The 461,373-nt window shown below is 34.7% G+C and carries 435 protein-coding genes, 3 tRNA genes and 1 other RNA gene (1 of these 439 only partly in view); 196 read left to right on the top strand and 243 right to left on the bottom strand.

Going from position 1 to position 461,373, the window contains the following annotated elements; translation table 11 throughout:
- Positions 1 to 28 precede the first annotated feature (28 nt).
- The 4 genes from hisH (at position 29) to hisIE (ending at position 2,835) form a co-directional block, all read left to right on the top strand.
- Positions 29 to 610, top strand: coding sequence for an imidazole glycerol phosphate synthase subunit HisH (gene hisH / locus ACFSRZ_RS09310; RefSeq protein ID WP_379666279.1), 582 nt, complete (start codon positions 29 to 31; stop codon positions 608 to 610).
- 2 nt (positions 611 to 612) lie between these two features.
- Complete coding sequence (locus ACFSRZ_RS09315) at positions 613 to 1,407, top strand: 1-(5-phosphoribosyl)-5-[(5-phosphoribosylamino)methylideneamino]imidazole-4-carboxamide isomerase (RefSeq protein WP_379666280.1); 795 nt, start codon at positions 613 to 615, stop codon at positions 1,405 to 1,407.
- Positions 1,397 to 2,152, top strand: coding sequence for an imidazole glycerol phosphate synthase subunit HisF (hisF, locus tag ACFSRZ_RS09320; protein WP_379666281.1), 756 nt, complete (start codon positions 1,397 to 1,399; stop codon positions 2,150 to 2,152). The genes ACFSRZ_RS09315 and hisF overlap by 11 nt, the downstream gene beginning before the upstream one ends.
- Positions 2,153 to 2,235: 83 nt before the next feature.
- Positions 2,236 to 2,835, top strand: coding sequence for a bifunctional phosphoribosyl-AMP cyclohydrolase/phosphoribosyl-ATP diphosphatase HisIE (gene hisIE, locus ACFSRZ_RS09325; RefSeq protein ID WP_379666282.1), 600 nt, complete (start codon positions 2,236 to 2,238; stop codon positions 2,833 to 2,835).
- Between the two features lie 31 nt (positions 2,836 to 2,866).
- On the opposite strand, the gene ACFSRZ_RS09330 is transcribed toward hisIE, so the two are convergent.
- From ACFSRZ_RS09330 to ACFSRZ_RS09345, 4 genes are all read right to left on the bottom strand, one after another.
- Positions 2,867 to 3,832 carry a DUF5694 domain-containing protein gene (locus ACFSRZ_RS09330; protein WP_379666283.1) on the bottom strand — a complete coding sequence of 322 codons (966 nt, stop codon included), beginning with the start codon at positions 3,830 to 3,832 and terminating at the stop codon, positions 2,867 to 2,869.
- Positions 3,833 to 3,920: 88 nt separating this feature from the next.
- Positions 3,921 to 4,730 (bottom strand): LytTR family DNA-binding domain-containing protein, encoded by an 810-nt coding sequence (locus ACFSRZ_RS09335; protein ID WP_379666284.1) that lies wholly within the window; start codon positions 4,728 to 4,730, stop codon positions 3,921 to 3,923.
- Positions 4,731 to 4,751: 21 nt separating this feature from the next.
- Positions 4,752 to 5,561 carry a DUF1853 family protein gene (locus tag ACFSRZ_RS09340; RefSeq protein WP_379666285.1) on the bottom strand — a complete coding sequence of 270 codons (810 nt, stop codon included), beginning with the start codon at positions 5,559 to 5,561 and terminating at the stop codon, positions 4,752 to 4,754.
- 67 nt (positions 5,562 to 5,628) lie between these two features.
- A complete protein-coding gene (locus tag ACFSRZ_RS09345; RefSeq protein WP_379666286.1) occupies positions 5,629 to 5,919 on the bottom strand; it encodes a GIY-YIG nuclease family protein in 291 nt (96 codons plus the stop codon).
- 132 nt (positions 5,920 to 6,051) lie between these two features.
- Here ACFSRZ_RS09345 and ACFSRZ_RS09350 point away from each other — a divergent pair, with 132 nt between their 5' ends.
- Both ACFSRZ_RS09350 and ACFSRZ_RS09355 read left to right on the top strand, forming a co-directional pair.
- The gene (locus ACFSRZ_RS09350; protein WP_379666287.1) at positions 6,052 to 6,723 is read left to right on the top strand and encodes a DUF2461 domain-containing protein; all 672 of its coding nucleotides are present in this window, start codon (positions 6,052 to 6,054) and stop codon (positions 6,721 to 6,723) included.
- Positions 6,724 to 6,761: 38 nt separating this feature from the next.
- Positions 6,762 to 8,060, top strand: coding sequence for a hypothetical protein (locus ACFSRZ_RS09355; RefSeq protein ID WP_379666288.1), 1,299 nt, complete (start codon positions 6,762 to 6,764; stop codon positions 8,058 to 8,060).
- Positions 8,061 to 8,126: 66 nt separating this feature from the next.
- Here ACFSRZ_RS09355 and ACFSRZ_RS09360 read toward each other — a convergent pair whose 3' ends face one another.
- The 7 genes from ACFSRZ_RS09360 to ACFSRZ_RS09390 form a co-directional block, all read right to left on the bottom strand.
- A complete protein-coding gene (locus ACFSRZ_RS09360; protein ID WP_379666289.1) occupies positions 8,127 to 8,756 on the bottom strand; it encodes a DUF1906 domain-containing protein in 630 nt (209 codons plus the stop codon).
- 91 nt (positions 8,757 to 8,847) lie between these two features.
- Positions 8,848 to 9,804 (bottom strand): hypothetical protein, encoded by a 957-nt coding sequence (locus ACFSRZ_RS09365; protein WP_379666290.1) that lies wholly within the window; start codon positions 9,802 to 9,804, stop codon positions 8,848 to 8,850.
- A gap of 109 nt (positions 9,805 to 9,913) precedes the next feature.
- Positions 9,914 to 10,261 carry a DUF1801 domain-containing protein gene (locus tag ACFSRZ_RS09370; RefSeq protein WP_379666291.1) on the bottom strand — a complete coding sequence of 116 codons (348 nt, stop codon included), beginning with the start codon at positions 10,259 to 10,261 and terminating at the stop codon, positions 9,914 to 9,916.
- Between the two features lie 4 nt (positions 10,262 to 10,265).
- Positions 10,266 to 10,721, bottom strand: a complete 456-nt coding sequence (locus tag ACFSRZ_RS09375; RefSeq protein WP_379666292.1) for a YciI family protein — start codon at positions 10,719 to 10,721, stop codon at positions 10,266 to 10,268.
- An 87-nt stretch (positions 10,722 to 10,808) separates the two neighbouring features.
- Positions 10,809 to 11,558, bottom strand: coding sequence for an SDR family NAD(P)-dependent oxidoreductase (locus ACFSRZ_RS09380; RefSeq protein ID WP_379666293.1), 750 nt, complete (start codon positions 11,556 to 11,558; stop codon positions 10,809 to 10,811).
- A gap of 45 nt (positions 11,559 to 11,603) precedes the next feature.
- Entirely contained in the window at positions 11,604 to 12,170 is a 567-nt protein-coding gene (locus ACFSRZ_RS09385; protein WP_379666294.1) for a TetR/AcrR family transcriptional regulator, read from the bottom strand.
- Between the two features lie 69 nt (positions 12,171 to 12,239).
- Positions 12,240 to 13,577: an MATE family efflux transporter gene (locus tag ACFSRZ_RS09390; protein WP_379666295.1), complete on the bottom strand. Its 1,338-nt coding sequence runs from the start codon at positions 13,575 to 13,577 to the stop codon at positions 12,240 to 12,242.
- Positions 13,578 to 13,678: 101 nt separating this feature from the next.
- Between ACFSRZ_RS09390 and ACFSRZ_RS09395 the strand changes: the two genes are divergently transcribed.
- From ACFSRZ_RS09395 to ACFSRZ_RS09410, 4 genes are read left to right on the top strand one after another with little or no spacing between them, the layout of a single operon-like run.
- On the top strand, positions 13,679 to 14,068 hold the full coding sequence (locus tag ACFSRZ_RS09395) for an acyl-CoA thioesterase (RefSeq protein ID WP_379666296.1): 390 nt from the start codon (positions 13,679 to 13,681) through the stop codon (positions 14,066 to 14,068).
- 34 nt (positions 14,069 to 14,102) lie between these two features.
- A complete protein-coding gene (locus ACFSRZ_RS09400) occupies positions 14,103 to 15,224 on the top strand; it encodes a DEAD/DEAH box helicase (protein ID WP_379666297.1) in 1,122 nt (373 codons plus the stop codon).
- Positions 15,221 to 15,847, top strand: coding sequence for a trimeric intracellular cation channel family protein (locus ACFSRZ_RS09405; protein ID WP_379666298.1), 627 nt, complete (start codon positions 15,221 to 15,223; stop codon positions 15,845 to 15,847). Before ACFSRZ_RS09400 ends, ACFSRZ_RS09405 begins: the two co-directional genes overlap by 4 nt.
- 2 nt (positions 15,848 to 15,849) lie before the next feature.
- Entirely contained in the window at positions 15,850 to 16,311 is a 462-nt protein-coding gene (locus ACFSRZ_RS09410; protein ID WP_379666299.1) for a MaoC family dehydratase, read from the top strand.
- Between the two features lie 48 nt (positions 16,312 to 16,359).
- Here ACFSRZ_RS09410 and ACFSRZ_RS09415 read toward each other — a convergent pair whose 3' ends face one another.
- The gene (locus tag ACFSRZ_RS09415; protein ID WP_379666300.1) at positions 16,360 to 16,794 is read right to left on the bottom strand and encodes a hypothetical protein; all 435 of its coding nucleotides are present in this window, start codon (positions 16,792 to 16,794) and stop codon (positions 16,360 to 16,362) included.
- A 132-nt stretch (positions 16,795 to 16,926) separates the two neighbouring features.
- On the opposite strand from ACFSRZ_RS09415, the gene ACFSRZ_RS09420 reads away from it, so the two are divergent.
- Together ACFSRZ_RS09420 and ACFSRZ_RS09425 are read left to right on the top strand one after the other, a co-directional pair.
- Positions 16,927 to 17,364: a hypothetical protein gene (locus ACFSRZ_RS09420; protein WP_379666301.1), complete on the top strand. Its 438-nt coding sequence runs from the start codon at positions 16,927 to 16,929 to the stop codon at positions 17,362 to 17,364.
- Complete coding sequence (locus ACFSRZ_RS09425; protein ID WP_379666302.1) at positions 17,364 to 17,564, top strand: helix-turn-helix transcriptional regulator; 201 nt, start codon at positions 17,364 to 17,366, stop codon at positions 17,562 to 17,564. Before ACFSRZ_RS09420 ends, ACFSRZ_RS09425 begins: the two co-directional genes overlap by 1 nt.
- A gap of 34 nt (positions 17,565 to 17,598) precedes the next feature.
- Here the strand turns inward: ACFSRZ_RS09425 and ACFSRZ_RS09430 are convergent, their stop codons facing one another.
- A complete protein-coding gene (locus ACFSRZ_RS09430; RefSeq protein WP_379666303.1) occupies positions 17,599 to 18,939 on the bottom strand; it encodes a glycoside hydrolase family 113 in 1,341 nt (446 codons plus the stop codon).
- 82 nt (positions 18,940 to 19,021) lie between these two features.
- Here ACFSRZ_RS09430 and ACFSRZ_RS09435 point away from each other — a divergent pair, with 82 nt between their 5' ends.
- Positions 19,022 to 21,409: a TonB-dependent receptor gene (locus ACFSRZ_RS09435; protein ID WP_379666304.1), complete on the top strand. Its 2,388-nt coding sequence runs from the start codon at positions 19,022 to 19,024 to the stop codon at positions 21,407 to 21,409.
- Here ACFSRZ_RS09435 and ACFSRZ_RS09440 read toward each other — a convergent pair.
- Positions 21,406 to 21,900, bottom strand: coding sequence for a mechanosensitive ion channel domain-containing protein (locus tag ACFSRZ_RS09440; RefSeq protein WP_379666305.1), 495 nt, complete (start codon positions 21,898 to 21,900; stop codon positions 21,406 to 21,408). The genes ACFSRZ_RS09435 and ACFSRZ_RS09440 overlap by 4 nt on opposite strands.
- A 187-nt stretch (positions 21,901 to 22,087) precedes the next feature.
- Between ACFSRZ_RS09440 and ACFSRZ_RS09445 the strand changes: the two genes are divergently transcribed.
- The 5 genes from ACFSRZ_RS09445 to ACFSRZ_RS09465 all read left to right on the top strand — a co-directional run bounded on the left by ACFSRZ_RS09445 (position 22,088) and on the right by ACFSRZ_RS09465 (position 25,566).
- Complete coding sequence (locus tag ACFSRZ_RS09445) at positions 22,088 to 23,170, top strand: hypothetical protein (protein WP_379666306.1); 1,083 nt, start codon at positions 22,088 to 22,090, stop codon at positions 23,168 to 23,170.
- A 57-nt stretch (positions 23,171 to 23,227) separates the two neighbouring features.
- On the top strand, positions 23,228 to 24,265 hold the full coding sequence (locus ACFSRZ_RS09450) for a helix-turn-helix transcriptional regulator (protein WP_379666307.1): 1,038 nt from the start codon (positions 23,228 to 23,230) through the stop codon (positions 24,263 to 24,265).
- 104 nt (positions 24,266 to 24,369) lie between these two features.
- Positions 24,370 to 24,723, top strand: coding sequence for a hypothetical protein (locus ACFSRZ_RS09455; protein ID WP_379666308.1), 354 nt, complete (start codon positions 24,370 to 24,372; stop codon positions 24,721 to 24,723).
- 1 nt (position 24,724) lies between these two features.
- Positions 24,725 to 25,078: an SPW repeat domain-containing protein gene (locus tag ACFSRZ_RS09460; protein ID WP_379666309.1), complete on the top strand. Its 354-nt coding sequence runs from the start codon at positions 24,725 to 24,727 to the stop codon at positions 25,076 to 25,078.
- A gap of 20 nt (positions 25,079 to 25,098) precedes the next feature.
- Entirely contained in the window at positions 25,099 to 25,566 is a 468-nt protein-coding gene (locus ACFSRZ_RS09465; protein WP_379666310.1) for a YHS domain-containing (seleno)protein, read from the top strand.
- A 52-nt stretch (positions 25,567 to 25,618) separates the two neighbouring features.
- Here ACFSRZ_RS09465 and ACFSRZ_RS09470 read toward each other — a convergent pair whose 3' ends face one another.
- The 7 genes from ACFSRZ_RS09470 to ACFSRZ_RS09500 form a co-directional block, all read right to left on the bottom strand.
- Positions 25,619 to 27,790 carry a vanadium-dependent haloperoxidase gene (locus ACFSRZ_RS09470; RefSeq protein WP_379666311.1) on the bottom strand — a complete coding sequence of 724 codons (2,172 nt, stop codon included), beginning with the start codon at positions 27,788 to 27,790 and terminating at the stop codon, positions 25,619 to 25,621.
- A gap of 329 nt (positions 27,791 to 28,119) precedes the next feature.
- Positions 28,120 to 28,548, bottom strand: a complete 429-nt coding sequence (locus ACFSRZ_RS09475) for a DUF5675 family protein (RefSeq protein WP_379666312.1) — start codon at positions 28,546 to 28,548, stop codon at positions 28,120 to 28,122.
- A gap of 75 nt (positions 28,549 to 28,623) precedes the next feature.
- Complete coding sequence (locus ACFSRZ_RS09480) at positions 28,624 to 30,558, bottom strand: hypothetical protein (protein ID WP_379666313.1); 1,935 nt, start codon at positions 30,556 to 30,558, stop codon at positions 28,624 to 28,626.
- Between the two features lie 94 nt (positions 30,559 to 30,652).
- Positions 30,653 to 32,674 carry an alkaline phosphatase family protein gene (locus tag ACFSRZ_RS09485; RefSeq protein ID WP_379666314.1) on the bottom strand — a complete coding sequence of 674 codons (2,022 nt, stop codon included), beginning with the start codon at positions 32,672 to 32,674 and terminating at the stop codon, positions 30,653 to 30,655.
- A 134-nt stretch (positions 32,675 to 32,808) separates the two neighbouring features.
- Positions 32,809 to 33,366: a PepSY-associated TM helix domain-containing protein gene (locus ACFSRZ_RS09490; RefSeq protein ID WP_379666315.1), complete on the bottom strand. Its 558-nt coding sequence runs from the start codon at positions 33,364 to 33,366 to the stop codon at positions 32,809 to 32,811.
- A 7-nt stretch (positions 33,367 to 33,373) separates the two neighbouring features.
- Positions 33,374 to 33,934 carry a YceI family protein gene (locus ACFSRZ_RS09495; protein ID WP_379666316.1) on the bottom strand — a complete coding sequence of 187 codons (561 nt, stop codon included), beginning with the start codon at positions 33,932 to 33,934 and terminating at the stop codon, positions 33,374 to 33,376.
- A gap of 29 nt (positions 33,935 to 33,963) precedes the next feature.
- Positions 33,964 to 36,342, bottom strand: coding sequence for a TonB-dependent receptor domain-containing protein (locus tag ACFSRZ_RS09500; RefSeq protein ID WP_379666317.1), 2,379 nt, complete (start codon positions 36,340 to 36,342; stop codon positions 33,964 to 33,966).
- 193 nt (positions 36,343 to 36,535) lie between these two features.
- On the opposite strand from ACFSRZ_RS09500, the gene ACFSRZ_RS09505 reads away from it, so the two are divergent.
- Positions 36,536 to 37,558, top strand: coding sequence for a sensor histidine kinase (locus tag ACFSRZ_RS09505; RefSeq protein WP_379666318.1), 1,023 nt, complete (start codon positions 36,536 to 36,538; stop codon positions 37,556 to 37,558).
- The gene (locus tag ACFSRZ_RS09510) at positions 37,551 to 38,270 is read left to right on the top strand and encodes a LytR/AlgR family response regulator transcription factor (RefSeq protein WP_379666319.1); all 720 of its coding nucleotides are present in this window, start codon (positions 37,551 to 37,553) and stop codon (positions 38,268 to 38,270) included. Before ACFSRZ_RS09505 ends, ACFSRZ_RS09510 begins: the two co-directional genes overlap by 8 nt.
- A 55-nt stretch (positions 38,271 to 38,325) precedes the next feature.
- Here the strand turns inward: ACFSRZ_RS09510 and ACFSRZ_RS09515 are convergent, their stop codons facing one another.
- The 3 genes from ACFSRZ_RS09515 to ACFSRZ_RS09525 all read right to left on the bottom strand — a co-directional run bounded on the left by ACFSRZ_RS09515 (position 38,326) and on the right by ACFSRZ_RS09525 (position 43,878).
- Entirely contained in the window at positions 38,326 to 41,568 is a 3,243-nt protein-coding gene (locus tag ACFSRZ_RS09515; RefSeq protein ID WP_379666320.1) for a S41 family peptidase, read from the bottom strand.
- A gap of 114 nt (positions 41,569 to 41,682) precedes the next feature.
- Positions 41,683 to 42,882: a multidrug effflux MFS transporter gene (locus ACFSRZ_RS09520; RefSeq protein ID WP_379666321.1), complete on the bottom strand. Its 1,200-nt coding sequence runs from the start codon at positions 42,880 to 42,882 to the stop codon at positions 41,683 to 41,685.
- Between the two features lie 93 nt (positions 42,883 to 42,975).
- Positions 42,976 to 43,878: an MBL fold metallo-hydrolase gene (locus ACFSRZ_RS09525; protein WP_379666322.1), complete on the bottom strand. Its 903-nt coding sequence runs from the start codon at positions 43,876 to 43,878 to the stop codon at positions 42,976 to 42,978.
- A 103-nt stretch (positions 43,879 to 43,981) separates the two neighbouring features.
- On the opposite strand from ACFSRZ_RS09525, the gene ACFSRZ_RS09530 reads away from it, so the two are divergent.
- From ACFSRZ_RS09530 to ACFSRZ_RS09540, 3 genes are all read left to right on the top strand, one after another.
- A complete protein-coding gene (locus ACFSRZ_RS09530; protein ID WP_379666323.1) occupies positions 43,982 to 44,443 on the top strand; it encodes a MarR family winged helix-turn-helix transcriptional regulator in 462 nt (153 codons plus the stop codon).
- A gap of 93 nt (positions 44,444 to 44,536) precedes the next feature.
- Positions 44,537 to 45,832 carry an NAD(P)-binding domain-containing protein gene (locus ACFSRZ_RS09535; protein ID WP_379666324.1) on the top strand — a complete coding sequence of 432 codons (1,296 nt, stop codon included), beginning with the start codon at positions 44,537 to 44,539 and terminating at the stop codon, positions 45,830 to 45,832.
- Between the two features lie 321 nt (positions 45,833 to 46,153).
- On the top strand, positions 46,154 to 46,714 hold the full coding sequence (locus ACFSRZ_RS09540) for a sigma-70 family RNA polymerase sigma factor (protein ID WP_379666325.1): 561 nt from the start codon (positions 46,154 to 46,156) through the stop codon (positions 46,712 to 46,714).
- Between the two features lie 92 nt (positions 46,715 to 46,806).
- On the opposite strand, the gene ACFSRZ_RS09545 is transcribed toward ACFSRZ_RS09540, so the two are convergent.
- The 4 genes from ACFSRZ_RS09545 to ACFSRZ_RS09560 all read right to left on the bottom strand — a co-directional run bounded on the left by ACFSRZ_RS09545 (position 46,807) and on the right by ACFSRZ_RS09560 (position 52,056).
- Positions 46,807 to 47,631 (bottom strand): DUF4249 domain-containing protein, encoded by an 825-nt coding sequence (locus ACFSRZ_RS09545; protein WP_379666326.1) that lies wholly within the window; start codon positions 47,629 to 47,631, stop codon positions 46,807 to 46,809.
- Between the two features lie 4 nt (positions 47,632 to 47,635).
- Positions 47,636 to 50,047, bottom strand: coding sequence for a TonB-dependent receptor (locus ACFSRZ_RS09550; RefSeq protein ID WP_379666327.1), 2,412 nt, complete (start codon positions 50,045 to 50,047; stop codon positions 47,636 to 47,638).
- A gap of 291 nt (positions 50,048 to 50,338) precedes the next feature.
- On the bottom strand, positions 50,339 to 51,043 hold the full coding sequence (locus ACFSRZ_RS09555; protein ID WP_379666328.1) for a LytR/AlgR family response regulator transcription factor: 705 nt from the start codon (positions 51,041 to 51,043) through the stop codon (positions 50,339 to 50,341).
- Positions 51,044 to 51,048: 5 nt separating this feature from the next.
- A complete protein-coding gene (locus ACFSRZ_RS09560; RefSeq protein ID WP_379666329.1) occupies positions 51,049 to 52,056 on the bottom strand; it encodes a sensor histidine kinase in 1,008 nt (335 codons plus the stop codon).
- A gap of 288 nt (positions 52,057 to 52,344) precedes the next feature.
- Between ACFSRZ_RS09560 and ACFSRZ_RS09565 the strand changes: the two genes are divergently transcribed.
- The 4 genes from ACFSRZ_RS09565 to ACFSRZ_RS09580 all read left to right on the top strand — a co-directional run bounded on the left by ACFSRZ_RS09565 (position 52,345) and on the right by ACFSRZ_RS09580 (position 55,545).
- Entirely contained in the window at positions 52,345 to 52,863 is a 519-nt protein-coding gene (locus tag ACFSRZ_RS09565) for an RNA polymerase sigma factor (RefSeq protein ID WP_379666330.1), read from the top strand.
- Positions 52,853 to 53,128 carry a hypothetical protein gene (locus tag ACFSRZ_RS09570; RefSeq protein ID WP_379666331.1) on the top strand — a complete coding sequence of 92 codons (276 nt, stop codon included), beginning with the start codon at positions 52,853 to 52,855 and terminating at the stop codon, positions 53,126 to 53,128. The genes ACFSRZ_RS09565 and ACFSRZ_RS09570 overlap by 11 nt, the downstream gene beginning before the upstream one ends.
- A gap of 6 nt (positions 53,129 to 53,134) precedes the next feature.
- The gene (locus ACFSRZ_RS09575) at positions 53,135 to 54,880 is read left to right on the top strand and encodes a serine hydrolase (RefSeq protein WP_379666332.1); all 1,746 of its coding nucleotides are present in this window, start codon (positions 53,135 to 53,137) and stop codon (positions 54,878 to 54,880) included.
- A gap of 161 nt (positions 54,881 to 55,041) precedes the next feature.
- Complete coding sequence (locus tag ACFSRZ_RS09580; protein WP_379666333.1) at positions 55,042 to 55,545, top strand: hypothetical protein; 504 nt, start codon at positions 55,042 to 55,044, stop codon at positions 55,543 to 55,545.
- On the opposite strand, the gene ACFSRZ_RS09585 is transcribed toward ACFSRZ_RS09580, so the two are convergent.
- Both ACFSRZ_RS09585 and ACFSRZ_RS09590 read right to left on the bottom strand, forming a co-directional pair.
- Positions 55,546 to 56,739 (bottom strand): FG-GAP repeat domain-containing protein, encoded by a 1,194-nt coding sequence (locus tag ACFSRZ_RS09585; protein ID WP_379666334.1) that lies wholly within the window; start codon positions 56,737 to 56,739, stop codon positions 55,546 to 55,548. It abuts the gene before it with no gap.
- A gap of 275 nt (positions 56,740 to 57,014) precedes the next feature.
- On the bottom strand, positions 57,015 to 57,194 hold the full coding sequence (locus tag ACFSRZ_RS09590; protein ID WP_379666335.1) for a hypothetical protein: 180 nt from the start codon (positions 57,192 to 57,194) through the stop codon (positions 57,015 to 57,017).
- A gap of 486 nt (positions 57,195 to 57,680) precedes the next feature.
- Between ACFSRZ_RS09590 and ACFSRZ_RS09595 the strand changes: the two genes are divergently transcribed.
- Positions 57,681 to 59,936: a hypothetical protein gene (locus ACFSRZ_RS09595; RefSeq protein ID WP_379666336.1), complete on the top strand. Its 2,256-nt coding sequence runs from the start codon at positions 57,681 to 57,683 to the stop codon at positions 59,934 to 59,936.
- 3 nt (positions 59,937 to 59,939) lie between these two features.
- Here the strand turns inward: ACFSRZ_RS09595 and ACFSRZ_RS09600 are convergent, their stop codons facing one another.
- On the bottom strand, positions 59,940 to 60,638 hold the full coding sequence (locus tag ACFSRZ_RS09600) for a LytR/AlgR family response regulator transcription factor (protein WP_379666337.1): 699 nt from the start codon (positions 60,636 to 60,638) through the stop codon (positions 59,940 to 59,942).
- Position 60,639: 1 nt separating this feature from the next.
- Entirely contained in the window at positions 60,640 to 61,716 is a 1,077-nt protein-coding gene (locus tag ACFSRZ_RS09605; RefSeq protein WP_379666338.1) for a sensor histidine kinase, read from the bottom strand.
- Between the two features lie 194 nt (positions 61,717 to 61,910).
- Between ACFSRZ_RS09605 and ACFSRZ_RS09610 the strand changes: the two genes are divergently transcribed.
- The 7 genes from ACFSRZ_RS09610 to ACFSRZ_RS09640 all read left to right on the top strand — a co-directional run bounded on the left by ACFSRZ_RS09610 (position 61,911) and on the right by ACFSRZ_RS09640 (position 70,192).
- Complete coding sequence (locus ACFSRZ_RS09610) at positions 61,911 to 62,783, top strand: hypothetical protein (protein WP_379666339.1); 873 nt, start codon at positions 61,911 to 61,913, stop codon at positions 62,781 to 62,783.
- 26 nt (positions 62,784 to 62,809) lie between these two features.
- Entirely contained in the window at positions 62,810 to 63,994 is a 1,185-nt protein-coding gene (locus ACFSRZ_RS09615; protein ID WP_379666340.1) for a serine hydrolase domain-containing protein, read from the top strand.
- Positions 63,995 to 64,163: 169 nt separating this feature from the next.
- A complete protein-coding gene (locus ACFSRZ_RS09620; RefSeq protein WP_379666341.1) occupies positions 64,164 to 65,255 on the top strand; it encodes a sensor histidine kinase in 1,092 nt (363 codons plus the stop codon).
- Positions 65,242 to 65,964, top strand: coding sequence for a LytR/AlgR family response regulator transcription factor (locus ACFSRZ_RS09625; RefSeq protein WP_379666342.1), 723 nt, complete (start codon positions 65,242 to 65,244; stop codon positions 65,962 to 65,964). Before ACFSRZ_RS09620 ends, ACFSRZ_RS09625 begins: the two co-directional genes overlap by 14 nt.
- A 12-nt stretch (positions 65,965 to 65,976) precedes the next feature.
- Positions 65,977 to 67,161, top strand: a complete 1,185-nt coding sequence (locus tag ACFSRZ_RS09630) for an alpha/beta hydrolase-fold protein (protein ID WP_379666343.1) — start codon at positions 65,977 to 65,979, stop codon at positions 67,159 to 67,161.
- A gap of 174 nt (positions 67,162 to 67,335) precedes the next feature.
- Positions 67,336 to 67,944, top strand: coding sequence for a hypothetical protein (locus ACFSRZ_RS09635; RefSeq protein WP_379666344.1), 609 nt, complete (start codon positions 67,336 to 67,338; stop codon positions 67,942 to 67,944).
- Positions 67,945 to 67,981: 37 nt separating this feature from the next.
- Positions 67,982 to 70,192 carry a CocE/NonD family hydrolase gene (locus tag ACFSRZ_RS09640; protein ID WP_379666345.1) on the top strand — a complete coding sequence of 737 codons (2,211 nt, stop codon included), beginning with the start codon at positions 67,982 to 67,984 and terminating at the stop codon, positions 70,190 to 70,192.
- Positions 70,193 to 70,250: 58 nt separating this feature from the next.
- Here the strand turns inward: ACFSRZ_RS09640 and ACFSRZ_RS09645 are convergent, their stop codons facing one another.
- The 5 genes from ACFSRZ_RS09645 to ACFSRZ_RS09665 all read right to left on the bottom strand — a co-directional run bounded on the left by ACFSRZ_RS09645 (position 70,251) and on the right by ACFSRZ_RS09665 (position 75,293).
- Positions 70,251 to 70,442, bottom strand: a complete 192-nt coding sequence (locus ACFSRZ_RS09645) for a hypothetical protein (RefSeq protein WP_379666346.1) — start codon at positions 70,440 to 70,442, stop codon at positions 70,251 to 70,253.
- A gap of 11 nt (positions 70,443 to 70,453) precedes the next feature.
- Positions 70,454 to 71,296 carry a DUF6268 family outer membrane beta-barrel protein gene (locus ACFSRZ_RS09650; RefSeq protein WP_379666347.1) on the bottom strand — a complete coding sequence of 281 codons (843 nt, stop codon included), beginning with the start codon at positions 71,294 to 71,296 and terminating at the stop codon, positions 70,454 to 70,456.
- Between the two features lie 186 nt (positions 71,297 to 71,482).
- The gene (locus tag ACFSRZ_RS09655) at positions 71,483 to 72,574 is read right to left on the bottom strand and encodes a helix-turn-helix domain-containing protein (RefSeq protein ID WP_379666348.1); all 1,092 of its coding nucleotides are present in this window, start codon (positions 72,572 to 72,574) and stop codon (positions 71,483 to 71,485) included.
- 336 nt (positions 72,575 to 72,910) lie between these two features.
- Complete coding sequence (locus tag ACFSRZ_RS09660; protein ID WP_379666349.1) at positions 72,911 to 73,609, bottom strand: LytR/AlgR family response regulator transcription factor; 699 nt, start codon at positions 73,607 to 73,609, stop codon at positions 72,911 to 72,913.
- A 4-nt stretch (positions 73,610 to 73,613) separates the two neighbouring features.
- Positions 73,614 to 75,293, bottom strand: coding sequence for a histidine kinase (locus tag ACFSRZ_RS09665; protein WP_379666350.1), 1,680 nt, complete (start codon positions 75,291 to 75,293; stop codon positions 73,614 to 73,616).
- A gap of 4 nt (positions 75,294 to 75,297) precedes the next feature.
- Here ACFSRZ_RS09665 and ACFSRZ_RS09670 point away from each other — a divergent pair, with 4 nt between their 5' ends.
- Positions 75,298 to 76,674, top strand: a complete 1,377-nt coding sequence (locus tag ACFSRZ_RS09670; RefSeq protein WP_379666351.1) for a serine hydrolase domain-containing protein — start codon at positions 75,298 to 75,300, stop codon at positions 76,672 to 76,674.
- A gap of 62 nt (positions 76,675 to 76,736) precedes the next feature.
- Here the strand turns inward: ACFSRZ_RS09670 and ACFSRZ_RS09675 are convergent, their stop codons facing one another.
- Together ACFSRZ_RS09675 and ACFSRZ_RS09680 are read right to left on the bottom strand one after the other, a co-directional pair.
- A complete protein-coding gene (locus ACFSRZ_RS09675; RefSeq protein WP_379666352.1) occupies positions 76,737 to 77,315 on the bottom strand; it encodes a HupE/UreJ family protein in 579 nt (192 codons plus the stop codon).
- 10 nt (positions 77,316 to 77,325) lie between these two features.
- The gene (locus tag ACFSRZ_RS09680) at positions 77,326 to 77,841 is read right to left on the bottom strand and encodes a DUF6702 family protein (protein WP_379666353.1); all 516 of its coding nucleotides are present in this window, start codon (positions 77,839 to 77,841) and stop codon (positions 77,326 to 77,328) included.
- Between the two features lie 169 nt (positions 77,842 to 78,010).
- Between ACFSRZ_RS09680 and ACFSRZ_RS09685 the strand changes: the two genes are divergently transcribed.
- Entirely contained in the window at positions 78,011 to 78,808 is a 798-nt protein-coding gene (locus tag ACFSRZ_RS09685; RefSeq protein ID WP_379666354.1) for a cation transporter, read from the top strand.
- A 151-nt stretch (positions 78,809 to 78,959) separates the two neighbouring features.
- Positions 78,960 to 79,181 carry a hypothetical protein gene (locus ACFSRZ_RS09690; protein WP_379666355.1) on the top strand — a complete coding sequence of 74 codons (222 nt, stop codon included), beginning with the start codon at positions 78,960 to 78,962 and terminating at the stop codon, positions 79,179 to 79,181.
- Between the two features lie 286 nt (positions 79,182 to 79,467).
- Here the strand turns inward: ACFSRZ_RS09690 and ACFSRZ_RS09695 are convergent, their stop codons facing one another.
- On the bottom strand, positions 79,468 to 79,677 hold the full coding sequence (locus tag ACFSRZ_RS09695; RefSeq protein WP_379666356.1) for a helix-turn-helix transcriptional regulator: 210 nt from the start codon (positions 79,675 to 79,677) through the stop codon (positions 79,468 to 79,470).
- A gap of 194 nt (positions 79,678 to 79,871) precedes the next feature.
- Here ACFSRZ_RS09695 and ACFSRZ_RS09700 point away from each other — a divergent pair, with 194 nt between their 5' ends.
- A complete protein-coding gene (locus ACFSRZ_RS09700; RefSeq protein WP_379666357.1) occupies positions 79,872 to 80,084 on the top strand; it encodes a hypothetical protein in 213 nt (70 codons plus the stop codon).
- Positions 80,085 to 80,150: 66 nt separating this feature from the next.
- On the opposite strand, the gene ACFSRZ_RS09705 is transcribed toward ACFSRZ_RS09700, so the two are convergent.
- The 4 genes from ACFSRZ_RS09705 to ACFSRZ_RS09720 all read right to left on the bottom strand — a co-directional run bounded on the left by ACFSRZ_RS09705 (position 80,151) and on the right by ACFSRZ_RS09720 (position 86,866).
- Positions 80,151 to 80,996 carry a methylated-DNA--[protein]-cysteine S-methyltransferase gene (locus ACFSRZ_RS09705; RefSeq protein ID WP_379666358.1) on the bottom strand — a complete coding sequence of 282 codons (846 nt, stop codon included), beginning with the start codon at positions 80,994 to 80,996 and terminating at the stop codon, positions 80,151 to 80,153.
- A 15-nt stretch (positions 80,997 to 81,011) separates the two neighbouring features.
- A complete protein-coding gene (locus tag ACFSRZ_RS09710; protein ID WP_379666359.1) occupies positions 81,012 to 82,442 on the bottom strand; it encodes a pyridoxal phosphate-dependent decarboxylase family protein in 1,431 nt (476 codons plus the stop codon).
- Between the two features lie 258 nt (positions 82,443 to 82,700).
- Positions 82,701 to 85,850, bottom strand: coding sequence for an ABC transporter permease/M1 family aminopeptidase (locus ACFSRZ_RS09715; protein ID WP_379666360.1), 3,150 nt, complete (start codon positions 85,848 to 85,850; stop codon positions 82,701 to 82,703).
- A gap of 146 nt (positions 85,851 to 85,996) precedes the next feature.
- Positions 85,997 to 86,866 carry an ABC transporter ATP-binding protein gene (locus tag ACFSRZ_RS09720; protein WP_379666361.1) on the bottom strand — a complete coding sequence of 290 codons (870 nt, stop codon included), beginning with the start codon at positions 86,864 to 86,866 and terminating at the stop codon, positions 85,997 to 85,999.
- A gap of 206 nt (positions 86,867 to 87,072) precedes the next feature.
- On the opposite strand from ACFSRZ_RS09720, the gene ACFSRZ_RS09725 reads away from it, so the two are divergent.
- The 3 genes from ACFSRZ_RS09725 (at position 87,073) to ACFSRZ_RS09735 (ending at position 89,039) form a co-directional block, all read left to right on the top strand.
- Positions 87,073 to 87,861, top strand: a complete 789-nt coding sequence (locus ACFSRZ_RS09725) for a sensor histidine kinase (protein WP_379666362.1) — start codon at positions 87,073 to 87,075, stop codon at positions 87,859 to 87,861.
- Positions 87,858 to 88,550: a LytR/AlgR family response regulator transcription factor gene (locus ACFSRZ_RS09730; protein WP_379666363.1), complete on the top strand. Its 693-nt coding sequence runs from the start codon at positions 87,858 to 87,860 to the stop codon at positions 88,548 to 88,550. Before ACFSRZ_RS09725 ends, ACFSRZ_RS09730 begins: the two co-directional genes overlap by 4 nt.
- 240 nt (positions 88,551 to 88,790) lie before the next feature.
- Positions 88,791 to 89,039, top strand: a complete 249-nt coding sequence (locus ACFSRZ_RS09735) for a hypothetical protein (protein WP_379666364.1) — start codon at positions 88,791 to 88,793, stop codon at positions 89,037 to 89,039.
- Positions 89,040 to 89,237: 198 nt separating this feature from the next.
- On the opposite strand, the gene ACFSRZ_RS09740 is transcribed toward ACFSRZ_RS09735, so the two are convergent.
- The 4 genes from ACFSRZ_RS09740 to ACFSRZ_RS09755 form a co-directional block, all read right to left on the bottom strand.
- On the bottom strand, positions 89,238 to 89,918 hold the full coding sequence (locus tag ACFSRZ_RS09740; protein WP_379666365.1) for a CPBP family intramembrane glutamic endopeptidase: 681 nt from the start codon (positions 89,916 to 89,918) through the stop codon (positions 89,238 to 89,240).
- A gap of 1 nt (position 89,919) precedes the next feature.
- Positions 89,920 to 91,353: a serine hydrolase gene (locus ACFSRZ_RS09745; protein ID WP_379666366.1), complete on the bottom strand. Its 1,434-nt coding sequence runs from the start codon at positions 91,351 to 91,353 to the stop codon at positions 89,920 to 89,922.
- A 109-nt stretch (positions 91,354 to 91,462) separates the two neighbouring features.
- The gene (locus ACFSRZ_RS09750) at positions 91,463 to 92,167 is read right to left on the bottom strand and encodes a LytR/AlgR family response regulator transcription factor (protein ID WP_379666367.1); all 705 of its coding nucleotides are present in this window, start codon (positions 92,165 to 92,167) and stop codon (positions 91,463 to 91,465) included.
- The gene (locus ACFSRZ_RS09755) at positions 92,167 to 93,180 is read right to left on the bottom strand and encodes a sensor histidine kinase (RefSeq protein WP_379666368.1); all 1,014 of its coding nucleotides are present in this window, start codon (positions 93,178 to 93,180) and stop codon (positions 92,167 to 92,169) included. Before ACFSRZ_RS09755 ends, ACFSRZ_RS09750 begins: the two co-directional genes overlap by 1 nt.
- A 226-nt stretch (positions 93,181 to 93,406) precedes the next feature.
- Here ACFSRZ_RS09755 and ACFSRZ_RS09760 point away from each other — a divergent pair, with 226 nt between their 5' ends.
- Both ACFSRZ_RS09760 and ACFSRZ_RS09765 read left to right on the top strand, forming a co-directional pair.
- Positions 93,407 to 94,585 carry a tetratricopeptide repeat protein gene (locus ACFSRZ_RS09760; protein ID WP_379666369.1) on the top strand — a complete coding sequence of 393 codons (1,179 nt, stop codon included), beginning with the start codon at positions 93,407 to 93,409 and terminating at the stop codon, positions 94,583 to 94,585.
- 214 nt (positions 94,586 to 94,799) lie between these two features.
- Positions 94,800 to 95,891: a hypothetical protein gene (locus ACFSRZ_RS09765; protein ID WP_379666370.1), complete on the top strand. Its 1,092-nt coding sequence runs from the start codon at positions 94,800 to 94,802 to the stop codon at positions 95,889 to 95,891.
- A 55-nt stretch (positions 95,892 to 95,946) separates the two neighbouring features.
- Here the strand turns inward: ACFSRZ_RS09765 and ACFSRZ_RS09770 are convergent, their stop codons facing one another.
- Positions 95,947 to 96,492: a DUF4251 domain-containing protein gene (locus tag ACFSRZ_RS09770; RefSeq protein WP_379666371.1), complete on the bottom strand. Its 546-nt coding sequence runs from the start codon at positions 96,490 to 96,492 to the stop codon at positions 95,947 to 95,949.
- A 172-nt stretch (positions 96,493 to 96,664) separates the two neighbouring features.
- Here ACFSRZ_RS09770 and ACFSRZ_RS09775 point away from each other — a divergent pair, with 172 nt between their 5' ends.
- Both ACFSRZ_RS09775 and ACFSRZ_RS09780 read left to right on the top strand, forming a co-directional pair.
- Complete coding sequence (locus ACFSRZ_RS09775) at positions 96,665 to 97,858, top strand: multidrug effflux MFS transporter (RefSeq protein ID WP_379666372.1); 1,194 nt, start codon at positions 96,665 to 96,667, stop codon at positions 97,856 to 97,858.
- Complete coding sequence (locus tag ACFSRZ_RS09780; RefSeq protein ID WP_379666373.1) at positions 97,855 to 98,562, top strand: pseudouridine synthase; 708 nt, start codon at positions 97,855 to 97,857, stop codon at positions 98,560 to 98,562. Before ACFSRZ_RS09775 ends, ACFSRZ_RS09780 begins: the two co-directional genes overlap by 4 nt.
- Positions 98,563 to 98,611: 49 nt before the next feature.
- On the opposite strand, the gene ACFSRZ_RS09785 is transcribed toward ACFSRZ_RS09780, so the two are convergent.
- From ACFSRZ_RS09785 to ACFSRZ_RS09820, 8 genes are all read right to left on the bottom strand, one after another.
- Positions 98,612 to 99,700 (bottom strand): Ig-like domain-containing protein, encoded by a 1,089-nt coding sequence (locus ACFSRZ_RS09785; RefSeq protein WP_379666374.1) that lies wholly within the window; start codon positions 99,698 to 99,700, stop codon positions 98,612 to 98,614.
- Positions 99,691 to 100,806, bottom strand: coding sequence for a hypothetical protein (locus ACFSRZ_RS09790; protein ID WP_379666375.1), 1,116 nt, complete (start codon positions 100,804 to 100,806; stop codon positions 99,691 to 99,693). The genes ACFSRZ_RS09785 and ACFSRZ_RS09790 overlap by 10 nt, the downstream gene beginning before the upstream one ends.
- An 80-nt stretch (positions 100,807 to 100,886) precedes the next feature.
- The gene (locus ACFSRZ_RS09795) at positions 100,887 to 101,066 is read right to left on the bottom strand and encodes a CPXCG motif-containing cysteine-rich protein (RefSeq protein ID WP_379666376.1); all 180 of its coding nucleotides are present in this window, start codon (positions 101,064 to 101,066) and stop codon (positions 100,887 to 100,889) included.
- The gene (locus ACFSRZ_RS09800) at positions 101,066 to 102,070 is read right to left on the bottom strand and encodes an NADP-dependent oxidoreductase (protein ID WP_379666377.1); all 1,005 of its coding nucleotides are present in this window, start codon (positions 102,068 to 102,070) and stop codon (positions 101,066 to 101,068) included. Before ACFSRZ_RS09800 ends, ACFSRZ_RS09795 begins: the two co-directional genes overlap by 1 nt.
- Positions 102,071 to 102,121: 51 nt before the next feature.
- Positions 102,122 to 104,110 (bottom strand): alpha-ketoacid dehydrogenase subunit alpha/beta, encoded by a 1,989-nt coding sequence (locus ACFSRZ_RS09805; protein ID WP_379666378.1) that lies wholly within the window; start codon positions 104,108 to 104,110, stop codon positions 102,122 to 102,124.
- A gap of 52 nt (positions 104,111 to 104,162) precedes the next feature.
- On the bottom strand, positions 104,163 to 105,305 hold the full coding sequence (locus ACFSRZ_RS09810) for a methionine aminotransferase (RefSeq protein WP_379666379.1): 1,143 nt from the start codon (positions 105,303 to 105,305) through the stop codon (positions 104,163 to 104,165).
- Positions 105,306 to 105,368: 63 nt separating this feature from the next.
- Entirely contained in the window at positions 105,369 to 105,848 is a 480-nt protein-coding gene (locus ACFSRZ_RS09815; RefSeq protein WP_379666380.1) for an Lrp/AsnC family transcriptional regulator, read from the bottom strand.
- Positions 105,849 to 105,935: 87 nt separating this feature from the next.
- Positions 105,936 to 106,985: a M14 family zinc carboxypeptidase gene (locus tag ACFSRZ_RS09820; RefSeq protein WP_379666381.1), complete on the bottom strand. Its 1,050-nt coding sequence runs from the start codon at positions 106,983 to 106,985 to the stop codon at positions 105,936 to 105,938.
- Positions 106,986 to 107,328: 343 nt separating this feature from the next.
- Here ACFSRZ_RS09820 and ACFSRZ_RS09825 point away from each other — a divergent pair, with 343 nt between their 5' ends.
- A complete protein-coding gene (locus tag ACFSRZ_RS09825) occupies positions 107,329 to 107,703 on the top strand; it encodes a helix-turn-helix transcriptional regulator (protein WP_379666382.1) in 375 nt (124 codons plus the stop codon).
- A gap of 3 nt (positions 107,704 to 107,706) precedes the next feature.
- Here the strand turns inward: ACFSRZ_RS09825 and ACFSRZ_RS09830 are convergent, their stop codons facing one another.
- The 5 genes from ACFSRZ_RS09830 to ACFSRZ_RS09850 form a co-directional block, all read right to left on the bottom strand.
- Complete coding sequence (locus ACFSRZ_RS09830; protein ID WP_379666383.1) at positions 107,707 to 110,163, bottom strand: M1 family metallopeptidase; 2,457 nt, start codon at positions 110,161 to 110,163, stop codon at positions 107,707 to 107,709.
- 129 nt (positions 110,164 to 110,292) lie between these two features.
- Positions 110,293 to 110,820, bottom strand: coding sequence for a DUF4252 domain-containing protein (locus ACFSRZ_RS09835; protein ID WP_379666384.1), 528 nt, complete (start codon positions 110,818 to 110,820; stop codon positions 110,293 to 110,295).
- A gap of 61 nt (positions 110,821 to 110,881) precedes the next feature.
- Positions 110,882 to 111,412: a DUF4252 domain-containing protein gene (locus ACFSRZ_RS09840; protein WP_379666385.1), complete on the bottom strand. Its 531-nt coding sequence runs from the start codon at positions 111,410 to 111,412 to the stop codon at positions 110,882 to 110,884.
- A 34-nt stretch (positions 111,413 to 111,446) separates the two neighbouring features.
- On the bottom strand, positions 111,447 to 111,908 hold the full coding sequence (locus ACFSRZ_RS09845; protein WP_379666386.1) for a hypothetical protein: 462 nt from the start codon (positions 111,906 to 111,908) through the stop codon (positions 111,447 to 111,449).
- On the bottom strand, positions 111,895 to 112,404 hold the full coding sequence (locus ACFSRZ_RS09850) for an RNA polymerase sigma factor (protein WP_379666387.1): 510 nt from the start codon (positions 112,402 to 112,404) through the stop codon (positions 111,895 to 111,897). Before ACFSRZ_RS09850 ends, ACFSRZ_RS09845 begins: the two co-directional genes overlap by 14 nt.
- Positions 112,405 to 112,560: 156 nt before the next feature.
- Here ACFSRZ_RS09850 and ACFSRZ_RS09855 point away from each other — a divergent pair, with 156 nt between their 5' ends.
- Complete coding sequence (locus tag ACFSRZ_RS09855) at positions 112,561 to 113,994, top strand: S41 family peptidase (protein WP_379666388.1); 1,434 nt, start codon at positions 112,561 to 112,563, stop codon at positions 113,992 to 113,994.
- Here the strand turns inward: ACFSRZ_RS09855 and ACFSRZ_RS09860 are convergent.
- Positions 113,991 to 114,884 carry a DUF72 domain-containing protein gene (locus ACFSRZ_RS09860; protein WP_379666763.1) on the bottom strand — a complete coding sequence of 298 codons (894 nt, stop codon included), beginning with the start codon at positions 114,882 to 114,884 and terminating at the stop codon, positions 113,991 to 113,993. The two genes, ACFSRZ_RS09855 and ACFSRZ_RS09860, sit on opposite strands and share 4 nt — an antisense overlap.
- 37 nt (positions 114,885 to 114,921) lie before the next feature.
- Here ACFSRZ_RS09860 and ACFSRZ_RS09865 point away from each other — a divergent pair, with 37 nt between their 5' ends.
- The 4 genes from ACFSRZ_RS09865 to ACFSRZ_RS09880 are packed head-to-tail and all read left to right on the top strand — an operon-like array spanning position 114,922 to position 118,394.
- The gene (locus ACFSRZ_RS09865) at positions 114,922 to 115,962 is read left to right on the top strand and encodes a WD40/YVTN/BNR-like repeat-containing protein (RefSeq protein WP_379666389.1); all 1,041 of its coding nucleotides are present in this window, start codon (positions 114,922 to 114,924) and stop codon (positions 115,960 to 115,962) included.
- On the top strand, positions 115,962 to 116,510 hold the full coding sequence (locus tag ACFSRZ_RS09870; protein WP_379666390.1) for a hypothetical protein: 549 nt from the start codon (positions 115,962 to 115,964) through the stop codon (positions 116,508 to 116,510). The genes ACFSRZ_RS09865 and ACFSRZ_RS09870 overlap by 1 nt, the downstream gene beginning before the upstream one ends.
- Before the next feature lie 2 nt (positions 116,511 to 116,512).
- The gene (gene pepT / locus ACFSRZ_RS09875) at positions 116,513 to 117,754 is read left to right on the top strand and encodes a peptidase T (RefSeq protein ID WP_379666391.1); all 1,242 of its coding nucleotides are present in this window, start codon (positions 116,513 to 116,515) and stop codon (positions 117,752 to 117,754) included.
- 4 nt (positions 117,755 to 117,758) lie between these two features.
- Positions 117,759 to 118,394, top strand: coding sequence for an HAD-IA family hydrolase (locus ACFSRZ_RS09880; RefSeq protein ID WP_379666392.1), 636 nt, complete (start codon positions 117,759 to 117,761; stop codon positions 118,392 to 118,394).
- Here ACFSRZ_RS09880 and ACFSRZ_RS09885 read toward each other — a convergent pair.
- Positions 118,386 to 118,925 (bottom strand): 1-acyl-sn-glycerol-3-phosphate acyltransferase, encoded by a 540-nt coding sequence (locus ACFSRZ_RS09885; protein WP_379666393.1) that lies wholly within the window; start codon positions 118,923 to 118,925, stop codon positions 118,386 to 118,388. The two genes, ACFSRZ_RS09880 and ACFSRZ_RS09885, sit on opposite strands and share 9 nt — an antisense overlap.
- A 44-nt stretch (positions 118,926 to 118,969) precedes the next feature.
- Here ACFSRZ_RS09885 and rmuC point away from each other — a divergent pair, with 44 nt between their 5' ends.
- Positions 118,970 to 120,256: a DNA recombination protein RmuC gene (rmuC, locus tag ACFSRZ_RS09890; protein WP_379666394.1), complete on the top strand. Its 1,287-nt coding sequence runs from the start codon at positions 118,970 to 118,972 to the stop codon at positions 120,254 to 120,256.
- Between the two features lies 1 nt (position 120,257).
- Here the strand turns inward: rmuC and ACFSRZ_RS09895 are convergent, their stop codons facing one another.
- Both ACFSRZ_RS09895 and glyA read right to left on the bottom strand, forming a co-directional pair.
- Complete coding sequence (locus tag ACFSRZ_RS09895) at positions 120,258 to 121,991, bottom strand: FG-GAP-like repeat-containing protein (protein ID WP_379666395.1); 1,734 nt, start codon at positions 121,989 to 121,991, stop codon at positions 120,258 to 120,260.
- A 15-nt stretch (positions 121,992 to 122,006) separates the two neighbouring features.
- Positions 122,007 to 123,281, bottom strand: a complete 1,275-nt coding sequence (gene glyA / locus ACFSRZ_RS09900; protein ID WP_379666396.1) for a serine hydroxymethyltransferase — start codon at positions 123,279 to 123,281, stop codon at positions 122,007 to 122,009.
- Between the two features lie 99 nt (positions 123,282 to 123,380).
- Here glyA and fahA point away from each other — a divergent pair, with 99 nt between their 5' ends.
- Entirely contained in the window at positions 123,381 to 124,661 is a 1,281-nt protein-coding gene (gene fahA / locus ACFSRZ_RS09905; protein WP_379666397.1) for a fumarylacetoacetase, read from the top strand.
- A 60-nt stretch (positions 124,662 to 124,721) separates the two neighbouring features.
- Here the strand turns inward: fahA and ACFSRZ_RS09910 are convergent, their stop codons facing one another.
- Both ACFSRZ_RS09910 and ytxJ read right to left on the bottom strand, forming a co-directional pair.
- Complete coding sequence (locus ACFSRZ_RS09910) at positions 124,722 to 126,266, bottom strand: DEAD/DEAH box helicase (RefSeq protein WP_379666764.1); 1,545 nt, start codon at positions 126,264 to 126,266, stop codon at positions 124,722 to 124,724.
- A gap of 16 nt (positions 126,267 to 126,282) precedes the next feature.
- Complete coding sequence (gene ytxJ / locus ACFSRZ_RS09915) at positions 126,283 to 126,672, bottom strand: bacillithiol system redox-active protein YtxJ (protein WP_379666398.1); 390 nt, start codon at positions 126,670 to 126,672, stop codon at positions 126,283 to 126,285.
- Positions 126,673 to 127,013: 341 nt separating this feature from the next.
- On the opposite strand from ytxJ, the gene clpB reads away from it, so the two are divergent.
- From clpB to ACFSRZ_RS09935, 4 genes are all read left to right on the top strand, one after another.
- Complete coding sequence (gene clpB, locus ACFSRZ_RS09920) at positions 127,014 to 129,617, top strand: ATP-dependent chaperone ClpB (RefSeq protein ID WP_379666399.1); 2,604 nt, start codon at positions 127,014 to 127,016, stop codon at positions 129,615 to 129,617.
- A 99-nt stretch (positions 129,618 to 129,716) separates the two neighbouring features.
- On the top strand, positions 129,717 to 130,313 hold the full coding sequence (locus tag ACFSRZ_RS09925; RefSeq protein ID WP_379666400.1) for a TetR/AcrR family transcriptional regulator: 597 nt from the start codon (positions 129,717 to 129,719) through the stop codon (positions 130,311 to 130,313).
- Positions 130,314 to 130,367: 54 nt separating this feature from the next.
- Positions 130,368 to 130,859 carry an acyl-CoA thioesterase gene (locus tag ACFSRZ_RS09930; protein WP_379666401.1) on the top strand — a complete coding sequence of 164 codons (492 nt, stop codon included), beginning with the start codon at positions 130,368 to 130,370 and terminating at the stop codon, positions 130,857 to 130,859.
- A 91-nt stretch (positions 130,860 to 130,950) separates the two neighbouring features.
- On the top strand, positions 130,951 to 131,445 hold the full coding sequence (locus ACFSRZ_RS09935) for a histidine phosphatase family protein (protein WP_379666402.1): 495 nt from the start codon (positions 130,951 to 130,953) through the stop codon (positions 131,443 to 131,445).
- Between the two features lie 47 nt (positions 131,446 to 131,492).
- Here the strand turns inward: ACFSRZ_RS09935 and ACFSRZ_RS09940 are convergent, their stop codons facing one another.
- The 4 genes from ACFSRZ_RS09940 to ACFSRZ_RS09955 form a co-directional block, all read right to left on the bottom strand.
- Positions 131,493 to 133,121: an aryl-sulfate sulfotransferase gene (locus ACFSRZ_RS09940; RefSeq protein WP_379666403.1), complete on the bottom strand. Its 1,629-nt coding sequence runs from the start codon at positions 133,119 to 133,121 to the stop codon at positions 131,493 to 131,495.
- Between the two features lie 66 nt (positions 133,122 to 133,187).
- Positions 133,188 to 133,934, bottom strand: a complete 747-nt coding sequence (locus ACFSRZ_RS09945) for a DUF6503 family protein (protein WP_379666404.1) — start codon at positions 133,932 to 133,934, stop codon at positions 133,188 to 133,190.
- Positions 133,935 to 134,127: 193 nt separating this feature from the next.
- A complete protein-coding gene (locus tag ACFSRZ_RS09950; protein ID WP_379666405.1) occupies positions 134,128 to 135,552 on the bottom strand; it encodes an amidohydrolase family protein in 1,425 nt (474 codons plus the stop codon).
- A 296-nt stretch (positions 135,553 to 135,848) separates the two neighbouring features.
- Entirely contained in the window at positions 135,849 to 136,517 is a 669-nt protein-coding gene (locus ACFSRZ_RS09955; RefSeq protein WP_379666406.1) for an OmpW/AlkL family protein, read from the bottom strand.
- A 124-nt stretch (positions 136,518 to 136,641) separates the two neighbouring features.
- Between ACFSRZ_RS09955 and smpB the strand changes: the two genes are divergently transcribed.
- Genes smpB through ACFSRZ_RS09980 form a run of 5 tightly spaced genes read left to right on the top strand, consistent with a single transcriptional unit; the run spans position 136,642 to position 140,275 of the window.
- Positions 136,642 to 137,103, top strand: a complete 462-nt coding sequence (gene smpB / locus ACFSRZ_RS09960; RefSeq protein WP_379666407.1) for an SsrA-binding protein SmpB — start codon at positions 136,642 to 136,644, stop codon at positions 137,101 to 137,103.
- Entirely contained in the window at positions 137,100 to 138,029 is a 930-nt protein-coding gene (locus ACFSRZ_RS09965) for a geranylgeranylglycerol-phosphate geranylgeranyltransferase (RefSeq protein ID WP_379666408.1), read from the top strand. The genes smpB and ACFSRZ_RS09965 overlap by 4 nt, the downstream gene beginning before the upstream one ends.
- On the top strand, positions 138,029 to 138,613 hold the full coding sequence (locus tag ACFSRZ_RS09970; protein ID WP_379666409.1) for a Maf family nucleotide pyrophosphatase: 585 nt from the start codon (positions 138,029 to 138,031) through the stop codon (positions 138,611 to 138,613). The genes ACFSRZ_RS09965 and ACFSRZ_RS09970 overlap by 1 nt, the downstream gene beginning before the upstream one ends.
- Before the next feature lie 47 nt (positions 138,614 to 138,660).
- Entirely contained in the window at positions 138,661 to 139,614 is a 954-nt protein-coding gene (locus ACFSRZ_RS09975) for a transketolase family protein (RefSeq protein ID WP_379666410.1), read from the top strand.
- A gap of 49 nt (positions 139,615 to 139,663) precedes the next feature.
- Complete coding sequence (locus ACFSRZ_RS09980; protein ID WP_379666411.1) at positions 139,664 to 140,275, top strand: porin family protein; 612 nt, start codon at positions 139,664 to 139,666, stop codon at positions 140,273 to 140,275.
- A 75-nt stretch (positions 140,276 to 140,350) separates the two neighbouring features.
- On the opposite strand, the gene ACFSRZ_RS09985 is transcribed toward ACFSRZ_RS09980, so the two are convergent.
- Positions 140,351 to 141,238, bottom strand: coding sequence for an FKBP-type peptidyl-prolyl cis-trans isomerase (locus ACFSRZ_RS09985; protein WP_379666412.1), 888 nt, complete (start codon positions 141,236 to 141,238; stop codon positions 140,351 to 140,353).
- Between the two features lie 75 nt (positions 141,239 to 141,313).
- On the opposite strand from ACFSRZ_RS09985, the gene ACFSRZ_RS09990 reads away from it, so the two are divergent.
- Together ACFSRZ_RS09990 and ACFSRZ_RS09995 are read left to right on the top strand one after the other, a co-directional pair.
- Positions 141,314 to 141,697 (top strand): RNA-binding S4 domain-containing protein, encoded by a 384-nt coding sequence (locus ACFSRZ_RS09990; RefSeq protein ID WP_379666413.1) that lies wholly within the window; start codon positions 141,314 to 141,316, stop codon positions 141,695 to 141,697.
- Complete coding sequence (locus ACFSRZ_RS09995; RefSeq protein WP_379666414.1) at positions 141,694 to 142,197, top strand: phosphoribosyltransferase family protein; 504 nt, start codon at positions 141,694 to 141,696, stop codon at positions 142,195 to 142,197. The genes ACFSRZ_RS09990 and ACFSRZ_RS09995 overlap by 4 nt, the downstream gene beginning before the upstream one ends.
- On the opposite strand, the gene ACFSRZ_RS10000 is transcribed toward ACFSRZ_RS09995, so the two are convergent.
- A complete protein-coding gene (locus ACFSRZ_RS10000) occupies positions 142,189 to 142,704 on the bottom strand; it encodes a shikimate kinase (RefSeq protein ID WP_379666415.1) in 516 nt (171 codons plus the stop codon). The two genes, ACFSRZ_RS09995 and ACFSRZ_RS10000, sit on opposite strands and share 9 nt — an antisense overlap.
- A 95-nt stretch (positions 142,705 to 142,799) precedes the next feature.
- On the opposite strand from ACFSRZ_RS10000, the gene ACFSRZ_RS10005 reads away from it, so the two are divergent.
- The 3 genes from ACFSRZ_RS10005 to ACFSRZ_RS10015 all read left to right on the top strand — a co-directional run bounded on the left by ACFSRZ_RS10005 (position 142,800) and on the right by ACFSRZ_RS10015 (position 143,858).
- Positions 142,800 to 142,872 (top strand) — tRNA-Lys (locus ACFSRZ_RS10005).
- Positions 142,873 to 142,888: 16 nt separating this feature from the next.
- Positions 142,889 to 142,973: transfer RNA gene (locus tag ACFSRZ_RS10010), tRNA-Leu, on the top strand.
- Between the two features lie 63 nt (positions 142,974 to 143,036).
- Positions 143,037 to 143,858: a carboxypeptidase-like regulatory domain-containing protein gene (locus tag ACFSRZ_RS10015; RefSeq protein WP_379666416.1), complete on the top strand. Its 822-nt coding sequence runs from the start codon at positions 143,037 to 143,039 to the stop codon at positions 143,856 to 143,858.
- 198 nt (positions 143,859 to 144,056) lie between these two features.
- Here ACFSRZ_RS10015 and ACFSRZ_RS10020 read toward each other — a convergent pair whose 3' ends face one another.
- The 18 genes from ACFSRZ_RS10020 to ACFSRZ_RS10105 form a co-directional block, all read right to left on the bottom strand.
- Positions 144,057 to 145,307, bottom strand: a complete 1,251-nt coding sequence (locus ACFSRZ_RS10020) for an erythromycin esterase family protein (protein WP_379666417.1) — start codon at positions 145,305 to 145,307, stop codon at positions 144,057 to 144,059.
- A gap of 102 nt (positions 145,308 to 145,409) precedes the next feature.
- A complete protein-coding gene (locus ACFSRZ_RS10025) occupies positions 145,410 to 146,519 on the bottom strand; it encodes a helix-turn-helix domain-containing protein (RefSeq protein ID WP_379666418.1) in 1,110 nt (369 codons plus the stop codon).
- Positions 146,520 to 146,599: 80 nt separating this feature from the next.
- Positions 146,600 to 147,430 (bottom strand): prohibitin family protein, encoded by an 831-nt coding sequence (locus tag ACFSRZ_RS10030; protein WP_379666419.1) that lies wholly within the window; start codon positions 147,428 to 147,430, stop codon positions 146,600 to 146,602.
- Between the two features lie 46 nt (positions 147,431 to 147,476).
- Positions 147,477 to 148,376, bottom strand: coding sequence for a cation diffusion facilitator family transporter (locus tag ACFSRZ_RS10035; protein WP_379666420.1), 900 nt, complete (start codon positions 148,374 to 148,376; stop codon positions 147,477 to 147,479).
- A 98-nt stretch (positions 148,377 to 148,474) separates the two neighbouring features.
- Positions 148,475 to 149,635 (bottom strand): efflux RND transporter periplasmic adaptor subunit, encoded by a 1,161-nt coding sequence (locus ACFSRZ_RS10040; protein ID WP_379666421.1) that lies wholly within the window; start codon positions 149,633 to 149,635, stop codon positions 148,475 to 148,477.
- Between the two features lie 7 nt (positions 149,636 to 149,642).
- Positions 149,643 to 153,953: a CusA/CzcA family heavy metal efflux RND transporter gene (locus tag ACFSRZ_RS10045; RefSeq protein ID WP_379666422.1), complete on the bottom strand. Its 4,311-nt coding sequence runs from the start codon at positions 153,951 to 153,953 to the stop codon at positions 149,643 to 149,645.
- Positions 153,954 to 154,074: 121 nt separating this feature from the next.
- Entirely contained in the window at positions 154,075 to 154,380 is a 306-nt protein-coding gene (locus ACFSRZ_RS10050; RefSeq protein ID WP_379666423.1) for a hypothetical protein, read from the bottom strand.
- A 111-nt stretch (positions 154,381 to 154,491) separates the two neighbouring features.
- On the bottom strand, positions 154,492 to 154,884 hold the full coding sequence (locus ACFSRZ_RS10055) for an acyl-CoA thioesterase (protein WP_379666424.1): 393 nt from the start codon (positions 154,882 to 154,884) through the stop codon (positions 154,492 to 154,494).
- A gap of 3 nt (positions 154,885 to 154,887) precedes the next feature.
- Positions 154,888 to 156,915, bottom strand: coding sequence for a VWA domain-containing protein (locus tag ACFSRZ_RS10060; protein ID WP_379666425.1), 2,028 nt, complete (start codon positions 156,913 to 156,915; stop codon positions 154,888 to 154,890).
- Positions 156,916 to 157,015: 100 nt separating this feature from the next.
- Positions 157,016 to 157,762 carry a 3-oxoacyl-[acyl-carrier-protein] reductase gene (fabG, locus tag ACFSRZ_RS10065; RefSeq protein ID WP_379666426.1) on the bottom strand — a complete coding sequence of 249 codons (747 nt, stop codon included), beginning with the start codon at positions 157,760 to 157,762 and terminating at the stop codon, positions 157,016 to 157,018.
- A gap of 115 nt (positions 157,763 to 157,877) precedes the next feature.
- Complete coding sequence (gene sucD, locus ACFSRZ_RS10070; protein ID WP_379666427.1) at positions 157,878 to 158,753, bottom strand: succinate--CoA ligase subunit alpha; 876 nt, start codon at positions 158,751 to 158,753, stop codon at positions 157,878 to 157,880.
- 67 nt (positions 158,754 to 158,820) lie between these two features.
- The gene (locus tag ACFSRZ_RS10075) at positions 158,821 to 159,747 is read right to left on the bottom strand and encodes a UDP-3-O-(3-hydroxymyristoyl)glucosamine N-acyltransferase (protein ID WP_379666428.1); all 927 of its coding nucleotides are present in this window, start codon (positions 159,745 to 159,747) and stop codon (positions 158,821 to 158,823) included.
- Positions 159,748 to 159,752: 5 nt separating this feature from the next.
- Positions 159,753 to 160,520, bottom strand: a complete 768-nt coding sequence (locus ACFSRZ_RS10080) for a class I SAM-dependent methyltransferase (protein ID WP_379666429.1) — start codon at positions 160,518 to 160,520, stop codon at positions 159,753 to 159,755.
- 8 nt (positions 160,521 to 160,528) lie between these two features.
- Positions 160,529 to 161,095: an elongation factor P gene (gene efp / locus ACFSRZ_RS10085; protein ID WP_379666430.1), complete on the bottom strand. Its 567-nt coding sequence runs from the start codon at positions 161,093 to 161,095 to the stop codon at positions 160,529 to 160,531.
- Between the two features lie 14 nt (positions 161,096 to 161,109).
- Positions 161,110 to 161,892, bottom strand: coding sequence for an acyl-ACP--UDP-N-acetylglucosamine O-acyltransferase (gene lpxA, locus ACFSRZ_RS10090; protein WP_379666431.1), 783 nt, complete (start codon positions 161,890 to 161,892; stop codon positions 161,110 to 161,112).
- On the bottom strand, positions 161,889 to 163,286 hold the full coding sequence (locus ACFSRZ_RS10095; RefSeq protein WP_379666432.1) for a bifunctional UDP-3-O-[3-hydroxymyristoyl] N-acetylglucosamine deacetylase/3-hydroxyacyl-ACP dehydratase: 1,398 nt from the start codon (positions 163,284 to 163,286) through the stop codon (positions 161,889 to 161,891). The genes lpxA and ACFSRZ_RS10095 overlap by 4 nt, the downstream gene beginning before the upstream one ends.
- A complete protein-coding gene (gene lpxD / locus ACFSRZ_RS10100; protein ID WP_379666433.1) occupies positions 163,279 to 164,319 on the bottom strand; it encodes a UDP-3-O-(3-hydroxymyristoyl)glucosamine N-acyltransferase in 1,041 nt (346 codons plus the stop codon). The genes ACFSRZ_RS10095 and lpxD overlap by 8 nt, the downstream gene beginning before the upstream one ends.
- A gap of 29 nt (positions 164,320 to 164,348) precedes the next feature.
- Complete coding sequence (locus ACFSRZ_RS10105) at positions 164,349 to 165,587, bottom strand: HD domain-containing protein (protein ID WP_379666434.1); 1,239 nt, start codon at positions 165,585 to 165,587, stop codon at positions 164,349 to 164,351.
- A 154-nt stretch (positions 165,588 to 165,741) separates the two neighbouring features.
- Here ACFSRZ_RS10105 and porX point away from each other — a divergent pair, with 154 nt between their 5' ends.
- The 5 genes from porX (at position 165,742) to ACFSRZ_RS10130 (ending at position 173,547) form a co-directional block, all read left to right on the top strand.
- The gene (porX, locus tag ACFSRZ_RS10110; protein WP_379666435.1) at positions 165,742 to 167,289 is read left to right on the top strand and encodes a T9SS response regulator signal transducer PorX; all 1,548 of its coding nucleotides are present in this window, start codon (positions 165,742 to 165,744) and stop codon (positions 167,287 to 167,289) included.
- A gap of 25 nt (positions 167,290 to 167,314) precedes the next feature.
- Positions 167,315 to 167,731, top strand: coding sequence for a tRNA (adenosine(37)-N6)-threonylcarbamoyltransferase complex ATPase subunit type 1 TsaE (gene tsaE, locus ACFSRZ_RS10115; protein WP_379666436.1), 417 nt, complete (start codon positions 167,315 to 167,317; stop codon positions 167,729 to 167,731).
- Positions 167,728 to 168,924: an alanine dehydrogenase gene (locus ACFSRZ_RS10120; RefSeq protein ID WP_379666437.1), complete on the top strand. Its 1,197-nt coding sequence runs from the start codon at positions 167,728 to 167,730 to the stop codon at positions 168,922 to 168,924. The genes tsaE and ACFSRZ_RS10120 overlap by 4 nt, the downstream gene beginning before the upstream one ends.
- A gap of 163 nt (positions 168,925 to 169,087) precedes the next feature.
- Positions 169,088 to 173,116 (top strand): T9SS type B sorting domain-containing protein, encoded by a 4,029-nt coding sequence (locus ACFSRZ_RS10125; protein WP_379666438.1) that lies wholly within the window; start codon positions 169,088 to 169,090, stop codon positions 173,114 to 173,116.
- 56 nt (positions 173,117 to 173,172) lie between these two features.
- On the top strand, positions 173,173 to 173,547 hold the full coding sequence (locus ACFSRZ_RS10130; protein WP_379666439.1) for a DUF4258 domain-containing protein: 375 nt from the start codon (positions 173,173 to 173,175) through the stop codon (positions 173,545 to 173,547).
- Here ACFSRZ_RS10130 and ACFSRZ_RS10135 read toward each other — a convergent pair.
- The 3 genes from ACFSRZ_RS10135 to ACFSRZ_RS10145 are packed head-to-tail and all read right to left on the bottom strand — an operon-like array spanning position 173,544 to position 175,252.
- Positions 173,544 to 174,131 carry a YdeI/OmpD-associated family protein gene (locus tag ACFSRZ_RS10135; protein ID WP_379666440.1) on the bottom strand — a complete coding sequence of 196 codons (588 nt, stop codon included), beginning with the start codon at positions 174,129 to 174,131 and terminating at the stop codon, positions 173,544 to 173,546. The genes ACFSRZ_RS10130 and ACFSRZ_RS10135 overlap by 4 nt on opposite strands.
- Positions 174,132 to 174,545 (bottom strand): VOC family protein, encoded by a 414-nt coding sequence (locus ACFSRZ_RS10140; RefSeq protein ID WP_379666441.1) that lies wholly within the window; start codon positions 174,543 to 174,545, stop codon positions 174,132 to 174,134.
- Positions 174,546 to 174,583: 38 nt separating this feature from the next.
- The gene (locus ACFSRZ_RS10145; protein ID WP_379666442.1) at positions 174,584 to 175,252 is read right to left on the bottom strand and encodes a TrmH family RNA methyltransferase; all 669 of its coding nucleotides are present in this window, start codon (positions 175,250 to 175,252) and stop codon (positions 174,584 to 174,586) included.
- Positions 175,253 to 175,370: 118 nt separating this feature from the next.
- Between ACFSRZ_RS10145 and ACFSRZ_RS10150 the strand changes: the two genes are divergently transcribed.
- On the top strand, positions 175,371 to 176,204 hold the full coding sequence (locus tag ACFSRZ_RS10150; RefSeq protein WP_379666443.1) for an outer membrane beta-barrel protein: 834 nt from the start codon (positions 175,371 to 175,373) through the stop codon (positions 176,202 to 176,204).
- Positions 176,205 to 176,225: 21 nt separating this feature from the next.
- Positions 176,226 to 176,909, top strand: coding sequence for an SIR2 family NAD-dependent protein deacylase (locus ACFSRZ_RS10155; RefSeq protein ID WP_379666444.1), 684 nt, complete (start codon positions 176,226 to 176,228; stop codon positions 176,907 to 176,909).
- Here ACFSRZ_RS10155 and ACFSRZ_RS10160 read toward each other — a convergent pair.
- The 9 genes from ACFSRZ_RS10160 to ACFSRZ_RS10200 all read right to left on the bottom strand — a co-directional run bounded on the left by ACFSRZ_RS10160 (position 176,890) and on the right by ACFSRZ_RS10200 (position 185,599).
- A complete protein-coding gene (locus tag ACFSRZ_RS10160) occupies positions 176,890 to 177,357 on the bottom strand; it encodes a DUF6495 family protein (RefSeq protein ID WP_379666445.1) in 468 nt (155 codons plus the stop codon). The genes ACFSRZ_RS10155 and ACFSRZ_RS10160 overlap by 20 nt on opposite strands.
- A gap of 60 nt (positions 177,358 to 177,417) precedes the next feature.
- On the bottom strand, positions 177,418 to 180,570 hold the full coding sequence (locus tag ACFSRZ_RS10165; RefSeq protein ID WP_379666765.1) for a TonB-dependent receptor: 3,153 nt from the start codon (positions 180,568 to 180,570) through the stop codon (positions 177,418 to 177,420).
- Positions 180,571 to 180,669: 99 nt separating this feature from the next.
- Entirely contained in the window at positions 180,670 to 181,119 is a 450-nt protein-coding gene (gene rplI / locus ACFSRZ_RS10170) for a 50S ribosomal protein L9 (protein ID WP_379666446.1), read from the bottom strand.
- 16 nt (positions 181,120 to 181,135) lie between these two features.
- A complete protein-coding gene (gene rpsR, locus ACFSRZ_RS10175) occupies positions 181,136 to 181,435 on the bottom strand; it encodes a 30S ribosomal protein S18 (protein ID WP_379666447.1) in 300 nt (99 codons plus the stop codon).
- Positions 181,436 to 181,438: 3 nt separating this feature from the next.
- A complete protein-coding gene (gene rpsF / locus ACFSRZ_RS10180; protein ID WP_379666448.1) occupies positions 181,439 to 181,780 on the bottom strand; it encodes a 30S ribosomal protein S6 in 342 nt (113 codons plus the stop codon).
- Between the two features lie 316 nt (positions 181,781 to 182,096).
- Positions 182,097 to 182,957: a TraB/GumN family protein gene (locus ACFSRZ_RS10185; RefSeq protein WP_379666449.1), complete on the bottom strand. Its 861-nt coding sequence runs from the start codon at positions 182,955 to 182,957 to the stop codon at positions 182,097 to 182,099.
- Positions 182,958 to 183,069: 112 nt separating this feature from the next.
- Positions 183,070 to 184,158: a hypothetical protein gene (locus ACFSRZ_RS10190; RefSeq protein ID WP_379666450.1), complete on the bottom strand. Its 1,089-nt coding sequence runs from the start codon at positions 184,156 to 184,158 to the stop codon at positions 183,070 to 183,072.
- Positions 184,159 to 184,185: 27 nt separating this feature from the next.
- Positions 184,186 to 185,046 (bottom strand): hypothetical protein, encoded by an 861-nt coding sequence (locus ACFSRZ_RS10195; RefSeq protein WP_379666451.1) that lies wholly within the window; start codon positions 185,044 to 185,046, stop codon positions 184,186 to 184,188.
- The gene (locus ACFSRZ_RS10200) at positions 185,036 to 185,599 is read right to left on the bottom strand and encodes an RNA polymerase sigma factor (RefSeq protein ID WP_379666452.1); all 564 of its coding nucleotides are present in this window, start codon (positions 185,597 to 185,599) and stop codon (positions 185,036 to 185,038) included. Before ACFSRZ_RS10200 ends, ACFSRZ_RS10195 begins: the two co-directional genes overlap by 11 nt.
- 125 nt (positions 185,600 to 185,724) lie before the next feature.
- Here ACFSRZ_RS10200 and ACFSRZ_RS10205 point away from each other — a divergent pair, with 125 nt between their 5' ends.
- Entirely contained in the window at positions 185,725 to 186,885 is a 1,161-nt protein-coding gene (locus tag ACFSRZ_RS10205) for an NAD-dependent epimerase/dehydratase family protein (protein WP_379666453.1), read from the top strand.
- On the opposite strand, the gene priA is transcribed toward ACFSRZ_RS10205, so the two are convergent.
- Positions 186,882 to 189,326, bottom strand: coding sequence for a replication restart helicase PriA (gene priA, locus ACFSRZ_RS10210; RefSeq protein WP_379666766.1), 2,445 nt, complete (start codon positions 189,324 to 189,326; stop codon positions 186,882 to 186,884). The two genes, ACFSRZ_RS10205 and priA, sit on opposite strands and share 4 nt — an antisense overlap.
- A 163-nt stretch (positions 189,327 to 189,489) precedes the next feature.
- Between priA and ACFSRZ_RS10215 the strand changes: the two genes are divergently transcribed.
- The 3 genes from ACFSRZ_RS10215 to ACFSRZ_RS10225 are packed head-to-tail and all read left to right on the top strand — an operon-like array spanning position 189,490 to position 192,196.
- Positions 189,490 to 190,728, top strand: a complete 1,239-nt coding sequence (locus ACFSRZ_RS10215; RefSeq protein ID WP_379666454.1) for a T9SS type A sorting domain-containing protein — start codon at positions 189,490 to 189,492, stop codon at positions 190,726 to 190,728.
- Positions 190,729 to 190,769: 41 nt separating this feature from the next.
- Positions 190,770 to 191,666 (top strand): alpha/beta fold hydrolase, encoded by an 897-nt coding sequence (locus tag ACFSRZ_RS10220; RefSeq protein ID WP_379666455.1) that lies wholly within the window; start codon positions 190,770 to 190,772, stop codon positions 191,664 to 191,666.
- Positions 191,663 to 192,196: a phosphatase PAP2 family protein gene (locus tag ACFSRZ_RS10225; protein WP_379666456.1), complete on the top strand. Its 534-nt coding sequence runs from the start codon at positions 191,663 to 191,665 to the stop codon at positions 192,194 to 192,196. The genes ACFSRZ_RS10220 and ACFSRZ_RS10225 overlap by 4 nt, the downstream gene beginning before the upstream one ends.
- Here the strand turns inward: ACFSRZ_RS10225 and ACFSRZ_RS10230 are convergent.
- Positions 192,184 to 193,359 (bottom strand): THUMP domain-containing class I SAM-dependent RNA methyltransferase, encoded by a 1,176-nt coding sequence (locus ACFSRZ_RS10230; RefSeq protein ID WP_379666457.1) that lies wholly within the window; start codon positions 193,357 to 193,359, stop codon positions 192,184 to 192,186. The two genes, ACFSRZ_RS10225 and ACFSRZ_RS10230, sit on opposite strands and share 13 nt — an antisense overlap.
- A gap of 165 nt (positions 193,360 to 193,524) precedes the next feature.
- On the opposite strand from ACFSRZ_RS10230, the gene ACFSRZ_RS10235 reads away from it, so the two are divergent.
- The 8 genes from ACFSRZ_RS10235 (at position 193,525) to ACFSRZ_RS10270 (ending at position 200,505) form a co-directional block, all read left to right on the top strand.
- On the top strand, positions 193,525 to 194,250 hold the full coding sequence (locus ACFSRZ_RS10235) for a class I SAM-dependent methyltransferase (RefSeq protein ID WP_379666458.1): 726 nt from the start codon (positions 193,525 to 193,527) through the stop codon (positions 194,248 to 194,250).
- Positions 194,247 to 194,924, top strand: a complete 678-nt coding sequence (locus ACFSRZ_RS10240) for a ZIP family metal transporter (RefSeq protein WP_379666459.1) — start codon at positions 194,247 to 194,249, stop codon at positions 194,922 to 194,924. Before ACFSRZ_RS10235 ends, ACFSRZ_RS10240 begins: the two co-directional genes overlap by 4 nt.
- Positions 194,925 to 195,056: 132 nt before the next feature.
- Positions 195,057 to 196,010 carry a hypothetical protein gene (locus ACFSRZ_RS10245; protein WP_379666460.1) on the top strand — a complete coding sequence of 318 codons (954 nt, stop codon included), beginning with the start codon at positions 195,057 to 195,059 and terminating at the stop codon, positions 196,008 to 196,010.
- A 4-nt stretch (positions 196,011 to 196,014) separates the two neighbouring features.
- Positions 196,015 to 196,470: a hypothetical protein gene (locus ACFSRZ_RS10250; RefSeq protein ID WP_379666461.1), complete on the top strand. Its 456-nt coding sequence runs from the start codon at positions 196,015 to 196,017 to the stop codon at positions 196,468 to 196,470.
- On the top strand, positions 196,467 to 198,383 hold the full coding sequence (locus ACFSRZ_RS10255) for a sensor histidine kinase (protein ID WP_379666462.1): 1,917 nt from the start codon (positions 196,467 to 196,469) through the stop codon (positions 198,381 to 198,383). Before ACFSRZ_RS10250 ends, ACFSRZ_RS10255 begins: the two co-directional genes overlap by 4 nt.
- A gap of 176 nt (positions 198,384 to 198,559) precedes the next feature.
- Positions 198,560 to 199,201, top strand: coding sequence for a response regulator (locus ACFSRZ_RS10260; RefSeq protein WP_379666463.1), 642 nt, complete (start codon positions 198,560 to 198,562; stop codon positions 199,199 to 199,201).
- Between the two features lie 75 nt (positions 199,202 to 199,276).
- Positions 199,277 to 200,095 carry a caspase family protein gene (locus ACFSRZ_RS10265; protein WP_379666464.1) on the top strand — a complete coding sequence of 273 codons (819 nt, stop codon included), beginning with the start codon at positions 199,277 to 199,279 and terminating at the stop codon, positions 200,093 to 200,095.
- Positions 200,096 to 200,112: 17 nt separating this feature from the next.
- Positions 200,113 to 200,505 carry a hypothetical protein gene (locus tag ACFSRZ_RS10270; RefSeq protein ID WP_379666465.1) on the top strand — a complete coding sequence of 131 codons (393 nt, stop codon included), beginning with the start codon at positions 200,113 to 200,115 and terminating at the stop codon, positions 200,503 to 200,505.
- Between the two features lie 33 nt (positions 200,506 to 200,538).
- On the opposite strand, the gene ACFSRZ_RS10275 is transcribed toward ACFSRZ_RS10270, so the two are convergent.
- Positions 200,539 to 202,722, bottom strand: a complete 2,184-nt coding sequence (locus tag ACFSRZ_RS10275; protein ID WP_379666466.1) for a RecQ family ATP-dependent DNA helicase — start codon at positions 202,720 to 202,722, stop codon at positions 200,539 to 200,541.
- Positions 202,723 to 202,878: 156 nt separating this feature from the next.
- On the opposite strand from ACFSRZ_RS10275, the gene ACFSRZ_RS10280 reads away from it, so the two are divergent.
- From ACFSRZ_RS10280 to lptB, 4 genes are read left to right on the top strand one after another with little or no spacing between them, the layout of a single operon-like run.
- Complete coding sequence (locus ACFSRZ_RS10280) at positions 202,879 to 203,847, top strand: KpsF/GutQ family sugar-phosphate isomerase (RefSeq protein ID WP_379666467.1); 969 nt, start codon at positions 202,879 to 202,881, stop codon at positions 203,845 to 203,847.
- A complete protein-coding gene (tatC, locus tag ACFSRZ_RS10285) occupies positions 203,848 to 204,660 on the top strand; it encodes a twin-arginine translocase subunit TatC (protein ID WP_379666468.1) in 813 nt (270 codons plus the stop codon).
- Positions 204,647 to 205,000 carry a carboxymuconolactone decarboxylase family protein gene (locus tag ACFSRZ_RS10290; protein WP_379666469.1) on the top strand — a complete coding sequence of 118 codons (354 nt, stop codon included), beginning with the start codon at positions 204,647 to 204,649 and terminating at the stop codon, positions 204,998 to 205,000. Before tatC ends, ACFSRZ_RS10290 begins: the two co-directional genes overlap by 14 nt.
- Positions 205,001 to 205,043: 43 nt before the next feature.
- The gene (lptB, locus tag ACFSRZ_RS10295) at positions 205,044 to 205,778 is read left to right on the top strand and encodes an LPS export ABC transporter ATP-binding protein (RefSeq protein ID WP_379666470.1); all 735 of its coding nucleotides are present in this window, start codon (positions 205,044 to 205,046) and stop codon (positions 205,776 to 205,778) included.
- 2 nt (positions 205,779 to 205,780) lie between these two features.
- On the opposite strand, the gene ACFSRZ_RS10300 is transcribed toward lptB, so the two are convergent.
- Positions 205,781 to 206,539 (bottom strand): CDP-alcohol phosphatidyltransferase family protein, encoded by a 759-nt coding sequence (locus tag ACFSRZ_RS10300; protein WP_379666471.1) that lies wholly within the window; start codon positions 206,537 to 206,539, stop codon positions 205,781 to 205,783.
- Between the two features lie 103 nt (positions 206,540 to 206,642).
- Between ACFSRZ_RS10300 and ACFSRZ_RS10305 the strand changes: the two genes are divergently transcribed.
- From ACFSRZ_RS10305 to ACFSRZ_RS10315, 3 genes are all read left to right on the top strand, one after another.
- Entirely contained in the window at positions 206,643 to 207,611 is a 969-nt protein-coding gene (locus ACFSRZ_RS10305; RefSeq protein ID WP_379666472.1) for a YheT family hydrolase, read from the top strand.
- 77 nt (positions 207,612 to 207,688) lie between these two features.
- Positions 207,689 to 208,759 (top strand): putative type IX sorting system protein PorV2, encoded by a 1,071-nt coding sequence (locus ACFSRZ_RS10310; protein WP_449301479.1) that lies wholly within the window; start codon positions 207,689 to 207,691, stop codon positions 208,757 to 208,759.
- 3 nt (positions 208,760 to 208,762) lie between these two features.
- Positions 208,763 to 209,941, top strand: coding sequence for a lipoprotein N-acyltransferase Lnb domain-containing protein (locus ACFSRZ_RS10315; RefSeq protein ID WP_379666474.1), 1,179 nt, complete (start codon positions 208,763 to 208,765; stop codon positions 209,939 to 209,941).
- Here ACFSRZ_RS10315 and ACFSRZ_RS10320 read toward each other — a convergent pair.
- From ACFSRZ_RS10320 to ACFSRZ_RS10460, 29 genes are all read right to left on the bottom strand, one after another.
- Positions 209,921 to 211,303 carry an exopolysaccharide biosynthesis polyprenyl glycosylphosphotransferase gene (locus tag ACFSRZ_RS10320; RefSeq protein ID WP_379666475.1) on the bottom strand — a complete coding sequence of 461 codons (1,383 nt, stop codon included), beginning with the start codon at positions 211,301 to 211,303 and terminating at the stop codon, positions 209,921 to 209,923. The genes ACFSRZ_RS10315 and ACFSRZ_RS10320 overlap by 21 nt on opposite strands.
- A gap of 82 nt (positions 211,304 to 211,385) precedes the next feature.
- Positions 211,386 to 212,606, bottom strand: coding sequence for a glycosyltransferase family 4 protein (locus tag ACFSRZ_RS10325; protein WP_379666476.1), 1,221 nt, complete (start codon positions 212,604 to 212,606; stop codon positions 211,386 to 211,388).
- The gene (locus tag ACFSRZ_RS10330; RefSeq protein WP_379666477.1) at positions 212,603 to 213,910 is read right to left on the bottom strand and encodes a phenylacetate--CoA ligase family protein; all 1,308 of its coding nucleotides are present in this window, start codon (positions 213,908 to 213,910) and stop codon (positions 212,603 to 212,605) included. Before ACFSRZ_RS10330 ends, ACFSRZ_RS10325 begins: the two co-directional genes overlap by 4 nt.
- 4 nt (positions 213,911 to 213,914) lie before the next feature.
- A complete protein-coding gene (locus ACFSRZ_RS10335) occupies positions 213,915 to 214,931 on the bottom strand; it encodes a glycosyltransferase family 4 protein (RefSeq protein WP_379666478.1) in 1,017 nt (338 codons plus the stop codon).
- Positions 214,918 to 216,240 carry an O-antigen ligase family protein gene (locus ACFSRZ_RS10340; protein WP_379666479.1) on the bottom strand — a complete coding sequence of 441 codons (1,323 nt, stop codon included), beginning with the start codon at positions 216,238 to 216,240 and terminating at the stop codon, positions 214,918 to 214,920. The genes ACFSRZ_RS10335 and ACFSRZ_RS10340 overlap by 14 nt, the downstream gene beginning before the upstream one ends.
- Complete coding sequence (locus tag ACFSRZ_RS10345; RefSeq protein ID WP_379666480.1) at positions 216,237 to 217,307, bottom strand: glycosyltransferase; 1,071 nt, start codon at positions 217,305 to 217,307, stop codon at positions 216,237 to 216,239. The genes ACFSRZ_RS10340 and ACFSRZ_RS10345 overlap by 4 nt, the downstream gene beginning before the upstream one ends.
- A 1-nt stretch (position 217,308) precedes the next feature.
- Positions 217,309 to 217,866: a GNAT family N-acetyltransferase gene (locus ACFSRZ_RS10350; RefSeq protein WP_379666481.1), complete on the bottom strand. Its 558-nt coding sequence runs from the start codon at positions 217,864 to 217,866 to the stop codon at positions 217,309 to 217,311.
- On the bottom strand, positions 217,863 to 219,020 hold the full coding sequence (locus tag ACFSRZ_RS10355) for a glycosyltransferase family 4 protein (RefSeq protein ID WP_379666482.1): 1,158 nt from the start codon (positions 219,018 to 219,020) through the stop codon (positions 217,863 to 217,865). Before ACFSRZ_RS10355 ends, ACFSRZ_RS10350 begins: the two co-directional genes overlap by 4 nt.
- Positions 219,008 to 219,706 carry a WbqC family protein gene (locus tag ACFSRZ_RS10360; protein WP_379666483.1) on the bottom strand — a complete coding sequence of 233 codons (699 nt, stop codon included), beginning with the start codon at positions 219,704 to 219,706 and terminating at the stop codon, positions 219,008 to 219,010. The genes ACFSRZ_RS10355 and ACFSRZ_RS10360 overlap by 13 nt, the downstream gene beginning before the upstream one ends.
- 12 nt (positions 219,707 to 219,718) lie before the next feature.
- On the bottom strand, positions 219,719 to 220,336 hold the full coding sequence (locus ACFSRZ_RS10365; RefSeq protein ID WP_379666484.1) for a PIG-L deacetylase family protein: 618 nt from the start codon (positions 220,334 to 220,336) through the stop codon (positions 219,719 to 219,721).
- Positions 220,336 to 221,337 carry a glycosyltransferase family 2 protein gene (locus tag ACFSRZ_RS10370; RefSeq protein WP_379666485.1) on the bottom strand — a complete coding sequence of 334 codons (1,002 nt, stop codon included), beginning with the start codon at positions 221,335 to 221,337 and terminating at the stop codon, positions 220,336 to 220,338. The genes ACFSRZ_RS10365 and ACFSRZ_RS10370 overlap by 1 nt, the downstream gene beginning before the upstream one ends.
- Positions 221,338 to 221,341: 4 nt before the next feature.
- Positions 221,342 to 222,721 (bottom strand): hypothetical protein, encoded by a 1,380-nt coding sequence (locus ACFSRZ_RS10375; RefSeq protein ID WP_379666486.1) that lies wholly within the window; start codon positions 222,719 to 222,721, stop codon positions 221,342 to 221,344.
- On the bottom strand, positions 222,714 to 224,177 hold the full coding sequence (locus tag ACFSRZ_RS10380) for a hypothetical protein (RefSeq protein WP_379666487.1): 1,464 nt from the start codon (positions 224,175 to 224,177) through the stop codon (positions 222,714 to 222,716). The genes ACFSRZ_RS10375 and ACFSRZ_RS10380 overlap by 8 nt, the downstream gene beginning before the upstream one ends.
- A 1-nt stretch (position 224,178) precedes the next feature.
- Complete coding sequence (locus tag ACFSRZ_RS10385; RefSeq protein ID WP_379666488.1) at positions 224,179 to 224,874, bottom strand: glycosyltransferase family 2 protein; 696 nt, start codon at positions 224,872 to 224,874, stop codon at positions 224,179 to 224,181.
- Positions 224,862 to 225,563, bottom strand: a complete 702-nt coding sequence (locus ACFSRZ_RS10390; RefSeq protein WP_379666489.1) for an acylneuraminate cytidylyltransferase family protein — start codon at positions 225,561 to 225,563, stop codon at positions 224,862 to 224,864. Before ACFSRZ_RS10390 ends, ACFSRZ_RS10385 begins: the two co-directional genes overlap by 13 nt.
- Complete coding sequence (gene neuC, locus ACFSRZ_RS10395) at positions 225,563 to 226,696, bottom strand: UDP-N-acetylglucosamine 2-epimerase (RefSeq protein WP_379666490.1); 1,134 nt, start codon at positions 226,694 to 226,696, stop codon at positions 225,563 to 225,565. Before neuC ends, ACFSRZ_RS10390 begins: the two co-directional genes overlap by 1 nt.
- Positions 226,689 to 227,729, bottom strand: coding sequence for an N-acetylneuraminate synthase (gene neuB / locus ACFSRZ_RS10400; protein ID WP_379666491.1), 1,041 nt, complete (start codon positions 227,727 to 227,729; stop codon positions 226,689 to 226,691). Before neuB ends, neuC begins: the two co-directional genes overlap by 8 nt.
- The gene (locus tag ACFSRZ_RS10405) at positions 227,726 to 228,916 is read right to left on the bottom strand and encodes a glycosyltransferase (RefSeq protein WP_379666492.1); all 1,191 of its coding nucleotides are present in this window, start codon (positions 228,914 to 228,916) and stop codon (positions 227,726 to 227,728) included. The genes neuB and ACFSRZ_RS10405 overlap by 4 nt, the downstream gene beginning before the upstream one ends.
- Positions 228,913 to 230,064, bottom strand: coding sequence for a glycosyltransferase family 4 protein (locus ACFSRZ_RS10410; RefSeq protein ID WP_379666493.1), 1,152 nt, complete (start codon positions 230,062 to 230,064; stop codon positions 228,913 to 228,915). Before ACFSRZ_RS10410 ends, ACFSRZ_RS10405 begins: the two co-directional genes overlap by 4 nt.
- 1 nt (position 230,065) lies before the next feature.
- On the bottom strand, positions 230,066 to 230,998 hold the full coding sequence (locus ACFSRZ_RS10415; RefSeq protein WP_379666494.1) for a class I SAM-dependent methyltransferase: 933 nt from the start codon (positions 230,996 to 230,998) through the stop codon (positions 230,066 to 230,068).
- Between the two features lie 2 nt (positions 230,999 to 231,000).
- Positions 231,001 to 232,254, bottom strand: coding sequence for an ABC transporter ATP-binding protein (locus ACFSRZ_RS10420; RefSeq protein ID WP_379666495.1), 1,254 nt, complete (start codon positions 232,252 to 232,254; stop codon positions 231,001 to 231,003).
- A gap of 2 nt (positions 232,255 to 232,256) precedes the next feature.
- Positions 232,257 to 233,120, bottom strand: coding sequence for an ABC transporter permease (locus ACFSRZ_RS10425; protein ID WP_379666496.1), 864 nt, complete (start codon positions 233,118 to 233,120; stop codon positions 232,257 to 232,259).
- 4 nt (positions 233,121 to 233,124) lie between these two features.
- Positions 233,125 to 234,438, bottom strand: a complete 1,314-nt coding sequence (locus ACFSRZ_RS10430; protein WP_379666497.1) for a glycosyltransferase family 39 protein — start codon at positions 234,436 to 234,438, stop codon at positions 233,125 to 233,127.
- The gene (gene rffA / locus ACFSRZ_RS10435; protein WP_379666498.1) at positions 234,428 to 235,555 is read right to left on the bottom strand and encodes a dTDP-4-amino-4,6-dideoxygalactose transaminase; all 1,128 of its coding nucleotides are present in this window, start codon (positions 235,553 to 235,555) and stop codon (positions 234,428 to 234,430) included. Before rffA ends, ACFSRZ_RS10430 begins: the two co-directional genes overlap by 11 nt.
- A 3-nt stretch (positions 235,556 to 235,558) precedes the next feature.
- Complete coding sequence (locus ACFSRZ_RS10440) at positions 235,559 to 236,227, bottom strand: acetyltransferase (protein ID WP_379666499.1); 669 nt, start codon at positions 236,225 to 236,227, stop codon at positions 235,559 to 235,561.
- On the bottom strand, positions 236,214 to 236,822 hold the full coding sequence (locus ACFSRZ_RS10445; protein WP_379666500.1) for a class I SAM-dependent methyltransferase: 609 nt from the start codon (positions 236,820 to 236,822) through the stop codon (positions 236,214 to 236,216). The genes ACFSRZ_RS10440 and ACFSRZ_RS10445 overlap by 14 nt, the downstream gene beginning before the upstream one ends.
- An 18-nt stretch (positions 236,823 to 236,840) precedes the next feature.
- On the bottom strand, positions 236,841 to 237,773 hold the full coding sequence (locus tag ACFSRZ_RS10450; protein WP_379666501.1) for a glycosyltransferase family 2 protein: 933 nt from the start codon (positions 237,771 to 237,773) through the stop codon (positions 236,841 to 236,843).
- Positions 237,774 to 237,786: 13 nt separating this feature from the next.
- Positions 237,787 to 238,464 carry a WbqC family protein gene (locus tag ACFSRZ_RS10455; RefSeq protein WP_379666502.1) on the bottom strand — a complete coding sequence of 226 codons (678 nt, stop codon included), beginning with the start codon at positions 238,462 to 238,464 and terminating at the stop codon, positions 237,787 to 237,789.
- A 3-nt stretch (positions 238,465 to 238,467) separates the two neighbouring features.
- Complete coding sequence (locus ACFSRZ_RS10460; RefSeq protein ID WP_379666503.1) at positions 238,468 to 240,315, bottom strand: DCC1-like thiol-disulfide oxidoreductase family protein; 1,848 nt, start codon at positions 240,313 to 240,315, stop codon at positions 238,468 to 238,470.
- A 137-nt stretch (positions 240,316 to 240,452) separates the two neighbouring features.
- On the opposite strand from ACFSRZ_RS10460, the gene ftcD reads away from it, so the two are divergent.
- A complete protein-coding gene (gene ftcD / locus ACFSRZ_RS10465) occupies positions 240,453 to 242,147 on the top strand; it encodes a glutamate formimidoyltransferase (protein ID WP_379666504.1) in 1,695 nt (564 codons plus the stop codon).
- A gap of 66 nt (positions 242,148 to 242,213) precedes the next feature.
- A complete protein-coding gene (locus tag ACFSRZ_RS10470; RefSeq protein ID WP_379666505.1) occupies positions 242,214 to 243,146 on the top strand; it encodes a bifunctional helix-turn-helix transcriptional regulator/GNAT family N-acetyltransferase in 933 nt (310 codons plus the stop codon).
- Here the strand turns inward: ACFSRZ_RS10470 and aroQ are convergent.
- The 3 genes from aroQ to ACFSRZ_RS10485 all read right to left on the bottom strand — a co-directional run bounded on the left by aroQ (position 243,141) and on the right by ACFSRZ_RS10485 (position 244,915).
- Entirely contained in the window at positions 243,141 to 243,554 is a 414-nt protein-coding gene (gene aroQ / locus ACFSRZ_RS10475) for a type II 3-dehydroquinate dehydratase (RefSeq protein ID WP_379666506.1), read from the bottom strand. The two genes, ACFSRZ_RS10470 and aroQ, sit on opposite strands and share 6 nt — an antisense overlap.
- 75 nt (positions 243,555 to 243,629) lie before the next feature.
- Positions 243,630 to 244,250 carry a porin family protein gene (locus ACFSRZ_RS10480; protein WP_379666507.1) on the bottom strand — a complete coding sequence of 207 codons (621 nt, stop codon included), beginning with the start codon at positions 244,248 to 244,250 and terminating at the stop codon, positions 243,630 to 243,632.
- A 185-nt stretch (positions 244,251 to 244,435) separates the two neighbouring features.
- Positions 244,436 to 244,915: a hypothetical protein gene (locus ACFSRZ_RS10485; protein WP_379666508.1), complete on the bottom strand. Its 480-nt coding sequence runs from the start codon at positions 244,913 to 244,915 to the stop codon at positions 244,436 to 244,438.
- A gap of 132 nt (positions 244,916 to 245,047) precedes the next feature.
- On the opposite strand from ACFSRZ_RS10485, the gene xerD reads away from it, so the two are divergent.
- Positions 245,048 to 245,950, top strand: coding sequence for a site-specific tyrosine recombinase XerD (gene xerD / locus ACFSRZ_RS10490; RefSeq protein WP_379666509.1), 903 nt, complete (start codon positions 245,048 to 245,050; stop codon positions 245,948 to 245,950).
- A gap of 31 nt (positions 245,951 to 245,981) precedes the next feature.
- On the opposite strand, the gene rny is transcribed toward xerD, so the two are convergent.
- The 4 genes from rny to ACFSRZ_RS10510 form a co-directional block, all read right to left on the bottom strand.
- On the bottom strand, positions 245,982 to 247,550 hold the full coding sequence (rny, locus tag ACFSRZ_RS10495; RefSeq protein ID WP_379666510.1) for a ribonuclease Y: 1,569 nt from the start codon (positions 247,548 to 247,550) through the stop codon (positions 245,982 to 245,984).
- Positions 247,551 to 247,599: 49 nt separating this feature from the next.
- Positions 247,600 to 247,706: non-coding RNA, 6S RNA (gene ssrS / locus ACFSRZ_RS10500), on the bottom strand.
- Positions 247,707 to 247,757: 51 nt separating this feature from the next.
- Positions 247,758 to 248,048 (bottom strand): cell division protein ZapA, encoded by a 291-nt coding sequence (locus ACFSRZ_RS10505; protein WP_379666511.1) that lies wholly within the window; start codon positions 248,046 to 248,048, stop codon positions 247,758 to 247,760.
- Between the two features lie 17 nt (positions 248,049 to 248,065).
- Entirely contained in the window at positions 248,066 to 248,356 is a 291-nt protein-coding gene (locus ACFSRZ_RS10510) for a hypothetical protein (protein ID WP_379666512.1), read from the bottom strand.
- 158 nt (positions 248,357 to 248,514) lie between these two features.
- Here ACFSRZ_RS10510 and ACFSRZ_RS10515 point away from each other — a divergent pair, with 158 nt between their 5' ends.
- The 7 genes from ACFSRZ_RS10515 (at position 248,515) to ACFSRZ_RS10545 (ending at position 257,068) form a co-directional block, all read left to right on the top strand.
- On the top strand, positions 248,515 to 250,206 hold the full coding sequence (locus ACFSRZ_RS10515) for a M23 family metallopeptidase (RefSeq protein WP_379666513.1): 1,692 nt from the start codon (positions 248,515 to 248,517) through the stop codon (positions 250,204 to 250,206).
- Positions 250,207 to 250,221: 15 nt separating this feature from the next.
- Positions 250,222 to 252,672 (top strand): TonB-dependent receptor, encoded by a 2,451-nt coding sequence (locus tag ACFSRZ_RS10520; protein ID WP_379666514.1) that lies wholly within the window; start codon positions 250,222 to 250,224, stop codon positions 252,670 to 252,672.
- Between the two features lie 145 nt (positions 252,673 to 252,817).
- Entirely contained in the window at positions 252,818 to 253,735 is a 918-nt protein-coding gene (locus ACFSRZ_RS10525; RefSeq protein WP_379666515.1) for a hypothetical protein, read from the top strand.
- A gap of 105 nt (positions 253,736 to 253,840) precedes the next feature.
- Positions 253,841 to 254,992: a serine hydrolase domain-containing protein gene (locus ACFSRZ_RS10530; RefSeq protein ID WP_379666516.1), complete on the top strand. Its 1,152-nt coding sequence runs from the start codon at positions 253,841 to 253,843 to the stop codon at positions 254,990 to 254,992.
- Between the two features lie 80 nt (positions 254,993 to 255,072).
- Positions 255,073 to 256,158 (top strand): amidohydrolase family protein, encoded by a 1,086-nt coding sequence (locus ACFSRZ_RS10535; RefSeq protein ID WP_379666517.1) that lies wholly within the window; start codon positions 255,073 to 255,075, stop codon positions 256,156 to 256,158.
- A 51-nt stretch (positions 256,159 to 256,209) separates the two neighbouring features.
- The gene (locus tag ACFSRZ_RS10540) at positions 256,210 to 256,668 is read left to right on the top strand and encodes a hypothetical protein (RefSeq protein ID WP_379666518.1); all 459 of its coding nucleotides are present in this window, start codon (positions 256,210 to 256,212) and stop codon (positions 256,666 to 256,668) included.
- Between the two features lie 103 nt (positions 256,669 to 256,771).
- Positions 256,772 to 257,068 carry a hypothetical protein gene (locus ACFSRZ_RS10545; protein ID WP_379666519.1) on the top strand — a complete coding sequence of 99 codons (297 nt, stop codon included), beginning with the start codon at positions 256,772 to 256,774 and terminating at the stop codon, positions 257,066 to 257,068.
- A gap of 49 nt (positions 257,069 to 257,117) precedes the next feature.
- On the opposite strand, the gene bcp is transcribed toward ACFSRZ_RS10545, so the two are convergent.
- Entirely contained in the window at positions 257,118 to 257,567 is a 450-nt protein-coding gene (gene bcp / locus ACFSRZ_RS10550; protein ID WP_379666520.1) for a thioredoxin-dependent thiol peroxidase, read from the bottom strand.
- Between the two features lie 34 nt (positions 257,568 to 257,601).
- Here bcp and ACFSRZ_RS10555 point away from each other — a divergent pair, with 34 nt between their 5' ends.
- Positions 257,602 to 258,261, top strand: coding sequence for an endonuclease III domain-containing protein (locus ACFSRZ_RS10555; protein ID WP_379666521.1), 660 nt, complete (start codon positions 257,602 to 257,604; stop codon positions 258,259 to 258,261).
- 273 nt (positions 258,262 to 258,534) lie between these two features.
- On the opposite strand, the gene ACFSRZ_RS10560 is transcribed toward ACFSRZ_RS10555, so the two are convergent.
- Entirely contained in the window at positions 258,535 to 259,122 is a 588-nt protein-coding gene (locus tag ACFSRZ_RS10560; RefSeq protein ID WP_379666522.1) for an RNA polymerase sigma factor, read from the bottom strand.
- Positions 259,123 to 259,340: 218 nt separating this feature from the next.
- Here ACFSRZ_RS10560 and uvrA point away from each other — a divergent pair, with 218 nt between their 5' ends.
- The 6 genes from uvrA to ACFSRZ_RS10590 all read left to right on the top strand — a co-directional run bounded on the left by uvrA (position 259,341) and on the right by ACFSRZ_RS10590 (position 268,681).
- Entirely contained in the window at positions 259,341 to 262,127 is a 2,787-nt protein-coding gene (gene uvrA / locus ACFSRZ_RS10565) for an excinuclease ABC subunit UvrA (protein ID WP_379666523.1), read from the top strand.
- Between the two features lie 40 nt (positions 262,128 to 262,167).
- Complete coding sequence (locus ACFSRZ_RS10570; protein WP_379666524.1) at positions 262,168 to 263,307, top strand: hypothetical protein; 1,140 nt, start codon at positions 262,168 to 262,170, stop codon at positions 263,305 to 263,307.
- Between the two features lie 105 nt (positions 263,308 to 263,412).
- On the top strand, positions 263,413 to 263,574 hold the full coding sequence (locus tag ACFSRZ_RS10575; RefSeq protein WP_379666525.1) for a hypothetical protein: 162 nt from the start codon (positions 263,413 to 263,415) through the stop codon (positions 263,572 to 263,574).
- A 102-nt stretch (positions 263,575 to 263,676) separates the two neighbouring features.
- A complete protein-coding gene (locus ACFSRZ_RS10580) occupies positions 263,677 to 264,768 on the top strand; it encodes a hypothetical protein (RefSeq protein WP_379666526.1) in 1,092 nt (363 codons plus the stop codon).
- A gap of 110 nt (positions 264,769 to 264,878) precedes the next feature.
- Positions 264,879 to 267,929, top strand: a complete 3,051-nt coding sequence (locus ACFSRZ_RS10585) for a ligand-binding sensor domain-containing protein (protein WP_379666527.1) — start codon at positions 264,879 to 264,881, stop codon at positions 267,927 to 267,929.
- Positions 267,930 to 267,931: 2 nt separating this feature from the next.
- Positions 267,932 to 268,681, top strand: a complete 750-nt coding sequence (locus tag ACFSRZ_RS10590; RefSeq protein ID WP_379666528.1) for a LytR/AlgR family response regulator transcription factor — start codon at positions 267,932 to 267,934, stop codon at positions 268,679 to 268,681.
- A gap of 73 nt (positions 268,682 to 268,754) precedes the next feature.
- Here the strand turns inward: ACFSRZ_RS10590 and ACFSRZ_RS10595 are convergent, their stop codons facing one another.
- Positions 268,755 to 269,690, bottom strand: coding sequence for a threonine/serine dehydratase (locus ACFSRZ_RS10595; protein ID WP_379666529.1), 936 nt, complete (start codon positions 269,688 to 269,690; stop codon positions 268,755 to 268,757).
- 108 nt (positions 269,691 to 269,798) lie between these two features.
- Here ACFSRZ_RS10595 and ACFSRZ_RS10600 point away from each other — a divergent pair, with 108 nt between their 5' ends.
- Together ACFSRZ_RS10600 and ACFSRZ_RS10605 are read left to right on the top strand one after the other, a co-directional pair.
- Positions 269,799 to 270,956, top strand: coding sequence for a hypothetical protein (locus ACFSRZ_RS10600; RefSeq protein ID WP_379666530.1), 1,158 nt, complete (start codon positions 269,799 to 269,801; stop codon positions 270,954 to 270,956).
- A 95-nt stretch (positions 270,957 to 271,051) separates the two neighbouring features.
- The gene (locus ACFSRZ_RS10605; RefSeq protein WP_379666531.1) at positions 271,052 to 271,627 is read left to right on the top strand and encodes a hypothetical protein; all 576 of its coding nucleotides are present in this window, start codon (positions 271,052 to 271,054) and stop codon (positions 271,625 to 271,627) included.
- 9 nt (positions 271,628 to 271,636) lie between these two features.
- On the opposite strand, the gene ACFSRZ_RS10610 is transcribed toward ACFSRZ_RS10605, so the two are convergent.
- The 23 genes from ACFSRZ_RS10610 to ACFSRZ_RS10720 all read right to left on the bottom strand — a co-directional run bounded on the left by ACFSRZ_RS10610 (position 271,637) and on the right by ACFSRZ_RS10720 (position 308,278).
- Positions 271,637 to 272,980, bottom strand: a complete 1,344-nt coding sequence (locus ACFSRZ_RS10610; RefSeq protein WP_379666532.1) for an ATP-binding protein — start codon at positions 272,978 to 272,980, stop codon at positions 271,637 to 271,639.
- 1 nt (position 272,981) lies between these two features.
- Positions 272,982 to 277,298, bottom strand: a complete 4,317-nt coding sequence (locus ACFSRZ_RS10615) for an eCIS core domain-containing protein (RefSeq protein ID WP_379666533.1) — start codon at positions 277,296 to 277,298, stop codon at positions 272,982 to 272,984.
- Positions 277,299 to 281,324 carry an eCIS core domain-containing protein gene (locus tag ACFSRZ_RS10620; protein ID WP_379666534.1) on the bottom strand — a complete coding sequence of 1,342 codons (4,026 nt, stop codon included), beginning with the start codon at positions 281,322 to 281,324 and terminating at the stop codon, positions 277,299 to 277,301.
- Between the two features lie 14 nt (positions 281,325 to 281,338).
- The gene (locus tag ACFSRZ_RS10625; RefSeq protein WP_379666535.1) at positions 281,339 to 282,493 is read right to left on the bottom strand and encodes an eCIS core domain-containing protein; all 1,155 of its coding nucleotides are present in this window, start codon (positions 282,491 to 282,493) and stop codon (positions 281,339 to 281,341) included.
- A gap of 15 nt (positions 282,494 to 282,508) precedes the next feature.
- The gene (locus ACFSRZ_RS10630; protein ID WP_379666536.1) at positions 282,509 to 284,545 is read right to left on the bottom strand and encodes a contractile injection system tape measure protein; all 2,037 of its coding nucleotides are present in this window, start codon (positions 284,543 to 284,545) and stop codon (positions 282,509 to 282,511) included.
- 5 nt (positions 284,546 to 284,550) lie between these two features.
- The gene (locus ACFSRZ_RS10635) at positions 284,551 to 289,527 is read right to left on the bottom strand and encodes a hypothetical protein (protein WP_379666537.1); all 4,977 of its coding nucleotides are present in this window, start codon (positions 289,525 to 289,527) and stop codon (positions 284,551 to 284,553) included.
- Positions 289,517 to 292,261: a hypothetical protein gene (locus ACFSRZ_RS10640; protein WP_379666538.1), complete on the bottom strand. Its 2,745-nt coding sequence runs from the start codon at positions 292,259 to 292,261 to the stop codon at positions 289,517 to 289,519. Before ACFSRZ_RS10640 ends, ACFSRZ_RS10635 begins: the two co-directional genes overlap by 11 nt.
- Positions 292,249 to 295,554 (bottom strand): baseplate J/gp47 family protein, encoded by a 3,306-nt coding sequence (locus ACFSRZ_RS10645; protein WP_379666539.1) that lies wholly within the window; start codon positions 295,552 to 295,554, stop codon positions 292,249 to 292,251. The genes ACFSRZ_RS10640 and ACFSRZ_RS10645 overlap by 13 nt, the downstream gene beginning before the upstream one ends.
- Positions 295,555 to 295,562: 8 nt before the next feature.
- Entirely contained in the window at positions 295,563 to 295,976 is a 414-nt protein-coding gene (locus tag ACFSRZ_RS10650) for a GPW/gp25 family protein (protein WP_379666540.1), read from the bottom strand.
- 1 nt (position 295,977) lies between these two features.
- Entirely contained in the window at positions 295,978 to 296,268 is a 291-nt protein-coding gene (locus ACFSRZ_RS10655) for a PAAR domain-containing protein (protein WP_379666541.1), read from the bottom strand.
- Between the two features lie 10 nt (positions 296,269 to 296,278).
- Positions 296,279 to 297,268 carry a hypothetical protein gene (locus tag ACFSRZ_RS10660; RefSeq protein WP_379666542.1) on the bottom strand — a complete coding sequence of 330 codons (990 nt, stop codon included), beginning with the start codon at positions 297,266 to 297,268 and terminating at the stop codon, positions 296,279 to 296,281.
- 10 nt (positions 297,269 to 297,278) lie between these two features.
- Positions 297,279 to 299,024 (bottom strand): type VI secretion system tip protein VgrG, encoded by a 1,746-nt coding sequence (gene vgrG, locus ACFSRZ_RS10665; protein ID WP_379666543.1) that lies wholly within the window; start codon positions 299,022 to 299,024, stop codon positions 297,279 to 297,281.
- Position 299,025: 1 nt separating this feature from the next.
- Positions 299,026 to 299,751 carry a CIS tube protein gene (locus tag ACFSRZ_RS10670; protein ID WP_379666544.1) on the bottom strand — a complete coding sequence of 242 codons (726 nt, stop codon included), beginning with the start codon at positions 299,749 to 299,751 and terminating at the stop codon, positions 299,026 to 299,028.
- A 3-nt stretch (positions 299,752 to 299,754) separates the two neighbouring features.
- The gene (locus ACFSRZ_RS10675; RefSeq protein ID WP_379666545.1) at positions 299,755 to 299,922 is read right to left on the bottom strand and encodes a DUF5908 family protein; all 168 of its coding nucleotides are present in this window, start codon (positions 299,920 to 299,922) and stop codon (positions 299,755 to 299,757) included.
- Positions 299,923 to 299,924: 2 nt separating this feature from the next.
- Entirely contained in the window at positions 299,925 to 300,416 is a 492-nt protein-coding gene (locus ACFSRZ_RS10680; RefSeq protein WP_379666546.1) for a phage tail protein, read from the bottom strand.
- Positions 300,416 to 300,859 carry a phage tail protein gene (locus ACFSRZ_RS10685; RefSeq protein ID WP_379666547.1) on the bottom strand — a complete coding sequence of 148 codons (444 nt, stop codon included), beginning with the start codon at positions 300,857 to 300,859 and terminating at the stop codon, positions 300,416 to 300,418. The genes ACFSRZ_RS10680 and ACFSRZ_RS10685 overlap by 1 nt, the downstream gene beginning before the upstream one ends.
- 37 nt (positions 300,860 to 300,896) lie before the next feature.
- Positions 300,897 to 302,810, bottom strand: coding sequence for a phage tail sheath family protein (locus ACFSRZ_RS10690; protein WP_379666548.1), 1,914 nt, complete (start codon positions 302,808 to 302,810; stop codon positions 300,897 to 300,899).
- A gap of 18 nt (positions 302,811 to 302,828) precedes the next feature.
- The gene (locus tag ACFSRZ_RS10695) at positions 302,829 to 303,866 is read right to left on the bottom strand and encodes a hypothetical protein (RefSeq protein ID WP_379666549.1); all 1,038 of its coding nucleotides are present in this window, start codon (positions 303,864 to 303,866) and stop codon (positions 302,829 to 302,831) included.
- Between the two features lies 1 nt (position 303,867).
- The gene (locus ACFSRZ_RS10700; protein WP_379666550.1) at positions 303,868 to 304,434 is read right to left on the bottom strand and encodes a DUF4255 domain-containing protein; all 567 of its coding nucleotides are present in this window, start codon (positions 304,432 to 304,434) and stop codon (positions 303,868 to 303,870) included.
- Between the two features lie 386 nt (positions 304,435 to 304,820).
- A tRNA-His gene (locus tag ACFSRZ_RS10705) sits at positions 304,821 to 304,896 on the bottom strand.
- Between the two features lie 55 nt (positions 304,897 to 304,951).
- A complete protein-coding gene (bshB1, locus tag ACFSRZ_RS10710; RefSeq protein ID WP_379666551.1) occupies positions 304,952 to 305,668 on the bottom strand; it encodes a bacillithiol biosynthesis deacetylase BshB1 in 717 nt (238 codons plus the stop codon).
- The gene (locus ACFSRZ_RS10715) at positions 305,665 to 306,831 is read right to left on the bottom strand and encodes a trans-sulfuration enzyme family protein (protein ID WP_379666552.1); all 1,167 of its coding nucleotides are present in this window, start codon (positions 306,829 to 306,831) and stop codon (positions 305,665 to 305,667) included. The genes bshB1 and ACFSRZ_RS10715 overlap by 4 nt, the downstream gene beginning before the upstream one ends.
- Positions 306,832 to 306,868: 37 nt before the next feature.
- Positions 306,869 to 308,278 (bottom strand): MATE family efflux transporter, encoded by a 1,410-nt coding sequence (locus tag ACFSRZ_RS10720; RefSeq protein WP_379666553.1) that lies wholly within the window; start codon positions 308,276 to 308,278, stop codon positions 306,869 to 306,871.
- A gap of 176 nt (positions 308,279 to 308,454) precedes the next feature.
- Here ACFSRZ_RS10720 and ACFSRZ_RS10725 point away from each other — a divergent pair, with 176 nt between their 5' ends.
- The 8 genes from ACFSRZ_RS10725 (at position 308,455) to ACFSRZ_RS10760 (ending at position 315,272) form a co-directional block, all read left to right on the top strand.
- Positions 308,455 to 309,207: a Rossmann-like and DUF2520 domain-containing protein gene (locus tag ACFSRZ_RS10725; protein ID WP_379666554.1), complete on the top strand. Its 753-nt coding sequence runs from the start codon at positions 308,455 to 308,457 to the stop codon at positions 309,205 to 309,207.
- On the top strand, positions 309,191 to 309,718 hold the full coding sequence (locus tag ACFSRZ_RS10730; RefSeq protein WP_379666555.1) for a KdsC family phosphatase: 528 nt from the start codon (positions 309,191 to 309,193) through the stop codon (positions 309,716 to 309,718). Before ACFSRZ_RS10725 ends, ACFSRZ_RS10730 begins: the two co-directional genes overlap by 17 nt.
- 33 nt (positions 309,719 to 309,751) lie before the next feature.
- Entirely contained in the window at positions 309,752 to 310,180 is a 429-nt protein-coding gene (locus ACFSRZ_RS10735) for a DUF2147 domain-containing protein (RefSeq protein WP_379666556.1), read from the top strand.
- 229 nt (positions 310,181 to 310,409) lie between these two features.
- Positions 310,410 to 311,837, top strand: coding sequence for a hypothetical protein (locus tag ACFSRZ_RS10740; protein WP_379666557.1), 1,428 nt, complete (start codon positions 310,410 to 310,412; stop codon positions 311,835 to 311,837).
- 34 nt (positions 311,838 to 311,871) lie between these two features.
- On the top strand, positions 311,872 to 312,048 hold the full coding sequence (locus ACFSRZ_RS10745) for a hypothetical protein (RefSeq protein WP_379666558.1): 177 nt from the start codon (positions 311,872 to 311,874) through the stop codon (positions 312,046 to 312,048).
- A gap of 92 nt (positions 312,049 to 312,140) precedes the next feature.
- Entirely contained in the window at positions 312,141 to 312,773 is a 633-nt protein-coding gene (locus tag ACFSRZ_RS10750; RefSeq protein WP_379666559.1) for a hypothetical protein, read from the top strand.
- Positions 312,766 to 314,616, top strand: coding sequence for a sensor histidine kinase (locus ACFSRZ_RS10755; protein ID WP_379666560.1), 1,851 nt, complete (start codon positions 312,766 to 312,768; stop codon positions 314,614 to 314,616). Before ACFSRZ_RS10750 ends, ACFSRZ_RS10755 begins: the two co-directional genes overlap by 8 nt.
- On the top strand, positions 314,613 to 315,272 hold the full coding sequence (locus tag ACFSRZ_RS10760; protein ID WP_379666561.1) for a response regulator: 660 nt from the start codon (positions 314,613 to 314,615) through the stop codon (positions 315,270 to 315,272). The genes ACFSRZ_RS10755 and ACFSRZ_RS10760 overlap by 4 nt, the downstream gene beginning before the upstream one ends.
- Here the strand turns inward: ACFSRZ_RS10760 and ACFSRZ_RS10765 are convergent, their stop codons facing one another.
- Positions 315,273 to 315,914 (bottom strand): protein-L-isoaspartate(D-aspartate) O-methyltransferase, encoded by a 642-nt coding sequence (locus tag ACFSRZ_RS10765; protein ID WP_379666562.1) that lies wholly within the window; start codon positions 315,912 to 315,914, stop codon positions 315,273 to 315,275. It lies immediately after the preceding gene.
- Positions 315,915 to 316,021: 107 nt separating this feature from the next.
- Between ACFSRZ_RS10765 and ACFSRZ_RS10770 the strand changes: the two genes are divergently transcribed.
- Genes ACFSRZ_RS10770 through ACFSRZ_RS10780 form a run of 3 tightly spaced genes read left to right on the top strand, consistent with a single transcriptional unit; the run spans position 316,022 to position 318,524 of the window.
- Positions 316,022 to 316,993, top strand: a complete 972-nt coding sequence (locus ACFSRZ_RS10770) for a Gfo/Idh/MocA family protein (RefSeq protein WP_379666563.1) — start codon at positions 316,022 to 316,024, stop codon at positions 316,991 to 316,993.
- Between the two features lie 15 nt (positions 316,994 to 317,008).
- Positions 317,009 to 317,896: a 3-hydroxyacyl-CoA dehydrogenase family protein gene (locus tag ACFSRZ_RS10775; protein ID WP_379666564.1), complete on the top strand. Its 888-nt coding sequence runs from the start codon at positions 317,009 to 317,011 to the stop codon at positions 317,894 to 317,896.
- The gene (locus ACFSRZ_RS10780; RefSeq protein ID WP_379666565.1) at positions 317,874 to 318,524 is read left to right on the top strand and encodes an acyloxyacyl hydrolase; all 651 of its coding nucleotides are present in this window, start codon (positions 317,874 to 317,876) and stop codon (positions 318,522 to 318,524) included. Before ACFSRZ_RS10775 ends, ACFSRZ_RS10780 begins: the two co-directional genes overlap by 23 nt.
- A 48-nt stretch (positions 318,525 to 318,572) precedes the next feature.
- Here the strand turns inward: ACFSRZ_RS10780 and ACFSRZ_RS10785 are convergent, their stop codons facing one another.
- The 4 genes from ACFSRZ_RS10785 to ACFSRZ_RS10800 are packed head-to-tail and all read right to left on the bottom strand — an operon-like array spanning position 318,573 to position 322,914.
- Positions 318,573 to 319,682: an efflux RND transporter periplasmic adaptor subunit gene (locus ACFSRZ_RS10785; RefSeq protein WP_379666566.1), complete on the bottom strand. Its 1,110-nt coding sequence runs from the start codon at positions 319,680 to 319,682 to the stop codon at positions 318,573 to 318,575.
- A 54-nt stretch (positions 319,683 to 319,736) separates the two neighbouring features.
- Positions 319,737 to 320,975 (bottom strand): ABC transporter permease, encoded by a 1,239-nt coding sequence (locus tag ACFSRZ_RS10790; RefSeq protein ID WP_379666567.1) that lies wholly within the window; start codon positions 320,973 to 320,975, stop codon positions 319,737 to 319,739.
- 2 nt (positions 320,976 to 320,977) lie between these two features.
- Entirely contained in the window at positions 320,978 to 322,207 is a 1,230-nt protein-coding gene (locus ACFSRZ_RS10795) for an ABC transporter permease (protein ID WP_379666568.1), read from the bottom strand.
- A gap of 2 nt (positions 322,208 to 322,209) precedes the next feature.
- Positions 322,210 to 322,914 carry an ABC transporter ATP-binding protein gene (locus ACFSRZ_RS10800; RefSeq protein ID WP_379666569.1) on the bottom strand — a complete coding sequence of 235 codons (705 nt, stop codon included), beginning with the start codon at positions 322,912 to 322,914 and terminating at the stop codon, positions 322,210 to 322,212.
- A gap of 178 nt (positions 322,915 to 323,092) precedes the next feature.
- Between ACFSRZ_RS10800 and ACFSRZ_RS10805 the strand changes: the two genes are divergently transcribed.
- Both ACFSRZ_RS10805 and ACFSRZ_RS10810 read left to right on the top strand, forming a co-directional pair.
- On the top strand, positions 323,093 to 323,521 hold the full coding sequence (locus ACFSRZ_RS10805) for a thiol-disulfide oxidoreductase DCC family protein (protein WP_379666570.1): 429 nt from the start codon (positions 323,093 to 323,095) through the stop codon (positions 323,519 to 323,521).
- Positions 323,522 to 324,178 (top strand): HAD family hydrolase, encoded by a 657-nt coding sequence (locus ACFSRZ_RS10810; RefSeq protein ID WP_379666571.1) that lies wholly within the window; start codon positions 323,522 to 323,524, stop codon positions 324,176 to 324,178.
- Here the strand turns inward: ACFSRZ_RS10810 and ACFSRZ_RS10815 are convergent.
- The 5 genes from ACFSRZ_RS10815 to ACFSRZ_RS10835 are packed head-to-tail and all read right to left on the bottom strand — an operon-like array spanning position 324,170 to position 329,417.
- Positions 324,170 to 325,327 (bottom strand): flavohemoglobin expression-modulating QEGLA motif protein, encoded by a 1,158-nt coding sequence (locus ACFSRZ_RS10815; protein ID WP_379666572.1) that lies wholly within the window; start codon positions 325,325 to 325,327, stop codon positions 324,170 to 324,172. The genes ACFSRZ_RS10810 and ACFSRZ_RS10815 overlap by 9 nt on opposite strands.
- A gap of 29 nt (positions 325,328 to 325,356) precedes the next feature.
- Complete coding sequence (locus ACFSRZ_RS10820) at positions 325,357 to 326,187, bottom strand: N-formylglutamate amidohydrolase (protein ID WP_379666767.1); 831 nt, start codon at positions 326,185 to 326,187, stop codon at positions 325,357 to 325,359.
- 2 nt (positions 326,188 to 326,189) lie between these two features.
- A complete protein-coding gene (locus ACFSRZ_RS10825) occupies positions 326,190 to 327,032 on the bottom strand; it encodes a sulfurtransferase (RefSeq protein ID WP_379666573.1) in 843 nt (280 codons plus the stop codon).
- Positions 327,032 to 328,063 (bottom strand): glutathione synthase, encoded by a 1,032-nt coding sequence (gene gshB, locus ACFSRZ_RS10830; RefSeq protein ID WP_379666574.1) that lies wholly within the window; start codon positions 328,061 to 328,063, stop codon positions 327,032 to 327,034. Before gshB ends, ACFSRZ_RS10825 begins: the two co-directional genes overlap by 1 nt.
- A gap of 22 nt (positions 328,064 to 328,085) precedes the next feature.
- Positions 328,086 to 329,417: a dicarboxylate/amino acid:cation symporter gene (locus ACFSRZ_RS10835; RefSeq protein ID WP_379666575.1), complete on the bottom strand. Its 1,332-nt coding sequence runs from the start codon at positions 329,415 to 329,417 to the stop codon at positions 328,086 to 328,088.
- 347 nt (positions 329,418 to 329,764) lie between these two features.
- Here ACFSRZ_RS10835 and ACFSRZ_RS10840 point away from each other — a divergent pair, with 347 nt between their 5' ends.
- From ACFSRZ_RS10840 to ACFSRZ_RS10850, 3 genes are read left to right on the top strand one after another with little or no spacing between them, the layout of a single operon-like run.
- The gene (locus ACFSRZ_RS10840) at positions 329,765 to 330,091 is read left to right on the top strand and encodes a DUF6787 family protein (protein WP_379666576.1); all 327 of its coding nucleotides are present in this window, start codon (positions 329,765 to 329,767) and stop codon (positions 330,089 to 330,091) included.
- The gene (locus tag ACFSRZ_RS10845; RefSeq protein ID WP_379666577.1) at positions 330,048 to 330,707 is read left to right on the top strand and encodes an NUDIX hydrolase; all 660 of its coding nucleotides are present in this window, start codon (positions 330,048 to 330,050) and stop codon (positions 330,705 to 330,707) included. Before ACFSRZ_RS10840 ends, ACFSRZ_RS10845 begins: the two co-directional genes overlap by 44 nt.
- Positions 330,708 to 330,761: 54 nt before the next feature.
- Positions 330,762 to 331,571, top strand: coding sequence for a lysophospholipid acyltransferase family protein (locus ACFSRZ_RS10850; protein WP_379666578.1), 810 nt, complete (start codon positions 330,762 to 330,764; stop codon positions 331,569 to 331,571).
- 41 nt (positions 331,572 to 331,612) lie between these two features.
- Here the strand turns inward: ACFSRZ_RS10850 and ACFSRZ_RS10855 are convergent, their stop codons facing one another.
- Positions 331,613 to 332,083, bottom strand: coding sequence for a Dps family protein (locus ACFSRZ_RS10855; protein ID WP_379666579.1), 471 nt, complete (start codon positions 332,081 to 332,083; stop codon positions 331,613 to 331,615).
- Between the two features lie 98 nt (positions 332,084 to 332,181).
- On the opposite strand from ACFSRZ_RS10855, the gene ACFSRZ_RS10860 reads away from it, so the two are divergent.
- Positions 332,182 to 333,123 (top strand): hydrogen peroxide-inducible genes activator, encoded by a 942-nt coding sequence (locus ACFSRZ_RS10860; protein WP_379666580.1) that lies wholly within the window; start codon positions 332,182 to 332,184, stop codon positions 333,121 to 333,123.
- A gap of 68 nt (positions 333,124 to 333,191) precedes the next feature.
- Here the strand turns inward: ACFSRZ_RS10860 and ACFSRZ_RS10865 are convergent, their stop codons facing one another.
- The 7 genes from ACFSRZ_RS10865 to ACFSRZ_RS10895 form a co-directional block, all read right to left on the bottom strand.
- Positions 333,192 to 334,079: a PorP/SprF family type IX secretion system membrane protein gene (locus ACFSRZ_RS10865; protein WP_379666581.1), complete on the bottom strand. Its 888-nt coding sequence runs from the start codon at positions 334,077 to 334,079 to the stop codon at positions 333,192 to 333,194.
- A 28-nt stretch (positions 334,080 to 334,107) separates the two neighbouring features.
- Positions 334,108 to 341,658, bottom strand: coding sequence for an MBG domain-containing protein (locus ACFSRZ_RS10870; protein WP_379666582.1), 7,551 nt, complete (start codon positions 341,656 to 341,658; stop codon positions 334,108 to 334,110).
- A gap of 554 nt (positions 341,659 to 342,212) precedes the next feature.
- Positions 342,213 to 343,583 carry a 7TM diverse intracellular signaling domain-containing protein gene (locus ACFSRZ_RS10875; protein ID WP_379666583.1) on the bottom strand — a complete coding sequence of 457 codons (1,371 nt, stop codon included), beginning with the start codon at positions 343,581 to 343,583 and terminating at the stop codon, positions 342,213 to 342,215.
- A 118-nt stretch (positions 343,584 to 343,701) separates the two neighbouring features.
- The gene (locus ACFSRZ_RS10880; protein WP_379666584.1) at positions 343,702 to 344,571 is read right to left on the bottom strand and encodes a hypothetical protein; all 870 of its coding nucleotides are present in this window, start codon (positions 344,569 to 344,571) and stop codon (positions 343,702 to 343,704) included.
- Positions 344,572 to 344,605: 34 nt separating this feature from the next.
- Positions 344,606 to 345,334: a LytR/AlgR family response regulator transcription factor gene (locus ACFSRZ_RS10885; RefSeq protein WP_379666585.1), complete on the bottom strand. Its 729-nt coding sequence runs from the start codon at positions 345,332 to 345,334 to the stop codon at positions 344,606 to 344,608.
- 129 nt (positions 345,335 to 345,463) lie between these two features.
- Positions 345,464 to 346,993 carry a sensor histidine kinase gene (locus tag ACFSRZ_RS10890; protein WP_379666586.1) on the bottom strand — a complete coding sequence of 510 codons (1,530 nt, stop codon included), beginning with the start codon at positions 346,991 to 346,993 and terminating at the stop codon, positions 345,464 to 345,466.
- Between the two features lie 183 nt (positions 346,994 to 347,176).
- Positions 347,177 to 348,796 (bottom strand): ABC-F family ATP-binding cassette domain-containing protein, encoded by a 1,620-nt coding sequence (locus ACFSRZ_RS10895; RefSeq protein ID WP_379666587.1) that lies wholly within the window; start codon positions 348,794 to 348,796, stop codon positions 347,177 to 347,179.
- A 220-nt stretch (positions 348,797 to 349,016) separates the two neighbouring features.
- On the opposite strand from ACFSRZ_RS10895, the gene ACFSRZ_RS10900 reads away from it, so the two are divergent.
- The 3 genes from ACFSRZ_RS10900 (at position 349,017) to ACFSRZ_RS10910 (ending at position 353,899) form a co-directional block, all read left to right on the top strand.
- Positions 349,017 to 350,417 (top strand): hypothetical protein, encoded by a 1,401-nt coding sequence (locus ACFSRZ_RS10900; protein WP_379666588.1) that lies wholly within the window; start codon positions 349,017 to 349,019, stop codon positions 350,415 to 350,417.
- A gap of 132 nt (positions 350,418 to 350,549) precedes the next feature.
- Positions 350,550 to 352,316 (top strand): DEAD/DEAH box helicase, encoded by a 1,767-nt coding sequence (locus tag ACFSRZ_RS10905; protein WP_379666589.1) that lies wholly within the window; start codon positions 350,550 to 350,552, stop codon positions 352,314 to 352,316.
- Positions 352,317 to 352,441: 125 nt separating this feature from the next.
- Positions 352,442 to 353,899 (top strand): alkaline phosphatase family protein, encoded by a 1,458-nt coding sequence (locus ACFSRZ_RS10910; RefSeq protein ID WP_379666590.1) that lies wholly within the window; start codon positions 352,442 to 352,444, stop codon positions 353,897 to 353,899.
- Between the two features lie 56 nt (positions 353,900 to 353,955).
- Here the strand turns inward: ACFSRZ_RS10910 and ACFSRZ_RS10915 are convergent, their stop codons facing one another.
- From ACFSRZ_RS10915 to ACFSRZ_RS10925, 3 genes are all read right to left on the bottom strand, one after another.
- Positions 353,956 to 355,203, bottom strand: coding sequence for an aminotransferase class I/II-fold pyridoxal phosphate-dependent enzyme (locus ACFSRZ_RS10915; protein WP_379666591.1), 1,248 nt, complete (start codon positions 355,201 to 355,203; stop codon positions 353,956 to 353,958).
- Between the two features lie 128 nt (positions 355,204 to 355,331).
- Positions 355,332 to 356,369, bottom strand: coding sequence for a PLP-dependent cysteine synthase family protein (locus ACFSRZ_RS10920; protein ID WP_379666592.1), 1,038 nt, complete (start codon positions 356,367 to 356,369; stop codon positions 355,332 to 355,334).
- A gap of 59 nt (positions 356,370 to 356,428) precedes the next feature.
- Entirely contained in the window at positions 356,429 to 358,525 is a 2,097-nt protein-coding gene (locus ACFSRZ_RS10925) for a S9 family peptidase (protein ID WP_379666593.1), read from the bottom strand.
- Positions 358,526 to 358,666: 141 nt separating this feature from the next.
- Here ACFSRZ_RS10925 and ACFSRZ_RS10930 point away from each other — a divergent pair, with 141 nt between their 5' ends.
- The 3 genes from ACFSRZ_RS10930 to ACFSRZ_RS10940 are packed head-to-tail and all read left to right on the top strand — an operon-like array spanning position 358,667 to position 359,629.
- Positions 358,667 to 358,987, top strand: coding sequence for a YbaB/EbfC family nucleoid-associated protein (locus ACFSRZ_RS10930; RefSeq protein WP_379666594.1), 321 nt, complete (start codon positions 358,667 to 358,669; stop codon positions 358,985 to 358,987).
- 2 nt (positions 358,988 to 358,989) lie between these two features.
- The gene (locus ACFSRZ_RS10935) at positions 358,990 to 359,295 is read left to right on the top strand and encodes a DUF2752 domain-containing protein (protein WP_379666595.1); all 306 of its coding nucleotides are present in this window, start codon (positions 358,990 to 358,992) and stop codon (positions 359,293 to 359,295) included.
- Between the two features lie 10 nt (positions 359,296 to 359,305).
- Positions 359,306 to 359,629 (top strand): CCC motif membrane protein, encoded by a 324-nt coding sequence (locus ACFSRZ_RS10940; protein WP_379666596.1) that lies wholly within the window; start codon positions 359,306 to 359,308, stop codon positions 359,627 to 359,629.
- Between the two features lie 34 nt (positions 359,630 to 359,663).
- Here the strand turns inward: ACFSRZ_RS10940 and rocD are convergent, their stop codons facing one another.
- From rocD to ACFSRZ_RS10955, 3 genes are all read right to left on the bottom strand, one after another.
- The gene (rocD, locus tag ACFSRZ_RS10945; protein WP_379666597.1) at positions 359,664 to 360,908 is read right to left on the bottom strand and encodes an ornithine--oxo-acid transaminase; all 1,245 of its coding nucleotides are present in this window, start codon (positions 360,906 to 360,908) and stop codon (positions 359,664 to 359,666) included.
- A gap of 138 nt (positions 360,909 to 361,046) precedes the next feature.
- Entirely contained in the window at positions 361,047 to 361,430 is a 384-nt protein-coding gene (locus tag ACFSRZ_RS10950; RefSeq protein ID WP_379666598.1) for a DUF6768 family protein, read from the bottom strand.
- Entirely contained in the window at positions 361,420 to 361,980 is a 561-nt protein-coding gene (locus ACFSRZ_RS10955; RefSeq protein ID WP_379666599.1) for an RNA polymerase sigma factor, read from the bottom strand. Before ACFSRZ_RS10955 ends, ACFSRZ_RS10950 begins: the two co-directional genes overlap by 11 nt.
- Before the next feature lie 136 nt (positions 361,981 to 362,116).
- Here ACFSRZ_RS10955 and rlmD point away from each other — a divergent pair, with 136 nt between their 5' ends.
- The 12 genes from rlmD (at position 362,117) to ACFSRZ_RS11015 (ending at position 371,662) form a co-directional block, all read left to right on the top strand.
- Positions 362,117 to 363,571 (top strand): 23S rRNA (uracil(1939)-C(5))-methyltransferase RlmD, encoded by a 1,455-nt coding sequence (gene rlmD, locus ACFSRZ_RS10960; protein WP_379666600.1) that lies wholly within the window; start codon positions 362,117 to 362,119, stop codon positions 363,569 to 363,571.
- A 101-nt stretch (positions 363,572 to 363,672) separates the two neighbouring features.
- A complete protein-coding gene (locus ACFSRZ_RS10965; RefSeq protein WP_379666601.1) occupies positions 363,673 to 364,038 on the top strand; it encodes a four helix bundle protein in 366 nt (121 codons plus the stop codon).
- 27 nt (positions 364,039 to 364,065) lie between these two features.
- A complete protein-coding gene (locus ACFSRZ_RS10970) occupies positions 364,066 to 364,521 on the top strand; it encodes a DUF6452 family protein (protein WP_379666602.1) in 456 nt (151 codons plus the stop codon).
- On the top strand, positions 364,502 to 365,194 hold the full coding sequence (locus tag ACFSRZ_RS10975) for a DUF6048 family protein (RefSeq protein WP_379666603.1): 693 nt from the start codon (positions 364,502 to 364,504) through the stop codon (positions 365,192 to 365,194). Before ACFSRZ_RS10970 ends, ACFSRZ_RS10975 begins: the two co-directional genes overlap by 20 nt.
- Positions 365,195 to 365,253: 59 nt before the next feature.
- On the top strand, positions 365,254 to 366,201 hold the full coding sequence (locus ACFSRZ_RS10980; protein WP_379666604.1) for an isopenicillin N synthase family dioxygenase: 948 nt from the start codon (positions 365,254 to 365,256) through the stop codon (positions 366,199 to 366,201).
- 9 nt (positions 366,202 to 366,210) lie between these two features.
- Positions 366,211 to 366,534, top strand: coding sequence for a translation initiation factor (locus tag ACFSRZ_RS10985; protein ID WP_379666605.1), 324 nt, complete (start codon positions 366,211 to 366,213; stop codon positions 366,532 to 366,534).
- A gap of 55 nt (positions 366,535 to 366,589) precedes the next feature.
- The gene (locus tag ACFSRZ_RS10990) at positions 366,590 to 367,534 is read left to right on the top strand and encodes a DUF1835 domain-containing protein (protein WP_379666606.1); all 945 of its coding nucleotides are present in this window, start codon (positions 366,590 to 366,592) and stop codon (positions 367,532 to 367,534) included.
- A gap of 3 nt (positions 367,535 to 367,537) precedes the next feature.
- Positions 367,538 to 368,407 carry a nucleoside phosphorylase gene (locus ACFSRZ_RS10995; protein ID WP_379666607.1) on the top strand — a complete coding sequence of 290 codons (870 nt, stop codon included), beginning with the start codon at positions 367,538 to 367,540 and terminating at the stop codon, positions 368,405 to 368,407.
- On the top strand, positions 368,408 to 369,268 hold the full coding sequence (locus tag ACFSRZ_RS11000; RefSeq protein WP_379666608.1) for a substrate-binding domain-containing protein: 861 nt from the start codon (positions 368,408 to 368,410) through the stop codon (positions 369,266 to 369,268). It begins immediately after the preceding gene.
- Positions 369,269 to 369,287: 19 nt separating this feature from the next.
- On the top strand, positions 369,288 to 369,449 hold the full coding sequence (locus ACFSRZ_RS11005; protein WP_379666609.1) for a hypothetical protein: 162 nt from the start codon (positions 369,288 to 369,290) through the stop codon (positions 369,447 to 369,449).
- A gap of 273 nt (positions 369,450 to 369,722) precedes the next feature.
- Positions 369,723 to 370,604, top strand: coding sequence for a UDP-2,3-diacylglucosamine diphosphatase (locus ACFSRZ_RS11010; protein WP_379666610.1), 882 nt, complete (start codon positions 369,723 to 369,725; stop codon positions 370,602 to 370,604).
- A gap of 5 nt (positions 370,605 to 370,609) precedes the next feature.
- Positions 370,610 to 371,662, top strand: coding sequence for a glycosyltransferase family protein (locus ACFSRZ_RS11015; protein ID WP_379666611.1), 1,053 nt, complete (start codon positions 370,610 to 370,612; stop codon positions 371,660 to 371,662).
- Here ACFSRZ_RS11015 and ACFSRZ_RS11020 read toward each other — a convergent pair.
- Positions 371,645 to 372,310 carry a uracil-DNA glycosylase gene (locus tag ACFSRZ_RS11020; RefSeq protein ID WP_379666612.1) on the bottom strand — a complete coding sequence of 222 codons (666 nt, stop codon included), beginning with the start codon at positions 372,308 to 372,310 and terminating at the stop codon, positions 371,645 to 371,647. The two genes, ACFSRZ_RS11015 and ACFSRZ_RS11020, sit on opposite strands and share 18 nt — an antisense overlap.
- Positions 372,311 to 372,346: 36 nt before the next feature.
- On the opposite strand from ACFSRZ_RS11020, the gene ACFSRZ_RS11025 reads away from it, so the two are divergent.
- Entirely contained in the window at positions 372,347 to 374,551 is a 2,205-nt protein-coding gene (locus ACFSRZ_RS11025) for an endonuclease MutS2 (protein ID WP_379666613.1), read from the top strand.
- 259 nt (positions 374,552 to 374,810) lie between these two features.
- On the opposite strand, the gene ACFSRZ_RS11030 is transcribed toward ACFSRZ_RS11025, so the two are convergent.
- The 3 genes from ACFSRZ_RS11030 to ACFSRZ_RS11040 form a co-directional block, all read right to left on the bottom strand.
- The gene (locus ACFSRZ_RS11030; protein ID WP_379666614.1) at positions 374,811 to 375,476 is read right to left on the bottom strand and encodes a response regulator; all 666 of its coding nucleotides are present in this window, start codon (positions 375,474 to 375,476) and stop codon (positions 374,811 to 374,813) included.
- Between the two features lies 1 nt (position 375,477).
- A complete protein-coding gene (locus tag ACFSRZ_RS11035; RefSeq protein WP_379666615.1) occupies positions 375,478 to 377,130 on the bottom strand; it encodes a tetratricopeptide repeat-containing sensor histidine kinase in 1,653 nt (550 codons plus the stop codon).
- A gap of 81 nt (positions 377,131 to 377,211) precedes the next feature.
- On the bottom strand, positions 377,212 to 377,337 hold the full coding sequence (locus ACFSRZ_RS11040) for a hypothetical protein (protein WP_379666616.1): 126 nt from the start codon (positions 377,335 to 377,337) through the stop codon (positions 377,212 to 377,214).
- Between the two features lie 424 nt (positions 377,338 to 377,761).
- Here ACFSRZ_RS11040 and ACFSRZ_RS11045 point away from each other — a divergent pair, with 424 nt between their 5' ends.
- Together ACFSRZ_RS11045 and ACFSRZ_RS11050 are read left to right on the top strand one after the other, a co-directional pair.
- Complete coding sequence (locus ACFSRZ_RS11045; RefSeq protein WP_379666617.1) at positions 377,762 to 378,526, top strand: hypothetical protein; 765 nt, start codon at positions 377,762 to 377,764, stop codon at positions 378,524 to 378,526.
- Between the two features lie 114 nt (positions 378,527 to 378,640).
- Positions 378,641 to 379,789 (top strand): hypothetical protein, encoded by a 1,149-nt coding sequence (locus ACFSRZ_RS11050; protein ID WP_379666618.1) that lies wholly within the window; start codon positions 378,641 to 378,643, stop codon positions 379,787 to 379,789.
- 54 nt (positions 379,790 to 379,843) lie between these two features.
- Here the strand turns inward: ACFSRZ_RS11050 and ACFSRZ_RS11055 are convergent, their stop codons facing one another.
- Together ACFSRZ_RS11055 and ACFSRZ_RS11060 are read right to left on the bottom strand one after the other, a co-directional pair.
- Positions 379,844 to 380,068 (bottom strand): hypothetical protein, encoded by a 225-nt coding sequence (locus ACFSRZ_RS11055; protein WP_379666619.1) that lies wholly within the window; start codon positions 380,066 to 380,068, stop codon positions 379,844 to 379,846.
- Positions 380,055 to 381,443, bottom strand: coding sequence for an MATE family efflux transporter (locus tag ACFSRZ_RS11060; RefSeq protein WP_379666620.1), 1,389 nt, complete (start codon positions 381,441 to 381,443; stop codon positions 380,055 to 380,057). The genes ACFSRZ_RS11055 and ACFSRZ_RS11060 overlap by 14 nt, the downstream gene beginning before the upstream one ends.
- Positions 381,444 to 381,559: 116 nt before the next feature.
- Between ACFSRZ_RS11060 and tpx the strand changes: the two genes are divergently transcribed.
- Genes tpx through ribB form a run of 6 tightly spaced genes read left to right on the top strand, consistent with a single transcriptional unit; the run spans position 381,560 to position 388,224 of the window.
- Positions 381,560 to 382,060, top strand: coding sequence for a thiol peroxidase (tpx, locus tag ACFSRZ_RS11065; protein WP_379666621.1), 501 nt, complete (start codon positions 381,560 to 381,562; stop codon positions 382,058 to 382,060).
- 36 nt (positions 382,061 to 382,096) lie between these two features.
- Positions 382,097 to 382,450 (top strand): diacylglycerol kinase family protein, encoded by a 354-nt coding sequence (locus tag ACFSRZ_RS11070; protein WP_379666622.1) that lies wholly within the window; start codon positions 382,097 to 382,099, stop codon positions 382,448 to 382,450.
- A gap of 42 nt (positions 382,451 to 382,492) precedes the next feature.
- Positions 382,493 to 384,967: an FtsK/SpoIIIE family DNA translocase gene (locus ACFSRZ_RS11075; protein WP_379666623.1), complete on the top strand. Its 2,475-nt coding sequence runs from the start codon at positions 382,493 to 382,495 to the stop codon at positions 384,965 to 384,967.
- On the top strand, positions 384,960 to 385,625 hold the full coding sequence (locus ACFSRZ_RS11080; protein WP_379666624.1) for a LolA family protein: 666 nt from the start codon (positions 384,960 to 384,962) through the stop codon (positions 385,623 to 385,625). Before ACFSRZ_RS11075 ends, ACFSRZ_RS11080 begins: the two co-directional genes overlap by 8 nt.
- 2 nt (positions 385,626 to 385,627) lie before the next feature.
- Complete coding sequence (locus tag ACFSRZ_RS11085) at positions 385,628 to 387,079, top strand: LptF/LptG family permease (protein ID WP_379666625.1); 1,452 nt, start codon at positions 385,628 to 385,630, stop codon at positions 387,077 to 387,079.
- Positions 387,076 to 388,224, top strand: coding sequence for a 3,4-dihydroxy-2-butanone-4-phosphate synthase (gene ribB / locus ACFSRZ_RS11090; protein WP_379666626.1), 1,149 nt, complete (start codon positions 387,076 to 387,078; stop codon positions 388,222 to 388,224). The genes ACFSRZ_RS11085 and ribB overlap by 4 nt, the downstream gene beginning before the upstream one ends.
- Here the strand turns inward: ribB and pepE are convergent.
- Positions 388,221 to 388,931 (bottom strand): dipeptidase PepE, encoded by a 711-nt coding sequence (gene pepE, locus ACFSRZ_RS11095; protein ID WP_379666627.1) that lies wholly within the window; start codon positions 388,929 to 388,931, stop codon positions 388,221 to 388,223. The two genes, ribB and pepE, sit on opposite strands and share 4 nt — an antisense overlap.
- 112 nt (positions 388,932 to 389,043) lie before the next feature.
- Between pepE and ACFSRZ_RS11100 the strand changes: the two genes are divergently transcribed.
- From ACFSRZ_RS11100 to ACFSRZ_RS11120, 5 genes are all read left to right on the top strand, one after another.
- Positions 389,044 to 389,841, top strand: coding sequence for a hypothetical protein (locus ACFSRZ_RS11100; protein WP_379666628.1), 798 nt, complete (start codon positions 389,044 to 389,046; stop codon positions 389,839 to 389,841).
- A gap of 72 nt (positions 389,842 to 389,913) precedes the next feature.
- Positions 389,914 to 390,744, top strand: coding sequence for a hypothetical protein (locus ACFSRZ_RS11105; protein ID WP_379666629.1), 831 nt, complete (start codon positions 389,914 to 389,916; stop codon positions 390,742 to 390,744).
- Positions 390,745 to 391,248, top strand: coding sequence for a DUF6702 family protein (locus ACFSRZ_RS11110; RefSeq protein WP_379666630.1), 504 nt, complete (start codon positions 390,745 to 390,747; stop codon positions 391,246 to 391,248).
- Positions 391,249 to 391,314: 66 nt separating this feature from the next.
- Positions 391,315 to 393,573: a M1 family metallopeptidase gene (locus ACFSRZ_RS11115; protein WP_379666631.1), complete on the top strand. Its 2,259-nt coding sequence runs from the start codon at positions 391,315 to 391,317 to the stop codon at positions 393,571 to 393,573.
- A 94-nt stretch (positions 393,574 to 393,667) separates the two neighbouring features.
- A complete protein-coding gene (locus ACFSRZ_RS11120; RefSeq protein ID WP_379666632.1) occupies positions 393,668 to 395,770 on the top strand; it encodes a M1 family metallopeptidase in 2,103 nt (700 codons plus the stop codon).
- A 55-nt stretch (positions 395,771 to 395,825) separates the two neighbouring features.
- Here ACFSRZ_RS11120 and lgt read toward each other — a convergent pair whose 3' ends face one another.
- The 6 genes from lgt to ACFSRZ_RS11150 all read right to left on the bottom strand — a co-directional run bounded on the left by lgt (position 395,826) and on the right by ACFSRZ_RS11150 (position 401,181).
- A complete protein-coding gene (lgt, locus tag ACFSRZ_RS11125) occupies positions 395,826 to 396,686 on the bottom strand; it encodes a prolipoprotein diacylglyceryl transferase (protein WP_379666633.1) in 861 nt (286 codons plus the stop codon).
- Positions 396,687 to 396,751: 65 nt separating this feature from the next.
- Positions 396,752 to 396,985 (bottom strand): membrane protein insertion efficiency factor YidD, encoded by a 234-nt coding sequence (gene yidD, locus ACFSRZ_RS11130; RefSeq protein WP_379666768.1) that lies wholly within the window; start codon positions 396,983 to 396,985, stop codon positions 396,752 to 396,754.
- The gene (gene cysS, locus ACFSRZ_RS11135) at positions 396,986 to 398,464 is read right to left on the bottom strand and encodes a cysteine--tRNA ligase (protein ID WP_379666634.1); all 1,479 of its coding nucleotides are present in this window, start codon (positions 398,462 to 398,464) and stop codon (positions 396,986 to 396,988) included.
- 117 nt (positions 398,465 to 398,581) lie between these two features.
- The gene (locus tag ACFSRZ_RS11140) at positions 398,582 to 400,096 is read right to left on the bottom strand and encodes a hypothetical protein (protein WP_379666635.1); all 1,515 of its coding nucleotides are present in this window, start codon (positions 400,094 to 400,096) and stop codon (positions 398,582 to 398,584) included.
- Complete coding sequence (locus ACFSRZ_RS11145; protein WP_379666636.1) at positions 400,083 to 400,640, bottom strand: hypothetical protein; 558 nt, start codon at positions 400,638 to 400,640, stop codon at positions 400,083 to 400,085. The genes ACFSRZ_RS11140 and ACFSRZ_RS11145 overlap by 14 nt, the downstream gene beginning before the upstream one ends.
- Positions 400,624 to 401,181: an RNA polymerase sigma factor gene (locus ACFSRZ_RS11150; protein ID WP_379666637.1), complete on the bottom strand. Its 558-nt coding sequence runs from the start codon at positions 401,179 to 401,181 to the stop codon at positions 400,624 to 400,626. Before ACFSRZ_RS11150 ends, ACFSRZ_RS11145 begins: the two co-directional genes overlap by 17 nt.
- 101 nt (positions 401,182 to 401,282) lie before the next feature.
- Between ACFSRZ_RS11150 and meaB the strand changes: the two genes are divergently transcribed.
- Genes meaB through ACFSRZ_RS11165 form a run of 3 tightly spaced genes read left to right on the top strand, consistent with a single transcriptional unit; the run spans position 401,283 to position 404,785 of the window.
- Positions 401,283 to 402,377, top strand: a complete 1,095-nt coding sequence (meaB, locus tag ACFSRZ_RS11155) for a methylmalonyl Co-A mutase-associated GTPase MeaB (protein WP_379666638.1) — start codon at positions 401,283 to 401,285, stop codon at positions 402,375 to 402,377.
- Positions 402,355 to 404,052: an ArnT family glycosyltransferase gene (locus ACFSRZ_RS11160; protein ID WP_379666639.1), complete on the top strand. Its 1,698-nt coding sequence runs from the start codon at positions 402,355 to 402,357 to the stop codon at positions 404,050 to 404,052. The genes meaB and ACFSRZ_RS11160 overlap by 23 nt, the downstream gene beginning before the upstream one ends.
- A 37-nt stretch (positions 404,053 to 404,089) precedes the next feature.
- Positions 404,090 to 404,785, top strand: a complete 696-nt coding sequence (locus tag ACFSRZ_RS11165) for a hypothetical protein (RefSeq protein WP_379666640.1) — start codon at positions 404,090 to 404,092, stop codon at positions 404,783 to 404,785.
- Here the strand turns inward: ACFSRZ_RS11165 and ACFSRZ_RS11170 are convergent.
- Genes ACFSRZ_RS11170 through ACFSRZ_RS11185 form a run of 4 tightly spaced genes read right to left on the bottom strand, consistent with a single transcriptional unit; the run spans position 404,759 to position 407,951 of the window.
- Entirely contained in the window at positions 404,759 to 405,325 is a 567-nt protein-coding gene (locus tag ACFSRZ_RS11170; RefSeq protein WP_379666641.1) for a phosphatase PAP2 family protein, read from the bottom strand. The two genes, ACFSRZ_RS11165 and ACFSRZ_RS11170, sit on opposite strands and share 27 nt — an antisense overlap.
- Positions 405,326 to 405,327: 2 nt before the next feature.
- Positions 405,328 to 406,389 (bottom strand): peptidylprolyl isomerase, encoded by a 1,062-nt coding sequence (locus tag ACFSRZ_RS11175; RefSeq protein WP_379666642.1) that lies wholly within the window; start codon positions 406,387 to 406,389, stop codon positions 405,328 to 405,330.
- Positions 406,379 to 406,933 (bottom strand): gliding motility-associated peptidyl-prolyl isomerase GldI, encoded by a 555-nt coding sequence (gene gldI, locus ACFSRZ_RS11180; RefSeq protein WP_379666643.1) that lies wholly within the window; start codon positions 406,931 to 406,933, stop codon positions 406,379 to 406,381. The genes ACFSRZ_RS11175 and gldI overlap by 11 nt, the downstream gene beginning before the upstream one ends.
- Positions 406,923 to 407,951 carry a DHH family phosphoesterase gene (locus tag ACFSRZ_RS11185; RefSeq protein WP_379666644.1) on the bottom strand — a complete coding sequence of 343 codons (1,029 nt, stop codon included), beginning with the start codon at positions 407,949 to 407,951 and terminating at the stop codon, positions 406,923 to 406,925. The genes gldI and ACFSRZ_RS11185 overlap by 11 nt, the downstream gene beginning before the upstream one ends.
- A gap of 74 nt (positions 407,952 to 408,025) precedes the next feature.
- On the opposite strand from ACFSRZ_RS11185, the gene ACFSRZ_RS11190 reads away from it, so the two are divergent.
- Positions 408,026 to 408,445, top strand: coding sequence for a nucleoside-diphosphate kinase (locus ACFSRZ_RS11190; protein WP_379666645.1), 420 nt, complete (start codon positions 408,026 to 408,028; stop codon positions 408,443 to 408,445).
- 81 nt (positions 408,446 to 408,526) lie between these two features.
- Here ACFSRZ_RS11190 and ACFSRZ_RS11195 read toward each other — a convergent pair whose 3' ends face one another.
- Together ACFSRZ_RS11195 and recF are read right to left on the bottom strand one after the other, a co-directional pair.
- Positions 408,527 to 408,823, bottom strand: a complete 297-nt coding sequence (locus ACFSRZ_RS11195; RefSeq protein WP_379666646.1) for a DUF721 domain-containing protein — start codon at positions 408,821 to 408,823, stop codon at positions 408,527 to 408,529.
- Positions 408,823 to 409,902 carry a DNA replication/repair protein RecF gene (gene recF, locus ACFSRZ_RS11200; protein ID WP_379666647.1) on the bottom strand — a complete coding sequence of 360 codons (1,080 nt, stop codon included), beginning with the start codon at positions 409,900 to 409,902 and terminating at the stop codon, positions 408,823 to 408,825. Before recF ends, ACFSRZ_RS11195 begins: the two co-directional genes overlap by 1 nt.
- 113 nt (positions 409,903 to 410,015) lie before the next feature.
- Between recF and ACFSRZ_RS11205 the strand changes: the two genes are divergently transcribed.
- The 7 genes from ACFSRZ_RS11205 (at position 410,016) to ACFSRZ_RS11235 (ending at position 416,116) form a co-directional block, all read left to right on the top strand.
- On the top strand, positions 410,016 to 410,783 hold the full coding sequence (locus ACFSRZ_RS11205) for a tetratricopeptide repeat protein (protein ID WP_379666648.1): 768 nt from the start codon (positions 410,016 to 410,018) through the stop codon (positions 410,781 to 410,783).
- A 5-nt stretch (positions 410,784 to 410,788) separates the two neighbouring features.
- The gene (ribH, locus tag ACFSRZ_RS11210; protein ID WP_379666649.1) at positions 410,789 to 411,268 is read left to right on the top strand and encodes a 6,7-dimethyl-8-ribityllumazine synthase; all 480 of its coding nucleotides are present in this window, start codon (positions 410,789 to 410,791) and stop codon (positions 411,266 to 411,268) included.
- Between the two features lie 120 nt (positions 411,269 to 411,388).
- Entirely contained in the window at positions 411,389 to 411,667 is a 279-nt protein-coding gene (locus ACFSRZ_RS11215) for a riboflavin synthase subunit beta (RefSeq protein ID WP_379666650.1), read from the top strand.
- Entirely contained in the window at positions 411,667 to 413,490 is a 1,824-nt protein-coding gene (mutL, locus tag ACFSRZ_RS11220) for a DNA mismatch repair endonuclease MutL (protein ID WP_379666651.1), read from the top strand. The genes ACFSRZ_RS11215 and mutL overlap by 1 nt, the downstream gene beginning before the upstream one ends.
- A 1-nt stretch (position 413,491) precedes the next feature.
- Entirely contained in the window at positions 413,492 to 414,214 is a 723-nt protein-coding gene (locus tag ACFSRZ_RS11225; protein ID WP_379666652.1) for a rhomboid family intramembrane serine protease, read from the top strand.
- Positions 414,215 to 415,075, top strand: coding sequence for a rhomboid family intramembrane serine protease (locus ACFSRZ_RS11230; protein WP_379666653.1), 861 nt, complete (start codon positions 414,215 to 414,217; stop codon positions 415,073 to 415,075).
- 9 nt (positions 415,076 to 415,084) lie between these two features.
- The gene (locus ACFSRZ_RS11235) at positions 415,085 to 416,116 is read left to right on the top strand and encodes an endonuclease/exonuclease/phosphatase family protein (RefSeq protein WP_379666654.1); all 1,032 of its coding nucleotides are present in this window, start codon (positions 415,085 to 415,087) and stop codon (positions 416,114 to 416,116) included.
- A gap of 1 nt (position 416,117) precedes the next feature.
- Here the strand turns inward: ACFSRZ_RS11235 and ACFSRZ_RS11240 are convergent, their stop codons facing one another.
- Genes ACFSRZ_RS11240 through ACFSRZ_RS11250 form a run of 3 tightly spaced genes read right to left on the bottom strand, consistent with a single transcriptional unit; the run spans position 416,118 to position 418,532 of the window.
- Complete coding sequence (locus ACFSRZ_RS11240; protein ID WP_379666655.1) at positions 416,118 to 417,686, bottom strand: ABC transporter substrate-binding protein; 1,569 nt, start codon at positions 417,684 to 417,686, stop codon at positions 416,118 to 416,120.
- A 19-nt stretch (positions 417,687 to 417,705) separates the two neighbouring features.
- Positions 417,706 to 418,023: an antibiotic biosynthesis monooxygenase family protein gene (locus tag ACFSRZ_RS11245; protein WP_379666656.1), complete on the bottom strand. Its 318-nt coding sequence runs from the start codon at positions 418,021 to 418,023 to the stop codon at positions 417,706 to 417,708.
- Entirely contained in the window at positions 418,020 to 418,532 is a 513-nt protein-coding gene (locus tag ACFSRZ_RS11250) for a GNAT family N-acetyltransferase (protein WP_379666657.1), read from the bottom strand. Before ACFSRZ_RS11250 ends, ACFSRZ_RS11245 begins: the two co-directional genes overlap by 4 nt.
- Positions 418,533 to 418,581: 49 nt before the next feature.
- On the opposite strand from ACFSRZ_RS11250, the gene mtaB reads away from it, so the two are divergent.
- From mtaB to ACFSRZ_RS11270, 4 genes are read left to right on the top strand one after another with little or no spacing between them, the layout of a single operon-like run.
- Entirely contained in the window at positions 418,582 to 419,919 is a 1,338-nt protein-coding gene (mtaB, locus tag ACFSRZ_RS11255) for a tRNA (N(6)-L-threonylcarbamoyladenosine(37)-C(2))-methylthiotransferase MtaB (protein ID WP_379666658.1), read from the top strand.
- Between the two features lie 12 nt (positions 419,920 to 419,931).
- The gene (locus ACFSRZ_RS11260; protein WP_379666659.1) at positions 419,932 to 420,588 is read left to right on the top strand and encodes an alpha/beta hydrolase; all 657 of its coding nucleotides are present in this window, start codon (positions 419,932 to 419,934) and stop codon (positions 420,586 to 420,588) included.
- 55 nt (positions 420,589 to 420,643) lie between these two features.
- Positions 420,644 to 421,546, top strand: coding sequence for a lytic transglycosylase domain-containing protein (locus ACFSRZ_RS11265; RefSeq protein ID WP_379666660.1), 903 nt, complete (start codon positions 420,644 to 420,646; stop codon positions 421,544 to 421,546).
- Between the two features lie 2 nt (positions 421,547 to 421,548).
- Complete coding sequence (locus tag ACFSRZ_RS11270) at positions 421,549 to 421,761, top strand: hypothetical protein (protein ID WP_379666661.1); 213 nt, start codon at positions 421,549 to 421,551, stop codon at positions 421,759 to 421,761.
- Here the strand turns inward: ACFSRZ_RS11270 and ACFSRZ_RS11275 are convergent.
- The 4 genes from ACFSRZ_RS11275 to ACFSRZ_RS11290 form a co-directional block, all read right to left on the bottom strand.
- Positions 421,756 to 422,685: an NAD(P)H-dependent flavin oxidoreductase gene (locus ACFSRZ_RS11275; RefSeq protein WP_379666662.1), complete on the bottom strand. Its 930-nt coding sequence runs from the start codon at positions 422,683 to 422,685 to the stop codon at positions 421,756 to 421,758. The genes ACFSRZ_RS11270 and ACFSRZ_RS11275 overlap by 6 nt on opposite strands.
- Before the next feature lie 118 nt (positions 422,686 to 422,803).
- Entirely contained in the window at positions 422,804 to 423,991 is a 1,188-nt protein-coding gene (gene mnmA / locus ACFSRZ_RS11280; RefSeq protein ID WP_379666663.1) for a tRNA 2-thiouridine(34) synthase MnmA, read from the bottom strand.
- Between the two features lie 66 nt (positions 423,992 to 424,057).
- Positions 424,058 to 424,789: a hypothetical protein gene (locus ACFSRZ_RS11285; protein ID WP_379666771.1), complete on the bottom strand. Its 732-nt coding sequence runs from the start codon at positions 424,787 to 424,789 to the stop codon at positions 424,058 to 424,060.
- Positions 424,749 to 425,492, bottom strand: coding sequence for a toxin-antitoxin system YwqK family antitoxin (locus tag ACFSRZ_RS11290; RefSeq protein ID WP_379666664.1), 744 nt, complete (start codon positions 425,490 to 425,492; stop codon positions 424,749 to 424,751). Before ACFSRZ_RS11290 ends, ACFSRZ_RS11285 begins: the two co-directional genes overlap by 41 nt.
- A gap of 45 nt (positions 425,493 to 425,537) precedes the next feature.
- Here ACFSRZ_RS11290 and ACFSRZ_RS11295 point away from each other — a divergent pair, with 45 nt between their 5' ends.
- Positions 425,538 to 426,125 carry an adenylosuccinate lyase gene (locus ACFSRZ_RS11295; RefSeq protein WP_379666665.1) on the top strand — a complete coding sequence of 196 codons (588 nt, stop codon included), beginning with the start codon at positions 425,538 to 425,540 and terminating at the stop codon, positions 426,123 to 426,125.
- Between the two features lie 72 nt (positions 426,126 to 426,197).
- Entirely contained in the window at positions 426,198 to 426,533 is a 336-nt protein-coding gene (locus ACFSRZ_RS11300) for a hypothetical protein (protein ID WP_379666666.1), read from the top strand.
- Here ACFSRZ_RS11300 and ACFSRZ_RS11305 read toward each other — a convergent pair.
- A complete protein-coding gene (locus ACFSRZ_RS11305) occupies positions 426,522 to 426,929 on the bottom strand; it encodes a group III truncated hemoglobin (protein ID WP_379666667.1) in 408 nt (135 codons plus the stop codon). The two genes, ACFSRZ_RS11300 and ACFSRZ_RS11305, sit on opposite strands and share 12 nt — an antisense overlap.
- A 67-nt stretch (positions 426,930 to 426,996) precedes the next feature.
- On the opposite strand from ACFSRZ_RS11305, the gene ACFSRZ_RS11310 reads away from it, so the two are divergent.
- From ACFSRZ_RS11310 to ACFSRZ_RS11355, 10 genes are all read left to right on the top strand, one after another.
- On the top strand, positions 426,997 to 427,593 hold the full coding sequence (locus tag ACFSRZ_RS11310) for a Crp/Fnr family transcriptional regulator (protein ID WP_379666668.1): 597 nt from the start codon (positions 426,997 to 426,999) through the stop codon (positions 427,591 to 427,593).
- 67 nt (positions 427,594 to 427,660) lie between these two features.
- Positions 427,661 to 429,004: an adenylosuccinate lyase gene (gene purB / locus ACFSRZ_RS11315; protein ID WP_379666669.1), complete on the top strand. Its 1,344-nt coding sequence runs from the start codon at positions 427,661 to 427,663 to the stop codon at positions 429,002 to 429,004.
- Positions 429,004 to 429,423: a hypothetical protein gene (locus ACFSRZ_RS11320; RefSeq protein ID WP_379666670.1), complete on the top strand. Its 420-nt coding sequence runs from the start codon at positions 429,004 to 429,006 to the stop codon at positions 429,421 to 429,423. The genes purB and ACFSRZ_RS11320 overlap by 1 nt, the downstream gene beginning before the upstream one ends.
- A 3-nt stretch (positions 429,424 to 429,426) precedes the next feature.
- Positions 429,427 to 430,203 (top strand): TerC family protein, encoded by a 777-nt coding sequence (locus ACFSRZ_RS11325; protein ID WP_379666671.1) that lies wholly within the window; start codon positions 429,427 to 429,429, stop codon positions 430,201 to 430,203.
- A gap of 351 nt (positions 430,204 to 430,554) precedes the next feature.
- Positions 430,555 to 432,957, top strand: coding sequence for a TonB-dependent receptor (locus ACFSRZ_RS11330; protein WP_379666672.1), 2,403 nt, complete (start codon positions 430,555 to 430,557; stop codon positions 432,955 to 432,957).
- Positions 432,958 to 433,012: 55 nt separating this feature from the next.
- Entirely contained in the window at positions 433,013 to 433,594 is a 582-nt protein-coding gene (locus ACFSRZ_RS11335; protein WP_379666673.1) for a type 1 periplasmic binding fold superfamily protein, read from the top strand.
- A 157-nt stretch (positions 433,595 to 433,751) separates the two neighbouring features.
- The gene (locus ACFSRZ_RS11340; protein ID WP_379666674.1) at positions 433,752 to 434,096 is read left to right on the top strand and encodes a hypothetical protein; all 345 of its coding nucleotides are present in this window, start codon (positions 433,752 to 433,754) and stop codon (positions 434,094 to 434,096) included.
- Between the two features lie 10 nt (positions 434,097 to 434,106).
- Positions 434,107 to 435,282, top strand: coding sequence for a hypothetical protein (locus ACFSRZ_RS11345; protein ID WP_379666675.1), 1,176 nt, complete (start codon positions 434,107 to 434,109; stop codon positions 435,280 to 435,282).
- Positions 435,283 to 435,299: 17 nt separating this feature from the next.
- Positions 435,300 to 436,337 (top strand): patatin-like phospholipase family protein, encoded by a 1,038-nt coding sequence (locus ACFSRZ_RS11350; protein WP_379666676.1) that lies wholly within the window; start codon positions 435,300 to 435,302, stop codon positions 436,335 to 436,337.
- A gap of 81 nt (positions 436,338 to 436,418) precedes the next feature.
- Positions 436,419 to 437,351 carry an alkaline phosphatase D family protein gene (locus ACFSRZ_RS11355; protein WP_379666677.1) on the top strand — a complete coding sequence of 311 codons (933 nt, stop codon included), beginning with the start codon at positions 436,419 to 436,421 and terminating at the stop codon, positions 437,349 to 437,351.
- Between the two features lie 10 nt (positions 437,352 to 437,361).
- Here the strand turns inward: ACFSRZ_RS11355 and ACFSRZ_RS11360 are convergent, their stop codons facing one another.
- Positions 437,362 to 438,654 (bottom strand): MFS transporter, encoded by a 1,293-nt coding sequence (locus ACFSRZ_RS11360; protein WP_379666678.1) that lies wholly within the window; start codon positions 438,652 to 438,654, stop codon positions 437,362 to 437,364.
- A gap of 91 nt (positions 438,655 to 438,745) precedes the next feature.
- Positions 438,746 to 439,555 (bottom strand): M48 family metallopeptidase, encoded by an 810-nt coding sequence (locus ACFSRZ_RS11365; protein ID WP_379666679.1) that lies wholly within the window; start codon positions 439,553 to 439,555, stop codon positions 438,746 to 438,748.
- A 112-nt stretch (positions 439,556 to 439,667) separates the two neighbouring features.
- On the opposite strand from ACFSRZ_RS11365, the gene ACFSRZ_RS11370 reads away from it, so the two are divergent.
- From ACFSRZ_RS11370 to ACFSRZ_RS11380, 3 genes are read left to right on the top strand one after another with little or no spacing between them, the layout of a single operon-like run.
- On the top strand, positions 439,668 to 440,546 hold the full coding sequence (locus ACFSRZ_RS11370) for an alpha/beta hydrolase (protein ID WP_379666680.1): 879 nt from the start codon (positions 439,668 to 439,670) through the stop codon (positions 440,544 to 440,546).
- Positions 440,543 to 441,037: a peptide-methionine (R)-S-oxide reductase MsrB gene (msrB, locus tag ACFSRZ_RS11375; RefSeq protein ID WP_379666681.1), complete on the top strand. Its 495-nt coding sequence runs from the start codon at positions 440,543 to 440,545 to the stop codon at positions 441,035 to 441,037. The genes ACFSRZ_RS11370 and msrB overlap by 4 nt, the downstream gene beginning before the upstream one ends.
- 36 nt (positions 441,038 to 441,073) lie before the next feature.
- Positions 441,074 to 441,628: a DUF1572 family protein gene (locus ACFSRZ_RS11380; protein WP_379666682.1), complete on the top strand. Its 555-nt coding sequence runs from the start codon at positions 441,074 to 441,076 to the stop codon at positions 441,626 to 441,628.
- A gap of 5 nt (positions 441,629 to 441,633) precedes the next feature.
- Here the strand turns inward: ACFSRZ_RS11380 and ACFSRZ_RS11385 are convergent, their stop codons facing one another.
- From ACFSRZ_RS11385 to ACFSRZ_RS11405, 5 genes are all read right to left on the bottom strand, one after another.
- Positions 441,634 to 442,623 carry a LacI family DNA-binding transcriptional regulator gene (locus tag ACFSRZ_RS11385; RefSeq protein ID WP_379666683.1) on the bottom strand — a complete coding sequence of 330 codons (990 nt, stop codon included), beginning with the start codon at positions 442,621 to 442,623 and terminating at the stop codon, positions 441,634 to 441,636.
- 68 nt (positions 442,624 to 442,691) lie between these two features.
- On the bottom strand, positions 442,692 to 443,450 hold the full coding sequence (locus ACFSRZ_RS11390) for a LytR/AlgR family response regulator transcription factor (protein WP_379666684.1): 759 nt from the start codon (positions 443,448 to 443,450) through the stop codon (positions 442,692 to 442,694).
- 3 nt (positions 443,451 to 443,453) lie between these two features.
- Positions 443,454 to 444,476, bottom strand: coding sequence for a histidine kinase (locus ACFSRZ_RS11395; protein WP_379666685.1), 1,023 nt, complete (start codon positions 444,474 to 444,476; stop codon positions 443,454 to 443,456).
- A complete protein-coding gene (locus ACFSRZ_RS11400; protein WP_379666686.1) occupies positions 444,473 to 445,489 on the bottom strand; it encodes a sensor histidine kinase in 1,017 nt (338 codons plus the stop codon). Before ACFSRZ_RS11400 ends, ACFSRZ_RS11395 begins: the two co-directional genes overlap by 4 nt.
- A gap of 94 nt (positions 445,490 to 445,583) precedes the next feature.
- Positions 445,584 to 446,948 (bottom strand): hypothetical protein, encoded by a 1,365-nt coding sequence (locus ACFSRZ_RS11405; RefSeq protein ID WP_379666687.1) that lies wholly within the window; start codon positions 446,946 to 446,948, stop codon positions 445,584 to 445,586.
- Between the two features lie 148 nt (positions 446,949 to 447,096).
- Between ACFSRZ_RS11405 and ACFSRZ_RS11410 the strand changes: the two genes are divergently transcribed.
- The 4 genes from ACFSRZ_RS11410 to folD all read left to right on the top strand — a co-directional run bounded on the left by ACFSRZ_RS11410 (position 447,097) and on the right by folD (position 450,383).
- Positions 447,097 to 447,627, top strand: a complete 531-nt coding sequence (locus tag ACFSRZ_RS11410) for a DinB family protein (protein WP_379666688.1) — start codon at positions 447,097 to 447,099, stop codon at positions 447,625 to 447,627.
- Positions 447,624 to 448,049, top strand: a complete 426-nt coding sequence (locus ACFSRZ_RS11415) for a hypothetical protein (RefSeq protein ID WP_379666689.1) — start codon at positions 447,624 to 447,626, stop codon at positions 448,047 to 448,049. Before ACFSRZ_RS11410 ends, ACFSRZ_RS11415 begins: the two co-directional genes overlap by 4 nt.
- Before the next feature lie 69 nt (positions 448,050 to 448,118).
- Entirely contained in the window at positions 448,119 to 449,447 is a 1,329-nt protein-coding gene (gene ffh / locus ACFSRZ_RS11420; protein ID WP_379666690.1) for a signal recognition particle protein, read from the top strand.
- Positions 449,448 to 449,507: 60 nt separating this feature from the next.
- On the top strand, positions 449,508 to 450,383 hold the full coding sequence (gene folD / locus ACFSRZ_RS11425) for a bifunctional methylenetetrahydrofolate dehydrogenase/methenyltetrahydrofolate cyclohydrolase FolD (protein WP_379666691.1): 876 nt from the start codon (positions 449,508 to 449,510) through the stop codon (positions 450,381 to 450,383).
- Positions 450,384 to 450,845: 462 nt separating this feature from the next.
- Here folD and ACFSRZ_RS11430 read toward each other — a convergent pair whose 3' ends face one another.
- The 15 genes from ACFSRZ_RS11430 to ACFSRZ_RS11500 form a co-directional block, all read right to left on the bottom strand.
- Positions 450,846 to 451,742 carry a hypothetical protein gene (locus ACFSRZ_RS11430; protein WP_379666692.1) on the bottom strand — a complete coding sequence of 299 codons (897 nt, stop codon included), beginning with the start codon at positions 451,740 to 451,742 and terminating at the stop codon, positions 450,846 to 450,848.
- Between the two features lie 6 nt (positions 451,743 to 451,748).
- Entirely contained in the window at positions 451,749 to 452,117 is a 369-nt protein-coding gene (locus ACFSRZ_RS11435; RefSeq protein ID WP_379666693.1) for a cupin domain-containing protein, read from the bottom strand.
- Entirely contained in the window at positions 452,117 to 452,680 is a 564-nt protein-coding gene (locus ACFSRZ_RS11440) for a hypothetical protein (RefSeq protein WP_379666694.1), read from the bottom strand. Before ACFSRZ_RS11440 ends, ACFSRZ_RS11435 begins: the two co-directional genes overlap by 1 nt.
- Before the next feature lie 114 nt (positions 452,681 to 452,794).
- Positions 452,795 to 453,553, bottom strand: a complete 759-nt coding sequence (locus tag ACFSRZ_RS11445; RefSeq protein ID WP_379666695.1) for a LytR/AlgR family response regulator transcription factor — start codon at positions 453,551 to 453,553, stop codon at positions 452,795 to 452,797.
- Positions 453,554 to 453,573: 20 nt separating this feature from the next.
- Positions 453,574 to 453,891 (bottom strand): 2TM domain-containing protein, encoded by a 318-nt coding sequence (locus ACFSRZ_RS11450; protein WP_379666696.1) that lies wholly within the window; start codon positions 453,889 to 453,891, stop codon positions 453,574 to 453,576.
- A gap of 6 nt (positions 453,892 to 453,897) precedes the next feature.
- Positions 453,898 to 454,239 carry a 2TM domain-containing protein gene (locus tag ACFSRZ_RS11455; RefSeq protein ID WP_379666697.1) on the bottom strand — a complete coding sequence of 114 codons (342 nt, stop codon included), beginning with the start codon at positions 454,237 to 454,239 and terminating at the stop codon, positions 453,898 to 453,900.
- A gap of 7 nt (positions 454,240 to 454,246) precedes the next feature.
- Positions 454,247 to 454,543: a 2TM domain-containing protein gene (locus ACFSRZ_RS11460; RefSeq protein WP_379666698.1), complete on the bottom strand. Its 297-nt coding sequence runs from the start codon at positions 454,541 to 454,543 to the stop codon at positions 454,247 to 454,249.
- Positions 454,544 to 454,545: 2 nt separating this feature from the next.
- Positions 454,546 to 454,842, bottom strand: coding sequence for a 2TM domain-containing protein (locus ACFSRZ_RS11465; RefSeq protein ID WP_379666699.1), 297 nt, complete (start codon positions 454,840 to 454,842; stop codon positions 454,546 to 454,548).
- 2 nt (positions 454,843 to 454,844) lie between these two features.
- Positions 454,845 to 456,209: a 2TM domain-containing protein gene (locus ACFSRZ_RS11470; RefSeq protein ID WP_379666700.1), complete on the bottom strand. Its 1,365-nt coding sequence runs from the start codon at positions 456,207 to 456,209 to the stop codon at positions 454,845 to 454,847.
- Positions 456,210 to 456,243: 34 nt separating this feature from the next.
- A complete protein-coding gene (locus ACFSRZ_RS11475) occupies positions 456,244 to 456,657 on the bottom strand; it encodes a DUF2141 domain-containing protein (protein ID WP_379666701.1) in 414 nt (137 codons plus the stop codon).
- Between the two features lie 106 nt (positions 456,658 to 456,763).
- Positions 456,764 to 457,903: a lycopene cyclase family protein gene (locus tag ACFSRZ_RS11480; RefSeq protein ID WP_379666702.1), complete on the bottom strand. Its 1,140-nt coding sequence runs from the start codon at positions 457,901 to 457,903 to the stop codon at positions 456,764 to 456,766.
- A gap of 94 nt (positions 457,904 to 457,997) precedes the next feature.
- The gene (locus ACFSRZ_RS11485) at positions 457,998 to 458,450 is read right to left on the bottom strand and encodes a carotene hydroxylase (protein WP_379666703.1); all 453 of its coding nucleotides are present in this window, start codon (positions 458,448 to 458,450) and stop codon (positions 457,998 to 458,000) included.
- Positions 458,451 to 459,293 (bottom strand): phytoene/squalene synthase family protein, encoded by an 843-nt coding sequence (locus ACFSRZ_RS11490; protein WP_379666704.1) that lies wholly within the window; start codon positions 459,291 to 459,293, stop codon positions 458,451 to 458,453.
- Position 459,294: 1 nt separating this feature from the next.
- Entirely contained in the window at positions 459,295 to 460,758 is a 1,464-nt protein-coding gene (locus tag ACFSRZ_RS11495) for a phytoene desaturase family protein (RefSeq protein WP_379666705.1), read from the bottom strand.
- 63 nt (positions 460,759 to 460,821) lie between these two features.
- Positions 460,822 to 461,373, bottom strand: the 3' portion of a protein-coding gene (locus ACFSRZ_RS11500) for a MerR family transcriptional regulator (RefSeq protein ID WP_379666706.1). Its footprint extends 342 nt past the window's final position; only the last 552 of its 894 coding nucleotides appear in the window; its start codon lies off the right edge, out of view — the gene reads right to left on this strand; the stop codon is at positions 460,822 to 460,824.

Raw genomic sequence — 461,373 nt, forward strand, 5'->3', positions numbered from 1 at the left:
CAAGCTCGAAATGACATAAAAATTAAAGATGAAATTAGTAATTATAGATTACGGAGCAGGTAATATTAAAAGCATCCAGTTTGCTTTTAAACGTTTGGGTGTAGAAGCTGTGCTTTCCGGTGATTGGGATGAGATCAGAACCACAGATAAGGTGATCTTTCCTGGTGTGGGAGAAGCCAGTTCAGCCATGGAAAAACTGAAAGAATCCGGGTTGGAAGCATTGATTCCTAGTTTAAAACAACCTGTTTTAGGAATCTGTTTAGGTATGCAATTAATGTGTAATAAAACGGAAGAAGGAAACACAAAAGGCTTGGGAATCTTTGATGTAAACGTCAAGCAATTTTCAAACAAAGTAAAAGTTCCGCAAATGGGATGGAATACGATCAAAAATTTGAACTCCTCCTTATTTAAAGGAGTAAAAGAAAATGATTTTATGTATCTGGTACATAGTTTTTATGCCGAAAATTCAGAATTGACGATTGCAAATACAACCTATGAGTTGGAATATGCATCGGCACTACAAAAAGATAACTTTTACGGAGTACAGTTTCACCCGGAAAAGAGTGGAATATCCGGAGAGCAAATTCTGCAAAACTTTTTAAACCTATAGAAATGAGAATTATACCTGCAATAGATATAATAGACGGTAAGTGTGTACGCCTTACAAAAGGCGATTACAGCACAAAGAAAATATACAACGAAAATCCTGTAGAAGTAGCTAAAGAATTTCAAGATCACGGAATAGAGTATTTGCACGTAGTGGATTTAGACGGTGCAAAAGCCAGCCACATCATCAATTATAAGACTTTAGAGAAGATTGCCGGTAAGACAAACTTGAAGATTGATTTTGGAGGAGGTCTAAAATCGGATGAAGATTTACGAATTGCTTTTGAATCCGGTGCAAATCAGATCACCGGAGGAAGTATTGCCGTTAAGAAACCTGAATTGTTTGAAAGCTGGATCAGAAAGTACGGAAGTGACCAAATTATTCTTGGCGCCGATTGTAAAGAAGAAAAAATAGCCGTTAGCGGATGGCAAGAAGAAAGTGATTTAAAAGTCATTCCTTTTATACAAAACTATCAGCAGAAAGGAGTGTCTTATGTGATCTGTACAGATATTTCAAAAGACGGAATGCTAAAAGGACCTTCGTTTGATCTCTATCAACGTATCATAGAGCAAACTGTCATTCCAACCAAAGTGGAGGAATCTCAATTAGGGAAAGACCTTTCAACAGTACTCAATGAGACAAATAACATTAAACTTATTGCATCCGGAGGAATTTCAACATTTGATGAGCTACCAAAATTACAAGAACTCGGATGTGAAGGCGTAATTATTGGAAAAGCTATTTATGAGAACAGAATCAGCTTACAAGAACTAGAAAAATTTATAATAGATGCTAACTAAAAGAATAATTCCTTGTTTGGATATTAAAAACGGAAGAACAGTCAAGGGAATCAACTTTGTGAACCTAATTGACGCAGGAGATCCTGTAGAATTAGCAAGAACCTACGCAGAAGTTGGAGCAGATGAATTGGTTTTTCTAGATATCTCAGCAACTTTAGAAGGAAGAAAAACAATGCGAGAAATGGTATTACGTGTCGCAGAACAAGTAAATATCCCTTTTACAGTAGGAGGCGGAATCTCATCAATAGAAGATGTAGATATTCTTTTGAAAAGTGGAGCTGATAAGATTTCTATCAACTCATCAGCAGTGAAAAGACCGGAATTGATCAGTGAATTGTCACAGAAGTTTGGAAGTCAATGTGTAGTTGTGGCAATAGATGCAAAACAGATTAACGGAACATGGAAAGTTCATTTAGCCGGAGGTACTATTCCTACTGAGTTAGATCTATTTGAATGGGCTAAAGAATTGGAAAAGCGAGGAGCCGGCGAGATCTTGTTTACTTCCATGGATAATGATGGAACCAAGGCTGGCTTTGCTAATGAAGCTTTGGCCAAACTATCGGAGCTTGTAAACATACCTATTATTGCTTCAGGAGGTGCGGGAACTGTTGATCACTTTGTAGAGACGTTTGTAAAAGGGAAATCAGATGCAGCCTTGGCTGCTAGTGTATTTCACTTTGGAGAAATACCGATACCGGAACTAAAACAAGAATTAAGAAACAACAATATAGAAGTAAGAATTTAGCTGTCTTTACGAAGAATGTAATGACGAAGTAATCTTTTAAAGATTGCCACAGCAAATAAATTTGCTTTGCAATGATTAATATTATGAATATAGATTTCACTAAAAATACAGATGGATTGGTACCTGCTGTTATTCAAGACGTATCAACAAAAAATGTCTTGATGTTAGGGTATATGAACCAAGAAGCATTTAAAAAAACACAACAAACAGGAAAGGTTACTTTCTTTAGTAGAAGTAAAAAACGATTGTGGACCAAAGGAGAAGAAAGCGGAAATTTCCTGAACCTGGTTGAGATGAAGTTAGACTGTGACAATGACACACTATTAATTCAGGCCGAACCTTTAGGCCCTACATGTCACACAGGTACAGATACCTGCTGGGCTGAAGAGAATACAGTATCTTATGGTTTTCTATCTAAACTAGAAAATGTAATTACAAATCGTGTTGAGAATGCAGATGTAGCTGATTCTTATGTGGCTAGATTGTTTCAAAAAGGAATTAACAAATTAGCTCAAAAAGTAGGTGAGGAGGCAGTAGAAGTAGTAATTGAAGCCAAAGACAATAACGATGAATTGTTCTTAAATGAAAGTGCCGATCTTTTGTTTCACTATTTGATGCTACTACAAGCAAAAGGTTATCGTTTGAATGATGTAGTAAATGTTTTACGATCAAGAGAAAAGTAGAAGTGACCTCATTTAGAGGTCACTTGATCACTTACTCATATGCGAGTTTAACCTTGAGGCTTGGATACTTTCCTTTGAGTTCTTTTTCCAAACCAATGATATGAGAAGCTCCTACAATTACAATATTTCTTTGATGCTCTAGTGCTAACACCTGCGCAGCAATGTTTCGAGCCATACGCATATTTCGCTCGTTCCAGTAGCGTTCGCCTTCGGTACAACCGGGCGTTGTAACTTTGGCATAGGTAAAAGACGACATCTTATGCAAACGTTCTAAACTTTTTCTTTTATTCGTATGTTTTCCTAAGCCTCTAAAAATAGCAGGTACAACTGCACTGTTGTAATCTTTCTTGTTTAATTTTCTTGAGATTTCATTATTCCCATTGCTAACGCCTTCTCGTACACATTTTCTCCAGGCTTGATGATATTCTTTATTCGTTTGTTGATCATCCATATTTAACACCCTTTTGATACCTAATTTGAGAGCTAACTTGTAGGTAAGATCACCATCTTCATGTCGTGTAGGCTTTTTTGCTCCTTTGATACCATACTTTTTAATATAGGTGTAGTATTCGTGATTTCCGTTATCTCTTAAGTATCCAAAACTATTGATCAGGTAATCTAGATCTACCGAAGTCATGTCTTTGTGTTCTTTCTTTAGGGTTTGATCGAACTTTACAGGATTGAAATCAAATGACTTTTGTAAGGAATCCGATAGTTTGTAGAATCGTTGGTATCCTTTAGACCACCCGTTCTTTAAATAGTTCCAACTAATAGAATCTCTAGCCATAGGGCTTTCTACATAAATAGCCTGCGGTTTGTATTTCAAAGCTTTTTTAAGCATGGGCTTATAACTATGCTTAACAATTTTAGGAACAGTATGCATGGTTCCTACAAGAATAACTTCTTTTTCTCCCTCTTTAAGAATTGTTGTGTTTTGAGATCGACTGCAATTGACAAAACAGAATAGCGTGATTAGAAGTAAAATTTTTGATTTCATGATTGCGATTTTAGGTTAAACTTTCGAGTTCAAAACTAAAATCAGAAAAGTCATAAGTCCAGTATTCTTAATACTTCGTGGCGAAATACTAGTTATTTGTGGTAGAATTTAAAACCGATTTTGCATCGTTTTTATAAGTATTGGATACAGGGGCAAAAATAGAAGAAGATAATTCAACAAACAGCTTTCCTTTTTCGGTTTTCCACTGCTGAAAATGATAAGGGTTGATAATGTAGGAACGATGAATACGAAGCAAATCTGGAAACTCTTCGGCAACTACAGATAGTTTGTTTCTGATCAACGATTTCTTTAGTTCGCCTCCAGAATAATACAGAACTTCAATATAATTGTCTGAAGATTGAACACAAACAAGATCATTTAATAACAAACGTAATCCATCATAAGTACCTTCACCTTTGATCTCTATTTTAGACTGTGCTAATCTTTTCTCTTTATACTTCCCTAAACCAAAACGGCCAATGAGTACAATAGGTAATATAGTTGCAATAGCCGGAAGTGTAATAGATGTTAGTTGGTATGAAAAACTATAAAGATTCTGTTCACCAACCATAACCACATACAAATAAAAAGCTCTTACGATAAAAATGGTGATGATAACAAGAAAGAGAATAAATAAGAGCTCTTGAAGCAAAGTCCATTGCTGTTGACTCCGACTGTATAGAAAATACTGAAAAGGTAAAAAAACTAAATACATAATACCTCCAATAAGACCATATCCAGGTAAGTAAATCAACTTTTCTTTATCGCCAAACTCATTCACATCCAGTGGCTCTGTGAGGTGCAAAAAACCAAATATCCATATAGCAAGACCTAAGGCAATCAGTGCATGATGCTTAAAGGACGGATCGAATGGATATGAGTTTTTGAGAAGCTTCATTCGCGGTAAAAATACAAATACTTATGAAGTATGAACAGTCCACCAAGTCACAAAGATTTTCAAAATCTCTCCATTCGTTTGTTTTAACCAACATAAAGGAGCAGATTGTTTTTGGTGAAATTCATTAATTCGTTTTTGAGCCTGTTCAAAGTTTAGCCAATCAACATCCTTATGAGGTTCGATCAACCAATCTAATTTTTTAGGAATATAAAACTTACAATCAGAGAATTTTTGTAGCTGCTCTATATCCATATAAAAGCCACAAACACATTCAGGATTTAGTTGTTTAAAATCAATTTTCGTTCCGAAAGGAATATACAATTGGGCTTTGAAATATGTTCTTTGTTGAATGTTGTTAGCTTTCAGTTTAAGCTCAGAAAGGAAAGAAGCACACTCCTTAGAGTAGAGTAGAGGAAACTGCTTGTTTTTGATCTTATTGAGCTTTAAAACCAAACTATCTCTACGATTTGGGCCAATCCAATGATCTAAAAAATCGGAACCTACAGTAGCATCATACAAGTAGAACTTATAAGCGATCTCTAAATGAACGGCTTCCTTATGATCCATTAATAGACAATCGATTTCACCTAAAGTTACTTTATCGGAAATAATTTGAACATTTTCTTTTAGAACTTGAATTGATGAATGTTGATGCAGCTCGTACGAGACCAAACGTTCTACGTAGTTACCCAAACGTATCGTATCCGAAATTTTCTCTCCAATACTCAATTTTGATGGGGTCCACAAAAACTGCTCTAATTCTAATAGAGATTTCTCCCATAAGAATGGAGTGTTTTGAAATCCAAAAAATCGTTGTTGAGTTAAGTTCATATGGTAGCGGTGACTGAGGCTCTCGAAGTCACTATTGTTTTTACATAATCAGTTATAGACAGTAAAATTAAAATAAATCACGATAAGCTTTTGATAATTCTATGAGTAAATCGTAGTTCTTTTCAATCAGCGCTTCTTTCTTTTTCCTGCTCCAGCCTTGAATTTGTTTTTCTCTGTAAAAAGCTTCATCTATTCTGGAAAATTCTTCAAGATAAACCAACTTAACAGGTAACCGCCTTCTCGTGTAGTTTGCACCTAAGCCACCTTGATGCAGTCGTATTCTTTTTGAAATATCTTTTGTGCTTCCTGTATAATAGCTGCCATCAGCACACTCCAATATATAAACATACCCTATCATTTCTTTTTCATTTTTTTGTTTTGGTGACTTCGAGAGCCTCAGTCACCGTAAAGCTTTCACAATACTTTTGCATTTAGAGTTTTAAAAATACAATGAATCTTTTGTAAATTGACCTTCCCAAAAAATACCAACATGCAATTCAACAAATCAAGCTTACAATTTTTAAAAGACCTTAAGAAGAATAATAACCGAGATTGGTTTGCCGAGAATAAACCAAAGTTTAAAGAGGCACAAGATAATGCCAAGGCCTTTTGGGAAGCTATCAGAACAAATTTGGAAAAGCATGATGAAATAGAAAAAATCAAAATGTTCCGAATCTATAGAGATGTTCGTTTTTCTAAAGACAAAACACCCTATCAGCCACATTTTGCCGGTTCTCTATCGCGTTTAGGTAAACAACTTCGCGGAGGATACTATTTGCGTATAAGACCGGGGGAGAGCTTTTTAGCAGGAGGCTTTTGGGAGCCCAATAAAGAAGATCTGTTTCGCATTCGTAAAGAATTGGAGATCGATGCAACTGAAATGCGAGAGATTTTAGCAGAAAAGAAATACCAACACTACTTTGGAGGTGTTTTTGAAGGTAGCGAGTTAAAAACAGCTCCGAAAGGATTTGACAAAGAGCACCCGGATATTGACCTGATTCGCAAGAAAGCATATATCGCTGTTCGAAACTTTACAGATACAGAAGTGTTGGACCCTGATTTTATTAATGAAGTAGATCGCTCTTTCAAAGCATTACGTCCTTTCTTTGACTATATGAGCGATGTACTCACCACAAACTTAAACGGAGAAAGCATTCTTTAATGCTTTTATATTTATATATCAATTAATAAAAAATGTCTATGGAAAATCATTCCTCTCTACAATCTAGTAGTTGGAGCTTATTGGAAAAAATAGGTTTCCGATTCTTCTTTGTGTATTTCACACTGTTCATCACTTTTGAAAACAATGGAGCCTATCCGTTTTTTGTTTATATCTCCAGAATGTGGAGTAATTTCTTAAACAATTACATTCCTTGGGTAGGAAAACATATTTTGGGTATACCTTATGATTTTAAAGGAGGGCCTAATGGAAGTGGAGACACGACTTTTGATTATGTGATCTTGTTTTGTATCCTAATGCTTGCCATTATAGTTACAGTAATTTGGTCTTTTTTGGATAGAAAGAGAAAGAATTATGCTAAGATGTATTATTGGTTAACGGTAGCATTGCGATTTTATGTAGGATTAATGCTGATCAATTATGGATTGGTTAAAGTAATTCAAGTACAGTTCTCTTCTCCGGGATTGTACAGATTAACTCAACCTTATGGAGAAAGCTCTCCAATGGGATTAGCATGGACGTTCTTAGGCTTCTCTAAAGGATATAATCTGTTCATGGGAATTGCAGAAGTGGCAGCCGTTCTATTATTGTTTAGAAGAACACTCACCTTGGGATTGATCATTACTATTATGACTACAGCCAATGTAATGGCAGTCAATTATTTTTATGATGTTCCTGTAAAGATCTTATCTACTCATTTGGTGCTGATCTGTTTGTTTTTGATAGCAAGAGATTTTAAGAAATTGTTGACTTTCTTTCTACTGAGAGTTCCCGTATCGCTAACAGATATTTATAAGCCAAAATTGAAAAGAGGATTAAAAATGACCTTCACAATTTTAAAAGTTTTGGTTATTGCTTATGCTTTAGGTTATGGATTAATTGAGACGATGCGAAGCAAAGAAAGATATTATGGAGAAGGCACAAAAAGTCCTCTACAAGGTTTATATGAAGTAAGAGAGATCACTTTGAATGGGAAAACTAAGACCTATGATGAGCTCACAACAAAAGATTGGAAATACTTAGCAATAGAAAGAAAAGGTTTTGCACAGGTTCAGTTGATGAGTTTGAAAAGAGAATGGATGACCCTTAAGATCGATTCTACTAGTACAGATAAGTTTACATTAACGAGTAGAGGAGTAGATGAAAGGACATATGAATTCGAATATGGAGAAGGTGATAATTCAGATTTCTTTTTGAAAGGAACGGTAAATTCGGATACTCTCTTTATTAAAATGAAACGATACAAAGACTTTAAAGAGAAATTCTTATTGACCAACAGAGGTTTTCATTGGATTAATGAAATGCCTTACAATAGATAAAAAGGAACACCCTGAATTTTCATTCAGGGTGTTTTTATAAAATTAAATTACTTATTCTTTTAAGGCTTACAATTTAAAAGCTCCAATGTCTGTAACTCCTTCTCTTAAGGTGTTATGATCTACACCAATATTACATACTTCAGCATTGGCATTAAAATGTTGTGCCATTTCATAATTACCACCATCCAAAGCTTGCTGTGTTCCGTTAAAACTGGTAGAAGAAGAAAGCCATCTGTAATCGCATAGCTTTAGATCCATTAAGGCATTTACCGCAGCTCCACATCCGTAGGCACCTACTTTATAGGTTTCATTAGGTTGACTAAGTTTATTTAAAGCTTCTTTTATTCCTTCGAAATAAGGAATGATATTATTGTTGATCTGATTGTCAGTTACATTCAGGTCAATGGCAAAAAAGATAGCAGAACCAAAAGGTTGCTTTATTGTTTCTTTAGCATATTGATATGCACTAGTAGCGTGGGCTATCCCATTTTGCTTAGTAAAAGAATCTAAGTTTACACCATCTTCAAATACAACTCCTATTTGCATTTCGGCATTGGAGATAGCCTGAGCTTCCGAAGGAGTAATTACTTTCCAGTTAACGGCTGATGCATAATATCTAAAAATGATCTGTACACCAGTATTGGCAATACACATTAATCGCTCGATTGTATTGCTAGAAGTATCTATAATTCCCATAATATTGTTTAATAATTAGTTCTTTGAAAAGTAGATAAAATCAATCTACTTACATCGAGTAGTTTTACCTGATTTTCTTTATGTGACTGTTTTACCCTTGAATGATTGTATCTAAAACTTTAGGTAATAATTCGATATCTATGCTGCCTTCTTCTGTTGTAGGAATGTAGTTAGGCTTAGGAAGGTGTCTTAATTGTAAATGAGGATGATAAATGGTAGTTCTGCTTTTTCTGAAGTAAGAACACATCACAGAAAAACTACTGTTTGAACAAACCAAAATATCTGCTTCTACAAAAGCTTGATAGATGTTATGAACCAGATCATAATTCTTTTGCTCTCGATTACTTCCAATCATAACTTCAGTATGTGGACGGCCTTCAAAACGATCTAGAATGTCTTCTGAGTTAGATAATTCGGTATAGATTTTAATTTCTACATTGCCAACTCCGTAAGCTTTCTCAAGATGGATCAATATGTTTTCATAATAATCCATATCAAACATATAGCGTACGGCATACGGACTTGTAAAATGCTGAGGAAACTTCTCTCTATCGTAATCCATTCCACGATTGATATGCATGGCTACCTGAATTGGAAATTCAGGAGCTTTTGGTGTAATAGAATGTTTTTCTAAAAAATTCTCAGAGAGTTCTTTTTGCATGGTAGAGTAGATGTCGTACTCCAATCTTCCTTGTTGAAACCAAGGTATGGTTTGAAACGGATGAATACGCAATGCATTTTCAATGATCACCAAAGTAGTATCGTCTCTTTTTGGCAATTTCTTTTGAAAATATGCAACCATTTCGTCATAATCCTCAACTCCACACCAAAGTGGACCTTCTACACGGACAATTTGTTTGTATCGAGAAGTTCTTTCCGATTTTTCTACAACAGGGTAGTTGTACCCAATCCCAAAGAAATCCAAGTATTCATAAGGGGTATGAACGTAATTCATATTAAAAAGATGGCCGATAGCCATAGCACCCAAAGCATCTTTTAGTTGATGACCGTGGTTACCTCCAGATGTAAATTCTATAGTAAAATCCATAAATCAAAAGGGGTATTAAGAATAATTTATAGACGAAAAATATAGAAAAGAGAAGTTGTAAAAAACTGGGTATTTAAAAATAGGTAGAACTACCTAATATGGGTTGAGTTTAGTGTTGGTATAAGCTAATGGCTTTTTGTAGAAGGGCAGTAATACTCTCTAGAGGAATGTCTTTTTGAGCGGGCACTCTGAATATTTTCATTCGTGCTCTGGAACCCGATTCTAATTGAGGATGCTCTAGATGTTTTCCTTCAACAAAAAGAATATAAGGCTCTGTAGTTTTTTTATCTACCCAGAGATAACAAAACATTTTCTTTCCATAACAAAAGCAAGGCATCCCGTATTTACGAGTTTCATTAACTAGTTCGTGTTGCTCTAAGATCAGTTCCCGAAGCGAGAGTAAACAACTTCTATTAGGTTCTTCTTTATCTAAATAAAATTGATCGTTTAGACTCATGTAATTAAAACCCTTTTTTCCAAACCTTATCTGCTGATTCTAAATAAGTAGCAAGAGCAGCAGAACCGTACCATACATAGAGTTCAGGAGCGAGGTATTTTTCTTTGATCGCAGGATCTGTTTGTAATAACTTCTTAGCTTCTTCTATAGTAGGGACGTCGAGAATAAAAATACCTCTATACGTTTTATCATTCTTTTGCATAGGACCAGCTACGATCATTTTCTTGTTTTTTACAAGACGGTTGATATTGTCCATGTGACCGGAAAAAGCTTTGTTCTTCAAATCTTTGTCTTGAGAAGTATTCGTTCCCGTTTTTAAGATAACAAAGATGTAAGATTTCATACCGTAATCATCTGCACCTACTTTCTTTGCCAGATCAGCATCGTAATTAGGATTGGTTTTTTGAGCAGAAATACTTCCGTAAACCAATAAAACTAAGAGTAGAACAAGTTTTTTCATAATGGAAATGTTTTGATGACAAGTTACTAAATAACAGATATAAAAAAAGAGCCATAAGGCTCTTTTCAAAATGTTTTACATCTGAAATTAAATCTGACTTAATCCTCCATCAACTTCAATTTCAATTCCATTAATATATGATGCATCATCAGAAGCTAAGAACAAAGCTGTATTAGCAACTTCTTCTGAAGACCCAAATCTTCCCATTGGGTTTGCAGCAGCAAAGCCTTTCCCCATTTCTTCAACAACATCTTCAGGTAATCCCATTTTACCATAAATAGCTGTGGCAATTGGGCCGGGAGCAATAGAATTTACACGAATCCCTCTAGATTTCACTTCATTGGTCAATACTCTTGAATAAGCCCTTAAAGCTCCTTTACTTGCAGAATATACTGCTAAGCCTTCAAATCCTTTTTGATGCACTATTGAATTGGTAAACAGAATTGTTCCGCCATCATTAATATGTGGTAAAGCCTTTGTAACAGTAAGAATTGGACCTTTTACATTAATGTCAAAAATGTAGTTGTAATGATGAGCTGTAATGTCTGTAGTAGGAGAGATGGGGGCAACACCTGCATTTAAGAACAGAATATCAATCTTTCCATATGTTGCTACAGTTTCTTCAATCAACCTTTTGTTGTCATCATCCTTAGATACATCTGCTACAATGCTTAAATAGTCTCCTTCCAAATCTTTAGTAGCTTCAGCTAACGCATCAGCTCTTCTTCCTGAAAGAACCACTTTAGCTCCTTCTTGTAAAAATAGTTTTGCAGTGGCCAATCCTATACCACTGTTTGCGCCTGTAATTACAGCGACTTTGTTGTGTAGTTTACTCATGTTAAATTTATTTGAAACGAACGTTTCATATTTGGTTAAAAAAAATTACTCTAATACAGAAAGGATTGTATTGACAATACTTTCCAGATCTTTTTGCTCATCTATGATAATACCGGTAATTCTAAATCCTTGTAGAGAAGTAAACAAATAAAGAGCATACTCTTTAGCTGTTCTATTAGTATTAATGCTTCCTTCATTCTGGCCTTTTGCCACGAGAGACTCAAACAATTCTTCCATTCCTTCTCTGTTGTGAATCAAGAAACTTTTGATCTTTTGATCTTTGTTTGCCATCTCTGTTGTACAATTACTCAACATACAACCATTGTTTGTATACTTTGGGTTTAAGGAAAAAATACTGCGAATTGTTTCTATAGGCGTGTCTGAATTGATCAAATACTTTTGAATGGCTTTTTCGGCCATCTGTTTATAAACCTTTAGACTTTCCTGATACAATTCCATTTTACTTCCAAAAGAATTGTAGATACTTGAACGGTTCAATCCTGTAGCATCAACCAAATCTTGCATAGAAGTGGCATTATAGCCCTTTCTATGAAAAAGTTGAATGACCTTTCCTAAGATCTCTTCTCTATCAAATGTTTCTACTTTTGGCATTTATTTGAAATGAACGTTTCAAAATTACAAACAATTTTAATACAATCGAAAAAAAGAAATGTTAAATTTCTAAACGAGGTTTTTTCGTACTTCTTTCTGAAGGAAAATAACAGTAATTAAAGTTGCCATAATATCAGCAATAGGGAAGGAGAACCAAACCCCATTCAACCCAAAGAATTGTGGTAAGATGTATACCAACGGGATTAAAAAGATTCCTTGTTTTAACAAGGTAAGTAGTAGTGCCGGCAAGGCTTTACCGGCTGCTTGAAAATAAGCTGCACCAACCAATTGAGTAGTAATTACCGGAGTTGCCAAGAAACTTAATAGCAGTGCGTTGGGAGTTTCGGAGATCAAACTAGAGTCATTGGTAAAAATACCCGCAATGGTTTCCGGGAAAATAATAATTCCCAAAAAGATGATCGTTGCTACTCCAGTACCATAAACAATAGCAGTTTTAATGGTCTCTTTAACTCTTTTAGAATCTTTTGCCCCATAATTATATCCTGCAATAGGCAAGAAACCTTGAGTTACACCCAACACAGGAAAGAGTGCAAACATCATAACACGGTTGATGATACCATAAACAGCAATCGCATTTTCGCCTCCATATTTAAATAAAGTTGCATTCAAGACGATCATTAAAAGGCTAATGGTACCTTGGCGTATAACAGTAACACCTCCTAATTGTATGGTTTCTTTAACGATCTTATAATTTAAGAGTAAGTATTTAGGATAGATAACAAGTTCACTTTTCTTAGAAAGGAAAAAACCAAAGATAAACAGTCCGCAAGCAGCATATGAAAGTGATGTTGCCAAACCGGCTCCGTACATTCCCATATTCATCACTTTGATAAAAATGATATCCATCACAATATTGGTAATTGCAGGGATGATCATTGCATACATGGCAAATTTGGGTTTCCCTTCAGCTCTTATCACTGGGTTTCCCATCATAGCAAAAGCCAAAAAAGGAACTCCGTATAAGACCACATGAAAATACTCTGTGGCCGGAGATAGTATGTCACCATTAGCTCCAAATAATAGTAGCAAAGACGAACAAAAGAAGGTGCCAATAAACACAAAGAAAACAGATAACCCTAGAGTTAACGAAATCTGGTTTCCAAAAGTGAGAAAGGCTTTTTGAAACTCTTTAGCTCCTAAAGCTCTTGAAATAATAGAGCTTCCTCCAATTCCAATTCCCATTCCAATTGATGAGATCAGAAAAACAATAGGAAGCACTACAGTAATCGCTGCAATTGCTAAAGATCCAATCCATTGTCCAACAAAGATCGTATCTACGATCATGTTTAAAGACATTACCAGAATTCCTATAGATGCAGGAACAGCCTGCTTTACAAGTAGTTTACTAATTTTTTCGGTACCGAGTTCGTTGGCCAAGTTTGTCATAGAAGACTACAAATATCATAATTAAAATATGCGAATAGTCTTCACAGAAAATATTTAGGGATAAATTAACATATCAAAAGGATTTGAACTAAGTTTGTTTTATGACTCCGTTTGAAATACAAATTGTGGTTTCAGAAGACCATATAGATGAGCTACAGCACGTTAACAACGTAGTGTATCTGCAATGGGTTCAGGATATTGCCAACAAACATTGGAATCTATTAAAAGAAGGTTATGATACTTCAGATTATGTTTGGGTAGTCTTAAAACATGAGATCAGTTATCATGGCCAAGCTATTTTAGGTGATACCATTACAATAAGAACTTGGGTAGGAGAGACTGCCGGAATTAAATCGGTAAGACATGTAGAGTTCTACAAAGGAGAGAAAATGGTTGTAAAAGCGAAAACCGATTGGTGTTTGGTTGATTCAAAAACATTACGCCCCAAAAGAATTACAGGTGAAATTTTACGTGTTTTAGAATTGAATTAACTGTACCTTTGACACCTGAATATAAGATTGATCAATGAGTACATTTGAAGCGTTAGGAATACAAAAAGAATTTGTAAAGTCCATTAAAGAATTAGGCATTAAAGTTCCTACTGAAATTCAGGAAAGAACTATTCCTGTTTTGTTAGAAAAAAAAACTGATTTTATTGGTTTGGCACAGACAGGAACAGGGAAAACTGCTGCCTTTGGATTGCCAATTTTACAAGATATAGACCCTAAAAAAGAGGCAATTCAAGCTTTGATATTATCGCCAACAAGAGAATTGGTACAACAGATCAAAAAACAACTTTTTAAGTTTACAAAGTATAGTAATCATAAAATATTTGTAGAAGCTGTATACGGAGGAGAGAAGATCGATCGCCAAATCAACAATTTACAGAGAACTACCCACATTGTAGTTGCTACTCCTGGAAGATTGATCGATCTGATCGAAAGAGGAAGTATTGATTTGAAAAGTATCAAGACCTTGGTTTTGGATGAAGCAGATGAAATGTTAAGTATGGGTTTCAAACAAGATTTGAATAGAATCTTAAAATATACTTCTGGAGAACGAAAGACTTGGTTATTCTCTGCAACAATGCCAGAAGAAATTCAAAGAATCATTAAAACCTATATGGACCCAAATGCATCTAGAGTTGAAATCAACAAAAATGCTTTGGTAAATGCTAATATTAGTCATCGTTTTGTAAGAACAACCATTAAAGAGAAAACTGATAGTATTATCAGGTTTTTAGAAGGAAGAAATACTGAGCGGGGAATTATCTTTTGCAGAACGAAAGCCGGAACGCAGAACTTAACAAAGCAACTCTCTGAAGAAGGTTTTTCTGTAGGCGCTTTAGAAGGTGATATGCAGCAAAGAGAACGAGATAAGGTAATGAGAGCTTTTAAAAATGAAAGCTTACAGTATTTAATATCTACTGATGTTTCTGCACGAGGAATTGATGTGAGTAACTTAGCATTTGTGATTCATCATCAATTACCAGAAAAACTAGAATATTACACACATAGAAGCGGAAGAACTGCAAGAGCGGGGAAAACAGGAGTTTCTATTGCTTTTATTTTACCAAATGAAATTCAAAGAGTCCACGAAATACAAAAGGAACTCAACATCACTTTTACAGAAACTAGTATGCAATGAACGTTATTTATGCAATAGATCTTATTGGAACCTTTGCTTTTGCGATTAGTGGAGCTTTGGTAGCATCTAAAAAGGATTTTGATTTGTTTGGTGTAATCATTATTGCTTTTGTAACTGCTGTTGGAGGCGGAATGTTAAGAGATATTTTAATCAATGCGCATCCTATCAATTGGATTGGTGACCTTAATTATATCTGGGTGATTTTGAGTGCGGTTGTATTCACATTCTTATTCAAAAGTAAAATTGCACCCTTAAGCAAGACCATGTTTTTGTTTGATACAATTGGTATTGGAGTTTTTACAATTTTAGGTGTTCAGAAAGGATTGAACTTTGATTTACACCCTTTTGTTGCACTTACAATGGGAATGGTATCGGCTGTTTTTGGAGGTGTGATTCGTGATGTTCTTACCAATCAAGTTCCTTTGATATTTCACAAAGAGATCTATGCCTCCGCCTGTTTATTGGGAGGTTTAGCTTATTTAGTATCCTCTCAGTTCATTCATTTAGAGTGGATACCTTTTATTATAGGAGCTTCTACAGTTATTATAATGAGAAGTATTGCAGTGAAATATCAACTACAACTTCCAAAGATCAAAGAAGACTTGTTTGGCAAAAATAAATAGTGATGGAAAAATTACATTTCGAAAATCTGACAGAATTCAAAACTATGATAGGGAAGGAGTTGCCTTCTTCTGATTGGATTACAGTAACTCAAGAAATGATCAATGATTTTGCCAACGCAACATTAGACAAACAATGGGTTCATGTTGATGTAGAAAGAGCTAGAAAAGAATCGCCTTTTAAGAGTACGATAGCTCATGGTTTTATGTCTTTAGCCTTATTGTCTAAAATGTTGGAAGACCTGATACAAATAGACAGTTTAAAAATGGGACTGAATTATGGTTTAAACTATGTTCGTTTTCCGCACCCGGTTCCTGTAAACAGTAAACTACAGATCCAAGCTTCAGTAAAAGATGTAGAAGATCAAAAACAAGGAGTAAAAGTTACATTCTCATGCACTGTAATTATTGAAGGATATGAGAAACCTGCTTGTGTGGCTGAATTTCTAGGAATGATGTTTGAATAAAAAAAGCACCTTTTTCAAGGTGCTCTATATATGTTAACTTCTATCAATTTACGATAACCATCCTTTTCTTGCTGAGTTTTTAGCATAAATGATCAAGTAAATTGCGATCACAAGAATCATAGCAGTCATCGCATATCCACCAGGACCATAATCGTCTAGAGCTTTTGCGATAAATACATTGTAAACCATTTGTACTAATACCCCAATAAAAGATAGCGTAAATAAATAGTAAGCTAGTTTCTTTCTTAATAAGAGAGCTAGGGAACCTAAAGCACCACCAAAAACAGCTATTGCAAAAGCGGCTGTAGCCCATGCAGGTCTGTTTTCAATAATTTCTAGTTGAGCTTCTGTCATTGCAGCTTTCATATCATCAGTCATATAAGCTTGACCGATGTATGATAACACACCAAAGATATTCCATACCAATGAAATAACTCCAATTACCCAAAACAACGCGTTGGGTTTGTTTGAATTTTCTGACATAAATTAAAAAGTTTAATTGTTGAGTTCTTTAAAATTAGAGAAATATTTTTAAAGCTATTTTGTTTTTTACAAAATGTAAAGTATATTTGTCATTATGAAAATTAAACTTGTCAATTTGTAAAATATATAATTATGAAAGAATCATTTTGTGAAAGTGAAAGAAAAAGATTGGATAAGATGAATAAATTCCAATTAGCTCACCGTTTTAAAAGAATAGGATGGGTTATTGTAATCATTGCATTTGTATTGATGATTGCAAAAAAGTTTGTTGATGAACCTAGTTGGGTAAAACCGGTATTAACGAATTTAATGATTGTAGGATTTCTTTTGATCTCTTTGGCGAAAGAGAAGGTTGAAGATGAATTGATCGATAAATTAAGAGCGCAATCCTATCGTTTGGCTTTTATCTTAGGAGTTGTCTACTCTTTGGTGCAGCCTTATGTTGAATATGGAGTAGACTACTTATTCAATCAAGAAAAAGCAGAGATGGGATTCAGTTATTTTCAAGTATTGATCTTTATGTTATTAGTGCAAATCATGTTTTTTACTAATCTAAAAAGACAGCGTTAATGAAAAATACGATCAAAGTACAAAGAGCCATCAAAGATCTTACACAAGATCAGTTAGCACAAGCAATTGGGGTTTCTAGGCAAACTATAAATTCTATAGAGAAAGGACGCTATGTCCCTTCAACAGTATTAGCGTTAAAAATGTCTAGAATCTTTGAGGTTCCGGTAAATGAATTTTTTGAACTAGAAGAAAATGATTAAGATCATCGTAATTATCTGTTTTGTATTCATCAAGCTAATCAGCCTCCTTTTTTGAATACCCATTGGCAATAGCATTTTGAGCAGGTTTTTCTTTAATCTCGAAATCGCTATTGTCCCATTGCCATACGTAAGTTCCGGCAAACCAGGATGTTTCCCAGAGTTCTTCAAACAGCGCCTTGTAAGCTAAATACTGAGTTTTATCAGACTTTTTCTTGAACAACGGACCAAAAAATGAACCCCAAGCCCAAGGTGTCTTCGTAGCAGCTTTGTCCGGTCTGTAACCGATCTCTGTAAACAAAATCTTTTTATGATGTTTATTTGATAAAACCTCTAATTCCGGAATATGTTTTTTCCAACCTTGTTTTATCTGCTCGAGATTTGGGTTGGTGTTTTCTGTTAGTGGAAAATACCCTTGAATACCAATGTAATCAAGCTCATCCCAAAAACCGACATCGTGAAATTCGCCATCCCAATTAGCTGCATAGGTTAGTTTTCCTGAATAAATAGTTTTGATCTTTTTAATGAGCTGCATCCACTTTTCAGGTTGCTGTTTAACAGAACTGCGCAATTCTGTTCCAATACAAAACATTTCAGATTTAGTTTTTTCAGCCATCATTGCATAATGGAGTATTGTTTTTTGATATGATGCAAACCAAGTATCCCAATCTTGTGAGTTTTCAAAGTTGATGTTAGCTCTCCATCCGGAAGACATCCATAAATGTGGCTTTAGATGAACTCGTATCTTTTTTTTGTGCAATTCTTCAATACTTTTGATAAACATAGAGTCTCTGTGTGACCATATGCCTATTTCTTTAGGAGTGCTAACGGTTTTGGTTTGCTCATCTTCTTGATAGAAATAGGGAAGGATCACCACCCATTCTATATTGTTTCGGATAAGTTCAGAGAGGTCTGTTCTGTTATTTCTTCCCAGATCATAAACTGTCATTCCTCTATGTTTTCCATCGATTTGATATAAATCTTGAATGCTATCAGTTTGATTTTCTATCGTATGATTCCAACTATACTGAAAACCTTCATTGTTATTAACGTAGATTAATGATCTAAAACCAATATAAACAACCAATACAGGAAGAATAAGTCTAAAAGTGAAATATCGTATAAAAACTCGCTTTCCTTTCTTCTTATAGACTCTAACAAAGTATCTAATGATAAGAAACAGAATGTAAAAGATCAGAAATATACTGTGTAAAAATAACTGTCCACGACCAGAAGAGATGATCTGCACATAGCTTTCCATCAAGCTTTCAAAAGAAATTCTAGGGTTGAGTAAGTTGAGTAAAAACAATAGAAAAGTTATTACCCAAGTACTTAGATAAACTTTGAAAAAAGCAGTAATTTCACGTTTGAAAAGCATGACAGTTTTATGACGCTTAGAATATCAGAAAGTTACAGAAACTTAACATACAGAAAAAAATAAAAGCAACATAGACTCAGTTATGGCAATGATCAAAACAAAAATTGATATGAACTCTCCCTCCAAACAAATCAGAATCATCCTTGTAATGATGTTTTTGATCTCTTCAATTTCGTACGCACAAGTTAAAGTAACGATCAAAGGAAAAGTACAAGATGAGAAAGGAGCTCCCATTTTAGGGGCCACTGTTTTTTTGAATAACAATCAAGGAAATGTGACGGATGAAAATGGTGTGTATAGAATTACCAATGTAACTCCGGGGTCTTATAACATAACAGCAAGCTTTCTTGGATACACATCGCAGACAAAGTTTAATATCATTGTCAAATCGAAAGGAAATCCGTCTTTTGACTTTGTTTTAAAGGAATCTAATGAAGAATTAGAGGAAGTAGTACTCAGCAATCAAAATAAGATTAGCAGACCTAGAGAAACACCTTTATCCACTCAATCTTTGTCGGCTGTAGAAATTGCTACCTATCCCGGAGGAAATAATGATGTTGTGAGAGTAGCACAAACTTTCCCGGGAGTTTCTCCTTCTGTGGGTGGTTTTCGAAATGATTTGATCATTCGTGGTGGAGCACCAAACGAAACGGTATATTACTTAGATGGAATGGAAATTCCGAACATCAATCACTTTGCTACACAAGGAAGTGCAGGTGGCCCTGTAGGTTTATTAAATGTGTCTTTTATCAATGACGTGACTCTATCGACTTCTGCTTTCGGAGCTCAATATGACAATCCTTTATCCGGAGTATTGCAATTCAAGCAACGTGACGGAAACAGAGAACATCTAGCTACAAATATTCGTGTAAGCGCTACAGATGCAGCATTTACCTTAGAAGGACCGTTATTTAAAAGAGAACAAAAAGAAAGTAAAACTAGTTTCTTATTGTCGGTGAGAAGGAGTTATTTGCAAGCATTATTTGAATTGATAGGTTTACCAATTCGCCCTAATTATTGGGATTACCAATACAAATTATCACATGAAATAGATGGATACAACAATCTGTATGTATTAGGATTAGGTTCTATTGATGATTTTACGGTAGAAGCTCCTAATGAGTTTGATGAAGAAGCACAATTGATATTGGATCAAGCACCTTTTATTGATCAAAAAACCAACTCTATAGGAATCAGCTGGAATCGAAGATTCAAAGATGGAAGTGGTTTTATGCAAACGACATTAAGTAATAACAGGTTAAAAAACATTTTTACAACCTATCAGGATTCGCAAAACGAAACGGGTGTGATCTTTAGAAATGATGCCGTAGAGTATGAAACTAAATTACGATATCAATTGACCAAGTTTGTAAATGATTGGAAACTTACCGGAGGATTTAATACTCAATATTCTTACTATAAAAACAACACCATCAACAACACAGACAATATATTCTTTACTACAGAGATCGATTTTGTAAAATATGGTTTGTTTGCCAATGCTACCAAATCTTTTTTTAATGACAAGTTAGATTTGTCCTTTGGTTTCCGAACCGATAGTGATGGATTCACTGAGGCTAGCTTATTAGATACATTCTCTCCAAGGATATCATTGTCGTATGAGTTTATAGAAGACTGGAGAGTAAGTTCAACAATAGGAAGGTATTATAAGCTCCCTCCATACACAATTTTAGGGTTTAGGGATAATAGTGGAAATTTGATCAATCAGGATAGTAAGTACACCCAAAGTAATCATTATGTTTTGGGATTACAATACACTCCAACTCCGGCAACGATTGTTTCTTTAGAAGGGTTTTACAAACAGTATGATGATTATCCTGTATCTGTGTTAGATCAAGTGTCATTGGCAAATAAAGGCGCCGATTTTGAAGTTATAGGAAGTGAAGATGTAGAGACAGTTGGAAAGGGTAGAAGCTATGGATTGGAGTTTCAATATCAACAAAAACTAACGAATAATTTCTATGCGATTTTCTCTTACACCTACTTCTTTAGTGAGTTTACAGGATTTGATAGATCTGAATATGTTCCTTCTGTTTGGGACAGTAGACATCTCATCTCATTTGTAGGAGGATATAAACTAAAGAAGAATTGGGAGATTAGTTCACGTTATCGTTTTGCGGGAAAGACTCCGTTTGTTCCTACTGATTTGAACCAAACATTGATCACTTATCCGGAAATCAGTTTAGATTACAGTAGGTTAGGAGAAGTAAAGCTAAATACATTTAGCCAATTAGATGCTCGTGTAGATAAAAAATGGAACTATACAAAATGGTCTTTAAATGTATTCTTAGAAGTACAAAACATACTAGCTCAAGACATTCCTTTGCCACCTGAGTATGGTTTAACCAGAGATAATCAAGGGAATATTATTACACCGATAAGTCTTACTGAAATACCACAAGATTCGGGGATTCCTATTCCCAGTATTGGAATTGTCGTAGACTTTTAGTCGTTTTTGATAAATTCTATTCCTTTTTGCAAGACAGTAGAGTTAGGAACTGTTACTTTCTGACCGCTTTCACTTTCAATCAATACATAAAAACCAGTCATATTAACTACTGTTCCTACAACATTCATTTCTTTATCCAAAACTTTTACTCGATCTCCAATTTTTAACGGATGATAGAAAAAGATGATAACACTGGCTGTTAGATTAGATAATAGAGACCATTGTGCGAAAAAAGCAATACCAATAATGGCCAATAGAGAAGAAAAAAAAATGGTTAGATCTTCAATATTAATTCCTAAGATGAGTATAACAGCCACAAAGAAAATCACATAATACACAAAGTAAAATGTGTTTTCTACTACCTTTTTCCTGTTAGGTTCCAAGCTTTTCATTAAAGTTACCTTTTGCGTAAGACGCTTGGTAAGTGCCATGAGAGCAATTAGAATAATAAAAGCTCCAACAAGTAATGCAATTTGAATCTTAAGGTCCATACTATGAAATCTTTGATAAGATAAAAATACTACAATTATGGTTTTAACTTCAATTAATTAGTTCTAAAGATGAACTATTACTTTTAAAAACAAGGGAAAAATCCTCTCTAGCTCTATAGAAAAAATGACTACTTTAGGCCAAGATATTGCTGTGCAAGTATTTAGTCCCCTCTAAATATATGTTATCATGGCTAAAGAAGCTCTAATTGTGATACCCGGATTCGATTCCAAAGAAGTTGGGTATGCCCTCAATCGTACTGTAGATAAACTTGCCTCAGAGCAATCTATCGCAACGGTAAATAAAGTAAGTACCCCCGAAAACCCTGCAATGCAGCGTTTGGAAGTTACCTATGCTGATAGTGGTGAAAAAAAAGAGATCGATGTATATGAGATCTATTGGGGAGACATTATCAACCAGAATTATTCTGACAACTTACCGGTTTGGAAAAAAGTAGTTTTTGGATTGGAACTCATTTTCTTTTGGCTGTTTTCTCCTGTGTGGAAAGCAGCATTTAAGAACAAATGGATGTTTATAGGAATTGCCTTTTCTGGATTAGTTATTACATTTTGGTATGTTTCTATTGTAGGAGTGTTTATTTCTGCATTGGATAGTACTCAGGTTTTAGATAGTATAAAAATGATCTTTCAAGAACCTTTACCGGAAGAAGAAATGCGAATGGGACTTTCTGTTGAAGAGCTACCTAAATTAGTTTCAAGCTTATTTACAGAGATCTTTTTGGTTGCAGGAATTGTCATAGGTTTATTTCCAACACTCATGAATCTGATCTTAAAAGTTTCCGGATTTAGCATGAAATTTATCAAAAGTCAAATGGTAAGAGACGATGTGAAAAATAGAGTACAGACTCAGATGAATGCTATTAACAAAGACAATTCTTATGAACGAGTTACTCTTTTTGCTCATAGTTTGGGAGTTATTCCTGCTCTGGAATTCTTATCAGATTATAATAGCAATCGAGATATAGAGGTTCGTTGTATTACTATTGGAAGTGCCGTTTCATTTATGGCCAATAAAGCCAAGATCTTCAGAGATTATGCAAAAAAGGTAATTAGTAATGATAAAGTGACAGAATGGGCAGATTTCTTCTCTAAGGAAGATTGGCTATGCTCGTATGAATCGATTGGAAAACCGGGAGACCGATTTTATTCTGAAGAGATTAAAATGGATAGTAGTTGGCTAAGTAGAATGAGTACCAAGCCACATACAGAGTACTTTAATCACTCTAAAGTAATAGAGAAGTTAATTACATAAACAACCGTAAGAATTATTGTTTTTACCGACTGAACTTGTAACCAAACATTTCTTACTGTGGTTCATAAGTTTAAGGCAGAAATCAACAAGGTATATTTTATCAACCAATATACACTGGTACACATCTTAGAAGGAACGGGAAACATTCAAGTTGATTTTAGAAGCTATGGTAATTGGGAAGACAAAGCAATATACTTAAATAAAGGTCAGTATATAAAATTCATGTCCGATACTTTTTTAGTACGCTTTATAGAGTTTCCTGATGAGATCATGTTTAAATCTAAAGATGTACGCGTATTGTTTAAACATCTGATATCATTAGGATATATCAACTTCAATGACTGTAAAGACTGCCAGCGTTTCTTAACTACAACAGCTTTCAATCAGAATTTAGAGAGTCTTATTGATGTTTCTACTGAGCAATGGTATTGGCAAAACCCTTTTCAAGCGACAAAAGATGAATATCAGGTAATCTTTGATATCAAAGACATGATCGATCAAGAATACTCAGATCAGATCAATGTAAAAAAACTGGCTGATCATTTTATCAATTCTCGTTATAACATTCGTCACCTTATTAAAAATAGGCTAGGAGTAACTGTTAGAAATCTCATAGGAAACAAGCAGATAGATGCTAATATGAAAGAATTGGCATTTACCAATAAAAGCATTCAGGAGATTGCTTACGACCAAGGATACAAAGACCCGGGTTATTTTAATCGTTCTTTCAAAAATAAAGTAGGGCAAACGCCCAAAGAGTTCCGTGATAATTTTGATTATGAAGGCAGAGATCAATTCTCACAAGACTTGATAGCCTTGATACAACAATTTCACAAAGAGCAGCACACCTTAGGCTTTTATGCAGATCAGATGCATATGAGTGTACATACTCTTTCTAAAAAGGTGAAACAAAAAATGCAACTTACCTTAGGTCAAATGATCCGAAATGAACTAATCAGTTCTGCTAAAAAAATGCTATCTGAAAAAGCAACTGTCAAAGAAGTTGCCTATTCTTTAGGTTTTGAAGAGCCTAATAATTTCTCTTCTTTCTTTTTAAAACACACAGGAGTTTCTCCATCCTTGTACAACCAATAAGTACAATTTTTATCTCGTTTTTTATACGCTCTTTCCTTTGATTCATTCAGAATTTTGTGGTGTAATAATTACATAAAATTTTAACCATAGAAATCAATATTAAAATGAACATCAAAGATCAAGCAAATCAAATGGATGCTATTGTGGCTAAAGGAGCCATCGTAGACGCAGTGCAACAGTTTTTTGCCAATGACGCTGTTACTTCAGATTACAGTGGGGTAACAACGAGCAACAAACGAGAAATGGTAGAGAAAATGGAAGGCTTTGCAGGAGCTATAGCTGCTGTTAACGGTATTTCACATCATTATACCATTGTAGACGGAAACGTTTCAGCTTCAGAATTTACATTCGACTTTACCATGAAAGACGGTTCAAAGATCTATTGGCACGAGATCATTCGTCGTTTATGGAATGATAAAGGAGAAGTGATTCAGGAAGAATATTTTAATGCGAATTAAAATGAAGTTCCGATTCATCTCACCAACGCTTCATGGAGTTGCGGATTATTCTGCAGGAATAGGATTGATCGTAGCTCCTTTTGTCCTTGGCTTAGGAGCAGATCATCCGGCTTCTCAAACCATATCTGTAGTAACAGGAATCGCTGTTTTGATCGTAAGCTTGCTTACAGATTATAAACTGGGAGCTTTCAGAAACATTCCGTTCCAAGGGCATTTGGCAATAGACCTTGTAGTAGCCATTGCGTTTATGATTCTTCCTTTTGCCTTAGGCTTTAAAGGTTTGGAAGCAAACTATTACTTATTCAATGCAGCAGTAGTATTCACAGTAGTATCAGTAAGTGAAAACGATTATTAACCTAGAAATAATAAACTAAAATGAAAAATTTAATTAAAACAACTTTGTTAGCTATCGCATTTGTAGCCACTACAACAACTGTAGCAGCACAAAACAAACAAGCAAACAACATCGACGACAGTAAAATTGCTTTACAAGGATATAGTCCTGTATCTTATTTAGATTTAGGATTAGCTCAAAGAGGATCAAAGCAATACAAAACAGTACACAACAAGATTGCGTATTATTTTACGTCTGCTGATCAAAAAGCAAAATTTGACAGAAATCCATCAAAATACTTACCACAATACGGAGGGTTTTGCGCCTTTGGTGTATATGTAGGAGCAAAATTTAGGGTAGACCCTACCAAGTTTGTAGTAAGCAAAGGGAAATACTACTTGTTCTTAAATGATGTAGAAGTTGATGCTAAACAATTATGGATCTCAGAAACTGAATCTAAGCTCATACGAACAGCCAATAAAAATTGGAAAAATTTGAGATCTAAGTAATTCGTGTTTTGAATTATTTTCCAGAAAGCACATTCCCAGGAATGTGCTTTTTTTATTTGATTAGTTTTTTCTGTAAAACAACTTTCTTGTCTTTAGTGATTCCTTTTAAGATATAGATCCCGTTAGCCAAGTTCGGTAACTCAAGTGTCTTTGATTGACTCAGGTCTTTCTTCTTTGACAGAATCAATTGCCCGTTAACAGTGTATAATTGTAGTTCTATTGTACCTGTGTAATCAGTTGAGATAGAAATTTGATTCTCGAAAGGAACTGGGTATACAGTTGTATTTTCTCCGGAATCAATATCATCAGTACTCAATGTTCCTGTAAAATATTGTTCTGCCAAAGCAAAAGCATCTCTACCAATTTTATCTCCAATAATTCTTCCTCTGATATCATCAATAGGAGGGTGGATACCTCCCCAAATTCTAGACAAACTTGTTTGGTCTGAAGCATCTCTATAAGTAGCCCATTGCAAAGTAAAACTCTGTGTAGGTCCTTCTTCAAAAACTAAAAAGTCGTTTTGGGTTACATCAAAGGTTCCCATTCCTCCAGGGAAAAATGCATCCCCGGTAATCAATGTCAATGCTTCTGAAGCTGCTCTTGAAAAAGTAGAGTGCCCTGAAACATATCCAGCAAAAGGAGGAGTTACAAATGTTGGCCTTTGGTATGGCCACCAGTGAGTTCCTAGAATCCAATCTACACCGGCTACATCTGTGTCAGGATCAGCAATAAAATCCGGCCCTTTCCAAGACATTACTTTGATCTTCCCTACATTTTCATCTCCAGTTCCAGCCAAAGGGTCTCCGGTTTCGATCAATTCGATCAACCCTGGAATTAAAGGCAATCCGTGAGGGTCGAAGCTGGCCAATGCAGGATTGGTACTTTGTCCTTTCGTTGCCATATAACGAATGGCTGAAATAGGTCTTACATAATCATAATATCCTTTAACACCCCAAGTATTAACAGCAGAATCATGCATAGCTCCACCTAATACCAAATAACTTTTAATATCCCATTCTAAGTCACTAACAATATTACCTTGACCACCAAATTTCTTTACTGTTTCTGCATGGTCACTTACGTAGTTCATAATGGTAAACCAGTGTCCAGGAGGCGTTTCAGAATCCGGTCCGTCTGCCCAGAACTCAGCTAAAACTCTGGCATAATCAGCTCTTCGTACCATTTGTGCTGTATAAGGAGCGTTGGTAAAAGGGTTTAGATTGTGTCCTGTTCCTATATCACCACCTTCGGTAAATTTGTAAAAGGTTTTGTACTCTTCAAAAGTAGAAGGGAAAGCACTTAAATCTACATTTCCTATAGATCCGGGAGAAATATCGATCATAGTATTATCTGTAGGGTCTAAATGAGCAGACCAAGCAATTACCAAAGCAAAATGCCATTTATAAGGATCGTCAATTCCGTCCATAGTAGAATTCTGAATATAAACAGGGGCTCCTGGATCATTGTATACATAACAATCGAAACCTGCATCTAAAATGCTTAAATCTTCCGGGCGCAAGGAGAAAGGAGTAACCTCACCCCATTCCGGGCTTAAGAAATCAGGCGTATCCAAAGGAAATACATTATTGCTCTGATCTACAAAAACATCAAAGGCTAAAGGTTGCCATTTGTTTGGATCCGTTAACAAGTTATCTTGATATAACTCAAGAATCAATGGAGAGTTTGTAGGCGTATAGTGCTCATTTGCATATGCGTTAGATTCATTAGCTCCGTCTTGTAACCCAAAAGCAATCATTTCTTGAGCAAGGTAATTTCCAAGTGCGGCATAAGATCCTGTACTATAATCTACAGAAGTAAAATTGGTATCGTAACCGTCTGATTCAAACAAGGCTGTAAAAGATGCCAAGGAGTTGGTTGCTCCGGGTGAGTTGGCAAAACGATGATTTAATAAGCGATACATCGCATAACTGATAATCTCATGAATTGCAGCATCTGTATCTGTTGGCGTTGCAATTCCGTTGAAACTACAATCATAACCTCCAAAGGTTTTACCTAAGAAAACAGTTTCAGCATCGTTGTCAAAAATAGCCCAAGCATCATACATGACTATAGAACTGTGAAATAAGTTCCTTGCATGAACTGTAGGCCTCGCATAGTCTTTTCTAATTGCTCCTAAGAGCTCCTCATTCCATTCTCTTGCTATGGAATGCTGTGCCTGAATTCCGGTTGTAAATAGTACAAGTAGTAGAAGTAAAATCCTCATTCTGTTAATCATTTTTAGTTAGCTTTAACAAAGTTTTAACAAACATAAAAAAATATATCGTACTTCAAAAGCAGCGCAAAAATGAAAAATTTGAGCAGTTAAAATTCAATATTCGGTGCAGCAACAGCAATTTCAAGGGAAAGACGAAGATAAAAGGGGAAAAATCCTGTATGAAGATTCATCTACAGAATTTAATTTTACAGCAAATCTATTTTACGATGGATTTTCTCAAAGGAAAATTAAGGTTTGGAATGAGAACCTTAGGGGGTATTCGTCTCCCAAACAAATTATAGGGGACACGTTTGGGAGAGATGCTTCTTTTTTTACTTCTATTCTTGGGAATTGATTACATGTACTATTGCTTCTGTATAGCCTTCCATAGCTTTGTGAAATTTTCTCATGGTATCTCTACTGTGAGTAACATCTAAGATGCCATCTGCATTAATGTCTCCTCGTTTACGACCAAGGGCAATGCATCCATTTAGTTGATACGCATAATTAGCTGCATGAAATTTACATTCTGATCTGTTGGGAACTCCATAGATTTCCCAAAGGTCTTTTTGAAATCTGGGAGACCATTCCAGTTTTAACTTGTACTTTCCGGCAGGAATACAGGATACATTTCGTTGGTTATTCAACCAACCTAATTCCAAACTTTGGCTGGAAAAGATCACATTGTATTTATCGTCGGTTACCAAACAAATACCATGACTGCTTTTTCTCCCTACTTTGTCTCGTATTACGGTTACTTTTCTCATAATCAAATAATTTGAATTTTGAAATTAGGGATAATCTAATAGTTTAAAAAGGGGATTTTCACCCCATTTCACTCCTTATTCTTTTGATAAGTAATTGAAAGTATTTTCTCTAGCGATCAGATCAAAACTTTCGTTATCAATTGCAGCACGAGTTTCTACAAACAGATCTTTGTCTGAATTATGATTTCGTACCACATAAAAATCGGTTCCGTACAAAATATGACTACGCAATCGGTTACGACCAATCATGTGAGAAGCCTTTTTGTTAGGGGAGGGTTCTTTTAAATATTCTGCATGTTGCTCATCATAGTTATCACCTTTCCTCAAGGTTTCCTGAAGTAAAGGATAGATCGAAGGTTTGCTAATAATATAACTTAGATCTGCATACATGTTGTTATACTGCATTAACAAGCTCGTAATAATAGAATACCAATCGGTGTCATTCCAAATACTGTTGATCTTGTCGTGAGAAAACTCTCCATCAGAGTTCTTCATGAATATGATTCCTTTGTTTGGAGAAGAGATAATTCGTCTTGAATACACATCTCGGTCAGACTCTAAGTATTTATTCCACTCATCTTCACCACCATAATGTGCCAAACAAATCTTTAAGTTTTCTAAAGTAAAGGTCAATGGAGTTTCATCATTGGTATACCCGAAAAGTTCTTTTGTTTTCTTACTTTTTACATTCTTTACTACTTCTCTTAATAAAGTTTCTTCCAATAGACATAAATAGTTAAGAGGGTGAGTGAAGTTTCGTTGAATATCAACTGCTTTAACTTCACTAAGAAGCATTGGCTCAGGATCATTGTAGTTTCTGTTCTTGAAGTATTGCTTAAAAACCGGGTGGAAATTCCATTCCTTTTTCTTTTTTCCACGATAGTAAATTGTACCTACCACACAATGGGTCATGATAGGAATGTTATTCTCAACAGCATACCTCCAAAGAGGTAATAAATGCTCATCAAAAGCATAATATCCTAATGCCGGATACATCTTAAAACCACTGAAGTTTCGATCTTCCATATAAGTTTTCACAAAACAACTGCCCAGTTTCATTCGACCATTTTCTACTGTGTAATTAAAAAAGCTTTCTCCTTCTTCTGCAATTCGCCTTGGGTCTAAAAACAAGAAAGGGTGGTAGGCATTTGGGTTTGTTTTACCACTTCTTTTAGCTTCTACAAATTCCCACAGCTCACGCATTTGGTATTTGTAAGTGTCTTTATAATCACTTTCAGCCCATCCATTATTCAGGTTTTCAGTTTTAGATGCTTTAATATCTTTTCGTAGTTTGGTTTTTCCGGCACCCATATATTCCATATCCATAGGAAGGATAACCATTTGAGAGTCTTCAGGAAGTTGTTTTATTGCCGCTTCAGCAACTTTTTTCTGAGTTTTATACATAGCAAACCTTCCCATTAACATGTACCTATCAAAAAGCTCTAAGCCTTTCTTATTCAGTAGCTTTTTGAAAATAGGAAAGATGGTTTTGAGTGCAAAAAGGATCATTCTACGACTCCAATTAATGAAGAGAATAACAAAAATTACCCAAATTACTTTCCAATAGGTAGACAAAGTAATAAGTAGGTAATATTTGGACATCCAAGTTTTTATAGGCTTAAGAAATGAGTCGGTATGGTCACTAATATTAAATAAATACCCTAAAAGCTCAATAAAATAAATCGTTGCAACAAAGGATAACCAAAACACTATAATTCTGTAGGGAATGTTTATGTATGGCTTCGCCTTGATAGAAAACTCAAATAACGTTTTTCTACGTATAGCTCTTCTTTCTTTGTAAATAACTTCCCAATCATCATTTGGATTTTCTTGAGAGGGAAAGCGTTTTTTTAATTTTTTTTGATAATATCTTTTAATCAATCCTACAATGAACTGTGTATGTATTAAATAATACAAAGGCCAAGGAAGGATAGTCTTAGCCAAGAATGGTGGTACAAACTGACTCGTAAACACATGTGCATGCGCATTGATGATCTTTTTCTTTCCCATGATGGTTCGTGTTAGTTAGATTGTAAAATTAAAAATACGACTAAACATTCTAATTCCCTAGCGATAGGTAAAATGCTGAAAATCAAAAGTTTTTTCAGGTTTTTTGGTATGTTCCAGTCTTATACTTTATAGTGTCACGTTTTGAATCAATCCAAACCAATGTAATTGTTTGTCCGTCAGAACACATAGAAATAGGATTGTCAACGCCAAAACTTACATCCGTCATTTCTTTCTCCAGAGTCCAACCAGCTTGATCTAAGGTTCCATATCCATTGGTAAACTCATTGGCAGCAGAATAAATACCTGTTAAGCCAAAGATTTCTGTATACGCATGCGGAGTATCAGGATATCCTGCTCTGTGTACCAAGTGCATTTCACCGTCAGCAGTTGCCATGGCTAATGATCCCATGTGTTGGTATTCATTTCCTAAAGCTGCCATTTTTTTTGAAAAATGACCAACTGTAAAATCTGTCACAGACCATTCGTGTAAACTTGTATTGTTTTCAGGTGCAAGTTTTCCGTGGAAATCGTGCGCTTCAAAAGCATTAAAATCACCGGTATTAAATGAAGTAATATTCATTTTTCGTGTATTCCTTTGCTTGTACACCAAGAAAAGAGAAGCTCCTAACTGACCTAAGGTCATCGCTCCATCTGTTAATTGATTCACAGGAACTGTTTTCCCTGAAAATCCTTTTTCGTTTCCTTGCATAGATTGGATAAATCCACTGGCACCTTCCCAACAGAGCATTAGTTTTTGGTCTTTTGCAGCCATATCATTATATGAAGTGAGAGCAAAGCTTCCGGTTGTGCTTACACCCATCTTTGTAGGAGATGACCATGTTTGATTAGCAGCATTATAGATCAAATAAGACAATTCATTGTCTGAATCTTTATTCATCAATACACTCACGCCATTGATAGAAGCAAAGGCAACTCCTTTGGATTGCACACCCAAATCGTGAGGTGCAGAAAGGTTTTTAGAAAGAATAGTGCTAAAGAGTTCTCCATTGCTATTGGAAAAAGCCAAATGCTTTCCTTCTTTTCCATGTGTGATTGCTAAGGCATTTCCCGATTGGAAATCTGTATCTATAGGTTTGCTCCATTGATAGGATTCATTCCAAAGAGAGCGAAACCAATTGGCGCCAAAATCATTCTTATACAAAGAGCCTAATTGAAAGTTTTCTTCTACAGTACGGATCAAGTTATAGTGATTATAAGGAGTGTCTATGACAGTTCCGGGTGTGATCATATCTCCTAAAAGAACTGTATATATTTGGTTAGGTCCGTCATACATGGTATCGTACCCTTGTGCATTGTAATCAGCTTCATCAAAAGTAACAACCACCAAAGTCCCTTGTGGAATGTTAGACTGCTTGTACGCTTTTTCAGGATCTGTAAACAATAAATCTACATCTAAATTCAATCCTAAAGATGGTAAGCAAGTTTCCGCACCTCCTTGAATATTAGCCGCCTCAATATTTCCTAAGAATACATGCTCTAACCAAGTGGCTTGCTGAGGCACTAATTGAGTTCTAGGATCTGTATCAATGTGAGTGTTGTATAAATAATGACCATCGTTCCAAATATCAGGAGTAAACCATGAGTATTCCGGTAAAGTATCGTGAGCTATATCATTCCAAAATTCGGCATCACCAACAATTTTCTTCCAACGTTCTTCACTTTTTTGAATGGTATGAAAAGAAGCAAAAGCATTATGCTTTCTGTAATATCTAGAAAGGTCTTTTGCTCCAGCCGGTGGATATTGAGTGATGGGTTGGTCTGTTGTAGGGTAATTAGGGTTTTCCCAAGACTTTTTCCATGGTTCACCAGGATAAGCTTCCATATAAGCTTTCCAACTTACCTTCTTAGCTTCTAAAAGATCTACCAATGTTTCCTGAAGTAGAGGAGAAGCAGGAGGTGTATCGTTGGTTACTGCACAAATTTCACCTGCTAAAGAAGCAATATAGTTGGTTTGCGAAGGATGAAAGGCTCCAAAGTAGTTGGTCATGTCTGCTCCGGCAGCAGCTAATTTTTTAAAGAATGGATTTTGAATCACATAACTTCTGTATTGATTCTCGAACATTACGGTAATGATACGATCGAAAGGTTTTGTCATGGCAGTAGATTTAAAGCTGTTCAAGCTAAAAAATATACTCTCATAAAAACAGCGTATTTCTACCTGATTCTTAAAAGACGTTGAGACGCTAAGTGGATTGTAAGACAAAAGAGACCGGAAAACTCCGATCTCAATTATCTAATCAAAAACAAGAAAATAAAGGGAAAGATCAAGCCAAGCACGGCTAGGACCCACCCACGCTTCCTAAAACTGTATTTTCCTTTTGCAATAAACATTCCTGTAATGGCAATAATGAGCATAGCTACACCAAAAATATCTGAAAACCAGATCCACCATTTATTGGTTGTTTTGTGTAAAATGGTCATTTGACCTAAGAAGGGAATTGTACGAACATATTCGATTTCTCCTTTACCTGTTTGTAGGTTTACAGAAGCAAAAGCATCTTTAAAATACAAGCGGGCTTCATTTCCTCTTCTTCGATTACCACGGTATTCTGCTGAAGTGATGGTTTTTGCTAATTCTTTTAAAAAAGCATCATCAATTTTTTCAGCATCCTCAGGGATATCTACTTCAAGCTGTTCTGTTTTTACTGTGTATTCTTGCGGATCGAAATCGGTTCTGTGATTCAGCGCGATTCCTGAAATAGAGAAGGCAATGATCAAACCTACATAGAAATAGCCAATATCTCTATGTAGGTTTCTGTTTAAAAGTGTTCTTGACTTTTTAGACATGAAGACGTTATTGTTTTTGCATTTCTAAATTAATGGTTACTTCTACTTCTTCTCCTACAGATCCACCAGGGTTTCCTACATTAAAATCGGTACGCTTTAAGGTTGTAGACAATTTCAATCCGGCCTTTTGTTTTTTGCTGTAGTTATCAGTAATCACACCATTTAATTTTCCGTTGAACTGCACTTGTTTTGTTTTTCCTTTAATACTGATGTTTCCGGTTACTACAAACGTTTTATCTCCCGTCTTTTTAAATGAGTTGCTTTTAAAAGTAATCTTTGGATATTGTTTGGCATCAAAGAAATCATCAGCTCTTAAATGATTGTCTCTACGTTTGTTTTTTGTGTTGATACTAGCTGTTTCTATAGCTACTTCAAACTCAGGATTGCTAAAGTTATCTCCGGCTTTTGCTGTAACTTCAAATACATCAAAAGAGCCTGTGGTTTCTGAGATCACCAAATGTGAAACAGCAAAGTTGATGGAAGAATGACTGGCATCTACTTTCCATGTAGATTGTGCAAATGTTTGAACAGTAATAGATAATAATGTGATTAAAAATAGTTTTTTCATGAGTTTAAGTTTTATATTAATTAGATAGGTTAAAATCTTCTTCTTCCGGAATATTCAACAGCTTCTCCTTTTCCAAAAGCATAGCTCAATCCGAAGGTTACAAAGCGTCCTCTTTGTCTTCTGCTATAGAGAGAGAAGTTGGGTTGACTGGTAGTAGATTCAAAGACTCTGGAGGCAAATAAGTCGCGTACAGCTAAGTTTGCTACTACTTTCCCTTTAAAGATCTTTTTTCTGATTCCTAGGTTGGCAAATAAGTTGTCGTTCTGTGTTCCCTGAATGGTTCTGAATTTTGAACGATAGTTTCCGGTGATCTCCAAATCTATTGAAGCTGGAAGCTTGAACTTTGTGGTTACTCTCGAAGACCATCTGTTTCCATCAACATCTAAAGAGGTTCCTTCATAACTTCCTTTTCTTTGAAAACCACTCCAGTTAAAATCCGCTGTTAGCGATCCCCATTTGAACGGACTATATTTGGTATTGAATTCAATTCCTGTGGTACTGCTAGTTCCGGCATTAATAGGGAAGCTTGTACTAACCCCATTTTCAAAAGTGGTTACATCTTCAATAACATCAGTCGTATAACGATAGTATACACCTAAGTTAAAGTCTGCTTTTCCGGCTTTGATAATACTCGTGATTTCGTAAGAATCGGTAAACTCAGGGAGTAGGTTTGGATTTCCTGTTGAAATATTAAAGTTGTTTCTAATGTTAAAGAAAGGATTCAAATCCCATAGCCTAGGTCTATAGATTCGCATAGAATATCCGGCTTGTAAAGAAACATCGTCAGAAACCTTATAGGATGCATGAGCACTAGGGAACAGGTTTGTGTAATTACGATTGTTGTTTTCATTTGTGGTTCTTAGTAAGGTCTTTAAATTGGTATTTTCCAATCGTAAACCTCCTTTTAAACCCCATTTATCTCCTTCGTATCCAAAAGTAGAGTAGATACCTAAAACATTCTGGTTGAAGTCGAAAACATTGGTTAGATTCGGATCAAGGACTAAGTTTCCATTGTCAAAAGTTCCTACCTGAAAGTCGTTTGAGACATCATTCAAAATATACTGAGAACCTAATTCCAAAACATATTTATCTGCAAAAGGGTAGGTGTAGTCTAATTTGAAGGTATAACGGGCTTCTTTGAAATCGGTAGATGTATGCTGATTGAAATTGTCTCGTGTTCCCAAGGTTGTTACATCTTCAAAATCTGAGGTTTGGTCTTTTCCAAAGAATGAACCTAAAGCACTAAAAAGCAGGTCGTGATCTTCATGACTTTTAAAATCCTTTTTGTATTGCAATTCGTATTGCCATTTAGGATTGGTGGCTTCTGTTAACTCCGTTCGTGTCCAACCTTGCTCTAATACATCATTCTGATAAAAGCTAAACTGATTGTTCGAGTTTTCATCTTCTACTTCATAGGTATAGTTACCGGAAAGCGTAATAACACTACTGCTATTGATATGATAATCGGTTCCTAAAATTAGATTGTAAAATGTTTCATTTTTCTCGCTAACCCCTGTAGTATTTAAGAAAGTATTGTTAACCAAGTCTGTATTTTGAGAAATAAAATCATTAGGAAAAGTTCTACGACCGATCCCTAATTGACTAAATAGATTGAATTTCTCTGTACGTTTGTTTAAACTTACTCCAACACTGTTGCTGTTAGGATTTCCAACATTTAAAGAAACAGAACCGTTTAAGCCTTTTCGTTCGTCTTTCTTTAAAACGATGTTGATGATTCCTGAAGTTCCTTCAGCATCGTATTTTGCTGATGGATTGGTAATTACTTCTACACGATCTATGATGTCTGCTGTAAGTGTTCCTAAAGCATTTGCTCCTTGATCTGAAAGGATAGAAGGCTTTCCGTTGATAAGAATCTGTACTCCTTGACTTCCTCGCAAACTAATCTGCCCTTCAATATTCACATTTACAGAAGGTACATTATTTAATACTTCTAGAGCACTGGCTCCGGTGCTACTCAAATCTTTTCCAACATTAAAAACTCTTTTATCCAGCTTAAAAACTGTTTGAGATTTTTCTGCTCGTACAACAACCTCATTCAAACTTTCTGCATCTTCTTCCAAATGAATATCTCCCAAATCAACTTTTCCATTACTAATTTGATAGGTATTGAAGACTTTTTTTCTAAATCCTATGAAACTAATTTCTATATAAAAATTGTCTTTGTTGGTAGTCAAAGAGAAAGTACCGTTCTCTAAACTTGTTGTACCGGAAATAGGTTTCTTAGTCGTTTTGTCTGCTATCAATACGGTAGCAAATTCTATAGGCAGATTACCGTTCTTTTCCAATACTCGCCCGGTGATGTTAACAGAAGCCTTTGATTGAGCCGAAATTGCAGTTAATCCTACAATAGCAAAAAAGGCGTAAAAGAGAATTGATCTTAAATTCATTATTCATATTTATTTAATGACACAAAAATCATTTCTCTTCTTTAGTTGAGAAAAAAAAATCTGTAAACGACTCAAAATATCGGGTAAACTGTTTCTTTGTTGTTTAGCTGTGGACTTATGTCGTTTACTCCACTATTTTTGTAGATAACAGATTTACAGTAGTGTTTTGAAGGAATCTTGATATTTTTGATGTATGAAAAGAGTTTTACGAAAGCTAACAACAAAAGAAGTTCTCTATCAAGGAGTGTTCTATGGTATTATGTTTCTAATCTATTCGTTGGATAAGCATGATATGAGAGTTTACTCTTATGATTTTGCTTTCTTTGGCGTGTATTCTCTTGCTGCTCTTTTTACAGGATATGTGCTTGTTCCTAAACTCTTTTATCAAAAGAAACTACTGACTTTTTGGATGTCTGTAAGCATAATGCTGTTGGCCATTTACTTTCTTGAAGAGTACTTTTTGGAAAAAGTATTGGTAGGAGGAGACAGAGGCAGACATGTGTCTAATGTTTTCTATACTTTGCTTGGGTTTGCACCTATCATATTTATGATGGTTAGCTTTAAACTTTCTTGGGATACTTTACAAAAACAGCGAGAAGTAGAAACTTTGCAATCTGCTGTAAAAGAGAGCGAATTACGCTTTTTAAAATCGCAGATCAATCCACACTTCTTGTTTAATAACTTGAACAATCTGTATTCATACGCTATTGAGAATTCTCCAAAAACATCTACCATCATTTTAGAGCTTTCCTCTTTACTTCGTTATATGTTGTACGATTGCAAAGAACCTTTCGTTTCCTTAAAAAAGGAAATAGAGAATATCGAAAACTTTATAGGGCTTCATGAATTGCAAATAGAAGATAGGGGTAAAGTGGTGTTTTCTAAGGAAGGAGAAGGTTCCAGATATCAAATAGCACCTCTTATTTTGGTGGTTTTCATAGAGAATGCTTTTAAACATAGCATGTCTAGTCAATCTGATGATATAGATATATCAATATCGATCAATATAAAGAACAATGGTATTCTTGAGTTTTTGTGTGAAAACACATATTTCCCTAAATCAAATACAGATAAGTTATCTAGTGGCATAGGATTGGTAAATGTGAAGAAGAGACTGGAGTTGGTATACAAAGACAAATACCAATTGAAAATTACAGATCAGAATAATCGATATAAGGTATTTTTAGAATTAGATTTAAAAGCAAATCATGATTAGTTGTGTTATCATAGAAGATCAAGCGCCTGCACAGCGTATTTTACAAAAGTATATTGGTGATGTAGAAGCTCTTGAGTTGAAAGGAGTTTTTGCAGATCCTTTAGCGGCTTTTGAGTTTTTGAAGAAAACACCTGTCGATGTAATTTTCTTAGATGTGCATTTGCCTAAAATATCCGGAATCGATTTCTTGGATATTTTACCTAAAGGACCTCAAGTAGTGCTTACGACGGCTTTTTCTGATTATGCTATTCAAGGATACGAACTCAATATTGTAGACTATCTTTTAAAGCCTTTTTCATTTCAACGTTTTTTAAAGGCAGTAACCAAGTTGATGACGAATATGGATAAACCTTCAGCTAAGATTGAATCTGAAGCAACAGAGACACAATCAAAAGGGAAGGAGTTTATCTTTATAAAATCGGGACATGATCATTTTAAAATAGCACTGAAAGATATTTTATATATAAAATCAGATTCTGATTATACTGAGGTTTTTACAGAAGAGAAAAGGATTATCACAGCCTATTCTTTAAAAACATGGAATGATAGTTTGTTAAATGATACTTTCTGTCAGACACATCGATCTTATATTATCAATACTGAAAAGATTACTAAGATTTCAGGGAATTCATTGTTCATTAACGAACTGTTGATTCCTATAGGAAGAGCCTATAGAGAACATTTTTATAACAATTTTATGTATGATATTTAGTAGTGTTTATCATACAAATAAAAAAGAGGCTAGAAATTTTCTAGCCTCTTTTGTTTTAATTTACATCTTTTAGAAGTTCTTGTACCGAACGTTCTAATTGCTGGTCTCGACCTTTATCGATCACTCCAGGCATATTCTTTACTTTAATAGTAGGTTCTGTTTGTAAGTTTTCCATCCATTTTCCATCAATGTTTTTTGCACTTACAGGAACAACACCCCAATAAGAACCGTTTGGCAACCCTTCCCATCCGGCAAAACTACAAGTTCCCGGTACTGGCATTCCTACTGTTTTACCAATCTTTAAATCTGTATACCCTTGTGCATAGCAATGCCCATCAGAGTACATACTTTCATTAAAGATAGACAAGGTAGGCTTTGTCCAACGAGAAGTAGGCTCTCCACCCACAACTTTGGCTTCTGTAGCATAGGTAATAAAAGGAACTCCCGTGAAGAACATCGCTAAATCAGCAACCAAATCACCACCGCCGTTAAAACGAGTATCAATGATCACTCCTTTACGATCTGCATATTTACCCATCATATCTTGGTAGATGCTACGGTAAGGTCCATCACTCATTCCGGGAATGTGTACATAACCTAATTGACCTTTACTTAAACGTTCTACTTCTTTTTCATTGGTTTTTACCCAACGCTTGTATAACAACCCGTTCTCGGCTCCTAAAGAAACTGGTTTTACAGTAACAGTTTGTCTCTTTTTTGTTGCAGGGTCTAAGATTTCCAATAAAACGAACTTCCCTGACTTTCTGTTCAAGTACTTGGCTACGTCTTGATCTTTTGCTACAGTTTCTCCGTCGATCTTTTCAATGATCATTCCGGCTTTTACATTGAATTTTGCTTTATCAAGTGGTCCTCCTGCAATAATCTCATCGATTAAGATACCGTCTCCTTTATGCTTGTAATTCATAAAGATTCCTAAAGATGCAGTAGCATCAGCATTTGGAATACTAGTACCATATCCGGCTCCGGCATGTGATACATTCAATTCTCCTAACAATTCAGAAAGCATTTCAGAAAACTCATAAGAGTTCCCGATATAAGGAAGATACTTTTCGTACTCAGACTTCATTTTCTTCCAGTTTACTCCGTGGAAATCCGGGTGATAGAAAATAGCATTGGTACGAATCCATACATGTTCAAACATGGCTTTTCTTTCTGCATCTGCATCCAATTTCATTTCTCCTCTAATAGATACTCCTTTTCTTTTTCCTGTTTCTGGGTTGATGTTAGTAATTCTACCACCACTTAACAAGTAAAGATTCTTCATATCCTTATCCCATTGTAAGCTACCACCACCTGTATTTAGCTTCATAGCCATTTTGGTTTCTCTGGTACGTAAGTTGGTACTCCATAGGTTTTGACGACCTTCAAAGCTTGCTAAATAGTACAATTTATCACCTTTCTTAGACAATACAGCGTCTCCTAAGTTTGAAGAGTGGATGGTTAATCGACGAGTACGATCCTTCATTTGATCCCAATCGAATGTAAGAACAGTTTCCTTTTTCTTTTTATCATCCTTCTTCTTGGTATCTTTCTTTTTGTCGTCTTTTTTGTCCTTTTTTGCTTTTGCTTTGGCTTTCTTTTCTTCTTCTTTGATTGCCTTCATCAACTTGTAATCTTCATCACTTAAGTTGAATTCATCCCAAGCTTCTTGTGTAAAGAACATACTGTATACATCTCCTTGAGAACGACCACTGGTAGCGTATGATTTTAATCCGTTTCTATTACTAAACCAGATCATTTGTTTACCACCGTTTACCCATTTTGGAGCGTAATCATAGTATCCGCTTTCATTTAAGTTCACTTTCTTTGAACCGTCAGCAGCCACTAACAATACTTCGCCATTACTTAAGGTTTTACCCCAACCAATCAATAACCACTTGCTATCAGGACTCCAAGTAAAGTACTTATCACCATCTCTCATGTGATATAACTCTTTAGGAGTTAACAGTGCTACATCTTTATTGGATTTAACATCTTTTACCTTGATGGTTCTTCTTCCTTCTACAAAAGCCATTTTCTTTCCATCCGGAGAGTATTTAGCTAAATAGTTGTCATGTTTATTTTCAATAACCGGAGATTCTTTTACAAGTGTAGCAGCATAGAAGAAAGGCTCTTCCTTTCTTACTTTTTCAGTTTTGTAAATGCTCCATTTCCCGTTTCTTTCACTACTGTATACTACAGATTTTCCTTCTGGCCCCCAAGTAACAAAACGTTCTTCTTGTGGCGTATTGGTCAATCTTTTAGTAAACGATTTATCTACAGAAGTTACAAACACTTCACCTCTGGCAATAAATGCGATCTCTTTTCCATTAGGAGAAACAGCCATTTCTCTAATTCCACCATTTACAGAAACAAATTTATCTGCATTGTCTTTACTCTGTGTTCTGATGGTAACATTTACTTTTTTAGGGCTTCTTCCTTCTTGCATGGTGTATATTTCACCATCATATCCAAAAGCCAAAGTTCCATTTCCTACACTTAGAAAACGAACAGGGTGCATCTTGAATTTGGTCAATTGTTGATCTTGACTAGGATTAGATAAGTTCAATTTATGAACATTGAAGCTTCCGCTTTTCTCACTTAAATAGTAGATGCTGTTTTCATCAGCACTAAAGAAGGGATGTCTGTCTTCTCCCGCAAAAGAAGTGATCATTTTATGCGTATCTGATTTTTTGTCATAAGACCAGATGTCACGAGTAATAGAAGACTTGTGGTGCTTTCTCCATTCATTTTCTCCACCTTTCTTATCGTGGTAAACCATTTTGTTTCCGTTTTTGGAAACCTGTACATATTCAGCCGGGAAGGTAAAAACTTGATTTACTCGACCGCCTTTTACAGGAACACTGTACAACTCAGATTGTGATCTGTGCGGATACTGTCTGTGTTTTACATCATCTTGACGTAGAGCTCCAAAAAGAATCTCTTTGTCATTATGAGAGAATGTAAACGGTTGCTCATCGTTGGAGTGGAAGGTTAATCGAGTTGCTTCTCCACCTTTTGCATCCATTACATAGATGTCAAAATTTCCATAACGATCAGATGCAAAGGCAATCTGAGAACCGTCTTTGCTCCAAATAGCTTTGTAATCATGAGCAGAATGATAGGTTAACTGTGTAGCGTCACCACCGCTAGTTGGCACTTTGTATAAGTCGCCTTTGTAAGTGAAAACAATCTGTTTTCCATCGGGTGAAATGGATGGATATCGCATCCATTTAGGGTTTTGTTGAGCACTCACAGCAAAGGTACCCAACAAGAAAGTAAGGATAAGTTGTTTCATTGATTAAAAATTTGCCCCTAAAGCTAGTAAATTAATCAGTGCTGAAGCTCTGAGGAATAGAATGTTTGAATTATTTTAACATTTTTCCTAAGAGCAAAATTCAAACAGGCTATTTTATGTTTTTTTTCTACCCTTAGAAAAGAGTTGAACGCATACAACAGAGATTAATCCTGTTAGGAAAAAACCCATAAACAGAGGTGTAGCTGTCGAATTGATATAAGTCCCGATAAATCCTGCTATAGGAACAGCAATGATCGTAGAGACAAAGCCATTAATTGCAGAACCAATTCCTGCGATATGACCAATTGGCTCCATAGCCAAAGCTGATAGATTTCCAAAAAAGAAACCAAAGGAGAAAAAGTGCAACACAAAAAATGCTAATAGAACATAAATACTAGGATTCTCAGTATTATAAAACAATAAGATATAGATGAGAGGAACTATAGTAAAAAAGATAGAGGATATAACAACCAGTTTTCTCATTCCATATTTTACTACATATTTCCCATTTAGAAACGTTGACACCCCTACAGTTAATGCAATAGCAGCAAACAAATAAGGAAATTCATCATTCATGTCATATTGCTCACCGAAAATTTTTTGAGCAGTAGAAAGAAAGGCCAAAAAAGAGCCTGTTATAAAACCGGAGATAAGTGTATTAATGACGGCTTGTTTATGTCGAAAGAATTCTTTGATACCATTACTCAATAGCTGTAAATTAAACGTTGTCTGATTTTCTTTCTTTAGTGTTTCTTTTTGACGAATTGCAAACCATATAACTACTACCACAGAAATGATTGCCTGTGTATAGAATATAGATTCCCATCCCCAAAAATCCAGCAGTAGTTTCCCTAAAGCAGGAGCGATGGCAGGGACAAGAATAAAGATAACCGTGACAAAAGACATGATCTTTGCCATATAATCCCCTTGAAAACTATCTCTTACTATGGCTACACTAATGGTTCTTGGTGCTGAAAGACCAACCCCTTGTAAAATTCTACCTATAATCATTACTTCTAAGCTTGTGGCATTTGTACAAATAAAGCTTGCAATGATGAACAGCGCAAAACCAAAATAAATAATGGGCTTTCTCCCAAAACTATCCGACAGAGGCCCTGATATTAATTGACCTATTCCCAATCCTAAAAAGATCATTGTTACCAGTAGTTGGCTATCATTTGATTGTTGAATTCCTATTGAAGCTCCAATATCATTCAGCGCTGGTAATAAAGCATCAATAGCTAGAGCAACTAAAGACATTAAAGAAGCCATCAAGGCTATAAATTCCAATTGCGACTTTTGTTCTTTGGTCATTTTTTGAATGTTCTAAAGTTATTTTGAAGAGATAATTCTAAGGATGATCACATGACCATCCTTAGAAAGTTTATATAGAATAGGAGATAGAGATTAGTTTCCGTGCCAAATGGTATAAGACATACGTTGAACATGACCTGGAAGATTTTCTTTATAACCTCTCCAGTGAGCAAATTCAGGTAATTGAATCTCTTTCATAAGTTGTTCTGTTGTTTTACCTTCTTTAAGTCCCTTTAGTGTAGCGTTGTATAGAGCTTCAACAAAACGTAAGTCTTCATCAAATAACTCAGGAGATGAAGTAGGAGTGTGGCCTGAAACAACAAATTCATAATCTAACTCTTTTTTTATTCGTCTCATAGTTTGTAAAATCCCACCATAGTTATGTGCAACCAAACGATAAGGCTCATTTATATAGCGCGGCAAATGAAAATCTACAGCAAATAAGATTTTTTCTTTCGGAAAATGGAAAACTGTCATTGCATCACCATCATTAGGTCCATAGTATAGTAGATCTAATGTGGATTCTCCTGCCAATTCTATTGTCATTTTATTCTTGTAAGTTGTATCCGGAATTATGGCTTGTTTATAAGGGTCTCTACTAATCAATTCAACAGCTTTCTCATGACTGATGAATTCTGCACCTTCCTCTTTAAAAATCTTGCCTCCTCTCGTATGATCATAATGATCATGTGAATAAATGACGTGAGTTATTGGTTTTTTAGTTAGCTTTTTGATCTCTTCTCGCATTTTTTTCGCTCTTTCTGCTCCGGAAGGATCAGTAACGATAACACCTTTATCGGTTATGATAATCAAACTATTATAAAATTGATGAAAGTACTGATAGATTCCTTCTGACAGTTTTGTTACTTGTGGAGTAGAGGGGTCAAAACCCATACCATTGGCTACTTTCTTTTCTTCTTTTTCCACTTGACTATTTGTACAAGATGGCATGAATGTTATTACAAGCAATGCCGATATCATTATTATTTTTCTCATAATTAGATGTTTTTGATTAACCACTATTCAATTGTTGAATATTCAACAATGCAAAGATATAAGAAATAATTGAATATTCAACAATTAACATTACATTTGCTTTATGGAGAAATGGAACGAACTATGTTTACCAGATATAAGCGATACTCATATACGATCTATATTAGAGCTACAGTACACTAATTATCAGTATAATAAATGGATGGAAAGTTTACTGAAGTCTTTTCAGATTTCTAATGAGCAATTCAATGTGTTGAAAATATTACAGGCTGAGTATCCTAACGCATTTAGTCTAAAAGAGATACAAAAGAGATTGCCAAATCAAACAAAGAATACAACACGGTTGGTAGATAAGTTGCACAAAAAAGATTTGGTAATCAGTAATGTCAATCCAAATAATAAAAGACAACTACAAATTATCATTTCAAAAAAGGGGTTGAATGTCTTAAAAGAAATTGAAACTCCTTTTGGAGCTTTTATAGCTAAACTTAAATCGACATTAACTACAGAAGAATCGAAGCAACTTTCTCATTTATTGTCAAAAGTTTATAAAATGGAAGACTAAAATACTTTTGAAGCCTCTTTCAATAATTTTTTAGTTAATCCTGCATCATTTTTTACATCCTTCGTCTTAGAGGGTGAACATAAATTTATAATGATGCAAAAACACATAGAATCTGTAGCAATTTTAGGTGGTGGACCAGTTGGACTAGCCGCTGCGGCTCATCTTACTCAAAGGAATATTCCTTTTATTTTATTTGAATCCGGAAGTTCGGTAGGGCAGAACATGCTGTCTTGGAGTCATGTTCGTGTTTTCTCTCCATGGAAATATAATATAGATAAAGCAGCCAGAGAATTGTTGGAAGAAACCGATTGGAACGCTCCAAAAGCAGATCGTTTGCCTACGGGAAAAGAATTGGTAGAAGATTATTTCCTCCCATTGGCCAATCATCCAAAATTGAAGCCTTTTATTCATTTGAATTCTAAAGTACTTTCTGTAGGAAGAAAAGGCTTTGATAAAATGAAAACTTGGGGTAGAGAAGAAAAACCTTTTTCTATCAAAGTAGAGGAGAACGGAAGTATCAAGTATTACGAAGCAAAAGCTGTAATAGATGCCACAGGAACTTGGAATCAACCAAACCCAATTGGATCGGGAGGAATCTTTGCTGAAGGAGAGGAAGAAGTAAAGGAGCATATCTTTTATGGAATTCCGGATGTGAAATCAACTCACTTAGATCGTTATAAGAATAAAAATATAGTAGTTGTTGGTGGCGGACATTCAGCGATCAACGCTTTATTGGATTTAGCTGATTTGCAAAAAGAATATCCAGACACACAGTTGAACTGGATCTTGAGGAAGGAAACAATAGAACGTGTTTATGGAGGAAAACAAGACGATGCCTTAGCAGCCAGAGGTGCTTTAGGTATACGTATTGAAGAATTGGTAAATAGTGGAAGATTGAACGTATATACACCGTTTCATATTCTACAGTTGAAAAAAAGAGAAAATGGAATTCAAATCATTGGCGATTTACAAGGCGAGATCGAAGCCATTCACGGCATTGATGAGATTATCAGTAATACAGGATCTCGTCCTAATTTGGAGATGATTCGCGAAGTACGTGTTGATTTAGATTCATCCTTAGAATCGGTTTTTGATTTGGCAGAACTCATAGACCCTAACATTCATAGCTGTGGAACGGTAAGAGCTCATGGAGAAAAAGAACTACGTCACCCTGAGAAAGATTTTTACATCGTTGGCTCTAAAAGTTATGGTAGAGCTCCAACTTTTTTAATGGCAACAGGGTATGAGCAGATACGTTCTGTGGTTGCTTACTTGGATGGTGATCTTGAAGCTGCCAAACGTGGAGAGCTAAATCTGCCTCAAACCGGAGTTTGCAGCGCTAATTATACAATTAAAGGAAAAGAAGAAAATGTAGGAGGATGTTGCTAAAAGCGCATCATTTTTCAAGCCCTACGTCTTAGAAAATAGAATACTAAATTTTATCATTATGAAAACAAGAAGAATCTATACAGAAAGTAATCCACAACAAGGTGGTGGATGTTGTGGTACTACACCAGTACAAGTGCAGCCAAAACAGTCAGAATGTTGCACACCGCAAGTGGAGGAGACGTCACAAACAGGAGGCGGATGCTGTTAAATACCCAACATTTTTTATTCTAAAAACAAAGCTCTTCGATACGAAGAGCTTTTGTTGGTATATAATGCTTTGATTAGAATTATCTCTTGAACTCAATTAAAAAATGTACTTTTATGTATCAAGATACTGCCAGAACAATGCACAGTCAAATCACTCAATTGTATAACCCTTTGTTAGGTTACGTACAAAAACGTGTACGTCATAAAGAAGATGCTGAAGATCTTACGCAAGATGTCTTTTTAAAATTATCTGCATCTAACAAAGAAGGGGTAAATAATTTAAAGAGTTGGATTTATACAGTAGCTAAGAATACGATTACAGATTACTATCGAAAAAAACGTGTTTTTAAAGAATCTGTGGCTGATGATTACGGTATTGAAGAACCCGAAGAAAATGAAGCTGCTCAAGAATTAGCTACCTGTGTAAGAGCGTATATTGATCAATTACCGGAAGAATATCGTGAATTGATGATCTTATCTGAATTGAAAGACATGCCACAAAAAGAAATAGCCAAACAGTTGAATATGAATTATGTTACTGTTCGTTCTAAGATTCAACGAGGGCGTAAAAAGCTACGTGGTTTGTTTGAAGATTGTTGTGTGATCTTGCAAGGTGGAAAGGGAAGTATTATGGGCTATAAAGAACGAAACTCATGCGATTCTGAAGAGTGCTAAACAAAAAAAGCCATTAGCATATAACTAATGACTTTAATCAAACTATAAACACAATCCAGTTGGTTAGTTGGTTTATGAAACTTATAAAAAAGTTAATTTATCGTATAACTAAGTTTATCTAGTTCGCCTAATCTGAAAAAACCTAGCACTTCTTCATTTGCATCGTTGATATTGATGCAGTTTCCTTTCAATCGGGCAGGAGTTGTTTGAAAAGGCCCTCCTTCACCTACTTGACTTGTCAAAAGATTTATGTAATTATAAAAGCCTTCTGAAATTCCAGAAAGTGCTATATCTACTACATCTCCAGCGCTTAGGTTCTCATTATCATATTCTAGAAAATTCTCATTTCCATTATAGAATTCATCATCTGAAGGCTCTAGATCTACAATTGGAATGTTAGAAGGCGAGAATTCTGCTAAATAAAAATTCTTTTCATTTTCAGGATCACCATAGTAAGCTTTTATACTAATCTGATCTCCATCAAAACCACTGGTTGCTTCTTGTTCTACAGATGAAATACCGGTAACAGACATCATTGTTTCTGTAGCTCTGTATGTATTCCCGTCAAGTGTAATCTCAAGTGTGTAACTATTTCCGATCACAGGAACAAAACTGTTTGTTCGATAAAAACCATCAGATTGATGTGTAAATAGAAATTGATCACCGCTTGTTGTATTGGTAACTAGTACCTGTGCATTGGTTACGGGTACATCTAAATCACTGGCAAAATATGCTGTAGATCTTGATAGTTTAATGGATTGTTGTTGCCCTGTAGTTCCTTTTTCCCACAGAATGGAAGCTTCTACAACCAAACGAGCTCCGCCGTCAGGAACTGTTACATTCACAACATCTGTACAAGCTCCTATAATTGCAAGTATTAGTAAACCGGCAATGTATTTTATATTTAGTTTTTTCATGTTCTTAAAATTTAAAGTTGTAGGTAACTGATGGAATGATTCCGAAAATAGAGGTACGTGTTGCTTCGTTTACTGCTGTATCTTCATTTTGTCCGAATGAGATAGATGCAGCATTTCTTCTGTTGTACAGGTTGTAAATACTAAATACCCATTCGCCTTTCCACTTACGGTTCTTGTTTCTTCTAGGAGTTAGTGTTGCAGAAATATCTAAACGATGGTAGGCAGGTAAACGGCTGGCGTTTCTTTCTGCATAGGTTGGGATTGATAATCCGTTGTATTGAAACTGACCATTCGGATAGGTAACAGGTCTTCCGGTTTGAAAGGCAAAGTTAGTTCCAAAACTCCATTTTTCATTCAACTTGTAACTTCCTGTAAAAGAAATATCATGCGTTCTATCAAAAGGTGTATTATACCAATTTCCATTGTTGATTCCCGGGCCTCCTGAAGCTCCTCCCGGAGTTCTTTGTTGAGCTTTGGATAGTGTATAAGCCAACCATCCGGTAAAGTTTCCTTTGTTTTTTCTAAGCAAGAATTCCAATCCATAGGATCTTGATTCTCCTGTTAAGATCTCTGTTTCTATGGTATTCTGTGCAATCAAATCAGCACCATCAATATAATCGATACGATTCTGAATAGTTTTATAATACACTTCTGTTTCTATAGAATACATATCATCTCCAAAATTTCTGAAGTAACCAACAGCATATTGATCTGCCAATTGTGGTTTTATAAACTTTCCACTAGGCGCCCAAACATCTAAAGGTGTTGCTGATGTTGTGTTCGAGATCAAGTGTAAATACTGAGCCATTCTATTGTAGCTGGCTTTTAAGGAAGATTTATCATTCAGTTGGTATGATAGTGCCATTCTTGGTTCAAAGTTCCCAAAAGACGCAATAGACTCACCTTTACTGTAGCTGGTTTGACCAATAGGAGTTGCTCTTTCATAAATACCCAGTTGTTGGTTATAGGTTACAGGTAAATTGTTTTGATAATCGTTCAATGTTTGATTTCCCATACGATTAAAGTAACTATAGCGCAAACCGTATAAAGCTGTCAGTTTATCAGATATCTTGTGCTCTATACTGGTGTATAAACCAGCCTCAAGAGCATACTTATCATCCAATTTCTCTCTATTGATTCCGGATGTTGGGGTAAGAGGTTGTAGCAAACCGGGATTAAATTTGTAATGGATACCACTAACACCGAAGTTCATTTTTAGCTTGTCATTGGCAAAATAGCTAACATCGTATTTGATGTTATAATTCTTGATGTCCGATTTCCAATCCAATCCATTTAAAGCTAGCTCTAAATTGTAATCGTACTTACTGTAGATCAATGACAGATTGGAAAATAACTTATCGTTAAAGATGTGATTCCATCGCAGATTTCCTGAAATATTTCCATAGGTATTTGTAAAAGACCCTGAAAGATCAAAATTATCACGCCCCAGGTAACCGGAAAGATACAATCGATTGTTCTTATCGATCTGATAATTAGTTTTTAGGTTTAGATCATAAAACCCGGCAGAATTGTTATTGTCTGCTAATTTTAAGAACAAGTGTGCATAGGAAGCTCTTCCAGATAAAAGAAAAGAACCTTTGTCTTTAAAAGTAGGCCCTTCCAATGTTAATCTACTGGAAATAGCACCAATTCCTCCTGTCATAGAAAAGTTCTTACTATTTCCGTCTTTTTGTCTGATATCGAGAACAGAAGAAGCTCTTCCTCCAAACTGAGCGGGAATTCCTCCTTTGTATAATTTTACATCTTTAATGGCATCACTGTTAAAAACAGAAAAGAAACCAAATAGGTGAGAGGAATTGTAAATTACAGCTTCATCCAAGAGAATCAGGTTTTGATCTTCAGCTCCCCCTCGAACGTTAAACCCGGAAGCTCCTTCACCGGCATTGGTGACACCGGGCAACAGTTGAATGGATTTAATAACATCTACTTCCCCCAAAACTGCGGGGATCTGTTTGATGGTTTTTGTAGTTAATTTAGAAACACTCATTTGAGGAGAGCGAAGATTTACTTTTTTCGATTCTTCTGTAGAGATTACGATCTCATCTAGCTGAGAAGCACTTTCTTTAAGTTCGAAATTGATCTTTTGATTCTCCTTGAGTTCTATAGACTTTTCTATGGTTGTAAATCCCAAATATGATACTACCAAAGTATACTTTCCGGCAGGAGCCGTAAGGGAATAGAAACCATATTCATTGGTGATGGTTCCAATTTTGGTGCCTTTAAGCGAAACTGTGGCACCTAATAAGGTTTCGCCATCATAAACATTGGTGATAACTCCTCGTATCGTGTGGTTTTTCTGCCCAAATGCAAGAAGCGTAAAGCAAGAGAAAAGGAAAAACAAAAGCCTTTTTTTCCTTAAAAAATTCACGATGGAATTTGAAAATCTTTCAATCATACGTATAAAATTTAATTTAGGTTGTTAAGTAGTTTTATATCATGATTGTCCTATTGATTCAAAAAGTTATAGTTAGTAGTTAGAATTATTTTTTTTGTTAAAAAGAAGGCAGAAATACATCTACCTTCTTACCAACCAAACACCATTTTCTAGTTATAGGAGGTATTTATAATACCGATAAAATGGTGTGTCCGGAGGTAAAAGTACTATGAGTATGAAGTGTGTGAAAAAATATTATACTAATCTTAAAAATGTATCGACGAACTCGGAATTTTAGAATATTTTAAGATTTTATTGCAAGCCTAAGCGTTTGAGAACATTGTTCTTGTAGGTTTCTCCTATGGGTAATTGTTCGCCGCCGGCAATGAGCTTACTTTTTTGAACAGAAGTAACATGCTCGATATTAACAATATAAGATCTGTGTATTCTCAAAAAGTTACGAGAAGGGAGTTTTTCTAGAATTGTTTTAAAACTCATTAGGGTTAAAATTGACTTCTGGCAGTCTTTAGAGCGAATCTTTATATAATCTTTTAATCCTTCAATAAATATAATATCTGCTGTCTTAACCTTGATGTTTTCATATTCAGATTTTACGAAAATAAAATCATTCTCAATTTCAGTTTGTTCAGGCTGTTTTTGTTGCATTTCATGTAGCTCTCTTGCTCTGGCAACTGCTTTTAGAAAACGTGGAAAAGGTATAGGTTTTACCAGGTAATCTGTAGCATTCAACTCAAAACCATCCAAAGCATATTGGGGGTAAGCTGTGGTAAAAATAAATTGTGGAAAAGAGGGAAGGTGTTGTACGAGTTCCAATCCGGTAATTTCGGGCATTTCTATGTCTAGAAAAACCAAATCGACTTTGTGCTCTTTTAACAGCGTAATAACATCTAATGAATTATTAGAGGTTGCAATAATATTCAGGTCTTCAATTCTGTCAATATACGCTATAATGAGGTCTACAGCCAAAGGTTCGTCGTCTACAATAATACAGTTCATGTATTCTAATTGAGTTTTAAAAATAAGTTTACAATAAACATATTGTTCTCTTCCTGTATACTTAGTTGATGTTTCTCTGGATATAACAACTTTAAACGTTCTTTAGTATTCTGTATTCCAATTCCTGAGTTGTCGTCTTGTTTTTTCTTTCTCTTATTGATACGATTCACACAATTGAATGTCACATCATTCTCATAAGCATCTATGGTGATGGAAATACTGGTTTCTTCTGTAGTATCTATTCCGTATTTGAATGCATTTTCAATAAAGGAGATCAAAATAAGTGGTGAAATACGCTGAGATTGAATATCTCCAACAATTCGCAGACTTACTTGATCTTTATTGGCCAAGCGTAACTTTTGAAGACTTACATAGTTTTCTATATAAGCAATCTCCTTACTTAGCAATACACGTTCGCCTTTAACCTCATACAACATATAGCGCATGAGTTCAGATAACATGATAATAGCATCAGGAGCTTCATCTGATTTCTTGACAGCCAAAGAACAAATACTATTTAATGAGTTGAATAAAAAATGAGGGTTGATCTGATTTTTTAAGACTTCCAATTCAGAAAGGTTTTTTTGGTTTTCAATTTCTCTTTTATCTTGTTCGTTCCTATTCCATTCGCCATAAGTTCTAATCACTGCTCCTATAAAGATCAACAATGTATAAACCATAAAACCAACCTCTTTTTCATCTTGTCCTTCCTCACTAAAATTGTCAGTATACATAGCAAACTGATCTAATTCCTCAATCATAATCAATCCTTTAGCGCTTACAAAGACTAATAGTATTACTGATAGTATATAGAACAGAATTCGTTTTTTAAAGAGGATTTTGGGAACCAGAATCAAATAATTGACATAAAAAATTGCAGTTCCGATTAACATTCTAATCAGGAATAGTAACGGGGAATCATCATCATCATAAAAAGCATGTGTTACTACGATAGAAATCAAAGTAACCCAGATCAAAACATGAAGTAGTATATGTCTTCTTTTTTTGCTCATGCTCAAACAACTGCTTCTCTAAAGATACGCCATTTAAGACGTTTAAGAAGAAGATATGTAACTCAAATAGAGGTAAAAATCTGATTTTAAAACGAGTAACACAAAACTTTTAGACCAACTAGGAAAATGTATCGACTAATATGAACTACAGATTATTTTTGGTTTTGCCTTATTTATTAAAAGAGTTGCAAAATATCTTTAAATTACCCCGTAGAATATTTTTTAAAATTTTCTGTCATATTTTTTTGCTTGCTGTCACTAACCCTAATAGAAAGCAAAACATTATTTATGCAACATCAAGAAAATCAAACTTTTGAACAGGTCTTAGAAGCCAATAAGGACAAGATCTATAGGATTTGCAGAATCTATGCTGTACAGCCTATAGAGCCTGAGGATCTGTTTCAGGAAGTCGTATACCAAATATGGAAATCCTACGCTTCCTTTCAGGGAAAGTCAAGCGTAGACACCTGGATTTACCGAATCGCTTTAAATGTCTGTATTCGTGCCAGAGGAAAACTCAATAAAAAAAACGAAAAAACTGTTCGGTTGAATTCCATTCAATATGCCGCTACAGAAACAACAAGCGATCCTATTGAGGACAAAAAGTATGCGGCGCTTAAAGCTTGTATACAAGCTTTAAAGGACATTGATAAGTCTGTTGTTACTCTTTCTTTAGAGGAATTGCCTTATAAAGAGATTGCTACAGTAACAGGTTTGTCTGAAAATCATATCGCTGTAAAAATGAAGCGAATACGAAAATCATTATTCGGTTGTATAACATCTAAAATTAAGTCATATGTGGGGTAAAGAACAACAAGAAGTTTGGAGTGAGATAAAGAGTATGTGGAATGAGTCATCTCACAGTAAAGAGATCAAAATTGATATGTCGAAACTTGTTACTGAGTTAGAACAGTATACCAGTCAATTTGAACGTGATCTTATACAAAAGGACATCAACTTTATAAAACGAAATGTCAGTCAATTTGAAAAAGACTCAATCAAATCAGATATTGCCATCATCACCAAAGCTGTAAAGAAATTTATAGCCATACTCAAACGTAGAAAAAACTAAAAAGACATGAAAAAGATATTACTATTACTCGCTATTTCCATAGCGAATGTATCCTGTGTTGCTCAATATGAGGAGCATGAGAATACAAGATTGACAAAAAAGATAGATCATTACCTTAGTCAGGGAGCTACGAATGGCTTTTCCGGAGCTGTATTAATTGCCAAAAACGGAAAGATTATTCTTAACAAAGGATATGGTTTGGCCAACAGAGAAGCTCAACAGCTCAATACACCTCAAACGGTATTTTCTACAGGATCGGTAACCAAGCAATTTACGGCAACGGCTATTTTAAAGTTAGCAGAGTTGAATAAATTACAGCTTACCGATAAGATTAGCTCTTATTTTAAAGCGCTTCCTGAAGATAAAAAAGAGATTAGCATTCATCAATTATTAACACACTCAGCCGGATTGGTTGATGTGATTGGTGGTGATTTTGAAGAGATTTCTACTGATGAATTCTTTACAAAGCTGTTTGATACTAAGTTACTATACAAGCCCGGTACAAAGCATCGATATTCCAATGCGAGCTATAGTGTGTTGGCTCGTATTATAGAGTTGGTTTCTCATCAGGAATATGAACGCTTTTTACAGGAGCACCTCTTTCAACCGGCAGGAATGCAACAAACAGGTTATTTGATACCCAAATGGAATCATACAAATTTAGCACAAGGTTATATAAGAGGTGTAACACATTGGGGAGCTATGATACCTCGTTTTCAAAAAACAAAAAGCATTTCTTGGAATTTAAAAGGGAATGGCGGTATTCAATCTACACAAGAAGATATGTACAAATGGTATCAAGCCTTAGCTACTCATGCAATTTTATCTAAATCTTCTACAGCACTTTTGACAAAACCTTATATACAAGAACAGGAGGGAAGTGATGAAAGCTTTTATGCTTATGGATGGGCTATTTTTAACTCAGGTAGAAATACAAAAATTGTGACTCACAATGGCTCTAACGGTATTTTCTTTCATGAGTTTATGTGGTTACCCGAAGAAGATGCTGTGATCATACTTTCTACGAATGCGTACAGCAGAGAGGCTGAAGTAACTTGGAGATTGGAAAAGATGTTGTTTGATGATAAATACACCCCAAAACCCATTCGAAAGAGCCCTTACTTTTTGGTTCTGGACTTTATTGAAAAGAATAAACCTAGTCAATCTAGTGAGCTACTAACATTGATGAAACAAGAGCTTGGAGATGATTTTAAAGATGCCAATGTATTCAATCAAATAGGCTATATGCTTCTGGAAAACAAGGAGAAAACAGATTGGATGCTACAACTCTTTCAATTGAATGTACAATTGTTTCCTAGCAATGCAAATCTCTGGGATTCTTTAGGTGATGGCTACAAAAACAAAGGAGATCGTACAAATGCGATAAAAGCTTATCAAAAAGCATTAGAGCTAGATCCAACGTTATCTGCTTCTCAGCAATCTTTAGCAGCATTGGGAGTAGCTGTTACATCAAATCAAAACGAAGTGGTGTTGGACGCTAAGACACAACAAAGCTATGTAGGAAGTTATCAGTTACCTTCAGGGCATCTTATCAAAATCTTAGAAAACAAAGGAAAGTTAATGATTGAATTCCCGGGAAGACCTGCGATGAAACTAACGCCTAAATCTCTTGTAAAGTTTGCTATTGGTGATAGAAGTGCAAGTTTGGTATTCAATACCAATAAAAATTCTACGGTAGAGAGCTTTACAATTTTTGAAAGCGGAGAGCAAATGACTGCCAAGAAAAAGTAATAGATAGATATCACTTCGAGCAGTGTTGAGGTATAAAAGACTTCTCGACTCCGCTCGAAGTGACACTACAGTTTTAAGAAAATATTATTTTTTGGATATGGAATAGATTTGCAAATTTGTAAGACAACCTCTTGATAACCAAATTTTAAACATTTCAACTCATGAAAAAACTACTAATTCCCGTACTCTTTTTATTTGTAATAACAAGCACACAGGCACAGTACGAAAAAGATGTAAGCTCTATTGAAACTATAGGGAAAGCTTATTATGAAATTGTATCAGGACCTATTGGCGAAAAAAGAGACTTTAACAGATTACGCAATTTGTTTCACCCGAAAGCTATATTAACCTACAGCTATTGGTCAGAAGAAGAGAAAAAGAATAAGCTGTTGCATATGGATATTGAAGGTTATATCGAGAAACTCGATTATTTGGATAAAAAAGGATTCTACGAGAAAGAATTGTATGTATCAACTGAAACCTATGGTTCCATCACACAATCTATTAGTACCTACAAGTTTTGGATGGAGGATAAAACAGCAGAAGGTAAAGGCTTTACCAGTTACCAATATTTCTGGGACGGAAAACGCTATTGGATTCTATCTATGTTCTGGATGATGGAAAGCGATAAATACCCCATTCCAAAGCAATATTTAAAGCAGTAGTTAATACTTTTTTCCAAATAAAAGAAAGTCTTGAGAGCCTCTGTTGCTTAAGAACAGATCTTTGATACCATCGCCATTAAAATCGGCAAAATCGATGTCAAAGCCTCTCCCTTCAATACTTTTGGGTAGAATGTTGGTATTGTCTGTAAATTTTCCTTTGCCATTATTTAGATAAACACTAAAAGGAGAGTTCCCTCCAAAACGCGCACCGTTGGTGTTTCCGGTTACAATATCGGAATCGCCATCACCGTCAATATCCAAAAAGGCAACACCAAAACAGCGATTGTTGTCTTTGGGTAGGTGAGTGGTTGTAATATCTGTAAAGAAGCCTTTTCCGTCATTTAAAAGCAGTCTATTCTGTCTAAGAGCGCCTGGCACAAAAGCTTCTACATTTCCATATAAAATATCTAGATCACCATCGCCGTCGATATCAGCAACGTCAACTTCTCTTGTTTCTTCGGATTCAGTACGATAGGGAAGTCTATTGGAAGATTCGTCTTTAAAAAATCCTTTTCCTGTATTGATCAAAATACGATTTTCACCTTCGTTTCCTACCAACAAGTCCTGATCACCATCATTGTCTATATCTGCCAAGGTCAGGTCTTGTGTTACATCAATATAATCACCAAAACGTTTGTTGGTTTCATCGGTGAAATTTCCTTTTCCATCGTTTATTAAGATGTTGTTCTGACCGTTGTTCCCGATCAAAATGTCCGGAGAACCATCTTCATTGATATCAAATACCACTACGGAATTGGAAGTTCCTGTTACAGGAATTCTACTACCGCCATCTGTAAAAGTTCCATCACTTTTATTTAGATAGAGTTCGTTGGTCTTATCATCTTCGCTTACTACAATGATATCCAGATCACCATCTCCGTCAAAGTCAGCAATACCAATATCTTCACTATCGTGTCGTACTTGTGGAATCCGATTGCTCTCATTGCTAAAGTTTCCTTTCCCATCATTGATCAAGAGGATATTAGGTCTGTGTTCGTTGGCTATGAGGATATCTAAATCACCATCTCCATCCAAATCAGCAATTCCGGCATCCATAGAAAGACGCTGCAGGTCTTGATAAGGCAAATGTGTGAAGGTTACATTCTTATAAAATGTAGTTGCTGTTTGAGTGTTTTGACTATAGCTCAACTGCAAACTTCCAACGATTAGACTGAGTGTGAGTAGTTTTTTCATGGGCTTCTCTTAAGTATTTACTAAGATACCCCATTTTTAAGTGTATAAAATGTTAAAAAATATGGATTAACTACTTTCTGAAAAATGTTGTTTTTTAATCATTTCGAGATCTAATAAACTCTTGCACTTCTAAAGCCTGTATGAAGCAATCCTTTATTGATATTAGAGCTTCAGGTTTTCTCTTGATTAAGAGTCTATATCGAGCAAAATTCGATTTCACAACTTGAATCTTTAACCTAACTGTATTCTATGTTTAAGTTGTTTGTTAAGTGTTATCATCCCCAATTCCAATCGCTTATAATGTCAATAATAAAATAAGTCATGAAGATAAGTATAGATAGATTCAATCGATACAGTTCTTTATTCTTATTACTATAATGACTAACAACATCTATTAGCGTGGTTATAAAAGCTCCAGCCATTACAACCAAGAGGATATAATTTCCAATTTTCATAAGTAGTAGTTTTATTGTCAAGAAATAACGCATTATAATTCTATACATCAGAAAAAGTATTATGAGCGTTGAAAAGATGTAAATCACTTTCTTTGTTTTATTAGCCGTCTTTCTTTTCCTGTAAAATAAGCTGATGATATAGACATATAAGCCTAAAGGAGCAATGTCTACAAGGATGTCAATAATTTTCATTTTTTATCATTGTCTATTACAATTAGTAATCATATTGTTATTAATTGATTTGCTACAAATTAGAAGAACCATTCTCTTTTTTTGTACGCATGCGGCTTTATGTAATAAACAGGGTTGTTTTGAGAACAAATAGCTCTAAAAATGGGGTGAAAGTAAAAACAGGTATTTCTACGGTTTTTTAGTTTTTATCTCCTTGATACTTTTACGATTACAGTTTTTCTCAAAGAAATTATGGGATTCCGTAAATGATGATGAGAGAATATCTTTAAAATAGCTTAACTGCAAAATTTAATTATGGATTTTTTAACTTTATGCGTTACTTTCATATCTCTTTTACTAGGTATTTCTTATCCAATACTAACTCAAATCACATCAGAAGATAAATATTCATCAGAAGCTATACTTGATCTCTTTGAAAATAGTCCCATTAAAAAGTATTTCAAAGTGAATTTGATTGTTTCTCTGTGTCTAACATTATTGGCATACTTAGATTTACCACCATTGTTATTCTTCAATATTGGGTGGCTAGATGATTTAATTGGTTTTTCAGCTAAAATTTTGCTAATAAGTTTTACTATTCTATTGATAATAAATTTTTTTAGGCTAATTAATTTAATTCAAATATTCTACAGAACAAGTAGGTTGATTGATTATCTATACAAGTTGAGAGGAAAAGTGACTAATCAAAACGACTTCATTTCTTTTGAAGGAATGACAGATATTCTTTTTTGGACCATTCAAAATCAAAATTTAAAAGTTGCATTAAGAGTAAGCGAATATTTTTATGAAGTATTTCATCAATACAGAGAAAATTGGAAAAAAGATAAAGATGAAAATAAAGAAGGTTTAATTTATCCTGAGTTATTTTATAATATGATATACCATACTATAGAAGAAAACATCAAAAATGATCATAGCAATTTTAAATTTATAGAAGCAAGAACAAGTGGATTAACATGGTTATTAGGAGAATTTGACACCCCAAAAATAAGTGAAAGAACTTACAGTTGGTTGTGGAGAAATATTGTACTTGAAGCAGAAAATGATAGGTTTGATTTAATTTTTATGCATTGGAGTAGTGCTCATCAATATTTTCAAATGAACTTAGAACATTTAACACCAGAATATGATTCTTCTGGTGAAGAACTAACTATAAAAAATCAATCGTCATTAGACGAGAGAATAAAAGATAGAGAACGTTTTTTAGAATTCCATTATGCTTTAGGAGGTCTATTGCTTTTTAAAAATAAAATTGAGTTTATAAAGAAACTATTCAATTATACAACTAGTCAACCTCCTGACTATTATTTATTACCTATACATATGAATCAGGTATTTAATATGTTTTTTAAGTTCTTTGATCCATATGAAAGGAACTTTCCATGGATTACAAGAAAATATTATTTCCCAGGATTAGATGGTATTGGAGCACAAAGGGTTATTAAAAACTGGATTTGTCAATACATTGCTATTTTATATCTGAGACAATTTAATATCCAAACATTTTATGGTGTTGAATTCCAGGTTGAAAATCCAGTTTTTCCTGATGATATCTCTGAAAAAAGGTACTGGATCGAAAATATTAAATATTTTAAGGAAATAATTATTGCAAAAACTGATGATCAAAATTTAATAGATATTTTAGGTTTTAGCTTAACTCATAATTATAAAGAAAGATTAAATGAAATTGAAGAAAAGTTGAAAGATGATTTCAACACCACTGAAATGACAGCTGTTCCTGAAGACGATAAGGTAAATTTATTCTATACAACAATCAAAAAATTTTTAGACCCAATATTTAAAACTTTGGCATTAATCAAAAATGACAATGAAGAAATTGAAGAAGAAAAAAGTAAGGTATATTTTATTAGGGGACAATCGAACTTAACAAGTAAAGGGTCTTTCACCGAAAACGGAATTACTAACCTCAATTTCCATAGTTTTTTGCCTGAAATCATTTTAGATAAGATTAAGAAAAACTTATCTTCGATTTTCTTTGTAAATACTAGTGAGCATTACTATGTAAATCAAGAGGATACTTTTAAAGCTATAGATAATCTGAAGATAAACTCAGATGAACATATTATTATTCTTTTCGGGATTATTAATTTTAGTTATTACATTAACAATCTTAATATAGGCAATCTAAAAAAAGATAGCTATAAGGGAATAAAAATCATACATATTCCTACTAGTGTAAAGAATGTCGGAACTTCATTTTTTGTTCTTAAAAAAGCCCACTTACCTTGGATTAATTTCAGTAAAATTGATGATGAATATTTAAAATTATATGAGTTGGTTCATTTAGATAGTGATTATAATATTTATGGAACTGTTTCAGACTTAAACACAAATGATTCATTAAGAGAATTAATAATTAAAGAAGGAAAAGATACTGAAGCTGATTTAAAAAAACATGTTTATCAAGGTATAAACTTTAAAACTAAATTAAAATTTGATAAAAAAATTAAACTTGTTCGTATTGAAGTTAAAGGTAGGCTCCACAATTTGAGAAAAACTAATAACCCTAATGAAATCAGAAAGCTTTAATTTTTATTTACAAACACCTCCAAAACTCCCTTTATAAGCCCCGCCAATCGGAATTTCCATTCCATTGCTAAGTGTTACGTCTTTTGAGGTAAATGACATCATTTTTTGGGTGTTGATGATATAAGAACGATGTACACGTACAAAATACGAAGGCAGCTTTTCTAGAAATACACTTATCTTATCCTTGGTTACAATAGTCTCATTGTCTGTATGAATACGTACATAATCTTTGATGCTATCAATATACAAGACCTCAGAAAATTGAATGCGAATCATGCGCTTGTTGGCATTCACAAATAGGTGATCTACAGTTTCCTCAGTTCCTGAAGATGGGAGAGGAGTTGTAGTAGTCAACGACTTGTATTTGTTAATGGCTTTGTAGAACCTGACAAAAGAAATGGGTTTTAACAAATAATCCAAAATATCCAACTCATAACCTTCCAAAGCATACTCTCTATAGGCCGTGGTTAAAATTACTTTAGGTTGAATCTTGGTATTCTTGATAAAATCGATTCCCGTTACTACCGGCATCTGAATATCTAAGAACAAAAGATCTACAGCATTTTTTTGTAAGAACTCTCCCGCAGTAATAGGATTGTCAAAAGTAGCTACCAAATCCAATTCCGGCACTTGTTGGATATGTTGCTCCAATACCTGAATTGCCAAAGGCTCATCGTCTATAACTACGCATTTGATGCTCATGTTAGCTGAGTTTAATGGTTAATACCACCTGAAAATCGGTAGCCGTTTCTGTGCTTTTCAGATCGTAATTGTTTTTATAATTCAATTCCAACTGTCGTTGGGAGTTGGAATATCCAATCCCGGAACGCGATTCGTTGTTAGAATCTTTTAATCTATTCTTTGGCAATGTATTAAAAACTTTAAAACATAGCTCATCTTTGGTCGTAGTAAGATCAATCGTAATTGTTGAATTAGTCAGATTGTTACTGGCTCCGTGTTTGAACGCATTTTCTACAAAAGAGATCAAGATCAAAGGAGCAATCATTACATCCGGAGCATGTAAATCGTGCGTAAAACGTAAGCTTAGCTTATCTCCGTACCGTAGAGATTCTAAATCGATATAATCCTGAATCAGATCAATTTCCTTTTGTATAGGAACCTCAGGGTCTTTGCATTGATACAGCATATAATCTAACATTCCTGAAAGTTTTAAAACTACCTCAGGTGCCTCTTTCGATTGCTGTAATGTAAGCGCATACAGATTGTTGAGGGTATTGAATAAAAAATGTGGATTGGTTTGTGCTTTTAAGAACTTCAATTCTGTATTTGCTTTCTCTTTTTGTAAGACTTCCAATTGATGACGTTCTTCAAAGCGATCCTTGAAGGCTTTGGTGGTAAACATCAAAAAGACAAATACATAGACCGATGGAAAATAAACTACTGCCAAATGAAAAGGATCTCCAACAATTTCCAATATGCTTTCATACTCGTAATATTTAGGAACAAAAAGCTTGGTCATATAGTTTCCAAAGTATTTGGTAAATACCAAGAACACATATACAGATACGATAAAAGAAAGGATAAAACTCAGGTATTTCTTTTTGAATAAAAGTTTAGGAACCTGATAATAAACCAACAAATAACTGGCAAGTACTTGTGCCGGTAATTGTCCCAATCCGCTCACCAAGGTTTTCTCTACACTTCCTGAGTTTACTGCAGCCAATACAGGTAAGATGGTAAATAAGACCATCCAAAAAATGAAATGGGAAAGTACTCTGCGCTGAATGATCCAATCGATCCAATTCTTCCTTTTGGTCATAGTGGATAAAGATATAAAATAAGCAAGGAGCAATCTTTTAAAAAAGACGAATCTTCATTTGCTACAGCCTAAACACAGCTATCTGCGGAAATACGTCGATCGCTACTTTGTATCCGTTTAAAATAAGCTTTGGTCTACTTTCTCTAAGTATAGTATTTCCTATGAATAGGTTTGCTGAATAAATACTATCAACCATGAAAAACACTGTCATCATACTATTTCTTACTAGCATTTGTTTTGCTTGTACTTCTAAGAGTCCGTATTTAGGACAAGAACCACCCGGTGTTAACGCTCAAGTTTTTGCTCCGGGACTTGTATCTACTTTAGATTGGGAAATAGGAGGTGTCTTTACACCTGATTTTAAAGAATTCTACTTTCTACGAGAAGTTGGAGAAAAGGAAAAAGACAAAATACAAGTCTTTATGGTTTTCAAACAAAATGATAAAGGAGAATGGAAAGAATCCATTATTTCACGTAGAGTAGGCCAGGCTATCATTTCTCCGGATGGGAAAACCATGCATTTAGGAAGACGTTACAAAGAACGAATGGAAAACGGGGAGTGGTCTGAAATTAAAAAACTAGGTGCTCCGTATGACAGCATTCCTATCATGCGGATGACTTCTTCTCTAAACGGCACCTATGCCTTTGATGAAATTGGAATGCCTAACGGTGATAGCGTACTTCGTTACTCTCAATTGATTAATGGACAACGAGAACTACCACAACCTTTTCCTAAAGAGATCAATACAGGAAAACACAATGCACATCCTTTTATTGCTCCAGATGAATCTTATGTACTGTGGGACGGTCAACGAGATGATGGCCCTAGAAATGCCGAGATCTATGTGAGCTTTAAACAAGCTGATGGTTCTTGGGGAGAAGCCATAAAACTTGGAAAGGGAGTAAATACAAAAGCTTCTGAATTTGGCGCTCGTGTAACTCCCGATGGTAAATACTTATTCTTTAATAGAAATGTTGGAAAAGTAAAACCTACAGACAAATACGAAAACACAGATATCTTTTGGGTAGATGCACAAGTAATTGAAAAGCTAAGACCCAAACAATAAACAAAACATTCTAAATCTGAAATATTATGAAATACAAAACAGGACTACTATTCACTCTTTTGATACTTGCCAATTGTGGTTTTGCACAAAAGGCTCCTAAAGCCACAACTACAGAAAGAAGTGGCTCTTTTTGGGACATCCCTGATCTTACCAAAGCATTTATTACAACATCACCATCCAAACAAAAAGATGGAATTTCTGTAGGAAAATTAGGTGCCAAAAGAGTGAATACAGAGATGATTCTAAAGTTGGCACAAGAGATTGCAGAGAACAAGCACGGAGAATACGATAGTTTTTTGATTGCTCACAAAGGTAAACTGATCTTTGAATCTTATTATATGCATGGGCGTGTTGATTTACCACATCCTCAAGCATCAACCACAAAAGCTTATACCAGTTTGGCTTTAGGACGTGCCATTCAGTTAGGCTATCTCTCTATGGACGATCTAGACAAACCTGTTGTCAGTTTTTTGAAAGATCTAGATCCAACAGCATTTGTTGAGGGTGTTGAGAAAATTACTTTACATAAGGCTTTGAGCATGCGTGGGGGAATTAAAGTAAAAGAAGAAACAAGAAAGAAGTTCGAAAAAGATACTGTCAAATTAAAAGGACAGGGCATGGTTCAAACTGTTCTTAGTCATAGTGCGCCCATTACTTCAAATTCACAGGGTTTTGATTATGGAAACTACAATCCTACTTTGGTAATGCAAGTAATAGAGGCAGTTGTACCCGGAACTGCCGAAGATTTTATTAAAAAAGAACTCTTTGATAAAATGGGTATTACCAATTATCGTTGGGCAACAGGACTTAGTGGTTTACCACGAGCAGGAAGTAGTTCAAGCATTACATCACGAGATATGATCAAATTAGGAACCCTAGTGATGAACAAAGGAAAATGGAAAGGCAAGCGATTGATTTCTAAAGCTTATATTTCTAAAATGACGGATAGAGTAGTACCTCTAACAGAAGAGCAAGCTTTCTTTAATGGAGAGAATATCTCTGATCCCGGCTATGGTTATTTCTGGTGGCAAGCTGATATGAAGGTGGGTAACAAAACGTATTTTACTACATCAGGACAAGGTGGAGGAGGCCAATACCTAATTGTCATTAAAGAATTAGACCTTATTGTTGTAGTAACAGCTCATTCGCGCGAAAATGATACCATGCAAATAACAGCAACAAGGGTTTTGCCGGCTTTTAGCAAACGATAGCAAATCGTGAATTTTTAGATTATAAAACCTAGAAGTAAATTAAAAAGTTGATTGCTTCTAGGTTTACTTATTTGTACAGAGCTTCTAAAATTAGCATTCAAAGACGCTATTTTGCGTTGGTGTACTTTTCCTTTTCGTATTGAAAAGGAATGTTTTTCTTTGTAGAAGAATGACTAGCAATACAGCAACATCTAAAAACAAAACAACAACAGCCCTTTATTGGAAATGTCAATTATTGGGTTGGGGAATTGTTTCTATTTACTGGGCATATACAGTATATACAAGAGATAACTATGGGGTGTTTTACACCTTTTTAAATTATGTTTTAGATGTTTCAATCGGAATTTTCCTAACACATATGTACAGAGCTTTTGCTTTAAAAGCCAATTGGAGTGATTTACCGATCAAAAAACTATTAGTTCGTGTAATTCCGAGTATTCTTTTATTAGCGCTGCTATATGTGCTTATTTGCAATATAAAATGGCATGTATACTGGACCTTGATTGCAGGTGTGCCCAAAGATTTATGGAATTCACTTATCTATTGGGATCCCATATTGATCACAGGGTTAAGACTCATGTCTATTTGGATATTAGCCTATCATTTATACCATTACTATCAGAAAGAAGTGCAAACAGCCAAAGAAAATGCTCAGTTGTCTGTGATTGCTAAACAAACGCAACTAGATAATTTATCAGCACAATTAAACCCTCATTTTTTATTTAATTCATTGAATTCGATTAAGTCTTTAGTCATAGAAAGCCCTGATACAGCAAGGAGGGCTATTGATTTGTTATCAGATCTATTGCGATCATCTTTGTATGAGAAAGACAAAGATTTGATTCCTCTTACAGATGAATTGGATCTTGTAAGAGATTATATAGAGATAGAAAAGCTACGTTTTGAAGAACGATTGTCTATAGATATTACGATTGATGAATCTTTAGAGAATTTTAAAATTCCAACTCTAAGTATACAATTGTTAGTAGAAAATGCAATTAAACACGGAGTAGATAAAATTATGGAAGGTGGTTTGGTTGTAGTTAAAATCACAAAAAAGGAGAATCAAGTTTATATTCAAGTACAAAACCCGGGGAAATTATCCTTCAATAATTCTTCAAAAGGTTTGGGAGTGAAAAACTTAAAAGAACGATTGAAAATTCAATACAAAAACGAGGCTTCTTTTCACTTGATTGAGTTAGATAAAAATACAGTTGAAGCAACGATCATTTTACCGTTTAAAGCAGATGAAAACATTTAAGACAGTTATTATTGATGATGAACGTTTGGCTCGTGAAGAAGTTAAACGTGCTTTGCACAAATATTCAGAGTTTGTAATCGTAGGTGAGGCCAACAATGTAGATTCTGCCATAGAAGTGATAGACAAAGAGCAACCCGATATCATTTTCTTAGACATTCACATGCCGGAAAAATCAGGTTTCGACTTGCTAGAAGAACTTACTACGGTACCGGAAGTAGTTTTTACAACCGCCTATAATCAATATGCAGTAAAAGCATTTGAACTGAATGCTTTGGATTATTTGGTAAAACCCTTACGAGAAGAACGCTTTGCTAAGACAATTGAAAAAGTAAAGCAAGAGCTAACGGAAAAAGTAGAGGAGAAATCAGATGTGTTGCCCATGCATCGAAAGATCTTTATCAAAGATGGAGAGAACTGTCATTTTATTCCTCTGTCTGAGATTCATTTTATAGAATCTTTAGACAATTATGCGCGCTTGTATTTTGGTGATCAAAAGGCCATGATAAAACGATCTTTAAACCTGTTGGAGAAGAAGTTAGATTCTACTGTTTTCTTTAGAGCCAACAGAAGTCAGATCATCAACACACATTATATAAAAGAAATTCATCCACATTTTAACAATCGACTTCATATTAAGCTAACTACAGGTGAAACTATTGAAGTTTCAAGTCGACAGTCGGTTAAGTTTAAAAATTGGAATAGCTTATAAAACACACTATAAATGATCAAAATAAATAAATTAACAAAAGTGATTTTAGCACTTTTGATGAGCTTACAATGCTTTGCGTTTGCCCAAGAATCCACACCATACTCCATAGGGAAAACCTATAAAATTCACTCTAACATCTTAAATGAAAACAGGAGTTATATCGTAGAATTACCTGATTCATACGGAAAAGGAGAAAAGGAATATCCTTTGTTGGTGTTGTTAGATGGAGAAGTAAACTATCATTCGCATTCAGGAATAATAAAACACATGACACAGTCGCGTCAAATACCTGAGATGATCATAGTAGCTATTGTAAATGTAGATCGTGTTCGAGATTTTACACCAACAAAGTATTTAGTAAATCTAAATGGCTCGAGTGCTGTAGAGAATCATAAAACAAGTGGTGGTAGTGCAAAATTCTTGAGTTTTATAGAACAAGAGTTACTTCCAACTATAGAGAAAAAATACAGAACAAATGCTTTTAGAACATTAGTAGGAATCTCTCATGGAGGTTTGTTGGTTGGTTCTTCGTTTTTGTCAGAAAACACTTCGTTTAACGGTTTTGTATCAATGGATCCAAGTTTTTGGTGGGATGATCAATTTATCGTTAAAAAGCTTAAGAATACTGAGCTTAAACAAATAGAAAATAAGAGAATTTACGTATCTACAGCCGATAAATTTGAAAATTTTGATAGGATTCCTCATGTGTTTAAAGCCAATATCAATAGTCATGAACGCTTTAATACCGAATTGAAAAACAAAGGGGTTTCTCCCGGAAATGTGGACTTAGAGTATTTTAAGGAAGAAAATCACTGGACAGTAGCTTTGTTGAGTTTGTACAAGGGAATGCAGTTTATTTTTAAAGATCTAAAAATGAAGAACATTCGTAATAGTAGTTTGGAAGAGATCGAAGCCTATTATAAAACAAATTACAATAGTGGATTTACACCTCCGGAAAACGACATAAATGCCATAGGTTATCGCTTTATAAAGAGTGATCTTAAGAAAGCACTAGCATTCTTTAAGTTGAATGTAAAAAACTATCCGAAGTCATCAAATGCTTATGATAGTCTTGGAGAAGCGTATTTCTTGCTAGGGAAGAAAAAGGAGGCTTTAGAAAGCTATAAAAAATCGTTAGAACTCGATTCGAGAAACGATAATGCTCGAAAAATGATTGAGAAAATCAGCAGGGGCTAGAAAAAGAACTAACTCATAATACTAAAGCAGCATCATAAACTTGATGCTGCTTTTAGTTTATAAATTATCCATAACGCTCATAAACTAATAATTACGCTTGTGTATTATCTATTTTTGTCCTCGTAAACTTGTTATTACTTTGTTGTATCAAAAACATGAAAACTAATAATCATCATGAATTATTTTAAAACAACATACATTGTATCTACACTTTTTTGTGTAGCCTTAATTTCAATAGTATCTTCTTGTGTTAATAAGACCGATACAATAACCGAACAATCTACCTTAGAGGATTATACTGTAGGAGAACAGTGGACATGGAAATGGCAAAGGTCTGTTAATGGTAAAGTACAAGCGCAAGGAAAAGATTATAAGGAGGTTGTAAACTATAAAAACACCTTAGGATTTTATTACGGAGGTACAGACACACTTGAGATAGCAACGATCCTAAATAGAAAACCTAGTAAAGCATCTCGTTACCGTTGGCCTTTAGAAGTAGGGAAGAAGTGGAAATATGAGGTTGAATGGAAAAATAATGAAGGTACAAGCGGAAAAACCAGTCAGGATGCAGAAGTCATTTCTTTTGAAGAATTTACTGTAGATGGAGGGAAGTTTATGGCTTATAAGATTGAATTTAAAGGCAGAATAACCAATTCGAGAGGTTTTGATGGTAAATTAGTAGATGTTTGGTGGTATGCACCGGCTCTTAAATCATATATCAAACATACTCAAGATGATGGAGAAGGCTTGTATATAAATGAGTTGACAGCATATTCGAAATAAGGAACAGGCTTTTTGTTTTCTACTTATAAAAAACACAATGAGAAAAATAGGATTGATAGTATTTCTGCTGACTTTGTATCTAAGCTCTTATGCTCAAGAGATTCGTTTTGATAAAGTTGCTTTATCAGATTCAATAGCAATAAATCAAACGATGCAAGACTTGGCTGAAAAACTTAGCAAACAAGAGTTAAAGCCAAGAGATCGATACAGAGCTTATATTGTTAGTGGTGAGTATTCTAAGGCAATTAAAATTATTAAGAGTATCTCCGGAACAAAAGAAGAACAAGTATTCTTAGATTTTTATAGCATCTATGCAACTGCTAAATCCACAGAAAACTTTACCGGTTCATTCAGGCAATTGTATGAAGATTACTTAAAGAGCTCCGATGATATTCACTTGATCGATTTAGATCTGGCTATGGTGATTAGAGATAGAACAAGTCAATACATAGCCAACTTTAATAATACTTACAACAAAATCAATTCCGGTACTATTTCTCTTAAAGCTGCCAAAAATTTGGTCAATACGTACTATTTCAAATCTGTGTTTTCAGCAACAAAACATATGGTAGCTGAAGAGATAAGAAAAGATCATGAGCGTAGATATGAAATAGACGACTCAATACTGATTCCTACAAAAGATGGCGAAGAGATTTCTGCCATTCTTGTAAAAAGAAAAGGAAAAACAGTAAGTAAATCGCCAACACTATTAGCCTTTTCTATTTATGCCGAAGAAAAGCCATTATGGGCTATGCTGTCGGCTTCTAAAGGATATGTGGGAATGATTGCTAATACACGAGGTAAACGAAAGAGTAAAAGTAAGATCGTGCCTTTAGAACATGAAAATACAGATGTTTATGAAGTCTTAGACTGGATTAGTAAGCAAGGTTGGTCTAATGAAAAGATTGGGATGTATGGTGGAAGCTATGATGGTTTTACGCAATGGGCTTCAATGAAACACAAAGTACATCCGGCATTAAAAACAATTGTTCCTTCTGTAGCAATTGCTCCTGGAATTGATTATCCGATGGAAAATAATGTACTACACAACTTTTCTTATTCATGGAACTTCTATGTAACCAATAACAAATACTTAGATAACGAGGTTGTAGGAGATTTTAAACGATGGAATAATTTAAAGAACACTTGGTATTCTTCCGGTGTAGCCTTTAACAAACTAGATAGTTTGGATGGAGAAGTAAACGCCTTGTGGAATAAGTATATGAAGCATCCTGCTTATGATGATTTCTGGAAGAAAATGATTCCGTATAAACAAGAGTTTTCTAAAATTGATATTCCAATTTTAACGATAACAGGGTATTATGATGATTCGCAAAGAGGAGCGATGCATTATTACAATCAGCATCATAAATATGTGAAAAATCCAAATCACTATTTGTTAATAGGCCCTTATGATCATTGGACTGCGCAAGATAAACCAATGGAGTATTTGAGAAATTACAAGCTTGATAAAGCTGCGTTGTTAAATATCAGATATGATCTTGTTTACGAATGGTTCGATTATATCTTAAAAGGCAAAGAAAAGCCTGGCATTCTAAAAGATAAAGTCAATTTTCAAGTGATGGATGCCAATACATGGATGCATAAACCCAGTCTGGCTGCAATGACAAACGATACTTTACGATTTCATTTAAGTGCTAACAAAAAAGGAGACTTATATAGCTTAGAGTCACAAGCCAATGATTCTAAAGTAGTGTTGACAGTTGATTATAAAGACAGAAAGCACATGAGCAATACAGAATACTATCCTTGGCCACTGGAAAGAGAAAAAATCAACCTAAAAGATGGTTTGATATTTAAATCAGATGTTTTACAAGAAGATGTAATTATGAATGGTTCTTTCTTTGGAAATCTTGAGTTCTCAATCAATAAAAAAGATGTGGATTATTCTGTTATCGTATATCAATTAACCCCTGAAGGAAAATACTTTCATTTGAGCTATTATATCGGTAGAGCTAGTTTTGCCAAAAACAGAGAGCATAGAAACTTGTTAACTCCTAATGCGCTTACTCAAATCCCGTTTAGCAACTCTAAGATAGTAAGTAAGAAGTTAGAGAAGGGTAGTAGTATTGTTATCGTTATAAATATCAATAAAAACAACAATGCGCAAATCAATTATGGTACAGGAAAAGATGTTAATACAGAAAGTATTAAAGATGCTGCGACACCTTTAAAAATTACATTTAGTGGCAAGAGTAGTATTTCTTTACCTATTTGGGAAAAATAAAAGAAAGGATAATAGTGTGTTGAAGCTAAGATTACACTTCAACACACCATTATTATAACTATAACAAAGCACTGTGCAAATCGTTCAAGGCTTCAATGGCAATTTTTCCATAACCTTTTACAATCTCATGCCCACTAGAATCAATAAGAGTTACTACACATTCATCTTCCTTTTTATCAAACTTTAAATGCTTGAGTTGTTCTATTAAGGATTCTTCTTTATAGGTTTTAATAAATTTAGATATATCCATAGGCTCTTATACTATTGCTTTTTAGTTCCAAAGTTTATAATTAATCCCGCGGCTATTGATAGGTTGTTTTTCATATCAAAACCAATCACTTCGTCTTGTGAGTCATCTACAAAATCAAAATTTCTACTAAGTGTATAGCCTGTATGCACATTGAAATGAATGCCTTCTGATAGTTTTTGCTTTACTCTTATCCCAGACCTAACTTCAACATAGTTTACACTTTCTGCAACCCTATTTCCAACGTTCAAGTTGTTACTTATGTTGTAATTGAAGCCTTCAAATCCAAAAAAAGCTGTTAGTGTTGTTTCCTTAAAAACCTTATAACTGTACGAGCTTTCATAGAGCCCCAAGTTCATTTCAGCTTTATCACTAAGCTTCTGCCAGTAATTTATATACGGTAAAATAGGAATTCCGATAGGGGAGTTAGATAAGTACGTTGTTCCAAAACTCAATCTACGATCGGGCTTACTACTGTAATTAAAGATCACAACAAGGTTTGGATTGAAATCATCTGAAGTTATTCCTGATGCAAAATTTGAGCTCAATTGAGGCCTAAAAACTCCAACAGCATTCCATTTTTGATTAATAATTCTTACATAGGTTAGTTCAATTCCTAAATTATAAAACTGATCTAATTCATTTTCCTGAAGAATGGGCACATTATAACTAACATCACTACGTTCTGCAATCAGTTTTGTAGAAAAGATCGCTTTGTAATTCTTTCGCATTTTGCTAAACAGTTTCGCGTGAATTTTGTAATTGATCTGGTCTACATCACTATCACCTTCTAAGGTGTAAGAAGCTTCGGTTGTAATATCATCTTGTTGTTGTGCCAATAGTAGACAACTATTCATGACTGCTAAAAAAAAGGCGATTTTTGTTCTTTGTTGGATTTTCATTTGTACGATTTATTTCTATTTCATTTAAAAGTATGAGGCAAAACTAGCTGCTAATACCGTTTTAAATGCCCATGCTTATAAATGCGAACAAAAAAGTAGACCACTGATTATTAAGAAGTTGAACCACGAACAAGTTCTAACTTATAACTTAGAACTCTGTTTTTTAAATTCTGAAGGAGTTTGATCCGTAAATTTCTTAAAGGTGGTGTTGAATGCTGTTTTTGAACTGAAGCCAGATTCGTAGGCAATACCTAAAATTGTTAACTTATCAGAAGACTTATCCAGCAACAATGTTTTGGCTTTATCAATGCGATAGGTATTTACAAACTGAAAGAAGTTTTGATTAAATCCGTTATTGATGATATAAGAAAGTTGATGCGGAGTAATGTCCATTTCTTCGGATAAAGAAGCTAGATTGATATCATGATCTAAATACAATTCTTTCTCTTTCATAAGTACATTTAATCTAGATTTTTGTACATCAAGCTCATTATCATTTACAACTTTACGTTTCACAGTACTGGGAGCTTCCTGGTCTACCTTAATCGCTATAACTTCCTTTCTATGTTTCTTGTTTTTAGGAAAAATCTCTTTTTGCTTTAAGGCATTGTAAGCCACAAACAAGATTGTTCCCAACATGATTAGTTTTAAATATGGTTTTAAAGGAGTTCCCATATATACAAGGTTAAAGACAGTGACAATAGCTATTAATAATACAAGAACAGAAATGATGTTTTCTAACCATTTTAAATTAATATCATTTGTATTGGAAGAAAATAAGGCAATCTTTCGACGGTGCCTTCGGAGCTTTATATAGGATTTCGTGATATATAAAATGGCATGAAGTAAGGTGAGTATCAATACCAAGATCTGATAATCTTTAGATGTTCTATTTATTATCAATATACCTAAATACACAAAAGGCAGAATAAGAAAAAGCCCATCCTTGTTTTTAAACTTATGTGTGGGGTTTGTAAAGAATAGAATACTTATGTATAACAATATGGGTGTGAAAAATTGTATAAATGTTAGGATGAGTAAGGTTAATTCACCAAAAGGCTTGGCTTTTATCAGAATCAAAATTTCATCTAGCCAAAATGTAGACCATAGGAGTAGGGTAGCACCAAACCAGCGATTTGCCTTTCTGTTTACATTCAAAGGATTGGAAAACAGAATAAAAGAAAGCATCAATAATGATGAAAAAATGAGTATTTCAATTAGGTGAATGAGCATGTAGGATGTTTATGAATACTGAAAAACTATATGCTTAAACTGCAATTCAAACCAGTTATTGTCCTACAAAGGTACTGGATTTATATAGGCATAAAGAAAAACATAGACATAAAAAAAGCAACACCTTTTGATGTTGCTTTTACAATGAATGTTTCTAACACAAGCATAACAGCTAGTTGTCTTTAAGGAGAATAACAAAAAAGCTGTGATGCTTTTGAAACCTAACAAAGGTTTCATGTACAGAAATATACAAGTAAGCTTTTGCTTATCAGCTATTAATGTCGTGAACTGCTATGATTTTGTCACGAATTACAATTTTCTCAATGTATAAGGGGGTTATAACCACTTTGCCTTTAAATCTTTATACTTGGTTCTTCCTATGGGAATACGTTCTCCATTTTTGAGTTCTGCTACGTACTTACTTCCGGATGCAACTGTGATCTGTGCTATTTCAGATATTTTTACCAAATATGATTTATGAATACGCTCAAAAGAAGGCGATAACAGTTGTTCTAATTTTTCAAGAGATTTATCATGCAGTTCCTTTTTTCCGGTTGCTAAAAAAAGCTCTGTATAAGTTCCGGCACCTTTTATATACAAGACATCTTCAACAGGAATGAGTTGTACTTTGTGTCGCTTTTTTACTGCTAGAAATTTAACCGTATTTGCTGTTGTCTGCTCTTTGGTGTGGACTCTCTCCAAAGCTTGTTCCAATCGATCACTATTGAACGGTTTGGGTACAAAATCCAACACTCCATATTCAAAAGCAGTAATTGCCTGGTCTTTATATGCAGAAATAATAATGGTATGAAACGATTTAGAAACTGCAGTCGTCAACAAGTCAAAACCACTATTACCATTAAGGTTTAGATCTAAGAGAACAAGGTCTAATTCGTGAGTTTCTATAAACTTCACAGCTTCTTCAAGCGTATTGATATGCCGTATCGATTGCAAGGTATCTCCTAGAATAGCGCGAGTCATTCGCTCGATTCTTTTAGCGATTCTTGATTCGTCTTCTACAATTAAAATATTCATCTGCTTAAGAATAAATTTTTATAGTGTTCTTCCAACCATGATGTGCCGATTCTGAGGTAAGTTCCCATTGCTCATGGTAGCTTTCAGTAAGTCGTGCTTTTATATACTTCAGTCCTGTTCCTTCCTTTGTGTTTTCTTCTTGTTTTACAGAAGTAGCAAATGTTAGAAATGTATAACATATATGATCGCTATTCGATTCAAAGATCAGTTTAAATCGGATACTGTTATCTTCCAGTGGCAAGCTATGCGTAATTCCGTTTTCGAGTAACGTATGAAAGATTCCCGGTGGTATTGTTTGCTCAAAATCTATGCTTTCTTCTTCTAAAGAATAGCTAATTTCTTTTCGATATTCCATAATCTCAAGATGTGTATGACAAAGCGCTATTTCTTGATCAATAGCAATCAATGTTTTGTTTTCAATCTGGTTTAAAAGATCAAATTCTTTAGCCAAAGCTTCTATAAACAAAACGCCCTTTTTAGGCGATTCTTCTATCCAATCGATTAATGAGGTTAGAGTGTTCATTAAAAAATGTGGCTGAATATTCTTTTTTAGTAGCTCTAAACGCAAACGTGTAGATTGTACCAAAGAGTTTTCATATGCCAAACGTTGTTCCTTAATTCTAAGAGAAAGCAAATAAAACATCCCTAAAAGAATAAGGCTAAAACCTGCAAATAGGCTTTTGTTAAAGGGAGTGGCAAGAACTATTGGCACAGAGAGTAGGAGGGTTAACAATACAACGCGAGCTCCGTTGATCTTTTTATAAACTCCGTATGCCACAATTCCAAATGAGAATAGCCACATGCCTAAAGACATATTGTTAGGCGTTAACTCGAAAACATGTCTAGAAAAGAAAATATATAATAAAATACCGGCATGAATGGCCAATAACAGTTTTCTCTTTGGAAAAGGAAATTGCATGGAAAAATAGAAAGGAATTAAAAAAGAGATTCCCAACATCAGAAAGCCTATGGTCTTTAACCGTATCACATGCAAGCTATAATGAATAGAAACATAGGCTTTCATAAACTCCACCAATATCAACGCAAAAAAGAGAAAGCAGCTAATACTAAAAACCAATGTGGCATATTCTTTTCTATTGCTTAGAAAGAGAAATAGGAAATAAAAAGAGGCAATCAAAAAGGCTCCTGCAAAGAGATGCATATAAGAAGATTCAAATAGTCTATCTGTTAGCAGTTTGTCATATTCCTCAATCTTCAGGTCTTCTATTGCTGTATGACCCGGAAAATAATACAAGCTAGATCGTACAGCCAACACATGTTCTCCGGCTTCTGTTAAGTGTGAAGGGATACTAAAGGTAGCCCACATTTTACCTTCAGGTCCAAGTAAGGCTTCTTGTCCGGGATTACCATTTTTTCCAATCAAAACGCCATCCCAAAAAACTTCATATTCTCCATAAGCTTGAAGCATAAGTCCGTAAGGTTGTAACGATTCTGAAGTTTTTAGAATATCAATTTTAGTTCTGTGCCAATAAATCTGTCCATCAGGCACTAATGATATACGTTTTCTCCAAGATCGATCATTCAGATCTTTGGCAGCCCATTCTTGCTGATCTCCTATCTGAAATACTGTTTCATGCTGTTGAAAAACAGGGTTTTCTGAACAAGAAGTTACAAGCAGTAGAATAGATGCTAAGAGAAAATAGAATGCAGATCTCAAGTTCATTTTTATGAGAGGGTTATTCATGCAAGATAGTCATTATAATCATCCTCTTAGAGCAGTTCATAAAGCTATAGAGCAGTTGGCACAATTTAGTGTAACTAAATACGATAAAAAAGCCTCCTTTGTAAGAGAAAACGTTTGCTGCAAAAGATATGCAGCATTCAAAACTGATGACAAAACAGATATCATGAAAAATAAAACAGCATTATTAGTATTCTTATTTCTAACACTCGTAAATAACAACTTTGCGCAACAAAAAAAGAAAAAAGCACCCAAGGCCACAGCTGCCGAAGCTCAACTCTCATTTAGAGAAATTCCAAAACTCAAAAAAGGGTTTATTAATAGTAGCCCAAGTAATAGGAGAGATGGTGTACCTGTAGGTAAATTAGGAATTGATGGAGGTAATAAAGAGATGATTTTGAAATTGGCGAAAGAAATGGCCAATGGCAAACACGGTAATTTTGATAGTTTTTTAATTGCTCACAAAGGAAAACTCATTTTTGAATCCTATTATTTAAAAGGTCGTATCAATTTACCGCATCCGCAAGCCTCAGCTACAAAAGTATATACCAGTATGGCATTGGGTCGCGCTATTCAGTTGGGCTACCTGACTATGGATGATCTAGACAAACCTATTGCCAGTTTTCTAAAAGATCTGAATCCGGCAAAGTTCGCCAAAGGAGCAGAGAAGATAACATTAAATCAGGCTTTGACCATGCGTTCTGGTATTCGCATCAAAAAAGAAGACAGAGAGAAGTTTGAGAAAGATCCTAGCCAGATAAAAGGACAGAAAGAAGTTCAGGCCTACTTTGAGCATACAGCACCGATTGCTTCCGGAACTCCTGATTTCTTATACCAAAACGATCCTATGTTGGTTATGCAGGTTATTGAAGCTGTGGTACCGGGATCGGCGAAAGATTTTATCAAAAAAGAAGTTTTAAACAAACTAGGCATTACCAATTATCGTTGGGTAACGGATCCTAGTGGTTTACCTCGAGCCGGAAGTCGTTCTAGTATGACTTCACGTGATATGGTGAAGTGGGGGACACTGGCTATGAATAAAGGAAAATGGAATGGAGAGCAATTGATTCCTGAAGCTTTTATAAACAAAGCTATTCATAGAATTGTGCGTGAGAGTGATGATGAAAATTTTGATGATAGTGGAGATATTTCTAACGTAGGTTATGGTTATTTCTGGTGGCAGGCAGATATGAAAGTTGGCAATAGAAACTATTTTAGTACATCAGCTCAAGGAGGTAGTGGCCAGACCATTGTTTTAATTGAAGAGTTGGATCTTATTGTAGTAACTACTGTTCATAGATTAAAAATAAGCGTGTTGCAGTTGGTAGCAGAGAGAGTGCTGCCAGGGTTTGTAGTTAACTAATTATTACAAGATATTATTTAAGCTTAGAGGTGGTTCTATTATGAACCACCTCTAAGTCTTTATTACTGTAGTGCGTTTAAGAAAATAGTAGCGGCAATACCAAAACCGGCTCCGGAAACAAATAAATTCCATTTAGAATGCTCTCCTTTCAGCACCTTTGTATAGAGCCACAAAGCAATCATAAAAAGAAGTACAATAAACAATTGTCCTACTTCAATACCCAAATTAAATGAGAATAAAGGCATAAGAATGCTGTCTCCAAACAACATAAATTTAAAATTGCTGGCAAAGGCTAAACCATGAATAAGCCCAAAAACTAGGGCAATTGTATATTTTATTTTTGTGTCGGAAAATCTTCCTTCTTTACCATAACTAGTTACATTAGAAATTGCCGTTATCATAATTGTTAACGGAATTAGCGTATCTATTAGCTTTGGATTGGTAGGAATCATATCCAAGGCACTTAAGATAAGAGTACCACTATGTCCAATAGTAAAGGCTGTAATAATTACTAAAATTTGTTTCCATTGTTTTAATTGAAAAGCGGCACATAAGGTCATTACAAATAAAAGATGGTCGTAGGCATTAATGTCTACTATATGTTCCCATCCATTAACAAAAAAAGAGCTAAAGTTGTTCATTTAAAAAGTGTTATAAAGTACGTGAGTAGGGTGATTTATCTAGCTTAGAAGCAAAATTGTAGTTTGATATAAAAGGAGGGAAGCGCAGTGTCATCCAGTTAGATTGTAGAAACTCGAACTCATCAAAAAGTAGTTCGTTTTCTATGAGAATTCTGTCTCCTTTGTTAAGAGCTATGTCTATTTTGGAGAATTGCAAAGTCATTACATTATCCTTAGACTTGTATGTATTAAACTTTATAGGCAACTGAATTCCGTTCACAAAAACCTTGAATTTCTTTCCAAAATAGTCTTCAATTAACTTTTTATCTTCTTCTGTTAGCGTAGAAAGATTCATTCTTGCTTCTATGGTTGGACTTAAGAACGCTATTGCAAAATCATCTATAAATACCTTGCATTCAATTTGTAAACTAGCAGCTTTAGGGTCGTATTTTAATTCTGATGACGTAAGCTTTACAGGATGCTTAGTTAAAGAAGAGAAAACAAATAACGTACAAAACAATACAATTACCAGATGTGTTTTTTTCATTCTTAAGAAATAATAAGTTAGTTTTAATACTTAATGCAACAGAGTTGCTAATATATAAATTATAATTGGATCTAATTTTACTATGTTTATAAAGTGCAACTATGCAGATTGTTAAATGAACCGTATATTGTTTTGCAATTATGCATTGTATTGAATTTTGTCTCTTCTCATGAAAAAAACGCTGTTCAGAATATCTAAAATGGATTGTCCTTCTGAGGAAAATCTTATCCGCTTAAAGCTTACTGAAAACAACAATATAAAGCATTTAGACTTTGATTTGGAAAACAGAAACTTAGTAATCTATTACGATCAAGATTTAGATACAATTGCAAAAGAGTTAAATTCTTTACAGCTAGGAGAGAAGTTCATAAAAACGGAAGATGCCCATTTAGATACCGGGTTTGAAAGTGAAAATGCAAAGCAATCAAAACTTCTTTGGACAGTTTTAATTATCAATTTAGCATTCTTTCTAATTGAGCTTACCACAGGAATTCTTTCAAAATCTATGGGGCTTGTTGCAGATAGTTTAGATATGCTTGCAGATACCTTTGTGTATGGCTTAAGCCTTTTAGCTATTGGCGGAACGGTAAGTAAAAAGAAAAGAATTGCAAAGCTTGCCGGGTATTTTCAAATTTCGCTGGCCGTAATAGGGCTAACAGAGGTTATAAGAAGATTTTTTGGGCTAGAACAAGTTCCGGATTTTAAGACCATGATAATCGTTTCTTTTTTGGCATTACTTGCAAATAGTGTTTGCTTGTTTTTATTGCAATCAAACAAAAGTAAAGAAGCTCACATGCAAGCAAGTATGATATTTACGTCTAATGACATAATTATTAATCTTGGAGTAATTGTAGCCGGAATTCTTGTGTTGTGGCTAGATAATAACATTCCGGACCTGGTAATTGGTATGATTGTTTTTGCATTAGTAATTCAAGGAGCTTTTAGAATTTTAAAACTCTCAAAATAACACCAGGTGGGGTAAGGCTCACAAACATCTACAAGCTGTTTATCAATTTGCTAAATACAGAAAACCGTAATTTAAAATACGGGTTTTCAGATTTCTTGGTGTGTATGACTTTGTAAGTTTAAACATCTTTATTAATCTTTAAATCTAACTTATGTTAAAATCTATTTTAAACTCTGAAGGTGTTCAGGAGTTGAATAAAATGCAACAAAAGTCAATCAACGGTGGCGTTGGTGATCAATATTATTGTGAGTGTTCCGGAAGTGTTGGTGCATGGTACGGAACTTATAGCAGTCAAGCAGCTGCAGACAGTTCATTAGAAACATGGTGTGCTAGCGAAACCGGAAACTGCTGGCATTTAGAAGAATCTGATTAAACTTTCGTATTCTTTAATTTAATGGTTAATCCGTCTTTTGTTAAGCGATCTGTAAAGGATCGCTTTTCTTTTTTATTTATATATATGATTGTAGAAGAGATGTTGAAATATTCTATTTAACATAATATAAATTATAATTCAATTATATAGAGTTACGTATAGCTGTGCTATTTTGCATAATATCAGATATAATAACATGTAAATGTTTTATATCGATACTAATATTATGTGAAAGTAATTTGTGATCTTACCTGTTATGGTTATGTTTGAATAAGCTCTGAGAATTTTATTCTTTGGTGGAAACTAATAACTCTCTAATATCTACATCTAGAATTATAGCAATCTTTTTTAGATCCTTTAAATGTGGTTGAGATTTATTATTACAAAATGCAGTTACAGAAGTCGTACTTTTCTCAAGTTGCTCAGCTAACCATACTTGAGATTTTCCTTGAATAACCAATACTTCTTTTATTCTATTTATTCTTTCTTCAGCCATAGATAATTGATGTAAATCAGCTTAAAGGTATAATACAAACTTATTAAAACATAAGTTTAAGTTAAATTTCAGTAATCAAAACTTGCATTTTTAAAATTTTCAATTTAAGTTTGAATTAAATTTATATAAGTTTAAATTACATAAATGTAATTTTTAATTAAATTTTGATTGTTAATAACTTTAATTTATAATTTATGCCATACCCTAGATATACAAAAGCCGATTTAGAACAGATTGTTTACACTCAGTTAGAGAATTTAAATGCAATGCACGATCTTTTAAGAATTATGAAGCACCAAAATGAATTGATTGAAAATGCCAATAAGAAATTAAAGGATGAAATTGAAGATTTTAAGAAAGATCTTGTGCAATATAAGATTCCACGCAAAAGACGGAAATCTTCTTAGGTTTCCTGTCTTTTGATTTTATTACACCACTCGCCTATTGTTTTAACCAAAATTTTACGAGGCCAATTAAAATTGAGTCGTTTTTGCCATTTCCCAACCAATAATAACTTTTTTTCGAATCGGATTCCATCTGTAACCACCAAAATGACCAGAAGTTTGTATTACGCGATGACAAGGTATTAAAAATGCAATGGGATTTTTCCCAATAGCTGTTCCTACTGCCCTTGAGGCTTTAGGTTTTTTAATTTGTTTTGCAATTTCTCCATATGTACTCAAATTTCCTTGTGGAATTTGCAATAAAGCTTCCCATACTTTCAATTGGAAATCACTACCTTTTAAATGTAATTTTATCTCATTTAATTTGCTCCAATCATTTTGAAAAATAAAAAGAGCATCCTGTTGAATCTTATCTAAAACTTGTTCATATTGAGCATTTGGAAACTCCTTTTTCAAATCTAAAAAACCAATTTCCTTATCTTCTACAAAAGCCATATAGCATATTCCTTTTGAACTAGAAGCCACAATTAAATTCCCAAATGGGCTTTCTGCAAAACTATATTTAATGATTAATTTTTTTCCTCCATTTTTATACTCTGCTGGAGTCATTCCTTCAATATTTATAAATAAATCGTGTAATCTACTTGTTCCAGATAGCCCAGTTTTATAAGCAGTATTGAAAAGTGTATTTTGCTTATTATAAAGTAATTTTTTTGCAAAATTTGAACTTAAGTACTGTAAGTATTTTTTTGGACTAATACCTACCCATTCTTTAAATAATTTTTGAAAATGAAAAGGACTTAAATGGACGTGATTAGCAACGTCATCCAAAGAGGGTTGCTCTTTGAAGTTTGTATCTAAAAATCTTATAGCTTCTTCTATTTTATTATAGTGATATGATTTTTCAATTTTCATCTTTGCACGAAATTACTATATATTATTTAAGTACAGTTTTCGCTGTTCATTTAACTCTTCTATTAGTTCATCTAACTCCTTTTCAGAGGTATTATAATTTGTAATACAAACTCTAAAGGTATTTAATGACCCTATTGGGTACGTGGATAACCAAGACTTTCCTTTTTTAAGAATAGCATCAAGAAGTTTTTGAGAAAATTGTTTATTATTCACTATTGAATCATCAGTAAAACAAATTATTGGAAGTGGTGTTTCGTTTTTAATATTCCAATTATTTTTCAGTAATTTTTTTCTGAATAAACCTCCCATATTCGCTTGATGACCAATAATTTGCTCGTAACCATCCCAACCAAAAAATAAAAGTGACAAATAGACTTTTAATCCTATAAACCTTCTACTCCATTGAATTGAATGAGAAAATGGCTCAATGATATTTAATGAGTTAGCTTCTTTTGGCATATAGTCTGTGGTAATCCTAAATGTTTTCGAAAGTATGTCGTTATGTGAAGTTAAAAATATACTTGCTCCCATAGGAATCGACATCCATTTATGCGCATCAAAAGTAATGGAGTCAGAAGTTTCAATGCCTTTTAAATTTGGTTTGATTTCTTTATTTAGAACCGCACCGCCACCATAAGCTGCATCTACGTGAAACCAAAGACCGAATTCGTCAGCAATAGTTCTTAATGCAACCAAATCATCAATTGTTCCAGCTCCTGTTGTACCAGCTGTTCCAATTATCATAGTCGGAAAATTGTTAGAGGCGATGTCTTCTTGTATTTGATTTCTCAATTTTTTTAAATCGATTTTTAATCCTTCATCATTAGAAATACTTTGCACGGATGAATACCCTAAACCAACTGTTTTGGCTGCTTTATGTATAGAATGATGTGCCTGTTCAGAACAATAAATAATAGGACGTTTTGATATTCCAAATACTCCATTCTTCGCAAATTCAGGAAATGAATGATTTAGTGCGCAGAGTAGAGCAGATAAATTTGCTTCAGCACCACCTGTAGTAAATACACCATCTATAGTTTCTGACTTATAACCAAACTTTTCTCCAAATTCTTTAATAAGCTTCGCCTCTACTTCTACCGCAAAAGGAGCGTGGCTCCAGGCAGCAAGTTGCGGATTATATGTTGCAGTAATTAAATCTGCCAATATTCCAGAGAAATTTGCTCTTGGATTAAATAATCCAAAATATTTTGGATGTGGTGTGTGTACAGAATAGTTTTCTAATCCATTTAGGACGTGGTTAATTGCGTTTTTGTAGTTTACGGATGTCTGTAAATTCTGCGTGTTAATATAATCTCTAATATGATTAATCTCTAAACTTGGTGTTGTTGGATAAGATTTTGTATTTGAATAATAAGAATCAATCTTATTTATAACTTGTTCAAATAATATTTTTCTCTGATTTTTCTCTAAATCGAACTTTATCATTTCTTAATTGTTTGAGACAAAAATGATAATATATACTGATTCAAAAAATCCGATTCTTGCTATTTATTAAAAATGTAATTTAAATATCATTCCACACACATTGCACTTCCCTCCTACACTTCTACAAGCTATACACAGATAATTGTAGATACAGACCTAAAGGTGCTATATCTACAATTATGATTAAATAAATTACAGCTTGAAAGTCTAGATTCCAGATGTAGCTATCTATACTATTATGCCCGGCAATAATTCGTATTATTCGAGTTCTATAGGCATAACTTTTTCAAACAGATCAGAAATAATATACTGTAGTGAGTCTGGTGTAACCTCTCTAAAATAACCTATTAAATCTTGTGATGTTGCATATCTGTTAGTCGTTGCTTTTAGCTTACCATTTGTAGTATTCCAATCTTCAATAAATCGTTGTAAAGCTAAATTTACTCGCTCCTCTCCTATTAATTGCTGTAGTTTATACATTGCAATAACTCCTTTGTTATAGTAAATATAATCTTGATTTTCAACCAAGGCCAATGAGGGTTCCGATTTTGCCTTTTTTCGTTTTGTATGATAGTCTTCCAGTTGCAACTCTAAAAACTGATCTACTTTTTCCTGAGAATATCGTTGCTTTAATACCATAATAGCTCCGTACTGTGCTAAGGTTTCTAACACTAAGTTTTTTCCTTGTACGTTTGCTGCTTCTATTTGCATGCCAAACCATTGGTGTGCAACTTCATGAGCAGTAACATAAAACGCCATATCTACATCTGTTTTGTCATCAATATCTAAAACAAATCCTAGAGCTTCAGAAAACGGAATGGTGCCAGGAAGCGATTGTGCGTACTCAGCATAACGCGGAAATTCCATAATGCGTAATTGCTCATATTGATACGGACTGAAATTCTTACTGTAATAACTTAAAGAGGCTTTCATACCCTCCATCATTCTGTTTAAATTATAATTGTGCGTTGGATGATGGTAAATTTCTAAACTCACCGGTTTTTGAGTTGTATCTAAAGAAGTCCATTGATCTCGTTTTACTTCATATTCTGCCGAAAGAATTGAGTACAGATTAATTATAGGTTGCGCTGTTTTATAATGAACATAGTTTCTGTTATTTGAGGTCCATTCTTTGATTAGTTTTCCGGAAGTAATTGCTTTTTGCCTATTGTTTGTACCAATAACTATGTTTAAATAAGTACCATCAGAATCGCTGCCGGAGCGTGCGTTTACCAACTCTTTTTTGTTATCAATGTTTGCTTTGTCTTGTCTTAGGCTTAAGTTCATTTCTTGGCGAATATCATCATCGTTCAATTCGTAATTTTTGTTGTATCCTAAAGATGGAAAGATCAAATTATTAAAAGAGGTTCCATTGTAAACAAACTCAGTACCACTGTTATCGTTTTCAAACCCTTTTGGATTAAAGGTCTGCTTAAATTTCATTTTTACAGACGCTTCAGGTAACAAAGGTTTTGATAGTTTGTAAATTGTATAATCGAATTCTTGATATTTTGTGTTTGCAGTTGCACCGCCTTCAAAAACCACATTTTCAAGCACAACATGAGACGCTATTCGTTTTTGAACATGAATTTCATCAATAGGTTTCTCTGACTTATTCTTAAGCACATAAACACCTTCTATCTCATAGCTTCTTGTCTTTGGATACAATTCAACTTTTAGATCTGTATGCGTTATTTTAGGCTGTGGTATATACTCTAAAGGCTTTAATGTCTTTTCATAATTAGCTCTAAAGCTTATCTCTTGCGAATTGGTCCAATAAGTATTTAGAATATTAGTGTTATAAAAGATATAACTACCTAGCATTAAGAACAGTAATAGTAGTACTACTCCTGTGTATGCTATAGGTCTTGTGATCTGATGTTTTAAGGTTGTAATACGTTTCCATAACTTACTTTCTGTTCCTCTATGCATTAATAAAGCACTTAATATTAATAGAAGGGCTCCAAATAGAAACCAATAAGCTTTAGTCCACAAGTAAGGAAGTAAAAAATGACCATAACCATTCATTTCTGAATATACCCCTAAGGTCTTTCCTCCAAACTTATAGAGGCTGTGATTAAAACCTAAGAATTCGGTAGCAATGTTTACAATAAAAAATATCAAGGTTAGAAATATACCAATGAACTTATTCTTGCTAAGGGTTTGAAAGAAAAAAGCAACTACTGTGTACAGTATTAAGAACGGAAGAATTTCAATAAAAAAACCAGAAAAGTACATACCCAATTGAAACTCATAGTATCCTTTTGAAACTTGAAACCCTATTCCGGTAATAATTAGTGCAAGCATCAACACTACATAAATTGCTACAAGTGCTATAAACTTACTAGTTAAAGTAGTTATGTTATTTATTAAAGTAGCATCGTTAAGTACATGTTGTTTTATGCTACGCTCTTTCCAAATGAGTTCTCCGGAATAGAAGAGCAACACAATAATGAAAAAGAACATCGACATTTCTTGCAATTCTGCGATAATAAAATAGGTTTTTGGATAACTATCTACTCCAAGTACGGTTCCTAGATTTACTGAATTAATTAAGATGATTAAGATTCCGCAAATAGCAATAGCCCAAAAAGAAGTTTCCTTTACTAATGATAGTGTATAGAATTTTGAAAGCTCATACAGTTGAATACATTGTGCTTTAAAATTATGATAAATAGAAACAGCGGGAATATTTACATCCAGAATCTGTTGATTGCCTACTGTCTTTCTCAATTGTTTTCTAGTCTTTTTAGGCTTCCTACTCAAAGTACTAAACGAAAATTTGCGATAGCCATAAACCATGATAAGGCAACCCAAACCAACCCAAAAAAGTTTGTTGGATAATATGATTCCGCTCAATGTAATACTCAACTCATTTAACGCTATTGGAGACCAATCTTTTGAGAATTGCGTTAAGGTTGTTAATGAAAAAGGATCCATAACACCTTGTAAATAGTCATTTGTTATGGCTTTGGTAAGTAGAAATAATACAAATATTACCACACCTTGTGTATAAACAACCAATAGCTTCTTACTTAACATTCCTGAAACAAAAAATGTACAAGCTCCAAAAAATAGCGTTGGTAATACAATAACTGCAAATGATTGTATATAGGTAGTTGCATTAAACGCAAGCATCTCTTCTGCTTTATGCCAAGGCATTTGTGAGCCAATCATCATACCTAATAATAATCCACAGAAAATGAATATTAATATTGCAAAAGACCCTAAGAATCTCCCTAATAAATAATCTCGTTTGGTAATAGGATTGATAAACAATAAGGCTTCAGTATCGTATTGATAATCTCGTAAAACAGGAACACCCATAATCATAGAAACCATAATCATAAAAAGACCTGTAATAGCTCCCATTGTTTTTGCAATAACTAAAGGCGCATTTTTTTTCATTAGCCCAAGTTCTGCGCCTTGAAAAATAAAATCGACACCAAAAATTGAAAACACGAGTAAGAAACCAAAAAACACATAGGTTTCAGGACGTTTTACTCTATAGCTAAGTTCAAATTTGAATATTTCGTACCACATAGTTTTTAGTATTAATTATTAGTAATTTGCGAGAAATAGACATCTTCTAAACTTGCCTTAACAGGAACAAATCCGTTGTTAGGATGCAGATCACTTACAATATGAATGATTGGTTTTCCTAAGAATAACTTATCATTGATCACTGTATAGTGTTCTTTGTAGTGTTCTAGTTCTGATCTGTGAATCGTTTTTTGATATACCTTTCCGTTTAAACCTTCTATTAGCTCTAAAGGCTTTCCTCTTAGTACGACTTCGCCTTTATTAATAATTGCCATATTGTTGCACAGCTCTTTGATATCTTCTACAATGTGTGTTGAGAAAATAACAATGGTATTTTCTGCGATTTCGCTTAAAAGATTATAGAAGCGGTTACGCTCTTTTGGATCTAATCCAGCTGTGGGTTCATCAACAATTAATAATGTAGGATTGTTAAGTAAGGCTTGAGCAATTCCGAAACGTTGTTTCATTCCTCCTGAATAGCCTCCTAAATTCTGCTTTCTAGCGTCATACAAATTTGTTTTATGCAGTAAGGCTTCAACAATGTCTTTACGCTCACCCTTTTGAGTAATTCCTTTTAAAACTGCAAAGTGATTGAGTAATACTTCTGCAGACATTTTAGGATACACACCAAATTGCTGCGGTAAATAACCCAAGCATTTTCTAATCGTGTGTTTATTGGCAGCTATATTTAAATCATCAAGTAGAATGTGGCCACTATCTGCATCTTGGAGTGTTGCAATAGTTCGCATTAAAGTAGATTTTCCGGCGCCGTTAGGTCCCAATAGGCCAAACATACCCTTTGGTATTTCTAGAGATACATTTTGTAGGGCTTTAACACCGTTACCGTAGGTTTTACTTAAATTATCAATGATTAGCTTCATACTGTTCTTTTTAAGATTTATGCCGCAAACCTACTGGCGAATATTAGCTACAAAAAGAAAGTGGGATGTGTTTAATTAAAAGTGTGACCTGTCTACTTTCTTAAGTGACAAAGTACGTTTGTCCCACTTTTTAGTCTATTTACACAAGCTTTCAAGTTGTTTGCCCCTTAATTTGTAGCCAGCATATTATTTGAGTAATATTGCTTATGAATTTAAAATTCCTACGTAAAAAAAAGTCTTTTCCAATACGTATATTTAGAATTACGGTTGCTGTAATAGGTATCATTATTGTTGCCTTTAATGACTATTTTGGTAAGATAGAAGGCTTTGTAGAACTTCTTTTTTTATATTTCATTACAGTCATTATTACAGTTTCTCATTGGCTCTTTGTAAACATAAAGGCAATTGTTAAGCTAAAGAATGAAAAAAAGAAAACCGAGTTGATGCACTTACAATCTCAAGTAAATCCACACTTTTTCTTTAATATGCTAAATAATTTATATGGATTAGTTGATAAAGACAGTGAGCAGGCCAAAAAGCTCATTTTAAAACTGTCTGATATGATGCGTTACAGTATTTATGAAGGACAAAAAGACTATGTAACACTTCAGCAAGAAATAGATTTTATTAGCAATTATATAGCGCTACATAAAATGCGTTATCATAAAAATATTTCGATCAATTTTGATGTTGATATTGAAAATGAAGATCTCAAATTGATGCCTCTATTATTTATTATATTGGTGGAAAACGCGTTTAAGCATGGTGTAGAAGTATTGAGGGATAATGCATTTGTGAACATATCAATTATATCGAATCAAAATACAATTACGCTAAACGTTAAAAACAATTTTGATACTAAAGAGCAAAGCCATGAAGGGATTGGATTAGAAAACTTAAAGCGTCGATTAGAATTGGCATATTCAAAAAAATACGAGTTCACTCATACAGTTAATGATGATATTTATACCGCAAAACTGAAGCTTACCTTATGATAAAGTATATAATAGTTGATGACGAACATATTGCACATGATATTATAAAAGGATATTGTGATGCTTTACCAAATCTAAGTTTTGTACAACATTGCTACGATGCTATTGAAGCTATAGAGTGCTTAAACAACAATGAAGTGGACTTGATCTTTTTAGACTTAAATATGCCTAAACTTAAAGGGTTTGAGTTTCTTAAAACCTTACAAAATCCACCAAAAGTAATTGTAACTACTGCATATAAAGAACATGCACTTGAAGGCTATGAGCTTAATATTGTAGATTATTTATTAAAACCCTTTGGTTTTGAACGATTTATAAAAGCCATAAATAAGATAAATGTACCTAAAGAAGAGGTTGTTTCTAATTTAAACATTAAGAAACAAGATGAAAGTTTGTTTTTACGTTCAAATAAAAAGAAGGTTCAGGTTAAAATAAATGACATTCTCTTTATTGAAGCTACCGGTAATTACATAAAAGTAGTTACACATAATAATGAAATTCAAGTAAGAGAAAAAATATCTGATATTCTTCATTTACTCCCAAAAGATAATTTTATTCAAACACATAAATCATTTATAGTTGCAATACAACACATTAATGAAATTGAAGGAAATAGAATTTGTATTAATGATTTTGTAATACCTATTGGAAAAACATACAAGATTAACGTGAATAAACTGCTTCTATAACAATTTACTATTGCATATACTGCGGTTTCCCTCCTACACTTCGACAAGCTAAACAATACTAGCAAGGCTCTTAATCTACACATTTACAAGGAGTTGCAAATTTCACCCAAAACGGGTATTGATTTATAATACAATTCGGTCTAATTTGCTAAAAAAATTGATCCTGAAGTTTATCCCCTCCTCTGAATTCTTGATTGGTCATTTAAGAATAACAATAAAGTTTAATTTAAATATCTAATTATGAAATTACTAAGTGATTTAAGAAAACCATATTTAGTATTGTTTTTAGTGTATTTTTTTATATCCAAAAGTTGGGAATTTAAAAATAAATTGATCGCAGTAAGCTTTATTTCTTTAATATCTGTTTTTGTTATATACAATCAATACAAGAAAGAAAATGATAAAGAAAAAAAAGTGACTAAAATAAGTATTCTCTTAATTTTTATAGCCACGAGTTTAGCTATTGGATCTATTTATTATAACAGCTAAAACTGTTTATTGAGAAAAATGAAAAAAATAAAGAAAGGGTATTTTATATATATACCAATGGTATTAATTATTTTGATTCAATTGATAGACAAAGACGATTCATTTGTAATTGTACAATATGTTTTGTTAGCAGTTATGGTAGTTGCCTTACTAGCTAGAATTGTTAGTTAATTCAATTATATACTAGCTTCAGAATAGCTATATCAAAGACAAGGTATTCATTGCACAATGTGCTATAATCACCGGCCATAAGTTTCTGTCTAGCTTTACATAAGCAATTCCCATAATAATTCCGATCAGTGCAACAGAAAGTGATCGTTCAGAGATATCATACGAATGCCTAAATCCCCAAATGCATGCTTGCACAATAATGGCAATGGCTGTTTTAAACTTTACATTTGAGAATAAACCCTCTACCCAGGTAATTAGAAACCCACGTTCTAACAGTTCTTCTAAAGCAGATTGTATCCATACAAAAATGATAATTGAAAAAACATAGCCATAATCTCCATTACGTAAAGAATGTCCAGTGCTTGTTCCTTTTGAAGCTTCGCTACTCTCTTTAACAATAGACAAAGAATCTTGTATAAGATTAAAAATGAGCAGCGTAACTATAATGGTTATAAAGATTATTACCGAACTCAAAAGTGTTTTCTGTATGCTTTTAGGGCGAGTTAAACCTAGAGTTTTCCAGGTTATACCTCGCCTTTTCATCATCCATGTAGCTACAATTAATGTAGTTCCTGAGTATAAAAAGCCTGTTACTAAATAATGTGTATTAGGAATAGATGTTTCCCTAATTAAGAACATTATGGCAATATATACGGTTAGATCAAACAGGTAATTATACCACGATTCTTTTTTTAGCTCTAACTTCATTTTACAAGTCTTTGTTTAGTTTTTTCTTTAACCTTTCTAAAGTAGACTCAAAAGAGCTTAACAATCTGTGAGAGTGTTTTTTTGCTGTCTCAACAGCTTTCTCATAGTTTTTAAGTGCTAAATTGTACTGCTTGTTCTTTTCATAGGCTTCACCTAAACTATCGTACATATTAGCCTCATTAGGAAATAAATGCACATTTAGCTTAAACAGTTTTATTGCAAACTCAATATCATTCTCTCTAACAAACTCATAAGCAATCATATTTAGTCTTTGCGGGTGTTTTAATGAGTAGTTGTTTTCTGTGATGTAAGCAGCAATATCTTTTAATTGCTTAAATGTTTGGATCTTGCTTTTATGATTATAGATAAAAACACGCAGTCTTTCTCTAGGTAGTTGATACTTATTGCCGTATAAGATATCTTCAATATAATGCACTATGTTTCTGGCAATCATATCGTAATTAGAAAGTGCTATGATGGTGTATTTATCTTTTAAATATCTAGAAAAATATGATGAGAAACCAGGCATTCCTCCACTATGCCCTACTACAAGGTTGCCCTGTCTGTTTTCTACCTGAAATGCTAGACCGTAAGTAACTTTAAGCGCTTTAAACATCGTTTTTTTGGAAGCTTCATTAAGCAAGCTAGAACCATAAAGTGCTTGATCAAATTTTAGCATATCTCCTACTGTAGATAAAATTCCTCCATCTGGATAAGGAGAGCTACTTAAAAAGTAATTGTTCTGATATTTACCGGAGATAGATTTCATATATCCTGTTGCTCTATTTTTAACCACTTCATCGCCAAACCTCATGGCTGTATTGTTCATTTGAGTGGGCTCAAGAATATGTTTAGTTATGTATTCTGCATACGATAGTCCGGTAATTTTCTCAATTACGGCACCTAACAGTACCATTCCTGAGTTGGAATAGGCAAATCGTTTACCGGGTGTTGTAAACTCCATTTTTTGCGCATAAATAATAGGCAACAAATCATTTATTGTTTTATACCCATGCCTGTTTGATCTATAATCCGGATGCCTCATATAACTCCCTACACCAGATGTGTGAGACATTAAATGAAAGATGGTAATTTGATCTCCCAACGGAAAGTCTTTCAAATATTTAACAACAGGATCGTTAATGTTTAGCAATCCTCTTTCCTGTAATTGCATTATAGAAACCCCGGTAAACATCTTTCCCATTGAAGCGATATTAAACTTGGTATCTATGTTGTTTTTTATGCCGTAGCTCTTGTTTGCGTCTCCAAAGGCTTTTGCATATATTATTTTTCCTTCTTTAGCCAGAAGCACGGTTCCTGAGAATTGATCTAGCTCCACGTGTTTTTGCATCATCTCCTCAATCTTTTGATTGGTTGTTTGCGCGTAAATAGCTGTAGATAAACAGAAAAGGATTATAATAAGTACTCTAATCATTGATGTATAATTTAAAATGAATACATCAAAATTGAATAAACATACCTTGCTTTTAAAACGAAATAGACATCTATAGAAGAATAATAGACGTTTGAGTGTATTTTATCGATTATTGAAAATCTGACTTAATGAACTTTAGGAAAGCTTCTTTGTATTTTTCTGATACAGGAATGTACTTATCTCCAAAAACAATCCGGTTACGCTCTATGGTTGTAATCTTTTTTAAATTGACCATGAACGAACGATGTACTCGCATAAACTGACTTGCCGGTAATTCTTCTTCTAAAGATTTCATACTTTTTAGTGTAAGAATTGGTGTTTCTGAATTGACAGTATAAAACTTTAAATAGTCTTTAAGTCCTTCAACATAGATCAGATCTTTTAAATCGATTTTAATTAATTTATAGTCTGATTTGACAAAAATATAATTATCAACTGTTACTTGAGTAGAGTCTTGCAGTATCTGCTGTTTGGCTTTATTGGCAGCTGTGAGAAACTCAGGGTAACTTATGGGTTTTACCAAATAATCTATGGCGTTTACCTTATAACTTTCTACCGCAAACTCTTCAAACGCTGTTGTAAAAATAATCTTAGCCTTGTTGTTTAAAATTAGCTTTGAAAACTCCATGCCTGATAAATTAGGCATTTGAATATCTGTAAAAATCAAGTCAACAGACTCTTTTTCTAATATTTCAAAAGCAGCAATGGCATTAGTACATTTTGCTATTAGCTTTAAAAAAGGGGTAGCTTTCACATAATCTTCTAACAAGTTAAGCGCTAAAGGCTCGTCATCAATTAAAATACAGGATAACATTATTTTTTGTATTTAAATGTTAGTTGTGCAATATAGGTGTTGTTCTCTTCTCTTGTAATTAAATCGAACTTATTGGGGTATAAAATATCTAGTCTCTTTTTTAAGTTTTCTAACCCAATTCCGGAATCTGTGTTTTTTTCTTTCTCAGGAAAACATGAATTGATGACTGAATATTTTATATGGTCTTTTTCAATTTCTAAATCAATAGTTATAAAACTATCTTTTATAGCGTCAATCCCATGTTTAAAAGCATTCTCAATAAAAGTAATTAATATAAGTGGAGCTATTTTTATGGGTTGGTTAACAATTGGAAAGTTTTTTTTCAATGTTAAATTAGAGGATACTCGCAATTGCATTAAATCTATATAACGCTCTAAAAATTCTATTTCTTTAACTACCGGAACCTTATTATGAGAAGCATCATGCAATAAATAACGCATCATCTTACTCATTGTGTGTATAGATTGTTTGGCTTTCACCGGAGAGGTGTCTACCAATGCATAGATATTATTTAGCGTATTAAATAGAAAGTGCGGCTGAACTTGATATTTTAAATATTTAATTTCTGCGTTTAACTGAGTTTGTTTTATCTGCTGTAGTAATAGTTTATTTCTATTTAAATGCGCATTTACTTTTAACGCCACACACATACCAATACCTAATATTATGGGCAAAATGACTTGAACAGTAGTCATTGCTCCACTTCTTATTTCACGTACCGGCATTCCATTTAATGACGGATGAAATATAGGATTGCCTATAACAAACCCTATCAGAATAAATAGAGCTACAGTAAGAATTACGTTTAGTATATAGAATTGAAGCTTCTTGTTTTTTAGAAAGAATTGATCTACTAAAACAAAATAGTTTAGGTAAAAAGCTACCAAAATACTTACCAAAGACAGCCAATTTCTATAAATGAGGTATTGATCATTTAAAGATGCCATCGGGTAAATGAACAACAAGACCCATAAAAAAAGATGTAATGCTATTTTTAAATACTTCGATTTCATTTTTAATATTAAACGACTAAAGTACTATAAAGAATACTAGTGCTATCATTTTATAGATGATCTTTAATTTATTATCGAAGTTTGATGGGTTTTTATCTATTAATCGTGTCAAATAAGCTATAATTATAATTCTAAAGAACGTTCCTCTAATATTGACAACATACTATAATATTTAATATTAAAATTGTTCTATATTGAAACCTTTTTAAATAGGTTTAAAAGTCTCATGTTGTTTTTCTACTACATAATTTTCTTAATTCTTTTTGCAGTAGTATTAAGACCGTTTTCTACTTTAATTCATGAATTAGGTCATGGTATTCCTGCTCTATTACTCACTGACAAAAAAGTAACTCTATATTTAGGTTCTTATGGAGACCCAAGAAAAAGTTTTAGAATCCAAATTGGAAGATTAGAACTTTTTTTTAACAAAAAACCTTTTAATTGGAAAATTGGACTTTGTGTATTAGAGCAGCAAACTCTATCAATAAATAATCAAATATTTATTAATTTAATTGGACCTTTAGCATCTTTAATCTTATCTGTAATTCTAAGTTATCTGGTTTTCTTTAGTGATTTAAACGATCATGTTAAAGCTATTTTGTTTTTTTTCAATCTTTCAACCTATTATGACTTCTATATAAACATTGTTCCTAGTAAAGAACCTATAAAACTATACGACGGCACTATAGTTTTTAATGACGGCAAACAAATATTGGATTTATTAAAGCTTAGAAATTTACCTAATGAATATTATATTGGAGCTGAATACTATAACAATCAAGAATATGATCTAGCAGCTATAGAATTAGAAAAAGTTTACAACAAAGGTTATCGAGAAGGAATAATTTACCAGTTGTTAATTAGTGCCTATTTGCAAATAAAAGATTATCCAAATGCGAGGAGAGTAAATAACTTATATGATCATAAATTCAAAAAACAATTTAATTCTAATGATTATACAAATTCAGGATTAATAAAATCCTTTTCTGGTTTGTACAATGAGGCTCTAAACGATTATAATATAGCCATCGAGATGGATTCAAAAAATAGTATTGCATTTAATAATCGAGGCTATACTTATAATATAATTGAAGAGTATGATAAAGCTATCAATGACTTTGAGAAAGCTATATTATTAGATGAGAGTTTTGCTTATGCTCTGAATAATAGAGGTTTTGCAAAGATTAAGCTTGGCTTAAAAGAAGAAGGTCTCAAAGACCTTCAAAAATCCATGGTATTAGACGGTACTAATTCCTATTGTTATTTAAATTTCGGTATCTATCATTATGATAATGGCGAATATGAAAAAGCTCTAGAATATTATAACAAAGCAAAAGAACTGGATGGAAAAACCTATTTACTTGACAAATATTTGGAAGAAGTGAAAAAGAAATTAAGTTTATGAATCTCATTCCACATGCACTCACGCCATTGTAGGTTTTCTTTTCTATTATCTATACCTAGGAGTTCATTGGATAAGTCAACTAAATCTACGTAAGGAAAACCCCTCTTTTCGATGAGCTGTTAGCTTTCTACAATTATTATCATTAGCTTTAAGTGATTTAATCAAATTATAGTTAACCAAATAAAAATTTTAATCTACCCAAAACAAAAACTTTATGAAATCGCTACATGCACGATTGTGCCTGCTGTTCATAACAGTAGCACTATTCTCTTGTAGTCCCCTTGATGAAAACATTGATGAACAAGTCTTTGATCCTTCAAGCGATCAGCTTTTTAGCAGAAACGACTCTGAAGATGATTCCATTTCCCATCGCGGAATTTATGTCAACAACTTTGAAAACGACATTCTCGGAACAATCGAAGAACTAAACTTGTTGCATTGGTGTAACCAAAATAGTTTTAATGAGGTTACTTTGTACAACATCAGTTCTATACTAGATGACCAGTACAAAACCTTCCTCTTAACTAATTTTGTTGCTAAAGCTCATGCTTTTAATATTCGGGTTTCTTTTGTTGCCTCCAGCGAAGAAGCCATTAACAAAATCGAAGATTACCAAAACCTTGTTGGTTCTTCATTTCTACAATCCGATGGATTGGCCACAGAATACGAGTTCTGGAATTCAAATACAGCCAATGTCAGTTATGATTACTATCATAAAAACATGCTGAAACCCTTAAAAAGGTTGGATGATGATTCTGACTACGACTGGAAACAACAACTCTACATCTCTGAATTTGAAGATGCTGCGGGTCAATACACCAACGATAAAGTATTGAAGAAAGTCTTACAACACTTGAAAAAAGGAGATGGTAACGATCAAATTTTTCTAGTAAACTACAGGACAAATGCCCAAAATTTCCCAACAGATAGTAACTCAAACCACTATCAGCGGATACAGAGTATTGCCGATGTAGCCAAGAAAAAGAAGATTCAGGTAAATATTGTGGTGTTGTTTATGACTCGTGAAGATACCACTCCTTCCCTGTTCAATTATTTTTCGGACCTAGGAGAAGGAAACGATTTTCAAGATGCCTTTATCAGTTACAGAAATGGTTTTTACAATTCTGATATCAAACATAAAGACTACATCAATCTGGAGGGTTACCAAGTATACAGGTATTCAGATGCGAAGATCGCAAAGCCCTTATTACAACATTATCAAGAAGAGTACGACATTGTTGAAGGTGACGATGAAGATGAAGAAGATGATGACAATGACGACGACGATGATGAAGATGACGATTAAATCAAAACAAAAAAAGCCCTGCATTTCTGCAGGGCTTTTTTAATACTTTAGACCTTTACTTTGTATCAGCCGGCAGTTCTTTAACTCTTGCCTGATAACTAATTGCAGTTCTTCGTGTTGTATTTACATGAATGGTAGCTCGTAATGTTGGATATAACTTAATCATCACATCAAAAGCCTCTTTCCCATTCTTTAGTTCCATCTCCATTGTATACGTACGTCTTTTCTCGTCGTACTTTACTTCATAATGATCCGGAATTCCCTCAAAGCGTACACCGCTGTTGTTATAATCAAAAGCTGTCGATTGTTGACGAACTCCATAATATGGAAGATCTACCACAACATGATCTCCTTTGATCGATATAAAATCATTTCCTGTTAAAAAGATACGATTAGCTGTACTACCCTGTGGCAACAAACCAAAGTTCGCAAATTCATTTGCGGCCAATGGTGATGCAGAGTTTGCAACTACTTTGATCTTTTTACCGTCAACCCATTCTGATAGGGATTTTAAATTTTCGGTGGTTTTTGCTGCACTCTGAGTGCTATTGCAACTCACAATAAATAGCAAACCTACCAATGCAATAACAAAATTTCTCATTTTAAGAGTGTTTTTATAGTTCATTAATTTTCAATCAATTAGTTCAAATATCGCGCTAAAATCCCAATTTTACCAGTAAAAAAGCGATTTTAACGTTCTAATTCACTCATTTTTACCGCAATTTTCATACCAGATTCACACTTTCTATAAAGGAATAGATTACTTTTGCGCCATGTCTTCCATTACCCAAAAATCCAAGTTCGAATTTATCGCCTTAATGGCCTCTTTAATGTCCATGGTAGCACTATCAATAGATGCTATTCTACCGGCATTAGAACCTATTGGAGCCTCGATAGGAACACACAATGCCACAGAAAACCAACTATTGATCACCATGATCTTTTTAGGATTGGGATTCGGGCAATTGATCTTTGGTCCCATTTCCGATAGTTTTGGACGAAAACCCATCATTTACGTAGGTTTCTTCACCTTTGTTTTTGCTAGTTTTCTCTGTGTATTTGCTACTTCTATAGAAGTTATGATTTTAGGAAGGATTCTACAAGGAATTGGGCTTTCTGCGCCAAGAACCATTAGTATTGCTATGGTACGAGACCGTTTTGAAGGCGATTATATGGCAAAGATCATGTCTTTTGTTGTAGCCATTTTTATTTTAGTTCCTATTGTAGCACCAACACTAGGTAAATTCATGCTAGACGGATACGGATGGAAATCTATCTTTTACAGTCAATTACTCTTTGGTGTTTTAGTGCTTTGGTGGTTGTGGAAACGACAGCCTGAAACGCTAAAACCAGAATACAAACGAGCTTTTTCTTTAAACCTCTTTGTAAGTGGTAGCAAAGAATTTGTAAAACACAGAGCTGCCGTAATCTTTACACTTATATCCGGGTTTGTAACCGGTTCTTTTATGGTGTTCTTAAGCAGCTCGCAACATATTTTTCAAGTACAATACGGCTTGGTAAACGAGTTTCCATACATTTTTGGAGCACTTGCCTTCTCTGTTGGACTGGCTACCTTTACCAACGGAACCTTAGTTGTACGCTTTGGAATGCGTAAACTCGTAAATATATTTACAGTTCTCTTTACCTTGATATCTCTTCTTTATGTGGTCTTATTCTATGGAAAAATGAATCCCGGCGTAGTTGTCTTGGTAAGTTTCTTTGCCATTCAATTCTTTGCTGTTGGTTTTCTTTTTGGAAATGTACGCTCCTTAGCCATGCAACCCTTAGGGCATATTGCCGGAATTGGTGCAGCCATTAACGGGTTTACATCTACCATTATGGCAGTTCCTATTGCAACCTTTATTGGTAGCTTTGTAGATACCACTGCCCTCCCATTGTTTATTGGGTTTACCATTTGTGGAGCTATTTCGTTTTTCTTATTACTCACTGTAAAAAAGAAATCATGAGTATTCAGATCATTTATGAAGACGATTATGTGATCGTAGCCAACAAGCCAAACAATGTACTGGTGCATCATGCCCATCATTCGCGTAACAAAGCAGATGAATTGTCTCTGCTTCAATTGTTGGAACAACAAACGGGATTGAAATTATATCCTGTACATCGTTTAGATAGAAAAACTTCCGGGATCATTTTATTGACGAAAAAAACTGAGTTTGTTTCTAAATTTCAAGATTTATTTGGTGCAGATGAGATTCAAAAAACCTACTACGGTGTGGTACGTGGCTTTGCTCCTGCTTCTTTAGTGATTGATTCTCCGGTAAAAGGACGTGATGCAGATGTGTACAAAGAGGCTGAAACGCATTTGAAACAGCTAGAAACGGTAACCTTAGAGATTCCTGTAAAACCTTATGATACTTCTCGTTATAGCTTGGTTGAACTAACTCCTAAAACAGGACGTTTGCATCAATTACGTATTCATATGAACAAGATTTCTCATCCGTTGATGAATGATGCCAAATATGGCGATAAGAATCATGATTTGATGTATGAACGTGAGTTTGGATGGACAAAACTCTTTTTACATGCCGGTTCTTTGGTATTTAAACACCCTTTTACACAAGAAGACCTCAATCTAAAAGCAGATTTCCCTCAAGATTGGATTGCTATGTTTGATAGGTTTGATTGGAAGAATCCTTTAGGTCATTGAAAACCTACGCTAAACATAAACCGAAGTTGCTTTTTTAAAAGAGAATATTTTACTCTATTTCGAAATGTAATAAATTTAAGCTTCCTAGTACTTTCTCTTTCTTGGATTGTAAATCTTCATCAAACAATCTATTTAAGTTATTACCAGCAAGATCTTCTAAATAACCCGAAATTAAAACTTGATATTTACCCCTATTCCAAACGTTTTCTGGAATGAATAAGACATTGTTTCCCTTTTTAGGAATTAAAAAACTTCCCTTGATTTGCTGTTGGTTAGCATCTACTACTGAAATGGTTTCTTCAATCAATTGAGCATCTAAAAAATCATTAAAAGTAATACCTAAAGCTTCTTTAGATTTTCCTGATGGAATGGTTAATTCCCATTGCTTTACATTAGGTTTTTGAATATCTCTTCCCGCAACTGAAAATCGTTTTACATAAGGTTTTCCTAATTCAATTCCTTCTTGGTCTGTCAATGTATTTTCAACAACAATCTCATAATTATTCCCCTGTTTGATAGGAATTCCCAGTTCTTTGTTTGGAATTAGATCTTTTTTAATCCTTCCCGGATCTAACCAAAGTGTTAACTCTGTTCTGTCTGCGTTCCACAGTTCATTTTCAAGGGGTAAAAATATCTGTACTTCCTCACTGGTAGTTGTATTAAAAACCTTGATAAAGTCAAGTGTAGACTGTGATTGTTGCATGGGTTTAGAAAAAACCAAATACATCTTTAATAGATTCTCCGGAACAGTATCTAACTTGGGATAAAAGCTCAACAATCGAGGGCGTTCCGCTTCCATATCTTTAGGAACCAAAAACTCCTGAATAACCTTTTCGTCTAAAAGAATCTCGTAGCTTTCGCCTCTTGTAAAGGCAATTACAGGTGTAAATTGAATATCGTTTCCCTCCTTTTGATAGTCTCCCAGCACATTGTATGATTTTCCTTTCAATCGGATAGCATAACTATTGGCTTCTTTAGTTCCTGTAAACATTAAGCTTATAGCCTGGTTGTTTTCATAGATGAGGCTATGTTGAAACATAGGCTCTTTGGTACAGGATAGCAAAAGAAACAAACAAAAAAAGACCAAGAAGTTCCTGATCTTTTTCTGAGTGATATGTTGTACTGAATTTACATCCATTTTTTGTTTCTACTATGTAAATATAAATTACCGTCGTTTCTTCTTCTTAAAATCAACACATTGTCTTCATCTAAGTCATCTAGCTGCTGTACATTCACAAAAGGAAGGTTATCGTAAGTTAACCCTACATCTTTTCCAAATTCCTTTACAGGTTCTGTTAAAGAGCCTTCAAACTTACTTATATCAGACAAGTTGATACGCATTACCGGACGGTTGTTGTTAGACATATATAGTTTTACTTCATCTCCTTTTTGAAAGCTGATGATATCTAACGGTGAGTTTCCGGAACCTAGCTCGGCAATAGTTCTTCCTTTTAGATGCTTTCCTCCTGTAAGTTCACTAATTGGAAACAATACCAAAGGTGTACAGGTATAACTAGCTAATAAATATTCTTTTCCTTTTACACTTACTACATCAAATGTCTTGATTGGTGCATAGGTTTCATAACGCCCATGAGCTGCGTGATAGATCTCCAGAGTAGCAAAATTCTCTTTTCCTCTAAATGGAAAAGGAATACTTCTAAACGAAGAACTGAACTCTTTGTTAGATAAACCGGATACTAGTACTTTTCCTCTGTGGTATTTTAAATCAGAAATAGCCCATCTTCTTAAGGCTCTTCCTCTTCTATCTTTTGCATCCTTAGCAACTGCGTTTCCTATAGAAGTTTCAGAAAAACTTAAATCGGTTAAAGAAACATTCTCCAATTTTCCGTCAACTAACTTTAACAATACAGGCTTGCCGTCTCGTGTATGTACTGAAAAGTACACTGTTTTTGAAACCGGATTTACGGCCATGTCTGTAATTCTGATGTTTTTGGGTGTAGTTCCCAAAGCATTGGCAACTTTTACATCAAACTCATCCACAGCAATATTTTCTGACTTTTCTTGGGCTTTGTTATCTCGGGTATCTATAGCGTAGATCTTGGCATTGTCAGAATCGCCAATAAACAAAATACCCTCAGGTCCAAAACTTAAACTATTGATGGATGAAATTCCGGGATTTCCGGTGATAAAATCTTTTGTTAATGTATCTTTTTCATGGCTGACTGCTGCTACAGTGAGAAGCGCAACAAGCAGTATACTCATTGTGTAAATCAGTTTTTTCATAATAGTTGGTTTTGCATAAAATTAGGGCTTTCTCAAGTGTGACCGAAGTTTCCTATGGCAATTAACTAATTTTTAACAAGCTATTGCTCGATAGATCTACTCTCGAAAGCAACTAGTTCTTGTGCTTCAAACACAGGAGTAACTTCAATAGGATTGCAACAGACCTCACAATCTTCAATATAGGTTTGCTGAGAGATGCTCATATCCAGAATCATAGAGATCTCTTCCCAACAATACGGACATTGAAAGAAGCGTTCCACTACTCTTCAATTACTTTTAAAATCAATTTCCCTTTCTTTTCACCGGAGAACAATCTGCCAAAAGTATCGTAGAAATTTTCGATTCCATCAAAAATTGCTTCTCGTGATTTTAGTTTTCCTTCTACAATCCAACCGCCCATTTCCATGGCAGCCTTTCCATAGTCTTTGGCATAATCCATAACCACCATTCCTTGCATACTGGCTCGCTTTACCAAGAGATTCAAATAATTGCTAGGTCCTTTTATGCGTACTTTATTGTTGTATTGCGAGATTGCTCCACAGATCACAATTCGGGCGTGCATACGTAATTTTGATAGCGCTGCATCTAGAATTTCTCCTCCTACGTTGTCAAAATACACATCAACTCCTTCAGGGCAATTCTTCTTTAATGCACTATAGATCTCTTCAGATTTGTAATCAATGGCGGCATCAAAGCCTAATTCATTTACCAGATAATCACATTTTTCTTTCCCTCCGGCAATTCCAACAACTCTGCATCCTTTGATCTTTGCAATTTGACCAACAACACTTCCTACAGCTCCGGCGGCGCCAGAAACCAAAACAATATCTCCTTCTTTGAGCTTTCCTACTTCCAAGATTCCAAAATAAGCTGTCATACCGGGCATTCCCAATGTGCTAATGAATAAAGGCATGGGAGCAATGGTGTCATCTACTTTATGCCAACCTTTTCCGTCTGTAGTTACATATTGCTGTACTCCACCCCAACCGGTCAGGCAATCTCCCACTTTATAGCTAGGATGGTTATTAGATTTGATAACCTTTCCGATAGAACCGGCTCTCATTACATCACCAATTCCTACAGGTGCTATATAGGATTTATTATCATTCATCCATCCTCGCATGGCAGGATCTAAAGAAATATAATGATGTTGAATAAGTACTTCTCCTTCTTTAGGTTCCGGAATAGAAGTTGTTTCTAAACTCCATGTACTTTCATCGGGAAAACCGATAGGTCGTTTTTTAAAGATGATCTGTTTGTTCATTTAGGCGTGATTTTGCCTAAATATACAACTAATAATTTACCGTTTAGAAGCCTAATATTCCAGTAAAGCTGTTAGCTCAGCAGCAAAACGATTCTTTGGCAAATACTGCTTTTCTAACTCTGATTGGAAAGGAATAGGTGTTTCTATACTTGCAACACGCTTAACAGGAGCATCCAAATGTTCGAAACATTCTTCTGTGATCATAGAAGAAAGATCACTGGCAATTCCTCCAAATAGTGAATCCTCTTGTAAGATGATTACTTTTCCTGTTTTTCGTACTGATGCAAAGATCATCTCTGTATCCAAAGGTTGTAAACTTCTAAGATCAATAAGATCGGCATTAATCTCGGTATTTTGTTCTAAAGTTTCCAATGCCCAATGCACTCCGGCTCCATAACTAATGATGGTTACTTGGTTACCTTCTTTTAGTTTATGGGCTTTTCCTATTTCTAAAGTAAAATAGTCTTCAGATACTTCTTGGTACACAGAACGGTATAAAGCTTTGTGTTCAAAGAACAATACAGGGTTCGGGTCGTTTACCGCAGCACACAACAAACCTTTGGCATCTTGTGGGAATGCAGGATACACAACTTTCAATCCCGGAGTTTTGGTAAACCAAGCTTCATTGGTCTGACTGTGGAATGGTCCGGCACCAACTCCGGCTCCACATGGCATACGTACAACAACATCTGCTTGTTGCCCCCAACGATAATGGGATTTTGCTAATAGGTTGACAATTGGATTGAATCCGGAACTCACAAAATCAGCAAACTGCATTTCCATCACAGCTTTCATTCCGTTTACAGACAGTCCGTAGGCTGCAGATACAACAGCAGACTCACAAATAGGTGTATTTCTTACACGATCTTTTCCAAACTGCTCTGTAAATCCTTCTGTGATCTTAAATACTCCACCGTACTCGGCAATATCTTGCCCCATAATAACCAAATCATCATGCTTTTCCATAGATTGACGTAATCCTTTGGAAACCGCATCAATAAAACGAATCTTTTCTTTTTTATCTGTTGGAGCAATGATTTCAGGAGAGTGAGCTTTGTATACGTCTGCCAGTTCTGTTTCCAAATCTGGAACAATCGTTTCTTCATTAAAGGCGATTTGCAAATGCTCATCAATCTCTTGCTTGATCTCACTTTTGTTTTGATCAATGGTGTCTTGAGTAATCACTCCTTCTGATAAGAGATAATTCTCAAAATTGATCACAGGATCTTTCTGCGCCCAATAATCCATTAATTCTTTGGGTACATATTTGGTACCACTCGCCTCTTCATGTCCGCGCATTCTAAAAGTTTTGAACTCTAACAATACGGGGCGAGGGTTTTTACGAATATCTTCTGCCAAGGCTTTTACCTTAGTATATACTTCAATTACATTATTTCCATCAATAATATGGCTTTCTATACCATAGCCTAAACCTCTATCAGCAATGTTTTCACAATTGTACTGTTCTGATGTTGGGGTAGACAAACCATATCCGTTGTTCTCTACACAAAATAATACAGGCAAGCTCCATACAGAAGCTACGTTTAATGCTTCATGAAAATCTCCTTCACTGGTTCCTCCTTCTCCTGTAAACACAGCACATACTTGCTGATTGTTCTTTAGTTTATTTCCTAAGGCAATCCCATCTGCTACTCCAAGCTGTGGCCCTAAGTGAGAGATCATTCCTACTATTTTGTAATCTTGAGTTCCAAAGTGAAAACTTCTGTCTCTTCCTTTGGTAAACCCGTTCATTTTCCCTTGCCATTGTGAGAATAACCTGTGTAAAGGAATTTCTCGGGTTGTAAAAACACCCAAATTACGGTGCATAGGCAAGATATATTCCTCCTTATTAAGTACAGAGGTTACTCCAACTGCAATCGCTTCTTGTCCGATTCCGGAAAACCATTTAGAAATTTTCCCCTGACGTAGTAAAACCAACATTTTCTCTTCGATCATGCGGGGTTTTAACATGCCTTTGTATAAATGAATAAGTGTGTCTTTTTCTATATCAGCAAAGTGGTATTCGATATGTGCAGCCATCTAAAATGTGTAAATTATCAGGACTAAAGTACGAGTTTCCATATAAAATCTTCTAAATTTTATTCAAAATGTCAGCAGCCTGTAAGAGTGTATCTTCTTTTTTAGCAAAACAGAATCGTAAGGACTTAAAATCCAATTGATTCTCGTTAAAAACAGACATCGGAATGGAAGCAATTCCAAATTCTCGTGTGAGTCTTTTTGCAAACTCAACATCATATTCATCAGAGATATCATCATAGCTTAATACTTGAAAATAGGTAGCTTGACTAGGTACAAATGAAAAACGAGATCCTGAGATTGCATCCAAGAATAAATCTCTTTTCTGCTGAAAGAATTCCGGTAGTTGATTGTAATGCTCTTCATTCTCAAGATAGGTTGCCAAAGCAAGCTGCACCGGGTGATTAACACTAAATACATTAAACTGATGTACTTTTACAAACTCATTCATTAATTCTTGCGGACCACAACAATAACCTACCTTCCAACCTGTAGCATGAAAGGTTTTTCCAAATGAAGCTGTAATAAATGAACGCTTCTTCAATTCCGGGAATCTACATACACTTTGGTGTTCTTGGCCATCAAAAATAAGATGCTCATATACTTCGTCACTTAATACAATAATGTCTGTATTTTCAGTAATTCTTTGTAGTTCTAACAAATCCTCTTTCGAGAAAATTGTGGCGCAAGGGTTTTGAGGTGTGTTAATGATGATCATCTTAGTTTTTGACGTGATCTTGCTTTCAACTTCAGTCCAATCTACACGATAATCCGGATGTTTTAATTGAATAGGTACAACTCTCCCTCCATGTAATTCTATTGCGGGTTCATAACAATCGTAAGCAGGCTTGAAAAGAATCACTTCTTCATTTTGTTGTACAAAGGCCGAAATGACTGTAAAAATAGCTTGTGTAGCTCCCGCTGTTACTACAATCTCATTCTCCGGATTGTAAGTACTTTGATATAGTTTTTGAAATTTTTCTGAAATCGCTTTTCTCAAAGCCGGAACACCCGGCATGGGAGCGTATTGATTGTTGCCTTCTTTCATCGCCTTTGCTACAAGTTCTGATAGCTTGGCATCAATTTCAAAGTTTGGAAAACCTTGCGAAAGATTGAGTGCGTTATACTGTTTTGATAAGCTACTCATGACAGTAAATATGGTAGTTCCTACAGTAGGGAGTTTTGATGTAAAATTCATGGTAGGAAGATATAAAAAAACCACGCTATTAGCGTGGCTCTTTATTTGAAAGTAGAAAAGTTATTACAATTCCTTAAATATTGCGTGCATCATTCGTTTTTTATCATTGATACTTTCTTCCAAAGCGATCATAGTTTCAGTTCTACTCACTCCTGGAATTTCATCAATTTGATAAATGATGTCCTTAGCGTCACTTGTACCTTTTGCGCGTACTTTACAGAAGATATTATACTTTCCTGCAGTTACATAAGCTACTGTTACGTTAGGGATCAAACGAAGATTTGTAATTACATTCTGTGTCATAGAGGTTTTTTCTAGGAATACCCCTACGTGAGCAATGAACGAATAGCCCATTTTTTCGTAATTCAAGGTCAATGTAGATCCTTGAATAATCCCCTCGTCTTCCATTTTCTTTACTCTTACGTGAATTGTCCCTGCTGATACCAGTAATTTTTTTGCAATATCAGTAAAAGGAGTTCTCGCATTTTCGATCAAGATGTCTAATATCTGATGATCGATTTCGTCTAGCATGAATTTTTTCATTCTTATTATTAATTATTCAAACAATAATACAAAAGTATTCATTAAATTCAATTTATTCGCTAAAAAAATGAAGAAAATTCAAAAAAATTAGCTTTCGAAAACGATTTCTTTATGGAAGAGAAGTTTAGAAATATCTTCTTGTACCTTTTTTTGTACAAAAATGATGGTTCCATCTTTAAGAGATTCTTCATACTGAAACGCAACAGATTGTTTATCAGTGTATTTATGAATTAAATCTCTGAAGTTTTTAATATTGTCAGGAATCGTAAAGTACTCTTTATAGCTTTCAAAGCTTTTTGAAGTAGCAATGTGATGAATTCCTTTTAACAATGCTGCAAAGGTAAACTTTCTGCACTCTTCTCGCTCATAATCTTCAGGAAAATGTCCAGATTCTATTAAAATAGTGCTGTAACCAAGTTTTTGGAAGTTATCACCTGTTGCTGTTGGGTAAAATTCATCAGTATATCTGCCCACATGATTAGGTATAATCTGCTGTAATAGCTGGTTCATCGCCACAATTACGTTCATGGTCTTTATTCGTCCCGGCGTTAATTTACGAGTTACTTCTTCCGAAGGGGCCAAAAAAGAGATCGTTGCAGGGTTTGTTGTTCCTTCTACTCCAAAAATTGTACGCTGATCATGTAAATTAAAACAAAAATCAGGGTCAAAATCCTCTAAATGCTTACGAAGTAACTGACTTTCTACTGCTTTTTGGTCTACAGCATCACGGTTTAAGTCTACTTTATGAGCATTTACTCGCGTATAATACTCAGCTCCATCCGGGTTTAAAACAGGAATGATCTTGATGGTACAATTGTTAAGTATTTGATCTTTTACAGCATCTTCAACCGTATTAATATACTTCAACAGATCAAAAACAGCTTTGGTTCCTGTGCTTTCGTTACCGTGCATTTGCGTCCAGATCAAAATTTTTACAGGACCGTTCCCTAAAGTGAACTGAAAAATAGGTCTTGATTCTTCTGATGCTCCAATTTGTGTGTAGGAAATCAAAGAAGAAGAATCGTATGTAGAGAATGTTTGTTCTATATGATCGAAGGTAATCCATCTTCCAAACAAAAGATCTTCTTTCGATTTTGTGTAAATAGATTGTATGTATGATGAATCTAAGCTTGTCATGTTTTTGTAACGAGTTTACAAAAGTACAATAATGACTTGAGATGCGATAAAAAAGAATTCAAACAAATGTTTAAACTCGATTTTACAATTGTTAACCGTAATTAAAAATCAAATGTGAGTAATGTAAACACGTAAATAATTGTATTACTTTTGTAACATAGTTAATGTAAGATTCAATTATAACATAATAATAACATTATTTAATAATCTTAAAATTAGTTTATTATATAGATTATTTAAAGCTTTAGTTTAATATATTTATTGTAACTAATGTTAAAAGATAAAAAAATCTTGACTGGTCTTTTTGTTCGGTTTACATTTGTAAAACAAAAGCAAGTTTACAATGGTAAACACTACTGATTTTACGAATAGATTAAAGAAAATCCTTGAGCACCACCAATTAACAGCCTCTTTGTTTGCTGATAAAATTGGCGTGCAACGCTCTAGTATTTCTCATATTCTTTCCGGAAGAAATAAACCCAGCCTGGATTTTATTTTGAAAGTCACCAATACATTTTCTGATGTAGACATCTATTGGCTATTAAATGGGAAGGGTACTTTTCCTAAAGAGGAACAAAAAACAGTCGGCTCTCCTACTCAACAACAAGCAGCTATGTTTTCAGATCAAGGAGATCATCCTACAAATGCAGGGAAAAGAATTAGTAGAATCGTTGTTTTTTATTCAGACGGTACTTTTGACGAGTATAACAAACAATAAACCTTATTGAACCAATTGAGCGATTCCTGTTCTGATCACTTCAATATTCTTAAGTTTATTAGATTTGTTCACTTTTTTCTGCTTCTCTACCATCTGGCGTAGCAAATTAATTCCAACCTTATCGAAATTAAACTGACGGTATTGATTTCCTTTGGCTACAATATCATTTACCAAGTTCTGAATAGCATCTGTATTGTTGCTATTTGCAATCTGCTCGTAGGCTTTTTGGTAAATAGCCTGAATCTTCGGGTTGTTGTTCAAAAACATTCCTGATAAGACATTATTAGCAATAAATACCATTTCAGAATCGTCTTTCTCTTCGATATAGATTCTTGTCAATGGTGTTGCAATAATATTTTTCACTTCTAACGGTAGTTCTTTCGATCTTTTGATTGCATATTCTTTATCGATATAATACATTCCCACTAAGGCTTTTCCTAAGACATTATAGGATTCACTTTGCAATGCTTTATCAAAGATCGGTTTTAATTCAGGATCTGTTAGTTTCCCAAGAGTTTCAATAGCTGCAGCACGTACCAATGTCTTTTTATCGCTATCAGCCATTCTTTTGATCTTATCTATAGCAGTCTTTTTTGACCATTTATTGATCAGATCAATATTTTCTAGTGCTAGGATTCTAATCTTGTAATTCGGATCGTCTAAAGCACCTACAACTGCATTAAAGGCTTTTTTATCATCCTGGCTTTTCACCACTTCTAACAAGGCTTCTCTACGATGCTGGAAGTTCTCAGTATTCTTTAATTGAAAGATATAATCACTTAAGATCTTGTTCTCAAAGAAATCTGCCAACAATACTCCGTCAGCATTAACTTGAATCAAATCCGGTGATTTGCTGCTGAATGAGAATTTGAAAGAAGCATCTCTCCCATCAACAAATACATTGTGACGTATTTTTTTACCGTTCTCAAAGATATCAATGGCTATAGGAAACTTGAATTCCTTAGCCTGAGTTTGTATAAAATTTACTGTAACTGTTTTTTCTAGTGTGTTGTAATCATAAGAAACCTCAACCTTTGGGTGTCCGGAACCAAAAAACCACTGGTTAAAGAACCAATTCAGATCTTTTCCTGATACTTCTTCCAGAGTCAAACGTAATTGATGTGCTTCAGCAGCTTTGTATTTATAATCGGTTAAATACTTTTTAAGACCGGTAAAGAACGCCTCGTCTCCTAAATAATTTCGTAACATGTGTAAGATTGCTCCACCTTTGTTATAACTAACAGCGTCAAACATATCTTCTTTATCAACATAATAGAAACGAACTAAGTCTTTATCGTATAAATCTTTATTGTCTTTATAAATTTTCGAATTCTCAAACAAATGCGCATCTGCATTTTCTTTCCCGTACTTATGCTCTCTCCATAAATACTCACTATAATTTGCAAAAGACTCATTTAAAGCTAGATTACTCCAACTTTCTGTAGTTACAAGGTTTCCAAACCAATGATGAAAGATCTCATGCGCAATTGTATTTTCTTGACGATTTTCATCAATCAACTGCCCTTTCATTTGATTGGCTTGCTCGCCATGAATCACAGCCGTAGTATTCTCCATAGCTCCACTTACATAATCTCTAGCTACAATCTGACTGTATTTATTCCAAGGATATTCAACTCCTAACTTTTCAGCAAAGAATCCGATCATTTCAGGAGTATCTCCAAAAATTTCTTTGGCATAAGGAGCGTATTTCTTTTCTACATAATAGTTTACCGGAATATTCTTGTATTTATCTTCTATGATCTCAAATTCTCCAACTCCCATAAAAAATAAGTAAGGAGCATGCTTTTGATCAAACTTCCAATAATCTGTTCTATTCGTGCCTTTTTTCTCCTGATTCACCAGTTTTCCGTTAGATAAGGTCACAAACTTATCGGGAACAGTAATGTAAATTTCTTGTGATGTTTTTTGATTAGGAGCATCTATGGTAGGAAACCAGCAGCTACTTGCTTCTGTTTCTCCTTGTGTCCACACTTGAATAGGCTTGTCTTTTTGCAAACCTTGCGGGTTTATAAAGTACAAACCTTTAGCTCCGGTAATTGCATTACTCCCTTTTTGCTTTACTTTTTCCGGCCTTGCTGTGTATTTAATATATAAGGTATACTCTTCTCCCTTCTTGTATTCTCTAGGAAGATCAATAATAATTTCATAACCATCGTAGTTATACTCTAACTTTTGCCCTCCTAAACTGATTTCACCAATCAACATAGCCTTAGCATCCAATGTAACTTTACTTGTAGGAAAAAAGTGTGGTGTTAGTGTTACCCATTCTTCTCCGTTCAATTGTCTGTTTGCAAAGTCAAAATCAACTTTTAATTTGGTATGCACCAGATTATTGATCTTATCACGCTCTCCTCTGTAAATAGACAAAGGGTCTTGTTGTGCATTGGAAAAAGAAAAAATGAATACAAATATGAGTATTAGTGCTTTTTGAAACTTCATAGGGCTGTAAATAGAAATTCAAAAATACTAAATATTAAAAAGAGAGCTGTTAATGGCTAGTTAAAACAGAAAAACCGTTATTTCCATAGAAATAACGGTTTTGGAGTTTGGTTGAGCTTGATTTGACTATTAAAAAGCGAGGTTGAACTTTCTTAAGTTGAGCTGGTCTCCATCCAACGTAATGTTGTTCATCATCGTAATGATTTTACTTGGATCCATATTCTCTCCTAAGATTCTTGCAACACCTACTCCTTTATCTTTTGCATATCCGAAAGCAATTACTTCGTCAATGGCATCTGCAGAACCTGTGTAATAGATGTTCATTTTGATACCTTGAGCATTCATACGCATTAAACTTTTATATTTATCTGTCTTTAAGATCTTGTTTAATTTATCTTTTTCTACAGTATATGCCTCTTCATTTCCTTGATAAGGTAAAGCCACTAAGTTTACTTTTTTAATGCTCTTGATTGTTTCTTGAACATCTGCAGGAACATCTAAAGATTTAGGCTTGATGAAGTTAATAGGAATATCTATGGTCATGAATCCGTCTTTCTCTTGACTTGCTACCATGTATTGCTGAAGACTTTCTTCACTATTACAAGAAGCAAATAGAGTTAAAACGAATAAGGCTAAAACGGTTGTTATTTTTTTCATCTGTTATTTTTTAAACTCTGCCCCGGATTAACCGGAGCAGATTAGATTATTATATTAAGTCTTAGTTAACTTTCACTTTCACGTTGTTGCTTTTCGTAAAAGTATCTGCTAATTTAGAAAGTTTATTGATATCGATGTTTCCTGTTAAGGATACAACTACTGACTCTGCAATTCCGTTGGTATGCTTATCAATTCCTTTTATGAACATCAACACTTCACTTACAAAATCTTTGTTCTTTCCTGCTTTCACATAGATAAAAACTCTTGACTTGTCTTCTTTCAGTCTCATTAACTCAGTTAACTTTTGACCCTTAACTGCTGATTTAACCATAGTTTCCATCTTTGCAGCAACATCTGCTTTGTCTGTAGAGAAAACTTTTAGTTCGTTCAAATCCTGAACCATTTTGAAGACCTCCATAGCATCGTTGTCTTTCAGGCTTTCTGCGTTGAATTTAGAAAGGATCTCAAAAGCATCCTTACTTACAATCACAGAAGATACACCGTCCATGTCTTCTAATTTATCAAAGATTGATTGTCCGTAGCTTAACACTGGCGCCGCTACTAGCGCTATTAATAAAATTACTTTTTTCATCGTTCTAAGGTTTACTTGGTTTTTTTATTAAAATTTACTTGGTTTTAAATATTTTGTTTACTGAATCTTCGTAAGCATATAAGTTGTTAAAGGCTTCATTTCCTTTGTTTAAACTTCCAGATAACATTTTCAAAGCTTTTTCTGCTTGATCGTAATGAAATCTTTCTGTTACTGTCAATTCATCAAGGCTACTAATGGGTTTACCTTCACTAGTATTCGTGATCGTTTGACCTATATATATGCTAAACAATAAGACTACTGACGCTGCAACGGATAACCACTTGTAGTTTCTTCTTTTTTCCGGTTTAAACTCTAGTGTTTTTGTAAAGGTCTCGTCTTGACTAGTTTGAAAGTAAGCAAACATCATTTGGTATTCCTCTAAATGTGGTGCCACATTATCAGATAAGAAATAGTCTCTTAAGATTGCTTCTTCTTGTAAAGTAGTTTCAGCATTATCGTACTTTACGACTAATTGTTCTATTTTAGCTAACTCCATAATTATGCTGTTTTATTAGTTCTTGTCTTATGGTTTTTCTCGCTCTTGATAAGGCCACACGAACAGCTGTAGGTTTCATGTCTAACATTTTGCATATTTCATCAAAATCGTATTGCTCTACATCTCTCAACTGAATGATCAGTTTTTGTTGTTCGGGCAGTTTTTCAATGAGCTTGTGTACTTGGTTTACTGTGTCACGATATTCAACTTTTTTATCTAAGCTGGTATCTTTTTCTTTATAATTACTATGAACTAATGTTAAATTGCTTGCTTGTTTCGATTTCAATCGATCGTAGCAATAATTCTTTGTCATGGTCATGGCAAAGGCTTCTACATTTTTATAATCAGATAGTTTCTCTTTGTTTCTCCACAGTTTAAAGAACAGTTCTTGCGTTGCATCTTCTGCCTCTTCTGTAGACACTAAAAGTCTCTTTGCTAATCTGAAGACTTTGTCTTTAAACGGTAAAACAACTTTTAAAAAGTCTGATTGGTTCATTAGTTACTTGTAATTTGTTGTAAATATCTGATTTTTTTATCGTCTTATTTATCAGTTTTACATCATTACGACGATATGCTTTATATTTTGTTACACAGAGTTGTAAAAAAATACTAAATATCCTTAAATTGCGTTAATGAACCTAAAGTCAGTCTTATGAAACACCCTATACTTAGAAACTCCATTTTAGCTTTATTTATCAGTTTTTTTATTGTTAGTTGTGAGAAGTCCGAAGGAATTCCGGCTGATATAGAAGTACAAGATTTTGTTTGGAAAGGAATGAATGCTTATTACTTGTGGCAAGATCAAATTCCTGACCTAGCTGATACACGTTTTTCGTCTCAATCACAATTGAATTCATATTTACAAGGATTCCCAGATCCTGCTCTTTTATTTGAGAGCTTGCGTTATCAACCAGGAACTGTAGATCGTTTTTCATGGATCGTAGATGATTATATTGCATTAGAGAATTCTTTTCAAGGGATCAATCAAAGTAATGGGATGGAATTTGGACTGGTGCGTAATGCTGATGGTTCTGAAAATATCTTTGGATATGTACGTTATGTAATTCCTAATTCTGATGCAGAAGCAAAAGGTGTTGTAAGAGGAATGCTTTTTAATCAGATCAATGGAACTCAACTTACAGATTCAAATTTCAATTCTTTGTTAGGACAAACCAATTATACTATTGGGCTGGCCGATTACAATGCAGGAAATCCTACAGCGAACGGAACAACTATTGATCTTGTAAAAGGTCAACTACAAGAAAACCCGGTAGCCATTGCAAAAACAATTGTAGACGGAGCGAATAGAATTGGTTATATTTTCTACAATCAATTTGCAACTTCTTTTGATGATGAATTAAATGCAGCCATCGCTCAGTTACAAGCAGATAATATTACCGATCTAATTATTGATTTACGTTACAACGGTGGTGGATCTGTACGTACGGCTACTTTCTTTGGAGGAATGGTTACAGGGCAATTCAACGGTCAGCTTTTCTCAAAAGAAGTGTGGAATACAAAAGTACAAGCCAATGTGAATCCTAGTAATTTTGAAAACTTCTTTACCAATCAATTAGACAATGGTACAGTTAACGAACCTATAAACAATTTGAACTTATCTAGAGTGTATTTTATTACTACAGGAAGTACAGCCTCTGCTTCTGAATTATTGATCAATAGTTTAGATCCTTATATTGATGTATTCTCTGTAGGAACGAGAACTGTTGGAAAAGTACACGGTTCTGTTACTTTGTATGATAGCGACAACTTCTTAAGAAATGGTCCCGGATTCAATCAAAATCATACATGGGCAATGCAACCTTTGGTGCTTGAGATTCAAAATAGCGTTGGAAGTAATGCCCCGGGAGGAATTATTCCTAACATAGAACTTCCTGAAGATTATGAGAACTTAGGTGTTTTAGGAGAAAGATCTGATCCTTTATTAGATAGAACAATTGTATATATCGTAACCGGAGCTAGAAGTGGTATTACTTCCAGAAATGCTCATCTAGATCATAAAGAAGTTAGCAACTCTAAGTTGAGTACTCCTTCTCAAAACAATATGTATACTGATATTCGTAACTAAAATAAGTTCGTTTGTAAAGAAGAATCATCATTTGGAATTCGTAACTGAGTTCCAAATTCTTCATTTAGATTCTTAATAAAATGAGCAGTTAGCAATGGGGATTCTTTCTCCAAGTTTTGATGTACAAAAAAGTGAATCTTTTTCAAACCGAGCTCTTTCCATTCTTTTAATCGAACTACCCAATTTTCTAGACGGTCATAATCAGTAGGATGGTTTGCACCTACATAACGTACAAAAGCCTCATTATTTGTCAATCGCATGTGCATCATGTCTCTTCTTCCTGCTGTATCTACCAACACATTTGCAATATTGTTTTCTTCTAGTAACTGAAAATACGCTTTAGAGATCTCTTCATCAGTAAACCAATCCGTGTGCCTGCATTCTACAGCCAAAGGCAATCCTTTAGGCCAGCTTTTGACAAAATTCTCTAATACAGCAAAATTCTTAGGTCCAAAATTAGAATGCATCTGTAAAAAGATTGTTCCTAACTTTTCTCTCAAATGACTAAAGTTGTCTATATAAGAGTTCACAACATCTCCTACTCCATTCAAACGTTTCCAATGACTAATTTCCTGTCCTAACTTTGGAAAGAACTTAAAATTATCCGGTGTTTTATCATACCACTTCTGAAATTGCTCAGCAGGAAAGTTTCTGTAAAAGGTAGCATTCAACTCAATGCAATTGAATTGACGAGAATAATATTCCAATTCATCCTTAGTTCCTCTGGGATAAAACCCCTTTAAATCTGCTCTGTTCCACTTAGCACATCCAATATAAATGGAGAGATCATCGTTATGATTCTGTTCACTGAGAACACGAATTGTATCGGAATGTGTGGGCGGAATTGTAAAATCAATAATTTCAGGGTTGTCTACCTTTCCAAATTTCATCTGTTTGTGTATTTTCGTGATATCAAAAATAGCAATAATGAAGCGTTTCTTTTTACTCATTTTCACTTTCGTTTTCTTGTATTCTTGTCAAAAGGAATATCAACCAAGAAACATCGACTCAATTTCTCTACAAAAATTTAAAATAGACACCACTAGTATTCGAGCTATTCATGCTGTTGATGGAAACACTCTTTATTATGTAGGATCTAAAGGAGATATTGGAAAAACAACAGATGGAGGGAAAACTTGGAACAAGCAATATGTAAGATACCAAGACTCAATTGTTCCTCATTTTAGAAGTATGGCCAGTAACGGATCAGAAATGTATGCCTTAAGCGTTGCAAACCCAGCTTTACTATATAGAATCAATGCAGGAAACCCAACAATTGTATACAAAGAAGAGCATGAAAAAGTGTTTTACGATTCTATGAAGTTTTTTGATGAAAAAAACGGAATTGCTATGGGAGATCCTACAGAAGATTGCTTATCTATCATTCTTACCCATGATGGCGGAAATACTTGGACAAAGATTCCGTGTGATCAATTACCAAAAGCAGCAGAGGGCGAAGCCGCATTTGCTGCCAGTAATACAAATATTAAGGTTTTAGGAAAAACTGCCTGGATTGTTACCGGAGGAGCCAAAGCAAGAGTGTTTAAAACAACAGATCTTGGTGAAACTTGGAAAGTTTATGAAACTCCTATTGTTCAAGGAGGTAGTTCGCAAGGAATCTATTCCGTTGACTTTGCTGATAAAAACAATGGATTTATTATTGGAGGAAACTACTTAAAAGAAGATGAAAACAAAGCCAATAAAGCCATTACAACAGATGGTGGAAAAACGTGGACTTTGGTAGCAGAAGGAAAATATCCTAATTACAAGAGTTGTGTACAATACGTTCCAAACAGCAATGGTAAAGAAGTTTTTGCCGTTGGTAAAACAGGAGTCTCTTACTCTAACGATGGCGGACATACTTGGAAAGAAGTAAGCAAAGAGGGATATTATATCATTCAGTTTGCGAATCATAATACCGCTTGGTTAGCAGGAAACAGAAAAATTGGTAAGATAAGCTTAGATTAATGAAAAAAACCTTGCTCCTTTTTATGATGATCTGTGCAGTTGCCTGTAGCAGAAAATCACAAATTTCAAAAGATTTAGATTGTACTCCTGAGAAATATAAAAACTTAGAAGTCGTAGAAGACGTCAACAAGACCTTCAAAGTACAACTCCCTGACAATTGGAAAACCAATCTGTATTACGACAGAAATCAATCTTCAATATTTTCTGCAGATACCACCAAACAATTAACAAACACTTATACGGTTGATATTACCAAAGTGTACAATGAGTTAAAGTTGGATGATGATTTTATTCAAAAGTTTAAAACCAACTTAGCCAACGGGAAACTGGTTGAAGCTACTTCTTACGAATTGGAATTTCAAGGAAAACAGGCATACTACTCAAGAGCCTTAGGAAAAAGAGGTCAGTTTGATTATCAGATCTGCAACCTCTTTATAAAGATCAATTCAGGAAATTATATACACGCCAAAGCAGAAGTTTACGGTGATTCATTAGTAAATGAACGTATTTGCAATGCTTTGAGTTTAATAGAAAAAATAGAATACTAGACATGAACCAAGACCATATTATTAAGAGATTTATCAGTTATGTAACCGTTGATACAGAATCAGACCCAAACAATCCTGCTTTTCCAAGTACAGAAAAACAATGGGATCTGGCGAAACTATTGGTTGAAGAATTGAAGGAAATCGGAATGACAGATGTAACTCTTGACGAGAATTGTTATGTAATGGCAACACTGCCTAGTAATTTGGATTACGAAGTACCTACCATTGGTTTTGTATCTCATATTGATACAAGCCCTGATTTTACAGGAGCAAACGTGCAACCTCAAATTCATGAAAATTATGACGGTAGCGATATCGTTTTAAACAAAGAAGAAAACATTGTTTTAAGCCCTTCTTATTTTGAAGATCTATTGATGTACAAAGGACAAACTATCATTACAACAGATGGTACTACACTGTTGGGCGCTGATGATAAAGCTGGTATTACTGAAATTGTTTCAGCTATGGAACATTTGATCAACAATCCTGAGATAAAACATGGAACAATTAGAATATGTTTCACTCCTGACGAAGAGGTTGGAAAAGGAGCTCATAAATTTGATGTAGAAAAATTTGGTGCTGATTGGGCTTACACAATGGATGGTAGTCAAGTAGGCGAATTAGAGTATGAGAATTTTAACGCTGCCGGTGCAAAGATCACGGTAAACGGAAAAATTGTACATCCCGGTTATGCCAAAGGAAAAATGATCAACTCCATGACCATTGCCAGTGATTTCATCAACAGACTTCCTGCCAATGAAGTTCCTGAAAAAACTTCAGGTTACGAAGGATTTTTCCACTTGTATTCTTTAGAAGGTAAAGTAGAGAAAACAGTACTGCAATACATAATTAGAGATCACGACAGAGAGTTGTTTGAGAAAAGAAAAGAGCAAATGCAGCAAATTGGCGCAGATATGAATGCAGAATTAGGTTCTGAGCTTATTGAAATAGAAATCAAAGATCAGTATTACAATATGAAAGAAAAGGTAGTGCCAGTAATGCATATTGTAGATATTGCGGAAGAAGTAATGAAAGAGCAAGGTATTACTCCTTTGATCAAGCCTATTCGTGGTGGTACAGATGGTTCGCAACTATCTTATATGGGATTACCTTGTCCTAATATTTTTGCGGGAGGTCACAATTTCCATGGAAGGTATGAGTATGTTCCTGCTGAATCGATTGTAAAAGCAACTAACGTAATTGTAGGAATTGCTCAAAAAGTAGCAGAGAGGTTTAAGAATTAATTTCATGAGGTATCAGTGCATTATTTTTGATTGCGACGGAGTTTTGGTCGATAGTGAGACTATTTCCAATCAAGTGGTTGTAGATCTTGCCAATCAACACAATGCAAATATTACCTTAGAATACGCCATCAAGCATTTTGCGGGTACTTCTCTAAGTTTTGTAAAAGAGCATATTGAAGGAATCATACAAGAAGAGCTTTCCGATGATTTTGAAAAAGACTACAGAAGATTGTCTTTTGAGAAGTTTCAGACAGATTTACAGCCTATTAAAGGAATTCCTGAGCTTTTAAACAGGTTGACAGTTCCGTTCTGTGTGGCTTCTAACGGGCCTTTAAATAAAATGGAACTCAATTTAAAGCTTATTGGCGTTTTGGATCATTTCAAAGGAAATATGTTTAGTGCTTACGAAATTGAAAAATGGAAACCTGATCCTAGTCTTTTTCTACATGCTGCTAAAACTATGGGATTTCTGCCATCAGAATGTATTGTTATAGAAGACAGTCTTTCAGGTGTTAAAGCTGCAAAAGCAGGAAATTTTGATGTGTTGGCTTACACCAATGAATACAAAAAAGAAATTTTTGAGAAAGAAGGAGTTCCTACCTTCTCTTCTATGGATGAACTTCCGGAGCTTTTAAAATAACTCAGGGTGTTTCCCTTGCACTCCTTCGTAAAAGGAATGGAAATAAGCAAAATCTTTTTCTTTATCATCTGTAGGATAATAGGGTTCTGAGAATTTGATCTGCTTTTTACCAAAATCCAATGTTCCCATCACAATTGGCACCTTTGCTCCTTTGGCGATATAATAGAATCCTGTTTTCCATCGTTCTACTTTCTTTCTTGTTCCTTCCGGTGATAAAGCCAATCTGAACTCTTCCTTATTATTGAAAATATCTACAATGGCATCTACTAAGTTATTATTCTTACTTCTGTCTACAGGAGCTCCTCCTGTCATACGAAATATGAATCCAAAAGGACCTTTAAACAAAGAATCTTTACCAATATAATTGATCTTAGCACCCAAAGCATATTTGGCAAACACACCTATAAAGAAATCTTTCCAACTGGTGTGAGGGGCAGCTATGATCACATACTTTTTTAGGTTTTCAGGTAATTTTCCAACAAATTTCCAACCAAATACTTTGGTATACATAAACCAAGAGAATCCTTTCATTATGATAAAATAAAGACTAAATTTAAGCACTTATTTTTTAAATGATGACCGATTTACTTATTTACCTGCTGGTTAGCGTATTAGGAATTGCTTTAGGATTGTTTATTGGTAGATTACAATCAAAAGCTCAATATGGTTCTGTAGACAATGAAAAGAACATTTTGATCGAAACCAGTAATGAATTGCGTCATGATGTAAAAAAGCTACAAACGGAAAAAGAAGATTTATTATTGATCAATACCCGTCAGGATTCTGAACTCAAAAATCTGCAACAACGCTTAGAAGAAAATCAAAAGGATGTTGAAAAATTGCAAGAGAAATTCACAAAAGAGTTTGAGAATTTAGCGAACAAAATACTGGACGAGAAATCCAACAAGTTTACCGAGCAAAACAAGCAAAACATTGAGAATATTCTGAATCCTTTACAGGAAAAGATCAAGTTGTTTGAAGATAAGGTTGAAAAAACTCACAAAGAGAGTATTGATTATCATGCTGCTTTACGTCAACAGATCATCGGTTTGAAAGAGCTGAATGTACAAATGAGTAAAGAAGCAATAAATCTTACCAAGGCATTAAAAGGAGATAGCAAAGCTCAAGGAAACTGGGGTGAATTGGTCTTGGAAAGAGTTTTGGAAAAGTCAGGATTGGAAAAGGATCGTGAGTATTTTGTTCAACAATCACACACCAATGAAGAAGGGAAAAGAATCATGCCTGATGTTGTGATTCACTTGCCTGACAATAAGAAAATGATCGTCGATTCTAAAGTGTCTTTAACAGCTTATGAGCAATACGTAAACACTGATGATGAAGTCACTAGAGAGCAATATGTAAAGGAACACGTAAACTCTTTAAAACGTCATATTGTACAGTTGAGCGATAAGAAATATGAAGATATTTACGATATCGAATCACCGGACTTTGTACTACTTTTTGTTCCGATAGAACCTGCATTTGCCATTGCTTTGAAACACGATGGTAATTTATACAATCAAGCCTTTGAAAAGAACATTGTTATTGTAACTCCTGCTACCCTTTTAGCAACTTTACGTACAATAGATACGATGTGGAACAATGAGAAGCAACAACGCAATGCAATTGAAATTGCCCGTCAGGCCGGAGCTTTGTATGACAAATTCAATGGGTTGTTGACAGATCTTATTGGTATTGGTAAGAAGATAGATGCTTCTAAATCTGATTACAATGCCGCAATGAATAAGCTTGTAGAAGGAAAAGGGAATTTGATCACTAGTGTTGAGAAGATCAAAAAACTAGGTGCGAAAGCCAAAAAATCACTTCCGGAAAATATCTTAGAAAGAGCTAATGAAGATTGATCTATCTGTGGATCAACTTGATGGTTTTACTTTTCTTATTTGCAGTTACTTTTGCTAAATAAACTCCTTGAGACAACCCGTTAAGATCAATCGGAAGGTTAGAATTTACCTCTTTTTTTGCAATCACCAATCTTCCTGAAAGATCGTAAACTTCGGCATAATGCGTTTCTCCATTTTGAATATCGAAATGATACAATCCATCGTTACTTGGGTTTGGAAAAACATTGAAAGAGTTTAATTCTGTTGTGTTTACACTTAACACTCCATTTCCTTCTTGAACAGTAATGGTTTGATTTGGTTGAACGTTGTTGATTGTTTCTACTTGACCAGTAGCATTCCAAGTAATCTTAATATAATCGATATTGGTAGCAGCTCCAATACCCACATGTTCATGTGTTGCATTCTGACCTAAATATCCTTCTCCACTTACGGTATATTTATATTGTATCTTTCCTCCTGCTGAAATTTCAATACGATTTCCTACTCCATCTTTATTGCTGGTAACACCTTCTAATTTGATCTTGATCCAGTTATTTGAATTGGTACTTTGATTTTCCCATAAATAATAGTCATCACCATCGTTCATTACAGTAATATCTGGCTTTCCATCATTATTAAAATCACCGATAGCATTCCCATAGCTCATCCCTACATCACCGGCAAATCCTATATTGCTAGGAATCGTAAAGTTTCCGGTTCCGTCATTGTGATAAAAAGCCGAAGGTAATAAGTTAGGGTCTGAACCATCAAAAAGTCCGCTTACATACAAATCTAAATGCGTGTCATTATCTGCATCCAAGAAAACAGCTCCCCAAGCAATGCTTAAGAAATCTGTACCGGTAGCAGGTGCGGTATTGGTAAAAGTACCATCTCCATTGTTCTTTAATAGGTAATTTCCGGCTTGAGTATTGGTTACATAAACATCAAAGAAACCATCGTTATTATAATCACCAATGGTTGTAGACATGGCATCAATAATAATTCCGGCTCCACTACTCACAGAAACATCTGTAAATGTACCATCACCATCGTTCTTATACAGTCTATTCATATTAGCCTTGTCATTGGCAACATAAATATCTTGATATCCATCATTGTTGTAATCGAAGAAAGAAGAACAGAACGACAATTCTCCTACCATGACAATTCCGGCACCACTGGTAATATCCACAAAGGTTCCGTTGTCATTTCTATATAAAAAGTTTCTGTTGGCAGCATTGGTTTCTCTGTTGGAAATAAATAGGTCTAGATCTCCGTCGTTGTCTATATCTCCAAAAGAAGCTCCATAGGTTAATAAATCATTTGTAAAGATTCCACAGGTGCTTGTAATGTCTGTAAAAATTAAGTTTCCTGTGTTTTCGTAAAATTTATTGACTCCAAAAACACTTGTGGTAAAGAAATCTTTGTCTCCATCGTTATCATAATCTATCCACATTACAGATTTGGCTTGTCTATTTCCGTCAATTCCTAAAAGATCAACTTTGGTAAAGGTGCCATCTCCATCGTTTCTCAAGAAAACAATTTCTTGTGTTTGATCTGTAGAATAGGTAAGATCGTCCCAACCATCCCCATCAAAATCTACAAAGGACACTCCTCCTCCAAAAACACTATTCCCATAACCATATTGCGCTTCAGCATTGAAGGAACTTTCTTGAAAACTTAACTGGCTATAGGCTGTATTACCAATAAAAACAAATGTTAGTGCAAAAAGGAGTGTCTTGTAGTTTTTTATCATATAAGTTAAAATTGCTTATCCTTTAAATAAAGGCCTGTGATTCATGAAATTGAATACTTTCTCTGCAATTTTACTTAAAATTTCTTCGTTCTCAAAATTCTCGATTACTTCATCAATAAACTCAACAATCGTTTCCATATCATTTTCATCAAGTCCACGAGTGGTAACTGCTGATGTTCCGATACGAATTCCAGAGGTAACAAAAGGTGATTTATCATCAAAAGGAACCATGTTTTTGTTTACAGTAATATCTGCTTTTCCTAGAGCAGCTTCTGCTTCTTTTCCGGTGATGTTCTTATTTCTAAGATCGATCAACATCATATGGTTATCTGTTCCTCCTGAGATCAAATGATATCCTCTGTCAACAAAGGCTTTTGCCATAGCTGCAGCATTTTTCTTCACTCTAATTTGATAGTGTAAGAAATCATCTGTCAAAGCTTCTCCAAAAGCAATTGCTTTGGCTGCAATGATATGCTCTAAAGGCCCACCTTGGTTTCCTGGAAATACTGCTCCGTTTAGCAAAGCAGACATTTTCTTAAGATTTCCATTCTTAAGTTTTAATCCGAATGGGTTATCAAAATCTTTCCCCATCAAGATCAAACCACCTCTAGGACCACGCAAAGTTTTGTGTGTTGTGGTAGTAACGATATGGCAATGTGGAATCGGATCATTCATAATTCCTTTTGCGATCAACCCTGAAGGGTGAGAAATATCTGCTATTAAAATAGCTCCTACGCTATCAGCAATTTCTCTAAATCGCTCAAAGTCCATATCTCTAGAATAAGCAGATGCTCCGGCAATGATTAATTTTGGTTGCTCTTTCTCTGCTATCTCTTGTATTTTATCATAGTTTAAAACCCCTGTTTCTTTCTCTACTCCATAAAAAGAGGTTTCGTATAATTTTCCTGAAAAGTTTACCGGAGAACCATGTGTTAAGTGTCCTCCATGCGACAGGTCAAACCCAAGTATCTTATCTCCCGGCTTTAAACAAGCTGCAAAAACTGCTGTGTTTGCTTGAGAACCCGAGTGTGGTTGTACGTTGGCATACTCGGCTCCGTACAATTCTTTAGCTCTGTCTATGGCTATTTGTTCTACAATATCAACAACCTCACACCCACCATAATAACGTTTGTTTGGGTATCCTTCAGCATATTTATTGGTTAAAACGGAACCTGCGGCTTCCATTACCTGATCGCTTACGAAATTCTCCGAAGCAATCAATTCGATTCCATTGATCTGTCTTTCTCTTTCAGCTTCAATCAGTTCAAAAATGTCAGTATCTCGTTGCATTGTTAAAATTTAATTAAGAAAACCAAATGTAATGAAAAAACGTTTTGAGGATTGCAACTTTCTACTATATTTGATACAAACTTTATTAACATTTTTCGAATGAAAATCACCGCTAATAATCCTAATAGAAAATCGTGGTTAAAGGTTAAAGAAAATTCAGATTTTCCAATTCAAAATATTCCATTTGGAGTGTTTATTACCAAAGATGATATCATCACTATTGGCAGTAGAATTGGGGACTTTGCTATTGATCTTGGAGCTTTACACCAACTAGGGTATTTCAATGGGATCCCTCTAACCGATGATATCTTTCTTCAAGATAATTTAAATGATTTTATTGCAGATGGAAGAAAGACGTGGAGATTGGTAAGGAATCGTATTGCCGACATATTTGACGTAACGAACGGAGAGTTAAGAGATAATCCTTCTCATAAGGAGAAAATAATCTTTAGAATGGACGAAGTAGAAATGCTTTTGCCAGTAAGTGTAGGAGATTATACAGACTTTTATGCAAGTAAAGAGCATGCTACCAATGTAGGAAGCTTATTTAGAGATCCTGAGAATGCTTTGTTTCCAAACTGGCTGCAAATTCCGATAGGTTATCATGGAAGAAGTTCTTCTATCATTCCTTCAGGAACACCTATTCGCAGACCATTAGGACAATCTAAGCCGCCGGAGGGAAGTACAACTCCAGGTTTTGGACCTTCAAAATTATTGGATTTTGAATTGGAAATGGCATTTATTACTACTGTTTCTAATCATTTAGGAGAAAGAATTCCTATTGATGAAGCTGAAGACTACATTTTTGGATTAGTTCAGTTCAACGATTGGTCTGCAAGAGATATTCAAGCTTGGGAATATGTTCCTTTAGGTCCTTTCTTAGGAAAGAATTTTGCTTCGACTATTTCTCCTTGGATTGTTACTTTAGATGCTTTAGAGCCTTTTAGAGTAGAAAACCCAAAACAAGACCCTAAGCCTCTTCCCTATTTACAACATGACGGAAAAGGAAGTTTTGATATCCATTTGCAAGCAGCCATACAACCAGAAGGTGAAAAGGAAACTGTAGTTGCCAATTCTAACTTTAAGTATATGTACTGGACCATGGCACAACAATTGGCACATCATACTGTGAACGGTTGTCCTGTAAACTCAGGTGACATGATGGGAAGTGGAACTATTTCTGGTCCAACAAAAGATAGTTATGGTTCTATGTTAGAACTAACATGGCGTGGACAGAATCCAATCAAAATGAGTGATGGTACAGAGCGTAAATTCATCAACGATAATGATACTGTTATTATGCGTGCTTATTGTCAGAATGATGATGTAAGAATTGGATTTGGTGAATGTGTAGGAAAAGTTCTACCAGCCAAAGAATAAACACATTACAACTTATATAGAATAAAAAAGCTTCCTGTTATGGAAGCTTTTTTATTTCATTTATTCTTCAATTGGAGGATGTCCATGAATTTTTTCATAATCCTCGTCAAAATTAGCTCTTAAGTAAGCATTCAACTTCTTACGGTAATCGTCTTTCAACCAAGTCACAAAGTTGTGTGTACTTTTAGAAATACACTTGCAATATCTATTAATTCTGTCATCAATCTCTTCTCCTAACAGTTTTGCCAAAGCTAAAGCATCCCAAAGATCCTCACTGTTCTCAATACACATTTTTGCATGATGAATTATTGATTTCTCTAATACTTTCTTTGAGGATTGTCCGGCTCTAATGGTTTCTAAATACTCTCTTTTCATATCAAAAAAAGTATCTTCAGACTTTGCAAATTCTTTCTTTAGATCTGCAGAAAACTCATAGGTAAAATTGCTTTCAATCTCTTCGTCTGTAAGTATTGCATCCAAATAATAATCTGGAGCTTTAAACATGCGTTGCCAGTCTAGGTCTGCTCCCCAAGGTCCAAATCTGTGGAAGTTGTTTCCTAGATCTATCACTCTAAAGGTTGATTTATTTTCTAAAATACGAGACCCTCTACCAATCATCTGGTAATATAATGTAAGAGATTTTGTTGCTCTGTTTAGTATAATAGAATCAATAGTAGGTTCGTCAAATCCCGTTGTTAATATACTTACAGATGTAATAATTGCATTGGGAGTCTTCTTGAACCAAGTTAGGATAAAATCTCGTTCTTTCTTTGTGTTTGTATTGTCTAGATGAGCAATTGGATACCCGGCTCTTTTGAATGCGTGAAATACCTGAATAGATGTATTGATCCCGTTGTTAAAGATCAATGTTTTCTTTCCTTTGGATGTTTCTTCATAAGCACTTACCAGTTTTGAAAGCATATCTGAACTGGCATAGAGGTCTTCAGAAGATTTTACTGTATAATCTCCGTTGGCTCCTACTTCTAATGATGTCAAACCAACATTATAAGAGAAAAATTCAGCTTGAGACAAATATTTATTTTCAATTAAATATCTGATGGATTCTCCTACATACAGCTCATCATAATTCTCATACATTGGCAGCTTGATATTGGAACTTAACGGTGTTGCTGTTACTCCCAATATGATAGAACTGTCGAAGAATTTGAATATTTTGGTAAATGAATTGTAATGTGCCTCATCTACAATAACAAGTCCTATATCAGAAATATCCAGCTTATTATCATTCAATCGATTGTTCAAAGTTTCTACCATTGCCACAAAACAATCATATTCTTTTTGATCGTCTAGCTTGGCTGTACTGTTAATAATCTTGTTTTTAACACCAAACTCATTCAGCATATTAGATGTTTGCTTGCTCAATTCAATTCTATGAGTAAGCACCAATACCTTCTTATTGTAGAGCGATAAGTAGCGTCTAACAATTTCAGAGAATATTACTGTTTTTCCCCCTCCTGTAGGAAGTTGATAGAGTAAATGGTAATTATCAGGTGCGCCTTCAAACTTTTTGAAGACTTCTTCAATCGCAGTTTTCTGATAACTGTATAATTCTTTTCCTACGATGGTCTTTTTTAGTGTGTCGATCTTTTTAGGGTTTCTATTAAATAAACTTCGATATATCTACTTGGGTTATATCATAATGAGATGTATGAGCAACTGCTATCTCATTTTTAATAATCAAAAGCTGTGGAGATTGATGCATCACCTGAAAAGTATATCCTACTTCATCAGAAACATCTCTGTAACTAAGAAGGTCTAAATAATACACTTTAACAGAATTCATAGATTCATCAAACTTCTTTTCAAACTGTTTGATCACCATTCTACTAATTCCGCAACGTGTAGAGTGTTTAAAAATAAGAACTGTCTCATTTTTAGATTCTTTTTTGATGGTGTCTAATTGTTGTATAGACGTTAAAGGAATCCACTGTACATGGCTTTTAACTTCTTCTTTGTTCTCGCTTTTGAATAGGTTTTTGAAATAACTCATAATAAAGGGCAAATGTAAACATAAATCAGTTTTTGATGAACTTTTTAATCGCTTTACCTAAGATTTTGTTTCTATATTTTAATAGACACATTCCTTTTGATAAATTCATCATGCTGATTGACTTGGTCGTAGAAGTTCTTATTTTTTTACCAAGGCTATGAAAATTTCTATGTTTTGATTCCTTGAATTGAATTCATCTGTAAATTCGGCCGATAGATTCATTTATCTACGTCAAAAAGACATAAAAACAACTTTAAGAAAGACATTTTGACTGTTTTCATACTAAAAAACCAATTGGTAAGATAGTTGACAATAGTATCGTATGAAAGGAAAAATCTATTATGAATTTTAACAACTTTACCATAAAATCACAAGAGACCATTCAGCAAGCACAGCAGCTTGCACAAGAATTGGGTCATAATCAAATTGAAAATGAACATATTTTCAAAGCGATTACCATGGTTGATGAAAATGTACTCCCCTTTTTATTAAAGAAGTTAAACATTAACCTAGACGTTGTACTGCAAATCTTAGATAAGCAATTAGAGAGTTTTTCTAAGGTTTCTGGAGCAGATCTAATGCTTTCACGTGAAGCCGGAAAAAGCTTAACAGAAGCTTCTGTAATAGCTAAGAAGATGAATGACGAATATGTTTCCGTAGAGCATATCGTACTAGCTATTTTTAAATCAAAGAGCAATATTGCTCAAGTATTGAAAGATCAAGGAGTTTCTGAGAAAGATTTGAAAGCTGCTATTGAAGATCTACGAAGAGGAGAACGTGTTACTTCACAAAGTGCTGAAGAAACCTATAATTCTCTTAGCAAATACGCCAACAATTTAAATCAATTGGCACAAGACGGTAAGTTAGATCCTGTTATTGGACGTGATGAAGAAATTAGAAGGTTGCTTCAAATCTTATCTAGAAGAACAAAGAACAATCCTATTTTGGTTGGAGAGCCCGGTACCGGAAAAACAGCGATAGCCGAAGGGCTAGCACATCGAATTATTCGTGGAGATGTTCCTGAAAATCTAAAAGAGAAACAAATTTTTTCTTTAGATATGGGTGCATTGATTGCCGGAGCTAAATATAAAGGAGAATTTGAAGAGCGATTAAAATCAGTTATCAAGGAGGTAACAACTTCTGAAGGTGATATCGTTTTATTTATTGACGAAATACATACTTTGGTAGGTGCCGGTGGTGGTCAAGGAGCCATGGATGCTGCCAACATTTTAAAGCCTGCTTTGGCCAGAGGAGAACTGAGAGCTATTGGTGCCACTACCCTAGACGAATACCAAAAATATTTTGAAAAGGATAAAGCCTTGGAAAGACGTTTTCAAAAGGTAATGGTAGATGAGCCGGATACAGAAAGTGCTATTTCTATTTTACGTGGAATCAAAGAGAAATATGAAACTCACCACAAAGTGAGAATCAAAGATGAAGCAATTATTGGAGCTGTAGAACTTTCTCAACGTTATATAACCAACAGATTCTTACCAGATAAGGCTATTGACTTAATGGATGAAGCTGCATCTAAATTAAGAATGGAGATCAATTCAAAACCTGAAGAGTTGGATGTATTAGATCGTAAAATCATGCAGTTAGAGATTGAGATCGAAGCCATCAAACGTGAAAATGACAAAAACAAGTTGAAAGCATTGAATGCAGATTTGGCAAACTTGAAGGATGAGCGCAATGAGATCAATGCAAAATGGCAATCAGAGAAAACTGTTGTAGATAGCATTCAATCTCTAAAAACTGAGATAGAAAATTTTAAAGTTGAAGCTGATAAAGCTGAAAGAAATGGCGATTATGGAAAGGTAGCTGAATTGAGATATGGAAAGATAAAAGAAGCACAGGAAAAGCTTGAAGAGCAACAAAAGGTCTTAGCAGAGCAGCAAGACAATGCACTGATCAAAGAAGAAGTTACCTACGAAGATATTGCAGAAGTTGTGGCCAAATGGACCGGAATTCCTGTTACGAAAATGATCCAGTCTGAACGCGAAAAGCTTTTGAAATTAGAAGATGAATTGCATAAAAGAGTGGTTGGGCAGGAAGAAGCCATTGAAGCTGTTTCTGATGCGGTAAGACGATCAAGAGCCGGATTACAAAACCCGAACAAACCTATCGGTTCCTTCCTTTTCTTAGGAACTACCGGAGTTGGAAAAACGGAGTTGGCAAAAGCTTTGGCAGATTATTTATTTGATGATGAAAGTGCTATGACTCGAATTGACATGAGTGAATATCAAGAACGTCATTCTGTAAGTAGATTGGTAGGAGCTCCTCCAGGTTATGTAGGATATGATGAAGGAGGTCAATTGACAGAAGCAGTAAGACGTAAGCCCTACTCTGTTGTCTTATTAGATGAGATCGAAAAAGCACATCCTGATACGTTTAACGTTCTTTTACAAGTATTGGATGAAGGTAGATTGACAGATAATAAAGGACGTGTTGCTGATTTTAAGAATACCATCATTATTATGACCTCAAACATGGGAAGTCATATCATTCAGGAAAAGTTTGAAAACTTGAAGGAGGATATTTATACAACTATGGAGTTGGCCAAGACAGAAGTGTTGGGCTTATTAAAGCAATCTGTAAGACCGGAGTTCTTGAATAGAATAGATGATATTACATTATTTACGCCTCTATCTCAAGAGAATATAAAATCTATTGTATATTTACAGCTAGAGAGTGTAAAAAAGATTCTCTCGGCGCAAGATATTACGCTAGATGCTACAGATGAAGCAATATCGTATCTTGCACACAAAGGGTATCAACCTGAGTTTGGTGCCAGGCCTGTAAAAAGGGTCATTCAAAAAGAAGTTCTTAATCAGTTGTCTAAAGAGATTCTCGCAGGAAAAATCACAACTGATAGCATCATATTACTAGATTCTTTTGATGAGAAGCTAGTATTCAGAAACCAATCGGATTTAATCATGAGTTAGATAGATTGGACGTACACCTGAAACGCTGCCTGGAGAGGCGGCGTTTTTTTTATTAAAAATAAATAATATACCAATTGGTATTTTTTATATATTTGAAGCATGACAACAAAAGCAGAATTAACCAAACAGTTTATTATAGAGACTTCGGCCCCTATATTTAATAAGTATGGTTATGCTGCTACATCACTGAGCACATTGACTAAAGTAACCGGATTGACAAAAGGTGCCATCTACGGCAACTTTAAAAATAAAGAAGATCTAGCCATCCAAGCTTTTAGTTATAATATTGGCAGGGTCTTTAGAGCCGTGAGAACTGAGGTGAAAAAAGAAGATACTTCCATTGGAAAGTTAATTGCCATCGTTGATTTTTACAGTCATTATTTAGATCACACAAAAAAGCATGGTGGCTGCCCTATCATCAATGTAGGTGTTGATTCTAATAATCAGAACGAAAAGCTGTTATCGTTTGTAAGAAATGTCATCAAACAAACGCATGATTATATCGCCAACATTATTGAAGAAGGTAAACAACATGGTGAGATCAAACCTGAAGTTCCTTCTTTTGAGTGGGCTATTAGAATTGATACGATCATTCAAGGAGCAACATTTACTGCAGGAACTATGAATGATCAAATTTATTTAGATGAAATGGCAAAACAATTAAAAGATATAATTCAAACTAAACTGAAATCATAAACTATTTTTTTAATCAAAAATATACCGATTGGTATATTTAACATCCAACATCTCATGAAACATCCAAAAATTGTAGAAAGTAAAGCAAAGATCCGATTCCAGGACTGTGACCCGTTCAATCATTTAAATAATGGTAGTTATATCGACTATTTTGTCAATCATCGTGAAGATATGCTTATTGAGCATTATGATATCGATATTTATAAAATGGCTAAAACCTTAGGCAAAAGCTGGGTAACCGGAAGCAATCAGATCGTATATCTACGTCCTGCATTTTTGATGGAGGAAGTGGTTATTCAATCAGAATTGATCTACTATGATGAGTCAAACCTAAGAGTAGAAATGAGAATGTACAACAGTGACAAAACCCAGTTGAAATCAGTTCTTTGGGCAACTTTTGTACATTTTAATCTATTGGAACAAAAAAGAGAAAAACACGAAAGCAACTTTATGGAATTGTTTGAGGAAATTCATGCTCCTAAAGATGAAATGCTGTTCGAGAAAAGAATCAAAAGTATAAAGTCTAAGATGTATCATTCTGTGTAAAATTTGTTAACTACATTTTATTCTTTCTATGACGATGGCTTCGGCCATCGTTTTTATTTTTGCGTATCTTCGCATATAAACAATTAACAATATGAAAAAAATAGTATTTATCCTGGCTTTCTCCCTATTCACCTTAGCTTCTTACGCACAAGAAGTAACTACTTATTATTTTATAAGGCATGCAGAAAAGCAGAGGCAAAATCCTAATGACAAGGATCCTAGCCTTACATTTCAGGGATATAAAAGAGCCGATAAATGGAAAGAAGTATTCCAATACATTCCTTTAGATGCTGTTTATTCTACTAATTACAACAGAACCAAACTAACTGCAAAACCTACTGCAGATAGTAAGAAACTACCTATTTTGGTATACGATCCAAGAAACATGTACACAGAATCTTTTCAATACAATACGAAAGGAAAAAAAGTGCTGATTGTTGGGCATAGCAATACAACTCCGGCATTTGTAAATAAAATTCTTGGAAAGAAGAAGTACAAACAAATTGACGACAGAAACAACGCTAATCTGTATATCGTAACAATTGTAGACGGAAAGGTTTCTGATACAGTGCTAAAGATCGATTAAGAAAACTGCGTTTTACAGAAAAATCAAAAGATCATTAGAAGGTTTACTTACCTTTTGATGATCTTTCTTGTTTCTACCCTATCTCCTGAGTACATTTTCAAAATATAGATTCCTTGGTTGAATCTAGTCATATCAAATGTTTTTGTCTGATATGCAGTTCCAACTTTTTTCCCTAAGACATTGTAAACTTCAATCTTCTTAATATCCAATGTTGTTTGAATAGTAACTTCATCATTTACAGGGTTTGGATACACTCGTACTTCTGAAAGTGAAACTTCGTCGTTTGATAAAGTGTTACAAGGATCTAAATTGAAATTGGTTTCTATAGGATCTCCCGGAGTTAAGTCTCTTCCATTGAATCCTACATAGTTTGTAGCGTATTTGATAGCTCTAAATGTGCTATTTCCACTTGTTGGTGTTGGATCTCCTTGCGCTAAAACAGCTCCGGTAGAATTGTTTACTGGAAGTATATAGTCCCAAACAACATTGTTACTAGGATCTAATTCAAAGAAATGCCCGGTAGCTCCCTCACACACCAATGTATTACCATTAGGCAAACGAAGTGCACTACTTAAAATAGCTGAAAAGAAATCCGGAGCATCAGAATACGTAAAGTCCGGTGCTGTTGGGCCATAAGCTACATTGGCTGTATAATCATACACTCCCGGTGCTGATGTTGGAGGATCTATGATCATCACTTCAGAAAAAAGAGGTGTTCTTCCATTTCCATTATTGAATAGAATGATCTTACCTGCGTCTTGCAATCCGGCAGGGATAAAATGCGGATAATGTTGCCCGTACAGTTGTCTATCTGTTGCTGATCCATGGTCATAAGATTCTGGATTTCCCCATCTGTATAAGAAATCGCCACCCTTACCATAAGTACCGCCACTTCCGGTTGCAGCTTCTGCTGTAGTTGTAGAATGGTCTATCACCCATAGTTCACTTAGATTACGTGAACTGATTACAATTTGATCTAAGTCTTCGTTGTATTGAATAGAGTTGATATGAAGCCAGTTTTCTCCTCCGTTTAATCCATTTAAGAAATTAACATCTAATTTCCCAGGGTTATCCGCTACAACTCCAAAATTGTCTTTTGTATTGTCGAAATCTTGGATCAAGTGATCTTCTACATTCCACTCCCATACAATATTGAATTGGTTGGTTCCTACCGGTTCAATCTCTAAGATTCTTTCGTTAAACAAATCTCCATCTACTAAAAAGTTTGGATCTCTTCCGGCTTGAACAGCATTTGCATTACCAATTCGTGTTGCTGCCAATACTAGGATATTTCCATTTGGCATTGGAAAAATATCGTGATGTAATCTATGTTGATCCGTACTGTAATCAAACTCCCATAAAAGGTTCCCATCCCAATCAAACATTTCTATAATTCCACCTACTCCACCAAAACTGATGGTACTTGTATCTTTTCTTCCTGCTCTAATAAGATTTCCATTAGGCAAGATATATACTGAATGCCCTGGTAAATGAGAACTATTCCACTCATTTACTACCTGACCACAGTTATTAATTAAAAAAGTTTTTGTGTTTACAGAAAACAAGGTTAATCCGTCATAAGCATCCGGAGTCACAGAGATTGTTCCAACAGTATTCTGTGAGAATGTTGAGAAACTAACAATACAAAAAGCAAAAAAAAGTAGTCGTTTTATCATATGGGGATTTTAATCGACATCAATAGTAGTAATTTTTAAGAACCCCTACAATTCATTTAACAAGAATTAGTTAAAAAACGTTAGTTCAATATTTTCTAAGTTGATCTCAGAAACTTTTTCAAGTTCGTCATTTTCAAAAGCTTTGTCCATTGAAAATACATCTATGGAGGTGTCTTTAGGCTTGTAGTTATTGTAATCTACAAAACGTACTCCATTAATTAGATGCTCTTTTCTTACTTCTCTAAATCGTTTTCCTCCTCCATTCACATGAAATAAGTACGCTAAATAATCAATCTTAAAATCTTCTTTACTTATCCAATACACAAAAACGTCCTCAAAATCTACTCCGCCTCCTTCTTGATCGAAGGTAACTTGAACTTTATAATACTCTTTTCCTTTGATTGCAACTTCTTCTAACAGTTTCTTGTTAACCGCAGCATCATTCAACCCAAATGGCAACACAGAGAAATAATGAACAGAATTAACAGATTCGCTGTAACGTATTGCCATAGAATCCGGTACTTGAACGGGTTTGTTATTTATAGATCGACTGAAACCTTTGTTGGAAAGAATATCGGAGATGGTATCTTGATCATTTCTTGTGATCCTAAATAATGAAAAGGTTCCATTATTTCTGTTAGCTATGTACGTTCTTCCTCTAAAATCGAAAGATAATTCAGCCTGAGCTACTTTTGGAGTTTGAGAAGCTTCTAAAGATTTGTCTATGATCTGCTGTGCAGTCAATACATTTTTCTCTGGCTTACAAGATGTAAGAATTAGCAAAACAAATAAGGATAGAATGAAAGTTCTCATGTGTTAGTTTTCGTGCTGTGTCGTATTAGGCGATGTAAAATTACACATATCTTTCTTAAATTTTTGGTAAATAAAATAGTTAAACTTTGAACGCTAAATTTATTCAAACAACAAACTCCCTCATTTGTGAGGGAGCTGTTATATTGTCTTTTTATACGGATGGTATGCCGATCTTATCGGGTATAGTTTTTTATTAATTTTTTAAACTATTCAAAAGCTCTTTCCAGTCATATCTTTCTTTGTTGGCATTATTCCACTTCTCAACATCTGAAAGCATTATATCTATTTTGCTTCTATCAATCCATTTGCCATTTACAAATACACCTGAAATTTTTTGTGTATTGCTGATGTTATCTAAAGGGTTTTCTTCTAACAAAATTAGATCAGCAAATTTACCTGTTTCAATAGTTCCTATTTTACTATCGATTTCAAGCCATTCTGCACTTAATCTTGTTGCAGAAGCCAAAGCTTCCTCATTAGTTAAGCCAGCATCTACTAACAACTTAAGTTCGCTGTGAAGCGAAAATCCCCATATAATACCAGATATTCCAGCATCTGTTCCTGCAACCATAGGCACTCCAGCTTCCTTAAAGGCTTTTACAATAAGAATATGAAAGTCGTAAAGTTTCTTATAATATTCAATTAATTTTTCAGATGCTCCATAGTAACCATTTGAAGTTAACCATTTACTTTGTATAAGCGGATGGACATATTTAAAACCTTGTAAGTTTTTGAGGCTCTGTACTGATTTGGCTTGCTGGCTAATGGAAAGCATATTAGTTAAATTAGGTATTAACCAAGTGTCATTATCTTTTGCTAAACGAGCATATTCTTGTGCTTTTTCATAGCTAAAATCGTCTGTTTGTTTTGATAATTCTTCTGCGTGTGCAATTAGACTAAAGTGAGGAACAAAAAAATCTTTGGCTTGTTTTCCTTTGAAAGCGATTGGAATATGACCTACTACTTTCATATTTTGTTTTTTGGCTTCATCTATAACTGCTTTAAAGGTTTCTTCATTTAGCCAAGTGTAAACTTTAATAAATTCATATCCTTCTTCTTTAGCAGAACGTACTGCATTTCTTCCATCAAACGGATTTTTGGCTGTTGGGTTTGATTTTTTTCCTCCAATTACTTTGGCTAATGCCATTCGTGGACCAATAACATCTCCTCTTATTATCTCATTACGTTGTCCAAAATGTTCTGGTCTTGCTCCTAAATCGAAAACAGTTGTAACACCATTAGCAATGTAAGGTGTTAAATTGTATTGTGTATTGAAGCTTACTAATGGTCCTTTAGTAGGATATATTACAAAAGGGCTTCCATCTGCAAGTGTATGCACATGCATATCAATTAATCCAGGAATTAACCATTTATCTTTTCCGTCAATTATTGTGGCATTTTTAGGTATTGGCTTATTGATAGAGTGAATTTTGTTTTCCTTTATTAAAACTGTAGCCTTTTCAATGACTTTATTTTCTTTGGTCATTGGAATTATATTCACATTCCTTATGGCATAAGTAATATTCTCTTGTTGGTTGTTTTTTAATTTTGAATTGTTCTGTGCGTTTAAATTGAAACTAATAACTGTAAACAGCAATAGAAGTTTTAAGAATTTCATTTTGATTTTTTGATTGATGATTTCTTTTTAAGACAGAAAGCCTCATTTTTTGTTACAATCTTTGACCGAAATAGCACCTAACCATTTGACTATACGTAATTTAAATTTAACCTTTTATAAACTGTTTGCAAAGACATGTAATAAAAAGGAGGAATTATTTAAAAGAGCGTTCTGTTTTTACAATAAATGTGATTTTGTTAGACACAGATCTTGCTTTTATTTTAAAGGTATACGAATTAATTGAGCATAAAAAAAGCCGTTCAAACTGAACGGCTTATCAAATGGTTTACATCTCTTTAGAAGTTATATCCAAAACCAATACCAACAACAAAAGGATTGATATCTACTTCCGCAGGGATACTTAATCCAGGGGCTAGATTTGATGCGTCTACTGTTACGTCTGTATTCAGTAGTAAGTATTTAGCATCTAGGTTTAAGAACCACTTATCATTCAATTCATAATCGATTCCTGCTTGAAATGAAAAACCAAAAGAGTTATCGTAGTCTACATCTTGTATTGCATTTCCGGCGTCTACACTATAGAAGAATGTATAGTTAAGGCCAGCTCCTACATAAGGTTTAAATTTAGCTCCATCAAAATGGTATTGAAGAGATAATGTAGGTGGCAACAACCATACTGAACCTAGATCTACTTCACTGTTTGTCGCTCCTCCTACTGCTGTTAAATCAGACCCAATCGTGTTTACATCATGTTTTGTTGTTGCTAAAATTAACTCTACTGCCCAATTCTTAGTAAAGAAGTATGTAAAGTCTAATTCCGGCACAAAGGCTGATGATATTTCTACATCTCCTCCAATAGTTCCAATTGTAGCACTTTCAGAAGGTGATACCGAGATCAAACGAAATCTTGCTTTCCATCTGTTGAAATCGTCATTCTCATTTTCCTGAGCTTGTAAATTCATTGCACAGGTCACCATAAACAATCCTAATAAAATTCTCTTCATTATTGATACATTTTTAAATTCTTGGGTCAAAATTACCTGTGAAAAAACTAGCAATACATGACGAAAATCATTGTTTGGCAAAAATGTAATATTGAATATTTAATATGTCTATATTTGTGGCGAAATGCAGAAGAATATCAACATACAAAACAAGAAAGCTCGGTTCGAGTTTGAAATTCTGGATAAATACGTTGCCGGTATCCAATTAACAGGTACGGAGATCAAATCGATACGTCAGAGTAAAGCCCGAATTACAGAGAGTTTTTGTGAGTTTAATGAACGAGGAGAATTGTTTGTAGTGAATATGTATATTGAAGAATATATGTACGGACACCATTACAATCACAAACCTAAAAGTGAGCGTCGATTGTTATTGAACAAAAGAGAGTTGAGAAGCTTGAAAAAGGATGTTGATCAAAAAGGAAATACCATTGTTCCTCTACGTTTGTTCATCAATGAAAATGGATGGGCCAAACTAGAAATTGCCTTGGCAAAAGGAAAGAAACTACACGATAAGAGAGAAACCATGAAGGATCGTGATAATAAACGTGATCTCGCCAGAATCAAAAAGAACTTCAATTCATGATCTCTTTCTTAAAGCTGATTCGTTATCAAAATCTATTAATGGTACTCTTAACCATGATTTTGACGAAGTATGCTTTGGTTCATTACCTATTCCCTCAAGCCGGGTTAACAAATTTCGATTTTGCTCTACTTAGCATGAGTGTTTTGTTCATTACTGCCGGAGGATATATTGTGAACGATATATATGATGTTGATGTAGATAAGATCAACAAGCCTAAAAAAGTAATTGTTACCGCTTCTATTTCAAAAAGAAATGCTTGGGTACTCTACTCTATATTCTCTTTGATTGGTTTGGGCTTGGGTGTCTATCTTTCTATCGATAAACATTTATACAACTATATTATTTTCTTTATTGCAACTACTTTAGGGTTGCTTGTTTATTCTGTTTACTTTCAGAGAATACCTCTTATAGGTAATGTGCTTATAGCTACACTATGTGCTTTTGTTATTTATGTGACAAAAGTGTTTGACCTAAGTATGAGTGGAGAAGCATTTGATAATGCTTTTGAAAAGCTAGGCCCTATAAAGCTCTCTTTTTGGTTATTGTTATATTATTTCTTTTTGAGAATTAGTTTTGGAATAACACTTATACGAGAAATTTTAAAAGATATAGAAGATATTAACGGTGATTATAATGGTAGGTATCAGACTTTACCAATCCTATTGGGAATTAAAAGAACTCGAAACCTTGTCATCTTCTTATCTATTTTACTTTTTTTATATACAATTCTGGCAGCTTGGGCTAGTATTCATTTTGACTTTTTAGTCGTCACTTATACTTTGTTTGGTATTTCACTCTTACTTCTTTCTTTTATTTATAAGATTTGGAGTGCCAATTCTAAAAAAGAGTTTAGTCAGCTAAGTAATCTTTTAAAAATTATCATGCTCTTAGGGATATTATCCATAGGGCTTTTTAAATTCATCTAATGTTACGAGAAAAACTATCTAACTACAATATCATTTTGGCTTCAGGTTCTCCAAGAAGACAAAACTTTTTTAAGCAATTGGATGTTCCGTTTAGCATTCAATTAAAAGAGGTTGAAGAGATCTATCCGGAGCATTTGCAAGCAGCTGAGATCACCGATTATCTGGCTGATCTAAAATCCAAAGCGTTTACAGACCTTAAAGAAAATGATCTGTTGATTACTTCCGATACCATTGTTTGGTTTGAAGGAAAAGCTATAGGAAAGCCAAAAGACAAAGAAGATGCCTTTCAAATGTTGAGGTCTATGTCGGGTAAAGAGCATCAAGTATATACCTCTGTTAGTATTAAGAGTAAAGAATTTCAAAAGATATTTCACGATGAGACTGTTGTAGAGTTTGAAGTGATTACTGATGAAGAGATCAATTACTACTTAGACACCTATCAACCGTACGACAAAGCGGGCAGTTATGGCATCCAAGATTGGATTGGATTGATTGCTGTAAAAAAGATGAAAGGAAGCTACTTTAATGTAATGGGATTACCTGTTCATAAGTTGTATAAAGAATTGATAAAAATTGCTATTTAGCACACGATTAAAAACTTATTTTTACGCACAAATAACAACACACAACCATGAAGAAATATACGTATACTGAAATGAAAGATACTCGCTCCGGTTTTGGAGACGGATTAACAGAGTTAGGGAAAAGCAATCCTAACGTTGTAGCACTTTGTGCTGATCTAACGGGGTCTTTAAAAATGAATGAATTTGAAAAAAATCATCCTGAGCGATTTATTCAAGTAGGTATTGCTGAAGCAAACATGATGGGAATCGCTGCCGGATTAACCATCGGTGGTAAGATTCCATTTACAGGAACTTTTGCAAACTTTTCTACAGGACGTGTATACGACCAAATCAGACAGTCCATTGCCTATTCTGACAAGAATGTAAAGATCTGTGCATCACATGCCGGATTAACTTTAGGAGAAGACGGTGCTACTCACCAGATCTTAGAAGATATTGGACTTATGAAAATGCTACCGGGAATGACAGTAATCAATACTTGTGATTACAATCAAACCAAAGCTGCTACCATTGCTATTGCTGAGCACGAAGGGCCTGTTTACTTACGCTTTGGGCGTCCAAAAGTACCGGTATTTATGCCAACAGATGAGAAATTTGAGATTGGAAAAGCTGTTAAGCTTACAGAAGGTAGCGATGTTACTATTGTTGCAACCGGTCATTTGGTATGGGAATCTCTACAAGCTGCTGAAAAGTTAGAAGCAGAAGGAATTAGCGCAGAAGTAATTAATATTCACACTATCAAGCCTCTTGATGAAGAAGCTATTTTAGAATCTGTTGCTAAAACCGGATGTATTGTTACGGCAGAAGAGCACAATAAATTTGGAGGTTTAGGAGAAAGCGTTGCTAGATGTTTAGCTCAAAACACTCCTACTCCACAAGAGTTTGTTGCTGTTGATGATACTTTTGGCGAGTCTGCTACACCTGCAGAGTTAATGAAGAAGTATAATATTAACGACGAAGCAGTCGTTAATGCTGTGAAGAAAGTTTTAAAAAGAAAATAACCATTTTCTCTTTTTAAGCGTCTTACAATTATAACGAAAAACAAAAATTATGAAAAAAATTCTATTCGCCTGCCTTCTATTCGTAGGAGTGAGTCAGTATGCAGAAGCACAATTACAGTTTGGTTTAAAGGCTGGGGTTAACTACAACTCAGATTCTTTTAGTGATGTATCTAATGATGTATTGAATGGAGCAGAAAGCAGAACCGGATACCATGCAGGTATATGGTTTCGTGCCAAACTACCTGTTGTAGGTTTGTACTTACGTCCCGAACTTGTTTATACTGAATTAAGCAATGATGTGGTTTATGACAACAACACGTTACAAAGAACTACAGATTTTAAATTCAGAAAAATTGATGTTCCTGTTTTGTTGGGAAAAAAAGTTTTGGGTATCGGTAATATTTTTGCCGGTCCTTCATTTCAATATATTTTATCTTCTGATTTCGGATTGAGCGATCTTTCTGAGGTTTCTATTAGCGAATTTTCATTAGGAGTTCAATTAGGAGCCGGAGTTGAATTTGGAAGATTAGGAATTGATGTTCGTTGGGAACGAGGTTTGTCTAAATCTGAAACCAAATTTGTAGATAACGTAATCAATAGTGAAGTAAATTTTGATACTCGTGTAAATCAAATTATTTTCGGAATTTCCTACAGATTGTAATTATCACTTCATCTAAAGAAATAAAAAAAGCTCTTGTTTTCACAAGAGCTTTTTATTTTACAGTAGCTTTATTTGCTAGTTGCTATGGTCTGTTGTAATGTTTGGATTCAAATAATCCGGTAATGTAGGATTGTTTGGATCGCTAAAGTCATTTGTTGGATCTCCGTCACCATTCGCATCCTCATCAATAGTTCTTACACCATCTCCATCATCATCTGTGTCTACAAAGTTAGGAACATTGTCATTATCTGTATCGTCATTTCTTGGGTCTCCATCACCGTCAGGATCTTCTAAGATCGATGGAATTCCGTCGTTGTCTTGATCTGTATCTTCAATGATGTCATAAAGGTCGATGTGAAAAATCAAAGGTGCACTTCCAGGTACAGCAATATTTCCTAAGTTTCTATACGCCAATCCGGAAGGAATAAAAAGAACTCCTTTACCACCATCAGCATAAGTAATAGGCCCGTTAGAGGTTATATTTCTTCCTCCTTTAAAATGTGTAAATCCAAAAGACCATCCTCTAATCACAGAAGTTAATGTAAACCATAAAGGTGTTACTCTTCTGTCAAAAAGAACTAAACTATCCGTTTTTGCCATGAATCTACCATCATATCTAGTTAATACAGAATCGGCTACAGTAGGAAAACCTTTTACAGGATCAGGATTACCTACTCTGGTTACAAAATAGTATAATGTATAATCTACATCCTGTTCAGTAATTTGCTCCTGCATTAATCTTGAATCATCAATTAATGCTGTTTGACCAGCTACTAGGGGTCTTATTGAGTCTGTACTGTTATCGTAATAGTTGTTTCTTAAGTAAACCAATAACGAATCATTGTCCTTTACAGCCTGCGCTGCATGATCAAAATTATCAGCAGGATTATCGTTGTTATTGTTTCCACAAGCATAGATAAGCACAAAGGCTAGACTCAATAATAAAATCAATCTTTTATTCATCAAAAAATATTTTGTGGCGCAATTTACCATTTTTATACCTTTGTGTAAAGTGAATCTAACTTTTTTAACTTTTTTATGAGAATTGACAAATACCTTTGGTGTATTCGAATTTTTAAAACTAGAAATATTGCTACTGAAGCTTGTAAAAAAGGGCAAGTCAAGATCAATGGAACCAATACAAAACCTTCTAAAGAAGTCTTTGGGCATGAGTTGATTACTGTTAGAAAAAATCAAATTAACTATCAGATCGAAGTTTTAGACATTCCAGAGAGTCGTGTAGGCGCCAAATTAGTAGATTTGTACAGGAAAGACAAAACTCCAAAAGAAGAGTTTGAAAAGCTGGATTTACTGAAATATTCTAAAGACTATTATCGTAAAAAAGGAACCGGAAGGCCTACCAAAAAAGACCGTAGAGATATAGATGAATATTACGATTCATCAGAACAAGATACTATATGACAACAGTAAACAACATCATTTTAGACGATAATCAAATTCGTCAAAAAACAAAGAGAATAGCTTATCAGATTTATGAAAGTAATAGTAATGAGAAGGAAGTTATCATTGCAGGAATTCAAGGGAACGGAATGCTTTTTGCCAATCAATTAGCAAACATTCTTAAAGAGATCTCTTCTATTGATGTTATTATTTGTGAAGTATTCATAGATAAGAAAAAGCCTTTGAACTCTGTAAGTACTTCTCTATCTCAAGATGATTACAAAAACAAGCCTTTGGTTCTTGTAGATGATGTTTTGAATTCGGGAACTACGTTGATCTACGGAATTAAGCATTTCTTAGATGTTCCTTTAAAGCGTTTTAAGACAGCTGTATTAGTGAATAGAAATCACAAAAAATATCCCGTAAAGGCCGATTTTAAAGGAATTTCGCTTTCTACTTCTATCAAAGAACATGTAGAAGTGATCTTTGACAAAAAGAATTCCAGAGCTGTTTTAATGTAATAGAATCCTAATTTCTGCTACGATGGTATCTAAATCTCCATCAGTAGGAATCGTATGCTTTGCTTTTTCGTAAAAAGCTCTTCTTTCAAACAAGTGTTTGGCTATATATTCGGTAAGCTTTTCATCCGATAAAGAAGCTACTAAAGGCCTTTTTTCTTTATTTCTTTGAATTCGCTCTTTCAATGTAGGAATAGAAGCTTGTAAATAGATAGAATGTGCAGATTCTTCTTGCAAGATAATATCCATATTTCCGGCATAACAAGGTGTTCCTCCTCCTAAAGAAAGTACATACGAATCGTTTTCTTGTAAAAATTCTTTGAGGTATGTATGCTCAATTTTTCGAAAATATATCTCGCCTTTTGTTTTAAATATTTCAGAAATACTCGCTCCTTCTCTACTTTCTATATAGTGATCCAAATCATAAAAAGGGGCATATACTTTTTTGGATAATTGTTTTCCGATGGTTGTTTTACCACTACCCATATATCCTAATAGGATAATTTTCATTGCTTAAGAAGTTTGATTGCAAATATCGAGAAAAAATACAGGAAAATAGTCTTTTAATTGAGTGAATGAGATTATATTTGCTGTCACAAAATTACGACCGGGTAGCTCAGTTGGTAGAGCATCTCCCTTTTAAGGAGAGGGTCCTGGGTTCGAGCCCCAGCCCGGTCACAATTTTTACCTCAAAGCGTGTATGGCGGAATTGGTAGACGCGCAAGGTTGAGGGCCTTGTGTCCGATTAGGACGTGCTGGTTCGACTCCAGTTACACGCACTTTCTCTCCTTTTCACATAATATTAACCCTTACATCTCTAATATAATCCTTACTTTTGTTGTATGCAGAAACAACAAATACTCCTACTATTTTTATTGATGCTCTCTGTAGTTTCTTTTTCTCAAGAAGCAACGGATAGCCTTAAAGTGTCCAAATTAAAAGGACAAGTAATCGATTCTGAAACCAAGAAACCTTTAAGTGCTTCACATATTTTGAACCTGAACTCTGTGGAAGGTACTATTACCAATGACAAAGGTTTTTTTGAATTGGCCGCCAAAGCAAATGATACAGTAATGGTATCTTATCTAGGATATTCATCAATTAAGATCAAAGTAACCAACGACCTTTTAAAAGGAAATGAACTTTTGATTGCTTTGTATGAAAAATCTGAAGAAGTAAAAGAGATCATCATCAAGTCCAGTAAGCTTATTGGTGTTTTAGAAGTTGATGTAAAACAAGTACCTAAAGATAGATTTACGAGAATTAAGATCAACGGAATTCGTCAAACTTATGAAGTTGCCAGACCTCAAAGAAGTGAGTTTTCTTCTCCTGTAGCTGCGTTGTTTCAGCCGGTAGACTTTGTCTATAAGCTCTTTGGTAAAAAACCCAAACAGTTGAGAAAGCTACAAAAGATCAAAAAGGAAGACAATCTGAGAAAGATCATGGCAGGAAAGTTTGATCGTGAGGTGATGATGGAATACTTGGAAATGGACAGAAACGATCTGATGAAACTAATCTCTGATTGTAACTATTCTGACTATTTTGTTAAGAAAGCAAGTGATCTCCAAATGATAGAAGCTGTTCTCGATTGCTACGAAAACTACAAAGCCATCAAGAAGGGTAAAATTGAACGAAGTCGATTGCCCGAAAGAAAGAATAACTAAAAAAAGCCAGGATGTAAGTCCTGGCTTTTTCACAACTATTAAAAACTAACTAATTACTAACTAAAGTTCTTTCTTTAGAGTATACACATGAGACGCCTGTAAAAGCAATTAGTTACATTGATTTTTCAGTTTAACACATCTTTAAGAAAAACTTGTACAGGAAAAGAAATTAGCTAGTTGTTTACAGCAAAATATTTTCTAATCATACGTAGGAATTTCAGATGATCTAATTGAAATAATTCCATCAAATCGCTTTGTAGGAATAAAACGTATCATCCTACCATTTTCAAGTTCAAATCCTTTATTAATTTCGAATAACCAACTATTAGATGGATTTCGAGATAATCTTGACATTTCTAAAAAAGGGAGCTCTTTACCGGTATTCCATAATCGCTTCTCTATAGAAAGGCTGTCATCATTTTTAAAAGGAACAGAGTTTCTTGTCCAATGTTCATACGCCTTTCCTTCATAAGCAAACAAACCAATGGAATAATAATCATCTTGGTACCTTTCTTTTAGGTAATGCCCCATCAACTTTACATTGTAATTTTCTACAAAGTCTTTTTCTATATGAGCATTATGAGCCCAGACAATTACCTTCTTGTTTGGGTAAATCTCTTCTAGCAACCAAATTAATATTTCGGCCATGAGTTGATCTCTCAATCCATAAGATAGATTTCTATCCTCATAATTTAAATTAGTAGACTTGATAAACATCTCCATAGTCTTTTGAATGATCAAGTACTGTTTCTTATTGAGTTTGCCCGTTTTTAAAAGTTCGTCTCTTTTTGCTTCGAGTAGTTTACTTATATCTTTTGCATTTTTTATATAAATGTCACGGTGTTTTAAGTACCCTATAGAGTCTTTGTTGTAAGAGGCTTGGAATTGTTTTTGAAATGAATAGATTCTAGAAGGCAGACTGTCTGATAATGTTTTATCTAATGGTTTTAATAACCTCATTAACTTTGTAATCAAATAACTTGATGAAAATTGTGTGTCATAACCTGTATAAATTAAAGGTCTTTCTGATGTACTCGTTGCCTTTATATAGTTAAATAATGTATCAACTTCTTTGGCTTTGAAATTCCCAAAAAGTGTATGATCTCTCAAGTTTTTTGGAGAAATCGTGTCTATGTCTTCATAAGCAAGGTTAATATCTCCCAAACCTCCTTCCATAGCCAGAATCTCAAAACCCAATTCTTTGTGCAAATACATCACTAAAGCAGATTTCATTTCATAGAATTTACCGAGTCCATGATTGCTTTCTCCAATAGCTACAATTTTTTTGTCCTTCAAAATATCCTTTAACCCTGAAAAGTCATAAAGATCATTTGATTCCAGTTCTATGGTGTTTTTGTTAAGCCATTCTGTAGAATTTGCTTGTTCTTGACTACATGAATAATGAATAGTAATGATTAATACACTCCATATAATGATAGTTTTCTTCATAAAAATTAGCTTTGATTTAAAACACAAAGGTTAAGAGTTCATAAGCTAAAAGAAAGAAATGTTGAGCTGCAAACGTCCAAAAAAACGGAATCTTGGACGTTTTTAAGGATTTGAAATGTTCTTCTTGTAAGAAGAGGGTGTCATTCCTGTTACTTTTTTAAAAATTGCATTGAAAGAAGATTTTGAATTAAAGCCTGCTCTTTCTGCTAAAGTAACTAGGGTATATTTAGAAGCTTCTGGGGTGGCCATTAATTTTTTTACCTCTTCTACTCTATAATAGTTCATGTATTCAGAAAAATTCATGTTTAGAGAATCATTCAAATACTTTGATAGATCCTTAGGGGAAACTCCTGCTGTTTTTGAAAATTCAGATAATGTAAGATTTGGGTTTAAATAGATTTTTTGCTCTTCTATAACTTGTGTTAATTTATCGAGCATTACTGTTTCTGACTTAGATAGTTTAGAGGTGAATTTAATTTGATTAAAAAACAACTTTGATTTTGTAAAACCAACAAATCCAATCCAATATATAAAAGTTCCGTTGATGATCAAGTTTGCATAGTAAAAGCCAAAAGTCTCATCACCATTATGAATCAAAAGATCAAAGCTATACAATAAGATCTGAACAAAAGTTATGGCAATAAAGACCCATGAAAACTTTTTAAGCCAGTTTAGATTGGGAAGGTGTTTTTCAAGGATGTTTTCTTTGTTCTTTTGTAAAAATCGTAGTGATGCAATTCCCATTAACAAAGTAAAAAAGAGATAAAAGAATTCATGTATTGTAAAAAAGTTAGATTCTACAACTACTTGAGTAATTCTATAACTATTTTCATGTACTGCTATAGAAAACCAATATGTTCTTAACAAACAATATACAACAGCAGGAAGTAATAGATACCATTCTTTTTTGTGATACGAAATATCACCTTCTAATCTCGGAAATTGATTTTTAATATAAAAGTAGAATCCAACACCAATAAGCCATTTGTAAGGGTACGGAAACATGTGTAAAGGCCTATAGTATTGAAACAAGTTCATGTCTAAAAGAGCATAGATCAAATTGAAAAATGACAACGAAAACAAGAACAATAAGAAAAAACGAGTTGCCAAAATATTGGCTCTTCTCTTTTGATAAAGGTTAAAACAAAGAATAAAGCCTTGTATGGAACCAAATAAGATTAAAATATTAAGGATATTATAATCTAGAGACATGGGTATTTAACTAATTAAAAAAACAAAGGTTTACTTAAAAACATTTTTAAGTAAACCTTTTTATTATAACTATAGGTTTTTTATTGATTTCCTAGAATGATTGGCATTCCTTCTTTTCCTGAACCAATTACGATTACCTTACTGTTTTGAGATTCAGCTAATTTTAGGGTAGCTTCAATTCCTTTTTCACGAAGAATCTTATCGTTTAATGAAGCACTTAAGATGCTATTTGCTTTCGCTTTTCCTTCTGCATCAATCTTTTGACGCTCTGCTTCTTTCTTAGCTTTTGCTAATCTAAATTCATATTCTAAAGACTCTTGCTCTTGCTTTAACTTTGTTTCAATAGCTGTTCTAATTGTTGGTGGTAACTTAACATCCTCTACCAAAACTCTTTTTACAATTAGGTATTGGTCTTTTAAAACATTAGCTACTTCATCTAAAATCTCTTGCTCAATAACATCTCTTTTACTCGAATATAATTGCTCTGGCGTATATCTTCCAACCACACTTCTTGCTGCAGCATTGATTGCCGGATCCAATAATTCTCTTTCGTAATCTTCTCCTTTGGTTTTTATTAGTTTACCAAGATTGATAAACTCAGGCTCATACCATACAGTTCCACTTACTTTTACTTCTAGTCCGTTTACAGATAATACGTTCATTTCATCTGAAATAGATTGCTGACGTACTTTTCTTATAATCATCTTATTCCAAGGAGCTACGATATGAAACCCTTCTCCGTATGTTTTCTCAGTATTGATACCATCTCCAAAACGCTCAAAGATTACTCCTCCCTCTCCAGGTCCAATTGTAACTGCTGCCTTAGATACGAATATGATCAAAGCGATTATGATAAAGACGGTAATAATTCCCCCTTTAGGAAATTTAAACTCAACTTGATTATTTGCCATTTTTTAGTTTTTTTTGATTTTACACAAATTTACAACTAAAAGTTATTTAATTACACTCTTTGTAACTACAATCTTCTGTAGACAGTTCTACTTCTAAAGTAACATGCTCTAAATGAAAACGGTCGTGTAACATGGTTTTCACTTTAGATTTGAGTTCTTTTAGCTCTTTCCACGAAATATTTTCATTGGCTAGAATAAGGTGAGATGTAAATACATTGTATTCACCATCCATAGTCCAAAGGTGGCAATCATGAATGTCTTTTACCTCATCAAAATCAAGCACTTTAGCTCGAATTTCATCAATAGAAATCTCCTTTGGGGCTCCTTGCAAAATGATTCTCACACTCTCTTTAATATTTTTAAATACATTAAAAAGTACATACATGGCAATAGCTAAGGAAAGAATTGGATCTAGTATAGGAACCTCCCAAAACTGCATAACAATACTGGCAATTAAAACTGCTGTCCATCCTAATACGTCTTCTAGTAAGTGTAAAGAAACAACTCGTTCATTAAGAGAAGTTCCTTTTTTAAGTTTTAGGGCAGCAGCTCCATTGACCAATATTCCTAATATGGCCAACCACATCATACCTTGAGCATCCGAATCTTCCGGGGTTATGATTCTAGGAATAGCTTCGACAATAATAAATACAGAGCCTACAATAAGAATTATGGAATTAATGATTGCTCCTAATAAAGAGAAGCGTTTAAAGCCATAAGAATATTTCTTTGTTGCTTTTTTACGAGATAATTTCTGAAAATACCAAGCCAATCCTAAGCTTAAACTATCACCCAGATCATGTAAAGCATCTGACATGATCGCCAAACTATTCGTGTAAAACCCACCAATAAATTCTACAATAGTAAAGGCAAAGTTTAAGAAAAAGGCTGTTGCTATATTGCCTGTAGAATGATCATGCGAATGATGGTGATGATGATGCCCCATTTATTCTTTTTTGATAGTAGACTTTAAAAATACCGAAAAGATGCGTTTGAAAACAAGAATGCGACTGATAATCAATCGCATTCTTTATTTTAATCCTTTTAATGTGCGTGTCCTTCCATTTCGCCTGATTCTTCTAACAGTTTTCCTTTTAAGTAATGCGCCCCGTTGGTAACAATGTTTAGCTTAAAATTATTCTTGTCTATCGTAGAAAGAGCTACATAACCTTTATCGGTATTGCCTGTAGTGATTTTAACAGGTTCATATTCTCCAGATTCAATAACTGAAAAAACAAATTGCTCTCCTTCAATATCTACAATAGCTGCATCAGGTATCGCATAAACATCTTTAGCATTTACCAATATTTTGGCATTTATAAAAGTACTGGCTTTCAAAATTCCTTCAACATCTTCAAAATGCCCATGAACATTTACTGTTTTGGTTTGTGTGTTTACTGCTTTACTTACCAGTTTTACATAACCTTCATATACTTTGTCTACACCTGTAGGAGTAAAAGTAAAATCCATACCTTTTTTCACTTTGTTGATATCAGTACTGAATACATTCAACTCAGCATGCATATGTTCAGTATCAATAATCTCCATCATTTCGTCATTCTCACCCAGTAATTTTCCGATATTTAAGTTACTCTCAGTTACATATCCTGAAATCGGTGCTTTAATGTATATATACTGCTGAATCCCATTTTTAAGAACATTTGAGGAGTTTAGCCCTACCATTTTAAGTTGAGATACCAAGCTTTCTACCAAGCTTTGTGATGAATCGTATGAGCTTTTGCTTAATTCAAAAGACTTTTTAGAAGCAATATCGTTTTCTAACAGCATTTTTTTACGTTCATAATCTGCTTTTAAAACATTTCTATTATTAACTGCTTCAATATACCTATACTGCAATTTGGTAAAATCAGGGTGCTGCAAAGTGGCTATGGTTTGACCTTTTTTCACATAATCTCCCGGAAGTAAACTTGCATTGTAAACAAAAGCATTCATGGGTGCGTAAATGGTAGCTTTACTTTGCGGAGGCACCTCAATAGTACCTGTAACACTTATATGATCTCTAATCTTATGTTTTGCAATACTTTCTACTTGAATACCAGCCTTTGCTATTTGAGTTGGATTCAAATGAATATGACTACTCTCAGCTGTAGAATGATCGTTTTCAACATTCTTTCCGTTATCCTCTTTTGTTTTGCAACTCACAATAAAGAGTGCAAACAATGAAAAATATATAATTCGTTTCATGATTTTTTTATTTACTATAGAATTCAAATTCTATAACTGTTAGATTGTATGTTCGTATGATCTGCAAGTAATTTTGCATTACTTTATAGTAGGTGTCAAAGCTCTGATTGTATTTATAAGCATCTATTTCTCCTGCCTTATAAGCAATTGTAAGTTTTCTTATAAACTTTTGAGCTTTTTGAGTAATCGATTCTATAGAAGTCAATTCTTTATCTAAAGACACAAGTTGTTCTTGTATGCTTATGATCTTATTTTCAATGATCAATCGTTGATTATTGTTTTCTAGTGATATTTCTTCTTTTAGAATTTTCTGTTCTTTAACCTTTGACGTGTTAATCCATGTAAACAAAGGGATATTAAGCCCTAATCGAAGGCCATTAAATCCATTTGAATTGCCTGTTTGTCGTCTCACAAAACCTGCTGTTAGTTCCGGAAAGTTGTTGGATCTGGAAACTGCGATTTGCTTATCTGCAACCTTTAGTCTCTGTTCCAGTACAGTTGAAAATATTCCTGATATCGGTTCTTCTTTTTGATGAACTCTTTCCAGCTTTAATGGCAATAAGCCTTCTGGTTGAATGCTTTCCTTGATGTTCAGTACTTTTTTCAAAGCATTTTCTGCTTCTTGATACTGTTTTAATAAATTACTCAACTGAGATCTAATTCGTACAGATTGTAAGTTGGTTAAATCATTCTCGATTCCTCCTATTTCTCCCGATCGATATAATTTCTCAGAAATCTTATTTACTTGCTCTGTATTCTTTTCCTGTTCTTTCAGTAAACTTGTTAAAGCATATAAATAATGCCATTGCTGATATAAGCTGCGAACTTCTCTGGAAAGTTCTCTCTTGATTAAATTCCTTTGAGATTCTGTGAGCTTTAGTTGAGCATTGGCTAGTTTCTTTCTTTGAATATGAGTTGCAATAGATCCGAAATTCTGATTGATAGCCCATTCAACCTCACTGGAAGTTTCAGTTACTCCAACATCCTGATAATTGAATGATAGTGGTTTAAATCGGATTGCATTCTTTTGCAACAATTTAGCTTTCTCTACAGACAAATCTGCTTTTTGTGTGTATAAAGAATGTTCTAAAGCATACTCTACAGCTTCTTTTTCTGATAGTTTTCTAATCTTTTCCTGCGCCGTCATTGAAAGAGGCATCAGGAATAATAGAATCAAAGGCAAGGCTTTTCCAAGTTTTAAACGGAAGTTTCCTTTTTCAAAAAGCGCGTATAAAACAGGTAAAATAAGTAATGTTAGTATTGTTGCTGAAATTAATCCGCCAATAACTACTGTTGCCAAAGGCTTTTGTACCTCTGCTCCTGCTGATGTAGATAAAGCCATTGGTAAAAATCCTAGAGATGCCACTGCTGCTGTTAAAAGTACGGGACGTAATCTCACAGAAGTTCCTTCTTTAATAATGGTTGTAAGATCTGTTACTCCTTTTTCTTTCAAGCGATTAAACTCAGCGATCAATACAATTCCATTTAAAACAGCGACTCCAAATAATGCAATGAAGCCCACTCCTGCTGAAATAGAAAAAGGCATATCTCTTATCCATAAAGCAAAGATTCCTCCTATGGCCGACATTGGAATGGCTGTAAAGATCAATACACTTTGTTTGATCGATTTAAACGTGATGTATAGCAGCAAAAAGATTAATAATAAGGCTACCGGTACAGCAATTCCTAATCGCTGACGAGCTTCTTCTAAATTCTTGAAGGTTCCTCCATAAGTGATATAATACCCCGGAGCTATTTGAAGTGCTTCAGATATCTTTTGCTTCACTTCTGCTACAATACTTGCCACATCTCTTCCTCTTACGTTAAAACCTATTGTAATACGTCGTTTCGCGTCGTCTCGTTGGATTTGATTAGGACTGTTTTGAAATGAGACATCAGCAACGCTAGAGAGTGGAATTTGAACATTATTGGGTGTTGTGATGTATAAGTTTCTCAAATCTTCAATAGTACTTCTCTTCTCTTTATTGAGTCGAACAACAAGATCAAAACGTTTTTCTCCTTCATAAACGGCGCCTGCATTCTGACCTGCAAATGCTGTATTTACTGAGTTGTTGATCTCTTCGATATTCAACCCAAACAGCGCTAGTTTACCCCTATCGTAATCAATTACAATCTGTTTTGAGCCTGTTATCTTTTCTACATACAAATCTTCGGCTCCTTTAACCGATGAGATCAATCCAGAAATTTGATTTCCATATTTTACAAGCTGGTCTAAATCTTCTCCGTATACTTTCAATACTACATCTTGACGAGCCCCGGTCATTAATTCATTGAATCGCATTTGAATTGGTTGCTGAAACCCAAAGCTTACTCCTACCGTGTTCTCTTCGAGAGTTTGCTGCATTTTTTCTGCGAGTTCATTCTTAGTTTCTGCTTTCACCCATTCGTGAGGTTCATTTAATATGATCATAAGATCAGCGGCTTCAATAGGCATTGGATCTGTTGGGATTTCTGAGGATCCTATTTTTCCAACGATCTCTTTTACTTCATTTGGATATTCTTCCAACAGCAATTTAGAAGCCATATGTACAGCCTCTACAGTGTGTGTTACAGAACTACCGGTTGAAACCCTGGTTTCTACAGCAAAATCTCCTTCATCCAAAGCAGGAATGAATTCTGATCCCATTTGAGAGAACGTGTACAAGCTAATACCAAAAATGATAATGGATATAGCAACTACTTTCTTCTTGTTTTGCAGTACTTTATCTAAGATAGGACTGTAGATTTTCTGGCAGTAGCCTATAATCTTATCTGAAATTGTTCTTTTGTGTTGAATTTCTTTTTTGAGAAATAAAGAACACATCATAGGAACATAAGTGAGAGAAAGAATAAAAGCTCCTAAAATGGCAAAGCTTACCGCCATAGCCATAGGCTTGAACATTTTACCCTCTACTCCTACCAATGCAAGAATAGGCAGGTAAACAATTAGAATAATGATCTCTCCAAACGCTGCACTGGTTCTGATTTTTGATGCTGAGGCAAACACTTCTGCATCCATTTGCTTTTGGGTAAGTTTTGTTCCTACTTTCTTCAGCCCCAAGTAATGTAAGGTTGCCTCTACAATAATAACAGAACCGTCTACTATAATTCCAAAATCTATGGCTCCCAAACTCATTAAGTTTCCTGAAACACCAAATACATTCATCAAACAAATGGCAAATAGCATTGCCAAAGGAATTACAGAAGCTACTATGAGCCCTGCCCTCATATTCCCTAAGAGTAACACCAAAATGAAAATTACTATTAAGGCTCCTTCAATCAAATTGGTAGAAACGGTATTGATCGCCTTATTTACCAATTTGGTTCGATCCAAGAAAGGTCGTATCATCACTCCTTCCGGTAAGCTTTCTTGAATTTGTTCTATACGGTCTTTAACATTCTTAATTACCTTAGAAGAATTGGCTCCTTTTAACATCATTACTATAGCTCCAACAACTTCTCCATCGTCATTTCTTGTCATGGCACCGTATCTGACAGCACTTCCGAATTGTACTTTTCCTATGTCTTTTATTAAAACAGGAGTTCCATTCTCTTTGTTCTTTACAACAATATTTTGAATATCTTCTATTGTCTTGATCAACCCTTCACTTCTAATGAAGTAGGCTTTAGGGTTTTTATCTATGTAAGCTCCTCCTGTGTTTTGATTGTTTTTTTCTAATGCAGTAAAAACTTCTTTGATATCTACTCCAATGGCTTGCATTCGTTCAGGTTCTAAAGCTATTTCGTATTGCTTTAAAAAGCCTCCAAAGCTACTTACATCGGCTACTCCTTCTATGCCTAAAAGTTGTCTGCGCACTATCCAGTCTTGAATGGTACGTAATTCCATGGCAGGATATTGATCTTCATACCCTTCTTTTGCATAAATAGTATATTGATAGATTTCGCCCAGTCCGGTAGTTACCGGAGCCATTTTAGGCGTTCCTACTCCTTTTGGGATTTGGTTTTTGGCTTCTACCAATCGCTCACTAATTTGCTGTCTTGCCCAGTAGACATCTATATTGTCTTCAAAAACGACTGTAACAACACTGAGTCCGAATCGCGAAAAAGAACGGACTTCTTCTATGTTTGGAATGCTGGAAACACTCATTTCTATAGGAAAGGTTACCAAGCGTTCTATGTCTTGAGCAGATTGTGAAGGTGCAGTGGTTATAATTTGTACCTGATTGTTTGTAATGTCTGGTACAGCATCTATAGGTAGTTGTTGTATTGAATATATACCCCAGCCTATTAATGCAAATACCAATGCTCCTACAATCAATTTATTTTTTATTGAAAATTGTATGATCTTGTTTAACATTTTTCTGGATTTAATTTAATTCCTGATGCAGTCATATATGACCGTAATAGTCATATAGACAGTTACCTTAAGTAGAACTACTCAAGGTTATTTTTCCTAATAAGGAACCGGTATGATAAAATTAAATCCGAGGAGGCTGAAACAAACGATCTAGCACATTGGATCCATGTAAATTTGTATAGGAAAGAATTGGATCTTTTGCTAAAAAGGCTTCTTTAAAGTGATAATCTACATCAGAATTGATAAAGATATTGGTAAGCATTACAACATAACAATGGTGATGATGCTCTTTATTTTTGTCATCTTCGTGATCGTCATGATGCTCATCATGGTGAAAGTCTTTGGCTGAGTTTACATTTTCTTCCACATGAGCACTAGCATCTTCTTCATACACAATAACGTCTGTATGCGCCTGTAAAGGAGGCATACAAAGGAGTGTTACTAATATGACGATCAGATATTTTTTCAAATCAATGATTAGATATACAAATGTAAGTTATTGACATTTAATAGACTGCAAAAGGGTTAAAAAGATGCATTACTCATCTTTTAATCGATCTGAAACATATTCTATTTTAGTTTTTCCATGTTTTACAGGCTTTCCATCTTCGTCCAAACTCACCATAACGATCTTATCTATTTCGATGATGGTTTTTCTTGTCAACTTATTTCTTACTTCGCTTTTTAGTGTAATAGATGAGTTTCCAAAAGAAACTACTTCAATTCCTATTTCAATAATATCTCCTTCTTTTGCAGAGCTTACAAAATCGATCTCCGACATGTACTTGGTTACGGTTCTTGGAATTTCAAGCTGAATAATAGCGTACAAGGCAATCTCTTCATCTATCCATTGTAGTAACCTTCCTCCAAACAAAGCTCTATTAGGGTTCAAATCTTCAGGCTTTACCCATTTTCTAGTGTGAAATCTCATGCTTTAAATTTTTCCGTGATACTTTCTTGTAAACCATTCAACAGCCAATAAACCAACAATTAAGAACATGATCCATTTCCAATCTATGATAGATTCTTTTCTTTGTATTGATCTTTGTACTGTTACGTATTGATTGTTCTCTATAAGATCATTGATCAATGTTTGTCCTTGGTCTCCGTAATACATCTTCCCATTGGTTTTATCTGCCAAACGAGCTAGTTTTTGATGATCTGCATTTGTAAATTGCTCTTCTACACTGTATTCGCTTACTCTAAAAGTTCCTTTTCTATTGATATTCTGACCTTCTACACGAACTGTATAATCGTATTCTCCGGATTCTAAACCTTCTATTTCTAACTGATAAGAGTTGTTAGCCAAAGAGAATGGATAAGATTTACTCTCATTGGTTTCTTTGTTAACCGCAGTAAAAATAAGCGTAGCTCTGTCGTCAAACTCAAAATTGTTGTTTACGTAGAATGCTCCTACTTTAATCAGGGAATTTGCATTGTAGATACTTTCAATATCAACGGCCAAACGGTCTCTTACTTTTTTGGAGGATGCATACTGAATGATATTTCCTATAAATTCATCAAAGCTCTCAAAAGAATTGGTGTTTAAAAAACTAGAAGACCTCCATCTCCATATTCCTTCTCCCAATAAAAACACTTTCTTATGATTGTTCTCATCTGCTGTAGCTAACATAGGCTCTTTAGAAGAAAAACCATTAATACTCTGATACAGCAAAGTCTGATGAGGAATGTTAATAAGAGTTTCACCAAACTTGTCTTTTAAAGGAGGAAAATTATTAAAATCGATATCTTTTTGTGAAAAGATCAGATATCCGGCATTAAAATTAGCTCCATAATCTTCAGATTGATCTATGCTATTCTTTCTGATTCCTATAGCTTCGCTGTTGATCAATTGCCAGTCTGTTTTTGATCCGGAAATAAGAAAGAAGTTGATTTTTTTGTCTTTTATCTGCTTGAATGCATCCTTAAACTGAAAGTTTGGCTGATACAGTATAACCAATTGAAAATCATCAATTTTAAAATCTTTAGAATCTATTAATTCAATAGTTGCTTTTCTCTGTTGATCTCTTTCTATCGACTTTTTTAAGGTACCCAAGTCTGGGTGGTACATAGAGCTCAAAATAAGAATTTGACTTTGTTTATCTATCACTTCTACAGAGAAACTCTTACTATTGTTATTTCTATTCTTTTCGCCTTCAATAAAACTTACTCTTGCCTTGTAGAAATTAACACCTTCTCTCTCTGATTTTATATTGGTTCTAATCGTTTCTGTATTCTTATCTGCTGTCAGGCGAACTTGCTTTCTATAAATAACTTTTCCTCTGTGTTCTATAGTAAAATTTGCTCTTACAGATTGATTTCCTTCATATAGAACTATTGCTTCTACCGGAAACTGATTATTGATAAAGCTATATCTGTTTACGTTCAATTGAGAAATACGTATATCGTCATATTTTAATGTATCACCAATTGCTACAGGGAATACCGTCTTTTTTGTATTCACATACTCATAGTCGTTCCCTAGAGTTTGATTTCCATCCGACATTAGTATTACAGCATCGTTCTTTCCTTTATTTAGATCTTCTATGTTTACTAAAGCTTCAGAAATATTGGTTTGATCTTCATCAAAGCTCAAACTATCATTAAAAGCAAATTGCTCTCCAAAAGAATAAAAGCTTACATCAAACTTCTTTTGTAGACGGTCATTGTTCTTTATACTATTGATTAGTTGATTGACGAGGCTGTCTTGTTTAAAAAATTGAGTAGATCTAGAGTTATCTACTAAGACAGACAAAGCCGGTTTCTGATTGATAAAACTCTTTTTGTCTATACTAGGATTGATTAAAAGTAATAGCAACAAGAAAATGACCATTGATCTTAAAGCAAACAGTAATAGTGTAATATTACCAACGCGTTTTGCTTTAAAATAATATTGAAAATAGGCAATGGCTATGCTTATAACAAAGGCCAATACAATAAATATAATAGTGGACGTCTCCAAGTAGTATTATTTAAGCGAAAGATAAAAAGAAGTATTCTAAAAAAGAAAAACCTAGAACTGAAATCAGTCTAGGTTTTTATGAAATTATGTTAATCTTTTCTTAAGTCAACATTCCACCGTCAACACTTAATGTTTGTCCGGTGATGTAGCTACTCATGTCAGAAGCTAAGAATACGCAAGCATTGGCAATGTCTTCCGGAGTTCCTCCTCTTTTTAAAGGAATGGCATCTCTCCAGCTTTGTACTACAGCTTCGTCTAACTTTCCGGTCATTTCAGTTTCAATAAAACCGGGAGCAATTACGTTGCTTCTAATGTTTCTTGATCCTAATTCTAATGCAACAGACTTAGAAAAACCTAAGATTCCTGCTTTGGAAGCTGCATAATTAGCTTGTCCTGCATTTCCTTTTAAACCAACAACAGAACTCATGTTAATAATAGACCCACCACGTTGTTTCATCATTGGTCTGATTACTGCTTTTGTTAAGTTGAATACTGATTTCAAGTTCACTTCGATTACTTTATCAAAATCATCTTCAGAGATTCTCATCAATAAGTTATCCTTTGTGATTCCTGCATTGTTTACCAAAACATCAATAGAACCAAACTCTTCTAAAACACTTTTTGCTAATTCTTGTGCTGTATCAAATTCTGCAGCATTGGATTGATATCCTTTGGCTTTGATTCCTAAAGCATTTAATTCAGATTCTAAAGCGTTTGCTGCATCTACAGATGAATTGTAGGTAAAAGCTACATTAGCTCCTTGTTTTGCAAACTCAATAGCAATACCGCGCCCAATACCTCTTGTAGCTCCGGTAATAATTGCTGTTTTATTTTCTAATAATTTCATGTAGTCGTTGATTATTATGGGCCAAATATACTAAAACATATTTGTAGAAATAAAAAACTCGTAAGGCATTTATACCTTACGAGTTTAACAGTTTTATTATAAGATATTTTTCTTCTTATTTAGACAGAACACTAGCAATTGTTTCTCCAATCTTAGCCGGTGATTCAACTACGTGAATTCCATTCTCTGCTAAGATCTTCATTTTAGCTTGTGCAGTATCGTCAGCTCCACCTACAATAGCTCCTGCGTGCCCCATTGTTCTTCCTGCCGGTGCTGTTTGCCCTGCGATAAATCCTACAACTGGCTTTCTGTTACCATCTGCTTTGATCCATTTTGCAGCTTCTGCTTCTAATTGACCTCCGATTTCACCAATCATAACGATTGCTTCAGTCTCATCATCATTCATCAAAAGTTCAACAGCTTCTTTTGTTGTAGTTCCAATAATTGGATCTCCACCAATACCAATTGCAGTAGTGATTCCAAATCCTTGCTTTACAACCTGATCTGCAGCTTCGTACGTTAATGTACCTGATTTAGAAACGATTCCTACTTTTCCTTTTTTGAAGATAAAACCTGGCATGATACCTACTTTTGCTTCTTCCGGTGTAATTACTCCAGGACAGTTTGGCCCTACAAGTGTACAGTCTTTATCTTCCAAGTATGCTTTTACTTTTGTCATATCAGCAGTTGGAATTCCTTCAGTGATACAAATAATCACTTTGATTCCTGCATCTGCAGACTCCATAATCGCATCAGCAGCAAATGCCGGTGGTACGAAAATGATAGAAGTATCAGCTCCTACTTTATCTACAGATTCTTTTACTGTATTAAAAACAGGTTTTCCAAGGTGCTCCTGCCCTCCTTTACCTGGTGTAACACCACCAACTACGTTTGTTCCGTAGTCGATCATTTGACCTGCGTGAAATGTACCTTCGCTTCCTGTAAAACCTTGTACAATAATTTTTGAATCTTTATTTACTAAAACACTCATAGTTTGTTTTTAATTTCTGAATAATCAGTTGCAAAAATAATTTATTGTGAGCATCAAAAAAAGAAAATTACGCTTTCTTTTCTTCTTTCATCAATCTCTTTAAATGTGCTAGTTCTTTAAGCTTATCTCTAGATTCGGAAATAGGCGTTCCGAAGTAAGTTTTCCCTCCTGCTACAGACTTGGTAACTCCCGTTTGTCCTAAGATTACCGCACCTTTACCAATAGTAATACCACTATTCGTTCCTACTTGTCCCCATAGGGTAACTTCATCTTCTATAACAACACATCCTGCAATTCCTGTTTGAGAAGCAATCAAGCACTTTTTACCAATAACAGTATCATGCCCCACATGAACTTGATTATCGATTTTTGTTCCTTCTCCAATGGTTGTATCTCCGGTAACTCCTCTATCTATTGTACAAGAAGCTCCCAAATGAACTTTGTCTTCTAAAACAACTCTTCCTCCTGAGATCAATTGGTCAAAACCTTCCGGTCTGTTCTTGTAGTAAAATGCATCTGCGCCTAAAACGGTATTTGCATGTATTACTACATTATCTCCAATAATTGTATTATCATAAATTGTCACATTCGGATGAATTAAACAATTTTTCCCAATTACCGCATTGTTTCCTATAAATACATTAGGCTGAATAACTGTTCCTTCACCTATTACTGCTGATTCTGCAATGCTGTCTTTGGAACTGATAAAAGGATTGAAGTGTTTTGTGATCTTATTAAAGTCACGGAAAGGATCGTCTGAAATAAGTAAGGACTTTCCTTCCGGGCATGCTACTTCTTTATTGATAAGTATGGTAGTTGCAGCAGAATTTAAAGCCTTGTCATAGTATTTTGGGTGATCTACAAAAACAATATCTCCGGGTTCTACTACATGTATTTCATTGATACCAGTGATAGCAAAATTAGAATCTCCTACATAATCTGCTGCAATCAGTGTTGCAATCTCTTCTAGTGTTTGCGCTTTTTTAAACTTCATTCACACTACTTTTTTTGTCCGTATATGATCACTCTGGCAAAGAGAACATATAAAAATGGTATTTTGGATAGTACTACGTCTATTGAATATCCTATTCTGTTTAAGAAGTTTCCGTAGTTTTTATCTCCAAAGATCTTTAATGATAAAAACCCAAAAACAACACTCACAAAATCGAAGAACTCATGCTTGAAGGTAAACTTCTTTCTAATAATTTTAAAGTCGGCTCCTACCAAAGCATGCTCATCCGGAGTTCTCTCTTTTGGATTCATTTTCCTGTAGATCTTATATACAGGATTCATGTTTAAAGGCTCTAGAAAAAGAATATAGCCTCCCGGTTTTAAAACACGATATACATGATTTAATGTTTTCTCGATATCCAAGTGATGAAGAATTGCTCCTCCATAGACTACATCAAAACTTTCATCTTCAAAGGTTAGTTCATTAGCATCCATCAAATGAAAATCGATCTCAAAAGGAAGGTCTTTAGCATTGTTGATCCCTTTGTCTAACTCAGCTTGAGAGATATTGATGCAGGTTACTTTCTTAGGAGTTACTTTTCCTTTGATCCAGTTGAGCCATTCGTGAGATCCTAGTTCCAGAACACTTTTATCTGCAAAAGTTTTCTTGATCAATTTATCTAAGATTCTTTCCTGTCTTTTATATGAAAAATGAAAAGCGTGTCTTCTTAACCTCTTAATCTTAGAGCGTTCGAGTTTATTTTCATCCCAGTATTCACGCTCAGTCTGATTGATTTTTTCGAGGGTCTTAGACATGATTTCTTTTATTCTTTAATTCTTTCCGAGTAAGTACCTTTTTCTGTTTCTACCTTGATCTTATCTCCTTCGTTGATAAATAAAGGAACATTGATTCTAGCACCTGTTTCTACCGTAGCCGGTTTTGTAGCGTTGGTTGCTGTATTTCCTTTTACTCCCGGTTCTGTATGAGTTACTTCTAAGATCACATGAGAAGGCATTTCTACTGATAAAGGCAACCCATCTTCTGTGTTGATCAAAACAGTTACCACTTCTCCTTCTTTCATAAGGTCTGGAGCGTCTAATGTACCTTTTTGTAAAGATATTTGATTGTAATCATCCGTATTCATAAAGTGGTATGTTTCCCCTTCATTGTATAAATACTGGAATTTATGAGTTTCTACTCTTACATCTTCAATTTTGTGTCCGGCAGAAAATGTATTATCAATCACTTTTCCTGAAGTTACACTCTTTAACTTGGTTCTTACAAACGCAGGTCCTTTCCCGGGCTTTACGTGTAAGAATTCAATAATTTTGTAGATATCGTGATTGTATTTGATACACAATCCTTTTTTAATGTCTGATGTAGTTGCCATAATTTAATTTTTGATTAACCTCCCCAATATCCTTTCATAATTCCACGCTGAGAATTACGGATGAATAATAAGATCTCATCTCTTTCTGAAGTAGCCTCCATCTCAGCTTCGATCTTTTCCATTGCTTGGGTATTGTTATAATTTTTTTGATATAGTATTCTGTATATGTTTTGAATCTCCCTGATCTTCTCTGTACTAAAACCTCTACGTCTTAATCCAATAGAGTTGATACCTACATAAGAAAGAGGTTCTTTTGCTGCCTTGGTATAAGGCGGAACATCTTTTCTAACAAGAGCTCCTCCGGAAACCATAGCATGATCACCAATATGAATAAATTGATGTACAGCTGCTAAACCTCCGATAATTGCATAGTTTCCGATAGTTACGTGACCTGCCAATGCTACTCCGTTTACTACAATAGCATTATCTCCAATAATACAATCGTGAGCAATGTGTGCAGTAGCCATGATGAGAACATTCTTTCCAATTCGAGTTTCACCTAATGCATTGGTTCCTCTGTTGATCGTTACACATTCACGGATTGTTGTATTGTCTCCAATAACTGCTAATGAATCTTCTCCTTCGAATTTAAGATCTTGGGGAATTGCTGAAATAACAGCTCCAGGGAAGATTCTACAGTTCTTTCCAATTCTGGCTCCTTCCATGATCGTTACGTTGGATCCAATCCAAGTTCCTGAACCGATCTCTACATTTGCGTGAATGGTTGTAAAAGGTTCAATTACTACGTTTCTAGCAATTTTTGCTTGCGGATGTACGTATGCTAAGGGTTGATTCATGAGTCTTTTCTTTTAGATATCTGCGCCATCAATTCTGCTTCTACCACTAATTTGTTGTTTGCATAACCATAGGCTTGCATGTGAGCAATTCCTCTTCTGATCGGAGTTAATAACTCACATTTAAAAATTAACGTATCTCCAGGCAACACTTTTTGCTTGAATTTAACATTATCGATCTTCATAAAATACGTTAGGTAATTCTCAGGATCCGGAACTGTGCTTAAAACTAAAATTCCACCACATTGTGCCATAGCTTCTACTTGAAGTACTCCAGGCATAACAGGTGCTCCAGGGAAGTGACCAACGAAGAAATCTTCGTTCATGGTAACGTTTTTCATCCCTACCACATGCTTGTCTGTTAGCTCAAGAATACGATCTACCAATAAGAACGGTGGTCTGTGTGGAAGTATATCCATAATTTGATGAATGTCCATTAAAGGGGCTTCACTCAAATCAAATTGTGGAACGTTGTTTCTCTTTTCAGTTTTGATGATCTTTGCCAATTTCTTAGCAAATTGAGTGTTGATTAAATGCCCTGGCTTGTTTGCAATAACTTTCCCTTTAATTCGGGTTCCTGTTAAAGCTAAATCTCCAACAACATCTAATAATTTATGTCTTGCGGCTTCATTTGCCCAATGTAGGTTTAGATTGTCTAAAATTCCATTAGGCTTTACCTTGATATTATCTTTCTTAAAGGCTTTCTTTAATTTTTGCATTGTTTCATCAGACAGTTCTTTGTCTACGTAAACAATTGCATTGTTTAAATCTCCTCCTTTGATAAGGTCATTCTCCAACAACATTTCTATTTCGTGCAAAAAGCTAAATGTTCTTGCTGCTGCAATTTCTTCTTTAAAGTCAGAGATTGTATTTAATGTAGCGTTTTGAGTTCCTAAGATTTTAGTTCCAAAATCTACCATTGTTGTTACCTGATATTCTTCAGAAGGCATTAAAATGATCTCACTTCCTGTTACATCATCTTTATAAGAGATAATCTCTTTAACAACATATTCTTCTATTTCTGCATCCAATTCTTTGATTCCTGCCTTTTCTAAAGCTTCTACAAAGAATTTAGAAGAACCATCCATAATAGGTGGCTCAGACGCATCAATTTCTATGATAAGGTTATCTATATCCAACCCTACAGCTGCTGCCAATACGTGTTCTGAGGTTTGAATCAAAACTCCATTTTTCTCCAAATTGGTTCCTCTTTGTGTATTAACTACGTATTCTGCTTTTGCTTCAATTGTAGGTTTTCCTTCAAGGTCTACTCTAACAAACGCAAATCCGTGGTTTTCAGGGGCTGGTTTAAATGTCAGCGCTACATTGTTACCAGTGTGCAATCCTACACCCGATAAGCTTACTTCATTTTGAATTGTCTTTTGTTTCTTACTCATTATTGACATTTTGAGTATTAACTTCTTTTTCTATTTTATTAATTGTTTCTACGATCTTAGGTAAGTTTCTGAAATACACATAAGATTTGTTGAATTCAGAATATCCAAAGGCAGGAGATCCTTGCACTACTTCATTATCCTTTAAACTCTTCGAAATTCCTGATTGGGCTTGAATTTTTAAGTTGTTTCCTAAATTCAAATGGCCGGAAATTCCTACTTGCCCTCCTATCATACAGTTTTCTCCAACTTTGGTTGAACCTGCTATTCCTGTTTGTGCAGCAATAACTGTATTCTTTCCAATTTCTACGTTGTGGGCAATCTGTATTTGATTATCTAACTTAACTCCTTTACGGATAATGGTAGATCCTAATGTTGCACGGTCTATGGTAGCTCCTGCTCCAATATCAACGTTATCTTCTATAATAACATTTCCTGTTTGAGGAACTTTATTAAACTCTCCTTTTTCATTAGGAGCAAATCCAAACCCGTCAGAACCTATGATAGTTCCTGAATGGATAATACAGTTATTTCCTATTTCTGTTTCTGAATATATTTTTACTCCGGCAAAAATGGTACAATCATCTCCAATAGTAACATTATCTCCAATATAAGTGTTGGGATAAATCTTTACATTGCTTCCAATCTGTACATTGTTTCCTACATATGAAAAGGCTCCAATGTATTCTCCTTCACCAATAACTGCCGTGTCAGAAATAAAATGAGGTTGTTCTCTTCCTTCTTTATTGTTTTTTACTTGGTTGTAAAATTCCAAAAGTTTTGAAAAAGCTTTGTAAGCATTCTCAACTTTAATCAAAGTAGTAGAAACTTCTTTTTCGAGTTCGAAATCTTTATTTACAATAGTTACAGAAGCTTGTGTCGTATATAAATACGAGTTGTATTTTGGATTGGATAAAAACGTTAATGATCCTTCCTTGCCTTCTTCAATCTTAGAAAGTTTGGAAACTTCAACATCAGGATTTCCAACAATATCTCCTTCTAAGATCTGAGCGATTTGTTTGGCTGTAAATTTCATCTGTGGCAAAAGTAAAAAAAAAGTTAAGACTAGGCTAATCTCATTTTCTTGGGATAGCAGATAAAATGCTTGGTTACCGGTTTAGATAATGCTTGTAAATTCAACTGATCTGAGGCCTTTGCTATATCTTTAAGCTTTCCTTTCTTATTAAGTATTTTAATAGGAAGATTTTTATTGTAGGCTTGATTAGAAATAACTCCGGTAAAGACAAAATAGGCTGCTTCATCTTTATTGATCGCAAAATCATCAACAACTTTATCTAAAATAGTTTCTTGATACTTTTTGGCAACTTTTTTATCTTGTATTTCTATTCTTAATAATTCTCTGTTTACAATCATAGACGCCAACCTAGACAAAACCTTGTCTGAGTGGTTTGCCCATTCTTTGATTGCCGATAGTAAATCGTAATCATCTAATTTTGAGAATTTTTCCAGAACACTATCATCAAAATTCTTTTCGTCGATCTTGTTATACAAGAAAAAACGCAAGGCACTACTACCAAACAACTCGACATTTTTATTTGCAAGCTCTTTAGCTCTCATTAAAACTTTCACTAGCATATGTTCAGCTACCAATCCTGTTTTGTGTAAGTATACCTGCCAATACATCAATCTTCTGGCAATCAAAAACTTTTCTACTGAATAGATTCCTTTCTTTTCAATAACCAATTCATCATTCACAATATTCATCATGGCAATCAATCTGTCAGAACTGATATTACCTTCTGCTACTCCAGTATAGAAACTATCTCTCTTTAAATAATCCAATCGATCAATATCTAATTGGCTGGAAATTAATTGGTGTAAAAATTTACGGTGGTATGTATCTGTGAAAACCTGTATTGCTAAATCTAGCTTTCCTTCAAATTTCTCATTCAGTTTGTGCATGAATTTTAATGATATTTCTTCATGCGTAATTCCATCAACAATACTATGTTCTAATGCATGAGAAAAAGCACCGTGACCGATATCATGTAAAAGAATGGCTATGCATAAAGCATTTTCTTCTTCATCTGAAATCTCAATTCCTTTTACTCTTAGTACTCGTACTGTCTTTTGCATTAGGTCCATGCAACCTACCGCATGATGAAATCTAGTATGGTTTGCTCCCGGATATACCAGGTTAGATAACCCCATTTGAGAAATCCTGCGAAGCCTTTGAAAATAAGGATGTTCTATAATATCAAAAATAAGGCTGTTAGGAATTCTTATAAACCCATAGATTGGGTCATTTAAGATCTTTAATTTGTTTGTTGAATTTTTCTTCAAACTGCTTTTTTAGGGTTAGCTATGCAAACTAAAAGTAAAAATAATACATTACCAAAGGTATACTCCCTTTATTAGGAATATTTTATCATTTTCTATGACCGATAACCATAACAATTAAATAATTTTAACGTTCTTAAATGAAATTTTCTTTTTTATGAATAAAATACAGATTCTTTGGGTTGATGATGAAATTGATTTATTAAAGCCACATATTCTTTTCCTACAACAAAAAAACTATGAAGTAACTACCTGTACCAATGGTACTGATGCTATTGATCTGGTTGAAGAAGAAAATTTTGACATTGTTTTTTTGGATGAAAACATGCCGGGGATTACAGGATTAGAAGCGCTTTCTGAGATCAAACAGAAAAGACCTAATCTTCCTGTTGTAATGATCACTAAGAGTGAAGAAGAGTATATTATGGAAGAGGCCATTGGAGCTAAGATATCTGATTATTTGATCAAACCGGTAAATCCAAATCAAATACTATTGAGTTTAAAAAAGAATTTAGATCATTCACGATTGGTTTCTGAGAAGACTACTTCGAGCTACCAACAGGAGTTTCGTAAGATCTCTATGGATTTGGCTATGGTAAATTCTTATGAAGAATGGATAGAGCTCTATAAAAAGCTAGTGCACTGGGAACTGGAGTTGGAAAACATCAACGATTCCGGTATGTTGGGAATTTTGGAAAGTCAGAAAGCAGAGGCTAATAATTTGTTTTTTAAGTTCATCAAAAAGAATTATCAAGATTGGTTAACTTCTGATGATAAGCCTACATTCTCTCATACTCTTTTCAAAGATTATGTAGTTCCTAACTTAAGCAATGATCAAGGATTGCTATGGATTGTAATTGACAACTTAAGATACGATCAGTACAGGGTTTTAGAGCCATTGATTAACAATCATTATAAGAAAGATGAAGAACATTCTTACTTAAGTATCTTGCCTACTGCTACACAATATGCCAGAAATGCAATGTTCTCAGGATTGATGCCTTCTGAAATGGAAAAACGTATGCCTAATTATTGGAAAAATGACACAGATGAAGGTGGAAAGAACATGTTTGAAAACGAGTTTTTAACCGATCAGATCAATCGATTGAGTCTTTCTATTAAACACGAATACTATAAGATCATTTCATTAAAAGATGGAAAAGATCTTGCTACAAATTATAACGGCACAAAGCAGAACGATCTAACGGTTATCGTTTACAATTTTGTAGACATGCTTTCGCATTCTAAAACAGAAATGGAAGTAATTAAAGAGTTGGCCGGAGATGACAAAGCTTATCGTTCTCTTACCTTGAGTTGGTTTAAGAACTCGCCATTGTACGAGATCATTCAAAAAGCACAACAATTAGGACAAAAATTGATCATTACTACCGATCACGGAACCATCAATTGTAAGCATCCTTCTAAGGTAATTGGCGATAAGAATATCAGTTCTAATTTACGTTATAAGACCGGAAGAAGCTTAAGTTATGAGAATAAGGATGTATTTGCGGTAAAGAATCCTAAGGATATCTTTTTACCAAGCATAACTTTTAACAGTCCGTTTATCTTTGCTAAAGAGGATTTGTTCTTTGCTTATCCTAACAATTACAACCACTTTGTAAAGTATTACCGAAACACTTATCAACATGGTGGAATTTCCTTGGAAGAAATGGTAATTCCTTGTTCTGTATATAGTCCTAAATAAACTTAGTTTTTTTAGCTTTGCAGCTATGGACAAGAATTATGCACTGGCAGACCTTAAGAATGTTGCCAAAGAGGTAATCTCAAACGCTCATCATAAGACTCTTTTGTTCTACGGAAAGATGGGAGTTGGTAAAACTACTTTGATCAAAGAGATTTGTAAAGAGCTGGGTATAAATGATGTAACCTCATCTCCTACTTTTTCTTTGGTTAATGAATATCATACCAACAATGGAGAAATTGTTTATCATTTCGATTTTTACAGAATAGAAGACGAAGAAGAAGCTTATGATATTGGTATTGAGGATTATTTCTATTCAGATGCATGGTGTTTGATAGAATGGCCGGAAAATATCCAAAATTTACTACCTTTAAAGTCAACTGAGATTCATTTATCACAATTAGATAATGAACAACGCAACATTCAACTAAAACAATCTTTATGAGTTCATTCTCACCTTTTAGTAAAGAGGAATTACTACCACAAGCAGAAATGCTTGAAATCAAGAAGCAAAAAGGAGAATTATTTATTGGTCTTCCCAAGGAGACTCATTTTGAAGAAAAACGAGTTTGTTTGACTCCTGATGCTGTAGCAGCACTTACAGCTCATGGTCACAGAATTGTTGTTGAAACAGGCGCAGGTGAAGGTTCTAACTATTCAGATAAAGAATATTCTGATGCCGGAGCCAAAGTTTCTTACGACCTAAAGGAAGCTTTTGCTTGTAATATTGTTTTAAAAGTTGAACCTCCTTCCCTCAAAGAAATAGAATTGATAAAACCGCAGAGTATTTTGATCTCTGCTCTGCAGTTAAAAACACAAAATAAAAAATACTTCGAGGCATTAGCAAAAAAACGAATTACTGCTGTAGCCTTTGATTATATCAAAGATGAGCACGGAGTATATCCTGTTGTAAAGTCTTTAAGTGAGATCGCCGGTACAGCCTCGGTTTTGATTGCTTCAGAATTAATGACTACCGTCCATAAGGGTAATGGTCTTCTGTTGGGTAATATTGGAGGTGTTCCTCCTACAGATGTTGTTATCTTAGGGGCTGGTACCGTAGGAGAATTTGCTGCCAAATCTGCCATTGGATTGGGGGCTAGAGTTAAAGTCTTTGACAACTCAATTACCAAATTAAGAAAATTACAACACTGTTTAAACTCCCCTATTTATACTTCAACTGTACAACCCAAAACCTTGGCAAAAGCACTAAGAAGATGTGATGTTGCCATTGGTGCTATTAGAGGTAAGAACCGTTCGCCTATCATAGTAACAGAAGGAATGGTTGAACAAATGAAGGAAGGTTCTATCATAGTAGATGTTTGTATAGATAGAGGCGGATGTTTTGAAACGTCAAAAGTTACAACACATTCAAAGCCTACTTTTGGAGCTCACGGAGTAATACACTATTGTGTTCCTAATATTCCTGCACGTTATGCAAGGACAGCTTCTTTTTCAATAAGCAATATTTTTACGCCTTATCTGTTAGATATAGCAGAAGAAGGTGGTTTTGAGAATGCAGCCAGATTTGATAAAAGCTTACGTAACGGTATGTATTTTTATCATGGTATTCTTACAAATAAAACAGTAGGTGAATGGTTTGATTTACCTTTTAGAGATATTAATTTGTTGATATTATAACGTTCCCTCTCAGTTTATAATTCAATAAAAAATTTAATTGCGATCAATAAGATCGCCTAAATATTTTATTCAAGTTTTGAAGAGTACCCTCCACATCTTTTCAAAGAGAATACTTATTCTTTTTATTTCCCTCATAATTGGCAATACAATTAATGGGCAAACTGTGAGCGTTGACGATACTGGGTTTTCACCGCAACAGTTGGTAGATTTACTTTTGTCTACCTCTTGTGCTACCAATTCTAATATCAGTATATCTTCTAACCAGTCTGTTGCTTATTTTAACGGAAATGGGTCTGCATTTCCCATATCAGAAGGAATTATCATTCGCAGTGGTATTGCTACCAACACACAAGGTTTGTATACAGGGAGTAACCTAGATAGCCAAGTAACAACCAATGGGGATGCCGATTTACAAGCCATTAGCGATCAAACAGGACAATCGGCAACAATTACCGACGCTGCTTTCTTACAGTTCGATTTTGTGCCCTCTTCCACTAACTTTTCATTTAATTTCTTATTTGCTTCTAATGAATATGGAGAGTGGCAATGTGGTTTTAGTGATGTTTTTGCTTTTCTTTTAACAGATCTTACTACCGGACAAACCACAAACCTTGCTGTTATTCCCGGTACCTCTACTCCTATTTCAGTAAGAGACATAAGAGACAATCAATACAACTTATCTTGTAATTCTGTCAACCCGGAATTATTCAGTACCTACAATGTAAATGACCCTGCCAATTCAACACTAAATATGAGAGGTCATACCGTTGTTTTAAACGCATCTTCTGCGGTAACACCTAATACGCCATATAGAATTAAGTTGGTGATTGGTGATTACAATGATTCTGATTTTGATTCTGCTGTTTTTATTGAAGCCGGAAGTTTTGATACTACTTTAGATATCGGGCCTGATCAGGTTATCTGTGATGGAGATCAGCTTACTTTAGACTCTGGTTATACCAATACAGTTGATTTTAGCTACACTTGGAGTAGAAACGGAACTCCTATTGCCGGAGCAACAAACCCTAGTTATACAGTTACACAATCGGGCACTTATGAATTGGCTATTACCAATTTAAGTACAGGGTGTATACTTACAGACGAAGCTATTATATCGGATCTTATGGTTAATGACCCTAATGATCTTTTGGAATGTGATACAGGTAACCCAGTGACTTTCAACCTTACTTTGAACGATCATACGGTTTTAGGCCTTGACCCAACAGAATATGATATCTTTTATTACGATTCTTTGGCTAATGCCAATAATAACATTCCTATAGATAGTGCCCAGCTTACTGCCTATCCGGCTGTAGGTGGAGAAACTATTTATATGAGAGTACAAAATATTGCTACCGGGAATTTCTGTAATGCTATATTAGATTTTGATCTTTCTGTAACGGCTGTACAAGCTACCATGCCAAATGATTTTACTGTATGTGAATCAGATACATCTGTTGATATTACTGCCCAAGTAGAATCACAAATTTTGAATGGCTTAAACCCTGCAGATTATACTGTTGTTTATTTTACTTCAGAAAATGATGCTATTTTAAACAGTAATTTTATAGCAGACCCAACAGCTTTTCCATTACCGGGAGGTACTGCACCTATTGGTATTTGGGCTCGTTTGGTGGACAACACCAACCCCATTTGTTTTGATATTACCAACTTTACAATCAACATCAGTCCATCTCCTTTAGTTGATGATCTGCCAAATGTATATGTATGTACAGAATACACGTTACTTCCTCTAACAAATGGTAATTATTTTACAGGGCCTCAAGGAACCGGAACACAATTGAATGCCGGAGATTTGATTACCAATCAGATGGTCATCTATATCTATAATGAAAACGCCGAAGGTTGCTTTAGTGAAACCAGTTTTGTTGTTTTTATGGCTGATGAATATACAATAGCTACCGAGTATTGTGGTGAGTTTACTGTTCCTTCCTACCCAAATGCTCAGTTTTATACTGCTCCCGGTGGTCCGGGAGGAATCGGCACGGTTATTCCGGCTGGAACAGTTTTTACAAATGACGTGACTATCTACTTTTATGCTGAGCCCGATGGTACTTTTTGTGTAGAAACTCAATTTGATATTGTAGTGCACCCACTACCTATTGTAGAAGATAGAGATGATGTAGTTACTTGCGATTCTTATACTTTACCTCCTCTATTGAATGGAGAACGATATTTTACTGAAACCGGGGGAACCGGAACTGAGTTATTTCCCGGTGATGCTGTAACTTCCAGCCAAACTATTTTTTTATGGGGATTTAACCCTGTTACAACATGTACAAATGAAAGTTCTTTTGAGCTTACTGTAATTGATACTTCAGTTTTTCAAGATCTAGATGCTTGTGGTAGTTATACTATTCCTAATCAACCTTTAGGAGGTTACTTTACACAACCTATGGGAGGAGGAACTGCTATTCCGGCAGGAACCAACATTACCACTACTCAAACAGTATATTATTACGCTTCTGAAGTAACCACTGCTCCTAATTGTACAGACAATATAGAAATAGAAATTACGATCAACCCTATTCCTCCTGTGGATGAATTGGATGATATTTTGAGGTGTGAAGATGACCTTCCTACCCTACAACCTTTGATAAACGGACAATACTTTACTCAATCCGGAGGGCAAGGAACACAACTACTGCCAGGAGATGTAATCAGTTCTTCTCAAACCATTTACATCTACAATACAAATGCTTTTTGTGATGCTGAAAGTAGTTTTAATGTAGAGATCAGGCCATTTCCTCCTGTAGACAATTTTACAGACATCTTTAGTTGCGATCCTTATGTCTTACCTACTCTAACTAATGGGCAGTATTTTACACAGTCCGGAGGTCTAGGAACACAGCTAAATGCCGGTGAAGTTATTAATATTACACAAACTTTATACATCTATAATGAATATGCTGATCTGGCTGGATGTGTAAACGAAAATGTATTTACGATAAATATTTTAGGTGTTGAGGTTGATGAACCGGATGATGCAATAGCTTGTTTAACATATGAGTTACCTCCTTTAACTGTTGGGAACTATTTTACAGAATCCGGCGGACAAGGAACTCAACTAAATGCAGGTGATATTATTACTAGTACGCAAACCATTTATGTATATGCAGAGAATGGAGATCGTTTTTTATGTACTGATGAGCATCAATTTACAGTTACTATTTTTGAAGAGCCTACCTTACCTCCTTTGCCACATTTAGAAGGTTGTGAAAGCGTTACTCTGCCTACACTTGATGTTCCCGGTGTAACTGTAGAATACTACAGAAGACCTAACAGGGTTGATCTTATAGCTCCTTCAGATTACACGATTACTGCCTTAGGCTCTAGAATTATTTACGTCTATGCTTTTCAAGATGGAAACCCTGATTGTTTTACAGAAACTTTCTTTCAGGTTACTGTCTTTCCTCTTTTAGATTTAGAGATTGAAGGAGGTACTATTTGTGTTGATGCAGAGACCGGAGAAACACTCAACCCGCTTTTATTAGAATCAGGTCTAGATCCGGCCGAATTTACTGTAGATTGGTATTTGAATGGTACATTGGTAGGAACAGGTCCTAACCATAATGCCACAGAAGCAGGTACATATACTGTAGAAACAACCAAGTTAACTGTAGATGTAGGTCCTAATTGTAATTATAACCCTACAGAGGTTGTTGTGAACAGTTCTGCTCCAAGGTTTGAGATCAATTTCTTAACAGGTGTTTTTGAAGGCAATTCAACAGTAGAAATTCTCACCATAGATCCGGGATTGGGCTATTATGAGTTCTCATTAGACAATGGTCCTTTTCAAGAGTTTAATAGGTTTTATAATGTTCGTCCGGGTACACATACAATTACTGTAAGAGATCTTTCAGGCTTGTGTGGTAATTTTGTTTTTGAATTCATTGCACTTGATTATCCTAAATTCTTTACTCCAAACGATGATGGGATAAATGACACTTGGAATATCCACGATCTTAGAAACAATCCTGAAGCAACAATTAAGATCTTCAATCGATTAGGAAGACTCATTGCAGAGATCAAACCTGATGGTTTGGGCTGGAACGGTTTTAACAATAGCGGAAAGAAAGAAGCATCATCAGATTATTGGTTTGTGGTTAATTTTATGTACAACGGTGTACCAACAAAATTCAGAGGTCATTTTTCATTATTAAGAAGGTGATCAATTTTGTCGTTAATTTGAGAAAATACACCTAATTTTGCTGTCAAATTTTTAAGATGAAATTATTAAAGCGTATTGGTTATTATCTGATTGGAGTTTCTCTAGGAAGTATTATTGTTTTGTTTATCTGGAAAGGTAAAGATGTAGCATTTCCTTACGGGCCTGATGCAAGAACATTAAGCTCTATCAGAAAAAAGACGCTAACCTATTCTGAGAGTGCTAAAAACTCTATGAACGAATTTAAGATCGATACGACTTATATCAATGCTATTCTCTTAAACGGTGATGTGAAATTTGGAAAAAGCGAGCCTAGAAAAAAGCCTTGCGCCGAGTATTATATCACAGGAAAACACAACGAAAAACAAGTAGATTTCTATGTTATTCGTTGCGATTCTACTGCTACTGTTGATAAGGTTTGGTTAAAGAACTAACAGTTCTTATACTTATCATACAATCCTACATTATTTAAGATCATTGGGATGATCTTTTCCAATCTAGATTGCTTGGTTGCCTCTCTTTTTGCTTCTGAAATATGATCGGCGTATTCTCTTTTTTTACTTAGTGTGAAAGCTTCAAAATTCTCTTTGAGTTGTGAGTCATTATCTAATGCTTTTTGCAAAAGTTCCGGAATGATCAAAGGTTTCTTCTTTGGCTTAATTACTTTACCCTGATCTTTGTTCTCAATGGCTTCCAGCACATATTCCTTTATCAACTTTTCGTCAATTTCATCAATAGAATTAAATCTCCACTGCCTCATTGCCGAAGTCTTTCCTTCTTGTGCATTGATCAAAACTTTCTTTTCATCTTTTAATGTAGCTCCTTGAATAAACCACAATCCGAAATAGTTTTTAAATGCAGACATTCCAACGATATTCTTTCCTCCATTTGTATAAAAAGGAGATCCCCATTTTACTGTTTCTTCTACCGGAAGCTGATGCATGATGTTTCTGAGTGTGATTAACTCTTTACTCCAATCCGTTTTCTTCTCTATGTAAGCTGTTACTTTCTCGTTCATTTATGCTCCTGTATGTGGTGTACTAATCATCCATTGAATTCCAAACTTATCTACCAAGCTTCCAAATTTTCCTCCCCAAAATACATTCTGAAAAGGCATTGTGATCTCGGCTCCTTCTGATAAACCATTAAAAAACGCTTCTCCTTGCTCGTCACTATCTGATCCCATAGAAACATGGTAGGCATTTCCTTTTACTACAGGTTGATGAAATACATCTGATCCTTTTAATTCTGCACCATCACTGAACGAAAGTGTCATGTGCATAATCTTATCTTCAGTTCCTTCAGACATGTATTCCGGTGGTCCGTCTGAGTATCGCATGACTACAGAAAACTCTCCTCCAAAAACACTTTGGTAAAAATTCATTGCTTCTTCACAATTTCCATCAAATGATAGGTAAACATCGCATTTCATAGTTCTAAAATTTAAGTTTGCTTATAAAGTTACACAAATTAAGAGTTGGTTTGTAAATAATGATTTTTGATCTTATCTACATTCTTAATTGATTTCTCTATCCATTCATAATATAATTCTTCTCGCTCTTTTTCTGTTAATCTCCAATTCAATTCCGATTTTCTCAAGCGTGTCGTTAGGTTTTCCAAAATAATTGCAGCAGCAACAGAGATATTTAAACTCTCTGTAAATCCAACCATAGGAATCTTTAAAAAACCATCTGCATTCTCTTTTACATATTCAGAAACTCCTTCTTTTTCTACACCAAAAACAAAAGCAGATTTTTTGGAAATATCAAAATCGTGTAAATAACAGGAATCATTATGAGGTGTGGTTGCTATGATCTGATATCCCTTCTCTTTTAAGTCTTTAAAACAGTCTGCAGTATTGTTTGTGTCTTTTTTGTACCGATGAAAGGTTAGCCATTTTTGTGACCCTCTGGCAACATGTCTTGATACTTTACTGGAATATGTATTCTCAATAACGTGTAGATCTTGAACTCCAAAGATATCACAGCTTCTCACTACTGCACTTGAATTGTGTTCTTGATAAATATTCTCTAATACAACTGAAAAGTGACGTGTTCTTTCTGCTAAGACCTTTTGAAACAGGTTACGTCTTTTTTCCGTCACATATCCTTCTAAGTATTCCAGTAAATCTCCATTCATATTTTCTCTATTCTTCCTTTTTTACCAGCAAAAAAAATGCTTTCGCCAAGTTAAGATTTTCCCGCATTTTTAGGCTAATTCCATTCTTTTTTTATTTTTGATTCTAAACTCATCCATTATGAAGACATTCAAATCACTCATTTTCACGGCTTTTATTCTTATTTCTCAATTACAATACGCACAAATAAAAGTAGGTGGAAAAGCGGGTTTTAGTTTGGGAAACCTCTCAGAAAACAGTAGTAATTTATACAGTAAAGACTTTGAATCTATCACAGGATATGATTTTGGGGTTTTTACAGAGTTTTCTGTTTCAGACCAGTTTGCTGTACGTTTAGAAGTATTATCAACAAGAAAAGGAGGACGAAGAGATGGAATTCAACCTATTCCTTTAGAAGGGATACTTAGCAGTGGTCAGGATATTAACTTTTTAAATCAATTGGCTATACTTTCAGGAGGAACCACTATAACTGATCAAACTCCATTGTTTGCTAATTATAGTAATAAATCTGAATTGACGTATCTAGAAATCCCTCTCTTAGGAAGATACAGTTGGGGAAATCAGGAACGCTTTTATGTAGAAGCCGGACCTTATATTGGAATCTTGATTAAAGCAGAGCAAATTACAATAGGTAACAGTACTTTTTATGCAGATGAAGCAGGGAATTTACCTTTGATCATTCCCAATCCTCTTGGAGGAACTCCTTTTAGTTTCCCGGAGCAAACCTTTAGTGAACGAACTGATGTTATTGATAATCTTGAACGTACCAACTACGGGGTTCAGTTTGGACTTGGTTTTTTTCGAGATTATGACAATAAACACGAGATCTCTTTTGGTGTGAGAGCTACATATGGTTTTGTTCCTATTCAGAAAAATGAAACTTTTGGTAATAATAAAATAGGATCTATCACTTTTAATTTTTCATACGCTCGTATATTTGGAAAAAGTAATTAGATCTTAATTCACCCCCTACATATGAAGAAATTGGTTGTGCTCACTGGAGCAGGTATGAGTGCCGAAAGCGGCATTAAAACATTTAGAGATGCAGATGGTCTTTGGGAAGGTCATGATGTTATGGAAGTAGCAACTCCTGAAGGGTTTGACAGAAACCCTGAATTGGTATTAGAATTTTATAACCAACGTAGAAGGCAATTAAAAGAAGTTGATCCTAACCAAGGACATAAAAACTTAACCAAACTACAAGAACATTTCGATGTAGAGATCATTACTCAGAATGTAGATGACTTGCACGAAAGAGCCGGTAGTACTAAGGTATTACATCTTCATGGTGAATTAAGAAAAGTGAGAAGTACAATAAATACTTCGCTAATCTACGAATGGGAAGATGATCTAGTTCTTGGTAATACTTGTGAGAAAGGTTATCAATTACGTCCACACATTGTATGGTTTGGAGAAGATGTTCCTATGATAGAAAGAGCGGCAGAAAGTGTAGAAAAAGCAGATATTCTCGTAATTATAGGAACTTCTATGCAAGTGTATCCGGCTGCAGGTTTGATCAACTTTTGTCAACCCAACACTCCTATCTACTTTATTGATCCCAGACCAAACATTGAAGAGAGCTATTATAGAAATCTTACCGTTATTGAAGATACTGCAGTGGGCGGTACAGAAAAGTTACTTATGAAGTTAATCGATTAAAGTATTCAAACAATTCTCCTTTAGATATTTGACTTCCCTTTTCTATCAAGTCAAAAACTTCAGGATTTCTTTCGCCTGCATACTTTTTTTCTCCTTTAAAATACTCTACAGTTGTGTCTTTAGGGTTTTTAAGCAACCACTCATAGCCTTCTTGACTTAAAAGGTTGATATCTTTTTGTACTTGTACTACAATTCTGGAAACAGACTCTTTATCGGTTTTAAACAGATTCCAAGAGTTTGGAGAAAAGTGTTCTAAGTATTGAACTTTATTCAAAACATCTTCCCATACTAAATCGCTAAAAAGGTTTAACTCTTCTTCTGCTAATGTTGGATTCTCTTCTTTGATCTTTTTCCATTCATTTACATCTATTTTCTGAGTTGCCAAAAATTGCGCAAACTCATGATGTAATGATTCAAATTGCTCTTTGGTAAGTTGTCTGTATTTCATAATTGGGTAAAAAAAATCCCGCCTAAAAAGGCGGGACAAATATCATCATTTCAAATAGATTTAGAAAATATATCTAATTCCAATTTGAGCTTGCCATCTAGACAAAAGATTTGAATTTACTGTAAATGTATCAGTTAAATTAGGATCAAATGTATAGGTTGGTGTTAATGTATTAGGATCTACTGTTACTCCTACTGGTTGTAAGTTTCTTGGTTGTTCTACCAATCCCCAATCTGAGCTGATTAAGTTTCCTACGTTTAAAACATCTAAACTTAATTGTAGTGTGTTTGTTCCTGTTACTCTGATGTCTTGTAAGATCTTAAGATCCCAACGTCCTCTCCACGGTGCTAAGGCTCCGTAACGCTCAACATACTGCCCTCTTCTTCCGCTTAAGTAATCGTCTTGTGCGATATAAGCATTGAAAGCCTCTGCTTGTCCTGGCCCTGAGAATTGCATTTGACCAATCTCAGTTGTTGTTGGTACGTATAAAAGGTCATTTAAGTTAGAACCATCTCCGTTGATGTCTCCACCATACGTGTAGTTAAATCTTCCTCCTCTTGCATACTCAAAGAATGTAGTAATAGTAGTTGGTGCATTTTCTCCAAAGAACGAGAATTTCTTAGATGCCACACCAATAACTCTATGCGTATCACCATATCTCGAGTGAGAAAGCACATCGTTATTTGCATTTCCAACAACCGGGTTAAAAGCAAAAGCATCACCTGTAATCTCAGCTTCAATAGAGTTTACATCTTTAGAGTTTAAGTAACTATAAGCCACGTTTGCGTACAATCCGTTATCAAAAGTCTTTTCAACTTTTGTAGAGAAGTTATATGTTCTTCCTTTATCTGAGTTTGTAAATACGTAAGCATTGTTAATTACATCAGTTGGCAAATAGTATTCTCTGTTATCTACTCCTGATAATCTCCCTGAAGGTGTTGTTAATCCCCAGTTTTGTACGTGAGCTCCATTGATGTCTTTTGTATAAGCAACATCAGCAGTAATTACATAACCAGACTCTAATTTATAGTCAGCTCCAATATTTGTTCTCCAAACTTGTGGAAATTTGAAATCAGGGTCTACCATTTGTAAGAAGAATACATTTGGGTTTGCAATTTGGTTTCCAATCCATACGAAAGGTAATCTACCGGTAAATAATCCTGACCCTCCTCTTAATTGGAAGGTTTGATCTCCTCTTACATCCCAGTTGAAACCAACTCTTGGAGAGATTAACCACTCGTTTGTAGGAAGGTCTCTTGTATCTAACAATACAGTTTCTCCGGTATTTGGATTTACGTAAGGAATATCAAAAGCGGTACAACAAGCTAAATCTATAACTTCTTGTGCTTTTTGAGCAGAATCGAAGTACATAGGCTTATCAAAACGCACACCGTATGTCAATTTGAAATCATCATTTACTTCCCATTCATCTTGTAAATAGAAAGCTAACTGCCCTACATTTGTTTCTGCTAAAGCAAATCCTCCTGCAGTTCCTTCCGGATTTCCAGAAAGCGCAGCGTGAGTAGCAATTGCAGCATCGAACTGAGCTTGGTAGTTAGCTACTAAAGCAGCTTCAGCCGCAGGGTTTCCAACGGTATTTCTAAAGTCGTTGATATCTCCAGAAGGGAAGAAAACTCCTTGTGCTCCATAAACTCCTAAGTTAAAAGAGTTGTCAAACATAAATTTCTCGAAAGAGAAACCAACTGTGATTGTATGATCTCCTTGGTAGAAGTTCATATTGTTTGTCAATTGAATTACTTTCTGATCTAATTTATTGTTGATAGAGAATGGCTCGTGTCCTGCAATGATGTAGTTAGCTCCATTGTTTTGAATGGTAATAGAAGGTGCCGGTGTAGACAACGCATTTCTAAAGTCATCAAAATGAGTATATCCAATTTGGAATTTATTGGTTGTTGTTTCATTGAAGGTAGAGTTAAGTTCCATTAAGAACGAGTCTAGGTTATTGTTGATCTCGTACCCTGCATTTTCAAATTGTAAAATTGAAGCGTTAGGCCCTCTAAATCCTAATGCAGTTGGGTGTGCAGGCTTTTCTTTTGAAGCTCTTAAGAAGTTGTAAATAAACGCTAATCTGTGCTTCTTATTAATGTTCCAATCAAACTTCAAGATACCTTTTGTAGATTCGGCACCAAATGTAAAGCCTTCATAAGCTCCCGGGTTGTAGGTGTTTCCTCCTCCTATGTCTACTTGAGATAAAATGTTTGCTACCAAATCTAAATCAGAAGCTAAAACGCTAGATTCATTAATAGCTCCTGTTCCTCTGTTTGGTAAGAAAGCAGAACCTAACTCAGTAACATCATCTTTTTCAAAGTTTGCAAATACAAATAATTTATCTTTAATGATAGGTCCTCCAACACTAGCTCCGTATTGGTTTTGCGTTAATTTAGGTTTGAACACATCTTGACCTCTAATCTTACCTCCTGTTAGATCTTCATTTCTAAAGAATCCATAAACAGTTCCTGCCCATGTGTTTGTTCCACTTTTTGTTACGGCATTTACCGAAGCTCCTGTAAATCCTGATAATGTTACATCATAAGGCGCTACAGAAACAGACACCTGATCAATTGCATCCAAAGAAATTGGTTGTGCATTTGTTTGCCCTCCAGGAGTTGCAGCATCTAATCCAAATGGGTTGTTAAAGATAGAACCATCTAAAGAAAAGTTGTTAAACTGATCGTTTCTACCTCCAAAAGAACCATTACTTGCAGTAGGTTCTAATCTGGTAAAATCAGCTTGTGATCTCGAAATGGTAGGTAATGTTTTTAATTGTTGAGAACTGATACTCGTTTGAGCTCCAGTTCTGTCATTATTAAAGATTTTACTTTTAGACGAAGTAATTACGATCTCATCTAATTTTGTTCCTTCTTCAGCTAGTTTTGCGTCAACATTTGTTGTTTTTCCTAAAACTAGGAAGATACTGTTAACTTCTTGAGAAGCGTACCCTAAGTAACTGAATGTTACTTTGTATGGCCCACCTACTCTTAAGTTAGGTACGGTATACTTACCGTTCTCTTGAGTGATTGTACCGGAAACAGTTCCTGTTGGTACGTGTAAGACAACTACGTTAGCACCAAATAATGCTTCCCCCTTGTCGTCAGTTACCGTTCCTTTGATCTTTGAAGTTGTTACCTGAGCATTGGCAACAACACCAACAAAAAAAAGAAAAGTAAAAAGTGATAATAATTTTTTTACCATCATATAAAGTTTATGTTAATGTCTACCAAATTTAACGCATAAAGAAAGCCCACGCTAGGCGTGGGCTTTCTATTTATTAACATGAAGTTAACAAGTATCTTACTTCTCAGCTACTACTTCAAAAGTAATATCTACAATAACATCTCTGTGTAATCTTACAGAAGCATTGTATTTTCCTAATCTTTTTACAGAACCTCCAACAACTTTGATAAATTTCTTGTCGATCTCTGTACCAGATTTAGCAATTGCTTCAGCAACATTAATGTTGTTTACAGATCCAAATAATTTGTCTCCAGTTCCAACCTTAGATGCAATCTTAATTTCTAATCCTTTGATTGCTTCAGCTAACTTGTTAGCATCCTCAACCAATTTAGCTTCTTTAAAGGCTCTTTGCTTTAAGTTTTCAGCTAATACTTTCTTTGCAGAAGAAGTAGCTAAAACAGCATATCCTTGAGGAATTAAGTAGTTTCTTCCATAACCGTTCTTAACAGTTACCACGTCGTCCTTAAATCCTAAATTTTCTACGTCTTGTTTTAATATCAATTCCATAATTCTACTTCTTTAATTATTTCAACATATCACCAACGTATGGCATTAATGCTAAATGACGTGCTCTTTTAATAGCTTGCGCCACTTTACGTTGGTATTTTAATGAAGTTCCTGTTAAACGTCTTGGTAAAATTTTACCTTGCTCGTTTACTAAGTACATTAAGAAGTCAGCATCTTTGTAATCGATATACTTGATACCGTTCTTTTTAAAACGACAGTACTTCGCTTCTTTTTTAGTTTCGATGTCAAGCGGAGTCAAGTATCTTACTTCACCTTGCTTGTTTCCTTTTGCTTGTTGTTCAATAGATGATGCCATGTCTTACTTTTTTTCTGATTTAACACGTTCTCTTCTTTTCTCAGCCCAAGCTGCAGCATGCTTGTCTAACTTTACAGTTAAATAACGCATAACGCTGTCATCTCTTCTGAATTCTAACTCGAATGACGAAATAGCTTCTCCAGCTACTTTGTACTCAAATAAGTGATAAAAACCACTTTTCTTCTTTTGGATTGGGTAAGCTAATTTTTTTAGACCCCAGTCCTCTTTAGAAATCATTTCGGCACCTCTAGAAACCAAATAGTCCTCAAACTTTTGTACTGTTTCCTTTATCTGAGTATCAGATAAAACGGGATTCAAAATGAAAACAGTTTCGTAATGATTCATAATAGTTATTAATTAATGTTTATTTTGAGGCAGCAAATATAGTGACTTTTTTAATTCTGACAATGCATAATTTGAGTAGAAAACGAATATTTGTAAGTATTAGAGTTTAGACCGCTTTTGCTTTTAGAATAAAGACAGGGTCTTCTGAAAATCAAAATCTTAAGTCAAAAAAGATTAGGCTCGTATAAAAATCAAAATAAGTAAACACTTAACTCTAAAAATCTAAGAGTCTTTCATCTAAATATCTGATATAAAAACAAAAGGAATCAAAAAGCATATTTTCTTGATTCCCAGTGTTTTTATTTACAAGTAATTATTACTTAACAGGCGTTACTGTATATCCTGCTTTTCTAAGTAATAAGATCACTCCATTTTTTCCTGCCAAATGCCCTGCTCCTACACCAAAGAATGTAGGTTTTTCTTTTGCGTACACTCCAATCTTAGAGATCCAATTTTTATTTCTGTTGTCAAGGAGTATATTTTGGTAATCTGACGTTACTTCAGAACTCTCTTCCGACATCATGTCTAGCATAGCTTCGATATTCTCTTCCTTGTATATTTTCAACATCTTTTTGATAGTCTCTTTCTCATGTGCCAGATTATCTTTTGCTGTTTTAATCAAATCCTTTACTTGAACATCATAAGGGATATCATCAAATACTTGCAATTGATCTTCTACAGTTTCTAAACCTTTGATCTCTTCTTTTTGTTTTTGAGCTACTTTCATGAGTTCAAGCTCAAAAGATTGCATCGGGCAATCGATCATTTTAGGGTAAAAAGCTGCTAATAAAAAGAAAGGTTTTACATTTTGCATCAAGGATACAGACATTCCTAAATGTTCTTTAAATAACTTATCAATCGTTTGAAAATCTTCTTCTGAGACTAGGTCTTTTAATGTCTTTCCTTCTTTCATTGCCATTCCTTGCATCATTTTTCCTTGCATTGTTGGATCGTCCATATCTATTTCAAGAACTAGCTGATCTGTTTGATCTAGAGCTTCTTTTACTTTATCGCTAAGAGTAGCATCGCAGGTTACGTGAATAGTCCCAAACAAATAAGAAGGTTTTTCTAATCCTTTTCCGGTAATCTTCCACAAGGTTGTGCTTTCTAGTTTCTGTCCGAATGCCGTTGAGACAGTGATCAACAAAAAGGCTATAATGGCTGTAATTTTTTTCATAATGACTTCAAAAATTTAATTCGAGTTATCAGTAGTTCAAATTTTGAATTTGTTACAAAAAAAATGAAGTGAGCATAAAAAAACCGAATCAAACGATTCGGTTTCAGTTTTATTAGTCTAGGTCAAATCTGACTCCCATAGAAATGTTTCGGGTTTCGGTTCCCTTAAACAAAGGATTCAGATCGTATTTTAGATACAGTCCGCAACTTCTGTAAGCAAAGTAAGTACTGATACCGTAGTTGTAAATGTTGGTGTTAAAACTTCCTTTCTGTAGTTCTTCTACTTTTGTTCCTGAAGCATTTCTGTATTCTAAGTACTGTCGAGTTCCTAATTTGAATCCTGCGAATCCACCTATTCCAAATCGGAATGATCTGTTTCTGTAATCTCTAAACGTTCCATCATCATATTTTCTGTCTCTTGAGAAATCGAATTCTAAATGCAATGGAAAGATCATTTGTACATGCCTTAGCCTACTTTCTGATGTAGAGAACGGAAATACTTCTAAGTTTGTTTGCTGACCGTTTACTACGTGATATTGGTTTCCGTCAGGTCTTAGATTGTTCCATAAGAATGATAGTCCGTACTTCAAATAAGTTTTTGATGCTTCTTTTTGCAATCTGTATTTGAACGTAAATCCTACTTCATAGAATCTCGATTTCCAAAACTTATATGGGTTTCCTTCTAAAGACGATAATTTATGATCTACCAGAACATTGTTTACTCCCATAGCAAAGACAAACTGACTGGTAGTTCTGCGAGTCCACCTTCTTTGCCAACGTCTTTTTCTTCGTTCCTGACGATCGTAATAATCTTCGTCTGTTAATCGAAGCTGAAAGGTTCTACTTCCTATAGAGAAGGTACTTTCTTCATAGTATCTGTCTTCTCCCAGAATCTTACCGTCTACTTTATCCTGAACCAATTGCTGCAATTTTCTTTCTTGAACAGCTACCAAATATTCAATTCGCTTTGCATGGTATTGAGCTGCTTCTCTTTTTAATTCATCAGCTTTGGTTTTAGAGATCTTCCCGTCTTCTAACTGAAGATTGATCTCTTTGACTTTCATTTTTAATGAGTCCTTTTGTTGTTTGGTGATTCTATCGATCTTCTTTGAGATTCGTTTCACCTCACTTTCAAAGGTTCTTTCTTGCGCCATGGCAATAGTTGTACAAAACAACACTAGTATGATTAGTATTCTTTTCATCTTAATTCTCTTCTAAATTTTGTTTAATTAATTGTTTCTGTTCGCAATGGCGGTAGCTACACCTGAAACTCTTTTTTTGATGAATTGATAAAAATTATTCTGAAAGCTTTCTTCATTGACATCTCGTTCTACTTCTGCCAAAATTGTTTTGGGATCGATTTGTAAGCTTGATTTTTTTAATTGCTTTTCTATGGCTAGTAAAACTTCTTGTCTGTCTATTTTGTATTTCTTGTAATATGCTCTAATATCTTCTCTTGTATTGGTAACAGAGAATAACAATGCTTCACTGTCTACAGAAATACTATTGGTATTAATTTTCTTTGTTTCTGAGTTGATTGTATTGGTTTTATCCTTAGAAAGGTCTGCAACAACAGTTTTATCATCATTAACAATCTCTTTGATTGTTTTTTGTACATCCGAAAGCTTCTCTGTTTTCTCTAACTTCACTTTTGGCTTTTCTTGTTGTGCTATAACCGTTTTAGGATCTGTAATTGTTTTCTTAAACGTTGGTACTACCTTCTTCTGAACTCCTTTTTCTTTCTTCTGTTCTTCAACACTCTCTACCTTGTTCTCTACAATCGCATCATTCTCAACAGGTAATGTATTGAACTCCTTGGTTTTGTCAATTTTTGGTTCTTCTACTGTTTCTTCTACAATCACATTCTCAGGAATGTCTGATTCATTTTGATCTTTCTTCTGTAAAATGAAGAACAAAGAAACAATCAATGCAATAGATGCTGCATATCCTATATATAAAAACCAATTTTTCTTTTTCTTTTCTTCAACAGCATCTAGTTGAGCTGATAAACGCTCCCATGCAGATGCGGATGGTTGAATTTCTCTGTGCTGCAATTTTTCTCTAATCTCTCTATCCAAATTATTTTCCATCGTTACTACGTATCTGATTCATCTTTCTATAATTCTCCTGCAACCATTTTCTGGCTTTGAACAATTGCGATTTCGAAGTACTTACAGTGATTCCCAATTCCTCAGCAATCTCTGCGTGCTTAAATCCTTCAATAGCATATAAATTAAATACCACTTTATATCCTTCCGGTAATTGATCTATAAGCTTTTGTATATCTTCAACAGATGTATTCTCTAAACTTTCTGTTGCGTGGTCATTGTAAACATATTCTTCGTCAGTGGTTCTGATCGGATTTTTTTTTCGCAAGTACGATAAACAGGTGTTTACCATAATTCTACGAATCCATCCTTCAAAACTACCTTCGTGTTTGAACTTGTGTAAGTGGGTAAATACTTTTAAAAATCCAGACAGCATCAATTCTTCTGCGTGATGATTATCCTTTACATACTGTCTGCAGACACCCAGCATCTTAGGTGAGAACTCATCAAAGATACTTTGCTGAGCTTCCCTGTTCTGTTGAATCGCTTTCTTAATGATCGATTTTTGCGATGTATGTAATGGAATAATTTTCAATCCAGATATATTGTTTTTACCGCCTTACAAATATAGAGACTACAAGTCTACAAAAAGGGTTGTATCTGTATGCATATTTTTTTTATTAGTTTAGCTATCATATTGAAATCAAAACTTTTGTCTCTATGAAAAAACCAAACACTTCCAGAAGAAAATTTATCAAGAACTCACTATTAGTAGGTGTTGGGTTGCCTCTCATAAGTCAAGGTTTGTATTCTTGTGTTAGCAATTCTCATTCCAAAAAATTAAACATTCTTATCTTAGGAGGAACCAGTTTTTTGGGACCACACCAAATAGCTTATGCTCTTGAAAGAGGGCATTCTGTGAGTATTTTTACTAGAGGGAAAACAAAACCGAAGATTCATACTGAGGCTTTTGATAAAGTAGAACATTTGATCGGAGACCGAGAAGACAACTTAAAAGCATTAGAAAACAGAAGTTGGGATGTGGTAATCGATAACTCCGGAAGACGCGTACATTGGACAGAAAAAACAGCTAAATTGTTAAAAGACACTTGTGGTTTGTACTTGTATATCTCATCAACAGGAGTCTTTTTCCCTTATGAGAAAGGAGATTTAAAAGAAACAGATAAAGTGCTTTTAAAAACTCCCGAAGATGCTGCTGAAGGTGGTGTGAAAATGAGTTATGACTACGGAGTGATGAAAGCCAATTCTGAAGTAGCTGCCAAAAAAATCTTTGGAGAAGACAGATCTATTATTGTAAGACCAACCTATATGTATGGTCCCGGTGATAGAACTGACCGCTTTTTGCATTGGTCGTTACGACTGCCTAAAGGTGGTGATGTAATGGTGCCCGGAAAGCAAGACGATCCTGTTCAATTTATTGATGTTAGAGATATTGCTGAGTTTTGTATACATCTTGCAGAAAACAAATCGGCAGGAACATACAATGGAGCGGGTCCATCAGAATCTATGACCATCGCTGGTTTTGCCAACAAAGCGAAAACCACTTTCAAGAATGAAGTTAATTTAATTCATGTAGATGACGAGAATTTCCTAAAAGAGAATAACATCTACTATATCTTACCTTGGATGTTACCAGACGAATACAACTACGGTTCTGCTAGAGTAAACAATCAAAAAGCCAAAGAAAAAGGCTTGAAGTTTAGAGATATTCAAACTTCATTAAAAGATATTCACGATTGGTGGTATTCTGATGCAGTAAGCGAGGAAAGACGTTTACGTGTAGCTGAAAATGCCAATTCTCCATTGAATAGAGAGACTGCTATTTTACAGAAATGGAAAGCTTTTAAAGAGCAATCTTAATACGCATCTACATCAATAATAAAACGGATGGGCCTAAAATCTGCAACCGCTTGAAACGTGTTTTTGATCTTATTGATCTGCTGTTTGGTTTTTCCTAAAGATTGTTTTGGTGGAATCTTGACCACCAGGTTTTTGATGTACTGATTTCGTATTCTGGAAACAGCCGGAGCAGAAGGCCCCAATACATGCTCATGAAAGATATTTTGTAAAGCTTTGGCCATCCAATTGATTCCTGCATCTACTTTCTGGTAATCTTTGTGTTTTAATGTAATCTTGATCAAACGATAATACGGTGGATAATGAAACTGCCAACGATCTTGTAATTGCTCTTTATACATTGCTGTATAATCTGTAGTAGATACTTGTTGTAAGATCTGATGATACGGATTGTAGGTTTGAATCATTACCCTTCCTCTTTTTTGTGAACGTCCTGCCCTACCCGATACTTGCACCATTAGTTGAAATGCACGTTCATGGGCTCTAAAATCAGGAAAATTTAACATAGTATCAGCATTCAAAATTCCTACTAATGAAACATTATCAAAATCCAGTCCTTTAGAAAGCATTTGTGTTCCTACCAAAATATCGATCTCACGTGCTTCAAAAGCTCCAATGATCTTTTGATATCCATATTTCCCACGAGTAGTGTCTAAGTCCATTCTTCCTATTACGTGATCCGGGAAGAGTTCTTTTAATTCCAGTTCTATTTGTTCAGTTCCAAAGCCTTTTGTATCCAATTGATTGCTTCCGCAGGCTCCACAACTGTTAGGCATGGCACGCTGATAGTTACAATAATGACATCGTAACTCGTTCTTGAACTTATGAAATGTTAAGCTTACATCGCAATTTGGGCATTGCGGAGAAACACCACAGGTTTTACATTCTACAATAGGTGAAAAACCACGACGGTTTTGAAATAGAATTACTTGTTCTTTTTCATCTAACGCTTCTCGAATTTGCTTTAACAACACATCAGAAAAGTGTCCGTTCATTTCACGTTTGCGATGTTTTTCTTTGATATCTACCAATTCAATAGTAGGTAATTGCACATTACCAAAACGTCGTTTTAGCTCTACAAACCCGTATTTATTCTCTTGTGCATTAAAATAGCTTTCTAAAGACGGCGTAGCAGAACCCAATAAGATCTTAGATTTGTGCATATGTGCCAGTACAATGGCTGCATCGCGTGCGTTGTATCTTGGTGATGGCTCAAACTGTTTGTAGGAGGTTTCATGCTCTTCATCAACTACAATGAGTCCTAGGTTAGAAAATGGCAAAAATATTGATGAGCGTGCTCCTAAAATAATCTGTGCTTTGGGTTTGTAGTCCAACACATTATTCCACACTTCTACTCTTTCGTTGATCGAGTACTTGGAATGGAATACAGAAATCTGATTTCCAAAGTAATTCTGCAATCGTGTAATGATCTGAGTGGTCAACGCAATTTCCGGCAGTAAAAACAGCACTTGCTTTCCTGAGTCTAAAACTTCCTGAATGAGCTTGGTATATACTTCTGTTTTCCCGGAACTGGTTATTCCATGAATCAAGGTTACATCTTTCTCTTCAAATGATGTTTTGATCTCTTCTAAGGCTTTCTCTTGATACTCATTTAATTCCTTAAGAGCATTGGTATCGCCTTGATATGAAATACGATCTGTTTGAATATGATAAAATTCAAATATCTCTTTATCTACTAAAGCTTTAATTACAGCTGCTGAAACTTCGGATTTTTCTTCTAAATCCTTTGCTTTGATAGGCTTCTTACTAGTTGTAAGTTGAAAATAGCTCAATACAGCTTCACGCTGCTTTTTTGCACGAGACAGTTCCTCTAATAGGGGTTCTAAATAACTCTCATCATTGTATTGAGCACTTAATCGTACATATTTTACCAGTTTGGGTTTATACTGCTCGTAGATCTCTTCTTTGATATAAATCGCAGCCTTTTGAATCAATTCATTGATAATGGGCAGTACTTTCTTCTTTCCAAGTATATCTGAGATTTGAAATACAGTTAATTGAGACTGATGTTGTAATGCTTCAAAGATCAAAAACTCTTCATCATCCAATATCTCTTCATTTTGAAATGCTTGGTTCTTATAAATAACCGTTTCACTTTCCAATAAGAATGCTGATGGTAAAGCTGCTCTGTACACATCACCTAAAGCGCACATGTAGTAATTAGAAATCCATTCCCAATGTTTCAACTGTTGTTCATTTACAATGGGTTTTTCATCTAGAATTTGAAGGATTTCTTTGGCCTCATACAATTCAGGTGGGTTTTGATGAATTCTAAAAACCAATCCGGTATACATTTTGGTTTTTCCGAAAGAAACAGCTACTCGCATTCCTCTTTTCAGAAACTCATACTCGGCTTCTGTTACCGAATAGGTAAAGGTTTTCTGGATGGGAATGGGTAATATGAGATCTATAAAGTGCTGCAAAAGTTTTGTCAAAATAAAATGTCATTCCGAAATGAGCCTTTCAACTGCCTCACAAGACAGGCTAAAGCTTCAGCGACACGCGTGCGCTCGAAATGACAGTTAGCATTCAAAACTACTGAATTTTCACTACATTGTAGCATCAAATCAACTAAACCAAAAAATCATGAGAAGGATATCATTTTTGCTGATGTTCTTATTCAGCCTAACAGCCTTTACTCAAACTGATTCCGGTGATCTGGAAGTTTATTTAAATAACATTATTTCTAATATGCCCGGTGATTCGGGAGACGATTATACAATTCCCAGCAATGCACAATTAACATCTTGGGAAAACTGTATTACCAACTTACTTTCCGGTGATCTAACTACTGCCAGAACGCATGCAGATGCTGTAAACTATGAGATTGTTTTATATACAGATACAGCTTTTTCTCCTAGTACTAATAATTATTATGTTTTAAAAGAAAAAAGCAGCCCTACAAATTATTGGGGAACTTATGTATTCATTCAAGGAGGAGGTTCTAATGAAATGGTGCTGCAAGCTCCGCATTCTGATCACGATTTCAATACAGGAAAGCAAGCCATTTATTCTTTTGTAAGACTACAAAATTTCGCTTTGTTCTTAAACGGAACACATCGTTGTAATCACAGTCAAGCATCTACTTGTAGCGGAACAACCTCTGTATGTAGTGGTTCTTCGGAAGCTTTTAAAGTTTCGGATCTGGCTCATAATACCAATTCTGTTTTTCAAAAAACCACTGAGGTTATATACAATACTTATGCAACTTCTGTTTTTGTACAGCTACACGGGTTTACCAAGCTGGCTTCAGATCCTTATGTGATCTTGAGTAATGGAACAGATCAAATGCCTTCAGGAACTGATTATGCTGTAGAATTAAAGAATGCTTTATCTAATGAAGATGCTACCTTGACTTTTCAAATTGCTCATATAGACAATTGGACGCGCTTGGTTGGCTTTACCAATACACAAGGAAGGTATATCAATCAAAGTGCAAATGTGTGTAATCTTTCGGCTACAAGTGCTACAGGTCGATTTGTACATGTAGAACAAGAAAAAACAAAATTGCGTGATGATGCAACGGGTTGGGAGAAATTGCATCAGGCATTAAATTCTGTTTTTACAGGAACAGTAAGTGTTGAAGATGTGGTTAAAATTGATTTTAAAAGTGAGAACCCTTTTCAAAATTCTATAGAGTTTTCTGCTGAAGGTGTAAAGCGTGTTGCTCTTTATTCCTTAATTGGAAAAGAAGTCTATAGTGAGATCAATACAACAAATATTACTGATTTTAGTATTGATACACATTCACTTACTCATGGTATTTATATTTTAAAAGTGACTACTGATCAAGGAGTGGCTTCTAAAAAACTGATACGTGAATAGTGCTTCGATTAGGCTCAACAACCAAAAAGTAAATTCAATTTATGATGAAAAGTAGTGATTGGAAAAAGCTAGGAACGCTTCGTTCTGTAAAGAGTCATCAGCTTTTTGTCATTGATACAGATAAGATGAGGAAGCTTTTAGCCATGCATCATGAAGAAGCTCGGAAAGAACTTCCTACGATGGTATTTTTACATGGCTACCCTACTTCTACTTTCGATTATTACAAAGTTTTTGAAGAACTCTCTATTCATTATCGACTGGTAATGCATGATCACTTAGGTTTTGGTTTTTCTGACAAATCTACAGACTATTCTTATTCTTTGATAGAGCAAGCTGATATGGCTTTGGCTCTATGGAAAGATCTGGGACTTAAGAAAGTAATCCTATTTGCACATGATTACGGAACTTCTGTGGCAACTGAGATCTTGGCTCGTGACAATGCCAATGAATTGGATATTGAAATAGAAAAATTAATTCTCTGCAATGGTAGTATGCATATCGAATTATCACAATTACGTACCATTCAGAAACTCTTAAAGCATCCTTTCTGGGGAAAATATGTAGCGAAGTTGACCAACTACCCTATTTTCAAGAAAAATCTTCGTAACGTTTATTATGATAAGTCGAAAGTAACTGATGAAGAACTAAAAAGTATGTGGTATCAAATCGAATATAACAACGGTCGAAAGGTGATCCATAAACTGAGTCAGTATATCAATGAACGTTATGAATATTGGGATAGATGGATTGGTGCTTTAAAAGTCACACAAATTCCAACAAAGATTGTTTGGGCTCAAAACGATCCTGTGGCTGTGGCTGCAATTGCCGAATTATTAACTACTGAAATTCCGAACAACGAATTGTTTTGGGTTGAACATACGGGGCATTTTCCAATGTTGGAGAATCCTGAAGAATGGATAAAACATATTGTACCATGAGAAAAATATTGATTTTAATGGCTTTTTTCACATTAGTCAACACTTATAGTCAAAGCAGAAAAAATATTGAAGATAGTGGAGATGTTATTCAAATTATATTGCCTTCGGCTGCAGGGCTTTCTACATTAATTTGGAATGATGATAGCAAACCTATTTGGCAATTTGCCAAAGCTTACGGATTGTCTTTCCTAACTACCTATAGTTTTAAAAGAATTATAAACAAGAGACGCCCAAATGGAGGAATTCATGCTTTTCCTTCAGGACATACTTCTACTTCATTTACAGGTGCTGCCTTTTTAGAAAGACGCTTTGGTTGGAAAGTGGGAATTCCTGCTTATATATTGGCGGGATATGTGGGTTGGACACGTATTCACGCAAAAAAGCACGATGGTTGGGATGTTTTTGCCGGAGCCATAGTGGGTATTGGTAGCTCTTATTTATTTGCAAAACCCTACCAAAAACGATCGGTTGATGTTACATTTCAGAAAAACTCTGAAGGAACGAGTGTAGGTCTTCTTTATTCCTTCTGATCGTTGATCACTTTCTTTATTTTTCGAGAACCTTCGTATAATTCATACTTTACAAAACGACAATCTAAATCGGCATTCTTCAAAGGAATTCGCTTAGAAGTACGCAAGCCAACATGTTTTAAGGCACCCATATCTGAAGTAATGATCCACGCAGTAGAATTTGGATAGTTATGTTTTAAAGTGTCTCCTATCTTTCTATAAAACTCTTCTACATCAATATTCAAACGCTCTCCATAAGGTGGATTGAATAAGATGGTGGTGTTACCAAATACTTCTTTGGTAGAATTGAAAAAATTGACATGATGCACACCTATAAACTCTTCTAAATTGGCATTGATAATGTTCTGTTTGGCTTTTCTTACCGCAGATGGTGCCTTATCGAATCCCATAATCTTAAAATGAGAGCTCTTGATCTTTTTTAATAAAGAGTCTTGAATGATAAAATACAAGTCTTCATCATAGTCTTTCCAGTTCTCAAAAGCAAAGTGCTTACGATTGATATTGGCAGGAATATGATTGGCAATCATAGCAGCTTCTATCAAAATGGTTCCGGAACCACACATCGGATCAATAAAGTTCTCATCTCCTGTATAACCGGACAATAAAACCAGTCCTGCAGCCAGTACTTCATTAATTGGAGCAATATTCGTTGCGCTTCTATATCCTCTTTTGTGTAAAGATTCTCCTGAAGAGTCTAACGAAATGGTACACCAATCTTTTTGAATGTGTACGTGTATTTTTACATCAGGGTATTTCAAATCTACATTAGGACGCTTGCTGTATTTATGGCGAAAATAATCTGCAATGGCGTCTTTAGATTTTAAAGAGATATAGTGTGAATTGGATGTGAAATTTTTAGAGTTTACAACTGCACCAATAGCAAAGGTTCCATTTACATCTAAATATTTTTCCCATTTGATCTTCTGAATGGCTTCGTACAAATCTTCTTCGTCGTAGATTTTACAGGTTTTAATGGGTTTTAAGATACGAATGGCAGTACGCAAAGCTATATTGGCTTTGTATAAAAAACCTTTGTCTCCACGAAAAGAAACGCTTCTGATAGATTCTTTAATATCTTTTGCTCCTAGTTTTAGTAATTCATCTGCCAACACACCTTCTAATCCTTTCAAGGTGGTAGCCGTCATTTTAAAATCCTGATTCATGTACTGTGATTTGCTCTGCAAAAGTACATTTAAAAAGAAGAAAAGCGAGGGCTGAATGCATAAATGCGTTGTTTGTAAATATATTTACGCTTTTGTTATTGAAATTTCATTGCATGTTTCATTTTAACATCTGTAAGAAAAGCGTAATTTTGCGTACTTACATCTATGGAAAAAACAGACTGGTTTACATCTTGGTTCAATACTCCGTACTATCATATTCTATACAAACATAGAAATGAGCAGGATGCACAGCTGTTTATGCAAAACATTACTCAGTTTCTAAAGTTGCCTAAAGAGTCTCATATTGTTGATCTGCCTTGCGGAAAGGGACGTCATTCTGTGTACTTGAATTCTTTAGGATACCAAGTAACAGGCGGAGACTTGTCTGAGAACAGTATTGCATTTGCCAAGCAATTTGAAAACGATCGACTAAAGTTCAAAGTAAAAGATATGCGTCAGTCGTTTACGCATCAGTATGATGCTGTTTTTAATTTGTTTACGAGTTTTGGTTATTTTGATAGTGATGCGGATGAGATCTTAGTATTGCAAAACATGAAGAATGGTTTGAGTAAACATGGTGTACTGGTCTTGGATTTTCTGAATGTTGTGTATGTTAAGGATCATTTGGTTCAAAAAGAGATCAAAACAGTGGATGGAATTGATTTTCATATTGAGCGTGAGATCAAAGATGGTTTTATCTTAAAACATATTTCTTTTTCTGACAAGGGTGTTGATCATTCATATACGGAACAGGTAAAGTATTTGGACTTGGCTAAGTTTCAAGAGTATTTTGCTGCTGCGGGATTGGAGATACAACATGTATTTGGCGATTATCAACTCTCGGAATACAATGAACAAATGTCTGACCGATTAATTCTAGTTGCCCAATGATACATTTGTTTTTAATAGGATCGGTAGTACTTGGAATTCTGTTAGTGTTTGCTTTAAAGCCTAACAAACAGATTACGCAACTGCTTTTGGCATTTAGTGGGGCTTACCTCCTATCGGTAACTATCATGCATTTGTTACCGGATGTATACGGACATGCTGAGGATACAAAAATGATTGGTATCTGTATTCTTGCCGGTATTATACTTCAATCGGTTTTAGAATCTCTGTCTAAAGGCGCAGAACACGGGCATATTCATATGCATACGGATGGAAGTACTTTTCCTACGGTCCTATTTGTGAGTTTGAGTTTGCATGCTTTTTCTGAAGGATTGCCTATTCACCATGCTGGAGAGAATTTGTTATGGGCAATTGTGGTGCACAAGGTTCCGATTGCAGTGGTATTGACTTCTTTCTTGGTGACTGCCAAGTTCTCTAAAACCAAGATCATCATCTTCTTATCTGTCTTTGCTTTGATGAGTCCGTTGGGTGTTTTACTCTCTGAGCAGATGGAGGTCTTTGAAGATTACATCATGGAAATCACGGCTGTGATCATTGGTGTCTTCTTACACATTTCTACTATTATCTTATTTGAAAGTACAGAGAATCACAAATTCAATTTAAAGAAGTTCTTAGCGATTTTATTAGGTGTTTTGCTGACTATCTTTACTTTGTAAAAACTCTCCTTACTTCTTACTTCTTTCTCTTTCTTTAAAACAACTACCTACTGTTAAGGATTTGTAAATACCTAGTTGTAGGTATAGTACTACCTATCCAAATGTTTGAGTTTTGGAATAAACAATTCAACTATGAGTAATCTTAAAATACCTGAGAAACATTTTCATTTATTGCTCAACACATTAGCAGATAAATTATTTAAAAATGAAGGATTTAGATATGTATCTAAAATTAAATGCGATGGCAATGGCCCTACAGATTATACTTACGAAGTAGGATACGATCCAAATGACCTTGAATTTAAAGATAAAGTACCTGAAAAAGTTTATTTTAAAGAAATTGATGATTCATATGATGATAATTTATTCGTTTGTACTAAACTATTAGAAGTTAATAAAATTATTCCTGATTCAACATGTTCAAAAATTGATAATGAAATATCAGGTGAAAAAATTTTAGGAGGAGGAGGTATAAAAATTAACCCTCAAACTATAGGAATCACTACACTAGCTGTTGTTTTTAAAGATGACTTAACTGATAGATTATTTGGTTTAACCTGTAGCCATGGTCTAAGAGATGAATCACCTATTTTTTATTCACAAAAAACTAAGACTAAGTACAAACATATAGGGAAAGTATATTATAAAAATCCAAGTACTAATATGGATTATGCTATAATAGAAATTTTTCCAAATTCTATTGGTGACGTAAATGAAGGGGTTTTGTTATATACTAATAATGATGAGATCCAACAAAATATTATTCATCATAAAGAAGGTACTCCAGTTAGAAAATACGGGGTTATAACCCAAGGAACCTCAGGCACTATTGATTCAGAAGATGTAAGCTATAAGTATAAAGGAAAGTTACTTAAAGGGAATTATATGGTGAAGGGTAACTCTCCGTGTCATTTTTTTGCAGATGAAGGTGACTCAGGCTCATTAGTTATTAATGATGAACTTAAGCCTGTAGGTATAATAGTCCAAATACAAGCAAATAAATCTATAGTACTACCTCTAATAAATATTATTGAACATATAAATGAGAATACTTCTCAAAAAATCGAATTAATTTTTAATCATTAAAGCCATGAAACTACAAGACCTATTAACTGTAGAGTTAAACTCTAAATTATTTCAACCAATGACTTTTGAAGATAAATATGGGACCAGTTTTGTCATTTCCGGAAAATTATCTACAAGAAAAAAAGGATCAAAAACATTTTTGGATTATATTGAGCTTAAATATATTAGACAATTTGGGTTAATAAATTATTCATTAAATGATATTACTAATATTGAAAGAGGTGATGATCCTGAATTCCCTATTGAAGTCATTTTAATAGACCTTGAATTAAGATCATTCACTGACAAATCAACAGTAATAAAAAGAAAAGTCAAAAAAGATATACCTGTAAAAAAAGGTGATATTATTCATTTAAGAATAAATAGAGATATTCTTGATCTTGATCTCGAAGATGATATAAATCCAATAGGCTATAATGCAGATTTAACTGTAATCTGCAGATCAAAAATAGGTGGATGAAATTAAACACAACAATTACCTTTCTAATAATTATTGCTATTTTTTTTTCATGTAAGCAGAAAAATATACAAATTAAAAATGATAAGAGGTACATAGATAGTTTAACGATATATTTAGACCGATTTCAGTTAGATAAAATAGAAAGAGTAAAAAAAGAATACAACTTGTCATCTGATTTGCAAAACTTAATCAGGTGGCATTTGTCATATATTAAATATGGTGAAATCAATTTACCCCCAGATTCTATTACAAAAAAAATAATTAGCAATAATCATTTATATTTCTTAAAAAATTTAACACTAGGAGAGTATTATCAAAACAAATCCAGTTCAGATAGTTTGGCTCATAAATATTTTTCTGAAGCTAAGAAATTTGCTTTACGAAATAAGAATAAGATTCAATCAAACTTGGCTACAAAAAAGATAATAGAGTTACACTTGGGAAAAGATAATGATAAAGCTCGAAATATTTTAAGTTACCAAATAAAAGACTTAAAAAAGTATAGTTTTGATAATACCGAAAAGTTGTGGCAATGTTATTATGAACTAAGATTTATATCTTCTGTAAAAAAAATAAATTATATAGATGAATTATTACAGTTAGAAGAATTGATTGGTGATTCCAATCATTTTCTTAAAGGAAGATGCCAACAATTTATAGGAGTATCATATTTTTTCTTCCTCAAGAATCTAAAAAAATCAAATGAATATTATTTAAAAGCAAATTTGAATTATGAAAAAACAAAACTACTTTTTCCTAATAGCTTCTCTTTCGGTATAAAAGTTAATATTGGTGTAAATTATTATAAGCTCAATCAACAGAATGAATCTATAAAGTATTATAAAGAAGGGGTATCTGTACCTATAATATTGGGAAGACAAAGGTATAAGAAATCTATCGCTTACGATTGGATTATTAAGTATTATAAAAATATAAATAAACTAGATTCTGCCTTAATATACATTGATAAAAAAAATAAATTAGATAGTCTAATTTCTTATGGAAATAACCTTGAATTTTCAACTATATATAATAACCAAAAATTAAGAGATGAAAGTGAAGAACAGAAAAAAACGTACGATAACTATCTTATTGTAGGAATTTCATTTTTTTTATTTCTGATCACTATAAGTTCATTAACAATAAAAAACTCCCGTCGTAAACGCCTCTTAGCAATTCAAGAAAAAGAATTAGAGATTCAGAAAAATATTGCGCTAGCACAAGAAAAAGAGCTAGAAACTCAAAAAAATCTTACCCTTTTAAAAGAACAAGAAATTACGACCATCAACGCTATGATAGAAGGCCAAGAAAAAGAACGAAAGCGTGTGGCTGAAGATCTTCATGACAATTTAGGATCTGTGATAGCTACTTTAAAATTGCATTTTGATAATCTACGGATCAATAGAGAAAAGAAAAAAATCGATCAGGAAACTTTATTTGATAAAACCGAAAGTCTGATCGATGAGGCTTATAAAAAAGTACGTAGTATTGCCCATGCTAAAAATGCTGGGGTTATAGCAAATCAAGGACTCTTAACCGCCGTAGAAATAATGGCAGAAAAAATCTCTTCTGCTACCAATAACTTTGAAATTCAAGTCGTATACAGTGGTTTGGATACTCCTTTAGACAATAGTTTGGAAATTGCCTTGTTCCGTATCATTCAAGAATTGACTACCAATATTATCAAACATGCAGAGGCTTCTTTTGTTACCATTGGACTGAATGAACATCAAGACGGAATCAACATCATGATTGAAGATAATGGGAAAGGAATGGATGCTTCTCAAATTAATCTAAAAAAAGGAATGGGGCTGCATTCTATTCAAACTCGTGTAGAACATTTAAAAGGTGATTTTACCATCGACTCTACTCCTACCAAAGGAACCACGATCATTATTAATGTGCCTACTTAATTCGGACACTGAGGCTCTCGAAGTGTCTAGATAGCTACTTCTTACCAAATACTTCGATACTTCAACTAGCTCAATACAGACAACCCTTACGTCAAAAGAGAATACCTAATCGAAGGGATTCTGTAAAAGAAATTCTTTTATAACTTTAGCTTACCTAACTGAAAAGAAAAAGTAATATGATTACCCTCGCTATAGCTGAAGACCATCAGATGCTTATTGATGGTGTAAAAGCCTTCTTTGAATATGATGAAGATGTCAATATTATAGGAACTGTCAACAACGGACAGGACCTTGTTAAACTGGTTTCCTTAAAACAACCCAAACTAGTGATTACCGATATTCGTATGCCGATCATGGACGGTATTCAAGCAACCAAACTCATTAAACAACAATTTCCTCATATTCGAGTCTTGGCCATGACCATGTTTGATCAACCGGAAGCTATCAAGCAAATGTTAGATGCCGGTGCTACAGGGTATATCTTAAAGAATTCAGGGATTAAAATGCTATCCAAAGCCATTGTCACAGTTGCTGGCGGAGAAACCTTCTTTGACCCTAATGTTGCCTTTAATTTTATGAATGACTACATTGAAGATAATGTAAAGATTGGCAAAACTGATAAAGTAGTACTCTCAAATCGTGAAAAGGAGATTCTACATTTAATTGCCAATGGCAAGACTTCTAAAGAAATTGCAGAAAGCTTATTTATCGCAAAAACTACCGTAGATACGCACCGTAAGAATATGATTCGAAAACTACAACTAAACAGCGGTACAGAGCTAATCAAATACGCTGTGGATAAGAAATATCAGTTCTGATTTTACCTATTTATAGGTATTAATCTTTCTAAAAGTAGCTTTTAAATTTGATTAAAATTCTAAAAACAAATAATCATGAAAGGCTATTCATTACATATTGGATTAAATTATATAGATCCAATGCACTATGGTGGGTGGGATGGTAAATTAAACGCATGTGAATACGATGCACATGACATGGAAAGTATTGCTAAATCATTAGGGTATTCAACAAAAACATTAATTAGAGAAGAAGCTACTCGTAAGAATGTTATTGAAAAAATAGAAAATTACTCTAAACTATTAAAATCTGGAGATATACTTTATATTTCATATTCTGGTCATGGAGGGCAAACACCAGACTTAGATAATGATGAAATGGATGCTCAAGATGAAACTTGGTGTTTATATGATGGGCAATTAATTGATGATGAATTACACTATCTATGGTCTTTATTCAAAGAAAATGTTAGGGTATTAGTAACATCTGATAGTTGTCATAGTGGTACCATTTTAAAATCTAGGAATTCAATTTCAAAAGCTAATAAATCAGAGGAGTATTTATCAAAAAATCTCCCTTCAGAAATTACTACTAGAACTTACTACAAAAATATTGATTTTTATAGTAAGGTTTTATTAAGATTAAAAAACAAATCAAAATTTAAAATCAAAGCTTCTATTAAGCTGATTTCAGGTTGTCAAGAAGATCAACTCTCATATGATGGTACATTCAATGGTGTATTTACTGCGCATCTAAAAAAAGTTTGGAATGGTGGTAAGTTTAAAAATAATTACGAAATGTTTTGTAATAAAATTCGAAAATCAATAAATGATCCTGAACAGATTCCTAAGTTGACAAATCTAGGAAAGAGAATGACAAAATTTGATAAACAAACACCTTTTCAAATCGTTTAATCTAAAACATATTCAGTATGGACAAACTTATTATTATTGCCTTTTTAGGGGCACTTACAAATGAAGTTCTACATTGGTACAACTTAAAAAAAGAATTAAAGGGAGATGTAAAGGTTACTAACTCTAAAAGCTACTGGATAATAACTATTATTTCAATGATTACTTTTACGATAGCCACCCAATGGGTTTATCAATTTATTTTACCTAATACTAGTTTGAGCGAAGAAGCTAGAGTATTTTTAACTGCTCTTTCCTTTCCTTTTATTATAAAAGATATTTTTAAAGTTATAATTAAGTCATTTACTTCTTTTCTCCCTTCTCAAGGAGAACGTGAAGGACATCCTAGAGGGAGGCCAGAAAACGATATCAAAAAGAAAGGCTCTTTTACAATTCTAGAGTATTTGAAATAAAAATTAAAAAAAGACGGTTAAACCGTCTTTTTTTTAATTCGCTACCTCAGAGATAAACTTGATTCGCATGAGTCGGAGTTCCTCGTCATCATAATCGCCATCAAATTCATCCATGGCATCTTGTATTTTGTCAGATTCTGCTTCCATAAAATATTCGTAGATCTCTTCTTGCTGATCTTCATCTACCAAATCTTCTATGGCATAATTGATATTCAATTTGGTTCCGGAATATACAATGGCTTCCATTTCTTTGATCAACTCAGCCATTTCTAATCCTTTAGAGCTAGCAATATCTATCAATGGAAGTTTTCTATCGGTATTCTGAATGATATATAATTTTAGCCCTGAATTAACTCCCGTACTCTTTACGATCAAATCATCCGGTCGAGTAATATCATTATCTGCTACATATTTTTCTATCAAGGTTAAGAACTGCCTTCCAAATTTTCTTGCCTTCCCTTCTCCTACTCCATGTACTTTAGACAATTCTTCCATAGTGATCGGATATTTTAAAGCCATATCATCTAAAGAAGGATCTTGGAAAACCGCAAAAGGTGGTACTTCTTGTTGTACAGCAACCTTTTTACGCAGGTCTTTCAACATTTTCACCAGCTTCTCATCTGCAGCCCCACCGGAACTTTTTGTATTGGTAATAATATCTCCGGTATCTTCTTGCGAATACACATGATCTTCCGTCATCATAAAAGATTGAGGATTTGCTATAAAATCCTTTCCTTCTTCTGTGAGTTTGATCACTCCATATTGTTCGATCTCTTTTCGGATGAGATTTACCACCAAAACTTGTCGTAATAAAGCCATCCAATAAGCACCATCTCTTTCTTTACCACATCCAAAGAATGGTTGCAAATGCGTTTTGTGAGAATTCAACATTGCATTTTCTTTACCTATCAGGGTATTGACAATCTCTTTGGATTTGTATTTTTCTTTGGTATCTCGTACAATAGAAAGTAACTTGACTACTTCTTCTTGTGCTTCGTGTTTTTTCTTTGGATTACGAGTATTGTCATCCATGTCGGCTCCTTCTCCATTCACTTCATCAAACTCTTCTCCGAAATAATGCAACAAGTATTTTCTTCGCGACATAGAAGTTTCTGCATATCCTACTACTTCTTGTAGCAAAGCATGTCCTATCTCCTGTTCAGCTACAGGCTTGCTAGCCATAAACTTCTCCAGCTTTTCTATATCCTTATATGCATAGAATGCCAGGCAATATCCTTCACCATCGTCACGCCCTGCTCTTCCCGTTTCTTGGTAGTAACTTTCCAAACTCTTAGGAATGTCATGGTGAATCACATAACGTACATCGGGCTTATCGATTCCCATTCCAAATGCAATGGTAGCCACAACTACATCACAGTCTTCCATCAAGAACATATCTTGATGCTTTGCTCGAGTTTTTGCATCTAAACCTGCGTGGTAAGGAACAGCTTTGACTCCATTTACTTGTAAAACCTGAGCAATTTCTTCAACCTTTTTTCGGCTTAAGCAATAGATAATTCCAGATTTGCCTGTTCTTTGGCGTACAAAACGAATGATATCTTTTTCTACTTCTTTCGTTTTTGGACGTACTTCATAGAACAAATTGGGTCTATTAAAGGAAGCTTTAAAGGTTTGAGCTCCTGTAATACCTAAGGTTTTTAGAATATCTTCTTGCACTTTTTCTGTAGCCGTAGCCGTAAGACCAATCACAGGCACATTATCTATTTGCTTGATAATATGTTTAAGGTTTCGGTACTCTGGTCTAAAATCATGTCCCCACTCAGAGATACAATGTGCTTCATCAATAGCTACAAAAGATATCTTTTGTCCTTTTAGAAATTCCACATATTCCTCTTTGATAAGAGATTCGGGTGCTACATATAATAGTTTGGTAACGCCATTTGCAATGTCTGACATTACTTGAGTAACTTCTGATTTATTAAGGGAAGAATTCAGTACATGCGCAATTCCATGCGTTTCTGAAATACCTCTTAAAGCGTCAACTTGATTTTTCATTAAAGCGATCAGGGGCGAAATTACGATCGCTGTTCCGTCTTTCATCAGTGCGGGCAACTGATAACATAGTGACTTACCTCCTCCTGTAGGCATAATCACAAATGTATCGTTATTGTCTAGTATGCTTTTTATAACATCCTCTTGCAAGCCTTTAAACTGACTAAAGCCGAAAAACTTTTTTAAAGAAGCGTAAATATCCATTTATAAATTTTTCATCTTATAACTTGCCATCATTTACACAGATTGACAATCCGTTTACAAATGTTTGGGGTCTCTGAATTTTGTAGTAAGTTTGTCTAATATTTTTATTACTTAAATATATAACTTTTTTTATTACGTATAAAAATAAATCAGTCCTTGGAAGATTTACAAAATATCACTGCTATTGCCAAAGAAACCATCCTTTTAGAGAGCAATGCAATAGCTAATTTAACGAATTTAATTAATTCTGATTTTGAAGAAGCTGTTAAATTCATCCTAAACTCAAACGGAAGAGTTGTTGTAACGGGTATTGGGAAAAGCGCAAACATTGCTACAAAGATTGTAGCAACTTTAAATTCAACCGGAACGCCTGCCATTTTTATGCATGCTGCCGATGCCATTCATGGCGACCTCGGGATCATTCAAAAAGATGATGTGGTGATCTGTATCTCTAAAAGTGGAAACACTCCGGAGATTAAAGTACTTGTTCCGCTGATCAAAAACTCAAACAACAAAATTATTGCCATTACCGGAAATGCAGATTCCTTTTTAGGAACTCAAGCAGATTTCACCTTAAATACTTTTGTAGAAAAAGAGGCTTGTCCTAACAACCTTGCTCCTACAACCAGTACAACTGCACAATTAGTAATGGGTGATGCTCTAGCTGTTTGCCTATTAAAGATGAAAGGGTTTACCAGCAAAGATTTTGCAAAATACCATCCGGGAGGTGCTTTAGGAAAGCGCTTATACCTGCGAGTTTCTGACTTGATCAAGAACAACCAAAAACCAGAAGTATCTACAACCACACCTGTAGCTGAAGTTATTGTAGAAATTACAGAAAAAAGATTAGGGGTTACTGCTGTTGTTAAAGACGAGCAATTGGTAGGAATTATTACTGATGGTGATATTCGTAGAATGCTGAATAAATCTACCGAGATCAGTAAATTTACTGCTCAAGATATCATGAGCACAAACCCAAAAACAATCTCTACTAATGCCATGGCTGTTCAAGCTTTAGACACTTTAGAGAACAATAATATTACGCAGATATTGGTTACTGATGAAGATCAACAATATATTGGTGTTGTTCATTTACATGATCTGCTTAAAGAAGGCATATTTTAGATGGTACAGGAAAAAGAAATGTCCTTTTTAGATCACCTTGAAGAACTAAGGTGGCATTTGGTAAGAAGTGTGGTAGCTATACTAGTAGTGGCTATTGCCCTATTTAGCTTCATTGGAATTGTCTATGAAGATTTTCTTTTAGCGCACTTAAAACCGGATTTTATTACTTACCGATTGTTTTGTGATTTCTTCACTTACTTTGGTATGGAAAGTAGTTTCTGTAATGTAAATCTAGATAACAATCTAATAGCCATTAAAGTAACCCAACAGTTGATGGATTCTATTTGGACATCTTTCATCTTAGGGCTTATTATTAGCTTTCCTTATATTTTATGGGAGATGTGGCGATTTATTTCTCCTGGATTACACGAAACAGAACTAAAGAAATCCAGAGGATTTATCTTTATAGCTTCTTTCTTATTCTTTTTAGGAGTACTATTTAGCTATTTTGTAATTGCTCCTGTTTCTATTAATTTCTTATACAATTATCAGATCACTCCTTTAATTGAGAACCAATTTACTATGGATTCCCATGTAGGCTTGGTTACCAACATGCTTTTAGGAGTTTCTATTATGTTTGAATTGCCCGTGATTATCTATTTCTTGTCTAAAATAGGATTGGTTACTCCGCAATTTCTAAAGCGATATAGAAAACACGCATTGGTAGTTGTATTGATCTTAGCTGCTATTATTACACCACCAGATGTTGCCAGTCAGGTTATTGTAGCAATTCCTGTATTAGTTTTATACGAAATCAGTATCAAAGTATCTCAAAGAGTTTACAAAAGACAAGAAAAAAATGCCAACAAATAAAGTACAAGAGTTTAACGATTATCGTTCTAAAATGAATGATAAGATCTTAGGTGGAGATCATAAGATCATCAAAAGAATTTTCAATCTAGATACCAACGCTTATAAAGAAGGACATTTGTCTGTTAAAACTAAAGAGTTGCTAGGCTTGGTAGCTTCTGCAGTACTTCGTTGTGATGATTGTATTGCTTATCACCTAGAAACCTGTTATAAAGAAGGTATCACAAAAGAAGAAATGATGGAAACCATGTCTATCGCTACATTGGTTGGCGGTACTATTGTGATTCCTCATTTACGTAGGGCTTATGAGTTTTGGGAAGCTCTGGAAGAAAACGATTTATAAGTATTTTAAGAGAATAGAAGCTTTCAATTCCTATATTTGACACATGATTTTAAGAGCGGATAACATTCAAAAAACTTACGGTAGCAGACAAGTAGTTAAAGGTATCTCCTTAGAAGTAGAGCAAGGAGAGATCATTGGACTATTGGGGCCTAATGGTGCCGGAAAAACTACTTCGTTCTATATGATCGTAGGAATGATTAAACCCAACGGTGGTAAGATCATTTTGGATGATGAGGATATCACTTCTTATCCTATGTATAAAAGAGCTCAAAAAGGAATAGGATACTTGGCTCAAGAAGCATCTGTTTTTAGAAAGTTATCTGTAGAAGATAATATCATGTCGGTACTTCAGTTTACAGACCTTTCTAAAAAGGAACAAAAGATGAAATTGGAATCTCTTATTGAAGAGTTCAATATCGGACATGTTCGTAAAAACAGAGGTGATCTACTTTCCGGAGGTGAGCGAAGAAGAACAGAAATTGCTCGTTGTTTGGCTTCTGATCCAAATTTTATCTTACTGGATGAACCTTTTGCCGGTGTAGATCCAATTGCTGTAGAAGATATTCAAAGTATTGTTGCCCATTTAAAAGACCGTAATATTGGAATCTTGATTACTGATCACGATGTACAAGCAACCCTAGCCATTACTGATAGAACATACTTAATGTATCAAGGTGGAATCTTAAAAGAAGGAGTTCCTAAAGATCTTGCTGAAGATGAATTGGTACGTAAAGTATATCTTGGAAAAGATTTCGAATTGAAAGAAAAGACTTTCTAATATCAACCTACTTTTTGCTTTGCGTTACTGTTGTTAATGATAGACAGTATAATGTAAACTACTATAATTAAAGGTACTGCCAAAAACTTTAGTGTAATCAATAATACTCCAGAGGTTATTATCAGCAGATACTTCATCATATTTTCTTTAAACCCAAAAGTTTTGAATTTTAACGAAAGTAACGGCAAGTTGGCATTCATTAAATAACTTAACATCAAAGTAATTGCTATTAACACATAATTATTTGATAGTAAATCTTTTACAAAATCGATATCAATTAATGGTAATGCTACCACAAATAAACTCATAGCCGGTGTTGGCAAACCTATAAAACTCTCTGCTTGTCTTGTATCTATGTTAAACTTTGCCAAACGATAACAAGCGGCAAGAGTAACGAGAAAACCAATAAAAGAAAGGTAAAATTCAGAATTATCAACACTGTTAAAAGCATTTATATTGATTGTTTCTTCAAAAAAAGTTTTTACTGCAAAACTATTTTGATTGAGTAAAGAAAACATTACCACACCCGGTGCTACTCCACTGGTAACCATATCGGCTAAAGAATCTAATTGTTTTCCTAGTTCTCCTTGTACATTAAGAATTCTAGCTAGAAAACCATCAAAGAAATCTAATACGATTCCAATTACAACAAATAAAAAAACGTATTCATATACGCCAACTACTGCATATATTGTTGCTAAAATTCCGAAAAAGAGATTTCCGAGTGTAAATAAATTGGGAATGTGTTTTTTGATATTCATCCTTTTTAAATTCGCCACTAAAATAGTAAATCCTTTGAGTGCACTTTTAAAATCCTGAATTTTTCAGCATATTTGTTGATACAATTGCTGGAAAACACTTAGAATGCCAATACTAGAATCTGACTTCATCCCTTCTCTGCCGTTCAGAAATGGTCATGTTAATACCGTATTCAGACCTTTATTTATGAAAGAAATTCATAATTACAAGCGTATACGAGTTGAGACTTGGGATCATGATTTTATCGATCTTGATTTTTCTACAACAGGTTCAAATACGTTAGTGCTTTTGATCCATGGTTTGGAAGGAAGCTCTGAGTCTAAGTATATGATCTCTGCTGCCAACGAGTTGAATGCTATTGGATACGATACTGTTTCTTTTAATCTACGCGGATGTAGTGGTGAAGACAATAGACTACTACAAACCTATCATAGTGGAAAAACAGAAGATGTAGATTTTATAGTCAATTATTTATTGGAGCATTACGATTATGAAAAGCTTATGATCGTAGGGTATAGTTTGGGCGGAAATCTAACTTTGAAGTATTTGGGAGAATATGCCGATCGTGTTCCTGATAAAGTTGTAAGTGGAATAGCTGTTTCGGTTCCTGTTGACCTTGCTTCTTCTGGAAAACTAATGGCAACACTTAAGAATAAGATCTACATGGAAGAGTTCTTAAAAACACTTCGACAAAAGGTCTTGTTAAAAGCCGAAAAGTTCCCCGAATTCAATATAAATAAAGACAAATTATTTAAAGCTAAGGCATTCAAAGATTTTGATGAGCTCTATACAGCGCCTGTCTTTGGTTTTGACAGTCCAGAAGATTATTGGGTCAAGGCAAGCTCTAAACCTTATCTACTAAAGATCAAAAAGCCTTGTCTTCTCATTACCTCTTTAGATGATCCTTTTCTCCCAGAAGAATGCTATCCATACAAAGAAGCCGAGTCTTCTGATTTCTTTCATTTGCTTGTTACAAAATATGGAGGTCATGTAGGTTTCATTTCTGGCTTCAGACAACAAGACAATCGTTGGTTAGAGCAAAGAATGATTCAATTTTTTAAAGACAATACTTAAACCGTACAATATCTCTCGTTTTCTCAAGTTATTTCAATATTATATTTAGATATTTGCGTAAAGATCTCATAGTTCCATTGAAAAGAAAACTGCTTATATTTTCTCTTATCTTTCCAATACTGATGAATGCTCAGGCGGTAAGAAACTATTCTAATGAATTTTTGAATATTGGTGTAGATGCTGCTGCATTGGGAATGAGTCGATCTGTGGTTGCCACCACCAATGATGTCAATGCTGTTTATTGGAATCCGGCAGGACTTGTTAATATTGAAGATTATCAAGGGTCTATTATGTACGCTTCTTATTTTGCAGGAATAGCCAATTATAATTATGCCGCTTTTGCCATGCCTATTGATAAGCAAAGTGCTTTAGGAGTGTCTTTGATACGTTTTGGTGTAGATGATATTTTAAATACAACTGAGCTTATTGACAGTCAAGGAAATATTGATTTTAACAGGGTCAGTCTCTTTTCTGCTGCAGATTACGCTTTGACAGTGTCCTATGCTAAAAACCTTATTTTTAAAGATCTGTATTTTGGTGTAAATGCCAAAGTTGTAAGAAGAACAATCGGAAAGTTTGCAAATTCATGGGGGTTTGGTTTTGATGCTGGGATTCAATACGAAAGAGATGATTGGAAGTTTGGTTTGATGGTAAGAGATATCACCACTACTTTCAATATTTGGAATATAGATGAAGATGCTTTTGCCACTATTCAAGGAGCAATTCCGGGGCAAAATCAGGAACTGCCTGAAACTACAGAGATCACAAAGCCAAAAGTACAATTTGGAATGGCTAGAAAATTTGACATCGGACGTACATTTCATTTATTAACTGAAGTTGATTTGAATTTACGTTTTGCAAGAACCAATGATATTATCTCAACAGGATTGGGAAGCATTGATCCTGCAATAGGTTTTCAGCTAGATTATGAGAATTTTGTATTCTTACGTGCAGGTGTTGGGAATTTTCAGAAAACCACAGAGTTTGACGGTAGTAAAAGTTTATCTGTACAGCCTAATTTTGGAGTAGGTTTTACATACAAAGGAATTCAGGTAGATTATGCTTTAACTAACATTGGAAGCATAGGAAATGCTTTATTTTCCAATATTTTTTCAGTAAAAATCGATTATAGTTTTTTTAGAAGATAGCGTATGAGAAAAATCTACTTTATCCTTTTGTTTCTTATTGGTTCTTTTCAAAGTGTTTCTGCTCAGCTACAGGTATCAGTATATTCTGAAGTGAGTATTATTACTGTTGGACCGGGTAATGATTTCTTTGAAACTTTTGGTCACAGTGCTATCCGTATTAAAGATCCGGTGTTGAATTTTGATCTGGTATACAACTACGGTGTCTTCGATTTTAATCAGCCTAATTTTTATGCAAATTTTGCTAAAGGACGATTGTTGTATAAACTAGGTAGATATCCTTTCCATTATTTTGTTCGTAGCAATAATGATGATAAAAGATGGATGAAAGAGCAGATCCTAAATCTTACCCATCAAGAAAAGCAAGCTTTCTTCGAATATTTGGAAGACAATGCTAAGCCACAAAACGCATCTTACTATTACGATCCTTATTTCGACAATTGTGCGACCAAATTAAGAGACATCACTCAGACAATTCTTGGTAAAAAAGTTGAGTTTCCTGATGAGTATGCAAAAGATGAATTTACCTTAAGACAATTGATGAACAAAGAGTTAGCTTGGAATCATTGGGGTAGTTTTGGTATTAATTTAGCTTTAGGAACTAAACTGGATCAGAAAGCAACTCCGGCTCAATATATGTATTTACCTGATTTTGTATATGTTGCTTTTAAAGACGCTAAAAAAACAGAAAACGGAACTACTACTCCATTGGTAAAAAAAGAGACAGATGTTCTTAGTTATCCTGAAAAAACTCCGGCTACTGTTTGGTACAATCCTCTTTTGGTCTTTTCTATTTTATTCTTGATTAGCGTTTATGTTACTTTTAAAGATATAAGAAAGCAAAAGAGATCTAAATGGTTTGATTTCTTTGTGTTTTTCTTTACCGGTATTTTGGGAACCCTAATCGTGTTTTTATGGTTCTTTACAGATCATAGAACTACTCCAAACAATTTTAATTTCTTATGGGCCTTTGCTCCTAACCTAATTGTTGCTTTTGTACTATTGAAAAAGAACATTCCAAATTGGGTCAGCTATTATGTGAAAGTTTGCTTGGTTTTCTTAGTTGTATTGGGAATTCTGTGGATTGTACAAGTACAGTTGTTCTCTCTAACCATACTTCCTATTCTAGGAATGTTACTTTACAGGTATTATTATTTAAATAAGCTATTGTCCTCTAAAGAATAGAACTGTGGTCATAGTCTTGATGATAATCTTAAAATCAAGATAAGCACTTTGTTCTTTTATGTAGAAGAGGTCGTAACGCAATTTTTTCTCTTGTTCGTCTAAATTTCCTGCATAAGGATAATTTACTTGCGCCCAACCTGTAAGTCCGGGTTTTACAACGTGTCTAATTGCATAAAACGGAATCTTTTCTTCTAGGTCTTGCACAAATTCTGGCCTTTCTGGCCTTGGGCCTATCAAACTCATATCTCCTTTAAGAATATTAAAGAACTGAGGAGCTTCGTCTAACCTTGTATTTCGTAAGAATTTTCCGAACATCGTAATCCTTTTGTCATTCTTTTGCGCATATTGTGCTCCTTGAGATTCGGCATTCACCACCATAGACCTCAATTTATAGATGGTAAATAGTTTTCCTTTTTTTCCTACTCTTTTTTGAGTATAAAATATAGGTCCTCTATTTCCTATAAGGTTGAATAATAAAATTAGAGGAATCATGGGAACAAAGATCAACAAGCCTAACGAAGAAACCACAATGTCAATAAAACGATGGTAAAATTGATAAATCTTCTTTTCACTATGACTACTTAAGTTGATATTGTTGTAAAAATGATGATCTAAATATTCTTTTGGCACTCTGTCTGTAATCTCTTCGTAAAAGCTTTCAAAGCTCTTGATATTAATTCCCTCCTCAAAGAGTGTAATAATGCTGTTGTTAAGTTTAGAGATTACATTGCTTGAAAATCCGCGAGTGCTTAAGATAACTTCCTTAGCATTTTTTTCTTTTACCAGTTTGTATACATCTACATTATTAACATCAAAGAACTGCCCATAGTTTTTATTTTCTTCGTCTGAAATGTAACAGATAACATTATGAAACCCTCTTTCTTTTATGAGATCTAGCATAGTACCCATTCTTGTAGCGTGAGAGATTACAATGATATCTTTGAAATATTTAGGTGAAAAGAGCACCCACATATATATAAATCTCCATAACAGAACTGGCCCAAACATCAGAAGGAACAAATAAATAACCTGTATCCTTTTTTCTGGTAATGATGGAGAAAAATAAGGTGTAAATGTGAAAAATAAGGTTGTGATAAAAGCTGTTAAAAACAAACTCCTTGATACTTTAAACCTGTTACTGGATACATTAAGGTCGTATAACTGAAAGATCTCTCCAAATAAGAAATAGTAGAAGATCAATAAGGTTAGCCACATGTAAACAGAGTCAGAGCCAAAGGTAATGTAGTCCTGAATTGAAAACTTAGAGGATAGCCAGACACTTAAAATAATAACAACGACATCAAAAGATCTAAGTAAAACTTTTCTTTCTGATAAGTCTATGTGGGAAACTTTCAAACTCATAATTGCATATTATGCCATCACAATATCAGGGGAACATTACGAATATGACCAAAATTATAAAAAAAAACCATCTGAGGAATTACTAATCGAATAATTTAATATATAAATTACTTAGATAGCTAAAGTTATGGTATTTCTTAACGTAATTTAATCCTTTTGTTCCTAAATTGTTTCTTTCTTCTTCAGTCATCGCTTGTAATTTTAATACAGCTTCTTTGATCGATTCTGCACTTTCAGGCTCTACAACATAACCACAACCTGATAATTCTACAGGGTCTTTTATTTTGTTTGAAGAAGAGATTACCGGCTTACCTGCCAACATATAATCGAAGAATTTGTTTGAGGAAACACCATAATCAAACAATGGCGTATTATTTCTTCCTACAAAACAAACAGAAAAATTCTTCAACATTTCCTGTACTTGATCTTTATTGATCTTATCAATAAAAGTTACGTTGTTATTTCCTGAAACTTTATTTTTTAATTCTTCTTTTAAATATCCATCACCTACCAACACAAAGTGTATATCATCATTTTCTTTTAAAAGAATAGAGCAATCGATCAAATACTCTAACGCATTTGCCATTCCCATGGTACCTGTATAGCCTATTACAAACTTGTCTTTCGGAATTTGCTGAGTTATTTCTGCCGGTAATAGTTCTTTATTCAAAAGAGATTCGTCTATTCCGTTCGGAATCCAAAAGAATTTAGAAGGGTCTTTAGAAATCTTATCGATATACATGTGTGCGTTGGGTAGCAACGATACAATAGCATCTGATTTTCTGTAACCAAACTTTTCTATCCAAGCCATTACAAGAACAATAGGGTGCCATTTAGGATACCCCTTCAAATACATTGGCGTTAACGGCCATAAATCTCTAATTTCAAAGAACAGTTTTTTGGCTTTTAGTTTTTTCTTCAAATACCATCCTGTAACAATCGGGAAAATAGGCATTGACGAAACCAAAATATAGTCTGGTTTCCCTAATAGATCTGCATTAAGCTTACGCGTTCTAAAAGCAAATCTGATCATACTCCAGAGCTTAAAAACACTTCCTCCATCATATTTAGGAACCTTAACCCAACAGAAGGTAATTCCTTCTTCAACTTCTTCCAGAGTAAACTTCTTAGTTTCATCTATGGTTGGTTGATTCTTGAAAAGGTGATTATAAGATCCAGAAATGATCTTGACCTCGTATCCATTTTTCACCCAATACTTGCTAAAATAATAATGGCGTTCTCCCCATCCGGAATCAGGTTTCCCTGATGTCATATTCAATACCCAAATTATTTTTTTACTCATTTCTTTATCCTAGATTCTATGATTTGAGGTTTTCCTGATTTTGTGGGAGCAATATAGTCTACTTCTTTGAACTCAATAGAAAAATTAGTGTCTTTTATATATTCTCTGAGCTCATTTTCTGCTCTAGTAATTGCTTTGTCTGAAAATTTTTCTGCTTTGATATATTCTATCGTAATTCCGGTTACATTTTCTTGTATCACTCTAAATTGCTTGATCTCAGGAATGTATTCAAAGATTCCTGTAAAAGAATGTACAACTAGCTTTGTACTATCCGGTAAAAGAACAATATCTGTTTCTCTTCCTACTACTTGTTTTAATAAAGGGTATCCGTATTTTCTATTCTCAGGATAAGCTTCTTTTGGTAATTTGATTCCTAGGTCACCTATTTTATATCGAATCAACGGCATTGAGAAACAATCTAATCGAGTCACAACAATGTGTCCCATTTCTCCGTCTTTAACCGGTTTGTTATCATCATCCAGAATTTCAACAAAAACATGCGGACTTAGAATATAGTAATGATCCAGATCGTCTTGAGCAGCAATCATAAAGCCTTCATTGCTTCCGTAGGTATCAAAAACATTCGTTTTAAAGGCTTTTTGTATATTCTTTCTATAATGAGCAAACATTTTATCTCCCAGGCTTATAACTCCCTTTAATTGTATCTTATAGTCATTCTTTAAGGCGTATTCTGCAATAACATTCAGTGAAGAAGCATATCCTGCGAAAAAATATTGTCCATTTTTTCTTGCCACCTTATCGCATAACAACCTCAATTGCTCTTCTGTGTGCGAAAAAGCGTTAATATAGATCGTTTTAAACAAACGGTCTTTGATACTTTTTACAGCTCCTCTATTGGGAGTAATTCCGGTTTGTACCAAAGGCTTTCCAATCTTATAGCCAGACCATTCCCACCAATGTGTAAGAATTCCTCTTAAAGTAGATTGCTCTTTTTTGGTCATATAAACCGTGGTTTGTATTCCGCTAGATCCGCTACTTGAATAAGGAATTAGGTCTTTTTTACTGTATTCAGTTGATATTAGAGCGTCTAATTGTTCTCTAATCACCATTTTATCTATTACAGGAAAAGACGTTAAGTTTTCGTAATCTTTACCTTGATAATAAGGTACATGTGTACTAGCATAGTTTAAAATTGTTGCTAAGTTCTCTTTCTGTAATGCGTTCAGTTCTTCAGAAGAAAGTAAGTCGATCTTTCTCCAATAGTTGAGTTGTTTGATATAAGATGATCCGTTTACCACATCACCTATAGGCATTATTATTTTCTCTAATAAGAAACTGTACATGGGATCAATCTAAAATTTCAAACCATTTTGTTTTTACTTGTTCCCAACCAAAAGATTCTGCTTTTGATCGAGCTTTATCTACTAAAGCGGTGCTGTCTGTTTTGAGTAACTTTTTTATCGCGTTGGTCATTTCTTCTGCATTCTCTTTTTCTACCAACATACCATCAACGTTGTTTTCAATCAGAAATGGCATCCCTCCTACGTTGGTACTAACAACAGGAAGCCCTAAAGCCATTGCCTCCATAACACTTACAGGTGTATTATCGAAATTGGTTGTATTGATGAATATATCAAATTCTTCTGATCGTTTGACCCATACTTCTTTTGATAGAGTTCCGGTATACTCAACATCATCTGTCATTCCATACTCTTTTACTTTCTGTTGTGTTTTTTTAAAAGAATCGTCAATAACAGGGCCTACCATACAAAGTTTTACTTCAGAAAATTCCTTTTTCAAGTTATTAATTACTTCTATTGCCAGTAACGGATTGTATAAATGCTTAAAAGCCCTTACCCACAACAATCTAGGCTTTAAATCTTCTCTTTTTTTGAATTTATATTGATCTATTTCAAGAACGTTAGGAATGTGACCTACTTCGTACCCTTGTTCTTCAAAAGCTTGCTTCAAGTAATTAGAAGGAGAAATATTCTTGTATGAGTTTTTGAATATCATATTCGACATCCTTTTTGACCTCTTGATCCTACTAGGCAAGTTTCCTCCGTGTAGGATAGGAATGTATTTAATTGAAAATAATCTTGCTAACTGGGAAATTGTAAAAGCAAAATAAAAGTTCAGGCTGCTAAATGTATCTATAAAAATATAGTCTGATTTACGACCATGTTTTATGGTAGCACCACACATATCTAGCAAACGTAATGCCTTGTTTACTTTTGTTGATGATCGAGTTATCTTATAGCCTTCCTTAGTTAGTAAAGACGATAAGGTTTCCATTGTATTTACATATCCTGTTCTCGCCGAATTATCGTTTCCTATGTAAAGAATCTTTTTATTCTTCTTCATACCTAAGGTTTATGAGAGATAATGCATACATAAACCCTGGAAAGGCAATACGCATGGCTGAGTGGTTTATGGTAAAAAACCAAAAGAGGTAAAAGGAAATTAAAATTGCCCGTTGGAAAAAATCGAGTCTAAAAAAGTGAAAAATGGGTATGAAAATTAACATTGTGAGCGCAAAAAGCCCTATTAGTCCGTGTTCTTCAATAAGTCTTGCTACTTCATTATGAGAAGTACCTTTTGCATCTCCTTCTGCAAATCTTTTGTACTTACCATTTCCTACTCCAATACCAAAAATTGGAGTGTCTGTAAATCCTGACAATTGGGAAGTAAATAGTTCTAACCTTCCGGCTGTTACGTCTTTCTTCTTAATACCTCTTGCATTTCTTCCTGAATATCTATTATCAATCATACCTCCTGTTACATCTGAGGTATATAACCAAACACCTGCCAGAAAGACTCCACCTACAATAGCATATTGGAATATTTTAGCATAATCTCTTTTGTGAATAATATATAAAAAAGCAAATACCAAAAAACAAATACCTGCAGCTAGAATTCCTCCCCGCGAAAAAGTTAAAAGTCCCCGATAGGTAAAATACATCAGGATAATGGCATCTAGGATAAAAAAGCCTGTCAAGCTCCGTTTGGTTAGCATAAAGAATCCTATAACAAAAGCTGCAAACCCAATAATTGTTGCTACTTGGTTAGGACCGAAACCTCCTGATGTTTCTCCAATAGATACCCCTCCAAAAGCAATCTCGCTAAAACTAGGTGTTCTAAAGTAAATGAAGGTGATCATCGCAAAGACCGGTAGTAAAAAGAAGAACAATGCATTATAGACTTCTTTAAGTTTGATGCTTCTCTTGTAAAAATAAATAGCACTTACTCCAAGCATGAACGGACCACTTAAGTTAAATGCTACTGCTTTTCTAATGGATTCTCCATCCGGAACTTTGGTAAATACGATACCTAGTAATAACAGCATCAAATAAACAGGGAAACTCAAGGTAAGTTTCTGTTTTGTTGGACCATTTACCATCCCTAAAAACAGGATTACAATTGTTGTATATTTTCCTGTTTCAAACAAAGGTGCTCCTTTTATCATCCGCAGAAAAACTTCTAATCCAACAACATATGCAGCAATAATGAATGCTTCTTCATTTCTATTGTCTGAAAAGAGTACAGCAGCAACACAAGCGATAATTATGATATAACCAAAAAGTGACGGGAAAAAAGGAAGCGTAGCAAGAAATCCAATAAAAACATGGATTGCTATAAATGCAAGCTTATTATCTGTCACAAACTTAATCATAAACTAAAGTACGTACTTTTTAATTTACTAATAAAATGCTCTTCCGAAAAATAATCTACTACTTGTTTGTGTAGACTATTAGCTACTTCTTTGCTTATATCTTCATTTTCTGCCATCATTGTCATGCAATTAGCCAGTTCTTCAGGATCATTAGGAGGAACAATGGCGCGTTGATCTTTTACAACAGCTTTATTATTTCCTACATTGGTAAGAATAACAGGGAGTTTAGCCAATCCATACTCAAGAACAGAAATAGGAAAGCCTTCTTTTTTTGATGTTAACGTTCCAACAGTTGCCTGATTTAAAATATGTTTGATGTCACTTCGTACACCATAAAAGAATATTTTCTTTTCCAGGTTTTTATCTAAGATCATTTCTATAACATGATCTGCATAGTCATCTCCATAGTTTTTTCCTATAAGGTGTAAAGTCCAATCAGGATGCTTTTCTAAGAAAATCTCAAAAGCATTGATCAAATTAGGGTGATCTTTTACAGGTCGAAGTCCCGCTAAACAGACAATTCTTTTGCCCGGAAGCCCGGTTAGTTTGGTAATTTCTTTTTTGTTTGTAAAAGCTGCAAAATTGTTCAATACAATATTCTTCTTGGCTTTTAACTTTTTAGCAGACCATTCGTTCAGACCTACATTAACATTTAGAATAGCATCGAATAATCTGGAAAACAGTTTTAGAATTATAAATTTAATTCCTTTAAGGTTTACATAAGCTCCTGTATGATTATGCCAAATTAATTTTACTTTTCTCTTCAAAAGAAATTTAACAATTGTACTGGAAAAATATGAGGTATTGTGAGCATGTATAATATCTATCTCGTTTTCATTGATATAATCATGCAATGCTTTATAAAATTTCTTATCTACAGTTTTTCTTTTCTTTAGAAATATGTATTTGACTCTTTTGTCTATACTCTCTTTTAAAGAACTCTCTTTTCTGGCAACACATAGATGAACTTCTATATCTGGCTGTGCTGCAAGTAAGTTTACAACGTTGACTGTTAAAACTTCTGCTCCTCCAACAGTTAATTGATCAATAACATGCAGAACTTTCATTTTAGGAATATTTAAAAAGGTCTAAATAGTATTCTTCTTCTTTTTCTACATACTCTTCTTTTAGGATAGAATACAAGACATTATCGTGGTATGCATTGTTCATGTAAATAGATTTTCTTTCTGCACCTTCTTGCACCCAAAAACACTTTTCAAATAGTTTTTGTGATGCTGAGTTAAAATCTACAATATGTGTATGTAATCGTCTTACATTGATCTTGTTGAACAAAAAAGACATTGCTGTTTTAAGGGTATCTGTTCCGATCTTTTTTCCTCTCGACTCTTGTACTAGTTTTATAGCTACTAAGCCGTTGTTGGATATTGTATTGGTGAATTTAAAAGAAAAATACCCCAATCTTTCATTAGTTTCTTGATCACATACAATAAAGCGATGTCCTGTGTCTTTAAAGGATTCGAACCACTTTTTTTGTTTTTCTTCAGATACTAAAAATTCATTTCTTCCTTCCCAATAGGCTAATTCCTGATCGTTGACCAAAGTCAACATAAAATCAATGTCTGAATTTTCTAAAGACCTTAAATAGATTTTTTTTCCTCGAATCATAAAACAGATTTAATGATTTTCTTCAACTCTTCTTGAAAACTTTCCAAAGAATAGTTTTCGGCATATGCTATAAAATTAGGGCTTTCATTTTTACTAGAAAGGTAGTCGTGGGCATTTTTAATAGACTTTACCAATTCTTCTTTCGTAGGTGTAAAAGCAATTCCCTTATTTGGATCGTCAATAATGTCCGGTACATTTCCTTTATTGGCACCTAACGGAAATACATTATGAGCCCAAGCTTCTGCTATAGGCTTTGGCCAGCCTTCTTTTTCGCCGGGCATGATCAAAACATGACTCTTGGCTAAAAGCGATTGTGCTTTTTGAAATGGTAAACCTCCGTAAAATGTTACTCTTTCTTGTAAGCTATAATCACTTACCATTTGTTCTAGCTTCCCTCTTAGATCTCCATCTCCAATCATGTGAAAATGCCAGTTAAAGTCTACACTTGTATCTTGTTGTAAAAGGTTTAGGGCTTCAAAAATGAGCTCAAAGTTCTTTGCCCAATACATTCTTCCAATAGCAATAATTTCTACTCTTTCAGAGATTGGTGGCTTTGTCTCTGCTAATTTTTTTGCTTCATTGATTTCTGCTTTGCTCATCAAAGCCGGTATAAAATTCACAAAGTGTTTTTTATACACTTTATCATAGATCAATACTTTGTGTCTCTTATGGTACCAGTTTATAACTCTTCTGTCAATTTTTGTAATTAAGTTTTCACCTTCATAAGGCATATAGCTTCCCGCCCATTTTGTAATGGTGGGTTTAGGGAATATTCTTGTGATTATTCCTAGAATTGCACTAAAGAAGCCTGAATTTCGAATGTTAATCACATCGTATTTCCTCAATGAGAATAACAATTGAAGAGAGACAATAGGGAGAGATAACAGAAGTCCTATCTTATATAAAATTCCTCTGGAAGCATCAAAACTTGCTAATGAAATCAATTTGACATTGGTGTCTTTAAATCTGGCAAATTTGTGACGTTGACTTTCGTCATAAGGTCTTAGAATGGTATAAATATGAACTTCATCAAACATTTCTGTCCATAAGTTCATTTCTCTAACATAAGGTTCATAAGAAACAGGTTTCGCATCCTTATCATAAGAATGTGGTGCTGCCGACAGAACCAGTAACCGTTTTCCTAGCTTTTCCATTCTGTAAAAATAAGCTCTCTCGTTTTCTTTGCTCCAATATTAAAGAGTGCATCAATTACCGATAAGCCCATGATAAAATCGTTTCCTCTCTGTGAATATTGAATATCTTGTACGGGGAATTTTTGCCATAAAATATTGACATTGTTCTCTTCAAAAAGAGATTCATCCATATAGTTAGCTCCTCCTTTTCCTGCAATATAATCTGTAGCATTCAATTTTACACAGAGTTCTACCAAACGATTGTTTGGGTCTTCATTTTGTAAATTGAGTTCTGTAGATCTGATTACTTGAGTTTCTATTTCAAGCACCTTCAGTAAATACATGAATAACTGATAATTGATCTCGTTAAGAGAATTACTATCTGAGTTGATAATATTTTCTATTTCAGGGAAAAAATCAGCATAAAAAGGCGCTTTAGAATAGGTGTTAACTATGGTCTTAGCAATCTTCTTATAATCTTTAGACCTTACAATTTCTATATCAGCAATATGCGTTTCTAAACTTGCTTTCTTTACAGGAACAGTAAGCCAAAACTCTTTTTCTCCTACTTTGATCTTTGTTCTGTTCTGAAAATAATTCTTTCGAAATTGAACATTTTCTAACCAAACAAAAACATCTGATTTAGCTGCTTTGTTAAAATAGCCCATCCAGGGTAAGAAATGTGGTTGATGTGCAGAAACTATCAAATGAAATATAGATTAAATGATAATACGAGTAAGTTCAAAACATTCTGCAAAATCTTTTCCTATTTGCTTTCCTCTTAGTTTTGCCAAATCTGTAATGATGTCATTACTAAAAAACATTCTGTGCTTTTGAGTTTCAAAAGAGTTGATAGATGCTTGTTTTGCTTTTACATCTTCTTTAGAGATTTCAATAAAAACATCCATATCAAAAGTCATACTATTCCAAGGAAGTTCGTAACCAAGAATGGTTGAGTATTTGAATGCTCTTCTCGCCTCTTGATAAGCTACCTGATGTGACTGGTGTATATCTTTACTATTGGGTACAAATACAATATCTGGTTTTATAGCTTTGTTGGTATCATAGAACAATTGTAAAATATCCATTCTGTCTTTGAACAGGTCTCTTGGGTTATAATCTTTAAGAACCATACGTTCTTTAGACAGTTTAAGATGCTTACAGCTCTCCCAAAATTCTTTCATAAAAACGTCCTTCTCTACCAGTGGTGGCATAGACAATCCTAAATAATGAATTGTGTTGTCTTTACTTAATTTATGAATTGTAGCACCTAATCCTAATTCGATATCATCTAAATGAGGAGCGATGGCTAATATGACTTTATTCTTTATTTCCATTAGTATTGCACTTTTGGTTTGTTAAATATCAATGTTAGTAATCCGTAGAATCTTCCTGTAGATTCTGTGAATGCAGCTTTTTTATCTGAAGCTCTTAATACGTTTGTAAATCTAATTATTGCTAGCAAAACAGCAATAACATTCCATTTAATTTTTGCTTTAAAAGATGGCTTAGGATGCCTTACTTTCCATACATACCAACCATTTCTTGTAACCATTTTTCCATAGCTGAATTGATTGGGTCTTCCTGAAGGTTCATGGAAGTGAGCCAACTTAGCTCCGGTATTTACGTATAGATCGTATTTTTTTGAAACTCGTAAACAGAAATCTGAATCTTCATACAATCCGTATCCTTCAAAATATGTAGAGAACTTGATCTCATCTACAACTTGTTTTCTAAAAGATGATACCCCTCCCATGAAATGTTCTACTTTGTAAACCTTATCTATTGGCGGGAAAAAGCCAATTGAGAATCCGTTAGAGAATTCAGGCATAATGCAGGGAGGTTTGTCTGACAAAAGTCCTAATTTCTTTCTTATAACATTTCTTGATCCGATGGATCTTACCCAGCCTTCAGCTTCGTACTCACCATAAGAAGGTATTTCTCCTTCATTTAGCTTTCTCCAGTTAACTTCGTTTGTGATATAACCTCCTACTCCTCCTGCATTTGGGTATTGACTGTAAGTGGCTATTAAATTCTCAAAGTATGTTTCAGTTAGAATAATATCATCATCCAAGAAACAAACAACTTCAATGTTTTCTGATAGTTTTCCTATTCCAAAATTTCGTTGTCTGGTAAGTCCTCTGTCTTCATCATCAACTTTATAGTATTCAAGGTTTTGATAGCTCTTTTTGCTAAGAGCTTCCTTTGTTAAATCGTTTCTTGACCCGTCTACAATAACAATCTGGTTAGGATACAAGGTTTGCAGCTTAACTGATTCTAGCAAATCAGTCAACGCTTTTGGGCGCATGTATGTACAAACTATTAAACTAAACTTCATCTCTCTATGCTAAGTGTTTCCACATTCTCTCGATGGTTCCTTTTATGGGGAGTTGGGTTGCTCTATTGATCCATTGTTCTCTTCCTTCTTTCTTACTTTCACTATGGGTAAGAGCTTCTCTTAGAACTTCTAAACGTGTTTTTCTGTTGTTGATCCAAAATACAGGGTCTATGTCTTTGATCATTTTGAAATGTATGAACTTATAGGTTCTTTCTACTGACCAATCAAATGTACTTTCTACATCGTAATTGATATAGCATGATGGTTTTCCTAAAATAGCTGCATCCAGTGCCATTGTAGACCCCATATTTACAATCAAATCTGAATGAATAATGGTATTGATCAACAAAGAAACATCTTTTTTGCTTGGTCCTCCTTTGTTCCATAAAAAAACATCGGTCCCAAACCAATCTGGTTTGATCTCTGTTGCAACGTCTGAAAATTCATCTAACACTGTATCAAAACCTTCATTACGATCGATAGGATTAGGTCTGAATAAGACTCTGTATATATCTTCTTCTTTATTCAACTCTTTTACAGATTTACACAGGTCAGATAAATACACCGGGTCATTAGGAGATGTTGTCTTATCATTTCCTGAAAACAAAATGTATCTTTTTTCTGTGTCTAGCTTGAACTGATTCAAAAATTCAGAACGTTCCAATCTATATTCATCTTCAAAATAATAGGTAAACTGTGGAGTTCCTGTAACCTTGATGTTGTTTTCGTTTATAAACGGATAATGCTCGATCATCTCGTCTTTCATATACAAACTCCAAACAAAATACTCATCGGCTTTTACCAACTGTACTCCTTTAGGAATATTATCCCAAGAGTGAATAAAACAAATTGTTTTGATTCCTAAATCTCTTGCAGCCAACATAGGGGCCAATGCATTACTTGCTCTTTGATGGGTACAGTATACTACATCCGGAGCTTCTTTTTTTAATTGGTCTTTACACTTAGTGTAATAATTGGTCTTTCTAATCCTTTTGTACAAAGGTTTGTCTAGGTTTTCTATCCCTTTTTCATTTGCATAAAAACCTGCTATAGAGCTAATCAAATTATTTCTTAGCCTGCTTCGTAAGGGCTGATTTTTATAAATCCCTATCAAGTAGCTTAAATAGTTCTTATTTCCTGTTCTTTTAACATTGAAGTACAATTCTGCCCTATTCTTGATCTTAAGTAGGAGATTTACTTTAGAATTGTACTCGTACTCAGGAAGCTTTACAAATTGGTTTTCAATTCCGTATTGTTCTATGTAATCTTGGTCTGACCAAAAAACAAAATCAAAATTGGAGTGGTTTAAAAAACCAGATAATATGAAGTTTCTGGCGCTATAACCAGACTGAATCAACAATAAAACTTTCTTCTTTTTACTCATTCTCTTTTAATACATAGAAATCAAAACCAAACTTTTGCTCTTTTAAAACATAGTCAGCCTTAATGATCCTTAGAAACTCTTTTAAATTTCTTTTCTGTCCTTCATCTATTTCAGAAGCATTTGCTCCATCCAAATGTATCATTCCGTTTCTTTTTGTGTCTAGAATCAAAGCGGGCTTTTTTTCTACTACTTGTTGATTGAATTCTTCAATTTTTTTTCTGATGAATTCTGTATCGTATTTAAAGGTTGAATGGTAGAAAAATACAGTAGGAGAAAACTTATTTGTTTGATTGTATATTTCGCTTGAGTTTCCCCAAACAAGAAGTGTATCATCTTTGTAGTTATCCGATATGTGTGTAGCTACATTCTCAGATTGGTTCCCTGATTTTAACAGTATCCATTCCCAATTCTTAAGTGTCATATATGTCGGAACATAAAAACTCCCTACAAAAACAACACCTGCAACAATAACCACCAACAGATTAGACATCTGTATTCTTTCGCGTACTTCAGAAATAATAATAGCTGTAGAGAAAATAACCAAAGGCACCCACATCATGTAATAGTGTGCGTACAATCTATCAGATATATTTCCAAAGTATAATTCGATAGGAATCCAAAAAATTAAAAACAATTCTAACTTTCTGTTCTTGTCTTTTAAGAATCTTAAAATAGCAACAATGAATCCTGCTATGAAAATTACCCCGAGGTGGTATTTTTTTACCGAAGCTAAAATGGTAGAAATTGCTGATGATTTCCCAGTACCGGAATATGAGAAATTAAATGTAAAAGCGGCATCTATAAATTCATGCAAGCTATTAGTGCTTAACAAGTAGATTCCTAAAATCAATACAATTGTAACAGCACCATATCCCATCTTTACAAACTTCATCAAAACATCTTTGAAGCTTTCTTTCTTAAGGATCAGTTGCACTAAGTATACACAGAATAATGCCACCCAAAAAGCTATCAAATTGGCTCGTAGTGTAAAATTGAGTACAAAGAATGCTCCTATGAGAGCATAGTCTATTGTTCGTACTTGTTTTTTAAGCAATAGCAATAGTGATAAAAGACTAAAAAGAGCTCCGTATTCTTCTGTCATATTTCCTCCATCAAAGAAGTACTTCAATGTAAACAGTCCGAAACTTCCTGCTATAACTGCAATGAGTAGTGAGTATTCTTTCTTTAAAAAGTTGAAAACCCTCATAAAGGTGTACAGTATAAGTAACATCTCTATGATCTTTATTCCTATGATAGATTTTAATCCTATTCCGTAACCTATTGCATTTATTAAATACAGAGAAACACCCTTATGATCCCATCCATCTACGTAAGGAACATATCCGCTTACCAAAAGCCTTCCCATGTATACAAAAACATTTGCATCAGTATAAAAGGGCATAAAGAAAATAGGTGCAAAAAGTACCAATGCAAGTAATACAAAAAGCTTTTTCATCTTACTTAAATCTAAATGTAATGGTTTGTATCAACGATTTAAATGCGGCTTTAAAAAGCTTCCATTTTTTAATTGATACTTCTCCTGTTTCTCTATTATGATGAGTTACCGGAAACTGTTGTATACGCAGCTTCCTTAAGTTGGCAATTCCGGAAACAATTAAATTGGGGGCGAAAGTATTATCCGGTATTCTCAAGATATCATCATGAAATTTGCTCGACCTCATCAAACGGAAAGGAGCATTCACATCTTTTACTCTATTACCATAGAAAAAGCCTACTGTTAATTTAGAAATTAAGGTTGTAACTACTCTAGGAAGAGGACTGTTACGATGAATTCTGTAACCGATCAAAAAGTCAAAGTCGTGTCTGGCTTTCCAAAACTTCTCAAATTCATTTGCCTTTAGCTCATTATCAGAGTCGATCTGAAACAACCATTGCGCATCCAAATTCTCTTTGTATCCTTTTAAAATAGTTGGTCCATGACCGGAATTTGGCTTATCTACAACTTGAAGTCTATCATTTTCTTCTGCTAGTTTGTTTAAAATTTGCAGTGTTTGATCTTTGGACCCGTCATTAAATGTATAGATTGTATAATCTATATTCAATGAACTCAAAGTTTGTGTCCAATCGTGAATGACGTCGGAGATGGCTCCTTCTTCATTGTATACCGGGATAATAATTTTTAATTCTGACAAGGGGGATTTGTTTTAAATTGATTTTCTATCTTTTCAATATCTTCATATGAATCTACATCAAAACTTTTTGATGTTGGCATGACATATTCAATAGTTCTGTCAGTGAAAAATGTCTTTCTCTTCAAGAATTCTTTAATTTCTATAATATAAATGGCTCCATTAGGCTGATATGCTACCGGAAGCTCTTGTCTTGGCATGAAAGGGAAATCGTTATTAACAATACCTTCCAAATAACCTTCTTTGTTCTTTTTAAAACTCTTTAGCGGATGATGGTCGGGCTTTACAACACTAATTAAAGAGTTAGCATTGGCTTCTTTCATCAAAGCTAAAGCATCATCAATATCATCAGCTGTTCTCAAAGGTGATGTTGGCTGAAGTAAGACTAAATATTTGTATTCTTCTCCTGTGATATGAAACTGCTCTAAAGCATGTTCTACTACAGGTGCTGTAGGTGTATTATCTTGAGCTAAATGATCAGGTCTGTCAAGTGTTTCTACAGTTTTGTATTGAGAAGAGAACTCCAGGATATCGTTTCCATCTGAGGTTACAATAATCTTATCAATTCTCTCAGCTTTTTCTGCAGCTTCTATAGACCAACCAATCAAAGGCTTTCCTCCTACTTCTGTGAGGTTTTTGTTAGGTATTCCTTTTGATCCTGATCTTGCTGGTATGATTGCTACAACACTCATTATAAATCCTGAAACTGTTTTTGGCAGTTAACTTCCCAAATTTTATCGGATAGCAGTAAATCTAAGAATATTTGATCGCTATTTCCTGATCCAAATTCAGAAAAATCGATTTCTTCATGTTTCTTTGTTTGAATCTCCCGAATAGCATTCATGATCATTGCCTTGTCATGAGGTACATTTACAATGGTTTTCGCCTGAGATCTATTGTGCTGCCTAGTTCCTACATCTACAGTAGGTACTTGGTAATATGGTGCTTCTCTTACACCTGCACTTGAATTTCCTATAACAAATTCTGCATCCTTTAGTAAAGACAGGAAATATTCGAATCGTAAAGATGGAAAAATCCTGAAACGTTCATTGTTTTCCAGTCTTTTATATTCTTCTAAAATCTCATTTGTTCCTAAATCATTATTAGGGTAAATGAGAATGTAATTTTCTTCAGATTCAAGCATGGCATCTACAAATACATTGATATGATCTTTAATCATATCATACTCTGTAGTTACCGGGTGATACATTGCAATTCCATATTTTTCAAAAGGAATCTCATAATATTCTTTGACAAAATTCAGTTCAGGAAGTGTTTTTGGATTCATTAAATCCAAATCCGGCGACCCAATAGTATAAATTGATGAGTCGAGTTCTCCCATTTGCACCAATCGCTTTTTAGCCAAGTCATTTGATACCAAATGAATATGAGAAAGTTTACTTACCGAATGTCTTATTAGTTCATCAACCGTTCCTGAGATTTCCCCTCCCTCTACATGAGCTACCAAAACATTATTTAAACTACCTACAATAGCTCCTGCCAACGCTTCTACTCTATCTCCATGAACTACAATCAAATCCGGTTTTTGTTCTGCGATAAAACTCGAAAAACCTTCAATGGTCTTTGCCAGAGTTCTATCCATATGTTCTGCTTCTTTGTAATTTTTGAATGTAGCTATATTCTTAAAACCACTTTTGTAGATCTCGTTTACAGTAGATCCATACTGAGCATCCATATGCATTCCGGTAACAAAAATCTGAACATCAAATTCTTGGTGTTCTTGTGTGATCTTCATCAACGATTTTAGTTTTCCAAAATCGGCTCTTGTTCCTGTTAGGAATACTATGTTTCTTCTTTTACTCAATATCGTCCCAGTTTAGATGCTCATCTGATGCTATATCTCTTGTTGCTGATTTTCCAAGAATATCATTGTATTTATCAGCTAATATTTTTCCTGTTCCCGGTCTTTTTACCCATAAGTTCTCTTTTGAAAAAAGTTCTCCTTTTTGAATGGGTTTGATGGTTACTACCGTAGCAAAGGCAAAGTCTATGGTTACTTGCTCTTCTTTAGCGGGTTCTTTTTTACCGCCTCTCATTTTCCAGATCAATTCACTTCCTTCAATCAATTCTTTGCATGCCGTTTCATCCATAGAACAAACAATATCCGGACCTGTTCGGTTCATATGGTCTGTAAAGTGCCTTTCTAAAACGGAAGCCCCTAAAGCTACGGCTCCCAAACATGCGTGATTGGTAATGGTATGATCTGATAAGCCGAAAACATGCTTAGGAAAGGCATCTGCCATTTCTTTCATAGCTCCGTAGCGTACCAATTCCGGTGGTGTTGGATATAAATTTGTTGTATGCAACAATGCCAAAGGCACATTGGCTTTATCAAAGATTTCTACGGCTTTGGAAACGCTTTCAATAGTATTCATTCCTGTGCTTAAGATCACTGGCTTTCCAAAAGAAGCTATATGTTCCAGTAACGGATAGTTGTTACATTCTCCTGAGCCTATCTTATATCCGGAAACATCCATACGTTGCAATCTGTCTGCCGCAGCTCTTGAGAATGGTGTAGAAATAAAGATCATTCCTTTACTTTCTACATACTCTTTTAGCTCGGTTTCCTCTTCTTCATTCAAAGCGCAACGTTCCATGATCTCATAAATAGAAACATCGGCATTTCCCGGAATTACTTTTTTAGCAGCTCCACTCATCTCATCCTCTACTATATGTGTTTGATGTTTCACACATTCTGCTCCTGCTCTGTACGCTGCATCAACCATCTCTTTGGCTATCTTCAAGGAACCTTCATGATTGATTCCGATTTCTGCAATTACCAATGGTGGAAAATCAGGTCCAATTTTTCTTCCCTTTATTTCTATAGTATTTCTCACGAATGAATTGTTTTTAAAAAGTCTTCAAGTCTGCTCAGTTGGCTCTGAACAGTATAATTATCTAGGAATGTTTGTTTTCCTTTAGTTGCTAACAAATGTAACTTTTCTCTATCAGAGTACAAATGAATTATTTGCTCTTTCATCTCTTCTAGGCTATCACATAAAATGGCATTTTCGTCTGTAATTTCAGGGTAACATCTTACAGATTCTCTTGTTGCCACTAATACTTGTTGATGGTTTAAAGCTACAGGGATTCTGGTTCTTGTTCCTGTATTGTATTCCCAAGGAACTATATGAATATCTTCCGGATACAATACTGATTCTAAGTCTTCTACAAAACCTAATGCTTGTATCTGTTTGTCATTTAATTTTTCTTGTAGTGATGCATGTGCCCTTTTGACACTTCCCACTACTTTTAATTGCACATTGGATACTTTTGATTTTAACGAGCTCCAACATACTTCTAAAAAGCGATCTAAGCCCAAACGATTGGCCGTTGTTCCCATACCTCCTAAATGTACAATTGACACTTCTTTTTTTGGTGTCAAAGAGGTTGTAATGGCTTTGTATGTTGTTGGTAAATACAACACTGGTTTGTATGATATGGCTTTTATCTCTTCTGATTCTGTCATTGATCCTGAAATACAGGCTTCGAATGTTCTAACCATTTTGAGCTCGACTCTTTTCTTCTGAAAAGAATGAAATCTTTTGTTCAAAGATGGTTTTACACGTAATAAAGAAAGTTTGTATTCCCAATCGTGATGAGAATATATTCTAGGAACAGGCAATTGGGTTTTCATTGCCCAAATGGCTGCCCATCTCCATTCACACCAAACTAAATCTATTGACTTTTCTTTGACCAATGTTTGTAGATAGCTTTTATTTTTCTCGTTAACAAAGAAATATTCAAACTCCGTAGGTTTCACAATTGCATGATAAATCCAATCCAGCCCTCTTTTTCTTTTTCCTTCATCTGCTTTGTAATGAACAATCTCTTTTACAAAAGACGCAACTTCTTTATAGTCTGCTTTTTTGAAAGAATAAGAAGCATTCCATTCAACTGTCAATAAGGTTATGTGATAGTTCAAATTAGATAAAAGCTCTAAATGACTGTATAAGACAGCAGCTCCACCATTGGCATTAGGTGAGATCTCTTCAGCATTTACTATGAACAGTATATTTTTCATAACTCTTCTTCTATCTTCTTATACGTTTCTAAAACTTTCTTTTGTATGCTTGTACAAGCCAGCTCTTTTGCTTTTTCTTGGTTTATCTCAAATGCTTTCTCCAACAAAGCCTCATTCTTTAAAGCTTCTAGGATTTTATCAGCGATATTTCTACTATTTTCAGGATCGTCTATCAACAAACCATTAATCCCGTTTTCTATATAATCTTCTGTTACGTTTCCAGGGTTTGATTGTATTGGAAATGCTCCACAAAGCATAGATTCTAATAGTGTATTAGGTATTCCGTCTGTAACACTATTTCCAATGGCAATTTTTGCTTTGCCAAACTTCTTCAGTAGATCTTCATGAGTCAACTCATCACTTCTTGATGAATAGTGAATATTCAGGTTGTACTCGGTATTTAACTCTTCTATCTTATCAATCACTATTTGATGAGCAGAATATACATACAAGTCATAGGCTTTTATCACATCTATGATAAACTTTAATGCTTCTAATACATGTAACGCTCTTCCAGCCCAATGATGGTAGCCTTTTATAAGGATTGTTTTTCTTTGTTTGACTGGCTGTATGTGTTCTTGGTACTTCATGAGATCATAGCCTCCTCCTCCAGGGAATATCGGCATAGAATCTCCTGAAAAACCGTTTTCTTTTGCTAAGGAAATATCTCGAGAATTGTCTGAGAAAAAATAATTCACTTGATTTAAAACACTTCTTATTTTCTTTAGGTGTTTAGCATCGTTTTGATAGTGATAAATATCGCTTCCCCATGAAGAATATGCCCATACAAATGGCAGTTTTTGTCTAACTTTTACTAACGGATAGGTTTCTGACTGCATTTCCATTGAATGTACCAAGTCCGGTTTAATTTCTTCTATGAGTTCTTTTAATTTCTCTGAAGCAGTTACTTGAAGAATATTTTCAATCTTTTCGTAGAAAGCAGGTTTCTTCTTCTTTAGTCTCTCTTCTCCTTTGATATACGGGATCTTTCTCTTAGACCAATTCTCTATGTAGTTTGTCCATTTAAGATCTGGATGAATTTCTCTGTCTAAACAGTCAAATACATATACCTCGTGATGGGAATCTTTCAACTGATTGATCCATCTCGCTGAGTGTATATATTGCTGACAAACGAAGAGAATTTTCATATTATCTTTTTCTCAAAACTACTATAACAGCTTCTCCCTTCTTATTTTGGGTATTTGATCTCTTTCCGGTGATGTTTATAAACTTCTTTACAAGTTTCTTTACAAATCTAAATCTAGAAGTATTGGAAATAATGATTCCTTTCTTAGAAAACAGTTTGTATACGTTGTTTGTTAACAGATTTAGCGTGTAACTTTTCTTTAATCGATCTGATACAGGCTCATTATTTACAGAAACCACTTCTACATCAAATATCTTTTCAAAGTTTTTAAAGGTTTCGTTATACCATCTTGTAATATGGTGGGGAGGGAAATTTAAGGTATGATTGATATTATCTGTTAAGATAGAATCTGCAGATGGTACTCCAAAAATGATCAATCCGCCTTTTTTCAAGACTTTCAATGAGGATTGGATGTAGTCGTGTGGACTCACTACATGTTCTAGAACTTGAAAGCTACACACAACATCAAACTCATTTTCATGTTCTAAAGCGTAATCTTCAATAGATTTTTTAATGAGTTGAATTCCTTTCTCTTTTGCATCTGCTATTGCTTTATCATTATACTCTAATCCGGTATAATCATCTACATTGATGATTTGTGAGAAATGACCACTTCCTGAACCTATTTCTAGTACTTTGTCTGTTTTCTTGATGTGCTTTTTAGCCAAGAAAAACTCATAGCGATCATCTTTATAGTAAAACTCTTCCGGCTTTAGTAAAGATTCGTAAAACTTAGGACTTCCGGTAAGAATAGGCGAGAAAAAGTGAAGCTTACAGTTTGAGCACTTTTGATACTCAATATATTCGTTTCCTTTAAACTCTGATAATACATCAACATTCAGATCTCTAACATATAAATCGTTAATGTCTGAGGCCTTGATCTTTTGTACCGTCTTGAGGTCATTACTTTTACATAAAATACACGTATCACTCATTTTCAATATCTCCATTTTGTCTCTAAATACAGAGACCCAAATTCTTTTAAAGGGGGTTTCTTATCTGTTTCTGTATCCCAAAACACCATAAATGTAATGGCATCTTCTATAATATCTATATCTAATTTACCATTACCTAAATACAAGGAAAGACTATACGACCCCGGCGATAATGCTAAGTTTTGGAATGTTATTTCAAATTGTTTCTTTTCTTTGATCACTTTCATTGAGTTCTCTTTTTGATAAGAGTTTTCGGCAAAAAGGATCTGATTTTTTTCGTTTTTTAATACATAACCGAATGATAGATCATCAATTTTTGAAGTATCAAAATCAACGAATACATTCAAGTTCTGTCCGGAATACACATTAGAAATTCCGTCTCCTATTGTAATTTTTTCTAATACTTGAGTACTGCTGCTTTTTCTATGTTTATGGTCTTTTAGATCCATCACATAGCTTTCTTTACTGTCACTTAAGTATTGTCTTACTATTTCATTTGTTTCTCCGTAAGACTTTAGTGTACCATTTTCTAGCAGAATAGAATGGTCACATAAGTTTTCTATGGCAGTCATATCATGACTTACAAAAAGGACAGTTCTTCCATCTGCATTGGAGATGTCCTTCATTTTTCCAATAGCTTTCTTTTGAAATTCAGCATCCCCCACGGCTAATACTTCATCTACTACCAAAATATCAGGCTCTAAATGTGCAGCAACAGCAAAAGCAAGTCGTACTTTCATTCCGCTGGAGTATCTCTTTACCGGAGTATCGATATAGCGCTCACAACCGGAGAACTCTACAATTTCATCGAGCTTTGATTTGATTTCTTTTTTGGTCATTCCCAAAATAGCTCCGTTTAAGAAGATATTTTCTTTTCCTGTCATTTCAGGGTGAAATCCGGTTCCTACTTCTAAAAGTGAAGCGATTCTTCCTTTTGATTTGATTGAACCTGTTGTTGGACTAGTTACCTGAGATAGTATTTTAAGAAGCGTAGATTTTCCTGCTCCGTTCTTTCCTATAATTCCAAGGACTTCTCCTCTTTTTACTTCAAAATTGATATCTCTTAACGCCCATACATATTGTGAGCTTCCTTTAGAAGACCTATCATTAGCTTCTCCAATCTTTAAAAAGGGATCTTGTTTCCCTCTAATTCGATGCCACCAACGATTTAGATCATGACTTATAGTACCTGAACCAATAAGTCCAAGTCTGTATTGTTTAGATAAACCTTCTACTTTTAAGATCGTGTCAGACATAATTAAATCGTATCTATAAAGCTCTTTTCTGTTTTATTAAAAATCAAAATCCCAATTAGTAGAGTAATTACACAAAACAGTCCTGTATATATTAGACCGAATTGGGTAACATCTCCAGAACCAATCAGCATTAACCTACTTGTTTCTATCAAATAAGCTAAAGGGTTGTACTCTACCAGCCATGCATAATCCGGTAATTTTTCTTTTGCCAATCCTATAGAGAAAACAACGGCAGAAATATACATGAGTAACTGAACTCCAAAAGCTACCAAAAAGCTTAGATCTCTATATTTTGTAACCATGGATGAAATAATCATTCCCAATCCTAAGCCTAGCATTCCCATGAAAATAATGATTAACGGATAAAAGAATACCCATGTTGCATTGGGTGCTATTTGATCTCCTTCTACAAAAACGAAATAGAGATAAAATGCTATGAAGATTCCGAATTGTATTCCAAATTTCAACAAGTTGGAAATAACTATAGATAAAGGCATGATGATTCTTGGGAAATATACTTTTCCAAAGATCTGCTCATTCTTTTTAAAGGTGTCAGACGTAGCTGTTAAACACTCCTTAAAATAATTCCAAGTGGTTACCCCTGCTAAGTTGAATAAGAAAGGGTTAATTCCATCAGCAGGTTCTATACCCGCTATGTTATTAAAGATCAATGTTAATATTACAGATGTCAACAAAGGTTGAATCAAATACCATAAAGGTCCCAATATGGTTTGTTTATATAAGGTAATGACATCTCTTTTCACAAAGAGCATCAATAAATCCCGATACTTCCATATCTCTTTAAAATTGAACTCTAACAGGTTAGATTTCGGTGTGATTTCTACGATCCATTTATCTTCTTTCATACAACTAAAATGGGATAATTTCTTTAAAGTTTGTTATCACATATTTCGCATTCATAGCTATAAAGGCCAATAAAGCTGCATTGATCATTAAAAAGCTAAGAACTTCTTTATTTTTATTCTTCTCTATACTTTTTTCTAACAATTTTAAAATAGGTAAAGGCATCAGCACTAAAACACTTACATACCATCTAGGTTCTACATAACTGATCACTATAAAACACAGCGATAGTATATATACAAAGCTAAAGATCAAAATATACTGTTTATTTGGAAGTTTCAGCTTTACCTTATTTCTCAAGTTAAATAGTAATGCCAATACAATAAACATCAGTAATATTCCTGTAAGCCTGGTAATAGGAACGGTTTGAGTTAACACATTTCTAAAGGATTGTTTTATTGTAAATCCTAGATCAAAAAATATAGAACTAACCATAGAGTTTTCAGGTAGTGAGTCTTCACCGTTCTCTTTTATGTACTGTTTTACATCTTCTACACTTACGTGTTTTCCATAGGCCAACTCTCCTTGGCTGTTCTTTAAAGCTGTTAGGTATTGTAATTGTATCCAGTTGATCTCATCATCTAATTCTTTTTCATTAAAAGAAAGTCCTTTTCCTTGGGTTAGATTATTGAAGTTTGCTGCTGCTACAATTAGAATAGAGCTTAAAAACAGTATGCTTGCGTTTTTTATGACTTGTTTCCATTGAAGTCTTTCATTCCTAAAGAATAAGAATAAAACCACTAGAATTGGCAGTAAGTAGATGATTCCAAACTTACGGGTAATAAGCATGAGCCCATAAATGATTCCTAAATAGATATAGTACTTTACTGCAGTTGTATTTTGAATCAAATGCAAAAAGTAATAGAAAAACAGTGCTGTTAAGAAATAGAGAATTGTATCATTGATCCCCAAAAATAGAATACTGCTTACAATCAATACATTTACAGAGGTAATCCAAGCAAGGTTTCTATAACTTTTATTGTCAAACGAGAAAAACTTCTTTTGAATTTTCAGAACCATATAGATCGTTAAAATTCCAAAAAGAAGGCTTGTAATTCTGAGAGAAAACAGAGGGTTTGATGCAAAAAAGTCTACAAACGAAGCTACTAAATTGAAAAGAATGGAGTTTCCTTTTGCCAGTGCTTCTGAATATCCGTTTTCCGAGAAAAAATTAAACATCTTTAAGAAACTATTTTCATCACCTTTTGCTTCGGGTCTTAAAAAAGCTACTTTATATCTAATAATTCCATAACACAGGAGCAGTATACTTGTTACTGCAAAGTTTGCTTTGGTTAGTATTTTTAGCAAGTTAGTTTTCATAAAATGCTCTAATCTTATCAATCACAAAATCCATCTGCTCTTTGCTTAGCTCATAAAAAAGAGGCAATCTAAGCAAGGTAGAAGTAAAACGATCTGAACTTTCTAACTCGTTTCCTTCATATTGATCTTTGTAAAAAGGGCTCTTATGTAGGCTCAAATAATGAAATACTGAGCTTACATCATGTTCTTTTAATTTAGCAATAATTCCTGAGCGCTCTTCAATGGAATTACAAACTAAATAGAACATGTGTGCATTGTTGGTTGCATATTCCGGTGTTATGGGCAACTTAACACCATAAGCTTCTAAAAACTGTAAATTTTCCTTGTAGTAATTCCAACTTGACTTTCTTTTTGCCTGAATAGATTCAAGGCTTTCTAATTGTGCCCATAAGAAGGCAGCAGTGACATCTGAAGGTAAAAATGAAGAACCAATGTCTACCCATCCATATTTATCAATCTCTCCTCTAAAGAAAGCAGATCTGTTGGTTCCTTTCTCCCAAATGATCTCTGCTCTTTCTACAAAACGATCGTCATTAATTGCCAACAAACCTCCTTCTCCACATTGAATATTCTTTGTTTCGTGAAAAGAGAACGTAGATAAATGACCTATTCCTCCTAAAGGTTTGCCTTTGTAGAAAGAATCGATAGCCTGAGCGGCATCTTCTACAACAAATAGATTGTATTTATCTGCCAAATCCATAATCGTATCCATCTCACAAGCAACGCCAGCATAATGCACTACAACAATTGCTTTTGTTTTGGGAGTGATTAATGATTCTAACTTGGTTTCATCAATATTCGGATGATTGGGTTTTGAATCGGCAAAGATGACTTTTGCTCCTCTCAATACAAATGCATTGGCTGTTGAAACAAAAGTGTACGAAGGGATAATGACTTCATCTCCTTCTTTGATATTGAGTAATATGGCCGACATTTCTAAAGCATCTGTGCAAGATGTAGTCAGCAGTGTTTTCTTAAAACCATATTCTTTCTCAAAAAAGGCCTGACATTTTTGCGTAAACATTCCGTTTCCGGATATTTTCCCGCTCTTTACAGCCTCTTCGATATAGAATGTTTCTTTTCCTGTTAAGTATGGTTTGTTAAAGGGGGTGTACATAAACTATACTTTTGTATTTGTGCTATCGCTATTATATAATTCGGTTCTTGTTGCCGAATAAACTCCGTCTTTCTCTGTATCTTTTTTAATAACCGCTCCTCCTCCTACAATTGTCTTTTCTGCAACCACAACATTATCTCTTACGGTTGAATTAATTCCAATGAAACAGTTGTTTTTTACAACAGTTCTACCTGAAACTGCTGCTCCGGGAGCCATAAAACAATGATCTTCTAATGTTGAGTGATGCGCTAAAATAGCTCCGCTCCACATAATGCAATTGTTTCCTACTTCTGCAAAGGGCTCTACGGTAACGTTAGGAAAAATAAAAGAGTTTTCTCCTACTTTACTGTGATCCCACACATAAGCATCGGGATGAATATAACTAATACATTCGTATCCTTTTTGTTTTACTTCTTCATAAAGTCGCTGTCTAACTGTATTTACTTTATTAGGACCAACAGCAACCAAAATTTTAATCTCTTCAGATTTAAAAACCTGAGTTAATTCTTCAAAATCATAATTGGCAATCCCTAAGATCTCCTCTTTCTTTTTGTAGGCAGCTTCTTCAGAGAAACCAACTATATCATAAGCTTCTTTTAAGTAAAAGTGAGCCATGAGAGCATAATCTCCTGTACCAACTATGATTAATTTTTCTTGTTTATTTTGAGACATATACAGTCATTTCATAAAGGTCATAAGAATGATCGATCACAAAATCTCTTGATAGATTTTTAACGATAAAACTTGTTAGGTCAGATAAACTAGGGTAAAAAAGTCGATCGTAAGTCCAATCTACATGTTCTGTCATGCAGTTAAACACAATTCCTTTCTTACTTCTTTCAAACATTTTGATCAGGTTCCCGTAAAAGAAATCTTTCCAAGCTTCTTCTGTTTGCTCTAATTTTAAGTTGAATGTACCACTTACGATGGCGTAATCAAATTGTTGACCTTCTTCTAAGTTACTAATATCTCCTAAAATAGCAGTACCTTCTCCAAATCGAGTGTTGGATTCATTAACCATTTCTTCAACTACATCAACGCCTTGATATTGGCAAGAAAGTTTGTTGGAATGGCAAAAATTTAAAAACTCACTGCTACCACAACCTACATCAAGGATTGAGGGAGAATCTTTAAAATCGATGTACTTTGCCAACATTTCGAACCTGAGGTATTGAGAATCTTTATTTTTCCAATCCATTCCCTCTGCTCCGGTTCCATGAGCTTTGATTTTATCTTTATAATAACCTCTTATATTTTCTAAATCCATTTTCATTGTCTAAAACTCTCATTCTTTTTCATAAACTTCTCTCACAATTGCATTGGGTCTACCTTGTACTTGAATAAAGACTTTGTATAGATAAATACCTACAACTCCTAAGAAGGTGGATAATATTCCTAGTATAAATATACTTACCGCCACCAATGAAGTCCATCCAATTTGAACTTCATCCATGTAAATCAATTTTCTTACGATCAGATATATGATAAAGATTACACTGAAAATAGAAATTGAAATACCGAAGTAAAACAAGTAAACTAGCGGTTTTCCTGAGAAAGACGTGATGGCTTGTAACATCAACTCTGCTCTTTTTCTAAAAGAATAGGTACTTTGCCCTTGGCGTTGCCTTTTCTTAATAGGAACTCCTTTTTGTTCAAACCCTACCCAATGCATCATTCCTCCTAAGAAAAGATTGGCATCGTTTAAACTAAGCAAAGCATCAACATACTTTCTTGTCATTAAACGTTCGGTTAGAATATTATGTGGAATCTTAGTATCTGATAATTTATTGATCAAGACCCAAAAGATCTTTCCTAGATATTTTTCTAAAAAATTTCCTTTTCTGTTCTCTTGATACCCATAGACTACATCTAGACGATCGTCCTTTTTTATTTCTTCAAAAAAGTGGATCAATACGTCGGGAGAAACTTCTAAATCATTGTCTATTAAAAACACGTAGTCTCCTTTGGAGTGTTGTAATCCAGCTTGGATTGCATAATGATGGCCAAAGTTTCTAGATAGATCAAGTACTTTTATATTCTTGTTCTTCTCTTGTAATTTTAGCAGATAATCTACCGAATCATCGGGAGATCCATCATTTACAAAAACCAATTCATATTGCTCAATAGCTAGTTGATCTATTGACTTTTCTACAATCGAAATAAATTCCTCAAGGAAGCTTCTCGATTTATACAATGTAGATACAACAGATAAGGTCATACTGATATTTTGGTTAGTAATTTAAAAACTCTCGTGCTTTCTCTCCCTCGTTAAAAATCAGGTCTAATATAGTAACTTCATGGACAAATGGTAGTGATAATTGGTTGTATACTTTATATCCATCATAATTCATCCAATCTACAGCAATTCCTAATTCAGCAAATCTTTGTTCATCTAAATACGATTTCGCAGCACTTCCACTTAAATATCGATCTGCTTTTAACTTGGTACAAGCATCCTCTAAACGCTCTTGTCTACCTCCTTGTAAATCGAGTTCTCTAGAGTCTACAATTCTTGTATTTATGTTTAAAATACCGCAGATAGCTTCTATAAAATGTTTATTTATAGTACTTAGATTTGTTTCTCCTCTTTCGTAAACAGGCTTTAATACCTCCATATATTGTTTGAAATAAGGAGCTTTTCCATAATTGGTCTGTAGTGCATTGATATGTTTCTTATACCAGTTTGTCTTTAGCACTTCTGTTTCATATATTTTTTGATCTAAAGAACTTTGCTTTACCGGAATGGTCAACCATTGTGGACCGTTACTGGTTTTGATCTTATTTCTGTTCCTCCAATCATTCTTGGTATACTGTACTTCGTCATAGATAACAAAAACATCTGACCTTGCAATAAGGTCAAAATACCCTTTCCACGGTATATAATTCGATTGAAGTATAGATACTGTCATTTCTTAATATAAAATCAAACTAGCTTTGTTGTCTTTCCAAACCAACTTCCCTATTTTCTTCCAAGGCTTGGCTAAATTGTTCTTTAATCGGTCTTTCTCCCATTCAAAGGCTACTTTTACATTCTTTCTTATCAAATCAAATTCTGCATTCTGGGTTCCTAAACCATTCTTATGCAACCAAAAAGCACTATAACGTATCAACCCTTTTTCTAAATCAGGGCTGTCTGATTTTCCAAAAGGTCTGTCTACTCTAAAAACATAATTCACCCAAGACCCTCCTCTGAGGTATTTACCCGGTTGACCGTTTTCCTGAATCATTGGCAACATGTCTCCGTTGTAGGTAAGTGTATGTATATAATCTTGCCCTTGGAAATGCCCATCAACAAAAACTCCATGCGGAGTAATTCCCAATAGTTTTGTTGCGTAACCATGTGTAGCGATCTGTACGGGTTCAATAGCTTTACCAAAAGATTCTGACACATTAGTTATTTTACCAACTGTTGCAGGACCAAATCGCCCGTTTAATTGTAATATGACTACTACCAATAGCAGAAACTTTAGTCCAAAAACTCGTAGATCCTGAACTTTTAAGTTTTTCAATAAAAGTATGTCATCAGAAGCTATCGGGAAATTTGGTGGTGTATATCCACAACTTTCTTCTGTACAACGTTCTAGTTCTCTATTCTTAGCTACATATTGATACACTCTTTTTGCCAAGTGATAAATTCCCGGAACATACAAAAGAAGCCCTAGAACAAAGAATAAAGGAATATACATGAAAGCTTTTCTGTATGAATCTACTCCTACTCTTACCGTTCCTTTACCATCAACAGTATGCATATCTGCCAACAGTTTATCTTTAGAAATATCTTGTAAAGCTTCATGTTCAAAGCCATACACCTGTACACTCTTAAAGTCTACTGCTCCGAAGAAGTCAAAAAACTGAATAATGGTTTTCGTACGGGCACAAAGCGGACATTCATTATCATAAAAGAAAACAAGTTTTGGTTGCTTGAATTTTAGTTTCTGTGTAACCCATTCCCAGTATCTGTTTGGTAAAAGCAACACATATAAAGCCGTAACACCAAGACCGAAGTATGGTATTGGGAAAATTAAAAAGATTCCTATATGTAATCCCACTCCTATGATGGCAAAAAGAATTCTCAATCTTTTTACCCAAAAGAAGAGAGGAAAGATAATTTCAAAGACAAATGTCAGATACCCCAAGAATAAAACTAAGTACTTCTGATTTAGCAACCAGTGTGGCGCTATTAAAGTAACCTGTGGTAAAGATGCCGGCATCCATAAACCTAAACCATTCATCCAAGATTCTGAATTTACCTTAGCGTAAATAGAATCTAAGTATACAATTCCTATACCTAGGAAAATCAATATGTAATAATACAAAACACTTACTTTATCTTCAGGTTTGTAAAACTGTTTTGTATTGGAGTATTTTAATCGTTTACCCAGATTGTCTAACGAATAGGATTGTGCTATTGGAAAAAGAATCATTAAAAACCCAATTCCTGCATAGGCATAATCCATATGATATTCGAAATATACGTGTGGTGAAAGGAAAAATACAATGAAGATATAATTTAGGATCGCTGAAACTCTGGTGTATTTACCTACAATTAAAAATACCAAAACGCACATCCAAACAACAAGAGGGATTCCGAAATCTATGTAGTTTCTTTCCAAAAACGGAATTGGATCGTAATACAACTCCTTGTGTTTGAATATGTGTAGTACTTCAAAGAATAAGTTCAGCGAGAATAAAATCCTAAAAATCGCCAATCCTTTTGATGAAATTTTCTTTGCGTAAAGTCTATTTACAAAACGGAACATAGTTTAGGGTAGTTGTTGATTACAAAGGGGGATTACTTCCCATATCTCTTGTAAACAAATATAGATTATTTTACCTCATTTTAACATTTTGAATCAAGTTTTATATCAACTACATTTACACCAAATTATCAAACCAAATGAATCAACAAATTATCGAGTGCGTTCCAAATATTAGTGAAGGACGTGACATTCAAAAAATCAATGAAATAGCCCATGTCGTTAAAGAAGTAGAAGGAGTACAATTGTTGGATATTGATCCCGGTAAAGCAACCAACAGAACCGTAATTACATTTGTTGGTGAGCCTCAAAAAGTGATCGATGCTGCCTTTTTGTTGATAAAAAAAGCTTCTGAATTGATTGATATGAGCAAACACTCTGGTGAGCATCCTAGGTTTGGAGCTACAGATGTTTGTCCTTTAATTCCTATCGCAAACATTTCTATGGAAGAAGTTGCCAAATATGCTCACAAATTAGGAGAAAGAGTTGGTAGAGAATTAGGTATTTCTGGTTATTTCTACGAAAATGCTGCCACAAAAGATGATAGAAAGAATTTAGCAACTGTGAGATCGGGTGAATACGAAGGATTAGAACAAAAATTCTCTAACAGTAATTGGCAACCTGATTTTGGGCCAAGTGAATACAATGATCAAGTAAAGAGATCCGGAGTTACTGCAATTTCAGCTAGAGATTTCCTTATTGCTTATAACATTAACCTTAACTCTACTTCTACGCGTCGTGCCAATGCAATAGCATTTGATGTTCGTGAAGCTGGAAGAGTAAAAAGAGAAGGAAACCCTATTACAGGAAAAAAAGTATTGGACGAGAATGGTGACCCAGTGAGAGTTCCTGGAAAATTGAAAGCTGTAAAAGGAATTGGTTGGTATATCGAAGAGTACGGAATTGCTCAAATTTCTTACAATTTGACCAATATTAGCATTACTTCTATGCACCAAGCTTTTGATGAAACTGTAAAATCTGCTACCGATAGAGGTTTAAGAGTAACTGGTTCTGAATTAGTTGGATTGGTTCCTTTACAGGCAATGTTGGATGCTGCAGATTATTTCTTGGTAAAGCAACAACGTTCTTTAGGAATTAGTGAAGATGAGAAAATTAAAATCGCTATCAAATCTTTAGGATTAGATGATTTAAAACCTTTCAATCCTCAAGAAAGAATTATAGAGTATGTTATGAATGCCAATGCCGATAAAAAATTGATCGACTTTACGGTAAAAGGGTTTGCAGAAGAAACAGCTTCTGAATCTATGGCTCCGGGTGGTGGATCAATCTCTGCTTATGTAGGTGCTTTAGGTGTTTCGTTAGGAACCATGGTTGCAAACTTATCTGCACACAAACCAGGTTGGGATGACAAGTGGGAATACTACTCAGAATGGGCTGTAAAAGGCCAAAAATATAAAAACGAACTTCTTTTCTTAGTAGATGAAGACACCAACGCCTTCAATAAAATTATAGATGGTTTTAGAATGCCTAAATCTAACGAAGAAGAGGTTGCCGCCAGAAAGCAAGCCATTGAAGATGCTACAAAATATGCAACAGAAATTCCTTTCAGAGTTATGAAAACTGCGTGCAACTCTATGGAAGTTATGAAAGAAATGGCTGAGAAAGGATTGCAAAATTCTTTATCTGATGCCGGCGTAGGTGCTTTGTGTGCCAGAACGGCTGTGATTGGGGCTTACTTTAACGTACGAATCAACGCAAAAGATATTAAAGACAGAGAATTTGCCAATCAGATTCTTTCTGATGCAAAATCTGTTTATGAAAAGGCTATCGCTCTAGAAAGTGATATGATCGCCTTGATAGATTCTAAAATTTAATTATATCAAACTCTTGTTATTTTTCAAGAGTTTTGTAAATTTGCATAAGTACTTATATAAATAACTATGGATAAGTTTTTAGAATTAAAGGAATTAGGTTTTGGATCACGAATGAAAAGGCTTAGTGATACATTAATGAGAGATGTAAAAAAAGTTTACAAAAGTTTGTATATCGATTTTGATCCTTATCTCTTCCCTATTTATAAAACTATTAGTGATCAGGATTTTATTAGCGTTGGGGAGATCTCTGAAACATTACAGATCACTCAGCCGGCAGTTACTCAATTCATCAATATATTGACTAAAAAAGAATTGATCATCGTCTCTCCGGATGAAAATGACAAAAGAAAAAAACTTATCTCATTATCTGATAAAGGAAAGGCTCTAAAGGATCGTTTGAATCCTGTGTGGAAGATCATGCAGGAAGAACTTACTTCTTTTATTGATAGAGAGCCAACTTCTTTTATGAATCATATTAGACTTACAGAACAAGAGCAACAGGAAAAAAGCTTGTATGAAAGAATTATGACACGAATAAGAGAGAACGTAGAAATTATAGAGTATTCCTCTGAATACGATCATATTTTTCATGATTTGAATATTGAATGGTTGGAAAAATACTTCTATGTTGAGCCACATGACAAAGAAGTACTGGAAAATCCAAAGACTTATATCATTGACAACAAAGGGTATATTTTCTTTGCAAGATTCAATGGTGAAATTGTAGGCACTGTAGCTCTTATTAATGAAAAAGAGTGTTATGAGCTTAGTAAAATGGCTGTATCACCAAAATACCAGGGTTTAAAGATTGGTCAAAAGCTTATGGATAAGTGCATTCAATTCTCTAAGGAACAAGGTTGGGAAAAGATTATGTTGTATTCTAACAGAAAACTAACACCGGCAATCAATTTATACAGAAAAGTTGGCTTTGCAGAAGTAGAACTAGAGCAAGATGTTTATTATGAAAGAGCCGATATAAAAATGGTTCTTACTTTATAAGAAACTTTGGATAGCTAATTCATAGCCTTTTAAACCAAAACCAAAGATCACCCCTTTGGCGTTTGCAGCTATATAGCTTTTATGTCTGAAGTCTTCTCTAGAATGCACATTCGAAATATGAATTTCTACCACAGGAGTTTCTATAGCTTTTACAGCATCACCTATTCCTACAGAAGTATGCGTATAGGCCGCTGCATTTAAAACCACACCGTCATAATCAAAACCTACCTCATGAAGCTTATCTATCAACTCTCCTTCAATATTAGATTGGTAGTATTCTAAATGAATGTCAGAGAACTTCTCTTGTAGTTGCTTGAAAAAGTCTTCAAAAGAATCAGAACCATATACTTCAGGTTCTCTCTTTCCTAATAGATTTAAATTGGGTCCGTTTATGATTATCAACTTCATGTCACGAATGTAGGAATAATTTCACAAAAAAAGGGAAGCTTTTAAGCTTCCCTCCTATCATATACTATACTTCTCTTATAAAGAGAATAATACTCCAATATTGAAACTGCTTCTTGCATTTCTGATTGTTTCTCCTGAATTGTTAGCAAAAATCTCTGTCAAACCGGATTGTCCGTCATACTCTACGAAGAAGTTTGTGTTTTCTGCAATAGGAAATTTGTATCCAATACCAAAAGCCAAACCAAAATCTGTGCTTTCCAAACTATCTTTCACATCTATTCCAAGCTCAGAATCTTCAGCTTTTAATAAGATTCCTACATAAGGACCAAAGTGTAAATACCACTTTCTAGTTGATCCAAAATGCCAGTTAGCCATTACAGGAATAGTAAGGTAGTTCAATTGAAAATCTGTAGTTACAGTGTTTAAACTTGGACCAGTAATAAAACCGTCAGCCCATCCTTTTTGATCACTAATCATCTTTACTTTCAATCCCCATCTGTCTGAAAAGTAATATTCAGCAGTAGCTCCGAAATTAAATGAAGTTAATGTGTTGGTGGAGTTTTGCGCATCAATGTCTGAAACAACAGAAAAGTTAACACCTAATCCACCCCCAAGTTCAAATCCTGAAGTTTTTTGCGCATTTGCTGTAATAACACCAGCAATTGCAATCATAGCAATAAATAAAAATTTTCTCATTTGTAATTTTTTTTTAGAATTTCTGCGAATATAGTGTAAACTGAAACGATAGAAGTATGGATTTGACATAAAAAAAGGAAGGCAAATCCTTTCTCTTACTTTCTAAGGTTTTATTACTAATTATTTGACATAAAAAAAAGGAGCTTTTAAAGCTCCTTTCTAAATCTATTTCTATTCTGAACTATTTACAGTCCAAACATAATTCCTAATCCAATATTAGAGAATGTTCCCCCATTAACACTAACTCCTGAGTATGACAGATTTATTGCCGTATTCTCACCTACTCCATATGCCACCATCGGCCTGTAATAAAACCCTCCATCATTTCCACTTGGCGCTAATCCAATTCCATAACCTAAGTCGGTTCCTATGGTAAATTTATCAGAAACTGCATAACGAACAACTCCTGCCAAAGGAAGGAAAGATGCATTGTCTATATCAACACCACCTATTTCGTCACCAAAATAAGTAAGATAGCTAGCAGCCAATCCAAAAGCAATTTCACTTTCAGAATCGAACATGTAATTTGCATCAATACTAAGAGCAAATGTGTACCCTGTATCAGCATCCCCCGTTGGAAGACCAAAAGAAGCTCCCAAACTAAATTGTGCACTAGCAGCAAAAGAAGTTAATGCTAATGCAAGTACTAAAATTAATTTTTTCATAATATTATTTGTTTGATTATCAATACAATATACTAAATTATAATAAACTCGCAGAATTTCTCTTTTTAATAATTATTAAAAACTTAATATTAATTTTTGATCTTGCTTTTTCTTTTTCATTATTTTCATCAGGTGAAATGGAATCATGCCATAAAAGACTACAAGTTGTATCTCAAAATAGAGAGAGGTCTTTCTGAGAATACGATTGAGAATTATGGCAGGGATATCAAAAAGCTTTTAACCTTCCTTGAAAGCAATGATATTTCACTTTCTCCCATCAAAATTAACGACGAAACAATTCAAAAGTTTGTCTACGAAACTGCCAAAAAGGTAAATCCAAGAAGTCAAGCCCGAATCATTTCTGGATTACGAAGTTTCTTTGATTACCTGGTTTTTGAAAACTACAGAGAAACCAATCCGACAGACCTGATAGAAACGCCTAAAGTAGGTAGAAAGCTCCCTGACACATTATCTGAAGATGAGATCAATCAACTTATCAGTGCTATTGATCTAAGTAAATCACAAGGAGAAAGAAACAGAACTATTATAGAAACCATGTACAGTTGCGGTTTACGTGTAAGCGAAGCCGTTACCTTAAGAATTTCTGATCTCTTCTTTGAAGAAGGTTTTATACGGATTTTGGGAAAAGGAAATAAAGAACGTTTTGTTCCTATACATCAACAAGCTCAAAAGTATATTTTGTTTTACATCAAAGACATTCGTTCTCACATTGATGTAGATAAAAAGTTTGAGGATACGTTGTTTTTAAACAGACGCGGAAAAGGTCTCAGCAGGCAAATGATCTTTATGATCTTAAAAGATTTGGCTGTAAAAATAAGTCTAAATAAAAAGATAAGCCCTCATACCTTACGACATTCGTTTGCCACTCATTTATTAAAACGAGGGGCAGATCTAAGAGCCATTCAACAAATGCTAGGCCATGAAAGTATTACAACAACAGAAGTGTATGTTCATTTAGACAATAGTTACTTAAAAGAGGTTGTAGAAAAATACCATCCTAGAAGAAGTTCATAAAAAAATCCCGCATGAGCGGGATTCTTATCTATTATTTTGCAACGTTTACGGCTCTTGTTTCCCGTATCACTGTGACTTTTACTTGTCCTGGATAGGTCATGTCATTTTGTATCTTCTGACTGATGTTAAATGACAGCTCTGCTGCTTTGGTATCATTTACTTTCGTGCTTTCAACCATTACACGTAATTCACGTCCTGCCTGAATAGCATAAGCTTTTTGAACTCCTGTAAATCCAAATGCAATATCTTCTAAATCTTTCAAACGCTGGATATAAGAATCTAACACTTGTCTTCTTGCTCCGGGTCTAGCACCTGAGATTGCATCACAAACCTGAACAATAGGTGCAAGTAAGCTCTTCATCTCTATCTCATCATGGTGAGCTCCAATGGCATTACATACATCTTTCTTTTCTCCGTATTTTTCTGCCCATTGCATTCCTAATAATGCGTGTGGTAATTCGCTTTCTGTTTCAGGCACTTTTCCTATATCGTGCAACAATCCTGCTCTCTTAGCTAACTTAGGGTTCAATCCTAATTCAGATGCCATGATCGCACACAAGTTTGCAACTTCTCTTGAGTGTTGTAATAAGTTTTGCCCATAAGACGAACGATATTTCATTCTTCCCACAGTTTTGATCAACTCAGGGTGTAATCCATGAATTCCTAAATCGATCACAGTACGTTTACCAACCTCAATGATCTCTTGCTGAATTTGCTTTTCGGTTTTCTTAACAACTTCTTCAATTCGAGCCGGATGAATACGTCCATCTGTTACCAACTTGTGCATAGACAATCTGGCAACTTCTCTACGTACAGGATCAAAACAAGAAAGAATAATTGCTTCTGGTGTATCATCTACAATGATCTCAACTCCAGTGGCAGATTCTAGAGCTCTAATGTTTCTACCTTCTCTACCAATAATTCTACCTTTTACATCATCAGATTCAAGGTTAAATACAGAAACACAGTTCTCTACAGCTTGTTCTACTCCTACTCGTTGAATAGTATTTAAAACTACTTTTCTAGCTTCTTGTTGTGCCGTTAATTTCGCTTCTTCAATAGTATCTTGAATAAAAGCCATAGCATCCGATTTGGCCTCATCTTTTAAAGATGCCACCAATTCTTTTTTCGCTTCATCTGCTGAAAAACCTGAAATTTGTTCCAAAAGATCTACATGTCTTTTGTGTAGTTTTTCAATCTCATTTTCCTTTTTATCTAGGAATTCTAGTTTGTAGGTAAGGTCGTTTTCTTTTTGCTCTAAAGACCTGTTGAGCTTTTTGTTTTTATCAATCTCAGACTGAATTTGAGACTCTTTATCTCTAGCTCTTTTTTCTACTTCTGAGACCTTCTTTTCTCTACTTAAAATTACTTTTTCGTGCTCGGCTTTTAGCTCAATAAACTTCTCTTTTGCTTGTAAGATCTTATCTTTTTTAATTGCTTCTGCCTCTACACGAGCTTCTTTTAGTAATGTTTCTGTTTCTTTTTTTGTACTTGATATTAATTTGTTAGCTTTTGACTTCTCCAAGGACTTTATAATGACGATGCCAATTATAAGTCCACTTATGACTCCCACTATTGCGGGAAGTATCATTCCTTCCATAATTTTGATTTAATTGTATAAAAAAAGCCTACATCAGCAGGGTTTATATAAACTCCATTATGACAAGTTTAGGACTAACTAGCTGATCAAGGATCCCCTCAAGGAGGCTTGCTTTAGCAACTAAGACTTATCCTTCATAATAGATTAGTGTTGAGTTTATCAAACAAATTACTAATGTAGGCAGTATGATCTGATATTTTAAAGAACTTATTTTAAATGCTCACTCAACAATTTAGTGAGCTCATTTATTTTATCTAATGCTTCTGTATCTGTAGACTCTTTATGTAAGTTAGATATTTCTAACTTGGATGCAAATTGTAATGCGCACATGGCCAGTACATCTTGCTTATCACTTACCGCATAATTTTGTTCGTATCTGCTAATAAGTTCGTTGATATTGGCTGCGGCTTTTCGCATTCCTTCTTCTTCTTGAGTGCTATTTACACTTAAAGGATAGGTTCTACCCGCAATTACCAAATTAATTTTCAACTTTGTCACTATACAATGAACCTAATTTATTCGTTCAATTGAACAATACATTTATCGATTTCTCGAATTAAAGCATTTATTTTGAGTTTTGTATCTCTTGTACTATTATTACTGCCTTCTATAGTTTTGGCAATTTTAAGCAGCTCATATTCTTTTTGCTGCTGTTCAATGAATTGCTCTTTTTCTAAAAGCTGACGCTGTAATTTCGATGCATTCTGGAGCAAAATCTCATTTTCTTTCATTAAAAATTCATAGTTAGAGAGTAAGGTTTTTAACTTATCTTCCAGTAAATGAATTGCTTCTATCGTTTTACTCATCGAGCTTTTGTCAATAAAACTATACGAACAAAGTTAGTGTTCTGTTTTTTAAAACACAACTGTTTTTTAGGTTTTCCAAAGTAATCAACAAAACATTGGCTAAGTTCTTAACAGAATTGTTACAATAGTTTTCCTATTTTCGTTGAAAATTTCTAGGATTGAAAAAATGTTTTCTACTCTTATTACTTCTAACATGCTTTGTAGGAGCTTCTCAAAAGAAATATCCTACAGATTACTTTAGAAGTCCGCTCGATATTCCCATCGTACTCTCAGGAACTTTTGGTGAGCTGCGTAGCAATCATTTTCACGCCGGTATGGATATTAAAACCCAGCGTAGAAATGGTTTGAAAGTATATGCAACCGCAGATGGTTATGTATCTCGTATTAAAGTAGCTCTTTGGGGTTACGGAAAAGTAATTTATGTAACTCACCCTAACGGATATACTACTGTTTATGCACATTTGAGCAAATTTGGAGACGGAATTCAAGAGTACATAAAAAACATACAGTACAAGAAAAAAAGCTATGAAACCGGGAACATTTTTCCAAAAGAAGGTGAACTTCCTGTAAAAAAAGGACAAGTAATTGCCTATTCCGGCAGTACCGGAGGTTTTGTAGCCCCTCACTTACACTACGAGATAAGAGATACAAAAACCGAACATATTATTAATCCAATGCTTTTTGGACTTCGAGTTCAAGATAGCATCTCTCCTACTGTAAATAAGTTAATGGCTTATCCTATTGAGCCTAGTGCAAGGATTAGCGGGAATAACAAAAAATTAATACTACCATTAAAGCGATCCGGAAACACCTACACAACAAACAGAATTAGTGCCAGTGGAAAAATTGGGTTTGGAGTAAATACTTTTGACAGATTAGGGAAAGCTTTGAATAAAAATGGTGTGTATAGTATTGAAATGAAAGTAAACGGGAAGCGTCACTACTATCACGATGTTGAAACCTTTTCTTTTGCTGAAAGTAAATTCATCAACCTTCTAATAGATTACCCTCATTTTGCTAAATACAAAAGTAGAGTTCAAAAGACCTATCGAGAAAAAGCAAATAAGTTGAGTATCTATGAAAACTTGATCAACGATGGTATGCTTGATATTCAAGAAGGATTAAATTACAACATCCAAATCATTATCAAGGATTTTGACGAAAATACTACAGAAATAAAAATTCCGGTTATTGGTAAAAAGAGTGAAGTTATTTTTACAAAAAAACCAGATACTACAGCATATAAGATCGTTGCCAATAAATTTCAGAAATTCTCAAAGGATGGTATTACCATTGCCTTCCCTAAAAATACATTTTATGAAGATGTGTATTTAGATTTTGAAGTGACTAATGGAGTAGCAAAAATACATCGTCCTAACATTCCTCTTGATAAAAGATACACGATTACTTTTGACTCTACACGATACGATCAAAAAGACTTAGATCATTTGTATATTGCTAATGTCAACAATAAAAAGTATGCAAACTATCAGAATACTCGAAAGAAAAAGAATAAAGTTTACACTACAACAAAAACTTTAGGGAAATACAAGTTACTTACTGACAAACAGAAACCTAGAATCTACAACCCTAACTTCAAAAATGGAAGTTGGATGTCTAATCATAACTATTTAACGATTCGAATTTCTGATGCTCAATCCGGTATCAAGACATACGATGCTTTTATTGATGATGAGTGGGTCTTGATGGAATATGATCTTAAACGGAAAAAATTATCGTACGATTTTCGTGATAAAAAATTGGTAGGTAGCAAACATATCTTTAAACTTGTAGTTTCTGATAATGTTGGAAATACGAATACGTATACAGCAACGTTTTATAGAAAGTAAGGATCCAATATTTACGTGAGAAAACTAGTACTCTTATTATTGTTATTTCCAGCTTTGGTCTGGGCTCAAAAAACCACTGTTGTCAAAGGTTTTGTTAAGAACAAACAGAATGAATCTTTAGAAAAAGTTTCTGTTAGATATGGAGATGTAGGTACCACTACCAACAAAAGAGGCTACTATGAAATACGAATTCCTTTAGACCAAACTATCACGCTTACTTTTAGTTATGTAGGTTATAGAACACTCACCAAAGAGTTTACTGCAAAGAAAAGAACGGTCATTCGTTTTTCTCCTGTCATGATCTCAAAAAATGAAGTTCTAGATGAAGTTATCATCAAAAATGATAGGAATAATGCAGAAGGTGTAACTACCTTAGATGCAAAACTTATTGATAAGATCCCCTCTCCTACAGCTAGTATAGAAACCTTATTAATGACTTTACCAGGAGTTAGTAACAACAATGAATTAAGTACACAATACAATGTACGTGGAGGTAATTTTGATGAAAATCTTGTCTATGTAAATGGAATTGAAGTTTACAGACCTTTTCTTATTCGTTCCGGTCAACAAGAAGGATTAAGCTTTGTCAATACAAACATGGTACAGAACATCAAGTTCTCTGCCGGAGGGTTTCAAGCTAAATATGGCGATCGTCTTTCTTCGGTTTTAGACATTACCTACAGAAAACCTAAAGAGTTTTCTTTAGCTGTTGATGGAAGTTTGTTGGGAGGAAGCATTACTATTGAAGATCTTTTATGGAATGATAAATTAAGTGCCATTGTAGGAATTCGTTATCGCGATAATAGTTTGTTTGTAAACAGTAAGCAGATAGAAACCAACTTTAGACCTCGATTTACAGATATACAAAGTTTTTTATCCTATAAGCACGATGAGCAATGGACCTTTAATTTCTTAGGAAACTTCTCATTAAACAACTATGATTATCAGCCTGTGACCAGACGTACTCGTTTTGGTACATTGAATGATCCATTGGAATTGATCGTTTTTTACGAAGGTCAGGAACAAGATAAATATCTAACAATGTTTGGTGCATTGAGTGCAGAATATCAAGTAAATGATGATTTCAAGTTAACAGCAACAGCATCTGCATACAACACACAAGAAGAAGAGTATTTTGACATTGCCGCAAATTATAATTTAGGAGAAGTTGATTCTAATATAGGTTCTGAGAATTTTGGAGAGGTTACTTTCTCTCAAGGAATCGGCTCTCAATTAAATCACTCTCGTAACGATTTAGATGCTTTAATTGCCAATCTTCAAATACGAGGTAGTTATCAAAAAGATGATCATCAAATTGACTTTGGGTTAAAATATCAAACAGAAGATATTAAAGATCGTATCAGAGAATTTGAAGTAGTTAACTTCCTTGGTTTTTCTATCAACCCTGATGGATTAGGCTTTATCAACGATCAACCTTATACTCCATATATCGGTCCTATCGTTCCTTTTCAAAGTATCAGAACAGAAAACGAATTGACCATCAACCGTATTCTTGGATTTTTACAGTACAGTAAAAAAGGTTTTTTGGGAGAACACCAAATATGGTGGAATGTAGGTGTACGCGGACAGTCTTGGTCTGTTAAAGCAAATAATGGAAATGCTGTAAATCAATTTATCTTTAGCCCTAGAGCACAATTCGCCATCAAACCGGATTGGGACAAAGACATGTTGTTTAGAGTATCTGGAGGGCTTTATGCACAACCTCCGTTTTATAAAGAATTAAGAGGTTTTGATGGAAATATCAATCCAAATGTAAAAGCGCAAAAATCTGTTCATGCAGTAGCCGGTATGGACTATAGTTTTGAAATGTGGGACAGACCTTTTAAGCTAACTACAGAGGTTTACTACAAAAGCTTATCTGATGTGAATTCTTATGTAGTAGACAACGTTAGAATTCGCTATCAAGCCAATAACAATGCAAAAGCCTATGCTACTGGAATTGATGTACGTTTGAATGGTGAGTTTGTTCCCGGGAATGAAAGTTGGATCAGCTTAGGAATTTTAAAAACTGAAGAAAATATAGACAATAGAGGGTATATAGCTAGACCAACGGACCAGCGTGTAAAACTTGGAATCTTGTTCCAAGATTACGTTCCTAACTTACCGGATTTAAAAGCTTACCTAAACCTTGTATACAATACCGGAGTTCCCGGTGGAGCTCCTGCTTATGCAGATCCTTATGATTTCCAATTCCGCTTACGCGACTACCGTAGAGCAGATTTAGGGGTTTTATATGTATTTGCTGATGCGAATAAGAAACATGAAACAGGTTGGTTGAGTCAATTTAAAGAACTAACTGCCGGGCTGGAATTGTTTAACATGTTTGATATTCAAAACTCCATTACCAACACTTGGGTACGTGATGCTGCTACTCAAAATCAATTTGGTGTTCCTAACTTCTTATCAGGTCGTATTTTGAATTTCCGCCTGAGTATGAGATTTTAATTGATACTCTTTACTCATTTATAAGTAGTTTTAACTCATTATTAATAGTTTACCATTCAATTTTCATTTAGTTTTAAAGTGATTTATACAATCATGGTATAAGGTTTGATGTCAACTTTATAACTATGAAATAAATTCTTGAACTATGAAAACAAAATTGCTGTTAACCTTCATTCTTGTAGGTATCGTACATACTATTTCTGCCAATACCTACCCTATTACTCCTAGACCTTTAAGGAAACTTGTAAAAGAGGCCAAGTATATTGTATTTGCCTCTGTAATAAAAATCGAAAAAAATGTTACTGGTGAAGACTGGCATAGCGCTAAAGCAACATTGGTCGTAAAAAAAACATTACAAGGAAAAATTAAACATGATACTATTAGCGTTTTTTTTGCTTCAAACATGATTTGTCCTGCTCCAGCAAATTACACTAAAAATTCTACTGTTCTAGCATTTCTTAATAAAAAACAAGATGGAAAAGGTTATTTTACCCATGCTTTATCCTATGGATCAAAAACAATAAATCAAGAAGCATTTTTAGTATATAAAAAGCGTATCCAAGAAATGCAATCTATACTAAAGATTAAAAAAAAAGTGGAGAGAGATTTAAAAACAGTTGATTGGTTAGTTGCTTGCGCTTCTAATAAATATACACGCTGGGAAGGGACTTACGAATTATCTCCAACAAGTGATTTTATGTCTTCTTATGATAGAGACAAAGAAACATTTACTAGAAAAATATTTTTAGATAGGAAACATATTCAATCACTGACAAAAGCTTTTCTTGAGGTAGATAAGGTAACATATCAAGATATGGGGCTTATTGACATCATAGCTAGTGTCGATGATGAAATAGTATTGTCATTTCTTACTGATCAATTGAAGAAAGCAAACCTAGAAGAAATTTGGTTTTCAGAGTTCTTATTAGAAAGAGTTGTCTATTTATCAGGAAGAGAAGATCTTAAAAGCATTTTACAAGAAATAAATTCTATAGACTTTTTTGATAAAGAGAAAAGTAAAAAAGCATCCGTGCTAATTAAAAGATTTATAGACGAGCTATAAATGTTATTTTCTCTCTAACAAATCTATTTCTTGTTAAACTCTACCTAGTTTTTTTCAATCTATTTTTCAGATGATTATCTTTAACATCTAACAAAACCAATCATCATGAAAATTCGTATTTGGAAACTCAGTTTCTTACTGTGTTTTTTATTTGTTTCTCACTCTTTTTATAGTCAATCTACTTACTACCCAGGTTCCTCTTGGCAAACCAAAACAGCCACTGAAGTTGGAATGAGCTCAGAGAAGTTAAAATCTGCTGTTAGCTTTGCTTTAAACAATGAAAACAAAGTAGAACGAGATCTTCGAATTGCTAATATCAAAGCTTTTGGCCGAGAGCCTAACTATCGAATTTTAGGCCCTATGAAAAAACGTGGAAAGCCTGCCGGACTTATCATCAAAAACGGATATATCGTAGCACAATGGGGAGATATCAATCGTGTAGACATGACTTTTAGCGTTACCAAAAGTTATTTATCAACTGTAGCAGGATTGGCCGTTGATGAGAAATTGATCAAAAATGTAGATGATGCTGTAAAAAACTATGTAACCGACGATACTTTTGAAGGTCCACACAATTCAAAAGTAACATGGAGGCACTTATTAAATCAATCTTCAGATTGGTCGGGTTGTCAGTTTGATATTTGTGACTGGGCAGACAGACCTCCAAGAAGAGGAACCATTGATGATTGGAAAAACAGAAAATTATACGAACCCGGTACACATTATAAATACAATGATGTACGTGTAAACCTCCTTGCCTATTCTCTATTACAAGTTTGGAGAAAACCTTTGCCTATGATCTTAAAAGAAAAGATCATGGATCCTATTGGGGCTTCTACAACGTGGCGCTGGCATGGTTATAAAAATTCTTTTGTAAATGTTGACGGAATCATGATGCAGTCTGTAAGTGGTGGTGGTCATTTTGGTGGCGGAATCTTTATCAACACTTTAGATCATGCACGTTTTGGTCTTTTGTTTCTGAGAAAAGGAAAATGGAACGGAAAACAATTGATTTCTGAAGACTGGATCACTGCTGCAAGAAAACCTTCTTTTGCTAATAAGAATTACGGTTTCATGTGGTGGTTAAATGAGAAACAAAGCCTAAAAGGTCTTTCTAAGAACATTTATTCTGCTAGAGGTTTTGGTGGTAATTTTATTGTTATTGATGAAGAGCACGATTTGGTTGTGGTTACTCGCTGGTTAGACAGTTCTAAATTGGGAGATTTTATGAAGAAAGTAATCGATGCAGTGAATTAACAAAAAGTCTTGTTAAAACACGAAAAGATCAGCTAGTAAGCTTTATTCTTACGTACATTTACTATTTACAAAACAACTTTATGAAATCTATATACACTCTGGTTATCTTATTCCTTTTTTCGGTAACTGTTTCTGCTCAAGATCTAACTTTTGAAGAATATAACCCGAAATCTACTTTGGTTGTTCCCGGTAAAGTGATCAAAAGAGCTAAGTTCCCTTTTATCGATATTCACGGACATCAATATAGAATGCCTACTCAAGACTTAGCTCCAGTAATAGCGGCTATGGATACTTTGAATATGGCTATTATGGTGAATTTAAGCGGGCGTTCTGGTGCTGATTTGCAAAGATCTGTTAAAAACATTGCAGATAATTACCCGAATCGTTTTGTTGTTTTCGCTAATATTCGTTTTCACAATAATGTAGGAAAATCGGGATGGACAGCAGCAACAGTAAAACAGTTAGAACAAGATGTTAAAAATGGAGCTCGTGGTTTAAAGATCTACAAAGGATTAGGATTACGTGATTTGGATGTAAATGGACAACGAGTAAAGGTAGATGACCCTAGATTAGATCCTATTTGGGCTAAATGCGGAGAGTTGGGAATTCCGGTATTGATTCATTCTGCCGACCCTAAGCCTTTTTGGGATGATTTCAATGCTGATAATGAGCGTTGGTTAGAGTTAAAAACACGACCAAGAAGAAAAAGAGGAGCTAACAACCCTGCTCCATGGGAAACCATCATGCAAGAGCAACACAATATGTTTAAAAAGCACCCAAAGACCACATTCGTCAGTGCGCACATGAGCTGGTTGGCCAATGATCTTGGTAAACTTGGAGAATTGCTGGATGAAATTCCTAATATGAATGTAGGAATCGGTGCTATTATTGCTGAATTAGGTCGCCAACCTCGCTTTGCCAGAAAGTTCTTCATCAAGTATCAAGATCGAATTCTATTCGGAAAAGATAGCTGGCAACCTAAAGAATTTCCAACCTATTTTAGAGTTTTGGAAAGTGATGATGAGTATTTCCCTTATCATAAAAAATACCATGCTTTTTGGGCCATGTATGGACTTGACCTTCCTGATGAAGTGCTAAAAAAAGTCTACTATAAGAATGCATTACGAATCGTTCCCGGATTGGATAAAAGTTTGTTTTCAAAATAATTTGTAACAAAAATAAGATTGCTTTGTCTAACAGAGCGTAAACGAATAACTATGGAAATTAAAGAATTGAAAAGAAGAAGAGCTTTTAGAGATAAAAAAGCAGAAACTTGCTACCAAAATTTTGAAGCACTAATTGCAGAACTCAATTCTCGAAACTTATCTCATGATACCGTTCAATTTATAAATGAAAAAATTGAACTCATCAACACTTCAAATGATGATAAAACCTTGAGAAAGAATACTAGGACAGTAAAGCACCAAATCATCAAGCATATTGAAAAAAAGCATAAGATCGTTCCCAAAAATTACTATCGTTCTACTTGGTTAGCTTTAGGAATGACTACTTTCGGAATTCCTTTTGGCGTTGGTATTGGGACTTCTATGAATAATATGGCATTTATAAGCATAGGAATTCCGATAGGAATGATGGTAGGAATAGCCATTGGAACTGCTAAAGATAAACAAGCAGAGAAAAAAGGTCTTCAGCTGAGTTTCAAAATGTCTTCTTAAAAACGTCATCTTTTTCAGGCAAAAAAAACACAAACAACTACAGATCAGTCGGTTAAAAAATTTCACCGTATCTTTATAGGTCAAATCTAAAAATCGATGTATCATGGCCGATAAAGATCAAGAAATGCTAGATTACATCGACGAATATATTGTTCGTGGACGTACTAGCGATGCTGCAGAAGATAGTGCCGGTGCTGCTTGGGCAGCTTATCAAAGAGGAGAATTTGATGTTCCTGATTGGTATACCAAAGAACGAAGAAGCAGAAAACGTGGAAAAAAGATGGAAAGTTCTACTTATAAAAAAGGGCTTTCAATTACATGGGATTCTTTTCTACGTTCAATGGGAATTCTCTTCTTAATTCTAATTATACTTGTTTTTTTCGTTACAATTTTAAGCTAAAAAAGGCCGAATATAAATTCGACCTCATTTTTATTTTATTCTATTGGAATTATAAAATCTGTGCAGTATGATCTTTTGTCTTTACTTTCAGAATTACATCTTCTAATACTCCATTTTCATCAATTACAAAAGTAGTTCTGTGAATACCATCATACTCACGTCCCATAAACTTCTTTGGCCCCCAAACACCAAACGCATTGATTACAGCATGATCTTCATCTGCCAATAATGGAAATGGTAAATCATATTTATCAATAAAGTTTTGTTGTCTTTTCGCAGAATCTGCACTTACACCTAAGATTTCATATCCTTGAGCTTGAAATGTGTGATAATTGTCACGTAAGTTACATGCTTCAGCTGTACAACCAGGTGTACTAGCCTTTGGATAGAAGAATACCACTAGTTTCTTTCCTGCATAATCTCCTAATTTTCTGGTAATTCCCTGATTATCTTTTGCTTCAAAATTTGGGGCTTTATCGCCAACTTTTAGTGTGGTCATAATTTGTATTTTTGTCATTGTAAAGATACTGAAAATGACTAAAGCTGAAAAGGTTCAATTTGTGATTGACACACTTGAAGAACTCTACCCTGAAACTCCCATTCCATTAGACCATAAAGATCCGTACACACTGTTAATTGCAGTTTTAATGTCTGCGCAAAGTACAGATGCACGCGTAAATATTATTACTCCTCTCCTTTTTGAGAAAGCAGATAATCCCTACGATATGGTTAAACTAACCGTAGAAGAGATTCGTGAGATCATTAAACCTGTTGGGTTGTCGCCAATGAAATCCAAAGGTATTCACGGATTATCTCAAATCTTAATTGATAAGCACAATGGAGAAGTACCACAGAGTTTTGAAGCTTTAGAAGCCTTGCCGGCTGTAGGTCATAAAACAGCTAGTGTAGTTATGAGCCAGGCATTTGGAGTTCCTGCCTTTCCTGTAGATACTCATATTCATCGCTTGATGTATCGCTGGAATCTAAGCAATGGCAAAAGTGTAGATCAGACTGAAAAAGATGCCAAGCGTCTTTTCCCCAGAGAGATTTGGAACAAACTACATTTGCAAATCATTTACTACGGAAGAGAATACAGCCCTGCTCGTGGTTGGAAATTGGAAAACGATGTGATTACAAGCACAGTTGGCCGAAAAACAGTTTTAGACGATTACAAGAAGGGGAAGAAAAAATAATGATATCTGAACGGAGTCTAAGATACCTTCAATAAAAAAAGCCTTGACTCCTGTCAAGACTTTTTCCACTCTTAATTCAAATTCAATTCAATGAGAAAATTTGATTTCGTTTTAACAACTGATAGCGATTTGGAAAAATTAATCAAAAATTGAACTGTTTCTTGTTTGGGTTGCTCCTGAAATTCAGAAGGCTTTCTAGTGTAAAGTTGCTTCATACATACAAGTTTATTTGTTGGCTTTCAATATGCTAACGCAGCTACTTTACATTTATTGTCAATTTACTAAAATTATTTTATTTTTTTCTATGATCTTTCTCAAATTAATCAAAGCATAACGCATTCTACCCAATGCAGTATTGATACTTACATCTGTATTTTCACTTATTTCTTTAAAGCTCATATCCTTGTAAATACGCATCACAAGCACTTCTTTTTGCTCTTCTGGTAGCTCATGTATTAACTCACGAACATCCGATAAAATCTGCTCTTTGATAATCTTTTTTTCTGCATTCAAATCACCATCACTAATAATTGAGAAGATATCAAATTCGTCTGTATTCTTAAAAGCCGGCATACGATTCGACTTTCTGAAATAATCAATAATTAAATTTTGGGCGATTCTCATAACCCAAGGTAAAAACTTACCTTCTTCATTATAATTCCCCAATTTAAGGGTACGGATTACTTTAATGAATGTATCTTGAAAAATATCTTCTGCAATATCTCTATCCTGAACTTTGCTGTAAATAAAGCTATAGAGACGTTGTTGATGTCTTTTAATCAGTATTTCAAGGCATGTTTCACTTCCTTGAATATAATTGCTCACTAAAGTACTGTCTGGTGTGGAATTTCTATACATCATATCACTACTTTTAGGAAAAGCTAAGGGGCTTTTCGATTATTAATTTTGTTAATCTATTAAAAGTAGTTTTTTACTATATGCGTATAATTTTCTGATTATTAGAGAACCAAAGATGAAGATTATTTTTTTGAAAGACAAATTTTTTAACAAATTTCAATTCAATTCATTTATTCATCAGACGAAAATTGATTATTTTTAGGGCTTGTTTTTCGAGCCCAATGAACACAGATATTTCTAAAGTAAATCCCAAGCAAAACATCATCATAAAAGGAGCAAAACTCCACAATTTAAAAGATATTGATGTTGTTATTCCCAGAAACAAATTAGTCGTTATAACAGGATTGTCCGGTTCCGGAAAATCTTCTTTGGCATTTGATACATTGTATGCAGAAGGGCAAAGGCGTTATGTAGAAAGTCTGTCTTCTTATGCTCGTCAGTTCTTAGGGAAACTACACAAACCTAAGGTAGATTATATTAAAGGGATTGCTCCGGCAATTGCCATAGAACAAAAGGTTAATTCTACAAACCCTCGTTCTACAGTAGGTACATCTACAGAGATTTACGATTATATCAAGCTTTTATACGCAAGAATTGGTAAGACCTACTCTCCTATCTCAGGAGATTTGGTAAAAAAGCATACTGTTACCGATGTGATCGATTTTATCAAAGGCTTTAAAGAACGTACTAAGCTATTGTTGCTAAGCCCTATTGAAATAAGTGAAAAAAGAGATATTGCTACAGTCTTAAAAGTTTTGTCACAACAAGGATATGCCAGATTGCAATATCAAGGTAAAATATTTCGTATTGACGATCTTCCTACTGATCAATCAGATTATAGCGATCTAAAGTTAGTTGTTGATCGTATTGTTGTTCAAGATGATGAAGATTTTTACAATCGCTTGGCAGATGCTGTGCAAACTGCTTATTTTGAAGGAAAAGGTGTTTGCTATATCGAAAGTCTCGAGGATAATTCTGTAACTGAATTCAACAACAAATTTGAATTAGACGGGATGAGTTTTTTGGAACCGAATACACATTTGTTCAGTTTCAACAATCCTTACGGAGCATGTCCTAAATGTGAAGGATACGGAAATGTAATTGGAATTGATGAAGATTTGGTTATTCCTAATACAGGACTATCTATTTACGATGATGCCATTTTCCCTTTCCGATCAGATTCTTACAAGCATTATAAAGAAGATTTAGTAACCGCCGCTTATAAATATGACATTCCTATTCATAAGCCATGGTTTGAGCTAACGGAAAAACAAAAAGAGTTAGTCTGGAACGGTAATAGCGATTTTAAAGGAATACATCACTTTTTTAATGCACTGGAAGAAAAGAGTTACAAGATCCAAAATCGAGTGATGCTTTCTCGCTATAGGGGAAAAACAACATGTACAGAATGTAATGGGAAGCGCTTAAGAAAAGAAGCTGATTATGTAAAAGTATATGGTAAAACCATCTCTGAGCTTATTACAATGCCTTTGGATGAGCTTTACGTTTTCTTTCAGGAAATAAACTTAAATACATACGAAGAGAAAATTGGGAAGCGCTTATTAACCGAGATCAACAATCGTTTGCGTTTTCTAAAAGATGTTGGATTGAGTTATCTGACTTTGAACAGAACTTCCAATACATTATCCGGAGGAGAAAGTCAGCGTATCAACCTGGCAACTTCTTTAGGGAGTAGTTTAGTAGGTTCTATGTACATCTTAGATGAACCTAGTATTGGATTACATCCAAAAGATACTGAACGTCTGATTGGCGTATTGAAAGACTTAAGAGATTTAGGAAATACTGTAATTGTTGTTGAACATGATGAAGATATTATGAAGGCTGCCGATTACATCATAGATATAGGTCCAGAAGCCGGAACTTATGGAGGAAAAGTAGTAGCTACAGGTGATTTTGAGCAAATATTAAGTTCAAACTCACTTACAGCACAATACTTAAATGAAGATTTGAAAATTGAAGTTCCTGATCACCGAAGAAACTCGAAGAATTATATACAAGTTGTAGGTGCCAGAGAAAATAATCTAAAGAATATTACAGCTACTTTTCCTTTAAATGCGCTTACGGTTATTACCGGAGTATCTGGAAGTGGTAAAAGTACTTTGGTTAAGAAGATCTTGTATCCTGCAATGCAGAAGAAATTGATTGGTTATGGAGAAAAGATCGGGCAACATACAGAAGTAAAAGGAAGTTTTGACCATCTGAAGCATGTAGAATTTATTGATCAAAACCCTATTGGGCGTTCTTCTCGTTCCAATCCTGTAACCTATATCAAAGCTTACGATGATATTAGAGCATTGTTATCCTCACAGAAACTTTCGAAGATTAGAAATTATAAACCTAAGCACTTTTCTTTTAATGTAGAAGGCGGACGATGTGAAGTTTGTAAAGGAGAAGGAGAAGTAACTATTGAAATGCAATTTATGGCCGATGTTCATCTTCAGTGTGAAACCTGTGGAGGAAAACGATTTAAGAAAGAAGTTTTAGAAGTTGCTTTTGAAGGCAAGAATATCGATGATGTTCTTAACATGACCATAGACGACGCTGTAGCATTCTTTACTGAACACAAGCAAACCAAAGTAGCTCAGAAATTAAAGCCGTTGCAAGATGTTGGTTTAGGGTATGTACAATTGGGACAATCCTCTTCTACTCTATCCGGAGGAGAAGCACAACGTATCAAACTAGCTTCATTCTTGGTGAAAGGAAATACTAAAGACAAAGCACTTTTTATATTTGATGAGCCTACAACAGGATTGCATTTTCACGATATCAAAAAACTATTAGCCTCATTCAATGCTCTTATTGAAAAAGGGCATTCTATCATTGTAATAGAGCATAATATTGAGTTGATCAAATGTGCCGATTATATTTTAGATCTAGGTTTAGAAGGTGGTAAAAAAGGAGGAGAATTGGTTTTTGAAGGGACTCCTGAAGAACTGATCAAGAACAAAAAATCGTACACATCTCAATACTTAAAAGAAAAGTTGTAAGCATTTCATTTTTTAAGTTCTCTGTACTATCTTCGCTATCATGATATTCAATCTGACAGATGAACAAAGAGTAAACTGGACGCGAATTGCTGCAGTTACCTCAACACTCATTTTGATGTTGTACGCGCCAAAACTTTGGCTAACTACCAAAACATTCCCTGTATTTCCTTTATTTGATTGGATTCCTATTCCTGTTGGGTTTATGGAATATGTTTTTTGGGGAATTCTATTTGGGGGTCAGTTGATCTATATCTTCTACAACAAGCGTTGGTTGGGCTGGTTGGTACTTCTTACCTATGTCTACCTAGCTCTAGTCGATCAAAACCGACTGCAACCTTATTTTTATCAATCTGCATTAACATTGCTTGCTATTGTTCTTTTTCCAAAGAAAACGGATGCTAAAAAAGTATTATATACAGTAATTCTCATCTTTTTTGCTACGTACTTTTGGAGTGGAGTTCAAAAACTAAATGAAGCTTTTTACATCCAATGGATGAGTGCTTTGAACAAACATTTTAGTTGTATAGATCCAAACAATACAGCATTACTTTGCTTGCCACAATGGTTTTTAGAAGCATTTACCTATGCTGTTCCTTGGCTCGAAGCTTCTATGGGAGTTTTTCTACTCTTTAACAAAACCAGAAAATTTGGTATTGCCTTTATTCTGGGAATGCATGCTATGATCGTGTTCTTACTATTTTATCTCGGATACGGTTATAATGTAGTTCCATGGAATTTTCAAAACATGTTTAGTGTGGTTGTTTTATTCTATGGACTTCAAACATTCAAGCCTTTGGATTTCTTTGTTTCCAAGTTTGATTTACAGCGTGGGGTTCTCATCTTCATGGTTATGGTATTACCTCTTTCCAACACCTTCTTTGGATTCTATGACAATCTATTATCGTTCCATTTTTTTACTGCTGATTTGCATTATTACAACGTCACTATTCATCAAGATCTGGAAGATAAGTTACCGGAACATGTTCAATCTTTCTATCGTTATCATAACGAGCAGCCTTATCTAAATGTGAACGAATGGGCTCAATACGATAATAAGGTTCTTTTTTATCCTGAGGAAAGAATGATTCAAGATTTAGACCAGTATCTACGCTCTTTTGCTGATGATCCAAGCCAAAAAAACCTCACAATTCTATTCGATTACAACAAGGTAACAGAATAGTTTTCTACGAATTCTAGTTTATCCTTTACGAATTCTAATTCCTATCCTATTTAGCAAATACCTCGTACTACATTTGAAATGTAAATCACGAGAAATAGTTAGTTAATGGGTTTAGGCAGCTTATCAAACATCGCCAAAAATTACACAAAGATTAATGTACGTATTAGTAATGATGGGGAAATTGTAACTATTGAAAAAGAAAGAGATGGTTTATGGAAAACAAATCCAAACTTATCACATTGTTTGAAAGCTGCCTTAAATTCTTAAAGTAGAAAAAAAGAAACCGCTTGTATAAGACAAGTAATTATCACAATCATTCAATAATAAACACAGCGTCAAGAAAGTAGTAACCAGTTAAATTTAGAAAGTATGAGAAAAGGGATCGTTAAAGTAAGTGCAGTAATGGGATTACTCCTACTAGCAGGACAGTTTGTAAGCTGTGACAAGAAGGCACCTGTAAAAACCAATGAGGTAATTGCAGATAATATTGAGAATACAGAAACCACAACAGTAAAAGAAGAGATTTTCTATAGAAAGCCTGTGGTTTTTATTACTGGGATCGATAGTAGTGAAAAGAACTTTTATAAAAGTGCTCGCTCCTATTTTATCGACAAACAGTTTGAAGTGGTAGATCATGCTTACTCAATGCAAGAGATCTTTAACTGGCTGAATAAGAATTATGATGGGAATTTGTATGGTGAAATCCATATTGTAGCTAGTCACAATCCATGGGAAGGAATGGGTTTGGAAACATTGGTTAAGGGAGATAAAGTAACAACAGAAAGTTTACGTAAAGCTATAACTTTAGGTACATTGCCTTCTCTAAAAGAAGGCATTAGTAAAGGAACCAAAGTTATTTTCCATTCAGAAGCTTTAGGAGACAATGTAGAATTAATGAAAACTTTAAAAGATGCTTTTGTTGGTGATGAAGTTCCTAACGTAATTGCTTCTCCTTATGTGGCTGTTTTTGGAGGTGAGTTTTCTAGTCACTACTTAGCAAAGCCTTATTATGTATTCTTTCCATACTCACAATCACCGGGAAAAGTTGACTTGTCTAAAGAGATTGCAAGAAAATACCCTGAAGAAAAAGATATCGATTGGTATGATGCTTTAAACAATGTAAAAGAGCGTTATGTTGGAGATCCTTATACAAATCGATTCAGTATCCCTGTAAAATGGGAGTTTGATTACACCAATTCTGATGATGAAATGCCAAAATTAAAATCACCGGAAGCTATTATGGATTGGATCGAACAAGATGAAAAACTATCACAAGCTATGAAAAAGTATAACATTCCGTTGGAGAAGTTCAGATGGAGATCTACTGTAAAAGGAAATAAGTTAATTATTAAAGGAAAGGTAACTGTGCTGTGCGTTTTGAAACCTTTGATTAAACCTTATGGAGACCTACAACATGTAGAACCTGATACAGAGAATTTACGTCTGTACGCAATGAAGTAGATTTTGGAATGCTATTTGTTTGGTTGGAAAAGTAGCTGCTTGTTAAGAGCAGTTACTTTTTGCGTAAGTTTGTTCTCCAAGAAAAAATGATCAAAGTAAAAATATATAGAATGTCGCTTCGAGTAATTTTGAATTTGTTTCAACAAAAATGTAAATTCATTCGAACAGACATTTTTGTTTTTATTCTTTTCTCATTATTCCTTAGTTCCTACTCTTTTTCACAGAACAGTCAAATACAAAATTTCAACACCAAAGAAGGGTTACCACAATCTCAGGTATATGATATTGTGCAAGATTCTATCGGTTATCTGTGGTTGGCAACACAAGGAGGTGGGCTTGCTAGGTTTGACGGAGATAAATTCACTGTTTTTAATGAAAAAACTGGGTTAAAATCCAACTTCGTAAATTCATTATTGGTCAAAGATGATAGTCTTTTTATTGGAACCTTTTCCGGACTTTCTATATATGCCAAAGGTCGTTTTAAGAATTTTGAAACGCCAAAAGTAAATCGGGTTATCTCTTTAGATCAATCAACTTACCTTGCCACAGACAAAGGTATTTTCTTATTTCAAAAAGACTCTTTACAGCCTTTGAGCTCTGTCTTACGAGTAGATCAAAACATTGTTACAGATCTTATTAAGGATGGAAAAAACTATTTGATTGCTACCAAAAAAGGATTGTGGCGCTTTGATCAGTTAAACAAGCCTAAGAAAACAGACAAACTAGATAGTTCGGATTATACTTCATTTCTGAAAGTAAACAACCTAATCTTTGCTTCTACTTTTGATAACGGGATCAAAGTTCTTCAAAACGGAAAAATCGTCAAAGAGATCAAAGAAATAGACAGGGTTAATAAAGTTCACTGGATTGATGGACAATATTGGATTGCAACGGATTCTGATGGCATTATAATTCTTGACACACAATTTAAGGTGCAACAACGTATCAACCAGAGTAATGGTTTGGCTATTAACCAAATTCGATCTATTCTAAAAGATACACAAGACAACATTTGGATTGCTACCTCAGGAGGTGGTTTATACAAGCTTACACAAAACAACTTTCAACATTTCGACAGGAATTCCGGACTTAAAGGAAATAGGATTTATGCAGTACATAGAAAGGATAAAGAAATATGGATATCCAATTCTGAGAAAGGAATTATTAAGATAGATAGCTTAGGAATAGAGCCTATTCTAAATGATAACGGGTATTTAAACAATGTGAAGGTGAAAACCATTGCTTCAGATCGTAAGGATAATATTTGGGTAGGAACTGATGGCAAAGGAATCCTTCTTTTCAAACGAAAGTATATTGAATTGGATTCTCTTCAAAAAGAGTCAAAATTTGATGTAATCGATAAGAAACTATTCCCTGAATACACATTGGTAACTGACACCATTAGTATGGAAGATGGATTGACTTCTAATTGGATCAAAAAAATTCAAACACAATTTTACACTACTTGGATTGCCACATATTCTTCAGGAATTGTTCAAATGCAATACGACAAAAATGGTGATAGTCCTAGTATTAGCAACATCTATGGAACCAAAAAAGGAATCAAAGATCTTTTGATCAATGATATGATCATTGGTCCACAAGGAAAAGTTTGGTATGCTACCAATAGCGGAAACCTTGGATATATACAAAGAGGTCAGGTTCGAGATTTTTATAGAATACTAGAAAAAGAAATAGCCATTACCAGTCTTTTAATCAAAGATGAAAATATTTATCTAGGAACTTTAGGCGATGGTATTTGGATTGCCAACACACAAAACCCAAGAGAGATCAAACAACTGAAAGGGGTTAAAAATCTAAACTCCAATAATATCTACCAACTCATCTTTGACAATGAAAACAATCTTTGGGCAGGAACAGAAAAAGGAGTCAATAAAATTGTCTTGGATGCAAACAATTCTATTAGTGATGTTTTTTACTTTGATAGAAGTGACGGTTTTTTAGGGATTGAAACTTGTAGAAATGCTGTAGACAAAGATGTAAATGGAAACATTTGGTTTGGTACCATGAATGGGCTCACCAAATATGTTCCTACTAACAATCAATTAAAAAAGCCTAAACCAAATATTTATTTTGATAATATAGAAGTCGCCTACCAACCTGTAGATAGTTTGAATATCAACGCATATTCTGAGGTATTGCAATTGAAGACCGATGAGAATCATCTTTCGTTTCACTATAAGTCTATAGATATCAATCACCCACAAGGAATTGAGTATCGTTGGAAATTAAATCGTGATGGTATTGATGGAGAGTATGGTCCTTGGAGTTCAAAAGAATCTATTGATTTTGCCAACTTAAAAGACGGTACTTATGAGTTTACCGTACAGGCAAGAAATATCGATTGGGTGCAAAGTAGTCCTATCAGTTTTCAATTTTTAATACAAAAACCATGGTATGAAGAATCGACTTTCTTATGGTCGGTTTATTCCGGTTTGTCTTTTATTGCACTGTTGATCATTCTTCTTATTGTTAGAAGAGTTAAACTAAAAAACAGACGAAAGTTTGAACAGCTACAGTTGGAAAATCATCTCTTATCTCTAGAACAAAAGGCTTTGCAGTTACAGATGAATCCTCACTTTATCTTTAATGTATTGAACGGTATCAAGTCTATGGGGTCTGAAGGTGAAACTGAGCAAATGAATTCTACCATCAATACATTTGCAACTCTGCTTAGAAATATCCTCAACAGTTCTAGACAAGAAGAAATCTCATTGAAAGACGAGATCAAAACACTTGATAATTATTTGACTTTAGAGCAACAAATGGCTTCTAAGCAGTTTGATTATGAAATACATACACAAACTCAAGGAATAGATGTAGAAGAAATCCTCATCCCTCCTATGCTCATTCAACCTTTTGTAGAGAATAGTGTAAAGCATGGCTTTAAACACATCAATCGAAAAGGAAAGATTGATATTGAGTTTATCGTTAAGGGTGATTATCTAGAATGTAAGATCAAAGACAATGGAATTGGAATAGAGCAATCTAAACAAATGAAGAAGAGTCACCACCCCTCTACAGCTTTAAAAGTAACTCAAGAACGAATTCAAAGTTTAACACAAGAACATTCTTTAATTATCAAAGAAGATAATGGGACAATTGTTTCTTTTCGTTTACCTTTAAAAACTGATTTTTAACCGTGAGTCAACACACCGCCATACTCGTAGATGATCTACCGGCAGCTTTAAAGTTGTTGGAGAATGATATTCTGCAAAAACACCCTTCTATCTCTATCATTGGGAAAGCTGCAGGTGTTGTAGAAGCTGCTAAATTATTACGTAAACAACAACCTGACATTTTGTTTTTGGATATTATGCTAGGTGATGGTACCGGGTTTGATGTTCTGGAAATTTTCCCTGATCTAAGATCTAAGATCATCTTTGTAACGGCTAGTGATGAATTTGCAATCCGTGCTTTTAAGTTTGCCGCAATCGATTATGTTTTAAAGCCTTATTCTGATGAAGATTTGGCTCAGGCAATAGAAAAGGCCAAACAGCATATTCAACCGGATAGTGAGCAATTGAATGTTTTAAAAGATTCTATCTCTGCTCCTAATCAACGACCTAAAAAGATCTCATTGCATACTTTGGATAAGATTGTAGTGGTAGATTTGGATGATATTGTTCGTTGTGAATCGGATAATAATTACACTCAGTTCTTCTTTCAGGACGGAAGTAAGATCTTAGTAACAAAAACCTTGAAATCTTTTTCGGATATGTTGAAGAACTACCAATTCTTACGTGTTCACCAAAGTCACTTGGTAAATATCAAATACGTTAAGGCTTTTATCAAGTCTGATGGAGGGTATTTAATCTTAAAAAATAAAAATACAGTTCCTGTTTCTGTTCGAAAACGTGCTGAAGTAATTGAGGCTTTGAATACGATTTAACACCTCCCTTAATCCCTCCTACTAGGAGGGAAATTGAAATCGTCCTCTCGAGGAGACTACAGGGGTGTTGGTGTTAAAAAGGCAAATTCTCTAAATCTACATTACCTCCGGAGATAATTACCCCTACTTTTTTTCCTTGGAAAACATCTTGATTGTATAATACTGCGGCTACTGCTACTGCGCTAGAAGGTTCTATGATTACTTTCATACGTTCCCATACCAATCTCATGGCTGCAACGATCTGATCTTCTGACACTCGAATGATCTGATCTACATGTTTCTGAATAATTGGGAAATTGTGATTCCCTAAATTCGTACGCAATCCGTCTGCTATGGTGTTTGTAGTTTCATTGGTTTCTATTTTACCGCTGATCAATGAACGATATGCATCGTCTACATTTTCCGGTTCTGCACCAATTACTTTGGTTTTTGGAGAAAAGGTATTGGCAAATAAACAGGTACCTGCAATCAATCCTCCACCACCAACAGGTGTTACAATATAATCGAAGTCAATTCCCTCTTGTAACAACTCATAACAAGCTGTTCCCTGTCCGTGAATCACTTCCAACTGATTGGATGGGTGCAAAAAAGAAGCTCCTGTCTCTTCCTGAATCTTTTGAGATGCCTTTTCTCTAGCTTCAATAGTGGGCTCACATTCTGTAATGATCCCTTCGTAAGCAATTGTTCCTGCTTTTTTGGCTTTGGGCGCATTGGTTGGCATTACTATATAAGCCGGAACACCTAAATTCTTTGCAGACAAAGAAACTGCTTGTGCAAAATTCCCTGAAGAATGCGTTACTACTCCTCTACTTCGTTCTTCATCTGTCAATTGTAAAATAGCATTCGTAGCTCCACGAATCTTATAAGCGCCTCCTTTTTGGAAGTTTTCACACTTTAAGTACAGTTCACATTTTGCAAGATCATCAATCAATCGCGAGTGATGAACTGGTGTATTATGTACATAAGGCTTGATTCTTTGATAAACGGAAAGTAGATCGCTTTTTTGCATGAAATGAAGTTTCAACAAAAATATTCCAAAAATTTATTTTTTTAAAATTCAATTTGTAGTTTTAACGAGTCCTCTTATTAACTTATTTAAACTTCAAATTGTTTGAGGATGATTGCTAGAATTTTAAAAAACCTGTCTCTTTTATATGCCTTCTTATTAATATTAGGTTACATTTATTTACATACATATTATGAGAGTTTTAATATTGAAATATATAGTTATCTAACTACCAATGAGATACTTTTAATCTTTTTAAATTTAATATACCCCGTACTTTCAATTTTAGCTCTTTTTTTAATTACCATAATCGTTTGTTTAATTACATATTGGATTATAGAAACATTCATAAAAATAATCTTTAAACTTCTAAGAGCTCTTAAAAAAACTCCCTTAGAACAAATAAAGCAGCAGAATAAAAGCAATATTCAAATAAACCTATCTCTAATTATTAGTCTTTTTATTAGCTCAGGATTTATTTTTTATGCTTTATTTAAATTAACTAGGTTTTGGGGGATTGGTTCTATTATTATTCCTGTAATATATTTTCTAATTCACTCAAAAGTATCTAAAATTAAAATTTCAAATAATTCATTTATAAGCTTTAAGACCTCTAAGTTTAGGTTTGATATATTCAGTTTAGCATTCTTTTTTATTGTCATGTCTTGGTATTATGGTTATGCCAAAGCTGAATTAATTCAAAAAAATTCCTATTTCTTATCTTTTAGTAACATTAGTTTTATATATGACCATAAAAGAATTATACCAAATGATTCTTTAATATATTTAGGAAGCACTAATAAGTATTTCTTTTATAGAGATAAGAAAAATTCTATTTCTAAAATCTATCCTATTGATAAAGTAGAAAATATTCTTTCTGGCGATGAATATGATATGCTGCCAATTCGATTTGATGAGTTTAGCAATAACTGGATAAAAAATTTAAAATTGAGCTTTCCAAAACGAGAGCATCACTATAAAGTTACTACTAGTTTAAATGATTGTAAGAATATTCAAGTAGGCAAATTTAGTCTCGGTAACTTTTTAATTGAAAGAAGTAAAACTACTCAAACAGAGTTTAATGGGTATTATGGAGGGAAAATAAAACAATACCGAATTGTTTGGAAATCAAGTTGTGAATATTTCATATACAACTCGAATGACAGCTTAATAGACAGAAGAGTAATTACCAAAATAACGGATTCTACTTATACTCGTCTATCCGCAAGAGATTCCTCTAGCTACACCTTAAGAAAATTACGATATTAACCTTAATGACAAGGGTTTATAATTGTTAAAGTATTAAACATTTTAATTTTTATTCCAAAATGTTACTTTCTTTAAAATTTTCCGTCTTCTATAATATGAAAAGCAAATTAAATTTTACCAAAGCGTCTACAATTCTCGCACTTGTTGCCAGTTTAGGCTCATTATACATTGTCTATTATCAAACGAATTTAATGGGAAAACAGTTTGAGCTTCAAAGACAACAGCAATACACAAGTGTTTTTCCTTATATTTCTTTGGCCAATACAGGAAATCAAAAGCGTTATGGTTATTTAATTTCGAATACAGGAATTGGTCCAGCATTGATAGACGAGATCAATATACACTACAAAGATTCGGTTTATAAGAATCATGATCTAAGAGCTGCTTTTGTCAACATTATTACCAAAGAAGACTCTTTGTTTTCTAGCTATAAAGACATTGGTCATAGCACCGTAAGAACGGGAACTCTTATTCCTGCTGATAAAATAATAGAGGCCATTACATTTTCATCTGAACTAGACAAGATAGGTGTAGAAAGAAGAAGAGCTTTGAGAGGTTGGTTTAATCGCAAATTGGTTATCGAAGTTATATATTCTTCAATTTATGGGGAACAATGGAGAGTAACATCTGTATCTACTGCTCCGGAAAAGATCAAAAGTCTTACGGATTGATCACCACTCTTATAAGGTCTTTCCTTCTTTGATATATTCTTTTCTAATCCCTTCGACCAAATGCTTTTCCTTGATCTCTTTTTCGTCATCAGCTAAAGTTTTTAAACAGGCATACTGAATGATATTGACAATATTAGCTCCGGTAATGCTATACTTTCTGGAAAGCTCTTCTAAAGAGAGACTTTTCTCTAACGGAATCTTTTTGGGCAAGTTGTTCTTCCACAAACGTAAGCGTTCTGTGTGAGTAGGAATCTCAAATTCAATAATGGATTGAAAACGACGTGTAAAGGCTGTATCTATATTATTCTTGAGGTTGGATGCTAAGATTACCAAGCCCGGATGTGCTTCTATCCGTTGTAATAAATAGGAAACTTCCTGATTTGCGTACTTATCGTGAGCATCTCTCACATTAGTTCGTTTTCCAAAGATAGAATCGGCTTCGTCAAAGAACAGAATCCAATCTTTGTTGATGGCTTTATCGAACAAGCTAGATAGATTCTTTTCGGTTTCTCCAATGTATTTGGAAACAACCATAGACAAATCGATGCGATAGACATCTTTGTTCGTGTATTTCCCCAATAAAGAAGCCGTTAAGGTCTTTCCGGTTCCCGGTGCGCCATAGAACATGACACGATATCCCGGTTTGATGATTCCTTTCATATTCCAATCGTTCAGTAAGGTCTGATTGTGTTGCAACCATACTTCTATTTCTTTGATCTCGTCCATGGTTTTCGGCTTTAAGATCAAATCATCCCAATCCAAATTGGTTTCGATCAAACTAGCCGGGAAATTCTGACTCAATTGTGGCTTGATGATCTTACCTAAAGTGACTCGTGCCAGACACTCTTCGTCTAACACCAAGCGTCCACTCATTTTGGGCTCTCCTTTGGCTACAGATTCTAAAGATAGATATCGATGTTTGATCAATTGGGAATGACTCTGAATGAAATCGATTCCCTGCAAACGGGCTTCCGGATCGTTTCCATAGAGAATGTACAAGAAGGTTTCTCCTGTAGGAATAATTCCTCGATGATTTTTTCCTTTGATGCCACCAAACTCGGCAAACTCACCTCCATTGGGTAAGTAATCTGAGATAATTCCGCTTAAAAACCCGGGATGTAGTTCAGGAACCAATGCCAATAGTAGTAGAATGATATCTTCTTTGTACAATTGCTCTTCTTTTATAAAGGCTGCTAAATGAGATTGGTTGTGTTCTAATTCCGGTTCTGAGACCAAAGAGATCTCTTGTCCAAATTCTAGGGACAAACGGTGTTTGATAATTGACTCCAAATACGCCAATAAAGGCAATATAGATGGAGTTTGTTGAATGTTAATTATAGGTGTTGGTTTCATTTTAATCTGGTGTTAAATCTATGTGCTTTGCAAGTCTATCTTTTCTCATCTTAGTACCATCAACATTGGAGTTTTCAGATACTTCCTTTAGAGCTGCTTGTTGTAACTCTAGATGATCTTTCCATATTTTTTCCGGGTTATGATCTCTTACTTTTATTATGGCATCTACAGCTTCAGGATCCATCCATTTTTTTAAGAATGCTGCTGTAACCTTTTTTAGCTTCATAATCACAGTAAGAGGTTTGTCTCCAATATTATAAGCAGCTGGTGATGATTGGTCAATATCATTAACAATTCTATTATCAAATAATGGTTTATCATCTACCCATTTTCCATCTTTCTCTTTTAATTCTACTGCCTTAATTTCTAAATGTCTAGGTACATGTGCTTCTGCATCAACAATACTGTTGATTTTAGTTTTCTCTTCATCAGAATGATCCAGAGATTTTTCAACTTTATCTTTTAGAGCAGTATTGACAGCTCTACCATATTGAGCTAAAACAATGTATTTAAAAACTCTCTTTTTATTTTTCTTCTTTGGTTTTCCATGCTTAAGATGTTTTGTCAGCTCTTTTTCTATTTTCTCTTTATGATTACTATTTGCTGTATATGTTAATGGTGTTAAATTTTTCCACTCATTTGGTCCATGCAAATCAGCATTCAATAAATGCCCCCTCAAATAATAAGGCCTCTTACCTGAATCTCCTCTTCTCAGGTCTAATACACCATGTTTGTCATACTTAATCCCTGTTGAATCTTTTCCTGTTGTTTTACTTGATAAATAATTAATTGACACTGAAGATCCAAAAGCACCATTATATTTAGGTCCAAACTTCTTTTGGTTTTTGGGAGTTTCTCCACCATAAACTGCGTTCATTAATTGTTCAGTTAGATCGGCTAATTCATCTGTCCATTTATCAAATTCTTGTACAAGTTTATCATTGTCTTTTCCTGTTTGTTCTGTATTTCCTAAACCATTACTCTTTTCTAGCCTATCCAGTTCTAAATCTATTTTCTTCGCTAATTCTACAGCTTTGTTTTTTAAATCTTTTTGTTCTTGAGTAGCATCTGCCGGCAAACTGAATTTATTAATGAACCTTTCATATACTACTGGAGTACTTTCCATTATTAAATCATATCCCCCTTTGCCATTTGGCTTTAAATATAATTTGTGTTTCTCCCCGTTTTTCAGCTTAAAATTGTCTTTTACTTTTTCATGTTTAAAGCCTTTTCCGGATTTTTTCTTCCCTTTTTCAATTCCTTTTTTCTCTCCTGTATTGATCTCATAATCCCAGGTGGTTTTACCATCCACAACTTTGGCAGATTCGATAACCGGATGCGCTTTCTTCCAAGCAACTATCATTTCTTTTGCTTTAGCCTCTACTATAGTTCCTTTTTTATCTGCAATCTTGGTTTCTCGTTTACGTAAGTCATTCATGGCCGCAGTTAGTAACTTCATACGTTCTGCACTACTCATCATTTTGATATTCAGCAAGCGCTTACCGTTATTCTGTTTTTTGTGTTTTACATAAATGCTAACCTCTCCGTCTTTTTGCTTCTTGATATTGACTGTCTCTAAACCATATTTTTGCTTTACCTGCTGCATTTTTGTTTTAACAACTCCAATGCTTGGCTTTGGATTCGCTTTTTCCAGTTTAGACAACTCACCTAACCCTTGTAAATACTTCTTATCATCGGAAAGTTTTTTCGGATCTCGTTTTTTTCCTTTTGGCTGTGCTTTTCCGCTCTTGTCTAGTTTTGGATCTTTTTGTTTTTTACCTCCACCTGTCTTATCGTTGAACTTTCCTTTGGGTTTTGCTTGTGATTCACCTTGTTTTTTCTTTGGTGGATCAGCCATCATATCGGCAGTAAACTTACCGGGATCAAACTTCACAGGCTTGAATTTTAATTCCGGTGGTTTTTCAGAACCTACCAACCAATCTACATCGGCTCCAATTCCCATTTGATCTAATGGATACTGTACTTCTCCTAATGGATGATCGGTTCTTCCATCAGGTGCTGGTGACCACCATGGACTGTCTAATTCATAGAATAAAGATCCTCCTAATTGTAAGAACAGTTGAGCTGCCGCTTCAAAGTTTCCTTTTAATCGGGTTTCTCCTACTTTTCCTCCTTTTGGATTCTTTTTCTCTTTGTATTCAAATGTAGGTGTGGCTTCTGCATAGGCTTGGATTCCCGCTGCGGCTGTGGCACTGATTCCTGCTTTTACATCGTGACCTAGTAAGGTGACTCCTACTCCGGCTTCGATCTTCAGTCCTAACAACGCAAAAGCATTGATATTTAAAGTTCCTGTAATACTAAAGTTTTGTAGTACAGCCGGGTCTGTAGAATATGTTCCGGTAAAGCCTACATTCTTTAACACAAGTGGACCAAATCCTGCATTGATAAACATACCAACTCCAGCAAATAAGAATACCTGACCTACCAATGGAATTCCGTATCCAGCTTTGATCTCGACATCAAACAGGGTTTGCTTCTTCCCTTTTTGCTCCATGAGTTTCACCTCATTCGGAACGGTAATACTTCCTACAATGGTTACCTGTCCTTTATGATCTAATCCTACTGTGGCTTTTCCTTGTAACCAAGGAGTAATGGTGGCTTCTACAGTTCCCCAGCCTACCAATACTTGATTCTTTGGTGTTTTGGGTTTCTTCTTATTGGGTTTGACAGGCGTTTTTGCTTTCTTTTTATCGCCTTCTAAAGTTTGTACACCTAAGGCGGCGTGCATCATTTGTTTGGATTTTGCTTCATCAGTGACTAAGAAGTTTAGTTCTCCTGAGAATTTTTCTGATTGAATACGCCCTGAACCTTGAATGGTAACTTCACCTTTGATGTATTCTACCTTCATCTTAGCGTTTACATTCGCTATATTGGCATCGATCTCTACTGAACCATCAAGATTTCCATCTTGTTTTCGTTTGATATTCAACTCACCAGAAGCAACTCCGGACACGTCTACTTTCCCCATAAAGTTGATCGTGAAACCATCGTTTACAATACCAATACCACCGCCTGCTTGGATATATCCGGCAATTGTGGTACTCAAAGCATTAACCTGAAAATCTAATTTTCCTTTTTCAAATTTATTTTTGAGCCCATCTGCATTCACACTGATCTTAGCAATTCCATGCATCTTCATTTTTTCCAGATTGGAATTCAATCCTTTCATAAAGCCCATGGCATCTGCAATGAGAGGAGCTCCTTTCATCTTTACACTCAGAAAACCAGTTGTGATCTGATTATCTCCAAAGTTGTTTAGTACCAAAATAGGCTCTACTCCTGAGTTTCTTAATGGATCCATAAAGTTCCATCCCGAGACATTCAAATAGCGAGCAAAGCCTTTTTTATGCAGTTCATACTTTGCTTTTTTCCCTGTAACGGTACTAGTTTTCTTGGTTACCTTGATGGTTCCGCTATAGCGTTTTCCAATCTTTACATCTACTTCGAAAATGCGTTCTCCTTTGGCATACAGTTCATCTAAATATTTAGCCCAGGCATCGTTTAGAGCAAATCGTTGCGAGATATCTAAGGGTGACGCAGGTCTTCCCGGGTCATGTTTTGCTGTTTTGTTTTCTTTCTTTTGAACTGTATCTGATGATGGAGAAGCTCCTTGTTGTACGGTGTGAGTTAACTCATGTGCTAGAAGATGTTTGCCAGAGTCTGAACTCGGATCATACTTTCCTTCATTGAAATAGATATCGCTTCCATTGGTGAATGCTTGCGAGCCTAACTCCTGATTCATTTGTACAGCATTGGAATCGTTGTGGACACGCACATCGCTAAAATCAGCACCAAACCCGGATTCCATTTCTGAACGAGTTCCTGTATCTAAAGGGCTTCCGCCTCCTTTAGAGTTGCTTAGTGAATTTTCTATTCCTGATGTATCTCCGGCTCCTGAAGATTGCTTTTGCACATTATTCTCTTCTTTTTCCTGTACCTCTTCTTCTTTCTGTTGAACCTCTTCTTCCTGATTCTTTTGAAGAATAGAATTCTCTTTTAATTGAACTCCGGGTGTGATCTTGTCTACAACAGGTTTTTGTTGGATTTCTTGTTCATTTTCTTGCTTTTGAATGTCTTCTTCGGATTGCTTTTGAACAGTTTGACTGGGTGCAATAAAAGAGTTCGGAGATGCTTTGCTGTTTGCAACAATACTATCTGCAGCTTTGTCTGCTTCTACTTCGTATTTATCACCAGGCTGACCTACCTTCAGTTTAGGCTGAATAAAACTCTCATTCTTCCCCTGATTGAAAAGAGCGTTGTTTCCTGAGCTTGTATGTTGGTCTGTTTTGGTGAACATTTAATTATCATCTGGGAAATATTCCTTTCTTTTTTCTTCTGCTTTAGCTAAAACCTCTGGTAATGGCGCAGCATCACCTTTTTTATATTTATAATATTGAGTTTTCCCAATGTCCAGAAGCTTCCATGGATCTTTTTTGATCGAATTATCTTTTCTATACTGCAAAATATCATTTATGATTTCTTGCATACGGTCTAATCTGGCTTGTTCTGCAGGGTTGAATTTTCTAGTTGACCATATATCTATGTGTTTTTGTAAAGCGTTCTTTTCTTCTTCAGTATTTCCTTTGTCAAAAAGAGTAATTTTTTCAGTCTCACTGGATTGATCTAAAGCATTTATTATTGCTTCTAAAAACCCGACTAAAGTAGTTGGTTTTCCACTAGGGTTTTCAACGAAAAAATTATCTACTAATTCATCCACATTATTTGAAACCCCTCTCTGACTCTTTAAATAAATCCGATGCATGGAATTCGTGAAATAGCTACTTCCAGAATACAACAAGACAACAATCTTAGTCCCTTTAGGTAATGTTACATCAATATTCTCAGTAAATTCAAAAGTCTGATTTTTCTCTCCTATTCTTCCTTCATCATTCTCTGGTATCTGATATTCTCCATCATCATTCAATTCTAATTTCCCTGCGTTTAATTGTAATTTTTTTGGAATCTCGCCATATAGTCTTATAATTTCTTTTCTTTCTTCAGGTTTCTCAACACTTTCATGAACATGGTCTTCAGTAATCTTTCCATCACTATTTCTATACTCCACAACATTAATATGAAAATAGAAAGGTTCTAACCCTTTTTTATTGACTTCTTTTTTTACAGGTTCTTCAATATCTGTATTATAATTTCTATTATCTACTTTAGGCGCGCTTAACAAATTCCAGAATACCCCTGGTCCATGTAAATTATCATTCAAAATATGGAAGCGAACCCAGTTTGTTGTTGAATAAATTGGGAAATTATGTTCTTTAGCATACTCTTCCGTTTCCTCGAATTTCACATCATCATTTGGATTATTAGGGTCTTTCTTTTTTATTTTTGTTTCTCTTCCACTCCCTTCCGGTTTTTTCGTATCAATAAATGCCTCAAAGTATTTATACCTTTCTACCAACCCCCATCCTGCAGGATCTTCTTTCGGTTCTGAACCTACTGTATTTCCTGGCCTGAACGTTAATGGATTTGCTTTTACAAATAAGGGCTTTCCGCTTGACATTCCATAAGTTACAAGCGTTGGAGGAATCTCAGGGAAATAATCTACTCCTCCGTTTCGTAAATATTCACCTAATTTTTCAAGCTCTTCTTTAATCTCATCTGCAATTTCCTCTATCTCTTCCTCTCCTGGATCAAGTTTTTTTAGATGCAGCTCTACCAATTTATCTATAGTCTGTCTGTGAGATTCTGCAATTTCTAAGTAGCCTTGTTCCTCTTCGGTAGGATTACTACTTTCTTTTTCATCTATTGCTTCTTCAACCTCTACTTCATCACTTTGCATCATGATCTCAGCTTCTCCATTCTCTATTACTATAAAAAGTCGATGCTTTTCTGGATCTTTGTCAAAGAAATAAACATTGATCGCTTCAATCTTTGCTTCTAATTCACTATCAGCTTCATTTTCTGAATCTCCTAGTTTTCGAACACTTTCTGCAAAATACATTCGTCCTTGACTAGGCGGACCTCCAAAAATCCACGACACGCAATTTCCAAAAGGATAGGTACACATACACTCGAAATTTGCTAACGTGTGATAGTCTCCTAAGAAGATATCTAAAGGCCCTGTTTCTCCGTGTTCTATCAAAGCTTTGTCAAATCCAGCATCGTGCTGTTGGCAACCTTCGTGAGTGCTACAGTCTTCAAAATTGGTGTATTCCCAAACGTCTCCGGTTTCTTCATCTGTATACCTATAGGTTTCGTGACTATTACACGTTTTACAGTTAGGCCCACAAGCACCTCTACACAAAGGAGCGTCTTCATCATCTAGCTCACCTCTTTCATCATTAGGTCTTCTATTGAATACAGGCGCCCCTTCTACATTTCCTTCTAATCTTCCTCCTGCACCATATTTCCCATCGACTTCCCATTTACCTCCATTATTTGAAGGATATAGATCAAAAGTGTCCATAATCCAACAGATGATGTCTTCTAAAACACAATCGTCTTCAAATCCTCCCCGGTTGAGTAACAATTCATAATCTTCAAAAGGAAACTCGCCAATACTAGCTGTAACATTCTTTGTAAAGCTTGGATTTGGTCCAATTACAACTCTTGTTGAATTGCTAAACATCGCTCCTATATCACCATTCCAAGCATAGGGTTCCCAATAAACTCGGCAGAAATTAAAACCACCAATACTTAATTCGCCATAAGCTCCTAAAAACAAATCTGCTGCTAAGCCAACTTCTAATTGATCATTAGATTCCATCACTAAAGAACCATTGTTATAGCCCAATCCTCCTTCTAAGGTTTTTCTTCCCATACCAATTCCTCTTCCCAATCCAGCCACTCCCGCTTCTACCGCGATTAATGAAATGTCTAATGGAATAGGAATTTCTCCTGCCAAAATGATTCCTGTAAACCCTAAACCTGCCTTAAGACCTGCTCTCACCTCTGCTCCTAATGAAACAGCTGCAGTTGCACTAACACCTCCACTCACAGAGAAATTTCCTGTAAGCGGATTGATGACCATTCTGGCTCCTTCTAAACAGAAAGGACCTAATTGCATGCTAAGCTGTGGGTCTATTGTGGCTGTACCTCCTAACTCTCCTGTAATGACACCATCGATGATTCCTGCAATGACCGGGATTACGAATACCGGAGCCATTAAGTCTTGTGAAATTTCAGGAATATCAATTTCAAAATCTTCTGCAGGAACTGGACATGTCTCGGGAAATGTAATGATGATCCCCTCTTCTGTAACATCCATGGTTCCTCCTAAAGCTTCTACGAGCGCTCTTGCTGCTTGACCTGCCGTAGTAACCAACCAATCTCTTGCTTTAACTAAATATTCTGTAGCCGCATCGTAAACATCTTCTGCCATTTCATAGGCTTCTAAAACCTCATCTGTAACTCCTAAGGCTTCTGTAACATCGTAAATACCATCTGCCACTGTATCTACTGCTCCATCATACAAATCACCGGCAACATCCAAACCATCTTGTACAAAACCTGGTAATTCAAACTTTTGAACCTGGTTTGTTGCACTTGCTCCTTGGTGAATGGTATGTGTTAACTCATGCGCTAGTAAATGTTTTCCTTGATCTGAGTTGGGATCGTACTTTCCTTGATTGAAATAAATATCACTTCCATTGGTAAAAGCTTGAGCCCCTAATTCTTGACTCATCCCTACCGCTTCACTATCTGTATGTACACGAACATTACTGAAATCGGCTCCAAACCCGGATTCCATTTCTGTTCTTGTATGCTCATCTAATTTTGATCCTTTTCCTTTTGAACTAGCTAATCTTGATTCAATGCTCCCATTTCCTTTTAAATGTTCATATGCTTTGGTCAAATGTTTTTTTCCTTCTTTTGTATTCCCTTCTTTCTTTTGAATGGAGTTCTCTTCTTGGCAGTTGCACTTTTTCTGAACAAAAAAACTAGGAGTTTGAGTTCCTGAGAAAAAAGTATTATTCGCTTTCTTTTGTATGACTTCTTCCTTAGCTCCTCCACAGGCAGCACACTTTAACTGTAGTTGATCTTCACTTCCACATTCTTTTCGTTGTATCAAGGGAGAGATAGTATCTACTACAGGTTTTTCTTGAATTACTTCTTCAGTTTCTGATTCTTCGGTTTCTTTCTTTTGTACTTCACCTTCAGGTTGTTTTTGTATGGTAGGTTGAGGGGGGACAAATGATGTTTCTGGTTGTTTGCTCTTGGCAACGATTTGATCGGCAGCTCTGTCTGCTTCTACTTCATATTTATCTCCGGCTTGTCCTATATTCAGTTTGGGTTGAATAAAAGAGGTACCCGTCGACGTATGTGACGGGTGGTAAGATGAAGTCGCTGTGTTCTTTGCTGCAAACATTTATATTGATTGGGTTAATATCTTTCTACTTTTCCTGATACTTTAAGCGGTGTATAATATCCCTCATATTTTGTACAGGGTATCGTAAGGATTAAATGATGCTTTGTAGCGTTTTTCATTTCAAAATGAAGTGTTTTTCTAGTGATTTTCTTTGTAGGATGAACCTTTACTGTACGTTTTGTTCTTCCTACACCATCAATACTCACATTTAAACTTGTACAAGCTCCGATATGACCTTCAGATACATCCTGAATTTTTAGTACCACCTTTATCTTGCTACAATCTGAGGTGCTAAAAAACGGGATTTTTACTTGATTTTCGAAAGTAGCATTGAAAGGTACTTTTCCTTTGCATCCTTTGTTTTTACATTGTACCTTAAACTGTGACGTAGACTCATTAAATCCTTTTTGTTGAATGGTATGTGTTAACTCATGAGCCAATAGATGCTTTCCTTCTTTTGAATTGGGATCGTATTTTCCTTTGTTAAAGTAAATGTCATTTCCGTGAGTAAAAGCTTGCGCCCCGATATCCTGACTCATTTGTACCGCTTCACTATCGGTATGGATTCTAACATTACTAAAATCGGCTCCAAATCCAGACTCCATTTCTGCTTGGGTACCTGCATCCATTTGCTGTCCTCCTTTTCCTTTTCGCAACTGCGATTCCAATGAAGGCTTTTGCACTTTCTGTTGATTGGACTTGGCTTGTACTTCTTCATCTTCTTTCTTTTGTAGTCCTTCTTCTTGACAAGCAGCACATTTTGCTTGTACTTCTTCGTCTTCTTTTTGCTGTACCGTTTCCTCTTCTTCTTGCTTTTGAACTTCTTCCTCCTCCATTTTCTGCACAGGCTCTTCCTCTTCCATTCGTTGAATCGATTCTTGCTTAGATTGTACGCTTTCGTCTTCTGTGGCTTCCATACGTTGTACAAGAGGTGTAATGGAGTTGGCTAATGGTTTTTGTTGTACTTCTTCTTCTCCTTCTTTCTTTTGAATAGTTCCATCTTTTCCTGAGTTATTTACAACTTTGTCTGCCATTTTATCTGCTTCCACCTCGTACTTATCTCCAGGTTTGCCAACATTTAGTTTTGTTTGTACAGTAGGTTTTAAGAACAATTCATTTCCTGATTGTTGCTTCTGAACAGGTTGCTTTCTATGTCTTCTTCTTTTCATTTTCTAAATTTTACATTACCAGTCTGTAAATAATAAGTGGTCTATCCATGGTAGTTTGCATATGCCAATGCTCCATGGTAATCGGTCTAAAAGGATATCTTGTACTTTTCTTTCGACAACAATCTTTGGATTGATTTCTTTAAAATTGATCTTTCCTGAGCGTTGTAAGAATTCATTTCTCAACAAATCCGGAGATGCATTTTTTAATGCTCCCCAGTTGGTAAGAACTGCTTCTAAAAGCTCTTCTGAGTTTGATTTAAGTTCTTCTGACAGTTCTCTATTTCTTTGAATTGGACTATGTATAGGCAAACCACAAAGCACTTTTTCAAAGAGCATATTACTTTCGTACTGTTTTTCTTTTTTGGTAGCCAAATAGTGCAATACGTGTACTGCCAGATCAGGATCGGTCAGTTTGTTATCATCGTTTAGTAAATCACAGTTTGCGAAGAAATGCTGTAAATAAGGATGCAATAAGATGAGTCCGGCGTTGGAAACAATGTATTCTTTGCGTAAATTTTCTTCTTCTCTTTCATATGTCATTTGCTCATTGAGCAACTCCAATATTGCTTTCTTTTCTCCTTCTTTGGTTTGTTGATGAATAAGAGCATTGACTTTATCGTGAAGCTTTTCTGTATCTATTGTTAGCTTACTTTCTTTGGACTTACTTGACAAGAGCTTTTTATAAGCTTCCCATTTCTTAACAACCTGTTCTTTAGAGTTAAACTGTTTGTTTTGTTTTGAATTTGCTACAGAGCTTTTAGCTATTTCTGGTTGATCCTTTTTTGTTGAATGATCTTCATTAGAATCATTTATAAATTTCGAATCAACAACCTGTTTCGACTCTATATCAACACTCTCCTTTCTCGTTGCTAGATTTCTTTTTATTGAAAGAGGTTCTTGAGTTGTTTCAGTATCATCATCTTGTTTTGTATACTTTCCTTTTATTGATTCAGTAGCATTTTCACTAGATTCTGTTCTGCTTATAACTCTCTTATTACCTCGTTTGTTCTCTGTTTCTTCTTCTACAGAAAGCTTACTCGGTTCACTACCATCATTTGTAAGTAAAATTCCCTCTTTCTCCTGATGATCTTTAACAATCTCTTCTCCATATATTTCTGATGCAACAACTTCAATATGATTTGCCTCCTCATTATCTTCTGAAGCTATTGTTTGCTGTTCAATCAATTTTGAAGTGTTTTCTAAGGTTTCATCTAAAAGCACTACTAAACTTTTAAAAAGTGCTTCGTTTTCATCCTTAAACTCTTCAAAAACTTCTAATGCAAATTGTAATACAGTTATATTTTCTCTGCTTTTCTGCGAAGTATTTTTCTCGAATTTTTCAGACAAGAATGTTAGTAGCTGAAAAGGAATGTCTTTTTGTTTTCCTGTAATGAGATATTGAAGTATCGTCTTCCATGCAATTAATCTGTTTTCTTCTCTCATCTCAGTAATTACATCAACGATCTTATTTTTCAAGATTTTTGAAGAAACTTCACCAAAGACTGCCTTTAGTATTTCTACAATCTGTTGATCTGAAAATTGATATACAAAACGTTGCTGCACATGTGCTTGTACAATGATCTTTTGAAATTGCTGCTGGAAATTTGGAGAGCTGTATATTTTTACCAATTCTTCATCAGTAAAAGAGATTGTTTGCTCTGTTGTACTCCACCAAGGCTTGGTTCCAAACTTTAGAAAATAGATCAATGATTGTCCATTGCTTTCTCCAGATGATAAAACTGTAACATTATCACCGCTTTGTACCGGTTTCTCAATGGCTTGTTTTACCTCTTTTACAATTTGTCTTTTGAGATCTTCTTTTAGCTCGTTATAATTGAGAGAAGAAGAACTATTGAGATCTATTGACAGCTGAGATATTTGTATGGATTGCCATTTTATATCTTCTTCTATAGAGTGGAAATAACTCTCTAAATAAGGGAAGATCTCTTGTTTTAAAAATGCATCAATATTATCTTTCAACTCAAAAGCTGCTCTTGGGTTTGTAGTTTCTACGTCTACTGTGAGTTTATTGATAATATGTTGTTGATGCATTTGCATTACAGAATTTGTACAATTAATTTTTTAACTCCTGCTCTCATATAAGTTACTACTTGATTGTCTCTACTGTATTCTATGAAGAAGTTCTTTAGATCATTCTCCATGTCAAATTGGATGTCTGATGCTTTTATTCTTACCAAACTGGCTCTTAAACTGCTTGTAATTGTTGAAATAACTCGTTTGTCGTTTTCTAAAACGGTGTGAGGTTGACAGTGAATCATATTCAAGAATAGCTTGGCCTGCGCTATGTACAGTTTAGATAATACTCCTAGTATGTAGGTGTTATTTCTGTTTTTAATTATTTCTGCAGCTGTACCTGAGAATAGTTTGGTAAATCCTTTTAAAGAATTGTTGTCTCCTCCGTTTAAAACACTTGGTGGAGCTGCTAAGACAGTATCATATAGTCTTACTGTAGGAATCACAATCTTATTTCTTGTGTTAGTAGATACATCAACATTCATAGAGATTTTTGAACGATCTTCTTCTATTCTTCCTAATGTTTCTGAAATACAATTGGTATTAACTTCTACTTCTTCACGTACTTTGATTCCGGTAATGGTAAATGTATCTTCTCCACAAGAACTCATTGACGTTAAAGAAACATCTATTACAGATTCTTGGAAAGTATCTACTTTGAACTTTAATGCTGCTCTGTTTGTTCTTATAATTTCTTGCCCTGCTACATTCCATATGTATTTATCAGCTACTTCTGACGTATTGGTTAGGAATAGTTGTTTTTGCTCTACTTTCCATTCAAAACGAGCTTTTGAGGCTGCTTTTAGTTTTAAGGTAAGCAATGTATCTCCTGCAATACCTAGATTAGCTGCTCCCGGCGCTGTCATATTAGTTCTAATCGGTGTAAACTTCACTTGCCCGTTTGCATCAACATAAATTCCATTTCCTGTGTAAGGTGTTTTGTCAATCAGAGGGTTTACAAGTACGGAGTAATTACGATCGTCATTCAAACAGAAGCTTGAGATATTATCTTCCATTTTCATTGTAAACTTCGGATAAGGAATCTTTACTTTTCTCTTCTTTGTTGATACACATCCATTCGGATCTGTAATAGTAACCATGATTTCATAAGAGTTAGAAGCTTCTTTTTTTAGTAAGAATCCATGTTCTATATTCTTCTTCTTACCTGCTTCATCTCCATTGATCTTCCATATGTATTTGGATTGACCATTATCTCCTCCTTGCATTTTTACTGTTAAGTATACAAGTTGATACAGATTATTTCCTTCCCAATAGTATTGACCTTCATCACCAATAATTGAGAATTCTTTAATGGCTCCAATCGTAATAATTGCGTTGGTGATCTGTCTTTCTAAGGTAAATCGGATAGGCTTGTCAAAGTCTTTGAATTTCTGCGGATCGACAATTAAATTATCGTTCTCTATATTCAATCCATTAATTGCGCCTCCGGCAATTTCAATTGTACCTGTTGATGGATTCTTATCTGTAAAAGGTATCTTGATCTTGCTGGTAGCTCTAGTGTTTAAGCAATAGGTTTTTACGATGTTTAAAGAAACATCAACAGGGCTTTCAAAAACTATTGGTTCAATAGGGATCACCTTTTCGCAGAATCCATTGCTAATGCGTAAACTTGGTTTTACAATGTTATCGGCATTGACAGGTAGGGCATATTTTTCTTTTACTTCTCCAGATGAAGAAGGTGTTATTTCTACCGTGGTTCCATTTCCAAAATCCCATTGATGTTTCAAATTTGCATATACTTCTGAGACCTTGTAGGTAACAATAGCCACAGTATTCAACTCATGGTATTCTACAGATGTTGTAACTGAAAGTGCTACATCCGGATATACCGTAATTGCACAATCTGTCTCTTCATCATTAGCTGTAAAAGCAATTACTTTTCCATGCAAACTAGGATCGGTTAATGAGGCATCAAATACTGGTTTGTTGTTGGCATCGTATGTCAAGCCGCTTTCTTTACCTTCAGGTACATTTGCTTTGATCTTTGCATCAGAAGGAGAAACATCAAACGGAATAGGAATCACTTCCACTCCTTCTTCCAAACAAATATATTTCTTAGGCAAGCTTAATTTTACCGGTTCTTTAGGTATGATAAAGTTAACAGGCGCACAGTCTGTACAACACATGTATGGTAAGTAAAAATCTGCTACTACAGTATTTTTAGTAGTCGTATTTGTTGCAACAATGGTGTTTTCTTCAAAATATATTTTGGTGTTTTTTCCAACAATAGCAGGGTTGAAGAATTGTATAAAATTGGCTTTTTTTCTTATAGATCGATCTTTTATTTCTATGATCAATTTTTTCTTTTCTGTTCTAGAACTAATTTCGTTAATAGCTCCGGCTCTTCTCCAAAGAACATTTAAAAAGGTAGATAGATTGGAAACAGTTTCTTCAATATCTTTTCCAATAAAAACCACTTCTTCCATTGGGTTTTGGGTTTCTTTGGTTACTCTGTGCAAAAAGGCAAATTTTGTACTGAGTTTAGAGTTCCATAATTGAATTTGTCCTTTGTCTCCATCCAAACCATCATCGTCTATATTAGGTTGTTCTAAGAACTCTAGTTCAAGAGTTACATTTTGATAGGTTGCTTTGTTATCGGCATCTTCTTTTACATAGGCCATCACAAAAGTACCTCCCGGAACTACTCCGGCTCTATGTTCTAAACCTGGGTGTTTTTTTACAAATTCTGAGAGTTGTGTTTGAATAAGAATCTCTTTTTTACGTGTTTCAATCTCTTTTAATAAGATCTCTAACTTTTTAGCAGAACAGCATACTGTTGATAGCTGATTGATCAATAATCCTATGATCTGTTTTGATCCATCATTAAGTTCTACTTTTTTGTACTTCATTTGTAGGTTTTTCACATAAGTACATAGTTGATCTATAGTTAATTTGTACTTAACTAATGAAGCTTCATTGATCTCTAAAATACTAGTTGGAATTTCATTATCAAGAATGTAAGAGTGCACCAATACTTCTGTTATGTCTTTTAGAACAAATTCTTTTAATTCTGCTTTTTCTTTCCAGGTATCAGTGTTAGAAACGGCTGTTAAATCTCTTGTAATGGCAGCCATGATATCATTGGCAGATCCTCCTTTGTTTTCTTTAAAGGCTTTTTTTACATAAACTCCTAAGGCTCCTTCGTCATGAGTTAGTTTTTCTTCTACGATGTTCTTTCTTCTTCCGTATGCCATTCTTTTCTCGTACATCTTCTTTCTGGCATCAGATTTCAACTCTTCTTCATAGCTATGAATTCTTTCCATTCCTGTAGCGCTGGCTGCAACCACCATTCTGTCATAACCTTTCTTTTTTGAGATGAGATTGTCTCCGGCTTTTTTGGTATCGAATCCCGATAAAAACTGACTTACTTCTGAAAGTACACAGTCTTGCTCTGCTCTCCAAGCTGCCAATAAGATCTTAAGGTCTTCAAATTGACATTTGTATTCTTTGATATCAACGGATTTATTGGCTGTTTCTACCGAGAGTACTTTTACATCAAAGCTCAACCCTTTATCCTTCTTAATTTTTAAGATCTGATCCAATGCATCTCTATACATTTTCCCCTGAATCCCTTCAATTCTGTAAAAGTTAAAGTGATCTAAATTGTAATCTAATGGATGTTGAATAGCGGGAGCGCTTACCAAATTCTGACGGTGATAGCTCAAATTGAAACGTGATCTGAGCTCTTTGGTTTTCTCATAACTCCACTGTTTTAAAATAGGGTCGTCTACTTTGTAATAGAAAGGAATTGTTTTTTTTGAAAGTTCACTAACATCTAATGATGGTGTGATCTTGATCTCACTTCCTTTGTTTATGAATAAGAAGTTGATACATAGTTCTTTTACCTTTTGAAGTAAGTGAAGTGCTTTTTGATATTCCTTATTTTCACAACCAATGATAGGCGATTTATAGAACTCGTGTCGTAAGCTTAGGTAAGGTTTGATTTCTTCTATTCTACCTAGCATTAAATGCTTTGGAAATGCTCCTATGGTAGGACAACAGTGTACGTTTAGATTCAGAAGAGTTGATTTGATCTCGTTGTAGGTGTCTATCAAATCTTTAAGTACATCGTATCGGTATTGAAAGTCTACGGGAATAGCATTTTCATTGAAGTTAAAGAGCCTGTTGATATATGATGAAACACTTGTTTGATTGAATTTCGCTAAAATAGCATCTAGGCCTTCTCCAAGCTTGGTAACTGTATTATTACTCTTGATGGCATTGTAATAATTTGATTTGAGTTGTTTATACGTTTTTGTATTGTCACAGTTTAACACTACTCGTTTTGCACTTACTTCGGGTAGAGTAATGTAGGTTTCGTACCAATCGTGTTTCTTATAAATTGAGTCTTTACTTAAAATGTATTTAGCGTTTTTAACGGAAGTCAACAGAACTCTTAAGCGCGATACTTGCTCTATACCTTGATTATCGCAAGAAAGTTTGGTACACAAATCTCCTTCTTTGGAATAACTTTCAAGGTAGAGCAAGACAACCATGTTCTTAAGGTTGGGAAACGAAGACAAACTCGTGTGGGCATTATCATCTTCTTCATGAAGCTCCCATAATTCTATTTGTTTTTTATCAGCACCAATAAAGCGATCGTACTTTGCAGTATCGTCTAGGAATTTTTTATAGAACTTAAATGTTTTAGAAGACAGCTCAATAGACTTTAAGGTAGTATCTTTTTTACCTTGTTCTGTTTGTGATGGGTTTTGCAATGCAACTAAATCTCCATCGGTAGTAACACCTCTACCTTGTGTGATCTTTATGCTCTTTAGTGTAGTATCATAACTCACCTGAAAACCACAAACAATGCCTACTCCACTCAGGCTAGTTCTGCTTAATCTATCTTGATCATCAAAATAGTCTAGAAACCCGTTCAGTTGTGTTTCTGTAAGAACCTGATTTTTATTGAATTTGCTGTATTGGGTAGATATATCTACCAGTTTTGTGCTGCTGTGTTTTGATTTAGTTTCCATCGCTGTCTATTTTTAGTGTTCCCAGGTTTGTTTGTCCTAAAATGACTCTTCCTTCTATATCGTTACTATCATCGGTACAATCCAATAATCGTCCTTCTGGATAGATCGTATTTAGTTGGGTCATTGCTTCTATTAATTTTTTGTGCTCGTTATTCCCTTTTATGGGCTGTTCTTGATCTAGATTGGTTTTTGCTTCTAAGTAAGCTTTGTAAGCGTATTCAAAACCCCATAGATCATTGTCCTTATCGTCTACAACTCCTCTCCTATCTCCTACCCAGCAAATTCTTGGAATGATGTGTGCCGGTAGTTCTTCTCTAATGATGTTTTCCATATAGTGTCTGAAATCAGGGTTTGAAAAACGGAAAGTATATCCGGGCAGAACAATGCTTACTTTAAAGGAATAAGGGTCTATACTGCAAGCATCGCATTCATCTGCACAAATAGGCATGAATTCTTCTTTTTTTGCTAAACTATTGGTAACATCGGGTCTCAGTAGAATATGCTCTACTAAGAACATTCCTTCTTCTGTAAAGTCACATTTGATAAAGTTGATAAGGTCTAGAATTGCCTTCTTTAAGTCTTCTAGCGTATCATAAGACGTGTTGTGTTTTCCTAATTCGTACTTATTATGAGATTCGGGCAATAGAAGATCTACAATCTTAAAAGAATACTTTCCGGAAGTAACTTCATAAGGAGCTATATTGGTTTTGATCTGATCATTGATTGTTCCGTTTTCGAACTTTTGCTCGATCTTCTCTTCTGGTGTTTGTATGATCAGTAATACTGCATTGTACAGGTCTTGGGTAGCCAAAGCAACAGATTTGTATTTTTTTACTGATACTAGTAAAACACTAGTTTTCCCATCTGTTATTTCCCATTCGTATTGATCTTTCCCTTCATCATCTTTAGATTTAATGATGCTGATAAATGATGAGGTAAGGTGTCTTCTGGTATAGTCTTTTAATCCTAATAATCTGGATACTCTCTTTTGAAAACCTGATATATTATCTGTATCCCACAGGCTTTCTTTGGGCTGCTTGTAATAATTAAAAGCTGCTCCTCTTTGAGAACTTATTGCTACATAGTCCTTAAGAAATGCTTTCTTATTTGCCAATGCGATCTCTTCGGCCACATTGCCATAAAGCATCTTCATTAAGAACACATAGTCTCCGAATTTTTCAGCAAATCTTGATAATAGATGATCTAATATCTGATGACGTCGTTCTAAACTGTTGTCAAATCGTTCAAATAGATAAGAAGTCAGTGCTTCTTCATCGTTTTTCGGATAATCATCAACTAAGTCATCAAATCCTTTGATATTTGTGAGCTCTTGGGCAAAATAAGTTCTAGTTTCGTTTCCGTTGATAGAGAGTAATTCTCTTACTTTTCCTAAGTGTTGAAAGTAACTGGCTAGAATTTTATCGAAGAACAATAGGTACGATTTTAATTGCTTGGCTTGCGACCTTCTTTGGGTTGTTGCGTAAGCACTTAGTCCTTCTTGTCCGATTCCGTAGGTATCAGGAAAATCGTTTTGAATGGTATCGTATGAATGTGCTTGTAAATGATTCCCTTGCGGAATCTCAAGTTTCATATCTTCTTTGGCCATTAATTTTGACTCCAAAGCATCTTCTTTTAACAATCGCGTATAGTATGCTACTTCATTGTCATTAAGATTGAGAGGCAATACTCCTTTGTGATAGTTTAATTTGCTTTTTGCACATAAAGCAGGCTTTTTATCAGGGTCTATACAGATAAGCCATTCGTTCTTTTGTTCTTTGTTATCATCACAATGAGCAATAGAAATGTCTTTGATCAGTTTTACGCCTTCAATATTCATGATGATCTTCATCAGATCGGAAAGCCTGACTTCTTTTCTAAGATCGGCTTCACTTAATTCTTCTGTATCAATAAAACCGTGTTCTAATAATGGTCCTTCAAAGATCTCGTCTGGAGTATATGATCTTGATAGCATTTCTTTTAAGCTATGAAAGCTAACTGTTGGCGATAGGTAATTATGAAGTTCGAAAAGTACGTTTGCATGCACTTCTTCTTCATTTGCCTCCGGTTCTATTTCTATGTTGGCGCAAATAGAAATAGGTTGTTCTTCTACCTCTTTGATCTCAACTAAATCTTCGCATAGGTTTCTATTGGCGTGATACTTAGCTCGAATCGTTTCTTTGACCTCTTTTATTTTTTCTTTTTTCTTTTCCTCATCTAATTGCTTGTAGTCTTCAAACTCAACCAATAGGGTGTACAATCCTTTTAATGTAAAATCGTCTAGCTGTGTATCGTCTACATCTTTAAATGTTTCCTTCTTGTAGGATAATTCGCTATCTCTACAGTTTACATGTACCTCTTTCTTATATTTTCTCAACCAACAATTTCGTACTCCTTTCAAATCAATAAACATCTTTCTATAATCCAATTCTGTTACCGGATTGTTAGGAAAAACTTCTTCTGCTTTGTAAAACTGATGGTGAATATTTTCTGAAGCATCTTCTGATGTTAGCAAATCTTTGATGGGGGCATCAATTCGATAGCTCAAGTCTGTGATTGCATAGGACAACATTTCTAAGATCGTAATGCCTGGATCATGCGAGTTCAAATCTGTCCATAACTCTCCTCCTAGTTCTTCAATATACTCGACCCCTTTATCTCTTAGGAAATAAAAGTCTAGATCGTCCTTAGAGGAAACGTTTTTAGGTATGCTGGTATGTTTGGTTATACTTGACATGTTTTGGGTTCTTCAAATTTTTCTCCTTTACAATTGCTTAGTACTGTACTTACATCGTGGTCTTTTGCTGATACCAAGATGGATTTTGGATCGGATGGTGAGATGTTGTTTGTTTTTTCTGAGCTTCCTACTTTGCTTATTTCTACATTCTGTAGGTAGTCTACATATTCTAACTTCTCCAGGTAATCGATCAAAACACTTTTGTGGAGTGTGACTCCGAAAGTGATCTCTTTGGTATCGTCATAAGCCCAAGGAGAGAGAAATTTTGTAATATCTTCTTCTAGTTTCTTGCTGTAGAAATTTTTATCTAATCCTTCATAGAACTGGGCTTGTAGTTTTACAAAGACTTGTTCGTAATTTGGATTGATCACTTTAGCTTCTACATGCTTGGTATTAAGTGTATTGATGTACTTTTCTACTTTAGCCAGTAAGCCTTTGCTAACTCTTGGCTCGTAGATATCAAACACATTTTTATTTACGGTATCGGGAATAACCACTAAGCTTACTTCTCCGGCAGCTGTAAAGCTTTTTTCTGAAGTATGATTCAAGCATTTTACTTTATAGATTTCCGGAAATTTTTGTAAGATCAAATGTTCATAATCCCAAAGTGTAATGGCTCTGTTTTTGTGGCGAAGTCGCTCACTAATTCTTCTGTAAAAATCAAGGTCTGATTCTTCCGGAAGCCCATTGAATGAGCTGTATGGCTGTGAAACAGATCTAATTTGTGGCACGCGATCTATCAGCTTTTTAATCGTTTCTGATTCGAGTCCTTTTTCTAAATGAGAAAGTTCGTTCTCTGAGTTTTTAAACTCTGCCAATACTGCCTGAGTATGTATGTTGATTACCTTACATACAGCATCATAACTCTTGTGTAATTTTGCTCTTAGCCATATATAATTTTCCGGAAGCAAAGTATTGTCTAAAGAAGCTTCATTGGGTAAACCAATCTTGATGATTCCTGAAGACAGCATGTTTTCTGTACTATCTGAAATGATATGCTCTTTGAGGCTTTTCCAACCGTTGCTACACAGTACAGACCACTCTATTTGTTCTTCGTTCTCAAAAGATTTTACCAAAGGGTTCTCACTTCCTTCCAGTACTTGAATCAGTAAAGAGATATTTTGAAGCGGTTCTGCTTCTTCTAAACCAATTAATAGCTCTCCTCCTTTACAGTATTTGGGCACTAAAAAGGCTTCAATAGTTTCTGAATCGTATAGATCTCTAATTCCTTTTTCTCTTCTAAAGAGTTTTAAATAATTGTGTTCTTCATTTTGTCCGAAAGGATGTTCATGAAATAGCTTTATTCTATTTTTCTCGTATGACTCTTTCGAGTTTTGAGTCTGTAAAGGATTGTCTTTTGATATTGGAGTTTCTTGCGATTTTACAAGTAGGCTCTCTTGAGCTACATAACTAATGCTTAGTTCTTCTGCTATGGGTGTATAAGGTTCGTTGGGTACCAAAGGTGCTCCTTTGCTTGTGAGAGCCATGGCATAGATTCTTGGATATAAACTATGCAAAAAAGTATTTTCTAAAGAAAGACGTAAAGGTCCTGAAGTATCTGCTGCAAAAGATTCAGAATTGGTATACTCAACAGTACATTCAAAATCGTCGGTAGCCAGCTGTGTATTGGGATCAACAATTTTTGTAAATAAAGTCTGTTTGTCACTTTTTACTTTCCAAATCTCGTTGTGTTTGATAGCTTTTTCTGCCTTAAAATGACTATCGCTTTTTACAATCAGTTCATTGTCTGTAGCCGACGTCATCTGCTGTAAAAACGTAGTTTTATTGGTAGCCAATCGTTGTGAATCTAAATAGGCCTTGTACCAATCTTTAAAGCTCTTAGGTGTGTTTTTCCATTTGAAGTTAACTTTAATACTTGTCCATTTTTTTGAAAAAGCTTCTGGAAAATCTATATAAAAGTTAGAATTCAATACAGGTTGAGTAGAAAACGGATAAAAAGGTTTTGCTGTCTTTAAAATTCCGTTGTCGTTCTCTGTAATGATGGTTGTAGCTTCTTTTACATCTACTTTTACTGTTACATTAGTGACTACTTTCTCACTTAATATCTTATAAAATTCATAGCCTTTCTTTTCGCTTGTATCAATTAAAAATCGAACCAAAGGGAAATCTGTAGCATATTTTTTAAGTAAAAACTCATCGTTGTAATGAACCAATGCATCTTCGTCTTTAGTCAGTTGAAAAACCAATTTTAATTGTTTTTCTGTAGCATCCTTGGTTATTAGTTCTTCACTGGCTTTGTCTGCTTCGTTTGCTGTAATTTTCAATTGCAAAGGGCCAATCCAATCTTCTGCTCCACTACCATAAATGCTAATAATATCTTCTAATACATCTGCTTTGAAATCTGATAATTTTAGATCATCTTCTGTTGTTTCTTCTTCAAAGTCTATGGTGATTTCTATAGTTCTTAAGCCTTCTTCCAGTAGTAGCATTGGCGAACTGATAGCAAATCCTATATTGGCATTCTCAAGCTCTTTATACGTTCCTTGTTCTGAAATTTCGGAAGTATATCCAAAAGGAAACCAATAAGGTGCGTCTTCCGGTAAAGGTTCTTCTTTGCCATCTAAAGTATTTGCTACTTCATTTGCAACAAATTCTAATGGGTTGTCTCCTTTGTGTTTAGGGTCTGAAAATTTTTCTCCGTTATAAATAGATCGTACACTGGCTACTTGTGCTTTATTGGCAATTAGTTCTTCTGTAGTGTTGTAAATTCTTTGTACACCATTATCATCCTTTCCTGCATCTAACTCTGTAGCTTCAACTACTTGCTCTTCACTACTTCTTCTGGCAATTTCAAAAAGAATATGTACTTGGTCAGAAATAGCTGCTCTTTGATTTACCTGAAGAACTTCTTTGTAATAGAAATCTAAATGTCTTTTGGTTAGCTTATTAAATCTTTCTTTAGAAAATTCTAATAGTTGTAAAAAGCATACAAATAGGGTTAGATGAGGCGTTAATTCGCTATTCTCTTTGTATTCTGAAAGGGTTTTGTCTATGGCTTGTTTAAGCTTGCCATATTCTCTTGTGGTTCTTGAAACAATTTCCTGATTGTTCGGGTTGAATTCTTGAAAGAAACTCTGCCAATCGTCAGATGGTTTCTTATCATCACTTATATCAAAGTAATTGACTCTTTTGGCAAAGTTATAGGCAAATAAGATCCAATCTTCTAAGGTGAAATCATGAAGCTCGAAATTCTCCGGTTTGAGCGCTTCAATAAATCGATCGTTCTGATCGGTTCCGCTTCTTTTTAATATTTTATCTATTTCTTGCCCCATTTTCTTTTTCAGTTAAGGTCTGTTCCCTCCTCTTTGTAGAATGGGAAGACCATATTTCTTCTTGAGTTTGTTGCTCTAATTCTATAATCGATCTCTATGATCAATTTTCCTTCTAAAGGTTCAGTTTCAGAGATGTCTATCTTGATCACATCTATTCTTGGCTCATGATATAGGATGGCTGTTTCAATAAGCTCTACCACATAGGTTATGAGTGTTCTGTTCAAGCCTTCAAACAACAGTTCATCTAAGTTGCAACCATAATCAGGTACCATAACTCTCTCTCCTAATCGAGTAGATAATAGGATGGATAAGCTGCTTTCTATGTCTTCTTCATCAGATAGCATCTTAATGCACTTTTGTTTGATCTGAAACTCAGGAGGGAATCCCCATCCTGTTCCTAAAAATGGAATCTTACTTTTCATCTTATCCTATTAATACGGTTGGTAATCCTGCTACAATTGTTCCTCCGTGTGCTGTAGAATCTCCCATTCTGGCTGCCGGCATACCGCCAATAAGTACGGTAGGCGACCCCATGATTATAGAATCCGGTGGTCCAACACAGGTGGCCATATCTCCAAGCCTGGCTGCCGGTAGTCCTCCTATCAAAACTGTTGGTGATCCTGCCGGTAGAATAGGTCCTCCTACATGAGGTACCAATCCGGTTACCATCGGACAAACGTGCATGTCGGTAATTCTTGCTGCCGGTTTACCCATAACTTTCGCTTTATTGATTTTCTATGATAGCTTTCGCATATAGTTTGTTAAACTCATCCGGTAATTCGTTTTGAATGACTTGTAAATACTCTTTGAAAGCATCGTGATTCTTATCTCTATCCAATCGGTCACAGGTATTTGTTGCGATATAATTTGATGATCCTTTTAAGATGTTAGCCAATACTTTCTGAACTTCTTTTAAAGCTGTTTCTTTCATTTGTTGACTCTCTGCTTTTACAAAGTCCATAGCGTGTAATAAGATTAAAATACCTCGAGGTTCGCCATACCAAGACATCTTATCAATTGAGTTATGACAGTATTTGATACAATTGTCTTTGTACCTCTTTGTGCCTTCCATATTGTAGTATTCAACACTAAGAATAGCAGCGTTCATACAAGTTGTAGCTTTCAAATTGTAATTCCTCTCATAGGTTCTGATCAATAGATCTAGTTCATCGATATGACGTTCGGAAAATATGATGCATCCTAAAAAGTCGACTACTTCCGGAATCAGGCTATCAAATTTGATATGTACACACTCTTCCAACAGTAAGTATGTATCTGACTTGAGTGTTGGTTGATTCGGGTTTAACTTGTGGTCTTCTTTTAGCACTTCAAAATCCATTCTAAGCTTGTTCATCTTCGACTCGATCATCATCTTATCCAAACTCTCAAGCAATTCAGCATTCTTACTTTCAATTTCGTTGTGAACAACTTGCTTGATCTTTAGGTTGAATGCAAAGGCGGCTACACCTCCAGAGACAGCAATAATTACACTTATCAAGGTCATCCAGTAAGTCAATCCACTTTTTACTTTAGTATCGATCTCGTTTTGAAGGATTTTATCAAAATCTGTATTCGGAATACGCGTATAATTCTTTTCTGAAAGGTATTCCTGTATTTCTTTCTGAATCTTTTGCTGTTGAATAGAATCTGTTTGTGCAGAAACTATCGATAGACTTACCAGACATACGATCAAAAAACTATATACTGTTTTCATATTCTTTTGATTAATTGATTTGTACTAACGATCCTTTTAATACTGCAATAGCACTTGTAGAAACTTCAGCTCCTGCCGATCCTTCGGCTTTGAATTGTGCGTTGGCTTTTACATTTACATTCATCCCTTCAATGTTTACATCTTTGGTTGCTTTCAGTTCAATATTGTTGGGGGATTCCATCTTAATACCGTCGCCGTTCATTGTGATCTTGTTCTTATGATCGTCTTCGATAACAATGTACTTTTGATCTTCATCTAAAGTGATCTTCTTCCCTATGGGTGTTGAGATTTCAATACTTTTCTTCTCATCGTTGAAAAGAATCTTCATCTTACTTCTGGTTGTCAACCCTTTTTCATGATTGTTGTCATCTGCTTTGATGGGTGCCGGTTTGGCACTACTGTGTAACATTCCTAGAACAACAGCATCATTGGGATCTTCATTAATGAATCCGATGATTACTTCATCTCCTATTTCTGGACGAAAGAAATAGCCTCTTTCTTTTCCGGCATCTAGCGATGCTACTCTACACCAAATACCTTGTTCTTTATGATCTATAATTGGAATCTGAACAAGTATTCTGTCTTCTTTATCGGGATCGTCTTGTAATTGAGAAACTACACCTACTTGCAAGCCGTTAATAGCCGGTAATAAGCCGGATGCCGGTTCTGAATGTACAGGGTAGTTTTCTGAAAACCATTTGGGATCTAATCCAAATTGAGCATTCACTGTCCAGTTTCCTTCTGATATGTTATGACTTACACCGGTTACATAGACTTTACCATTGAATCTATCTCCAACACCTTCTAGTTTTAAGATGGTATTAGGTTTTACAGAAGGGATTCCCTGAAACCTAGCTCTTCCTCTAACTTTTGCTAATTGCTGAAATAACCACTTGGCATCTGCCCAATTTTGGAGCTCGGCATTTGTTATGGCACCTCCATGTTTTAATTGGAGATTATCTAGAGCAATGGTCTTGCTTAAGTCTGAAGAAGATAGATTTCCATTTAAAGACACAGAAGGGTCTTTCCCAGCGATTTCCAGCAATTCTTGATCTGCATGGTTCCAAGCGTAAGAAGAGACTTTTTTCATTTGATGTTTTGCATCTATTTCGGCATCAAAATCCAAGAGTGTAGCTCCAAACGTTATGGTTTCTACTTCTGATTGACTTACGTTGGGTTTGGATACTGTGATCTTACCATCATCAATAAAACAAAGCTTTCCGTTTGCCTGTGCTCTCATTACCATAAAATCCCAATCACTGGCATTGTATTGTACCAATTCTTTGTGTTTTACACTGGTAGATTCTACGTCTTTTGAGAGTTTATAGGTACCAATAAGCTTTTCTATGATCTCGCTGTCTTTGCTGTCATAGAAATACTTGCTTTTTCTTCCAACAGTCATCTTTACAGCTTCATCTTTACACTCTACTATTAATTGAGAGCTATTCTCTCTAATCTTTATATTGTGCTTCAAGACAATGCCTTTAAAGATGGTCTCTTCATCTGAGTGATATCCGGCAGTGATCTCAATTTTTTTCCCTGGAATCAACAGCTGTTCTTCGCTTAGTACAAAAGATCTTTGCGAAGCTTCTCCATCTAGCAAAATGATCTTTGCTATGGGAACTTTGTTCACTTCTTTAGAAACAGAGATACTTTTCACTTCATAAACTTTTGATAGTTCTTTACCGTCTATCAATACTTTAAAAGTGACTAGGTCTGCACTTTTTGAGGTTTTTATGACTCCGCTGTTATTCATACTAGGATTGTTTTGCTAAAGGCGGGAAAAATAATTGTTGTCCGGGTGTTAGTTTTCTAAACTTGTAGAGCTTGTTCACTTTCGCTACTTCTAGGTAATACTTAGAATCACCATAGATCTGATGTGTCATCAACGGTAATGTATCTCCGTCTTTCACAACACGATAGTGTGTGAGATCCGGCGATTTGTTGTTTTCTGCTGCCGCTCTTTTCTCTGCTTCGATATGAGAGATGAACTTTACTTTTGCAATGGCTCGTAACGGGGTTCCGTCTGACTTGAATAGTTTGTATTCTATAGACAGATCCGTTAGAATGCCTTTAAACAACAGTGCGCCCCAGCTAATGATCAAATAATTGGGTTTGTGTTGATCTCCGTTATAATCAAAAACTGCTTTTTTGAAATTGGCTAGATCATCAATAATTCCCTTTCCTTGATCTTTATATACTGTATCGTCACTACTGGCTTGTTTGTCATCTCCATAATGAACCAACACTCCTGTTCGATCAAACAAAAACTCCAGATCTAGGTCGGAAGGCAATGATCTTGTGAACTTAGGAGCTGTAGAACTGGTTCCTGTTCCTCCTTCTTTCTTATACTCTGTTTTGTAAGACTGCGTATATTTTTCGGGATTCAAAAGCGCTGTATACTTCAGCCCTTTGATCTCGTTCTTATACTTTTCATCCTTAAAACAGCGAATGATCAACTTTTGTAATTTACCTCCACTCATGGATTATCTTTCTTTTTGTTTTTCTAAAATTTCCATGACCGCCTCAACACAAGTGTTGATGATGGCTTCTGTACCTTTTAAAGATTCTTGGTTGTCTTGGGTTGAATTGCCTTTGTTGGCTCCTTCATCTAAGTGAATCTTGATATGCATTTCTTTGATCTCTATAGGCATGGTTACACAGTTTTAAAATGATTGTAGGATAACTCTAAGGTTTCTATAACCAATTTGTTGTCTTCGGCATTAAAGTCGCTCACATTCCATTTTACCGGATATGCGTGAGCAATGTTCCAGGTTTGTAAAGGCACCGCATCACCTTGACTATTTTCTCCTCCATCTTTTACCAGTAAACTCACGGTAATATCAATGGGTTTGAACTCAAAGTTCTCGAGTGCTTTCTTACACCATTTGATTACTCCGGAATCTAATAGCATCCCTCTTTTTAAAACCAAATTGGGAAACTTGGTACGTACCGGAATTTTGTGCTTGAACCTGTTCTCTCCTCCTTCTGCAACTTCTTCGGTTTCCAGATCTATTGAAAGACCTGAAACCGACTGAAATCGATGATCATTTTTTTTGGTTTCAATTCCTGAGAACTCAACCTTAAAATGAAAACCTACGGGTATAGGAGGTTTGTACTGCGACTTTAATTTCTTTGGCTTTGCCATTATTGTAAGATCAATTTCTCAATAACAAATACTGCCGTTTCTATAGCGATCTCATTTCCATCTGCTTTTAGATCTGTTGACTGTACTTTGGTGATGTAAGCATTGCTTCCTACCCAAGTAACTGCAGGTTCTCCTTTTTCATCTAAAAGACTTACTGTTAGATCTCCTCTGTATTGTTCTTCTCCTTCTTGGAAGTAAACTGTTTTTACCCATTGGGTATAAAACTCCTTGCTTTTATCTACAAAGGTTCCTCTTTTAATAGTGATGTCGTTGTATTTGAACATACCAGGCTGTTTCGTTTTATGAAATTCACTATCGGCTCCGGCTCTATATTCAATTTTTTCATTTTCAAAATCCAACCCAGATACTTCTGTACAATTGAATTCTGTATCCCCAAATGACACCTTGAAGCTAAACTTGGGTAATGCATAAGTTGTTGCCATGATTTTATGTTTTTATGTATTAATTATCAGTTATTAATTATGCTTCTTGCATCTTGTGTGAGAATCGTAAAATGATAAATTCAGCTGGTCTTACTACTGCCATACCAATCTCTACGATCATATTCCCTTCTAAGATGTCTTGTGCAGTCATGGTTTCTCCTAAACCAATGTTTACGTAGAATGCTTTTTCTGGCGTAGGCCCTGCCAAAGCTCCTGCTCTCCACTGTGAGGTTAAGAAGTTATTGATCATTGCTTTTACTCGAACCCAAGTATTCTTGTCATTCGGTTCAAAAACAAATTGCTCTGTAGCTTTTTTGATCGATTCTTCAGCCATGTTGAAGAAACGTCTTACTGAAATGTAGCGCCATTCGTTGTCGTTTCCGGCTAAGGTTCTTCCTCCCCATACCAAAACTCCTTTTCCTGTAAAAGATCGAATTGCATTGATAGATTTTCCTGCAACTGTATCTACATTCAAACTTTTTTGCTCTTCATGAGAAATCTGTAAAGTAGGCTTGATCACATAGTTTAAGCTCACATTTGCCGGAGCTTTCCACACTCCGCGGTCACTATCAACTCTCGCATATACTCCTGCCATTGTAGAAGATGGAGGCAATACCATTGGCATCGCATTGATCTCTGCTTTGATCTTATTGTAAGCGGCATTGTCTATGGCTTCAACTTCATTTAACTTCTTACCATTTAAAGAAGGATTGGATGCTGAATTAGCTGATGAAATTGTTGTTACAATTGCATCTATCAATGCATCTACTGCTTGAATTTTTGCAACTGTAGTATCAGCATCAGTAACAATACTTGCCAAATCTGTTTTTACTGCTCCTCCTGTTTTTCCAGCTAAAGCAGCATTTTTGGTTTCTAAGTCAGTTTTTAATTTCAATAGATCTTTAGAACTATCTGTGATTGCTGTGTTTAATGCAGTCGCTTCTGTTGTAGATCCGGCATCATTTCCTGCAGTAACTGCTGGTGTAGCTGCTGTAACAACAGTACCAATAGCATTTATGATCTCTTGCACTTTAGCAATAGCTGTATCACGTTTGCTGGTAGCATTTGCAGCATTATTATTTTGAATGTCTGTGTTAATTGTACCTAACTCAGATACCAAAGTGCCTGTGCTGGTTACCAATGCCTCAACTGCTGTTGTTGCATTCTTGGCAGCCGCCAATTCATCTTCTAATGTTGTTTCTGCTTCCTGAGCATGAGTAATGTTTACTTTGCTCTCATCGTAATGATAATCTAGAATGGTTTCTAAGAACGGATAATAAGCTGCACCGTACTTCACATAATCTTTATCATTTGAGATCTTACCTCTTAGGTCATCTACAGGTTCATCATTTTCTTCATCATCGTTTTCTGTATCAATGATCGTAAAACGGTCTTGTAATTCATTACACTGAGTTAACGCATCATTATACAAAGCATAAAAATCATCTGTATTTCCTAGTTTGGTAGCATCTGGAAATAGAATTAACGTAGGCTCATCTTCTTTTCTAAGTTTTGCCAATCCTTTGTCTAAATCTGTTTTACTTACCAAAGTAGCCGGCGAACTGGCTTGTGCACCGTATTCTTTTACCGAAACTATATAACAAGGCCCTCCTCCATTCGCAAAATACATTTGCAATGAATAGTACATAAGAAATGGTTTTGGACTTGTTGGTTTACTAACCGTGTAAGTTCTTTCTACATTACCATCGATCATTTTATCATTGATCGCAACAGTAATGCTGTCTTCTTTTAAAGCTGATCCAAATAAGGTCTCATACTCTAAAAGTGAGCTGATTCTCGTTGGAACTAGCACTAAAGAATCGCCGTTCTTTTTTTCTGCCTTTTCGGTATAACCAATAAAGGCAGGGATAGCTGTCTCTACTTGGGCTACTGATGGAGGAAATTTTACGATCTCCTCTATGTAAACACCCGGTGTTTTGTAAGCTGCCATAATAATTAATGTTTAGTTTTAAATGAATATTTCTGAATAGTAATTGCTATTCTCTTTTTTAATTAGATCTATTGCTGGATTAGGGAACTTGTAATCATCAGGATCAGTAGATGGGGGATCCAGTCCAGCGTTGTCAAAATCAGCGCTGGTTATTTCAACAAAACCATTCTTGGAAAGCCATTTCGTTGCTTTTGTGGTCAAAGTTGCCTCGTCCTTTAGGCTTATGTATTTCCAAAAGGTTTTTAAATTGATAAAGCTGATAGTAAATTGGGGAACAGCTTGCTTGATATATTGGGTATCGGAATCAAACTCTAAGAGATGTCTTGAAGCATTATCTCCTTTGATACGTAGTCTGATATAGCCAAGTATTTGTTTTTGCTTTTTCTTTTGAATAGAATCATTCAGTAATGCAGTAATTTCTTCATCTTTTTCATTCGCTGTTAAATTCTCATCGTTTTGAATAGATCGAATGCTTTTTCCCAACGAGAATTTTTCTGAAATATCTTCGTACTTCTCATCTTCCAACGCAATTGCTTTTAAAAGCTCTCTGCTAGCTTCTTCCTTTAGCTGAAAACGACTATCGATCAATCCACCATTATTCTCAAAAAGATTTTCAAAAGAGTTCTCTTGATCAGCAGGTTCTACATTTGTAAACAAATACATGTTTTTCTCTGTGGTTCCTGTAACATTGGTGTAATTGTAAAAAAGATTGTCTGTTGCCTGAATCTGAAAAGTAAAGTAGACTTCATCATCAATAGGAATGATGGGTTTATACTTCTTCTTGTTATTCACTTTTTTTTCTAATGTACTTCCCATTACTCGAAATCCTTCTTTGTTGAGTCTCATTACCAAACGGTAATTCTTGAATTGTGCTCTAGTGAATCTTGTTGGTGTAATGCTTAGAAAATCTGTGAGATTGTATTCTTTTAACGCTTCCTTTTTTTCGTCGGTTGTCATAGGCGCATCGCTATTGTCGACCTTTAAAAACTTCTTCTCTCCTTTGTCTAAAAAGTAGCCATGATGAATATTGATATGGAAAAGCGACTTGTAATACATCTTAGTTTCCGTTGAAGTTTGAGCCTAAACCTGTAATTACTTCTCCTTGTCTGAGTACTGCGTCGCGTTCTATTTCTACTAAGGATATCTTATAGATCACCGAAGGATATTGTTTCCCTCCTAAGGTTCCCCAAATGAAATTGAGCTCTTCAAAAGAAGGTGTAAAAAGATCTGCTATGAATTTGAAGTTCTTCACATTTAGCATATCTCCTTCTCTCAAAAAATTTGTATTGTCTTGAGTGAAAATTCTTTTTCCTTGAAAAAATTGAATGATCTTAGATATACTCTTTAATGATTCCTTATAGCTGGTATTGTTGGCACTAAAAAGAGCATACAAGTTTAAACTAACCTTTGGATTTTTGTAATGAACTGTAGTTCCGGTTATCTGATGATTTGTACGATTTTTTAGCGTGTATTCTTCCTTCATATTTAATAAGGTGAGAAAAACTCCTTGAGAATCGGAATCACCATCCTGATCTACATTGGCAATATTCTCTAAAGAAACTGCTGTAGAACCAAAATATCCGTTAACCTCTTCGGTAATTACCTGTAGGATTTCAAAAATCATTGCTCTTAGATTAGGGTGAATTATAGTGCGATTTACGAGTACTAAAATTATTCTAACCTATTGTTTTGCAAGAAGGTAAACAACTGATTTACAGAAAGATTAATCCCTATTTCTTTTTCGGGGAAAAAACCTGTTTGAAATAGGGTTAAAGTATACCGATGGTTTGAAAAAAAAATTATTTTATAGAATAGTATATGTATGGGAAAGAAAAAAGCTTCCTCATTCCTGAAGAAGCTTTTGGGTGAAAGATCCGCCTTCATTTTATTTCAGACGGACAAGCCGGGTTCCTCTCGACTATGCTCGAGATAAACTTCTCACCCTATATTATTGACTGCTTTCGAACTTTTATAAAAAAGAAAAGCTTCCTCATTCCTGAAGAAGCTTTTGGGTGAAAGACCGGGTTCGAACCGGCGACCTCCGGAACCACAATCCGGCGCTCTAACCAGCTGAGCTACAATCACCATGTAACTTGCGGGTGCAAATGTACTTTATTTTTTCATTTCTAGAAAAGAAAAATTTAAATTAATTTATCTAAAGAATCTACAGCTACATAACGTTCTACTGTAAATCCTTCTGCGTGATCAGCACCTATCAACCGCCCTAAATCTCTGGCTCTGTATACAATACTGTCTGTAAAGTTCTTACTGGTAATAGGTGTTTCCGGCTCTTTACTGTCAGGATCAAAGAATTGTGAACTGTATGCCATCACAGCATCTATCTTTTTATCTATAAACCCGGTTACATCAACCACAAAATCAGGCTCAATATTCTTCCATTGAATATAATGATAGACAAATTTGGGTCTCCATTTCTCCTGAGATTGACCATCCATTTCTGTTTCAATCTTTTGCAAACCGCTTAAGAAACATGCATCTGATACCAATTTACTTCCTTTTCCATGATCAATATGTCTATCATCAATCGCATTACACAATACAATATCGGGTTGATATTTACGGATCATTTTAATGATCTCCAATTGATGCTCTTTATCGTTTGTAAAGAAGCCATCAGCAAAACCTAAATTTTCACGCACAACAGCTCCTAAAATCTTGGCTGCATTGGTAGCTTCAATCTTTCTTAACTCTGCTGAGCCTCTTGTTCCTAATTCTCCTCTGGTCAAATCGATGATTCCTACTTTCTTTCCTAAGGAAACTTCTTTAGCAATGGTTGCAGCACTTCCCAATTCCACATCATCTGGATGTGCTCCAAAGGCTAAAATATCTAACTTCATACAAGTTCTTTTTTTGTTTTTTGAATGGCTTGTTCTATATCTGCTATCAGATCTTCCGGTTCTTCTATTCCTGTAGAAAAACGAATCAAACCTTGTTTTATTCCTCTTTCCAAACGTTCTTCTTCAGTAAGCAAAGCGTGTGTTGTCTGTGCCGGACTAACTGTAGTGCTTTCTAATCCTGCTAAACTCATTGAGGGTTTGATAAGTTCTAATGCATTTTGAAACTCCATAGCATCAATCCCTTCTGTCAGTTCAAAAGCCATCATCGCTCCAAATCCTTTCATTTGTATCTTGGCCAACTCATGGTCTGGATGGGATGTCAATCCCGGATAATACACACGATCGATATGAGGGCTTTCTTCTAAATATTCTGCAACTACCTGAGCATTCTTGGTTTGTTCCTTTACTCGCAGGTTTAGCGTTTTCATGCTACGCTCTAGCATCCAAACCATAAAGTCGCTTAAATTCCCTCCATAGTTTATAGCTGTTTCCCAAATCTTAGCGATATGTTCTTTGGAACCGGCTACAGCTCCTGCTGAGATATCGGAATGCCCGCCCATATATTTTGTTCCAGAATGAATCATGATATCTATACCATAAGCCACAGGGTTTTGATTGATGGGAGATGCAAAAGTATTATCGATCATTGTTATAATTCCTTTAGCCTTTGCTAGGTCTGAAATTGCCTTCATGTCTGTAATTCCTAACAACGGGTTTGAAGGTGTCTCTATATAAATGATCTTCGTATTCGATTGTATCAATGCTTCAAAGTCATTTACCGAATTGCTTTCTGTATAAGAATATTCAATTCCGTATTTCTCAAACTCTTTTGCAACAAAATTGTAGGTTCCTCCGTAAATCACTTGTTGTAAGATCACATGATCTCCTTTTTGTAAGAATGCAAACAATGCAGCACTAATTGCTGCCATTCCTGAACTAAAGACCAAAGCATCTTCTGTTTTTTCTAAAGCAGCGATCTTTCGGCACATCCCTTCCTGATTTGGAGTATTAAAATACCTCGGATATCGTTTTACATCTACATTATCAAAAGCATAAGAAGTAGCCATATAAACAGGAGAAACAGCTCCTTTGAACTGCTTATCCTCTATCTCACCTACGTGAGTACATATGGTATTTATGCCTAATTTTTTAGGGTCTTTCATGGTAAAAGCATTATCCTACGAATTTACAAAAGAAAGCCTAAACCTGTACGGTTTTCCATTTTCCTTTGCGGAACCAAATAACTCCAATGATTGCGATTAAAACTTCAGCTAAAGTAATTGCCCAGAAAACACCTGAAGGACCAAAATCTAATTCTACTGCCATCAAGTAGGCAAAAGGTAATTGGAATAACCAAAAACAAACAAAGTTGATGATTGTAGGTGTTTTTGTATCTCCTGATCCATTAAATGATTGGATGACTACCATTCCGTAAGCGTAAGCAATATAACCAGCAGCAATAACCTGTAAGCACAATGCTCCATACTTTACCACATTAGGATTATCGCTAAACCAGCCTAAGAATGTTGGTGCTAAGAATACATAAATCAATGAGACTATTCCCATAAAAATAGCACAATACTTACTTGTTTTCCATACGGATGCTTCAGCTCTGTCAGGTTGTTGAGCTCCTAAATTTTGTCCTACCAATGTTGCTGCAGCATTACTCATACCCCAAGCGGGCATTAATGTGAACATCATGATACGAATAGCAATGGTATAACCTGCTAACACTTCGCTACCAAAGGTTGCCATGATCAACATTAAGATTACCCAACTGGATGTACCTATGATAAACTGACCAATTCCTCCTAAAGAAACTTTGATCAAATTGATCATTACCTGAGCTCTAATTACCAAATCTTTGAAAGCTATTTTTATATAGGAATTCCCTTTGAATAGTATGATCAACTGTGCCAATACAGCAACTCCTCTACCTGTTGTTGTTGCTATAGCTGCTCCTTCTACTCCATAAGCCGGAATAGGACCTAAACCAAAGATAAAAATTGGGTCTAAAATTATATTCAATCCGTTGGAAAGAATTAAAGTCCACATGGCTATGGAAGCATTTCCTGCTCCTCTAAAAATTGCATTGATTAAAAAGAGAAGCATTACAGTTACATTTCCTCCTAAAAGTACTTGGGTGTATCCATAACCTTCTTCGATCAGTTCAGGTTCTCCTCCCATAAACCTTAAGATCTCTTTTGGGAAAAGAATTCCGATAGCACTGATTATTACTGCTATAAAAACTCCTAAGAAAATTACTTGAACTGCTGCTTGACTGGCTCCTTCTCTATCTTTTTCTCCTGTTCTTCTGGCCACAATTGCTGTAGCCCCCATACTCAATCCAATAGCTACGGCATAGACTAATGTTAGAACAGATTCTGTAAGCCCTACTGTTGCTACAGCATTTACACTTACTCTGGAGACAAAGATGATGTCTACTAAAGCAAATATCGATTCCATGAGCATTTCTAAGATCATAGGAATGGATAGCATGAAAACGGCTTTACGAATACTTCCTGTTGTAAAGTCGTGCTGCTTGCCTCTTACAGCTTGCATAAAAAGTGAAAAGATGTTTTGTCTGGTTTGTTGGTTTTCAGATGTCATTATGATATGGTTATAAATTATAAACTACAGCTAACCGGACAAATCCAGTACAGCTGAAAATTGGGTGTCTTTTTAGGGAAAGACAAAAACGGAAGGTGGAATTACTCTATCATAATGACACAAATATGCAAAACTTTTGACAATATTTGCAGAAATAATTTCAATATCTTCGTGATATGATATCTGTAGTCGTTGTAGGAAGTGGAAATGTAGCCACACATTTAATTCAAGCGTTTTCTCAAGTAGATACAATCTGTTTAAAACAGGTATATACCAGAAATTTAGATGACCTTGAAACTTTTAAGATTACAATTCCTGTAACCAATAGTTTGGACTTATTAGAAGAAGCTGATGTAACAATTATAGCTGTTTCTGATGATGCTATTTCTGAAGTATCTTCTCAAATTCAAAATTCCTTTGTGGTTCATACTTCCGGAAATACTGGAATGCAGCAGTTGAGAAATTCAACTCGCAAAGGTGTTTTCTACCCTCTGCAATCGTTCTCTAAAGAAAAGCCCGTAGATTTTCATCATATTCCTTTTTGCTTGGAAGTTGAAAATTCTAAAGACATGGCTATGTTAGAGATATTGGCAAACGCTCTTGGTGGCTCGATATATCATATAAGTTCTGATCAACGAAAGAACATTCATGTTGCTGCCGTGTTTGCAAATAACTTTACCAATCATATGTATCAAATGGCAAAAGATATTTGTGATACACATCAAATTCCTTTTGATATTCTGCAACCTCTTATTGAAGAAACTGCTGATAAGGTAAAGCGATTATCTCCAAAAGATGCTCAAACAGGACCGGCTATCAGAAAAGATGAAAAAACCATTAAAAATCACTTAAATTTGCTCGACTCTTCACAGAAAGAGTTGTACAAACACCTGACAGAATCAATACAAAAGCATGGAAAAAAGTTATAAGCAATATTTAGCCAATATCAATACATTAATCTTTGATGTAGACGGAGTTCTTACCAATGGTATTGTTACTATTATGCCAGATGGGCAATTGGTACGTCAAATGAATATCAAAGATGGTTATGCTTTGAAAACTGCTGTTGATGCCGGATTGAATGTTTGTATTATTTCAGGAGGAAAAAATGAAGGCGTTCGAATTCGTCTACAAAATCTTGGGATCAAGGATATTTATTTGGGTGCTCATGATAAAATTGAGAAATACCATGAGTTAACAGATATGTACAATTTACAACCTGAGAATGTGTTGTATATGGGTGATGATATTCCTGATGTTCCTGTAATGAAGCTTGTAGGACTGCCTTGTTGCCCTAATGATGCTGTTTCTGAAATACAGCATATCTCAAAATATATCTCTGATAAAAAAGGAGGCGAAGGTTGTGTAAGAGATATTATTGAGCAAATTTTACGTGTACAAGGAAAATGGGATGGCAATTTTGATGCGAAATACGATTAATTCTTTGTGATACGTTTAACTTGATTTCTTTACATGAAAAAATTCTTTCTTTTCACTTTTGCTCTATTACTCTCTTTAACAATTCATTCTCAAACCATTTTTGGAAAATGGAACTCTTTTGACGAAGAAACCAACAAAGTAGAATCTGTGATCGAGGTGTATGAAAAAGATGGAAAAGCTTATGCTAAAATCATAGAGATTACCGATCCTGAAAGGAAGAACGCAACTTGTTTCAAATGTAAAGGAAAGCGAAAAGATCAACCAATCGTAGGTATGAACATTTTAACTGGGCTTAAGAAGAAAGATGATGAATGGTCCGGAGGAAAAATCTTAGACCCCAAAAACGGAAAAGAGTACAAATGCTACATAAAACTTCTTGATGACAACACCTTAAAAATAAGAGGCTACATCGGAATTTCTCTTTTAGGAAGAACAGCTATCTGGAAAAGAGTTCAGAGCTAACTTCACAGTCCTTTTTACATCCTTATTTCTATTGAGGTCAATTCTTTGAACCTCTCCTCTCTTATTCTTCTCTTTTAAGATGTCTACAAATATTCCCAACGTTGGGAATTGATTGCCATTAGATCTGCAAATAATTTTGGAGTGTACAATTTATTCAAATGATCATTTGAGTTGGGAGATGCCGAAAACCCAATTCAATAGAGTAGGCTCAACTTAAATATTTTACACAATGTCAACAAATATACCTGCCGAAAAAGCGGCATTGGTCTTGACTAAATTAAAAGATCAAGCAAATGAACTTTTATCTGCTGCGCACAATGTGCAACTGGATATGTATCATGCTCAAGGATCAGGAAATTTTCCTTATTACTATAAAGATCCTGCTACCAGGCGTTTTAATGAAAAAACATACGTGTGGTTAAATCAATGTCTTGAAAAGAGAAAAAACGGAGAACCTGTTTCTTTTGAGGGTGATTACAATGGAAAATTCTTAAGAGCAGTTACAAATGTGAGCTACACATTATCTCGTAAAGATCAAGCTAGATTAAATGAGGTTAAAAGAAATGCCTTAAATCAACAAGGGGCTTTATTAGATGCTTGGGAAGAAGCTTTTGGGGAAATCCCTTCCGGGAAAGCTCCTATTAATGGAGTCTTTGAGATTATTTTAAAAGATTGGGTAACCAAAGAAGGAACTACTTTACAAGATCTTTTAGTTGCTCCCGATTTATTTGAAGCTTTAGGGAAAGCTCCAGCTGCAGCCATGCCCGTAATTCCTGTAGTAGGAAATTACCTGAATGCTATTGAAGCTGGGATTCCACTTCAGAATGCAATTTCATTAAATAACGGAATTTTAAAGAGTGTTAGAAGTTCTATTAATTTTCCTTCAGAAGCCAATGGAGGAGTCCAATTAAACGATGGTACAGACGATTTTTTTCCTGAGTATCCATTCTCTACCACACAAGCGAAAATTTTAGACGGATTAAAGTCTGATAATTCGGTTGATATCCAAATGAAGTTAAGCAATTTTAACTCAAGTGATGTTTCATTGTCCGTAAGTGGAGAAGCAAGTTTTAAAATGCCTTTAGGCTTTTTTGATATCGACTTAGGTGCTAGTGCTAATTACTTTACCAACATCGTTACTAAAAACTCTAGAACGATTGAAATCGACATGAAGTTTACCGGAGTTACTGTAGCTAAATTCGGGCCTGAGCCTTTTAGAGTTTCTGGAAGAAAAGGGTGGCATTTTGCTGATGGTATCAAAGAATCAATTGCCAATGGAGAAAAAGATATTAGTGGCTTTAAATTTTCGCCAAAGCCTAATATTGATTTTACTGAAGGCGGAGATTTTGGGGTGGTAAATGCTGTTGCATTTAGTCAATACCCAACCATGAAAATCAAAGTTTTTTCTTCTGATTACAAAAAGATCAAAACAGATTTTGATGCAGCAGCCAATGCAGGATTAAAAATTGACTTTTTAGGTATGCCATTAGGTGTTGGTTTAAAAGGATCTTACAAGCAAGGTGATGTTTCTATTAATGAAGCTGAAGGAAGCATTACCATAAATGTAAATCCTCCAATAGAAGCCGTAGCCGAAAAAGCAGTAGAAGCAACAGCTTTTATCCTTGGAGTTCAAACAGAATATTCTGCTATTGAATAGTAACAATAATTATTAACCATAAAATTTAGAAATCATGACAGAAAAACAATTTGCAAAACATAAAGAACTTATGATCGAGTCTATTGAAATGACTAGAGGAGTTCAACAATTATTAGAAAGATTGATAGATATTTCAAACACCAACTTAAATGAAAACGGTCAATCTAAGCAGATTCTTGACGATATTCTTAATGAATTAAGCAAGAAATAAAGTTGATAAGCTCTATGGGAATCCCATAGGGCTTATATTTATATACAAAATTGTCTATTTTAATAATAAAAAATCACTTTAATACTTACACTATGGATTTTAGCACAACAATTTTATTGACTCCGAAGGAGAACAATAGATATCAAGCTATTTATGCAAGTCAACAATACGGAACATTTTACGGGCTGTATGGAAAGTTTGATATTGAGAAAAAGGGAAAGAAAACATTTCTAAAGAGAATTGATTTTAAACTACTGAACTACAAAGGCGTTTTAAACATGAGTTTAGAAGGTAAAGCAGATAGCATTATTGTAGATGAAAAAGCAAAAGAAACAATTAGAGAAATTCCCGTTGTTTTAGTAAAGGTTCAACTACGAGCAAAAGTTCAAGAGCCTAAATATGATGATTTTATTGAATTTACAAATCCCATAAGAATCAAAAAAAACATGTATTTTTCTGTATTGGGAGAAGTACTCCCTCTAAATGGAAATGATACTACCGAAGAAGCAGATCCTGCTTTTTGTGGAGGAGTTTTTGATGATGAATTTTATTTCAGGGATGGAATGGTTCATAAAAAAAGAAAGATTACTAAAATTCCTTTGGATCATGGAGATTCTAAATCAGGAGATAAAGGATATAAGTTTGAATCAGAAATTATTGAAATAAGCAACTCAAGATTTGGATCTATTCGATGCAGAGTAGGAAATTCTAAGATAATTGTTTAAAAAGATCAAGAAGAAGTTAATTTTTATAGGAGTTTGTATACTCTCTTTAAGCAGTGTTTTTTCTCAGAAAGAAACAACTGAAAAGCTTATCATTGGTCAATATTTTGAGGATGTAAAAGCTCAAAAAGAGCTTTCAAGAGACATACAAGTACTCAATCAAATTCTATATCACAAAGGTCAAAACAAGCTGATTGATTCTTTGAGTATAGAGAGTTTAGCACAAAAAAACACACTTCTTTTTCATCTCTGCAAAGGTTTTTACAACCTATACAATCAAAAAGGAACCAGTAAAAGTTTTCCTAATTTTAATCAAGCTTACCTCCTATCAAAAGAAGCACAAGATGTTGCTAATTTGAAGTTGTGTCTTTTGGGTTTTTTAGAATTATACAGCAGAGAAATTGTTCAAAGCAATACACAGTTTAAATCCTATTTGGATGAGTTTGCTTTGTTAAGTAAGACAATAGAAGACAAAGCTTGGTTATTGTACTATACCAATTTCTTTAATAGTACATCTATTTTTCGCCCGGAAGCTTATTACGAATCTTCAAAACAATTGATTCCTTTTGTTAAAAAAAACTCACTAAGCAATGCCATGAAAGCTAGATTTTACGAAGACATAGGATTGTATTACAATAGAATCAATAAGGCAGATAGCGCTCAGTTTTATTATGAAAAAGTAATACAATTACCCAAAGCTCCGTATGTGAGAATGCACAAGTTTAATTCTTATTTGGATTTGGCTGAATTGAGTTCTAAAAGTAAAAGGTTTCTTGAGGCTAAAAAACACTTTCAAGAAGCTCAAAAATATTACAATCGAGTAGATTCTTTACGATCGGCTTTTACTTTAGAAAGGTTTAAAGCAATTTATTTCTTTGAAAAAATTCCCAGGTACGACAGTGCTTATCATTACTTAAAAGCATCTATTTTAAAAGAACAGGAAATAGGATACAGAGAAAACTCTCTTCAAATTTCTGAATTGAATGTACAATTAGGAACGGCTCAAAAAGAGAAAGAAATCTTGGAACAAAAACATGAAATAGATAAAAAGCAACGACAGAAGACAAATATTTTAATAGGCTCATTTGTAGTTTTTTTGCTTGGTAGTATTATCGTCTATATCATTTATAAGAATGTAAAAAGAAAACAGCTCATTGCAGAGCAAGAAAAAGAGATACAGTCCCAAAAAGCCGAAAAGATCCTGAAAGATCAAGAGCTCAGTATTATCAATGCTATGATTGAAGGTCAAGAAAAAGAACGGAAAGAACTGGCTGAAGAGTTACATGATAATGTGGCTTCTACACTAGCCTCTGCAAATATGCAACTGGATTATTTTATCAAAAATAAAAATCGATTAGATAATGCCGGTGAAATTTTAGAAAAAGCAGCATTGTTAATAGGAAATGCTTACAACGACGTTCATGATATGGCACATAAGAAAAATAGTGGTGTTATTGCCCAAAAGGGATTACTATCTGCTATTCGGGATCTTGCAAATAATGTTTCCGTTACCAACAAGATTCATATAGATATTAAAAGCTCAGACATTAAAGAACGTATTAACAATGCTCTAGAAATCACCATTTTTAGAATTATACAAGAGTTGGTTAACAATATAGTAAAGCACGCCAATGCAAAAGAAGTACTGATATCTGTTACTTTTTATGATGGTATTCTGGGATTGATCATTGAAGATAATGGAATTGGATTTCATCCAAATAACATCTCAAAAGGTATGGGACTCAATAGCATTGAAACGAGAGTTGAAGCTTTGGAAGGATCGTTTGAAATTGATTCTACCGAAGGAAGAGGAACAACAGTATTAATTGATATTCCAATCACATGAAAAAGATAAAGCTAATTATTGTAGAAGATCATCAATCTATGATTGACGGTATCGATCTTTTATTAAAATATGAAGAGCAAATTGAAGTACTTGGATACTTCAGTAATGGAAACTCGGTATTAGAGTTTATTAGAGAATCTCATAAAAACTTGCCGGATGTTATTCTTACTGACGTAAAGATGCCGGAAATGAACGGAGTAGAATTAACAAAGAGCTTGAAAAAAGAATTCTCCTATATCAAGGTGATTGCTTTTTCTATGCTCTCAAAGGAATCTGTTGTACAGCAAATGCTTCATGCAGGTGTATCTGGTTATCTTCTTAAAAATTCTTCTTTAGATTTTATTCTAAAAGCTATTCATGAAGTTCATAAGGATCGCTCTTTCTTTGATCCAGCTCTTAAAGAGATTGTAACCGATTATCAACGTAATCCTCAAAAAGAAAAAGGGAATGATGAGACAGTACTCACCAAAAGCGAGCGAGAAATTTTAAAACTTATTGGAGAAGGTAAAATTTCAAGTGAAATTGCCAACATACGTTTTACTGCTGTTTCTACAATTGAAAAACATCGAAAAAACATGATTCGTAAGTTAGGATTGAAAGGGAAAAATGATTTACTAAGGTATGCTGTTGAGAAAAAGTTTGATGATCTTTCTTAGTTAATTCTTCTTTTGAAGCATCGGAACAAAAGCAAAGTCGCCCAATTCATGTTTCTCAAATTCTTTTGGAGATTTACGAATCAATAAGGTCATGATCTGTGTTTTATCTCCTACAGGAATCAATAGCATTCCTCCTACTTTCAATTGTGCCAACAATGCTTTCGGAACAAAAGGAGCACCGGCTGTTACTATGATCTTGTCAAAAGGAGCTTTCTCTTTATAGCCTTGATATCCATCTCCAAAAATAAATTTCTTGGCCCTATAACCTATTTTAGGTAAGAATAGAGACGTTCTTTTAAACAATTCGTGTTGACGCTCTATGGAATATACTTCTGCACCCAACTCTAATAAAACAGCAGTTTGATAACCGGAACCTGTGCCTATTTCCAAGACTTTATCTTCAGGTTTGATTTGTAGTGTTTGAGATTGAAAAGCTACTGTGTAAGGTTGTGAAATCGTTTGATCTGCCGCAATAGGAAATGCCTTATCTTGATAGGCATGATCTTCAAAAGAAGAGTCTATGAAGAGATGTCGTGGAATTTTTCGCACAGCATTCAATACATTTTCGTCATGAATCCCCTTTTGTTTTAAAACATTTGCTAACTGATTTCTAAGCCCTTGATGTTTGGAAGTATCTTTCAAATTTCAATTGATTAAAGCGATCTAAAAGTAGAATAAATTCCCTAAAACTCCTATAAAATTGTATCTTTGTTGACGTTGAAAAATCGACACTTAAAAATTCGAACCTTATGTTAAAAGCTGGGGTATTAGGCGCGGGTCATTTAGGAAAGATCCACCTTAAATTACTGCAACAATCGGAACGCTACGAATTAGTAGGTTTCTACGATCCATCTATTGAAAACGCAAAAAAAGTATCTGAAGAATTTGGTTACCATTCTTTTAATTCTGTTGAAGAATTAATAGCATCTGTAGATGTTGTAGATATTGTAACTCCTACTCTTTCGCATTTTGAATGTGCTAAAATGGCTATTGATAAAGGGTGCCACATTTTTATTGAAAAGCCTATTACCAATACTGTTTTGGAAGCTGAAGCTATTAGAACATTGGCCAGTCAGAAACACATTAGAGGACAAGTAGGGCATGTAGAAAGATTCAATCCTGCGTTTACCGCTGTTAAAGAAATGATTGGAACACCTATGTTTATTGAAACTCACCGTTTGGCAGAGTTCAACCCAAGAGGTACAGATGTTCCTGTGGTATTGGATCTTATGATTCATGATATCGATATCATTTTAAGTGTTGTACAATCTCCGGTAAAAAATGTTCATGCAAGTGGTGTTTCTGTAATTTCTGAAACTCCTGATATTGCCAATGCTCGTATTGAGTTTGAAAATGGTTGCGTAGCAAATTTAACTGCCAGTAGAATCTCAATGAAAAACATGAGGAAATCTCGTTTTTTCCAACGAGATGCTTATATCTCGGTAGATTTCTTAGACAAAAAGTCTGAAGTGGTACGAATGAAGGATGCTCCTGAAAGCCCGGATGAGTTTGCTATGATCTTGCAAAACGCAGAGGGTGTTAGAAAACAGATTTATTTTGACAACCCTGAAGTAACTCCAAACAATGCTATTCTAGACGAATTGGAATCCTTTGCTGATGCTATTGAAAACGATACAACTCCTGTTGTTTCTTTAGAGCAGGGTACAAATGCATTACGAGTGGCACAACAAATTATCGATTGTTTCGACAAGGAAAACTAAAACAAATCAAAATACATGAAGAATATAGCTGTAATCGGAGCGGGAACAATGGGAAATGGTATTGCCCATACGTTTGCTCAATTTAATTATAACGTTCAACTAATCGATATTTCTCAAGACGCTCTAGATAGAGGATTGGCAACTATTGCTAAGAATTTAGACCGAATGGTGGCTAAAGAAAAGATTACTGAAGCAGATAAAGAACAAACCTTATCAAACATCACTACTTATACGTCTATCAAAGAAGGAACTCAATATGCTAGCCTTGTAATAGAAGCTGCAACTGAGAACTTAGATTTGAAACTAAAGATCTTTCAAGAGCTTGATGAAGTTTGCCCGGATGACACGATTTTAGCTACCAATACTTCTTCAATTTCTATTACGCAAATTGCTTCTGCAACCAAACGTCCTGAAATGGTTATTGGTATGCACTTTATGAACCCTGTACCTATCATGAAGTTGGTAGAGATCATTAGAGGATACAATACTTCTGATGAGGTTATGGAGTTTACTGTAGAGCTTACTAAGCAAATCAACAAGATTCCTGTTGAAGTTAATGATTACCCTGGTTTTGTTGCGAATAGAATCTTAATGCCAATGATTAATGAATCTATTGAGACTTTATACAATGGTGTTGCCGGAGTAAAAGAAATCGATACTGTGATGAAATTAGGAATGGCACACCCAATGGGGCCTTTACAATTGGCAGATTTTATTGGTTTAGATGTATGCTTGTCTATCTTAGAAGTAATGTATGATGGATTTAAGAATCCAAAATATGCTCCTTGTCCTTTGTTAGTAAACATGGTAAGAGCTGGTAAATTAGGAGTAAAATCCGGTGAAGGTTTTTACGATTATTCTGAGAGTAGAAAAGCAGAGCATGTCTCTAAACAGTTCGCTTAAACGTTTATCTATATTCTTTTTATTTCTATCATCTTTTGCTTTTGGGCAAGAGAAAGAAGATGACACTCGAAAGCTAAAAAAGGTTGGAGTCTTATTTAACAACGCTAAGCAGAATAATTTTTTGTTTAGCGATAAAGACTATGATTACAAAACAAATACTTTTAAGGCTCAGCTATTCTATTCACTAAGGAAAGGAGAAAACTGGGATATCAATTTAATTGTACAACCACAGTTTCAAATTGCAGAGCATCAGCTTTTGAATATTTTCTTTGTCACTCCTGATGAGCCTAATTTTGAAGATTTACGAGATAGATACAGCCAAAAGAAAACTATTTCTTTGTATGCTTTTGAGTTAGGTTTTCAATTGAGAAAAGAACTTTTAGACAGTCTTTTCTTTGAATCAACATTAGGTTTAGGAGTAGCGTATATTGATGTAGAAACAGAACGATTAGCGCAAGGATTTACTTTCCTTGAAAATTTATCGGTTGGTTTAGCTTATCAATTGAAAAACACTGAATTCTATTTAGGAACCAATGTAGGTCATGTTTCCAATTTTAATATTCAGAAACCAAATAGCGGCTATGATCTTTTAGGTTTTGAAATTGGATATCGAATATATATCAACTAAAAAAGGGAGCTTATCAGCTCCCTTTTTTTTATACTTACAACTTTCTTATTAGTTGTTGTTATTATCATCTTTCTTAGCCTTGTTCCAGATCTTTAATTCATCATCAGCAGTAATTCCTGATAATACTTGGATGTTTACTCCGTCTGAAACTCCTAATTCTAATTCTTTCTTTTCAAATTGCCCTTCTCCTACTTTTACTTCAACATAAGGCTTTTCAGTTTTCTTGTCGAAACGTAATAAAGCTTCTTTGATAGAAAGTACACTATCTTTCTTTTCTAGAACAATATCAGCATTTGCACTATAATTTGCTCTTACAAAGTAGTTGTCATCTAAAGTAATGGTAGCTTTGATTGTAAACTGTACAGCTCCTCCTTCTTCAGTTCCTTTTGGTGCAATAAAGTCTAACTTTGCAGGGAACTTCTTCTCTTCAATAGCTCCTAAAGAAACTTGAATATCTGTTCCACTAACTAATTTACTTACTTCAGACTCGTCTACTTTTCCTTCGAAGATCATTTTGCTCATATCTGCAATAGAAGCAATTGTTGTACCGGCATTAAAGTTGTTACTTTGAATTACCTGGTCTCCTTCTTTTACAGGAATCTCTAAGATTGTTCCAGAGATTTGTGCTCTAATATCTGTGTTTGCAAAACCTCCTGATCCAGAAGATCCACTTTTGATAATTTTATAATCGTTCTCAGCATTGATCAAATCTTGCTTCGCTTGATCGAAAGTCAATTCTATTTGCTCAAAATCTGCCGCAGATACTACTCCTTTATCATAAAGAGCTTTATTTCTCTTGTAGGCAATCTCAGCATTTTTTAATCTGATCTTTACGTTATCTACACGCCCTTTAGCACTGATTAAAGATTGCTCGTTTGGCACTACTCTTACAGTAGCGATCAAATCTCCTTTTTTCACTTTTGTTCCTTCTAAAAGGTAGATCTTGTCAATAATCCCTGTGATTTGAGGTTTGATCTCAATCTCTTCTAAAGGAATTACTTTACCTGTAGCAACTGTCTTTTTAACAATGTTAGCTTTGAAAGCTGTTTCTGTTTTGAAAACTTCAATACTAGTTTCATTCTTTTTCTTCAACCATATTACAATGATTACGAAAAGGACTACTACAATACCTAATATGATTTTTGCTCTTTTACTCATTTTGATTGTTTATATAAAACGTTTGGTTAATTACTATCTATTTAAATTTTGATTTTATTCGTCTCTCAGGGCTTCAATAGGTTTTACTAATGTTGCCATATAAGCGGGAATCATCCCAATTAATGTTCCTAAAACTATTAAAATTAGGAAAGCTATTAATATGATCGGTACACTTACCGTAGGATTCAACAAGGTCGGATCAGGTCCGGAACCTATTGTAGAATCCATAATATACAGGATGGTTCCTCCAAATACAATTCCTAACATTCCGGCAATCGTAGTTAAGAAAACAGATTCTAAAATAACCTGCTGACGAACACTTGAAGGCGTTGCTCCGATTGCACGACGAATCCCTATTTCTTTAGTTCTTTCTTTTACCGTGATCAGTAAGATATTACCAATTGCAAATACTCCGGCGATCAAAGTTGCGATTCCTACAAACCATGTTAAGAACTGCATTCCTGTTAAAAATCCTGTGATCTTCCCTATCTCTACAGCTAGGTTAAAGCTTCCAAAGGCTCTTTCGTCTTCCGGGTCTACTTTGTGTAAGTTTTTCAATGTTAACTTAACATCTGCCTCTAATTGCTTGATATCGTATCCTTCTTGAGCTGTAATCATCATCCAACTAATACGGTTTGCTCTGTTATATACTTGTTGGTAGGTTGTAAACGGAATGTATGTAGCAGTTCCGTCAATTCCTATATTTCCTCTTTTGTATACTCCTACAACTTTGTAGTTGATGTTATTGATAATTACGTATTGACCAATTGGGTTTTCATTCTTTTCAAACAACTGTTTGTAGGTTTCTTCTTCAATAACACAAACTTTGGTCTTGTTTTTTATGTCATTTCCATTTAAGAATCTACCGTAGATTAAATCTTTCTTCTGTACTTTATCTAATACAGGGTAATCTCCACTGATGTTAAAATCTCCAGATTTAAATCCGTTAATGATTGTACTGGACGTCTGACTTCTTGGGGCTAAATATTTAATTTGTTCGAATTCACTTTCTAAAACCGAAACATCTTTTGTTGTTAGCTGAATTCTTCTCCCTTTTTGAAAACCTTTGAATGGCTTTTCGGTACGTTGCGCCCAAACAAATACACTATTGGTAGCAAAATCACCGAACAGGTTTTTAAAGTTATTCTCCATTCCTCTGGCAGCACCTAAAAGAACAACTAATAAGAAGATTCCCCATAGTACTCCAATAATCGTAATAATGGTACGTGTCTTGTTTTTACGAATTCCTCCGTAAATTTCTTGCCAAGTATCTGAGTCAAATAAAAATTTCATGATTAGTCAGCTCTTAATGCAACAATTGGTTTAATTCTAGCAGCTTTCTTCGCCGGTAAATATCCTGCGATCAAACCTGCTATGATCAAGGTGATGGTAGCTCCCACTACAATCCCTGTATCTACACTTGGATCTTTAATAAAGTATTCTTCTAAGCCATCTCCTATTTGATCTAGAATAAAAGTACCTAAGGAAAGTCCTAAATAACCTGCCAATGTGGTAATTAAAATAGATTCTTGCACTACCATTCCAATAATAGAAGAAGGTTTAGCACCCAAAGCTTTTCGTATTCCAAACTCTTTGGTTCTCTCTTTAATTACGAAAATCATAATATTACTAATACCAATGATTCCGGCGATCAAGGTTCCTGATCCAATTACAATTACGATCAAATACAACACAAACATAAAAGTGTTTACATTTTTATTAGCTTCTGCCATATTCCTTACAAATAAGGCATTCTGATCGTCTGGATGTATATCTAATTTGTCTTTCAGATCTCTTTCCAGTTTATTTCCAAAAGCTACTGCAGCATCCAAACTTAAATTGGGATTGTAACCAATATTGATCTGATTTATATAATCGTTGTTTCCATAGAGTCGCTGGGCAGTTGTTACAGGTATATAACACTGTCGTTCTTCATTATCTCCTCCGTCATCTGAAAAAATTCCAATAATCTTATAAGAGATTCCACTTACATTCACTCTCTTTCCTAATGCCGGTTTTTCTCCAAAAAGGTCAGATTTTACCAGCCTACCAATTACAATTACTTTAGAGGCTTCTTCTACATCAATTTTGTTGATATACCTCCCTTCATCCATGTTGGTCTTTTCTAAGAACTGATGATCCGGGTGTACGGCTCTAAAATTATAATTGTCTTGGTTATTTTTATAAGCTACATTGAAGTTTTTATAAATACGAGCCGTAAGATACTGGATGTTAGAGTCGTATTTATCATCAACATAGTTGTAGTCTTTATTCTTTAATTGAATTCTTCTTCCTGATTGTAACCCCCTATATGGCTTACTTGTTTTCCATACTCTTACAAATATGGTATTGGCAGCATCATCTACAAATGCATCTGCAAAAGTGTTTCTAAGACCACTTACAATTCCAAACAGAAGTGTAAATAGTAAGATGGCAAATGCAATGGTAAATCCTGAAAGGACAGAACGCAGTTTGTTCTTGTTGATACTTTGAAATATTTCTCGCCAACGATCTAAGTCAAACATAATTAACCGGCTTGATATTTAACGGCAACTGAAGCATCAGCTGTATCACTCATAATAACACCATCCTTAAGGCGCACAATTCTCTTTGTCTGAGCAGCAACTTCTTCCTCGTGAGTAATTACAAAAACAGTCATTCCTTCGTCATTAATGTCTTTCAACAGATCCATTACCGAATCGGTGGTTGTTGAATCTAATGCTCCCGTAGGTTCATCTGCTAATACTACTTTAGGCTTAGTAACCAAAGCTCTTGCAATGGCAACACGTTGCTTTTGTCCTCCAGACAATTCATTAGGCAAGTGAGATGCCCAATCTTTTAATCCAACTTTGTCTAAATATTCCAATGCAATTTTTTGACGCTCTTTTCTTCCAACACCTGCATAATATAAAGGCAAGGCTACATTTTCTAATGCCGATTTATAGGATATTAAATTAAATGATTGGAAAACGAAGCCTAAGAATTTGTTTCTTAAAATAGCTGCTTTCTTTTCATTTAGATCTTTAATCAATTGATCATTTAGGTAATAATCTCCTTCGTCATGTACATCCAATAATCCAACTATATTTAGAAGTGTTGACTTACCAGACCCTGAAGATCCCATAATGGAGACAAATTCTCCTTCTTTGATATGCAGGTCTATTCCTTTTAAAACATGAAGAGAATCTTTCCCTATAGGATAAGATTTATGAAGGTTCTTAATGCGAATCATCTGTGTTGGTTAATTTTTATATAAAAGTAGATAATGACTACGGTTGCTCTTACTAATTTTATGTTAAAACAAGGTAATAACAGCCTTTTGTTTTTCCTTCTACTTCACATAAGACGGCTCTAAAATTAAATTGTTACAATCTTATTTAAATTTTTAAGTTTTATTTTTGCAGTAGATCATGAATGACAAAAATTTCGATCTTCCGGAAAACAAGAAAATCATCCTTTTTGATGGGGTGTGCAACCTATGTAACAGTTCGGTTACCAAGGTAATTCAGTACGATAAAAAAGATGTATTTAGGTTTGCTTCTTTACAGTCTGATCTAGGAAAAAAGATTTTAGATCATCTTAAAATTGATCCAACTAAAACAGACTCTATCATTCTTTATGAGCCCAATCAGGCTTATTATATAAAGTCTGCTGCTGCTTTACAGATTATGAAAGAATTTTCCGGTTGGTGGAAATTGACTCAGATCTTTACCGTTCTGCCTTCAGGATTTTCCAATATCTTCTATGATTTTGTTGCCAGAAATCGATATAAATGGTATGGAAAGAAAGATAGCTGCATGATCCCTACACCTGAATTAAAAGCCAAATTTTTAGACTAAATGAAATTACCCAAAGAAGTACAATGCGTCATCTTTGATATGGATGGAGTTATTATAGATTCTGAAGAATTACACAAAAGAGCGTATTACGAAACCTTCAAGTCTATTGGTGTTGAAGTTTCTGATGAATTGTACAAAACTCTTACAGGTTCTTCTACCATTAATGCTTTTCAAAAATTAGTAGCTCATTTCAATCTTGATCACGATCCTGAAGCTTTGGTTTTAAATAAAAGGGGGCGTTATGTCGATTTTTTTGAAAACGATCCTACCCTGCATTTGGTTAAAGGTGTTGAAGACATTATCAAGTATTTTTACAACAAAGGAATAACACTGGTATTGGCTTCTTCATCTGCGATGGTTAATATTGATCGTGTGTTCAATCGTTTTGATTTGAATCAATATTTCACAGCTAAGATCAGTGGAGCCGATCTAACAGCATCTAAACCTCACCCGGAGATTTTTGAAAAGGCCGCTGTTTTAGGGAATACTCCTAAAGAACATTGTGTTGTTATTGAAGATTCAGATAATGGTGTAAAGGCTGCAAATGATGCTGGTATTTTTGTTTTTGGATACCACAATCCTTTAGCTGCAGACCAAACTCTTGAAAATGCGGATCGAGTGATACGTGAATTTAGCGAAATGAAAGACCTACTTTAGGTTGTTTAAAATAAACTCTACTCGTTTATTTGTATTGCTGTTTTCGTAGAAAGACTGTGTGTAATGTTTCGGTTTTACTGCATATCCTTTCTCTAACAAGTATTTGATATCTTCACTGTAATCCAAGCATACTTTTCCGGTAAGCAATACACTCAAGTCTTTTCCTTCTTTGTGGTAATTATACACCTTTTTAAGTCCTGATAAATACAGATAATCTTTTGTAAAACCTCCCCCTCTGTGTGCTCTTACGGTAATATAAAAAGCTTCTTCTCTATTGAGATCGTAATTGTTATGAAGCAATCGGAAGGTTTTAGAAAAAGGATATCCTTTTGCCAAACTATCTACTGCTATTACTCTATAAGCCAATTCCTTTAGTCTTTTTATTGTCAAGTTACCCGACATATATTCACTAAACACAGCTAATCCTTCTTGCGTTTCTTCATAATTTGGAAAACCATGAGAGAAGATCTTAAGCGGATGTAAAAGTCCGTTCATTGTAGTTACCATATGAACTCCAATCTCATGATTGGTAAGGATGTTCATTTCAGCTTCAGAGAACGTATGGTTGGAATTGATCACCAATGTTTTGATATTATTCAATACCATTGCAATGGCTCCCATTGTTGAAGAATGTTTGATATCGAAGCTAAAATCATAGTTCTTACCATATTCTCTAAAAATCTGTTCTGCCGATTTGCAATCGTATTTAGGCTCTTCGTTCTCAGCATCTTCATCATCAGAAAAATGTAAAATGAATTTCGCGTTCTCTACATCTTGTTCTGTTGGTGTCCCGAAAGAACGTAAACTGTTGTAATAGAATTTTCTTCCTTCTCCTATTGTTTCAATACATTGAATCAATCCTGAATAGGCATAGGTAATATCTTCGTATAAGTTTCTTAGTCTTTCATCTTCGATCAACTCTAAAGGTTGTGAGAAGAATTCTCTGTGTAGATTGAATTTATCAAAATCCATTTCAGGATAAATAAATTCAGGATCTGTTAGATATTTAGATGCAAAGAACTTCTCTTTTTCAGATTCTATATTGATAGGATTTACATAGCTGAGTAGCTCAATCTTCTTAATCAGATTGTCTAAATAATTATCAATTTCTAAGAGTGCTTTGGTTGCCACAGTGGAATCATTCATCATAAACATCAAACTTAATGGAAATCACAAATTTATACTTTATATGCTTTATAGAAAGTATCTGCGTGATTTTTTAATTCTTTTCTCAAGTACACTTCAACAGCATTTACAACCTCAGGATACATAATCTGTTCTAATTCATCACAATATACTTTTGCGATCTCTGTTGCCAACACCAATGTATTTGAAAAGTTCTGAGTAATGTACTTAAGGAAATACCCATTTCCTTGAAATGTATCGTTAATTTTTGAAGTAGATCTGATTCCGTTTGGCAAGGGCATCTGCTCTAAAATAGCTCTCCAAGATTCGATTGAGTTGGCAAATCTTTCTTCATCAACATTGGCAGTACCTAAATTCCACGTAGGAACTTCTCGCTCCCAACGTTTCCAATTATAGCTATGCATATCATACACCACACACATTCCAAACTTTTCTTCCAACTTACTTATTAACGCATATACTACTTTATAAAAACTATAGTGCTTGGCTAAACTTTTTTCTCTCATCTCTACAGATAAAGGAGTGTGCCATAATTGTTTTCCCCAAGCGTCTTCATAAATAGCAGATTCTGGAGCTCTGTTGAGATCATATTCGAATCGAGAATCCATTCCGGCAATTACTATGGGGTGAGATTTGACCATTTCTTTGGTTTCTGGATCTTCTTCAAACCAACGTTCGTATTCTGTATGAATACAATTCTCCCAAAGCTCTTTTCTAAACTGATGACCATCGTGTACAGCTCCGCAAGCATAGTGTACATATTCATCAATCTTTATAGTGAAGGAGTAATCATCAGAAACCGCGTGAAATGTTTCTTCTTGATTGATTTTTGCTATGATTTGATCTATAGATAACTTTATCATATTCATACTTCTATTGGTAAATCATGTAAACTGCCCCATTCTGTCCATGATCCGTCATATACAGTTAGTTGGTTATACCCTGCAATTGTGGCTCCAAGCGCCAACACACAGGCTGTGATGCCTGATCCACAAGAAAAAACCATGGGTTTATCTTCTTGATTTACTTGTTGATATAATGACTTTAATTCTTCTTTTGATCTTAACTCACTCCCTTTTAACACACTAGCATAAGGTAAACTCTTTGAATTTGGAATATGCCCACTTCGTACTCCTTTGCGCGGTTCTGGAGATTGACCTTGAAACCTTGACAAAGATCTCGCATCTAAAATCTGCTCTTCTAGCTTATTTAAGGAATTTAATACATATGGAGCATCCACAAACAATCTGCTATTGTACTTAGCGGTAAAATTTCCAGTTGTTGGATTCTTATCTTTCTTTTCTTCTGTTTTGTATCCCTCAGAGATCCATTTTGGCAACCCTCCATTCAATACAGCTACATTATCCAAGCCCATCGCTTTAAACATCCACCATACTCTAGGACTAGAATACACTCCGTGAATATCATATACCACAATACCGCTGTCATTATTTACGCCAAGTTCTCTAGCTCTTTGTTCAAACTTTTCAGGTGTAAGAAGGGTGTTGGGAAAAGGAGCATTTTCTTCTGAAAACAGGTTCTTTATATCAAAAAAACGTGCTTTAGGAATCTCAACATCATGTTGAATCTCTTCCTTTCCTTTGTTGGTTACTTTGGGTAAAGTAGCATCTAAGACGATTAAATTCTCATCATCCAGATGCTGATGCAACCAATGACAATCTACCAGTGCATCAGGAATCTTTAACATTAAGCTTCTTGTACTTTCTTTTTTAGGTCTGTTTTTCTCAAGAATGCAGCATTGCGCTCTAGATATTTACTTTCGATAAAATCAATTACTTTTTCTTGAATCTTGGTCTTATATACTTTATTCATATAGGTAATACCTCCCGGACTCATCACATTAACCTCAACCAATTTTCCTCCTATAACATCAATACCTACAAAGTACAATCCATCTTTCACTAGTTTTGGTCCTATTTTCTTACACAATAACTTTTCTTTCGGAGTAAGCTTATGTTTAGCTACAGATCCTCCTGCGGTTATATTAGAACGATGGTCTTTTTCTCCCGGTATACGTCTCATTGCGCCTATAGGCAATCCATTTAAAAGTAAAATTCTTACATCTCCTTGATCTGCTCCTTCTATGTACTCCTGTAAGATTACATATTCGGATGTTCCATCGCTTTTATTGATATAAAAATCTAAAAGCGAATTAATATTACCCATAGCAGATTTCTCTATTAGAATAACACCAGACCCACCAAAGCCATTCAAAGGCTTAAGAATCATCTTATCAGCATTAGATTCTTCTATCATCTCTATTAAGTAGTTCTTATTTTTAGAAACGTGAGTTACCGGAATAATTTCATTACCTGGGTCTTCCATTGCAGCTGTATATAACTTATTATTTGCCTCTCTCATTCCTTGAACAGAGTTAATAATAAATACATCTTCTTTTACAGAATCTAAAAAGTTAAGCATTAAAGGATCCAATGGTGGTTCAGCCCTCATAAAAATCACATCAAAGCCTGCTAGAGGTAGCATCTCTTCTCTCGTAGTAGTTTTTTTATAAAAAGAATTGATACTTGATGGCATCTTTTCATGCCTATTTAAAATAGTACAAAAAGCATAAGTAACACTATTACGTACAGTTAAATTTGAAGGCGTACAAATAGCTACTCCGTGTCCTCTTTTAGCACACTCATGAATTAATGTTAAAGAAGTATCCTTCTCTGGAACTATATCTTCCCATGGATACATTAGAAAGCAAACATTCATAGTTATTTTGTTTTTTTATTTCTTAATTCCCTTTTACTTCGTCATAATGGTCGTCCCATTCTTTTGGTTTTGGATCGTGTAACTTTCCAACTGATTTTGCTACTAAGGTAGAAACCGTAGCATCTCCTGTTACATTAATTACTGTTCTACACATATCCAGCGGTCTATCTACTGCAAAAATAAGTGCTAGCCCAATAGCTAGTTTATCTGCAGGGAAACCAACTGCTTCCAATACGATTACTAACATTACCATTCCGGCTCCCGGAACCGCCGCAGAACCTATTGAGGCTAATAATGCGGTAAGAATAATTGTTAGCTGATCTGCGAAAGTGAGATCAAAACCTAAAGCTTGTGCAATAAATACAGCCGCTACAGCCTGATACAAACTGGTACCATCCATATTGATGGTAGCTCCTACAGGTAACACAAAACTACTTACTTCTTTATCTACTCCTACATGTTCTTCAACACGCTCCATAGTTACAGGTAATGTTGCTGCACTTGAACTTGTAGAGAAGGCTAATAATTGTGCAGGGCTAATTTGCTTTAAGAACCAGAAAGGGTTCTTTTTTACAAAAAATCCTACTATGATCATATAGAAAATGACCATCAAAAGAAGCCCTCCTACTACTGTGAGTGAGTATTTTAATAAGGCGTATAATAAATCTGGATCGTTAGACGATACAACTACATTTGCCAATAGAGCAAAAACAGCATACGGAGCTGATAGCATGATGAGATCTACCATCTTTAAAACGACTTCATTAAGCGAATCAAAGAAGTTCTTTAAAGGCTTTGCTTTCTCTTCCCCTATCAACAACATTGAGATTCCTAAGATAATTGCAAAGAAAATCACCTGTAACATTGCCTTATTGTTACCTAGTGCTTGAACAGCATTTTCCGGTACCATATCTTCTACAAACTGTAAAGGACCACTGTTCTTTTGCTTTGTTGCCTCAGCAATTTTTGCTTGTACTCCTCCACTATTAGCATAGGTTTCTGTTAGTTTAGTAATGGTCTCTTCTGAAATTCCATCTCCCGGTTTTACAATATTAACAATGGTTAAACCTATAGTAATTGCAAAAACAGTAGTGATTACGTAAATCACAATTGTACGAAGTCCAATATTTCTAAACTTCGAAATATCTTTTAGATCAGAAATACCTTTGATCAGAGAAGCTAAAATAAGAGGTACAGCAATTAATTTAAGAAGTTTAACAAAAATGGTACCTAATGGTTTGATCCAATCTCCAACGAACTTACTTCCTCCATCAACATAGGTCATTGCCAATCCAAAGACAATACCCAAAACCATTCCTATTAATATCTTCCAGTGCAGTGCTAGTTTCTTCATGTAGTTGTTTTGTATTTTAATTTTTGAAAGGTAAAAAAATTATAGAAATAATTTCAGCCTTTTTTTGGGTTCAAAAAACACTCTTATTCTAAGAGTTAAGAATGTGTCTAGCTAGATAGTCGACAAATTGATAGCTTTCTTATAAATAATTTGTTAAACTTGGTTAGGTGCCATACTTAAGCTCTTAAAGATTTTTCTCTCATTAATTGTTGGTGTAGTTATTATTTCTCACATACAAGTAACCTGAAAATCAGCTTGTAATTTTAACATTGATCAATACAAAAATAGTAATCGACTAATTTTTTTGAGAACTGCGTATGTCGTAATTTTGCTGTAATACAATTCAGATGGAAAAACTCAAAGAACGCTGGGGCATTACTTCTAATTTTCAGATCATTTTAATATTGATCGTTTTTGCTATCAATGGTTCTTTCGCAGCTTGGGTTGCTGAACCTATTACAAACTTTTTTGGTATCACAAAAGGCTCTGTTAGTGGCTGGATCTATTGGCCAATAAGACTTTTACTGGTTTTTCCTGTATATCAACTAACATTACCAATAGTAGGCTTTCTGTTTGGTCAGTTTCGTTTTTTCTGGAATTTTGAAAAAAAGTTCTTGAAAAGAGTTGGTTTTGGATTCTTATTTAAAAAAGAAGAAGAGTCACATGAGGTTTGACGATTTTTTGAGCCATATTGATACGTTAAAATCATCTCCTCTAGGAGGATTGGAAGCTCAATTCAAGTTAGCACCTAAACTACGCTTGAAATATGATTCTGATAAGATAAAAGCCAACAACCCCAGAAGAGCTGCTGTTCTAGCTTTGTTTTATCCTAATGATGACAATGAAACTACTTTCCTTCTAACAGAAAGAGCAAGTTATAAAGGAACACATTCTGCTCAGATTAGTTTTCCGGGAGGCAAAATAGAAGACCAAGATCCTAAGTTATCAGATACTGCTATCAGAGAAGCAAATGAAGAAGTAGGGATCATCAAAGAAGATATTCAGATCATACGAGAAATTACAGATGTGTACATCCCTCCTAGTAATTTTTTGGCAACTCCTTTTATAGCCTATCTCAACTACAAGCCTTCATTTATTATCAATCAAGAAGTAGCATCAACAATTGAAGTGCTATTAAGCGATCTGATGGATGAATCTAATGTAGATACCATTCTTATGGATACATCATATATGAAGAAAATAGATGTTCCTTGTTTTCGCCTAAATGAGCATATTGTTTGGGGGGCAACCGGTATGATGCTTAGCGAAATTAAAGAAATGCTAAAATAATAGACGCATAAGAATACTTTTGTATTTTAGCAGCGACTATTAAAAACCAAGTAAATGCCTCTATTCAAAAGGAATCCTTTTGGACATTACCTGTGGATAAAGAAATGGCTCATTAGAATACTCGGAGTAATTTCTCATGGACGATATAGAAGTTTTAACAAACTTCAAATAGAAGGTTCTGAGATTATAAGACAGATCCCTGATAATAATGTGCTTTTTGTTTCCAATCATCAAACTTATTTTGCAGATGTAGCTGCCATGCTACACGTATTTAACGCCGCTCTCAAAGGAAGAGACGATAATATTAAGAACGTTGGATATATATGGCATCCGAAGCTTAACATTTACTATGTAGCAGCCGGAGAAACGATGAGATCTGGTATTCTCCCAAAAATATTCGCTTATACAGGTTCTATCTCTATTGACAGAACTTGGCGTAGTGCCGGTAAAAATGTGAACAGACAAGTAAAGATGTCTGATATTACCAATATCAGCAAAGCTTTAAATGATGGTTGGGTGATTACTTTCCCACAAGGAACCACAACACCTTTCAAACCTATTAGAAGAGGAACTGCTCACATTATCAAAACCTACAAACCTACAGTTATTCCTATTGTTATTGATGGTTTTAGACGTTCTTTTGATAAAAAAGGTTTGATGATCAAAAAGAGAAATGTTTTACAATCTATGGTGATTAAACCTCCAATGGAAATAGATTATGAAAATGAGTCTATTGATGAGATTGTAACCAAGATCGAATATGCTATAGAGCAACATCCTTCTTTCTTAAAAGTAATTTCTCCTGAAGAATATGCGAAGCAAGAAGAAGAGCTAAATAAAAAAAGAGAGTTTTGGAATTTATAATTCCTTACCTCTCTTTTCAATCTAAATCAACTCAGTTTTTTTTAACCTAACCAGGCATTCATCATCCACAAGGTCTTTTCTTGTTCTGAGATAAAATCACTCATCATAGAGTTTGTTCCTTCATCATCTGCCTTATCTGACAATTCAAGAATTCCTCTTTCTATTTTTAATAATTCTGATAACGATGCTACAATCAAACTAACTGCTTCTACATCGTTAGAAACATTTTTTGCTACCGGTACTACTGCAATATCAGTATAATCTGAAAAAGTATGCAAAGGAGTTCCTTGCAGTGTAAGAATACGCTCTGCAATCATGTCTACTTTTTCTTGAGCGTCTGTATATAACTCTTCAAATTTTAAGTGTAATTCAAAGAAATTCTTTCCTTTAATATTCCAATGTAACCCACGCAAAGTTTGATAATATGTTTGAAAATTTGCCAACAAAGTATTGAGCTCTTTTGTCAATTCTTCTGTTGATTTTTTGTCTAATCCTAATAAAGTTGTTTTCATTTTTTTGCCTTTTTCTACCACAAAATTAGGCTCAAAAAACCAAAATAAACTATAGCTTTTATTGATAGTTTTAATATCTTTATCAAAAATTTTTATCGATGACCATAACTCAACTAAAATATGTGCTGTCTGTAGCAGAATATCAAAATTTCACCATTGCTGCAGAACACAGTTTTGTAACTCAGCCCACGCTGAGTATGCAAATTCAAAAGCTAGAAGAAGAATTAGATGTACAGATTTTTAATCGGTCAAAAAAGCCTATCGAGCTTACCGATGTGGGACGAAAAGTTGTAGAGCAGGCCAAAATTATTGTGAATGAAAGCAACAGAATCACAGATATCGTACATCAACACAAAGGATTTATTGGAGGGGAATTTAAGTTGGGAATCATACCTACTGTAATGCCTACTTTACTTCCCATGTTTTTGAACAATTTTACAAAGCGATACCCAAAAGTAAAATTGATCATTGAAGAATTGACAACTGAGGAGATCATTAGAAAACTAATGGATGGTCATATTGATGCCGGATTGGCTGCTACTCCACTCGAAAATGAAGCCATAAAAGAGCGTCCTTTATACTACGAACCGTTTGTAGGATTAATTCCTGAAGGACATCGTTTGTTCAATCAAAAGCTAATTGAGGTTGACGAACTGGAAATGGACGATATTTTATTGCTAGAAGATGGGCATTGCTTTAAAGACAGTGTAATTAACTTATGCAGAACCTACAGAACAGACAATAAAAAAGGGTTTCAACTGGAAAGTGGAAGTTTTGACACCTTGGTTAAACTTTCTAAAGAAGGATTAGGTATGACACTACTGCCCTACTTACACACTATGGATTTGAGTGATAGTGACAAGAAGCATTTGAGAGAATTCACATCACCTCCACCTGCAAGAGAAGTTAGTTTGATCTTCCATAAATCGCAATTAAAAATGCAAATGATCGATGCTTTGAAAAGTACCATTGATGGAGTTATCAGAGGAGCCATTTCATTTAGTGATGTAAAAATTATTAGTCCTCTTCAAAAAAATTAAACGAAAAGCCGCTCTCTCGAAACTTTGGGAGAACGGCTTTCTTTTTTATAAAGAATATCTCTTTTAACTTAAAACTGATATTTTAAAATTAATTCTAACGAACCATTGTCGTTAATAGCACTTGCATCCATTGTTGTTACATCATAGGCTGCTCCTAGTTTTAGTCTGTCTAATACTTGGAACAATCCGTATGCTGATACTGTTTCATCTACTCTGTAGTTCACCCCTGCAATAAACTTCTTGTTGATCTCTAAAGATGATCCCAGATCGTAACTCGTTGGTGCTCCTTCTACCGTTCTCATCATTACTCTTGGAGTTAAGACTAGGCTACTGTTTAAAGTAATGTTGTATCCTCCTCCTAAGTAGAAGTGTGCTTGGTCTACAGCTGCACTTGGCCTGTTTCCTTGCTTCTCATATCTGTCTCCCTTTAAGAAGTTTGGTGTAGAGATACTGATGTAGAACTTATCATTCTGAATATTGATCCCCGCTCCGATATGTGGATTGAAGAAACTTTGGTTCTGTGTAAACAATGGGTCATTTCCAGGGTTGCTTGCCTTGGTTAGATCGATGTTTACAAATCCTCCTCCAGCTTTTAGTCCAAAGTATAGGTTTGTCTCTTCATCTATCTGTAGTTTATACGATACATCTACTGCAATGTCGGCTTCTGTCAAGACAAAAACTCTATCATTGATGGCCGAGATTCCTATTCCCAGATTCTTTCCCAATGCTTTTGAGTAGGCCATAGAGATGGTTCTTGGGGAATCGTCGATTCCCAAGAACTGATTTCTATACACCAAGTTCAACTCAGGTGTTTCCTTGATCCCTGCAAAAGCCGGGTTAATAATGTTCATATTAAAGTTATACAAGGTAAAGTTTGGGTCTTGTTGTGCTTCTGCCTTGGTTCCTATTAACAAAGCAAAAGTGATCGTGATGAGTGTTATAATTGATTTTTTCATGATTGTTCTCTTTTATAATGTGCTTTGATTAATAATTGATGTATAACCATCCTCTTGTAGGTTTGCTTCCATCTCCTAGATCTATTACGTAGATATAGGGTCCAACAGGTAATCTATTACTGCTTCCACTGTTACTAATCTGATTTGATACAGCTTCCCAGTCATTTTGATACCCTTTCTTCTTAAACACAAGCTTTCCAGATCTGCTATACACACTTACCGTATTATTTGGGAAGGCTGTGATATTCTCGATCACCCATCCATCATTTACTCCATCTCCATTTGGAGAGAATCCGTAGCTTCTGGTTTGTAGAATTTCTGAGGTACATGCACTGTTATCAGTATCTTGACTATCTATGATTCCATCTCCGTCACAATCTTCATCTACATCATCTACTCCGTTTCCATCATCATCCTCATCACAGAAATCTGCAATACCATCACTGTCTGTATCTACTGTGTTGATGGTAATTGTAAATGGTGCTGAAAGATCTCCGGTGTTTCCTGAAACATCAGTAGCTTGTGCTGTAATGCTATAGGTTCCGTCTGCAAGTGTAGTTCCTGTATGATCGAAAGTAAAGAAGCCATTATCATCTGTTATTGTAGTTCCTACAGAAATTGCTTCGATAAACACTTCAACAGTAGACCCTCTTTCTGCAGTTCCTGAGATTTTCAAGGTATTATCACTAGTCATAGTTAAGTTACCACTACAGGTATATTCTGAAATATGAGTTACTTGTGGTGAAACAGGTGCAATCGTATCTTCAATAGTCAACGTTCCTTCAATAAAAGTCAAGTTGTAATTTGGTCCTGCAGTTAAAGTACCTTGGGTGATTGCATAGGTTCCTGCATCTTCTCCGGCTATTCTTGACAAAGTTCCTGAGAACGAATCTCCTGATTCTAAAGAACCACTTGTAAGCACATACGTAAAGGCCGGATCTGCAGTTCCTCTTTCTTTAAGTTGATCATCTGCTGTTACTGTAATGGCCTTTTGAGTAATACTAAAGTCATTAGAAACAAAGCTTAAATTATAGTTTGAGTTTAAAGATAAGGTTCCTTGACTGATAGTATAGTTTCCTACATCTTCTCCGGTTGCTCTTGTTAATGCTCCTGTAAAAGAATCTCCACTAACTAAAGTTCCTGTAGTTATTGCATACGTAAATGAAGGATCTGTATCTCCATATACTTTTGTTTGGCCTGTATCGGCTGTCACAATAATATCTCTTTGGGCAATAGCGAAATCATTAGAAACAAAACTCAGATTGTAGTTAGCTCCTGCGCTTAATGTTCCTTGACTTATTGCATAGGTTCCTACATCTTCTCCAGCAGCTCTATCTAATGTTCCGGTAAAGCTATCTCCACTAACCAAACTTCCTGTGGTTATTGCATAAGTATATGTAGGGTCAGTTTCTCCGTATATTTTTGTTTGTCCTACATCTGCTGTTACAATAATTGCTTTCTGAGCAATACTAAAATCATTGGACACATAGCTTAGATTGTAGTTAGTTCCTGCACTTAATGTTCCTTGATTAATAGCATAATTTCCTACAGCTTCTCCTGTCGCTCTGGTTAATGCTCCGGTAAAAGAATCTCCTGTTTCTAAACTTCCTGAAGTAACAGCGTATGCAAATGTTGGGTCTGCTTCTCCATATATTTTTGTTTGTCCTGCATCTGCTGTTACAGTAATTGCTTTCTGAGCAATACTAAAATCATTGGACACATAGCTTAGATTGTAGTTAGTTCCTGCACTTAATGTTCCTTGATTAATGGCATAATTTCCTACATCTTCTCCAGCTGCTCTAGTTAATGCTCCGGTAAAGCTATCTCCTGTTTCTAAACTTCCAGTAGTAATTGAATATGCAAATGTTGGGTCTGCTTCTCCATATATTTTTGTTTGCCCTGCATCTGCTGTTACAGTGATGGCTTTTTGAGTAATACTAAAATCGTTAGAAACAAAGCTTAAATTGTAGTTAGTTCCTGCACTTAATGTTCCTTGATTGATAGCATAATCTCCTACATCTTCTCCAGCTGCTCTATTTAATGCTCCGGTAAAAGAATCTCCACTTACCAAGCTTCCTGAAGTAACAGCGTATGCAAATGTTGGGTCTATTTCTCCATATACTTTTGTCTGCCCTGCATCTGCTGTTATAGTGATTGCTTTTTGAGTAATACTAAAATCGTTAGAAACAAAGCTTAAATTGTAGTTAGTTCCTGCACTTAATGTTCCTTGATTAATAGCATAATTTCCTACAGCTGCTCCAGCTGCTCTAGTTAATGCTCCGGTAAAAGAATCTCCACTTACCAAGCTTCCTGTAGTTATTGTATAAGTAAACGTTGGATCTGAATCTCCGTATACTTTTGTCTGGTCTACATCAGCAGTTACGGCAATTGACCTTGCTGCTATTGCTAATGTTATGTCTTTTGTTCCTCCTGTATAAATACCATTGGCTACAAGAGTAGCTCTAATTGTAATATTAGCCACATTTCCTAAGTCTACAGTTGCATCATTGCTTCCTGATAAGCTTGTTCCATTTGTTGCTCCAATTATAGAATATGTAATTGTTCCTCCTGAGTTTGATGTAGCTGCCAACGTAAAATCTGCATCACCGTAAGTTTTGTTGATATCTGTAAAACTAATGGTAGGCGCTATTAATGCTAAGGTTGTAAATGTTTTTACGCTTCCGTATACTGTTCCAGAGTTATTTGTAGCATAGGCTCTATATGAATACTGTGTATTAGGTAACAAGCCGGTGATTGATTCGTTAAATGCTCCTGTTCCGGCTCCATTATCATCTTTGGTAACTCCTGTTCCTCCTATTTCCGGATTGTTATTTGCTGAAGTAATTGAGTATACAATTCCTCTATCAGTTACGGTAGATCCTCCACCATCTGTTACATTTCCTCCAAAATCAGCAGATAATTGTGCTATGGAAGCAACATCTGTAGTGGTTACTGTAGGAACTGATGCGTTGATCACAATTGCTTTATTCAGACTCAATGATCCTGAAGTTACTCCATGTGGTACAGTTAGATTAGCATCATTGCCTGCTGCATCTTTGATTGTTCCTGAATTTAATGTCAGAGCCGATGAGTTAATAACATCCAAGTTGGCGTTTTCATCTCCAGATTGAACCGTATAGACAAAACGTAAGGTAGATACACTTCTATCTACATAATTGATTGTTTGATCTGTAGTTCCTGTTTCTAAGGTTAACTGAGGAGTTCCTGTAACAAATACTTCTTCGTCGTATTGTACATAAATATTAATCACGTCACCAACTCCGTAAGTTCCATTGGTTGCATCGGAATTAATTTCTAATACACTTGATGAAGTTTCATCGTTACTCACACTCAATTGAGTTGCTGCTATATTTCCGTTTCCTGCAGTATCATTGGCTTTGTCTATTGCTACATCAACTGTTACTGCTCCATCAGAAGCAGGTGTTATTGTTGCTGTGTAAACACTTGCACTCGTGCTATTAAAGTTACTAGCTGTTCCGTTACCAACTGTAATATCTCCAACTACAAATCCGGTTACATCTTCTGAAAAAGTAAACGTAGCTGTAAATGCTCCGCTTTGTGAACTGGCTGCATTGCTAGTAATAGTTACTGTTGGTTTGCTTGTATCATTGGTAATGCTCAACTGAGTAGCAGCTAAGTTGTCGTTTCCTGCTGCATCAATGGCTTTGTCTGCTGCAACATCAATCGTTACTGCTCCTTCTGCTGCCGGGGTGATTGTTGCTGTATACACATTTGCACTTGTACTGTTAAAGTTACTAGCTGCTCCATTTCCTACAGTAATATCTCCGATCACAAATCCGGTTACATCTTCTGAAAAAGTAAACGTAGCTGTGAAAGCTCCATTTACAGGGTTTGCAGAGCTAGTAATTACAACCGAAGGTTTGGTTTCATCATTGGTTACACTTAATTGTGTTGCTGAATTATTAAAGTTTCCGGCAATGTCTGTAGCTATTGAAAAAGTTACATCAATGGTAACTGCTCCATCAGAGGCAGGAGTAATTGTTGCCGTATATACTTTAGCGCTAGTCGTTTGAAAATTACTGGCTGCTCCGTTTCCTACAGTAATATCTCCAACCACAAATCCGGTTACATCTTCATCAAAAGTAAATGTTGCTGTAAAAGCTCCACTCTGTGGATTTGAAGCATTACTTGTAATGGTTAGTGAAGGTGAGATAATATCATTCTCTATACTAAACTGAGTTGCTGCTGTATTTCCATTTCCTGCTGCATCATTCGCAACATCTGAAGCTACATCAATAGTAACTGTTCCATGATTAGTTCCAGAAATGGTAGCTGTATACGTTGTTCCTGTTCCTGAAAATGTACCTGCTTTTACTGTTCCGTTTGAAAGTGTAATATCTCCTTCAACAAATCCTGTTACACTTTCACTAAAAGTAAAAGTCACTGGAAATTCTGCCAAAGCAACTCCTGAAGTATTTGTACTGGTAATGGTTACCGTTGGCTTTGTTTCATCATTTTCTACACTCAATTGTGTAGCTGCGGTGTTGTTGTTTCCTGCAACATCAATGGCTTTATCTGCAGCCACATCAATCGTTACTGCTCCATCTGCTATAGGAGTGATCGTTGCTGTATAAACGCTTGCGCTTGTACTATTAAAGTTACTCGCTGCTCCATTTCCTACAGTAATATCTCCAACCACAAATCCGGTAACGTCTTCCGAGAAAGTGAATGTAGCAGTAAATGCTCCACTGGTTGGATCTGCCGAGCTTGTAATTGTAACTGTAGGCTTTTGTGTATCAATCGTAAAGTTTCCTGAATCTGTAGTTCCTGCTCCTAAATTTCCAGCATTGTCTGCTACTCCGGATTTATCTATAGTAAATACATTGGTTGCATCCTCAACACTAGAAGTAGGTGTAAATGTAGCTGTATACGTTGTTCCTCCATCTGCAGAACTTACATTTGTTAACGTTCCATTAGGAATTGTAATGTCTGCATTGGTAAATCCTGTTACTACTTCAGAAAACGTAAATGTTACCAGTGTAGTTTCCCCTGATATTAACGCTGAATCAGTAATGACAATCGAATCTACATCCGGTCTGTTTGCATCAATAGCATCTGAACTCTGACTAATAGCCGTACCAAATGTATTACCGGCTTTTCCTCCTGAATCTGAGAGCGTAACACTAACAGGAATATCACTTCCTGCTGCTACATCTGTACCTCCATCAGTTACTGTAAAAGTAGCCGTATATGTGGTAGCATTGGTTCTAGATAAGTTTCCTACCGAAAACCCTCCTATTGTTCCACTAATTCCACCGGATCCTGAAGTATAATTATCTGTATCACTATCTACAGTGATCGTTGCTGTAACAACATCTCCTACCTTCATAGGTGTGTTAGGAATACTTACTCCTGTAATTGTAGGTCCAACTGCACTGGAAATAACTGTCGTATTAGAATCATTACTAACAGTTGTTCCATCATCAATCGTAATGGTAAAAGCGGTTGTTTCTGTAGTAGCAGTACGATTGGCTGTTGGTGTAAACGTCAAAGCTCGTATAGCAGCTTGCATGTCTGCTAGAGATTTGCTTGCTATTGTATAAGGTCCTGAACCTACAAGATCAGCACCGGAAAGTGCTCCTTTTGCATTATTATCTAAAGTAATGGTTGCTGTTACGTTAGGGTTTCCTAGTATTGTTAGTACAACACCTGAAAAAGGATCTATTGTAGTATCATCATTTACCGCTTGATTAGCTGATGTTCCTGTTATAACGGGTACAAGTACGGTAACTCCATACTCTTCTACTTGACCAAAGTCTATATTCTCACATGCACTAGCCACCCCATTGTCAAAGAAGTCAGATAAGACTCTCATTCTTAAGACTGTGTTGTTAACAGCTGTAAGTGGAGCGGTGATTGAACCCGTATGGGATATTTTTTTATCACTGCTAAATGCCAATTCTCCGGCATCATTAAAATCTCCATCGTTGTTATAATCAATGTATACTTTTACATCTTCCTGGTTGTGCGTAAAGTTGGTTACCGTAATCGATTGCGGTACTCCCGCAGTAATGGTAGTTTGTTGAGTACAAGTAAAATCATGTAGTGTAGGGTCTCCTTGACCAGGAACACTTGTAGTGTTATCTATTGTACCAAAAATGACTCTTTTTATTCCTAGCTGAAAAAAGGCTTGATGGCCTGTAAAACCAGGGTTACAATTCACAGCAGTGATTAAGCAAGCTGTAACAGGGCCTTGCAAACTACTCTCTACCGGAGTTCCTGCATCTGTTCCATCATTAGGCGTTACTTCAAAACTGATATATTTTCCAATATCATTGTTAGTTAAGGTATAGTTTTGTCCTGTTGCTCCCGAGATTGCTGTTCTATTAGTTCCTGAGTTATTGTCAGAACGATACCATTGAAAAGTAGTACCGCTTTCTGTATCTCCTGCATCAGTATCATTCCATGTGTAACTACCTGATAATTGCTCTGCTGAAGCTAGTCCTCCTGTAAAATTCACATTAGAAGCTGTAGGTGCTGCATTAGGTAAAACAGGTGCTTCTAAAACAATATTATTAAAAATGAATCCTTCTATACCTGGCACTCCTCCATCGAAAAAACCTGGTGTTTTCTGACGAATTCTCACTTCATCTACATATCGAAACCCTGTATCTGTCATTCTAATATAGTTGTATATACTACTTTTTGCAATTGAAACTTCCTCACTCACTACCAGTGTTCCATCCCTAAACCCTAATACTTCTATTGTTTGTATATAGTCATAGGTTTCAAAAGCATCAAAACCAGAAAAGTTGAATTCACTTCCATTATCTGTAGAAAAAACAAACCAAACTCCATTAGCTCCATCTCCTGCATTGGAAACATAGCCTAATCCATCTACAATTGAATTTCCTGATACTATAGAGCCGTGTGCAAAACCTCTATTTAATGCACCAGCAATACCTGTTAACGAAGCAAAAGCCGTCCCAATTCCATCATCTGTGGTCTTAAAAGTAATATTCCCGAAATTAATTGTATTCACTTGCTCTGTACCATCTGTGTCATATCCTCCTCCATAAGGGTCGGTAGGAAAACTAACAATTTCATTTCCTGTTATCAATCCTAATACTTGCATTCGAGCATATTCCGTATCAGCAGGAAAAGTTCCTAAAGTTCCTATACTGCTTCCTGAAACGGTTTTTTTCCAACTAGCATTGGTCCCACTTGATATAGAAACATGTATCTTATACGTAGTATTTGCCAATAATGTTGGGTTGGTACTTGACTCTATAGCCCCTTGCAACCCAGATCCAGTGAAATGATTTCCCAAATTTTCTATAGTACTTCCTGCATTAGTTCTTAATGAAACATTTACAGATGCAGGGTCAGTCATACCACTTTCAAAGTCGAGCATTACCGAGTAAAATTTTACATTTTGATTTCCAACTGTAAAGCTTTGTTCATGGCCGCTTCCTCCAATGGTGTAAGAGGAATTGATTGACTCTGACAAATTATTAACGATTGTTTGACTATTTGCTTCTCTGGAAAAATGAAAAACAAATAAAAAAAGGATGATGTTAAATAATGTTCTTTTCATGTGTTAGTTATTGTTCTAGTGTTCTAAGTTTCTTTGTTATTTGCCTGTTCGTTTTTTTTAATTGACGTACTTGGTAAAGTTTTAGACATGAGTATGAAATGACAAAAACTCCCACTCCTATATTTAGAAGGTCAAAATTTTGAAAGGCGCTAATGAAGAGTAATCCTATAAACAAGATCAATAGAACGATGATCAATTGCTCTTGTAACTTCAGCATCTTTTTTACATTTTCTCTTCGCGTGCTTCTTAATGATCTTATGTGAATACCTTTATGCATGGGATAAAAATTCCTCGCAATTTTAGGTGCTTTCCTAGTTTTTTCTCCCACCCTTCGGGGTAGTTTTGGTGTTTTTCAATGATTTTATCTTTTAAAATGACGATTGTCTATACACAGTATGAAACACACACATATACAGGTAAAGGTCTGTGAATCTGTAATGTGAAATGAAACTATGTGCGCAAACAACAGAGGTAGGTCGTGAATTGCAATTTTTTCGGAGTTTTGCCTTAGCTCCGTAAGCACAAAAACTGTTAAAAATTAAAAAACAGTGTTTTTATACGTTGAACAGTAGTTTTGAAGTGATCTCTGTTCTCTTTTTAACATCTAATTTCTCGTAAATATTACGGATGTGATACTTCACTGTGTTTACGGAAACAAATAATTCTTCTGCAATTTGCTGGTTATTGAATCCTTTGGCAATTAATAATAAAACGTCGGTTTCTCTATCAGTTAATTCATTCTTTTCAGCAACTTTTAATAACTTTTCTTCTACTTGCAATGTTTCTTCTTCGTCTTTTATATCTGATAGTGTTTGCAGCGAGTTTTCTAACTGCATCACTTGGCCGATATAACTTTGCAACTCTGTCCCCATTTGTTCGTTTTTCTCTTTTAAGATTTTAGTTCTATACGTAGTTGCGTAAGTTAAGATCAACATTTCAAATAAGGCTCCGAACTTTACATGACCAATTGTAACCGAAAAAACGGAAATTCCTAAATCTTGAGGGATTACAAATAACAATGCTGAAAAAAGGACTAAACTATACCCGATTACAAAGAATTTTGCAAACTTCTCGGTTTTGAGTACATATACTCCCAGCCCCCAGTAGTATGCCAACACCAACAAACAGAAAGTATCTCCTAAAGCATAAAAAACATAGTTGTGAGTTGGTAGGTATATTCCATAACTTATAAGTGGTAACAACAACAATCCAGCTCCTCTGTATAAGCTTTTAGGCACAAAAGTCTTCAGGTTTAGAAAGACTGTAGCAAACATAGCGCCCGTAAGGGCTATCAAAAAATGTGAGAATACATTGATATGATCTGAGATTGATTCTACTACCCATAATTTTGAAAAACCATCATAATCTGAGATTCCTATATTCGTTGTTGCTACAAACAAACAGTAGTACAAAAATGTTTTGTCTTTTAAAGACAGATAGAAGAACAAGTTTATAATGCACACCATGATTACAAACCCATAGTAAAACCCATTTTTTAACAATCGAATCTTTGCATTTTTCTCATAAGCAGAGAAATAACTTACTGCTAAAGGAAAAAACACCTGACGGTAAAACCGTACTTTCACATAAAACGTGCTGCCCGTTGCATTTTCTATCTTAATAGCTGTATTGGTAATTCCCATATCGTTGTTACGGTCAGCTATTTTCTTCCCTCCTTGAAAAATATCGATTGTTTTGATCGTATTTTCTCTGATATCAAAAACAATTGTTTTTCCTTTCTCTAAATCACTCAATTCTACCTTATACCAAAATACTCCATCATTTAGATTGATGACTTTATCTTTTACTGAAGTAAACTCTATTTTTTCGATATCTTTAATAAGCAACTGCTCTTCAACATCTTTAAAAACAGAAATTTCTTTGATTAGGTTTTCTGTATTTTGCCCATAAAGTAATGCAGACAAACACATGAAAAGGCATAACAAAATTCTTCTTGGGGGCTTCAAAATAGTATAATGAATGTATATCTTTTATTGAGGTGAATCATTAACGAAAAAATGCAGATACATTTTCACGAAACATTTAGCCTTTAAAAGGTAAGTACCCTACTTCTTCTACATCTCGAGATTCAGACAATTGCCTTGGTGTAACTATGGTTCCTTTTGCATCCACTCCTTTTAGCTCTATACTTGGAACTGTAACTGTTTCGTTTTGATCTATTTTGAAAGGTTGAGGAATTGCTAGAGACTTTGATTCTTTTAGAACTTCTACATCCAATTCAAAACCAGCATTCTTATAGATCATTGATACTAAGGTTGAACAAACGACCATCTCTTTTTCATGATGAGCATTATAGTCGTTGATCCAATCTTGGATGATCAAGATCATCATATCTGCTGCATAGGCAGGCATATAGTTAAGAAGTAGTTCTTTTAGCTTCCCGTCCGGATATCTTAAGGTGCAAATTACTGCCAACAACCAGGCCGTTTTATATGCGTAAGGGATAGATGTGTCATTGTAAAAAGCTCTCGTTTCATTGGTGATTAATGTTTCAAAATCAGAAGGGTTTCCTTTACGTCTGTATACGTAAATATTTTTCACTCCGGGTCCTTTTAATGTACTATCCATAGATGCTTGACCAATTCCATGAGTACCAGCTTGTACAATTCTATTCAAATTTTCTACAGGTGCTCCCATTTTACCTCTATTCACATCTACATTTCCCCAAATAGCTGCATGGTAAATATTTTTATAGTTCTTTGGGTCATCTCCCGGATCAAACCATGGAATCATGTATAAGAGTAGATAAAAAGCTGCGGGCATCCACTTTTCTTTATCGCCACTATCCTCCCAACTAGGAAGTAAACTATAAAACTTCAGATAACTAAAATCTTCGTTTTCAAAGATTAAAATATCTCCTACTTGTAAATCTGATTCCTCTAATTTTCTCATTGTATGTAAGTAATGGGGATTTGTTAATTATCTTTTATAACATTTGTAATCGTTTGATGAATTCGTCTTTGTGAGCGCGGCCTAAAGGAACTTCTGTTCCATTTATTCTCACTACAAAAAGACTCAAATCGATATCTTCTATCTCAGAAGCATTTACAATATAAGATCGGTGTGTTTGTACAAAGATTGATGCATCCAGCTTTTTAGCTAAATCTTTTAGAGATTGTCTCAAAGTGAATTTTCTATCTTTTGTATGAATCATACAATACTTATCTTCTACCTCAACCCATAGTATCTCTTCTAGTCGTATTTTGATCAACTTGTTACGATCCTTCACAAAGAAACAAGAAGTTGCTAATAACACTTCTTCCTGATTATCAAACACCTGATCTCCATCAGCATAAGCATGCTGTAAAGCCAACTCTATACTTCTTTGAAGTCTTGCAGGCTCAAATGGTTTGATTAAATAAGCATAAGGTCCGGTTTGTTTGGCTTTGCTAAACGTTTCTTTGTCGTCAAAAGAAGTGATAAAAATAATCGGGGTTGGGCGTTGGCCTTGAAATATTCTAGCCAGATCTATTCCTGACAACTCACCTTCTAAGTTGATATCCATCAACACCAAATCCGGGTTGTGTTCATCAAATAAAGACATGGCTAATTTTCCTTGAGAAGCAACTCCAACAGTTTCATAACCTAACTCTTCAACAAACATTTCCAAAGTGTCAGCATAGTTTGCTTCATCCTCTACAATTAAGATCTTCATCTTTCTTTTAATTTGTTTATCACTGCTTTTATTCATTCTAAAGGTCTATTAAAACTATCATTCATTTTAAAGTTTGATTGCCAACGGCTAAATTTTGTCCATAAAACATACAATTTTTGGTGCGTAATACTAAGCACTTGTAATTTTGATGGTTATAGGAAAACTTACAGTAAAACTTGTTCCTTTTCCAAATTCGCTTTCTACCGAAATTGTTCCTTGATTCATTTCTGTAAATTCTTTACACAATCTCAATCCCAATCCAAATCCTTTTTCTCCTCTGGTTCCTATTGTAGTTTCAAAATCATTGCTCTTAAAAAGTGACTGAGCCATTTCTGGAGACATCCCTTTTCCTTGATCTCTAACTGTTATGTGTATCATGTTATCACTCTCATGAGCTTTCAAAAGAACAGTACTTCTATTCTCAGTAAATTTGATTGCATTGCTCAGTAGATTTCTAATAATCGTAGATACGGCATTCAAATCTGCGTAGAGCTCACCTTCTACAATCTCATTTTTCAACGTTACTTCTTTTGATTTAGCTAATGATTTATATAAATCAATATTTTCTTGAATTAAAGGAGCTACTTGATGTATTTGCGGGTTGTAAGAGATTCCTCCGGTTTGTGATACTGCCCAGTTGAGTAAATTGTTGAGTAAATGATTTAATTGATCTATAGATCGATCAATCTGCCCTCCCATTTCTAAGAGTTTCTCTTGACGGTCTTTTTTAATGAAATATTCCAACTTTTGGCCAACACCTTGTAAACCGATCATCGGGTTTCTTAAATCGTGAGCGATAATTGAAAAGAATTTGTCTTTTGTTGCATTTGCTCTTGAAAGCTCTTTGGTACGCCTTTCAACTTGTTGTTCTAAAATTACTTTTTGATCTTTCAGTAATTTGGTTTTAAACTGCTCTTTTTCTAATTCTTTTTCTAACAATTCTCTTTTCATTTCTTTGATCCTGTATGCCAAAGCAAATGATAACAGTACAATTTCAAGAGCCCCACCCAATTCTATAGATGATAATACCAGTTGGTTTGTTGGCAACCAACCTGCTCCATGCATTGTTCTCGTTAAAAGCCCTAGCACATAGGGTACCCAAGCAATCAAATAGAACTTTGCCGGTTTGTAGTTTTTTCTGTAAATGATATAACCTGTAACTATGTATGAAGGAAACGAGAGCAAAACAATCCAACGAACAAACTCCTTTATGGGGTCTATACCTAAAATTATTGTAAGTACAGAAACGAGTATTCCTAGTGCGCAAATAAGCCACATTAATTGATCTAATCGTTTACTATAGAGTTTAAGTTGCAAGAAAAGGGCTGCAAACCTGCTAGAAAAAGCCATACTAATTCCTGCAAATACAACATAAATTGTACTATCTATGCCTGGGTGATTGGGCCACAGATATTCATCTCCCAAACCATTGGTTGATACAGTCGTTAAAATTGCAAAGACAGTAGTTCCTACATACAGCAAATAAGCTCTATCTCTTAATGAAAAATATAGTAGTAGGTTGTAGAGAGCCATCACGATCATGAGGCCAAAGAAAACACCCAAAAGTAAGCTTGGGAGATCTGTATTACCTTTAAAGGTATGTAAGGTTTCTACATCTTGATACACAATATTGCTAACTCCTGAAAAATCTAAACCCATTAGATTAAAGGAGCAGCAAAAAAATACCAATATAAAAATAGACCTCAGAAAGAATGTTCTTTTAAAAATTAAATTCTTCAAGGTTAGTTATTAAGGGACATTAATAGCCTATGAAAATATAAAAAAAATTAGAGGTGAATGTTATGAAAACAAAAAAGGAAGCTTTTCAGCTTCCTTTTCTATTTATGCGTACATTTTTTCTCTTAGTTCTTTCACTTTCGGATCGTCTAAATATTCATCAAAAGTAGAATATCTATCAATTACTCCGTTAGGTGTTAACTCTATTATTCTGTTTGCTACTGTTTGTGCAAACTCGTGGTCATGAGTTGAGAACAATACTGTTCCTTTAAAGTTGATAAGTGAATTGTTCAATGCTTGAATTGATTCTAGATCCAAGTGGTTTGTTGGTTCATCTAACAATAAAATGTTAGCTCTCTTCATCATCATTCTAGATAGCATACAACGTACTTTCTCTCCTCCAGACAATACATTACTCTTCTTCAGTGCTTCTTCTCCAGAAAAGATCATTTTTCCTAAGAATCCTCTTAAGAATACTTCTTCTCTTTCTTCTTCTGTTTGTGCATACTGACGTAACCAGTCTACTAAGTTCAAACTTCCATCTTGGAAAAAGTCAGAGTTGTCTACAGGTAAATATGATTGTGTTGTAGTAACTCCCCAATCAAATTTCCCTGAATCTGCTTGTGTATTTCCTGAAATGATTTGATAGAACGCTGTTACAGCTTTTGAGTTTTTAGATATAATAGCTACTTTATCTCCTTTATTTAGATTGATATCTATATTTTGGAATAGTACTCCTTCATCATTAGACTTAGCTAATCCTTCTGCATTTAAGATTTGATCTCCTGCTTCTCTTTCTGCTTTGAAAATAATAGCAGGATATCTTCTACTAGAAGGTTTGATCTCATCTACATTTAACTTCTCGATCATCTTCTTACGACTGGTTGCTTGTTTTGATTTTGCAACGTTAGCCGAGAAACGACGGATGAATTCTTCTAATTCTTTCTTCTTATCTTCTGCTTTCTTGTTTTGTTGTGCTCTTTGTTTTGCCGCTAACTGACTAGACTCGTACCAGAAAGTATAGTTTCCTGAGTAATGATTGATCTTTCCAAAATCAATATCAGAAATATGTGTACAAACTGCATCTAAGAAGTGACGGTCGTGAGACACAACAATAACTGTATTATCATAATTAGCTAAGAAGTTCTCTAACCAACCAATTGTTTCAAAATCCAAGTCGTTGGTAGGCTCATCCATGATCAATACATCCGGGCTTCCAAATAATGCTTGAGCTAATAATACACGTACTTTTTGTTTTCCGTCTAGCTCACTCATCAATGTATAATGAAGCTCTTCTTTAATTCCTAAATTCGATAGCATAGCAGCAGCATCTGAATCGGCATTCCAACCATTCATTTCCTCAAACTTCACCTGTAACTCACCAATCTTCTCTGCATTCTCATCAGAATAATCAGCATATAATGCATCAATTTCGCTTTTAATTGCAAAAAGCTCTTTATTTCCCATTACTACTGTTTCCAATACCGGGTGCTCATCAAAAGCAAAGTGATCCTGACTTAAAACAGACATTCTTTTCCCTGGTTCTAAATGAACATGACCAGAAGTGGCTTCCATTTTTCCTGATAGAATCTTCAAGAAAGTGGATTTCCCTGCTCCATTGGCGCCAATAATTCCATAACAGTTACCTTGAACAAACTTAGTGTTTACTTCATCAAATAAAATACGCTTTCCAAACTGGACTGATAAATTAGAAACTGATAACATTGAGTGCTTTGCTTTTAAATTTTGCTGCAAAAGTATGAAATAGATTTATGATTTTAAACCGAAATGCAAAGATGTTTGGCTGCTAAACAGCGAAATTTTCATTTTTAATTTCAATTCCATATTTTAGCTCGAATTTTAACAAAACCAAGTGACTCAAGATTGTTTTAACATGCCATTAACAACAAAGCGGAAGATAGATAGTTATTTTTGTTTGTTGAAAATGAGATTGAGATTGAACATGATAGAACGATTTAGTAAACTGATAGCTATTTTTACCATTACAGTTTTTATGAGCTGTACTGGAGCAACCGAAAAGGATATCACCTATTTTGGAGGAAAAATAATTAATCCAAAATGTGATCATGTTATCTTGTATGATAACGAAGTTGTTTTGGATACTTTTTACTTAAATCAAAACGATGTCTTCTTAGGAGAAATACCAGCTCTTAATGAAGGCCTATACTACTTTAAACACGGTAACGAACATCAATATATTTATCTGGAACCACAAGATAGTCTTTTAGTTCGATTGAATACTTGGGATTTTGACGAGTCTTTGGTATTTAGTGGAAAGGGTGCAGAGCGTAATAATTTACTGATTGATTGTTTTTTAGAATCTGAAAAAGATGATAAACTTTTCTATAAATTGTACAAGTTACCTCCAAATGAATTTAGAAATAAAGTAGATTCTATAGAAGAAACACGACTTGCTACTTACGATGAGTTTGATAAAAAAAATCCTGAAGAATCAGATAATTATAAAGACATTCTCAAAATTGCACTTACCTATCCTTTGTACTCTAAAGTAGAAAATTATCCAATGGCGCATTCTGCCATTAAAGATGAGAATGAAGCTCATACAGAAGTAAATGCCTCATTTTACAGTCACAGAAGTAAAGTTTCTCTAGATAAAGATTCTATCATGTATTTTTATGCATACAGAGATTTTGTTTTGAGTCATCTGTACAACAAAGTAAATACTGCAGGGCACGATCTAGATTCTGATGAATTTACTGTAAGTCTTCTAAAAACTATAGCTAACGAGGTAAATAATGAATATACCAGAAATGCTGTTCTTAGGCAGACTATGATTGGTCATTTTTATAGAAAATCTAGCTGTAATGTAAATAAAGATGCTTTTAACACCTACTTAAAACTCAGCAGCAATGATAGTGATAAGAGATTGATAAAGTCTTTATTAAATGACTCTAAAAAGCTTCACAAAGGAAAGAAGATATACAATTTCAAGGTTAAAGATTATAATAAAACTGACAGAAGTATTAAAACTTTGATAAAAGGCAAGAATGTTGTCTTATTTTTCTGGAATCCTGATTATGTTTCTAGAGAATATGTTGGGGCTAGAGTAAAATACTTGTCTAGAGAATTTCCTAGCGTTAAATTTATTGGTGTAAAAATTGATGGAGATGGTAAAGATCGCATCAAACAATTAGACATCAAAACTCAGTATTACGTTAGTCCTAATAGCAAGGCTAATGAGTTCTTGTCAAGTAAAATGCCTCGTACTTTACTTATCAATAAAAAAGGAATCATCACCAATGGATATGCGGCTCTTTCTTCTCGTAATATCTACGGTCAGATAGACAAGATGATCAAAAACTAGTACTTTATAGTATTATCCATTTAATTTAACCTACATTTGCACGATTTTTACTGAGAACCAACTCATTAAAAACAAAGTCGTTATTAATCAAGGATTTACAGGTGGGCGTCTGTGGATCTACAAAAACACAGTATGTCAACATTTTTAGAATTAGGCTTAAAAGAGCCTATCAATAGAGCATTAACGGATTTAGGTTACGAAAAACCAACCGTAATTCAAGAAAAAGCAATTCCTCAGATTATTTCTTCAACTGACGATCTAAAAGCTTTTGCACAAACAGGAACAGGAAAAACCGCTGCATTCAGTTTACCAATTTTGGAATTGGCAGATGAAACCAATCAAAATACACAGGCTATTATCCTTTCCCCTACTCGAGAACTTGCAGTGCAAATAGGAAAGAACATTCAAGACTTTGCAAAGTACATTCCTAACATGAAAGTTGTTACTGTATATGGAGGAGCAAATATTGAAGAGCAAATCAAAAAATTAAAGAGAGGGGCACAAATAGTTATTGGAACACCGGGAAGAACAGTAGACCTTATCAACAGAAGAGCTTTAAAGCTTGGTAATGTTGAGTGGTTGGTTTTAGATGAAGCTGATGAAATGCTGAATATGGGGTTCAAAGATGAACTTGATAAGGTTTTAGCCAGCACTCCAGACACTAAGCAAACATTACTTTTCTCTGCTACATTTCCAAGAGAAGTAGAAGCTATTGCTAAGAATTATATGGTTCGTCCTGTAGAGATTGCTTCAGGAGAAAAAAATACAGGATCTGATAATGTTAAGCATATCTATTATCTGGTTTCTGAAAGAACACGTTACCCGGCATTGAAGAGGATTGCTGATATCAATCCGGATATCTACGGAATCATCTTCTGTAGAACAAGAAGAGAAACGCAAGAGGTAGCAACAAAACTGATTGCTGACGGATATAATGCAGATTCATTGCACGGAGATCTTTCTCAGGCGCAGCGTGATACAGTGATGGAAAAATTCCGTCAAAAGAGTATACAAATGTTAGTAGCTACTGATGTAGCTGCACGTGGATTGGATGTAAACAATCTAACGCATGTTATCAATCATAAGTTACCGGATCAAATAGAAAACTATACACACAGAAGTGGTCGTACGGGAAGAGCCGGAAACCAAGGGGTTTCTATTGTATTGATCAATAAGAAAGAAAAAGGTAAGATTACTCCTATAGAACGCAAGATCAAGCAAAAGTTTGAGCAAAAAATGATTCCTACCGGAGATGAAGTATGCCAAAAACAGATTTTACATTTAATAGATCGTGTAAAGACAATTGAGGTAAACGAAAGTGAAATCGAAGGTTTCTTACCTAACATCTACGAAAAACTAGCCGGATTGGATCGTGAGGAATTGATTCAACGCTTTGTTTCTTTAGAGTTTAATACTTTCTTATCTTATTACGAAAATGCACAGGACTTAAATGATCTAAGCAAAGATTCAGGAGGAAAAAGCGGAAAAGGTTCTTCTGAGAATATGACGCGATTCTTTATCAACTTAGGTAGAAAAGATAAGTTAAACCCTGCTCGTTTGATCGGATTGATCAACGATCAAAATATTACTGAAGCCTTAGATATTGGTGCTATTGATATTTTAGACACCTTCTCTTTCTTTGAGGTAGATAAAAATTTTGAACAGCAAACTTTAGAGGCTTTTGCTCAAAACCAACCTGAGTTTTCCGGACGTGATGTAAATATCGAAATCACTAAAAAGGAAAAGCCTACAGGAGGAGGCGGAAGAAGACGAGGAAAAAGACCTTTTAAAGATGGTGGTAACCGAAGAGGAAGTGGTAGAGGAAATGGAGGACATCGTGGAAGAAGAGGAAATAACAATCCCTCTTCAGGTTTTGGAAGAAAGCGAAGAAAGAAATAAGGTATTCACCTAAAAAATATAGCCCATCAGAAATGATGGGCTTTTTTTATGCAAAAAACACGCATAAATACTCGTTTTTTTATCAAAACACCATACTAACTTGATAGCCCTAAATCGCATTCAGAATGAAAAATAAATTAAACGAAATTGAACACATAGTTGTGGTTATGATGGAAAACAGAAGTTTTGACCACATGTTAGGCTATCTTTATTCAGATAAAGGGAATAAATCTCCTTTGGGTCATGACTTTGACGGATTAACAGGAAAAGAGTTTAACCTTGACAAGCAAGGAAACAAACATCCTGTCTTTCCTATTACTAACAAAACTTCCAATCCTTATTTTATGCCTTTGGCAGATCCGGGGGAAGGATATTCTAATACCAACTCTCAATTATTCAGTACAATTAAAGAACCTAATCCAATCACCCCTGCTAAGATGGATGGTTTTGTAACCAACTTTGATTATACGCTGGGTTGGCAAAAGAAACCTAATAGTGGTTGGAAGATTATTGGAAATCCTACTGGTAAAGATATTATGGGATGTTATTCTCCTGAAATGCTTCCTGTACTTTCTACTTTGGCAAAAGAGTATGCTGTAAGTGATGCTTGGTTTGGTTCTGCCCCTACAGAAACACTTCCTAACAGAGCATTTTTGCATATGTCTACTTCTCAAGGAATACTTTCTGACAAGTCACAAAGTGTATACACTGCAAAAAGTATCTTTCACTCACTTCAAGCTGCCGGAAAAACGTGGGCTTGTTATGGATATGACTCAGATCCTCTAGTACGTAATCTGGTCGCAGATATTACCCATGCACAAAACAGCCACTTTGGAGATTTTGCAGCATTTCAACAAGCAGCTAAAGAAGGAACATTGGCCAATCATGTTTTCTTAGAGCCTAAATGGGGACCTAAAGGAAACAGTCAACACCCTAATTACGATGTTTCTAAAGGAGAGCAGTATATGAAACAAGTATACGATGCTGTTCGTAACTCTCCTTGTTGGGATAAAACTTTATTGATCATTACTTATGATGAGCACGGTGGGTGTTACGATCATGTTTCTCCTCCTGAGAATGCAGTAAACCCAGAACCCGGAAAGATTGGGCAAAACAACTTTAATTTCCAACGTTTTGGTCCTAGAGTTCCTACTGTTCTTATTTCTCCACTAATCGAAGCAGGTACTGTGATAAGAGCCGAAGGTGCTACTCCTTATGATCATACCTCTATCAATAAAACGATTCAAAAGAGATTTGGACTAGATCCTTTAACTGAAAGAGATAAAGCTGCTCCTTGTATTTCTGATGTATTGACTTTAGACAAACCTAGAACAGATAATCCTTTAGAAAAGATCACACCTCCAACCAGTGGAGATGATACAACATTAGAAGATACTCCAAGTCATTTACAAATGGTAATGGCGCATAATGCATCGCAATTACCGATTCAGGATGAACATGAAAACGGAGAGCATCATGTATGCCCTGATTTCAAAACAGGATCAGATGTGATGAAGTATATAAACGACAGGCACAAGCACTATTTCCACGATTATTATCACCACGATTATGATTATGAATAGAAGCATAAAAAAAACCGAGCAGATTGCTCGGTTTTTATTTTTATTTTGAATTCTTACTATCCTACAGAAGCATCTACATGCTTATAGGCTCCGCTTTCTAATTTGGTTCTAATTGCAGAGAAAGCAGTAATCGTTTCATCAATATCTTCTTGTGTATGTGTAGTTGTTGGAATCAATCGTAAGATGATCAATCCTTTTGGAATTACAGGATATACTACGATCGAACAAAACACTCCGTGATTTTCACGTAAATCTTGTACCAAAGCCATCGCCTCAGGCACATCTCCTTTTAAATATACCGGAGTAATACAGGTTTGTGTAGTACCTAAATCAAATCCTGCATTTCTTAAACCAGATTGTAAAGCATTGGTGTTTTCCCACAATTTATCTTTCAATTCCGGCATTGTACGGATCATATCTAAACGCTTCAAAGCTCCTTTTACCATTGGCATTGGCAACGACTTTGCAAACATTTGCGAACGCATGTTGTACTGCAAATACTGTACAATATCTTTATCTCCTGCGAAGAAAGCTCCAATTCCAGCCATCGATTTTGCGAAAGTTGCAAAATACACATCAATTCCATCCTGAACTCCTTGTTCAAAACCGGTTCCTCTTCCTCCTTCTCCTAAAGTTCCAAATCCGTGTGCATCATCAACTAAGAAACGGAAGTTGTATTTCTTCTTTAATTCAACGATCTCTTTTAAACGACCTTGCTCTCCTCTCATTCCGAAAACTCCTTCAGAGATAGCTAAAATACCTCCTCCGGTCTTCTCAGCCATTCTTACAGCACGCTTCATGTTTTTTTCAAAACTTTCAATATCGTTGTGCTTGTAAACAAATCGTTTTCCCGGGTGTAAACGAACACCATCAATAATACAAGCATGTGTATCAACATCATAAACAATGATATCATTCTTTCCTACCAATGCATCAATTGCAGAAACCATTCCTTGGTAACCGAAGTTTACCAAATAAGCAGCTTCTTTTCCTACAAACTCAGCACATTCTTGTTCTAATTGTTCATGGTATTTGGTGTGTCCGGACATCATTCTTGCTCCCATAGGATACGCCATTCCGTGCTCCATTGCAGCTTCTCCATCAGTTTTTAATACATCTGGATGATTGGCTAATCCTAAATAATCATTGACACTCCAAGTGATTACTTTTTTGCCATTGAAAAACATTCGATTAGAGATCGGTCCCTCTAATTTTGGAAATACATAGTATCCTTCTGCCTTATCTGCCCAATTTCCAATAGGCCCTTTCTCTTCTCTAATTCTTTCAAATAAATCTTTCGTCATGCTCTTAACATTTTCTTAGCTAATCTATACATTAGCGGGTGCAAAGTAACCGAATTTTTAGGAGTAAATCAAATAAAAAGAAGTGTTGATTATCAACAAATTATACACCTAAATCGTTTTCGATTTCTCTATTTTACGTAGTTGGCGGGTTTATTCTGTGGAAGTTCTGAATCGTAGAAGCCTTGTTCTTTCATCCAAACATCGCTGTAGATCTTATTCATATAGCGAGAACCATGATCTGGAAATACCACTACAACAACACTATTTGCATCAAAAAATCCTTTTTCTGCATACTGTTGTGTTGCTTGCATTACAGCTCCACAAGTATACCCCGGAAAAATTCCTTCTTTTCTAATAATTTCCCTAGCCTTGTACGCTGCATCTTTATCGCTTACTTTTTCATAAACATCAATTACAGAAAAATCTGTTGCGGTTGGTATTAAGTTTTTTCCTAATCCTTCAATCTTATAAGGTTTGATCTCATTTTCATCAAACTCGCCGGTTTCATGGAATTTCTTTAAAACAGACCCCATTGCATCTACTCCTAAGATCTTGATATTAGGATTTTGCTCTTTTAAGTACTGGGCAGAACCGGAAATAGTTCCTCCGGTACCACTGGCTACAACCAAATGTGTGATCTTGCCTTCTGTTTGTTTCCAAATCTCTGGTCCGGTAGTTTCGTAGTGAGCTTCAATATTTAGTTCATTAAAATATTGATTGATATATACAGAATTAGGTGTTTCTTTATGAATTCTCTTAGCTACTTCATAATAAGATCTTGGATCATCTGCGGGCACATTAGCCGGACAAACATACACCTCAGCCCCCATCGCTCTTAGTCCGTCTATCTTATCTACTGAAGATTTATCGCTTACCGCCAGCTTACATTGATATCCTTTTACCATGGCGATCATTGCCAAAGAAAATCCGGTATTTCCTGAAGTAGTTTCAACAATAGTACTACCCGGTTTTAAAATGCCTTTTTTCTCAGCGCTTTCTACAATATGCAAGGCAATTCTGTCTTTTGCTGAATGCCCAGGATTGAACATTTCTAATTTAGCAAAATACCTCCCTGGGAAGCCTTCAGTAATACGATTGAGTTGAACCATAGGTGTTTGTCCTACGAGTTCTAATAAGTTGTTGTATACCCCTTTGTTTCTATCCATTCTCTCTCTTTTTTACAAAAAAACTTATTGAGCTTCTTTGTAACGAGTGCAAAACTAATTTATTTTTCTAACTTATCTTCTAATGCTAAGAAAAAGGCATAATCTCTTGCCGTTTCTTTTAGTGCATTAAAACGACCGGATGCTCCTCCATGACCGGCATCCATATTGGTATTTAATAGTAAAATATTTGTATCTGTTTTTACCTCTCTCAGTTTTGCTACCCATTTGGCTGGCTCCCAATATTGAACTTGACTGTCGAAATAACCGGTTGTAACCAATATATTCGGATATTCTTTTGATTCTACTTGATCATAAGGAGAATAAGATAAAATATAATCGTAATATTCTTTGTCTTTCGGATTTCCCCATTCGTCAAACTCACCTGTTGTTAATGGTATACTTTCATCCAACATGGTAGAAACTACATCTACAAAAGGTACGGCTGCCACAATTCCGTTGTACAATTCCGGTGCCATATTAAGAATGGCTCCCATTAACAATCCTCCGGCAGAACCTCCCATGGCATACAAGTGATCTGAAGATGTATAATTGTTGTCGATCAAATATTGTGAGCAGTCAATAAAATCATAGAATGTATTCTTTTTATGCAACATTTTTCCATCTTCATACCATTCTCTTCCTAAATATTGACTTCCTCTGATATGCGCTAACGCATACACAAATCCTCTGTCTAGTAAACTTAACCGTGTGGTAGAAAATCCGTCTGATATGGTATAGCCATAAGAACCGTAGGCGTATTGTAGCAAAGGTGTATCCTTGCTTAGAATTGTATCTTTATGATGCACCAATGAGATTGCTACTTTTTTTCCATCTCTGGCAGTAGCCCATACTCTCTTACTGATGTAATTTTGTTTATCAAATTTTCCTCCTAGTACTTCTTGCTCCTTTTTTATGTCTTTGGATCGATCTTTCATATTAAAATCGATTACAGAAGTAGGGGTTGTAAAAGAATTGTAAGAATAACGAAATACATCCGTATCAAATTCAGGATTGGCATACACATCTACTGAGTAAGTTTCTTCGTCTATTGGTAAATAATAGTCTTCTTCTCCATCCCAACGTTTGATTCTGATCTTACTTAAACCATTAGTTCTTTCTTCTAATACAAGGTATTCTTTGAATATAGAAACGTCTTCTAATAATGTACCTTCTCTATGTGGAACTACATCAACCCAATTTTCTTTGGCTGTGTTGTCCACAGGGGTTTTCATTAATTTAAAGTTTTTAGCTCCATCTTTATTGGTTTGAATATAAAAATGGTCTTCAAAATGTGACAAACTATATTCTAAATCACGTTCTCTTGGTTGAATGATTCTGAATTCGCCTGAAGGCTCATCAGCCGAAAGCACTCTAAACTCATTTGAAACTGTGCTGTAACTTCCAATAACAATATATTTATTGGATTTTGTTTTATACACATACGTTCCGAAAGTATCGTCTTCTTCGTGATATACTTCTACATCTTCAGAAGAATCTGTACCTAAAATGTGTTTAAATATTTTCTGGCTACGTAAAGTAATAGGGTCTTTCTTAGTATAATACAGCGTTTGATTATCATTTGCCCAAACAGAACCTCCGGTAGTGTTCTCTATCTTATCAGGATAGATCTCTCCTGTTTCTAAGTTTTTGATCTGAATGATATACTGCCTTCTACTTACAGTATCTATAGCAAAGGCTGCCAATTTATTGTTAGAACTAACATTTAATCCTCCTAATTGAAAGTATTCATGCCCTTCTGCTTCATCATTCACATTAAAAAGAACTTCTTCTTTAGCTTCCAAGTTTCCTTTTTTTCTTGAAAATACAGGGTATTGCTTTCCTTTCTCGAAGCGAGTGATATAGAAGTATTGATTTTTAAAGTAAGGAACAGACTCGTCATCCTCTTTGATACGCCCTTTCATTTCTTGAAACAGAGCTTCTTGAAACTCTTTACTGTCTTTGGTTACCTCATCAAAATAATCGTTCTCGGCATGCAAATAAGCTTCTACTTTCTGCGTTTGCTCATCTTTCTGTTCTGCAGTTTTCTGCTCGTCTGTCAAACGCATCCAAAAATAATTATCGATTCTTGTATGACCATGAATCGTTAATTCTTCTAATTGTTTTTCTGCTTTAGGCGGGATAGCGTTTGTTTTCATCTACATTTATTTTTATCTGCGGATGCAAAAATAAAACTTATTAGCGTAGTATTATGAGAGATTCCTTTCATTTTTATTCTACTTTATTTTTTCCGATTTAAAAGAGTATTTTTGAGGCTGAATATTATAAATAACGTACATATGTTTGGAGATATTTCAGGAATGATGAACCAGTTGCAACAAGCGCAACAAAAAGTTGAGGAAACCAAAAAACGTTTAGATTCTGTCTTGCTTGATGAAGAAACCAGTGGTAAGATAAAAGTAACAGTTACTGCCAATAGAGAAATTAAAAGCATTCAGGTTGATGATTCTTTGCTGGTAGATGCAGAAGAACTGGAAGATTACTTAGTTCTAACTTTGAACAAAGCTTTGAAAAGAGCAAACGAGATCAACGAACAGGAAATGGCAGCAGCTGCTAAAAGCGGAATGCCAAACATTCCCGGAATGGATATGTTTAAGTAAGAATGAAGTTTCTGTTGCTACAAACCGAAGATTACCTTCTTCCCTGTCTAAATAAGCAAATGTTTGGGGTAGAATGTCCGGGTTGTGGTATTCAACGATCATTGGTTTTACTAAGTAAAGGAGAGTTTGTAGAAGCCTTTAAAATGTACCCTGCAATTTATACGCTTCTTCTTCTTGCATTGTTTATTTTATTGAATTTCAAAATGAAATTTAAAAATTCAAAGCGAATTATTATTACATTAGCAATCATCAATGTACTAATCATAGTAATTAGTTACTTTATAAAAATGAATCATTTAATCAACTAAAAAATATCTTATGGAAAGATCTACCTTGCCAAATTCAACGGCATCTCTTGTTTTAGGGATTTTATCAATTGTTACTTGTATCTGTTATGGTATTATTGGATTACCACTAGGAATCATAGCTGTTATATTAGGAGCCAAAGCAAAGAAAATTTTTAATGAAAACCCAGATGCATACAAAAGTGTTGGAAATGCCAGTGCTGGTGTTGTTACCGGAATTATTGGAATTATCTTAAATCTTATTTACTTAGGTTTTATTGTATGGCTAATTTCTTCTATAGGTTGGGATGCATTACAAGATCCTGAGTTAATGCAAGAACGTTTGCTAAATCTATAACAACATAAAAAAAAGAGCCGTTTGGCTCTTTTTTTTATCTCTTAAATTCTGAAATTGTCTCTGTAATAATTCGGATACAATCTCTTAATTGCTCTTCGTTCATCACCAATGGTGGAGCAAAACGAATGATATTTCCATGAGTTGGTTTAGCTAACAAACCGTTGTCTCTTAATTTCATACAGATATCCCAAGCTGTTGAACTATCTTCTGTATCATTAATTACAATTGCGTTTAACAATCCTTTACCCCTTACCAAGGTTACAAAATCATTATCCTTTGCAAACTCTGATAATTCTGTTCTAAAGATTTGACCTAAACGCTCTGCATTTTCAGCTAAACTTTCTTCTTGTACAACTTCCAATGCTGCAATAGCTACTGCTGCAGCAACAGGGTTTCCTCCAAAAGTAGAACCGTGATTTCCAGGCTTGATCACATTCATGATAGCATCATTTGCTAACACTGCTGATACCGGATACGCACCTCCACTCAATGCTTTACCTAAGATCAAGATATCTGGATTTACATCTTCGTGATTAACTGCTAATAACTGTCCTGTTCTTGCAATTCCGGTTTGTACCTCATCTGCAATAAACAATACACCATGCTTCTCACATAAAGCTTTAGCCGCTTTTAAATATCCTTCAGAAGGAACATATACTCCGGCTTCTCCTTGAATAGGTTCTACTAAGAAACCAGCTACATTTTTATTATTCTCTAAAGCTTCTTCCAGTGCTTTTAAGTTATCATATTCTATTTTGATAAACCCTTTTGTAAAAGGACCGAAGTTCTTTCTTGCTACTGGATCATTTGAAAAAGAAATGATCGTAGTTGTTCTTCCGTGAAAATTATTCTCACAAACAATGATCTGCGCTTCATTTTCATCGATTCCTTTCACTTCATAAGCCCATTTTCTACAAAGCTTCAAAGCTGTTTCTACAGCTTCTGCTCCTGTATTCATAGGTAATAGTTTATCGAACCCGAAGTATTCGGTTGCAAACTTCTCATATTTTCCAAGCATATCGTTGTAAAATGCTCTGGATGTCAATGTTAACGTTTGCGCCTGATTTACCATTGCTCCAACAATTTTTGGATGACAATGTCCCTGGTTTACTGCTGAGTAAGCCGAAAGAAAGTCATAATACCTCTTTCCTTCAACATCCCATACATACACGCCTTCTCCTCTACTCAATACCACCGGAAGTGGATGATAGTTATGCGCTCCATATTTGTTTTCTAATTCAATTGCTTCTTGCGAAGTAATGTGGTCTAAAACAGCCATTTTAAATGTTTTTAAATTGATAAAATAACCATTCCTGCTCTACCTTTATTCTTTCGAGGGCTCGAAAAAGCAGCGTGGGAGAGAAATCATCCCTGAAGGCTTGCAAATTACTAAATATTCATGAGTTGTAAAATCTATTTATGAAATTTTACTCGACATAGAACTTAAAAGCAATTCAATTCTTTTGATTTCTCTGATAATCGTTTTTCTTTCTACTTGCATCCAAGCGTATAGTTTTAGCATAGAAGATGCCATAATACAAACTACTCCGGCCAATCCCCAACGAATCAACTCATTCGTTTCGTCTGTATGTAAAAACTCTACCAAACAGTATATAAACAAACCAAAGAATGCTGCCTGAATGATAGATGTTAAAATCATCAACCATTTATTCTTTCCTGAAAATATACCCCATAACATTTGAAATGCATTTTGTTCTTCTAAACTGTCATAAAATTTGGTTTCTTGCTCTGTTAATGTTTCTTTGATCAACTGATCAATTTCTTCTAAATTATTTTTCATGATCTTTATTTTTTACAATTGATTTTAATTTTTCTCTCGCATGAAACAATCTTGATTTCGCTGTTCCAATTGAAACTTTTGTAAGCTCTGCAATCTCTTTTAAAGTATAATTCTGCAAATAGAACAATCTGATTACATACTGTTGTTCAACATTCAGCTCTTGTATAGCATGCAAAAGCTGTAGCTTTTGCTTCTCTTTATTTTGGTCATCTGTAGCAATTATAGTTGCTGTCTTTTCTTTGTGAAAATCAAGCAACTTGCTCTTTTCTCTTTGACTGGCTCTTAACCAATCTATAGACCTTCTGTTGACCATACTAATTGCCCAACTCTTGAACTTTTCAGGTTCTTGAATACTATCCATTTTGTGAATGATCGTTGTCCAACATTCCTGTGCTATATCCTTTGCTACATCTGCATCTTTTGTATACCAATAAGAAAGTCTGCAAAATGTGGTATGCCACCTTTCAACTAAGATTGTTAGTGCTTTTTGATTTCCTTCTCGGAAACTTTTGATCAAGGAAGCGTCAGATATGTACTTATTTTTCTTCATGAAGATCTTCAAACCATAGACGGCTCTCAAAGAAAAAGGTTCATTTTCCTTTAAAAGTAATGATTAATGTTAGAGTTTCTAACATCAGTAAGCATATCTTTTCCTAATTTTGCAGACCTAAATTATTCTGTAAATAATGCCTAGAAGAGAACGAAACAAGTTTGTAAAAAGAGGACAGATCTTAGAACTAAAGATCGAAGACTATGCTTTTGGAGGAAAAGGAATTGCCAGAATTCGTTCTGAAAAAGGAGAGTTTGTAGTATTTGTTCCCAATACATTGCCGGGACAAACTGTAAAAGCTCAGGTAAAGAAATCGAGTAAGAAGTATGCAGAGTGTAAATTGATGGATGTGTTAATTCCCTCTGAAGATGAAGTTGAAGTTCCTTATCAGGATATTCCTGGAGCTCCCTACATTCAATTACCCATAGAACTTCAGCACAAATACAAAAAAGAGAGTACACTTTCTTTATTTCAACGTATTGGTAAAGTTGAGAATATTGAAGATGTCTTTGATGAGTTTGTGAGTTCTCCTAACCTATTTCATTACAGAAATAAGATGGAATACGGGTTTTCTGCTATCGGTTACGACAGAGAAAACAAAACGGATATCGATGAGTTCACCCTAGGTTTTAAAAGACGTGGAACTTGGTGGATGGGAGATAATCTTGAAAAAGACTCCGGATTGTTTGACAAACAGGTAGAAGATAGTATTCGTGTTATTAGAACTTATTGTGAAGATACCGGACTTCAACCTTGGCATGGCCCTAGAAGAGAAGGTTTTTTCCGCTACTTTGTGGTACGTAAATCCTATAAAACCAATGAACTTCTGTTCAACTTGGTTACTACTTCAGATGGACTTTCTTCATTTGATCTGAATGCTTTTTCTACTCTTTTAAAAGATATTTTTGAAGAGCGTTTTGCAGGTTTATTACACACAATCAACGATGAAACGGGTGATAGAACTATTGCAACGTCAGGAAGCATTACATTGGTTTCAGGAAAAGATAAGATTGTAGAAGAATTATTAGGGTTGAATTTTGAGATCAGCATGAAAAGCTTTTTTCAAACCAATCCAAAATCTGCTGAAAAGCTCTACTCTAAGGTGATTGATTATGCCTTAGAAAAAAGGGAAGCTATTGATAACACTGTAGTTATGGATCTCTTTTGCGGAACAGGAACTATTGGTCAGATCTTGGCTTCTAGAAGTGAGAATACAAAGATTATAGGTGTAGATATTGTTGCCTCTGCTATTGAGGACGCAAAAAAGAATGCGAAAAGGAATCACATTGAAGGATTGGAGTTTTATGCCGCAGATGTAGGAAAGTTCTTATACCAGCATCCTGAATACAAGAACAAGATAAGAACTATCATCTTAGACCCTGCAAGAGCAGGAATTGTTCCTAAAACACTTTCTAAGATCATTGCTTTAAATGCCGATAGAATTGTATATGTTTCTTGTAACCCTGCAACGCAAGCTAGAGATACTGTAGAGCTAGTAAATAATGGATATCAGCTTAAAAAAATCAGTTTGGTTGATCAATTCCCACACACAGCTCATATTGAAACTGTTGTTTTGTTTGAGAAAGGGTAAACCTTTGAACTTATTTGTTCGTTTATGGACGGATGAGTTTATAAGTGTATCGGTTTATTTGTTTATATGTGTAATTAGTTTTTAGTTTGTATAAAAAAGCTATGAAAATATATTCATTTGAGAAGTTAAATGTTTGGAAGCAAAGTTTAGAGTTAGTTAAAATGATTTACGATATTACAAAGCGTTTTCCTCAAGAAGAGAAGTTTGGTTTATCTAGCCAAATAAGGAGAGCTTCTGTTTCAATTGCTTCAAATTTGGCCGAAGGTACTTCTAGAAGTACAAAAAAAGATAAAGCATATTTTACAACTGTTTCTTTTAGCTCTGCTATGGAAGTTTTAAATCAAATCATAATCTCTAAAGAACTTCGTTACATATCTAACGATGAATATTTAAAGTTAAGAAAACACCTTGAAGTTATAACTACGATGTTAAATTCTTTAAAAAAATCCCAACTTAGTAGCATATAAACTCATAAACATTTAATTTCACCCATCTTGAGAAAATATCTATACCTCATATTACTACTGTCACTATCCATAATTGGTTGTGAAAAAGACGACTTCTGTGTAGATCCCGTTACACCTAATTTGGTCATTCGTTTTTACGATGCTAATGATCAAGCCGAATTAAAATCAGTAAGTAATTTATATGTATGGCCAGAAGGTCGAGATAGTGTTGTTGTAAATGCCGTTACAGATTCTATTGCTATTCCTTTAGATGTCACAAGTGGTCAGACAGTTTATAATCTTTCGAATGGAACAATTCAAGATCAGATCACTATCGACTACACAACACAAGAAGTATTTGTTTCAAGATCTTGTGGTTTCAAGGCCATTTTTAACAATGTTACCTTTACCCCAGTTATTACCAACTGGATTACAACCATATCACCAACAACAGTAACCAGCATAGAAAATGAATCAGCAGCACATGTACAAATATTTCATTAGCCTACTTCTCGTCTTGGCTTGTGTAAATGTATATGCACAGCAAGCTGACGAAACACAGAAAGATACAATTGTATACAAAACAAACTACGGTTTACGTTTAGGAGTTGATATAAGCAAACCAATCAGAGGAATGCTACAAAGCGACTATAAAGGATTTGAATTTGTAGGAGATTACAGAATTTCAAAAAAATGGTACATCGCCTCTGAAATTGGATTTGAAGAAAAAACAACCCAAGAAGACTTTACAAATTCTACCGCAAAAGGAAATTATATTCGATTGGGAGTAAATTACAATTCCTACAAGAATTGGCTAGACATGAACAACGAAATCTATCTTGGATTTCGCTATGGTTTTGCCACATTTGAACAAACTTTAAATAGCTATGAGATCAATACCGGAAATCCTGTATTTGATTCTCAAACCATTACCACTCCTATAACTACTACAGGATTAAATGCACATTGGACAGAAATCATGGTAGGAATCAAAGCTGAAGTCTACAACAATATTTTTGTAGGAATCAGTGGCTCATACAAAATCATGGTAAGTGTGCAAGATCCTCCAAACTTCAAAACGCATTTTGCTCCCGGTTTTAACAGAGTATATGCCAGCAATACAGGGTTTGGTTTTAACTATACAATCTCATATTTAATACCATTTAGTAAGAAGTAATCCTTTGTTTTTACGTTCTTTTTACTAATTTTATCTTTCCTTAAATAAATACTGAACCCATGAATAAGATACCAAGTGTAAATTTAGCAGATTTCCTTTCTGGTAATGAAGAGAGAAAACAAAAGTTCATTTCAGAAATTGGAAGTGCTTATGAGAATATAGGATTTGTTGCCTTAAAAGGTCACTTTTTAGATGATGAATTGGTAGATGAATTATATAGTGAAATTAAAAACTTCTTCGATCTTCCTGTAGATGTAAAGCAGAAATATGAAATTCCTGGAATCGGAGGTCAAAGAGGTTATGTCTCTTTTGGTAAAGAAAGTGCCAAAGGAAAAAAAGAAGGAGATTTAAAAGAGTTCTGGCATTTTGGTCAGTATGTAGAGAATAATCCTGAATTAGAAGCAGAATACCCAGCCAATGTTGATGTTAGTGAATTGCCTAAGTTTAATGAAGTAGGTAAAAGAACTTACCAAATGTTGGAAAAAACAGCAAAATATGTATTGCGTTCTCTTGCATTACACTTAGGTCTTGAAGAAACCTATTTTGATGAGTACATCAAAAACGGGAACAGTATTCTAAGACCTATTCACTACCCTCCTATTACAGAAGAACCAAAAAATGCTGTTAGAGCAGCTGCCCACGGTGATATTAACCTAATCACATTATTAATGGGAGCTCACGGTAAAGGACTACAAGTTCAAAATCACGAGGGAGAATGGATCGATGCTATTGCTCAGCCTGATGAATTAATGATCAATGTGGGAGATATGTTATCTCGTCACAGTAATAATAAATTAAAATCTACTATCCATAGAGTTACCAATCCTCCAAAAGAATTATGGGGAACATCGAGATACTCTATTCCTTTCTTTATGCATCCGGTAAGTAGTATGAAACTAGATGTATTAGAAGAGTGTATTGATGAAAATAATCCAAAGAAATTTGAGGATATTACTGCAGGGGAGTTCTTAAACGAGCGCTTGCGCGAGCTAGGTCTAACCAAGTAGTAATCTCTCATGGATTTACAAGATCAATTAAAGAATCTATTTCCAGATCATCAATTTAAAGAAGAAGCTGTAGAGGAAACTTCAAATGTATGGCTTCAAGATGAGCCGTTACTTTGCAAATATGAAAAGCGAAAAGGAAAACCCATTACAATCATCGATGGTTATAATGGCGCTACCCAGGATTTTAAGATTTTAGCCAAAGAGATCAAAACAAAGTTGAGCGTTGGCGGAAGTTTTAAAAATGACACCATTATTATTCAAGGTGATTATCGAGATCAAATTATGGAAATCCTAAAAGAAAAAGGGTTTTCCGTGAAGCGTGTCGGTGGTTAAATGTTAAAACTAGCTATTTGTAAAATATTTTAAAATCAACTAACGTTCCTTACTTATGAAATCCTCAATTTTACACATTACTAATGGAGATAGTACTACAAACTATCTTCAGTCATTACAGTTTGAAGGAGAATTCATTACGTGGAGAGAGATGTTGTGCGAAGGAAAAACCTCTATTGATGTGGGAAGTGAGTCTTTTTGGAAAACTCGATTCGACTTTTTCAAATCGTCTTACAAAGTCACAAAAAAAACCTTTATTGATCTTACGCTGAAAGAGTACAGAACTTTATGCCAGAAAAAAGGACAACAAGAAATTGTTCTTTGGTTTGAATATGATCTTTTTTGTCAGGTTAATATGATTGCGATCATTAGCTGGATCAAAAGATATCGAAAGAACGAAAAAGTAAGCTTAGTTTGTAGTGGCGATGTTGAAGGAAGTAAAAAACGTTTAGGGCTTAGCGAGCTGAATGAAGAACAAATTCGAAATCATTTCGAAAACAGAATAGAATTGTCTCAAGACGATATAGAATATGCCGATTATATCTGGCAACTGTATTGCTCTGACAGTCCACTTCGTTTAGAAACCGTATATAAATTTAACCCAATGAGTCCTTTCTCATACTTGGGTGATGCTATTGATGTACATCTAAAAAGATTCCCGTCTATAGAAAACGGATTAAACGTTGTAGAAAACTATATTGTAGATATTGCAGATACGACAAAGCCTACATCTAAAAACGAATTCGTTGGAAACCTTCTGAGAAATCAGGAAACGTTAGGTTTTGGCGACACTCAATACTTTCAAAAGCTAGACAAACTAAAGAGTCTGTTTACTTCTTTCCATCCTGTTAAACTAAGCCGCAAAGGAAAAAAAGTACTAACCAATCAATTAAATTTTTATCAAAGTTTAAGAAATGAGCATACCTACCTTGGTGGTGCAAAGAAATACAGTTACCTGTATCACAATGCTACCGGAAAGTTGCTTAAAATCACATCGTAATACATGAGCATATTAGCCTCTGAATTAATATTAAATCCGGATGGAAGTATTTACCATCTGAATTTAAAACCAGAACATATTTCCAATGATATCATTTTTGTAGGTGACCAGGACAGAGTCGATAAAGTTACCAAACACTTTGATACCATTGAGTTTACCACACAAAAAAGAGAATTCAAAACAACAACCGGAACCTATAAAGGCAAGAGGATTTCTGTTATTTCAACAGGAATAGGCCCTGATAATATAGATATTGTTCTGAATGAGTTGGATGCTCTCGTAAACATCGATCTTACCACAAGAACGATCAAAGATGAGCATACTTCTTTGAACATTGTTAGGATTGGTACTTCAGGATCTTTACAAAAAGATGTTCCTGTAGATTGTTTCTTATTAAGTACTCACGGTTTGGATACCAACGGAATGCTACACTCTTATAATATAGATGAGATTGCACACCCTGAATTGGAAGATGCTTTTGTAGCACATACTCAGTGGAGTTCAAAAAAATCATACCCTCTTATTGTTGCCAATAGCAAAGAACTAGAAGACAAGATCTCTTCAGAAATCATTCATAAAGGTATTACTGCTACAGCCGGAGGTTTTTACGGACCACAAGGACGAGTTTTACGTCTTTCTATTCAAGACCCTGAGCTAAATGGTAAAATTGATTCTTTTGAGCATAAAGGGAACAGAATTACCAATTTAGAAATGGAAACTTCTGCTATTTATGGCTTATCAAAATTGTTGGGACACCATGCTTGTTCTATGAATGCAATTATTGCCAACAGAGCTTTAGGAGAGTTTAGCTCTGATCCTAAAAAGACGGTTGAAGAATTAATCCTATATACACTAAATAAGATTGTTGAGTAAATGACAAATCTAAAAATTGGTGGTGTTCCTGAGCATTTCAATTATCCTTGGTATCTCACGTTAAAAAACAAAGAGTATACACAAGAAGGAATTAATTTACGTTGGAAAGATTTTCCGGGCGGTACAGGAGATATGTGTAAAGCACTACGCTCTGGTGATGTTGATATTGCTGTTGTATTAACGGAAGGAATCATCAAAGACATCATCAATGGAAACCCTTCCAAAATATTACAAACCTATGTAGAAACACCCTTAATTTGGGGAATTCACACACATGCCTCTGCTCCTTTCGAAAATATCTCTGATTTGGAAGGAAAGAGAATTGCTATTAGTAGGTACGGATCAGGATCGCATTTAATGGCTATTGTAAATGCCTACAATCAAGGCTGGGATTTATCTTCTTTAGATTTTAGAGTAGTTAAAAATTTAGAAGGAGGAATACATGCTTTACAAAATGATGAAGCCGACTATTTTATGTGGGAGCATTTTACAACTAAGCCGCTTGTAGATCAAGGAATTTTCAAAAGAGTTGGCGACTGCCCTACTCCGTGGTCTTGCTTTGTTGTTGCTGTTAGAGATGAGATATTAGAACAGCACCCTGAGGAAATTAAAAAAGTATTGAACATTATCAATTACCAAAATAAAAGTTTCAAATCGATTCCAAACATCGATCAAACACTCTCTAAACGCTACGAACAGCAATTAGAAGACATTCAAAAGTGGCTACAATTAACCGATTGGAACCACGGAAACCCTATTTCAGAACAATTTATTAGTGATGTACAAAATAAACTTCTTGAGTTTAACGTTATCAATGCGAAGAAAGGTGTCAATGAGTTTATAAAAAATATGTACATTTAGCACATCAAATGATGAAGTCATGAAAAAAATCGTATTTATTGCAATTTGTGTATTAGGCTTGTTAAGTTTTTCTTCATGCAGAAGCACTTCAGACCCATGTGGTTTGGCTGAAAATACAACAACCCAAACTGAACAGTTACAGTTACCCTCATCTAAGTCTACTGCATCCGATTTAGTATAAGGCACTGTTCTTTTTTCAAATTCAATAAATCCGCTTTCAAAAGGCGGATTTTTTGTTTGAACCAATTTCTTAACATTTTATCAATCTTCTTCTAAGGTTTTTATCACAGTCTCTTTACTTAGAGTTTACTATAAACATACACTTCAAGCGTAGTTTTGATAAACCAATCTATCTAAGCAATAAAAACCCTAAGCTTTCATAGCATTTTGGAACTTCCATTCTTTAAAGTCAAAAACTTTAAACCAGACTTTCACCCTCTAATTCTAATCTATTATGAAAAAATATAAAAAACGTAAGTTGGACGTAGCTGTTATTTCTGATGTTCATCTAGGAACTTTCGGATGTAGAGCTCAAGAGCTATTGAATTACCTAAAAACCATTAACCCAAAAGTATTGATCCTTAACGGAGATATTATTGACATCTGGCAATTCAACAAACGCTACTTTCCTAAATCCCATATGAAAGTAATCAAGTATATCACTTCATTACTAACACAAGGAACCAAGGTGTATTATGTAACCGGAAATCACGATGAAATGCTAAGAAAGTTCAAAGGATTCCGCTTAGGATCGTTTGAAATTGTAAACAAGTTGGTATTGGACCTTGATGGGAAGAAAGCATGGATTTTTCACGGAGATGTATTTGATGTTACCATGCAACACTCTAAATGGCTAGCAAAACTAGGAGGATTTGGTTATGACTTATTGATCATGATCAACACCTTTGTAAACTGGGTAAGTAAGCTGATGGGCTTTGGGCGATTGTCATTATCAAAGAAAGTAAAGAACAGTGTAAAAAGTGCTGTAAAGTTTATCAATAATTTTGAGCAAACAGCAGCAGACATCGCCATAGACAATCAATATGATTATGTGGTTTGCGGGCATATACATCAACCACAAAAAAGAATTGTAACTAATAAAAATGGTCAAAACGTATTGTATCTAAACTCAGGAGATTGGATTGAAAATCTAACCGCTTTAGAATATAAGAACAGAAAATGGTCTATCTATCGTTATGAAGATGATCAAAAAGCACAGAACCTTCATTTGGATTATCAAGTGAACGATCCTGAACTGGTAAAAGCTGAGAGTAAGAACAAGGAATTGTTTGACGATCTTTTAAAGGAGTTTGACATTACTAAATTCTCTAAATAATGACTATGAAAATACTATACGCAATTCAAGGAACAGGAAATGGTCATATTAGCAGAGCAAGAGACATCATACCTCTACTCCAACTAAAAGGAGAAGTAGATATTTTGATTAGTGGTGATTCTAAAGAAATAGAAATTCCTTTTAAAATCGATTATAAGCTTCATGGATTGGGATTTACTTTTGGAAAAAAGGGAGGTATTGATCTATGGAAAACATTCAAGGTCATAGACAGCAAAAAACTAATCAAAGAAATACGTTCTGTTCCTGTTGAGAAATATGATATTATTATCAACGATTTTGAGCCGATTACTGCTTGGTCCGGAAAATTGAAGAAAGTTCCGGTAATTTCTCTAAGCCATCAATCGGCAGTGTTAAATAACAAATCTCCCAAACCTAAAAAGTTTAGTTGGTTAGAAAAAAATGTCCTTAAATGGTATGCTCCAAGCAAACATCATTATGGATTTCATTTTGACAGTTATAACAAGAATATTTTCACACCTGTGATCAGAAGTGAGATCAGAAGGCAAAAGACTTTTAATAAAGGACATTACACAGTGTATTTACCAGCTTATAGCGATAAGAAGATTATAAAGGTGCTTTCAAAATTCAAAGGTGTAAAATGGCATGTTTTTTCCAAGCACTCGAATGAAAATTACATTGCAAACAACATTATTATCTCTCCTATCAACAACGAAAAGTTCATAGAGAGTTTGGTTTCTTGTAAAGGAGTTTTATGTGGTGCCGGTTTTGAAACTCCTGCTGAAGCTTTGTACCTACAAAAAAAGCTCTTGGTCATTCCAATGAAAACTCAGTTCGAACAAAAATGCAATGCAGAAGCTCTAAAGCAAATGGGAATTTTGGTCATTAAGAAATTAAGTTTGAAACATGAGCAAAAGATCTCTAAATGGCTAAAGAACAATACAATTGTTGAAGTTGATTACCCTGATATGACAGCAGACATCATCAATATGATCTTTGAAAATCACGCATATGCAACTCAAAATAAAAAACAAAATGTTCCTGAAATAGGTGTAAATAAGTTACCAATCAATCGTTGATTGGTTCATTTGTGTCAATAAGTCATTGGTTTTAGAAAAGTGCTTGTTTCCAAACCAATAACCTCTATTGGCACTTAAAGGAGATGGGTGTCCGGAGGTTAATACATGGTGTTTTCCTTTATTAATCTTGGCTCCCTTTTTCTTAGCAAAACCTCCCCAAAGCAAAAAGACAACACCTTCTTTCTTTTCAGAAATCTGTTGGATTACAGCATCCGTAAATTGCTCCCATCCTTTTCCTTGGTGGCTACCTGCTTGGTGTGCTCTAACCGTTAGGGTTGCATTTAACAACAAAACACCTTGATCTGCCCAAGAAGAAAGATCTCCAGAAGTTGGATACGTTTTCCCTAAATCTGTTTCTAATTCTTTAAAAATATTGATCAAAGATGGTGGGTGTGAAATTCCGTCATATACCGAAAAGCACAAGCCATTGGCTTGTCCGGGACCATGATAAGGGTCTTGCCCGATAATTACCACTTTTAACTTATCAAAAGCACAATGATCAAAGGCAGAAAAAATATGAGATCCCTTTGGGTAACATTGTGTCGACTGGTATTCTGACCTTACAAATTGTATCAAATTTTGAAAGTAATCTTTATCGAATTCCTCTTGTAAGATATTTTTCCAGCTTTCCTCTATTTTAACATCCATTCTTCACTATTTTTGTGCCTGTTCAAATATAGAGCTTTGAGAATACATATTCCTGAGAAAGTATTACAAGATTTAGAATTTACAACCGTTTTAGAACAGGTTGCAGAATTTTGTATCTCAGAATTAGGGAAAGACTATATTTTAAAAACTGTTCCTTTTACACACAAGAAGAACTTGCTAAAAGAATTAGCTCGTACCAATGAGTATCTTTCTTCTTTTGAAAGCGAAAATAGAATTCCCAATCACGGGTTTGACAACATTTACGAAGACCTTAAAAGATTAGGTATAGAGAACAGTTATTTAGAACCAAAAAGCTTTTTAACTATTGCCAGTACAACAGAGATTGTTGGAGAGTTAAAAAAGTACTTTAAGAAATTTCAGACCTATTACCCTACTCTTTTTGAATCTAGTGATGAGATCGAGTTTTACAAAGACATCATTACAGAGATCAAAAAAGTAGTAACCAACTACGGAGAGATTGTAGACAATGCCTCTACTGCGTTGCGTAAGATAAGAAGAGAAAAAACAGAGCTACAAGGTAAAATAAGTCAAAGCTTTTCTTCTGCTTTGGAGAGAGCAAAATCTGCCGGATATTTAGATGACATCAGAGAAACTGTTATAGATCATCAGCGAGTATTGGCAGTATTGGCTATGCACCGTAAGAAAGTAAAAGGAGGTCTTTTAGGTTCATCCAAATCTGGAAACATTGTATATATTGCCCCTCAGGCAACCTTAGGTTTTTATAGAGATCTACAAAATTTAATCTTTGAGGAAAAACAAGAGATCATTCGAATTTTACGAGAGTTAAGTGAAAAGATCCGTCCTTTTGTTCCTGAATTAGAATCATATTTAGTGTACCTAACTCATTTGGATGCTGTTGGAGCAAAAGCTAATTATGCACATCGTATTCATGCAATTCTTCCGAAGATCAGTAAAACCAAGCGAGTTTTTTTAAAGAACGCTTTTCACCCTATTCTTTGGTTGAAGAACGATGCGCAACAATTAGAGACCATTCCCCAAACCATAGAGTTAAACGACAAACAACAGATCATTGTTATTTCTGGGCCTAACGCCGGAGGAAAGAGTATTACTTTAAAAACCATAGGCTTACTTCAGGTAATGCTGCAAAGTGGTTTGTTAATTCCTGTAGATGAACGAAGTGAAACCTATTTGTTTAATACTATTCTGACTGATATTGGTGATAATCAATCTATAGAAAATCAGTTAAGTACTTATAGCTATCGCTTAAAGAACATGCGTTATTTCTTGCGAAAATGTAATGATAGTACTTTGTTTCTGATTGATGAGTTTGGAACGGGAAGTGATCCTGAGTTAGGAGGTGCTTTGGCAGAGATCTTTTTGGAAGAATTCTATCAAAAGAAAGCTTTTGGAATCATTACAACACATTATGCCAATTTAAAAGTTTTGGCTGATGAATTGGATAATGTAACCAATGCCAACATGCAGTTTAATGAGCGTACTTTAGAGCCTATGTACAAATTGTTTATTGGTCAGGCCGGTAGTTCCTTTACTTTTGAAGTAGCTCAAAAGAACGGAATTCCGTACAGTTTAATCAACAAGGCAAAAAAGCGAGTAGAGACAGAAAAAATTCGTTTAGATCGTACAATCTCTAAGCTTCAAAAAGAACGCAATCGACTACAAAAGACTTCTGACAACTTAGAAAAACAGCAAAGTAAAGAGCAAGAACATCTGGAAAACCTACAAGAAAAGGAACAAAAGATTCGCGAAAAGCTAGAAGGTTTCCAAGAACTGTATGATAACAACCAACGAATGCTGTCTTTAGGAAGAAGAACCAATGAGTTCTTAAACAAGTACTTCCAAACCAATAATAAGAAAGAGTTAACCGCTAATTTCTTGAAATGGGTAGCTTCTGAAAAGACCAAGCATTTAAAGAAGAATCCTCCAAAGCCTAAAACCAAGGTTCAAAAGAAAGAGGAAAAGAAAAAGCAAGAGCAAAAAAAAGAGGCAATACAAAAAGTAGAAAAAGAAGTATTGCAAAAAGTAGTTGAAGTAAGAAAAGAGAAAAAGAAAGAAGCTCAGAAAATTGCCAAAGAAAAAGCTTCTTACGTTTTTAAAGTAAAAGACAGAGTTCGATTACTTGACGGAAATGCTGTAGGTACTATAGAAAAAATAGAAAAGAAAAAAGCCTTTATCAACTACGGACTCTTCACTACCGAAACCGACGTAAGCAAATTAGAGTTGGTTGAAAAAGGCAAATAGTTATGCTATTTCCCTGAAAAGATATCGACTACGCAATATTATTCTAAATTCATTATCATATCTACGATATAGATAAAAAGCACAAAAATCACAAAAGCCACTATAACTAAGCACCCTTTCGCTACTTGATTTGATCTGGCATTATTCATATTAATTTTTTAAGTGTATTGTTTTTTCAAAAAAAGAACGGGGACCCATAAAAGCAGGGAAAGGGAAAGTTTATATGAGCCCCCGTATATTGGGCTGGGTAGGAAAAGTATTAGATAAAACGAGCATCTTTTAAAATAGATACCAATTGCGCCGGGTTTTTAGCACGAAACTGATCCTTTAATCGGCTTAAGCGTTTCTCAATAGAACTTACACTACTAGGGTTGATATTTTTTTCCTTAAAATATCTACTGATCTCGCTTTGAGACAAACCTAAAGAAAGCTGTTTTACTAGTTCAATATCATAGTCTGAGATTTCCGTATCGTCTTTTTTGATCAAAGCCTGAGCCAACTGGCGTGATACAAAATGTCCTCCTTTAGAGACAATCTCTAAAGCTCTGGTAAGATCTTTACTTCCTTCTCGACTTTTCCATACATACCCATGAACTCCGTGTTCATTGATTAGGGTGCGTACTTTTTGAAAATGGTCTTCCATAGAATAGACAATGATTTTTAAATCAGAATCGTCTTCTCTTAATCTTTGAATTAACTCTTCACCGGAGTGAAGTGAGCATTCCCGATGATCTTCTTTAAAAGACAAATCGGTAACAATCAAGTCAAAAGGCTCTTCATCTATAATAGCCCTTTTAACTTTTAGATGCGCTTCATCGCAATAGAGTGCGGTATGCACATTGTCGATTCCCATACTTGATAGGTTATGGGAAACTCCATCGCTGATCACTGCGTGATCATCTACTATTAGTACTTTTGTAAACATGTTATATTACAATTTTTGCGTGAAAACCTTTATTGGCTTCACATTCAAAAATAATAGAGCCTCCGGCTAGTTCCATACGGTTTTCCGTATTTCGTAAGCCATTGCTCTTCTTCAACTTACCTCCTATTCCGTTGTCTTGATAAGCTATAACTGTCTTTGATTGTTGTCTCTCAAAACGTATAGTTACTAAGGTAGCTTGGCTATGTTTTCTCATGTTTGTCATCAACTCTTGTAAGACTCTGTATAAGGTTTCTTTTTTAAGAGAACTGAGATTATTCCAAGAAATTTCAGACATGTTTCTAGTAAATATATTTACGATTTCGCTTTGATAACTTAAGAGTAGATCTTTCAACTCTAACCCAAAATTTTCTCCCAAATCTAATGGTGCATTTGCTTTAGAAATATCTCGTGTTTTGTGATAGATTCCTTCTAAATTTTCAATCAATTCTGAAGAAGCTGCTTCGTTTTCCATTTTAGACATTACATAGAAAATTTCATTAGCTACCTCATCATGTAGTTTTTTAGAGATCTGACGTTCTGTTGCATATCGCTCTTGTAGTTTTTCTTTCTTATGCCTAGTTCTTAAATAAAAATATAAAAAGATAGAGCTCATTAAAATAAAGCCTCCAGCAGACCCATAAATTACTTTATTTCTTTCTGCTTGTATCTCTGCTTTCTCTCTTCTATTTTTCTCATTTATTGTTTTCTCCTTCTCTTTATCAACACTATACCTTGCTTCTGCAAAAGAAGCTTGTTGCATTTTGTTCTTTTCTAACAAAATATCAAACACATCAAAAAGCTCTTTTCCGTATTGATGTTCTCCAAGATTAACCAGTTTTGACAATGCCTCATATTTATACGTAAGCCTATTGAATTTTTTAGCAGCCACATAGCTCTTTTTAGCATACATCAAAGCATTTACAGAGTCTTTACGATCTAAATAATACTCAGTTAAAAACTCATAGTTTTCATAGATAACAGGAGAATCTATCTTCTCTCGTATTTTTAAGGCTTCTTTTAAATTTGACAACGCACCTTCTTCATTCAACTTTGATTGTGCTCTTCCTAAATTCCCAAGAGGCAAAGCTATATTAATAGTGTCTTTTAGCTCTTTATATGCTCTATATGATTTTAAAAAGTTCTGTTTTGCTTTTTCGTACTCATTCATATAGATGTAAACAACACCTATATTATTATATGCCATTGCACTATCGCTTTTCTTCAATGAAAAGCTTAAAGATTTCGCATAATTGTCTAAGGATTTATTGTAATTACTTTTTTCTCTGTTGAGAATTCCCAAATGATTGTAAAAACTAAGCTTACTATCTTTTATAGCTTCAGTCATTGGCAATCCATCGAGTAATTTCAATCCTTCTATTGCTGCTTCTTCACTCCTATTAATATCTCCTAGCTTATAATGTATCTTGGTAATATAATACAGATCATAAGTAGCTCTTTGTATGTAATTATTGGAGAGTGAAACCTCTTTATCTTTTTCAAAAAAATCGAGAGGTTCTACGAGTTTAATAATATTATCTGCTTTATCGTACTGACGTACGTAATAGTTCAAGTCTTTTTTCTCTTGCTTCTGTGGATACAGGCAAATTGAAAAGAAAAAAGAAAAAATTAGAGAGGGTAGTTTTTTCGTTTTCATAGACTAAAATTAAGAACTATTCCTATGCTAAAAACAAAAAGGGAGCAAAACTTGCTCCCTTTTTTCTAAAATTAATGTGTTCTATCCTCCCGAAGGTGGCGGTGGTGGTGGCGGTGGTGGGTTTTCACCTTCTCCACAACAACTCACTGTTTCACGTTCTACCAATAGCTCATCGATGTCATCATTTTGCGTGCAGGAAGACATCATTCCCATAATGAGGAAAACCGTAAAGGCTTTCAGAAAAAACTGTTTCATTTTGTAATAAAGTTTTGAGTAGGGGCACCCTGTCCGAGTGTATCTCAGATGCAATATCCTATCAGGGTGCCCCAAGGTTTTTGAAGAGGCGCCTCTTCTTTGGAAGTGAGGAATTTGCCTGCACATTTGAAAAAGCACTTCCGGTTCTTTTTCAAATGTGTCGACGAGTTCCTTAGGGGAATTATTGGAATTACCTATCTGATAGCAAGAGGTTTATCAAATAATTCTTATACAAAGAAATAATTAAAAGGAGAATCAATAGTAATCACAACATTAGCATCTTATAATCAAAAATGTTTACAATCATTACTTGATCATGAATGCTCTTTTTTGTTGTAAAAAACTAGTGGAATGAACACAAGTAATTAACAGGGAAATGAAAAAAGAATTATTTACAGCGGTCTTTGAAAAGGCTAAAAATCAAACAGGAAAACACAAACCCAATAGCTTATCTAAACATTTGTCTTGGGTTTTTACAGAGGATCTAAAACTACCTACTAGCTCCATCACTTTTGTCAGGTATTACAAAAAATATATAGAAGATGATCAAACTATCTCTTTCAACCCAAAAACTGATTTGCTAAATAAAGCATCAGAATATATAGGGTATGAAAGCTATGAAGATTTTGTAATGGATAAAAAAATACTCGAAGAGGACTCTTCTCAAACGACAGTAATTTCAATTGATCGGATAAAAGAGTTTGAAAAGAATGAAGGGAATCTAAAAAGTAAATTGTCTATTTGGATAAAGAATAACCATCAAATTATCATTATCAACACAACAATATTGGTTATGGTAAGTGTGCTTATATCATCTGGGATAGTCACTAAAAGAAATGTTAGGTGGATGAAATGGCATGAAGATCATTACGTCGAAGTAGAGTTTGAAGGCTCTACATACGAACGAGAAATTTTGGTTCCTTATAGTGAGGATCTAATCGAAAACTTTAAAAAAATAAAGAACCCTAATTGCGAAACTCAGTATTTTACCGATACAGGAAAAGCAATTACTTGGTACTATAAAAAAGGGCAAGGCAACCTGGAGATTTTTACAGCTCCGGGTTCCCACCCGACCAATGGAAAAAGCTTAAAAATTATGACTCATCACATAATCCATAAGTATCTATGTGACAGCTACTAACCCCTATTTCCCCCATTTATTTTCCCTACTTAAAATTCCCCCATCTCCTATTCATAAAGTAGGGTAAAACAAAAGATGTCTGTTTACATAGCATAAACATTAACAACAATGACTATGAAAACATCTCTTTTCAAAAAAGCACTTCTAGCATGCTTTATCTTTGTTGTATCTTCCCTAATGATCTCCTGTGAGAGTAATGATGATACGGCAGCCCCTACGAATAATAGAAGCTTCAGAGCCTCTGTAAACTCTATTATTAGTCAAAATGCAACTACGAACAATCCAAACGATTTAGATCATATTGATGAGCTACTCGAGGAATTCGAATGTTTTGATTTTGTGTTTCCTTTAGATGTAACTGACGGAACCACTACTACTACAATTAACAACTACATAGAGTTGTACGATTTTTACGAGAACTTAAGCGGTAATGCACAACCCAATTTTGTGTATCCTATCCAAATAGAATTGGAGGACGGCACTCAGCAAACTATCAACAACCAAACAGAACTGGAAGCTGCGTTTCTAGACTGCATTGGAAACATAGTGGATGAGTGCTTTACCTTCAATTTCCCATTAACGCTTACTGATGGAAGTGGAAACAATACTACTGTAAACAACGAAGCCGAATTGTTTGCCTTCTATCAAAACTTACCAATGGATGCAGAACCGGATTTTGTGTATCCGTTTACTGTAACCAAGACTTCAGACAATAGTGTTGTAACCATCAATAGCGACGAGGATTTTGATGATGTATATGAAGATTGTTTTGGAATTGAAGATTGTGGAGATTTTGAAGAATTTGACTGCTTTACCTTCCAATACCCTATCAGTGCTACTTCAGCAGCAGGAGGCGATGTAACTATTACTTCAGATCAAGAACTTGAAGCATACTTTGACGCTTTAGGTGATGATGAAGAGCCACAATTTAGTTTCCCTATCACAATTGTTTTGGATGATGGAACTGAGAAACAAATCAACTCTTTAGAAGAGCTAGAAGATGAGTTCTATGCTTGCTATGATGATGAATTTGAAATTGAAGACTGCTTTACTTTCAACTACCCATTAACTCTAGTAAAAGAAAATGGAGATACAGTGACTGTTAATAGTGATGATGAATTTGAAAGCTTTATAGATGGATTAGGAAATGATGAAGAGTTTAACTTCCAATACCCATTTAGTGTAACACTACAAAACGGACAAACTCAAGAGGTTAACAACGAGGACGAATTTTTCCAACTATTCGACGACTGCGAAGACTAGTTGGTTGGGGAATGCTTCATGCAGAAAAAGTCTCGGTCCCTACCGAGGCTTTTTTTATTCATACTCCCCTACTTGCTCGTCGTAAAACTCACCGGCAGCTTCTATTAAACCTGAAACTTCATTCGCAAGTTCTTGCTCATTCTCTCCAGAAATATCTTCAAAGAACTCAACAGAATCATCTTTTAAATTGATCAACAATCTTGGGTATTCTGTATGCAATACAAAAATATCTTCAGGATAGTTGCTATTATCGGCCAACAAAAATTTAGGTAGACTCATGATGTTTGGTTTTGATAAGTTTTAAAGTTAAATAATTAAATCGAACATATAATAAAACAGCAGCTGTAGACAATCCGGCTAAAAGTCCTAGCCATATTCCAAAACTACCGTACATCTCTTCTTTTCCTAAGAAGTAGCTAATAGGAAATCCTACTGCCCAATAGGCAATAAATGTAATTAATGTAGGTATTTTTACATCCTGTAATCCTCGTAATGCACCCAATACCATTACTTGTATGCTATCACTAATCTGAAAGATCGCGGCAGCTAACAATAATTGAGTTGCAATGGAAACCACTTCCATATTGTCTTTGAAATTTACAACATCATCAAAATCGACATAGAGTTTTGGAAGTTGATGGCGGAACAATAAGAAGATAAGTCCAAAGAATATTGCCAAAATCAACCCTAATAAAAAGATTGAAAAAGCAATTCTTCTCAGCTCTCTAAAATTTTGCAATCCTTTTTGATTTCCTACTCGAATCATTGAAGCTACACTTAATCCCATGGCAATCATAAAGGTCATAGATGACAGGTTCAATGCAATCTGATTGGCTGCTTGCGGATTCTTTCCTAACAATCCACTCAGCCAAATCGCAGCTGTAAAAATAGCCACCTCAAAGAACATTTGCATAGAACTTGGCATTCCCAAACTGATGATCTTTCTAATCATTAGTTTATCTAAGACAAAAACCTTCAAATTCGATACAAAAGCTTTGGATTTCTCTTTCTTTAACAACAATAACCAAACGTAAGCTACCATGATAAAACGAGAAGCTAAAGTTCCGTAAGCTGCTCCTACGATTCCTAACTTTGGAAACCCAAAATGTCCGAAGATCAATACATAATTCAATCCAACATTAACCACATTAGCCAGTAAAGTTGCATACATGGGATAACGAGTTAATGACAGTCCGTCACTAAACTGCTTAAAGGCCTGAAATACAATCAGTGGAATTAAAGAAAAAGCAACAAGATCTAAATAAGGCTCCGCTAAAACAACTACCTCTTCAGGTTGCTTCATCAGGTATAATAAGGGTTTTGCAAAGTACACTCCTAAGAACAAAAAGGTTCCTAAGAGGAAACATAATACCAACCCATTTTTAAAAACAGATTTCGCTTGTTTTGCATTATTGGCTCCATCCGCTTCAGCAGTCAACGGTGTAATTGCTGTAGAAAACCCGATTCCTATAGACATCGCAATGAACATAAAACTGTTTCCAAGAGAAACGGCTGCTAGTTCTGCTGTTCCCAGCTGTCCAACCATGATATTATCAACGAAACTTACAAAAGTATGACCCAACATCCCCAACATTACAGGAGCTGCCAATTTCCAGTTGTATTTGAATTCTTTTGTGTAGTTCGCTAAGTTCATCGTTAGTCAAAAATCATTTGCGAAGATATTGAGAATAATCGAAGTAATAATTAACAAAATTGAAACAAATTTCTTAGTTTTAATGGATTACTTTTAACCTCAAAAAAACAGAAAAAATGGCGTCAATAACTTTAGGAGGAAATGCTACAAATACGATAGGAGAATTACCAAATGTGGGATCAAAAGCCCCTGAATTTCAACTATCAACAGCAGACTTATCATCAAAAACACTAGCAGATTATGCAGGAAGCAATTTGATTCTTAATATTTTCCCAAGTGTAGATACGGGTGTGTGTGCTACATCTGTACGAACATTTAACAAATCTGCTGCAGGTTTAAACAACACAAAAGTCTTGTGTATCTCAAGAGATCTTCCCTTTGCTCAAGCTCGATTTTGTGGTGCTGAAGGCATTGAAAATGTAGAAATGTTATCAGATTTTGCCAATGGAAGTTTTGGAAAAGATTATGGAGTGGAAATCGTAGACGGACCTTTTAGTAATTTACATTCAAGAGCTATTGTTGTTGTAAATTCAAACGGAGAGGTTGTGCACACAGAGCAAGTATCTGAAGTAGGTCAAGAACCTAATTACGATAAAGCATTGGCTGCAATTCAATAAGACTGATCTTTGAAGAATCCAAAAGACAATTTTCTAATGGACCGCTTACGAGGGATTAAATTTTCTCTAAGAGGCATTTGGCTTTTAATCACCACTGAGAGTAGTATCCAAGTACAAGTTGTTGTTGCTATTGTAGCTACCGCTGCCGGTTTCTATTTTCAATTAACAACTACTGAATGGCTTGCGCAAACCTTAGTGATTGGACTAGTCTTGGTAGCAGAGTCTTTAAATACAGGAATAGAAAAACTATCGGATTTTGTTCATCCTGATTATCATCAAAAAATAGGATTCATTAAAGATATTTCTGCTGGTGCAGCAGGGATTGCTGCTATTATTTCGTTAGTGATCGCCGGGATTATTTACTTCCCTAAAATTGCCTTGCTATTCTAAGTAAATACTTATATTTACCCATTAAACATTCTACCATTCTTTATGGCAAAAAAGACCAAAAAAACGAGCACGAAAAAACCAAAGATCAAGAAACCGAATCCTATTGTTACTTTTTTTAAAAGCAGACAAACACAGACAGTTATCGGTTCTTTTTTGATCTTGTTTTCTTTGTTCCTTTTGGTCGCTTTCATCTCTTTCTTCTTCAGTTGGCAAGAAGACCAAAGTGTAGTGTCTGAATTTGCAAATAAGAAGGTTCCTACCAAGAACCTTTTAGGAAAAGTAGGTGCTTCCTTAAGTCACTTCTTTATTTATGAAGGTTTCGGGCTGGGAGCTTTTGTTATTCCATATCTATTATGCATTACAGGACTCTTCTGGTTGTTTAGAACCAAACTATCCAAAGTAATCGTTTCTTGGAACTGGGGATTGCTGGGAATGCTTTGGCTTTCTATCACTTTTGGGTTCTTTAGCAAGAATTCAGCTAATCTGTCTGGAGTTATTGGATATGAGATCAACGAATACTTACAAGCTTTCTTAGGAAAAACAGGATTAGGAATCATTTTACTATTTCTATTCCTCGCCTACCTAACCATTCGTTTTAAAGTAACTCCCGAGTTGGTTATTAACAAGCTTAGATCTAAAAGAAAAGTAGATGCTGTAGAAGGAACTCCTATTTCTAAAGTTGAGGCAGAAGAAGATACTATTTCGGAAGAGATCGTATTAGAAGAAAAAGAAGAAGAACCTACTCCTTCTGTAGACAAATCTGAATTTGAGCTTTCTGTAGAGAATTTACAACCTACCATTCAGAACCACTCTGATGTTTCTACAGTTACTGAAGAAGATGAAATTAATGAAGGTCATGATATTGATTTAGAACCTGTTTTAAAAGCAGAAGTAGCAGAAACTGAAGAACAACTTGAAGAGCAAGAAGATGTACAGATAGATGTTAAAGAAGTTGAAGAAGAACAGCATGTAAAAGAAAATCTTTCAGAAAAATTAGTAAAAGATTTCGGGGAGTTTGACCCTACTTTAGAGTTAGGTAATTACAAATTCCCAACACTCAATTTACTAAAAGAATACAACGAAAGCATTTCGATTGACCCAGATGAACTGGAGCAAAACAAAAATCGAATTGTTAATACACTTAAGAATTATAAGATAGGGATTGCTCAGATAAAAGCAACTGTGGGTCCTACTATTACTTTGTATGAGATAGTTCCTGAAGCTGGTGTTCGTATTTCCAAGATCAAAAACTTGGAAGATGATATTGCTTTGTCTTTATCAGCCCTTGGAATTCGTATCATTGCTCCTATTCCCGGAAAAGGAACTATTGGTATTGAGGTACCAAATAAAAAAGCTACCATCGTTTCTATGCATTCGGTGATCTCTTCCAAGAAATTTCAAGAGTCTACCATGGAGCTTCCTATCGCTATAGGAAAAACCATATCAAACGAGACATTTACAGTTGACCTTGCCAAAATGCCCCACTTATTAATGGCTGGAGCTACCGGACAAGGAAAGTCTGTAGGATTGAATGCTGTATTGACTTCTTTATTATACAGAAAACATCCGGCAGAAGTAAAATTTGTATTGGTAGATCCTAAAAAGGTAGAACTTACCTTATTCAACAAAATAGAACGTCATTATTTAGCTAAACTTCCTGATACCGAAGATGCTATTATTACAGATACAACCAAAGTAATTAATACACTGAACTCTCTTTGTATTGAAATGGACAATCGTTACGACCTTCTTAAAACAGCCATGGTTCGTAACATCAAAGAGTACAATGTAAAATTTAAAGCTAGAAAGTTAAACCCAGAAAACGGACACCGTTTCCTACCTTATATCGTACTTGTAATTGACGAATTTGCAGACCTTATTATGACAGCCGGTAAAGAGGTAGAAACACCAATAGCACGTTTGGCACAGTTAGCCAGAGCAATTGGAATTCACTTGATCGTTGCCACACAACGTCCGTCTGTAAATGTAATTACAGGAATTATCAAAGCTAACTTCCCTGCCAGAATTGCATTTAGAGTAACTTCTAAAATCGATTCTAGAACAATATTAGATGCTCCGGGAGCTGATCAGCTGATTGGTCGTGGAGATATGCTATACTCCGGAGGAAACGATATTACACGTATACAGTGTGCTTTTGTAGATACTCCAGAAGTAGAAAAGATCACCGATTTTATTGGATCACAAAGAGCGTATCCAGAAGCTTATCAATTACCGGAATACGTAGGAGAAGAAGGTGGCACAAATCTTGATATCGACATTGCAGATAGAGATAAATTATTTAAAGAAGCAGCTGAGGTCATTGTAACAGCACAACAAGGATCTGCATCTTTATTACAACGAAAATTAAAACTAGGATACAACAGAGCAGGTCGTTTGATAGATCAATTAGAAGCGGCAGGTATTGTTGGACCTTTTGAAGGTAGTAAAGCCAGACAAGTATTAGTGCCTGATCTGGTTGCTTTAGAACAATTATTAGAAAATGAAAGAAATGAGTAGAATGAAAAGAGTTTTTACATGGATAATTGCTGTGTGTATATTGAGTCCTGCTTTTGCACAGGAGACCAATAAAGCAAAAGTATTGCTGGATGAAGTATCTGAAAAGATGGGAGCTTATACCAATATGCAAATTGGTTTTAGTACATCTTTGGTTAACAAAGAAGCCGGAATTAGTGAGAATGAAGAACCTCCACACAATGGAAAGATCACCTTACAAGGAGAAAAATACTACTTAGACTATTTAGGAAATACCTTCATTTTTGACGGAAAGAAACTGTATGTGATCAATCATGATGACAAAGAAATCACCGTCAATGAAGATGATCTGAGTGAAGATGATGGTTTTATCTATCCTTCTAAACTACTTACTTTTTATAAAGAAGGATACAATTACAAAATGGGAGAATTAAAGAATGTTAGTGGGAGAAAAGTTCAGTTTGTAGAGCTTACCCCTATTGACAGCAACTCTGAAATTGTAAAAGTTAATTTAGGTATTGACGCTAAGACCAAACACATTTACCAATTGATTCAATTGGGTGCCAATGGTGCAGAAACTACCTTAACGATCAATCAATTTAAAAGCAATCAAAAGATATCTGATCTACTATTTCATTTTGATCAAGCCAAATATGAAAAATTAGATTATCTGATAGACTAAGAATGAAAATTTTAGATCGTTACATACTAAAGACCTTCTTAGTTCCTTTTTTTGCTACTTTCTTTATCGTACTATTTGTATTGGTAATGCAAGCTTTATGGCTAGCTTTTGAAAGTATTGCAGGAAAAGGAATTAGTCTGTTTTTCATCTTTAAGTTTTTATATTACACCTCATTGATCGTTTCTGCTCAAGCACTTCCTATTGCTGTACTGCTCTCTTCGATCATGGCATTGGGGAACCTTTCAGAGAATTATGAATTTGCCGCTGTAAAATCGGCGAGCATTTCTTTATTACGACTCTTAAGACCTTTGATAGTACTAACATTGGTATTGAGTGTCTTCAATTTCTTTTTTCTTAATAATGTGTACCCATATGCTGTGTTAAAGCAAAAAAACCTGATGCTTAATATCAGAAAGAAGAAACCTGCTTTAGCTTTAGTACCAGGGAGTTTCAACACAGAAATCCCTAATTATCAAATCAAATTTGACGAAAAGTACGGAAAGGAAAAGAATTTCTTAAAGAAAGTACTGATCTACGACCTTTCTTCTGGAAAAGGAAACAAAAAAGTAATTACTGCCAAAACTGGTAAGATTGTTACAGAAGAAGGTAGTAAGTATATGACCTTTATTCTATATGATGGTCACTATTACGAAGAGCATACAAAAAAAGTAACACGTGTAAACAATGTCGACAAAATGCCGGCCTCCAGTGCAAACTTTAAAGAATATGCTTTTAATATTGATATTTCATCTTTTACTGACGACAATCTCGGAGAAGAAAAATTCAAGAATAGCTACAACATGCTTAGTCTAGGCCAGCTAAAAGACACCCTCCCTATCATGAAAGTTGATTATGACGATTATGTTGAGTCCAAAGCTAGGACAATTTTCAGAAGAACAAATGCGAGGGAACTCTACAATTCAAATGATTCTATTCAAAAATACAAGCTGGATCAAAATATTATAGAAAACTTCGACAATACAAACAAACTAAGTGTCTTAGGAGGCGCAATTAGTTCGGCAAAATCATCTCTGAGTAATGCCGAAAACTATAACAGGGCAATGAAGATAAAACGTAAACGATTGAATCTCTACGATGTAGAATTTTACAATCGGGTAGCATTATCTTTATCTTGCCTAATCCTTTTCTTTATAGGAGCTCCGTTAGGATCTATTATTCGTAAGGGAGGTTTTGGACTACCTATGATCCTTGCTATTTCTATTTACGTAATTTATTTCTTTGCCAATACTTTTGGTAGAAATCTAGCCGAAGAAAGTTCTATTAGTGCTGTTCAAGGAGCCTGGGTTTCAAGCGTTATTATGGTGCCCTTTGCCTTTTTCTTAACAAGAAGAGCATCAAAAGGTGTGGGATTATTTAATATTGACGTATTTTTGCAACCAATTACCAAGCTCTTTAAGAAAAAAGACGAGGATACTATAGAAAATACAAAATGATATCAACCAATACTGAGAAAAAATTGATTCAGCTGAATACCATTCAAGAAGCGATTGAAGACATTAGAAACGGAAAAGTGATCATTGTTGTTGACGATGAGAACAGGGAAAATGAAGGAGATTTCTTAGCTGCTGCCGAAAAGGTAACACCAGAAATGATCAATTTTATGGCTACTCACGGTCGTGGTCTTATTTGTGCTCCACTAACTGAGAATCGTTGTAAAGAGTTAGAATTGGGTATGATGGTAAACAATAACACCGACCCTATGGAAACTGCTTTTACTATTTCTGTAGACTTACGTGGTAAAGGTGTTACTACCGGTATTTCTGCTTCTGACAGAGCAAAGACCATTCAGGCGTTGATTGATAATGATACCAAACCTTTTGATTTAGCCAGGCCAGGACATATATTTCCTTTAAAAGCTAAAGAAGGTGGGGTTTTAAGAAGAACAGGGCATACAGAAGCAGCTATAGACTTTGCAAGACTAGCAGGTTTGAAACCAGGAGGTGTAATCGTTGAAATCATGAATGAAGACGGTACCATGGCTCGTTTACCTCAATTGATGGAAGTTGCCAGAAAATTTGATATCAAAATTGTTTCTATCGAAGATTTGGTTGCTTATAGAATGGAACATGATTCTTTGATTGAAAAGAAAGAAGATTTTACTATACAAACTCGATTTGGTGAATTCAGATTAAGAGCTTACCAACAAACCACCAACAATCAAGTACACTTAGCCCTTACGAAAGGAAGCTGGAAAAAAGATGAGCCTGTTTTAACCAGAGTGAACTCTACTTTGGTAAACAATGATATTCTTGGTACTCTTACGAACAATGCAGATAAGAAGTTAGACAAGATGTTCAAAGCCATTAATGAAGAAGGTAAAGGAGCTATTTTGTTTATCAATCAACAGAATCAATCACAAAACTTATTGAACAGATTAGGAATTCTAAAGGAAAATCAAGCCAAAGGAGAAATGAAAGCTCCAAGAATTGCTATGGACAATAAAGATTTTGGAATTGGAGCACAGATCTTACACGATATCGATATCAGCAAAATTCAATTGATGACCAATACGCAACAAACAAGACGTGTTGGAATGATTGGGTATGGATTAGAGATTGTTGACTACGTAAATTACTAAGCCAAAAAATTTCGTATTGTACTTTCTGTTGTCAATTCAACAGGAGTTTTGTCTTGTCTGAAAAGTCTAGCAGTATGAGGACCTTTAAGAAGTATCTCCTCTCCTACTACTTCTAACCAACTTCCTTCACGCAATCCTAGTACAGAAGTCTTATTAAAAACATGAAACTCTTTGATACGCGTTTCTCTCGTTTCTCCCATATGTGTAGAATCTGGATTCGGATCTAGATAATGTGCATTGATATTAAAAGGAATCATTGCCAAAGTGTTAAAACTTGGTGGATATACAATAGGCATATCATTTGTATTCATCATTGTAACTCCACAAATATTACTTCCTGCACTTGTTCCTAAGTAGGGAGTTCCGTTTTCTAAAGTTTGCTGTAAAACTTCAATCAAATTATGTTGATATAGCTGATTCACTAACTCAAATGTATTTCCTCCACCGGTAAAAATTCCTTTCGCCTCTTTAACAGCCTTCTGCGGATTATCAAATTCATGAATTCCTTTTACCGATATCCCAGCTTTACCAAAAGCTTTTTTGGCAATATCTGTATATGCATCATAAGAAATACCGCCAGGTCTGGCATAAGGGATAAACAATATTTCTTTTGATTCCTTGAAAAATTCTATCAGTGTTGGCATCAGATATTCTAAATATCCGCTTCCATGAACAGTAGAAGTGCTTGCAATAATGAGTTGTTTCATGTGTCAAAAATAAGGAATGACAGATATTAATTAACAAAACTTTATTCTTAATTTGGGAGATTTTAAGACCTCTCTACTTTTTATTTGTAATGAAACAACCAACAATCTAATCGTGAAAAAGAAACTCCTTTGCCTTTTCTTTATTCTAAGTGCTCTGCAACTTGTAGCACAACAAAAAACGTTTTGGTTACATGGAATGCTCAGAGATTCTTCAAATGTTGTAAAAGATGTACATATCATCAATCTAAATACAGCAAAGGGAACATTTTCCAGTGATTATGGTAGATATCGTATTGTGGTATCTGTAGGAGATACGTTAGAATTTACTTCTGTACAACATGAAACCGTAAAAAAAGTAATTACAGATCCTATTGCTTTCTCAAAAAAACTAAATGTAGTTCTTAAGAAGAAAACCTATGTTTTGGATGAAATTGTTTTAAAGAAACATGACCTAACAGGAAATCTAAGTACCGACAGAAAAAAGACTCCCAAAGATACCATTGCTCAAATAGTTCGAAACATGGAAAACAACATTGTTGAGCTTGCAAAAAAATCGACTGAGAAACGAGACCCTACTGAGAGAGGCATGGCTGCAACCACCCTTAGAAATACAGATCCAACAAGATCTTTTAAAGGTTTTGGCAGTAGCATACGCATAGGATTTAAAGATAAAGAGAAGGAAAAATTACGAAAGATCACTTCCAATACCTTTACAGCACAAAATGTTCTTAAAGAAATCGGGAAAGATCTATTTCTGGAACTTAAAATCCCGGAAGGTTCCATTTATGACTTTATTGATTTTTGCGTACCCTTTAAAATACAAGAGTTATATAAGCAAAGAAAATTTCTTCAAATGACAGAAGTTTTTAAAGAAAAAAGCGTTCTATTTTTAAGAGAGCTTAAAGATTAGCAACGCTTTAACAAAAGTTTTTCTGTAAGTAAACACATATATTGTATTTTTACTTTTATAAAACCAAAGCAAGTGGCAAAAAAACTACTCCTATCTATCACATTTTTATTCATTTGTTCATTAACCTTCGGACAGATCAATGATAAGTTTTGGATTTATGGAAAAGTAGTAGATTCTTCAGGAGTTGTAAAAAATGCCAATGTCATCAATTTAAGAACCAATCAAGGAACATTTTCTAATGACTTTGGAGATTATAAGATGATTGTTTCTATTGGTGATACTCTCCAGTTTACATCGGTTCAGCACGAAAAAGTAGTACGCGTTATCAATAAATTTATCTATAGTTCGGAAGTACTAGATGTTTTCCTTCCAAAAAAGACCTATGCATTGGATGAAGTTGTTGTAAAAAGGCATGATTTAGATGGCTATTTAGCTTTGGATAAAAAGAAAACACCCGAAGATAAAAAAGGCGATGCGCTAAGAAGAACTATGGATTTCTCTAAAGTAGATATGAGAGTTAGGTATGATGGAGATCACATAGATCAAAAAGTTCGTCCTCATATTGTACGAACAGATCCAACAGCAGCATTTGTTGGTGCCGGAGCAGCAGTTGCCTTTGCATTCAAAAACTCAGAAAGACTCTGGGCATTGCGAAGACAAGTAGAATTTCAGACTGCATTTCCTAATATGTTAATCAGTGAATTTGGAGAAAAATTCTTTGAAGATGATCTTAAAATACCTAAAAACAAGTATTATCATTTTATAGAATACTGCAATCCTTTGGGAATTGAATCGTTATACCAACAAAATCGTAAGATAGAAGTGATCAATATTTTACGTACAGAAAGCAAAAAATATATCAAACTCATTGAACAAGAGGAAAAAGAAGAAAACAAAGAGTAAATGAACATGAAATTTAAAAAGCAGCTGATCCTTTTGTTTTTATTGCCTCTGATGGCGTTTTCAGCTCACAAATACTATTTGAGTCTTACACAAATAGAATATAATGAAGAAGGAAAAAGTTTACAGGTCATTATCAATGTTTTTATGGATGATATTGAGCTAGCTCTTAACAAAGACTATAACATTGATCTACAACTAACTACAAAAAAAGAATTGAAGGATTCCGACATGTATTTTGAAAAATATTTGAAGGAAAAACTAAAATTCAAACATCAAAACACTGACCTTTCTTTTAACTATCTAGGGAAAGAATACGAAGGAGATCTCGTTTATTTTTATCTAGAGATTGAAAACGTTTCACCTCCTGAATCGCTAGAAGTGACCAATAAAATCTTGGTCAAGCATTTTGCTGATCAACAGAATGTTGTAAAGCTAAAAGTCGGCAAAAAAAGACGTAGCAAGATCTTGAACAAAGAAAATGATAAAGCTTTGTTAAAATTTTAACGTTTCATTAGGATTCTTAGGTCTTATTATTAATTTAACGCACATTTTTAATCAAACTCAAAAAGCATGAAGAAATTAGCTTCTTTCGTACTTTCTGCCTTGTTTGTAACGGCATCTGTTTTTGCACAGGATGCTCCTAAAAAACGTCAGAAAGGTCATACGGATCAAAACAAGTTCAGACAACTTAAAGATGTATTGCCAACTCCTAACACTCAAAGAAATGCTTCGGGTGCACCAGGGTATGAATATACTCAGCAAAAAGTTGACTATGTAATGGACATCAGAATAGATGAGAAAACAGATCGTCTATATGGAAATGAGTCTATTACCTACCACAACAATTCTAAAGATCATTTAGAATATTTATGGGTTCAATTAGACCAAAACATGAGAGCACCAGATTCTAAGACTCCTTTGGCAAATCCAGAGAGTTTAGGAAATTCAACGTTCAATGGTCCAGTTACCTTTACAAGAAACAACCTACAAAAACCAAAAGAATTTGGTTACAAAATTGAAGCTGTAACTTATGCAGACGGAAGTCCTCTTTCTCACATGATCAATAGAACCATGATGAGAATTAACCTTCCTAAGCCATTGGCACCGGGAGAAACATTCCAATTCAAAATCAAATGGAACTACCTAATTAACAACTCTGTTACAGATGGTGGTAGATCTGGGTTCGAATTATTCCCTGACGGAAACAAAAACTATACAATTGCTCAATTCTTCCCAAGATTGGCTGTTTATGACAACGTAGAAGGGTGGCAAAATATGCAATTCTGGGGTCGTAGTGAGTGGGCTCTTGAATTTGGAGACTATGATGTAAAGATTACTGTTCCTGCAGATCACATCATGGAATCTACTGGTGAATTACAAAACGAGAAAAAAGTGTTGACAAGAGAACAACGCAAGCGTTTTGAAAAAGCTAGAAAATCTTTCAAAGATCCTGTATTCATCGTAACTCAAGCTGAAGCTGAAAAAGCTGAAAAAGGAAGAAGTAACAAAACTAAAACTTGGCACTTTACTGCTAAAAATGTAAGAGATTTCGCATTTGCATCTTCAAGAAAATACATCTGGGATGCGATGGCAGTTAACATCAACGGAAAAACTGTAATGGCTACTTCTTTATATCCAAAAGAAGGAAACCCATTATGGGAAGAGCACTCTACAAGAGTTGTTGCAAATACGTTAGAAGAGTATTCTAAAATGACTTTTGATTACCCATACAGTAAAGCTGTTTCTGTACATGCAGACAGACAAGGTATGGAGTATCCAATGATCTGTTTCAACTACGGACGTCCTAATCCTGATGGAACTTATTCGGAAAGAACAAAAAGAGGAATGATCGGAGTAATTACTCACGAGGTTGGACACAACTTCTTCCCTATGATCGTTAACTCTGATGAGCGTCAGTGGACTTGGATGGATGAAGGAATCAACTCATTTGTTGAGATCTTAGCTGAATTAGATTACGATCCTAATTTCTTTACAGGTAATTTGCCTAAAGATATCGTAAGATACATGAGCATCGATCAAGAGAACTTATCTCCTATCATGTCTCAAGGAGACTACGTAAAGAACTTCGGACCTAACGCATATACTAAGCCTGCAGCAGGACTTTATATGTTACGTCAAACAATTATGGGACCTGAGTTATTCGACTATGCATTTAGAACTTATGCACAACGTTGGATGTTTAAACACCCAACTCCTGCAGATTTCTTCAGAACAATGGAAGATGCTTCTGCAATGGATTTAGACTGGTTCTGGAGAGGATGGTTCTATACTACAGATTACACAGATATTGGTGTAAAGAGTGTAAAGAAATTCTACTTAACAGATCAACCAACTGATGAGGCGAAAGCTCAAGCTAAGAGATTCAACTTAGACTTAAAAGAGTACGAAGGAAAGTTATTATACTTTGCTGAAGAAAAAGGAGATACCAAAGGAAACGGTAAAAAAGCAATGGATTTTGATGTGATCAAAAACCACTTAGCTAAAATGACTGCAGAAGAAAAGGCAGCGTTAAAAGAAGCTCCAAACTACTTCTACGAAGTTACTTTTGAGAAGCCAGGAGGATTGGTAATGCCAATTATTGTTGAGTTAGAGTACGCTGATGGTACTAAAGAACGTCATACATACCCTGCTCAAATTTGGAGATACAATGACGAGCAAGTTTCTAGAGTTTTCAGAACTACAAAAGAGATCAAGAAGATTACTGTAGATCCAGATTTAGAAACAGCTGATATTGATACTTCAAACAACAGCTGGCCTAAGAAGAAGGACTCTAAATTTAACAAGTTCAAAAACAAAGTAAAAGGTTAATCTATTTTAACTTTTTTAACATATTCAGAAGCCCAATTGATCTTTCAGTTGGGCTTTTTTTATTTATTTTAGTTTCCTTAAAATTTTCAAAACAATGAGAAAACAGGTTTCTTTTGTTCTAGCGGTACTTTTTACGTCGGTATCTCTACTAGGACAAACAAAAAAAGGCCACACAAACCAAAATAAATTCCGTCAAATGAAGGATTTATTGGCCACTCCAAACAGCCAACGTCTGGCTTCTGGTGCACCAGGACCTAGGTACACACAACAGAAAGTAGATTACGATATGAATATCGTTCTAGACGATGACAAAAGACGTATTACAGGAAGTGAGACAATCACGTATCACAACAACTCAGAAGATCACCTTCCCTATTTGTGGATGCAGCTAGATCAAAACATGCGTGCTGCAGATTCTAAAACTCCAGATATTCAACCTGGAAGAGTTCCAAAAACCATTTCACAAGGAAGATTTAACAGAGCTTTTCCTGATGAAGCTTTTGATGGTGGGTTTAAAATTACTGCTGTTAAAAATGTAGACGGAAGCGATCTATCTCACACGATCAATCAAACCATGATGCGAATTAATTTATCGAAGCCTTTGGCTCCTGGTGAAAAATTCTCATTTAAAGTAGATTGGTGGTACAACATCAACAACCACAGAACACAAGGTGGGCGTTCTGGTTATGAGCACTTTCCAAAAGATGGAAACAACAACTATGTAATTGCTCAATTCTACCCAAGATTATGTGTGTACGACAATGTTGAAGGATGGCAAAATGATCAATTTTGGGGAAGAAGTGAATTTGCATTAGAATTTGGAGATTTTAAAGTAAATATTACTGTTCCTGCAGATCATATTCTAGGAGCTACAGGAGTTTTATTGAACGAGAAAGAAGTATTGACCAAGAAACAACAACAAAGGTTGGCTTTGGCAAGAAAAACATATGATAAGCCGGTTATTATCCATTCTCAAAAAGAAGCAGAGAAAGTAGAAAAGAAACGATCTAAGAAAACAAAAACTTGGAAATTCTTTGCTGAGAACGTAAGAGACTACGCTTTTGCTACTTCCAGAAAGTTTATCTGGGATGGAATGGCTGTAGATATCAACGGAAAGAATGTAATGGCTTATTCTTTATATTCTAAAGAGGCAAACCCATTATACGGAGATCACTCTACAAGAGCTGTTGCTCAAACTTTAAAAACGTATTCAAGATATACTTTTGATTACCCATACCACAAAGCTATTTCTGTAGACGGACAAATGGGAATGGAATATCCACAAATTTGTTTCAACCCGGGAAGACCAAATCCGGATGGTACTTATTCTGACAGAACAAAATACAGAATGATCAAAGTAACCATTCATGAAGTTGGACATAACTTCTTCCCTATGATCGTAAACTCTGACGAGCGTCAATGGACTTGGATGGATGAAGGATTAAACTCATTCATGGAAATGTTGGCTGAATTAGATTACGATCCTAATTTCCCTATTGTAAGAGGATATCCAAAAAACATCGTAAGATATATGAGTGGAGATCAATCTAGAATAGCTCCTATCATGTCTAAAGGTGATAATGTATACAGTTTTGGAAATAATGCCTATGGTAAACCTGCAACCGGATTATGGATGTTGAGAGAAACCATTATGGGGAAAGAGCTGTTTGATCATGCTTTTAGAACCTATGCACAACGTTGGAAATTTAAGCACCCAACACCTGCAGACTTCTTTAGAAGTATGGAAGATGCATCTGCTATGGACTTAGATTGGTTCTGGAGAGGTTGGTTCTATACTACAGATGTAACTGACATCGGAATTAAAGGTGTTAAAAAGTTTTACGCTGAAAAAGGAGATGGTAACAGAGTTAATTTTGTAGAAAACGCTCCTAGCAAGAAAGCGAGTTCTAAATTCTTCTACGAAGTTACTTTTGAGAAACCAGGAGGATTGGTAATGCCTATTATTGCTGAGTTTACTTATAAAGACGGTACAAAGAAGCGTAAAGTTTATCCTGCTCAGATCTGGAGATTTAACGATAAGGAGATCACAAAAGTAATCCCTTCAGATAAAGAGATCGTTTCTATTACAATTGATCCGGACTTAGAAACTGCGGATGTTGATACATCAAACAACAGTTGGCCTAAGAAGAAAGAAGATTCTAAGTTTGATAAGTTTAAGAACAAAGTGAAAGGATAATCCTTTCATTCCTATAAAACAAAAACCTCGATCAAATGATCGAGGTTTTTTTATGCTATGCTGTTGTTTCTTTTCTCTTTCGGAGAACAAAATAGAACCCGATCAAAATAAGCGGTATACTCAATACCTGCCCTGTGTTTAATGAATTAAAGACCCAATCTTCTCTTCCTTCTACTTGTGGTTCTTTTAAGAACTCTATAACCAATCTTAAGGTCCATAATGCAATCATAAAGATTCCAAATAAATATCCTTCCTTAAGCTTCTTATCTGTCTTCCAGTAAACTCTCCATAGAATAAAGAATAGGATCAAATAACTAAATGCTTCGTACAATTGCGTAGGATGCCTAGCTGCTGTTTCTCCGGCAGATTTAAAGATCACTCCAAAGTCAGAACCAGTTTCCTTACCATAGATCTCTGAGTTGAAAAAGTTTCCTAAACGAACAAAGAAGCTACCTAAGGCTACTACCACAACCATACGGTCTAAAATATAAAGCACTGATTTTTGTAAGTGTTTCTTACTGTAGAAGTACATGGAAATAATAATTGCAATCGCTGCTCCATGACTCGCAAATCCTGTGAATCCGGTAAATTTCCATCCTTCTATCAAACCAAATAAAGCAGACTCTCCTTCTACCTTTTTAAATGGTAAAACGATTTCTAATAAGTGATTTTGATAATGTCCCCAATTGTAAAAGAACACCTCTCCCAATCGCATACCAATCAACATAGAAATGAAAGTATACATGAACAAAGTGTCTAGCTTTTTAGGATCGATATTGTCTTCAATGTATATCTTCTTCATCAAGCGAAGTCCTAATACAAATGCCAACACAAACATTAAACTGTACCAGCGGATTGTAAAAAAGCCAAGGTCAATCCCTATAGAAGGATCCCAAACAATGGATAAAAAATTCATATTCTGTCTTTATTTATGTCATTATGATCAAAGATGACACTGTCATTCTTCGTCTTGACGTTTGTTTATTTTTTTTCCGGAACCGGATCATAACCGCTGCCTCCCCACGGATGGCAACTAAAAATTCGTTTGATCGCCAGCCAGCTTCCCATAAAAAGCCCTCTTTTTTGTAAAGCTTCAATGGTATAATGAGAGCATGTAGGTGTATATCTGCATGTAGAAGGGGTGTAAGGCGAAATTGCAACCTGATAAAACCTTACGATGGCAATAAACGGATATGTAAGAATTTTCTTCAATATCTAGCTTATTGTGTACGTAGTTCCTTCTCTTCCATCTTTTAGTTGAACACCTAATGCAGCCAATTCATCTCTGATCTGATCTGACAATGCCCAATCTTTATTATCTCTAGCTTCTTTTCTTAATTTGATCAACAATTCTATAACACCACCAATCTTATCTGAGCTTTCTTCTTTTGCATCATTTTGCAAGCCTAGAACATCAAAAACAAAACTTTTTAGCGTTGTTACAAACAACTCAAGATCATCCGAAGATATCGTTGCTTTCCCTTCTTTTAATTGATTGATATACTTTACACCTTCAAAAAGATGAGAAATCAATACAGGTGTATTAAAATCGTCATTCATTGCATCATAACACTTCTGTCTCCATTCTTGAATGTTTACTGATGACGATCCTCCTACAGAGATTTGCTCTAATGAGTTTACAGCCTCCATCAATTTTACATATCCTTTTTCTGAAGCTTCTAATGCGTCACTTGAAAAATCCAGAATACTTCTGTAATTCGCTTGCATATTAAAGAAACGAACTACACTAGCCGAAAATGCTTTGCTTAATACATTGTTCTCTCCGGTAAGAATTTCTCCCGGAAGGATAAAGTTTCCTGTAGATTTGGCCATTTTTTGACCATTTAACAGCAACATATTGGTATGCATCCAATAGTTTACAGGTTCTTGACCTGAACATGTTTTGGATTGTGCTATTTCACATTCGTGATGAGGAAATTTCAAATCCATTCCTCCTCCGTGAATGTCAAACTGCTCCCCCAAGTATTTTGTACTCATCACAGAACACTCTAAGTGCCATCCCGGGAAACCGTCAGACCAAGGCGATGGCCATCTCATGATGTGCCTGTCATCAGCCTTCTTCCACAATGCAAAATCTTGTGGATTCTTTTTATCAGACTGCCCATCCAACGTTCTTGTATTGTGAATGGCATCTTCAATATTTCTACCGGAAAGAATTCCGTAATTGTTATTCTTGTTGTAAGCAACCACATCAAAATATACAGAACCATTTACTTCATAAGCAAAACCTTTGTCCATGATCTCTTTGATCATCTCGATCTGTTCTACAATATGTCCTGTTGCTGTAGGTTCTATACTTGGTGGTAAGAAATTGTATTTATTCAATACATCATGGAAGTCAACCGTGTAACGTTGCACCACTTCCATAGGTTCTATTTGCTCAAGGCGAGCTTTCTTAGCAATTCTGTCTTCACCTTCATCTGCATCATTTTCCAGATGTCCTGCATCTGTAATATTTCTTACATAGCGTACTTTGTATCCTAAATGGCGGAAATAACGAAAAACCACGTCAAAGAACATAAATGTACGAAGGTTTCCTAAGTGAGCATTGCTATACACTGTAGGTCCACATACATACATTCCAACATATCCTTCATTTACGGGGTTAAATACCTCTTTGGTCTTGGAAAGTGAATTGTAAATTTTAAGTTGATTCTCTTTGTAGAGTTCCATATAAAGTATCTGTTTAGACGAGGCTAAAGATAGCTACTTTATTAAGAATACAGAAATTGAATTCTGTTAGAAGTTTGGTAATTTTTAGCGTATTTTTTTAATCAATATCAAATCTGTTTATTTGATAAAAGTTAGCTCGCTATATTTCCCAGAGATCTTTAATTCTCCTCCTTTGGTTTCAACAGAAAAACGTCCTTTTAAGCTATAACTATCACCTAGTTTTAAGCTACTTAGCTTCTTACCTGTTTCAATAGAATCTGCATTTAAAATGTTTAGTTTATTATTGAAGTTCCCAATGTGTACTGAAGCGTCTGATTGATTCAATACCAGACGAAACTTATTTAAAGAAGGGTTCAATCTTTTGATCTCAACTTCTCCAAAAGAAGCTTCAAGGTCTGTTCCTGAATTTGCTTCTGTTATTTTTAAGTCTCCGGAGTCAGATATCAACTTAGAATTTGTAACCGAAGCCAAACTAGCATCGGTTACATTCTTTAAAGATAAAAAGCTATTATTTACAGTTCTCACTTTTACCGGAGCGTAGTAAATATTTAACTCTCCCCCATTTAATCCTTCTGATTCAAAAGTACCATACGATACTTTTCCTGAAGTACTCATTTTTGGAAGCTTTAATTTACAGTGTCTTGTATCTAAATCTAAGGTAGATCCTTTAGGCACTTTGACTGTGATCGTTTTCTTGATCTTCACTTTTTTACCGTTAATGACCAATTCGTTGTTATCAGAATCAAATGAAAAGTCAGAATTAAAACTCTTTCTAAACTCTCTTCTAACCTTTGCCAAATCTTTTTTGATCTGCTCTCTGTCAATTTCTTTCATCGCTTTATTTACCTCTTTCATAGATTCTTCCATGATCTTACCAAGGTCGATGCTTTCCATTGCCTTTTTAGCTTGATTTAAAGACTCTTCTACAATCTTTTGCACATCTAAAGATTCGTACTCTTTCTTAGCCTTAGCCATCTCTTTCTTTGCCTTCTCTCTATTCTTCTCCATGTCTTTCTTCCACTCTTTGTACTCTTTGGATTTTTTAAACTTTTCCCAATCTTTCTTCGATTTTATCTTGATGTCTCTTACACCGTCTTTCCATCGAAAAAAGTATTCCTTTCCATTCTTAGAGTATTCGTCAAAATCGAACTCAATATCATCCAAATCGATCATGAATTTTTCCCAATCCAGATCCGGCATTGTAAAATTGATCTCCGGCATGTTGATCTCAGGCATTGTAAAATTGAAATCTGGAATATTTATTTCCGGCATCACAAAGTCTTTTGAGTCAAAAAAGATAAAATCATTATCACTAAAACGGAAAGAGTTTCCTCCTCTAGCCATAATATTTACTTTGTTCTTGTTTCCTAAAGCTTCAAACTTGAAGTTTTTCAAGTACTTTGCTGCTTCTTCTTTGGTTAAGCCTTCTATTTCTACAACGGCTTCTACAAACACCTGGTTTTTATTCCATGATGTTACATTGATCTCTGCATTGCTGGCTTCGATCTCTACTGTAGCATTTTTATTTACGTTAAACGTTTCTGTAAATTTCTTACTCTGTTTTTGGCCAAAGGCAACAACAGAAGCTGTTAACAAAAACGCTGTTATTATATGTTTACTAGACAATTTCATTTTTGCTTGCGTTTAATTCTTTTAAATTGTTCAATTGCTTCTTTAAACGTTGTAACAGCTGTAATCGCAATTGAAGGTTACTAATTAATGCATCGATGGTTTGATCATTAACCCCTTTTGTATTGAGCTCTTTGGTTAATGTCTTATATTCTTTTGTTAACTCACCTATCTTGTTGAGATAACTATCTACCAATTCTTTATTTTCATCAGTCATTTCTAACTGACTCAATTCTAATTTGATACTATTCGTGTAATACGTTTCTATTGTATTTAGTTCAGGTGAAATTTTCCCTAAACTGATCTTATTGGTTTCTTCTGTTGTTGGAGGAGTTATCGGAGGTTTTTGATATAACAATTGTACTCCTACAGTAACCAAAAGCGCTAACGAGGCAGCAACAGAAAGCCAAAAGACAGGTCTTTTACGTGATTTTTCCGGGTGCAATTCTTTCATCAATTTTGCCTCAAATTTATGCTCGTGCTTAGATGATAAATTCACTGACTCTTCCGGGTAGTTCTCTAACATTTTTCTAATATCCTTCGGCATAACGCATGTGTTTTAAACTTTTTTGTAATTGTTTTTTCCCTCGCAACAAATGTGTTCTTGATGTCACTTCTGTTATTCCCAATATCTGGGAGATCTCCTGATGGTCGTATCCTTCCAGCAGGTATAAAGAAAGTACTACTCGGTACTTTTCTTTTAGTTCTTTAATGCAGCTTACAATGTGTTGCATGGTAGTTGCATCTTCTACTTGCCAATCATCGTCTTCCAAAACCTGATGAGTTTCATTGTTGATGGAAACCAATTCCAGTCTCTTTTTCTTCAACTCATCTATACTTTGATTGATGACAATACGTTTTAACCAAGCTCCAAAACTTACTTCTCCTTTGTAAGTTTCCATTTTCTTAAATGCTTTGATAAACGCATCTTGCATCACATCTTCCGCAGCCATATCATCTTTCATATATCTCTTAGCCACCAGAAACATAGCCTTACAATACAAATTGTAAAGTTCCATCTGAGCTTTTGCATCATTCTTTTTGCATCGTTGAATGATGCTGTGATGTATAGGTTTTGTCCGACTCATTTGTTGATTAGTTACCCTATAGACGAAACGAAATTCCTTCCGTTGCATTTGGGTAAAAATTTATTTCTAAATTTACATGATTATTTTCTTCTACCAATTCTATGGATCAGAAACGCACCTCTTCTTTACATGAAAAAAGCGGGATTCCTCAACCGGAAACTACCAGTAAAAGCTCTGCAAAGAAAATTCAAAAAAAGAGAGGGAAACAACCTTCTACTCAAGAATTTATTGACGGTATTTTAAAAGGCAGCATTCCTTTACTTAGTAGAGCCATTACTTTAGTGGAAAGTACCAATACAAGGCATCAAAAGAAAGCAAATGAGATTTTAGAGGCTTGCCTTCCTTATGCTAATAAATCTGTGAGGATAGGTATTACAGGTGTTCCTGGAGTAGGGAAAAGTACTTTTATTGAAGCATATGGTAAATTTCTGACCGGAAAAGGAAGAAAAGTAGCTGTTTTAGCTGTTGATCCAAGTAGTTCTGTAAACAAAGGAAGTATTTTGGGTGATAAAACTCGTATGGAGCAGTTGGTAACAGATCAAAATGCTTTTATTAGACCTTCTCCTTCCGGAACTTCTCTTGGAGGTGTTGCTCAAAAAACCAGAGAGAGCATCATCTTATGTGAAGCTGCCGGTTTTGATACTATTATTATAGAAACTGTAGGTGTGGGTCAGAGTGAGACCATGGTGCACTCTATGGTTGATTTCTTTTTACTTCTCAAAATTGCCGGTGCCGGAGATGAACTGCAAGGAATAAAAAGGGGGATCATAGAAATGGCAGATGCAATCGTCATCAACAAAGCAGATGGCGAGAATGTAAAAAACACAAAGATTGCCAAGGTTGAGTTTAACAGAGCTCTGCATTTATACCCTCCTAAAGAAAGTGGTTGGCAACCCAAAGTTATTACGGCTAGTGCATTAAAGAACAAAGGAATAGAAGATGTACAAGAGATTGTTGATGAATACATACAATTTACTCAAGAGAACGGCTTTTTTGAATCGAAAAGGAGTCAGCAAAACAAATTCTGGTTACTTTCTACCATAGAACAAAATCTTCGTGATTCGTTCTTTAAAAACAATGAAATTAATTTAGTTTTGACCAAAGAATTTGAGAACATTCAAAATGGAACTTCTACTCCATTTTCGTCTGCAAAAAAACTATTGGATCTGTACAATGAAAAAAACCAAAAACGCTAAGCTATTATTCTTTTCTGTAGTTATACTTGTTTTTATTCTTAATGTAATACAAGGCGGACTTACAGAGCTTCTTCCTGATGAAGCATATTATTGGGTATACAGTCAGCATATGGATTGGGGCTTCTTTGATCACCCACCATTAGTAGCTGTTTGGATTAGCATCAGTGAATTTTTATTCTCCAACGAAATTGGTGTGCGATTCTTTTCTGCGATTTCCTTTAGTTTCTTACTCTATATTGTTTGGAAAACTATTGATCATCCTAAGAAAGAAGAATATACTTGGTTATTCTTGCTCATCATACTTTCAACAGCTCTCTTAAACGTATATGGGTTTATTACAACTCCGGATACGCCGTTAATGTTATTTGTAGCATTGTTCTTATATGCTTACAAAGAATATCTCAGTAAAAAGAGTTTATCAAGCTATCTGTTGTTAGCGATCTCCGTAGCCGGGATGATGTACAGTAAATACCAAGGGATACTTATTGTTTTCTTTGTTGTGTTATCCAATTTAAGAATGGTTAGAGATCCAAGGTTATGGCTCACAGCTCTTTTAGCTTTGGTACTGTACCTTCCTCATTTGTATTGGCAATGGGCTAATGATTTTCCTTCATTTCGATACCACTTACAAGAACGTGTTTCGAATAGGACTTATAAGTTTGAGCATACATTAATGCATTTTGTAAACATGATTGCTATCATAGGACTTACTTTTCCTATTATTTACAAAGCATTTTTTAAGAATATCAGAACAAAAGACACGTATAATCGCGGGCTAAATTTTATCATATTTGGTTTTCTTCTGTTTTTCTTCTTCTCTTCTTTTAGAGGAAGAGTACAAGCGCAGTGGATCGTTCCGATCAGTATTCCTTTGATTTTGATCACCTACAACTACCTTACGGATAGAGAGAAGGCCAGAAAGTGGTTTGTACGTTTGGCTTTTATCAATATTGCGATTATGTTAATCGCTAGAGTTCTCATGTTTGCTGAAGGCATTGTTCCCGTAAAGCTAAATACGCACGGAAATGAAGCTTGGGCATTGGAGTTACAATCTGATACTCCCGGTCAAGAAAAGATATTTATCAACTCTTATCAAAACACTGCAACCTATTGGTATTATACAGGAGAAAAGGCTTATTATATGAAGAACTTTACCGGTAGAAACAATCATTTTGTTTTGCTACAAGAGAATGAGGATCTTTCTGCCAAACAAGCAGCTTTGGTCAGTAGAATTCGATTGGATCACACAGATTTTGGGACTCACATTAGAGGAAAAGATTCTGTATTTACAACAGTTGTTAATGATTATAAAGATCTCTCTCAAATAGAAATTCAGTTTACTGATGAAGAGATCGTACTGAAAAAAAATACTCCAAACTCTTTTGATGTAGAGATCACCAATCACTTTAACAGAACTATTTCTCCCACGGAATTTGAAGTTTCTATTGGGTTTATCAAAGCGCGAAAAAAGGAAAAGCATATTTTAAAAGCTCTTTTACAAACAAAATCAACAACTATTGCTCCCGGAGAAACTATAAAGGGAATTATTACGTTTAACACTGAGGAGATTCCTAACCCGGAGATTTTTACCACATTAGGTATTGGTATGACCAATTCTAACAAAATAGATATCATAAGGGTAAGCAAACTCCATAAATACCTACTGAAGGATTGAGTTTTTCTCATACCTTTGCCAAAGTAAAATAACTAGTATGTTACGATTAAATAAATTGACCAAGACAGAAACTTTCTTATTCTCTGCATTAACTATTGTGCTTATCTTATCTGTGTACTTCGGATTTACAGATGCTGAATATTTTGATAATGTATTTGCCCAAGAAGATGGAGCTGTAGAATATGCAACCTTCTTCTTTTTGTTATGTATTAGTATTTTACAATTTTACCGATTGTTTACTGTTAGTAAAAACAAAGCTATTTTATGGAAGTTGGGTATCTTCTTCTTTGCTATTTTGTTTTTGTTTGGAGCCGGAGAAGAAATTTCGTGGGGTCAAAGGATCTTTGGAATAGAATCGGGTGATTTTTTTAAAGACAACAACTTACAGAATGAAACCAATCTTCACAATCTAGAAATTGGTGGTGTTAAGCTAAACAAACTTATCTTTAGTCAGCTTCTTACCGTTATTATGGCTGTATATTTATTGGTTTTACCATTTCTTTACCAAAAATTCGATTGGATCAATAAGTTAGTAGACAAATTTGTGATCCCAATTCCTCAATTAAGCCATATTATTGCTTTTCTAATCAATACTATATTTATTGCGATTCTACCTAACTTAAGTAGAAAATGGGAAGTGTACGAGCTGTTCTTTGCTACGATCTTTTTATTGATCTTCTTAAATCCGGTCAATAAGAAAGTATACTTACGAGAATCGAGTAGTGATTCGTAATCTTTTCTGTATCAAGTAAAAGATATTTCCCCAAAGAAACCCTGCCAAATACCCTGAAAAAACATCTAAGGGATAGTGAACTCCTAAATATATTCTGCTGTACCCAAAAAACAAAGGGAACAAAATCATTAGGTAAATATATTTATAGTGCTTTCTTAAAAGTAAAATAATAAACGTAGTTACGGTTGTTGAAAGCGCAGCATGTCCGGAATAATAACTATATCCGCCGGGTTTGTATGTGAAAGAGCGCAATTTGTCAACCAAACCTTCTGTATTACAAGGTCTGATGCGCTCAAAAGAATGTTTGATAAAATTGGTGAACTGATCAGAAAATGCGACCAATGCAGCTAAAAACAGCATCATTAACAAGCCATTTTTCCAACCAAACTTTTTAAAGATCAAAAACAAAATCAAAGCGAACAATGGTGACCAGTGAAACTGATTGGTTACTGCCAACCAAAATCCGTCCCATTGTTCGCTTCCTAAATTATTAAGGAAGATGAGTAATTCCTGATCTTTTTGTAAAAGAGTCTCTAACAAAATTACTGACCTACTTTTAAGATTTCTACATCAAAAACGATATCCGCTTTTGGAGGGAATGGTCCTCCTCCACGCTCACCATATGCTAAGTAATAAGGGATAAATAAACGTGATTTATCTCCTTCTTTCATTTTCAATACAGCTTCTGTAAATCCTGGGATCATTGGTTGTCTGTTCATTACAAATACAAACGGACTTTTACCTTCTGTAGATTGAATTAATTTCCCTGATTCCTGAAGTCTTAATGTATAATGAATCTTTATTGGATCTGTCTTTGTTACCTTCTTTCCTTTTCCGTCTCCTTTTTTGATCTTTAAGATTCTCAATCCTGATTCTGATGGCTTTACAGATTCTTTCTCTTTTTGAATTTGAGTTAAAAATGCTTTTCTGTCTGCTTCTTCTTTAGCAATCTTAGCCTCTTGATCTGCGAAGAACTTATTTGTTCCTTCGGTAAATACCTTAGGTGCATCAAACTTCTTAGCTTTGTCTCCTACTCTTACAATTTTGATAGACTTGATCATATCGTATTGAGCGATAGAATCGATTGCTTCTTGCCCGTTTACAACTTCTCCAAAAATAGTGTGTACACCATCTAACCAAGGTGTTGGCTTGTGTGTTACAAAGAACTGACTCCCGTTGGTATTGGTTCCTCTACCTGAATTTGCCATAGATACAACTCCTGCTGCATCGTGCTTGTAGATCAATTTATTTAGAGAATCTCTCGGAAATTCATCAAAAAATCTATAACCAGGACCACCGGTACCATCTCCTCTTGGATCTCCTCCTTGTACCATAAAATCTTTAATTACTCTGTGGAATCCTAACTCGTCGTAGAATTTTTTCCCTTTTAAAGAGTCTACAACTTTAGGATTTGTTCCTTCTGCCAAGGATACAAAGTTTGCTACAGTAACAGGAACATCATCTGCATATAACTTTAAAAGAACGGTTCCTCTGTCTGTTTCCATATCAGCGTAGATTCCGTCTTCTAAACCTTTGTATTTGTTATTACAAGCAGCTAAAATAAGCGAGCTTACTACTAAAAGTTGTAAAATTCTAGTTTTCATTTTCTGGGTTTTCTTTTATGTTTATTATGGTAACGATACTAATGATCGATTCGTTTATTCCTATTTTATTATTATCGCCTACAACACCAAAAGCACTGTATGATGGGATAACAAATTTTATTGTTTCTCCTTTCTTCATGGTTTTTATTCCTTGCTGTAACGCCGGAATAAAATCCTCTTTATCTACTTTGTATTCTTTAACTCCCAACTCTTCTTTTGAGTAGATAATTTGATTGTTTAAATCCAATATCTCATAAGAAAGCTCTGCAATGTCTCCTTTTTTGGGTGTGTTTGACTCTTGGTCTACCTTATTTAAATACTGATACCAATATCCGTTAGGAGATACCAAATATGTTGCTGTACTATCTCTTTTGATATACTCTTCTATCTTACGCTCTTCAATTGAATTTACCTTCTTTAATGGGTCTATAGTCGCTACTAATGTGTGCGACTTACTATAACTCACAGGTCTTCTTACTTCTGGCTCTTTGCAAGAAGCTAAAAAAATAAGTGAAATCAAAAAGAGGGTTAATCTAGTTTTCATAAGACGAAATTAGTTCTTTCTCGTATTGTGGTAAAAGACTTATAAATTTGGTTACTGTTTCATCTAAAGGAACATCAGATCTTCCTCCGGCTGCATTTTCGTGCCCTCCTCCATTAAAGTGATTCCTGGCAAAAGCATTTACAGAAAAGCTTCCTTTGGATCTAAAGGATATTTTTACAATTCCTTGATCTCTGTCTTCAATAAAAATAGCCGCCATAACAATACCTGAAAGGGATAGCGCATAATTTACAATACCTTCTGTATCTCCTTTCTTATAGTTATTCTCCGCTTTTTCTTCGTCAGAGATAGTAATATACGCTGTTTTATATTCCGGAATTGCTTTCAAGTTTTTCAAAGCTTGCCCTAGTAACTGAAGTCTTCCGTAAGAATTTGAATCGTAGACATTGCTATGAATTTTATCGTTTTCGGCTCCTTTATCAATTAGATCGGCAATTACTCTATGTGTGGTACTTGTGGTTGATCTAAATCTAAAAGATCCTGTATCAGTCATAATTCCTGTATACAAACAAGTAGCTATGTTTTTGTCTACAAGATTCACATCTTCCATCAATTCCATAAAATGATAAACCATTTCGCTTGTAGAACACATATTAGGATCAGAATACATGTAAGGAAACTCATCCGGTTGTAGATGATGATCTATCAAGGCAAAATCGTTTGGATATTCTTCCAAGGTGTTTTGCATATCACTTCCTACTCTATGTAATGTGTTAAAATCTAATAAAAAGATGATCTCAGATCTTTTGATCGCTCTTTTGGCTTGCGAGTTTTGCTTATCAAACAAGTACAGATGTTTTGATCCCGGTAACCAACGTAAAAAGTTGGGATACTCATTAGGAACCAATACTTGTGGCTGATGCCCTTTCATCTTTAAGTAATGGTACAAACCTAAGGTTGAACCCATTGCATCACCATCAGGATTCTTGTGTCCAACGATAACTATATTTCTAGGGGTTTGTAAAAAAGAACGTAACTCGTTAAAATCTTTTAAAATCATAGGTGGCGAAGATACGATTTAATTAAAAATTTATGTACTTTTGCCGCGATTTTAAAACAAACCTTAAAATAAAAATGGCAACAAATAGAACATTTACCATGATCAAGCCTGATGCTGTAGAAAACGGTCATACAGGAGCTATCTTAGAAAAGATCAACGCTGCAGGATTCAGAATCGTGGCAATGAAAAAAACACAAATGACTAAGAACGATGCAGAGACTTTCTATGCAATTCATAGTGAGCGTCCATTCTTTGGAGAGCTTGTTGAGTTTATGACTAGAGGTCCTATCGTAGCAGCTATTTTAGAAAAAGACAACGCTGTTGAAGACTTTAGAACTTTGATCGGTGCTACTAACCCTGCTGAAGCTGCTGAAGGAACTATCAGAAAACTGTATGCTACTTCTGTTGGAGAAAATGCAGTTCACGGATCTGACAGTGATGAAAACGCTGCAATCGAAGGAAACTTCCACTTCTCTGGTAGAGAAATGTTCTAGAAAGTTTTTTCTTCTTTATAATATATTGAAAAACCGAGCTAAATAGCTCGGTTTTTTATTTCTTGTATGTATTGTTTCTACTTAAACCAACATCAATTTTGAAACTAGGTCTTCACCCATTTCTTGGTTGATCATCTTTACGATCTTTTCTTTTCCGTAACTCAATTCTTCTCTGAGTACAGACGATGTTAGCTTAATAATTAGTGTTCTGTTTTGTAGTTGTACTTGCTCTGTATAAGACACAATACCGGGTCCCATCAATTTTCCCCACACTTCTTCTATCTTCAACTTCTGCATTCCTTTGCTTAAGTTGTTTTCTTTGATAAAAGATTGCATCAGATCCTTAATCGCATTCGCTTCTCGCTTTCTCTCACTCATTACAGTTTAAATATTTGATAGGGTTTGTTACTTTGTTTTATAGCATTTTCGGTTCGATCAGAATGTGTATCGGTAATAAATATCTGACCAAATTCATCATTATTTACCAAATCGATAATATGAGAAACTCTCGACTCATCTAACTTGTCAAAAATATCATCCAGCAATAAAATAGGCGTCAAATTCGATTGTTGTTTGATAAACTCAAACTGAGCCAACTTTAAAGCGATCAAATATGATTTCTGCTGCCCTTGAGAACCAAATTTCTTGATAGGGTATTCTCCTATTTCAAAACTCAGATCGTCTTTATGAATCCCCACAGTAGTGTATTGCAATACTTTGTCTTTCTCTAAAGCATTTTTTAATAGATCCTTTAGAGATGAAATATGCAATTGGCTCTTGTAAACTAAATTTACTTGCTCTACGTCATTGGAAATAACTTCATACTTCTTATTGAAAATGGGAATGAACTTTTCTAAAAAAGCCTTTCTCTTCTCGTAGATACGTGTTCCGTAAGAGATCAACTGATCATCATACACCTCCAAATTGGCAGCATCAAAAGTTCTGTTAGCAGCAAAATACTTTAACAAGGCATTTCTTTGTGATAATACTTTGTTATAAGCAATCAAGTCTTGTAAATACGATTTGTCTTGCTGAGAAATTACCCCATCAATAAAGCGTCTACGTGTTTCACTCCCTTCAATTACCAAATCTCTATCGGAAGGAGAAATAATAACCAATGGTATTTGTCCAATATGATCAGAAAACTTCTCATAAGCCTTTCCGTTTCTCTTTAATATCTTCTTTTGCCCTCTTTTTAAGCTACAAATGATCTTCTCTTTCCTTTCATTTATGGCGTATTCTCCTTCTACTACAAAGAAGCTTTCATTATGCTTGATATTCTGTACGGCAATCGGATTGAAGTAGCTTTTAGCAAATGATAAATAGTAGATTGCATCTAGTACATTTGTCTTTCCTACACCGTTCTTTCCTACAAAGCAATTTATTTTCTCCTCAAAATCAAAGGTTTGAGAATCAAAATTCTTAAAATTAAGTACGGATAGTTTTTCTAAGTACATGGATTCGGTTCTGCGCTTTCTACAAGCTGCAAATTATTGAAAATTTACCAAATACTGACTTTTAAAATCCAATTAAAAAAACTATTTTTGCGCCTACTAATTTTTAAAGGAATATGGCAACATATAAGAAAAGAGGGGCTAAACCTAGAGATAAGAAGGATCAACAAGCAGCAGAAATGCAAAGTACAACGGCTGAAGTATTCAATACTTTAGACGAAACAGCTTCAAGGTCTGAGCAATGGATTGAAAAGAATAGCAAGACTTTGTTCTACGGTTTAGTTGTTGTTATCGTAATTATCTTAGGATACTTAGGATATAACAAATACGTAGTTGAACCTCACGAAACTGAGGCTTCAAACGAATTAGCTTTCCCAAGAAAATATTTTGATGAAGCATCTACTGCTGCAGGATCTGCTGTAGATTCTTTATTACAATTAGGATTAGATGGTGCTGACGGAAAATACGGTTTCCTTGATGTTGCTGATACTTACAGCGGAACCAAAGCTGGAAATATTGCAAATTATTACGCAGGTGTTTCTTACTTAAAAATGAAGAAATACAAAGAGGCGATCGATTACTTAAGTAAATTCAAATCTGATGATGATATCTTAGGACCAACTGCTTTAGGTGCTATTGGAGATGCTTTCGCAGATATCGATCAACCAAAAGAAGCTTTAGAGTATTACGAAAAAGCTGCTGCTAAAAAAGACAATGAGTTTACTGCTCCTATGTTCTTATTCAAAGCCGGAAAAATTGCTTTGGATTTAGGAGAGTTTGCAAAAGCAGAAAAGCTTTTCCAAAAGATTAAAGATAACTATCCATTAACTCCTATTGGAAGAGATATTGATAAATATATAAGCAGTGCTAAGTATGCACAATAATACAAATGGCAACAACTAACTTATCTGCTTACGATAAAGCTACAATCCCAAACGCGAGTTCACTTCGGTTTGGGATTGTTGTTTCTGAGTGGAATCCTGAGATCACTCAAAACATGCGCAAAGGTGCTGTAGAAACCTTATTGGACTGTGGTGCTAAAGAAGAAAACATTATTACTTGGGATGTTCCCGGGAGTTTTGAATTGGTGTACGGTTGTAAAAAAATGATCGAAACACAAAATGTTGATGCTGTTATTGCTGTTGGGAATGTTATTCAGGGAGAAACCAAACATTTCGATTTTGTTTGTGACGGAGTTACTCAAGGAATCGTAGACTTGAACATCAAATACGATACTCCTGTCATTTTCTGTGTTTTAACAGACAATACCAAGCAACAATCTATTGACAGATCCGGAGGAAAATTAGGAAACAAAGGTGTTGAATGTGCAGTAGCAGCGATTAAGATGGCTGCTTTAAGACAGATTTAACAACAGAACTTACCAACATTTCTTGACCGTTTTTGCTTTATTAAGTAACTTTGACAGAATCGTTACATTTGGAGCGGTTTTTGTTGAGTTTATCTTCATCAAATCAATTTATCTTTTATTATGAAGTTTTTAAGACGGTCGTATAAAAAATTTGAATACAAACCCAGGTATTATAAAGGGGAAGGAAATCCGTATGAGATCCGTCATAAATTTGATGAATACAGAACTACAACAGGAAAAAATAAAGGTTTAAAGACCAAACTTGTCAACGCAATAGAAGAGTTGAAAAGTTCAGATAGCAAAGGAGTAAATAAGACCATTCTTATCATTGTAGCTGTCTTGGTTTTTATATTTTTATACATCATAGATTTTGATCTATCCATATTTCTAGAAAACTAATGTCAGACATCATTCAGCTATTACCAGACCATGTAGCCAACCAAATAGCTGCGGGAGAGGTCGTGCAACGCCCAGCTTCAGTGGTCAAAGAATTACTTGAAAATTCTATCGATGCAGGTGCTTCTTGTATCAAACTCATCTTAAAAGATGCTGGAAAAACATTAATTCAGGTAATTGATGATGGAAAAGGAATGAGTGTTACAGATGCTCGATTAAGCTTTGAACGTCATGCTACATCAAAGATTCGAGCTGCAGAAGATTTGTTTCAATTGCACACCAAAGGTTTTAGAGGAGAAGCGTTAGCTTCTATTGCAGCGATTGCACATGTTGAAATGAAAACCAAGCAGGAAGATCAAGAATTAGGAACACATTTAAAGATAGAAGGAAGCAAGGTTACCTATCAGGAAATGGCTTCCACGCCAACGGGCACTAGTATTTCTGTCAAAAATTTATTCTATAACATTCCGGCCAGAAGAAACTTCTTAAAATCAGATACGGTAGAAACGCGTCATATTATTGACGAGTTTCAACGAATTTCTTTGGCACATCCTGAAATTACATTTAGCTTACATCATAATAGCAACGAGGTATATAGATTAAGTGAAAGCAATCTAAGAAAGAGAGTGGTTTCTATTTTTGGATCTAAAATGAACGAAAAATTAGTTCCTATAGAAGAAGAAACTGAAATGATCTCTATTTCCGGATTTGTTGCAAAACCTGAATATGCCAAGAAAAAAAGAGGAGAACAATTTTTCTTTGTCAATGATCGCTTTGTAAAAAGTCCTTACTTGCATCATGCAGTTGTTGCTGCTTTTGATGGTTTATTGGAGCAAGGATCACATCCCTCCTACTTTTTATACTTAAAAGTACCTACCAAAAGTATTGACATCAATATTCACCCTACAAAAACAGAAGTGAAATTTGATGATGAAAAAGCATTGTATGCAATTTTAAGAGCTACTGTAAAGCATAGCTTAGGGCAATACAGTATTGCTCCTGTATTAGATTTTAACAGAGATTCGAACTTGGATACTCCTTACGATTTTAGTAAAAAGACATCCGTTCCTTCTACGCCAAAAATCACGGTAGATCCTACTTTCAATCCTTTTAAGACAGAAACAAAAAGAGAAAGCAGCAGTAGCGTTGGTAGTACGTATGTTCCGAAAAAAGAAACGACAAGTTGGGAAAGTTTATATGTAGCTACTGAAGAAAAAGTAGAACAAGAAGATCTTTTTGAAACAACTTCAGAGCATCATCAAGCAAATAAAACTTTTCAAATTCAAAAGAAATACTTGTTGAGCTCTATCAAGTCTGGTGTGGTATTAATTCACCAATCTTTGGCACATCAGAGAGTTTTATATGAAGAATTCTTAGAGAGCATTACGGTAAAAGAGGTAAGCAGTCAACAGTTGTTATTTCCTATTACAATTTCATTCTCTTCTGCCGAAATAGAAACTATTTATACCTTAAAATCTGATTTAGAGAGTGTAGGATTTGATTTTGATGAATTCACCAAAGAATCTGTAACAATCAAGGGAACTCCTCCGTCTATATCAGAAAGTAAGATTACAAACGTTTTAGAAGAGTTACTGGCGAATGTAGATTTGGATGTTCCGGATACAAATTACAATCCTTTTGATGTGATGGCTAAGTCATTTGCCAAATCATTGGCTATTAAAACCGGAACGTATTTATCTCAAAAAGAACAGGAAAACCTGGTTAACAACCTGTTTTCTTGCAAAGAGCCTTCTATAGCACCGGATGGAAGAGCTACTTTTAAAACATTAACATTAAACGAAATAGACCAATTATTCCAAGGCTAACATGAATAGACTTACTGAATCAGTTAAACACTTAATAATTTTAAATGTAATATTTTACATTGCTACCTATTATTTGGTCGACAATGGATTAATGGTTGAGTTTTTCGCCATGTTCTCAACTGAAAGTCCAAACTTTAAAATTTGGCAATTAGTAACTTACATGTTTATGCATGGAAGTTTTATGCACATAGCATTCAACATGTTCGCATTATGGATGTTTGGTAGTGTATTGGAAAATATTTGGGGAAAGAAAAAATTTCTAACATTTTACTTCTTAACAGGTGTTGGTTCTGCTATTTTATACTTATTGATCAAGTATTTTCAAATCAATGCAGCACTTACCGAATACTCACAAGAACAGATTAATTTGATCCTCACGCAAGGAGCTGAAATTATTTTAAATGGTAGAAATTATACAGATCCTCAATTAGGCTTTTTAAATGAGTTGATCAATGTTCCTACTTTAGGAGCTTCAGGAGCAATTGCCGGTTTGTTAATGGCTTTTGGAATCTTATTTCCAAATACAGAGTTGATGTTGATCTTTTTGCCTATACCGATCAAAGCAAAATATTTTATTCCTCTTTTGATCATTTATGAACTTTCTATGGAATTTGCTTCATTCTCTTGGGACAATGTGGCTCATTTAGGTCACCTCAGCGGTATGGCAATTGGTTTTATAATAATGAGATATTGGAAAAAAAGGCAATTTAATCGCTGGAACTAGATGAGTATTTTAAAAGATCTACAAATACGATTTAGAAATGGCAGCATTGTAGAGCAATTGATCTACATTAATATTGCTGTGTTTATTGTTACCTTACTATTAGGATCCTTTTCTGGCTTGTTTGACAGCAAACCCGATTTTATTGGCGATTGGTTTGCACTATCTTCTTCATTTGAGATTTGGATTACCAGACCGTGGACTATTGTTACTTACGGATTCTTTCACGGAGGATTTATGCATATTCTTTTCAATCTTTTATGGTTGTACATTTTCGGTAGATTATTCCTCGATTATTTTACGCCTAAACAATTATTGAATTTTTACTTGTTAGGAACTGTCTTTGGCGGACTCGCTTATATGCTTAGCTATAATTTCTTTCCTGTTTTTGAAGGAAAATTAGGTTCTATGGTGGGTGCTTCAGCCGGGGTTTCTGCAATCATTATTGGAACAGCTACATACATTCCAAATTATAAGATACACTTCCGATTTATCGGTCCTATAAAAGTTTGGCATTTGGCAGCCTTCTTTATTATTATAGATTTATTACAAATGTCAAGCTTAAAGAATGGTGGTGGTCATATTTCTCACTTAGGAGGTGCTTTGTTTGGTTTTCTTTATGTGAGGCAGGCTAGCAATAAGAAGCTTAATATCTTTGGGTCTTTTTCAAACCTTTTTAAAAGAAAAGAAAAGCCTTTAAAAACTGTACATAAATCTAAAAGAAGAAGACCTGCTCCGCAGCCAAAACATGTAAAATCTGACAAGCAACAGAAGATAGACGATATACTGGATAAGATCAGTAAATCCGGTTACGATACACTAACCAAGGAAGAAAAAGAGTTTCTGTTTAAACAAGGAAAATAGAAACCCGCTATGAAAAAGAAATCCAAAACCCTTTCAAACCGCTTTATATTTTTAATCAACACAATTGTTGCTGTTGTTTTATTGCTGTCATATATTTTACCGTATATCTCACCTGAAAGAGCTCCTATTTTAGCTATTCTGAGTCTATTTGTACCGATCATGATCTTGGCGAACATTCTTTTCGCTATCTACTGGGTCCTACGCTTAAAAAAAGAGTTCTTCCTTTCAACTTTTGTTGTTTTAGTAGGATATGGCTATCTAGGGCATGTATACAAATTAAGTGGTAAGGAAATTCTGATGAATGATGATCTTAAGATTATGAGTTATAATGTAAAAATGTTCAATCATTATGGTTGGAATACCAACGACTCTATAGCTTCTAAGATGTATGATTTCATCAAAAACCAAGATCCTGATATTCTAACCATACAAGAGTTTTATCACGGAGAAAATATTCAGATCGACTTCCCATACCAATACATAAAAACAAAAGCTAAAAAGAATAAGTTTGGTATGGCTACCTATTCTAAGTTCCCTATAGTGAATTCAGGGTCTTTAGATCTTCAGAATACATCTAACAATATCATCTTCACAGATATTGTAAAAGGTATGGATACCATTAGAATATACAATATTCACTTGGAGTCATTTGGAATAAAACCTGATCAAGAGAATTTTGGTGAGGAGAATTCTGATCGATTGATGAAACGGATGAAAAAAGCCTTTAAACAGCAAGCCATTCAAACAGAAATCTTTTTAGAGCACCAAGCATCATGGAGAGGAAAAAGTATCATCACAGGTGATTTTAACAATACTGCTTTTTCTTGGGTATACAGGCAAATAGCAAAGGATAAGCAAGATGCGTTTAAAGTAGCCGGAAAAGGATTAGGAAAAACCTTTGACTACAGTTATCCTCTTCGTATCGATTTTATTTTACCGGACACGCATTTTGAAGTACATCATTTTCAAAATTTTGATGTGAAGTATTCAGACCACTTCCCTATTATGGCAAGAATAAGTTTAAAAAAGGATTTTGAATAGCTTATTTCTCTTTTTTCACCCTTCTTAGATCCAATAGATCCACAGGATTAATTCCCAATCCTTGCACATTCTTGCGGGTAAAACGAATTACCTGATCATAATACAAAGGAATTACAGGAGCCTCATCTATTAAAATGCTGTCCATTTTTTGATACAAACCATATCTTTTCTCTACGTCTACTTCAGAAATAGACTTTTCATACAATTGATCAAAAGCATCATTTTTAAAGTGCGTATAGTTAGGTCCGTTGGGAGCAAAATTCTTGCTGTAGAATAAAGAAAGGTAATTCTCGGCATCAGGATAATCTGCAATCCAACTGGCTCTAAAAATAGGCAGCTTTCCATTGGCTTTCCCTTGTCGTAATGTAGATGGAGGAATCACATCTACTACCACAGACAAACCAATCTTTTCTAGTTCTCTTTGTATGAATTCACATAGATCCAGGTAATTGCTATTGGTAGTGATCGTAATCTTTGGGTTCGTATTTCCAGTTTCTTTTTGAAACTGAGCCAAAAGATCTTTTGCTTTTTCAAGATCGTATTCATATCCTTTTTGAGCATTAAAAGAGGGTAATCCCTTAGGGATAAATCCATTTTCGGCCGGAGTTCCAATTCCATTTCTCAGGTATCGGATCATTTTCTTTCTGTCAAAACCATAGTTGATCGCCTTACGCAACAATTTATTTTGAAGTGTTTTCTCTTCTCCTTCTAAGAAAATTCCAAGATATTCTGTATTCAAATAAGCTCCGGTTTGCATTGTAATATCACCTTCATACTTCTTTTGTAATTTCCCTTCGGTAGTAATGATATCGTCTTTATAAGAAGCGTCTAAGCTTTTCATAAAATCTAAATTCCCTTGAATGAATTGTAAGAATTCACTTTGCTTATCCGGTAAAAAAGTAACGGCTACAGCTTCTAAATAAGGTAGATTATTCCCTGAGGCATCTTTCTCAAAATAATGAGTGTTCTTTCTCAATACCAATTTGGTATTCTCTACCCATAACTTGAACTGAAAAGGTCCGGTTCCAATCGGGTTTGCTCGAAACTCACTTCCAAAATAATCTACTGCTTCTTTAGGAACAACAGAACAATATTTCATCGCTAACAGTCCTAGAAATGGAGGAAAGGCTTGCTTTAATTGAACCTCAAAAATCGAATCGTTCTTCGCTTGAAAACTTTCTACATTTTGCAAAACCCATCCACCGGGAGAAGCTACTTTAGCGTCTAATAATCTCTGAAAACTATATTCGAAATCATTGGCATTTACAAGTCTTGTAGAATCTTTTCCAAAGAGGCTATGCTTATGAAAATAAATGTCTTTTCTAAGAGCGAATGTATAGGTTCTTCCATCTTCAGAAATTGTCCAAGAACTGGCAATACTTGGTTTTACATGCAAGCTATCATCCAATTGAACCAATCCGTTATACAACTGATTTGTTGCCCAAATATTACGTTGATCTCTTGCAAAAGCCGGGTCTAACGAAGTAATGTTCGAATGTTCGTTATATCGAAAGACTTCCGTATCAGAAAAGTTTGATTCTCTTTGCTGGCATGCAAAGAAACTCAGCATAAATAGTAGTATGTAGCAACTATTTCTCAAACCCATATTCTCTCTCTACTCTACAGATTCGTAATTGGTATTGTTTGTACCATTGTCCTCTTCCCCTATTTCTGGCTTCAGTATGTTCTACATCACTTTTCCATCGTTGAATTGCCTCTAGGTCTCTCCAATAAGAAACTGTAATCCCTAACTCCTCTCTGGCATATTCAATTCCTAAATACCCATCTTGCTGTTTTGCCAACTCTTCCATACGTTCGGCTGTTTCTAGGTAATCTGTAAGATCATCAGTTAGCAATGAGGTGAAAATAACAGCATAATATGGAGGTTGAAGATGACTAACAATCATAAGACTAATTCGTATTTGGTTTCTGGAATATTTAATTGAGGATCAATGTGTTTTCCTACTTCTTTAAAATTACACTTTTGAAGAATCTTGGCAGAAGCTATATTTTCATCAGCTACAAAACCAATTAATTTAGGCATGCTAATAGACTTGCAATATCCGATCAAGCCTTCACAAACTTCATAACCATAACCCATGCCCCAATATTTCTGTAAAAAACGGTATCCTATTTCATCATCCCTATTATCGTCTTTTACCAAAGCACAAGTTCCTATAAAAGCATTGTCAGATTTTCTTTCAATGGCATAAATCCAAAACTCATTGTCTTTTTCATCATACTTTCTGATAAGATCCGGTAACTCTTTTTCATTCTCTTCTCGGGTCATTGCAGTAGGTCTCACAAATCGCATTACATTATAACTTGCTTGCATTTCGTGAAAAGGCTCTAAATCACCTACTTGCAATCTTCTGACTATCAATCTTTCTGTCTCAAAAATGATTTGTGTGTTCATTTGAATTCTAAGAATTATCGTAACTTTGTGCGCCTTTAAATGTACAAGAATGAATGCAGATAAAAAAGTAGCTTTTTATACTTTAGGTTGTAAACTCAATTTCTCTGAAACCTCTACTATTGCTCGTAGTTTTGTGAATGAAGGATTTGAGCGTGTTAACTTTGAGGAAAAGGCAGATGTGTATGTAATTAACACCTGTTCAGTTACGGATAACGCAGACAAACGATTTAAAACCATCGTTCGTTCTGCTTTGAAGAAAAATGACGATGCTTTTTTAATTGCTGTAGGATGTTATGCACAATTAAAACCCGAAGAGTTAGCTTCAGTTGATGGTGTTGATCTGGTTTTAGGAGCTACAGAAAAATTCAATGTAACCAGTTATATCAATGATCTGACTAAAAATCAAGTTGGAGAAGTTCATTCTTGTGAAATTTCTGATGCTGATTTTTATGTAGGTTCTTACTCTATTGGAGATCGTACCAGAGCTTTCTTGAAAGTACAAGATGGTTGCGATTATAAGTGTACTTACTGTACCATTCCTTTAGCTCGTGGAATCTCACGTAGCGATACATTGGAAAATGTATTGAAAAATGCCAAAGAAATTTCTGAAAAGGGAATCAAAGAGATCGTTTTAACAGGAGTAAATATTGGTGATTATGGTAAAGGTGAGTTTGGGAATAAAAAACATGAACATACTTTTCTAGAGTTAGTTCAGGCTTTGGATAAGGTAGACGGAATTCATCGTTTGCGTATTTCTTCCATAGAGCCAAACCTACTGAAAGACGAGACCATTGACTTTGTTGCCAATTCTGAAACATTTGTACCTCATTTTCACATTCCACTACAAAGTGGTAGTGATGATCTCTTGAAGAAGATGAAACGTAGATATCTACGTAAGGTATATACAAATAGGGTTACCAAAATAAAAGAGGTAATGCCCAATGCTTGTATAGGTGTAGATGTGATTGTTGGATTTCCGGGTGAAACTGACGAACACTTTCTAGAAACTTACAATTATCTGAACGATATGGACATTTCTTACCTTCATGTCTTTACCTACTCTGAACGCCCTAATACAGAGGCTGTTCTTATGGAGTGTGTTGTTCCAAAGAATGTTCGTGCCAAGCGTAGTAAAATGCTAAGAGGTTTGTCTGCTAAAAAACGTAGAGCATTCTATGAAAGTCAGATAGGAAATACATTGACTGTTCTTTTTGAAAGTGAGAACAAAGAAGGGTACATTCATGGATTTACAGAGAATTACGTAAAAGTAAAAACTCCTTGGAATCCGGAATTGGTAAATACTTTGCACAAAGTGACTTTGACAAATATTGATGAAGATGGGTTGGTTCGTTTTGATTTTGTAAAAGAATCTGTAGAACTATCTTAAGTCTTTAGAATAATGTCTAAACAACACCTCTATTGTTTTCCCGGATTAGGAGCCAGCTCTAAAATATTTGAATACATTTCTTTGCCTGAAGATGAGTTTGAAATTCATTTACTGGAATGGAAAATGCCTCTTTCTTTGAACGAATCCATTCAAGAGTATGCTACTCGTATTTGCGATGAAATAAAGCATGAAAATCCTATCTTGATGGGAGTTTCTTTTGGAGGGATGATTGTACAGGAAATGAGTAAGATCATTCCTACAGAGCGTGTTATTATTGTTTCCAGCATTAAATCACATCATGAACTTCCCAATCGTCTTAAGGTAATTAGAGATACAAGAGCTTACAAATTGTTTCCTGCTAAGATTGCAGAAAATCTAGAAGAGTACACCAAATATTTCTTTGGAGATTTCCTGAAGAAAAGAGCCGAATTATACAAAATGTATCTTTCCGTTAGAAATGCAGATTATATGAAATGGGCTATTTACAATGTGCTACATTGGAAACAAGAGGCTCCTTCTGAAAACATTATACATATCCAAGGAACAGATGATCATGTCTTTCCTCATAAGCATATCAAAGACTTTATCCCTGTTGAAAAAGGAACCCACGCTATGATTTTAATGAAAGCCAAAACGATTTCACAAATTATTAGGAATCATTTAACTTGAATCATCTTTAACAATTTCTTAATTTTAGGTTTTTAATTACATAAGGGGGAAATACATGCAGAAAACAATACGTAACCTAGGATTTTTTTCAACTACCATATTATCTTTTTTCTTTTTGAATGCGGTCTATATTTCAGATGTTGGCCCAGAAAAGAATACAGCAGAAACCTATAAAATAAAGGCTTTAAAGATTCCGAAAGGATTGACATTTGCCGGAGAAAAGGTTCCTACCGAACGTCACGATATCAAAGAAAGAATGGATCGTGAGCTGTTGGTAAACACTTATTGGCAGTCTAATGGCTTGTTGCTTATTAAAAGAGCACATAAGTATTTTCCGATTATTGAGCCGTTATTAAAGAAATATGGTATTCCTGATGATTTCAAATATTTAGCGGTTGCTGAAAGTGGATTGCAAAACAACTCCTCTCCTGCCGGAGCATCAGGATTTTGGCACTTTTTACGTTCTTCTGCCAAAGAATATGGTTTAGAGGTGAATAGAAATGTTGATGAGCGCTACAACTTAGAATTGGCAACCAAAGTAGCTGCCGAATATTTAAAGAAATCTAAAGAGCGTTTTGGAAGTTGGACGTTAGCTGCTGCTGCTTACAATGCAGGAAACGCCCGTATTTCAAGAAGATTAAAAACACAACAGGTTGATGATTATTATGATCTTTTGTTGAATTCTGAAACATCTCGTTATGTTTTTAGAATTGTAGCCTTAAAAGAGATTTTATCCAACCCAAAAAATTATGGTTTTGAGTTTGAAAAGGAAGATTTGTACATCTTACCTCCTACCAGAAGTGTAAAAGTAGACACAGCTATTGCTAATATTGCTTCTTTTGCCAAAAAGTTTGGCACCAATTATAAAGAGTTAAAACTTCACAACCCTTGGTTGCGAGAAAACAAGCTCAACAACAAAAGTCGAAAATTATATCACATTAAAATACCTGTAAAATAACTATGGGAAAAATACTACCCTACATTTACTTTATAGCAGCTGTTGCTTGGTTGGTAGATGGTTTCATCCTTTTTTTCAAAGACCTGGAAACTTACCGTATCTTCTTAGATTACACTATGGACAATAAGTATGGTTTTATTGCCTTTAAAATATTTTTTGCCTTGTTGTTAGTTTGGGCAGGTGTTAGACGATTAAGGATGCAAAACGAATCATAGGTTTGCTTTAACCTCTTCGTATTCTTTGATGATTTCTTCCAGAACTTGCTTTGCAGGTTTGATCTCGTGAATGATACCGGCAATTTGACCAATTTCTAATTCGCCGTTTTCCAAATCGCCTTCAAACATTCCTTTTTTGGCTCTGGCTCTACCTAGCAACTCTTTGATCTCTTCAATAGTTGGGTTTTGCTGATACAGTTCTTGTACTTGGTTGTAAAAATGATTTTTCACCAAACGAACCGGTGCTAACTCTTTTAAGGTTAAATGTGTATCACCGTCTTTTACATCAACAATAACTTGCTTGAATTTATCATGAGCGGAAGATTCTTGAGTTGCCGCAAATCTACTTCCAATCTGAACTCCATCAGCTCCTAAAACCATGGCAGCTAGCATACCACGTCCGTTACCGATTCCTCCGGCTGCAATTACAGGAATATTTACACCTTCCTTTACCATAGGAATCAACGTAAACGTAGTAGTTTCTTCACGCCCATTGTGCCCTCCGGCTTCAAAACCTTCGCAAACAACAGCGTCTACTCCGGCAGCTTCAGCTTTTTGAGCAAATTTTACTGAACTAACTACATGTACTACTGTAATACCTTTTTCCTTCAGAAAAGAAGTCCATGTTTTTGGGTTTCCTGCTGATGTAAAAACAATCTTTACGCCTTCTTCTACAATGATATCCATGATTTCCTCTATTTGAGGATATAGCATAGGAACATTCACTCCAAAAGGTTTATCCGTTGCTTTTTTACATTTCTGAATGTGCTCTCTTAGTACATGAGGATACATAGAACCGGAACCAATAAGTCCCAATCCACCTGCATTGGAAACAGCAGAAGCCAGTTTCCAACCGCTTACCCAAATCATTCCTCCTTGAACAACGGGGTATTCTATATTAAAAAGTTCAGTAATCTTGTTCATTATATGGACGTAAAGCTAACAAAGAAATCTAAAGGAAAGGTATATCTGTACAGAATTTTTCTATTCAGATAAATAGCAATCCATTATTGACTTCTCTTTACTTTTGAGTATCAGTTTTTTAAGAGATCACCCCTGAACCTAGCAACTCTTCTCCTTGATACCAGGCTACAAATTGTCCTTCTTGAATAGCAGATTGTGGATTCTCAAATTCTACAAACAATCCATTCTCTACTTTGTACAAAGTAGCTTTCTCTAAAGGTTGACGATATCGAATTCTAGCTTGAACTTCCATTGTTTGATGAGGCTCTAATTGCAAGTCTTCACGTATCCAATGTTCTTCGTCATTACTTACAAACAAAACGCTTCTATACAATCCTTTGTGGTTTTTACCTTCACCTGTATAGATGATATTTTCATTGACATCTGTTTCTATCACAAACAAAGGTTCTTTGGTTCCGCCTACTGCCAATCCTTTTCTTTGTCCTTTTGTAAAATAGTGAGCTCCTTGATGTTTTCCTACAACTTTTCCATCAGTTTGTTCGTACTGATATTTTGTAGCGTAAAAGCCCAACTCTTCTTGCTTTGATTGAAATGCAGGAATTTCTCTTTCGTACACATTAGCATCATTGGCTACTTGTACGATCACTCCTTCTTTGGGTTGCAATTTTTGCTGTAAAAACTCCGGAAGTCTTACTTTTCCAATGAAACACAGCCCTTGAGAATCTTTCTTTTCTGCCGTAATTAAATCAGCTTCTTTCGCAATTTCTCTAACCTCTGGTTTGGTAAATTCGCCTATCGGGAATAACGCTTTAGACAATTGCTCTTGTGAAAGTTGGCATAAGAAATACGATTGATCTTTATTGTTGTCTTTTCCTGCCAGTAACTTGTACACAGGCTTTCCATCAATAATCTCTTCTTCTTTTCTACAGTAATGTCCTGTTGCTACATAATCGGCTCCCAAGTTCAAAGCGATGTCCATAAACACATCAAATTTGATCTCTCTGTTACACAACACATCCGGATTAGGAGTTCTTCCTTTTTCGTATTCATCAAACATATAGTCTACAATACGCTCTTTGTATTGTTCACTAAGATCTACTACTTGAAAAGGGATTCCTAATTTTTCCGCTACGATCAGTGCATCATTACTGTCTTCCAACCACGGACATTCATTAGATATAGTTACAGAGTCATCATGCCAATTCTTCATGAAAAGACCTATAACCTCATATCCTTGCTCTTTTAGTAAATAAGCAGTAACACTACTATCTACACCTCCAGAAAGTCCAACAACTACTCGTTTCATTTATTTCTATTTCGGTGCAAATTTACGAAAATGTAGGTGATCTTCTAATGGAAAGAATTGATGTTTCTATTGAATAAATTGATGTATTCTTTCAAATACCATTTCAGACTTTTGATCGGTTGAGATCAGCTTTAGTTTTTTGTCTTCTAAAGTAAAGTTCCAAAAGCTGAATTGGGATGGATTTCCATAGTTTACCATTTGAATTTCTTGCTTGTGCGCGTGCACTCTGTAGGTTCCGTACACTTTTCCTGTTGGCATATTATGCTGTACATACATATTGTCCCAACGAAGATGTATCATCGATTTATTGTCTGGATTTACAACGGCAGTAATGTCATTCCCTTGATCAGTAGCCTGAATTAACTTCCAAAGACCTATCAACTTGTTTCCTTCAGATTGTGGGATTTTGTCGATCCTTTTTAGTGAGATCGTGACTTCTTGTCCTTCTTCAACTCTTTTCCATTGCATTTTGCTATCACTCAAGGTAAGTGTAAGAGCTCCAAAAGTATCTCTAATTCCATTGGCATCTACAACTTCAAGTTGATCTCCTTTTAAAGACCAAGTTCCTGATGAATGTTGTAGCCAACCATTTCCAGAAGTCTGTGTATTATCTGGGAGAAACCTCATCCAACGTGCAATTGGCGTCATCGAATTTTCTCCAACCTGTACCTTTTCTACAAGCCAGAGTCCTTCTACTCCCAAAGAATTTTGCTTTTCACAACTTAGTATTAGAATTGCAAAAAGTGAAAGCAGCACATTAGCTTTTCTGCTTATTCTCTTCTTGTTTCTTCTTCGCATCTTTTTTATTGAATTTGTTTTCGTCTTGTCGTTGCTTTCGAGTTACCTTTTTTCCTCCAATATAGAATTCCCATTTTCCGTGTCTCTTTCCATCTCTATAAACCCCTTCCTCTTTAAGATCTCCATTCAACTCGTAGTACTTTCCTTCTCCATTCAAAATACCATTCACATAATTCACTTCTTCAATCAACACACCTCCATCTGAGTATTTCTTAGAAAATCCATTTTTCTTTCCGTTCTGGTACTGTGTATGTTCTAACATTTTACCATTAGGGTAATAATTCTTTAGATCTCCTTCCAGTTTACCATCTAGATAAGCTTCTTCTGAAAAGGTCTTTCCGTTAGAAAAATAATACATCCACTTTCCTACTCTTTTCTTTCCAACCATGTATCCTTTGGAACGAAGCTTTCCTTTTAACGTGTAAAATTTTACAAAAGCAGAGTCAGAGTTTACTGAAAATTCTTTGATAATTGTAGGATGCTTTGACGTAGATATGTCGTAATACTTAAAAGTCCCCACTTCTTTCCCATCTTTGAATTGCCCTACATAGCGTATTCTCTTGTTAGGATAATATTTTTTCCAGATTCCTGTTCTCTTCTTATTTTTATCAAACTGATTGATTCTTTGAGCATTCAGCTTGAAGCTTCCAAAAAAAACAGCGAACAATAGAGAAAGAGAAATGAGTCTTTTTATCTTTAGCATCAGTTTTATTCTTTAGGGTAAATATACATTTTTGAAACGAATCCCATGAGTAGAGATTATTTATTAGAACAGTTAAACAACCTACGTACTGCTAAAAGAGATAACCGTCAAAGAGTTGCAAATATTGTATCTGAGCAGATCGAATTAATGGCTCCTTTAGTTGACATCACTTTTTTGGTGGATGATAAATCTTCTATCAAAGCTGCTTGGGTATTGGAGTGGCTTTGTACTCATAACGATCTAAACCTTATCCTTCCTCATTTAGATCAATTTACTCAACAGATTAGCTCTCTTCGTTTCGATAGTTCTATAAGACCCTGTGCTAAGATATGTGAACATCTCGCTGTTGCCTACACAAACAAAAAAGAAAATCTGGTTAAAGAATCTTTAAAGGACCAGCACATTGAAACTATTATTGAAACCGGTTTTGATTGGTTAATTACTCCTCAAAAAATTGCTGTAAGAGCTTATACAATGACTACTTTGTTCTATTTTGGAACCTTACCCGGAAAAGATTGGGTGCATCCTGAGTTAGAACATCTTATCAGAACAAAAATTGTTCATGAAAGTAAAGGTTGTAAAGCCAGAGGCAGACATATTTTAGATGCCATAGAAAAGCATCGCTCTCGCTAAATTTCGTTTATGACTGAGGTCATAAATTAAGTTCTGAGTCAGAAATAACTTTGTTGTATAAATCCAATACCTATGCATACAACAATATCACATTCAGTTATTAAAAAAGAGAGGAAATCTCAAAAACTCAATCTCGTTAAGAGAATCAATAAACTTATAGAGAAAGAAAAAAGTAATTCGATCGGAATCTCAATAGCCTTGATCATGTTTGGAACCGGAATAGCTTCCATTACAGCAGCTTTGGCGGTAGATAACAATTCCTTTTTTATTTTAATGCTAGCCACTACAGCAGCTATGGGAGCAAATGTAACAGCTATCAGTCAACGATCATTTAAGACCATTAGCTGGGCATTTATTATCAATATGAGTTTGAATATTTTACTAATTGGTTATCAATTAGTCTTTTAATAGTTTTCTAGCTTCAAAAATCCTTAGAAAGAGTAAGGATGCAATATTTCTTGCTCTTTCTTTGGCTTCATGTGCTTTATCTCCAACAAACAAAGAGTCAACAGTAGAAAACCACAGCTCAAGCCATTTTCCAAAGTGTTTTTGCGTAATTGAATTTTCGAAATGAGTATCAACATCAATATGTGCTTTCATCGGGTTTCCTTTGTAAGCTCTTTTATAAAACAAGGTAGACTCCCAAAAACCGGTTAATTTATCTATATGCGGATCCCATTCGTCTTCAGGTATGGTTTCTAAAAAGATAGGTCCAATAAAATCGTCTTTCTTGATCTTATTGTAGAATGTTGATACCAATAAAAAAACATCGTCTCTATTTGTTATTTCTCTTCTTGTACTCATCTAAAAAATTATTTTACGCTTCAAAAGTATATATTTACGCTATGAAGCGTTTATGACCTGAATCATAATGATCCACAAAGAACTTCTTATTCAATTCGGTGCTCTTGAAAAAGACTATCAAAAAAATGACAGAATCTTTTCTGAACAAGATTACGCACGTTATTATTATCAGATCCTCAATGGAGTTGTAAAGATGAACAACTATAATGAGGATGGCAAAGAATTTATTCAAGGAATCTTTTACAAAGATCAAAGTTTTGGCGAACCTCCTCTCTTTGCAGATATTACTTATCCTGCAAATGCAGAGGCAATTACAGATACTACCATACTTGCACTCCCAAAAGAAGCCTTGTTAGAACTTCTGTACAAAAATCCGGATATTCATTTGAACGTTACCAAAGCACTGGCAAATCGCTTGTACTACAAAGCCATTATAGCTACAGAAATTTCCAGTCATGAGCCAGAACATCGGGTTTTACGCTTTATAGACTACCTAAAACACGAGGTTCATAAAACTCCGGAAAAGTTTGCTTTTCAAGTAGAACATACCCGCCAGCAAATAGCTGACCTTTTGGGATTAAGGGTAGAAACCGTTATTAGAGTCATTAAAAATCTCGAAAAGAAAAATGAAGTGAGAATTTTAAAGCGAAAAGTGTACAGATAATTCATTTTTATGATGGTTATCACTTCAGTAATTTTTATTTTTGTGCTTTTCAACACAACACCTAAATATGAATTTAACTCAGCTCAATGCAATATCACCAATTGATGGAAGATATCGCGGAAAAGTAGCTCAATTAGCCAATTATTTTTCAGAAGAGGCTTTAATCAAGTATCGCGTTTTAGTAGAGATCGAATATTTTATTGCTCTATGCGAAATTCCTTTACCTCAATTAGCAGATTTTGATCACTCATTATTTCCAGAACTCAAGAAGATCTATGAGGATTTTTCTGCTGAAGATGCTCAAAAGATCAAAGATATTGAGAAGGTAACCAACCATGATGTAAAAGCTGTAGAGTACTTTATCAAAGAGAAGTTTGATAGTCTACAATTAGAAAAATATAAAGAGTTCATTCATTTTGGGTTGACCTCTCAAGATATCAACAACACAGCCGTTCCTTTGTCTATCAAAGAAGCTGTTGCAGATGTTTATCTTCCTGAGTTTGAAAATGTTTTAACCAAATTAAAAGAGTTGGCTATTGAGTGGAAAGATGTTTCTATGTTGGCCAGAACTCACGGACAACCGGCTTCCCCTACTCGATTAGGAAAAGAAATTGAAGTATTTATAACTCGTTTGGAGGAACAAATCAAATTTGTAAAAGAAATTCCGAATGCCGCTAAGTTTGGAGGTGCTACCGGAAATTACAATGCTCATAAAGTAGCTTACCCTTCTACTGATTGGAAAGCTTTTGGAGCTAGTTTTGTGAATGAAAAGTTAGGATTGTATCATTCATTCCCAACAACACAAATAGAGCACTACGACCATATGGCTTCTTTATTTGATGGATTGAAACGTATCAATACGATTTTGATCGATCTAGATAGAGATATCTGGACCTATGTAGCCATGGATTATTTCAAGCAAAAGATCAAAAAAGGAGAAGTAGGATCATCGGCTATGCCTCATAAGGTAAATCCTATTGATTTTGAAAATTCTGAAGGAAACCTAGGTATTGCTAACGCTATTTTTGAACATTTATCAAGAAAGCTTCCTATCTCCAGAATGCAGAGAGATTTAACAGATAGTACTGTATTAAGAAATGCAGGAGTTCCTTTTGGTCATACGATCATTGGATTTACTTCAACTTTAAAAGGGTTGAACAAACTGTTATTGAATGCAGAAAAGTTTGAAGAAGATTTAGAAAACAACTGGGCTGTTGTAGCTGAAGCTATTCAAACCATTTTAAGACGTGAGGGATATCCAAACCCTTATGAAGCCTTAAAAGGATTGACCAGAACCAATGAGAAGATCAACCAACGATCTATTGCAAATTTTATTGATTCATTAGATGTTTCTGATGAGATCAAAAATGAATTAAAAGTTATTACACCGTCAAATTATACAGGTATTTAATGAAGAAGTTATTTTACTTTTTGCTATTAGCTATCCTTTTTTCTGCTTGCCAGCCTGAAATGAAAGGTGATGCAGATCGATTTAAAAAAGGAGTTTTTGAGATTCCGGCCGGAAAAGGATATAGCAAAACCATTATTACTAGAGTAGACAGTCTACAAATTGAAGAGTACACCAAGTTTGCTGAAATCTCTACAGATTCTGGAGTATTTCAAAGAGAAACAAAGAGAATAGATACTTTGTATATTAAGTGGAAAAACAATTTCTTCTACACGCTTCGTATGAAATCTCCTAAAAATGATACTGATAAAGATCCTATCTTTGTTCAGATCACTAAGATTTCTGATGATTCGTATGAGTTTAGTGCTAAGATTGGATATTCGAAATTCAAACAAGACGGTAAGGTTTATAAAGTAAAATAATGTATGGAGATATTTTTGCAGGTTGATACTTGGGTAGCTTTACTTACACTAACTTTTTTAGAGATTGTTTTAGGGGTAGATAATATTATTTTCATTTCTATTTCTGCCAATAAACTTCCTGAACAACAAAGAAAAAAAGCAACTTTATTAGGTTTGTCACTCGCTATGATTACCAGAGTGGCATTGCTTTTAAGTGTTTCTTATTTAGTGGCATTAAAAGATCCTATCTTTACTATTGATACTTCCTGGTTGCAGGCCGGAGTAAGTATTCAAAGTATTATTCTATTCTTAGGAGGGTTATTCTTATTGTACAAGAGTACCAAAGAGATTAGAGAAAAGATGGAAGAAAGTGTGCAAAAGCATGACGAGCCTACAAAGATTGCTACCTTTAAAAGTGTAATTTTTCAGATTATACTTATCGACATTGTATTCTCCTTTGATTCTATATTAACAGCAGTAGGAATGACCAATGGTATTGAGGGAGCTTTAACTATTATGGTTATCGCAGTAGTGATCTCAATGATCATTATGATGGGTTTTGCAAATCCTGTAAACAAGTTTGTAAGCAAGAACCCAACCATTCAAATGTTAGCCCTTTCTTTCCTGATTCTTATTGGGTTTATGCTCATAGCAGAAGGTGCTCACTTATCGCACACTGTTATTTTTAACAACTCTATAGGCAGTATTCCAAAAGGTTATTTGTATTTTGCGATCGCTTTTTCATTAGGAGTTGAGTTCCTAAACATGAGAATAGTACGTAATAACAATAAGAAGTCATAGAAAAACTAAGAAAACATAGCATCCTTTTTGTCACCTTATTGCTCTTTATACCGGCAATAATTCAGGTTGTTCATGCTTTTGACTCTCATCATCAATATGAGTGTTGTACTCATGATTCAGAGCAGCATTTCCATGCTGAGGATGTTGATTGTACTTTATGTCATTTACAGTTTGAATCTAGTGCATTCGTTTGTAATTTTTCTTACACTATACCACTTGTCAATACTACTTGTGAGCAAGTAAATCTTTATAACTTCTATAAGGATTACAAACACTTATCTTTTTCTCTAAGAGGCCCTCCTTCCCTGTAAGACCTCTGCCCAAATTATCTATAAGTTAAAATATTAATTAATGATCAAAAAGTTATACTGGGTCATTGCTATGGTATGTATATCTACCTTAGCACAAGCCCAAGATTGTAATATAAGTTTCAAAGGTCTCGTGAAAGATTTTCACGATGGGATCCCTATTTATGGTGCGACAATCCAAGTTGAAAGCTCAAAACAATATGCTGTTACTGATGAAAAAGGAAACTTTGTTTTGAAAAATCTTTGCAAAAAGAAATATTGGTTGATCGTATCTCATGTATCATGTGATACCAAAAGAATTCAAATTGATGTACAAAAAAAATCTTTTATAGAAATTCGATTAGAACATCATGTAGAAGAACTTAACGAAGTTGCTGTAAAAAGTGAAGTTGCTAAAAAAACAAAAACAGCTCAAGAATCTGTTTTAAAAACTGACATCATAGAACAATATAGTTCGCAATCTTTAGGAGATGTTCTAAAGGAAATACCGGGTGTATCATCAATTAACACCGGAAATACTATTGTGAAACCTATGATTAACGGAATGCATGGTAGTCGATTGATTATCATGAACAGTGGTGTTCGTTTGCAAGATCAAGAATGGGGTATCGAGCACGCTCCAAGTATTGATGTAAACTCAGCAAATCAAATATCTGTTATCAAAGGCTCCGGTGCTTTAGCTTATGGTGGTGACGCCATAGGTGGAGTTGTTGTTTTAAACCCTGCTCGAATAATTTTAAAAGACACATTATCCGGAAAAACCATCATTGGAGGTCAGAGCAACGGAAGAGGGTACAATGTATCTACTTGGTTAAGTAAAAATTATAGTTCAGGATGGTTTACTCAATTTCAAGGTAGCTATAAGAGAAATGGTGACTTTAAAGCACCTGATTATAATTTAACCAATACAGGTTTAGACTCAAAAGGTTTTTCTCTTAGATTAGGGAAAAAGACATATAAATCTGGTTTTGAGCTTTACTATAGCTTCTTAGATAATGAAATTGGAATCTTAGGAGCTTCTCATATTGGTAATGTTTTTGACCTACGTGAAGCTATTAATACTGGTCAACCTTTTTTGATCGAAGATTTTAGCTACCATATAGATGTACCAAAACAAAGCATCAAACATCATCTGGTAAAAGTAAATTACTTCAAACGTTTTCAAGAATTTGGAAAGGTAAATCTACAGTACGATTATCAAAATAACAGAAGGTTAGAGTTTGACGTACGAATAGGCGATAGAAGGAATACTCCTGCTGTTGATCTTTCTTTACAAACCCATTCCATTTTAGCAGATGTAATTATAGATGTAAACCCGGATCGAAAAATCAATTTTGGAGTTTTAGGTCGTTATCAGAATAATTTCGCTAATCCAGATACTGGTGTAAGGCGTCTAATTCCTGATTATGACAAGTACGATTTTGGCGCGTATGTTACTACAGAAAAGCGCTTAAACGACAACTTAATTGTTGATGCCGGAATACGTTATGACTTTAATAGAATTGATGCTAAAAAGTTTTACCGTATTTCTAGATGGTTAGAGCGTGGCTATGATCAGGATTTTGCAGACATCGTTATAGAACAGCTAGCCACTCAACTTTTAGCCAACCCAATATTTAATTACCATAACATATCGGCTTCCGCTGGTTTAAAATACAATCTAAACGAACGAAGTTATATTTTAGGAAATTATGCATTGGCTAGCAGACCTCCTAATCCTTCGGAATTATTTAGTGATGGATTACACCATTCTGCAGCTAGATTTGAGTTAGGTGATCTTAGATTTGACCAAGAGGTTTCTAATAGGATTTCTGCATCCTATGTTTACGGGTCATCAAAGTTTAGTTTGTTAGCAGAAGCCTTTTACAATAGTATACGAGACTATATTTACCTAAGACCCTTTGATTTCTTAGTAACCACCAGAGGTCCTTTTCCTATATGGGCATATGAACAAACCAATGCAGAAATTTTTGGTTTTGATCTCACTACAACCTATGAAATCACAGATGCATGGCAATTTCAAAATAAGATGGCATTTATTAGAGGTAACGATAGGAAAACAGATTTACCTCTCATAGATATGCCTCCTTTTAATACTGTTAATCAGATTACTTACAGTAATAAAAAGTGGCATAACTTTTCTGCTAGTTTAAAGTCTGAATGGGTTTTTGAACAAAATAAATTCCCTGATTTTAATTTCGAAGTAGAAGATCAGTTAACAGGAGATATGATTTTGATAGACATTAGCTCTCCTCCTTCCGCTTATCATCTACTGCATTTTTATAGCGATGCTACGTTCAATTTAGGTGATAAAACCAAATTAAATGTTGCTATCGGAGTTAACAATTTACTCGATACTTCGTACAGGAACTATTTAAATCGTTTGCGCTTTTATGCGGACGATTTAGGACGAAATATAACACTTCAATTACAACTAAATTTTTAAACTAAACAATTCAAATATGAAAACTATAAACATTAATACTCTAAATTTAAATTTTATGAAAACAAGTAAATTTTTTATTCGTGCTGTACTTTGCTTAGCACTTGTAACATCATTTGTGTCTTGTAATGACAATGATGATCCGGAACCAGTTAATGAAGAAGAATTAATTACTGACGTAGTATTAACTTTTACAAATGTTGCAAATGCAAATGATACTGTTGTATTGACAAATAATGCTCCTGATGGACAAGATGGTACTTTTACAAATGACGTTCAAGGAAACTTTACTGCAGGTGCTACATACGCTTTAACACTTTCTATACAAAACTCTTCAGAAACTCCTGCAGAAGATGTATTAAATGGAGATATCATTCCTGAAGGAGATGAGCACTTTTTTGTATATGCTGTAAATGGTATTAACTTAACTATGACTAGAGATAATGATGATGTAGATGGTGCAGGCGGGTCTAAATTAGGTGTAAAAACTACATGGATAGCAGGAGCTGCTAGTACAGGTAGTGTTAGAATTCAATTAATTCACGAGCCTACTACAACTGATGATTCTGATAACTTTGGATCAGCTACAGGTGGGTCTAATGATTTAAACATCACGTTCCAAAACGTATCAATCCAATAATCTTTACATCAATAAAGATTAAAAAAGCACTGATTAGATCAGTGCTTTTTTTTATATGCGCTATTCTGCAAAAAAACACGCAGAAATACGCATTTTTATCTACAGTCTGTGCTGTAACTTTAAAACTTCAACTTAAAACATTCAATACTATAAAGTTATGGCTATTTGGACTACAACCAACAGAGCTTGCAAAACTCTTTGGACTTCTCTTTACTCTATGCAACAATTAGTTACCAATTTTGACGACAGTGGTGCATTGTATATGAACGACCTTACATTTTACAACCAACTTGCAGATGCTGATCAATTATCTGATGAAGCTAAGATGGTAGCAGATCAATTGGATAATATTTTTATCAACGGAAGAGGAGCTCAATATGAGCCGGGTGTAGACCATGCACAAGCTTTGTCCGGTATGATCACAATTTTAACGGATAAAACAAAGCAAGTACAAGACCTCGCTTCTCAGGTAGATGCATCGTATAAATTTTGGGGAGAATAAACATTATATTATGAAAAAAACGCTAATCCTTATCGCTCTGCTCTTCATGAGCTTTGGCTCTTATGCTCAATTTAACGGTTCTCAATTAGATGAGACTGTAAAGTCTTTGTCTTTAAGAGGTTTGAGTAATGAAGCCATCAAAGATGTCTTAAACGGAACACTAAACAATCCGCAATTGTATAACGATGCCTGGAAATCACTTATCGATTATGCTATTAAAAAAGATAGTACACGATGGGATTTTTTGAATGACCTAAATATACAATTCAAAACATTTCAAAGTATCAACAACAGTTCATCGGCCTTAGGTTTTTCCTACGATTTTAATTTTAATTATTCCAATTTTGTAAAAAAAGACAATGGTCGTATTTCCAACACCCTTAGTTTTAAACTCAATGGTAATGTTGCTTTTAATCGGAATGTAAATCCAAATGATTTCTTAGAAACTTCTTTAGACTATAGCTTCACCATGTTTAAAGGTGGAGTAGTTAAGCAAAAAGATACTGCCATTTTTACAAAGCTTAATCAGATTGAAGACAAGCTTGTCACAATGAAAGACCCAAACAGTCCTGAAGCTCAAAAGCTCTGGACAGAATTTGGGGAGTATTTAAAATTTTCAAATCAATATTATATTGCTTTCGGGCCTAAATTAAGTTTGGAGTCCAATCAAGATTTCACAAAGAAACAGTTTGTATACTCTGCAGATCTTTCCTTAGGTGCTAAATCTTGGGATAAGAACAGTACATTATCCAAGCTAAATATTTTGGATTATCCTTTTGCGCTTATCAGATGGATTGTTGGAACCGACAGCAAGTTTCAACCTTATGGTTCTACCATCCCTACTCTCTCTGCCGGAATCAACTCTGTAAATCCTATCAATGATTTTAACAGACAAGCCATTGTTGGAAACTTAGATCCTTTTCCTCGTATGAGATTTGAATCTAGCTTCCGAACTTTTGTTTCGAGAATTGAACAGGAAAATATTTTCTTTAATGCGAACATTCGTTACTACAAAGAAATTGACGCTAGTGCTGCGATCAAAGCTGCTAAACTTGATGAGCACTTTTACTTTGTTATGGCTTTACAAACTACTTCTGGGTTTTATGTTAGTTATGCCAAAGGGTCACTTCCTTTTGATGCTTTGAGTGATGAAGTGTATGCCGTTGGTTTTCAATACAAGTTCTAAATCAAAACAATCATATTATGAAAAGAAAAGTTAGAGTTTTAACAATAGACGGAGGTGGTATCCGTGGAATTTTACCGGGTTTAGTACTTGCTGCTCTAGAGCAAAAGCTTCAAAAAAGACTAGAAAACCCTGACCTGAGAATATCTGACATGTTTGATTTTCTGGCAGGAACCAGTACCGGAGGAATCTTAACCTTGGCCTATTTGTTACCCAATGATGATAATAGACCAAAACTTACAGCACAGGATGCTGTAAACATTTATTTGGATAGAGGTGATGAAATTTTTGATGTGAGTTTTTGGCAAAAGGTAAAATCCGGCCTAGGTGTATTGGATGAAAAATACGATGTAGCCGAATTGGAAGAAGCTTTAAATGATACTTTTCAAGAATCAGAATTAAAAGACCTTCTAAAGCCTTGTGTGATCACTTCTTATGATATTCGAGGTGGAAAACCTCATTTATTCAAGCAGCATCGATCACATAATGCTATCGATAATTATAAAGTAAAAGATGTGGCCAGAGCTACTTCTGCAGCACCTACCTATTTTGAAGCTGCTCGTGTTAAAAATGGAATTGGGTCTCCTTTTCCTGTTATAGACGGAGGTGTGTTTGTAAACAACCCTGCCCTAGTTGCTTATTCTGAAGTGCGTACCATGGATTTTGATTTTATGGATCATGCGCCAACAGCTAAAGATATGATGATCGTTTCTTTAGGAACCGGAAGTCAAAGCAAATCTTATTCTTATAAAGATGCCAAAGATTGGGGTGCTATACAGTGGATCAAACCTATTATTGAGATCATGATGTCCGGAAATTCAATCACCGTAGATTATCACTTACAGCAGATCTATGGAACTTTAGAAAAAGAAGATCAGCCCGATTATCATCGATTAGAACCCAAAGTAGTTAGTGCCGATTCTGCTATGGACAACGCTTCTGTAGAAAATATGAATTTATTAAAAGAAGACGCTCTTTCTTATCTATCTCAAAAAGAAGTAAATAAAGAGTTGGATGATATTGTAGAAAAACTCATCAAATACGGAAAAGACAATTGAAAAAGGAATTGTACGTAAGTCTCCTTCCTACTTTCAAAAAGCATTGCGTAAGCAATGCTTTTTTTATACTTTCGATTCAGCATGAAAATCGCTTTTACATCTTGTGTTCGTTACGAGGCCTTTAAAGAACAAAAAGAATGGGATTACATCTATGATGCAGATCCCGATTATTTGTTCTTATTAGGAGATAATATCTATATGGATTATGGTATATGGCCCTTTACTCAAGAGTATGTAACCGCTCCTAGAAATTATAGCTTGGAAAAGTTTACAAAAGTGATGGAAACAAAATACCGCAATCAGTTTGAAAAAGTACCTAACTTTCAAAAACTGCTTGATAAAATGAGAAGTAAGAATGGTTTTTTTGCTACTTGGGATGATCATGATTTTGCTTGGAACAATGCAAAAGGAGCCCTAGTAGACAAACAAAAAAAAGAAGTTTCCAGAAAGCTATTTCATAAATACACGCAATGTTCTACCAACATGCCTCATGTATACTATCATGTAGATACTCCTTTGGCACGTGTTATTTTTCTGGACAATCGTTATGATGCCGAGAAAAAAGGGAAAGACAGTAAACTTATTAGTGAAGAACAATTTTTATTTATAGAACAGGCTTTACAACATACGCTTCCTTATACTATTTTATGTGGCGGAATTACGCTCACACAAAGCTCAGAGAAGTGGTCTCAGTACCCTAGTCAATTGCAACGTCTTTGTTTTCTTTTGGAGAAAAAAGAAAGAGTTCTGTTTTTAGCGGGAGATGTTCATTACAATAAGTTTGTACCTGCTAAGTTTCTTGGAAAATTAAACTGTATCACTCCCCCACAATTGATCGCTTCAGGTATGCATATCAATCTTTTAGGCCTCGGGATTTCTGCAGACAACAGACATAACTGGGGATTATTAGAATTGGAAAAAGACCATGCTAAGGTGCAATTTTTCAACCGAGGTAAAATTCAGCAAAGAAAATCAGAGAAAGCTTCTGATTGGTTACAAAAGAATCTATTCTAGATCTTTAAAATTACTTTACATACTTTGTTCCTTTTAGGAAACTTAAGACTACAAAAGCAGCAACAAAGAATATGGCTAAACTCAAAGCACTCCATTGCATTGACCCAGTTTTTGCACTTAAAAATCCAAAAATGAATGTTCCAAAAACAATAGCGATCTTTTCTGTCACATCAAAAAAGCTAAAATAGGTTGCATGATCTTCAGTTTCAGGAAGTAATTTTGAGTAAGTAGATCTTGACAAAGATTGAATTGCTCCTAATACCAATCCTAAAACTCCTCCTAAAGCGTAAAAATAAATATCTACATTAGGCAGATCTTTATGTAGCATAAATGCGCCAAAACAGACAACCATCCATATGAAGAGTGAAATTTTCAATGCTTTAAAGTTTCCATATTTCTTAGATAAATTAGAGAATAAACTAGCTCCTCCAATTGCCACTAACTGTATTACCAATATAGTAATTATCAATCCGGTTGAATCCAATCCTAGCTCTTGAGATCCAAATATTGAAGCCATTAAAATGATGGTTTGTACACCAACACTTAAAAGAAAGAAAGCAACTAAAAACCCTTTAAGAGTAGGATAGTTCTTTACCTCTTTCATGACCATTCTCAATTCTTTAAACCCTTTCCAAAAAATGTCTCTATCCGGCTTTTTATTGAACACATTATTTGGTAACCTTTTAAAGGTAAACTGCGCGAAACCAATCCACCAGATTCCTACCAACACAAAAGAATAACGCATCATTTTTAGCTTATCTGCATCTACTTCCTGACTTAAAATAAGAACCAAGCATAAGATTAATAAGATTACCGAACCTAAGTATCCATAGATAAACCCTTTGGCACTTACTCTATCTTGATCTTCAGGATGTGCTACTTCCGGTAAATATGAATTGTAAAAAACAATACTTCCCCAGAAACCTATACTAGCCAAAATACTGAAAACAATTCCCACCCAAATTGTATCTAGATCTTTAAAAAAGTACAGAGACATTACCGAGAGAGATCCTATTAGACAGAAAACTTGTAAGAATCGTTTTTTATTTCCGGTATAATCAGCTATAGCTGATAAAATAGGAGAAATAAATGCTACAACTAAGAATGAAAAGGACAATGCATAACTATACAAGGCATCAGGATGTTGCCAATCTGTTCCTAAAAAATAAATTGTTTCTCCATCTGTTACAGCAGAGTAAAACAATGGAAAAATTGCGGTACTGATTACTAGAGAATACACTGAATTAGCCCAATCGTAAAATGCCCAAGCATTGATTAACTTCTTGTCTCCTATTTTTAACATGGTTTAAAAGGTTGGTTGAAAAAAACCGTCCTTCATACTGATCAAATTCAGCATCAAGAACGGTTTACAAGATAAATAAATTTATTTTCTCTTATTTTTCCTGAGCGTTAAATTGTGCTGCCAATCGCTTGGCTTCCGGTAGGTAATCTTTTAACGCTTTGATCCTACTCTCGTTAGAAGGGTGAGTACTTAAGATTTGAGGTACTTTTTTCCCTTTTGCCTTTTTACTCATACGTACCCATACCTCAGCAGCTTCTTCTCCGTTATATCCGGCCATGATCATAAATACCAAACCTAGTTTGTCTGCTTCTGCTTCATGCTCTCTACTATAAGCTAACATTCCTACATTAGACCCAATTCCGTAAACAGTATTCCATATCTTCTGAGTATCTTCACTCTTCCCACTGGTTCCTATCGCCACAGCAATTCCTCCAATTGCTTGCATCTGTCCTTGCCTCATTCGCTCTTGACCATGTTTAGCGAAAGCATGTGCTACCTCATGTCCCATTACAGCAGCAATTCCGTCTTCATTATCACAAATTGGTAAAATTCCTGTATAGAATACAACCTTTCCTCCTGGCAAAGCCCAAGCGTTTACTGTCTTATCTTCTACTAAATTGAATTCCCAACGATAAGAGTCTGCTTCTTTTTGCATCCCATTATTTCTCATAAAATGATCAACTGCTTTAGAAATCTTTGCTCCAATTTCTTTAATCTGTTGTGTAGCTTTTTTGTCTTCTGAGAGTTTATTTTTCTCTAGAAACCCTTTGTACTGGGCAAAACTTGCCGGTAAAACATTTTCGTCATTCACCGGTTTAATTCTTTTCCTTCCTGTAATGGGTACAGTAGTACACTCTACAAAAAACACGGCTACTAGTGCGACAATAATTATTTTCTTCATTCTTTTTTTATTCATTTCAAACGACATTGATATTGTTTACATTTGTGTGACACGTTATTTATAAAAACGTCACTTAAAATTACATATTCTCTTTTAGTTTAAAAATAATTTATTGCAGCTTTTACAACCCCATAAAAAATTTCCTCCCAGTTTAGCCATTCCTAAACCTATTTCTTTTCTTTCAAGAAATATTGAGTTTCTCTCTAGTACGCTTGCTGCTAGAATAGCTGCTAGAATTTTTGTAACCCCTATTGGTTTTGATATTCCAAAGAGAGAACAATACATGTTAAAAAGTGCTCAAAAGAAACGTTTGAGCGTTCCGGAAATAAAAAAGGAAATAGAAATTCTATCTTACGGTTACTCAAGAAAGAAAGTCTTATTGGTTCATGGTTGGGCAGGAAGAAGTACGCAGCTTTTTGCTTTTGCTGATAAATTATTGGAAAAAGGATATATGGTTATTTCGTTTGATGGTCCTGCTCACGGAAAATCTACAGGGCGTACAACCTCTATGCTGGAATTCTTAGCAACGGTAAAAGCTATTACAGAGACTTACGGGCCTTTTGAGGCTGCCATAGGTCATTCCTTTGGAGGCATGTGTTTGTACAATGCTGTAGCAGATTTTCTTGACATCAAAACCTTTATTGCCATCGGATCCGGAGATAAAGTCTCTGACATTATCAAAGATTTTACACGAAACCTCACACTTCATCCGTGGACTGCTAAAAGAATACAAAATCGACTTGAAAAAAAGTGGAAATTACAAGTTGATGATTTTGCAAGTCATCAGTTAGCAAAAAAAATAGATATTCCTGTTCTTATTGTACACGATACACAAGATGGGGATGTTCCTGTAAGTTGTGCCTATAATATTCGTCAGAACTTAAAGAAAGGTTCGATATTGATCAGTTATGGTTTGGGTCATACCAAAATATTAAGAGATCAAAAGATCGTAACCAAATCTGTCGAATTTATTATCAGGAATACAACATGAGAAAGTTACTTATGATGATGGCAGTTGGATTATTGATCAGCTGCAATGGCTTTGCCCAAAAGAAAGAAAAAAAAGAGGAAAAGACCTATAAGGTTTCTAAAACCAATGCCGAGTGGAAACAGTTGCTAACTCCTATGCAATACTATGTGTTACGTCAGGCTGGAACAGAACGTGCATTTACAAGTCCTTTAAATAAGAATTACAGTAAGGGAGTATATACTTGTGCTGCTTGTGATACGCCTTTGTACGAATCTGAGCACAAATTTGATTCAGGTTCCGGTTGGCCTTCATTTGACAGAGCAATTGCCAATTCTGTTGATTTGGATGTCGATTATAAAATAGGCTATGCTAGAACGGAATTAAAATGCGGAACTTGTGGTGGACATTTAGGACATTCATTCAATGACGGCCCAAGAGAAACTACCGGACAAAGACATTGTATCAACGGAGTTGCTTTAAAGTTTAAACCCATCAAAAAAACAGAAAAATAACGTAAATTAAGGGCTGAAAAAATCAGCTCTTTTTTTATGGATAATTCTTACCTACCCAGTGCCGTAAAGCAATTTCAATACTACAAAAGTCTTGGAGAGAAAACCATTGATCAACTCTCTGAAGAGCAATTGTTTTGGACATCAGATACAGAAGCCAATTCAATTGCCATTATTGCAAAACATATTGTAGGAAATATGTTAAGCAGATGGACGAATTTTTTAACTGAAGACGGAGAGAAATCCTGGAGAAATAGAGATGATGAGTTTGTAAACAGTTATGAGACCAAACAGAATATTCTTGATAGCTGGGAAAAAGGTTGGCAGTGTTTGTTTGAGGCTCTTGACTGTGTTACAGAAGAAAACAGTAATACTATAGTTTATATCAGAAATCAAGGTCATACCATCACAGAAGCCATTAATAGGCAACTATGTCATTATTCGTATCACGTAGGCCAAATTGTTTTTATCGGAAGAATGCTTAAAAAAGACGAATGGACTTCACTTTCTGTAGCCAAAAATGCTTCTAAACAATACAACAAAGAAAAGTTTAGCAAAGCTAAAGGCAGAAGGCATTTTACAGATGACCTGTAAGGGATTTAGCTCGTTTCTCTTACGTAAAGTGAAGAGTTAACCGTCAACAATTCAGGATCTTTCAATGGTTTGTTTAGCTTCTTCAGCAATAATTCAGCAGCTGTTCTTCCTACTCTTTTTCCATGCTGATTGATGGTTGTCAAACTCGGTGTCAGATGCTCAGAAATTTTAGTTCCTGCATATCCTATCAATGAGAGTTTCCCGTTGCTTAGTACCTCCTTTTTCTTCCCTATTCTAAATGAAGCTAACGAGGCTTCTTCATCCAATGCGATAATAGCATCAATTTTCTGCGCCTCAATAAGTGATAGTACTTCATTTTCTACTGCTCCCTCAGATCCTTCTATAAGAATTGATTCTTGTATTCCTTCAATAGCAGCCAAATATCCTTTGGTTCTAAGCTTTCCTACACTAAGGTTATTGATTGTTGAAGCCAATGCAATGTTCTTTCTTCCTTTTGATTGCAGTTCTTTAACTGCATTGAAGATTGCCTCATATTCATCAACTACGACTTTATCGCAGTCTATAGATTGTACTACACGATCGAACATTAAAAGATGAACATCGTCCTGCACATTTTTTAAATGAGTAAAGTCTTGCTTTATTTGAGTTTCTTCTGAAACAGCAATGATAATTGCATCAACAAAACCATTGGCTAGCGTTTGAATGGATTTTACCTCTTTTTCGTAAGACTCATTGGTAATGCTAATGATAATATTGTAATCTGTCTTTGCAATAACACTCTCTATACCTCGTAAAGCTCTTGCTAAAAAAAAGTTCTTAATACTAGGCAATACAACTCCAATAGTATTGGCTTTACCAGATTTAAGATGTACTGCTATTCTATTGGGCTTGTAGTTGTATAGCTTTGCTGTGTCTTGAATTCTTTTCTTGGTAGCAGGACTTATTTCATGACTATCATTTAAAGCTTTTGATACTGTGGAAATAGATACATCCAACAGTTTGGACAATTCTTTAATTGTAATGCTTTTTTTCATGGAAGATATAACAGTTATGAAGTAGAAAAATACAATAAGCCCACAAAATAGAAAAACTTATTTCAAAATTAATTCCCTTCAAACCATTTTTTAAAGGTTGATACCTTTTCTCTGCTCACCACAATCTCTTTTTCTACTCTAACTTTAGGCGTAACTTTCAAGCGGTTATTGGAGTATACTACCACATCTTGAATTGTATTGATATTGATAATAAAAGTTCTATTGACCCTGAAAAACTCTGTTGCGTCTAAAACATTGGTTAAATCCTCTAGCTTGTAATCTAAAATGAACTTTTTGTTTTCGTTAGTGATCAAATATACCGTTCTGCCTTCTGCATAAAACAAGGCAATTTCATTTGTCTTTATAGAATGAATATGATTTCCCAGTTTGACCAAAAATCGATCTTTGAGCTTCTTTTTCCCGATCATCTTTTCCGCTTCTTCAATAGCTTCCTGAACGCCAAAAATGGTTTGTAAAGATTTTAATTTGTTCATCGCCTTAGAGATATCTGTAAACGTGATAGGTTTTAGTACATAATCTACACTGTTTACTTTAAAAGCATCTATGGCATACTCATCAAAAGCTGTTGTAAATACTACGGGTTTGTTGATCTTTACTTGATGAAAGATCTCAAAACTCAATCCGTCTGTTAATTGAATATCCATAAAAGCAACATCAAAATCATCCGGATGGTTTCGAAACCATTCTACAGAGGCTTCTATGGATACTTGCTGTGCAACTACCTCAATGTTTGAATCGAACTTTTTTAAATAGCGTTCTAGCTTTTCTGCTGCTAAATGTTCGTCTTCTATAATAACAACTTTCATTTCTTACTTTTTGATGGTTAGTTTAGGGATGAAAACAATCCTTTGATTATTTAACAAGGTAGTTTCTATATTCTTTTCGCTATAGATAGAATATATTCTGTTGATCTCTTTGATTTCGGAACTATTGACGGTAGAATTGATCTTATCATGGGTTTCATATCGCAATTCAAACTGTTCGTCTTGTTCCTCAATTTCAATTCGTATTTGTATGCTTGAAGAAATGATGGTGTTTCTAACAATCATCTCTACAATAAACAACAAACTTCCCGGTACAACCAGAAAATCTGATGTTAAATGATTTTCTATTTTGATGTTTCGATAAGGTAGTTTGTTGAAGAGATTTTCTAACTCATGCAAATTCTCTAACTCTTCTTTAACAGATACCAACTGCTTGTCTTTGTTGGATAGTATATAGCGATAGATCGTAGATAGATGATCAATAAATTCGTCTGTTTTCTCTAAATTTTGATTCATCAAAATGATTAGTGCCTCAAAGCTTTCGAATAGCAAATGAGGGTTCACTCCTCTTTTAAATTGATGAAACTCATCTTCTATATTCTGTTTGATCAATTCTTCATGTTCTAACTTTTCTGAGTTGATCTTATACAAATACCTATGACTCACAAAAAGTAGAATATAGATTAGAGTGATCACTGAAAAGATACTATCGAAAGTAATAATATCTTCATTGCTTGCAGAATAACCAACGATGTATTTATAGTATAATATGATGAGCAACGTAACTACTAAAACGCTAATTCCTAAAGATATGATCACTTGAAGAAGCAGATTTAGAAAAGAACTTTTCCTTTTTGGTAATTTTTCAAAAATCAATAACAATGCTCTTGAAAGCTCTTGTACAATATAGGATAGTACAATACAGACATAGAGCTCTTCTCCTAAAAACTGCTCATGCAATTGTTCTACATTGTTGTTTAACAACAACAGCAATAGATACACTATTACTCCGCTAAAAATGGGACTTAAGATCCTAAAGAATGGTTGATGTATAAATAGCTTTCTCATGAAATAACCGGGATTTTCACTTCAAAACTATTACCGTTTGATACAGCAATTCCTTCTTTATGAAGTAGTAAGTAACGTGCATTTATATTCTTTAACCCTATTTGAAAAGAAGTTACATGCTTAGGTTTTCTTGTAATATTGTTCTTAACAGTAATATACTTTTTATCTGAGGTTATATGAACCTCTAAAGGGTTCTCTTCTTCCAAAACATTGTGTTTTACAGCATTTTCTAACAGCATTTGTAAGGTTAAAGGAGGAATTGAAGTATCGTAGAGATTTTCATCGATATTGATGGAACACTGAAACTTTTTTCCAAAGCGTATTTCTAAGAGATATCTGTAGGAATCTACAAACTCTAACTCTTCTTGTAAAGTAGTCAACCTTTTCTGATAACTCTTTAACGTGTATTGATACATATCTGCCAACCTTCTTATAAACCCTTCTGCTTTCGCCTTATCTTTAAAAACTAGAGACGAGATCGTATTTAAGCTGTTGAATAAAAAGTGTGGACTTAGTTGCGATTTTAAAGCCTTAAGCTGTAATTCTATTTGCTTTCTTTCTTGTCTAACTGTTGCTATTTGAAAGGTGGTATAAGAATAGTAAGAGAACAGGGCAAAATAGATGATCTCAAAGATCAGGATCAAAATAAAAAGAATGATTCCCAATTTGATCAAACTTTGTTTGTATGCTTCCTCTAATACTGGATCTATTTCCAGTAGTTGTACACCAACATATCCTATAAAGATGATCCATAGATAGGAAATAACAAAATGTAGTAAAAGGCCTGCTAGTAAGCGATTTCCTTCTGACTTATGCCAAGGGATTAACTTGTCTAACCACAAAGCCGTACCATAGATCAAATAGGCAGATGTAATTCCTGTAAAGACACTTAAGATAATCTCTGAAGCACCAAGTGACACAGTAGTTTCTACTGCATCACCCAATACAATGAAATAAGCAATGGATATACCAAAGATGGTTCCTAATAACGTGATGAAAAAATGTTTTTTCACTCGAATACTATTGGTTAGTTGTTGTTTTGGTTGATCGGTGATTTGCATAAAACTAAGGTAATCAATTTATAAAAACTGATTACCTCAGCAAACCTTAGTACATAGCTTTCATAGCTCTACCGTAGTAGGTGTCTGAACCTATAGATTTTGCAGCTTTTGCGTAAGCATCTTTTACTTTTTGTGAAGACCTTCTCACTTTATCAGAATAAGCTACCAAAACATTTGATAAGTAGTAATCTGAACCGATACTTCTTGAAGCAGACTCCATCAACTGGATCAATTGTGTCTCAGTAATATTTCTGTTTTTAGCTAACTTTTTATAAATATTCGTTGCATAGTGATCAGATTGAACGTTCTCTCCAACTATATTTAAAAGTTTGGTTAGGTCTGAACCACTCATGTTATCTACCATTAAATCGTTGATCACAAGAGTTGTATAATGGTCTGACTTGATCTTATTTAAACTTTTTAAGAAAGCATCGTAATTAGCTTTAGACAATCCGTCCTTCTTTAATGCTTTACGTAAAATTTGAGTTTTGTAATGATCTGATTTAATCTGATCTGCCAAGCTCATGATCGTGCTCATGTTTTGCTTATTCAACTCTCTTTTATCCATGATAGAAGATAAAATCTGAGTTAAGTAGTGAGATGATTTTATGCTTTTGGTGATCTCTAATAATTCTGTCATCTGTCTGTCATTGATCGAAGAATCTTTGATCACAGCTTTTAAGATTTGAGAAACGTAGTAATCAGATTTTACCCCTGCTGCTGCTTTGATGTATGCAGACCTTGTTGCATCGTTTGCTAAAAACGCTTTTTGATTAGCTTTTAAAATCTGAGAAACATAGTAGTCTGATTTAATTTCTTCTCCTGCAGTTTTAATTACTCTTACTAATTCAGAGCTGTTTAAGTTCTTCTTTAATAGAAGCTTCATGTAGGCGGCTTTTACATAATCAGAGTCCATTTCTTCGATCTCTCTCATTACAGCTCCTACACCTCCCTTTTTATAAAAACGCTCTACTCTTGACTCGGCAGCAATTGTTGTAGTTCTTACAATATCGGGTAAAATTTCTGCCAACCAGTTTTTTCCATCTGGATCATAAGAAACTTCTTTTCTTCCTACAAAATAAGCTTTGGATAATCTTCCTCCAGATTCTGCTTCGATAACAATTCTTCTTCTTTTTCCGAATCTAGACTTGCGAATTTCTATGTATCCGCCTCTAGAGATTCCAATAATATCTCTGTCATCATCAGAGACTGTAATATCTCCTTCATATTCTATTCTAAAATCGTTTTTATCATTTTTAACAGTAATCGTACGGGTACCATTGTCATTGGTTGTTCTTATGTTCCCTTTCATTACTGTTACTTCTTGTCCGAAATTTTCGGCAGGTATTAGCAAGAAGCAAGAGGCTAGTAGAAATGCTACTGCTGTTCTTTTTAAATTTTTTATTTGCATGGTTTTCTGTTTTTTTGATTTTTGATGAAACAAATGTATGTGCCTCTTCGTCTCAAAAAAAACAGGATGTATTGAACTGATAGTTTTTTGTAGTGAATTGTACAATCCGTAGACTTTTGTATCTTGTCTCAGAGTTTTTTACATACAGATGAACAAAGAAAGCATTGTAGAAGTTATAGAGGAAAAACACCAACAGCTGTTTGACTGGCTATCAGAATCAGGAGATGACAACTGGGAAAAAGGTCCTTTAGGAAGATGGACAACCGGACAGCATATATTGCACTTGGTAGACTCTGCTAGAATGTTAAACAAAGCTTTGAAATACCCAAAATTCATCTTAAAATATAAGTTTGGTACTTCTAACAGACCTTCGAGAAATTATGACGAAGTTGCAAAACGTTATGATGAACGGTTGGCTGAAAACAAAGAGAGAGCAAGAGAATTTAATAAAGGGTTACGAAAACCTGATGTTAAAGAAAGAAAACATTTAGTAGATGCTCTTCAGGTATTAAGTAAAAAATTACAATACAAGACAACGAAATTTAAAGATAAACAACTAGACACGCTTCTGTTGCCTCATCCCCTTATGGGCAGAATGACATTACGAGAGATCATTATGTGGACTGCTCACCATACAGAACATCACCTTAATATATTGAAGAACGATTATTCATCATGAAAAGATTTATTGACAGACCGCAACTTTTTTTCTTTTTCCTTGCGCTCTTAGTATTAGTTATTGGTTTCTTACATAAAGACAGTGCCATAAAACTAGCCCTTTACGGAACTTTTATAGACCTCAAATCATGGTCAGTTTGTTTATTTTCTTCGGTATTTTTTGTGCTCATCGCAGTAAACTATGCGTCTCTTACCATCACTCATAAAACTCCGAAGCGTTATTTAACAATTATCCATATTATACTGCAAGTATTGGCTTTAGTTCCGTTATTGTATTTTATTCTTAGTTCTGAAGCTACAAAAACCTATGATCAAGTCTCTCAAATGAACATCATACTCATTTTAGCGTTTGCACTATTTATCATTGCTACGATCATACATCTTATCAACTTTGTAGCAAGCCTTCTTGCCAAGAAAGATTAAGCTCCTTTTGCTTGAGTAAAACGGTGGTATTTTCTATATTTGTTGCTTCCAAAAAAAGCAACAGATCGGATGTTTAATAATTTAAGCGAGAAATTAGATAAAGCCTTACACACCCTTAAAGGGCATGGTAAAATAACGGAGGTAAATGTAGCAGAAACCTTAAAAGAAGTAAGAAGAGCATTATTAGATGCCGATGTTAACTTTAAGATTGCTAAAGACTTTACCAAAAGGGTACAACAAAAAGCCATTGGACAGGACGTATTAACTACTCTGAACCCGGGTCAGTTAATGGTAAAACTTGTAAAAGACGAGTTAACTGAATTAATGGGAGGTGATGCTGTAGGTATTAACCTTGGTGGTAGCCCAACAGTAATCTTAATGTCGGGGTTACAAGGTTCCGGTAAAACCACTTTCTCTGGAAAACTGGCAAACTATTTAAAAACAAAAAAGACCAAACAAGTTCTTTTGGTAGGATGTGATGTATACCGTCCTGCTGCGATCAACCAGTTACGTGTTGTAGGAGAACAAATTGGTGTTGAAGTATATGCCGAAGAAGGCAATCAAAACCCTGTTGAGATCTCTCAAAATGCGATCAAGCATGCAAAGGCAAACAGTAAGAACGTAGTTATTATTGATACCGCGGGTCGTTTGGCTGTTGATGAAGAGATGATGACTGAGATCTCTAATATTCACAAAGCAGTAAATCCGCAGGAAACTCTATTTGTGGTAGACTCTATGACAGGGCAGGATGCTGTAAATACAGCCAAAGCATTTAACGATGTCTTAGATTTTGAAGGAGTTATTCTTACCAAGTTAGATGGTGATACACGAGGTGGAGCTGCCTTATCTATCAAATCGGTTGTAAATAAACCAATCAAGTTTATTGGTACCGGTGAAAAAATGGATGCAATTGATGTATTCTATCCAGATCGTATGGCAGATCGTATCTTGGGAATGGGAGATGTTGTTTCTCTTGTAGAACGTGCCCAAGAACAATACGATGAAGAAGAAGCCAGAAGGCTTCAGAAGAAAATCGCTAAAAACCAGTTTGGTTTTGATGATTTCTTATCGCAGATTCAACAGATCAAGAAGATGGGTAGTATGAAAGATCTTGTAGGAATGATTCCAGGAGCAGGAAAAGCATTGAAAGATGTAGATATAGATGACGATGCTTTTAAAGGTATTGAAGCTATTATTCACTCTATGACTCCTGCAGAAAGAAGTACTCCAACAATGATCAATGCAAGCAGAAAGAAAAGAATTGCCAAAGGTTCGGGAACTTCGGTTCAAGAAGTAAACCAATTAATGAAGCAATTCAACCAAATGAGCAAGATGATGAAGATGATGCAAGGTGGAGGCGGAAGAAAGATGATGCAGATGATGCGCGGAATGAGATAAAAATACAGGGCTACTTACCAAGTAGCTCTTTTTGTTTAATAAACTAATACACAACACACAATGATTTTACTAGACGGTAAACAAACCTCTTCAGACATTAAAGATGAAATAGCTATAGAAGTTGCCAACATGAAAGCTCAAGGACAAAAAGTGCCTCATTTAGCTGCTGTAATTGTTGGAAATGACGGAGCTAGTTTGACGTATGTAAATGCCAAAGTAAAAGCTTGTGAACGTATTGGTTTTGAATCAACTTTGGTTCGTTTGTCAGAAGGAATAACTGAAGAAGAGTTATTGACTAAGATAGATGAGTTGAATACAAATGATGAAATAGACGGATTCATTGTTCAGCTTCCATTGCCTAAACATATAGATGAACAAAAAGTGATCATGGCTGTTCATCCAGACAAAGATGTAGATGGTTTCCACCCTACTAATGTTGGAAAAATGGCATTGAACTTACCAACTTTTATTTCTGCAACTCCTTTTGGAATTTTAGAATTATTAGATCGTTACAATGTAGAGACTTCAGGAAAACATGTTGTAGTAATAGGACGTAGCCATATTGTGGGTAGTCCTATGAGTATTTTACTTTCACAAAAAAGAAAGGTAGGAAATGCTACCGTAACACTTACACACAGTAGAACTCAAAATTTAAAAGAGATCACTTTACAAGCAGACATTGTGATTGCCGCTTTAGGAATTCCTGAGTTTTTAACAGCAGACATGGTAAAAGAGGGTGTTACTGTTATTGATGTTGGAATTACTCGTATAGAAGATGCTAGCAAGAAAAGAGGTTTCCGTTTGGTTGGAGACGTTGCTTTTGAAGAAGTTTCTAAAAAATCTGAGTTCATTACTCCTGTACCTGGAGGTGTTGGTCCTATGACCATTGCAATGCTTTTAAAGAATACTTTATTGGCTAGACAAAGAAGAGCTTAAAATGATACGAATTAGCTCTCGGTTCTCTCTTTTAGGTAAAATTGTAATATTATCCAAGGGCTTGTTATTTCTTGTTTTTTCTCTTTTTTTATTCTTCAGTAGTAAGGATCATATAACGCTGTTGCTAACACTATCCTTTTCTATTTTAATAATTCTTTTCGCAAGATCAATTAAGATAATTCACAGGAAAGAGAATTTGATTATCTGTAAAGGCTTCTTTTCTAAAAAAGTATATGCTGTTGCTGATGTTGAAAAAGTTGGCTATACTCTTTTTCAATTCTATTATTTAAAATTGAAATCAGGGAAAAGAGTCCTTTTCTATGGAACATTAGAAGATTACCGCAATGCTTTTATAGATAGTTTTGATATGGGGAAAAAAAGAATTACAAAAAGACTAAAAGATTAATCTTCACCTATACTTAACTTTCCAATTAGATGTTCTCTATTTGCAATAAAACGAAGTTATTTCGAGTCTAATTCCATTACTTCTCCTAACAAAGCAGGTAATCCGTTAGCTTGTATCCTATCGTTATCCCAGTGACTTAGAATACAACTCACAAATTTCCCATCTATTTCTTCTGCGATGTAGTATACGATCAAGTTTTTAGCTCCGGATTGTAGTTTAAGAATCCAAGAATTCAGTCCCTTTACATCATAAACCACTTTTAATGCTGTGGTTTTCTTTCCTTCAAAAATCACATTTACCGGGTCTTTAGATACTAGTTTTAGCTTTCTTTGATGTGTACTAATGTATTCTCTCTGTTCATTAAATGCTTTTGCTGCTTGTAGAGAATTATGAAGAGTCCAATCCATTTGTCCGTTATATGGGCATTGAACATTTCTAACTCCCATCCAATGACATCCTGGACCAAGTTTGATATATCGATTCACATATTTGATCGAATCTATCTTCTGATCTGCATATATTTCATCAGAAAAGCCATCACCTAAGAACTGTTCTATAAAGGATCTAAAAAATGAATTATTTGGTTGTTCAAGACTGGAAAATGAGACTACAGAGGTTTTTCCTTTGTTGTCTAAAACATATACGGTGTAATAGTTTGTAATCTTTTCATCAATCTTACTAATGATCACATATTTCTCATGCGGAATGGAAAGGTTGGAATCTTTTGTTGGCGGAGTTTTCTTCTTTTTGATCTTATACTCCCTAAGAATAGGTCGTAGTTTCTTTTCTTTAAATGGAGAGCTGTAATGTTGCGTTGTAATACTGTATCCTCCAATGTTATAAAAGATCAGGTTTCTGTTCTTTATCGCTTGCAGATCATCAAAATTAACCTTCTCCTGTCCATATAGAACAGATGAATAAGCAACAACAAAAAGTAAGAGCCATTTTTTCATAGACTTCTATGAGTCTTCTCTGTTGACCAAGTCAATAGAAAATGCAGGTAAACAAACTGCCAAATACTCGCATTCTTCTTCAAAAGGGTTTGAATATTGAATACGGGTATTTTTAAGAATCTTAATAGATTGTCCTTTTTCCAATACAATTTTTTCTCCTTCTATAATAAATTGTTTCTTTCCTCTGATGATGTAAGTATATTCATCAAACTCTGGAGTTTGGAATGGTTCGCTCCATCCCGGAGGTGCAATCATATGTGCTATGCTTATCTCAGAGTTTCCATCAGTGGCATTTCCAAAGTGCTCTTCAATAAGCTTACCATCATTTGTAGGTACAACAAAAGGAGATTTTTGTATGGTATATTTCTTTCCCATTAATTAAACCAGATCGTAAACGACTTCATCTTAGCCAAATCCGGAATTTGATCTTTGGTTACTTTTTGATTGCTAAATGCCTTCAATCCTAATTCTTCTTTATCTATAGAAATTGTAGCATTTAGATCATCTATAAACAATGTAGCTGAAGAAAAAGTAGATTCTATCTTATTGATGTTGTTGTGAAGATTGATCTCTGCAAAAGTAGAAGTTAAGTTCAACCCTGATTCTGTTTTATATCTATCATCAAAAATTTGAACGCTTTTGATGGTTGAAGTAGAATCTAATTGCTCTTTTGGTACAACGGTTAATAAATGCTTCCCTCCTTTTTCATAGATCAAATACTCATCATCATCTTGAAAGTAATTGTCTCCTAATGCTCCTTCACTTAGATTAGGAACAATAGAATCGTTTTTAAAGATCTGTTTTAGGTCTTTAATAGATGTCTTAGGAGTTAAATGGCCTACTTTTCCTTTTTTAATTTCAAATTTTTCGCTGCCATTACAACTCATAAACAACGATAATGATATGGCAAAAACTAAGAGTACGTTTTTTTTCATCATTCTTTTCCTTGGTTGATCGTTATTAAAACGATTAAATTGATAAAATGTTATCTAAAGCAATAAATATAGTGTAAAGATAAAAAAAGGGATTCGATTAGCCTATGTTAATAGTTACTATCTATCAATCCACTTTTTAAACTCCTTAACTCGCTCTCTACTAACAATAATCTCAGCTTCATCATAGGTGTGTAAGATCAATTTTAGTCTACTATTGGTATAAGAGATGATATCTTTAATGGCATTAATGTGCACAATATAGGTTCTGTTGACTCTAAAGAAGTGCTCAGGATCTAATTGATCTTGCCAATGTTCTAGTGAATGGTCTATCAAATAATTTCTATTTCCTTTGGTATGTATATAGGTTGCTTTGTTCTCACTGTAAAAGCATTCGATCTCATCTATGTGAATGATCTTTATATGTTGACCAATCTTAATTGTAATTCTCTTTTTATATTTTCTGTCGATTGGATTGATTAAGAGTCTTCGAATGTCATCTATGTTTACTTGTAAATCGGACTCCTTAGGTTGTTGGTTCTTATATTTTTCTACAGCTACTTTTAATTCGTCTTCATCAATGGGTTTTAATAAATAGTCAATACTATTCAATTTAAATGCCTTAAGAGCATATTCATCATAAGCCGTTGTAAAAATAATAGCACTATTTACATCGATTTCTTCAAAGATCTCAAACGACAAACCATCGGATAACTGAATATCTAAAAAGATTAGATCGGGATGCTCATTGTTTTGAAACCAATTGAGAGATTCTTCTACAGAATGCAACATGGTATTAACCTTTATTCCTAATTCGTCTAGCATTCTGCCTAGCCTTCTAGCTGCAGGCTTCTCGTCTTCTATGATGATAACATTCATTTATTTTCTATTTACTTCTTTTATTTTTCGTCCATAAATTCTTTGATCTTTCTCTCTTCCCAACTTTTACTTACAAAAAGTCTGGATCCGAAAGTGCCGTACGTATGATAGGCAATACCTATACCCCACCAAAGCCATAAAGAATAATTGTCAAAATCTGTCAATGCTTCTTCTAAACCACCACTACCTCCTCTGGCATCGTTAATAATCTTATATATAGATATAATTGTGTTGATCAAAACATAGACTGTAAGATGCCAATAATATTTTCTTAGTTCTTCCACCCTTTTTCTAGCGCGGATATACTTTCTATTCATTTTTTCATTATCAGAGTTCATGGCGATTTATTTTAAAATTTTGTCACTTCTTTCTCTATCATTGTCCATGAATTCTTTGATCTTTTTCTCTTCCCAGTTCTTCCCTAGAAAATTTTTAAAACCAAAGATCCCTAACCAATGAAAGAAAACTCCTATACCCCAAAATAGCCAGGTCATATATACTCCTATGTGAGAAAAAGCTTCTCCTATAGTTCGGTCTTCATCATTGGTCAATCCATAAATAATAATTCCGCTGATGAAAATGTTTACTACAATATAGACTGTAAAGTGTGAGTAAAAACCTTTGATGTCTTTTACTCTCTTCTTTGCCTTTAAATATCTCTGTTCTTTAATGTAATTCTGTTCCATTTTGATTTTATTTGAAATTACCTCCTTCATTCATGATCTCTTCAATCTTCTTTCTTTCCCACTTTTTAATCATCTTATTATGATCTCCGAAAACAACCAACCAGTGAATGATTGTTGATAATACTATACCTCCTAAGGCAAACCAGAAAAAGTGAAATCCGGGAACAAACATCAAGTTAACTATAACTATGATAGGTATAGAGATGGCGTTTACAATCTGGTGAACATAAAACCCTTTGATCTCTTTAGCTCTCTTTTTGGCTTTTAAATAGCTTTCTTCTCTTAAGTAATTTTCTCTTTCCATAGCTATTTATATCGTTTGTTCTCTTCATCCATTATCTCCTTGATCTTTTTCTCTTCCCAGTCTTTTCCTAGTACATTCTTGAATCCAAAAACTCCTAACCAGTGGAAGAAAACTCCTAAAGACATTCCTATGGCAGCATACCAAAACCAATGGAATTGTGGTACAAACTTTAAGTTAATGAACACTAAAAAAGGGATAATGAGTATGGTTATGAATAAGTGAGTGTAAAACCCTTTGATGTCTTTTACTCTTTTTTGAGCCCTTATTAGTTTTTGTTCTCTTTTATAATCTCTTTCCATCTTTAGTTGAATTTAGATCTATTTTCCTCATCCATAATTTCCTTGATCTTTCTCTCTTCCCAATTTCTTCCTAAGAATATATTGTAATTATTTGCCTCTAGCCAATGGAAGATAATTCCAATTCCCCATCCGATCATCGGAAACCAAAACCAATGGAATTGAGGTGAAAAATATAAGTTGATTAAAATCAGTACAGGGATAATTATAACATAAGAAGCCAAATTTTGATAGAACTCCTTTATCTTTTCTACTCTCTCAACAGCACGAACATATTTGCTGTTCTCTAAATCTTCTGAATACATAATATTGTTTATTTCTACAAGGAGAGGTAAACTCACCTTAAATGTTTTGTTATCGTTTTCTATTACCACTCTTCTCTGAGTGATCAATCCGTATCTATCAGCAATATTTCTTAATCCTACTTTTGTACTCTTTCCAATTGCTTCTTTTGGATTGATATTATTCTCAATGATCAGGAATCCATCTTTTTCATACATCCTTATTTTCAAAGGCTTTAAAGACGATACGACATTGTGTTTTACAGCATTTTCTAACAACAACTGTAATGATAGAGGCACTATTTTTAGCTCTGCATTACTTACTGTTGATGGAATTTCGAATTGTACTGCATCTTCAAATCGCATTCCTAATAATTCCATATAGGTCTTTGCGAATTGTAATTCTTCTGTTAAGGGTATTAGATCTTTATTTCTTTGCTCCAAAACATATCTGTATACCTTAGATAGTTTGGTTGTAAACTTTTCTGCTTGATATGGATTTTCCCCGATTAAAGAGGTCAGTACATTCAAACTATTGAACAAGAAATGTGGATCTATCTGACTTTTTAGAGATTCAAACTTTGCTGTTTCTGTTTTTGCAACGATCTCTTGCCTTGTTGTTTCTTTATTTACTGATTCTTTCCATCGAATCATAAAGCCTCGTGCATGAAAAAATGCAGCTACTCCAAGAGAGATCATCACTCCAAAAATATAAGAGTAATAAACAACGTTAGAGTCTAAGAGTTCATCAACCTTCCTATTGAAAATAACTACATATTGAATGTATTGTATAATCAAAACTGCCACTAAAGTGTACAATACTGTTGAGATGATTCCTGCCCAAACTCTTGCATTGGTTTCTGTTACCCAGCTCCATTTGGTATTCAAATAATCATTGATGAGTCCATTTCCCATTCCTAATCCAAATGAATACATGGCTGAAATTAGTAAGGTGTTGGCAATTGCTGTAAGAGAAAACTCTTGATTAATAAGTGTGAAAACTACTGTGAAAATCAGTGTTACTTTTAAAATTAACCAGAGGTCTTTTTTTAACTCCTTTACAGAGTAAAATCTGTTTTTTGCCTTCATCTTACGAGTGTTTAGATCTTTTTCTTAGCTCGGATTAGAATTTAATTTCTAAAGATACATCTTTATCCTCTACAACAAATTTAGCATCATCATATTTTGGAGGTCCAAAACTCATTACATTGTTTGAAGCTCCATAATCTTCCATAGGCATTCCGTTCTCTTGAAAATCCATTTTATCATTATCGTTTTTGTCATGGAAACAAATGATTGCATATTCTCCCGGTTCTACATCTTCAAATACTACTGTGCTCTTTCCATCAACAATCTTTGCGTTTTTAGATTTTAATGGAACTTGCATAAAACCATTCTTGTCATACAAACCAAATGCTACTTTACCTGAATCGCTGGTAACGTTTACTACCGTTGCTGTGATCTTTTGTTTTTTGTTAGATATTAAACCTCCTGTTAATATCATCATTGCTGTTACTACTGTTGCTAAAATTTTCATTTTACTTGTTTTAATTGGTTAATTACACAGCAAATGTGCAACAGATATAAGCAGTTGGAAACAAATAATTACCGAGTTGTATATTTTTTAGGACGAATTGTAAAAACTACATCAGTCTTCTAAAAAAGGAGACAATAAACTGTGGTGAAGGGGTGCTAAACATAATCCTCATTTCTTCTGTAAAGCTAGTTTCTTCGTTTAAAAACTTCAAAATCTTTTGTGGTGGATTTCTTTTAAACAATTGAGAAAAGAACTTTGACCCTAAATGATTGTTTCGGTATAAAACATCTAGTAGTATTAGGTCGTACTTCCAAAACCTTGTACTCTTTCTAAACTTTTTTAAAGTAGATTCTTTCTTTAGAAATTCAACAAGTTCTTTTGTTTTTTCAGTGATATTCATAAAGGTAAACCCTGTACTTGCTTTAGACCAACCTCCAATTGTTCCTATATTAAGTACATTGGTTGAATTATGTTTCCAGAATTTATAAGAGGTCATAGGAATGATCCCCTCTTCCTTTTCAATAATCCTATACTCTTTGATTCCTTTTTTCTTTAAGTAAGATCTAATCTCTCTATCGTATTCTGATTTGTCTAACAAACTCTTAGAAAACAAAGTATATTCAAAGAGTGCTTTCTTTTTAGAGATTGGAAGGATATACATGAACCTTGTGTTTCCTTTCTGATTTACTGTAAAATCCATAAAGGTTGCTGCAGAATCATCAAAACAATCTTCATCGGTTTCTATAAACCAACCAACAAAATGCTGCTCTAAAGCGGGGTACTTTAGTTGTTGCTTATAACCTTTGTCAAAAGCAATACTATTGAAAAGTTTGGCTGTATGATATTCTGTTTTGATCGTTAATACAGAAGCACTGTGCGTCTTATGACTAATATTGATAACTGTATCTTCTACAAAAGTGATATTTTCTTTGGCGTCTACAACTTTCCATAATCGCTCGTAAAACTTAGCACTACGAATCATTTTATAAGTATAAGGTGCTATAGAGAGTTTCTTGTCTACGGTATCGCTCTTAAAAAATATATGATCCCAAGATCGTAAAACAACATCATCCCATTCGCCATTGCCTTTCTCCCAAAAACACCAAGTGCGATCGTTAGATAGCTTTTTCTCTTTATCTATTATTAAAATGGATTTGTCGTCAAAAAAAGGATCGTTGGCCATTCTGTATGCCAACATCAATCCAGAGGCTCCGCTTCCGGTGATTATGTAGTCGTATTCGTGCATTTAAGACCAAAAAGGTAAGAAAGAAAATTGGAAAACTGAAAAGATAATCCTCATCTGTTTTTTGAGAATACAATAAAGATCTGAGTATGAGTTTTTAAACTTTAGGTCTTTTGTAGTACTTAAACGGCACGAACAGCATTCCAAAACACTCTCCATCTTGTTTTCCTAATTTCTTATGATGAATTTTGTGTGCTTTCCTTAAACCTAATAAGTATCTACTTTTGGTATGTTTGAACCACTTAAAACGTTGATGTATTAAAACATCGTGCACAAGAAAATATGCGATTCCGTAGAATAAGATTCCTAAACCAATGAAGAAAAGGTAATTCAGCTCCGGTCGAATTCCATAATAAAAGAGCAAGATACTTGGTACAGCAAAAATGACAAAGAACAGATCGTTTTTCTCAAAAGGTGTCTGATATCTTGGTTGGTGATGATCTTCATGCAAATACCATAAAAACCCGTGCATCACAAACTTATGTGTGCACCAGGTAACTCCTTCCATGATCAAAAAAGTAATGATCGTAACTGAAGCGAATAATAGCATTTAAATCATGTTTAATTTATACTTAACGTAACTTCTTGCCAACAAATTTAACTTCATTGGGTTAGAAATACGAACTCTGGTCTCTATAATTTTTGAAGAAGGGACTCTTTTTAGTTTTTTGAGCAATCTTCTGTAATATCTATACGCCATATATACTCCAAATTTAGCTTCTATGGGTAGTTTTAAAATTCCATGATTATAGGCATAATCAAAGTCTTCTTCAATTTCTTCAATAATCTTTTGTTTAGATTCTGCATCTAATGAGGCTAGATCTACATTTGGGAAATAAGAACGATTTAGCAATTCATAATCATCTTTTAAATCACGTAAAAAGTTTACCTTTTGAAAGGCAGACCCCAATCGCATTGCCGCCTCCTTTAACTCATTGTACTTCTCTTCATCTCCATTAACAAATACTTTTAAGCACATTAAACCTACAACATCTGCAGAACCATAAATATATTCTTGATACTCTTGTTGTGTTGTGTATACAGATTTATGAAGGTCGGCTCTCATACTGTTGAGAAAAGATTGTACCATCTGATCTGTTATTTTGTATTCTTTTACTGTATGCTGAAATGAATTCAGAATAGGGTTCAAACTAATTCCATGATCATAAGCTTTATAATATTCTATTTCAAAATCAGAAAGCAACTGTTCTTTATTATAATCATGAAAAGTATCTACGATTTCATCTGCAAAACGTACGAACCCATATATGTTGTAGATCGCAGCACGAATTTTGGGAGAAAGCATCTTTACAGCTAAAGAGAAAGAAGTACTGTACTTTTTAGTGACTAATCTGCTAGTCTCATTGCTAACTTGGTCGAATAATTTTTTCATCTTATGATCTTGTTTTTTGAATTAACTCAGATGCAATCTTCCCTGAAATTAATGAGGGAGGCACACCTGGCCCGGGAACGGTTAGCTGGCCTGTGAAATACAAATTCTTAACTTTTCTGCTCTTGATCTTTGGTCTAAGAAAAGCTGTTTGTAGCAATGTATTTGCCATGCCATATGCGTTTCCTTTGTAAGAGTTGTAATCTTTAACAAAATCATTCACACAAAATGACTCTTTAAAGATAATGTTTTTTTTAACTTCCTGACCCGTAACCCTCTCTAACCTACTGATAATCAAACTAAAATACTTACTTCTTATTTCTTCATTGTCTTCAATACCAGGAGCTAAAGGAATCAAAAAAATCGCTGCTTCTTTTCCTTCCGGAGCAAAACTATCATCCGTTATACTAGGAAAGCTTGCATAGAATAAAGGTTTCTCCGGCCAGCTAGGATCGTCGTAGATCGTTCTTGCATGTTCGTCAAAGTCTGTATCAAAAAATAAAGTGTGGTGCTCTACACTCTTTAGCTTTTTATCGAAGCCTACGTAGAATAATAATGAAGAAGGAGCAAAAATCTTTTTATTCCAGTAAGATTCAGAATATTGTCTGTATTTCTTGTCCAATAATGTTTCTGTATGGTGATAATCTGCTCCACTTAAAACTAAAGTAGAATTAATGTCTTTACCATTAACTCTCAATCCGGATATCTTACCATCATCTACATGTAATTTCTCAACATTGGCGTTGGTCTCAAAAGTAACACCAAGTTCTTCGGCCATCTTCTTCATTCCTTCAACAACACTGTACATCCCTCCTTTAGGGTGCCAAGTTCCTAAACCAAAATCTGCATAATTCATAAAGTTGTAAAAAGCAGGTGTATTGCTTGGTTTAGCTCCTAAAAACAGAACAGGGAATTCTAAAATCTTAATCAACTTATGATTTTTGATATCCTTTCTTACCTGTTTTCTAATTGTAGAGAAGAATTGTGAAACTCTTGCTATTGTTGTTGGTGTTACAAGTTCTAACGGACTTACACCGGGTTTGTATACTAAATCTTTGATTGCAGTATTGTAGTTTTTTCTTGCTGAATTTAAAAATGAGTTCAGATAAACTGAGCTTCCTCGTTCTATCTTCTCAAAAAGATCATATATTTCTTGTAAATCACCAGAGATCTTTACAGAGTCGTTTTCTCCAAAATAAACTTGGTATCCCGGATCTAACTTTTCTAATTCGTAGTAATCTGATGGTTTTCTTCCAAAGTCTCCAAAAAATCGTTCAAATACATCCGGCATCCAATACCAAGTAGGGCCAATATCAAACATAAACCCTTCTTTTGACAGTCTTCTAGCTCTTCCTCCTACTGTTTCATTTTTTTCAAATACAGTAACTTCATATCCTTGCATTGCCATATAACAAGAGGCTGCTAAAGAAGAAAAACCTGAGCCAATTATGTGAACTTTATCTCTCAATTAATACTATTTGTTTAACAAATATAATGATTAGTTAAACAAAAGCAATTTGTTCGACTAAAATTATAATACTTTTAACAGATCGTTTACAGAGGGATACAGATTGATATCTGATTTAAAATCATAACTAGCAACATCCATTGCCTTTCTGCCAATCGCTATAAGTGAGTGCTTTGAGCTTTTTAAGATCTCATCTATTTCGTAGAAATAATCAGTAAGTTTATCGTCATAAGGCTGTACTGTCATAGAAGTAATAAAACAAACTTCTTTGTTGCTATCAAAGAAATAATTTAAATTATCCAAAGGCAAACTCTGCCCTAAATAGATCGTATGATTACCTCTAAGCACTAATTCATAATTAAGATATAGTAAGCCTAGTTCGTGTATTTCATTCTCCGGTAAGAACAGTACATAGGTTTTACCTGTATTGGTAACATTGTACTGAAGTTTTTCTGTGTTGGTTTGAATTTTTTGAGAAATTAAATTTGATATAAAATGCTCATGAGCAGGAAGTAATGTTTCAGTTTGCCAAAGCATCCCAATATGCTCTAGAAAAGGCATAAAAACATCTTTGAATATCTCACGGAATGTTTTCTTATGTAATAGTTTATTGTA

This window comes from Pseudotenacibaculum haliotis, from assembly GCF_042684245.1.
In the GTDB taxonomy this organism is placed as follows: Bacteria; Bacteroidota; Bacteroidia; order Flavobacteriales; family Flavobacteriaceae; genus Polaribacter; species Polaribacter haliotis_A.

What these genes read in the sequence shown, in the direction of transcription:
- ACFSRZ_RS10350 (WP_379666481.1), bottom strand. Translation starts at nt 217,866, where the DNA reads ATGATTCGAGGAAAAAAAATCTATTTAAGGTCTTTAGAAAATTCAGAC.
- ACFSRZ_RS10915 (WP_379666591.1), bottom strand. Translation starts at nt 355,203, where the DNA reads ATGACGAAAGATTTATTTGAAAGAATTAGAGAAGAGAAAGGGCCTATT.
- ACFSRZ_RS09945 (WP_379666404.1), bottom strand. Translation starts at nt 133,934, where the DNA reads ATGAGAACTTTCATTCTATCCTTATTTGTTTTGCTAATTCTTACATCT.
- ACFSRZ_RS10455 (WP_379666502.1), bottom strand. Translation starts at nt 238,464, where the DNA reads ATGACAGTATCTATACTTCAATCGAATTATATACCGTGGAAAGGGTAT.
- ACFSRZ_RS09570 (WP_379666331.1), top strand. Translation starts at nt 52,853, where the DNA reads ATGTGGGGTAAAGAACAACAAGAAGTTTGGAGTGAGATAAAGAGTATG.
- ACFSRZ_RS09510 (WP_379666319.1), top strand. Translation starts at nt 37,551, where the DNA reads ATGATTAGTTGTGTTATCATAGAAGATCAAGCGCCTGCACAGCGTATT.
- ACFSRZ_RS11260 (WP_379666659.1), top strand. Translation starts at nt 419,932, where the DNA reads ATGTCTAAACAACACCTCTATTGTTTTCCCGGATTAGGAGCCAGCTCT.
- ACFSRZ_RS11480 (WP_379666702.1), bottom strand. Translation starts at nt 457,903, where the DNA reads ATGCACGAATACGACTACATAATCACCGGAAGCGGAGCCTCTGGATTG.
- ACFSRZ_RS09520 (WP_379666321.1), bottom strand. Translation starts at nt 42,882, where the DNA reads ATGACCAAAGAACAAAAGTCGCAATTGGAATTTATAGCCTTGATGGCT.
- ACFSRZ_RS09745 (WP_379666366.1), bottom strand. Translation starts at nt 91,353, where the DNA reads ATGATTAGAGTACTTATTATAATCCTTTTCTGTTTATCTACAGCTATT.
- ACFSRZ_RS09405 (WP_379666298.1), top strand. Translation starts at nt 15,221, where the DNA reads ATGAACGTTATTTATGCAATAGATCTTATTGGAACCTTTGCTTTTGCG.
- ACFSRZ_RS10935 (WP_379666595.1), top strand. Translation starts at nt 358,990, where the DNA reads ATGAAGTTTCTGTTGCTACAAACCGAAGATTACCTTCTTCCCTGTCTA.
- ACFSRZ_RS10715 (WP_379666552.1), bottom strand. Translation starts at nt 306,831, where the DNA reads ATGAAAGACCCTAAAAAATTAGGCATAAATACCATATGTACTCACGTA.
- ACFSRZ_RS10030 (WP_379666419.1), bottom strand. Translation starts at nt 147,430, where the DNA reads ATGGCAAATAATCAAGTTGAGTTTAAATTTCCTAAAGGGGGAATTATT.
- ACFSRZ_RS11045 (WP_379666617.1), top strand. Translation starts at nt 377,762, where the DNA reads ATGAAAAAAGAATTATTTACAGCGGTCTTTGAAAAGGCTAAAAATCAA.
- ACFSRZ_RS09895 (WP_379666395.1), bottom strand. Translation starts at nt 121,991, where the DNA reads ATGATAAAAAACTACAAGACACTCCTTTTTGCACTAACATTTGTTTTT.
- ACFSRZ_RS10660 (WP_379666542.1), bottom strand. Translation starts at nt 297,268, where the DNA reads ATGAAAACAGTATATAGTTTTTTGATCGTATGTCTGGTAAGTCTATCG.
- ACFSRZ_RS11140 (WP_379666635.1), bottom strand. Translation starts at nt 400,096, where the DNA reads ATGAAATTGTCTAGTAAACATATAATAACAGCGTTTTTGTTAACAGCT.
- ACFSRZ_RS10450 (WP_379666501.1), bottom strand. Translation starts at nt 237,773, where the DNA reads ATGACCTTATCTGTTGTATCTACATTGTATAAATCGAGAAGCTTCCTT.
- ACFSRZ_RS10655 (WP_379666541.1), bottom strand. Translation starts at nt 296,268, where the DNA reads ATGGGTAAACCGGCAGCAAGAATTACCGACATGCACGTTTGTCCGATG.
- ACFSRZ_RS10470 (WP_379666505.1), top strand. Translation starts at nt 242,214, where the DNA reads ATGGATAAGTTTTTAGAATTAAAGGAATTAGGTTTTGGATCACGAATG.
- meaB (WP_379666638.1), top strand. Translation starts at nt 401,283, where the DNA reads ATGGATCAGAAACGCACCTCTTCTTTACATGAAAAAAGCGGGATTCCT.
- ACFSRZ_RS09785 (WP_379666374.1), bottom strand. Translation starts at nt 99,700, where the DNA reads ATGGATGTAAATTCAGTACAACATATCACTCAGAAAAAGATCAGGAAC.
- ACFSRZ_RS10135 (WP_379666440.1), bottom strand. Translation starts at nt 174,131, where the DNA reads ATGAACGAGAAAGTAACAGCTTACATAGAGAAGAAAACGGATTGGAGT.
- ACFSRZ_RS11205 (WP_379666648.1), top strand. Translation starts at nt 410,016, where the DNA reads ATGGCAACATATAAGAAAAGAGGGGCTAAACCTAGAGATAAGAAGGAT.
- ACFSRZ_RS10380 (WP_379666487.1), bottom strand. Translation starts at nt 224,177, where the DNA reads ATGAAAAAGCTTTTTGTATTACTTGCATTGGTACTTTTTGCACCTATT.
- lgt (WP_379666633.1), bottom strand. Translation starts at nt 396,686, where the DNA reads ATGAATTTTTTATCCATTGTTTGGGATCCTTCTATAGGGATTGACCTT.
- ACFSRZ_RS09345 (WP_379666286.1), bottom strand. Translation starts at nt 5,919, where the DNA reads ATGATAGGGTATGTTTATATATTGGAGTGTGCTGATGGCAGCTATTAT.
- ACFSRZ_RS09835 (WP_379666384.1), bottom strand. Translation starts at nt 110,820, where the DNA reads ATGAAAAAAATAACAACCGTTTTAGCCTTATTCGTTTTAACTCTATTT.
- ACFSRZ_RS10270 (WP_379666465.1), top strand. Translation starts at nt 200,113, where the DNA reads ATGGACAAACTTATTATTATTGCCTTTTTAGGGGCACTTACAAATGAA.
- ACFSRZ_RS10985 (WP_379666605.1), top strand. Translation starts at nt 366,211, where the DNA reads ATGGATTTACAAGATCAATTAAAGAATCTATTTCCAGATCATCAATTT.
- ACFSRZ_RS10185 (WP_379666449.1), bottom strand. Translation starts at nt 182,957, where the DNA reads ATGAAAAAAATTACAGCCATTATAGCCTTTTTGTTGATCACTGTCTCA.
- ACFSRZ_RS11270 (WP_379666661.1), top strand. Translation starts at nt 421,549, where the DNA reads ATGGGAAAAATACTACCCTACATTTACTTTATAGCAGCTGTTGCTTGG.
- ACFSRZ_RS09530 (WP_379666323.1), top strand. Translation starts at nt 43,982, where the DNA reads ATGGAGAAATGGAACGAACTATGTTTACCAGATATAAGCGATACTCAT.
- ACFSRZ_RS10885 (WP_379666585.1), bottom strand. Translation starts at nt 345,334, where the DNA reads ATGAAGATCTTAATTGTAGAGGATGAAGCAAACTATGCTGACACTTTG.
- ACFSRZ_RS09965 (WP_379666408.1), top strand. Translation starts at nt 137,100, where the DNA reads ATGATCTCTTTCTTAAAGCTGATTCGTTATCAAAATCTATTAATGGTA.
- ACFSRZ_RS09615 (WP_379666340.1), top strand. Translation starts at nt 62,810, where the DNA reads ATGAAATACAAAACAGGACTACTATTCACTCTTTTGATACTTGCCAAT.
- ACFSRZ_RS11225 (WP_379666652.1), top strand. Translation starts at nt 413,492, where the DNA reads ATGAATAGACTTACTGAATCAGTTAAACACTTAATAATTTTAAATGTA.
- ACFSRZ_RS09670 (WP_379666351.1), top strand. Translation starts at nt 75,298, where the DNA reads ATGAGAGGGTTATTCATGCAAGATAGTCATTATAATCATCCTCTTAGA.
- ACFSRZ_RS10145 (WP_379666442.1), bottom strand. Translation starts at nt 175,252, where the DNA reads ATGAATGGAGATTTACTGGAATACTTAGAAGGATATGTGACGGAAAAA.
- ACFSRZ_RS11340 (WP_379666674.1), top strand. Translation starts at nt 433,752, where the DNA reads ATGGCTATTTGGACTACAACCAACAGAGCTTGCAAAACTCTTTGGACT.
- ACFSRZ_RS10625 (WP_379666535.1), bottom strand. Translation starts at nt 282,493, where the DNA reads ATGAAAAGAAGAAGACATAGAAAGCAACCTGTTCAGAAGCAACAATCA.
- ACFSRZ_RS10685 (WP_379666547.1), bottom strand. Translation starts at nt 300,859, where the DNA reads ATGGCAACAACTTATGCATTACCCAAGTTTAGCTTCAAGGTGTCATTT.
- ACFSRZ_RS09870 (WP_379666390.1), top strand. Translation starts at nt 115,962, where the DNA reads ATGAAAAAAACCTTGCTCCTTTTTATGATGATCTGTGCAGTTGCCTGT.
- cysS (WP_379666634.1), bottom strand. Translation starts at nt 398,464, where the DNA reads ATGGAACTCTACAAAGAGAATCAACTTAAAATTTACAATTCACTTTCC.
- ACFSRZ_RS09485 (WP_379666314.1), bottom strand. Translation starts at nt 32,674, where the DNA reads ATGACAAAACCTTTCGATCGTATCATTACCGTAATGTTCGAGAATCAA.
- ACFSRZ_RS09625 (WP_379666342.1), top strand. Translation starts at nt 65,242, where the DNA reads ATGAAAACATTTAAGACAGTTATTATTGATGATGAACGTTTGGCTCGT.
- efp (WP_379666430.1), bottom strand. Translation starts at nt 161,095, where the DNA reads ATGGCAACTACATCAGACATTAAAAAAGGATTGTGTATCAAATACAAT.
- ACFSRZ_RS11350 (WP_379666676.1), top strand. Translation starts at nt 435,300, where the DNA reads ATGAAAAGAAAAGTTAGAGTTTTAACAATAGACGGAGGTGGTATCCGT.
- ACFSRZ_RS10460 (WP_379666503.1), bottom strand. Translation starts at nt 240,315, where the DNA reads ATGTTCCGTTTTGTAAATAGACTTTACGCAAAGAAAATTTCATCAAAA.
- ACFSRZ_RS09430 (WP_379666303.1), bottom strand. Translation starts at nt 18,939, where the DNA reads ATGCTTTTCAAACGTGAAATTACTGCTTTTTTCAAAGTTTATCTAAGT.
- ACFSRZ_RS10055 (WP_379666424.1), bottom strand. Translation starts at nt 154,884, where the DNA reads ATGAGATTTCACACTAGAAAATGGGTAAAGCCTGAAGATTTGAACCCT.
- ACFSRZ_RS09455 (WP_379666308.1), top strand. Translation starts at nt 24,370, where the DNA reads ATGAACATCAAAGATCAAGCAAATCAAATGGATGCTATTGTGGCTAAA.
- bshB1 (WP_379666551.1), bottom strand. Translation starts at nt 305,668, where the DNA reads ATGAAGTTAGATATTTTAGCCTTTGGAGCACATCCAGATGATGTGGAA.
- ACFSRZ_RS10150 (WP_379666443.1), top strand. Translation starts at nt 175,371, where the DNA reads ATGAAGACATTCAAATCACTCATTTTCACGGCTTTTATTCTTATTTCT.
- ytxJ (WP_379666398.1), bottom strand. Translation starts at nt 126,672, where the DNA reads ATGAGTTATTTCAAAAACCTATTCAAAAGCGAGAACAAAGAAGAAGTT.
- ACFSRZ_RS10855 (WP_379666579.1), bottom strand. Translation starts at nt 332,083, where the DNA reads ATGAAAACAACTTTATTAGGATTAGACAAAAAATCAACAGAAGAATTG.
- lpxD (WP_379666433.1), bottom strand. Translation starts at nt 164,319, where the DNA reads ATGAAATTTACAGCCAAACAAATCGCTCAGATCTTAGAAGGAGATATT.
- ACFSRZ_RS10880 (WP_379666584.1), bottom strand. Translation starts at nt 344,571, where the DNA reads ATGAGAAAATTAGAGGAATCAGATTTACAAGTAGGAGATATTTTAATC.
- ACFSRZ_RS10540 (WP_379666518.1), top strand. Translation starts at nt 256,210, where the DNA reads ATGGAAATTAAAGAATTGAAAAGAAGAAGAGCTTTTAGAGATAAAAAA.
- ACFSRZ_RS10365 (WP_379666484.1), bottom strand. Translation starts at nt 220,336, where the DNA reads ATGGAAATAAAGAATAAAGTCATATTAGCCATCGCTCCTCATTTAGAT.
- lptB (WP_379666470.1), top strand. Translation starts at nt 205,044, where the DNA reads ATGATTTTAAGAGCGGATAACATTCAAAAAACTTACGGTAGCAGACAA.
- ACFSRZ_RS11460 (WP_379666698.1), bottom strand. Translation starts at nt 454,543, where the DNA reads ATGGAAAGAGAAAATTACTTAAGAGAAGAAAGCTATTTAAAAGCCAAA.
- ACFSRZ_RS09315 (WP_379666280.1), top strand. Translation starts at nt 613, where the DNA reads ATGAGAATTATACCTGCAATAGATATAATAGACGGTAAGTGTGTACGC.
- sucD (WP_379666427.1), bottom strand. Translation starts at nt 158,753, where the DNA reads ATGAGTGTTTTAGTAAATAAAGATTCAAAAATTATTGTACAAGGTTTT.
- ACFSRZ_RS11360 (WP_379666678.1), bottom strand. Translation starts at nt 438,654, where the DNA reads ATGTTAAAAATAGGAGACAAGAAGTTAATCAATGCTTGGGCATTTTAC.
- ACFSRZ_RS11035 (WP_379666615.1), bottom strand. Translation starts at nt 377,130, where the DNA reads ATGAAAACGAAAAAACTACCCTCTCTAATTTTTTCTTTTTTCTTTTCA.
- fabG (WP_379666426.1), bottom strand. Translation starts at nt 157,762, where the DNA reads ATGAAATTATTAGAAAATAAAACAGCAATTATTACCGGAGCTACAAGA.
- ACFSRZ_RS10190 (WP_379666450.1), bottom strand. Translation starts at nt 184,158, where the DNA reads ATGAAAAGAATACTAATCATACTAGTGTTGTTTTGTACAACTATTGCC.
- uvrA (WP_379666523.1), top strand. Translation starts at nt 259,341, where the DNA reads ATGAACACAGATATTTCTAAAGTAAATCCCAAGCAAAACATCATCATA.
- ACFSRZ_RS10800 (WP_379666569.1), bottom strand. Translation starts at nt 322,914, where the DNA reads ATGATTCGCATTAAGAACCTTCATAAATCTTATCCTATAGGGAAAGAT.
- recF (WP_379666647.1), bottom strand. Translation starts at nt 409,902, where the DNA reads ATGTACTTAGAAAAACTATCCGTACTTAATTTTAAGAATTTTGATTCT.
- pepE (WP_379666627.1), bottom strand. Translation starts at nt 388,931, where the DNA reads ATGAAACAACTCATTATTGCAAGCACTTCTACTGTTCATGGAAGCGGA.
- ACFSRZ_RS09700 (WP_379666357.1), top strand. Translation starts at nt 79,872, where the DNA reads ATGCCATACCCTAGATATACAAAAGCCGATTTAGAACAGATTGTTTAC.
- ACFSRZ_RS10690 (WP_379666548.1), bottom strand. Translation starts at nt 302,810, where the DNA reads ATGGCAGCTTACAAAACACCGGGTGTTTACATAGAGGAGATCGTAAAA.
- clpB (WP_379666399.1), top strand. Translation starts at nt 127,014, where the DNA reads ATGAATTTTAACAACTTTACCATAAAATCACAAGAGACCATTCAGCAA.
- ACFSRZ_RS11305 (WP_379666667.1), bottom strand. Translation starts at nt 426,929, where the DNA reads ATGAGTACAAGAAGAGAAATAACAAATAGAGACGATGTTTTTTTATTG.
- ACFSRZ_RS10645 (WP_379666539.1), bottom strand. Translation starts at nt 295,554, where the DNA reads ATGGGGCAAGAAATAGATAAAATATTAAAAAGAAGCGGAACCGATCAG.
- ACFSRZ_RS09660 (WP_379666349.1), bottom strand. Translation starts at nt 73,609, where the DNA reads ATGAATATTTTAATTGTAGAAGACGAATCAAGAATCGCTAAAAGAATC.
- ACFSRZ_RS10585 (WP_379666527.1), top strand. Translation starts at nt 264,879, where the DNA reads ATGTCGCTTCGAGTAATTTTGAATTTGTTTCAACAAAAATGTAAATTC.
- ACFSRZ_RS09380 (WP_379666293.1), bottom strand. Translation starts at nt 11,558, where the DNA reads ATGAGTAAACTACACAACAAAGTCGCTGTAATTACAGGCGCAAACAGT.
- ACFSRZ_RS10605 (WP_379666531.1), top strand. Translation starts at nt 271,052, where the DNA reads ATGAAAAGCAAATTAAATTTTACCAAAGCGTCTACAATTCTCGCACTT.
- rpsR (WP_379666447.1), bottom strand. Translation starts at nt 181,435, where the DNA reads ATGGCATCATCTATTGAACAACAAGCAAAAGGAAACAAGCAAGGTGAA.
- ACFSRZ_RS09830 (WP_379666383.1), bottom strand. Translation starts at nt 110,163, where the DNA reads ATGAAGTTTCAAAAAGCACTAATACTCATATTTGTATTCATTTTTTCT.
- ACFSRZ_RS09620 (WP_379666341.1), top strand. Translation starts at nt 64,164, where the DNA reads ATGACTAGCAATACAGCAACATCTAAAAACAAAACAACAACAGCCCTT.
- ACFSRZ_RS11165 (WP_379666640.1), top strand. Translation starts at nt 404,090, where the DNA reads ATGTTACGATTAAATAAATTGACCAAGACAGAAACTTTCTTATTCTCT.
- ACFSRZ_RS11310 (WP_379666668.1), top strand. Translation starts at nt 426,997, where the DNA reads ATGATCCACAAAGAACTTCTTATTCAATTCGGTGCTCTTGAAAAAGAC.
- ACFSRZ_RS11390 (WP_379666684.1), bottom strand. Translation starts at nt 443,450, where the DNA reads ATGAAAGTTGTTATTATAGAAGACGAACATTTAGCAGCAGAAAAGCTA.
- ACFSRZ_RS10610 (WP_379666532.1), bottom strand. Translation starts at nt 272,980, where the DNA reads ATGAAACCAACACCTATAATTAACATTCAACAAACTCCATCTATATTG.
- ACFSRZ_RS10910 (WP_379666590.1), top strand. Translation starts at nt 352,442, where the DNA reads ATGAAAAATAAATTAAACGAAATTGAACACATAGTTGTGGTTATGATG.
- ACFSRZ_RS10890 (WP_379666586.1), bottom strand. Translation starts at nt 346,993, where the DNA reads ATGGGTTTAGATTTTTCAGGAGTTAGCAATATTGTGTATCAAGATGTA.
- ACFSRZ_RS09775 (WP_379666372.1), top strand. Translation starts at nt 96,665, where the DNA reads ATGTCTTCCATTACCCAAAAATCCAAGTTCGAATTTATCGCCTTAATG.
- ACFSRZ_RS09605 (WP_379666338.1), bottom strand. Translation starts at nt 61,716, where the DNA reads ATGACCAAAAGGAAGAATTGGATCGATTGGATCATTCAGCGCAGAGTA.
- ACFSRZ_RS09650 (WP_379666347.1), bottom strand. Translation starts at nt 71,296, where the DNA reads ATGAATAGTTGTCTACTATTGGCACAACAACAAGATGATATTACAACC.
- ACFSRZ_RS09375 (WP_379666292.1), bottom strand. Translation starts at nt 10,721, where the DNA reads ATGAAAAAACTTGTTCTACTCTTAGTTTTATTGGTTTACGGAAGTATT.
- ACFSRZ_RS11415 (WP_379666689.1), top strand. Translation starts at nt 447,624, where the DNA reads ATGAAAAGATTTATTGACAGACCGCAACTTTTTTTCTTTTTCCTTGCG.
- ACFSRZ_RS10895 (WP_379666587.1), bottom strand. Translation starts at nt 348,796, where the DNA reads ATGTTATCAGTTTCTAATTTATCAGTCCAGTTTGGAAAGCGTATTTTA.
- ACFSRZ_RS10740 (WP_379666557.1), top strand. Translation starts at nt 310,410, where the DNA reads ATGTCAACAAATATACCTGCCGAAAAAGCGGCATTGGTCTTGACTAAA.
- ACFSRZ_RS09975 (WP_379666410.1), top strand. Translation starts at nt 138,661, where the DNA reads ATGAAGAAATATACGTATACTGAAATGAAAGATACTCGCTCCGGTTTT.
- ACFSRZ_RS11040 (WP_379666616.1), bottom strand. Translation starts at nt 377,337, where the DNA reads ATGATGTCTTCCTGCACGCAAAATGATGACATCGATGAGCTATTGGTA.
- ACFSRZ_RS11475 (WP_379666701.1), bottom strand. Translation starts at nt 456,657, where the DNA reads ATGAAAATTTTAGCAACAGTAGTAACAGCAATGATGATATTAACAGGA.
- ACFSRZ_RS09490 (WP_379666315.1), bottom strand. Translation starts at nt 33,366, where the DNA reads ATGTCTAAAAAGTCAAGAACACTTTTAAACAGAAACCTACATAGAGAT.
- ACFSRZ_RS10730 (WP_379666555.1), top strand. Translation starts at nt 309,191, where the DNA reads ATGGAAAAAAGTTATAAGCAATATTTAGCCAATATCAATACATTAATC.
- ACFSRZ_RS10810 (WP_379666571.1), top strand. Translation starts at nt 323,522, where the DNA reads ATGAAATTACCCAAAGAAGTACAATGCGTCATCTTTGATATGGATGGA.
- ACFSRZ_RS09435 (WP_379666304.1), top strand. Translation starts at nt 19,022, where the DNA reads ATGGCAATGATCAAAACAAAAATTGATATGAACTCTCCCTCCAAACAA.
- ACFSRZ_RS10260 (WP_379666463.1), top strand. Translation starts at nt 198,560, where the DNA reads ATGATTACCCTCGCTATAGCTGAAGACCATCAGATGCTTATTGATGGT.
- ACFSRZ_RS10330 (WP_379666477.1), bottom strand. Translation starts at nt 213,910, where the DNA reads ATGTACAGTTTCTTATTAGAGAAAATAATAATGCCTATAGGTGATGTG.
- ACFSRZ_RS09365 (WP_379666290.1), bottom strand. Translation starts at nt 9,804, where the DNA reads ATGGATTTTACTATAGAATTTACATCTGGAGGTAACCACGGTCATCAA.
- ACFSRZ_RS10840 (WP_379666576.1), top strand. Translation starts at nt 329,765, where the DNA reads ATGGAAAAACTCAAAGAACGCTGGGGCATTACTTCTAATTTTCAGATC.
- ACFSRZ_RS10405 (WP_379666492.1), bottom strand. Translation starts at nt 228,916, where the DNA reads ATGAAAAATATACTGTTCATAGTAAATGCTGAAGAGATCTCACCTAAT.
- ACFSRZ_RS09610 (WP_379666339.1), top strand. Translation starts at nt 61,911, where the DNA reads ATGAAAAACACTGTCATCATACTATTTCTTACTAGCATTTGTTTTGCT.
- folD (WP_379666691.1), top strand. Translation starts at nt 449,508, where the DNA reads ATGATTTTACTAGACGGTAAACAAACCTCTTCAGACATTAAAGATGAA.
- ACFSRZ_RS10020 (WP_379666417.1), bottom strand. Translation starts at nt 145,307, where the DNA reads ATGAAGAAAACTATCATTATATGGAGTGTATTAATCATTACTATTCAT.
- ACFSRZ_RS10430 (WP_379666497.1), bottom strand. Translation starts at nt 234,438, where the DNA reads ATGAAAACTAACTTGCTAAAAATACTAACCAAAGCAAACTTTGCAGTA.
- ACFSRZ_RS10265 (WP_379666464.1), top strand. Translation starts at nt 199,277, where the DNA reads ATGAAAGGCTATTCATTACATATTGGATTAAATTATATAGATCCAATG.
- ACFSRZ_RS09550 (WP_379666327.1), bottom strand. Translation starts at nt 50,047, where the DNA reads ATGATTGAAAGATTTTCAAATTCCATCGTGAATTTTTTAAGGAAAAAA.
- ACFSRZ_RS09560 (WP_379666329.1), bottom strand. Translation starts at nt 52,056, where the DNA reads ATGAGCAAAAAAAGAAGACATATACTACTTCATGTTTTGATCTGGGTT.
- ACFSRZ_RS10220 (WP_379666455.1), top strand. Translation starts at nt 190,770, where the DNA reads ATGATGAAAAGTAGTGATTGGAAAAAGCTAGGAACGCTTCGTTCTGTA.
- ACFSRZ_RS11250 (WP_379666657.1), bottom strand. Translation starts at nt 418,532, where the DNA reads ATGAACACACAAATCATTTTTGAGACAGAAAGATTGATAGTCAGAAGA.
- gshB (WP_379666574.1), bottom strand. Translation starts at nt 328,063, where the DNA reads ATGAATGTTTGCTTTCTAATGTATCCATGGGAAGATATAGTTCCAGAG.
- ACFSRZ_RS11355 (WP_379666677.1), top strand. Translation starts at nt 436,419, where the DNA reads ATGAAAATCGCTTTTACATCTTGTGTTCGTTACGAGGCCTTTAAAGAA.
- gldI (WP_379666643.1), bottom strand. Translation starts at nt 406,933, where the DNA reads ATGAAAACTAGATTAACCCTCTTTTTGATTTCACTTATTTTTTTAGCT.
- ACFSRZ_RS10575 (WP_379666525.1), top strand. Translation starts at nt 263,413, where the DNA reads ATGGGTTTAGGCAGCTTATCAAACATCGCCAAAAATTACACAAAGATT.
- ACFSRZ_RS10120 (WP_379666437.1), top strand. Translation starts at nt 167,728, where the DNA reads ATGAGTTCATTCTCACCTTTTAGTAAAGAGGAATTACTACCACAAGCA.
- ACFSRZ_RS11195 (WP_379666646.1), bottom strand. Translation starts at nt 408,823, where the DNA reads ATGAGTGAGAGAAAGCGAGAAGCGAATGCGATTAAGGATCTGATGCAA.
- ACFSRZ_RS10420 (WP_379666495.1), bottom strand. Translation starts at nt 232,254, where the DNA reads ATGTCTGACACGATCTTAAAAGTAGAAGGTTTATCTAAACAATACAGA.
- ACFSRZ_RS09360 (WP_379666289.1), bottom strand. Translation starts at nt 8,756, where the DNA reads ATGGGAATTATAGATACTTCTAGCAATACAATCGAGCGATTAATGTGT.
- ACFSRZ_RS11015 (WP_379666611.1), top strand. Translation starts at nt 370,610, where the DNA reads ATGAAAATACTATACGCAATTCAAGGAACAGGAAATGGTCATATTAGC.
- ACFSRZ_RS09770 (WP_379666371.1), bottom strand. Translation starts at nt 96,492, where the DNA reads ATGAGAAATTTTGTTATTGCATTGGTAGGTTTGCTATTTATTGTGAGT.
- ACFSRZ_RS09475 (WP_379666312.1), bottom strand. Translation starts at nt 28,548, where the DNA reads ATGAGAAAAGTAACCGTAATACGAGACAAAGTAGGGAGAAAAAGCAGT.
- lpxA (WP_379666431.1), bottom strand. Translation starts at nt 161,892, where the DNA reads ATGAATCAACCCTTAGCATACGTACATCCGCAAGCAAAAATTGCTAGA.
- ACFSRZ_RS10595 (WP_379666529.1), bottom strand. Translation starts at nt 269,690, where the DNA reads ATGCAAAAAAGCGATCTACTTTCCGTTTATCAAAGAATCAAGCCTTAT.
- ACFSRZ_RS10530 (WP_379666516.1), top strand. Translation starts at nt 253,841, where the DNA reads ATGAAAATTCGTATTTGGAAACTCAGTTTCTTACTGTGTTTTTTATTT.
- ACFSRZ_RS09995 (WP_379666414.1), top strand. Translation starts at nt 141,694, where the DNA reads ATGACAACAGTAAACAACATCATTTTAGACGATAATCAAATTCGTCAA.
- ACFSRZ_RS09440 (WP_379666305.1), bottom strand. Translation starts at nt 21,900, where the DNA reads ATGGACCTTAAGATTCAAATTGCATTACTTGTTGGAGCTTTTATTATT.
- ACFSRZ_RS10315 (WP_379666474.1), top strand. Translation starts at nt 208,763, where the DNA reads ATGAGAAAAATCTACTTTATCCTTTTGTTTCTTATTGGTTCTTTTCAA.
- ACFSRZ_RS11325 (WP_379666671.1), top strand. Translation starts at nt 429,427, where the DNA reads ATGGAGATATTTTTGCAGGTTGATACTTGGGTAGCTTTACTTACACTA.
- ACFSRZ_RS10920 (WP_379666592.1), bottom strand. Translation starts at nt 356,369, where the DNA reads ATGGATAGAAACAAAGGGGTATACAACAACTTATTAGAACTCGTAGGA.
- ACFSRZ_RS09970 (WP_379666409.1), top strand. Translation starts at nt 138,029, where the DNA reads ATGTTACGAGAAAAACTATCTAACTACAATATCATTTTGGCTTCAGGT.
- ACFSRZ_RS09655 (WP_379666348.1), bottom strand. Translation starts at nt 72,574, where the DNA reads ATGCTCATTCACCTAATTGAAATACTCATTTTTTCATCATTATTGATG.
- ACFSRZ_RS11060 (WP_379666620.1), bottom strand. Translation starts at nt 381,443, where the DNA reads ATGAACTTAGCGAACTACACAAAAGAATTCAAATACAACTGGAAATTG.
- ACFSRZ_RS09410 (WP_379666299.1), top strand. Translation starts at nt 15,850, where the DNA reads ATGGAAAAATTACATTTCGAAAATCTGACAGAATTCAAAACTATGATA.
- ACFSRZ_RS10950 (WP_379666598.1), bottom strand. Translation starts at nt 361,430, where the DNA reads ATGAAAAATAATTTAGAAGAAATTGATCAGTTGATCAAAGAAACATTA.
- ACFSRZ_RS10580 (WP_379666526.1), top strand. Translation starts at nt 263,677, where the DNA reads ATGAGAAAAGGGATCGTTAAAGTAAGTGCAGTAATGGGATTACTCCTA.
- ACFSRZ_RS10925 (WP_379666593.1), bottom strand. Translation starts at nt 358,525, where the DNA reads ATGAAAACAAACGCTATCCCGCCTAAAGCAGAAAAACAATTAGAAGAA.
- ACFSRZ_RS09480 (WP_379666313.1), bottom strand. Translation starts at nt 30,558, where the DNA reads ATGGGAAAGAAAAAGATCATCAATGCGCATGCACATGTGTTTACGAGT.
- ACFSRZ_RS10230 (WP_379666457.1), bottom strand. Translation starts at nt 193,359, where the DNA reads ATGAATCAGGATTTTAAAATGACGGCTACCACCTTGAAAGGATTAGAA.
- ACFSRZ_RS11330 (WP_379666672.1), top strand. Translation starts at nt 430,555, where the DNA reads ATGATCAAAAAGTTATACTGGGTCATTGCTATGGTATGTATATCTACC.
- ACFSRZ_RS11215 (WP_379666650.1), top strand. Translation starts at nt 411,389, where the DNA reads ATGAAGTTTTTAAGACGGTCGTATAAAAAATTTGAATACAAACCCAGG.
- ACFSRZ_RS11055 (WP_379666619.1), bottom strand. Translation starts at nt 380,068, where the DNA reads ATGAGTCTACCTAAATTTTTGTTGGCCGATAATAGCAACTATCCTGAA.
- ACFSRZ_RS09990 (WP_379666413.1), top strand. Translation starts at nt 141,314, where the DNA reads ATGAGAATTGACAAATACCTTTGGTGTATTCGAATTTTTAAAACTAGA.
- ACFSRZ_RS11085 (WP_379666625.1), top strand. Translation starts at nt 385,628, where the DNA reads ATGAAAATTTTAGATCGTTACATACTAAAGACCTTCTTAGTTCCTTTT.
- ACFSRZ_RS09740 (WP_379666365.1), bottom strand. Translation starts at nt 89,918, where the DNA reads ATGAAGTTAGAGCTAAAAAAAGAATCGTGGTATAATTACCTGTTTGAT.
- ACFSRZ_RS09505 (WP_379666318.1), top strand. Translation starts at nt 36,536, where the DNA reads ATGAAAAGAGTTTTACGAAAGCTAACAACAAAAGAAGTTCTCTATCAA.
- ACFSRZ_RS10195 (WP_379666451.1), bottom strand. Translation starts at nt 185,046, where the DNA reads ATGGAAAATAATTTGGATAGAGAGATTAGAGAAAAATTGCAGCACAGA.
- ACFSRZ_RS10980 (WP_379666604.1), top strand. Translation starts at nt 365,254, where the DNA reads ATGAATAAGATACCAAGTGTAAATTTAGCAGATTTCCTTTCTGGTAAT.
- ACFSRZ_RS09600 (WP_379666337.1), bottom strand. Translation starts at nt 60,638, where the DNA reads ATGAGCATCAAATGCGTAGTTATAGACGATGAGCCTTTGGCAATTCAG.
- ACFSRZ_RS09585 (WP_379666334.1), bottom strand. Translation starts at nt 56,739, where the DNA reads ATGAAAAAACTACTCACACTCAGTCTAATCGTTGGAAGTTTGCAGTTG.
- ACFSRZ_RS09985 (WP_379666412.1), bottom strand. Translation starts at nt 141,238, where the DNA reads ATGAATAAAAGATTGATTTTATTATTGAGTCTAGCCTTTGTGCTTATC.
- ACFSRZ_RS09735 (WP_379666364.1), top strand. Translation starts at nt 88,791, where the DNA reads ATGAAATTACTAAGTGATTTAAGAAAACCATATTTAGTATTGTTTTTA.
- ACFSRZ_RS10345 (WP_379666480.1), bottom strand. Translation starts at nt 217,307, where the DNA reads ATGAAAGTTCTGCATGTTATTGATCAATTAACTGTTGGAGGAGCAGAA.
- ACFSRZ_RS11005 (WP_379666609.1), top strand. Translation starts at nt 369,288, where the DNA reads ATGAAAAAAATCGTATTTATTGCAATTTGTGTATTAGGCTTGTTAAGT.
- ACFSRZ_RS09765 (WP_379666370.1), top strand. Translation starts at nt 94,800, where the DNA reads ATGAAATCGCTACATGCACGATTGTGCCTGCTGTTCATAACAGTAGCA.
- ACFSRZ_RS11080 (WP_379666624.1), top strand. Translation starts at nt 384,960, where the DNA reads ATGAGTAGAATGAAAAGAGTTTTTACATGGATAATTGCTGTGTGTATA.
- ACFSRZ_RS11395 (WP_379666685.1), bottom strand. Translation starts at nt 444,476, where the DNA reads ATGAGAAAGCTATTTATACATCAACCATTCTTTAGGATCTTAAGTCCC.
- ACFSRZ_RS09400 (WP_379666297.1), top strand. Translation starts at nt 14,103, where the DNA reads ATGAGTACATTTGAAGCGTTAGGAATACAAAAAGAATTTGTAAAGTCC.
- ACFSRZ_RS10820 (WP_379666767.1), bottom strand. Translation starts at nt 326,187, where the DNA reads ATGATAAAGTTATCTATAGATCAAATCATAGCAAAAATCAATCAAGAA.
- ACFSRZ_RS10095 (WP_379666432.1), bottom strand. Translation starts at nt 163,286, where the DNA reads ATGAGTAAGAAACAAAAGACAATTCAAAATGAAGTAAGCTTATCGGGT.
- ACFSRZ_RS09595 (WP_379666336.1), top strand. Translation starts at nt 57,681, where the DNA reads ATGGATTTTTTAACTTTATGCGTTACTTTCATATCTCTTTTACTAGGT.
- ribH (WP_379666649.1), top strand. Translation starts at nt 410,789, where the DNA reads ATGGCAACAACTAACTTATCTGCTTACGATAAAGCTACAATCCCAAAC.
- ACFSRZ_RS11385 (WP_379666683.1), bottom strand. Translation starts at nt 442,623, where the DNA reads ATGAAAAAAAGCATTACAATTAAAGAATTGTCCAAACTGTTGGATGTA.
- ACFSRZ_RS11010 (WP_379666610.1), top strand. Translation starts at nt 369,723, where the DNA reads ATGAAAAAATATAAAAAACGTAAGTTGGACGTAGCTGTTATTTCTGAT.
- ACFSRZ_RS11430 (WP_379666692.1), bottom strand. Translation starts at nt 451,742, where the DNA reads ATGAAAAAATGGCTCTTACTTTTTGTTGTTGCTTATTCATCTGTTCTA.
- ACFSRZ_RS09860 (WP_379666763.1), bottom strand. Translation starts at nt 114,884, where the DNA reads ATGAAATTTGGAAAGGTAGACAACCCTGAAATTATTGATTTTACAATT.
- ACFSRZ_RS09885 (WP_379666393.1), bottom strand. Translation starts at nt 118,925, where the DNA reads ATGAAAGGATTCTCTTGGTTTATGTATACCAAAGTATTTGGTTGGAAA.
- ACFSRZ_RS10480 (WP_379666507.1), bottom strand. Translation starts at nt 244,250, where the DNA reads ATGAGAAAATTTTTATTTATTGCTATGATTGCAATTGCTGGTGTTATT.
- ACFSRZ_RS10720 (WP_379666553.1), bottom strand. Translation starts at nt 308,278, where the DNA reads ATGACATCTGAAAACCAACAAACCAGACAAAACATCTTTTCACTTTTT.
- ACFSRZ_RS10635 (WP_379666537.1), bottom strand. Translation starts at nt 289,527, where the DNA reads ATGGAAACTAAATCAAAACACAGCAGCACAAAACTGGTAGATATATCT.
- ACFSRZ_RS10555 (WP_379666521.1), top strand. Translation starts at nt 257,602, where the DNA reads ATGACTAAAGCTGAAAAGGTTCAATTTGTGATTGACACACTTGAAGAA.
- ACFSRZ_RS10050 (WP_379666423.1), bottom strand. Translation starts at nt 154,380, where the DNA reads ATGCCTCCTTTACAGGCGCATACAGACGTTATTGTGTATGAAGAAGAT.
- ACFSRZ_RS09500 (WP_379666317.1), bottom strand. Translation starts at nt 36,342, where the DNA reads ATGAATTTAAGATCAATTCTCTTTTACGCCTTTTTTGCTATTGTAGGA.
- ACFSRZ_RS10750 (WP_379666559.1), top strand. Translation starts at nt 312,141, where the DNA reads ATGGATTTTAGCACAACAATTTTATTGACTCCGAAGGAGAACAATAGA.
- ACFSRZ_RS11150 (WP_379666637.1), bottom strand. Translation starts at nt 401,181, where the DNA reads ATGAGTCGGACAAAACCTATACATCACAGCATCATTCAACGATGCAAA.
- ACFSRZ_RS09645 (WP_379666346.1), bottom strand. Translation starts at nt 70,442, where the DNA reads ATGGATATATCTAAATTTATTAAAACCTATAAAGAAGAATCCTTAATA.
- ACFSRZ_RS11030 (WP_379666614.1), bottom strand. Translation starts at nt 375,476, where the DNA reads ATGTTTACAAAAGTACTAATAGTAGATGATCACGCAGTGATCAGCGAT.
- ACFSRZ_RS10545 (WP_379666519.1), top strand. Translation starts at nt 256,772, where the DNA reads ATGGCCGATAAAGATCAAGAAATGCTAGATTACATCGACGAATATATT.
- ACFSRZ_RS10355 (WP_379666482.1), bottom strand. Translation starts at nt 219,020, where the DNA reads ATGGAAAAGCTAGGAAAACGGTTACTGGTTCTGTCGGCAGCACCACAT.
- ACFSRZ_RS09695 (WP_379666356.1), bottom strand. Translation starts at nt 79,677, where the DNA reads ATGGCTGAAGAAAGAATAAATAGAATAAAAGAAGTATTGGTTATTCAA.
- ACFSRZ_RS10650 (WP_379666540.1), bottom strand. Translation starts at nt 295,976, where the DNA reads ATGAAAAGTAAGATTCCATTTTTAGGAACAGGATGGGGATTCCCTCCT.
- ACFSRZ_RS11365 (WP_379666679.1), bottom strand. Translation starts at nt 439,555, where the DNA reads ATGAAGAAAATAATTATTGTCGCACTAGTAGCCGTGTTTTTTGTAGAG.
- ACFSRZ_RS10205 (WP_379666453.1), top strand. Translation starts at nt 185,725, where the DNA reads ATGAAAAAACCAAACACTTCCAGAAGAAAATTTATCAAGAACTCACTA.
- ribB (WP_379666626.1), top strand. Translation starts at nt 387,076, where the DNA reads ATGATATCAACCAATACTGAGAAAAAATTGATTCAGCTGAATACCATT.
- ACFSRZ_RS09465 (WP_379666310.1), top strand. Translation starts at nt 25,099, where the DNA reads ATGAAAAATTTAATTAAAACAACTTTGTTAGCTATCGCATTTGTAGCC.
- ACFSRZ_RS11160 (WP_379666639.1), top strand. Translation starts at nt 402,355, where the DNA reads ATGAAAAAAACCAAAAACGCTAAGCTATTATTCTTTTCTGTAGTTATA.
- ACFSRZ_RS10790 (WP_379666567.1), bottom strand. Translation starts at nt 320,975, where the DNA reads ATGAAATTTTTATTTGACTCAGATACTTGGCAAGAAATTTACGGAGGA.
- rlmD (WP_379666600.1), top strand. Translation starts at nt 362,117, where the DNA reads ATGCCTAGAAGAGAACGAAACAAGTTTGTAAAAAGAGGACAGATCTTA.
- aroQ (WP_379666506.1), bottom strand. Translation starts at nt 243,554, where the DNA reads ATGAAGTTGATAATCATAAACGGACCCAATTTAAATCTATTAGGAAAG.
- ACFSRZ_RS10445 (WP_379666500.1), bottom strand. Translation starts at nt 236,822, where the DNA reads ATGGATTTAGAAAATATAAGAGGTTATTATAAAGATAAAATCAAAGCT.
- ACFSRZ_RS09865 (WP_379666389.1), top strand. Translation starts at nt 114,922, where the DNA reads ATGAAGCGTTTCTTTTTACTCATTTTCACTTTCGTTTTCTTGTATTCT.
- ACFSRZ_RS10770 (WP_379666563.1), top strand. Translation starts at nt 316,022, where the DNA reads ATGTTAAAAGCTGGGGTATTAGGCGCGGGTCATTTAGGAAAGATCCAC.
- ACFSRZ_RS10250 (WP_379666461.1), top strand. Translation starts at nt 196,015, where the DNA reads ATGAAACTACAAGACCTATTAACTGTAGAGTTAAACTCTAAATTATTT.
- ACFSRZ_RS11445 (WP_379666695.1), bottom strand. Translation starts at nt 453,553, where the DNA reads ATGAATGTTATCATCATAGAAGACGAGAAGCCTGCAGCTAGAAGGCTA.
- ACFSRZ_RS09690 (WP_379666355.1), top strand. Translation starts at nt 78,960, where the DNA reads ATGTTAAAATCTATTTTAAACTCTGAAGGTGTTCAGGAGTTGAATAAA.
- ACFSRZ_RS09545 (WP_379666326.1), bottom strand. Translation starts at nt 47,631, where the DNA reads ATGAAAAAACTAAATATAAAATACATTGCCGGTTTACTAATACTTGCA.
- ACFSRZ_RS10725 (WP_379666554.1), top strand. Translation starts at nt 308,455, where the DNA reads ATGATATCTGTAGTCGTTGTAGGAAGTGGAAATGTAGCCACACATTTA.
- ACFSRZ_RS10340 (WP_379666479.1), bottom strand. Translation starts at nt 216,240, where the DNA reads ATGATTAAGTTTGTGACAGATAATAAGCTTGCATTTATAGCAATCCAT.
- ACFSRZ_RS11320 (WP_379666670.1), top strand. Translation starts at nt 429,004, where the DNA reads ATGAAGAAGTTATTTTACTTTTTGCTATTAGCTATCCTTTTTTCTGCT.
- ACFSRZ_RS09925 (WP_379666400.1), top strand. Translation starts at nt 129,717, where the DNA reads ATGACAACAAAAGCAGAATTAACCAAACAGTTTATTATAGAGACTTCG.
- hisH (WP_379666279.1), top strand. Translation starts at nt 29, where the DNA reads ATGAAATTAGTAATTATAGATTACGGAGCAGGTAATATTAAAAGCATC.
- ACFSRZ_RS10130 (WP_379666439.1), top strand. Translation starts at nt 173,173, where the DNA reads ATGAAATTATTAAAGCGTATTGGTTATTATCTGATTGGAGTTTCTCTA.
- ACFSRZ_RS10965 (WP_379666601.1), top strand. Translation starts at nt 363,673, where the DNA reads ATGAAAATATATTCATTTGAGAAGTTAAATGTTTGGAAGCAAAGTTTA.
- ACFSRZ_RS11490 (WP_379666704.1), bottom strand. Translation starts at nt 459,293, where the DNA reads ATGAAAAAATTATTCGACCAAGTTAGCAATGAGACTAGCAGATTAGTC.
- ACFSRZ_RS11440 (WP_379666694.1), bottom strand. Translation starts at nt 452,680, where the DNA reads ATGATGAAAAAAAACGTACTCTTAGTTTTTGCCATATCATTATCGTTG.
- ACFSRZ_RS09955 (WP_379666406.1), bottom strand. Translation starts at nt 136,517, where the DNA reads ATGAAGAGAATTTTATTAGGATTGTTTATGGTGACCTGTGCAATGAAT.
- ACFSRZ_RS10415 (WP_379666494.1), bottom strand. Translation starts at nt 230,998, where the DNA reads ATGAGTGATACGTGTATTTTATGTAAAAGTAATGACCTCAAGACGGTA.
- rpsF (WP_379666448.1), bottom strand. Translation starts at nt 181,780, where the DNA reads ATGAATCATTACGAAACTGTTTTCATTTTGAATCCCGTTTTATCTGAT.
- ACFSRZ_RS09525 (WP_379666322.1), bottom strand. Translation starts at nt 43,878, where the DNA reads ATGAGAAAAATAATAATGATATCGGCATTGCTTGTAATAACATTCATG.
- ACFSRZ_RS09720 (WP_379666361.1), bottom strand. Translation starts at nt 86,866, where the DNA reads ATGAAGCTAATCATTGATAATTTAAGTAAAACCTACGGTAACGGTGTT.
- rny (WP_379666510.1), bottom strand. Translation starts at nt 247,550, where the DNA reads ATGGAAGGAATGATACTTCCCGCAATAGTGGGAGTCATAAGTGGACTT.
- ACFSRZ_RS09980 (WP_379666411.1), top strand. Translation starts at nt 139,664, where the DNA reads ATGAAAAAAATTCTATTCGCCTGCCTTCTATTCGTAGGAGTGAGTCAG.
- ACFSRZ_RS10325 (WP_379666476.1), bottom strand. Translation starts at nt 212,606, where the DNA reads ATGAGTAAAAAAATAATTTGGGTATTGAATATGACATCAGGGAAACCT.
- ACFSRZ_RS10080 (WP_379666429.1), bottom strand. Translation starts at nt 160,520, where the DNA reads ATGTCTAAGACCCTCGAAAAAATCAATCAGACTGAGCGTGAATACTGG.
- ACFSRZ_RS11345 (WP_379666675.1), top strand. Translation starts at nt 434,107, where the DNA reads ATGAAAAAAACGCTAATCCTTATCGCTCTGCTCTTCATGAGCTTTGGC.
- ACFSRZ_RS09420 (WP_379666301.1), top strand. Translation starts at nt 16,927, where the DNA reads ATGAAAGAATCATTTTGTGAAAGTGAAAGAAAAAGATTGGATAAGATG.
- ACFSRZ_RS10000 (WP_379666415.1), bottom strand. Translation starts at nt 142,704, where the DNA reads ATGAAAATTATCCTATTAGGATATATGGGTAGTGGTAAAACAACCATC.
- ACFSRZ_RS09715 (WP_379666360.1), bottom strand. Translation starts at nt 85,850, where the DNA reads ATGAAAAAAAATGCGCCTTTAGTTATTGCAAAAACAATGGGAGCTATT.
- ACFSRZ_RS11245 (WP_379666656.1), bottom strand. Translation starts at nt 418,023, where the DNA reads ATGATTGTTAGTCATCTTCAACCTCCATATTATGCTGTTATTTTCACC.
- ACFSRZ_RS09630 (WP_379666343.1), top strand. Translation starts at nt 65,977, where the DNA reads ATGATCAAAATAAATAAATTAACAAAAGTGATTTTAGCACTTTTGATG.
- ACFSRZ_RS10695 (WP_379666549.1), bottom strand. Translation starts at nt 303,866, where the DNA reads ATGTATTACAAGTCGCTTTTCCATATCAATATTCATCATGGCTACTTT.
- ACFSRZ_RS09460 (WP_379666309.1), top strand. Translation starts at nt 24,725, where the DNA reads ATGAAGTTCCGATTCATCTCACCAACGCTTCATGGAGTTGCGGATTAT.
- ACFSRZ_RS10025 (WP_379666418.1), bottom strand. Translation starts at nt 146,519, where the DNA reads ATGTCTCTAGATTATAATATCCTTAATATTTTAATCTTATTTGGTTCC.
- hisF (WP_379666281.1), top strand. Translation starts at nt 1,397, where the DNA reads ATGCTAACTAAAAGAATAATTCCTTGTTTGGATATTAAAAACGGAAGA.
- tatC (WP_379666468.1), top strand. Translation starts at nt 203,848, where the DNA reads ATGGTACAGGAAAAAGAAATGTCCTTTTTAGATCACCTTGAAGAACTA.
- ACFSRZ_RS10630 (WP_379666536.1), bottom strand. Translation starts at nt 284,545, where the DNA reads ATGCATCAACAACATATTATCAATAAACTCACAGTAGACGTAGAAACT.
- hisIE (WP_379666282.1), top strand. Translation starts at nt 2,236, where the DNA reads ATGAATATAGATTTCACTAAAAATACAGATGGATTGGTACCTGCTGTT.
- ACFSRZ_RS10320 (WP_379666475.1), bottom strand. Translation starts at nt 211,303, where the DNA reads ATGAGTTTGAAAGTTTCCCACATAGACTTATCAGAAAGAAAAGTTTTA.
- ACFSRZ_RS11190 (WP_379666645.1), top strand. Translation starts at nt 408,026, where the DNA reads ATGGCAACAAATAGAACATTTACCATGATCAAGCCTGATGCTGTAGAA.
- ACFSRZ_RS09340 (WP_379666285.1), bottom strand. Translation starts at nt 5,561, where the DNA reads ATGAACTTAACTCAACAACGATTTTTTGGATTTCAAAACACTCCATTC.
- ACFSRZ_RS09940 (WP_379666403.1), bottom strand. Translation starts at nt 133,121, where the DNA reads ATGATAAAACGACTACTTTTTTTTGCTTTTTGTATTGTTAGTTTCTCA.
- ACFSRZ_RS10955 (WP_379666599.1), bottom strand. Translation starts at nt 361,980, where the DNA reads ATGAAGAAAAATAAGTACATATCTGACGCTTCCTTGATCAAAAGTTTC.
- ACFSRZ_RS11285 (WP_379666771.1), bottom strand. Translation starts at nt 424,789, where the DNA reads ATGCGAAGAAGAAACAAGAAGAGAATAAGCAGAAAAGCTAATGTGCTG.
- ACFSRZ_RS10615 (WP_379666533.1), bottom strand. Translation starts at nt 277,298, where the DNA reads ATGTTCACCAAAACAGACCAACATACAAGCTCAGGAAACAACGCTCTT.
- ACFSRZ_RS09930 (WP_379666401.1), top strand. Translation starts at nt 130,368, where the DNA reads ATGAAACATCCAAAAATTGTAGAAAGTAAAGCAAAGATCCGATTCCAG.
- ACFSRZ_RS11175 (WP_379666642.1), bottom strand. Translation starts at nt 406,389, where the DNA reads ATGAAAACTAGAATTTTACAACTTTTAGTAGTAAGCTCGCTTATTTTA.
- ACFSRZ_RS10850 (WP_379666578.1), top strand. Translation starts at nt 330,762, where the DNA reads ATGCCTCTATTCAAAAGGAATCCTTTTGGACATTACCTGTGGATAAAG.
- ACFSRZ_RS09950 (WP_379666405.1), bottom strand. Translation starts at nt 135,552, where the DNA reads ATGAAATTCTTAAAACTTCTATTGCTGTTTACAGTTATTAGTTTCAAT.
- ACFSRZ_RS09665 (WP_379666350.1), bottom strand. Translation starts at nt 75,293, where the DNA reads ATGAACTTGAGATCTGCATTCTATTTTCTCTTAGCATCTATTCTACTG.
- ACFSRZ_RS11075 (WP_379666623.1), top strand. Translation starts at nt 382,493, where the DNA reads ATGGCAAAAAAGACCAAAAAAACGAGCACGAAAAAACCAAAGATCAAG.
- pepT (WP_379666391.1), top strand. Translation starts at nt 116,513, where the DNA reads ATGAACCAAGACCATATTATTAAGAGATTTATCAGTTATGTAACCGTT.
- ACFSRZ_RS10440 (WP_379666499.1), bottom strand. Translation starts at nt 236,227, where the DNA reads ATGTCTCAAAATAAACAAGAAAAATTAATCATAGTTGGTACAGGAGAT.
- ACFSRZ_RS09750 (WP_379666367.1), bottom strand. Translation starts at nt 92,167, where the DNA reads ATGTTATCCTGTATTTTAATTGATGACGAGCCTTTAGCGCTTAACTTG.
- ACFSRZ_RS10860 (WP_379666580.1), top strand. Translation starts at nt 332,182, where the DNA reads ATGACCATAACTCAACTAAAATATGTGCTGTCTGTAGCAGAATATCAA.
- tpx (WP_379666621.1), top strand. Translation starts at nt 381,560, where the DNA reads ATGGCGTCAATAACTTTAGGAGGAAATGCTACAAATACGATAGGAGAA.
- ACFSRZ_RS09805 (WP_379666378.1), bottom strand. Translation starts at nt 104,110, where the DNA reads ATGGCTGCACATATCGAATACCACTTTGCTGATATAGAAAAAGACACA.
- ACFSRZ_RS11455 (WP_379666697.1), bottom strand. Translation starts at nt 454,239, where the DNA reads ATGGAACAGAATTACATTAAAGAACAGAGATATTTAAAGGCAAAGAAG.
- ACFSRZ_RS09355 (WP_379666288.1), top strand. Translation starts at nt 6,762, where the DNA reads ATGGAAAATCATTCCTCTCTACAATCTAGTAGTTGGAGCTTATTGGAA.
- ACFSRZ_RS10825 (WP_379666573.1), bottom strand. Translation starts at nt 327,032, where the DNA reads ATGTTAAAGATTCCTGATGCACTGGTAGATTGTCATTGGTTGCATCAG.
- ACFSRZ_RS09850 (WP_379666387.1), bottom strand. Translation starts at nt 112,404, where the DNA reads ATGAACCAATCAGACTTTTTAAAAGTTGTTTTACCGTTTAAAGACAAA.
- ACFSRZ_RS11275 (WP_379666662.1), bottom strand. Translation starts at nt 422,685, where the DNA reads ATGAACAAGATTACTGAACTTTTTAATATAGAATACCCCGTTGTTCAA.
- ACFSRZ_RS09555 (WP_379666328.1), bottom strand. Translation starts at nt 51,043, where the DNA reads ATGAACTGTATTATTGTAGACGACGAACCTTTGGCTGTAGACCTCATT.
- ACFSRZ_RS10745 (WP_379666558.1), top strand. Translation starts at nt 311,872, where the DNA reads ATGACAGAAAAACAATTTGCAAAACATAAAGAACTTATGATCGAGTCT.
- ACFSRZ_RS11110 (WP_379666630.1), top strand. Translation starts at nt 390,745, where the DNA reads ATGAACATGAAATTTAAAAAGCAGCTGATCCTTTTGTTTTTATTGCCT.
- ACFSRZ_RS10640 (WP_379666538.1), bottom strand. Translation starts at nt 292,261, where the DNA reads ATGTCAAGTATAACCAAACATACCAGCATACCTAAAAACGTTTCCTCT.
- ACFSRZ_RS09635 (WP_379666344.1), top strand. Translation starts at nt 67,336, where the DNA reads ATGAATTATTTTAAAACAACATACATTGTATCTACACTTTTTTGTGTA.
- ACFSRZ_RS10675 (WP_379666545.1), bottom strand. Translation starts at nt 299,922, where the DNA reads ATGCCTATAGAGATCAAAGAAATGCATATCAAGATTCACTTAGATGAA.
- ACFSRZ_RS09760 (WP_379666369.1), top strand. Translation starts at nt 93,407, where the DNA reads ATGTTGTTTTTCTACTACATAATTTTCTTAATTCTTTTTGCAGTAGTA.
- ACFSRZ_RS10035 (WP_379666420.1), bottom strand. Translation starts at nt 148,376, where the DNA reads ATGGGGCATCATCATCACCATCATTCGCATGATCATTCTACAGGCAAT.
- ACFSRZ_RS09515 (WP_379666320.1), bottom strand. Translation starts at nt 41,568, where the DNA reads ATGAAACAACTTATCCTTACTTTCTTGTTGGGTACCTTTGCTGTGAGT.
- ACFSRZ_RS10535 (WP_379666517.1), top strand. Translation starts at nt 255,073, where the DNA reads ATGAAATCTATATACACTCTGGTTATCTTATTCCTTTTTTCGGTAACT.
- ACFSRZ_RS09840 (WP_379666385.1), bottom strand. Translation starts at nt 111,412, where the DNA reads ATGAAAAAAGTAATTTTATTAATAGCGCTAGTAGCGGCGCCAGTGTTA.
- ACFSRZ_RS10760 (WP_379666561.1), top strand. Translation starts at nt 314,613, where the DNA reads ATGAAAAAGATAAAGCTAATTATTGTAGAAGATCATCAATCTATGATT.
- ACFSRZ_RS11300 (WP_379666666.1), top strand. Translation starts at nt 426,198, where the DNA reads ATGCATACAACAATATCACATTCAGTTATTAAAAAAGAGAGGAAATCT.
- ACFSRZ_RS10735 (WP_379666556.1), top strand. Translation starts at nt 309,752, where the DNA reads ATGAAAAAATTCTTTCTTTTCACTTTTGCTCTATTACTCTCTTTAACA.
- ffh (WP_379666690.1), top strand. Translation starts at nt 448,119, where the DNA reads ATGTTTAATAATTTAAGCGAGAAATTAGATAAAGCCTTACACACCCTT.
- ACFSRZ_RS10155 (WP_379666444.1), top strand. Translation starts at nt 176,226, where the DNA reads ATGAAGAAATTGGTTGTGCTCACTGGAGCAGGTATGAGTGCCGAAAGC.
- ACFSRZ_RS09685 (WP_379666354.1), top strand. Translation starts at nt 78,011, where the DNA reads ATGAAAAAAACGCTGTTCAGAATATCTAAAATGGATTGTCCTTCTGAG.
- ACFSRZ_RS11145 (WP_379666636.1), bottom strand. Translation starts at nt 400,640, where the DNA reads ATGCCGAAGGATATTAGAAAAATGTTAGAGAACTACCCGGAAGAGTCA.
- glyA (WP_379666396.1), bottom strand. Translation starts at nt 123,281, where the DNA reads ATGCAACGAGATACTGACATTTTTGAACTGATTGAAGCTGAAAGAGAA.
- ACFSRZ_RS10930 (WP_379666594.1), top strand. Translation starts at nt 358,667, where the DNA reads ATGTTTGGAGATATTTCAGGAATGATGAACCAGTTGCAACAAGCGCAA.
- ACFSRZ_RS10240 (WP_379666459.1), top strand. Translation starts at nt 194,247, where the DNA reads ATGATACATTTGTTTTTAATAGGATCGGTAGTACTTGGAATTCTGTTA.
- ACFSRZ_RS11335 (WP_379666673.1), top strand. Translation starts at nt 433,013, where the DNA reads ATGAAAACAAGTAAATTTTTTATTCGTGCTGTACTTTGCTTAGCACTT.
- ACFSRZ_RS11120 (WP_379666632.1), top strand. Translation starts at nt 393,668, where the DNA reads ATGAGAAAACAGGTTTCTTTTGTTCTAGCGGTACTTTTTACGTCGGTA.
- ACFSRZ_RS11405 (WP_379666687.1), bottom strand. Translation starts at nt 446,948, where the DNA reads ATGCAAATAAAAAATTTAAAAAGAACAGCAGTAGCATTTCTACTAGCC.
- ACFSRZ_RS09880 (WP_379666392.1), top strand. Translation starts at nt 117,759, where the DNA reads ATGAGGTATCAGTGCATTATTTTTGATTGCGACGGAGTTTTGGTCGAT.
- ACFSRZ_RS10700 (WP_379666550.1), bottom strand. Translation starts at nt 304,434, where the DNA reads ATGATTTTTGAAATCCTACAGGTAATTACCGAAGAGGTTAACGGATAT.
- ACFSRZ_RS09855 (WP_379666388.1), top strand. Translation starts at nt 112,561, where the DNA reads ATGAAACACCCTATACTTAGAAACTCCATTTTAGCTTTATTTATCAGT.
- ACFSRZ_RS09425 (WP_379666302.1), top strand. Translation starts at nt 17,364, where the DNA reads ATGAAAAATACGATCAAAGTACAAAGAGCCATCAAAGATCTTACACAA.
- ACFSRZ_RS10975 (WP_379666603.1), top strand. Translation starts at nt 364,502, where the DNA reads ATGTACAAATATTTCATTAGCCTACTTCTCGTCTTGGCTTGTGTAAAT.
- ACFSRZ_RS10795 (WP_379666568.1), bottom strand. Translation starts at nt 322,207, where the DNA reads ATGTTTGACTTAGATCGTTGGCGAGAAATATTTCAAAGTATCAACAAG.
- rocD (WP_379666597.1), bottom strand. Translation starts at nt 360,908, where the DNA reads ATGGCTGTTTTAGACCACATTACTTCGCAAGAAGCAATTGAATTAGAA.
- ACFSRZ_RS10215 (WP_379666454.1), top strand. Translation starts at nt 189,490, where the DNA reads ATGAGAAGGATATCATTTTTGCTGATGTTCTTATTCAGCCTAACAGCC.
- ACFSRZ_RS11240 (WP_379666655.1), bottom strand. Translation starts at nt 417,686, where the DNA reads ATGCTGAGTTTCTTTGCATGCCAGCAAAGAGAATCAAACTTTTCTGAT.
- ACFSRZ_RS10900 (WP_379666588.1), top strand. Translation starts at nt 349,017, where the DNA reads ATGAGATTGAGATTGAACATGATAGAACGATTTAGTAAACTGATAGCT.
- ACFSRZ_RS09535 (WP_379666324.1), top strand. Translation starts at nt 44,537, where the DNA reads ATGCAAAAACACATAGAATCTGTAGCAATTTTAGGTGGTGGACCAGTT.
- ACFSRZ_RS10335 (WP_379666478.1), bottom strand. Translation starts at nt 214,931, where the DNA reads ATGAAGAAGAATAAAAAGATTCTTTACATAGGAAACGATAATTCGGCG.
- ACFSRZ_RS09845 (WP_379666386.1), bottom strand. Translation starts at nt 111,908, where the DNA reads ATGGAGTTAGCTAAAATAGAACAATTAGTCGTAAAGTACGATAATGCT.
- msrB (WP_379666681.1), top strand. Translation starts at nt 440,543, where the DNA reads ATGAGAAAGTTACTTATGATGATGGCAGTTGGATTATTGATCAGCTGC.
- ACFSRZ_RS11450 (WP_379666696.1), bottom strand. Translation starts at nt 453,891, where the DNA reads ATGAACTCTGATAATGAAAAAATGAATAGAAAGTATATCCGCGCTAGA.
- ACFSRZ_RS11230 (WP_379666653.1), top strand. Translation starts at nt 414,215, where the DNA reads ATGAGTATTTTAAAAGATCTACAAATACGATTTAGAAATGGCAGCATT.
- ACFSRZ_RS11000 (WP_379666608.1), top strand. Translation starts at nt 368,408, where the DNA reads ATGACAAATCTAAAAATTGGTGGTGTTCCTGAGCATTTCAATTATCCT.
- ACFSRZ_RS10425 (WP_379666496.1), bottom strand. Translation starts at nt 233,120, where the DNA reads ATGAAAGAAGATAAATGGATCGTAGAAATCACACCGAAATCTAACCTG.
- ACFSRZ_RS11485 (WP_379666703.1), bottom strand. Translation starts at nt 458,450, where the DNA reads ATGCTATTATTCGCTTCAGTTACGATCATTACTTTTTTGATCATGGAA.
- mnmA (WP_379666663.1), bottom strand. Translation starts at nt 423,991, where the DNA reads ATGAAACGAGTAGTTGTTGGACTTTCTGGAGGTGTAGATAGTAGTGTT.
- ACFSRZ_RS11465 (WP_379666699.1), bottom strand. Translation starts at nt 454,842, where the DNA reads ATGGAAAGAGATTATAAAAGAGAACAAAAACTAATAAGGGCTCAAAAA.
- ACFSRZ_RS10140 (WP_379666441.1), bottom strand. Translation starts at nt 174,545, where the DNA reads ATGAAATGCGATGTTTACCTATCATTTGATGGAAATTGTGAAGAAGCA.
- ACFSRZ_RS09565 (WP_379666330.1), top strand. Translation starts at nt 52,345, where the DNA reads ATGCAACATCAAGAAAATCAAACTTTTGAACAGGTCTTAGAAGCCAAT.
- ACFSRZ_RS09755 (WP_379666368.1), bottom strand. Translation starts at nt 93,180, where the DNA reads ATGAAATCGAAGTATTTAAAAATAGCATTACATCTTTTTTTATGGGTC.
- rffA (WP_379666498.1), bottom strand. Translation starts at nt 235,555, where the DNA reads ATGTACACCCCCTTTAACAAACCATACTTAACAGGAAAAGAAACATTC.
- ACFSRZ_RS11070 (WP_379666622.1), top strand. Translation starts at nt 382,097, where the DNA reads ATGGACCGCTTACGAGGGATTAAATTTTCTCTAAGAGGCATTTGGCTT.
- ACFSRZ_RS11235 (WP_379666654.1), top strand. Translation starts at nt 415,085, where the DNA reads ATGAAAAAGAAATCCAAAACCCTTTCAAACCGCTTTATATTTTTAATC.
- ACFSRZ_RS11435 (WP_379666693.1), bottom strand. Translation starts at nt 452,117, where the DNA reads ATGGGAAAGAAATATACCATACAAAAATCTCCTTTTGTTGTACCTACA.
- ACFSRZ_RS10235 (WP_379666458.1), top strand. Translation starts at nt 193,525, where the DNA reads ATGGAAAAAACAGACTGGTTTACATCTTGGTTCAATACTCCGTACTAT.
- mutL (WP_379666651.1), top strand. Translation starts at nt 411,667, where the DNA reads ATGTCAGACATCATTCAGCTATTACCAGACCATGTAGCCAACCAAATA.
- smpB (WP_379666407.1), top strand. Translation starts at nt 136,642, where the DNA reads ATGCAGAAGAATATCAACATACAAAACAAGAAAGCTCGGTTCGAGTTT.
- ACFSRZ_RS10775 (WP_379666564.1), top strand. Translation starts at nt 317,009, where the DNA reads ATGAAGAATATAGCTGTAATCGGAGCGGGAACAATGGGAAATGGTATT.
- ACFSRZ_RS09810 (WP_379666379.1), bottom strand. Translation starts at nt 105,305, where the DNA reads ATGAATTTTACATCAAAACTCCCTACTGTAGGAACTACCATATTTACT.
- ACFSRZ_RS10560 (WP_379666522.1), bottom strand. Translation starts at nt 259,122, where the DNA reads ATGATGTATAGAAATTCCACACCAGACAGTACTTTAGTGAGCAATTAT.
- ACFSRZ_RS09335 (WP_379666284.1), bottom strand. Translation starts at nt 4,730, where the DNA reads ATGAAGCTTCTCAAAAACTCATATCCATTCGATCCGTCCTTTAAGCAT.
- ACFSRZ_RS10905 (WP_379666589.1), top strand. Translation starts at nt 350,550, where the DNA reads ATGTCAACATTTTTAGAATTAGGCTTAAAAGAGCCTATCAATAGAGCA.
- ACFSRZ_RS09470 (WP_379666311.1), bottom strand. Translation starts at nt 27,790, where the DNA reads ATGAGGATTTTACTTCTACTACTTGTACTATTTACAACCGGAATTCAG.
- ACFSRZ_RS09575 (WP_379666332.1), top strand. Translation starts at nt 53,135, where the DNA reads ATGAAAAAGATATTACTATTACTCGCTATTTCCATAGCGAATGTATCC.
- ACFSRZ_RS09390 (WP_379666295.1), bottom strand. Translation starts at nt 13,577, where the DNA reads ATGACAAACTTGGCCAACGAACTCGGTACCGAAAAAATTAGTAAACTA.
- ACFSRZ_RS11470 (WP_379666700.1), bottom strand. Translation starts at nt 456,209, where the DNA reads ATGAAGGCAAAAAACAGATTTTACTCTGTAAAGGAGTTAAAAAAAGAC.
- ACFSRZ_RS10375 (WP_379666486.1), bottom strand. Translation starts at nt 222,721, where the DNA reads ATGAGTAAAAAGAAGAAAGTTTTATTGTTGATTCAGTCTGGTTATAGC.
- mtaB (WP_379666658.1), top strand. Translation starts at nt 418,582, where the DNA reads ATGAATGCAGATAAAAAAGTAGCTTTTTATACTTTAGGTTGTAAACTC.
- ACFSRZ_RS09730 (WP_379666363.1), top strand. Translation starts at nt 87,858, where the DNA reads ATGATAAAGTATATAATAGTTGATGACGAACATATTGCACATGATATT.
- ACFSRZ_RS10045 (WP_379666422.1), bottom strand. Translation starts at nt 153,953, where the DNA reads ATGTTAAACAAGATCATACAATTTTCAATAAAAAATAAATTGATTGTA.
- ACFSRZ_RS10680 (WP_379666546.1), bottom strand. Translation starts at nt 300,416, where the DNA reads ATGGCAAAGCCAAAGAAATTAAAGTCGCAGTACAAACCTCCTATACCC.
- ACFSRZ_RS09825 (WP_379666382.1), top strand. Translation starts at nt 107,329, where the DNA reads ATGGTAAACACTACTGATTTTACGAATAGATTAAAGAAAATCCTTGAG.
- ACFSRZ_RS10300 (WP_379666471.1), bottom strand. Translation starts at nt 206,539, where the DNA reads ATGAATATCAAAAAACACATTCCCAATTTATTTACACTCGGAAATCTC.
- ACFSRZ_RS09590 (WP_379666335.1), bottom strand. Translation starts at nt 57,194, where the DNA reads ATGAAAATTGGAAATTATATCCTCTTGGTTGTAATGGCTGGAGCTTTT.
- ACFSRZ_RS09935 (WP_379666402.1), top strand. Translation starts at nt 130,951, where the DNA reads ATGAAAAAAATAGTATTTATCCTGGCTTTCTCCCTATTCACCTTAGCT.
- ACFSRZ_RS09415 (WP_379666300.1), bottom strand. Translation starts at nt 16,794, where the DNA reads ATGTCAGAAAATTCAAACAAACCCAACGCGTTGTTTTGGGTAATTGGA.
- ACFSRZ_RS10995 (WP_379666607.1), top strand. Translation starts at nt 367,538, where the DNA reads ATGAGCATATTAGCCTCTGAATTAATATTAAATCCGGATGGAAGTATT.
- ACFSRZ_RS09710 (WP_379666359.1), bottom strand. Translation starts at nt 82,442, where the DNA reads ATGATAAAGTTCGATTTAGAGAAAAATCAGAGAAAAATATTATTTGAA.
- ACFSRZ_RS11115 (WP_379666631.1), top strand. Translation starts at nt 391,315, where the DNA reads ATGAAGAAATTAGCTTCTTTCGTACTTTCTGCCTTGTTTGTAACGGCA.
- ACFSRZ_RS10305 (WP_379666472.1), top strand. Translation starts at nt 206,643, where the DNA reads ATGCCAATACTAGAATCTGACTTCATCCCTTCTCTGCCGTTCAGAAAT.
- ftcD (WP_379666504.1), top strand. Translation starts at nt 240,453, where the DNA reads ATGAATCAACAAATTATCGAGTGCGTTCCAAATATTAGTGAAGGACGT.
- ACFSRZ_RS10815 (WP_379666572.1), bottom strand. Translation starts at nt 325,327, where the DNA reads ATGATGAATGATTCCACTGTGGCAACCAAAGCACTCTTAGAAATTGAT.
- ACFSRZ_RS10255 (WP_379666462.1), top strand. Translation starts at nt 196,467, where the DNA reads ATGAAATTAAACACAACAATTACCTTTCTAATAATTATTGCTATTTTT.
- bcp (WP_379666520.1), bottom strand. Translation starts at nt 257,567, where the DNA reads ATGACCACACTAAAAGTTGGCGATAAAGCCCCAAATTTTGAAGCAAAA.
- fahA (WP_379666397.1), top strand. Translation starts at nt 123,381, where the DNA reads ATGAAAATCACCGCTAATAATCCTAATAGAAAATCGTGGTTAAAGGTT.
- ACFSRZ_RS10040 (WP_379666421.1), bottom strand. Translation starts at nt 149,635, where the DNA reads ATGAAACGAATTATATATTTTTCATTGTTTGCACTCTTTATTGTGAGT.
- ACFSRZ_RS10940 (WP_379666596.1), top strand. Translation starts at nt 359,306, where the DNA reads ATGGAAAGATCTACCTTGCCAAATTCAACGGCATCTCTTGTTTTAGGG.
- ACFSRZ_RS09540 (WP_379666325.1), top strand. Translation starts at nt 46,154, where the DNA reads ATGTATCAAGATACTGCCAGAACAATGCACAGTCAAATCACTCAATTG.
- ACFSRZ_RS11290 (WP_379666664.1), bottom strand. Translation starts at nt 425,492, where the DNA reads ATGCTAAAGATAAAAAGACTCATTTCTCTTTCTCTATTGTTCGCTGTT.
- ACFSRZ_RS10570 (WP_379666524.1), top strand. Translation starts at nt 262,168, where the DNA reads ATGATATTCAATCTGACAGATGAACAAAGAGTAAACTGGACGCGAATT.
- ACFSRZ_RS09780 (WP_379666373.1), top strand. Translation starts at nt 97,855, where the DNA reads ATGAGTATTCAGATCATTTATGAAGACGATTATGTGATCGTAGCCAAC.
- rmuC (WP_379666394.1), top strand. Translation starts at nt 118,970, where the DNA reads ATGACCGATTTACTTATTTACCTGCTGGTTAGCGTATTAGGAATTGCT.
- ACFSRZ_RS09445 (WP_379666306.1), top strand. Translation starts at nt 22,088, where the DNA reads ATGGCTAAAGAAGCTCTAATTGTGATACCCGGATTCGATTCCAAAGAA.
- ACFSRZ_RS11185 (WP_379666644.1), bottom strand. Translation starts at nt 407,951, where the DNA reads ATGATTTTAAAAGATTTTAACGAGTTACGTTCTTTTTTACAAACCCCT.
- ACFSRZ_RS09675 (WP_379666352.1), bottom strand. Translation starts at nt 77,315, where the DNA reads ATGAACAACTTTAGCTCTTTTTTTGTTAATGGATGGGAACATATAGTA.
- ACFSRZ_RS09815 (WP_379666380.1), bottom strand. Translation starts at nt 105,848, where the DNA reads ATGAAAAAATTCATGCTAGACGAAATCGATCATCAGATATTAGACATC.
- ACFSRZ_RS09370 (WP_379666291.1), bottom strand. Translation starts at nt 10,261, where the DNA reads ATGAGTCTAAACGATCAATTTTATTTAGATAAAGAAGAACCTAATAGA.
- ACFSRZ_RS09680 (WP_379666353.1), bottom strand. Translation starts at nt 77,841, where the DNA reads ATGAAAAAAACACATCTGGTAATTGTATTGTTTTGTACGTTATTTGTT.
- ACFSRZ_RS10785 (WP_379666566.1), bottom strand. Translation starts at nt 319,682, where the DNA reads ATGAGTAAAAGAGCAAAAATCATATTAGGTATTGTAGTAGTCCTTTTC.
- ACFSRZ_RS11265 (WP_379666660.1), top strand. Translation starts at nt 420,644, where the DNA reads ATGCAGAAAACAATACGTAACCTAGGATTTTTTTCAACTACCATATTA.
- ACFSRZ_RS09790 (WP_379666375.1), bottom strand. Translation starts at nt 100,806, where the DNA reads ATGAAAAAACTGATTTACACAATGAGTATACTGCTTGTTGCGCTTCTC.
- ACFSRZ_RS09330 (WP_379666283.1), bottom strand. Translation starts at nt 3,832, where the DNA reads ATGAAATCAAAAATTTTACTTCTAATCACGCTATTCTGTTTTGTCAAT.
- ACFSRZ_RS10485 (WP_379666508.1), bottom strand. Translation starts at nt 244,915, where the DNA reads ATGAAAAAATTAATTTTAGTACTTGCATTAGCATTAACTTCTTTTGCT.
- porX (WP_379666435.1), top strand. Translation starts at nt 165,742, where the DNA reads ATGAATAAAATACAGATTCTTTGGGTTGATGATGAAATTGATTTATTA.
- ACFSRZ_RS11410 (WP_379666688.1), top strand. Translation starts at nt 447,097, where the DNA reads ATGAACAAAGAAAGCATTGTAGAAGTTATAGAGGAAAAACACCAACAG.
- ACFSRZ_RS11380 (WP_379666682.1), top strand. Translation starts at nt 441,074, where the DNA reads ATGGATAATTCTTACCTACCCAGTGCCGTAAAGCAATTTCAATACTAC.
- ACFSRZ_RS09800 (WP_379666377.1), bottom strand. Translation starts at nt 102,070, where the DNA reads ATGAACAAACAGATCATCTTTAAAAAACGACCTATCGGTTTTCCCGAT.
- ACFSRZ_RS09385 (WP_379666294.1), bottom strand. Translation starts at nt 12,170, where the DNA reads ATGCCAAAAGTAGAAACATTTGATAGAGAAGAGATCTTAGGAAAGGTC.
- tsaE (WP_379666436.1), top strand. Translation starts at nt 167,315, where the DNA reads ATGGACAAGAATTATGCACTGGCAGACCTTAAGAATGTTGCCAAAGAG.
- ACFSRZ_RS10370 (WP_379666485.1), bottom strand. Translation starts at nt 221,337, where the DNA reads ATGAAGTTTAGTTTAATAGTTTGTACATACATGCGCCCAAAAGCGTTG.
- ACFSRZ_RS09820 (WP_379666381.1), bottom strand. Translation starts at nt 106,985, where the DNA reads ATGACAAGCTTAGATTCATCATACATACAATCTATTTACACAAAATCG.
- ACFSRZ_RS10165 (WP_379666765.1), bottom strand. Translation starts at nt 180,570, where the DNA reads ATGGTAAAAAAATTATTATCACTTTTTACTTTTCTTTTTTTTGTTGGT.
- ACFSRZ_RS10805 (WP_379666570.1), top strand. Translation starts at nt 323,093, where the DNA reads ATGAATGACAAAAATTTCGATCTTCCGGAAAACAAGAAAATCATCCTT.
- purB (WP_379666669.1), top strand. Translation starts at nt 427,661, where the DNA reads ATGAATTTAACTCAGCTCAATGCAATATCACCAATTGATGGAAGATAT.
- ACFSRZ_RS10410 (WP_379666493.1), bottom strand. Translation starts at nt 230,064, where the DNA reads ATGAAAATTCTCTTCGTTTGTCAGCAATATATACACTCAGCGAGATGG.
- ACFSRZ_RS10835 (WP_379666575.1), bottom strand. Translation starts at nt 329,417, where the DNA reads ATGAAGAAACTAGCACTGCACTGGAAGATATTAATAGGAATGGTTTTG.
- ACFSRZ_RS11020 (WP_379666612.1), bottom strand. Translation starts at nt 372,310, where the DNA reads ATGGATGTTAAAATAGAGGAAAGCTGGAAAAATATCTTACAAGAGGAA.
- ACFSRZ_RS10865 (WP_379666581.1), bottom strand. Translation starts at nt 334,079, where the DNA reads ATGAAAAAATCAATTATAACACTCATCACGATCACTTTTGCTTTGTTA.
- ACFSRZ_RS10160 (WP_379666445.1), bottom strand. Translation starts at nt 177,357, where the DNA reads ATGAAATACAGACAACTTACCAAAGAGCAATTTGAATCATTACATCAT.
- ACFSRZ_RS10525 (WP_379666515.1), top strand. Translation starts at nt 252,818, where the DNA reads ATGAAAACAAAATTGCTGTTAACCTTCATTCTTGTAGGTATCGTACAT.
- ACFSRZ_RS10990 (WP_379666606.1), top strand. Translation starts at nt 366,590, where the DNA reads ATGAAATCCTCAATTTTACACATTACTAATGGAGATAGTACTACAAAC.
- ACFSRZ_RS11295 (WP_379666665.1), top strand. Translation starts at nt 425,538, where the DNA reads ATGAGTAGAGATTATTTATTAGAACAGTTAAACAACCTACGTACTGCT.
- ACFSRZ_RS09495 (WP_379666316.1), bottom strand. Translation starts at nt 33,934, where the DNA reads ATGAAAAAACTATTTTTAATCACATTATTATCTATTACTGTTCAAACA.
- ACFSRZ_RS10600 (WP_379666530.1), top strand. Translation starts at nt 269,799, where the DNA reads ATGATTGCTAGAATTTTAAAAAACCTGTCTCTTTTATATGCCTTCTTA.
- ACFSRZ_RS10015 (WP_379666416.1), top strand. Translation starts at nt 143,037, where the DNA reads ATGCAGAAACAACAAATACTCCTACTATTTTTATTGATGCTCTCTGTA.
- ACFSRZ_RS09725 (WP_379666362.1), top strand. Translation starts at nt 87,073, where the DNA reads ATGAATTTAAAATTCCTACGTAAAAAAAAGTCTTTTCCAATACGTATA.
- ACFSRZ_RS10670 (WP_379666544.1), bottom strand. Translation starts at nt 299,751, where the DNA reads ATGAGTGGAGGTAAATTACAAAAGTTGATCATTCGCTGTTTTAAGGAT.
- ACFSRZ_RS11050 (WP_379666618.1), top strand. Translation starts at nt 378,641, where the DNA reads ATGAAAACATCTCTTTTCAAAAAAGCACTTCTAGCATGCTTTATCTTT.
- rplI (WP_379666446.1), bottom strand. Translation starts at nt 181,119, where the DNA reads ATGGAATTGATATTAAAACAAGACGTAGAAAATTTAGGATTTAAGGAC.
- ACFSRZ_RS10870 (WP_379666582.1), bottom strand. Translation starts at nt 341,658, where the DNA reads ATGAAAAGAACATTATTTAACATCATCCTTTTTTTATTTGTTTTTCAT.
- ACFSRZ_RS10245 (WP_379666460.1), top strand. Translation starts at nt 195,057, where the DNA reads ATGAGTAATCTTAAAATACCTGAGAAACATTTTCATTTATTGCTCAAC.
- ACFSRZ_RS10390 (WP_379666489.1), bottom strand. Translation starts at nt 225,563, where the DNA reads ATGAGTGTTGTAGCAATCATACCAGCAAGATCAGGATCAAAAGGAATA.
- ACFSRZ_RS10290 (WP_379666469.1), top strand. Translation starts at nt 204,647, where the DNA reads ATGCCAACAAATAAAGTACAAGAGTTTAACGATTATCGTTCTAAAATG.
- ACFSRZ_RS10075 (WP_379666428.1), bottom strand. Translation starts at nt 159,747, where the DNA reads ATGAAGTTTAAAAAAGCGCAAACACTAGAAGAGATTGCAACACTGATT.
- ACFSRZ_RS09705 (WP_379666358.1), bottom strand. Translation starts at nt 80,996, where the DNA reads ATGAAAATTGAAAAATCATATCACTATAATAAAATAGAAGAAGCTATA.
- ACFSRZ_RS10510 (WP_379666512.1), bottom strand. Translation starts at nt 248,356, where the DNA reads ATGAGTAAAACGATAGAAGCAATTCATTTACTGGAAGATAAGTTAAAA.
- ACFSRZ_RS10275 (WP_379666466.1), bottom strand. Translation starts at nt 202,722, where the DNA reads ATGGATATTTACGCTTCTTTAAAAAAGTTTTTCGGCTTTAGTCAGTTT.
- ACFSRZ_RS09395 (WP_379666296.1), top strand. Translation starts at nt 13,679, where the DNA reads ATGACTCCGTTTGAAATACAAATTGTGGTTTCAGAAGACCATATAGAT.
- ACFSRZ_RS10780 (WP_379666565.1), top strand. Translation starts at nt 317,874, where the DNA reads ATGTCTCTAAACAGTTCGCTTAAACGTTTATCTATATTCTTTTTATTT.
- vgrG (WP_379666543.1), bottom strand. Translation starts at nt 299,024, where the DNA reads ATGAATAACAGCGGAGTCATAAAAACCTCAAAAAGTGCAGACCTAGTC.
- ACFSRZ_RS09580 (WP_379666333.1), top strand. Translation starts at nt 55,042, where the DNA reads ATGAAAAAACTACTAATTCCCGTACTCTTTTTATTTGTAATAACAAGC.
- ACFSRZ_RS09350 (WP_379666287.1), top strand. Translation starts at nt 6,052, where the DNA reads ATGCAATTCAACAAATCAAGCTTACAATTTTTAAAAGACCTTAAGAAG.
- ACFSRZ_RS10225 (WP_379666456.1), top strand. Translation starts at nt 191,663, where the DNA reads ATGAGAAAAATATTGATTTTAATGGCTTTTTTCACATTAGTCAACACT.
- ACFSRZ_RS09640 (WP_379666345.1), top strand. Translation starts at nt 67,982, where the DNA reads ATGAGAAAAATAGGATTGATAGTATTTCTGCTGACTTTGTATCTAAGC.
- ACFSRZ_RS10620 (WP_379666534.1), bottom strand. Translation starts at nt 281,324, where the DNA reads ATGTTTGCAGCAAAGAACACAGCGACTTCATCTTACCACCCGTCACAT.